Origin of the sequence: Kribbella sp. NPDC050124 (genome assembly GCF_044460355.1) — a bacterium.
In the GTDB taxonomy this organism is placed as follows: Bacteria; Actinomycetota; Actinomycetes; order Propionibacteriales; family Kribbellaceae; genus Kribbella.
In genome coordinates, this window is the sequence record NZ_JBITJU010000001.1 from 391,088 (window position 1) to 841,116 (window position 450,029).

435 protein-coding genes, 3 tRNA genes, 1 pseudogene and 1 riboswitch (2 of these 440 running past the window's edge) are annotated in these 450,029 nt (G+C 68.7%); of the genes and pseudogenes, 220 read left to right on the forward strand and 219 right to left on the reverse strand.

All coding sequences use genetic code 11. From position 1 onward, the window contains the following. From ACIBL3_RS01980 to ACIBL3_RS01990, 3 genes are all read right to left on the reverse strand, one after another. On the reverse strand, nt 1-890 hold the 5' portion of the coding sequence (locus ACIBL3_RS01980) for an MFS transporter (RefSeq protein ID WP_396351281.1). The gene continues 499 nt to the left of window position 1, outside the view; the window shows 890 of its 1,389 coding nt (coding positions 1-890); it begins with the start codon at nt 888-890; its stop codon lies off the left edge, out of view. A gap of 95 nt (nt 891-985) precedes the next feature. Beyond that, the gene (locus ACIBL3_RS01985; protein WP_396351282.1) at nt 986-1,354 is read right to left on the reverse strand and encodes a DUF1304 family protein; all 369 of its coding nucleotides are present in this window, start codon (nt 1,352-1,354) and stop codon (nt 986-988) included. A gap of 15 nt (nt 1,355-1,369) precedes the next feature. Then, a complete protein-coding gene (locus tag ACIBL3_RS01990) occupies nt 1,370-2,314 on the reverse strand; it encodes a phosphotriesterase (protein ID WP_396351283.1) in 945 nt (314 codons plus the stop codon). 37 nt (nt 2,315-2,351) lie between these two features. Between ACIBL3_RS01990 and ACIBL3_RS01995 the strand changes: the two genes are divergently transcribed. Beyond that, a complete protein-coding gene (locus ACIBL3_RS01995) occupies nt 2,352-2,909 on the forward strand; it encodes a CGNR zinc finger domain-containing protein (protein WP_396351284.1) in 558 nt (185 codons plus the stop codon). Nucleotides 2,910-2,978: 69 nt separating this feature from the next. Here the strand turns inward: ACIBL3_RS01995 and ACIBL3_RS02000 are convergent, their stop codons facing one another. Next, nucleotides 2,979-4,463 (reverse strand): DEAD/DEAH box helicase, encoded by a 1,485-nt coding sequence (locus ACIBL3_RS02000; RefSeq protein WP_396351285.1) that lies wholly within the window; start codon nt 4,461-4,463, stop codon nt 2,979-2,981. A 454-nt stretch (nt 4,464-4,917) separates the two neighbouring features. On the opposite strand from ACIBL3_RS02000, the gene ACIBL3_RS02005 reads away from it, so the two are divergent. Further along, nucleotides 4,918-5,430, forward strand: a complete 513-nt coding sequence (locus ACIBL3_RS02005; RefSeq protein WP_396351286.1) for a DinB family protein — start codon at nt 4,918-4,920, stop codon at nt 5,428-5,430. 45 nt (nt 5,431-5,475) lie between these two features. Here the strand turns inward: ACIBL3_RS02005 and ACIBL3_RS02010 are convergent, their stop codons facing one another. From ACIBL3_RS02010 to ACIBL3_RS02020, 3 genes are read right to left on the reverse strand one after another with little or no spacing between them, the layout of a single operon-like run. Further along, entirely contained in the window at nt 5,476-6,144 is a 669-nt protein-coding gene (locus tag ACIBL3_RS02010) for a TetR family transcriptional regulator (RefSeq protein ID WP_396351287.1), read from the reverse strand. Then, on the reverse strand, nt 6,116-6,538 hold the full coding sequence (locus ACIBL3_RS02015) for a thiol-disulfide oxidoreductase DCC family protein (protein WP_396351288.1): 423 nt from the start codon (nt 6,536-6,538) through the stop codon (nt 6,116-6,118). Before ACIBL3_RS02015 ends, ACIBL3_RS02010 begins: the two co-directional genes overlap by 29 nt. 2 nt (nt 6,539-6,540) lie before the next feature. Then, nucleotides 6,541-6,984, reverse strand: a complete 444-nt coding sequence (locus ACIBL3_RS02020; protein ID WP_396351289.1) for a hypothetical protein — start codon at nt 6,982-6,984, stop codon at nt 6,541-6,543. A gap of 115 nt (nt 6,985-7,099) precedes the next feature. Between ACIBL3_RS02020 and ACIBL3_RS02025 the strand changes: the two genes are divergently transcribed. The 3 genes from ACIBL3_RS02025 to ACIBL3_RS02035 all read left to right on the forward strand — a co-directional run bounded on the left by ACIBL3_RS02025 (nt 7,100) and on the right by ACIBL3_RS02035 (nt 10,074). Beyond that, entirely contained in the window at nt 7,100-8,134 is a 1,035-nt protein-coding gene (locus ACIBL3_RS02025; RefSeq protein ID WP_396351290.1) for an amidohydrolase family protein, read from the forward strand. Beyond that, complete coding sequence (locus ACIBL3_RS02030) at nt 8,131-8,490, forward strand: YybH family protein (RefSeq protein ID WP_396351291.1); 360 nt, start codon at nt 8,131-8,133, stop codon at nt 8,488-8,490. The genes ACIBL3_RS02025 and ACIBL3_RS02030 overlap by 4 nt, the downstream gene beginning before the upstream one ends. Nucleotides 8,491-8,631: 141 nt before the next feature. Then, nucleotides 8,632-10,074, forward strand: a complete 1,443-nt coding sequence (locus ACIBL3_RS02035; protein WP_396351292.1) for an ankyrin repeat domain-containing protein — start codon at nt 8,632-8,634, stop codon at nt 10,072-10,074. On the opposite strand, the gene ACIBL3_RS02040 is transcribed toward ACIBL3_RS02035, so the two are convergent. Further along, complete coding sequence (locus tag ACIBL3_RS02040; RefSeq protein WP_396351293.1) at nt 10,040-11,185, reverse strand: calcium:proton antiporter; 1,146 nt, start codon at nt 11,183-11,185, stop codon at nt 10,040-10,042. The two genes, ACIBL3_RS02035 and ACIBL3_RS02040, sit on opposite strands and share 35 nt — an antisense overlap. Nucleotides 11,186-11,249: 64 nt before the next feature. Here ACIBL3_RS02040 and ACIBL3_RS02045 point away from each other — a divergent pair, with 64 nt between their 5' ends. Continuing rightward, nucleotides 11,250-11,753 carry a GNAT family N-acetyltransferase gene (locus ACIBL3_RS02045; RefSeq protein ID WP_396351294.1) on the forward strand — a complete coding sequence of 168 codons (504 nt, stop codon included), beginning with the start codon at nt 11,250-11,252 and terminating at the stop codon, nt 11,751-11,753. On the opposite strand, the gene ACIBL3_RS02050 is transcribed toward ACIBL3_RS02045, so the two are convergent. Further along, nucleotides 11,734-12,627 (reverse strand): LysR family transcriptional regulator ArgP, encoded by an 894-nt coding sequence (locus tag ACIBL3_RS02050; RefSeq protein WP_396351295.1) that lies wholly within the window; start codon nt 12,625-12,627, stop codon nt 11,734-11,736. The genes ACIBL3_RS02045 and ACIBL3_RS02050 overlap by 20 nt on opposite strands. Before the next feature lie 73 nt (nt 12,628-12,700). Between ACIBL3_RS02050 and ACIBL3_RS02055 the strand changes: the two genes are divergently transcribed. Together ACIBL3_RS02055 and ACIBL3_RS02060 are read left to right on the forward strand one after the other, a co-directional pair. Further along, entirely contained in the window at nt 12,701-13,297 is a 597-nt protein-coding gene (locus tag ACIBL3_RS02055; protein ID WP_396351296.1) for a LysE/ArgO family amino acid transporter, read from the forward strand. A 14-nt stretch (nt 13,298-13,311) separates the two neighbouring features. Then, the gene (locus tag ACIBL3_RS02060; RefSeq protein WP_396351297.1) at nt 13,312-14,112 is read left to right on the forward strand and encodes an MBL fold metallo-hydrolase; all 801 of its coding nucleotides are present in this window, start codon (nt 13,312-13,314) and stop codon (nt 14,110-14,112) included. A 5-nt stretch (nt 14,113-14,117) separates the two neighbouring features. Here the strand turns inward: ACIBL3_RS02060 and ACIBL3_RS02065 are convergent, their stop codons facing one another. Then, nucleotides 14,118-15,029, reverse strand: a complete 912-nt coding sequence (locus ACIBL3_RS02065) for an SDR family oxidoreductase (RefSeq protein WP_396351298.1) — start codon at nt 15,027-15,029, stop codon at nt 14,118-14,120. Between the two features lie 50 nt (nt 15,030-15,079). Between ACIBL3_RS02065 and ACIBL3_RS02070 the strand changes: the two genes are divergently transcribed. Beyond that, entirely contained in the window at nt 15,080-15,775 is a 696-nt protein-coding gene (locus ACIBL3_RS02070) for a TetR/AcrR family transcriptional regulator (RefSeq protein ID WP_396351299.1), read from the forward strand. Here ACIBL3_RS02070 and ACIBL3_RS02075 read toward each other — a convergent pair. From ACIBL3_RS02075 to ACIBL3_RS02085, 3 genes are all read right to left on the reverse strand, one after another. Continuing rightward, nucleotides 15,694-16,626 (reverse strand): DMT family transporter, encoded by a 933-nt coding sequence (locus ACIBL3_RS02075; protein WP_396351300.1) that lies wholly within the window; start codon nt 16,624-16,626, stop codon nt 15,694-15,696. The genes ACIBL3_RS02070 and ACIBL3_RS02075 overlap by 82 nt on opposite strands. Before the next feature lie 10 nt (nt 16,627-16,636). Further along, nucleotides 16,637-17,851, reverse strand: a complete 1,215-nt coding sequence (locus tag ACIBL3_RS02080) for an MFS transporter (protein ID WP_396352295.1) — start codon at nt 17,849-17,851, stop codon at nt 16,637-16,639. Between the two features lie 72 nt (nt 17,852-17,923). Further along, nucleotides 17,924-18,493, reverse strand: a complete 570-nt coding sequence (locus tag ACIBL3_RS02085) for a DUF4865 family protein (protein ID WP_396352296.1) — start codon at nt 18,491-18,493, stop codon at nt 17,924-17,926. Nucleotides 18,494-18,593: 100 nt separating this feature from the next. On the opposite strand from ACIBL3_RS02085, the gene ACIBL3_RS02090 reads away from it, so the two are divergent. After that, nucleotides 18,594-19,469 carry a hypothetical protein gene (locus tag ACIBL3_RS02090; RefSeq protein WP_396351301.1) on the forward strand — a complete coding sequence of 292 codons (876 nt, stop codon included), beginning with the start codon at nt 18,594-18,596 and terminating at the stop codon, nt 19,467-19,469. On the opposite strand, the gene ACIBL3_RS02095 is transcribed toward ACIBL3_RS02090, so the two are convergent. From ACIBL3_RS02095 to ACIBL3_RS02105, 3 genes are read right to left on the reverse strand one after another with little or no spacing between them, the layout of a single operon-like run. After that, nucleotides 19,456-19,857 (reverse strand): GNAT family N-acetyltransferase, encoded by a 402-nt coding sequence (locus ACIBL3_RS02095; RefSeq protein WP_396351302.1) that lies wholly within the window; start codon nt 19,855-19,857, stop codon nt 19,456-19,458. The genes ACIBL3_RS02090 and ACIBL3_RS02095 overlap by 14 nt on opposite strands. A gap of 7 nt (nt 19,858-19,864) precedes the next feature. Continuing rightward, nucleotides 19,865-20,848 (reverse strand): pyridoxal-phosphate dependent enzyme, encoded by a 984-nt coding sequence (locus ACIBL3_RS02100; RefSeq protein WP_396351303.1) that lies wholly within the window; start codon nt 20,846-20,848, stop codon nt 19,865-19,867. Nucleotides 20,849-20,851: 3 nt separating this feature from the next. After that, nucleotides 20,852-21,208, reverse strand: a complete 357-nt coding sequence (locus ACIBL3_RS02105) for a helix-turn-helix domain-containing protein (RefSeq protein ID WP_396351304.1) — start codon at nt 21,206-21,208, stop codon at nt 20,852-20,854. Between the two features lie 127 nt (nt 21,209-21,335). Here ACIBL3_RS02105 and ACIBL3_RS02110 point away from each other — a divergent pair, with 127 nt between their 5' ends. Then, complete coding sequence (locus ACIBL3_RS02110; protein ID WP_396351305.1) at nt 21,336-21,929, forward strand: ClpP family protease; 594 nt, start codon at nt 21,336-21,338, stop codon at nt 21,927-21,929. On the opposite strand, the gene ACIBL3_RS02115 is transcribed toward ACIBL3_RS02110, so the two are convergent. Then, nucleotides 21,865-23,016, reverse strand: a complete 1,152-nt coding sequence (locus ACIBL3_RS02115; RefSeq protein ID WP_396351306.1) for a trans-sulfuration enzyme family protein — start codon at nt 23,014-23,016, stop codon at nt 21,865-21,867. The genes ACIBL3_RS02110 and ACIBL3_RS02115 overlap by 65 nt on opposite strands. Before the next feature lie 142 nt (nt 23,017-23,158). Here ACIBL3_RS02115 and ACIBL3_RS02120 point away from each other — a divergent pair, with 142 nt between their 5' ends. Beyond that, on the forward strand, nt 23,159-23,656 hold the full coding sequence (locus ACIBL3_RS02120; RefSeq protein ID WP_396351307.1) for an Lrp/AsnC family transcriptional regulator: 498 nt from the start codon (nt 23,159-23,161) through the stop codon (nt 23,654-23,656). On the opposite strand, the gene ACIBL3_RS02125 is transcribed toward ACIBL3_RS02120, so the two are convergent. Beyond that, nucleotides 23,653-24,663: an LLM class flavin-dependent oxidoreductase gene (locus tag ACIBL3_RS02125; protein WP_396351308.1), complete on the reverse strand. Its 1,011-nt coding sequence runs from the start codon at nt 24,661-24,663 to the stop codon at nt 23,653-23,655. The genes ACIBL3_RS02120 and ACIBL3_RS02125 overlap by 4 nt on opposite strands. 132 nt (nt 24,664-24,795) lie before the next feature. Next, entirely contained in the window at nt 24,796-25,323 is a 528-nt protein-coding gene (locus tag ACIBL3_RS02130) for an NADPH-dependent FMN reductase (RefSeq protein WP_396351309.1), read from the reverse strand. Between the two features lie 169 nt (nt 25,324-25,492). Here ACIBL3_RS02130 and ACIBL3_RS02135 point away from each other — a divergent pair, with 169 nt between their 5' ends. Then, on the forward strand, nt 25,493-27,739 hold the full coding sequence (locus ACIBL3_RS02135; protein WP_396351310.1) for an AAA family ATPase: 2,247 nt from the start codon (nt 25,493-25,495) through the stop codon (nt 27,737-27,739). Here the strand turns inward: ACIBL3_RS02135 and ACIBL3_RS02140 are convergent. Both ACIBL3_RS02140 and ACIBL3_RS02145 read right to left on the reverse strand, forming a co-directional pair. Then, nucleotides 27,736-28,308: a hypothetical protein gene (locus tag ACIBL3_RS02140; RefSeq protein ID WP_396351311.1), complete on the reverse strand. Its 573-nt coding sequence runs from the start codon at nt 28,306-28,308 to the stop codon at nt 27,736-27,738. The genes ACIBL3_RS02135 and ACIBL3_RS02140 overlap by 4 nt on opposite strands. A 5-nt stretch (nt 28,309-28,313) precedes the next feature. Then, the gene (locus ACIBL3_RS02145) at nt 28,314-30,050 is read right to left on the reverse strand and encodes a PHP domain-containing protein (protein WP_396351312.1); all 1,737 of its coding nucleotides are present in this window, start codon (nt 30,048-30,050) and stop codon (nt 28,314-28,316) included. 313 nt (nt 30,051-30,363) lie between these two features. Between ACIBL3_RS02145 and ACIBL3_RS02150 the strand changes: the two genes are divergently transcribed. Next, complete coding sequence (locus tag ACIBL3_RS02150) at nt 30,364-30,879, forward strand: M23 family metallopeptidase (protein ID WP_396351313.1); 516 nt, start codon at nt 30,364-30,366, stop codon at nt 30,877-30,879. Here ACIBL3_RS02150 and ACIBL3_RS02155 read toward each other — a convergent pair. The 7 genes from ACIBL3_RS02155 to ACIBL3_RS02185 all read right to left on the reverse strand — a co-directional run bounded on the left by ACIBL3_RS02155 (nt 30,827) and on the right by ACIBL3_RS02185 (nt 37,173). Then, on the reverse strand, nt 30,827-31,414 hold the full coding sequence (locus ACIBL3_RS02155) for a hypothetical protein (protein WP_396351314.1): 588 nt from the start codon (nt 31,412-31,414) through the stop codon (nt 30,827-30,829). The two genes, ACIBL3_RS02150 and ACIBL3_RS02155, sit on opposite strands and share 53 nt — an antisense overlap. Before the next feature lie 124 nt (nt 31,415-31,538). After that, entirely contained in the window at nt 31,539-32,231 is a 693-nt protein-coding gene (locus tag ACIBL3_RS02160) for a response regulator (protein WP_396351315.1), read from the reverse strand. Further along, nucleotides 32,228-33,331 (reverse strand): sensor histidine kinase, encoded by a 1,104-nt coding sequence (locus tag ACIBL3_RS02165; RefSeq protein WP_396351316.1) that lies wholly within the window; start codon nt 33,329-33,331, stop codon nt 32,228-32,230. The genes ACIBL3_RS02160 and ACIBL3_RS02165 overlap by 4 nt, the downstream gene beginning before the upstream one ends. A gap of 87 nt (nt 33,332-33,418) precedes the next feature. Continuing rightward, nucleotides 33,419-35,656 (reverse strand): sulfatase-like hydrolase/transferase, encoded by a 2,238-nt coding sequence (locus ACIBL3_RS02170; RefSeq protein ID WP_396351317.1) that lies wholly within the window; start codon nt 35,654-35,656, stop codon nt 33,419-33,421. 88 nt (nt 35,657-35,744) lie between these two features. Continuing rightward, the gene (locus tag ACIBL3_RS02175; protein ID WP_396351318.1) at nt 35,745-36,098 is read right to left on the reverse strand and encodes a YciI family protein; all 354 of its coding nucleotides are present in this window, start codon (nt 36,096-36,098) and stop codon (nt 35,745-35,747) included. Further along, nucleotides 36,095-36,544, reverse strand: a complete 450-nt coding sequence (locus ACIBL3_RS02180; RefSeq protein ID WP_396351319.1) for a YdeI/OmpD-associated family protein — start codon at nt 36,542-36,544, stop codon at nt 36,095-36,097. The genes ACIBL3_RS02175 and ACIBL3_RS02180 overlap by 4 nt, the downstream gene beginning before the upstream one ends. Beyond that, nucleotides 36,541-37,173 (reverse strand): DUF998 domain-containing protein, encoded by a 633-nt coding sequence (locus tag ACIBL3_RS02185; protein ID WP_396351320.1) that lies wholly within the window; start codon nt 37,171-37,173, stop codon nt 36,541-36,543. Before ACIBL3_RS02185 ends, ACIBL3_RS02180 begins: the two co-directional genes overlap by 4 nt. 58 nt (nt 37,174-37,231) lie before the next feature. On the opposite strand from ACIBL3_RS02185, the gene ACIBL3_RS02190 reads away from it, so the two are divergent. Both ACIBL3_RS02190 and ACIBL3_RS02195 read left to right on the forward strand, forming a co-directional pair. Further along, nucleotides 37,232-39,886 carry an alpha/beta fold hydrolase gene (locus ACIBL3_RS02190; RefSeq protein ID WP_396351321.1) on the forward strand — a complete coding sequence of 885 codons (2,655 nt, stop codon included), beginning with the start codon at nt 37,232-37,234 and terminating at the stop codon, nt 39,884-39,886. 57 nt (nt 39,887-39,943) lie between these two features. Beyond that, nucleotides 39,944-40,306: a VOC family protein gene (locus ACIBL3_RS02195; RefSeq protein WP_396351322.1), complete on the forward strand. Its 363-nt coding sequence runs from the start codon at nt 39,944-39,946 to the stop codon at nt 40,304-40,306. A gap of 130 nt (nt 40,307-40,436) precedes the next feature. On the opposite strand, the gene ACIBL3_RS02200 is transcribed toward ACIBL3_RS02195, so the two are convergent. Together ACIBL3_RS02200 and ACIBL3_RS02205 are read right to left on the reverse strand one after the other, a co-directional pair. Beyond that, nucleotides 40,437-40,667: a hypothetical protein gene (locus ACIBL3_RS02200; RefSeq protein ID WP_012924486.1), complete on the reverse strand. Its 231-nt coding sequence runs from the start codon at nt 40,665-40,667 to the stop codon at nt 40,437-40,439. A 196-nt stretch (nt 40,668-40,863) separates the two neighbouring features. Next, nucleotides 40,864-41,634 carry an SDR family NAD(P)-dependent oxidoreductase gene (locus tag ACIBL3_RS02205; RefSeq protein ID WP_396351323.1) on the reverse strand — a complete coding sequence of 257 codons (771 nt, stop codon included), beginning with the start codon at nt 41,632-41,634 and terminating at the stop codon, nt 40,864-40,866. A gap of 119 nt (nt 41,635-41,753) precedes the next feature. Here ACIBL3_RS02205 and ACIBL3_RS02210 point away from each other — a divergent pair, with 119 nt between their 5' ends. Both ACIBL3_RS02210 and ACIBL3_RS02215 read left to right on the forward strand, forming a co-directional pair. Further along, nucleotides 41,754-42,323 (forward strand): MarR family transcriptional regulator, encoded by a 570-nt coding sequence (locus ACIBL3_RS02210; protein ID WP_396351324.1) that lies wholly within the window; start codon nt 41,754-41,756, stop codon nt 42,321-42,323. Nucleotides 42,324-42,390: 67 nt separating this feature from the next. Beyond that, on the forward strand, nt 42,391-42,759 hold the full coding sequence (locus ACIBL3_RS02215; RefSeq protein ID WP_396351325.1) for a VOC family protein: 369 nt from the start codon (nt 42,391-42,393) through the stop codon (nt 42,757-42,759). 15 nt (nt 42,760-42,774) lie between these two features. Here the strand turns inward: ACIBL3_RS02215 and ACIBL3_RS02220 are convergent, their stop codons facing one another. After that, the gene (locus ACIBL3_RS02220; RefSeq protein ID WP_396351326.1) at nt 42,775-43,563 is read right to left on the reverse strand and encodes a DUF3152 domain-containing protein; all 789 of its coding nucleotides are present in this window, start codon (nt 43,561-43,563) and stop codon (nt 42,775-42,777) included. Between the two features lie 96 nt (nt 43,564-43,659). Continuing rightward, the gene (locus ACIBL3_RS02225) at nt 43,660-44,139 is read right to left on the reverse strand and encodes a GNAT family N-acetyltransferase (protein ID WP_396351327.1); all 480 of its coding nucleotides are present in this window, start codon (nt 44,137-44,139) and stop codon (nt 43,660-43,662) included. A 106-nt stretch (nt 44,140-44,245) separates the two neighbouring features. Here ACIBL3_RS02225 and ACIBL3_RS02230 point away from each other — a divergent pair, with 106 nt between their 5' ends. Beyond that, entirely contained in the window at nt 44,246-45,760 is a 1,515-nt protein-coding gene (locus tag ACIBL3_RS02230; protein ID WP_396351328.1) for an LCP family protein, read from the forward strand. Nucleotides 45,761-45,765: 5 nt separating this feature from the next. Here the strand turns inward: ACIBL3_RS02230 and ACIBL3_RS02235 are convergent, their stop codons facing one another. Beyond that, a complete protein-coding gene (locus ACIBL3_RS02235) occupies nt 45,766-46,533 on the reverse strand; it encodes an SDR family NAD(P)-dependent oxidoreductase (RefSeq protein WP_396351329.1) in 768 nt (255 codons plus the stop codon). 10 nt (nt 46,534-46,543) lie between these two features. Next, the gene (locus ACIBL3_RS02240; RefSeq protein WP_396351330.1) at nt 46,544-46,918 is read right to left on the reverse strand and encodes a TetR-like C-terminal domain-containing protein; all 375 of its coding nucleotides are present in this window, start codon (nt 46,916-46,918) and stop codon (nt 46,544-46,546) included. A gap of 61 nt (nt 46,919-46,979) precedes the next feature. Here ACIBL3_RS02240 and ACIBL3_RS02245 point away from each other — a divergent pair, with 61 nt between their 5' ends. From ACIBL3_RS02245 to ACIBL3_RS02265, 5 genes are all read left to right on the forward strand, one after another. Continuing rightward, complete coding sequence (locus ACIBL3_RS02245; protein ID WP_396352318.1) at nt 46,980-47,129, forward strand: hypothetical protein; 150 nt, start codon at nt 46,980-46,982, stop codon at nt 47,127-47,129. 34 nt (nt 47,130-47,163) lie between these two features. Beyond that, complete coding sequence (locus ACIBL3_RS02250) at nt 47,164-47,940, forward strand: virginiamycin B lyase (protein ID WP_396351331.1); 777 nt, start codon at nt 47,164-47,166, stop codon at nt 47,938-47,940. 57 nt (nt 47,941-47,997) lie between these two features. Next, a complete protein-coding gene (locus ACIBL3_RS02255; protein WP_396351332.1) occupies nt 47,998-48,906 on the forward strand; it encodes a UbiA prenyltransferase family protein in 909 nt (302 codons plus the stop codon). A gap of 7 nt (nt 48,907-48,913) precedes the next feature. Then, entirely contained in the window at nt 48,914-49,861 is a 948-nt protein-coding gene (pip, locus tag ACIBL3_RS02260) for a prolyl aminopeptidase (RefSeq protein WP_396351333.1), read from the forward strand. 81 nt (nt 49,862-49,942) lie between these two features. Next, nucleotides 49,943-50,752 carry a phytanoyl-CoA dioxygenase family protein gene (locus tag ACIBL3_RS02265; RefSeq protein WP_396351334.1) on the forward strand — a complete coding sequence of 270 codons (810 nt, stop codon included), beginning with the start codon at nt 49,943-49,945 and terminating at the stop codon, nt 50,750-50,752. Here ACIBL3_RS02265 and ACIBL3_RS02270 read toward each other — a convergent pair whose 3' ends face one another. Both ACIBL3_RS02270 and ACIBL3_RS02275 read right to left on the reverse strand, forming a co-directional pair. Further along, a complete protein-coding gene (locus tag ACIBL3_RS02270) occupies nt 50,753-51,337 on the reverse strand; it encodes a YdeI family protein (RefSeq protein WP_396351335.1) in 585 nt (194 codons plus the stop codon). Next, nucleotides 51,334-52,305 (reverse strand): helix-turn-helix transcriptional regulator, encoded by a 972-nt coding sequence (locus tag ACIBL3_RS02275; protein ID WP_396351336.1) that lies wholly within the window; start codon nt 52,303-52,305, stop codon nt 51,334-51,336. Before ACIBL3_RS02275 ends, ACIBL3_RS02270 begins: the two co-directional genes overlap by 4 nt. A gap of 87 nt (nt 52,306-52,392) precedes the next feature. On the opposite strand from ACIBL3_RS02275, the gene ACIBL3_RS02280 reads away from it, so the two are divergent. The 3 genes from ACIBL3_RS02280 to ACIBL3_RS02290 all read left to right on the forward strand — a co-directional run bounded on the left by ACIBL3_RS02280 (nt 52,393) and on the right by ACIBL3_RS02290 (nt 55,463). Then, on the forward strand, nt 52,393-53,364 hold the full coding sequence (locus ACIBL3_RS02280) for an ATP-binding cassette domain-containing protein (protein WP_396351337.1): 972 nt from the start codon (nt 52,393-52,395) through the stop codon (nt 53,362-53,364). A gap of 1 nt (nt 53,365) precedes the next feature. Next, nucleotides 53,366-54,178, forward strand: a complete 813-nt coding sequence (locus tag ACIBL3_RS02285; protein WP_396351338.1) for an ABC transporter permease — start codon at nt 53,366-53,368, stop codon at nt 54,176-54,178. 97 nt (nt 54,179-54,275) lie between these two features. Then, complete coding sequence (locus ACIBL3_RS02290; RefSeq protein WP_396351339.1) at nt 54,276-55,463, forward strand: hypothetical protein; 1,188 nt, start codon at nt 54,276-54,278, stop codon at nt 55,461-55,463. Between the two features lie 131 nt (nt 55,464-55,594). Here the strand turns inward: ACIBL3_RS02290 and ACIBL3_RS02295 are convergent, their stop codons facing one another. Together ACIBL3_RS02295 and ACIBL3_RS02300 are read right to left on the reverse strand one after the other, a co-directional pair. Further along, nucleotides 55,595-56,866 carry an erythromycin esterase family protein gene (locus tag ACIBL3_RS02295; protein ID WP_396351340.1) on the reverse strand — a complete coding sequence of 424 codons (1,272 nt, stop codon included), beginning with the start codon at nt 56,864-56,866 and terminating at the stop codon, nt 55,595-55,597. Nucleotides 56,867-56,957: 91 nt separating this feature from the next. Next, on the reverse strand, nt 56,958-57,803 hold the full coding sequence (locus ACIBL3_RS02300; RefSeq protein ID WP_396351341.1) for an NAD(P)H-binding protein: 846 nt from the start codon (nt 57,801-57,803) through the stop codon (nt 56,958-56,960). Between the two features lie 91 nt (nt 57,804-57,894). On the opposite strand from ACIBL3_RS02300, the gene ACIBL3_RS02305 reads away from it, so the two are divergent. Further along, complete coding sequence (locus ACIBL3_RS02305) at nt 57,895-58,836, forward strand: AraC family transcriptional regulator (RefSeq protein ID WP_396351342.1); 942 nt, start codon at nt 57,895-57,897, stop codon at nt 58,834-58,836. On the opposite strand, the gene ACIBL3_RS02310 is transcribed toward ACIBL3_RS02305, so the two are convergent. From ACIBL3_RS02310 to ACIBL3_RS02325, 4 genes are all read right to left on the reverse strand, one after another. Next, on the reverse strand, nt 58,833-60,095 hold the full coding sequence (locus tag ACIBL3_RS02310) for an MFS transporter (RefSeq protein WP_396351343.1): 1,263 nt from the start codon (nt 60,093-60,095) through the stop codon (nt 58,833-58,835). The two genes, ACIBL3_RS02305 and ACIBL3_RS02310, sit on opposite strands and share 4 nt — an antisense overlap. After that, nucleotides 60,092-60,667 carry an ArsR/SmtB family transcription factor gene (locus ACIBL3_RS02315; RefSeq protein WP_396351344.1) on the reverse strand — a complete coding sequence of 192 codons (576 nt, stop codon included), beginning with the start codon at nt 60,665-60,667 and terminating at the stop codon, nt 60,092-60,094. The genes ACIBL3_RS02310 and ACIBL3_RS02315 overlap by 4 nt, the downstream gene beginning before the upstream one ends. Before the next feature lie 72 nt (nt 60,668-60,739). Further along, nucleotides 60,740-61,429, reverse strand: coding sequence for a dienelactone hydrolase family protein (locus tag ACIBL3_RS02320; RefSeq protein WP_396351345.1), 690 nt, complete (start codon nt 61,427-61,429; stop codon nt 60,740-60,742). A gap of 53 nt (nt 61,430-61,482) precedes the next feature. Beyond that, entirely contained in the window at nt 61,483-62,709 is a 1,227-nt protein-coding gene (locus ACIBL3_RS02325) for an MFS transporter (RefSeq protein WP_396351346.1), read from the reverse strand. 83 nt (nt 62,710-62,792) lie between these two features. Between ACIBL3_RS02325 and ACIBL3_RS02330 the strand changes: the two genes are divergently transcribed. After that, entirely contained in the window at nt 62,793-63,689 is an 897-nt protein-coding gene (locus ACIBL3_RS02330) for a LysR family transcriptional regulator (protein ID WP_396351347.1), read from the forward strand. Here the strand turns inward: ACIBL3_RS02330 and ACIBL3_RS02335 are convergent. Together ACIBL3_RS02335 and ACIBL3_RS02340 are read right to left on the reverse strand one after the other, a co-directional pair. After that, nucleotides 63,686-64,522: an SRPBCC family protein gene (locus tag ACIBL3_RS02335; RefSeq protein WP_396351348.1), complete on the reverse strand. Its 837-nt coding sequence runs from the start codon at nt 64,520-64,522 to the stop codon at nt 63,686-63,688. The genes ACIBL3_RS02330 and ACIBL3_RS02335 overlap by 4 nt on opposite strands. Beyond that, a complete protein-coding gene (locus ACIBL3_RS02340; RefSeq protein ID WP_396352297.1) occupies nt 64,515-65,078 on the reverse strand; it encodes an ArsR/SmtB family transcription factor in 564 nt (187 codons plus the stop codon). The genes ACIBL3_RS02335 and ACIBL3_RS02340 overlap by 8 nt, the downstream gene beginning before the upstream one ends. Nucleotides 65,079-65,290: 212 nt before the next feature. On the opposite strand from ACIBL3_RS02340, the gene ACIBL3_RS02345 reads away from it, so the two are divergent. Genes ACIBL3_RS02345 through ACIBL3_RS02355 form a run of 3 tightly spaced genes read left to right on the forward strand, consistent with a single transcriptional unit; the run spans nt 65,291 to nt 67,248 of the window. After that, a complete protein-coding gene (locus ACIBL3_RS02345; protein WP_396351349.1) occupies nt 65,291-66,367 on the forward strand; it encodes an ABC transporter ATP-binding protein in 1,077 nt (358 codons plus the stop codon). 13 nt (nt 66,368-66,380) lie between these two features. Further along, nucleotides 66,381-66,809, forward strand: a complete 429-nt coding sequence (locus ACIBL3_RS02350) for a protein phosphatase (protein ID WP_396351350.1) — start codon at nt 66,381-66,383, stop codon at nt 66,807-66,809. A gap of 43 nt (nt 66,810-66,852) precedes the next feature. Then, entirely contained in the window at nt 66,853-67,248 is a 396-nt protein-coding gene (locus ACIBL3_RS02355) for a RidA family protein (RefSeq protein WP_396351351.1), read from the forward strand. Here ACIBL3_RS02355 and ACIBL3_RS02360 read toward each other — a convergent pair. Then, the gene (locus tag ACIBL3_RS02360; RefSeq protein WP_396351352.1) at nt 67,232-68,509 is read right to left on the reverse strand and encodes an FAD-binding oxidoreductase; all 1,278 of its coding nucleotides are present in this window, start codon (nt 68,507-68,509) and stop codon (nt 67,232-67,234) included. The two genes, ACIBL3_RS02355 and ACIBL3_RS02360, sit on opposite strands and share 17 nt — an antisense overlap. Before the next feature lie 60 nt (nt 68,510-68,569). Between ACIBL3_RS02360 and ACIBL3_RS02365 the strand changes: the two genes are divergently transcribed. After that, complete coding sequence (locus ACIBL3_RS02365) at nt 68,570-69,535, forward strand: helix-turn-helix transcriptional regulator (RefSeq protein WP_396351353.1); 966 nt, start codon at nt 68,570-68,572, stop codon at nt 69,533-69,535. Between the two features lie 25 nt (nt 69,536-69,560). Here the strand turns inward: ACIBL3_RS02365 and ACIBL3_RS02370 are convergent, their stop codons facing one another. Continuing rightward, complete coding sequence (locus ACIBL3_RS02370; RefSeq protein ID WP_396351354.1) at nt 69,561-69,962, reverse strand: hypothetical protein; 402 nt, start codon at nt 69,960-69,962, stop codon at nt 69,561-69,563. Between the two features lie 108 nt (nt 69,963-70,070). Here ACIBL3_RS02370 and ACIBL3_RS02375 point away from each other — a divergent pair, with 108 nt between their 5' ends. Both ACIBL3_RS02375 and ACIBL3_RS02380 read left to right on the forward strand, forming a co-directional pair. Further along, a complete protein-coding gene (locus tag ACIBL3_RS02375) occupies nt 70,071-70,133 on the forward strand; it encodes a hypothetical protein (protein ID WP_396352298.1) in 63 nt (20 codons plus the stop codon). A 430-nt stretch (nt 70,134-70,563) separates the two neighbouring features. Continuing rightward, nucleotides 70,564-71,196 carry a MerR family transcriptional regulator gene (locus tag ACIBL3_RS02380; protein WP_396351355.1) on the forward strand — a complete coding sequence of 211 codons (633 nt, stop codon included), beginning with the start codon at nt 70,564-70,566 and terminating at the stop codon, nt 71,194-71,196. Between the two features lie 69 nt (nt 71,197-71,265). Here ACIBL3_RS02380 and ACIBL3_RS02385 read toward each other — a convergent pair whose 3' ends face one another. After that, nucleotides 71,266-72,219, reverse strand: coding sequence for an AraC family transcriptional regulator (locus ACIBL3_RS02385; protein WP_396351356.1), 954 nt, complete (start codon nt 72,217-72,219; stop codon nt 71,266-71,268). 122 nt (nt 72,220-72,341) lie between these two features. Here ACIBL3_RS02385 and ACIBL3_RS02390 point away from each other — a divergent pair, with 122 nt between their 5' ends. Further along, on the forward strand, nt 72,342-73,094 hold the full coding sequence (locus ACIBL3_RS02390; protein ID WP_396351357.1) for an SDR family NAD(P)-dependent oxidoreductase: 753 nt from the start codon (nt 72,342-72,344) through the stop codon (nt 73,092-73,094). Between the two features lie 657 nt (nt 73,095-73,751). Here ACIBL3_RS02390 and ACIBL3_RS02395 read toward each other — a convergent pair. Continuing rightward, nucleotides 73,752-75,017 (reverse strand): DUF2786 domain-containing protein, encoded by a 1,266-nt coding sequence (locus ACIBL3_RS02395; RefSeq protein ID WP_396351358.1) that lies wholly within the window; start codon nt 75,015-75,017, stop codon nt 73,752-73,754. A gap of 51 nt (nt 75,018-75,068) precedes the next feature. Next, nucleotides 75,069-76,862: a replicative DNA helicase gene (dnaB, locus tag ACIBL3_RS02400; protein WP_396352299.1), complete on the reverse strand. Its 1,794-nt coding sequence runs from the start codon at nt 76,860-76,862 to the stop codon at nt 75,069-75,071. Nucleotides 76,863-77,334: 472 nt separating this feature from the next. Here dnaB and ACIBL3_RS02405 point away from each other — a divergent pair, with 472 nt between their 5' ends. Further along, nucleotides 77,335-78,663 carry an MATE family efflux transporter gene (locus ACIBL3_RS02405; RefSeq protein WP_396351359.1) on the forward strand — a complete coding sequence of 443 codons (1,329 nt, stop codon included), beginning with the start codon at nt 77,335-77,337 and terminating at the stop codon, nt 78,661-78,663. A 42-nt stretch (nt 78,664-78,705) separates the two neighbouring features. Then, a complete protein-coding gene (locus ACIBL3_RS02410; protein ID WP_396351360.1) occupies nt 78,706-79,305 on the forward strand; it encodes a hypothetical protein in 600 nt (199 codons plus the stop codon). On the opposite strand, the gene ACIBL3_RS02415 is transcribed toward ACIBL3_RS02410, so the two are convergent. The 10 genes from ACIBL3_RS02415 to ACIBL3_RS02460 are packed head-to-tail and all read right to left on the reverse strand — an operon-like array spanning nt 79,302 to nt 89,339. After that, nucleotides 79,302-79,640 (reverse strand): YrdB family protein, encoded by a 339-nt coding sequence (locus tag ACIBL3_RS02415; RefSeq protein ID WP_396351361.1) that lies wholly within the window; start codon nt 79,638-79,640, stop codon nt 79,302-79,304. The two genes, ACIBL3_RS02410 and ACIBL3_RS02415, sit on opposite strands and share 4 nt — an antisense overlap. A gap of 20 nt (nt 79,641-79,660) precedes the next feature. Continuing rightward, nucleotides 79,661-80,038 (reverse strand): DUF4913 domain-containing protein, encoded by a 378-nt coding sequence (locus ACIBL3_RS02420; protein ID WP_360513997.1) that lies wholly within the window; start codon nt 80,036-80,038, stop codon nt 79,661-79,663. Continuing rightward, nucleotides 80,028-81,878 carry a type IV secretory system conjugative DNA transfer family protein gene (locus ACIBL3_RS02425; RefSeq protein ID WP_396351362.1) on the reverse strand — a complete coding sequence of 617 codons (1,851 nt, stop codon included), beginning with the start codon at nt 81,876-81,878 and terminating at the stop codon, nt 80,028-80,030. The genes ACIBL3_RS02420 and ACIBL3_RS02425 overlap by 11 nt, the downstream gene beginning before the upstream one ends. Continuing rightward, on the reverse strand, nt 81,878-83,491 hold the full coding sequence (locus ACIBL3_RS02430) for an ATP/GTP-binding protein (RefSeq protein WP_396351363.1): 1,614 nt from the start codon (nt 83,489-83,491) through the stop codon (nt 81,878-81,880). Before ACIBL3_RS02430 ends, ACIBL3_RS02425 begins: the two co-directional genes overlap by 1 nt. A 16-nt stretch (nt 83,492-83,507) precedes the next feature. Beyond that, entirely contained in the window at nt 83,508-85,016 is a 1,509-nt protein-coding gene (locus ACIBL3_RS02435; RefSeq protein WP_396351364.1) for an SCO6880 family protein, read from the reverse strand. Continuing rightward, nucleotides 85,003-86,622 (reverse strand): type IV secretion system protein, encoded by a 1,620-nt coding sequence (locus ACIBL3_RS02440; protein WP_396351365.1) that lies wholly within the window; start codon nt 86,620-86,622, stop codon nt 85,003-85,005. Before ACIBL3_RS02440 ends, ACIBL3_RS02435 begins: the two co-directional genes overlap by 14 nt. Before the next feature lies 1 nt (nt 86,623). Then, nucleotides 86,624-87,526 carry a type IV secretion system protein gene (locus ACIBL3_RS02445; RefSeq protein ID WP_396351366.1) on the reverse strand — a complete coding sequence of 301 codons (903 nt, stop codon included), beginning with the start codon at nt 87,524-87,526 and terminating at the stop codon, nt 86,624-86,626. Continuing rightward, nucleotides 87,526-88,392 (reverse strand): hypothetical protein, encoded by an 867-nt coding sequence (locus ACIBL3_RS02450; RefSeq protein WP_396351367.1) that lies wholly within the window; start codon nt 88,390-88,392, stop codon nt 87,526-87,528. Before ACIBL3_RS02450 ends, ACIBL3_RS02445 begins: the two co-directional genes overlap by 1 nt. Before the next feature lie 32 nt (nt 88,393-88,424). Continuing rightward, entirely contained in the window at nt 88,425-88,652 is a 228-nt protein-coding gene (locus tag ACIBL3_RS02455) for a conjugal transfer protein TrbC (protein ID WP_396351368.1), read from the reverse strand. Between the two features lie 60 nt (nt 88,653-88,712). Continuing rightward, nucleotides 88,713-89,339 carry a DUF6668 family protein gene (locus ACIBL3_RS02460; RefSeq protein ID WP_396351369.1) on the reverse strand — a complete coding sequence of 209 codons (627 nt, stop codon included), beginning with the start codon at nt 89,337-89,339 and terminating at the stop codon, nt 88,713-88,715. A 304-nt stretch (nt 89,340-89,643) separates the two neighbouring features. Here ACIBL3_RS02460 and ACIBL3_RS02465 point away from each other — a divergent pair, with 304 nt between their 5' ends. Together ACIBL3_RS02465 and ACIBL3_RS02470 are read left to right on the forward strand one after the other, a co-directional pair. After that, nucleotides 89,644-91,059, forward strand: a complete 1,416-nt coding sequence (locus ACIBL3_RS02465) for a hypothetical protein (protein ID WP_396351370.1) — start codon at nt 89,644-89,646, stop codon at nt 91,057-91,059. Further along, nucleotides 91,056-91,349: a hypothetical protein gene (locus ACIBL3_RS02470; RefSeq protein ID WP_396351371.1), complete on the forward strand. Its 294-nt coding sequence runs from the start codon at nt 91,056-91,058 to the stop codon at nt 91,347-91,349. Before ACIBL3_RS02465 ends, ACIBL3_RS02470 begins: the two co-directional genes overlap by 4 nt. A 119-nt stretch (nt 91,350-91,468) precedes the next feature. On the opposite strand, the gene rplI is transcribed toward ACIBL3_RS02470, so the two are convergent. The 6 genes from rplI to ACIBL3_RS02500 form a co-directional block, all read right to left on the reverse strand. Continuing rightward, entirely contained in the window at nt 91,469-91,915 is a 447-nt protein-coding gene (gene rplI, locus ACIBL3_RS02475; RefSeq protein WP_396351372.1) for a 50S ribosomal protein L9, read from the reverse strand. 14 nt (nt 91,916-91,929) lie between these two features. Beyond that, nucleotides 91,930-92,163, reverse strand: coding sequence for a 30S ribosomal protein S18 (rpsR, locus tag ACIBL3_RS02480; protein WP_133798335.1), 234 nt, complete (start codon nt 92,161-92,163; stop codon nt 91,930-91,932). A gap of 79 nt (nt 92,164-92,242) precedes the next feature. Then, nucleotides 92,243-92,818, reverse strand: a complete 576-nt coding sequence (locus tag ACIBL3_RS02485) for a single-stranded DNA-binding protein (RefSeq protein ID WP_396351373.1) — start codon at nt 92,816-92,818, stop codon at nt 92,243-92,245. Nucleotides 92,819-92,910: 92 nt separating this feature from the next. Further along, a complete protein-coding gene (gene rpsF / locus ACIBL3_RS02490; RefSeq protein WP_132211461.1) occupies nt 92,911-93,201 on the reverse strand; it encodes a 30S ribosomal protein S6 in 291 nt (96 codons plus the stop codon). Between the two features lie 212 nt (nt 93,202-93,413). After that, entirely contained in the window at nt 93,414-94,073 is a 660-nt protein-coding gene (locus ACIBL3_RS02495) for a DUF4241 domain-containing protein (protein ID WP_396351374.1), read from the reverse strand. Further along, a complete protein-coding gene (locus ACIBL3_RS02500) occupies nt 94,070-95,209 on the reverse strand; it encodes an MFS transporter (RefSeq protein ID WP_396351375.1) in 1,140 nt (379 codons plus the stop codon). Before ACIBL3_RS02500 ends, ACIBL3_RS02495 begins: the two co-directional genes overlap by 4 nt. A 94-nt stretch (nt 95,210-95,303) precedes the next feature. On the opposite strand from ACIBL3_RS02500, the gene ACIBL3_RS02505 reads away from it, so the two are divergent. Then, nucleotides 95,304-95,804 carry an Lrp/AsnC family transcriptional regulator gene (locus ACIBL3_RS02505; RefSeq protein WP_396351376.1) on the forward strand — a complete coding sequence of 167 codons (501 nt, stop codon included), beginning with the start codon at nt 95,304-95,306 and terminating at the stop codon, nt 95,802-95,804. Between the two features lie 31 nt (nt 95,805-95,835). Next, nucleotides 95,836-96,639 carry a deoxyribonuclease IV gene (locus ACIBL3_RS02510; protein ID WP_396351377.1) on the forward strand — a complete coding sequence of 268 codons (804 nt, stop codon included), beginning with the start codon at nt 95,836-95,838 and terminating at the stop codon, nt 96,637-96,639. Here ACIBL3_RS02510 and ACIBL3_RS02515 read toward each other — a convergent pair. After that, nucleotides 96,620-97,111, reverse strand: a complete 492-nt coding sequence (locus ACIBL3_RS02515) for a hypothetical protein (protein ID WP_396351378.1) — start codon at nt 97,109-97,111, stop codon at nt 96,620-96,622. The genes ACIBL3_RS02510 and ACIBL3_RS02515 overlap by 20 nt on opposite strands. A 35-nt stretch (nt 97,112-97,146) precedes the next feature. On the opposite strand from ACIBL3_RS02515, the gene ACIBL3_RS02520 reads away from it, so the two are divergent. Next, entirely contained in the window at nt 97,147-97,683 is a 537-nt protein-coding gene (locus ACIBL3_RS02520) for an NUDIX hydrolase (protein ID WP_396351379.1), read from the forward strand. On the opposite strand, the gene ACIBL3_RS02525 is transcribed toward ACIBL3_RS02520, so the two are convergent. Genes ACIBL3_RS02525 through ACIBL3_RS02535 form a run of 3 tightly spaced genes read right to left on the reverse strand, consistent with a single transcriptional unit; the run spans nt 97,652 to nt 100,174 of the window. After that, nucleotides 97,652-98,860, reverse strand: a complete 1,209-nt coding sequence (locus ACIBL3_RS02525) for an MFS transporter (RefSeq protein ID WP_396351380.1) — start codon at nt 98,858-98,860, stop codon at nt 97,652-97,654. The two genes, ACIBL3_RS02520 and ACIBL3_RS02525, sit on opposite strands and share 32 nt — an antisense overlap. Nucleotides 98,861-98,891: 31 nt before the next feature. Next, nucleotides 98,892-99,590 (reverse strand): SDR family NAD(P)-dependent oxidoreductase, encoded by a 699-nt coding sequence (locus ACIBL3_RS02530; protein ID WP_396351381.1) that lies wholly within the window; start codon nt 99,588-99,590, stop codon nt 98,892-98,894. A 17-nt stretch (nt 99,591-99,607) separates the two neighbouring features. Beyond that, on the reverse strand, nt 99,608-100,174 hold the full coding sequence (locus ACIBL3_RS02535; protein WP_396351382.1) for a TetR/AcrR family transcriptional regulator: 567 nt from the start codon (nt 100,172-100,174) through the stop codon (nt 99,608-99,610). Nucleotides 100,175-100,294: 120 nt separating this feature from the next. Between ACIBL3_RS02535 and ACIBL3_RS02540 the strand changes: the two genes are divergently transcribed. From ACIBL3_RS02540 to ACIBL3_RS02555, 4 genes are all read left to right on the forward strand, one after another. Then, nucleotides 100,295-101,212 carry an SDR family NAD(P)-dependent oxidoreductase gene (locus tag ACIBL3_RS02540; RefSeq protein WP_396351383.1) on the forward strand — a complete coding sequence of 306 codons (918 nt, stop codon included), beginning with the start codon at nt 100,295-100,297 and terminating at the stop codon, nt 101,210-101,212. Between the two features lie 92 nt (nt 101,213-101,304). Continuing rightward, entirely contained in the window at nt 101,305-102,435 is a 1,131-nt protein-coding gene (locus tag ACIBL3_RS02545) for a lipid II:glycine glycyltransferase FemX (protein WP_396351384.1), read from the forward strand. Between the two features lie 4 nt (nt 102,436-102,439). After that, nucleotides 102,440-103,441 (forward strand): alanine racemase, encoded by a 1,002-nt coding sequence (locus ACIBL3_RS02550; protein ID WP_396351385.1) that lies wholly within the window; start codon nt 102,440-102,442, stop codon nt 103,439-103,441. 207 nt (nt 103,442-103,648) lie between these two features. After that, nucleotides 103,649-104,314 (forward strand): AIM24 family protein, encoded by a 666-nt coding sequence (locus tag ACIBL3_RS02555; protein WP_396351386.1) that lies wholly within the window; start codon nt 103,649-103,651, stop codon nt 104,312-104,314. A gap of 18 nt (nt 104,315-104,332) precedes the next feature. Here the strand turns inward: ACIBL3_RS02555 and ACIBL3_RS02560 are convergent, their stop codons facing one another. Next, entirely contained in the window at nt 104,333-104,698 is a 366-nt protein-coding gene (locus tag ACIBL3_RS02560) for a VOC family protein (RefSeq protein ID WP_396351387.1), read from the reverse strand. 116 nt (nt 104,699-104,814) lie between these two features. Here ACIBL3_RS02560 and ACIBL3_RS02565 point away from each other — a divergent pair, with 116 nt between their 5' ends. Then, nucleotides 104,815-105,537: a methyltransferase domain-containing protein gene (locus ACIBL3_RS02565; protein WP_396351388.1), complete on the forward strand. Its 723-nt coding sequence runs from the start codon at nt 104,815-104,817 to the stop codon at nt 105,535-105,537. Here ACIBL3_RS02565 and ACIBL3_RS02570 read toward each other — a convergent pair. Continuing rightward, nucleotides 105,534-106,688: an NAD-dependent epimerase/dehydratase family protein gene (locus ACIBL3_RS02570; protein ID WP_396351389.1), complete on the reverse strand. Its 1,155-nt coding sequence runs from the start codon at nt 106,686-106,688 to the stop codon at nt 105,534-105,536. The genes ACIBL3_RS02565 and ACIBL3_RS02570 overlap by 4 nt on opposite strands. Before the next feature lie 159 nt (nt 106,689-106,847). Here ACIBL3_RS02570 and ACIBL3_RS02575 point away from each other — a divergent pair, with 159 nt between their 5' ends. Beyond that, the gene (locus tag ACIBL3_RS02575; RefSeq protein ID WP_396351390.1) at nt 106,848-107,348 is read left to right on the forward strand and encodes a GtrA family protein; all 501 of its coding nucleotides are present in this window, start codon (nt 106,848-106,850) and stop codon (nt 107,346-107,348) included. Here ACIBL3_RS02575 and ACIBL3_RS02580 read toward each other — a convergent pair. After that, nucleotides 107,248-109,467, reverse strand: a complete 2,220-nt coding sequence (locus ACIBL3_RS02580; protein WP_396351391.1) for a glycosyltransferase family 2 protein — start codon at nt 109,465-109,467, stop codon at nt 107,248-107,250. The genes ACIBL3_RS02575 and ACIBL3_RS02580 overlap by 101 nt on opposite strands. Then, on the reverse strand, nt 109,464-110,363 hold the full coding sequence (locus ACIBL3_RS02585) for an NAD-dependent epimerase/dehydratase family protein (RefSeq protein WP_396351392.1): 900 nt from the start codon (nt 110,361-110,363) through the stop codon (nt 109,464-109,466). Before ACIBL3_RS02585 ends, ACIBL3_RS02580 begins: the two co-directional genes overlap by 4 nt. A gap of 171 nt (nt 110,364-110,534) precedes the next feature. Between ACIBL3_RS02585 and cutA the strand changes: the two genes are divergently transcribed. Further along, complete coding sequence (gene cutA, locus ACIBL3_RS02590) at nt 110,535-110,870, forward strand: divalent-cation tolerance protein CutA (RefSeq protein ID WP_396351393.1); 336 nt, start codon at nt 110,535-110,537, stop codon at nt 110,868-110,870. On the opposite strand, the gene ACIBL3_RS02595 is transcribed toward cutA, so the two are convergent. After that, complete coding sequence (locus ACIBL3_RS02595) at nt 110,839-112,314, reverse strand: hypothetical protein (RefSeq protein WP_396351394.1); 1,476 nt, start codon at nt 112,312-112,314, stop codon at nt 110,839-110,841. The two genes, cutA and ACIBL3_RS02595, sit on opposite strands and share 32 nt — an antisense overlap. 236 nt (nt 112,315-112,550) lie before the next feature. Here ACIBL3_RS02595 and ACIBL3_RS02600 point away from each other — a divergent pair, with 236 nt between their 5' ends. From ACIBL3_RS02600 to ACIBL3_RS02620, 5 genes are all read left to right on the forward strand, one after another. After that, entirely contained in the window at nt 112,551-112,751 is a 201-nt protein-coding gene (locus tag ACIBL3_RS02600) for a hypothetical protein (RefSeq protein ID WP_396351395.1), read from the forward strand. Beyond that, nucleotides 112,735-113,163 (forward strand): hypothetical protein, encoded by a 429-nt coding sequence (locus ACIBL3_RS02605; protein WP_396351396.1) that lies wholly within the window; start codon nt 112,735-112,737, stop codon nt 113,161-113,163. Before ACIBL3_RS02600 ends, ACIBL3_RS02605 begins: the two co-directional genes overlap by 17 nt. Nucleotides 113,164-113,481: 318 nt before the next feature. Further along, nucleotides 113,482-113,742: a hypothetical protein gene (locus ACIBL3_RS02610; protein WP_396351397.1), complete on the forward strand. Its 261-nt coding sequence runs from the start codon at nt 113,482-113,484 to the stop codon at nt 113,740-113,742. An 18-nt stretch (nt 113,743-113,760) separates the two neighbouring features. Beyond that, entirely contained in the window at nt 113,761-114,600 is an 840-nt protein-coding gene (locus ACIBL3_RS02615; RefSeq protein ID WP_396351398.1) for a DddA-like double-stranded DNA deaminase toxin, read from the forward strand. Between the two features lie 10 nt (nt 114,601-114,610). Further along, nucleotides 114,611-115,042 carry an Imm1 family immunity protein gene (locus ACIBL3_RS02620; protein WP_396351399.1) on the forward strand — a complete coding sequence of 144 codons (432 nt, stop codon included), beginning with the start codon at nt 114,611-114,613 and terminating at the stop codon, nt 115,040-115,042. 74 nt (nt 115,043-115,116) lie between these two features. On the opposite strand, the gene ACIBL3_RS02625 is transcribed toward ACIBL3_RS02620, so the two are convergent. Beyond that, nucleotides 115,117-115,533, reverse strand: coding sequence for a TnpV protein (locus ACIBL3_RS02625; RefSeq protein WP_396351400.1), 417 nt, complete (start codon nt 115,531-115,533; stop codon nt 115,117-115,119). A 147-nt stretch (nt 115,534-115,680) separates the two neighbouring features. Between ACIBL3_RS02625 and ACIBL3_RS02630 the strand changes: the two genes are divergently transcribed. The 4 genes from ACIBL3_RS02630 to ACIBL3_RS02645 all read left to right on the forward strand — a co-directional run bounded on the left by ACIBL3_RS02630 (nt 115,681) and on the right by ACIBL3_RS02645 (nt 125,946). Then, nucleotides 115,681-117,144 (forward strand): N-6 DNA methylase, encoded by a 1,464-nt coding sequence (locus ACIBL3_RS02630; protein WP_396351401.1) that lies wholly within the window; start codon nt 115,681-115,683, stop codon nt 117,142-117,144. A 77-nt stretch (nt 117,145-117,221) separates the two neighbouring features. Next, nucleotides 117,222-118,295, forward strand: coding sequence for a restriction endonuclease subunit S (locus tag ACIBL3_RS02635; RefSeq protein WP_396351402.1), 1,074 nt, complete (start codon nt 117,222-117,224; stop codon nt 118,293-118,295). A gap of 1 nt (nt 118,296) precedes the next feature. Further along, nucleotides 118,297-121,701, forward strand: a complete 3,405-nt coding sequence (locus ACIBL3_RS02640) for a DEAD/DEAH box helicase family protein (RefSeq protein WP_396351403.1) — start codon at nt 118,297-118,299, stop codon at nt 121,699-121,701. 345 nt (nt 121,702-122,046) lie between these two features. After that, nucleotides 122,047-125,946 carry a GH92 family glycosyl hydrolase gene (locus ACIBL3_RS02645; RefSeq protein WP_396351404.1) on the forward strand — a complete coding sequence of 1,300 codons (3,900 nt, stop codon included), beginning with the start codon at nt 122,047-122,049 and terminating at the stop codon, nt 125,944-125,946. Between the two features lie 197 nt (nt 125,947-126,143). Here the strand turns inward: ACIBL3_RS02645 and ACIBL3_RS02650 are convergent, their stop codons facing one another. From ACIBL3_RS02650 to ACIBL3_RS02660, 3 genes are all read right to left on the reverse strand, one after another. Continuing rightward, the gene (locus ACIBL3_RS02650; protein WP_396351405.1) at nt 126,144-126,437 is read right to left on the reverse strand and encodes a hypothetical protein; all 294 of its coding nucleotides are present in this window, start codon (nt 126,435-126,437) and stop codon (nt 126,144-126,146) included. Between the two features lie 48 nt (nt 126,438-126,485). Then, nucleotides 126,486-127,685 (reverse strand): mannosyltransferase family protein, encoded by a 1,200-nt coding sequence (locus tag ACIBL3_RS02655; protein WP_396351406.1) that lies wholly within the window; start codon nt 127,683-127,685, stop codon nt 126,486-126,488. A gap of 104 nt (nt 127,686-127,789) precedes the next feature. Beyond that, nucleotides 127,790-130,012, reverse strand: a complete 2,223-nt coding sequence (locus ACIBL3_RS02660; RefSeq protein WP_396351407.1) for a transglycosylase domain-containing protein — start codon at nt 130,010-130,012, stop codon at nt 127,790-127,792. A gap of 571 nt (nt 130,013-130,583) precedes the next feature. Here ACIBL3_RS02660 and ACIBL3_RS02665 point away from each other — a divergent pair. From ACIBL3_RS02665 to ACIBL3_RS02685, 5 genes are all read left to right on the forward strand, one after another. Continuing rightward, nucleotides 130,584-131,168, forward strand: coding sequence for a helix-turn-helix transcriptional regulator (locus ACIBL3_RS02665; RefSeq protein ID WP_396351408.1), 585 nt, complete (start codon nt 130,584-130,586; stop codon nt 131,166-131,168). Next, a complete protein-coding gene (locus tag ACIBL3_RS02670; RefSeq protein WP_396351409.1) occupies nt 131,165-132,244 on the forward strand; it encodes an inositol-3-phosphate synthase in 1,080 nt (359 codons plus the stop codon). The genes ACIBL3_RS02665 and ACIBL3_RS02670 overlap by 4 nt, the downstream gene beginning before the upstream one ends. 22 nt (nt 132,245-132,266) lie before the next feature. Further along, nucleotides 132,267-133,097 (forward strand): DUF72 domain-containing protein, encoded by an 831-nt coding sequence (locus tag ACIBL3_RS02675; RefSeq protein WP_396351410.1) that lies wholly within the window; start codon nt 132,267-132,269, stop codon nt 133,095-133,097. A gap of 312 nt (nt 133,098-133,409) precedes the next feature. Next, nucleotides 133,410-134,462 carry a hypothetical protein gene (locus ACIBL3_RS02680; protein WP_396351411.1) on the forward strand — a complete coding sequence of 351 codons (1,053 nt, stop codon included), beginning with the start codon at nt 133,410-133,412 and terminating at the stop codon, nt 134,460-134,462. 528 nt (nt 134,463-134,990) lie between these two features. Then, nucleotides 134,991-135,347: a hypothetical protein gene (locus ACIBL3_RS02685; RefSeq protein ID WP_396351412.1), complete on the forward strand. Its 357-nt coding sequence runs from the start codon at nt 134,991-134,993 to the stop codon at nt 135,345-135,347. Here the strand turns inward: ACIBL3_RS02685 and ACIBL3_RS02690 are convergent, their stop codons facing one another. Next, nucleotides 135,348-141,362: an AAA domain-containing protein gene (locus tag ACIBL3_RS02690; protein WP_396351413.1), complete on the reverse strand. Its 6,015-nt coding sequence runs from the start codon at nt 141,360-141,362 to the stop codon at nt 135,348-135,350. Continuing rightward, complete coding sequence (locus ACIBL3_RS02695; protein WP_396351414.1) at nt 141,359-142,531, reverse strand: M48 family metalloprotease; 1,173 nt, start codon at nt 142,529-142,531, stop codon at nt 141,359-141,361. Before ACIBL3_RS02695 ends, ACIBL3_RS02690 begins: the two co-directional genes overlap by 4 nt. An 89-nt stretch (nt 142,532-142,620) precedes the next feature. Here ACIBL3_RS02695 and ACIBL3_RS02700 point away from each other — a divergent pair, with 89 nt between their 5' ends. Continuing rightward, on the forward strand, nt 142,621-143,805 hold the full coding sequence (locus tag ACIBL3_RS02700; protein WP_396351415.1) for a M20 family metallopeptidase: 1,185 nt from the start codon (nt 142,621-142,623) through the stop codon (nt 143,803-143,805). Between the two features lie 171 nt (nt 143,806-143,976). Here the strand turns inward: ACIBL3_RS02700 and ACIBL3_RS02705 are convergent, their stop codons facing one another. Then, nucleotides 143,977-145,407, reverse strand: coding sequence for a M12 family metallo-peptidase (locus tag ACIBL3_RS02705; RefSeq protein WP_396351416.1), 1,431 nt, complete (start codon nt 145,405-145,407; stop codon nt 143,977-143,979). A gap of 198 nt (nt 145,408-145,605) precedes the next feature. Between ACIBL3_RS02705 and ACIBL3_RS02710 the strand changes: the two genes are divergently transcribed. Further along, nucleotides 145,606-146,049, forward strand: a complete 444-nt coding sequence (locus tag ACIBL3_RS02710) for a YciI family protein (RefSeq protein ID WP_396351417.1) — start codon at nt 145,606-145,608, stop codon at nt 146,047-146,049. On the opposite strand, the gene ACIBL3_RS02715 is transcribed toward ACIBL3_RS02710, so the two are convergent. Both ACIBL3_RS02715 and ACIBL3_RS02720 read right to left on the reverse strand, forming a co-directional pair. After that, the gene (locus tag ACIBL3_RS02715) at nt 146,028-147,137 is read right to left on the reverse strand and encodes a zinc-dependent alcohol dehydrogenase family protein (protein WP_396351418.1); all 1,110 of its coding nucleotides are present in this window, start codon (nt 147,135-147,137) and stop codon (nt 146,028-146,030) included. The two genes, ACIBL3_RS02710 and ACIBL3_RS02715, sit on opposite strands and share 22 nt — an antisense overlap. Further along, the gene (locus tag ACIBL3_RS02720; RefSeq protein ID WP_396351419.1) at nt 147,134-147,550 is read right to left on the reverse strand and encodes an acyl-CoA thioesterase; all 417 of its coding nucleotides are present in this window, start codon (nt 147,548-147,550) and stop codon (nt 147,134-147,136) included. The genes ACIBL3_RS02715 and ACIBL3_RS02720 overlap by 4 nt, the downstream gene beginning before the upstream one ends. A 23-nt stretch (nt 147,551-147,573) precedes the next feature. Here ACIBL3_RS02720 and ACIBL3_RS02725 point away from each other — a divergent pair, with 23 nt between their 5' ends. Together ACIBL3_RS02725 and ACIBL3_RS02730 are read left to right on the forward strand one after the other, a co-directional pair. Then, nucleotides 147,574-148,197, forward strand: coding sequence for an alpha/beta fold hydrolase (locus tag ACIBL3_RS02725; RefSeq protein WP_396351420.1), 624 nt, complete (start codon nt 147,574-147,576; stop codon nt 148,195-148,197). Nucleotides 148,198-148,287: 90 nt separating this feature from the next. Then, the gene (locus ACIBL3_RS02730; protein ID WP_396351421.1) at nt 148,288-149,646 is read left to right on the forward strand and encodes an MFS transporter; all 1,359 of its coding nucleotides are present in this window, start codon (nt 148,288-148,290) and stop codon (nt 149,644-149,646) included. Here ACIBL3_RS02730 and ACIBL3_RS02735 read toward each other — a convergent pair. The 4 genes from ACIBL3_RS02735 to ACIBL3_RS02750 form a co-directional block, all read right to left on the reverse strand. Next, nucleotides 149,548-150,738 carry an ABC transporter permease gene (locus ACIBL3_RS02735; protein ID WP_396351422.1) on the reverse strand — a complete coding sequence of 397 codons (1,191 nt, stop codon included), beginning with the start codon at nt 150,736-150,738 and terminating at the stop codon, nt 149,548-149,550. The genes ACIBL3_RS02730 and ACIBL3_RS02735 overlap by 99 nt on opposite strands. Before the next feature lie 179 nt (nt 150,739-150,917). Beyond that, the gene (locus ACIBL3_RS02740) at nt 150,918-151,610 is read right to left on the reverse strand and encodes an ABC transporter ATP-binding protein (protein ID WP_396351423.1); all 693 of its coding nucleotides are present in this window, start codon (nt 151,608-151,610) and stop codon (nt 150,918-150,920) included. 75 nt (nt 151,611-151,685) lie between these two features. After that, entirely contained in the window at nt 151,686-152,981 is a 1,296-nt protein-coding gene (locus tag ACIBL3_RS02745) for a peptidoglycan-binding protein (RefSeq protein WP_396351424.1), read from the reverse strand. Continuing rightward, nucleotides 152,978-154,042, reverse strand: coding sequence for a hypothetical protein (locus ACIBL3_RS02750; protein WP_396351425.1), 1,065 nt, complete (start codon nt 154,040-154,042; stop codon nt 152,978-152,980). The genes ACIBL3_RS02745 and ACIBL3_RS02750 overlap by 4 nt, the downstream gene beginning before the upstream one ends. 113 nt (nt 154,043-154,155) lie before the next feature. Here ACIBL3_RS02750 and ACIBL3_RS02755 point away from each other — a divergent pair, with 113 nt between their 5' ends. Genes ACIBL3_RS02755 through ACIBL3_RS02765 form a run of 3 tightly spaced genes read left to right on the forward strand, consistent with a single transcriptional unit; the run spans nt 154,156 to nt 157,138 of the window. Then, nucleotides 154,156-154,869, forward strand: coding sequence for a response regulator transcription factor (locus tag ACIBL3_RS02755; protein ID WP_396351426.1), 714 nt, complete (start codon nt 154,156-154,158; stop codon nt 154,867-154,869). After that, complete coding sequence (locus tag ACIBL3_RS02760) at nt 154,859-156,721, forward strand: sensor histidine kinase (RefSeq protein ID WP_396351427.1); 1,863 nt, start codon at nt 154,859-154,861, stop codon at nt 156,719-156,721. Before ACIBL3_RS02755 ends, ACIBL3_RS02760 begins: the two co-directional genes overlap by 11 nt. A 9-nt stretch (nt 156,722-156,730) precedes the next feature. Then, nucleotides 156,731-157,138 carry an MmcQ/YjbR family DNA-binding protein gene (locus tag ACIBL3_RS02765; protein ID WP_396351428.1) on the forward strand — a complete coding sequence of 136 codons (408 nt, stop codon included), beginning with the start codon at nt 156,731-156,733 and terminating at the stop codon, nt 157,136-157,138. Nucleotides 157,139-157,432: 294 nt separating this feature from the next. Here the strand turns inward: ACIBL3_RS02765 and ACIBL3_RS02770 are convergent, their stop codons facing one another. Genes ACIBL3_RS02770 through ACIBL3_RS02795 form a run of 6 tightly spaced genes read right to left on the reverse strand, consistent with a single transcriptional unit; the run spans nt 157,433 to nt 162,880 of the window. After that, nucleotides 157,433-158,380: an LLM class F420-dependent oxidoreductase gene (locus ACIBL3_RS02770; RefSeq protein ID WP_396351429.1), complete on the reverse strand. Its 948-nt coding sequence runs from the start codon at nt 158,378-158,380 to the stop codon at nt 157,433-157,435. Then, entirely contained in the window at nt 158,380-159,123 is a 744-nt protein-coding gene (locus tag ACIBL3_RS02775; protein WP_396351430.1) for an SDR family oxidoreductase, read from the reverse strand. The genes ACIBL3_RS02770 and ACIBL3_RS02775 overlap by 1 nt, the downstream gene beginning before the upstream one ends. Before the next feature lie 31 nt (nt 159,124-159,154). Continuing rightward, on the reverse strand, nt 159,155-159,817 hold the full coding sequence (locus tag ACIBL3_RS02780; RefSeq protein WP_396351431.1) for a histidine phosphatase family protein: 663 nt from the start codon (nt 159,815-159,817) through the stop codon (nt 159,155-159,157). After that, nucleotides 159,818-160,864: a phosphotransferase family protein gene (locus ACIBL3_RS02785; RefSeq protein ID WP_396351432.1), complete on the reverse strand. Its 1,047-nt coding sequence runs from the start codon at nt 160,862-160,864 to the stop codon at nt 159,818-159,820. Further along, nucleotides 160,857-161,642 (reverse strand): SDR family NAD(P)-dependent oxidoreductase, encoded by a 786-nt coding sequence (locus ACIBL3_RS02790; RefSeq protein WP_396351433.1) that lies wholly within the window; start codon nt 161,640-161,642, stop codon nt 160,857-160,859. Before ACIBL3_RS02790 ends, ACIBL3_RS02785 begins: the two co-directional genes overlap by 8 nt. Beyond that, entirely contained in the window at nt 161,639-162,880 is a 1,242-nt protein-coding gene (locus tag ACIBL3_RS02795; RefSeq protein ID WP_396351434.1) for an acyl-CoA dehydrogenase family protein, read from the reverse strand. The genes ACIBL3_RS02790 and ACIBL3_RS02795 overlap by 4 nt, the downstream gene beginning before the upstream one ends. 56 nt (nt 162,881-162,936) lie before the next feature. On the opposite strand from ACIBL3_RS02795, the gene ACIBL3_RS02800 reads away from it, so the two are divergent. Then, nucleotides 162,937-163,524 (forward strand): TetR/AcrR family transcriptional regulator, encoded by a 588-nt coding sequence (locus ACIBL3_RS02800; protein WP_396351435.1) that lies wholly within the window; start codon nt 162,937-162,939, stop codon nt 163,522-163,524. A gap of 263 nt (nt 163,525-163,787) precedes the next feature. Here ACIBL3_RS02800 and ACIBL3_RS02805 read toward each other — a convergent pair whose 3' ends face one another. After that, nucleotides 163,788-164,801 carry a LacI family DNA-binding transcriptional regulator gene (locus ACIBL3_RS02805; protein WP_396351436.1) on the reverse strand — a complete coding sequence of 338 codons (1,014 nt, stop codon included), beginning with the start codon at nt 164,799-164,801 and terminating at the stop codon, nt 163,788-163,790. A 123-nt stretch (nt 164,802-164,924) separates the two neighbouring features. On the opposite strand from ACIBL3_RS02805, the gene ACIBL3_RS02810 reads away from it, so the two are divergent. After that, the gene (locus ACIBL3_RS02810; RefSeq protein WP_396351437.1) at nt 164,925-166,832 is read left to right on the forward strand and encodes a discoidin domain-containing protein; all 1,908 of its coding nucleotides are present in this window, start codon (nt 164,925-164,927) and stop codon (nt 166,830-166,832) included. Between the two features lies 1 nt (nt 166,833). Here ACIBL3_RS02810 and ACIBL3_RS02815 read toward each other — a convergent pair whose 3' ends face one another. Beyond that, nucleotides 166,834-168,387 (reverse strand): alkaline phosphatase D family protein, encoded by a 1,554-nt coding sequence (locus ACIBL3_RS02815; protein WP_396351438.1) that lies wholly within the window; start codon nt 168,385-168,387, stop codon nt 166,834-166,836. A 144-nt stretch (nt 168,388-168,531) separates the two neighbouring features. On the opposite strand from ACIBL3_RS02815, the gene ACIBL3_RS02820 reads away from it, so the two are divergent. Next, a complete protein-coding gene (locus ACIBL3_RS02820; RefSeq protein ID WP_396351439.1) occupies nt 168,532-168,993 on the forward strand; it encodes a GNAT family N-acetyltransferase in 462 nt (153 codons plus the stop codon). Here ACIBL3_RS02820 and ACIBL3_RS02825 read toward each other — a convergent pair. Next, on the reverse strand, nt 168,990-170,426 hold the full coding sequence (locus ACIBL3_RS02825) for an ATP-binding protein (protein WP_396351440.1): 1,437 nt from the start codon (nt 170,424-170,426) through the stop codon (nt 168,990-168,992). The genes ACIBL3_RS02820 and ACIBL3_RS02825 overlap by 4 nt on opposite strands. A gap of 44 nt (nt 170,427-170,470) precedes the next feature. Continuing rightward, the gene (locus tag ACIBL3_RS02830) at nt 170,471-171,091 is read right to left on the reverse strand and encodes a hypothetical protein (protein ID WP_396351441.1); all 621 of its coding nucleotides are present in this window, start codon (nt 171,089-171,091) and stop codon (nt 170,471-170,473) included. Between the two features lie 27 nt (nt 171,092-171,118). Between ACIBL3_RS02830 and ACIBL3_RS02835 the strand changes: the two genes are divergently transcribed. Then, on the forward strand, nt 171,119-171,892 hold the full coding sequence (locus tag ACIBL3_RS02835; protein WP_396351442.1) for an aminotransferase class IV: 774 nt from the start codon (nt 171,119-171,121) through the stop codon (nt 171,890-171,892). Here ACIBL3_RS02835 and ACIBL3_RS02840 read toward each other — a convergent pair. Continuing rightward, nucleotides 171,889-173,349 carry a CCA tRNA nucleotidyltransferase gene (locus ACIBL3_RS02840; RefSeq protein ID WP_396351443.1) on the reverse strand — a complete coding sequence of 487 codons (1,461 nt, stop codon included), beginning with the start codon at nt 173,347-173,349 and terminating at the stop codon, nt 171,889-171,891. The two genes, ACIBL3_RS02835 and ACIBL3_RS02840, sit on opposite strands and share 4 nt — an antisense overlap. A 24-nt stretch (nt 173,350-173,373) precedes the next feature. Between ACIBL3_RS02840 and ACIBL3_RS02845 the strand changes: the two genes are divergently transcribed. From ACIBL3_RS02845 to ACIBL3_RS02880, 8 genes are all read left to right on the forward strand, one after another. After that, a complete protein-coding gene (locus ACIBL3_RS02845; protein WP_396351444.1) occupies nt 173,374-175,725 on the forward strand; it encodes a hypothetical protein in 2,352 nt (783 codons plus the stop codon). Next, nucleotides 175,718-177,364, forward strand: a complete 1,647-nt coding sequence (gene murJ / locus ACIBL3_RS02850) for a murein biosynthesis integral membrane protein MurJ (protein WP_396351445.1) — start codon at nt 175,718-175,720, stop codon at nt 177,362-177,364. The genes ACIBL3_RS02845 and murJ overlap by 8 nt, the downstream gene beginning before the upstream one ends. Before the next feature lie 103 nt (nt 177,365-177,467). Continuing rightward, a complete protein-coding gene (locus ACIBL3_RS02855) occupies nt 177,468-179,111 on the forward strand; it encodes a protein kinase family protein (RefSeq protein WP_396351446.1) in 1,644 nt (547 codons plus the stop codon). Next, a complete protein-coding gene (gene sigM / locus ACIBL3_RS02860; RefSeq protein ID WP_396351447.1) occupies nt 179,108-179,806 on the forward strand; it encodes an RNA polymerase sigma factor SigM in 699 nt (232 codons plus the stop codon). Before ACIBL3_RS02855 ends, sigM begins: the two co-directional genes overlap by 4 nt. A 123-nt stretch (nt 179,807-179,929) precedes the next feature. After that, nucleotides 179,930-180,685 carry an anti-sigma factor family protein gene (locus ACIBL3_RS02865; RefSeq protein ID WP_396351448.1) on the forward strand — a complete coding sequence of 252 codons (756 nt, stop codon included), beginning with the start codon at nt 179,930-179,932 and terminating at the stop codon, nt 180,683-180,685. Between the two features lie 107 nt (nt 180,686-180,792). After that, a complete protein-coding gene (gene trxB, locus ACIBL3_RS02870; protein ID WP_396351449.1) occupies nt 180,793-181,779 on the forward strand; it encodes a thioredoxin-disulfide reductase in 987 nt (328 codons plus the stop codon). A 29-nt stretch (nt 181,780-181,808) separates the two neighbouring features. Beyond that, a complete protein-coding gene (gene trxA, locus ACIBL3_RS02875) occupies nt 181,809-182,138 on the forward strand; it encodes a thioredoxin (protein ID WP_396351450.1) in 330 nt (109 codons plus the stop codon). 41 nt (nt 182,139-182,179) lie between these two features. Then, nucleotides 182,180-183,304: an N-acetylmuramoyl-L-alanine amidase gene (locus ACIBL3_RS02880; protein ID WP_396351451.1), complete on the forward strand. Its 1,125-nt coding sequence runs from the start codon at nt 182,180-182,182 to the stop codon at nt 183,302-183,304. Here ACIBL3_RS02880 and ACIBL3_RS02885 read toward each other — a convergent pair whose 3' ends face one another. Beyond that, a complete protein-coding gene (locus ACIBL3_RS02885; RefSeq protein ID WP_396351452.1) occupies nt 183,305-185,455 on the reverse strand; it encodes an MMPL family transporter in 2,151 nt (716 codons plus the stop codon). A gap of 78 nt (nt 185,456-185,533) precedes the next feature. Between ACIBL3_RS02885 and ACIBL3_RS02890 the strand changes: the two genes are divergently transcribed. Then, entirely contained in the window at nt 185,534-185,860 is a 327-nt protein-coding gene (locus tag ACIBL3_RS02890; protein ID WP_360478197.1) for a helix-turn-helix transcriptional regulator, read from the forward strand. On the opposite strand, the gene ACIBL3_RS02895 is transcribed toward ACIBL3_RS02890, so the two are convergent. From ACIBL3_RS02895 to ACIBL3_RS02910, 4 genes are all read right to left on the reverse strand, one after another. Continuing rightward, nucleotides 185,840-186,484, reverse strand: coding sequence for a permease prefix domain 1-containing protein (locus tag ACIBL3_RS02895; RefSeq protein ID WP_396351453.1), 645 nt, complete (start codon nt 186,482-186,484; stop codon nt 185,840-185,842). The two genes, ACIBL3_RS02890 and ACIBL3_RS02895, sit on opposite strands and share 21 nt — an antisense overlap. Before the next feature lie 30 nt (nt 186,485-186,514). After that, a complete protein-coding gene (locus tag ACIBL3_RS02900; RefSeq protein ID WP_396351454.1) occupies nt 186,515-186,922 on the reverse strand; it encodes a DUF2784 domain-containing protein in 408 nt (135 codons plus the stop codon). A 5-nt stretch (nt 186,923-186,927) separates the two neighbouring features. Next, a complete protein-coding gene (locus tag ACIBL3_RS02905) occupies nt 186,928-187,584 on the reverse strand; it encodes a GNAT family N-acetyltransferase (protein WP_396351455.1) in 657 nt (218 codons plus the stop codon). Between the two features lie 70 nt (nt 187,585-187,654). Beyond that, nucleotides 187,655-187,843 carry a hypothetical protein gene (locus ACIBL3_RS02910; protein ID WP_396351456.1) on the reverse strand — a complete coding sequence of 63 codons (189 nt, stop codon included), beginning with the start codon at nt 187,841-187,843 and terminating at the stop codon, nt 187,655-187,657. Between the two features lie 194 nt (nt 187,844-188,037). On the opposite strand from ACIBL3_RS02910, the gene ACIBL3_RS02915 reads away from it, so the two are divergent. The 4 genes from ACIBL3_RS02915 to ACIBL3_RS02930 all read left to right on the forward strand — a co-directional run bounded on the left by ACIBL3_RS02915 (nt 188,038) and on the right by ACIBL3_RS02930 (nt 192,295). Then, nucleotides 188,038-189,348 carry a PLP-dependent aminotransferase family protein gene (locus ACIBL3_RS02915; RefSeq protein ID WP_396351457.1) on the forward strand — a complete coding sequence of 437 codons (1,311 nt, stop codon included), beginning with the start codon at nt 188,038-188,040 and terminating at the stop codon, nt 189,346-189,348. Between the two features lie 298 nt (nt 189,349-189,646). Then, a complete protein-coding gene (locus ACIBL3_RS02920; RefSeq protein ID WP_396351458.1) occupies nt 189,647-190,594 on the forward strand; it encodes a D-alanine--D-alanine ligase in 948 nt (315 codons plus the stop codon). Nucleotides 190,595-190,601: 7 nt separating this feature from the next. Further along, a complete protein-coding gene (locus ACIBL3_RS02925) occupies nt 190,602-191,546 on the forward strand; it encodes an SURF1 family protein (protein WP_396351459.1) in 945 nt (314 codons plus the stop codon). Between the two features lie 395 nt (nt 191,547-191,941). Further along, nucleotides 191,942-192,295 carry a DUF3817 domain-containing protein gene (locus ACIBL3_RS02930; RefSeq protein ID WP_396351460.1) on the forward strand — a complete coding sequence of 118 codons (354 nt, stop codon included), beginning with the start codon at nt 191,942-191,944 and terminating at the stop codon, nt 192,293-192,295. A gap of 2,372 nt (nt 192,296-194,667) precedes the next feature. Here ACIBL3_RS02930 and ACIBL3_RS02935 read toward each other — a convergent pair. From ACIBL3_RS02935 to rpmH, 8 genes and pseudogenes are all read right to left on the reverse strand, one after another. Continuing rightward, nucleotides 194,668-195,624, reverse strand: a complete 957-nt coding sequence (locus ACIBL3_RS02935; protein WP_396351461.1) for a ParB/RepB/Spo0J family partition protein — start codon at nt 195,622-195,624, stop codon at nt 194,668-194,670. A gap of 325 nt (nt 195,625-195,949) precedes the next feature. Continuing rightward, the gene (locus ACIBL3_RS02940; protein ID WP_396351462.1) at nt 195,950-196,885 is read right to left on the reverse strand and encodes an AAA family ATPase; all 936 of its coding nucleotides are present in this window, start codon (nt 196,883-196,885) and stop codon (nt 195,950-195,952) included. A 557-nt stretch (nt 196,886-197,442) separates the two neighbouring features. Continuing rightward, on the reverse strand, nt 197,443-198,114 hold the full coding sequence (rsmG, locus tag ACIBL3_RS02945; RefSeq protein WP_396351463.1) for a 16S rRNA (guanine(527)-N(7))-methyltransferase RsmG: 672 nt from the start codon (nt 198,112-198,114) through the stop codon (nt 197,443-197,445). A gap of 24 nt (nt 198,115-198,138) precedes the next feature. Next, a complete protein-coding gene (locus ACIBL3_RS02950; RefSeq protein ID WP_396351464.1) occupies nt 198,139-198,666 on the reverse strand; it encodes a protein jag in 528 nt (175 codons plus the stop codon). A 307-nt stretch (nt 198,667-198,973) separates the two neighbouring features. Further along, a pseudogene (yidC, locus tag ACIBL3_RS02955) lies at nt 198,974-199,894 on the reverse strand (membrane protein insertase YidC); the annotation flags it as partial. Between the two features lie 66 nt (nt 199,895-199,960). After that, a complete protein-coding gene (gene yidD, locus ACIBL3_RS02960; RefSeq protein ID WP_396351465.1) occupies nt 199,961-200,272 on the reverse strand; it encodes a membrane protein insertion efficiency factor YidD in 312 nt (103 codons plus the stop codon). Continuing rightward, a complete protein-coding gene (gene rnpA / locus ACIBL3_RS02965; RefSeq protein ID WP_396351466.1) occupies nt 200,269-200,616 on the reverse strand; it encodes a ribonuclease P protein component in 348 nt (115 codons plus the stop codon). Before rnpA ends, yidD begins: the two co-directional genes overlap by 4 nt. A 26-nt stretch (nt 200,617-200,642) precedes the next feature. Continuing rightward, nucleotides 200,643-200,780, reverse strand: a complete 138-nt coding sequence (gene rpmH / locus ACIBL3_RS02970; protein ID WP_130386492.1) for a 50S ribosomal protein L34 — start codon at nt 200,778-200,780, stop codon at nt 200,643-200,645. Nucleotides 200,781-202,061: 1,281 nt separating this feature from the next. On the opposite strand from rpmH, the gene dnaA reads away from it, so the two are divergent. The 6 genes from dnaA (at nt 202,062) to ACIBL3_RS03000 (ending at nt 209,441) form a co-directional block, all read left to right on the forward strand. Further along, entirely contained in the window at nt 202,062-203,753 is a 1,692-nt protein-coding gene (gene dnaA, locus ACIBL3_RS02975; protein WP_396352300.1) for a chromosomal replication initiator protein DnaA, read from the forward strand. 520 nt (nt 203,754-204,273) lie between these two features. Beyond that, on the forward strand, nt 204,274-205,419 hold the full coding sequence (gene dnaN, locus ACIBL3_RS02980; RefSeq protein WP_396351467.1) for a DNA polymerase III subunit beta: 1,146 nt from the start codon (nt 204,274-204,276) through the stop codon (nt 205,417-205,419). A gap of 27 nt (nt 205,420-205,446) precedes the next feature. After that, nucleotides 205,447-206,364, forward strand: coding sequence for a phosphogluconate dehydrogenase (NAD(+)-dependent, decarboxylating) (gene gnd / locus ACIBL3_RS02985; RefSeq protein ID WP_396351468.1), 918 nt, complete (start codon nt 205,447-205,449; stop codon nt 206,362-206,364). Nucleotide 206,365: 1 nt separating this feature from the next. Further along, on the forward strand, nt 206,366-207,505 hold the full coding sequence (gene recF, locus ACIBL3_RS02990; protein ID WP_396351469.1) for a DNA replication/repair protein RecF: 1,140 nt from the start codon (nt 206,366-206,368) through the stop codon (nt 207,503-207,505). Further along, nucleotides 207,498-208,067 (forward strand): DUF721 domain-containing protein, encoded by a 570-nt coding sequence (locus ACIBL3_RS02995; protein ID WP_396351470.1) that lies wholly within the window; start codon nt 207,498-207,500, stop codon nt 208,065-208,067. The genes recF and ACIBL3_RS02995 overlap by 8 nt, the downstream gene beginning before the upstream one ends. 57 nt (nt 208,068-208,124) lie before the next feature. Then, complete coding sequence (locus tag ACIBL3_RS03000) at nt 208,125-209,441, forward strand: hypothetical protein (RefSeq protein ID WP_396351471.1); 1,317 nt, start codon at nt 208,125-208,127, stop codon at nt 209,439-209,441. A gap of 54 nt (nt 209,442-209,495) precedes the next feature. Here ACIBL3_RS03000 and ACIBL3_RS03005 read toward each other — a convergent pair whose 3' ends face one another. From ACIBL3_RS03005 to ACIBL3_RS03015, 3 genes are read right to left on the reverse strand one after another with little or no spacing between them, the layout of a single operon-like run. Beyond that, a complete protein-coding gene (locus ACIBL3_RS03005) occupies nt 209,496-210,080 on the reverse strand; it encodes a hypothetical protein (RefSeq protein WP_396351472.1) in 585 nt (194 codons plus the stop codon). Further along, entirely contained in the window at nt 210,077-210,685 is a 609-nt protein-coding gene (locus ACIBL3_RS03010; protein ID WP_396351473.1) for a hypothetical protein, read from the reverse strand. The genes ACIBL3_RS03005 and ACIBL3_RS03010 overlap by 4 nt, the downstream gene beginning before the upstream one ends. Further along, a complete protein-coding gene (locus tag ACIBL3_RS03015; protein ID WP_396351474.1) occupies nt 210,682-211,317 on the reverse strand; it encodes a hypothetical protein in 636 nt (211 codons plus the stop codon). The genes ACIBL3_RS03010 and ACIBL3_RS03015 overlap by 4 nt, the downstream gene beginning before the upstream one ends. A gap of 314 nt (nt 211,318-211,631) precedes the next feature. Between ACIBL3_RS03015 and gyrB the strand changes: the two genes are divergently transcribed. The 7 genes from gyrB to ACIBL3_RS03050 all read left to right on the forward strand — a co-directional run bounded on the left by gyrB (nt 211,632) and on the right by ACIBL3_RS03050 (nt 218,662). After that, nucleotides 211,632-213,710 (forward strand): DNA topoisomerase (ATP-hydrolyzing) subunit B, encoded by a 2,079-nt coding sequence (gyrB, locus tag ACIBL3_RS03020; protein WP_396351475.1) that lies wholly within the window; start codon nt 211,632-211,634, stop codon nt 213,708-213,710. Nucleotides 213,711-213,774: 64 nt separating this feature from the next. Continuing rightward, on the forward strand, nt 213,775-216,441 hold the full coding sequence (gyrA, locus tag ACIBL3_RS03025) for a DNA gyrase subunit A (protein WP_396351476.1): 2,667 nt from the start codon (nt 213,775-213,777) through the stop codon (nt 216,439-216,441). Continuing rightward, nucleotides 216,441-217,433, forward strand: a complete 993-nt coding sequence (locus tag ACIBL3_RS03030) for a DUF3566 domain-containing protein (protein ID WP_396351477.1) — start codon at nt 216,441-216,443, stop codon at nt 217,431-217,433. The genes gyrA and ACIBL3_RS03030 overlap by 1 nt, the downstream gene beginning before the upstream one ends. Nucleotides 217,434-217,539: 106 nt before the next feature. Then, a tRNA-Ile gene (locus ACIBL3_RS03035) sits at nt 217,540-217,616 on the forward strand. A gap of 33 nt (nt 217,617-217,649) precedes the next feature. Then, nucleotides 217,650-217,781, forward strand: coding sequence for a DLW-39 family protein (locus ACIBL3_RS03040; protein ID WP_233712472.1), 132 nt, complete (start codon nt 217,650-217,652; stop codon nt 217,779-217,781). Between the two features lie 12 nt (nt 217,782-217,793). Further along, nucleotides 217,794-217,866: transfer RNA gene (locus ACIBL3_RS03045), tRNA-Ala, on the forward strand. A 283-nt stretch (nt 217,867-218,149) separates the two neighbouring features. Further along, a complete protein-coding gene (locus ACIBL3_RS03050) occupies nt 218,150-218,662 on the forward strand; it encodes a DinB family protein (RefSeq protein WP_396351478.1) in 513 nt (170 codons plus the stop codon). Nucleotides 218,663-218,706: 44 nt separating this feature from the next. On the opposite strand, the gene merB is transcribed toward ACIBL3_RS03050, so the two are convergent. Continuing rightward, nucleotides 218,707-219,366 carry an organomercurial lyase gene (merB, locus tag ACIBL3_RS03055; protein ID WP_396351479.1) on the reverse strand — a complete coding sequence of 220 codons (660 nt, stop codon included), beginning with the start codon at nt 219,364-219,366 and terminating at the stop codon, nt 218,707-218,709. 100 nt (nt 219,367-219,466) lie between these two features. Between merB and ACIBL3_RS03060 the strand changes: the two genes are divergently transcribed. Together ACIBL3_RS03060 and ACIBL3_RS03065 are read left to right on the forward strand one after the other, a co-directional pair. After that, nucleotides 219,467-220,426 carry an Lrp/AsnC family transcriptional regulator gene (locus ACIBL3_RS03060; RefSeq protein WP_396351480.1) on the forward strand — a complete coding sequence of 320 codons (960 nt, stop codon included), beginning with the start codon at nt 219,467-219,469 and terminating at the stop codon, nt 220,424-220,426. A gap of 10 nt (nt 220,427-220,436) precedes the next feature. Continuing rightward, nucleotides 220,437-221,066, forward strand: coding sequence for a class I SAM-dependent methyltransferase (locus ACIBL3_RS03065; RefSeq protein ID WP_396351481.1), 630 nt, complete (start codon nt 220,437-220,439; stop codon nt 221,064-221,066). An 85-nt stretch (nt 221,067-221,151) separates the two neighbouring features. Here ACIBL3_RS03065 and ACIBL3_RS03070 read toward each other — a convergent pair whose 3' ends face one another. Continuing rightward, nucleotides 221,152-221,547: a VOC family protein gene (locus ACIBL3_RS03070; RefSeq protein WP_396351482.1), complete on the reverse strand. Its 396-nt coding sequence runs from the start codon at nt 221,545-221,547 to the stop codon at nt 221,152-221,154. After that, on the reverse strand, nt 221,544-221,915 hold the full coding sequence (locus ACIBL3_RS03075; protein ID WP_396351483.1) for a hypothetical protein: 372 nt from the start codon (nt 221,913-221,915) through the stop codon (nt 221,544-221,546). Before ACIBL3_RS03075 ends, ACIBL3_RS03070 begins: the two co-directional genes overlap by 4 nt. 371 nt (nt 221,916-222,286) lie before the next feature. On the opposite strand from ACIBL3_RS03075, the gene ACIBL3_RS03080 reads away from it, so the two are divergent. The 4 genes from ACIBL3_RS03080 to ACIBL3_RS03095 all read left to right on the forward strand — a co-directional run bounded on the left by ACIBL3_RS03080 (nt 222,287) and on the right by ACIBL3_RS03095 (nt 225,017). Next, nucleotides 222,287-223,060 carry an LLM class flavin-dependent oxidoreductase gene (locus ACIBL3_RS03080; RefSeq protein ID WP_396351484.1) on the forward strand — a complete coding sequence of 258 codons (774 nt, stop codon included), beginning with the start codon at nt 222,287-222,289 and terminating at the stop codon, nt 223,058-223,060. A 39-nt stretch (nt 223,061-223,099) separates the two neighbouring features. Then, nucleotides 223,100-223,735 (forward strand): SDR family NAD(P)-dependent oxidoreductase, encoded by a 636-nt coding sequence (locus tag ACIBL3_RS03085; protein WP_396351485.1) that lies wholly within the window; start codon nt 223,100-223,102, stop codon nt 223,733-223,735. Nucleotides 223,736-223,801: 66 nt separating this feature from the next. Next, a complete protein-coding gene (locus ACIBL3_RS03090) occupies nt 223,802-224,416 on the forward strand; it encodes an FMN-binding negative transcriptional regulator (RefSeq protein WP_396351486.1) in 615 nt (204 codons plus the stop codon). A 229-nt stretch (nt 224,417-224,645) separates the two neighbouring features. After that, nucleotides 224,646-225,017, forward strand: a complete 372-nt coding sequence (locus ACIBL3_RS03095) for a hypothetical protein (protein ID WP_396351487.1) — start codon at nt 224,646-224,648, stop codon at nt 225,015-225,017. Nucleotides 225,018-225,114: 97 nt separating this feature from the next. On the opposite strand, the gene ACIBL3_RS03100 is transcribed toward ACIBL3_RS03095, so the two are convergent. Continuing rightward, nucleotides 225,115-225,726: a pentapeptide repeat-containing protein gene (locus ACIBL3_RS03100; protein ID WP_396351488.1), complete on the reverse strand. Its 612-nt coding sequence runs from the start codon at nt 225,724-225,726 to the stop codon at nt 225,115-225,117. A gap of 142 nt (nt 225,727-225,868) precedes the next feature. On the opposite strand from ACIBL3_RS03100, the gene ACIBL3_RS03105 reads away from it, so the two are divergent. Then, nucleotides 225,869-226,759: an NAD-dependent epimerase/dehydratase family protein gene (locus tag ACIBL3_RS03105; RefSeq protein ID WP_396351489.1), complete on the forward strand. Its 891-nt coding sequence runs from the start codon at nt 225,869-225,871 to the stop codon at nt 226,757-226,759. Nucleotides 226,760-226,770: 11 nt separating this feature from the next. Further along, entirely contained in the window at nt 226,771-227,529 is a 759-nt protein-coding gene (locus ACIBL3_RS03110; RefSeq protein WP_396351490.1) for a protein phosphatase 2C domain-containing protein, read from the forward strand. On the opposite strand, the gene ACIBL3_RS03115 is transcribed toward ACIBL3_RS03110, so the two are convergent. The 3 genes from ACIBL3_RS03115 to ACIBL3_RS03125 all read right to left on the reverse strand — a co-directional run bounded on the left by ACIBL3_RS03115 (nt 227,520) and on the right by ACIBL3_RS03125 (nt 230,728). Then, complete coding sequence (locus tag ACIBL3_RS03115; RefSeq protein ID WP_396351491.1) at nt 227,520-228,491, reverse strand: DUF4328 domain-containing protein; 972 nt, start codon at nt 228,489-228,491, stop codon at nt 227,520-227,522. The genes ACIBL3_RS03110 and ACIBL3_RS03115 overlap by 10 nt on opposite strands. 66 nt (nt 228,492-228,557) lie before the next feature. Next, nucleotides 228,558-230,099 (reverse strand): glycerol-3-phosphate dehydrogenase/oxidase, encoded by a 1,542-nt coding sequence (locus ACIBL3_RS03120; protein ID WP_396351492.1) that lies wholly within the window; start codon nt 230,097-230,099, stop codon nt 228,558-228,560. Continuing rightward, nucleotides 230,096-230,728, reverse strand: coding sequence for a TetR/AcrR family transcriptional regulator (locus ACIBL3_RS03125; RefSeq protein WP_396351493.1), 633 nt, complete (start codon nt 230,726-230,728; stop codon nt 230,096-230,098). The genes ACIBL3_RS03120 and ACIBL3_RS03125 overlap by 4 nt, the downstream gene beginning before the upstream one ends. Before the next feature lie 118 nt (nt 230,729-230,846). On the opposite strand from ACIBL3_RS03125, the gene ACIBL3_RS03130 reads away from it, so the two are divergent. Genes ACIBL3_RS03130 through ACIBL3_RS03140 form a run of 3 tightly spaced genes read left to right on the forward strand, consistent with a single transcriptional unit; the run spans nt 230,847 to nt 234,183 of the window. After that, nucleotides 230,847-232,412, forward strand: coding sequence for an FAD-binding oxidoreductase (locus ACIBL3_RS03130; protein ID WP_396351494.1), 1,566 nt, complete (start codon nt 230,847-230,849; stop codon nt 232,410-232,412). Nucleotides 232,413-232,435: 23 nt separating this feature from the next. After that, nucleotides 232,436-233,155, forward strand: a complete 720-nt coding sequence (locus ACIBL3_RS03135; RefSeq protein ID WP_396351495.1) for an SDR family NAD(P)-dependent oxidoreductase — start codon at nt 232,436-232,438, stop codon at nt 233,153-233,155. Then, on the forward strand, nt 233,152-234,183 hold the full coding sequence (locus ACIBL3_RS03140; protein ID WP_396351496.1) for an S-adenosylmethionine:tRNA ribosyltransferase-isomerase: 1,032 nt from the start codon (nt 233,152-233,154) through the stop codon (nt 234,181-234,183). The genes ACIBL3_RS03135 and ACIBL3_RS03140 overlap by 4 nt, the downstream gene beginning before the upstream one ends. An 88-nt stretch (nt 234,184-234,271) precedes the next feature. Here ACIBL3_RS03140 and ACIBL3_RS03145 read toward each other — a convergent pair whose 3' ends face one another. Together ACIBL3_RS03145 and ACIBL3_RS03150 are read right to left on the reverse strand one after the other, a co-directional pair. Beyond that, nucleotides 234,272-235,207 (reverse strand): aldo/keto reductase, encoded by a 936-nt coding sequence (locus ACIBL3_RS03145; RefSeq protein WP_396351497.1) that lies wholly within the window; start codon nt 235,205-235,207, stop codon nt 234,272-234,274. Further along, nucleotides 235,207-235,809, reverse strand: a complete 603-nt coding sequence (locus ACIBL3_RS03150) for a TetR/AcrR family transcriptional regulator (RefSeq protein ID WP_396351498.1) — start codon at nt 235,807-235,809, stop codon at nt 235,207-235,209. Before ACIBL3_RS03150 ends, ACIBL3_RS03145 begins: the two co-directional genes overlap by 1 nt. Nucleotides 235,810-235,854: 45 nt before the next feature. Here ACIBL3_RS03150 and ACIBL3_RS03155 point away from each other — a divergent pair, with 45 nt between their 5' ends. Then, the gene (locus ACIBL3_RS03155; RefSeq protein ID WP_396351499.1) at nt 235,855-236,262 is read left to right on the forward strand and encodes a PPOX class F420-dependent oxidoreductase; all 408 of its coding nucleotides are present in this window, start codon (nt 235,855-235,857) and stop codon (nt 236,260-236,262) included. Here ACIBL3_RS03155 and ACIBL3_RS03160 read toward each other — a convergent pair. Further along, nucleotides 236,259-237,002, reverse strand: coding sequence for a rhomboid family intramembrane serine protease (locus ACIBL3_RS03160; protein ID WP_396351500.1), 744 nt, complete (start codon nt 237,000-237,002; stop codon nt 236,259-236,261). The genes ACIBL3_RS03155 and ACIBL3_RS03160 overlap by 4 nt on opposite strands. Before the next feature lie 75 nt (nt 237,003-237,077). Continuing rightward, a complete protein-coding gene (locus ACIBL3_RS03165) occupies nt 237,078-237,620 on the reverse strand; it encodes a peptidylprolyl isomerase (RefSeq protein ID WP_396351501.1) in 543 nt (180 codons plus the stop codon). Between the two features lie 293 nt (nt 237,621-237,913). Here ACIBL3_RS03165 and ACIBL3_RS03170 point away from each other — a divergent pair, with 293 nt between their 5' ends. Next, complete coding sequence (locus tag ACIBL3_RS03170; RefSeq protein WP_396351502.1) at nt 237,914-238,666, forward strand: hypothetical protein; 753 nt, start codon at nt 237,914-237,916, stop codon at nt 238,664-238,666. A 123-nt stretch (nt 238,667-238,789) separates the two neighbouring features. On the opposite strand, the gene ACIBL3_RS03175 is transcribed toward ACIBL3_RS03170, so the two are convergent. Further along, the gene (locus ACIBL3_RS03175; protein ID WP_396351503.1) at nt 238,790-239,119 is read right to left on the reverse strand and encodes a hypothetical protein; all 330 of its coding nucleotides are present in this window, start codon (nt 239,117-239,119) and stop codon (nt 238,790-238,792) included. Nucleotides 239,120-239,349: 230 nt separating this feature from the next. Next, on the reverse strand, nt 239,350-239,823 hold the full coding sequence (locus ACIBL3_RS03180; protein WP_396351504.1) for a methylated-DNA--[protein]-cysteine S-methyltransferase: 474 nt from the start codon (nt 239,821-239,823) through the stop codon (nt 239,350-239,352). 126 nt (nt 239,824-239,949) lie between these two features. Between ACIBL3_RS03180 and ACIBL3_RS03185 the strand changes: the two genes are divergently transcribed. From ACIBL3_RS03185 to ACIBL3_RS03195, 3 genes are all read left to right on the forward strand, one after another. Continuing rightward, complete coding sequence (locus tag ACIBL3_RS03185; protein WP_396351505.1) at nt 239,950-240,663, forward strand: DUF4328 domain-containing protein; 714 nt, start codon at nt 239,950-239,952, stop codon at nt 240,661-240,663. 202 nt (nt 240,664-240,865) lie between these two features. Beyond that, nucleotides 240,866-243,157: a DUF4328 domain-containing protein gene (locus ACIBL3_RS03190; protein WP_396351506.1), complete on the forward strand. Its 2,292-nt coding sequence runs from the start codon at nt 240,866-240,868 to the stop codon at nt 243,155-243,157. A 13-nt stretch (nt 243,158-243,170) separates the two neighbouring features. Then, entirely contained in the window at nt 243,171-243,947 is a 777-nt protein-coding gene (locus ACIBL3_RS03195) for a sugar phosphate isomerase/epimerase family protein (RefSeq protein WP_396351507.1), read from the forward strand. Here the strand turns inward: ACIBL3_RS03195 and ACIBL3_RS03200 are convergent. Further along, complete coding sequence (locus tag ACIBL3_RS03200; RefSeq protein ID WP_396351508.1) at nt 243,928-244,479, reverse strand: TetR family transcriptional regulator; 552 nt, start codon at nt 244,477-244,479, stop codon at nt 243,928-243,930. The two genes, ACIBL3_RS03195 and ACIBL3_RS03200, sit on opposite strands and share 20 nt — an antisense overlap. Nucleotides 244,480-244,572: 93 nt before the next feature. Here ACIBL3_RS03200 and ACIBL3_RS03205 point away from each other — a divergent pair, with 93 nt between their 5' ends. Together ACIBL3_RS03205 and ACIBL3_RS03210 are read left to right on the forward strand one after the other, a co-directional pair. Then, a complete protein-coding gene (locus ACIBL3_RS03205) occupies nt 244,573-245,715 on the forward strand; it encodes an FAD-dependent oxidoreductase (RefSeq protein ID WP_396351509.1) in 1,143 nt (380 codons plus the stop codon). Nucleotides 245,716-245,820: 105 nt separating this feature from the next. After that, nucleotides 245,821-247,485, forward strand: a complete 1,665-nt coding sequence (locus ACIBL3_RS03210) for a M14 family zinc carboxypeptidase (RefSeq protein ID WP_396351510.1) — start codon at nt 245,821-245,823, stop codon at nt 247,483-247,485. Here the strand turns inward: ACIBL3_RS03210 and ACIBL3_RS03215 are convergent. Together ACIBL3_RS03215 and ACIBL3_RS03220 are read right to left on the reverse strand one after the other, a co-directional pair. Further along, nucleotides 247,482-248,483: a LacI family DNA-binding transcriptional regulator gene (locus tag ACIBL3_RS03215; protein ID WP_396351511.1), complete on the reverse strand. Its 1,002-nt coding sequence runs from the start codon at nt 248,481-248,483 to the stop codon at nt 247,482-247,484. The two genes, ACIBL3_RS03210 and ACIBL3_RS03215, sit on opposite strands and share 4 nt — an antisense overlap. A 25-nt stretch (nt 248,484-248,508) precedes the next feature. Further along, nucleotides 248,509-248,883 (reverse strand): VOC family protein, encoded by a 375-nt coding sequence (locus tag ACIBL3_RS03220; RefSeq protein WP_396351512.1) that lies wholly within the window; start codon nt 248,881-248,883, stop codon nt 248,509-248,511. Nucleotides 248,884-248,976: 93 nt separating this feature from the next. Here ACIBL3_RS03220 and ACIBL3_RS03225 point away from each other — a divergent pair, with 93 nt between their 5' ends. The 10 genes from ACIBL3_RS03225 to ACIBL3_RS03270 all read left to right on the forward strand — a co-directional run bounded on the left by ACIBL3_RS03225 (nt 248,977) and on the right by ACIBL3_RS03270 (nt 259,664). Beyond that, nucleotides 248,977-250,470 (forward strand): alpha-N-arabinofuranosidase, encoded by a 1,494-nt coding sequence (locus ACIBL3_RS03225; protein WP_396351513.1) that lies wholly within the window; start codon nt 248,977-248,979, stop codon nt 250,468-250,470. Between the two features lie 26 nt (nt 250,471-250,496). Then, entirely contained in the window at nt 250,497-251,828 is a 1,332-nt protein-coding gene (locus tag ACIBL3_RS03230) for an extracellular solute-binding protein (RefSeq protein WP_396351514.1), read from the forward strand. Between the two features lie 3 nt (nt 251,829-251,831). Next, nucleotides 251,832-252,773 carry a carbohydrate ABC transporter permease gene (locus ACIBL3_RS03235; protein WP_396351515.1) on the forward strand — a complete coding sequence of 314 codons (942 nt, stop codon included), beginning with the start codon at nt 251,832-251,834 and terminating at the stop codon, nt 252,771-252,773. Next, entirely contained in the window at nt 252,770-253,597 is an 828-nt protein-coding gene (locus ACIBL3_RS03240; protein WP_396351516.1) for a carbohydrate ABC transporter permease, read from the forward strand. The genes ACIBL3_RS03235 and ACIBL3_RS03240 overlap by 4 nt, the downstream gene beginning before the upstream one ends. Before the next feature lie 26 nt (nt 253,598-253,623). After that, nucleotides 253,624-255,843, forward strand: a complete 2,220-nt coding sequence (locus tag ACIBL3_RS03245; RefSeq protein WP_396351517.1) for a family 43 glycosylhydrolase — start codon at nt 253,624-253,626, stop codon at nt 255,841-255,843. 1 nt (nt 255,844) lies between these two features. Further along, nucleotides 255,845-256,837 carry a glycoside hydrolase family 43 protein gene (locus tag ACIBL3_RS03250; RefSeq protein WP_396351518.1) on the forward strand — a complete coding sequence of 331 codons (993 nt, stop codon included), beginning with the start codon at nt 255,845-255,847 and terminating at the stop codon, nt 256,835-256,837. A 118-nt stretch (nt 256,838-256,955) separates the two neighbouring features. After that, nucleotides 256,956-257,360: a hypothetical protein gene (locus ACIBL3_RS03255; RefSeq protein ID WP_396351519.1), complete on the forward strand. Its 405-nt coding sequence runs from the start codon at nt 256,956-256,958 to the stop codon at nt 257,358-257,360. Next, nucleotides 257,357-257,731, forward strand: a complete 375-nt coding sequence (locus ACIBL3_RS03260; protein WP_396351520.1) for a helix-turn-helix domain-containing protein — start codon at nt 257,357-257,359, stop codon at nt 257,729-257,731. Before ACIBL3_RS03255 ends, ACIBL3_RS03260 begins: the two co-directional genes overlap by 4 nt. Before the next feature lie 181 nt (nt 257,732-257,912). Further along, complete coding sequence (locus tag ACIBL3_RS03265) at nt 257,913-258,686, forward strand: hypothetical protein (RefSeq protein ID WP_396351521.1); 774 nt, start codon at nt 257,913-257,915, stop codon at nt 258,684-258,686. A gap of 63 nt (nt 258,687-258,749) precedes the next feature. Further along, nucleotides 258,750-259,664 (forward strand): hypothetical protein, encoded by a 915-nt coding sequence (locus ACIBL3_RS03270; protein ID WP_396351522.1) that lies wholly within the window; start codon nt 258,750-258,752, stop codon nt 259,662-259,664. Here ACIBL3_RS03270 and ACIBL3_RS03275 read toward each other — a convergent pair. Next, on the reverse strand, nt 259,651-261,033 hold the full coding sequence (locus ACIBL3_RS03275) for a PLP-dependent aminotransferase family protein (RefSeq protein ID WP_396351523.1): 1,383 nt from the start codon (nt 261,031-261,033) through the stop codon (nt 259,651-259,653). The genes ACIBL3_RS03270 and ACIBL3_RS03275 overlap by 14 nt on opposite strands. A gap of 54 nt (nt 261,034-261,087) precedes the next feature. On the opposite strand from ACIBL3_RS03275, the gene ACIBL3_RS03280 reads away from it, so the two are divergent. Further along, a complete protein-coding gene (locus tag ACIBL3_RS03280; RefSeq protein ID WP_396351524.1) occupies nt 261,088-261,804 on the forward strand; it encodes a pyridoxamine 5'-phosphate oxidase family protein in 717 nt (238 codons plus the stop codon). Here the strand turns inward: ACIBL3_RS03280 and ACIBL3_RS03285 are convergent. The 5 genes from ACIBL3_RS03285 to ACIBL3_RS03305 form a co-directional block, all read right to left on the reverse strand. Further along, the gene (locus ACIBL3_RS03285) at nt 261,780-262,562 is read right to left on the reverse strand and encodes an ABC transporter permease (protein ID WP_396351525.1); all 783 of its coding nucleotides are present in this window, start codon (nt 262,560-262,562) and stop codon (nt 261,780-261,782) included. The genes ACIBL3_RS03280 and ACIBL3_RS03285 overlap by 25 nt on opposite strands. Beyond that, the gene (locus tag ACIBL3_RS03290) at nt 262,559-263,509 is read right to left on the reverse strand and encodes an ATP-binding cassette domain-containing protein (protein ID WP_396351526.1); all 951 of its coding nucleotides are present in this window, start codon (nt 263,507-263,509) and stop codon (nt 262,559-262,561) included. Before ACIBL3_RS03290 ends, ACIBL3_RS03285 begins: the two co-directional genes overlap by 4 nt. Nucleotides 263,510-263,647: 138 nt before the next feature. Then, the gene (locus ACIBL3_RS03295) at nt 263,648-264,172 is read right to left on the reverse strand and encodes an EXLDI protein (protein ID WP_396351527.1); all 525 of its coding nucleotides are present in this window, start codon (nt 264,170-264,172) and stop codon (nt 263,648-263,650) included. A 60-nt stretch (nt 264,173-264,232) separates the two neighbouring features. Beyond that, nucleotides 264,233-264,847 (reverse strand): hypothetical protein, encoded by a 615-nt coding sequence (locus ACIBL3_RS03300; protein WP_396351528.1) that lies wholly within the window; start codon nt 264,845-264,847, stop codon nt 264,233-264,235. Nucleotides 264,848-264,867: 20 nt separating this feature from the next. Further along, on the reverse strand, nt 264,868-265,461 hold the full coding sequence (locus ACIBL3_RS03305; RefSeq protein ID WP_396351529.1) for a hypothetical protein: 594 nt from the start codon (nt 265,459-265,461) through the stop codon (nt 264,868-264,870). A gap of 81 nt (nt 265,462-265,542) precedes the next feature. On the opposite strand from ACIBL3_RS03305, the gene ACIBL3_RS03310 reads away from it, so the two are divergent. After that, nucleotides 265,543-265,989 carry an Lrp/AsnC family transcriptional regulator gene (locus ACIBL3_RS03310; RefSeq protein WP_396351530.1) on the forward strand — a complete coding sequence of 149 codons (447 nt, stop codon included), beginning with the start codon at nt 265,543-265,545 and terminating at the stop codon, nt 265,987-265,989. 206 nt (nt 265,990-266,195) lie between these two features. Here the strand turns inward: ACIBL3_RS03310 and ACIBL3_RS03315 are convergent, their stop codons facing one another. Continuing rightward, entirely contained in the window at nt 266,196-266,456 is a 261-nt protein-coding gene (locus tag ACIBL3_RS03315) for a cell division protein CrgA (RefSeq protein ID WP_396351531.1), read from the reverse strand. A 112-nt stretch (nt 266,457-266,568) separates the two neighbouring features. Here ACIBL3_RS03315 and ACIBL3_RS03320 point away from each other — a divergent pair, with 112 nt between their 5' ends. Together ACIBL3_RS03320 and ACIBL3_RS03325 are read left to right on the forward strand one after the other, a co-directional pair. Further along, on the forward strand, nt 266,569-267,339 hold the full coding sequence (locus tag ACIBL3_RS03320; protein WP_396351532.1) for a DUF881 domain-containing protein: 771 nt from the start codon (nt 266,569-266,571) through the stop codon (nt 267,337-267,339). 17 nt (nt 267,340-267,356) lie between these two features. Next, nucleotides 267,357-267,974 carry an aminodeoxychorismate/anthranilate synthase component II gene (locus ACIBL3_RS03325; protein WP_396351533.1) on the forward strand — a complete coding sequence of 206 codons (618 nt, stop codon included), beginning with the start codon at nt 267,357-267,359 and terminating at the stop codon, nt 267,972-267,974. Nucleotides 267,975-268,025: 51 nt separating this feature from the next. On the opposite strand, the gene pknB is transcribed toward ACIBL3_RS03325, so the two are convergent. From pknB to ACIBL3_RS03355, 6 genes are all read right to left on the reverse strand, one after another. Then, nucleotides 268,026-269,855, reverse strand: a complete 1,830-nt coding sequence (pknB, locus tag ACIBL3_RS03330; protein WP_396351534.1) for a Stk1 family PASTA domain-containing Ser/Thr kinase — start codon at nt 269,853-269,855, stop codon at nt 268,026-268,028. 113 nt (nt 269,856-269,968) lie between these two features. Beyond that, a complete protein-coding gene (locus tag ACIBL3_RS03335; protein WP_396351535.1) occupies nt 269,969-271,420 on the reverse strand; it encodes a peptidoglycan D,D-transpeptidase FtsI family protein in 1,452 nt (483 codons plus the stop codon). Continuing rightward, nucleotides 271,417-272,817 carry an FtsW/RodA/SpoVE family cell cycle protein gene (locus ACIBL3_RS03340; RefSeq protein WP_396351536.1) on the reverse strand — a complete coding sequence of 467 codons (1,401 nt, stop codon included), beginning with the start codon at nt 272,815-272,817 and terminating at the stop codon, nt 271,417-271,419. The genes ACIBL3_RS03335 and ACIBL3_RS03340 overlap by 4 nt, the downstream gene beginning before the upstream one ends. Next, nucleotides 272,814-274,190, reverse strand: coding sequence for a PP2C family protein-serine/threonine phosphatase (locus tag ACIBL3_RS03345; RefSeq protein WP_396351537.1), 1,377 nt, complete (start codon nt 274,188-274,190; stop codon nt 272,814-272,816). Before ACIBL3_RS03345 ends, ACIBL3_RS03340 begins: the two co-directional genes overlap by 4 nt. A gap of 10 nt (nt 274,191-274,200) precedes the next feature. After that, nucleotides 274,201-274,683 (reverse strand): FHA domain-containing protein, encoded by a 483-nt coding sequence (locus ACIBL3_RS03350; protein WP_396351538.1) that lies wholly within the window; start codon nt 274,681-274,683, stop codon nt 274,201-274,203. Between the two features lie 10 nt (nt 274,684-274,693). Further along, nucleotides 274,694-275,515, reverse strand: a complete 822-nt coding sequence (locus tag ACIBL3_RS03355) for an FhaA domain-containing protein (RefSeq protein ID WP_396351539.1) — start codon at nt 275,513-275,515, stop codon at nt 274,694-274,696. 228 nt (nt 275,516-275,743) lie between these two features. Here ACIBL3_RS03355 and ACIBL3_RS03360 point away from each other — a divergent pair. The 5 genes from ACIBL3_RS03360 (at nt 275,744) to ACIBL3_RS03380 (ending at nt 280,299) form a co-directional block, all read left to right on the forward strand. Beyond that, nucleotides 275,744-275,827, forward strand: a tRNA-Leu gene (locus tag ACIBL3_RS03360). A 120-nt stretch (nt 275,828-275,947) separates the two neighbouring features. Next, nucleotides 275,948-276,778, forward strand: coding sequence for a carbon-nitrogen hydrolase family protein (locus ACIBL3_RS03365; RefSeq protein ID WP_396351540.1), 831 nt, complete (start codon nt 275,948-275,950; stop codon nt 276,776-276,778). A 67-nt stretch (nt 276,779-276,845) separates the two neighbouring features. Further along, complete coding sequence (locus tag ACIBL3_RS03370) at nt 276,846-277,601, forward strand: ABC transporter ATP-binding protein (protein ID WP_396351541.1); 756 nt, start codon at nt 276,846-276,848, stop codon at nt 277,599-277,601. Next, complete coding sequence (locus tag ACIBL3_RS03375; RefSeq protein WP_396351542.1) at nt 277,586-279,400, forward strand: hypothetical protein; 1,815 nt, start codon at nt 277,586-277,588, stop codon at nt 279,398-279,400. Before ACIBL3_RS03370 ends, ACIBL3_RS03375 begins: the two co-directional genes overlap by 16 nt. 11 nt (nt 279,401-279,411) lie before the next feature. Continuing rightward, nucleotides 279,412-280,299 (forward strand): phosphotransferase enzyme family protein, encoded by an 888-nt coding sequence (locus ACIBL3_RS03380; RefSeq protein ID WP_396351543.1) that lies wholly within the window; start codon nt 279,412-279,414, stop codon nt 280,297-280,299. Nucleotides 280,300-280,303: 4 nt separating this feature from the next. On the opposite strand, the gene ACIBL3_RS03385 is transcribed toward ACIBL3_RS03380, so the two are convergent. Then, nucleotides 280,304-281,494: a hypothetical protein gene (locus ACIBL3_RS03385; RefSeq protein ID WP_396351544.1), complete on the reverse strand. Its 1,191-nt coding sequence runs from the start codon at nt 281,492-281,494 to the stop codon at nt 280,304-280,306. Nucleotides 281,495-281,744: 250 nt separating this feature from the next. Between ACIBL3_RS03385 and ACIBL3_RS03390 the strand changes: the two genes are divergently transcribed. The 5 genes from ACIBL3_RS03390 to ACIBL3_RS03410 all read left to right on the forward strand — a co-directional run bounded on the left by ACIBL3_RS03390 (nt 281,745) and on the right by ACIBL3_RS03410 (nt 286,816). Continuing rightward, nucleotides 281,745-282,104 (forward strand): hypothetical protein, encoded by a 360-nt coding sequence (locus ACIBL3_RS03390; RefSeq protein WP_396351545.1) that lies wholly within the window; start codon nt 281,745-281,747, stop codon nt 282,102-282,104. 180 nt (nt 282,105-282,284) lie between these two features. After that, the gene (locus ACIBL3_RS03395) at nt 282,285-283,550 is read left to right on the forward strand and encodes an extracellular solute-binding protein (RefSeq protein WP_396351546.1); all 1,266 of its coding nucleotides are present in this window, start codon (nt 282,285-282,287) and stop codon (nt 283,548-283,550) included. 3 nt (nt 283,551-283,553) lie between these two features. Continuing rightward, nucleotides 283,554-284,516, forward strand: a complete 963-nt coding sequence (locus ACIBL3_RS03400; protein ID WP_396351547.1) for a carbohydrate ABC transporter permease — start codon at nt 283,554-283,556, stop codon at nt 284,514-284,516. Further along, the gene (locus tag ACIBL3_RS03405) at nt 284,513-285,337 is read left to right on the forward strand and encodes a carbohydrate ABC transporter permease (protein ID WP_396351548.1); all 825 of its coding nucleotides are present in this window, start codon (nt 284,513-284,515) and stop codon (nt 285,335-285,337) included. The genes ACIBL3_RS03400 and ACIBL3_RS03405 overlap by 4 nt, the downstream gene beginning before the upstream one ends. A 354-nt stretch (nt 285,338-285,691) precedes the next feature. Next, the gene (locus tag ACIBL3_RS03410; RefSeq protein WP_396351549.1) at nt 285,692-286,816 is read left to right on the forward strand and encodes an endonuclease; all 1,125 of its coding nucleotides are present in this window, start codon (nt 285,692-285,694) and stop codon (nt 286,814-286,816) included. A 9-nt stretch (nt 286,817-286,825) separates the two neighbouring features. Here the strand turns inward: ACIBL3_RS03410 and ACIBL3_RS03415 are convergent, their stop codons facing one another. The 4 genes from ACIBL3_RS03415 to ACIBL3_RS03430 form a co-directional block, all read right to left on the reverse strand. After that, complete coding sequence (locus tag ACIBL3_RS03415) at nt 286,826-287,722, reverse strand: ornithine cyclodeaminase family protein (RefSeq protein ID WP_396351550.1); 897 nt, start codon at nt 287,720-287,722, stop codon at nt 286,826-286,828. Beyond that, complete coding sequence (locus ACIBL3_RS03420; protein WP_396351551.1) at nt 287,719-288,849, reverse strand: aminotransferase class I/II-fold pyridoxal phosphate-dependent enzyme; 1,131 nt, start codon at nt 288,847-288,849, stop codon at nt 287,719-287,721. The genes ACIBL3_RS03415 and ACIBL3_RS03420 overlap by 4 nt, the downstream gene beginning before the upstream one ends. Continuing rightward, nucleotides 288,833-289,456 carry a transcriptional regulator gene (locus ACIBL3_RS03425; RefSeq protein WP_396351552.1) on the reverse strand — a complete coding sequence of 208 codons (624 nt, stop codon included), beginning with the start codon at nt 289,454-289,456 and terminating at the stop codon, nt 288,833-288,835. Before ACIBL3_RS03425 ends, ACIBL3_RS03420 begins: the two co-directional genes overlap by 17 nt. A 228-nt stretch (nt 289,457-289,684) precedes the next feature. Next, on the reverse strand, nt 289,685-290,485 hold the full coding sequence (locus tag ACIBL3_RS03430; protein ID WP_396351553.1) for a PrsW family intramembrane metalloprotease: 801 nt from the start codon (nt 290,483-290,485) through the stop codon (nt 289,685-289,687). A gap of 138 nt (nt 290,486-290,623) precedes the next feature. Between ACIBL3_RS03430 and ACIBL3_RS03435 the strand changes: the two genes are divergently transcribed. Then, nucleotides 290,624-294,283, forward strand: coding sequence for a S8 family serine peptidase (locus ACIBL3_RS03435; RefSeq protein WP_396351554.1), 3,660 nt, complete (start codon nt 290,624-290,626; stop codon nt 294,281-294,283). Nucleotides 294,284-294,319: 36 nt separating this feature from the next. On the opposite strand, the gene ACIBL3_RS03440 is transcribed toward ACIBL3_RS03435, so the two are convergent. Further along, entirely contained in the window at nt 294,320-295,297 is a 978-nt protein-coding gene (locus ACIBL3_RS03440; RefSeq protein ID WP_396351555.1) for a helix-turn-helix domain-containing protein, read from the reverse strand. A 258-nt stretch (nt 295,298-295,555) separates the two neighbouring features. Then, nucleotides 295,556-296,878: an ATP-binding protein gene (locus ACIBL3_RS03445; protein WP_396351556.1), complete on the reverse strand. Its 1,323-nt coding sequence runs from the start codon at nt 296,876-296,878 to the stop codon at nt 295,556-295,558. Between the two features lie 28 nt (nt 296,879-296,906). On the opposite strand from ACIBL3_RS03445, the gene ACIBL3_RS03450 reads away from it, so the two are divergent. The 4 genes from ACIBL3_RS03450 (at nt 296,907) to ACIBL3_RS03465 (ending at nt 300,266) form a co-directional block, all read left to right on the forward strand. Beyond that, a complete protein-coding gene (locus ACIBL3_RS03450) occupies nt 296,907-297,149 on the forward strand; it encodes a hypothetical protein (protein WP_396351557.1) in 243 nt (80 codons plus the stop codon). Nucleotides 297,150-297,230: 81 nt separating this feature from the next. Beyond that, on the forward strand, nt 297,231-298,280 hold the full coding sequence (locus ACIBL3_RS03455) for a hypothetical protein (RefSeq protein WP_396351558.1): 1,050 nt from the start codon (nt 297,231-297,233) through the stop codon (nt 298,278-298,280). A 7-nt stretch (nt 298,281-298,287) separates the two neighbouring features. Next, on the forward strand, nt 298,288-299,325 hold the full coding sequence (locus ACIBL3_RS03460; RefSeq protein ID WP_396351559.1) for a hypothetical protein: 1,038 nt from the start codon (nt 298,288-298,290) through the stop codon (nt 299,323-299,325). Nucleotides 299,326-299,432: 107 nt separating this feature from the next. Continuing rightward, nucleotides 299,433-300,266 (forward strand): siderophore-interacting protein, encoded by an 834-nt coding sequence (locus ACIBL3_RS03465; RefSeq protein WP_396351560.1) that lies wholly within the window; start codon nt 299,433-299,435, stop codon nt 300,264-300,266. A gap of 10 nt (nt 300,267-300,276) precedes the next feature. Here the strand turns inward: ACIBL3_RS03465 and ACIBL3_RS03470 are convergent, their stop codons facing one another. Then, entirely contained in the window at nt 300,277-301,005 is a 729-nt protein-coding gene (locus ACIBL3_RS03470; RefSeq protein ID WP_396351561.1) for a hypothetical protein, read from the reverse strand. Between the two features lie 38 nt (nt 301,006-301,043). Here ACIBL3_RS03470 and ACIBL3_RS03475 point away from each other — a divergent pair, with 38 nt between their 5' ends. From ACIBL3_RS03475 to ACIBL3_RS03495, 5 genes are all read left to right on the forward strand, one after another. Further along, entirely contained in the window at nt 301,044-301,943 is a 900-nt protein-coding gene (locus tag ACIBL3_RS03475) for an aminoglycoside phosphotransferase family protein (RefSeq protein WP_396351562.1), read from the forward strand. Nucleotides 301,944-301,955: 12 nt separating this feature from the next. After that, complete coding sequence (locus tag ACIBL3_RS03480; RefSeq protein WP_396351563.1) at nt 301,956-302,414, forward strand: group II truncated hemoglobin; 459 nt, start codon at nt 301,956-301,958, stop codon at nt 302,412-302,414. Between the two features lie 116 nt (nt 302,415-302,530). Continuing rightward, a complete protein-coding gene (locus tag ACIBL3_RS03485; protein ID WP_396351564.1) occupies nt 302,531-303,586 on the forward strand; it encodes a glycine betaine/L-proline ABC transporter ATP-binding protein in 1,056 nt (351 codons plus the stop codon). Next, nucleotides 303,586-305,538 carry an ABC transporter permease subunit gene (locus ACIBL3_RS03490; RefSeq protein WP_396351565.1) on the forward strand — a complete coding sequence of 651 codons (1,953 nt, stop codon included), beginning with the start codon at nt 303,586-303,588 and terminating at the stop codon, nt 305,536-305,538. The genes ACIBL3_RS03485 and ACIBL3_RS03490 overlap by 1 nt, the downstream gene beginning before the upstream one ends. Further along, nucleotides 305,535-306,491 (forward strand): glycine betaine ABC transporter substrate-binding protein, encoded by a 957-nt coding sequence (locus ACIBL3_RS03495; protein WP_396351566.1) that lies wholly within the window; start codon nt 305,535-305,537, stop codon nt 306,489-306,491. Before ACIBL3_RS03490 ends, ACIBL3_RS03495 begins: the two co-directional genes overlap by 4 nt. 30 nt (nt 306,492-306,521) lie before the next feature. On the opposite strand, the gene ACIBL3_RS03500 is transcribed toward ACIBL3_RS03495, so the two are convergent. Next, nucleotides 306,522-309,371 (reverse strand): BTAD domain-containing putative transcriptional regulator, encoded by a 2,850-nt coding sequence (locus ACIBL3_RS03500; RefSeq protein WP_396351567.1) that lies wholly within the window; start codon nt 309,369-309,371, stop codon nt 306,522-306,524. A 41-nt stretch (nt 309,372-309,412) separates the two neighbouring features. Between ACIBL3_RS03500 and ACIBL3_RS03505 the strand changes: the two genes are divergently transcribed. Continuing rightward, a complete protein-coding gene (locus tag ACIBL3_RS03505) occupies nt 309,413-310,285 on the forward strand; it encodes an NAD(P)-dependent oxidoreductase (RefSeq protein ID WP_396351568.1) in 873 nt (290 codons plus the stop codon). Here ACIBL3_RS03505 and ACIBL3_RS03510 read toward each other — a convergent pair. Both ACIBL3_RS03510 and ACIBL3_RS03515 read right to left on the reverse strand, forming a co-directional pair. Continuing rightward, a complete protein-coding gene (locus ACIBL3_RS03510; protein ID WP_396351569.1) occupies nt 310,277-310,531 on the reverse strand; it encodes a hypothetical protein in 255 nt (84 codons plus the stop codon). The two genes, ACIBL3_RS03505 and ACIBL3_RS03510, sit on opposite strands and share 9 nt — an antisense overlap. Continuing rightward, nucleotides 310,528-311,061, reverse strand: a complete 534-nt coding sequence (locus ACIBL3_RS03515; RefSeq protein WP_396351570.1) for an RNA polymerase sigma factor — start codon at nt 311,059-311,061, stop codon at nt 310,528-310,530. The genes ACIBL3_RS03510 and ACIBL3_RS03515 overlap by 4 nt, the downstream gene beginning before the upstream one ends. A gap of 264 nt (nt 311,062-311,325) precedes the next feature. Between ACIBL3_RS03515 and ACIBL3_RS03520 the strand changes: the two genes are divergently transcribed. Next, nucleotides 311,326-311,922, forward strand: a complete 597-nt coding sequence (locus ACIBL3_RS03520) for a ParA family protein (RefSeq protein ID WP_396351571.1) — start codon at nt 311,326-311,328, stop codon at nt 311,920-311,922. 62 nt (nt 311,923-311,984) lie between these two features. Here the strand turns inward: ACIBL3_RS03520 and ACIBL3_RS03525 are convergent, their stop codons facing one another. The 5 genes from ACIBL3_RS03525 to ACIBL3_RS03545 form a co-directional block, all read right to left on the reverse strand. Further along, complete coding sequence (locus ACIBL3_RS03525) at nt 311,985-313,184, reverse strand: ROK family protein (RefSeq protein ID WP_396351572.1); 1,200 nt, start codon at nt 313,182-313,184, stop codon at nt 311,985-311,987. Between the two features lie 27 nt (nt 313,185-313,211). Further along, the gene (locus ACIBL3_RS03530; protein ID WP_396351573.1) at nt 313,212-314,096 is read right to left on the reverse strand and encodes an oxygenase MpaB family protein; all 885 of its coding nucleotides are present in this window, start codon (nt 314,094-314,096) and stop codon (nt 313,212-313,214) included. Nucleotides 314,097-314,225: 129 nt separating this feature from the next. Next, nucleotides 314,226-315,872 (reverse strand): PHP domain-containing protein, encoded by a 1,647-nt coding sequence (locus ACIBL3_RS03535; protein ID WP_396351574.1) that lies wholly within the window; start codon nt 315,870-315,872, stop codon nt 314,226-314,228. Between the two features lie 33 nt (nt 315,873-315,905). Next, nucleotides 315,906-316,466 carry a GNAT family N-acetyltransferase gene (locus ACIBL3_RS03540; protein ID WP_396351575.1) on the reverse strand — a complete coding sequence of 187 codons (561 nt, stop codon included), beginning with the start codon at nt 316,464-316,466 and terminating at the stop codon, nt 315,906-315,908. Between the two features lie 10 nt (nt 316,467-316,476). After that, on the reverse strand, nt 316,477-317,772 hold the full coding sequence (locus ACIBL3_RS03545; RefSeq protein ID WP_396351576.1) for an XRE family transcriptional regulator: 1,296 nt from the start codon (nt 317,770-317,772) through the stop codon (nt 316,477-316,479). A 229-nt stretch (nt 317,773-318,001) separates the two neighbouring features. On the opposite strand from ACIBL3_RS03545, the gene ACIBL3_RS03550 reads away from it, so the two are divergent. Beyond that, entirely contained in the window at nt 318,002-318,175 is a 174-nt protein-coding gene (locus ACIBL3_RS03550; protein ID WP_165553433.1) for a hypothetical protein, read from the forward strand. Nucleotides 318,176-318,526: 351 nt separating this feature from the next. Here the strand turns inward: ACIBL3_RS03550 and ACIBL3_RS03555 are convergent, their stop codons facing one another. Next, nucleotides 318,527-318,928, reverse strand: a complete 402-nt coding sequence (locus ACIBL3_RS03555) for a MarR family winged helix-turn-helix transcriptional regulator (protein ID WP_396351577.1) — start codon at nt 318,926-318,928, stop codon at nt 318,527-318,529. A gap of 52 nt (nt 318,929-318,980) precedes the next feature. Here ACIBL3_RS03555 and ACIBL3_RS03560 point away from each other — a divergent pair, with 52 nt between their 5' ends. After that, the gene (locus ACIBL3_RS03560; protein WP_396351578.1) at nt 318,981-319,412 is read left to right on the forward strand and encodes a MarR family winged helix-turn-helix transcriptional regulator; all 432 of its coding nucleotides are present in this window, start codon (nt 318,981-318,983) and stop codon (nt 319,410-319,412) included. Here ACIBL3_RS03560 and ACIBL3_RS03565 read toward each other — a convergent pair. The 3 genes from ACIBL3_RS03565 to ACIBL3_RS03575 form a co-directional block, all read right to left on the reverse strand. Next, nucleotides 319,409-320,428 (reverse strand): GNAT family N-acetyltransferase, encoded by a 1,020-nt coding sequence (locus ACIBL3_RS03565; protein ID WP_396351579.1) that lies wholly within the window; start codon nt 320,426-320,428, stop codon nt 319,409-319,411. The genes ACIBL3_RS03560 and ACIBL3_RS03565 overlap by 4 nt on opposite strands. A 21-nt stretch (nt 320,429-320,449) precedes the next feature. Continuing rightward, a complete protein-coding gene (locus tag ACIBL3_RS03570; protein WP_396351580.1) occupies nt 320,450-321,916 on the reverse strand; it encodes an MDR family MFS transporter in 1,467 nt (488 codons plus the stop codon). Between the two features lie 72 nt (nt 321,917-321,988). Beyond that, nucleotides 321,989-323,122, reverse strand: a complete 1,134-nt coding sequence (locus ACIBL3_RS03575) for an MFS transporter (RefSeq protein WP_396351581.1) — start codon at nt 323,120-323,122, stop codon at nt 321,989-321,991. Nucleotides 323,123-323,177: 55 nt separating this feature from the next. Here ACIBL3_RS03575 and ACIBL3_RS03580 point away from each other — a divergent pair, with 55 nt between their 5' ends. After that, nucleotides 323,178-323,909 carry a helix-turn-helix domain-containing protein gene (locus ACIBL3_RS03580; protein WP_396351582.1) on the forward strand — a complete coding sequence of 244 codons (732 nt, stop codon included), beginning with the start codon at nt 323,178-323,180 and terminating at the stop codon, nt 323,907-323,909. Here the strand turns inward: ACIBL3_RS03580 and ACIBL3_RS03585 are convergent. The 9 genes from ACIBL3_RS03585 to ACIBL3_RS03625 all read right to left on the reverse strand — a co-directional run bounded on the left by ACIBL3_RS03585 (nt 323,882) and on the right by ACIBL3_RS03625 (nt 335,747). Beyond that, complete coding sequence (locus ACIBL3_RS03585; protein ID WP_396351583.1) at nt 323,882-324,493, reverse strand: TetR/AcrR family transcriptional regulator; 612 nt, start codon at nt 324,491-324,493, stop codon at nt 323,882-323,884. The two genes, ACIBL3_RS03580 and ACIBL3_RS03585, sit on opposite strands and share 28 nt — an antisense overlap. Further along, complete coding sequence (locus ACIBL3_RS03590) at nt 324,486-326,042, reverse strand: AMP-binding protein (RefSeq protein WP_396351584.1); 1,557 nt, start codon at nt 326,040-326,042, stop codon at nt 324,486-324,488. The genes ACIBL3_RS03585 and ACIBL3_RS03590 overlap by 8 nt, the downstream gene beginning before the upstream one ends. 11 nt (nt 326,043-326,053) lie before the next feature. Continuing rightward, nucleotides 326,054-327,211, reverse strand: a complete 1,158-nt coding sequence (locus tag ACIBL3_RS03595) for an acyl-CoA dehydrogenase family protein (RefSeq protein WP_396351585.1) — start codon at nt 327,209-327,211, stop codon at nt 326,054-326,056. 76 nt (nt 327,212-327,287) lie between these two features. Continuing rightward, on the reverse strand, nt 327,288-329,249 hold the full coding sequence (locus ACIBL3_RS03600; protein ID WP_396351586.1) for a biotin carboxylase N-terminal domain-containing protein: 1,962 nt from the start codon (nt 329,247-329,249) through the stop codon (nt 327,288-327,290). A gap of 5 nt (nt 329,250-329,254) precedes the next feature. Then, nucleotides 329,255-330,808, reverse strand: coding sequence for an acyl-CoA carboxylase subunit beta (locus tag ACIBL3_RS03605; RefSeq protein WP_396351587.1), 1,554 nt, complete (start codon nt 330,806-330,808; stop codon nt 329,255-329,257). 115 nt (nt 330,809-330,923) lie between these two features. Further along, nucleotides 330,924-332,042, reverse strand: a complete 1,119-nt coding sequence (locus tag ACIBL3_RS03610; RefSeq protein WP_396351588.1) for an acyl-CoA dehydrogenase family protein — start codon at nt 332,040-332,042, stop codon at nt 330,924-330,926. Then, nucleotides 332,039-333,751 carry an acyclic terpene utilization AtuA family protein gene (locus ACIBL3_RS03615; protein WP_396351589.1) on the reverse strand — a complete coding sequence of 571 codons (1,713 nt, stop codon included), beginning with the start codon at nt 333,749-333,751 and terminating at the stop codon, nt 332,039-332,041. Before ACIBL3_RS03615 ends, ACIBL3_RS03610 begins: the two co-directional genes overlap by 4 nt. Next, nucleotides 333,748-334,536 carry a TIGR03084 family metal-binding protein gene (locus ACIBL3_RS03620; RefSeq protein ID WP_396351590.1) on the reverse strand — a complete coding sequence of 263 codons (789 nt, stop codon included), beginning with the start codon at nt 334,534-334,536 and terminating at the stop codon, nt 333,748-333,750. Before ACIBL3_RS03620 ends, ACIBL3_RS03615 begins: the two co-directional genes overlap by 4 nt. 77 nt (nt 334,537-334,613) lie before the next feature. Further along, the gene (locus ACIBL3_RS03625) at nt 334,614-335,747 is read right to left on the reverse strand and encodes an FAD-dependent monooxygenase (RefSeq protein WP_396351591.1); all 1,134 of its coding nucleotides are present in this window, start codon (nt 335,745-335,747) and stop codon (nt 334,614-334,616) included. Between the two features lie 128 nt (nt 335,748-335,875). On the opposite strand from ACIBL3_RS03625, the gene ACIBL3_RS03630 reads away from it, so the two are divergent. Both ACIBL3_RS03630 and ACIBL3_RS03635 read left to right on the forward strand, forming a co-directional pair. Beyond that, nucleotides 335,876-336,616 (forward strand): GntR family transcriptional regulator, encoded by a 741-nt coding sequence (locus tag ACIBL3_RS03630; RefSeq protein ID WP_396351592.1) that lies wholly within the window; start codon nt 335,876-335,878, stop codon nt 336,614-336,616. Nucleotides 336,617-336,693: 77 nt separating this feature from the next. Continuing rightward, nucleotides 336,694-337,329 carry a hypothetical protein gene (locus ACIBL3_RS03635; RefSeq protein WP_396351593.1) on the forward strand — a complete coding sequence of 212 codons (636 nt, stop codon included), beginning with the start codon at nt 336,694-336,696 and terminating at the stop codon, nt 337,327-337,329. On the opposite strand, the gene ACIBL3_RS03640 is transcribed toward ACIBL3_RS03635, so the two are convergent. Both ACIBL3_RS03640 and ACIBL3_RS03645 read right to left on the reverse strand, forming a co-directional pair. After that, on the reverse strand, nt 337,326-338,609 hold the full coding sequence (locus ACIBL3_RS03640) for an NAD(P)/FAD-dependent oxidoreductase (RefSeq protein ID WP_396351594.1): 1,284 nt from the start codon (nt 338,607-338,609) through the stop codon (nt 337,326-337,328). The genes ACIBL3_RS03635 and ACIBL3_RS03640 overlap by 4 nt on opposite strands. Before the next feature lie 77 nt (nt 338,610-338,686). Next, a complete protein-coding gene (locus ACIBL3_RS03645) occupies nt 338,687-339,127 on the reverse strand; it encodes an Lrp/AsnC family transcriptional regulator (protein WP_396352301.1) in 441 nt (146 codons plus the stop codon). Between the two features lie 188 nt (nt 339,128-339,315). On the opposite strand from ACIBL3_RS03645, the gene ACIBL3_RS03650 reads away from it, so the two are divergent. The 5 genes from ACIBL3_RS03650 to ACIBL3_RS03670 are packed head-to-tail and all read left to right on the forward strand — an operon-like array spanning nt 339,316 to nt 344,701. Next, the gene (locus tag ACIBL3_RS03650; RefSeq protein WP_396351595.1) at nt 339,316-340,503 is read left to right on the forward strand and encodes a spermidine/putrescine ABC transporter substrate-binding protein; all 1,188 of its coding nucleotides are present in this window, start codon (nt 339,316-339,318) and stop codon (nt 340,501-340,503) included. A gap of 7 nt (nt 340,504-340,510) precedes the next feature. Next, nucleotides 340,511-341,644 carry an ABC transporter ATP-binding protein gene (locus tag ACIBL3_RS03655; RefSeq protein ID WP_396351596.1) on the forward strand — a complete coding sequence of 378 codons (1,134 nt, stop codon included), beginning with the start codon at nt 340,511-340,513 and terminating at the stop codon, nt 341,642-341,644. After that, nucleotides 341,641-342,543 carry an ABC transporter permease gene (locus ACIBL3_RS03660; RefSeq protein WP_396351598.1) on the forward strand — a complete coding sequence of 301 codons (903 nt, stop codon included), beginning with the start codon at nt 341,641-341,643 and terminating at the stop codon, nt 342,541-342,543. Before ACIBL3_RS03655 ends, ACIBL3_RS03660 begins: the two co-directional genes overlap by 4 nt. Then, on the forward strand, nt 342,540-343,340 hold the full coding sequence (locus ACIBL3_RS03665; RefSeq protein WP_396351599.1) for an ABC transporter permease: 801 nt from the start codon (nt 342,540-342,542) through the stop codon (nt 343,338-343,340). The genes ACIBL3_RS03660 and ACIBL3_RS03665 overlap by 4 nt, the downstream gene beginning before the upstream one ends. Continuing rightward, entirely contained in the window at nt 343,337-344,701 is a 1,365-nt protein-coding gene (locus tag ACIBL3_RS03670; protein WP_396351600.1) for an NAD(P)/FAD-dependent oxidoreductase, read from the forward strand. Before ACIBL3_RS03665 ends, ACIBL3_RS03670 begins: the two co-directional genes overlap by 4 nt. A gap of 134 nt (nt 344,702-344,835) precedes the next feature. On the opposite strand, the gene ACIBL3_RS03675 is transcribed toward ACIBL3_RS03670, so the two are convergent. After that, nucleotides 344,836-346,224 carry an aspartate aminotransferase family protein gene (locus tag ACIBL3_RS03675; RefSeq protein WP_396351601.1) on the reverse strand — a complete coding sequence of 463 codons (1,389 nt, stop codon included), beginning with the start codon at nt 346,222-346,224 and terminating at the stop codon, nt 344,836-344,838. A 157-nt stretch (nt 346,225-346,381) separates the two neighbouring features. On the opposite strand from ACIBL3_RS03675, the gene ACIBL3_RS03680 reads away from it, so the two are divergent. From ACIBL3_RS03680 to ACIBL3_RS03700, 5 genes are all read left to right on the forward strand, one after another. Further along, nucleotides 346,382-348,007 carry an amidohydrolase gene (locus ACIBL3_RS03680; RefSeq protein WP_396351602.1) on the forward strand — a complete coding sequence of 542 codons (1,626 nt, stop codon included), beginning with the start codon at nt 346,382-346,384 and terminating at the stop codon, nt 348,005-348,007. A gap of 1 nt (nt 348,008) precedes the next feature. Further along, nucleotides 348,009-349,436, forward strand: coding sequence for a gamma-aminobutyraldehyde dehydrogenase (locus ACIBL3_RS03685; RefSeq protein WP_396351603.1), 1,428 nt, complete (start codon nt 348,009-348,011; stop codon nt 349,434-349,436). 92 nt (nt 349,437-349,528) lie between these two features. Beyond that, nucleotides 349,529-350,416 (forward strand): N-acetylglucosamine kinase, encoded by an 888-nt coding sequence (locus ACIBL3_RS03690; protein WP_396351604.1) that lies wholly within the window; start codon nt 349,529-349,531, stop codon nt 350,414-350,416. After that, on the forward strand, nt 350,413-351,108 hold the full coding sequence (locus ACIBL3_RS03695) for an N-acetylmannosamine-6-phosphate 2-epimerase (protein ID WP_396351605.1): 696 nt from the start codon (nt 350,413-350,415) through the stop codon (nt 351,106-351,108). Before ACIBL3_RS03690 ends, ACIBL3_RS03695 begins: the two co-directional genes overlap by 4 nt. Before the next feature lie 103 nt (nt 351,109-351,211). Beyond that, nucleotides 351,212-352,456 (forward strand): hypothetical protein, encoded by a 1,245-nt coding sequence (locus ACIBL3_RS03700; RefSeq protein WP_396351606.1) that lies wholly within the window; start codon nt 351,212-351,214, stop codon nt 352,454-352,456. Here ACIBL3_RS03700 and ACIBL3_RS03705 read toward each other — a convergent pair. Then, nucleotides 352,453-354,516, reverse strand: a complete 2,064-nt coding sequence (locus tag ACIBL3_RS03705; protein WP_396351607.1) for a YhgE/Pip family protein — start codon at nt 354,514-354,516, stop codon at nt 352,453-352,455. The two genes, ACIBL3_RS03700 and ACIBL3_RS03705, sit on opposite strands and share 4 nt — an antisense overlap. Next, the gene (locus ACIBL3_RS03710; RefSeq protein ID WP_396351608.1) at nt 354,513-355,196 is read right to left on the reverse strand and encodes a hypothetical protein; all 684 of its coding nucleotides are present in this window, start codon (nt 355,194-355,196) and stop codon (nt 354,513-354,515) included. The genes ACIBL3_RS03705 and ACIBL3_RS03710 overlap by 4 nt, the downstream gene beginning before the upstream one ends. 56 nt (nt 355,197-355,252) lie before the next feature. Here ACIBL3_RS03710 and ACIBL3_RS03715 point away from each other — a divergent pair, with 56 nt between their 5' ends. Further along, nucleotides 355,253-355,855, forward strand: a complete 603-nt coding sequence (locus ACIBL3_RS03715; RefSeq protein ID WP_396351609.1) for a TetR/AcrR family transcriptional regulator — start codon at nt 355,253-355,255, stop codon at nt 355,853-355,855. Nucleotides 355,856-355,863: 8 nt separating this feature from the next. Here ACIBL3_RS03715 and ACIBL3_RS03720 read toward each other — a convergent pair whose 3' ends face one another. Both ACIBL3_RS03720 and ACIBL3_RS03725 read right to left on the reverse strand, forming a co-directional pair. Beyond that, nucleotides 355,864-357,483, reverse strand: coding sequence for a molybdopterin-dependent oxidoreductase (locus tag ACIBL3_RS03720; protein ID WP_396351610.1), 1,620 nt, complete (start codon nt 357,481-357,483; stop codon nt 355,864-355,866). 99 nt (nt 357,484-357,582) lie between these two features. After that, the gene (locus ACIBL3_RS03725; protein WP_396351611.1) at nt 357,583-358,134 is read right to left on the reverse strand and encodes a MarR family winged helix-turn-helix transcriptional regulator; all 552 of its coding nucleotides are present in this window, start codon (nt 358,132-358,134) and stop codon (nt 357,583-357,585) included. Between the two features lie 182 nt (nt 358,135-358,316). Here ACIBL3_RS03725 and ACIBL3_RS03730 point away from each other — a divergent pair, with 182 nt between their 5' ends. The 3 genes from ACIBL3_RS03730 to ACIBL3_RS03740 all read left to right on the forward strand — a co-directional run bounded on the left by ACIBL3_RS03730 (nt 358,317) and on the right by ACIBL3_RS03740 (nt 361,300). Continuing rightward, nucleotides 358,317-359,081, forward strand: a complete 765-nt coding sequence (locus ACIBL3_RS03730) for a hypothetical protein (protein WP_396351612.1) — start codon at nt 358,317-358,319, stop codon at nt 359,079-359,081. Then, nucleotides 359,081-360,373, forward strand: coding sequence for a hypothetical protein (locus ACIBL3_RS03735; RefSeq protein ID WP_396351613.1), 1,293 nt, complete (start codon nt 359,081-359,083; stop codon nt 360,371-360,373). Before ACIBL3_RS03730 ends, ACIBL3_RS03735 begins: the two co-directional genes overlap by 1 nt. A 132-nt stretch (nt 360,374-360,505) precedes the next feature. Further along, on the forward strand, nt 360,506-361,300 hold the full coding sequence (locus ACIBL3_RS03740) for a metallophosphoesterase family protein (protein WP_396351614.1): 795 nt from the start codon (nt 360,506-360,508) through the stop codon (nt 361,298-361,300). 95 nt (nt 361,301-361,395) lie between these two features. Here the strand turns inward: ACIBL3_RS03740 and ACIBL3_RS03745 are convergent, their stop codons facing one another. Further along, entirely contained in the window at nt 361,396-362,040 is a 645-nt protein-coding gene (locus ACIBL3_RS03745; RefSeq protein WP_396351615.1) for a GNAT family N-acetyltransferase, read from the reverse strand. Nucleotides 362,041-362,104: 64 nt separating this feature from the next. Between ACIBL3_RS03745 and ACIBL3_RS03750 the strand changes: the two genes are divergently transcribed. The 3 genes from ACIBL3_RS03750 to ACIBL3_RS03760 all read left to right on the forward strand — a co-directional run bounded on the left by ACIBL3_RS03750 (nt 362,105) and on the right by ACIBL3_RS03760 (nt 364,745). Then, entirely contained in the window at nt 362,105-363,031 is a 927-nt protein-coding gene (locus ACIBL3_RS03750) for a hydroxymethylglutaryl-CoA lyase (protein ID WP_396351616.1), read from the forward strand. A gap of 125 nt (nt 363,032-363,156) precedes the next feature. Beyond that, nucleotides 363,157-364,257, forward strand: coding sequence for a hypothetical protein (locus tag ACIBL3_RS03755; protein WP_396351617.1), 1,101 nt, complete (start codon nt 363,157-363,159; stop codon nt 364,255-364,257). Beyond that, on the forward strand, nt 364,254-364,745 hold the full coding sequence (locus ACIBL3_RS03760) for a DUF1269 domain-containing protein (RefSeq protein ID WP_396351618.1): 492 nt from the start codon (nt 364,254-364,256) through the stop codon (nt 364,743-364,745). The genes ACIBL3_RS03755 and ACIBL3_RS03760 overlap by 4 nt, the downstream gene beginning before the upstream one ends. On the opposite strand, the gene ACIBL3_RS03765 is transcribed toward ACIBL3_RS03760, so the two are convergent. Together ACIBL3_RS03765 and ACIBL3_RS03770 are read right to left on the reverse strand one after the other, a co-directional pair. Then, nucleotides 364,742-365,569, reverse strand: coding sequence for a helix-turn-helix transcriptional regulator (locus tag ACIBL3_RS03765; RefSeq protein WP_396351619.1), 828 nt, complete (start codon nt 365,567-365,569; stop codon nt 364,742-364,744). The genes ACIBL3_RS03760 and ACIBL3_RS03765 overlap by 4 nt on opposite strands. A gap of 49 nt (nt 365,570-365,618) precedes the next feature. Beyond that, entirely contained in the window at nt 365,619-366,314 is a 696-nt protein-coding gene (locus ACIBL3_RS03770; protein WP_396351620.1) for an EcsC family protein, read from the reverse strand. Nucleotides 366,315-366,455: 141 nt separating this feature from the next. Here ACIBL3_RS03770 and aat point away from each other — a divergent pair, with 141 nt between their 5' ends. Beyond that, nucleotides 366,456-367,121, forward strand: coding sequence for a leucyl/phenylalanyl-tRNA--protein transferase (aat, locus tag ACIBL3_RS03775; RefSeq protein ID WP_396351621.1), 666 nt, complete (start codon nt 366,456-366,458; stop codon nt 367,119-367,121). Here the strand turns inward: aat and ACIBL3_RS03780 are convergent. Further along, nucleotides 367,114-367,806: a TetR/AcrR family transcriptional regulator gene (locus ACIBL3_RS03780; RefSeq protein WP_396351622.1), complete on the reverse strand. Its 693-nt coding sequence runs from the start codon at nt 367,804-367,806 to the stop codon at nt 367,114-367,116. The genes aat and ACIBL3_RS03780 overlap by 8 nt on opposite strands. 122 nt (nt 367,807-367,928) lie before the next feature. Here ACIBL3_RS03780 and ACIBL3_RS03785 point away from each other — a divergent pair, with 122 nt between their 5' ends. Then, nucleotides 367,929-368,402, forward strand: coding sequence for a nitroreductase family deazaflavin-dependent oxidoreductase (locus ACIBL3_RS03785; RefSeq protein ID WP_396351623.1), 474 nt, complete (start codon nt 367,929-367,931; stop codon nt 368,400-368,402). On the opposite strand, the gene ACIBL3_RS03790 is transcribed toward ACIBL3_RS03785, so the two are convergent. Both ACIBL3_RS03790 and ACIBL3_RS03795 read right to left on the reverse strand, forming a co-directional pair. Next, nucleotides 368,396-370,189 (reverse strand): ABC transporter ATP-binding protein, encoded by a 1,794-nt coding sequence (locus ACIBL3_RS03790; RefSeq protein ID WP_396351624.1) that lies wholly within the window; start codon nt 370,187-370,189, stop codon nt 368,396-368,398. The genes ACIBL3_RS03785 and ACIBL3_RS03790 overlap by 7 nt on opposite strands. Then, nucleotides 370,176-371,975 carry an ABC transporter ATP-binding protein gene (locus ACIBL3_RS03795; protein WP_396351625.1) on the reverse strand — a complete coding sequence of 600 codons (1,800 nt, stop codon included), beginning with the start codon at nt 371,973-371,975 and terminating at the stop codon, nt 370,176-370,178. Before ACIBL3_RS03795 ends, ACIBL3_RS03790 begins: the two co-directional genes overlap by 14 nt. A gap of 76 nt (nt 371,976-372,051) precedes the next feature. Between ACIBL3_RS03795 and ACIBL3_RS03800 the strand changes: the two genes are divergently transcribed. Next, nucleotides 372,052-373,125 (forward strand): adenosine deaminase, encoded by a 1,074-nt coding sequence (locus tag ACIBL3_RS03800; RefSeq protein WP_396351626.1) that lies wholly within the window; start codon nt 372,052-372,054, stop codon nt 373,123-373,125. On the opposite strand, the gene ACIBL3_RS03805 is transcribed toward ACIBL3_RS03800, so the two are convergent. From ACIBL3_RS03805 to ACIBL3_RS03835, 7 genes are all read right to left on the reverse strand, one after another. Then, complete coding sequence (locus ACIBL3_RS03805; RefSeq protein ID WP_396351627.1) at nt 373,114-373,554, reverse strand: MarR family winged helix-turn-helix transcriptional regulator; 441 nt, start codon at nt 373,552-373,554, stop codon at nt 373,114-373,116. The genes ACIBL3_RS03800 and ACIBL3_RS03805 overlap by 12 nt on opposite strands. Further along, on the reverse strand, nt 373,551-373,787 hold the full coding sequence (locus ACIBL3_RS03810; protein WP_396351628.1) for a hypothetical protein: 237 nt from the start codon (nt 373,785-373,787) through the stop codon (nt 373,551-373,553). The genes ACIBL3_RS03805 and ACIBL3_RS03810 overlap by 4 nt, the downstream gene beginning before the upstream one ends. A 66-nt stretch (nt 373,788-373,853) precedes the next feature. Continuing rightward, nucleotides 373,854-374,636: an ABC transporter permease gene (locus tag ACIBL3_RS03815; RefSeq protein WP_396351629.1), complete on the reverse strand. Its 783-nt coding sequence runs from the start codon at nt 374,634-374,636 to the stop codon at nt 373,854-373,856. Then, nucleotides 374,636-375,613, reverse strand: a complete 978-nt coding sequence (locus tag ACIBL3_RS03820) for an ATP-binding cassette domain-containing protein (RefSeq protein WP_396351630.1) — start codon at nt 375,611-375,613, stop codon at nt 374,636-374,638. Before ACIBL3_RS03820 ends, ACIBL3_RS03815 begins: the two co-directional genes overlap by 1 nt. Nucleotides 375,614-375,759: 146 nt before the next feature. Continuing rightward, nucleotides 375,760-376,455, reverse strand: coding sequence for a helix-turn-helix transcriptional regulator (locus ACIBL3_RS03825; RefSeq protein WP_396351631.1), 696 nt, complete (start codon nt 376,453-376,455; stop codon nt 375,760-375,762). 58 nt (nt 376,456-376,513) lie between these two features. Continuing rightward, nucleotides 376,514-377,602, reverse strand: a complete 1,089-nt coding sequence (locus ACIBL3_RS03830) for an acyltransferase family protein (protein WP_396351632.1) — start codon at nt 377,600-377,602, stop codon at nt 376,514-376,516. 185 nt (nt 377,603-377,787) lie between these two features. Further along, nucleotides 377,788-378,741: a GlxA family transcriptional regulator gene (locus ACIBL3_RS03835; RefSeq protein ID WP_396351633.1), complete on the reverse strand. Its 954-nt coding sequence runs from the start codon at nt 378,739-378,741 to the stop codon at nt 377,788-377,790. Nucleotides 378,742-378,823: 82 nt separating this feature from the next. Between ACIBL3_RS03835 and ACIBL3_RS03840 the strand changes: the two genes are divergently transcribed. Then, the gene (locus ACIBL3_RS03840; protein WP_396351634.1) at nt 378,824-379,093 is read left to right on the forward strand and encodes a hypothetical protein; all 270 of its coding nucleotides are present in this window, start codon (nt 378,824-378,826) and stop codon (nt 379,091-379,093) included. A 23-nt stretch (nt 379,094-379,116) separates the two neighbouring features. Here ACIBL3_RS03840 and ACIBL3_RS03845 read toward each other — a convergent pair whose 3' ends face one another. Beyond that, on the reverse strand, nt 379,117-380,289 hold the full coding sequence (locus ACIBL3_RS03845; protein ID WP_396351635.1) for a DUF418 domain-containing protein: 1,173 nt from the start codon (nt 380,287-380,289) through the stop codon (nt 379,117-379,119). A gap of 118 nt (nt 380,290-380,407) precedes the next feature. Here ACIBL3_RS03845 and ACIBL3_RS03850 point away from each other — a divergent pair, with 118 nt between their 5' ends. After that, complete coding sequence (locus ACIBL3_RS03850) at nt 380,408-381,235, forward strand: class I SAM-dependent methyltransferase (protein ID WP_396351636.1); 828 nt, start codon at nt 380,408-380,410, stop codon at nt 381,233-381,235. A 56-nt stretch (nt 381,236-381,291) separates the two neighbouring features. Here ACIBL3_RS03850 and ACIBL3_RS03855 read toward each other — a convergent pair whose 3' ends face one another. Continuing rightward, nucleotides 381,292-381,438 (reverse strand): hypothetical protein, encoded by a 147-nt coding sequence (locus ACIBL3_RS03855; protein ID WP_396351637.1) that lies wholly within the window; start codon nt 381,436-381,438, stop codon nt 381,292-381,294. A gap of 133 nt (nt 381,439-381,571) precedes the next feature. Between ACIBL3_RS03855 and ACIBL3_RS03860 the strand changes: the two genes are divergently transcribed. The 4 genes from ACIBL3_RS03860 to ACIBL3_RS03875 all read left to right on the forward strand — a co-directional run bounded on the left by ACIBL3_RS03860 (nt 381,572) and on the right by ACIBL3_RS03875 (nt 387,409). Then, nucleotides 381,572-382,429, forward strand: coding sequence for a DNA-formamidopyrimidine glycosylase family protein (locus tag ACIBL3_RS03860; RefSeq protein ID WP_396351638.1), 858 nt, complete (start codon nt 381,572-381,574; stop codon nt 382,427-382,429). Nucleotides 382,430-382,492: 63 nt separating this feature from the next. Continuing rightward, the gene (locus ACIBL3_RS03865) at nt 382,493-382,816 is read left to right on the forward strand and encodes a rhodanese-like domain-containing protein (RefSeq protein ID WP_396351639.1); all 324 of its coding nucleotides are present in this window, start codon (nt 382,493-382,495) and stop codon (nt 382,814-382,816) included. 309 nt (nt 382,817-383,125) lie between these two features. Beyond that, nucleotides 383,126-386,494, forward strand: coding sequence for a phosphodiester glycosidase family protein (locus ACIBL3_RS03870; protein ID WP_396351640.1), 3,369 nt, complete (start codon nt 383,126-383,128; stop codon nt 386,492-386,494). Between the two features lie 9 nt (nt 386,495-386,503). Then, nucleotides 386,504-387,409 (forward strand): LD-carboxypeptidase, encoded by a 906-nt coding sequence (locus ACIBL3_RS03875; RefSeq protein WP_396351641.1) that lies wholly within the window; start codon nt 386,504-386,506, stop codon nt 387,407-387,409. Here ACIBL3_RS03875 and ACIBL3_RS03880 read toward each other — a convergent pair. From ACIBL3_RS03880 to ACIBL3_RS03890, 3 genes are read right to left on the reverse strand one after another with little or no spacing between them, the layout of a single operon-like run. Then, entirely contained in the window at nt 387,402-389,183 is a 1,782-nt protein-coding gene (locus ACIBL3_RS03880; protein ID WP_396351642.1) for an alpha/beta fold hydrolase, read from the reverse strand. The two genes, ACIBL3_RS03875 and ACIBL3_RS03880, sit on opposite strands and share 8 nt — an antisense overlap. Nucleotides 389,184-389,241: 58 nt before the next feature. Beyond that, complete coding sequence (locus ACIBL3_RS03885; RefSeq protein ID WP_396351643.1) at nt 389,242-391,020, reverse strand: ABC transporter ATP-binding protein; 1,779 nt, start codon at nt 391,018-391,020, stop codon at nt 389,242-389,244. Next, on the reverse strand, nt 391,017-392,780 hold the full coding sequence (locus tag ACIBL3_RS03890; RefSeq protein WP_396351644.1) for an ABC transporter ATP-binding protein: 1,764 nt from the start codon (nt 392,778-392,780) through the stop codon (nt 391,017-391,019). Before ACIBL3_RS03890 ends, ACIBL3_RS03885 begins: the two co-directional genes overlap by 4 nt. A 146-nt stretch (nt 392,781-392,926) precedes the next feature. Between ACIBL3_RS03890 and ACIBL3_RS03895 the strand changes: the two genes are divergently transcribed. Continuing rightward, nucleotides 392,927-394,348 (forward strand): MFS transporter, encoded by a 1,422-nt coding sequence (locus ACIBL3_RS03895; RefSeq protein ID WP_396351645.1) that lies wholly within the window; start codon nt 392,927-392,929, stop codon nt 394,346-394,348. Here the strand turns inward: ACIBL3_RS03895 and ACIBL3_RS03900 are convergent. After that, nucleotides 394,335-395,351 (reverse strand): GTP pyrophosphokinase family protein, encoded by a 1,017-nt coding sequence (locus tag ACIBL3_RS03900; RefSeq protein ID WP_396351646.1) that lies wholly within the window; start codon nt 395,349-395,351, stop codon nt 394,335-394,337. The two genes, ACIBL3_RS03895 and ACIBL3_RS03900, sit on opposite strands and share 14 nt — an antisense overlap. Nucleotides 395,352-395,504: 153 nt before the next feature. Between ACIBL3_RS03900 and ACIBL3_RS03905 the strand changes: the two genes are divergently transcribed. After that, entirely contained in the window at nt 395,505-396,698 is a 1,194-nt protein-coding gene (locus tag ACIBL3_RS03905; protein WP_396351647.1) for an ATP-binding protein, read from the forward strand. A gap of 87 nt (nt 396,699-396,785) precedes the next feature. On the opposite strand, the gene ACIBL3_RS03910 is transcribed toward ACIBL3_RS03905, so the two are convergent. After that, entirely contained in the window at nt 396,786-399,698 is a 2,913-nt protein-coding gene (locus tag ACIBL3_RS03910; RefSeq protein ID WP_396351648.1) for an AAA family ATPase, read from the reverse strand. Nucleotides 399,699-399,808: 110 nt separating this feature from the next. Between ACIBL3_RS03910 and ACIBL3_RS03915 the strand changes: the two genes are divergently transcribed. Then, a complete protein-coding gene (locus ACIBL3_RS03915; RefSeq protein ID WP_396351649.1) occupies nt 399,809-401,023 on the forward strand; it encodes an SGNH/GDSL hydrolase family protein in 1,215 nt (404 codons plus the stop codon). Between the two features lie 40 nt (nt 401,024-401,063). Then, nucleotides 401,064-401,909 carry an NmrA family NAD(P)-binding protein gene (locus tag ACIBL3_RS03920; RefSeq protein ID WP_396351650.1) on the forward strand — a complete coding sequence of 282 codons (846 nt, stop codon included), beginning with the start codon at nt 401,064-401,066 and terminating at the stop codon, nt 401,907-401,909. Nucleotides 401,910-402,178: 269 nt separating this feature from the next. On the opposite strand, the gene ACIBL3_RS03925 is transcribed toward ACIBL3_RS03920, so the two are convergent. Beyond that, complete coding sequence (locus tag ACIBL3_RS03925; RefSeq protein ID WP_396351651.1) at nt 402,179-402,892, reverse strand: SDR family NAD(P)-dependent oxidoreductase; 714 nt, start codon at nt 402,890-402,892, stop codon at nt 402,179-402,181. A 141-nt stretch (nt 402,893-403,033) separates the two neighbouring features. On the opposite strand from ACIBL3_RS03925, the gene ACIBL3_RS03930 reads away from it, so the two are divergent. The 3 genes from ACIBL3_RS03930 (at nt 403,034) to ACIBL3_RS03940 (ending at nt 406,056) form a co-directional block, all read left to right on the forward strand. Then, nucleotides 403,034-404,026 (forward strand): sigma-70 family RNA polymerase sigma factor, encoded by a 993-nt coding sequence (locus ACIBL3_RS03930; protein ID WP_396351652.1) that lies wholly within the window; start codon nt 403,034-403,036, stop codon nt 404,024-404,026. 220 nt (nt 404,027-404,246) lie between these two features. Continuing rightward, nucleotides 404,247-404,738, forward strand: coding sequence for a nitroreductase/quinone reductase family protein (locus tag ACIBL3_RS03935; RefSeq protein WP_396351653.1), 492 nt, complete (start codon nt 404,247-404,249; stop codon nt 404,736-404,738). 559 nt (nt 404,739-405,297) lie between these two features. Then, on the forward strand, nt 405,298-406,056 hold the full coding sequence (locus ACIBL3_RS03940) for an alpha/beta fold hydrolase (RefSeq protein ID WP_396351654.1): 759 nt from the start codon (nt 405,298-405,300) through the stop codon (nt 406,054-406,056). Between the two features lie 197 nt (nt 406,057-406,253). Here the strand turns inward: ACIBL3_RS03940 and ppgK are convergent, their stop codons facing one another. Continuing rightward, the gene (gene ppgK / locus ACIBL3_RS03945; RefSeq protein WP_396351655.1) at nt 406,254-407,006 is read right to left on the reverse strand and encodes a polyphosphate--glucose phosphotransferase; all 753 of its coding nucleotides are present in this window, start codon (nt 407,004-407,006) and stop codon (nt 406,254-406,256) included. Between the two features lie 174 nt (nt 407,007-407,180). On the opposite strand from ppgK, the gene ACIBL3_RS03950 reads away from it, so the two are divergent. The 6 genes from ACIBL3_RS03950 (at nt 407,181) to ACIBL3_RS03975 (ending at nt 412,617) form a co-directional block, all read left to right on the forward strand. Next, on the forward strand, nt 407,181-407,948 hold the full coding sequence (locus ACIBL3_RS03950) for a RibD family protein (RefSeq protein WP_396351656.1): 768 nt from the start codon (nt 407,181-407,183) through the stop codon (nt 407,946-407,948). 99 nt (nt 407,949-408,047) lie between these two features. Next, nucleotides 408,048-408,905 (forward strand): DUF3152 domain-containing protein, encoded by an 858-nt coding sequence (locus ACIBL3_RS03955; protein ID WP_396351657.1) that lies wholly within the window; start codon nt 408,048-408,050, stop codon nt 408,903-408,905. A gap of 61 nt (nt 408,906-408,966) precedes the next feature. After that, the gene (locus ACIBL3_RS03960; protein ID WP_396351658.1) at nt 408,967-409,794 is read left to right on the forward strand and encodes a hypothetical protein; all 828 of its coding nucleotides are present in this window, start codon (nt 408,967-408,969) and stop codon (nt 409,792-409,794) included. Then, on the forward strand, nt 409,791-410,453 hold the full coding sequence (locus ACIBL3_RS03965) for an alpha/beta fold hydrolase (RefSeq protein WP_396351659.1): 663 nt from the start codon (nt 409,791-409,793) through the stop codon (nt 410,451-410,453). Before ACIBL3_RS03960 ends, ACIBL3_RS03965 begins: the two co-directional genes overlap by 4 nt. A 22-nt stretch (nt 410,454-410,475) precedes the next feature. Next, nucleotides 410,476-410,588: riboswitch (TPP riboswitch) on the forward strand. Next, nucleotides 410,582-411,910, forward strand: a complete 1,329-nt coding sequence (locus ACIBL3_RS03970; RefSeq protein ID WP_396351660.1) for a purine-cytosine permease family protein — start codon at nt 410,582-410,584, stop codon at nt 411,908-411,910. It overlaps the preceding riboswitch by 7 nt. 26 nt (nt 411,911-411,936) lie before the next feature. Further along, the gene (locus ACIBL3_RS03975) at nt 411,937-412,617 is read left to right on the forward strand and encodes a class I SAM-dependent methyltransferase (RefSeq protein WP_396351661.1); all 681 of its coding nucleotides are present in this window, start codon (nt 411,937-411,939) and stop codon (nt 412,615-412,617) included. Between the two features lie 134 nt (nt 412,618-412,751). Here ACIBL3_RS03975 and ACIBL3_RS03980 read toward each other — a convergent pair whose 3' ends face one another. Together ACIBL3_RS03980 and ACIBL3_RS03985 are read right to left on the reverse strand one after the other, a co-directional pair. Beyond that, the gene (locus tag ACIBL3_RS03980; protein WP_396351662.1) at nt 412,752-413,318 is read right to left on the reverse strand and encodes a methylated-DNA--[protein]-cysteine S-methyltransferase; all 567 of its coding nucleotides are present in this window, start codon (nt 413,316-413,318) and stop codon (nt 412,752-412,754) included. Further along, nucleotides 413,311-413,805 carry an RNA polymerase sigma factor gene (locus ACIBL3_RS03985; protein ID WP_396351663.1) on the reverse strand — a complete coding sequence of 165 codons (495 nt, stop codon included), beginning with the start codon at nt 413,803-413,805 and terminating at the stop codon, nt 413,311-413,313. Before ACIBL3_RS03985 ends, ACIBL3_RS03980 begins: the two co-directional genes overlap by 8 nt. Before the next feature lie 277 nt (nt 413,806-414,082). Between ACIBL3_RS03985 and ACIBL3_RS03990 the strand changes: the two genes are divergently transcribed. The 5 genes from ACIBL3_RS03990 to ACIBL3_RS04010 are packed head-to-tail and all read left to right on the forward strand — an operon-like array spanning nt 414,083 to nt 418,568. Next, entirely contained in the window at nt 414,083-414,649 is a 567-nt protein-coding gene (locus tag ACIBL3_RS03990; RefSeq protein ID WP_396351664.1) for a flavin reductase family protein, read from the forward strand. Then, nucleotides 414,642-415,703 (forward strand): ABC transporter substrate-binding protein, encoded by a 1,062-nt coding sequence (locus ACIBL3_RS03995; RefSeq protein WP_396351665.1) that lies wholly within the window; start codon nt 414,642-414,644, stop codon nt 415,701-415,703. Before ACIBL3_RS03990 ends, ACIBL3_RS03995 begins: the two co-directional genes overlap by 8 nt. Further along, nucleotides 415,700-416,539: an ABC transporter permease gene (locus tag ACIBL3_RS04000; protein WP_396351666.1), complete on the forward strand. Its 840-nt coding sequence runs from the start codon at nt 415,700-415,702 to the stop codon at nt 416,537-416,539. Before ACIBL3_RS03995 ends, ACIBL3_RS04000 begins: the two co-directional genes overlap by 4 nt. Continuing rightward, complete coding sequence (locus ACIBL3_RS04005; protein ID WP_396351667.1) at nt 416,515-417,231, forward strand: ABC transporter ATP-binding protein; 717 nt, start codon at nt 416,515-416,517, stop codon at nt 417,229-417,231. The genes ACIBL3_RS04000 and ACIBL3_RS04005 overlap by 25 nt, the downstream gene beginning before the upstream one ends. Continuing rightward, nucleotides 417,228-418,568 carry an LLM class flavin-dependent oxidoreductase gene (locus ACIBL3_RS04010; RefSeq protein WP_396351668.1) on the forward strand — a complete coding sequence of 447 codons (1,341 nt, stop codon included), beginning with the start codon at nt 417,228-417,230 and terminating at the stop codon, nt 418,566-418,568. Before ACIBL3_RS04005 ends, ACIBL3_RS04010 begins: the two co-directional genes overlap by 4 nt. A 20-nt stretch (nt 418,569-418,588) precedes the next feature. Here ACIBL3_RS04010 and ACIBL3_RS04015 read toward each other — a convergent pair whose 3' ends face one another. Continuing rightward, on the reverse strand, nt 418,589-419,575 hold the full coding sequence (locus ACIBL3_RS04015) for a zinc-binding dehydrogenase (protein WP_396351669.1): 987 nt from the start codon (nt 419,573-419,575) through the stop codon (nt 418,589-418,591). Between the two features lie 121 nt (nt 419,576-419,696). Here ACIBL3_RS04015 and ACIBL3_RS04020 point away from each other — a divergent pair, with 121 nt between their 5' ends. From ACIBL3_RS04020 to ACIBL3_RS04030, 3 genes are all read left to right on the forward strand, one after another. Beyond that, a complete protein-coding gene (locus ACIBL3_RS04020) occupies nt 419,697-420,551 on the forward strand; it encodes a glycerophosphodiester phosphodiesterase (RefSeq protein ID WP_396351670.1) in 855 nt (284 codons plus the stop codon). Between the two features lie 376 nt (nt 420,552-420,927). Continuing rightward, complete coding sequence (locus ACIBL3_RS04025; protein WP_396351671.1) at nt 420,928-421,344, forward strand: ATP-binding protein; 417 nt, start codon at nt 420,928-420,930, stop codon at nt 421,342-421,344. A 139-nt stretch (nt 421,345-421,483) separates the two neighbouring features. Next, nucleotides 421,484-422,452, forward strand: a complete 969-nt coding sequence (locus ACIBL3_RS04030) for a DUF5926 family protein (protein ID WP_396351672.1) — start codon at nt 421,484-421,486, stop codon at nt 422,450-422,452. Nucleotides 422,453-422,882: 430 nt separating this feature from the next. Here the strand turns inward: ACIBL3_RS04030 and ACIBL3_RS04035 are convergent, their stop codons facing one another. Next, nucleotides 422,883-424,100 carry an arginine deiminase gene (locus tag ACIBL3_RS04035; RefSeq protein ID WP_396351673.1) on the reverse strand — a complete coding sequence of 406 codons (1,218 nt, stop codon included), beginning with the start codon at nt 424,098-424,100 and terminating at the stop codon, nt 422,883-422,885. Nucleotides 424,101-424,360: 260 nt separating this feature from the next. Between ACIBL3_RS04035 and ACIBL3_RS04040 the strand changes: the two genes are divergently transcribed. Genes ACIBL3_RS04040 through ACIBL3_RS04050 form a run of 3 tightly spaced genes read left to right on the forward strand, consistent with a single transcriptional unit; the run spans nt 424,361 to nt 427,041 of the window. After that, a complete protein-coding gene (locus ACIBL3_RS04040; RefSeq protein ID WP_396351674.1) occupies nt 424,361-425,149 on the forward strand; it encodes a glycosyltransferase in 789 nt (262 codons plus the stop codon). Continuing rightward, on the forward strand, nt 425,146-426,711 hold the full coding sequence (locus ACIBL3_RS04045) for a glycosyltransferase 87 family protein (RefSeq protein WP_396351675.1): 1,566 nt from the start codon (nt 425,146-425,148) through the stop codon (nt 426,709-426,711). Before ACIBL3_RS04040 ends, ACIBL3_RS04045 begins: the two co-directional genes overlap by 4 nt. Before the next feature lie 9 nt (nt 426,712-426,720). Next, nucleotides 426,721-427,041 (forward strand): cupin domain-containing protein, encoded by a 321-nt coding sequence (locus ACIBL3_RS04050; RefSeq protein WP_396351676.1) that lies wholly within the window; start codon nt 426,721-426,723, stop codon nt 427,039-427,041. Nucleotides 427,042-427,056: 15 nt separating this feature from the next. On the opposite strand, the gene larC is transcribed toward ACIBL3_RS04050, so the two are convergent. Together larC and larB are read right to left on the reverse strand one after the other, a co-directional pair. Beyond that, the gene (gene larC / locus ACIBL3_RS04055; RefSeq protein ID WP_396351677.1) at nt 427,057-428,364 is read right to left on the reverse strand and encodes a nickel pincer cofactor biosynthesis protein LarC; all 1,308 of its coding nucleotides are present in this window, start codon (nt 428,362-428,364) and stop codon (nt 427,057-427,059) included. Further along, nucleotides 428,361-429,080, reverse strand: a complete 720-nt coding sequence (gene larB, locus ACIBL3_RS04060; RefSeq protein ID WP_396351678.1) for a nickel pincer cofactor biosynthesis protein LarB — start codon at nt 429,078-429,080, stop codon at nt 428,361-428,363. The genes larC and larB overlap by 4 nt, the downstream gene beginning before the upstream one ends. 124 nt (nt 429,081-429,204) lie before the next feature. On the opposite strand from larB, the gene ACIBL3_RS04065 reads away from it, so the two are divergent. Then, nucleotides 429,205-429,696 carry a DUF4446 family protein gene (locus ACIBL3_RS04065; protein WP_396351679.1) on the forward strand — a complete coding sequence of 164 codons (492 nt, stop codon included), beginning with the start codon at nt 429,205-429,207 and terminating at the stop codon, nt 429,694-429,696. An 8-nt stretch (nt 429,697-429,704) separates the two neighbouring features. On the opposite strand, the gene ACIBL3_RS04070 is transcribed toward ACIBL3_RS04065, so the two are convergent. Continuing rightward, entirely contained in the window at nt 429,705-431,297 is a 1,593-nt protein-coding gene (locus ACIBL3_RS04070; protein WP_396351680.1) for a diacylglycerol kinase family protein, read from the reverse strand. Nucleotides 431,298-431,390: 93 nt separating this feature from the next. On the opposite strand from ACIBL3_RS04070, the gene serS reads away from it, so the two are divergent. Together serS and ACIBL3_RS04080 are read left to right on the forward strand one after the other, a co-directional pair. Next, on the forward strand, nt 431,391-432,665 hold the full coding sequence (gene serS, locus ACIBL3_RS04075) for a serine--tRNA ligase (protein WP_396351681.1): 1,275 nt from the start codon (nt 431,391-431,393) through the stop codon (nt 432,663-432,665). Continuing rightward, complete coding sequence (locus ACIBL3_RS04080) at nt 432,662-433,456, forward strand: HAD family hydrolase (protein WP_396351682.1); 795 nt, start codon at nt 432,662-432,664, stop codon at nt 433,454-433,456. The genes serS and ACIBL3_RS04080 overlap by 4 nt, the downstream gene beginning before the upstream one ends. A 166-nt stretch (nt 433,457-433,622) precedes the next feature. Here ACIBL3_RS04080 and ACIBL3_RS04085 read toward each other — a convergent pair whose 3' ends face one another. Then, entirely contained in the window at nt 433,623-434,177 is a 555-nt protein-coding gene (locus ACIBL3_RS04085; protein ID WP_396351683.1) for a WhiB family transcriptional regulator, read from the reverse strand. Nucleotides 434,178-434,750: 573 nt separating this feature from the next. Between ACIBL3_RS04085 and ACIBL3_RS04090 the strand changes: the two genes are divergently transcribed. Next, the gene (locus ACIBL3_RS04090) at nt 434,751-435,563 is read left to right on the forward strand and encodes an HAD family hydrolase (protein WP_396351684.1); all 813 of its coding nucleotides are present in this window, start codon (nt 434,751-434,753) and stop codon (nt 435,561-435,563) included. A gap of 173 nt (nt 435,564-435,736) precedes the next feature. Here ACIBL3_RS04090 and ACIBL3_RS04095 read toward each other — a convergent pair whose 3' ends face one another. The 6 genes from ACIBL3_RS04095 to ACIBL3_RS04120 form a co-directional block, all read right to left on the reverse strand. After that, on the reverse strand, nt 435,737-436,348 hold the full coding sequence (locus ACIBL3_RS04095) for a bacterial proteasome activator family protein (RefSeq protein WP_396351685.1): 612 nt from the start codon (nt 436,346-436,348) through the stop codon (nt 435,737-435,739). Nucleotides 436,349-436,410: 62 nt separating this feature from the next. Further along, complete coding sequence (locus ACIBL3_RS04100) at nt 436,411-436,941, reverse strand: CGNR zinc finger domain-containing protein (protein ID WP_396351686.1); 531 nt, start codon at nt 436,939-436,941, stop codon at nt 436,411-436,413. Between the two features lie 178 nt (nt 436,942-437,119). Further along, the gene (locus ACIBL3_RS04105) at nt 437,120-439,756 is read right to left on the reverse strand and encodes an FtsX-like permease family protein (RefSeq protein WP_396351687.1); all 2,637 of its coding nucleotides are present in this window, start codon (nt 439,754-439,756) and stop codon (nt 437,120-437,122) included. Beyond that, the gene (locus tag ACIBL3_RS04110) at nt 439,756-440,472 is read right to left on the reverse strand and encodes an ABC transporter ATP-binding protein (RefSeq protein WP_396351688.1); all 717 of its coding nucleotides are present in this window, start codon (nt 440,470-440,472) and stop codon (nt 439,756-439,758) included. Before ACIBL3_RS04110 ends, ACIBL3_RS04105 begins: the two co-directional genes overlap by 1 nt. Next, nucleotides 440,469-441,041: a PadR family transcriptional regulator gene (locus tag ACIBL3_RS04115; RefSeq protein ID WP_396351689.1), complete on the reverse strand. Its 573-nt coding sequence runs from the start codon at nt 441,039-441,041 to the stop codon at nt 440,469-440,471. Before ACIBL3_RS04115 ends, ACIBL3_RS04110 begins: the two co-directional genes overlap by 4 nt. Before the next feature lie 33 nt (nt 441,042-441,074). Beyond that, nucleotides 441,075-441,650: a TetR/AcrR family transcriptional regulator gene (locus ACIBL3_RS04120; RefSeq protein WP_396351690.1), complete on the reverse strand. Its 576-nt coding sequence runs from the start codon at nt 441,648-441,650 to the stop codon at nt 441,075-441,077. 73 nt (nt 441,651-441,723) lie between these two features. Between ACIBL3_RS04120 and ACIBL3_RS04125 the strand changes: the two genes are divergently transcribed. Beyond that, nucleotides 441,724-442,146 (forward strand): VOC family protein, encoded by a 423-nt coding sequence (locus ACIBL3_RS04125; protein WP_396351691.1) that lies wholly within the window; start codon nt 441,724-441,726, stop codon nt 442,144-442,146. Here ACIBL3_RS04125 and ACIBL3_RS04130 read toward each other — a convergent pair. Next, entirely contained in the window at nt 442,135-443,112 is a 978-nt protein-coding gene (locus ACIBL3_RS04130; protein WP_396351692.1) for an NAD(P)H-quinone oxidoreductase, read from the reverse strand. The two genes, ACIBL3_RS04125 and ACIBL3_RS04130, sit on opposite strands and share 12 nt — an antisense overlap. 130 nt (nt 443,113-443,242) lie before the next feature. Next, nucleotides 443,243-443,782, reverse strand: coding sequence for a molybdenum cofactor guanylyltransferase (locus tag ACIBL3_RS04135; RefSeq protein ID WP_396351693.1), 540 nt, complete (start codon nt 443,780-443,782; stop codon nt 443,243-443,245). Between the two features lie 44 nt (nt 443,783-443,826). Here ACIBL3_RS04135 and ACIBL3_RS04140 point away from each other — a divergent pair, with 44 nt between their 5' ends. The 5 genes from ACIBL3_RS04140 to ACIBL3_RS04160 all read left to right on the forward strand — a co-directional run bounded on the left by ACIBL3_RS04140 (nt 443,827) and on the right by ACIBL3_RS04160 (nt 448,759). Further along, nucleotides 443,827-444,618 carry a carbon-nitrogen hydrolase family protein gene (locus ACIBL3_RS04140; RefSeq protein ID WP_396351694.1) on the forward strand — a complete coding sequence of 264 codons (792 nt, stop codon included), beginning with the start codon at nt 443,827-443,829 and terminating at the stop codon, nt 444,616-444,618. A 46-nt stretch (nt 444,619-444,664) separates the two neighbouring features. Beyond that, the gene (cobC, locus tag ACIBL3_RS04145; RefSeq protein ID WP_396351695.1) at nt 444,665-445,714 is read left to right on the forward strand and encodes an Rv2231c family pyridoxal phosphate-dependent protein CobC; all 1,050 of its coding nucleotides are present in this window, start codon (nt 444,665-444,667) and stop codon (nt 445,712-445,714) included. A 101-nt stretch (nt 445,715-445,815) separates the two neighbouring features. After that, nucleotides 445,816-446,292: a BatC protein gene (locus ACIBL3_RS04150; protein ID WP_396351696.1), complete on the forward strand. Its 477-nt coding sequence runs from the start codon at nt 445,816-445,818 to the stop codon at nt 446,290-446,292. Further along, nucleotides 446,289-447,536 (forward strand): cupin domain-containing protein, encoded by a 1,248-nt coding sequence (locus ACIBL3_RS04155; protein ID WP_396351697.1) that lies wholly within the window; start codon nt 446,289-446,291, stop codon nt 447,534-447,536. Before ACIBL3_RS04150 ends, ACIBL3_RS04155 begins: the two co-directional genes overlap by 4 nt. A 539-nt stretch (nt 447,537-448,075) precedes the next feature. Further along, nucleotides 448,076-448,759 carry a sucrase ferredoxin gene (locus ACIBL3_RS04160; protein ID WP_396351698.1) on the forward strand — a complete coding sequence of 228 codons (684 nt, stop codon included), beginning with the start codon at nt 448,076-448,078 and terminating at the stop codon, nt 448,757-448,759. 149 nt (nt 448,760-448,908) lie between these two features. Here the strand turns inward: ACIBL3_RS04160 and ACIBL3_RS04165 are convergent, their stop codons facing one another. Further along, nucleotides 448,909-449,511 (reverse strand): gamma carbonic anhydrase family protein, encoded by a 603-nt coding sequence (locus tag ACIBL3_RS04165; RefSeq protein ID WP_396351699.1) that lies wholly within the window; start codon nt 449,509-449,511, stop codon nt 448,909-448,911. A 479-nt stretch (nt 449,512-449,990) separates the two neighbouring features. Continuing rightward, on the reverse strand, nt 449,991-450,029 hold the end of the coding sequence (locus ACIBL3_RS04170) for a phosphotransferase (RefSeq protein ID WP_396351700.1). Its footprint extends 876 nt past the window's final position; 39 of the gene's 915 nt are visible here — the last part of the coding sequence; its start codon lies beyond the right edge, outside the window; its stop codon occupies nt 449,991-449,993.

Below are 450,029 nucleotides of genomic sequence, written 5' to 3' on the forward strand. Positions count from 1 at the left end.
ATCAGCGGCAGGAAGACCTCCGCGCCGAAGCCCGCGGCTGCGACCAACCCTCTCAGCGCGACGACCGACGGAAGGCCGGCCTTGAAGGTGAAGGTACCGCTCGGCAGCAGCTTCGGGGCGAACGCGACGACACCGGCCAGACCAACCGCAAGCAGGACCAACTGCAGTCCGCCGTGCTGCTGACCGCCGTAATGCAGGAGCCCCACACCGACCGCCGCTGCGACTGCCCAGAGCGCGCGCTTATCCCACAGCCGTCCGGACCGCACTTCGTGCGCGTCCCCGCGTGCGAGACCGGGCCGCATCACGAGCGCGGCCGGGATCGCGATCGCCGGTACGGCGAGGAACACGATCCGCCAACTGGTGTGCTCGACGATCAGACCGGCGATCGCGGGACCGACCAGCGAAGGCACGACCCAGCCGGTGGCGAAGGCGGCGAAGATGCGAGGCCTGAGCTTGGCCGGGTACAGCTGCCCGACCACGACGTACAGGGCGACCGTCAGCAGGCCGGACCCGAAGCCTTGGATGATCCGCCCGGCTACGAGCACCTCCATCGTCGGCGCGAGGCCGGCAATGAGCAGACCGGTCAGGAACCAGGCTGTCCCGTGCCAGAGCGGCCGAGTCGGGCCCTTGAGGTCGCTCCAGGTGCCCGAGATGACCATCGCGACCACGCCGGAAGCGAGCGGTCCGCCGAACGCGAGGGCGTACAGGTACAGCCCGTCGAGCGCTTGGGCGACCGTCGGCATGGCGGTGGTGACGGCCAGCGACTCGAACGCGACCAGGGTGATGAGCGCGACCATCCCGATGGTCAATGCCCGGTACTGCGGCGAGAGCACGCCATCGTTCGTGGGAGGGGCTTCAATGCTGGTCGGGTCCGCGGCTGTCGTGGTCATGCCGAGAAGACTCGGACATCAAGTGCACTTTAAGTCAACCGCTAAATCACGGCGGCTCGAGTCACCGTCTTGAGTTAGGCGGCTCGAGGCACCGGCTAAAGCACGGCGGCGAGCAGCAGCGCCGCGATCGGCGGGACGGCCTGCGCGGCGGCCGCCCGGACCATCCGGCGGTCGGAGGCGATCAGGACGATGCCTGCGCCGGCCATGCACGCGCAGCTGAACAGCGCGATCGCGTGCCCCTTGTCGCCGCCGGCGATCAGCCCGCCGAGCGCACCGAGGGCCAGGAACAGGTTGTAGAAGCCTTGGTTGAACGCCCACGGCGCCGCGACCGCAGCCTCCGCGTCGTCCTTGACCAGGAACCGCCGATACGTACTCGGCTTGCGGAACAGCAGGCTCTCCATCGCGAACACCGCCAGATGGAACACACCCGCCAGTACGACGAACACCTGCGCAACGACGCTCACGAGCGAACCGTACTCTCAGCCGCGCCACTCGACCGCGAAGGCGCGCGCGGGGTTGGTCCGGAAGATCGCCTCGGCGACATCCTTACCCAACTGCCGTTCGATCCGCGGGCGGAGGTGAGTGAGCAGGTACGGCATGCCGGGCCCTTCTCCGGTCGCAGCCCGAGCCCGCGCGGTCGTGGTGTCCCCGCCGAGCAGCAGTCGGTCGCCGTACCCCTGGTCGACGAGCGTCTTGAGGCATTCCATGAGCCACGGGTCGGTCGCGTGGTTCGCCCGCGACGGCCCGTCGAACGCCAGCCAAGCGCCCCGCTCGGCCAGCTCCCGGTGCGCCCGATGATCGGGTGACCGGTTGAGATGCCCGAGGATCACACTCGACGGCGGTACGGCGAGCTCGTCGACCAGCAGATCCAGTACGGCGTCAGCCGCGGAACCGTGCTCGTGATGAACCGCGATCGGCGCCCTGGTCGCGTGATGCGCTTCCGCGGCAGCACGCATCACGAGCTGCGCATGCTGGTCGAGCACATGGAATCCGCCGGCCACTTTGATCAAACCAGCCTTGACCGAACTGTTGCCGATACCAACGGTCAGCTCCCTGACGAAGATCTCCGCCAGCCGGTCGCGCACTCCGTCGACGAACCCTTCCGGATAGTGCTCGGCCCGATGCAGCCCGGTCGCCGCGACGATAGAAACTCCCGTATTCCTGGAGATCTCCGGCAACTCTGCGGCGCGTCGCCCCAACCCGTGCGGCGTCCACTGCACGATCGCCTGCCCACCCGCCGCGGCGAAGTCCCGCGCCTCCGCCAGCGCAGCGTTGATGTCATCCAGCTCCTGCCCGGGCAACACGACCGACCGGAAGAACAGATGGTCGTGCGAGTCGCAGACGCCGAGCTCGTCGGGAGCGACGTCGCCCAGCACGGCCCGGACGCGGACGCCGGCCCGGCCTGGTTCAGTAACGGTTGACACGTTACCAACGTAACGGCCTGGGCGTTACGATGTCCAGGTGGCTGATCGCATGGAGTTTCGCTTCGACCTGGGCGCGACGTGGCTGAACCTGCTCGCGACCCGCGGCACGCACTTCGGAGAACACCCCGTAGAGCGGATGCCCACAATCGAGCGGTTCTCGGAGTGGCTCGACCGAGTTGAGCTGCGGCCCACACGAAAGGTCACCGCCGAGGACCTGGCGTCAGCGCACCAGCTACGCGAGACTCTGCGCCCCATCGCACTGGCGACGGTAGACGGCGCACGCCCGAACCCAGCGCACGTGAAAGCGCTCGCCCGTTTCCTCGACAACGACCCGCTGCAACTGAAGCTAACCAACCGCCTGACCCGCACCCGCCCCACAACCGCAACCGAAGCCCTCGCCCGAATCGCCCGCCAGGCAGTCGATCACCTGACCGGCCCCGAGCGCCAATTCCTCTCAGCGTGCCCAGAACACGACTGCCGAGGAGTCTTCACCGACCCCTCCAACCGCCGCCGCTGGTGCCCCAACCCAACCTGCGCCACCCGAGGCCGAGTCCGAGCCCACCGCGCCCGCAAGTCCCACCCAACCAACCCCTAACCAGCCCAACGACCCAACGACCGCTGGCCCAGATCGTCTGGTCAGCGGTCGTTGGCTTGGGCCAGCGAGTTAGCGGGCTCGGCGGGAGGAGCCGGTTCGCGTGTTGGTGGAGAAGGCGGCGGCGGTGGCGGTGCGGGGGGTGGAGCCTGGGGTGCTGGTGGTGTAGGTCTTCGGCGTGCTGGCGGACTTGGAGCGGCCGCGGCCGCGTGGCGAACCGGCCGGCTTCGGCCCACCGGCGTCGCCAGGGCGTTGAGCGGCGGAGCGCTGGCCCGTCGCCGATTGGGATCCGCGGCGGCGGCGGTTGGCTCGGCCTGACCCGCCGCCGGTGGACGCGACGCGCTCCGGTGCCTTGAGCGTCGGCTCGACGAAGGTGCGCTCGCCCGGCGCCAGCTCGGTCAGGAGCGGGTCGCCGGCGGTGAGCTTGGTGATCGTCGGGGCGATCCCAGCCTTGCGGGTGAGGTCGCGGACGTCGCGCACCTGGTCGTCGGTCATCAGCGTGACGACCGTGCCCTCGGCACCCGCGCGAGCCGTGCGACCCGAGCGGTGCAGGTACGCCTTGTGCTCGATCGGCGGGTCGGCGTGGATCACCAGCGCGACGTCGTCGACGTGGATACCGCGGGCCGCGATGTCGGTCGCGACGAGCGTCTTCGCCGTACCGTTGCCGAAGGCTTCGAGGTTCCGGGTCCGGGCGCCCTGCGACAGGTTGCCGTGCAGCTCGACGGCCGGGACGCCCTGGGCGATCAGCTTCTTCGTCAGCGCCTTGGCGCCGTACTTCGTCCGGGTGAAGACGAGCGACCGGCCCGGCGCCGCGGTCAGGTCGACCAGCACCGGCAGCCGCGAGTCGGACTGGACGTGCAGCACGTGGTGGGTCATCTTCGCGACCGGCGACTGCGCCGAGTCGACGCTGTGCGTGACCGGGTCGGTCATGAACCGCTGCACGAGTACGTCGACGCCGGCGTCCAGCGTGGCCGAGAACAGCAGCCGCTGGGCGTCGGCCGGGGTCGCCTCGAGGATCCGCCGTACGGCGGGGAGGAAGCCGAGATCGGCCATGTGGTCGGCCTCGTCGAGCACCGTGATCTCGACCGCGTCGAGCCTCACGTGACCGGCCTGCAGGTGGTCCTCGAGCCGGCCCGGGCATGCGACGACGATGTCGGCGCCCTTGCGCAGGCCAGTGATCTGCGGGCCGTGGCCGACGCCGCCGAAGATCGTCATCGTGCGCAGACCGAACGCGTCGGTCAGCGGCGTGATCGACGCCTGGATCTGGGTCGCCAGCTCACGGGTCGGAGCCAGGATCAGTGCCCGCGGCTGATGCGGCCGGCGTTTCGAACCACTCGCGGCGAGTCGGGCGATCACCGGCAGCACGAACGCGTACGTCTTGCCGGAGCCGGTCCGCCCGCGACCGAGCACGTCCTTGCCGGCCAGCGAGTCCGGCAGCGTCGCCGCCTGGATCGGGAACGGCTTGGTCACACCGGCCGCGGACAGTGCTGCCACGAGTGGGTTCGGTACGCCGAGATCCGCGAACGTGAGGTTGTCGGGGACAACCAACTCGGCCACGTCGTCGTAGTCGTTGAGCTCTGCAGTGTTGTTGCTGTTGACAACCTTCGACTGACGGTCGCCGCGCTGGCGCTGCCGTCCGCGGCTCGAGCGCTGTCGGCTACTGCCGTCTGCAGTGGAGGTCGGGGCGGAGGCGGTGGTGCTGGAAGGCGCACCCGCACCGTCGGGCCGGGCGCCGGAGCGGCGCCTGCGGCGGGGACGGGAGGTGGACGTGGATTGGGCTTGCGTGGATGTGGACGTGGGGCGGCTGGCCGCCATGTAGTGCTCCAAAAGTCGGGGGGTCGTCCTGCCCGGCGCGGCTCGGGCCGCGGCGCGTGGTAGTCGACTGCTGGCGCAGTGTGCTGCGCTCACCGGCCCGAGGCAGAACTGGGCGGGCCGTCTTCGCCAGTCTACGGCACCAGGGGGCACGCGCACGTGAGTTGTCCACAGGAGGTCCGTCACATAGGTTCAGCGCGTGACTACGGCTGACTCCCGGGTGATCCCGGCCAAGGTCGGGAGCGAACGCGAGCTCCTGCAGGGTTTCCTCGACTTCCACCGCGGCACGCTGCTCTGGAAGCTGTCCGGACTGACCGGCGAGCAACTCGTCCAGCGCACGGTCGAGCCGTCGAGCATGTCGCTGATCGGGCTGGTCCGCCACCTGACCGAGGTCGAGCGGTACTGGTACCAGCGCTGCCTCGCGGGGCAGGAAGTGCAGCACAAGTTCTGGAGCAACGAGTTCCCGGACGGCGACTTCGACCTGGTCGACCCCGCACAGGCCGAGGACGACCTCGCCGGCTACCTGGAGATCGTGAAGATCTCCGACGGGATCGCGGCCGGGTACGAGCTCGACTACACGTTCATCCGGCCGAAGCACGAGGGCGAACACTCGCTGCGCTACCTCCTCCTGCACATGATCGAGGAGTACGCGCGCCACAACGGCCACGCCGACCTTCTCCGCGAACGAATCGACGGGCTGACCGGGGAGTAGTTCTTGCCCACGAGTGCTGCGCGGCACGCGTGGGTAGGCCGTGGGTTAGGCCTTTACCGAGCGGATCAAGCCGACGAGGTCGTTGACTACGCCGCGGACGCCGGGCACGCGGGTCAGGCGGAGCAGGCGGTCGACCAGGGGGCCCGAGCGGTCGATGAGGGCCTTTGTGCGGCGGAGGTCGGTGCTGTCGTCGTGGACCCAGAACAGGACGATGCCCATCTGCATCAGCCACAGCAGCTCGGGCAGCTCCGCCTTCAGGTCGGTCGGCAGCTTGAGGTCCGAGCCATCGACCACCTGGCGGAAGATCTCGACGCTCGCCTCCCGGGCCGGGCGTGACTGGTCGCTGAACGGTGACAGGGGGCTCTTCGGCTCGGCCGCGGTCTTGAAGAACGTGCCGGCGAACTCGTGGTACGGCGCCGCGACCTCCAGCCAGGTCCGCAGTACGCCGGTCAACCGCGGCACGAACCCCTTCTCCGCGGCCAGGATCGGGGCGACCGCCTCCCGGTGCTGGTCCTGCAGGTGGTCGTAGTACGCCTGCATCAGGTGTTCTTTGGAGCTGTAGTAGTAGTACGCGTTGCCGACCGACACGCCCGCCTCGGTGGCGATCGCGCGCATCGTCGTCTTGCCGTACCCCTGCTCGCGGAACAGCCGCAGCGCGGTGGACAGGATCAGCTCCCGGGTCTGCTCACCCTTCGACGTCGCACTTTCCGTCACATCGGTCAGCGTAGTCACCCCCGGCCCGAACACTGCTCCAGCTCCGCAGCCCAGCGGCCGCCTGCACCATGGCCCGCGCGACCGGCCGCATCGCCGGACTCGCCAGCCGTACGGCGGTGTGCCTGTGCTCCCGCGTTGTCCACAGGCACACGATCCACGCCCGGTCGCCGACGTACACGGAACCGTCGTCGGCGACCACTGTCACCTCCCGCAGCGTGGCCGCGTGGTCCAGGTCGGGGTAGAGCGCCCGCGCGTCCGCCGACCCCGCCGCGACGAACCGCAAGTGCACCACCCCGCCATGCCCGTTCGGCGCCGGCCGCTGCGCCGCCAGCCACGCCCTGAACCGGCGACACAGCCCGCACTGCTCGTCGTACAGGACGGTCAACTCACGCATGGTCAGTAACCGAAGCGCGGCGGCGGCTCGGTCCCGGTCAGGGCGCCGGCCGGGGCTGCAGGCGGGAGCACGTCGTTCGGCGGCACCGGCGGGTTGGTCATCTCGTCGATCCGGCTGCGGCGGCGGATCGCGTTGAAGATCCAGACGTTCGTCAGGTGCAGCGCGCCGAGCACGAGCATCACGATGCCGAGCTTCACACTCAGCTCCTCGAACACGCCACGCGCGTCCACCACAGTGTTGTCGGAGCGCAGGAACAGCGTCACGAAGCCGAGGTTCACCAGGTAGAACCCGACCACGAGCAGCCGGTTCACCGCGTCGGCGAAGTCCTCGTTGCCGCGGAACACGTCGACCAGGAAGATCCGCCCGTTCCGGCTCAGCGTGCGCGCCACCCAGACGATCAGCGGCACTGAGATCACCAGGTACAGCAGGTACGTCGTCACGGTCATGCCAATCACTCTCCTCACTTTTGAACACGTTCAAGTAGACCGTAGCGCCAGCTTTTGAACATGTTCAAGTAACGCGGAATGTGAGCTGGGTCTCGCGGTAGGGGAAGATGGCGGGGTGACGACCTGGGTGTTCGAGGGGACGGTTCTGCCGGCCGGGGACACTGCCCGGCTCGCGTTTGGGGTCGGGGGTGACGCGGTGCTGCCCGGGCGGTTTGGCGTGCCGGGGCTGGTGGACTCGCACTGTCACCTGACGATGGGGCCCGGCGACAACGGGCCGGTGATGTTCGGTGCGGACTTCGCGAATGAGCGGCTCGGCGAGCTCGCCAACGCCGGGGTCAGCGCGCTGCGGGACGTCGGTGGCAACCGTGAGGTGACGCTCAAGTTGGCTACCACCGAGGACGACGGCCGGCCGTTCGTGCTCGCGGCGGGGCGGTTCCTCGCCCCGGACGGCCGCTACTTCCCGGGGATGCACGAACCGGTCGCCCCGGAAGACCTGCTGGCCGCGGTCGAGGCCGAGATCGCGGACGGCGCGACGTGGCTGAAGCTCGTCGCCGACTTTCCGGAGGTCGGACCGGACGGGCCGATCCGCGGCAGCGAGGTGGCGCAGACCTACCCGACCGACGTCATTCAGGCGATGGTCGACCTCGCGCACGCACGAGGTGCGCGGGTCGCGGCGCACACGAACACTCCGATCGTCAGCGACCTGATCCGGGTCGGCGTCGACTCGATCGAGCACGGTACGTCGCTCACCGAGCAGGACCTCGAGATCCTCGGCGCCCGCGGCGGCGCCTGGACGCCGACTCTCTGCGCCTCCGTCGGCAGCGTCCCGAACCCCAACCCGGAGCAGGAGTCGCGACGCCGGGCCCGGTCGGAGTACCTCGCCTCGGTGCTCCCGCTCGCCGACCGGTACGGCGTCCACGTGCTGACCGGATCAGATGTCGTGGGCTCTGTGGCCGGGGAAGTCGCCCTGCTCGTCGAACACGGGCTGACTGTGGACCAGGCGCTGGCCGCCGCGTCGACGAGTGCGCAGGAGTACCTGGGTCTCAGCGGCAACGGCAACCTCGTCACGTACGACGCCGATCCGCGCGAGCACCCCGCCGTACTCGCGAACCCGGCGGCGGTCGTCCTCAACCACCGCCGGATCGCGTGAAGGAGAAGGACCTCGACCGCTGGGTCGCGAAGTACCGGAAGGCCTGGGAGTCGAACGATCCGGCCGACATCGCGGCGCTGTGGACCGAGGACGCCGCCTGGTACCGCCGGCCGGACGAGGAGCCGGTGCTCGGCCGGGACGCGATCGTCACCGCCTGGCTGGAGGTCGCGGACGCGCCGGGTGAGACGACGTTCGAGTACGACGTGCTCGGGTTCGGCGACGGGGTCGGGTTCGTCCGGGGCTGGACGACGTACCTGACCGAACCGCCGGCCGAGTTCAGCAACCTGTGGGTGATCCGCCTCGACAAGGACCGCGCCCACGAGTTCACCGAATGGTGGATGGAAAAGCCTCTCTGAGCTAGCCTGCCGGTAGGCGCTCAGGGCGCCACCGGTCCGCGGGAAGGGCTCAGCCCACCTGGTCACGGAGTTGTGCGGTTGATGTTCACCTCCTTTCTCGCCTGACGACGCGGACAGCAGGCTCGCAGAGAGGAGGTCGCGATGCCGACCCGGAATCTCCCGAACGACCCGCACCTGGACCACCTGCGCAAGCAGGCCAAGCAGCTGCTCAAGCAGGTCCGTGCCGACGATCCCGACGCAGTCGCCCTGGCCGCCGAGTTCCACCCGGTGCAGACGCTGGCCGACGCCCAACTGGTGATCGCCCGGAGCTACGGATTCCCCAGTTGGCCGAAGATCGTGCGGCACCTCGAGCTGGTCGACCGGTACAGCCGGTCACCGCATCGGCAGCCGATCGGCGGCCCGCTCGACACGCCCGAGCAGCGAGCGGACGAGTTCCTCCGGCTGGCGACCCTGCACTACGGGCAGGACGATCCGGCCCGGCAGCACGCCGCGCGGCAACTGCTCGACCGCTTCCCGGACATTGCCTTGAGCAACATCTACACCAAGGTGGCGGCCGGCGAGCTGGACGCCGTCCGTGAAGACCTTCCCCAGCAGGCACGCACAGAAGGCGGACCGTACCGCTGGGAGCCGTTGCTGTACCTGACCTACAGCCGCCTGGACGCGCCCCACCAGGTCGAGATCGCCCGCCTCCTGCTCGAACACGGCGCAGATCCGAACGCCGGCTACCTCTGGCAAGGCCTGCCGTCGCCCTTCACCGCGGTGACCGGCGTCTTCGGCCGTGGTGAAGGCGATCAACCACCGCATCGGAACCGGGTCGAACTAGCGCGGCTGCTGCTCGACGCCGGCGCCGACCCGAACGACAGCCAGACCATGTACAACTGCGGTCCCGGCGCTCCCCCGCCGTACGACGACGTCCACCTGGAGCTCCTGCTCGAGTACGGACTCGGCCGGGGCGACGGCGGTCCCTGGCATGAACGGATGACGGCTGCGCACCCAACACCGCAGCAGCTCCTGGAGGACGAGCTGGTGTTCGCCTCGTCAGAGGGCCTGCGGCATCGGGTCGAGCTGGTGCTTGCCCAAGGCACCGATCCGGAGGGCCGTGGGACCGAGCACCCGGTCTTCTGCGGACACCGAGCCTACGAGCTGGCCGCCGTACAAGGGCACACCGAGATCGCCGAGCTCCTTCGCGCCGCCGGTGCAGCGCCGCTGGACGAAGTGCACGAGGTGTTCGCCGCGATCATGCGAGGCGACACCCCGGCCATCAGCCCCGAGCTCGCTGCCCGTGCCGTCGCCCGCAACCCCTACCTCCCCATCCGGGCCGGCGAGATCGGCCGAACGGAAGCCCTCACACCATTGAAGAACCTGGGCTTCGACCTCAACATCATGGGCGGGTGCGCCGCGATCCACCAGGCCGCGCTCTACGGCCACCTCGACACCGTGAAGAAGCTGATCGAACTAGGCGCCGACCCGGAGGTGCGTGATCCGTCGTACGGCGGGAACGCACTCGGCTGGGCCGATCACAATCACCAGCAGGCGGTGATCGACTACCTCAAGGGCTTACCGCAAGGAACAGGAACGCGCTGAAAACCATCAGGTGTACGGCGCCCTGCAGCAGAGTCGCCCGCCCAGTGGCCAGCGTCAGGATGCCGGTCACCACGGTCAGCGCGAACAGCACCATCTCCTTGCCACCCAGACCGAGCACCAGCGGTCCGTCGAGCAAGATGGACGCGATCGCGATGGCCGGAATGGTGAGGCCGATGCTGGCGAGCGCCGACCCGAGCGCGAGATTCACGCTGGTCTGGAGGCGGTTCCGCAGTGCTGCACGGACTGCGGCAACCGTCTCCGGCAGCAGCACCAACAGCGCGATGACGACACCGACGACCGCGAGCGGCGCGCCGGCCGACTCGACCGCGGACTCGAGCCTCGGCGAGACCGTCTTGGCCAGGCCGACGACCGAGATCAGGCAGACGAACAGCAAGCCCAGGCTGAGCAGGGCGGTCTTGCCGCTCGGTGCGACCGCGTGCTCGTCGTGGTCCTCCTCGTCGACCACAGCCGGTGCTTCGACATCACGGTGCCGCTGGACTTCCGGCGTACCGGCGAGGACCGGCAGGAAGTAGTCGCGGTGGCGGACGGTCTGGACAAAGACGAAGACGCCGTACATCACCAGGGAGACAACCCCCGCGAAGGCGAGCTGGGCGCCGCTGAACTGCGGGCCCGGCGCGCTGGTCGTGAACGTCGGCAGCACGAGGCTGAGTGTGACGAGCGCGGTCATCACCGCCAGGGCACCGCTGGACGCCCGGACCCGGAACTCCTGCACGTGATGGCGCAGCGAGCCGACGACCAGAGACAGCCCGAGGATGCCGTTGCAGGTGATCATCACCGCGGCGAACACCGTGTCCCGCGCGAGTGACGACGCCTTGTCGCCGCCGGAGGCCATCAGTGTCACGATCAGCGCGACCTCGATCACGGTCACCGCGAGCGCCAGGATCAACGTGCCGAACGGTTCGCCCACGCGGTGCGCGACGACCTCGGCATGGTGAACGGCAGCGATCACGGCAGCGCCGAGACCGGCACAGACCAGGATCAGCAGGACGACACCCAGATCGCGACCCCAGGAGACCAGCAGAACGAGGAATGCCAACGGGGGCACGGCCAGACTCCAGCGCGGGAGCCCTTGGAACACGGTATTTGTCATCCTCGAACAGTCTATCGGGAATGTGGTTGGCATCCTGGGCTTCTCGGGTGATGCTTCTCGCACTATGTCAGTACAGATCAGGAATGCGACCCCGGTCGACTGGGCGGCGATCTGGCCGTTCTTCCACGACATCGTCACCGCGCGGGAGACGTACGCCTACGACCCGGAGCTCACCGAGGAGCAGGCGGAGACGCTCTGGATGTCGCCGTCCAAGGACCCGCTGAGCCGGACCACGGTCGCGGTCGATGCCGACGGCACCGTTCTGGGCAGCGCCAACATGTACCCGAACCGGCCCGGTCCGGGTTCCCACGTGGCGAGCGCGAGCTTCATGGTCGGCGCAGCCGCTCGCGGCAAGGGCGTCGGGCGGCTGCTCTGCGAGGACATGATCGACTGGGCTCGGCGGTCAGGCTTCCGGTCGATCCAGTTCAACGCCGTCGTCGAGACCAACGCGGCGGCCGTGCACCTGTGGCAGGACCTGGGCTTCAGCATCATCGGCACCGTCCCCGAGGCCTTCCATCACCCCAAGCACGGGTACGTCGGACTGCACGTCATGCACCGCCCGCTCTGAGCCCCACGGAGGCGGCGCGGAGGACGGCGGCGGTCAGCGCGTCCAGGATGCTCGACTGGAGCTTCCAGTGCTGCCAGTACAGCGGGACCTCGACGTACTTGCCTGGGGCAACATCGACCAGGCGGCCGGCGGCCAGCTCGGGCTGGGCGACCTCGTCCTCGATCATGCCCCAGCCCAGGCCGATCCGGACGGCCTGGTGGAAGGCTCCGGGCGCCGGCACCGCGTGGGTCGGCGGGTCGAGTTTGCGCCGGGTGACCTTGCGGAGCAGCCGGTGCTGCAGCAGGTCCTTGGTGTTGAACACGATCATCGGCGCCTCAGCAAGCGCGTCCGGCAACGGCTTCCCGGCCAGCCAGCGCTCGGCGTACGTGGGCGTGGCGACCGGCAGGTACCGCATCTTCCCCAGTGGTACGACGCGACAGCCCTGCACCGGCCGTGGATCGGCGGTCACCGCGGCGAGCACGGTTCCGTTCCGAAGGAACTCCGCGGAGTGCTCCTCGTCTTCCTGATGGACGACGAACCGCGCCGCGTGCTGCTCCGACAGGTCGAGCATCGCGGGCAGGAACCAGTTGTTCAGCGAGTCCGCGTTCACGGCAATCGGCAGGCGGAGCGTGTCGACCTTGCCACGGACCGCCGCGATCGCCTCCAACTCCAGCAGCGACACCTGCCTGGCGAGCCGGAGCAGGGCCTCGCCCGCCTCGGTCGGCTGAGCCGGTTTGGCGCGCATCACGACGACCTGGCCGAGCCGGCTCTCCAGTGCCTTGATCCGCTGGCTGACCGCCGAGGGCGTGACGTTCAGCCGGCGCGCGGCGGCGTCGAAACTGCCTTCGTCGACCACGGCGGCGAAGGTGTCGAGCTGTGCGGAGTCGATCTGCATGATGAAGCCATGCTAATGCCACTTCAGAATCTTTAGCTGGTTTGATGGGACTCGGTTTCCTACTGTCGTAGACATGCCCCTCCTTGCCGGTTTTGCCACGACGTTGTCCCTGATCGTCGCGATCGGAGCGCAGAACGCCTTCGTGCTGCGCCAGGGCCTGCGCCGCGAGCACGTGCTGCCGGTGGTGCTGGTCTGCTCGCTCTCCGACGCACTCCTCATCTCCAGCGGTATCGCCGGCCTCGGCGCCCTCCTCACCCGCAGCGAGCTCGCTCTCGGCATCGCCAAGTACGGCGGCGCCGCCTTCCTCTTCGTGTACGCCGCCTTCGCCGCGAGACGAGCGCTCAACCCCGGCGCGATCAGCCCGGCCGATCACGCCCCCGCTGCCCTTCGGAGCGTGTTGCTGACCTGCCTCGGCTTCACCTATCTCAACCCGCACGTGTATCTCGACACCGTCGTACTGCTCGGATCGCTGGCCAACCAGCGCGGTGCCGACGGCCGCTGGATCTACGGCATCGGCGCTGTGACCGCGTCGTTCACCTGGTTCTTCGCGCTCGGGTTCTTCGCCCGCAAGCTCACGCCACTGTTCGCCCGCCCGCGGGCCTGGCAGGTTCTCGACTCCACCATCGCCTTGCTGATGGCCGGTCTGGCCACCTGGATGCTCCTCGACTGACGGAGACTGAGCCGGTGGACGTGACGGTGTTGTGTGATGCGGTGGCGGTATTCCCGGAGCCCATCGAGGACGCGCTGCCGGGGTGGAGTGCCGAGCATGCGGAGTGGACATCGGCGGTGATGCCCGGAAACGTGCGGGCCGCGGGCTGGTGGCTGCATTTCCACAGCTATCTGGTGACCGGGGACTCCGGTGTCGTGCTCGTCGATGCGGGCATAGGCCCGGCAGGCGGTGAGGCCGCCGAATGGCTGGGGGTGAGCGGGCGGCTGCCGGGGCTGCTGGAGAAGGTCGGCGTACGGGAGAGCGACATCGACACCGTGGTGCTGACGCATGTGCATCTGGACCACGTGGGGTGGAGCGCGGACGCCGACAAGCCGCGGTTCGTGAACGCGGAGTACGTCGTACAGCGGGCTGAGCTCGAGCATGTGCGGGGCGGGGCGACGTACGAGCGGATGCTCCGGCCGATCGTGGACGCCGATCAGCTCCGGGTGGTGGACGGCGAGACCGGGTTGCGCGGGCTGCGGTTGGTGCCGACGCCGGGGCATACGCCCGGGCATCAGTCGGTAGTGACTGAGCGGGCGGTGCTCGGCGGGGACGTGCTGGTGCATCCGGCGCAGGCTCGGTGGCCGGAGCTCATCTATGTGTACGAGCGGGATCCCGCGCGGGCTGTGACCTCACGGCGGGAGCTGCTGGAGTTGGCGGCCGCGTCGGGGATTCCGATCGCGGCCGCCCATCCACACGCTGCGCTGTCCGGTGACCTGCGCGCTTTGGCGACTCCGGCCGATGGCAGCGCGGTCTGCCCGCCGTACAACCTTTAGCGGCTTCAGCGGTAGCCAGTGGTGTCAGCCGGCTTGCCGGGGTCCTGCACCTCGACCATGTACCGCCACGCGTCCGGCTGGCTGCCGTCGAGGTCGGTGAAGCCGTAGACCTGCGCGAGCTCGCCGCTCGACGTGGACTTGCCGTTCCAGCGCCGTACGTCGGGATCCGCGGCCAGGGCTGCCACCGCGCGGCCGACGTACGACGGGCTCTCGGAGATCGCGAAGTGCGGGATCCGCTCGGTCGCGTCCCGCCACGTCTCCTCGGTCACGCCGAAGCCTTCGAGCATCGCCTCGGACCGCAGCCAGCCGGGAGTGAGCAGGACGGCGGTCGCGTCGTACTTGTCGAGCTCGTGGGCGAGGGCGAACGCCATCCGGCTGACGGCGCCCTTGGCGAGGTCGTAGAAGAACGAGACGCGGTAGTTGTCCGCGTTGTACTCGTTCGTGCCGTCGGTCATCTCGATGACCAGGCCACCCGGGGACTTGATCAGCAGCGGCAGCGCGTAGTGGCTGGTGATGACGTGAGTGTCGATGCCGAGCCGAAGCAGTCGCAGGCCGTCCTCGAGGTTGCTCTCCCAGACGGTCTTGTCCCACTCGGGTTCGCCGAACTGACCCCAGATGTCGTTCACCAGGATGTGCAGCGCGCCCTGCTCAGCCTCGATCCGCTCGACCAGCGCGCGGACCTGCTCGGGATCCAGGTGGTCCATCGGTACGGCGATGCCGCGACCGCCGGCCTGGTCGACCAACTCGGCGGTCTCGTCGATCGTCTCGGGCCGGTTCATCTCCGACCGCTGCCCCTTCGTGGTGCGACCGGTCACGTACACGGTCGCGCCCGCGGCGCCGAGCTGGACCGCGATCCCGCGGCCGGCCGCCCGGCTCGCCCCCGTCACCAACGCAACCTTCCCCGCCAACGGCTTCATGCTGAGAGCTCCTTTTTCCATACGTTGTATGGTTATGTACCATACGGCGTATGGTTAATGCTGGCAAGCGGTCCGGTCGACCCCGCGCCGGCGAGGAGCGGCTGAGCCGGGAGGCGATCCTGACGGCGGCGCTGCGGATCGTCGACGACGAGGGAATCGACGCGCTCACCATGCGCCGGCTCGCGTCGACCCTCGGGGTCAACCCGATGTCGCTCTACCACCACCTGCCGAACAAGGCCGCCGTTCTGGGCGGGCTCGCGGAGCTCGTGTTCGCCGGCGTCGAGCAGACCGATCCGGGCGACACGGTGCCGTGGCAGGAGCAACTGAAGGAGGCGGCGCGGGCGTATCGCAACGCGCTGCGAGCGCATCCCAACCTGGCGCTGCAGGTGCTGTCCGACACGTCGGCGGTGTCGGAGGTCGTGGTCGTGACGGTGGAGCCGTACTACCGCGCGCTCGACCGGGCCGGGCTGTCACCGCGGCGGATCGTCGAGTCGGTGAACACGCTGGTCGACTTCATCCACGGCTTCGCCCTCGGCGAGGCGTCGGTTCGCTCGGAGACGTTCGACCTGGCTCCCGACCTGCTCGCCCGGGTACAGGGACTGCCCGAGGGCAAGGCGCCGACGCTGGTGCGAGTGGTCAAGGAACTGGGCCCGGAGGGTCTCGCCTACGACTTCGACAGCGGCTTCGAGTCCGGGCTGGCCGTGCTGACCGCCGGCATCGCGACCTTGGCCGACCGCGACCGGTAGCGCGAGATCGCGACCCCGATCAGGCAGAGCAGGCCGCCGACATAGGCCAGTGGCTTCGGGCTCTCGTCGAGCAGCAGCCAGCCGAGGAAGATCGTCAACGGCGGGACCAGGTACGTCGTCGCGCCCATCCGGCCGGCCGTGGTCCGGGCCAACGCGTAGGCCCAGGCCGTGAAGGCGATCGCGGTCGGAAACGCGCCCAGGAACAGGACCCACCAGATGGTCGACGGCCGCGCGTCGGCCGTCTCCCGGACCAGGGTCGGCGCGAACGGCAGGCAACCGACCGTGCCGATCACGCAGGCCAGCCAGGTCACTTCGAGCGCCGGAAGCCTGGCGAGCAGGGGCTTCTGCGCGACGACCCCGATCGCGTACGCCGCCGCGGCAACGAGGCACAGGACGACGCCCCATGCTTCGGCCCGACCGCTCGACGAGGACAGCCCGATCAGCACCACTCCACCGAACGCGGCGACGCTCCCGATCACCAGCTGGCGCGGGAAGCCCTCGTGCAAGAGCACTCCGGCGAGCAAGGCGATCAACAGCGGGCCGATGTTCACCAGCATGGAGGTCGTGCCGGCGTCGAGGCGCTGCTCGGCCGCGTTCAGCGCGAGGTTGTAGACGCCGAACCACAACAGGCCGCACACCAGCAGGAACTTCCAGTCACCCCTCGCCGGCCAGCGGCGCGGCCGAGCGAACACGAACACACCGAGCAGCACGCTGCCCACCAGCAACCGCCCCAACGACAGCGCACCGGCCGAGAACTCGTGCCCGACATGGCGGATCGCCACGAACGCCGCAGCCCACAACACCACGGCCACCGCCGCCGCACTCACCGCCAGAACGCTGTCCTTCTTCATGCCTGCGAGGCTAGGCGTCGGATACTTCGGCCGACACCGAATTCTTCGCCGGCGGCAGCGCGAACGGTACGACGATCGCCGTCAGCAACACCGGAATCGTCAACGCGGCGACCAGGATCGCCATGCTGAACCACAGTGAGCCGACCGCGAACCCGACGAACACCGCGACCGCGACCACCTCGGCGAAGAACCCGGACACCGACGTCACGGTCGCCCGCGCCGGACCGGTGATCGAGTCCTGCAGCCGCGCCTCCGCGACCACGATCACCAGCTGCATCACGCCGTACCCGATCGCGATCGGGGCGAAGCCCCAGGCCGTGCGGCTCAGCGCACCCCAAGCGACGAGTCCGGCCGTCGCGCCGAGCCCGATCGCAAAGGTTGCTGCTGGCAACTTGTACGCCGGTCCGGCGAGCGCACTGCCGATCGCCTGTGCGGCGACGATCACCGCGATCAGCAACGGCACGACCGTGGTCGACGCTCCCGCATCTCTGGCGAGCAGCGGGAAGTACTCGTCGAACGCAAGGAAGCCACCCAGCACGGCCACCAACGCCACCGATCGCCGGACGGCCCGGCTGGTCAACGCCTCGGTCACACCGGCCCGCAGCATCGTCCAGTACTCGGCGAGCGCAGCCCGGGTGGAGGTCGAGTGCGGCTCGTCCTCCTCCGGCTGGGCCGGCTCAACGGCCGGGGCCTCCGGGAGAGTCAGCGCAACCGCAGCCTGAACCAGACAGCTGAGAACACTGACGATTCCCGCCAGCACGTAGCCACCGAGGTCGAACAATGGCGCGGCCAACGCGGTCGCGGCCAGGTTGGCGATCAGCGAGGCGGACCTGGCTCGGCCGAGCAGCCCGGCGTACTTGTCGGTGCAGTCGCGGGCGGCCAACTCGTCGTACACGAAGGCCTCGAACGTGCCGGAGATCAGCGCGGACGAGACACCCCAGAGCACGAAACCGAGCGCGAAGCCGGCGAACGACGGCACCGTGATCCAGGCCGCGTACCCCAGCGCGCTGATCAGTGCACCGAGGACCAGCAGCTTCCGCCGCGAGTACGTGTCGGCCCAGGCACCGGACGGCACCTCGAGCACGAAGGCGGTCGTCGACCAGATGACGAACAGGATCGAGATCTGGGCAGCCGACAAGCCGTGGTCGGCGAACAGCAGCTGGTACAGCGGATACAGCGGGATGAAGTCCTGCAGCGCCTCGTACGCGACGATGCGGCTGGACAGGCTCTTCGGTAGGCGGTCAGGGCGTCAAAGGTGCGGGCTCGGATATCTCATGTCTTGAAAGATACGGCGAAATCAGCGTCCCAGCAGATCTTTTCTTCCGGGTGTGGACAAGTGCAGCACCTGGTACCGCGTGCCGGGCACCGCACCCGGCTCCGGCGAGCTCCACAAGGTGAAGAAGACCAGCTCCCAGCGACTGGGATCGACGGCCAGCGCCGCAGCGTGGACGCCGGACCGCGCCGCGTTCTCGCGCAGCACCTCGAGCGCGGCACCGACCGGGTCGGCAGGGTCCACGTCGTTGGCCAGCGTCTGCGTGTGCCTGGTTGCGCTCCGCGCGGGCTGATCCGCCTCCGGACCGGCCAGTGCCTCCACACCGGTCCAGTGCCGCACCGATGGGCGGCCGAAGGACGTGCAGATGGCGCTGAAGAACCCACCGCCCCAGAGGAAGCGGCCCATGCCGGCCGAGTCGTTCCACAGGTAGAACGGCGCGTACTGGTTGATCATCGCGCCGTTCGCCCGGTCCTGGATCAGGTACGCCTTGATCCCCAGCCCGTCGAAGTCGTCCAGCCGGTGCCCGGTGGTCTCCACCCGGCGCCGGATGATCCCCATGTCGTAGTCGGTCGGCAACGTGATCTCGTACTGCATCGCGTACACGGTCCACACCCTTCCGCTCGGTCCCCGACATACTAGTAGGTACAGAAGAATTGGGGAGCGCTGTCGTCCACGCGTCGGTCAGAGTAGGGCGATGGGTGACGTGAGCGAACGGATCTGGGCGAAGTTGCCGGCGGGCAGCCGGGAGGCGCTGGTCGACGGGCTGAGTCCGTCGGACCTGCAGTCCGTGCTGCTGGACGTGAGCCATGGCCGAGCCGCGAAGGTGACGCCGGCGCGGCTGCTGCAGCGCTGGCAGCAGGACCGGTTCGTGCAGCCGTCCACGTCCGACCCGCGGCAGCTCGTGAAGACCCAGCAGCGGCTGTGGGAGCTGCTGCCGGACCAGTTCGCGGGCGTCGAGCTGTCGCCGGTGACGCCGCTCGGCACCTGCTCGGCGGTCTCCACCATCAACCAGCACCAGGTGCTCAGCACGATCCGCAGCACCGAGGTCGCCAGCGACCCGACCAACGAGCTGGCGATCGAGGCCGCCGTACGGCGTCGTGCCGGTGAGCCACGGGTTGATCTGGCCGCGTGCCAGCGGGTCGTGCGCGCGCAGGCGGTCGACGGGCCGGGGATGTTCGCGCACTTCCAGCTGTTCGTGCTGGTGTCGAGTGCGCGGGACACGGGCTCGGGCCGGACCGAGGCGGAGCTGCTGGTCGATCACCTGCGGTACTGGCACGACGTACTGGGTGACGCGGCTGAACTGACCTTCACGACGTTCACGCCGTCGGCTGTGCGGGAGCGGATCGACGACACTGTCCGCCCGGCGCTGAAGACCGAGCTGTTCGAGGACGCCGCGCGGGAGAAGGGCCGGAACTACTACACCGGTACGGCGCTGGGCATCGGCTGCGACGGCGCGGAGCTGGGCGATGGTGGCTTCACCACGTGGACTGCCGACCTGCTCGGCGACGCGAAGGAGCGCTGCCTGATCTCCTGCGTCTCCACCGAGCGCCTGACCGCTATCTCAGCTTGAGCAGGGCCGCGTCGGTCGGTCGGAACCCACAAGCGTCGACGTAGAAGGCGGTCAGGTGTGGCTCGTAGTCCACATGCAGCCATTCACACCCGGCCGCCTTCGCCTCCTCGGCCGCAGCAAGCACGAGCCGCTTCCCGATGCCCTGCCGTCCGTGGTCCGGATGTACGGCGGTGTCCAGCACGAACGCATGTGCACCGCCGTCCCAGCACACCTGTACGAACCCGACGAGCTGCTCGTTGCTGAAGGCCCCTACCCAGGTCAGCGCCCACCGCTCCAACCGCTCCCGCCAGGCCTGCACCGCGACCTCGCCACCGAACGCCAGCGCATGCAGCGTCGACAGCTCCACGTCGTCCACCGGAAACCGCACCACCAGCTCGACCGACTTCACTGCTTCCTCAGGCTCCCTCAGTGCTGATCAGGATGACGGTGCTGTCCGCGGTGAGCTGCAGGCGGTCGCGGGCGGCCCGGAGGCCGGCCAGGGTTGCGGCACCGCTCGGGCCTGAGGAGATGCCGGCCGACTGCAGGTCGTCCACAGCTTGCAGTGCCTCGTCGTCGTCGACTGTGACCGCGCAGTCGAGGCCTGAACGGAGTACGGGATAGGCGAGCGTGGACGCCGTACCGCAGTTGAGGCCGGCCATGACCGTCTTGCCGGTGGGCACGGAGACGAGCTCGCCGGCCAGCAGGCTCGTGGTGACGCACGACGCCGACCCGGGCTCGACCCCGAGCACCGCGGGTCTGGACGAACCACTGCGGTAGTACGTGACCGCTGCCTGCGCAATCGACCCCACACCCATCGGCACGACAACCAGGTCGGGCTGTACGTCGATCTCGCGGAACAGAGTCGAGTAGCCGTCCACGATGTGCTGCGGCACCACCTCGTACCCGGGCCAGGCCGAGTCCTGGATCAACAGCCGACCAGGGTCATCCGAGTACGTCGCCGCCTCGGCGACCGCGGCGTCGTACGTGTCAGGTACGACGGTCACCGTCGCGCCCTCGGATCGGATCGCGTCGATCGCGGCCTCGCTCACGACGTCCGGGACGAACACATGGGACGGCAGCCCGAGCATGGCGGCACGGCGAGCCACTGCGCGTCCGTGGTTGCCGTCAGTCGCGGTGACGAGTTCCACCGGCCCTGCGTGGTCCTGCATCGCCCGATGGATCGCCCACCACGCGCCGAGCGCCTTGAACGCGGGCAGGCCGAGCCGCTGCGACTCGTCCTTCACCAGCAGTTGGCCGACGCCCAGCTCAGCGGCCAAGGACGGGACAGGGGTCAGCGGTGTCGGGAGGTATCCGGGCAGGCTCTGGTGGAACGCCAGCACCTCGTCAGGCGGAGGCGCCGTACGCCAGGAGCGTGCGGTCGGGTTGTCGTACCAGCGCACGACCTAGGCGACCAGGCAGAAGGCCTCGGCCGAGCCGGAGTAGGCACGCGGGGACGAGGTGACCCGACGCGGAGCCGACTGCTCGACCCGGATCGCTGCGGTCTGGAGGTGGATCGGCAGCGTGGACCGGACCGCGGTCGCCAGGTCGAACTGCACCTCGGCCAGCAGGTCGGTCAGCTCGAGGTCCAGCGCGCGGCAGATCGCGGCCAGGATCTCGGACGACGGCTCCTTGCGGCCGCGCTCGATCTCGGACAGGTAGGGCACCGACACTTGGGCCAGCTCGGCGAGCTCGCGCAGGGTGATCCCCCGCTCGCGCCGCAACCGGCGGAAGACGTTCCCGATCACCTGGCGTAGCAACACGTCTGGCCCTCCTCGCCTCCGGATGTCCTGTACCGAGTGTGCCATCCCGGCCAGGTCTGCGGTGGGCAGATCTGCCACGGGCAGATTCCCGGCCGGTTCCGGACGCTCCGCCCGCAGGCTGGAGGGCATGAGTGAAATGCCGAACACCCTCGACGGTCACATCTACCAGCGGCTGCTGTGGCAGCGGATCCTCGTCCTCGGCGACGAGATCAAGGACGAGAACGCCAACGCCCTGTGCGCGCAGCTGATCCTGCTGAACGCCGAGGACCCGAAGGCGGACATCTCGCTCTACATCAACTCCCCCGGCGGCTCGGTGTCGGCCGGGCTGGCGATCTACGACACGATGAACTTCATCTCCAACGACGTCGCGACGTACGCGATGGGGATGGTCGCGTCGATGGGTCAGGTGCTGCTCACCTGCGGCGCGCCCGGGAAGCGGTACGCGCTGCCGCACGCGCGGATCATGATGCACCAGCCGACCGGCGGCATGGGCGGCACCGCGTCCGACATCAAGACCCAGGCCGAGCAGGCCATCAAGGCCCGCGAGGACCTGGCCCACCTCATCTCCGACCGCACCGGCCAACCGGTCGACCGGATCACCACCGACTTCGACCGCGACCGCTGGTTCACCGCGGAGGCGGCCCGCGACTACGGAATCATCGACCGAGTGCTGACTGAAGATCAGCAGTCAGGTCGTCAACGTCTTCCAGTCCGAGGCTGAGGCGTAGCAAACCCGCGTGGGGCTTGGCATCCTCGGCGACCAGGCGGTGCGTCAGGGCGGCGGGGTGCTGGATGAGGGTGTCCACGCCGCCCAGGGAGACTGCGTGGGTGATCAGCTTCAACGAGTCGGCTACACGCGCGGCCGCGTCGTAGCCGCCGGTCACTGTGAAGGCGAGCACGGCGCCGGGACCCGCCTGCTGGCGGCCGATGAGGGCCTGCGGGTCGGTGAGGCCTGGGTAGTAGACCTTTTCCACAGCGGGCTGGGCTGAGAGCCAGTCCGCCACCTTGGTAGCGGTCGCCTGCTGCGCCCGTACTCGCACTGGCAGCGTCTGCAGTCCCCGGTGCAGTTCGTACGCGGCCAACGGGTGCAGCAGGCCACCAGTCACGGCCCGGATCTGGCGGAGCCGGGCGGTCCATTCCGCGGCTGCCGCGACGACGCCGCCCATGACGTCGCCGTGGCCGCCGAGGTACTTGGTTGCCGAGTGCAGCACCAGGCTCGCCCCGTGACGAGCCGGCTGCTGCAGGACCGGCGTCGCGAACGTGTTGTCCACAAGCACTGGCACGTCGCCCGCCTGCCGGACCACCGCCGCGATATCCACAAGCTCCACGGTCGGGTTCGCCGGCGTCTCCAGGATCACCAGCCCGGTCTCCGGCCGGATCTCCGCCGCCACCGAATCGGCCGACGTGTAGCTGACCGTCGTACCCAGCAAGCCTGTGGATAACAGGTGGTCGGACCCGCCGTACAGCGGCCGTACGGCGACCACGTGCGGACGACCCGCGGCGACAGTGGCGAGCAAGCAGGCGGTCAGCGCAGCCATCCCGGACGCGAAGGCGACCGCCGACTCGGTGTGCTCGAGCTCCGCGAGCGCCTCCTCGAAGCGAGCCACCGTCGGATTCCACAGCCGCTGGTACACGAGGCTGCCGCCGTCCGGCGCCTTGCCCTGCGTGAGTACGTCGTACGACGTCCCGCCGGCCGTCACCCCGGGCAGCGGATAGGTCGTGGACAGGTCGATCGGCGGCACGTGGACGCCGAGCGCCGTGAGGTCGTCGCGGCCGGCGTGCACCGACCGGGTGTCGAGCTGGGTCATCCGTGCCTCCTCAGGTCACCTGGACTCACTCGGCGACGAGGATGGAATCTTCTGCAGATCTACCGCAAGAGTTCCGAAGAAAATTCATCCACAGGCTCATCCACACGCTGTGGATTCTGTGGATGAGTCCTACAGTGGTGGCATGCCGAAGGATCGTCGGACCCCGGGTCCCGCCCCGCGCGCGGCGCCCGACGGGCTCGACGAGGTCGACCGGGAGCTGGTCCGGTTACTGGCCGCCGACGGCCGGATGCCGAACAACGCGCTCGCCGAGGCAGCCGGCATCGCCCCGTCGACGTGTCTGATGCGGGTGCGGTCGCTGCGGGAGCGCGGCGTGATCAGGGGCTTCCACGCAGATGTGGACCTGGCGGCGCTCGGGCAGCCGCTGCAGGCGCTGGTCGCGGTGCGCATCGGGGCGCACTCGCGCGACGAGATCAACCGCTTCCGGACGAAGGTGCCCGGGCTACCCGGTGTGCTGTCGCTCTTCCACGTCAGCGGCGCGAACGACTACCTGCTGCACGTGTCGGCCGCGTCGCCGGACGCGCTCCGCGAATTCGTGCTGGACCACCTGACCGCTGACCCAGCCGTAGTGCACGCCGAGACGAGCCTCATCTTCGAGCACGTCCGCGGCGGAACGAGCTAGAGCCCCCAGGCGGCGGCGAGCTGCGTGAAGGAGTGCCGGCGCTCGGCGGGGCTGTGGATATTCGTGGTGATGATCAGCTCGTCGGCATCCGCGGCCTTCGCGCGGCTCTGCAGATCGGCAACGACCTGGTCGGGTGTGCCGACGGAGACCAGCCCGGCCCACTCCTCGACCGCCGCGCGTTCGGCGTCAGACCACGGGTAGGCGGCGGCCTCCTCGGGTGACGGTAGCGGGCCCGGCCGACCGGAGCGCAGCCGCAGCATCGACAGCGCGTTGGCCTGCGCCAGCTGCTGCGCGCGTTCTTCGGTGTCGGCGACGATCGCGGCCAGCGCGAGGATGACGTGCGGCGTCGACCGGTGGTCGGACGGCTGGAAGTTCTCCCGGTACGACGCGATCACGCCGGCCGGATCCAGGGTCCCGAAGTGACCGGCGTACGCGAACCCCGTCCCCAGCGCGGCCGCGGCCTGACCGCCGTACGTGCTGGAACCGAGGATCCACACCGGCGGCAACGGTACGTCGTCCGGTTGCGCGGAGATCGGCGCGAACGGGTGGCCGGTCGGGAAGCCCTCGGCGTACGCGCGCAGCTCGGCGTACTGCTCGGGGAAGTCGTCGGCGCCGAGCGCCTCCCGGCTGCGGCGCAGCGCGAGCGCGGTCCGCTGGTCGGTGCCGGGTGCGCGGCCGATGCCGAGGTCGATGCGATCGGGGTGCAGGCCGGCCAGCACGCGGAACGTCTCGGCGACCTTCAGCGGGGAGTGGTTCGGCAGCATGATGCCGCCGGAGCCGACCCGGATGTGCGAGGTGGCCGCGGCGACGGCCGCGATCATCACCTCGGGAGTCGAGCTGGCCACGCTCGGGATGTTGTGATGCTCCGCCAGCCAGTAGCGCTTGTACCCGGCGGCCTCGGCGGTGCGGGCCAGCTCGAGGGTCTCGTGCAGCGCCTGCGACGGCCGCGATCCGGTCGGCACCGGCGAGAGGTCGAGCACGGACAACGGCATCGGTTCGGAAGTCACGTTCAACCGACAACCGGCATCGGCCGCCGGGTATTCCTGCGCGGACCGCCAGCACTCATCAATGTCGCATCCGGCGCCGCCGTGAGCGTGCGCCCCGCGGTGAACCCGTGGTTGGTGAGTGCTGGACGTCCGCTAGTCCGGGTACGGCGTTCGTTCGCGGGCATCACGTAGTGGCCGGGCCCACCAGGCGAGCTGGTCGAGCAGCGCAGCGGCGGCACGCGGAGTCGTGTGGTCGGTGGGCTCGCCGTCCGCCGTGAAGTCGGTCTCGTGGAAGCCGAGGCTGTCGCGAATCGTGACCGCGTGGAGCTCACCGAACACCAGTCGCAGCTGCTCGGCGGCTCGGAGTCCGCCCGAGCGGCCGCCGTACACGACGAAGGCGATCGGCTTCCCGTACCAAGGCCGCCGTACGGCATCGATCGCCGTCTTGAGGTCACCTGGATACGCATGGTTGTACTCGGCGGTGACGATCACGGCGGCGTCCGCCTCGGCGATCCGGGCCGGCAACTCCTGCAGTGGCACGGCGCTCAGGTCGATCAGGTCGAGCTTGAAGTCGGCGGAGCGCTCGATCTGACGGGCGAACCAGCGGGTGACCAGGGTGCCGAAGCGACCGGCGTCGACGTTGCGGGTGAGCAGGGCCAGCCGCAGCGGATGAACGGTCACGGCGTGGACGCTAATACCTCAACACGACTTGAGGTCAAGCGGTCACCCGACAGCAGTACAGAAAAAGCGCGTTCCGGGATAAACTCATGGATTTGTGGCTGCCACCGGAGGAAATACGGAAATTTCCTCCAGGAACCAACGGGCTGCATTTTATCACAAGGGGTTTGAATTGCCGAATCCGGTTCAGGCCGAGCAGGTTCACCTGACGACGTTCTACGCTGCGCTCGACGCCGAGCGTGAGCGCGCCGAGGCCCGCAAGCAGGACGAGCAACTGGTCCATACCCGCAACGCGCAGGCCCTGCACCAGCGCGACGGCCGGATCCGTGAGCTGAACACCAGGCTGGCCCGGCTCAACTCCGCCGAGGAAGGCCTGTGCTTCGGTCGCCTCGACGCCGCCGACGGCGAGACCCTGCACATCGGCCGGCTCGGGTTGCACGACGCCGACTACGAACCGTTGCTGGTCGACTGGCGCGCGCCTGCCGCCCGCCCGTTCTACATCGCCACCGCGGTCGCCAACGAGGGCGTCGTACGGCGGCGTCATATCCGGACCCGGCTCCGCAAGGTGGTCGACGTCCAGGACGAGCAGCTCGACCTGGACCGGCAGGCGCCGGACGCGTCGAAACCCGGCACCGGCGTGATGGGCGAGGCCGTCCTGCTCGCCGCGCTCGAGGCCCGGCGGACCGGCCGGATGGAGTCGATCGTCCAGACGATCCAGGCCGACCAGGACCGGATCATCCGCTCGGAACTGCCCGGAATCCTGGTCGTCCAGGGCGGTCCGGGTACCGGCAAGACCGCGATCGCGCTGCACCGGGCGGCGTATTTGCTGTACACGCACCGTGAACAGCTGGAAAAGCGCGGAATTCTGGTGGTCGGGCCGAATCCGGCGTTCCTGCGGTTCATCGGCGAGGTGCTGCCGTCGCTTGGTGAGGACGGCGTCCGGCTCGTCACCGTCGCCGAGCTGTACCCGGGCCTGACCGCGACTCGGCCGGAGGTTGCGGAGAGCGCCGAGGTGAAGGGTCGCGGGGTGATGGCCGACGTGATCGCGAAGGCGGTCGCCGACCGGCAGTGGGTGCCCGACCGCCCGATCCACCTCACCGTCGACCGGACCGTGCTGCGACTCGACCCGGCGTTCTGCGCGGACGCCCGGGCGCGCGCCCGCGGCCGCAACCTCACCCACAACCAGGCCCGCCCGTTCTTCCTCACCGAGGTCGTCGACTTCCTCACCAACCAGTACGCCGACCTGATCGGCGCCGACCCCCTCGGTGGGGAGAACCTGCTCGACGAGTACGACCTGCAGGAGTTGCGCAAGGAAGTCCTCGCCGAGCCGGCTGTGCAAGCGGTGCTCGACCAGCTCTGGCCGCTGCTCAGTCCGCAGAAGCTCCTCGAGGACCTGTACGGCGACGAGGACCGGCTGGCCCTTGCCGCGCCGCAGTTGAGTGTCCTCGATCGCGAACATCTCCTGCGGTACGGCGATGACTGGAGCCCGTCCGACGTACCACTGCTGGACGAAGCGGCCGAGTTGCTCGGCGACGACGGCCGGGAAGCGGCGCTGGAGAAGGCGGCCCGGGCGCGGGCGATCGCTTATGCACAAGGCTCGCTGGACGTGCTGATCGGTTCGGCGTCGACGGACTTCGACGAGGACGACGACGCGGAGGTGCTGACCGCGAAGGACATCCTCGACGCCGAGATGCTCGCGGATCGGTACGAGGCGGACGACGACCGGACGCTGGCCGACCGCGCTTCGGCCGACCGGCGGTGGACGTACGGGCACGTGATCGTGGATGAGGCGCAGGAGCTGACTCCGATGGCGTGGCGGGCGATCGCGCGGCGGTGTCCGCTGCGCTCGATGACGGTGGTCGGTGATGTCGCGCAGACCGGTGCGATCGGCGGCGGGACGAGTTGGGAGGGTGCGCTCGCGTCGACGTTCGGCGATCGCTGGCGGTTGGCCGAGCTGACGCTCAACTACCGGACGCCTGCCGAGGTGATGGAGCTCGCGGGCGATGTCCTGCGCGAGGTCGATCCGCGGGCGAAGGCGCCGCGCTCGGTCCGGTCGACCGGGGTGCAGCCTTGGCACGCGGACATCGCGCCGGGCGACCAAGCGGCGTACGTGCAGAAGGTCGCGGCCGAGGAGACGCAGCACGGGCAGGTCGGTGTGATCACGTCCCGCAACCGCCTCGAATTCGTGCAGGAGGCGGTCGCCCACTTGAACGACGTGACCGTGCTGAGCGCAGCCGGTGCCAAGGGTCTCGAGTTCGACTCCGTCCTGGTCGTCGACCCCGACGGCATCCTGATCGAGTCACCCCGCGGCCTCCGCGACCTGTACGTCGCCCTCACCCGCTGCACCCAACGCCTCGGCGTAGTAGGCCCCCTACCCGACGTACTCCAGTCCTCAACCGCCTGGGACGACCGGCGTTAGTGGTCGGCGCAGCACTTTTGTTGGTGTTGGAGTTCGAAGGGGATGAGGAGGTTGCCGGCGGCGGGTTGGACCTGGAGGACCAGGCGGCCGGCGCGGCGGAGGGGGCGGAGGAAGTCTCGGGTGTCGACGAGTGCGTCGTCGGTGACGGACAGGCCGCCGACGGCCTCGAGTTGATCGATGCCGCAGCGGGTGCGGAGTTCTGCGGCCGGCAGGACCCCGTGGGCCTGTTCGTGTCCGGGCCAGCGGACCGCGCGTCCCGCCGTACCGAGGGCTGCTTCGACGGCGGCGAGGTACGCGCCGCGGACGAGGTGGCTCGGTCCGGCGAGTTCCGGCTCGGACGCGCCCGGCCGGGTGATCGCGAGGCCGGCGTCATGAGTGGCGAAGTGGCCGCGGACGGCGTCGGCCAGGTCCGCTGTGCTCATCAGCGAGACCGCGACGTGTGGGCGGTCGCCGCCTGGCACCATGTGGGTGCAGGCGACGACCGGCTGGTCCACGGCGTCGAGCAGGTCGTACAGCAGGTGGTCGGCCTCGGCCGTGTCCCGGCTGTCCGCGTCGATCGCGATGATCATCTCGACTACTTCGGCAGGACCCAGATCGGGTTCGTGTAGAACCACAGGTCGACCCACGGGTCCGCGTCCCCGACCACGTCGAGCTTCGGCCCGGCCGGGTCGACTGCCGCGCCGAGGTACCCGGGCTGGCTGCGGTTCCCGTCGGTGCCGCGGACCCGGACGTAGAACGGCGCCTCCGCCTTGCCCAGCGGGTAGACGAGCTCGAACGTGCCGCGACGGCCCGAGGTGTCCCACTGCCGGACGACCTTGGTGTTCGGCGCGGTGAAGGTGTCGCGGTCGGACACCGTTCCGGTCACCGCACCCTGGATGACATCGACCCGGTTCAGGGTCGGCACGAAGTTCGCCCAGTTCGGCATCGTCTGCGCGGTGATCCGTACGACGAGTTCGAGAGCCCGGCCCTTGCGCGTGATCAGGGCGCCGCCGAGCGGTTCGCCGTACCGCTTGCCGACCTCACGGACCTCGACCTCGACGCCCTTCACCAGCGCGCCGTGGTCGACCCAGACGCGGCCGTTGCGCAGGCCCTCCATCACCGCGAGGTAGTCGCGCCGGTCCGCGCCGACGTGTGTGCGGCTGTAGAAGCCCGGCCAGAAGTCACCCGCGGTCGAGTTGACCGTGTTGCCGTAGACCGGGTCCATGTAGCGGCCGTCGCGGTCGAACTGCGCCTGGCTCGAACCGTCGGGACGACGGGACGTCTCGTTCCAGTTCACGTGCGAGTCGGAGTTCGCGCTGATCCACCACGGCTTGCCCTCGGCGAGCAGGCTGTCCCACAGCCCACCGACGGTCGCCGTCATCCAGTCGAAGCCGCCCCAGGTCCGGTAGCTCTCGGCCGGGTAGCCGGGGAACGAGTTCGCGTTCGGCGAGTTGCCGTAGAAGCCGCGCGCGTTCGCGGCGCCGATTCCGGCCGGCAGACCGGCCGCCTGGTGGCCCGGCGCGCCCTCGAAGCCGACCGCGATCCGCGGGTCGGCGTCACGCCAGTTGCGGATCTCGTGCGGGCTGTCGATGCCGTTGCGGGCCGGGTGGTTGGCCAGGAACAGCGCGTCCGCGACCTTGCGGTGGTCCACCTGCTGACCGAGCCACTGGATGCCGGACACCGCGAGCGCCTCGTTGGCGGGCGTGTTCGCGCCGGCCCCCTTCACGCTGCCGTCGTAGCTGTTCTCGAACTGCTTCAGTACGTCGACCTCGCGGCTGCCCGGTGCGACGAAGACGGTGCCGTGCTCGGCCGCCGGGATGTTCCACTCCAGGCCCTGGAAGATCAGCGTGTTCCGCAGCTCCGACCGGGCCGCCTTGATCTGCGGGTTGACCAGGTCGACGCCGATCCGGGCGTGCGTCGCGCCGCCGTGGTCGGTGATGACCAGCCAGTCCAGCCCGTACGCCGCGGCGTGCCGGGCCTGGTCGATCACCCGGTACATGCCGTCGGAGCTCAGCTGCGTGTGGATGTGGTGGTCGCCGGCCAGCCAGACGGTGGGGCGACCGCCAGGCTTGAAGATCCAGCTGTCGTCGGGAGCAGCCGCCTCGGCCGCCTGCGCTCCGGTGACGGCGAGAGCCGCCGTACCTCCGAGAACTCCGGCCGACCGCAGCAGCGCCCGCCGGGACACCTCGGTGGGCGACAGGTCGCTGTCCGGCACCGACTCGTCGAGCGCCGCGAGCGTGGCCGCGTCCAGCTCGGTGTTCGGGTGGTGGTGATGATGACCGTGCTCGTGCTCGTGGTCATGGGGGTGCGGGTGGCTGTGATCGTGCCCCATCGTGCAGTCCTCTCGGATGGCGGAATCCCGCGCGATCATCGCCCTTTCCCGTGACCACCAGATGTTGTCCCGGTGAACGCCTCCGGATGGACAACCCGACGCGAGACCACTTCAATGGCCCAGGATGAGAACTCGCAGGGTGACGTTCCGACGGGCCGCGACCACCGCTGTCACGGTCGGTGGTCTGCTCGCGCTGACTGCGTGTAGCGACGTCCCAGGGGACGCCCAATCAGACGCGCCGGCTGTGCGAGCGAGCAGACCGTCGGCGCAGACGCCAAGCCGGTCGCCATCCCCCTCACCCACGGCTAGGTACGTGTTCCCGATCCGGGGCTGCGAGGCGTCGGCATCGCAGAGTCACCACGACTATCCGGCGTCCGACATCTTCGCGAAGACCGGCTGCAAGTTCGTCGCGCCAGTGGACGGGCAGGTCGACGAAGTGACCGCAGTCGACCGGTGGGACCCGGACACCAATGTTGGCCGGGACCGCGGTGGACTGTCAGTGTCCGTGGTGGGTATCGACGGCGTGCGCTACTACGGCTCGCACCTGTCAGCCATCGGCACCGGCATCAAGCCGGGGTTGCGCGTGAAAGCCGGCCAGTCGCTCGGCTCGATCGGCAACACCGGCAGCGCCCGGGTCACCCCGTCCCACCTGCACTTCGGAATCAGCTGGCCCACGCCGCCCGGCAAGTGGTGGATCCGTCGTGGGTCGGTGTCACCGCAGCCGTTCCTCGATGCGTGGCAGGAGGGCCGACAGCTGTCACCCGTCACCGCGGTTGCTAAAGCGCGGCGCTCGTACGGCGTCGATCGCGGCTGCCGGTCGTATTGCTGACGAACGCCAGCCCGAGCAACGCACCACCCAGCGGCATCAGGTCGAGGTTCACCGAGATCAGCACGAATCCCACCAGCAGCAACACCGGCGACCACACCGGCAGCTGTCGCTCCACCGTGAGCAGGACCGCCAGGGTCAGCAGTCCGGCCAGGAACAGCAGCGGCCCGACGTTGTACAGCGGCTCGTAGATCCCCAGGTCCCCCGGCCACCGCTCGTACTCGTCCCCGATCCGCGACATCGCCGCGTGATCCTCCGCCCGAAACCCCACGATCAGATCCACCACGAACACCCGCGCGAACGCCGCCACCCCCGCGAACCCCACCACCACAGCCGCCGTCCCCGCCGCATGCCGCGCCCTCAACAAACCCCGAGCCCGCACGAGTACGACGCCGTACAGCAAGATCCCCACCAGAAACAGCACATGCCCAACCGTCCAGGCTCTGCCCGGCCCATGCTCCCCATCCCGGCCGTCAACCAACCGAACGATGCCATAAGCAACAAACAGCCCCGCCGCAACCACTCCGAGCTTCTTCATACCCCCATCCTCGGGAGACCGGCGCCCAGCCACCTCGCCGGTGAGAGTGAACTTCGCCCGGCGAATGGGTCGTGGGACGGAAGGACAGGAGGTGTCCAGCCGCGACCGGATCATGGAGGGGCTGTCAGGCGGGGCCGGGTGCGGGCGAGCGGGACATCTCCTGTCCTTCGGTCCCCGGCGTGACGAGTCCGGCCTCGTAGGCGGCGATGACGGCTTGCACTCGGTCTCGGAGGTTCAGTTTGGTGAGGGTGTTGCTGACGTGGGTTTTGACGGTGTGTTCGCTGACGGTCAGGGCAGTGGCGATCTCGGCGTTGGTGAGGCCGCGGGCGAGCAGGACGAGGGTTTCGCGTTCCCGGGTGGTGAGGACGTCGAGGGTGGCCGCGGGTGTGCTGCGGGGGCGGCTCCGGGTCAGGTCGGCGATCAGGCGGCGGGTGACGCTGGGGGCGAGCAGGGACTCGCCGGCGACGACCACGCGGACGGCGTGTACCAGGTCGTCGCGGCGGACGTCCTTCAGCAGGAAGCCGCTGGCGCCGGCATAGAGGGCGTCGTACACGTAGTCGTCGGAGTCGAAGGTCGTCAGCATCACCACTCTCGTGCCGGTGCTCGCGCAGATCGTGCGGGCCGCCGCGAGGCCGTCCAGGCGTGGCATGCGGACATCGAGAAGCACCACGTCCGGTGTCAGCGATCGGACCAGCGAGACCGCCTCGGCGCCGTCGCCGGCCTCGCCGACAACCTCGATGTCGGGTTGCGCGTCGAGGATCATCGCGAATCCGCTGCGCACCAGTTCCTGGTCGTCGGCCAGCACCACCCGGATCATGAGACTCCTTCCGGCCAGGGAAGTCTGGCCCGCACCTCGAACCCACGGTCGGCCAGCGGGCCGGCTTCCGCCGTACCGCCACACGCCGCCGCCCGTTCCCGGATCCCGATCAGCCCGTGCCCACCGGCGGACACCTCCGAGCCGACTCCGTTGTCGGTGACCGTCAACTCCAGCGCCTCAGCGGACCAGTCCAGTCGTACGGCGACCCGCGTCGCGCCGGCGTGTTTGACGGTGTTGGTCAACGCCTCCTGGATGATCCGGTACACCGCGACCTCGGTGTCCGGCGGCACCGGTCGCCGTACCCCGGTCTCCTCGTAGGACGTGCCGCGGAGAAGTGCCGGCAGGTCGGCCAGGGTCGGCTGCGGAGCTCGGTCCTCGCCGGCCTTGAGTACGCCGAGCAGCCGCCGCAACTGCACCATCGCATCTCGTCCCGCGTCGGCGATCGCGTCGAAGGCTCGCTCGGCCCGATCCGGATCGGTGCGGACGACGACCGGCCCGGCCTCGGCCTGGACGACCATCAGGCTGACCGCGTGCGCCAGGATGTCGTGCATGTCGCGAGCGACCCGGGCGCGTTCCTCGGCGGCGGCGCGGGCGGCTTCGGCGACGCGTTCCCGCTCGAGCTGATCCGCTCGGTCACGCAGCACCGCGGCGTGCTCGCGGCGACTGCGTTCCAGCGAGCCGAGCAACCAGGCGGCGACCGGCAGCAGGAAGGTGAACATGAACTCGTCGAGGTCGTTGTCCTTCAGCAGCAACGACGCCGGCGGGAACGTGACCAGGATGACGACCAGTACGCCGATCCGCTGCCACCGCTTCCGGCCGAGGCTGGCAACCGTGTAGATCGCGACCAGCCCGGCGTACTGCAGGTTCTGACCGGGCCGGTGGTGGACGGACACGAGCGTCGCGGCCACCCCGACGACCACCATCACCCCGAACGGCCATCGCCTCCGCCACAACAGCGGCACGACCGTCGCCAGGTTGAACACCACTCCCAGCCAGGTCACCGCACCCGGCGCGGGATCGATGAACGGCACCGCCGTGGCCACGCCCACCGCGACCACCACCGCGACGTCAACCGTCCGCGGACCAGGAACCCCGAGCACACTCTCAGTCTGACGCAACCACCCTCGCCGGCCATCACCCCCACGACGGAGGTCACCCACCGACCTCCGCCGTACGAGCGAGCGCGTCTAGTCGACGGTCTCGTAGAGGGGGATGTCGTCGTCCGGAAGCGCGATCTCGACGCGGTCCAGGAAGCCTTGGTACGGGAAGGTGTCGGTGTACGCGGTCGACGCCGGGGACGCGCCGTCGTGGCCGATGTCGAGGCCTTCCCAACCGTGGAAGTTCGGCAGTACGGCGTCGAGTTTGCCGGAGGCCACCTCCTCCGCGTCGACCAGCAGCCGCACGGAGGCCGCGCAGTCGCCGACCTTCTCGACGTCCACCGCGAGCTCCTTCGCGCCTGAGGGAATGGCCAACTCGGAGCGGACGACAGTGTGCCGGCCGAGGTAGTTGTGGTCGAAGACCAGCCGGCCGTCCTTGACGAACAAGGAGAACCCAGTCGCCACGCCGCCGAGCGCTACGAGCACACCGTCCCCGTCCGACGCAGCGCGCTCGACGAAGGCGGTCATCCGGTGCGACCGGTTCATCGTCGGCGGGCACGCGGCCGCCGGCAGGTGCGGCATCCCGCGGTAGTAGACGAAGGTGCGGCGGGCACGGATCGATCCCGGTCTGGCCACCTTCGCTCGTACGGCGAAGCCGCGGTCGTCGAGCGGCAACACGTCGTACTTGCCGGCCTCCGCCCAGAACCGTTGCTGCAAGTCCGCCAGCTTCTCCGGATAGCGGGAAGCGACGTCGTCACACTCGGACCAGTCGGTCGAAGTGTCGTACAGCTCCCAGCGATCCGCGGCGTAGTCCGTCCCCCGCTGGTGAAAGGCGACCGCCTTCCAGCCGTCGTGCCAGATCGCCCGATGACCGAACATCTCGAAGTACTGCGTGCGATGCGTGGTCGGCGCCTCGGCGTCGTCGAACGTGTAGGTCAGCGGCGTGCCATGGAGCGGGAGCTGCGGCACCCCTCGGTACGACGCCGGTGCCTCGACGCCGACGAGGTCGAGCACGGTCGGGGTGATGTCGATGACATGGTGGAACTGGGACCGGATCGCGCCGGAGTCGGCGATCCTGCCCGGGCACCGCACGACCAGGGGCACGCGTACGCCGCCCTCGTGCGTGTTCTGCTTGTACCGCCGGAACGGCGTGTTTCCTGCCTGCGCCCAGCCCCACGGGTAGTTCGAGTGACCGCGAGGTCCGCCGATCTCGTCGAGGTGCTCGAGGTTCCAGGCGAAGTCCGGCTCGATGCCGTTCTGGAACGCGGCCGGGTTGAGCGATCCGCGCTTGCCGCCCTCCTGGCTCGCGCCGTTGTCGGACATCACCACGATCATGGTGTCGTCGAGCCGGCCCAGTGCCGCCAACGTGTCGACGAACCGGCGCAACTCGGCGTCGGTGTGCTCGAGCATGGCGGCGTACGCCTCCTGCAGGCGAGCGAACAGCAGGCGCTCGTCGTCGGTGAGGTTCGCCCACGGCTCGACCCCGTCGTTGCGCGGGGACAGTTGTGTGTCGGGCGGGATGACGCCGAGGTCCTTCTGCCGGGCGATCCGCCGGTCCCGGATGACGTCCCAGCCTTCGTCGTACCGGCCGCGGTACTTGTCGAGGTACTGCTGCGGAGCCTGGTGGGGTGCATGCGCGGCAGCGAACGCGAGGTGCAGGAAGAACGGCTTCTCCGGCGTGGTCGACGTCTGCGCCCGGACGAACGAGATCGCCTGGTCGACCAGGTCGGTGGTCAGGTGATAGCCGTCCTCCGGCCTGGCAGGCGCCTCGATCGCGTGGTTGTCCGCGTACAGCTCGGGGTAGAAGCAGTCGGTCTCGGCCTCCAGGAAGCCGTAGTACCGCTCGAAACCACGGCCTAGCGGCCACTGGTCGTACGGACCGGACGCAGTGGTGTGCTCGGTCGGGGCGAGGTGCCACTTCCCGACGCACATGGTGTTGTAGCCGGCGTCGACCAGCATCTCGGCCAGGGTCGCGGCCGCCTTCGTCACGTGACCGCGCCCGTTCGGGTAGCCGGTGTCGAGGTTGGACAACAGGCGCATGCCGACCGAGTGGTGGTTCCTCCCGGTCAGCAGCGACGCGCGGGTCGGCGAGCACAATGGCGTCGCGTGGAAGTTGACGTACCGCAGTCCGTCGGCGGCGAGACCGTCGATCGTCGGGGTGTCGATCTCCGACCCGAAGCAGCCGAGGTCGGCGAACCCGACGTCGTCGAGGACGACGTACACCACGTTCGGCGCTGACGCACCCGGTGTCGGGACGGGCGCCCAGTGCGGCACCGAGTCCAGGTGGGTCAGGCCGATCCGTCCTTCGAACTGCCGGCTCTCCTGCATGACCCTCCTGCTCAGCTCGGCCTACTGGTCCGACCAGTACACTTAGCCGCAGCCTCCGGTGTCAAGTGGTGCCGGGTGTCAGCGGGTGTCACGGCCCGACGATCTGGCGGATCTCCGACTCGCCTTCCCAGCCGGGCCAGGTCCGGCGATGGAGATCCATGAACCGCTTGGTCCAGTGGATGACCTCGGCGCGGGTGGCGACGTCGTACACGGCATAGGCGCCGAGCGGGGTCGGGTCCTCGAAGGGGCCGTCGGTGACGATCAGGCGGCCGGCGGACACCCCGACGCGGGTGGCGGTCGCGATCGGAAGCAGGCCTGCCGTGTCCACGAGGACCCCGCTGCGGGCAGCCTCAGCGCCGAGAGCCGCGATGCCTTCGTGCAGGGCGGGTGGCGGGAAGCCGTGCGACTCCGACGTACGGAGCAACGCGATGAACCTCATCACCGGGCCCGGCCTTCACGCAGCATGCCGATCGACTTCAGGATCCGCCGCGCCTTGGTCTCCTCGGTCTTGGCGCCCGTCACCTGCAACACGTGCCACTGCTGCTTGCTGTAGCTCAGCGTCTGCCAGAACTCCTGTGCCTTCGCGTCCCCGGCCAGCGCCGCGGCAAACTCCTCGGGTACGTCGACCTCCCGCGGAGCCGTGTCGAGCACGACGTCGACCTCGAGCACGTCTCCGGCGGCAACCCCGGCAGCGGTACGGCGTTCGCCGCTGACGCCGAGCAGGTACCGCCCACCCATCCGGGCGATCGAGGTGCGGAAGGTGAACCCGTTCACGGTCACGCTGACTTTCGGGTGCGCGCCGCCGCCGAGCGCCTCGACGATCTCGGCCGGAACCTCGAACCCGGCCGTGGTCTTCCCGGTGCCCTCGAGCTCGGCCGTGAACTTCATCGCAGACTCCCCTCTGCGCGGGCGCGCAGCATCAGCAAGGTGATCCAGGTCCAGCCCAGAATGACAGCGACGGTGAAACCGAGGTTGCCGGCCGTGGTGCCGGCAGCGGCGCCGAGCCCAACCAGGGCGAGGAGGTAGACGATCCCGGTGATCAGCGAGAACCGGGACCAGCCGGCCGCGCGGTGCCGCCCGAACCACCGGCTGAGCACGAAGCAGGCGACGATCAGGCCGATGAACCCGATCATCCCGGCGATGACGTGCCCGAACCCGTGCCAGCTCACCGTCTCCGGCATCGCGTCCGGCGTCCCCGGCGGGAACCCGAGTGCCGGATCGGCCCGCATGAACCCGGCTGCCGCAACGCCGGCGCCGTACACGATGAGGCCGCCAACGCCCCAGCGCGATCGTTCGCCCGGCGCGAAGCACTTGGCCAGCCCGATCGCGCCGATCACGGTCAGCAGTCCGGTGCCGACCATCATCACCGAGTGGACCCAGCCACCGGTGCCGTTGGCGAGCAGGCTCAGCGAGTGTTTGCGGATGTCGAACCCGTCGCGGACGATCGCCTCGACGGTCCCGATCCCGACGTACAGAGGGCCGGCGAGTGCCCCGGCCAGCAGAAGAGGTCTTGTCATGCGTTCAGCGTCAATCGAACCGCTTTAGAAAACCTTCGGGAGTTCTAGGCTGAGGCGCATGCGATTTGGGGTGCTCGGGCCGGTCACCGCGTGGACCGATGACGGCCGGGCGGTGCGGATCCCGGACCGGAAGGTGCGGGGGTTGCTGGCCGATCTGCTGCTGCACGCGGGGCGGCCGGTCGCGGCGACGGCGATCATTGACGATCTGTGGGGCGACGAGCTCCCTGCCAATCCGACCGCCACGCTGCAGACTCGGGTCTCGCAGCTACGCAAGGCGCTGGACGACGCCGAGCCCGGCGCACGCGACCTGGTGCAGACGACTCCCGCCGGGTACCTCCTCACGGTTGCCGCCGAGGCGGTGGACTCTGGCCGGTTCCGCGCGCTGGCGGCTCGGGCTCGGCAGACCGGCAACGCCCGGATGCGGGCCGCCACACTGGCCGATGCGCTGACGCTTTGGCGCGGTCCGGCGTACGCCGATGTCGCGCAGGACGCGTTTGCCCGGGCAACGATCGACCGGCTCGACGAGGAGCGGCTGGCCGTGCAGGAGGCGTACGCCGAAGCCCGTTTGGTGCTCGGTGAGTACGACGAACTCGTCGCCGAGTTGGCCGAGCTCGTCGCCCGGAACCCGTTGCGTCAGCGGCTGCGCGCCGTACAGATGAAGGCGTTGCACCAGTCCGGCCGGCAGGCAGAGGCGTTGGAGAGCTACGCCGAGCTGCGGCGTCGGTTGGCTGATGAGCTCGGGCTGGATCCCGGTCCGGAGCTGGTCGCGTTGCATCAGGAGATCCTCACCGAGGCGCCGACTGTTCGAGAGCCGCTGAAGACCAATCTGCCGGCCGAGGTCGAGCTGATCGGCCGCGATGCCGCGGTGGTTGAGGTGGTGGAGCGCCTTGCGTCGGCGCGGCTGGTGACGTTGACCGGTGCGGGTGGGGTCGGCAAGACGAGCCTCGCGCTCGCGGCCGGTCGCCGAAGTGGAGACGAAGCCTGGCTGGTCGAGCTCGCGGCCCTCGACGCCGCGGCGACGGCTGATGACGTGTCCTCGTTGATCGAGGCAACGACCGGGCTGCTCGTGCTCGACAACTGCGAGCACGTGATCGAGGCCGCCGCCGACGTGGTTGCCCGGCTGCTGCGCGAGTCGCCTGAGCTGCGGATCCTCGCCACGAGCCGCGAACCTCTTGCCGTCGCCGGTGAGCACCGTTGGCCGGTCCCGCCGCTGGACCTGCCGTCTGCTGATGCGGACGCAGCCGCGAGCCCGGCCGTTCAGCTCTTCGTTGCGCGTGCCGCAGCGGCCGATCCACGCTTCGCCCTCACCGCCGAGAACACCTCGGCAGTGGTCGCGCTGTGCCGCCGGCTCGACGGGCTTCCGCTCGCGCTCGAGCTGGCCGCGAGCCGGGTGGCGGCGATGGATGTGCGCGACCTGGTCGACCGGTTCGACGACCGCTACCGCCGGCGCGGTCTGCCCGATCGGCAGCAGACGCTCTCGGCGATGGTCGAGTGGAGCTGGGATCTGCTCGGCGAACCGGAGCGGGCGGTGCTTCGCCGACTCGCACCACATCCCGGCGGGTGCACGCTGGCTGCGGCCGAGGCGGTGTGCGCGGGTGACGACGTACCGGTCGCTGATGTCGCCGAGCTGCTGAGCCGATTGGTCGACCGGTCGCTCGTCGTACGCGTGGACGGGACGTCCGGGTCGCGCTATCGGCTGCTGGAGACGGTACGTGCGTTCTGTCTGCAGCGACTGGAGGAAGCCGGGGAGCTCGAGACCACGCGGCGCCGGTACGAACGGTACTTCGAGGGCCTCGCGCGACACACCGAGCCGCGGTTGTACGGGCACAGCGAGCTGTTCGCGTACCTGGGCGGCCTGTACGGCGACGCCCCGAAACCACCCGCCTCCCCCGCCGCGATGTTGCCTCGGACAACGACCGTGACGTCGGCCGACGGGACCCCGATCGTGCTCGAGACGTACGGCGCCGGCGACCCGGCGATCGTGCTCGTCGGCGGCGCGCTGAACGATCGGCGGACCTTCATCCCGCTCGCCAAGCGGCTGGCCGGCCAGTTCACCGTGGTGACCTACGACCGGCGTGGTCGGGGCGACAGCGGCGAGGTGCTGCCGTGGGCGGCCGAGCGGGAGTTCGAGGACCTGGCTGCCGTCGTCGAGGCGGCCGGTGGTTCGGCGTACGCGCTGGGCGTCTCGTCCGGCGCGGTGCTCGCTGCTGAGGCGGCGGTGTACGGCGTACCGATCCTCGGGCTGCTCCTGATCGAGCCGCCGTTCATCATCGACGACACCCGGCCACGGCTCGCCCCGGACCTCGCGGGGCGGCTGCAGGAACTGGTGAAGCAGGACCGGTACGGCGACGCGACGGAACTGTTCCTGGTCCAGGCAGTCGAGATGCCGGCCGAAGTGCTCGCGCCGATGCGGTCCGCCCCGCTGTGGAAGGACCTGGAGGCGCTGGCTCCGACGCTCGCGTACGACGTCCTGGTGATGGGCGACTTCACGATCCCGGAGCACTGGGCGACGTCGATCACCGTGCCTACGCTGGTGATCGACGGCGGCGAGAGCCGGGATTGGCGCCGGAACACCGCGCAGGTCGTGGCCGACCTGCTCCCGGACGGGCGCCGGCTGACCATGGACGGGCATCCGCACGACGTGGAGCCCGAGGTCCTCGGGCCGATCGTCGAGGACTTCGTCGCCCGAACCATGTCGAGCGGGCTCGCCTAGTTCCGACGTACCTGGCGTGTGAGCTGATCGGCAGCTCTCTCGCAGATAGGCACAGTGATGCAGCCCGTTCTGAACAGCATGTTGCTCGGCAGCGCCGACCCGGAGCGGTTGAAGGCGTGGTACCGCGACGGCTTCCACGCCGAGGTCGACGGCTACGGCAACCTGAACCTCGGCGGCTTCGGGTTGGTGATCGAGCACCGCGACGACGTCGCCGCGAAGACCGCCGAGCCCGGCCGGTGCATCGTGAACTTCGCCGTCGACGACATCGAGGCCGCGGCCGCGCACCTGCGCAGCCTCGACGTCGAGTGGCTGGTGCACCCGGAGGACCGCGGGGTCGGCTGGTTCGCCACTCTGGTCGACCCGGACGGCAACTACGTCCAGCTGATCCAGATGAAGCCCGAGTACTTCGCCGGGCTCTGAGTCCGGGCTCTGAGTCCGGGCTCTGAACAAGAAACGTCCGCACCGGCCTTGAGGAACCGGTGCGGACGGGGTTTCACTTTCAGGTCGTGCAATCAGGCGCATTCAGGGGAGAAAAGGTGCCAAGTGCTTCTCAGCGGGGTGCTACGTCCCACATGCGCTCGCCGGGCAGGGGGTCGGGGAGCCGGTCCACGGCCGGCATCGGGTCGTTGGTGACCCGGAGACCGGCGAAGCGGCGGCTCATGGCGTGTGCGTACCGCTCGGCCAACGCCGGCTCGGCGTTGTAGTCGGCGATGACGTGCTCACCGAACCAGACTCGGACGCGTCGGCGTTCAGACGTCTGGGTGGCGGTGGCGGTTGTCACTGGTCCTCCTGGCTGTGACTCGAAGGTGGTCGGCCTGGGACGCGGAGCGAGCGCGATGGCGGTGCGCCGTGTGTTCACCGTCACGTCAGATCCAACGGAGGACGCGGACCCGAAGTCACGCCCTGATCGCGATTCGGGGAACTTTTTCGAGACCGGCCAGGGCCGGATTCTTCGAGCTGTTGTTCGATTACCGCATTCAGCTGAACGGACCGCGGGTCGAGACGCCGCCGTCGACCACGAGCTGCTGGCCGGTGACGTAGGCCGACGCGTCCGAGGCGAGGTAGACGACGGCCTCGGCGATCTCCTCCGAGCGGCCGAGCCGGCCGACCGGGATCTCGTCGACCCACTCCCCGCCCGTGTCGGGTGCGGTGTTCGCCACTGCGGTCGCGATCGCGCCGCCGGCCGCGACGTTCATCCGGATGCCGTCGCGGGCGTACTCGGCCGACACCGTCCGGGCCAGGCTGAGCAGGCCCGCCTTCATCACGCCGTACGCCGCCTGCTCGGGAGCGGCCATGATCCCGGTGACCGATCCGACGCTGACGATCGAGCCGCCACCACCCTGGTCGAGGAAGACCCGCACGGCGGCGCGGACGGCGCGCATCACGTAGCGAAGATTGACCTCGTAGATGGTGTCCCAGTCGTCGTCGGTCATCTCGTGCAGCTTCACCGCGGGAACGAACGCCACCTGCCCGCCGACCACGGTGACCAGTACGTCGAGTCCGCCGAGGTGCTCGACCGCCGCGGCGATCATGGCCTCGACGTCGTGCAGCGAACGGACGTCGGCGGCGAACGGGAACGCCGTCGCGCCTCGCTGTCGCAGCTCGGCCGCCGCCTCCTCGGCGCGGCCGGGATCGATGTCCACGACAACTATTGCCGCGCCTTCGTCGCCGAAGGCGTTGCCGACGGCGCGGCCGATTCCCGCGCCACCTCCACCGATCACCAGCGCACGTTTCCCGGTCAGCCGCATGGCCGGAGCGTAGACGATGCGGGGCGCGCCAGGTCGAGGACCTGTTCGATTACGAATTCACAGGGTTTCCTCAGGAACGACACGCCGGGCTGTCAGAAGGAGTCCGTACGCTGGATTTCGTGACCATCGAAGACGCTGGAACGAAGTCCTTGGTTGTCCCGGATCGACGGGCCGACGGGGTCGTGCAAGCACCCGATCGGGTCCAACCCACCGGCCTCGCGGCCGTGCAGACCGAGCAGCTGATCGGCGACGTCGGCGACGCGCTTCGGCTGCTCGACGCGGTCGAGCGCGTCCGCGGCCACGCGCATCCACTCGTCCTCGGGCTGCAGGACGCGGTCGGGCTGAAGATGCCCGCGGCGCTGGTGCTGAGCGCCATCGCGAACGGCCGGCGCAACGCCGAGGAAGTCGCCGACCAGGTCGGTACTACGGCGGGCGAGGCGGAGCTCGCGATCGCCGAGTTGGAGGGGCTCGGCATGGTCCGGACGGACCCGCGGCTGGTCGTCACGTCACTCGGCCAGGCCCGCCTCTCCCAGCTGGACGCGCTGACCGTCCGCGTGCTGGACGTCGTGACCGGCATCCTCGGCCCGACCGACGCCGGCCACCTGATCCGGCTGCTGCACACCGTCGCCGACGGCCTCGAGTCCGCCGCCGTCACCGCAGCCGTGCCGCAGGTGGCCATCCACAACTGACCCATGTCGAGCCGGCCGTGTCCGCACCGACGTACCTGAGGTAAACCTGATCTCAGGGAGGTATGTCATGTTCAAGAACACGCAGGCATTCAGCAGTTTCTCGGTGAACGACATCCCGGCCGCCAAGGAGTTCTACGGCGGCACGCTCGGACTCGACGTGGCCGAGGAGAACGGGCTGCTCCGGCTGAACGTCGCCGGCGGCAACCCGGTCATGGTCTACCCGAAGGACAACCACGTGCCGGCCGAGCACACCGTCCTGAACTTCCCGGTCGACGACATCGAGAAGACCGTGCGGGAGCTGGCCGACTCGGGCGTGACCTTCGAGCGGTACAGCGACGACCACGACGAGCTCGGGATCCTGCGGGACCCGCGGGGCCCGGCCATCGCCTGGTTCAAGGACCCCGCAGGCAACACCCTGGCAGTCATCCAGGAATGACGCCCCGGCCGACGATCATCGGGGAATCGGGTCGTTGTACTGGCCCAGGCGGCCCTTGTAGCGGGCTCCGTTGAAGTAGGGCCAGGAGTACGGCGTGCAGCCGTGCATGCCCAGTGTTTGTTGCTGCATGACCGGCGCCGGCTGGCCGGGTCCCGGGCACAACTCGTGGCCGCGGCCGAGCCGGTGTCCGGTCTCGTGGTTGATCATGTACTGCCGGTACGCCGCCAGCGATGCACCGTAGTTCGGTATGCCGAGCACCCAGCGGGCGACGTTGAGCACGACCCGGTCCCCGATCCGGCAACTGGTGTACCGGTCGTGCCCGCCGCCGCAGATCGTGTCGCGGGTCGCGGGCGTCACCAGCATCAGCGTGAAGTCCGGGTTCGCGCCCGGGCCCACCTGCTGGAAGCGCCAGAGTCCGTGCGACGCCCAGCCCTGTGGGGCGCCGTACGTCGCCCGGACGAACTGCGCCAGCGCGGTCCGGTCGACGCCCTTGATGCCGCCTTCGATCGCGATCTGGAACGTGAGCAGCCGGCCACCGCGGCCGATGACTGCGGGATTCCCGGGCAGGACGGCGTACGACGCGGAGCCGCGGGCTGGGTAGGTGATTTGTGGTTGCGGACGCGCGGGGACCGTCGCGGAGCGCTCGCCCGGGTCGACAGGGCGCGCCGGCTGCTGCGCGCTCGGCGCCTGCTCCGAGGTCTGCGCGACCGGGCGGGTCGGGTAGCCGTGGCGGGCCAACGGGCTGGCGGGCACCTGGTACAGCGCCCCGACCGCGACCACAACCGCGACCGCCAATCCGGTCATCTTGGCAACACTCCATCGGCGCATCTGGTGAGCTCCTCACAGCGCCCCCTTGAGCGCATTCTCACTCGTTCTTGCCCGGGTGCCCAGAAACCCTTCTCATCCCACGGTGAACCGCATCGTCGGGTAGTTCGCGTCGATGAATCCCAGCGCCCGGTAGAGGTCGATTCCGTCGTCGGTCGCGTGCAGTTCGACCTGGCCGACGGCGGTCTCGTCGCGGAACCAGTCCATCAAGGCGACCACGCAAGCACGGGCGAGTCCGCGCCGGCGGAAGTCCGGCTCGGTGCTGACGTTGTACAGGTGACCGCGCAGCGTAGTGAGGTCCTTCGGGCCCGGCGGGTGGACGTAGACGTTGCCCGCCGCGCCCGCGACCACGCCGACGCCCGGGTCGTCGACGACGTACGCCGCGAAGGTCTCCGGGGACGCGAGTTGTCCGGCGAACCAGTCCCGCGCGATCGCACGCCACGGCGCGTCCGGGCCGCCGACGTCGTTGCCCATGGCCTCGAGCATGAGGCCGCGCAGCCGGACCAAGGCGTCCGCGTCGTCCGGCTTGGCCCGCCGTACCTGAATGTCAGTCACCGAACCATCCTGCCAGCCGAACTTTTTGTCCGGTCAGGGAATCGTAAGAAGTGGACGCGCACCGGGGACGCGTCCACTGTCTTGCCCGCCGATCGACAGGAGCGCCGTGTCCCCGAGCACCCGAGCCCGCCGCGCCGCTCGATCCCGGCGGTCCAACCCTCGGCAGCGGTCCTCCCTCGCCGCCTTGGCCCTCGCGGTCCTGGGCGCCCTTCTCCCCGGTACGGCGTACCTGGTCGCCCGCCAGTTCCGACTCGGCACCGTGGTGACGCTGATCAGCCTCACAATGTACGGCGCAGCCGCCTACGTCGGCCTCGAGCGCCGGGACGACGTGATCGCGTGGGCCCTGGATCCGGAGTTGCTGCTCTGGATGGTCGGCGGCCTGGCCGTGGCCGCCCTGTGCTGGGTCGTCGTACTGGTCACGTCGTACAAGATGCTGCGGCCGCTCACGGCGGCGCCGGTGTCGCGGCTGTTCGGCGCGGTCGTGGTCGGGCTGGTGTGCTTCGGCATGGCGTCCAGTACGGCGCTCGGCGCGCAGACGCTGATGGCGCAGCGCAGCCTGGTGCGGAAGGTGTTCGGCAACGAGAATACGAAGAGCCAGACGCGGCCGACGATCACCAACACCAAGGACGTGTGGGCGCAGTTCCCGCGGCTGAACATCCTGCTGCTCGGCGCGGACGACGGCGAGGGGCGGGACGGGACCCGGACCGACACCGTGATGGTCGCGAGTATCGACACCAAGACCGGGGACACCGCGCTGATCTCGCTGACCCGGAACTGGATGCGGATGCCGTTCCCGGAGGACTCGCCGCTGCACAGGATCTACCCGACCGGGTTCTGGGACCCGAACGGGCCCAAGGAGCAGTCGAACTTCTACCTGGACGCGATGTACCGGATGGTCCCGGAGCTGCACCCTGGCGTCCTCGGGCCCTCGGACAACGAGGGCGCCGACGTGCTGAAGCTGTCGGTCGGCGAGGCGCTCGGGCTGAAGCTGCACTACTACGTGCAGATCAACCTGGCCGGGTTCGAGCAGCTGGTCGAGGCGCTCGGCGGGATCACGGTGAACATCAACTACCGGGTCCCGGTCGGCGGGAACGACGACAAGAGGATCCCGCCGAACCGCTACCTCGAGCCCGGCCCGAACCGGCACCTGAACGGCGAGGACGCGCTGTGGTTCGCCCGCGGCCGCTACCAGGTGCCGGGCGCGGACGTGGCCCGGCAGGCACGGCAGCGGTGCACGATCAAGGCGATCGTCGAACGGGCCACCCCGCAGAACGTGCTCACCAACTACCAGGCGATCGCGAAGGCCGGCGAGGAGCTGATCCGCACCGACGTCCCGGACAAGCTGCTGGCGCACCTGATCGACCTGGGCCAGAAGGTGAAGTCGGCGAAGATCAGCAACATCGACCTCGACAAGAAGAAGAACTACCCGAACGGCCGCGACCCCAACTACGCCGGCATGCGGACCATCGTGCAGAACGCACTCGACCCGCAGCCGAAGCCGCGGCCAACGGCGACCGCGACCACCACGCGCCGGCCCACCAGCAAGCCGACCGCCAAGCCGACTACGACGCCGACCACCTCGGACAACCTGGCCGAGGCCTGCGCCTACAACCCGAGCTGAGCCGGTCAGGCATACCGGACGCCGAGGCCGCCGTCGACGGCCCAGTTGGCACCGGTGACGAAGGCTGCGGCCGGGGAGGCCAGGAAGCAGACCACCTCGGCGACGTTCTCGGGCGTCCCGATCCGGCCCAGCGGGTGCACGCTGAGCGCCTTCTCGCGCTCGCCGGGGATGGTGTCGAAGAACTCCTCGAGCAGGTCGGTGCCGATGTAGCCGGGGCTGACGGCGTTCACCCGGACCTGGTGCGGCGCGACGTCGAGGGCGAGGCTGCGGGTCATCCCAACCAGGCCGGACTTGGCCGCGGCGTACGGGAACATGCCGGCCGTGGTCAGGCTGGAGTGGATCGAGGCAATGTTGACGATCGAGCCGTGCCGGTTCTCGATCATCGAGGGCAGCACCTGCCGGGCCATCAGCCAGGCGCCCTTCAGGTCCACGTTGAAGACGCCGTCCCACTCCTCGACGGTCATCTTGGTGGCGTCGGCGTACGCGTTCTTGCCGGCGTTGTTGACCAGCACCGTGATCGACGAGCCGAGGTCGTCGGTGAGCTTCTCGACGGCCTGGCGGACGGACACCTCGTCGGTGATGTCGCCGACCGCGGCCGCGACCTTGGCGCCGGTCTCCTGGAGCTCCGCGGTCGTCGCTGTGAGCTGGTCGGCCAGAACGTCGACCAGCGCGACGGCGGCGCCTTCCTCCGCGGCCTTCGCTGCCACGGCGCGCCCGATCCCGCGCGCGGCCCCAGTCACCAGCACGACCTCGTTCGTCAAACGTCCAGTCAACGCAGTCTCCTCAACCTTCGGCGTGAGTAGACCCTAATCCGGACCGGGCTGATGCGGCGGCTGCTCTCGCGTACCGGTCAGCAGCCGCCCGGGACAACGGCTGCCGGAGCAGCACGAGTTGGTGGTAGAGCGGTGCGGTCGCGGCCATCACCACCTCGTGCGGATCGGTCGTCTCGTCGACCTCCCCGCGTATGACGGCTCGCCGTACGACGTCTGCGCTCCGGCGATACCTGTCCGCCCAGAACGCGGTCAGGGCCTCGGCGGCTTCAGGTGTCCGGAACGAGGCCGCAATCACCGCCTGGGTCACCGAAGGCCGAACGGTCAGCGCCTCGTGCACCTCACGATTGAGGCTCACCAGATCCCCCTCGAGCGACATCCGTAGCATTAGTGGAGGCAGCAATGATCTTCTGACCAGCGCACCCACCGGTCAACGGCGCAGACTCGCCGTGGAGCACTTGCTGAACACGCCGTACGACGTCCTGCTGCTCGACGAACCCACCAACCACCTGTCGACCGCGCTCGTGGAGGAGCTGGAGGACGCGCTCAACGCGTACGACGTGCTTGACCTGAAGGAGGCCGACCCTGTCTGTCACTGAACATGAAATCGCTGGTCCGTACGGCGTTGCCGTCGTGAACGGCGAGGTGTGGACGACGCTGGTTCACGCCGGTGTGGTCGCTCGACTCTCGGGCGAGCGGTACGACGCCGGAGAACGCCCGAGCGTGATCGTGCCGGGGCCGGATGGCGCGGTGTGGTTCACGCGGAGTGGGGACAACCGGATCGGGCGGATCGGGTTGTCGGCGTCGTCCTTCGAGGTGCCAGGGTCGCCGTACGGGATCTGCGCCGGGCCTGATGACGCGTTGTGGTTCACGTTGATGGACACGGATCAGGTCGGACGGATCACGGTCGACGGCGCGGTGACGACGTACCCGATCGGGACCTCCGGGGCGTTCCCGGCGATGATCGCCGCGACTGCGGACGACCTGTGGTTCACGCTGAACCAGGGCAACGCGATCGGGCGGATGACCACAGCCGGCGACGTGACGACGTACTCGCTGCCGACCGAGGCGGCGGGACCGGTCGGGATCAGCGCGGGCGCGGACGCGGTGTGGTTCGCGGAGATCCTCGCGGACCAAGCCGGCCGGATCACGCAGGGCGGGAAGATCGAGGAGTTCGCCCTGCCGACCGGTTCGAAGCCGCACGCGGTGGTCGCGACGGCGAACGGCGGCTGTTGGATCACCCTGTGGGGTGCAGGAGCGGTCTGCCGGTTGGATGCCGCAGGCAACGTGATCGAGCAGGTCGCCTTGGGTGAAGGTTCCGAGCCGCACGGGCTCGCCGTGGACGTGGACGGATCGGTCTGGGTGGCGCTCGAGAAGGGTTCCGTTGCTCACATTCAACCGGGAGAGTGAGGGGGTTCACTCTCCGGAAGGAGGACCGGGCCGGGTCTGCGGGACCAGAGTGGTCATGTGACCACGACGCTGGGGGTTCGGTCCGCGGCTCCGCGGGTCCGGGATGTGCTCGCCGTCGGCCGGCCGGCGTTCTGGGTCGTGTCGATCGTGCCGTACTACGTCGGCATCCTGCTCGCCACCCGGCGGCTCGTCCCGCCGCTCGAGGACTGGCCGCGGCTGATCGTCGGCGCGGTCGTGATGGGCCCGCTGGTGTGGCTCGCGGTGCTCGCGATCAACGACGCCTACGACCTCCCGAGCGACCGGCTGAACCCGCGGAAGTCGAAGTCCCCACTGCTCGACGGCCGGATCACGCTGCGCGCGGTGAAGCGGCTGGCATTCGCAGCAGCGGTCGCCGCGGTCGGGATCAGCCTGCACGTCGGGATCGTGTTCGCGCTCGGTGTCCTGCTCGCAGTCCTCCTCGGCTACGCCTACAGCGTGCCACCGGTCCGGCTGAAGACCCGGGCCGGCTTCGACGTCGCGGTCAACGCGCTGGCGCTCGGCGCCTTCGGGCCGCTGGCCGGTTGGGCGGCCATGAACCCCGACCTGAGCGGCTTCCCGTGGCTGATGGGACTGCAGGGCACGTTGGCCGCGGTCGGCCTGTACCTGCCGACGACGCTCGCCGACCTCGACGCCGACCGGGCCGCCGGGTACCAGACGATCGCGGTCCGCTTCGGCGCGCGGACGACGTACCGGATCGGGTACGGCGCCTGGATCGCTGCGGCGGCGCTGTCCGTCGTACTGGCCGCGACGGACACGATCATCCCGCGCAGCATGCTGGTGCTGGAGGTGGTGATGGTGCCGGTGCTGATCGTGGCGTACCGGCGGCTGATCGGGCCGGGGCAGTCGTTCAAGGGGATCATCGTGCTCGCCTCGCTGTTCCTCTTTCCCTGCGGGACGTTCGCGCTGACCTACACCGGCGTGCTCTGATCGGGGCATGTATCCCGAGATCGATCCGTACGACCACGGCCTGCTCGACGTCGGCGACGGCCACCGCGTCTACTGGGAGGTCTGCGGCAACCCGGACGGCAAGCCGGCGCTGGTGATCCATGGCGGACCAGGCTCCGGGGCCGGTTCCTCGTGGCGGCGGTACTTCGACCCGTCGGCGTACAAGGTGGTGCTGGTCGACCAGCGGAACTGCGGCCGCAGTACGCCGGACGCCGCCGAGCCGGACGTGGACCTGAGCACCAACACGACCGCCCACCTGATCGCGGACTTCGAGCAACTCCGGGTCCGACTCGGGATCGGGAAGTGGCTGCTGCTGGGCGCTTCCCACGGCGCGACCCTCGGGCTCGCGTACGCCGAGCAGCACCCTGACTCGGTCTCGGAGATCGTGCTGTTCAGCGTCACCAACACGACCCGGCGGGAGGTCGAGTGGGTCACCCGGGACATGGGCCGGATCTTTCCCGAGGAGTGGGCCCGGTTCCGGGACGGCGTACCGGAGGACCAGCGGGACGGGAACCTGGCGCTCGCTTACAGCCGCCTGCTGCACGACCCCGATCCCGCCGTCCGGGAGAAGGCGGCGCGGGACTGGTGCGACTGGGAGGACACGCACGTCCGGACCCACCCGGACTGGAAGCCGGACACCGCGTTCGAGGATCCGGTCTTCCGGATGCGGTTCGCCCGGCTGGTCACGCACTACTGGAGCAACGCCGCATGGCTGGAGGAAGGGGTGCTGGTGCGGGAGGCGGGCAAGCTGGCCGGCATCCCGGGCGTGCTGATCCACGGGAAGCTCGACATCAGCGGTCCGCCGGACATCGCCTGGCTGATGGCCCAAGCCTGGCCGGACGCCGAGTTGCACCTGGTCGACCAGGAAGGGCACGGGGCCGGCGGACGCCGGACGAACGAATTGGTCCTCGCTGCGCTGAACCGGTTCGCACGCTGAGCTGCACCGGTTCTCTGATTCGGGCAAAGATTTGATCACTGATCTTTACATCGATAAAGCGTACCGGAACCCTATGGTCCTATGACTCTGACCCGCCCAGAGCTTGTGACCGACTACACCCTCAGCCGGTCCGCCATCGCGCACTTCGCCGAGCACGGCTTCGTCAAGCTGAAGAACGTGCTCAGCGCCGAGACCATCGCGGCGTACGAGCCGGAGATCACCGGCAAGGTGATCGAGCTGAACACCCAGCACCTGCCGCTGGAGGAGCGCGACACCTACGGGAAGGCGTTCCTGCAGGTGATGAACCTGTGGCAGGACAGCGAGCAGGTGCTGGAGTTCGTTTCCTCACCGCGACTGGCGCGGATCGCGGCGCAACTGCTGGGCGTGCAGTCGGTCCGGCTGTACCACGACCAGGCGCTGTACAAGGAGTCCGGCGGCGGGGTCACCCCGTGGCACGCCGACCAGTACTACTGGCCGTTCACGTCCGACCGGTGCGTGACGGTGTGGGTGCCGCTGCAGGAGACGCCGATGGAGATGGGCCCGCTGTCGTTCGCGGCGGGCAGTCACGTCTTTGAGCACGGCCGGGACCTGCCGATCAGCGACGAGTCGGAGCGCGTCCTGCAAGAGGCGCTGGCCGAGCAGGACTTCACCGAGGTCTCCGAGCCGTACGAGCTCGGCGAGGTCAGCTACCACCTCGGCTGGACCTTCCACCACGCGCCGCCGAACACCACCGAGATTCCGCGCCGCGTGATGACGATCATCTACGTCGACGCCGCGATGGAGATCGCCCCGCCCGCCAACAAGTACCAGGAAGCCGACCTGGCCACCTGGATGCCCGGCAACCAACCCGGCGAGCAGGTCTCCTCCCCCCTCAACCCCTTGCTGTACTGATCACAGCGTCCGCTTCTGCGGATAGATCGTCTCGCCTCGCTGGAGCTGCTCGACGACCTGCGCGATCCGCCGCGCCCTGGTCTCCGCCCGCTTCGGCGAGGTGACCCGGTACACGACCGCGAACCGGTTGGAGCTGGTCAGGATGTCGAACATCGCCCGCGCACGTGGTGCGGCCGCAAGCGCCTCGGCCAGGTCTGCCGGAACCTGGAGCTCGCTGGAGCCGACGTACGCCCGCTCCCAGCGACCGTCGGCCTTCGCGCGCTCGACCTGGTCGCGGCCGGCGGCAACCATCCGGCCCGCTCGCTCCAACCGCTCGACGATCGTCACGTTCCGTTTCGACCACAGGCTGCGGGCCCGTCGGGGCGTGAACCGCTGCTTGAACGTGTGCTCGTCGCGTGCCTTCCGCTGGCCGTCGATCCAACCGTGGCAGAGCGCTTCGTCGAGGGCCTGGTCGTAGCTGAGGCTCGTCGGCGTAGTCACGTTCTTCTTGGCGAGGACCAGCCAGATCCCGTCGTTCACCTCGTGATGCTCGGTGAGCCATTCGTGCCAGGCGTTCGCGTCGGCGAGCACGAGTTCTGTGCTCATGAGGCGGCCGCCGTATAGCGCTGGGCGAGGTGGGCGGCGGCGTCCTTGAGCTCCTGCGGGCCGATGAACTCGAGGTCGCACTCGAACATGCCGTAGTTGGCGGCGAGGCCGGTCCAGGACCAGCCGTTGAGGATCAGGCGGCAACTGGTCGCGGTGATCTCCTCGACGACCGCGTCGCGGCCGGCCCACTGGGCGATGTCGGACGCCTTCGCCTGCAGGATCGCCTCACCGCGACACGGCCACTGGTCCCGCGTCTTGAACTGGTTCGAGATGTACGTCGCCACGTCGGGCGCCGGCAACTCACGCGGGGTGAACCGCGGACCGGTCGGCGTCTTCGGCGTCATCCGGTCCACCCGGAATGTCCGCCAGTCCTTGCGATCCAGGTCCCAGCCGACCAGGTACCACCGCCCGCCCCACGTCACCAGGTGATGCGGCTCCACCTTCCGCGGCGGCAGCCACTCGTCGTCGTTCGACGCCCGCGGTGACGCGTAGTCGAACCGCAGTACCTCCCGAGCCCGCAACGCCATCCCGATCGCGATCAGGTGATCCGAGTCCACCTTCGTACGGCGCGAACCGGCGTACCGGTCGACCGTCGTGACCTGGAGCGCGTCGACCCGCTGGCGCAGCCGGGCCGGCATCACCTGACGGACCGTGGCCAGCGCACGCAGCGCGCCCTCCTCGATCCCGGTGACCGTGGTCGTCGCAGTCTGCAGGGCGACCGCGACCGCGATCGCCTGGTCGTCGTCGAACAGCAGCGGCGGCAGATCCGCGCCCGCGTCGAGGCGGTAGCCGCCGTCCGGTCCCTTGGTCGCGCGCACCGGGTAGCCCAGGTCGCGCAGCCGGTCGACGTCGCGGCGGACGGTACGCGGGCTGACCTCGAGTCGTTCGGCCAGCAGCGCACCCGGCCAGTCGCGGCGCGCCTGCAGCAGGGACAGCAGCGAGAGGAGTCGAGCCGAGGTTTCGGACATGACTTCAGATTGCCACGAGTACAGGCCAGAACCTGTCCTCTACTGCTGGAAAAGTCGTGCTCACCAACCTCAGCAAAGGAGACATCCGTGATCAGCACCCGAGAGCTCACCCGGGACTTCGCGGTGAGCCGCACCGAGACCGTGCACGCCGTCCGCGGCATCAGCCTCGACGTCGAACCCGGCGAGCTGGTCGCCGTCCTCGGCCCGAACGGCGCCGGCAAGACGACCACCCTGCGGATGCTCACCACCCTGATCGCGCCGACGTCCGGTACGGCGACAGTCGCCGGGTACGACGTGACCGCGAACCCCAGCCAGGTCCGCCGCCGGATCGGGTACGTCGGCCAGGGCAACGGCGCCGGCCACAACCAGCGGGCGGGTGACGAACTGGTCGGCCAGGGCGTCATCTACGGACTCGACCGGCAGGCGGCCAAGCGCCGTACCGGCGAGCTGCTGGAGGCGCTCGAGTTGACCGACCTGGCCCGCCGCAAGGTGTCCGAGCTGTCCGGCGGCCAGCGGCGCCGGCTGGACGTCGCGATGGGTCTCGTGCACGCGCCGAAGCTGCTGTTCCTGGATGAGCCGTCGACCGGTCTCGACCCGCAGAACCGGGCCAACCTGTGGGACCACATCCTGCGGATGCGCGAGCAGTACGCGATGACGATCGTGCTCACCACGCACTACCTGGACGAGGCGGACTCGATGGCCGAGCGGGTCGTCGTGGTGGACCACGGCCAGGTGATCGCGGACGACACCGCCGAGGCGCTGAAGTCCAAGCTGGCCGGGGACCGACTGGCCGTCACGGCCGCGCCGGGCCACCTCGCGCGGCTCGCCGAGCTGGCGAAGAAGTTGCCGGGAGCCCAGGAAGTCGTTGCCGTCGGCGACGAGCTCAGCGTCCGGGTCGCGGACGGGCCGGCGGCGCTGCCGGAACTGATCACGGCGGCCCAGCAGAACGGCGTACCGGTCGCGGCGGCGCAGGTGCATCGCCCGACCCTCGACGACGTGTTCCTCAACCTCACCGGCCGCAGCCTCCGCGAGGCCGACACCAACGGAAAGGCAGCCTGACATGACCACCCTGACGCTTTCGACCCCGGCGATCCAGGTCGCGGAGCAGCCGCGGCGGAACCTGTTCCGCGACATCCGGATCGTGATGACGCGGGAGTTGAAGCCGGTGCTGCGGGATCCGTTCTCGCTGCTGTTCGGGATGATCCAGCCGCTGGTGTTCCTCGCCCTGTTCGGGCCGTTGCTGTCCGGCTCGATGGGCGGCGCCTTCGGCGACGGCGTCTGGCAGTGGTTCGTCCCCTCGATCCTGGTGATGACGACGCTGTTCGGTACGTCGACCACCGGCGCGAACCTGCTGTTCGAGTTCCAGACCGGTGCGCACGAGCGGATGCTGGTCACCCCGCTGTCGCGGTCGTCGCTGCTGGTCGGCCGGGCGCTGAAGGAGATGGTGCCGCTGTTCGGGCAGGCGGTCGTGGTGATCGCGGTGATGACGCCGTTCGCGTTCGACCTGCACCTGGGCGGCGCGGTCGTCGGCCTGGCGCTGCTCGCGGCGTTCGGGGTCGGGCTCGGCGCGTTCAGCTACGCGCTGGCGATCGCGGTCCGCAAGCAGGACTGGATGTTCTGGGTGGTGCAGCAGACCTTCCTGTTCCCGCTGATGATCCTGTCCGGGATGCTGCTCCCGCTGGAGACCGGGCCGGGCTGGATGAAGGTCGCGGCGAAGTTCAACCCGCTGTCGTACGTCGTCGACGCCGAGCGGACGCTGTTCTCCGGTGATGTGTTCTCCAGCGCGGTCCTGTGGGGCTGGGCCGCCGCGATCGTCACCGCCGTACTCGGCCTGACCGTCGGCATCCGGGCCATGCTCCGCTCGGCCAACTGACTGACCCATTTGGGCCAGTGACTCTGCTGAGCCGCGCAAAGCGAGGCGGATCACTTACGGTGGCGGACAGATCACCCACCGCCCACTAGGAGATCTGATGAGGCCCCGCCCCGCCCTGTTCAGCATGCTCGGATCCATGCTCGGATCCATGGCCGTCGCCGCGCTCACCACAACGAGCGCGGTGGCGGCCGTTCCGTCGTCCCCCGACGAAGCCCCAGCCACCGCCCTGGCTGCGGTAGTGCTGGCGACCGACACCGACGGCGACTCGTTGCCCGACACCTGGGAGACCAACGGGTACGACGCCAACGGTGACGGCACCATCGACGTCAACCTGCCCGCGATGGGTGCGTCGCCGACCAAGAAGGACCTGTTCGTCGAGATGGACTACATGTCCGGCCGGCTGACCAGCACCGCCGGCTTGGACCGGATCGTCCAGGTCTTCGCGTCCGCGCCGGTCAGCAACCCCGACGGCACCACCGGGATCAAGATCCATCTCGACGCGGGCGCCGCGGGCGGGGCGGCGTACAACCTCGGTGGCGGCAACCAGGTCCCGTACGACAACAACCTGCAGCCGTCCGGATCGCAGACCACCGCGATCAAGAACGCGAACCTCGCCAGCGCGCGCCGTGCGGTCTTCCACTACATGTTGTGGGCCGACAGCTACGACAACGGCTGCAGCAGCGGCCAGGCGTTCGCGATCCCGAACGACACGTTCATCGTCACCGTCGGGCCGAAGTGCGGCTGGGCCGGCACCGACGACCAGGAGGTCGGCACCTTCATCCACGAGCTCGGGCACAACCTGGGCCTGCGGCACGGCGGCACCGACCACGGGAACTACAAGCCCAACTACCTGAGCGTGATGAACTACTTCTTCCAGCTCGGCGGCGTGCTGCGGTCCAACGGCACGCTGTACTGGGGCTACTCGAACGTCGCCCCAGCGGCGCTGAACGAGAACAGCCTGCAGGAGTCCGTCGGCCTCGGCAGCTCGGCGTCGGCGTGGAAGACCAAGTGGAAGTGCCCGAACGGCAGCACCCGGACGACGTCCGGCGCGGCCAGCAGCCCGATCGACTGGAACTGCGACGGTGACGCCACCGACACCACCGCCGCGGACATCAACGACGACAACGCCAACACGACGCTGACCGCGCAGAACAACTGGGCGAACATCGTCTTCGGCGGCGGCGCCGTCGGCCAGGGTGCGAGCTTCCAGGCCAAGACCGCGGCCTCCGAGCTCCAGGAGATGACGCACTCCGAGTACGTCAAGCTGCAGCACAGCCACCGCTGACGGACGCGTCGCCCCGCATCCAGGTGGGCGCGGGGCGATGCGGACCGCCAGCACTCATCAATCGCCTCGGAGGCGGGCGGCTGAGCGTGCGGTCGCCCTTCTGACGCTCGTTGGTGAGTGCTGGCGGTCCGTTACCGGAGACGTGCCGCGGTGACGCGGTGCAGGTGGATGAGGACGTCGTACGTCGTGCCGAGCTTCACCGGAAGGTCGGGCCACGGGTAGGCGGTGCCGATGTCGCGGGTCGGGCGGGCGACGTTCAGCCAGTCCTCGGTCTGCTTCGGCAGGGTCCGCAGGTCGACCAGGTAATCACGGTACGGGACCTTGTCGAGGGTGTACTCGTTGTTGCCGGGCGGTGCGGACGGGATGGTGAAGGTGCGCAGCCGTCCCTGTGGATCCTCCGTGTCGTTGGCGTTGAACGAGCCGCTGTCGAAGCTGAGGCCGACGTTGACGTAGTCCTTGCCGAGTTGCTCACGCAGGAAGGCGCCCTGGATCTTCGGGTACTGCGACGGCATCGACGAGTCGTAGCCGACGTGCCCGTTGTGCGCGGACAGGACCGCCTTGTCACCGGTCGCCCTGGTCCACCAGGCGGTGTTGTCGGCCATCGCCTCGTCGCGGAACAACATTGCCTTGGGCAACTCCGTCGGGCTCTCGACGTCGAAGGAATACAGCTTGGTGGTCTGCCAGATCGCCCGCGCGTGCTGGATCGCCCACCGGTCCTTGGTCTGCTGGACGATGGCGAGGGCTTCGCGAGCCGATGCTTCGAGGGCCTGGCGCTCGGACAGGGGCTTGGCGAAGTACGTCGTACTCCAGTCGTTGTACTCGGCGGTCGAACGGATGCCGGCGTACAGGCGGGTGAGCTGTGGGTCCTTCGCGGCGACGCGGTCGATCAGGGCTGGGCTCGCGTAGCCGACGTCGTCGCCGACGAACCGGAGCTTGCGGGCGTGGGTGCGGTTGTAGGCGCGCATCCACTCGATCAGGTCGAGGTACTCCTGGACGTTCCAGAATCCGTACGCGCCCTGGAACTCGCGGCGCATGATCTCGCGGGGGTCGCCGACGCCGCTGACGACGTACCGGTCGAGCTCGAGGCCGGTGCTCCAGCTCGCCTCCAGGACGAACGCGGTGAAGCCCTTCTGCTCGACCAGGGTCCGGAAGATGCGGTGCTTGAGCGTGAAGAACTCGTGCGAGTTGTGCGTGGCCTCGCCGACGCCGACGACCTTCGCCGTACCGACCATCCGGGTCAGTGGGCGAAGGTCCCAGGCGTTGCTCGACGGTTCGGTGCTGATCAGGGGGTGGGCTGCTCGGGTCAAAGCAGGGATCGGGTTCGTCGGTGGCGCGGCGGTCGCTGTGGATGCGGGCAGCGCCACTGCGGCGAGCAGGGCGACAGCGGCCGTAACTCTCTTCATCGAAGCCTCCTTGGTGGGTGCTTCAACCCTGTCGCGGCCACTCGCCGCTCCCCATCCGGCGCACTCCCTACCTTGGGTGGTGCCTGCTCTACTACTGCTGCCAGATTCCGGTCTTCGCCGTCTCGCGAGCCCAGTCGGCGAAGTCGCGCGGGGCGCGGCCGAGGACCTGCTGGACGCCGTCCGAGACGTACTCGGACCGGTGGTTGCGGATCACGGCGAACAGGTCGCGCACGGCCTCGGCGTCCTCTTGGTCGAGACCCTGCTCAACCAGTTCGGTGACGTGGTCCTGCGGCTCGAGGTCGACGTACTGGATCTGGCGGCCGGTCGCGTTGGACAGCTCGGCGGCGACGTCGGCCATGTTCAGGTGGCGCGGTCCGGAGATGGCGAAGGTGGCGCCGGTGTAGGCATCGTCCAGCAGTACGGCGGTCATCACGTCGCCGACGTCGTTGGTGTCGATCCAGGCCTCGCCGCCGGTCCCCGCCGACACCCGGATCTCATCGGCGAGCACGTGGTAGCGGAGGAAGTCCTCGCTGAACCCCTGCGCGAACCAGGCCGGCTGAATGATCCTCCAGTCGGCGCCGCTGTCCTTGACCGCGTGTTCGAGTGCGACCGATCCGTCGTACACCGCGAAGTCGCGCCCCGGGCTGCCCACACCGCGCCCGGACAGCAGCACGACCCGGCGCAGGCCTTCGTTGGCGGCCTGCTTGATGAACCGGCCGGCCTGGGCGAGCCCGGTCGGCCCGACCGGAGGCGCCAGGTACGCCGTCTCGGCTCCGGCGATCGTCGCGGACCACGTGGTGTCGTCGTACCAGTCGAAGCGCTGCGCACTTGACCGCGAGGCCAGCCGGTAGGGGACGTTGTGCGCCTCGAGCTGCTCGACGACGCGGCGGCCGGTCTTGCCTTTACCACTCAGGATCAGAATCGGTGTCGTTGTCATGGCTCAAGTTCATCGTGATCCGGTGAGACAAACCATGGTTGTTCGGCGCAATTCGATGTTCGAGACGCTCAGATGGGCGTACTGTGGTCGCATGGACGTTCTCGACGATCTGCTGGCCGGGACCCGGGCGCGCGGTGGCGTGTTCAACCTGACGATCATGGATCCGCCCTGGGCGCTCGACATCCGCGACGAGGCCGCGCTGTCACTGGCCACGCTGGTCCGCGGTTCGGCCTGGGTACGGCGGGACGGCATCGAGCCGGTGCGGATGGAGCAGGGCGACATGGCCGTGTTCACCGGGACGGCGCCGTACATCGTGGGTGATGTGCTGGAGACCGCGCCGCAGTTGCGGATCCACCCGGGCGGCCGGTGCGAACCGTTGCCTGGGGCACCTGTCGACTACAGTGCCCGGCTCGGGGTGCGCACCTACGGCGGGCGAGTCGAGGGCGAGGCGATGGTTGTCAGTGGCTCCTATCAGCTGGCCGGAGACGTGAGTCGTCGGCTGCTGGGGGCGCTGCCGTCGGTGCTCGTCGTACCGGCTGCTGAGGTCGCGGGGTCGGTGATGGACATCGCGCTGGCGGAGATCCAGCGGGACGAGCCCGGTCAGCAGAGCGTGCTGGATCGGTGGCTCGACCTGGCGTTGATCACCACGCTACGGGCGTGGTTCGCTCGGCCGGAGTCGCATGCGCCGGGGTGGTACCAGGCGCAGAGCGACCCGGTGGCTGGGCTTGCGTTGCGCCTGATCCATGAGGATCCGGCGTATCCGTGGAGCGTGACCGAGCTCGCCGACCGCGTCGGCGTCTCCCGCGCCAGCCTGGCCCGCCGCTTCACCGCCCTCGTCGGCGAGGCGCCGATGACCTACCTCACCGGCTGGCGCATCACCCTCGCCGCCGACCTCCTCCGCGCCACCCGCGACACCGTCGAATCCATCGCCCGCCAAGTCGGCTACGCCAACGCCTTCGCCCTCAGCGTCGCCTTCAAACGAGTCCGAGGCACCACCCCCACAGCCCACCGCCGAACCGCCACTGCTGCCTAACCTGGTTCGTCGGCCGGCTGGTCGGACGGGAGGGGTGGGGCGTGGCGGACGGAGGGGCTGGCGGTGGCGGCTAGGGCGGTGACCAGCATCAGGGCTGCGAGGACCAGTATTGAGCTGACCGGGCCCACTGCGGTGAGGAGGAAGCCTGCGCCGAGGGAGGCCAGGGGCATGACTCCCCAGGACAGGGTCATGGCGGCGCTGGTGACGCGGCCCAGCAACTCGTTGGGGACCAGGACGGTTGCGTAGGTGATGATCACGACGTTCCACAACGGTCCGATGAACGCGCACGCGGCTCCGACGACTCCGATCAGCACCGGGCTCGGCGCGACAGCGAACAGCGGCAGCAGTGCGGCCCACACCCAATTGACCCCGATGATGACGGTCTTGGGCTGGAACCGGCGGTGCAGCTTGGTCGCCGCGAGCGCACCGACCAGACCGCCTGCGCTGTAGACACCGAGCATCACGCCGATCCCGGCGGAGGTGGCACCCTGTCGCTGGGCAAGGACGACGATCACCAGCATCAGCGCCTGGAACACCAAGTTGCTCATGGCAATCAACAGGATCGCCGCACGGATGAGTGGGTAACGCCAGACCCAGCGCAGACCCTCGACGGTGGATTTCCAGAGCGATTCCGGCGGCGGCTTGTCGTCGTTCTGCAGGTTCCTTCTGATGAACAGCAACCCGAAGGCGGCCACGACGTACGAGACCGAATCGGCGACGAACGGAACGGCCCGGTCCAGGCCGAAGAGCACGCCACCCAGCGGCGGACCGGCGAGCGCGGCACCGCGACTCCTGGCTTCGTTGTGCGCCACCGCGGTCGACAGCAGCGCGACCGGAACGATCTTCGGGAGCGCCGCCCGCTCGGCCAGGCCGAAGAAGACGAAGCACAGTCCCTGCACGAAAGCGACCACGGCCAGGTGCACAATCGTCAGTTCGCCTAACCACAATGCGATCGGGACGGTGGCGACCGCCAGCCCCGCGACGAGCTCGCTGACCAGCAAGATCCTGCGCCGGTTCCACCGATCCACCAGCGTCCCGGCGGGCAGGTTGGCGATCAGGAACGGCAGCGTGCCGGCGGCGCCGACGAGTCCGGCGTCGGAGGGCGAACCCGTCGTCGCGAGCACCAGCAACGGCATCGCCGTACCACTGATCGAGGCGCCCAGTGTCGAGACGACCTGGCCACTCCACAACGCCACGAACTCACGGTTGCGCCACAACGACGGCCGTACGACGGCCTCCTGCATCGGCGAGGTAGTCACTGCGCGTCCCCGCTGTCCGGGGTCGGAAAGGCGTGGAATACCACCGAGATGTGCCGGCTCCCGGGCGCCGCCTGACTGGGATCGCGGTGCCAGCGGTTCAGGAATGCGATGTACTCCTCGCCGAACTGCGTCAGCTCCTGCGCGGTGAGCGTCGTGACTCCGAAGGAGTGCATGGCAGCGGCGGCAAAGTCGCCGTACGCCGGTCTGTCGGCCAGGTAAGCGGTCAGCTCGCGATCGGCGCGCTCCATCCACTGCCTACCGATCTCATCGGCGGCGAGGGCGATCTCGGGATCCGGCGAGCGGCGTGGCAGGCGGACGTCCTGCGGGATGGCGCGCCAGTACCTGCGGCGCCCGGCGGAGCGCTCGGTGTCCTCCTCGATGAATCCGAAGCGGGCCAGTTGTCGCAGGTGGTAGCTGGTCGCGCCGCGGTCCTCGTCGAACTCGGCAGCCAGGTCGGCGGATGTCGCCGACCCGTGGCGCTGGAGCCAGGTCAGGAGCTGCTGACGGAGCGGATGCGCGAGCGCTTTGAGCGCGTCGATGTCGGACAGCACTCGCGGCTGGAAGTCGGCCATGATGAGAAGATACCTATGCAAAGATTTCTTCTCAATAGGTCGCGGCCAGAAGCCTGACGAACCGGAGCCTGCCTAGTGGGTTGTGGTTCTCATGAACGCCAAGGCCTGGGGCCAGGCCAGGTGGAAGGCGTCGGCGTTGACGGGTTTGTCGTGGCGGGACTTGTCGGAGAAGCCGTGGTCGGCGGATGGGAAGTACTGGGTGAAGGTTGCGCCGGTCGGGCGGGCCTGGAGGATGGTTTGGAGGGCTTCGAAGTCGGCGTTGGGTACGGCGGCGTCGGCGCTCGGGTAGCTGACCAGGACCGGGGCGGTGATCGCGCCGGCTTCGGCGATGGCGTCGTACGCGTGGTGTGGTGGGCGCTTCGACGGGACCGTCGGGTGGAAGGCGACGACGTTGGTCACCCGGTGGTCCCTGGCCGCGAGCAAGAACGCGAACCGCCCACCGAGGCACCAGCCGATCACGCCGACCTTGCTGCACCCGAGCTCACCGGTCAGGTAATCCAGCAGCTCGGTCTGCTCGGCGAGCGCCTTGTCGTCGTCCATCTCGCTCAGCAGGGCGCCGAGCTCCTCGCGCGTCGAGTTGTCCGTACTCCGCCCCTTGAACGGATCCCACACCAGCGCCGTGATCCCCTCACCGGCCAGCTCGTCCGCCCACTCCCGGACCTGCTCCCCGATCCCCGTGATCATCGGCAGCAACAACATCCCAGCCCGCCCCACCCGCGCCAGATAACCGTCCTGCTCCCCAACCCGCACCATCACACCCATGCCCGAATCCTAAACAGCCTTCACCACGCCCACCCAGAACCGCCGGTGACCGGCTACTTGGTGGTGGCGAGCATTCGGAGGACGGCGGTGTTGACGAGGATGAGGATGGCGGTGGAGAAGATCAGGAGGGCAACGTCGGCTGGGAGGAAGGCGATGCCGGCGCCGATGGCCAGGACGGGGATTGTCAGGCCGGTGTAGGCGATGAGGAAGAGGGCTGCGAGAACTTCGCCGCGGGAGGTGGGGTCGGCCAGGGAGGCTGCGGTGGCGACGGCGCCGCGGAAGACCAGGCCTACGCCGGCGCCGGCTACTACCCCACCGAGGATGAAGAGGGCGAGGCCGGGGAGCAGGCCGCCGACCGCCACGCCGATCAGGCCGGCCGACATCAGGGCCAGGCCGAGGCGGAGTTGGTTGCGGCGGGTCATGCGGACGAAGAGGACCTGGCTGGCGGCGCCGGCGATGAAGACGGCGAACGTCACCACCCCGGCGAGCAGCCGCGAGGTGTGGTGCAGCGTGCCGGCGAGGAAGGTCGGCGCCAGCGACGTGAACAGACCCAGAATCGCGAACGCCGCGAACGCGCCCACGGCCGACGCGAAGAACAGCGCCTTGGCCGCCGACGGAAGCGCGACCCGCTGCGGCCGGTAGGCCGGGCGCTCCTCCAGCCGCTCGACCGTCTCCGGCACCAGCGCGATCCCGATCGCGCTCAGCACAAGCAACACCAGGAAGACTTGGTACGGGCGTTCCAGCGGAGCGGACACGTACGTCGCCAACAGACCACCGACCAGCGGACCAAAGGCCAGCCCGCCCAGGTTCACCATGCTCGAGATCAACGCCGAACGACTCGGGTCCTCCTCGGGACGGGCGACCTGCCGCAACTCGGAGAGGTGTGCGGTCGCCGTCGCGGTCAGCACGCCGACGCCGACGCCGCAGATGAAGCGGGCCAGGAGCAATCCCGGCACGTCCTGCCAGACCAGGAAGATGATCGCCGACAGGACTTCCGCGAGTACGGCGAGCAGCGCGACCCGACGTCGGCCGAGCCAGTCGCTGACGTGGCCGGCGAGGTAGAGCGCCGCCATCACCCCGACCGCGTAGCTGGCGAAGATGACGGTGATCACGTACGTCGGGAAGCCGTCGCGGTGCTGGTAGATCGCGTAGAGCGGGGTCGGGACGGTGGAGAACGCCATCACGGTCAGGAACGCCGCGGCGATCACCCAGAACCCCGGGCCGTGCGCGAACCGCACACGCCTCGACTCCAGCGCGTGGGAACTGGTCAGAGCGGACATGTCACCAGGTTCGCTCGCTGGATCTATCGAGTCCAACGAAAGTTCTTGCAAGCTCTTATCGCCGAATCCGATAATTGGCCGCTGTGGACAGCAGACAGCTCGAGTACTTCGTCGCCGTCGCCGAGGAGCTGAGCTTCACCCGGGCGGCGCAGCGGCTGTTCACCGTCCAGTCCACGGTGTCGGCGGCCGTCCGCGCGCTGGAGGCGGACCTGAAGACGACCTTGTTCGACCGCTCGACCCGCCGGGTGACGCTGTCCGCGGCCGGCGCGGCTTTGTTGCCTGAGGCAAAGGCTGCGCTGGAGGCACTGGACCGGGCCAGGGCCGTGGTCGAGGAGGCTTCGACCGGGTTGCGCGGCAACATCCGGATCGGGACGCTGGCCAGGCTCGGCCTGGTGAACCTGGCCGAGTTGCTTGGCTCGTTCCACCGGAGATACCCGCTGGTCGACGTCCAGGTCGCCACGTCACCGGCCGGATCGAGTGGTCTGGCGGACGACGTCCGTCACGGCCGGCTGGATGTCGCCCTGGTCGGGTTGTCGCGGTCGGAGCTGCACGGGCTGGAGATCCGCGACCTGGCCACGGTGCCGTTCGTCGTCCTGCTGCCGGCCTCGCACCCGCTCGCCGGCAAGGCCGCGGTGCGACTTCAGGAGCTCGAAGGGGAACGGTTCGTCGACATGCCGAGGGGCTTCGGAAATCGAAGCATGGTCGATCGCGCCTTCGACAACGCCGGGATCCCGCGGCGGACCCAGGTCGAGGTGCCGGAGCTGACCACGATCCCCGACTACGTCCGTGCTGGTCTCGGCGTCGCCGTCGTACCGCAGCTCGAGCCGGCCGCCGCGCCCGGCGTGGCCCAGCTCCCGATCACGGGGATCGACCTGACGTGGACGTTGTCGGTGGTCACGGTCAGCGGCAGGAGACCGAGCAGGGCAGTGACCGCCCTGCTCGATCTGATGTCGGACTCCATCCGGCCGGGGTACTTCTAGGAAACCCAGATCGGCTGCCAGTTCGGCTGCTCGTTGTAGCGGCGGAGCTCGGCGACGCCGCTGAGCCAGCCGAGCCAGGCGGAGTGCGGCGGGTTGTCGGTGTCGAACCCGCTCATCACGAAGGTGAGCCGGGTCTTGCCCTCGGACTCGGCCAGCTCCCAGGTGCTGACGCCCGCCGGACCCCAGTCGACCGACATCTTGCTGCCCTCGACCAGGTCGACCACCTTCGCGGGCGGCATCCCGGAGTCGAAGCCGCCCATCGCGTACCGGCCGCCGACCTTCGGCTCGATGCCGATCGGGAAGCCGAACCACGCGGACACCTTCTCCGAGTCGACCAGCGAGTCGTACACCTGCGCGACCGGGGCGTCGATCAGCACCTCACCGCTGAAGTCGGTCGCGGTGAAGTCCTGCCGCGGGGTCAGGTCGCGGCCCTCGAGGTGGTCGACCAGGTTGGCGAGCGCGAGCGCCCAGAAGGTCTGCAGCACGCCCCGAATGTTGCCGCCGGCTACCAGGTCGGTGTAGTCGAACCCGGTCTGGGACAGCTTGATCAGGGTCGAGTCGGCGCCTTCGTCGACGAGCGTGATCTCGGTGGTGGTCTCCTCGCCGCCGAGCGTCCACGCCAGCTTCAGCGTCTGGCCGTCGTACTCGAGGACTCGCTGGTGCGGGGCGCCGCCCTCGGGGATGTGGCGGCCCCAGAACTCGAAGGTCCCGGGCAGGTCGACGTTCGCGTGCTCGCCGAGCCAGAGGTTGAGCGTCTTGGGGTCGGTCAGCGCCTGCCGTACGTCGTCGATGCCGGTCTTGGCGCGGGCGGTGAGGGTCAACGGTTCAGTCATGGTCTTGGTCTCCCTTGGGGTAGCAGGCCACGGCCAGCTTGAAGGCGTCGCCTTCGGAGCCGCCGTAGCGCGAGAACAGGTCTTGCAGCGTGCTTCGCAGGTCTTCGAAGAACTCCCGCCGCCGGTCCGGTGGGACCCGGATCTCACCGGAGACCCCGATGGACGGCAGCTCCGGAGCTGCCCGGTCCAGCGCGGCGATGTCGGTCTGGACCTCTTCCATCAGGTCCAGCAGGTAGCCGAGGCTCAGCTCGTCCTGGGCCCGGCGCAGCCCGCCGATCCGGCCGACGAGCCGCGGCGACAGCCAGTACGAGCGGGCTGTCGCCTGGTAGATGCCTTCGTGGATGCCGCGCACCTTGCGCTCCTCCACCAGCGTCACCAGGCCGGCCTCGACGAGGCGCTTGACGTGGTAGTAGACGCGCTGCGGAGTCTGCCCGAGCTGCTCGGCCACCTCGCCACAGGTGTGCGGCTCGGCCAGCCGCCGCAACACCTCGATGCGCTGTGGCTTGAACAGCGCCTCGGCCTGCTCGAGCTGCTCCAGGTGCATCACGTCTCTCATCACACAAAGAACTTTGTACGTAAAAATCTCTTTTGCCAATGGCTCCGGACCGCACCTACCGGGAGATCCATTGGCGGGGAATGGATCCGCCCGCTCAATCGTTGGACCAGATGCTTTGGTGATACGTCACCGAAGCAAGACACCCACACTCCTGGGCGCCTTTGCTACGGACCGTCCGGCACGTTCCTGCCGGCGAAGGAAGGAAGCGCGACATGGCAACTGTCTCGTTCAAGGGAGCCAGCCGGGTCTACCCGGGCACCGACCTCCCCGCGGTGGACAAGCTCGACCTGGACATCCAGGACGGCGAGTTCATGGTTCTCGTCGGACCGTCGGGATCGGGTAAGTCGACCGCACTGCGGATGCTGGCCGGCCTCGAGGAGGTCAACGAGGGCTCCATCTACATCGGCGACCGCGACGTGACCAACAGCCCGCCGAAGGACCGCGACATCGCGATGGTGTTTCAGAACTACGCGCTCTACCCGCACATGACAGTCGGCGACAACATGGGCTTCGCGCTCAAGATGCAGGGCATCCACAAGGAGGAGCGGGCGAAGCGGGTTCTCGAAGCCGCCAAGCTGCTCGGCCTCGAGGAGTACCTCGACCGCAAGCCCAAGGCCCTCTCCGGTGGTCAGCGCCAGCGCGTCGCGATGGGCCGTGCGATCGTCCGCAACCCGCAGGTCTTCCTGATGGACGAGCCGCTGTCGAACCTCGACGCCAAGCTCCGCGTCCAGACCCGCACCCAGATCGCCGAGCTCCAGCACCGGCTGGGCGTCACCACCGTCTACGTCACCCACGACCAGGTCGAGGCGATGACGATGGGCGACCGGGTCGCCGTACTGAAGGACGGCGTACTGCAGCAGGTCGACACCCCGCTGAATCTCTACGACCGGCCCAGGAACAAGTTCGTGGCCGGCTTCATCGGCTCGCCCGCGATGAACCTGATCGAGGCCGAGATCGTCGACGGCGGCGCCAAGATCGGCGACTTCGTGGTCCCGATCGAGCGCAAGCTGCTGGCCAAGGCGGGCGACGACAAGACGCTGACGCTGGGCATCCGGCCGGAGGCGTTCAGCCTCGCCGACGAAGGGCTGCCGGTGAAGGTCGCGGTGATCGAGGAGCTCGGCTCGGACGCGTTCCTCTACGGCACCGCGGAGCACACCACGAACCAGCAGATCATCGCCCGGATCGGCACCCGGCTGCACAACGACAAGGGCACGATCGTGCACCTCGCCCCGAACCCGGAGAAGCTGCACCTCTTCTCCACCTCCACCGATGAGCGCCTGACTGCTTGAATAGGCTGACCGGGTGACGACCTGGGACGCGAAGGCAACTGGTGTGATGGTCCTGCCGTCGGGTCTGACGGTGCGCGGACGTGGTCTGCGCAACGGCCTGCCGGCAGGACCATTGCCGTCGTACGGCGTCTATCTCCTCGGCAAACGGCCTCCGGAAGTCTCGTGGGACTCGCATTGGCTGCGGTGGCCCGACTTCCGGCTGCCCGCCGACCGCGACGAAGCCCGCCGGGTCTTCGCCGGCGCCTTGGAGCGAGCCGGCTCCGAACGGGTCGAGTTCGCCTGCGGAGGCGGACGTGGCCGCACCGGTACGGCGCTCGCCTGCCTCGCCGTCCTGGACGGGATCCCCGGCTCGGAGGCAGTCGAGTTCGTCCGGCAAAACTACGACCGGCACGCCGTCGAGACCCCCTGGCAGAAGCGCTTCATACGGCGCTTCGCGGACTAAATCCCGTTGACCGTTGGCCGGGGTGTCGCGTTTGCTCGGCTGGGTGACGATCGAGCGCTCCAACCCCGGCAACCTGCACCCGACCCCCGGCTACCACCACATTACGAAGGTCCAGGCCGACACCCTCATCTACCTCGCCGGCCAGTGCCCGCTGGCCCCCTCCGGCGACCTCGCCGAGGGCGGACTCGAGGGCCAGACCGAGCAGGTCATCCGCAACATCCTCGTCGCGCTCGAATCCGCCGGCGCCACCCCGGACGACGTCGTACGCACGGTCATCTACGTCGCCAGCCCGGTCCGCGAAGACCTCGCGGCGGTGTGGACGCAGCTCAACGCCTCACCGCTCGCGCCCGCCTTCGCCTCGGCCAGCACGCTGCTCGGCGTCGCCCAACTCGGCTTCCCGGGACAGCTGGTCGAGATCGACGTCACCGCAGCGCGGTGAGCTGATGATTCGGGGTCAGTCGCTGATCGGGGTCGTACCGGTCCTTGAGCTCGACGAGACGGTCGACGTCGTCCCGGTCGAACGCCTCGCGGACCTCGTCCGGAGTCAGCGGACCGAAGCTGAAGTTGAGGGATCGGCCGATCGTGGCGGCGGTCCAAGGCTCGAGGATCTCCCGGTGCAGGCCGGTCACGTCGCCCTGGCCTGGTGAGATCACGGTCAGCGAGTACGACGCGGCGCGGTGACCGACCGCGTTCGGTACGGCCGGTGGCCGGCTGAGCGCGCCGCCGAGTTGGCGGATGCCGACCACGCGCTGCGACGCGGTCTTGGGAAGGATCGCGAGTGCGTCCGCGTCGAGGTCGCGGAGCAGGACATTGTGCGAGCTGTAGCTGTCCGGGCGTTCCGGTTCGGCGAAGATCTTGCCGGACTCGGCGTAGGGCAGCTCGCCGACCGTGTCGAGGACGGTCGGCATACCTCGCAATGGTTCGATCAGTTCGGGGCCGTGATCGCCGAGGATCGCGAGCTGGAGCTGGGCGATGTGCTTGCCGCGCAGTGGCGCCGGCACCGGCGGGATGTCCGGGAACGGCACCAGCGCAACGCCTGACGTCACCTCGTCGGGCACCTCGCGCGTCCACTCGCGCCACGTCTCCAGCACGGTCGGGTTGTCGGCGAGGTCGACGTACAGGCTGCCGCCGTACAGGGTCGGCACGTCGAAGAGCTCGACCTCGAGGCCGGTGACCACGCCGAAGTTGCCGCCACCGCCGCGCAGGGCCCAGAACAGGTCCGGGTCGTCTTCCGCGTTCCGTCGTACGCCGTCCGCGGTGACGACCTCGATCCGCCGTACGTGATCAGCGGCGAAGCCGAAGCGGCGGGCCATCAGACCGAGACCGCCGCCCAGCGTGTAGGAGATCGCGCCGACGCCGGGGAAGCTGCCGGACAGTGGGGCCAGCCCGTACGGCGCGGTCGCTGCGATCACGTCGCGCCACGTCGCCCCGGCCTCGATCCAGGCGGTCTTGGCGGCTTGGTCGACGCGGACCTGGTTGAAGTTCCGGGTGGCGATCAGGACGCCGGTGCTGCCGCGCGTCAGTCCGTGGCCGGAAGCCTGGACGGCGATCCGGTGGCCGTGGTCAGCGGCGTACTTGACGGCTTCCTGGACCTCGGCCGCGCTGGTGACCGGGAAGATCACCTCCGGGCGGTGGGGGTCGTGCCGCTGGAACCCGAGTCGCGCCTCGTCGTATCCGTTCGATTCCTTGGTCAACATCATGTGGCCCACGCTAGGAGACCTTCCGGACAGATCTTGTCCGCAAGGGGCATGCTGGGTGATATGAACATGCCTGGCCGACTACTGCAGTTGCTGTCCTTGCTGCAGAGTCGCCGCGAGTGGTCCGGCCACGAGCTGGCCGAGCGCCTCGGCGTTACCGAGCGGACCGTACGCCGGGACGTCGAGCGGCTGCGGTCCCTCGACTACCCCGTGGCGGGGACGCCCGGGACGGCGGGCGGATACCGGCTGACCTCGGGGCGGAACATGCCACCCCTGATCCTCGACGCCGACGAAGTGATCGCGGTGGCGGCTGGGCTCGCGACCGTGACCGGGATCGACGGGGTCGAGGACAGCGCCATGAGTGCGCTGGCCAAACTCGAACAGGTGCTGCCGGCCAGGCTGCGTCCCCAGGTCGCGGCGCTCGGCGAATCGTCGGTGGCGCCGCATCTCGGCCTGCCCCGGATCGACGCACAGCTGCTGGCGTCGCTGGCCTCGTGCTGCCGGGACTCGGAGATCGTTGCCTTTGACTACGAATCCCGGTCGGGTGCGATCAGCTGGCGTCGAGTGGAGCCGCATCAGTTGGTGGCGGTGCACGGGCAGTGGTACTTGCTCGCCTACGACCCGGATCGGGCGGACTGGCGGACGTTCCGGGTCGATCGGATCAGCATGGTGCGGCCGGGTCGACACCATTTCACTCCGCGGGATCTGCCGGCGCCGGACGCCGCGTCGTACCTGGTGCAGTCGTTCGCGACGGCGTCGTACCGGCACTCGGTGACCTTGCGGGTGGGGTTGCCGGCCGATGAGTTCAGGCGGAACTTCCACGGCTGGTGGCTGCCGGGCACCGTCGAGGACGACGGGAGCGGGTCGTGCGTGGTGCGGCTGACGGCGGAGTCACCACAGCTCCTGATCCAGTACGTCGCGGCGGTGGTTGCCCTCGGCGCCGACTTCACCGTGGACGAGGCGACCCCGGAGACCGCGGAGGCGATCGCCCAGGTAGGCGAACGACTCCAGCGGTCTTTCCTGCGGTGACGGCTTTCCTTCCTGCAGCGAGCTTTCATGCGGTGATCAGGCCGATGCCGAGGGTCAGGACGCCGAGGGCGAGGGACGCGGCGCCGAGCCAGAGGATCCAGAGGAACTGGTTCGGCTGCATGCGGCCTTTGCCCGCCGACGAGGCGAAGAATCCGCCGGACATCAGGATCGCCGCGACCGGGATCGCCAGCCGCGCCACCCAGAGCATGACCCCGGTCAGCCCGGTCTGGTCGACGTACAGCAGCCCGACCAGGCTGAGGATCACCAGCACGCCGGCGTGCGCGTGACCGGCTCGCGCGAACGACTTCTGGAAATCCGTCATCGGCACCTGGCCGCGGACGATCTTCGTCATGAAGTAGCCGCCGAACTGGATCGTCACGATGGTCAGCAGGATCGCTCCGGCGATCACTCGCGAAGCTTCCGTCATGAGCGCACTTTCTCCTTCTTGGTCTGGGTGAGCAACTCGCGCGTCGGGGCGCTGCTCGACTTGGCGGCGATCCACAGCGCGACCGCGATGTAGAGGGCCTGCTCGGGGATCCGCTGCCACAGCGGCGTCGCCGCCTCGCCCGCGAACTCGACGTCCGCGGTCGCCGCGTAGATGTTTGCCGGGAGCAACGTCACGAACAGCGCCGCCAACCCGACCGCGGCCGGCCAGCGAGTCGCGGTCAGCACCAGCCCGGCCGCGCCGGCGAACTCCAGTACGCCGGTCAGGTAGATCAGCGCGTCCGCGAACGGCAGGAACGGCGGCACCATCCGGACCAGGTCGGCGTGGTTCGGCATCATCGTCACGCTCGCCGGCACGAAGTGCGCGCTCGCGGTGAACAGCAGCATCACTGCCATCCCGTGCGCCGCACTGACCGGCCAGCTCGCGAAGCGCCGTACCCCGAGCGCACCCAGCGCCCGGAACAGCAGCGTCGTCAGTACCAGGACGAGGGGGATCATCCGGTCACCTCCTGACTATGGATAGTTACACTATCCGCTTATGGATACTGCTACTATCCATTACAACCGCGAGGAAGGCAAGCGAGATGCGAATCGGGGAACTCAGCCGGGCCGCCGGCGTACCGGTGCCGACGATCAAGTACTACCTGCGTGAGGGCCTGCTGCCGCAGGGTGAGCTCAGCAGCCCGAACCAGGCGTCGTATGGCGAGGCACACCTCCGCCGACTGCGGTTGATCCGGGCCCTCGTCGAGCTGGCGCAGGTCCCGGTCGCACAGGTGAAGGAGATCCTGGAGTCGCTCGACGACGACGCCGTACCCCTGCATGAACAGATCGGCCGGGCCCACCGAGCCCTCACCCCCACGCGCAAACCCGCCGCCACCGAGGAGGCACGCATTGCCGCAGCCGCCCAGGTCACCGACCTGATCGCCCGCCGCGGCTGGTCCGTCGAGTCCACGGCCCCCGCCCTGGCCACCCTGATCGAAACCGTGGCCGCCCTGCGCACCCTCGGCCAGGACAACCTGGTCAGCTTCCTCGACGCCTACGCCGAAGCCGTCGAACGCTTCACCGAACTCGAGATCGCCGCCGTCTCCACCAACCCCACCCGAGACCAACTAGCCGAATCCGTAGTCATCGGCACCATCCTCGGCGAAACCCTCATCTCCTCCCTCCGCCTCCTAGCCCAAGAATCCACCTCCGCCAAGCGGTGGGCAGTGGAGTGACGATCTGCGGCTAACCCGCGTCCGGCGAATGGCTGCGCGACCGGGCCCGGGACTCGACATTCGGTGTGCTCAGCCCGGCAGGCTTGGTCGGCTGGAGGCCGACGCCCGTGCCTGGTGCCGGAACTGTGTGGGCGATGAGCCGACCACGCGGCGGAACGCGGTGCTGAACGCGCTCTCGGACAGGTAGCCGGTGGCACGTGCGAGCTCGGAGATCGACAGCGTGTCGCGGGCGAGGGCGTCCCGGGCGAGGCTCATGCGCCACTGGATCAGGTACTCCAGGGGCGGGACCCCGACGTGGCTCTTGAAAGCCTGGGCGAACGCGGAACGCGACATGTGGCTGATCTCGGCGAGCTCCTTGAGGCTCCAGGAGTGGGCCACGTCCGCATGTACGGCGCGCAGGGCGGCACCTATGCCGTTCTCGTTCAGGGCGCCCAGCCAGCCGGTGGGCCGGTCTGTCTGGGCGGCGTGAGCGCGCAGCATGTGCACGAGCAGGATCTGTGCGAGGTGGTTTTGCACCAGCGGGCCGCCGGCGGCGGCGACCCCGACCTCGGTGGCCAGGAGATCGATCAGTTGCGCGAGCCGACTGCCATGAGGATCGGCCTCACGGACGATCACGATTGGCGGCAGGAGATCGGTCAGGAGGGCCGCGTTCTGGTCGTCGAACGCGATGTGCCCGACGCAGAGGTAGAGGTCCTCCTCGGACTCCGGGCCGATCCGCACGAACCCGTCTTCGGCGCCCGCCCACACCGGCTCCGCAGGGCGCGGGCTTGCGTCGAGTGTGCTGGCGAGCACATACGGCGGGGGGTTGCCCAGCATGAAGGTGTCACCTTCCTGCAGGAGCACCGGCTCGTGCCCTTCGAGGATCAACCAGCACGTGCCGCGCACGAGGCCGCCGATCCGCACGTGCAGGAACGGGTCGAATCGCAACGCCCACTCTCCCGCGGCCCGGAGGTTGGGCCCGATCACCGTGCGGGGCCTGAGCAGGCCGATCGCGTCAGCCACCGGATCCCGAAATCCGAGCACTGAGCACTCCTCCTGGACGATACGTAAAGAACGCCGGACTATGAATTATGGATCGTACTCCACTGCTCCCGCAGGATCGATGTTGAACTGATCGGCATCGAGAGAGTGATGGAGACACCCATATGGGGCAGCTGGATGGCAAGACGTCGGTGGTCACCGGAGGAAGCAGCGGGATCGGTCTGGCCACCGCCGTCCGGCTGGCGGACGAGGGCGCATACGTGTTCGTCACCGGACGACGCGAGGCCGAACTCGAGGCCGCCGTCAACACCATCGGCGCAGACCAGGCCAGCGCGGTCGTCGGCGACATCTCGAAGCCGGAGGACCTGGACCGGCTCTACGCTGCGGTCCGAGCGCGAGGCAAGGGTTTGGACGTGCTTGTGGCGAACGCGGCGGTCGGTGCGTTCGTGACGCTGGAGCAGACCACCGAGGAGCACTTCAACCAGACCTTCGCGGTCAACGTCCGCGGCACGCTGTTCACCGTGCAGAAGGCGTTGCCGCTGCTCAACGACGGAGCCTCGATCGTCCTGGTCGGTTCGACTGCCGGCGACCGTGGAGTCGAGGCGTTCGGCGCGTACGCGGCGTCGAAGGCGGCCGTCCGGTCCTTCGCGCGGACGTGGTCCAACGAGCTCAAGGACCGTGGCATCCGGGTGAACGTGGTCTCGCCGGCATGGATCGAGACTCCCGGCGGCACCGCCGCTTTCGGCGACGAGGAGACCGCCCGGGTCGTCAAGGAGAATGTCGCCGCGACCGTGGCCAGGGGCCGCATGGGTCAGCCTGAGGAGGCCGCCGCAGTCGTGGCCTTCCTGGCCTCGGAACAGAGCAGCTACGTCGTCGGCGCGAACATCTACGTCGACGGCGGCGCGAACCAGATCTAGGAGCGCCGTCCGCAGCAGTGGGACGGATCGCCGACCGGCCCCGTGGTGAACCGATGAGGGCGCAGTACGGCAGGATTGCGAGAAGGCCCGGCAGGTAGGCCGAGGTCACGTCGGGCGCCGGCCGGTCCGCACGGCCTGGTCGGCGTCCAGTCCCGCGTCGGGCACGGTGCGAAGCGCAGGGACCACGCGCCCAGGGTCCGTCGGGGTCGTAGATCGCGATCCGGTACTCCGGGTGGCTGGCCTGCGCCAGTGGTTGGCCGTGATCCAGAACTCGCCCGCGACCCGGCCCCGGGCGGGGGAGATCATGCGCCGACGCTACTGCTGCATCCAGAAAGGTTGAGGTTGTATTCCGGGCCAGCGCCTCGGGGTCGAGTCGGACCAGGGGTTTGTGGAAGCTTGGCGCCGTCCAGTGACGGCAAAGTTCCGGAAAGCAGGCACCGGTCCGGCATTTGCCGACCATTGGACCGTCGGCGCACCGGATCGTTCCGGCGGTGTAGCCGTCGACGCGCACTGTCATCACTCGCCCGGACTACTCGGCAACAACCCGCAAGCCAGCGCTCGTGCCTTCGGCAACCGCGGCGGAGCCGCCCAGCCGAGGTACGGCGGGTACCAGCGACTCCCGCTGAGTCCCACGCCTGAGTCGCGCCATGACTCAGGTCAGGCGCGCACCTCGTCGAGCAGGTTGAGCTGGGCGAGCTCGGCGGCGGCACGACCGCCCGCCCAGCCCTCGTGGTTGGTGATCGAGGTGGTCTTCTCTACCAGGTTCGGAAACATCGCCGCGGTCAGCTCGTCGACCTCGGCCTCGCGGTCGCGAAGTACGGGCAGCAGTGACGGGGCGGCGGCCACCGACTCGTCGGCCACCCCGCGCAGCCGCTGACCGATGTGCATCGCAAAGGAGAGTAGGAACGACTGCCGGAACGAACGCGTCCGAGATCGGCCGACGAGGTCCGTACGCGACCCGTGAGCAAGCATGGCCCGCTGGGCCTGGGCCAGGAGCGAAGTGACCATGAGCTCGACGGCATCGAGGTCGAACGGCCGTCCCACAACGGTGCAAAACCCCAGCTGTGCAGCGTGGACCGATCGGCATCGGTTCGCCGCGGCGACCTCGTCGACCAGGCTCGCCTTCGCATCAATGTATGGCGCATCGAGCCAGATGCGACGGTACGTCGTTGCCCCGCCGACGGCGGATCCGTCCGGCTGGTCGAGCAGCTCCTCCAGCGAGTGCTTGCTGATCAGCTCCTGGGCCTTGGCCGACAGCGCCTCGGCCTCGTCGGGGTAGATCGTGGCCTCTGCCTTGGCGAGCAGCGCCCGGACCTGGGCCAGCTTCGCCGACGCACGCGACCCGGTCGGCGCTGAAGCCGTGGACGACGCCTGGCCTGACACGGGGACGTCCGCTCTCGGCAGCGCCGCGAAGAGTGAAGCCATGCGCAGCGCGAGAGCGAGGTCTGCCTGATCGCCCAGCGCCAGTTGTCTAGGCGGGCCGAGTCCGGCGATCTCGTCGTCGCGCACCGCGGAACCGCGAGCGTCCGCGCGCCGCGCGGCGAGGATCAGACCCGCGAGTACTGCTCGGCTGCCCTCGCCGATGACCCGATCCACTGCCTCCGCCAACTCGGCTGGGCGCCAGCCACCACTCAGCGCAGGCGCGAGAACGCGGTCCAACAGCTCGGTAACCGCCTGCCCCAGAGCCCAAACCGGCACCTCCCGACTCAGGGACGCCGCCCTCCGGCGAGCGTCCTCGTCAGACCCGCGAGTGCCCAGTGCGCGCACGTGGGCAACCACCCGCAGGTCCGCGAATGCGACCGGGTCCACAGTGAACGCCTCACCGGCCTCGGATGGCGACCCACCAGAACGGCGCGCACTGCCCTCCTGCCTCGCCTGCTTGCGTTTGCGCGCGTCTCGCCTCGCCTTGCTGTTGCGTCCCATCCGCGGAATCTCCTCCTTGAACCGCTGACCTCATTGCCGTTGCCTTGCCCGTCAGCCGTCGTGGGCCATGTCTACGAAGCGGGAGTAGTGGCCTTGGAAGGCGACTACTACGTCGGCGGTGGGGCCGTTGCGGTGTTTGGCGACGATGAAGTCGGCTTCGCCGGGGCGGGTGGACTCGCGTTCGTAGGCGTCCTCCCGGTGCAGGAGGATGACCACGTCGGCGTCCTGTTCCAGGCTGCCGGATTCGCGGAGGTCGGAGGCCATGGGGCGTTTGTCGGAGCGTTGTTCGGAGCCTCGGTTGAGCTGGCAGATGGCTACGACGGGGAGTTCGAGTTCTTTGGCGAGGAGTTTGATGGAGCGGGAGAACTCGGAGACTTCGAGCTGGCGGGACTCGACCTTCTTGCCGGAGGTCATCAGCTGGAGGTAGTCGATGACGATGAGGCGGAGGTCGTGGCGCTGTTTGAGGCGGCGGGCCTTGGCGCGGATCTCCATCATGGTGAGGTTCGGCGAGTCGTCGATGAACAGCGGGGCCTCGGAGACCTCGCCCATCTTGCGGGCCAGCCGGGCCCAGTCCTCGTCGGTCATCTTGCCGTTGCGCATGTGGTGCAGCGGCACCTTCGCCTCGGCCGAGAGCAGTCGCATGGTGATCTCGTTGCGGCTCATCTCCAGCGAGAAGATGCACGAGGTCAGGCCGTGCTTGATCGAGGCCGACCGGGCGAAGTCCAGCCCGAGGGTGGAGTTGTGGGTCGGGATCATCGTCTTGCCGGCCAGGTACAGGTGGTCGGCGTTGTCCACCTCGACACAGCGCACCGGGACGCTGTCGACCGGGTCGATCCACTCGATCCGGCGCTCGCCTTCGCCGGCCAGCGCGGCCGGAAAACCGTGCCCGGTGATCTGACGCGGCGCCGACCCGGGAATCGGCGGTGTCAGCCCGGGACTCGCGGACATCGCCGTGTGCAGGTCGGCGGTCGTGCAGACCACCGGGCGGCCGCCGTCCTCGACCCGCCACTGGTGCTCGGCGTCGGCGACGATCGTGGAGCCGTCGGAGAAGGACAGCCGGAAACACGGGCGGTCCACCATCACCTCGGTGGCCGCGACCACGGTGGTCGGCGACCCGTCGGCGTCGAGCAGCTGGTCGCCGACGGCGATCTCGGCCATCGTGGTCCAGCCGGTCGGCGTCGGCAGCGGGGTGTCGAGGGCGAGCGCCTTCCCCATCGCGGGACGGGCCGCGACGATGACCATCTGTCCGGGGTGCAGCCCGTTGGTCAACTCGTCCAGGTCGGTGAACCCGGTCGGCACCCCGACCATCGCGTCACCGCGGGAGTCGATCGCCTCGATCTCGTCGAGGGCGCCCTCCATGATGTCCTTCAGCGGCGCGTAGTCCTCGGCGGTCCGCTTCTCGGTGACCGAGTAGATCTCGGCCTGGGCCTCGTCGACGACGTCGTCGACCTCACCCTCACCGGCGTACCCGAGTTGGACGATCTTGGTGCCGGCCTCGACCAGCCGGCGCAGGATCGCCTTCTCCCGGACGATGTGCGCGTAGTAGCCGGCGTTCGCGGCCAGCGGGACGGAGGCGACCAGAGTGTGCACGTACGGCGCGCCGCCGATCCGGGCCATCTCGCCCCGGCGGTTCAGCTCGGCCGCGACCGTGATCGCGTCGGCCGGCTCGCCTCGCGCGTACAGGTCGGTGATGGCGTCGAAGACGACCTCGTGCGCCGGGCGGTAGAAGTCCGTGCTGCGCAGCGTCTCGATGACGTCGGCGATCGCGTCCTTGCTGAGCATCATCGCGCCGAGCACGCACTGCTCGGCCGCCAGGTCCTGCGGCGGCGTGCGGTCGAAGCCCATCTCCGGGTTGCGCTCTTCCTGACCGCCGCCCGGCCCCCCGCGGAACTCCGCCACGCTCACTTCGCCCGACCTCCTCGTCCGCCACCGACCGGCAGTCCCGCACCACGACCAACCGGCTCGAATCGAACACCTGATCGAATCATAAGCCGGTCCGCCGACAATTCCGTCACGGGGACGGCGCCAGTCCCGCGACCGTACGCCCGTCGAGTGACAGGGTGGTAGTTCGTCGTCCACACCCCCTGTGGACGAACTGTGGGAAACCCCGTGAGCAGGTGTGCACAGGCTGGGAACAACCCTGTGGATATCTGGGGACAACGCTCCGCAACCGGGCCCTGACCTGCGGTTTCACCAATGCACAACTGTGGAGAAGAAAAACTTCCGCAGCTTCTTGCGGACTCCCGGGTCCGGTGACCTGTGCACAGCCTGAGTCAGGCACAATGAGCGTCATGCTCATGACAGGCCACCCGGAACGGTGAGGTCCGGGCTGCGACGCCTGCTCGGTGAGCAGGACCGGGAGATCCTCCGGCTGGCCGTCCCCGCGTTCTTCGCGCTGGTCTCGGAGCCGCTGATGCTGCTGGCCGACTCGGCCATCGTCGGTCACCTCGGTACGCCGCAACTCGCAGCACTCGGTATCGCCGGGACGATCCTGCAGACCTTGGTCGGCGTCTGCGTGTTCCTCGCCTACGGCACGACGTCGGCTGTCGCCCGGCGGATCGGCGCGGGTGATCACCGGGGTGCGCTTGCCCAGGGCATCGACGGACTGTGGCTGGCGTTGCTGCTGGGCGTCGTACTGGCTGTGGCTGGCCTGATCCTCGCGCCGGCCGCGATCGCAGCGTTCGACCCGTCGCCTGACGTCGCCGACCATGCGGTCATCTACCTGCGCATCTCCTGCATCGGCATCCCGTCGATGCTGTTGCTGCTCGCGGCGACCGGCGTACTGCGGGGCCTGCAGGACACCAAGACCCCGATGATCGTCGCGATCACCGCGAACCTGCTCAACATCGGCCTGAACTTCCTGCTCGTCTACGGACTCGACCTGGACATCGCCGGCTCCGCACTCGGTACGGCGCTCGCCCAGACAGCCGCCGGGATCGCACTGGTCGTGGTCGTCGTCAAGGGCGCCAGACGAGACGGCGCCAAGCTGCGACCCGACCGCCCCGGCATCCTCGCGTCGGCCCAGATGGGTGTGCCGCTGATCGTCCGCACGCTGACCTTGCGGGTGGCGATCATCCTGCTCACCTTCGTCGCCACTGCGCTCGGTACGACGTCCGTCGCCGCACACCAGGTCGCCTTCACGCTGTGGTCGTTCCTGGCGCTCGCACTCGATGCGATTGCGATCGCCGCGCAGGCGCTGACCGGTCGCTCTCTGGGCGCCGGTGACGTCGCCGGGACGCGGGAGATCACCCGCCGGATGATGTGGTGGGGCCTGTTCTCCGGAGTGCTCGGCGGCCTCGCGTTGTGGGGTCTCCGAGACGTCTACGTGCCGTGGTTCACCGCCGATCCAGAGGTACGGCGTACGTTGGCCGCCGTACTGATCGTCGCAGCGCTCTGGCAGCCGGTGAACGGTGTGGTGTTCGTGCTGGACGGCGTACTGATCGGAGCGGGCGACGGGCCGTACCTGGCGGTGGCGGGCGTGATCGCGCTCGTCCTGTACGTGCCGCTGGCGCTGAGTGTGCTGTGGTTCGACGGCGGCGTCGTCGCCTTGTGGTGGGCGTTCGGCGGCTTCATGCTACTGCGGCTGCTCACTCTGATCACCCGCGAGCGTAGCGACGCCTGGCTGGTGACTGGGGCTTTCCGCTGACCCTGCCGGTGCGGCATGGTTTGGCGGGAGGAAAGGAGCGGCATGGCCGACGCTGACGACGCCCGCGAGAAGGAGCTCGAGGACCTCCGCGAGGAGGAGGAGCTCGAGGACCTCCGAGACGACGAGACGCTCGAGCTCGCCGCGAAGGACCAGCAGGAGCTGCACCGGGTCCACCGGGAGGCCGAGGAGGACGCCCGGACGGAGACCCATGAGGCGCTCCGGCTCGCCTACGCGGACGAGGTCACGGCCGACCGGCTCCGCAGCGACGCCTCCGGCAAGTACCAGCAGGGCCTCAGCGACCGGGCCCACGGCCGCCACCTGCTCGACGAAGCGGCAGCCCGGCCCGACGAGCCCGGAGCGGACGCCACCGCAGCCGCCGGACGCCGGTACGAGCGGGCCGCCGACCGCGAGGAGCGCGACGCGAGATACGACCGCCGCAGCGCCGACAGGTACGACGCGGACGCCCGCGAGCGGCGGAATGATGCCGCCCACCAGCCCGGGCAGCCACCGGCCGAGGAAGCCGCCCGCAGGCCTACGGACACGCCGGTCGCGAGCAAGTTCGAACGTCGCAAGCCGAAGCACGACAAGCGCAAGGACCGCCGTCCGGGAGAGCTCCGCAACGTTGGCCTGGGCGACGACTAATCAGGGCTGAGCCCCTGGACATGGATGACGAGCAGGTTCGCCGCGACCACCACAACGAACGCCACCGCCCACACCGGATGCCCGAGGCTCAAAAGCGCAGCCCCGGCCAGACCGAAGACGATCACCTTGACAACGGTCCGTACGACGGGGGTCGTGCGAGTCGCCGTGGGCGCGGCGAAGAGTCCCCACACCACCGCGGTCACCGCGGGTAGACCGATCGCGAGCAGCAGCTGGACGGCCGTCGTACCGGAGGCTGTCCAGCCCCACCAGGCGAAGATGCCCAGGGCAACCAACTCGGCCAGGAAGGCAAGCAGCAGGTTGCCCCAGCGCCACATCTAGTGCTCCACGCGGGGCACTAGATTCCGCGCAGGTTCGGCTGGCGCTGGTCGAAGAACAGGCCGGCCGGGGGCTCCTCCACCGGTAGCGGCGGGATCGGGTAGTCGGTGTGCGCGCCCCGGCAGGCCGCGAACGGCCCATCCGGGTCCAGCAACGCCATCATGTGCGGGTCCGCGTGGTCCCGCCACCAGACCGACATCCCGGTGGCCGGGTCGAGCCTCAGGTGTTCCCAGGCTCGCCAGATCGAGTCCAGCCGGCTCAGAGCCTCGGCGTGCCGGTACCACTCCGGGCACCAGACGTACTGCTGCCCGATCCGACGCGCGTAGAGGTAGATCAAGCGGTCCTCGACGAAGGCCGCGACGTGCGGGTAGAAGAGTTCCTGCGCTTCACCATCCACGACGCTGCTCCTCACTCTGCTGCTCCCAGACCGGGGTTCCCGTCGGCAGCGGCGGCGGCCCGGACTGCTGCGGGCCGGCCGTCACCCACGGGTTCGCCCCGCCCTGCGACGAGCCGCCGGTCGAGGCTCCCGGATCGTACTTCGCCAGCGACGCCTTCACCGCACCGGCGTCGGGACGGGTGAACCACGGCACTGTCTTCACCATGGTCGCCGGGATGCCCGAAGGGAAGACGATGGCCCGGCCGGGCGGCATCGAGGCCAGGTCGGACACCTCGAGGATGTTGTGCCGCTGGGTCTGCCGGCTGGTGCCGCGCTCGCCCTTGTTGTACGAGACCGAGCTGGAGATGATGTCGTAGTCGCCGATCAGCTTGCTGAGCTTCTCCAGGAAGTTCGCGTCCGAAGCGCCACCGCCGTACACCCGGACGTTCGCCGCGGACCAGAGCTTCTCCATCCCCTCCGGACCCCAGCACTCCACGCCCTGCGGCCAGGACTGCAGGATCGTCATCAGCACGATGCCGCGGGACCCGAAGTGGCTGTAGAGGTCGGGCAGGTTCTTCCAGCGGCACACGTTCGCCGCCTCGTCCAGGACGCCGACCAGCGGGTTCGGCATCCGGCCCATCGGGTTGCCCTTGGCGTACTCCTCGGCCGCCTCCACGACCGCCACGGTCAACGCGGTGACCAGCGGTCCCGCCGTACCGGCGCCTTCCTTGGACAGGCTGTACAGCGTGCCGCCCTGGCGGACGAACTCGTGCGGGTTGAACTGCGGGCGGGTGTCGTTCGGGCCCTGCGGGATCACCCAGCGGGTCACCTTGCGGTTGATCAGGAACTGCGCGCTCTGCTGCGCCGTGCCGTAGACACCGGCGCGCTGCTTGTCCGGCGCGTTGATGACACCGGCCAAGGCGTCGGCGGACAGGTGCAGACCCGGCGTGTTGCGCAGGATGCGCTCCGGCTCGTCGTTGCGCTGGTCGGCGAGCCAGCTGTAGACCTGCGTGATCGGGCGCTTCGCGACCGCCGCCGCGAGCAGCAGGCCGGCCAGCAGGTCGGTGCCGGCGGCGTCGAAGAACGCGTCGGTCTGCGCGTTGCGATCCTTGCGCTGGGACGCGACGAAGTGCTCGGCGAGCTCGCGGGCCTTGGTCTCGTCGGTGATGTAGGTGAGCGGGTTCCACCACCAGTTCGGCGGCTCCTCGCAGACCTCCTGGGGGTCGAACACCCAGACCGGGCCCTTCTCCAGCCGCGGTCCCCGGGTGGCGTCGACGATGTCGCGCTTGTTCGAGGTGGCGATCACCGCGCCGGGCGCGTCCAGGATCGCCGGTACGGCGCGGGACGTCGTCTTACCGGTTCGCGGGCCCCAGATGTCGACGTGCATGTCTTCCCAGGACCCGAACACCTCGAGGTTGTCCCGGACGGTGCGGCCGATCAGGACGCCCGGACCGGCGTGCCCGGCGCCGAGCCGGTTGGCGATTCCCTGCGCACCCTCGCGGGTGATCTTGAAGATCTCCGACCGCTTCGACATCAGGAAGGCCTGCTTGTCGACCCGGCCGACGCTGACCTGCCGCCGCCGGAGCAGGAACCAGACGGTGCCGGCGATCGCGCCCAGCGCGACGAGCTCGAGGATCAGCACTCCGGTGGCCGCCCCGGACCAGCGGATCCGGCCGTTGATCAGGTCGGCCAGCGCGGCGATCGGCCCCGGCACCGCGCGGGTGTCGTTGATCGCGGCCGCGGCCTTCAGCGCACCCCAGACCCCGCCGACGATCAGGACGAACAGTCCGATGCCGATGAAGACCAGGACCGACTCGACCGACAGCCCGCCGGGACCGGTGCTCTTCCTGCCTTGGGCCATTACTCGTCAACTCCCGTTCGGGCGACCAGCCGGGTGGTCGGGTCGGGTGGCGGCAACATCGTCGGGTCGTCGAGGCTGTACTGCTCGACGACCTCCTCCGAGCCGTCGGCGGCCACCTCGACCTTCATCGGGTTGCCGTCGGCACCTGTCTTCCACAGCTTGTTGGTGTCGTTGATCTCGCGCTCGACCGAGGTGAGGCCGACGTGCACCGGGATGCCCGGGCGGCCGCCGACCTTGACCAGGAAGTTGCCCCGGCCGGGCGGCGCCGCCTCCTGGCCGGTGGCCGGGTCCCACGCGGGCGGGTCCTGCCAGCCGATGAGCATGTTCTGCTCCTCCTCGGACATCGGCACGACCTCGGTCAGGTTCTCCATCTCGGCCCGCGGCAGACCACCGCAGATGACCATGCCGGACCGCTCGACGAAACCCTTCGCCTTCATCCGGTCCTCGGGGTGCTCGAGGGCGAGCAGGTCGGACATGGTGTGCGAGATCATCGCCATCCCGACACCGCGCTGCCGGTTCAGACGGGTCAGCGCGTCGACCCGGTCGACCAGACCGCGGCCGGCGCGCAGCACCCGCCACAGCTCGTCGAGGATGACGAAGTAGTGCCGCCGCGGCTCCAGGCCCGCGTCCGCGAGCGCCTGCGACACGGCCACCGCACCGAACCCGTAGGACCAGCAGGCCAGCAGTACGGCGGCCTGCAGGCTGGTCTCGGAGTCGTCGATGTTCGACACGTCGAAGACGACCGGACGATCCATCTGCATCGGGTTGTCGGTCTGCTCGGAGAAGATCTCGCCCAGCCGGCCACCGCCGACCAGACCGATCAGCGAGGCCTCGAGTCCTTCGGTGATCTGCCGGTACCGGTCCAGGCTGCCGCGGTCCAGGGCCACGTTGCGGACCTGGTCCGGAGCGTCCTGGATGACCTTCAGGAGGTCGCGCAGCAGCGGCGTACCTTGGTGTCGCTCGTCGAGGACCTTGAGGGCCTCGTCGATGATGGTCTCCTCGCGGTCCGTCGGCGGGGCCGAGCGCATGATCGAGATCAGCGCGGACACCATCGTCTGGCGGCGGCCGTGCGCGTCCGCCTGGATCGCCTCGCGGGCCTTGCCGGTGAGCCGGAGCGCGGCCTGCCGGGACTCGCCCGGGTCCAGCACGTTCAAGTGCCCGCGACCGCGGCCGAGCTGGATGACCTGGCCGCCGAGCGCCTCGATCAGGTCCTTGTAGTCGGGCTTCAGGTCACCAAGCACCAGCGGCTGGATGCCGTACCCGGCCAGGCCGAGCGCCATCCGCCGGGTGATCGTCGACTTGCCCAGACCGGGCTTGCCGAGCACGAACATCGACGGGTTCGAGATCAGCTTGGCCCGCATGAACCAGCTGATCGGGTCGCAGCACATGGTCGCGCCGGACAGGATGTTCCGGCCGATCGGCACGCCGACCATCGGGCTGCCGGTGCCGGCCGAGAACGGCCACAGTCCGCAGACCTGGACCGTCGTACCACGCCACTCCGCCGGAGCCTGGACGTACGTCGAGTAGCCGCCGCCCATCCCGGGCCAGCCACGCGGCATCGGCCGCTTGCCGCGACGCTTGGGGTCGGCCGGCTGCTTCGCGTTCTTGCTCACGATGACTCCCCAGCGGTCAGAGCGATTCCCGGATCCCGGCCGGGATGGACAGGTGGCTGTGCAGTACGACGCCCAGCGGCAGCGCGGCCACGAACGCGGAGTCCTGCGAGCCGTACGCCGGACGCAGCAGGATGCGCGCGGTCGCACCGAGGTTGTCGATGGCCGCGATCATGTCCGGGATCTGCTCGGCCGACATCACCGTGCCGGTCACGACCATGCCGAAGTTGACCAGACCCGCACCCCGGGCCTCCTCCTGCGCGGTGCGGTCCGCGGCCCGGGCCTCGGCCATCGTCCGGGCCGTCGGCCGGTTCGACGTGGTCGCGCGGAAGGACGCGTTGCGCTTGTCGGCCTCGACCATCCGGGCCGCGGTGGCCGCGTCCAGCGGACGGTAGAGGAGGGTGACGCGCTTGCGGTCGATGTCGTTGTGCGGCGCAACCAGCTGGGACAGCACCGAGGAGAACACCTCGCCACGCGGCGCCTGAGTCATCTGCCAGGTCACCGACCACGCGGAGTCGTGCCGGTACTTGTCCCAGAACGCCTGCGCGCCGGCCGGACCGACATCGGTCCACTGCAGCTCCGGCGCCATCCCCTGGCCGCGTGCCTCGTCGATCAGAACGGCGGCGGCCGGGTCGTAGGCGATCCGCACGGTCTCGCACAGCTCCTGCGCGGTGACCGGCCGGGCAGCGCCCGCGCCGGTCGCGTTCAGGCTCTGGGTGAGCGCGGGCAGCCGCGACGCGAGCTCGCGACCCATGTCGTCTTCCTTACGGCGCTTGCCGCTCCGGTCGGTGCCCTTGAAGGTCAGCGCGACGCGGGCGGAGATCAGCGCGGAGCCTTCCGGGTAGCTCTGCACGACCTCTGTCAGCATCGCCCGCGCGATGGCCGGCGTGCCGTCCAGCATGTTGTTGCTGACCTCGCGACGCAGCCGGATGCCGGTGTCGGGTGCACTCTCGACCGTCACCGAGGCGGCCACGATCCCCGGTTCGTGGCCGAGCGAGGCGAGCCACTGGCCCCAGTGCGCGACCCAGACGTCCACCTGCTCCTCGTCGACCAGCGAGGCGCCGTCGGGCTCGGCGTTGATGACCACGGTGAAGTGCCGGGTGCTCGGGTAGTACAGCAGGGCGAAGGGCCGGCCGTACGAGTCCTGGTACTCGCTCAGCTGGGACGCGGCGGCCAGTCCGGGGAGCTGGAACTTGCCCCACGCGGTCCGGCCGAGCGGACCCGAACGGTAGATGTTGTGCTTCGCCATGGTCGCTCGTTGCCATCCAATACGCGTCGAGAGCCGTTGCAGGGTGGACAGCCCGTGCTTGTCCTTGGTCATCAGCATCAGCAGGCAGATGCCGACGATCACCATCGTCACGATCGCGGCCTCGGGTCCGCCGGACATCATGGCGAACACCGTCATCAGCAGGCCGCCCATCATCAGGGCGGTGCCGAGGGTGCCCAGGCCGGCGATACCCGCCGAGACGGGCTGTCTCCAGTTGCCGTAGGTGCGCGGGGCGCTTCGTACGTTGTCAGCCGCTGCCACGTGGTCCGTCCGAGTCTCGTTGAGCGTCGCGGCGGGCCTGATCGTCCCGCCAACGGGTGTCCTGCTGCTGCTGTGTGCGGGCACGGTCGCGGTCGCGGCTCATGTCGCGCTGCGAGCCGCTGCTGCCCGACGGGCCACCGCCGCCACCGCCGCCACCTCCACCGCCACCGCTGGTGGAGTCGTCGTCCAAGACCTCGCCGGCGACGGTTTCAGACGCTTCCTTGGCCTTCTGGAACGCGACCACTGCAGCAGCAACCGGGGCAGCCGCGGCACCACCGGCCGCGGCAGCGCCACCACCAGCCGCCGCAGCGCCACCACCTGCAGCAGCGCCGCCACCACCCGCGGCAGCCGCGCCGCCACCACCGCCGGCCGCGGCCGCACCGCCACCGCCGCCGCCACCTGCGGCTGCACCGCCACCTCCACCGCCGCCGGCGCCACCAGTGGCTCCACCTCCTCCGCCACCGCCGCCGCCGGAACCGCTCTGGGCCTGGCTGGGACGGCCGACGTTGCGAGCGCCGCTCGGGCCTTGACCGTTGCCGCCACTGCCGTCGGCGCCGCCCTGGTCGGCGCCCTGCGAAGCCTTGTCGGCGAGCTTGTCCATGCCGAGCATCTTCGCGCCGATCATGCCGGCGCCGGCCGAGCCCGCGGTCGCCGCGACCATCGGCACCAGGAAGCGCATCAGCGCGGGCAGCGCGAACAGGGCCAGGATCAGCAGTGTGAGGCCGGTGACCATGTTCATCACCTGGGTGCCGCCGGGTTCGGCGGAGTCCTCGAAGTTCAGGCCCTGGCCGTTGTTCGAGGTGAGTCTGATCGCGGTCGCATAGATGATCGCGGCAACGAACTTGTAGAGGATGAACGCGAGGATCCAGCCCAGGATCTTCTTGAACCAGGTCCGGCCCATCTCGGTGTTGGTCGCCGCGGCCGCGATCGGCAGCACGCCGAGCAGCAGGATCAGCATCGCGCTACGGACGATCATCAGCACGATCTGGATCACCCCGGCGATGATCGCCAGGATGCCGATGGTGATCGCCAGCCCGATGCCGAGAGGTCCAGCGGCCGGCGACAGGCCGATCATGGCGCCCATCACCTCGCCGAAGCTCTCGCCGCCACCGGTGTTGCCCATGCCGCAGCGCCAGCCTTCGCCGGAGTCGCTGAGCGAGGTGGTGACGATGCAGTCGGCGAACTTGTCGACGACCTCGATCAGCGCCTGCGCGATACCGATCGTCAGCGCGGACGCGATGGCGAGGGTGATCAAGGACCGCAGGATCTCGCGGGCCGCCTCACCACGATGGCTCCACACCATCTGGATGGCGCCGACGATCAGGCCGATCGCGGCGACGAACAGCGCGATGTACTGGGTGTGCTCCCAGATCCAGCCGACCGTGTCGTTGGCCGGCGCGCCGTTGGCCCCGCCGACGGCAGGGGTGTCGACGTACACCCAGAAGGTGCCGATGGTGCCCATCAGCACTGTGACGGCTTCGGCGACGATGTCGAGAATGGGCTGGAACACGAAGTTGATCACCGCTTCCGCTACTGGTTTGAGCACAACCTCGACAGCAGCCTTCAGGCACTCGTACCAGCCGTCACCACACCCGAGCGGAATCATGTCAGGACGTCCTCGGTGAGACGAACCGCAGAATGGCGGGCAGCGCGACGCAGGCGAGGATCATCAGTGTCACGCCCATCACGAGCTTGAGTGTCTGCGAGGTGCCGTCGGGTGCGCCCGCGGGCGCCTCCGGACTCCCCATCAGCTTGATCGCGGTGGCATAGATCAACGCCGCCACCGGTTTGTAGATGATGAAGCCCGCGAGCCAGGCCAGCGCCCGCTTGAACCACATCATGCCCATCTCGGTGTTCGTGGCCGCGGCGGTCAACGGGAGCACTCCGACCAGCAGGACGAGCATTCCGTACCGGACCACCATCAAGGCGAGCTGGATGATCGCGGTGATCACCATCAGGATGCCGACGAAGATGATCAGCGCCATCGCGAACGACTCGCCGGGATCCTTGAGTGGATCCAGCATCACCGAGGCGACCTTGTTCGCGAAGCCGGAGTCGTCGGCCCCGACCGCCTCGTGGATGATCCACTCCGAGAACTGGTCGGCGGCCTGGATCAGGGTGGCCGCGAAGGCCGCTCCGGCGGCCGAGACGACCACCATCGTGATCAGCGACCGCAGGATGTCGCGCAACGGCTCACCGCGCTGCGAGATCGCCATCTGGATCGCCGCGACGATCACCGCGATGGTGGCCGCGACGGCCAGGATGTAGTTGGTGTGGACCTGGATGAAGCCGGCCGCGCCGGTGTTGCCGACGTTCGGAGTGTCGATCCAGACCCAGAGGAAGCCGACCGCCTCCAGCACCACCTCGACGGCCGCCACCACGACGTCCTTGATCACCTCGAGGATGATCCTGAAGAACGGTCCCATGACCGCTTCCATGACGTCGCCGAGCTTCTCCTCGACGCAGTCGTCCCAGTCCCAGGGCGCCCAGGAACAGCCGAGGACGATCATCACGCCCCCCGGAACCGGACGTAGCCGTCCAGGGACTGCAGCACGTCCGGCGCGGTCTCGCCGTTGAAGCTGCCGTCCTCCTGCAGCACCGCCCGCCAGTCGTCGCGGTACCACTGCATCGTCACCGGCAGCGAGGCGATCTTCGTCTCGTCGATCTGTACGGCGATCTGCAGCACGGCCCGGTTCGGCAGGTAGTCGAACACCTTGAACCCGATGAACTGCGCGACCTTGCCCTCGTTGCGCGGCGTCGTACTCACCCGGGCCTCGGTGACCGCCCGGTTCCGGCCCGGGCCGGGCACCACGCGGGTGGCCAGCACGTCGTCGGTCAGGTCCGGGTTCCGGATCTGGCCGAGCACGTTCATCGCCGCGAGCACGGCGCCGGTCGGCGAATGGGCGAAGCAGGAACGCACACCGGTCCGGTCCATGACGGCCGGACCTCCCTCTTGCTGGAGCGGAATCAGCATGTCGGCCTCGAACTGCCAGGTGACCGCCGACGGCGCCATCCGCGGGATCCTCTGGTCAGGGTTCTTGAGCTTGCAGCCACCGACACCGGGCGTGGGCGGCCCTGACGGTGTCACGGTGGAGGTGGGTCGGCCCGTGGGCGTGGCGGGCGGCACGGACGGTTCCTCGGTGGGCTGTTCGGTCGGCTCGACCACGCTCGGCGACGTCGACGGCTGCGAGGCCGGCGTCCCCGGGTCGCGGGCGAAGAGCCACACGATCAGGCAGACGATCACCGCACCGACGATGATCACCGACGCGATGAAGCCGTTGTCCTGCCAGAAGCTGCCGGACGTGCCGCCGTCGCCGTCGCCGCCCGCGGAGCCCGAACCGGAGCCGGAGCCGGAGTCGCTGCTGAACAGTCCCACAGCCGATCAGGCTCCGGCGACGGAGAGCGCGGTCACTTCAGCTGGTCGACGATGGCCGTCGCCGAGCCGATGATGATGCAGGCCGCCAGAACCCAGCCCAGCCGGGCCGCGTGCTCGCCACCCTCACCACGGCGCTGGCCGATGGCCATCATGGCGCCGGCGATGATGATGCCGAGACCGCAGATCAGGTACGCGATGATCTTGACCCAGTTGATGACGCCCCTGAGCTTGTCCATGCCGGGCGGGTTGTCGTCGATCATCGGGACCAGGTTGGCGGCCTCCGAGACCAGATGTACGAGCATCATTGCGGTGGTTGCCTTTCAGTACGGGGCGGGATAGTCCGCTGGGTTTGACGCGCGAAGAGCGTAGATGGATTCAAGGACTTCGAAAACCTCGTCAGGTGTGTTGTCAGGGGTGGGTGCCTCCCCTCGGCGCCACTCCTCGATCCACGGGATGTCCCACACTCTCGGCACCCCACCGCCGACGATGTCGGCGAAGTCGTCGAGGACGCGGGGCAGCCGGCCCGGAGCGTCCGCGATCAGCACCAGGCCGAGCACGGCGACACCCTGGACGACCCCCGAGGCCCACTCGATCGCGGCCCGCTGGGCGGCCCGCAGGCCCGAACCGTTGGTCCGGGCAACCAGGATCACCGGTGTCGGCACCGGCGGTGGCGGGATCGGCCAGCGGTGGTTGGCCGCCCGCGTGCCCGGAAGCAGCAGCGACATGGTCGTCTCGCCCGCGCCGCCGTGCACACCGACCCACCAGAGCGTGTCCGCGGCCGGAATGGCGAACTTCGGCAGCCGCTGGTCCTCGGCCGGGGCCGGGACGCCGTGCTGCGGGGCGGACGGCCCGCGCCGGGAGAGATCCGCAGGCTGCGAGGGGCCTGTGGCCGACTGTTCCGGACCCGGGGTCGGCGATTGCTGCCGAGTCCACGGGTTCTGCGTCATGCCCCCTCCTCTCGCGGTGCGTCACAGGCTGTCGCCCACAGTATTCTCTCGCTTTCCGGGTGTACTTTCGTGACCCATCCACAGGCGAGGATGTTTCTACCCCCTTGTCGGGGTCAGTCGAGCCGAGATCTCGCATCATCGGCGGACCCGGGCTCCCCGGCCTGCCTTTGATGCGGTGGACATGCTAATGGTCTACTTTGCCGGGGACTCGGGTGGTGGCTCACTGGTACAGCGGTCTGGACCACTGACGGCAGTGGCGGAGTCGGACGAGTGAGGAGTCAGGTGGCGGGAATGAGAGGTCGTCGTGGCTGAGAAGGTCCCGTCCTGGCCCAAGGTGACGATCCGGCTGTACGACGATCACAACGCCGAGGTGAAGATCGCCGGCCGCAGCCACCCGGTCAACCACCACGACCCGCGACAGGCCGCGATCGCGCTCGTCAGTGAACGGGCCGGCCAACTCGGTCGGCCGGTGAAGGCGACGGCGGTGGAGTCCGACGGCGCCTCCTGGCCGCTGATCATCCACCCGGACGGCCGCGTCGAGGCGGTCGAGGAGCAGAACCGCAAGGGCAAGGGCAGCAGCGCCGAGAAGCCGATCTGGCCGATCATCGTCGCTGCCGTGGTGGCCGGCTGTCTGGTCGTCGGCACGGTCCTCTACCTGACCGTGCTCCCCAAGGGCGGCGGTGTCGCCAAGCCGACCGAGTCGCCGAAACTCCCCGCGCTGCCCGAGCCGAGCGTCGGTCCGGACCAGCTCGCCTCCCGGCCGGCGCCACCCGGCTTCACGACCAACGCGTCCTGGACGGTCGACATCGCCCAGGACACGATCCCCGCGGTGTCGCCGGACGGCACCGAGGTCGCCGTACTGACGCCCGACGACAAGATCGCGGTGTTCGACAGCAACGGCAAGGTGCTGTGGCAGGACAAGGTGCCGAACGACGCGCAGAACCCCGTCTACACCACCGTCGACTCCAAGGTCGTGCTCGCCGTCGCGACGTCGGACACCTTGTACTACTGGGCCGGCGACGGCGCCGAGGCCACCGAGGTCGAGCTGCCGGACTCGGCGAAGGTGCAGTTCTTCGGGACGTCGCCGTTGATCGAGATGGGCAGTGCCGGGGCCAGCGTGGTCTCCGGCGGCGAGCTCAAGACCGTCGAGCACCAGCGCCGCGAGGCGACCATCCTGCTCGCCGAGGGCGACCGCGCGCTGATGGCCCGGTACGGCGGCCCGCTGTACTGGAGCCAGCCGGGCAAGGACCTGCAGGAGGTGGACCCCAAGCCGCCGGCTGGATCCAAGGGCATCAGCCGCGTGCTGGCCGCCAGCCCGGGCTACGTGCTGGTGCTCTGGAAGACCGCGAACGCCAACGTGGTGATCCCGGCCGTGCACTCGAGCGCCAACGGCGGGGTCGTCGCGATCTGCCAGGGCGACTCCGAGGGCACCGTGGAGAACTGGGACTGGGTCCCGGACACCAGCCGCAAGGTCGCCGCCTGGGGTGAGTGCCTGATCGACTTCACCCGGCGCAAGACCTTCCCGTTCCCCGACTTCCAGCCGTTGTCGATCACCGCCAACGTTGTCTACGGCAACCTCACCGGCAAGCTGGTCGCCACCGCGCCCGGCAGGCCGTCGCACCCGCTCACCGCGGGCACGGCTCGTCCCTGGGGCATCGCCGGCCCCCACGCCATCGTCGTCCACAACTCCGTCCTCTACGCCCTGGACAAGAAGAAGTGACGCCCACAGGTACGGCGGTTGAGCTGACTGCTGGGGTCGCCCGGCGGCTGGCGCGCGGGGTGGCGTGGTTCGTGGCGGTGGTGGTGCTGGTGGTGCCGTCGGGATCGGCGGTGGCGGACGACGATCCGGCGCCGGTTCCGTGGCCGTCGATCGGCAAGCCGGAGGCCGGTGGCGGCGGTCAGGGTGGTCCGGCCCCGATCAGCTGGCCAAGCGTCACCAAGCCGGAAGACACCGGCTCCTCCTCCAACCCCGCCCCGGTCCAATGGCCCGCTCCAGCGAAAACCGGCTGACGGGCTGATTCCGACGCAACTGCTGGTCGAAGAGCCGGCGCAACTGCTGGTCGAAGAGCTGCGGAGAACGAACAAGGCCCGCGCCTCCCGAGGGAGGTGCGGGCCTTGGACTAGGTAGATCAGCTAGCTGCTACCTCGAGGCGGACGGTGGCCGCCACCTCGGGGTGGAGCTGAACCGAGACCTGGTGCTTGCCGGTGGTCTTGATCGGCGCCGCGATCGCGATCGCGCGCTTCTCGACCAGCGGGCCGCCGGCGGACTTGATCGCGCCGGCGATGTCGGCCGGGGTGACCGAGCCGAACAGCCGGCCGGTGTCACCCGCCTTCACGTCCAGCGTGACGGTGAGCTGCTCGAGCTGGTTCTTGACCTCGCTCGCGTGCTCCTTGCCCTGGATCGCCCGGGCGTCGCGCGCCCGCTTGATCGACTGGATCTGCTTCTCGGCGCCGCGGGTCCAGCCGATGGCCAGGCCGCGCGGGACCAGGTAGTTGCGGCCGTAGCCGTCCTTCACCTCGACGATGTCGCCGGGGGCTCCGAGGCCCTCGACCTCCTGCGCCAGGATGAGCTTCATGTGCCGGACCTCCCTCAGCGAGCCGTGCTCGTGTACGGCAGCAGCGCCACCTCACGAGCGTTCTTGATAGCGGTGGCCACGTCGCGCTGGTGCTGTACGCAGTTCCCGGTCACCCGGCGGGCGCGGATCTTGCCGCGGTCCGAGATGAACTTGCGCAGCAGCGCGGTGTCCTTGTAGTCGACGTACGTCGCCTTGTCCTTGCAGAAGCCGCAGATCTTCTTCTTCGGCTTCCGAATGATCTTGGCCATTGTGGTGCTCTCTTCCTTCCAGAGCCCGGCACCTGTGCCGGAATGGTCTGTTTCTTATCTGGTCACGACCCGGACCGGATCAGAACGGAGGCTCCTCCATCGAGCCGCCGCCCTGGCTGGCCCAGGGGTCGTTCTGCGGGGCGGACTGGCCGCCGCCGCCCTGTCCCTGCGGGGTCGCCCACGGGTCGTTCTGGGGGGCGCCACCGCCCTGGCCGCCGCCGTAGCCGCCGCCGCCCTGGTTGCCACCACCGCCACCACCGAAGCCGCCGCCGTCACCGCCGGGACCGGAGCGCATCGCCCGGGTCACCTTCGCGGTGGCGCTGCGCAGGCTGGGCCCGACCTCGTCCACGTCGATCTCGAAGACCGTGCGCTTGTTGCCCTCACGGTCGTCGTACGAGCGGGACTTGAGCCGGCCCTGCACGATCACGCGCATGCCGCGCTGCAGCGACTCGGCCACGTTCTCCGCGGCCTGCCGCCAGACGGAACAACTCAGGAACAGCGACTCGCCGTCCTTCCATTCACCGGTCTGCCGGTCGTACGTCCGCGGCGTCGACGCGATCCTGAAGTTCGCGACGGCGGCGCCGGACGGGGTGAACCGGAGCTCCGGATCGTCGACAAGGTTGCCGACCAACGTGACGACGGTTTCGCCTGCCATTGCCGTTCCTCCTGCTGTCGGGTGTGGCTGTGTCCACAACTATCAGTAGCGGCTGGCGCCGACAGTACCGATGGTTGCTGACGACCCCAGGGTCAGTGCTGGTCCGGCCGGATGACCTTGGTGCGGAGGATCGACTCGTTCAGCGTGAGCTGACGGTCGAGCTCCTTCACCACCGCGGGCTCCGCGGTCAGGTCGATGACGGCGTAGATGCCTTCGGCCTTCTTCTTCACGTCATAGGCAAGCTTGCGACGACCCCAGATGTCGAGCTTCTCGACCGTGCCACCTTCCTTGCGGACGATGTTCAGGTACTGGTCGATGGACGGCTCCACGGTGCGCTCATCGAGCTCAGGGTCGAGGATCACCATGACTTCGTAACGACGCATGCGCGAACTCCACCTCCTTCGGACTTGGCGGCCACGGTCTCTCCGTGGCAGGAGGGCGATGCGATGATGCCCGGCGTCGGCACTTGCCACCGGCGCCAAGCAATGAGCCCGGTCGATGGACCGGGCCACACCCAAGAGAATACCAGCGTCCGGACGCCCTCTTGACCATATCCACAGGGCACTTCCAGTAACTCTCCGTCACGCCGCGACGATCAATCGTCACTCTCCGGCCCGACCACCAGCAGATCGATGTGTACGCCGAGGACCCGGCCGTCCGCGTCCACGGTCCGCACCACGGGGTACGCTCCGTCACCCCAGCCGGAGTGGGACAGCACCACGTTCTCACCGTCCGTGGCAAGCGGCAGCACGATGTTGGCGCAGCCCTCGCGGAGGTGGTCGGCCGAGTCCATCAGCGCGAACCAACTGTCGTCACGGCCGGTGTCGAACAGGTCGTCGTACCAGTCGCCCTCGGGCATCTTGGTCCGGACGGCTTCGGCGTCCACGAAGGCGACCGTGCCCGCGTCCACACCGACCATCCAGAACTCGTCCTCCCCCAACGCCTCACCGGAGCTGGTCGCGGGCTCCACCCGCGCGACCTCCCCGTCCGCGACGCGCAGCGACAGGAACGCCTCCCGCAGATGGCTGCCGTCCTGCTCCTCCGACACGTCGGCCACAGTGACCTGCACCGGGTAGTCACCAGGCGGTACGTCGACCACCGGCGCCTCCCCCAGCGTGACGAACGGGTCGCAGGCTTCGAGGCGGCCACTCGGCACCCGCAGTACGCCGAGATCGTGAACGGTCAGGGACCAGGTCCGCCCGTCAACCTCGACAGGACCAGGGCGGAGGGCACGGAAGTAGTCCGGGTTGATCACGAGCCAAGGCTAGTGGGGTGGCGACGGTCCGCCGGGGAGGTACGCCGCAAGGTCAGGAGAAGCAGCGGGATCGCCAGTACGCAGGAGAAGGTGGACAGCACGGTGAATCCGCCGAGGGTGAAGAGCCAGGGAGACGCCGCGGTGGCCAGGGCCGAGACGGTCCAGATGGACGACTCCACCTTGCTTTCCAGTTCCGCGGACACGAGGAGCGCGCTGCCGCCCAGGTAGCAGAGGTTCCAGGCATAGCCGAGGAGGAACAACGCCGGCGTGAAGGCCGGACCGGGCTGCGCGATCAGGACTCCAGCCACGAGGAGCAGGCTGAGGCCGGCCACCACCACGGGCCGAGTACCGAACCTGTCGATGCACCAACCAGTCAGCGGGGACAGCGCGAACATGCCGAGCGTGTGAGCGGACAGCATCATCCCCAACGTCCCAAGCCCTGCACCGTGGTGGTGCGTATGCACCGGCACCGCTGTCATGAGCGCCACCATCACCAGATGCCCCACGACCATCACAGCGGCCGCCAGCACAACCTGAGTACGACGCGGCGCCACGGAGTCATCCGGGACCACCACCACCGCCCGGACCCGTGGGATGTAGGTGGACGCGACCAGTGCACAGAACACGGCTGCCAACGCGAGCAGAAACGGACCCGCGACCGCCGGAAGCCCCAGACCACGAGCGAAGGCCTGCGACGGCGCCATCAAGAACGGTCCGCCCGCAGCACCCGCCGTACTCGCCCAAACGACTGTGCTCATCGCTGACGCGCGTCGGGCAGCAGGTACGGCGTCAGCCGCGGCGTACCGCGACAGCAGACTGGCTGCGTTGCCCGCCCCGAGCAAGAACATGCCGACGAACAGCAGCGCCACGTGAGCGCCCACTGCGGTCAGCACTGTCAGCGCTCCGCCGGCGACACCAACGCCGTACCCGGTGCGGAGTGCCTGGGCGCGCCCGCGGCGGACAGTCCACTTGCCGACGGCCAGTGCGCCGGCGGCTGTGCCCAATACGCCGGCTGTGTTGGGCAGACCGGCCAAGCCGGGGCTCAGCTGGTCGGAGATCAGGATGGTGCTCACCGCGCTCGCTGCGACCATGGCGGCGTTCATCAGGGCGGCGGCCAGAACGACGGGGATCAGCATGTCTGCAACGCTAGAAAGGCAGTCGCCGCCGCTGAATGCACGAAGTAAGGCGTTCGCCCTTGTGAAGCGGTGATGTCGAAGGTGTTCTGGGGGCATGACCTTTCAGGAGCGAAACCTGGACGCGACGGACTGGCAGATCCTCTCCGAACTGCAGGCTGACGGGCGGCTGTCGTTCAACCAACTGGGCAAGCGGGTCAACCTGTCGCCGCCTGCCGTGGCAGACCGCGTACGGCGGCTGGAGGAGTCCGGCGTGATCGTCGGCTACCGCGCGCAGGTCGACCCGGCACGCGCGGGCCAGCCGCTGTCCGCCTTCGTCCAGATGCGCTGCACCACCGGACGCTGCCTACTCAAGACCACGCGCGCCGAGGACTTCCCGGAAGTGCTCGAGATCCACAAGCTCAGCGGCAACTCCTGCTCGATGCTCCGAGTCCGCGTGACCTCCATGAAGCACCTCGAAGGCCTCTTCGAGCGCCTGGGCGAGCACGGCGAGATGAACACCCACGTCGTTCTCTCCACCGAGTTCGAAGGTCGCCCGGTTCAGCCGCCCGCTCAGGATTCGCGGCCGGTCACGCGTTCGGCGGGATGGGGCTCCTGAACTGTCGGTGGGCGGTTCTAGGGTGGAGTCCATGAGCTTGAAGCTGGGTGCGCACGTGGATCAGGAAGACCCGCTGGCCGAGGCGGCCGACCGGGGAGCCGACCTGGTGCAGTTCTTCCTGGGCAACCCGCAGGACTACAAGGCGCCGAAGCTCGCGTACGCCGACGGCGAAGCGGCGCTGAAGGAGCGAGCGGCCGCGGCGGGCGTCGATCTGTACGTGCACGCGCCGTACCGGCTGAACGTGGCGAACACGAACAACCGGATCCGGATCCCGAGCCGCAAGCTGCTCCAGCAGACCCTCGACAAGGCGGCCGAGATCGACGTCAAGGGCGTCATCGTGCACGGCGGGCACGTCGGCGACGAGGACGACCCGGAGGCCGGGTTCGACAACTGGCGCAAGTGCATCGAGCGGGCCGAGCTGCCGGTGCCGCTGCTGATCGAGAACACGGCCGGCGGTGAGAACGCGATGGCCCGTCAGCTGGACCGGATCGCCCGGCTGTGGGACGCGGTGCAGTCCTCGGGCAACGACCGGCTGGAGAACGTCGGCTTCTGCCTGGACACCTGCCACTTCCACGCCGCCGGCGAGGAGCTGCCGACGATCGTCGAGAAGGTGAAGGCGATCACCGGCCGGATCGACCTGGTGCACGCCAACGGGTCACGCGACGAGTTCGGCTCCGGCGCGGACCGGCACAGCAACTTCGAGGAGGGTCACATCGACCCGGCCGACATCGTCGCCGTGGTGCAGGCCGCCGGCGCCCCGGTGGTCGTCGAGACGCCGAACGCGAATCACGGTCAGAAGGCCGACATCGACTACCTCAGGGCTCATCTGAAGTAGCTTCGGGCAGGCCGTGGACCCAGTAGGCGATTCCCCACGGCAGCAGTAGCGCCAGCGCGGTCGTGTTGCGGGTCGGGATGAGGACGCCCGCAACGATCGCGATGAGCAGTACGACGGTCGACGTCTGAAAGAGGTCGAGTCGGCCGATCACGCGGGTGCGCAGGGTGGCGCGCTCCAGGGCGCAGGCGGCGTAGCAGGCGATGAGGGCGAGGACGGCCAAGAGCGCGACGACCACGCCGATCCAGGCGGCGGCGCCGTACTCCGCGGCGCTTCCGATGATGTCGCCGAGCTGGAAGACCCCGACCAGGGCAGCCAGTGCGGCCGAGGTCCCGAGCAGCCGCGCAGTCGTACGGCGGGCGCGCACAGGATCAGGCGAAGGCGCCGGGTCAGGCGAGGAATCCGGGTCAGGCGAAGGCGCCGGATCCGGCGAGGAATCCGGGTCGGGCGCTGGGTCCGGTGGTTGGGCCGCCATGGGGGGACGGTAGCGCAGCCGCGAGAATGGCCCCCATGCAGACCTGGGCCGAGCGGTTTCCCGAGCTCTTCGCACCGGACCACTGGGCCTGGGGTGAGCTCGACGTCCGCTTCTCCACCGAGGAGCCGCCGGACGAGCTGATCAGCAACGTGCACGTGATCGGCCGCACCTCCGGCGGAATCGTTGTCTGCGGCAACGATCTCGGCTGGCGCTTCCTGCCCGGCGGCACCCGCGAACCGGACGAGACGATCGAGCAGCTCGTGCAGCGCGAACTGCTCGAGGAGGCCGGCGCCCGGCTGACCGGACCGCTGACCTGGCTCGGTGCGCACCGCGCCGAGCACCGCCGCCCCGGGCCGTACCGTCCACACCTCCCGCACCCGATCTCGTACTGGGCGACTGTCGTCGCGGACGTCGTGGTCGAACAGGAGCCCACCAACCCCGACGACGGCGAACAAGTGGTCGAGGTCCTCGTGCTACCTGCCGAGCAGGCGGTCACCTACCTCGACGCCCAAGCCGACGGCGGGATGATGGGCAGCCAGGTCAGACTGGCTCAGGCAATGGAGCTGGTTTAGCTGACCGCCAGGGCAGTACGACGGCACTCAGCAAGCAGCACCCGCCCGCGATCCACAGCGCACCGCGGAGTCCAATCACCGCAGCAAGCACCCCGCCGAGTGCCATGAACGCCGGTTGCACGCACCGCGAGCTGATCGACCACGCACCCACGACCCGCGCCATGTAGTCGTCCTCGGTCACCTCCATCCGGTACGTCGCGAACGAGGGGTTGAACGCGCCGGCAGCCACCAACAGCCCGACCTCGGCCGCGGTGATCAGCGCGAACCCACCCCAGCCGTCCGGTGCCAGCGGCATCAGCAGGAGCCACGGCGCCCGGAGTACGCCGAACACGAGCAGCATCCACTGCAGTCCGTATCGTCGGGTCAGCCGGGGCGCGAGCCGCGCGCCCAGCACGCCGCCTAGGCAGGACAGGCCGAGCGAGACCCCGTAGTTCCACGGCGGCAGCCCGAGGTCGCGCAGCATGAAGACGGTGAGCAGCGGCGACGTCATCATCACCGGCCCGCCGAACAGCTGCGAGTTCCAGAACAACACGCGCAGTCCGCGGTGACGCAGGATGTACCGCCATCCGGCGGTGACGTCCGCCTTGCCGTCTCGCCGTACCGGCTCGGGCTCGGGTTGCTGGATCCGCCGGATGCCGAGCGCCGACCCGAGGAACGACACCGCGTCGATCGCCAGCGTCGCGGTCGCGCCGACCACACTGACCAGCACGCCGCCGACCGCCGGACCCACGCTCAGCGTGAGCCAGTTGGTCTGCTCGAACCGGCTGTTCGCCTCGGCTCGCCCCTCGGCCGGGACCAGCGCCTTGAGGTGCGCGCCACTCGCCGCCTGGAACGCGATCAGCGCCGCCGCTTGGACGACGCCGACCACACAGAGCTGGGTGTAGGTCAGTACGTCGAACACCGCCGCGACCGGCACCGACACCAGGACCACGAACCGGACCAGGTCGGCCGCGATCATCACCGGACGCTTCCGCCGTTGCTCGATGAAGTCGCCCATCGGCAACGCGATCGCGGCGCCGGCGATCGCGGACAGCGCGGCCAGCATCGACACCTGGAAGGTGCTGGCATCGAGGGCGAGTACGGCGATCAGCGGCAGCGCGCCGAGGCCGACCGCCGATCCGGCCGCGCTGATGGTGAACGCGACCCACAGCCGCCGGAAGTCTCGACCCAAAGACATCCGGCGATCGTAGGAGCCGGCACCGACAGAACTAGCGGAGGTTCAAGCCGCCGTCGAGGAGGACTACCTCGCCGGTCACGTAGGTGTTGTGGATGAGGGCCGAGATCAGGTCCGCGACGTCCGATGGTTGGGCCGCGCGACGCATCGGGCTCGTGGTTTTCCACAGCTCCTGGGCGTCGGTCCAGGAGGCAGTGAGCGGAGTGTCGACGAGTCCGGGCGCAACCGCGTTGACCCGCACCGTCGGTCCGAGGGCGGCGGCCAGCAGCTTGGTCATGTGGTTGAGCGCGGCCTTCGAGGCGGCGTACCCGATCGAGCTTCCCTTCGGCCGCACGCCGGCATGGCTGGTGACGTTGACGATGCAGCCGCCCGACTCCCGGAGCGCAGGCACGGCCGCCGTACACAGCAACCACGGCGCGATCAGGTTGACGTCGAGCAAGCGCCGCCAATCGTCCGCCGTCAACGCCTCGAGATCCGCGTGCGGCACCGGCCAACTGATGCCCGCGTTGTTCACCAGTACGTCGAGCCGCCCATGCTCGGCCAGGACCCGCGGCACCAACCCAGAGGCCTCGGCGTCATCCGCGAGATCGGCCTGGTGGTAGGACCCGTCCAGCTCGCGGGCCAGCGCCGTACCCGCGTCCCGGCTCGACCGTGAGTGCACCGCGACCGTCATCCCGTCCGCGGCCAGCCGCCGAGCCGTCGCTGCCCCGATCCCCGAAGCCGACCCCGTCACCAGTGCGACCTTCGGCATTAGGAGCCTCGGTAGCGAAGGCCGTCCATCAACAGGTTGAGGGCCCGGTCGGCCTGGTCGCGGTTCTTTCCGGTGGCCAGGGCGACCCCGCTGATGCTGATCAGCACGTCGTCCGCCGACACGTCGGAGCGGAGATCGCCGGACGCGGCGCCGGCGTCCAGGAACGGCTTGATCGCGCCGACCAGGAGCTCGAAGCTCTGCGCGTACGGGTTGGCGCCGGACGCGATCACCGCACGGAGCGCGTCGGCCATCCCGAGCTTGCGGGTCATGTAGTCGATGTAGCGGTCCATCCAGGCGCGCAGCGCCTCAGCCGGCGGCATCGTGTCGAGCAGCACCGGCGCGGCGTCGCAGATCGCAGCGAGCTCACTGCGGTACGCCGCCTCGATCAGGAGCTCACGGGTCGGGAAGTGCCGGTAGAGGGTCCCGATGCCGACACCGGCGTCCTTCGCGATCCCCTCCAGCGTCGCCTCCAGACCGCACGTCGAGAACGCGCGCGACGCGGCGGCCAGAATCTGGTCGCGGTTCCGCTGCGCATCCGCCCGCAGCGGACGTTCGCCAGTGCCCATTTCCCCTCCCTCCTGATCCCAGAACCTATCGGACTTGATAACCGGAGGCACCTCCAGTTAACTGGGATTACCGGAGGTTCCTCCGGTTAAAGCCTAGCTCGCAGAACAGGACCGAACCTGATGAGCCGAATCACCACCCCCTTCACCCATGACTCCACCGCCGCCGACGTGATCGCCGGCGTAGGCCTGTCCGGGCGTCGCGCGGTCGTCACCGGCGGCGCGTCCGGCATCGGTGTGGAGACCGCCCGTGCCCTCGCGTCCGCGGGCGCCGAGGTGACTCTCGCCGTACGCAACACCGCCGCCGGTGAGCGCACCGCGGCCGACGTCATCGAGACGACCGGCAACAGCCACGTCTTCGTGGCGCCGCTCGAGCTCGCCGACCGCGCCTCGGTACGGGCGTTCGCCGAGAACTGGGACGGGCCGCTCCACATCCTGGTCAACAACGCCGGCGTGATGGCCGAGCCGCTCAACCGCACGCCCGAGGGCTGGGAGCACCAGTTCGCGACCAACCACCTCGGCCACTTCGGCCTGGCGACCGGTCTGCACGCCGCTCTCGCCCAGGCGGGCAACGCCCGGATCGTGTCGGTCAGCTCCAGCGCGCACAACCGCTCGGACGTCGTGTTCGACGACATCCACTTCGAGCAACGGCCGTACGACGAGTGGGCGGCGTACGGGCAGTCGAAGACGGCCAACATCCTCTTCGCAGTCGAGGCGGCCAAGCGCTGGGCGAGCGACGGGATCGTCGCCAACGCGCTGATGCCGGGCGGTATCCGGACCGCGCTGCAGCGGTACGTCTCCGCGGAACAGCTGCAGGCCTGGGAGTCGTTCCAGTGGAAGACGACCGAGCAAGGTGCGTCGACCTCGGTCCTGCTGGCCGCGTCGCCACTTGTCGACGGCGTGACCGGCCGGTACTTCGAGGACAACAACGAGGCGCTGCCGCACGGGGACAGCGAGTACAGCGGCGTCTCGGCGTACGCACTCGATCCGGAGTCGGCCACTCGGTTGTGGGAGCTCTCGGAGAAACTGCTCGCCCAGTAAGCGAGCCAGTCGCCGCCCCAGTTATCCACAGGTTTGATCAGGTCACCGGCTCGGCTACGGTTCAAAGCTCCGGGCCGGTAACCTGACCGACCGTGAGTGACTTGAGCATCCGGACCATCTCGGCCGACGAGCACGCCGCCTACATCGCGGCGCAGCCGGCGGCGAGCTTCCTGCAGACCCCTGGGTGGGCGGCGGTGAAGAGTGAGTGGAAGGCGGAGTCACTCGGCTGGTACGACCCGGCGAACCCGGCAGAGCTGGTCGGCGCCGGCCTGGTGCTGTACCGGCAGATGCCGAAGGTGAAGCGCTACCTGGCCTACCTGCCCGAGGGCCCGGTGATCGACTGGGACGCGATCGACCTCGGCCAGTACCTGCGCCCGCTCGCCACACACCTGCAGGAGCGTGGCGCGTTCGGCATCCGGATGGGTCCGCCGGTGGCGACCCGGCGCTGGGGCGCCAAGACGATCAAGGACGCGATCGCCGGCGGGCAGCAGCCCAAGCTGGGCGACGTCCGGGCCGACGTGATCGAGCCGTCCGGCGAGCTGGTGGCCAAGCAACTGCGCGCGCTGGGCTGGAAGGCGCCTCGCACCGGAGAAGGGTTCGCGGCCGGACAACCGCAGTACGTCTTCCAGGTCCCGCTGGCCGGCCGCGGCCAGGACGACCTGCTGAAGGGTATGAACCAGCTGTGGCGGCGCAACATCAAGAAGGCCGACAAGGCCGGCGTCGAGGTGACGCAGGGCGGCCTCGAGGACCTGAAGGCGTTCCACCAGCTGTACGTCGAGACCGCGGAGCGGGACCACTTCACGCCGCGGCCGCTGCCGTACTTCGAGAAGATGTACGCCGCGATGGCCGGCCAGCCGGCCGATTGCTGTGACTTCCGGATTTACAACGCCTACCACGAAGGCGACCTGGTCGCGTCGACGATCTGGGTCCGGGTCGGCGGTCACTCCTGGTACTCCTACGGTGCCAGCTCGACCGCCAAGCGAGACGTGCGTGGATCGAACGCGATCCAGTGGCGCATGATGACGGATGCGCTCGCGGCGGGCGCGTCCGTGTACGACCTACGGGGCATCACCGACACCTTGGACCCGAACGACCCGCACGTCGGGCTGATCCAGTTCAAGGTCGGCACCGGCGGCGAGGCTGTCGAGTACGTCGGTGAGTGGGATCTGCCGTTGAACAAGGCGCTCTACACCGCATTCGACCTCTACATGAGACGGCGTTGACACCATGCCCCTAGTCCTGCACGTCGATTCCGATCGATGGCGCGAACATCTGCGTTCCACGTGGAACCCCGACATCGTCCCGGTCGCCAAGGGCAACGGGTACGGCTTCGGCAACCACCGGCTGGTGGCCGAGGCGCGTGCCCTCGGCGCCCGCACGGTCGCGGTCGGCACCTACTTCGAGGTCCCGCCGGACCCGCGTGAGGACATCGTCGTGCTGTCGCCGTGGCGGCCGTTCCACGAGATCCCGCAGAGCAAGAACGTGATCCACACGGTCAGCCGACTGGCCGACCTGGTCTCGATCCCGGCCGGCAGCCGGGTGCTGATCGAGGTGCAGACCTCGATGCGGCGGCACGGAATCGGCGCCCGCGAGCTGCGGCACACGATGCTGCTGAACGCCCTCGACCGGATCCGGTTCGAGGGCTGGTCGCTGCACTTCCCGATGGGCGCCGGTGGTACGTCGGCCAACCTGAGGGAAGCCGCGGAGCTGGGCAAGGCAGCCCTGGCCGTCCGGCGTGGACCGCTCTGGGTCTCGCACGTACCGGCACAGAAGCTCTCCGACATCGGCGAGGACGTGAAGCTGCGGATGGGCACCGGGCTCTGGCTCGGCGACCGCGGCGCGCTGTCCGTACGGGCGACCGTGCTCGACGTGCACTCGGTCCGTCGCGGCGAGCGGGTCGGCTACCGGCAGCGCCGGGTCAGCGGTGACGGCCACATCCTGGTGGTGTCAGGCGGGACGGCGCACGGCGTCGGCCTGGAGGCGCCGACCGCGGCGGCCACCGTTCGCCAGCGCGCGATCGCAATGGCGAAGGGCAGCCTGGACGCGGCCGGGATGGCGCTGTCGCCGTTCACCATCGAAGGCAAGCAGCGCTGGTTCGCCGAGCCCCCGCACATGCAGGCCAGCATGCTCTTCCTGCCGTCGACCGTGGCGCCGCCCGCCGTCGGCGACGAGGTAGGCGTCGACGTCCGCTACACCACGACGTCGTTCGACAAGGTGTCGATGGACTGAGGATTAGGGCGTGTCTCCCAACTCCGCGCCGTAGCGAGCAGGTGCTCGGTGCGGTGCATCGGCGTGCTGGAGCGGAGGTCTCGATGCGGAGCATCGTGGCCTTCGGGCCAGTGCGGCGAGGTGCCGTGCCGAGTGCCGCGCAGTAGGCGCGGAGTTGGGAGACACGCCCTAGGCTGGCGGCATCATTCCCGGTCGGAGGGGGACGACGTGCGAAGTTCGGTTTTCGGCAATCTCGACGGACAGCAGGTGCCCGGGGGCTTCGGGCTGGAGAACAGGAAGATGCTGCGCGTCCAGTTGCCTGACGAGGTGCTGGCCAAGCAAGGCTCGATGGTCGCCTTCCAAGGGCGGATGGACTTCGACTACCAGGGCGCCGGCGGGCTCGGCAAGATGTTCAAGAAGGTCGCGACAGGCGAGGGCATGTCCTTGATGCGGGTTCGTGGAGACGGGCTGCTCTACCTTGCCGACAACGCCGACGACATCCAGCTGTTCTACCTGGAGAACGAAGGGCTGACCGTCAACGGGCGGAACCTGCTGGCGTTCCAGCCACAGCTCACCTGGGACATCCAGCGGGTCCAGGGGGCCGGGATGGCAGCCGGTGGGTTGTTCAACACGACCGTGACGGGGACCGGGTGGGTGGCGGTGACCACGCACGGCACGCCGGTGCTGCTCGACGTCGCCCGCATGCCGACGGCGGCCGATGTCCAGTCGGCGGTTTGCTGGAGCACCGGGCTCAAGGTCGGGGTCAATCGGACCATGAAGGCGGGGGCATTGATCGGACGGGGCAGCGGGGAGGCCGTTCAGCTGGCCTTCACAGGACAGGGGTTCGTCCTGGTACAGGCCAGCGAAGGCGCGCCCATAGTCACCTCGTCATGACAACCTGCTGACCCGCACTCAGGCAGGCGAGGCGAGGTCGACGATGGTGCCGTCGGGGCAGCGGAGGTAGGACGTGACCTGCCCCCACGGCGACTTCTCCGGCTCCTGCAGCGACTCCGCACCGGCCTCGACCGCCCGCTGGAAGTCGCCCTCGACGTCCTCGCTGGTCAGCGAGAGCTCGAAGGCGACCGCACCGGGTTTGCCGATCTCGCGCAGGTGGCGCTGCCCGACGGCGTAGGTGGCGAAGTGCACCTGGGTGCCGCCGGCGTCCACCATGCCGGCGCCGTTGTCCCAGTACGTGCCCTTGAACCCGAACGCACGCTCGAAGAACTCGATCGAGGCCTTGGCATCCTCGACGTACACGATGGTCTTGGCGAACTTCATGACTCGACTCCCGGTTCGACTCAGCGGCGGGACCGTCCCGCCACCCAGCCTGACGCATGTGGGCGCGCAAGTGTGACAGTTGACTTCAGGTGGACCTGAAGTTTCAGCCTGGGACCATGAGCTTTCTGGAACGGATCGAGGAGCGTCCCGGAGCAGCCGAGCTCCGGGCGGAGTCGCACCGGTTGCTGGACCTGACCAGCGGCGCTACCTGCGTCGACGTCGGCTGCGGCGCCGGCCACGCGGTCGCCGACCTGACCGCCGCCGGGCTGAAGGTGACCGGGGTGGACGCGGACCCGGAGGCGATCGACGCCGCCCGGATCCGGGTCCCCGAGGCGATGTTTCACGTGGCACATTCCGACGACCTGCCGCTCGAGGACGCGTCGGTGGACGGCTACCGGGCGGTCCGGCTCTTGCACCTGCTCGAGGACCCGGTGCCGACAGTGACCGAGGCCTGGCGGGTGATCCGCCCGGGCGGGCACGTCGTGCTCGGTGGCCAGGACTACGGCTTCCTGCTGATCGACAGCTCTGATCAGGATCTGACTGACGTCGTACTGCTCGGTCTCGAGTCCCGGTCGGTGTCGCCGCGGGCGGCTCGCAGTCTGCGGGACCTCCTGCTCGATGCCGGGTTCGACGAGGTCGAGGTCGTCGTCCACACCGAGGTGGTCACCGACCATGGGTTGCTGGCCGGGCAGCTCGAGTCGGCTGCTGCTGCGGCGGTCGAGAAGGCGCTGATCACGCAGGAGGACGCGGACGGATGGCTGGCCGAGCAGGCGGACCGAGGCCGGCGTGACCGCTTCCTCGCCATACTCCCGACCCTCCTTGTCACCGGCCGCCGTTAAGTCTTCAGGTGCCCGCGCCAGCGGACCGTCGGGAGTAGGGCGGCGGGGTCGACGCGGTCCTTGTTGGCGGCGACGATGTCGAACATCGAGTCGATCAGCGTGTCGGACAGCAGGTGCGGTTGCAGTCCGAGGCCGACCAGGCCGGTGTGCTTCACGTTGTAGTAGTGCTCGGCCTGCTCGACCCGTGGGTTGTCGAGGTGCTCGACCTGGACCGGGCCCGGGAAGCACTCCGCGACCTTGTCGGCGAGCTGGGAGACCGAGTAGCTCTCGGTCATCTGGTTGAAGACCCGGAACTCGCCGGCGTCGGCAGGGTTCTCGACCGCGAGCTGGATGCACTCGACGGTGTCCCGGATGTCCAGGAAACCGCGGGTCTGGCCGCCACTGCCGTACACGGTCAGCGGCTCGCCGAGCACGGCCTGGATGACGAATCGGTTGAGCACGGTGCCGAACACCGCGTCGTAGTCGAACCGGGTCGCCAGCCGCGCATCCCGCACGGTCTGCTCGGTCTGCTGGCCGTAGACGACGCCCTGGTTCAGGTCGGTGACGCGCATCCCCCAGATCCGGCAGCCGAACTCCAGGTTGTGCGAGTCGTGCACCTTGCTCAGGTGGTAGAACGAGCCCGGCTTCTTCGGGTAGAGCATCCGGTCCTTGCGCCCGTTGTGCTCGACCTCCAGCCAGCCTTCCTCGATGTCGATGTTCGGGGTGCCGTACTCGCCCATCGTGCCGAGCTTGACCAGGTGGATGTCCGGGTTGGTCTCGGCCACGGCGTACATCAGGTTCAGCGTGCCGACCACGTTGTTGTGCTGGGTGTAGACGGCGTGCGCGCGGTCGATCATCGAGTACGGCGCCGCCCGCTGCTCGGCGAAGTGCACGATCGCCTCGGGCTCGAACTCGCGCACCACCTGGTAGACGAAGTCGGCGTCCAGCAGGTCACCGGCGTACGCCGCGATCCGCCGGCCGGACACCTCTTCCCATGCGGCCACCCGGGTGTCGAGGTCCTGGATCGGCACCAGGCTCTGCACCCCGAGCTCCTGGTCGAAACCCCGGCGAGCGAAGTTGTCGAGGACGGCCGTGTCGTGGCCGCGGTCTGACAGATGTAGTGCTGTCGGCCACCCTAGGTAGCCGTCACCGCCCAGGACGAGTACTCGCACGGCTCGGCCGCCTTCCTTGAAGGGATGTTGGCTTTCACTGTCTTTCCTATCCCGAGTACCCGCTCCCCTAACGTGATCGGGCCCACTAGGAAGCTGGGAATTGGCTATGAATTCGCAAGCAGGGGACGGCGTTGGGTGCGGGGGTGCACAATAGGGCCAATGCGTACGCTGACCAAGGTAATCAGCGGATTCGGCGTCGGCCGGACCCGTTTGTTGCTGTGGGCGAAGTATTCGGCGGCCTCCGTGGTCGCCACCGTGCTCAGCCAGGCGGCGTTCGCGCTCTGTTACTGGTTCGGTACGGCGCCGCTGGTCGCGACCCTGGTCGCCTGGGTGACCGGCACGATCCCGAGCTACCTGATCAACCGGCACTGGACCTGGGGGCACCGCAACCCGAGCGGTCGCGAGCTGTTGCCATACGCAATCATCTCGGTGGTGTCCGCCGTGCTCGCGGCCATCGTCACCACGGTCACCGACAACCTGGTCCAGGACCGGATCGCCTCGCACGCCTGGCAGACCGTCCTGGTCAGCGGCTCCTACCTCGCCACGTACGGCGTGCTGTTCATCCTGAAGTTCGTGCTGTTCGATCGCTACGTGTTCGCCAAGAAGCCCGCGCCGGCGTCCGCCGACTCGACCGAAGCACGTACTCCCGTAGCCACGTAGTCGTCATCACCCGCGCGTAGTTCGCGCCGTACACCAGACCCGGGCCCTTCTTGCTGGTCCCGTCGCCACGGCGCCGCATCGTCATCGGCAGCTCGACCACCCGCGCGCCGAGGGCGAGTGCCCCGAGCAACAACTCCGACGACTGGTACTGCGGCTCGCGCAACGTCACCGCGGTCGCCAGCTCGGCACGCATCGCGCGGAACCCGAACGACGTGTCGGTCAGCTTCCGCCGGGTCAGAATCGACGCCAGTACGGCGAAAACCCGCACCCCGACCCAGCGGAGTCGGCTGTCCGCGTCCTCGGCTCCGAGGCGACGCGACCCGGTGACGAAGTCGGCCCGGTCGTCGAGGATCGGTTGCAGCAGTACGTCGAGCTCGTCGTTGTCGTACTGCCCGTCGGCGTCGGTCGTCACGACGTACTGTGCTCCGCCCTCAGCGGCCAGGTGGTAGCCGAGCCGGAGCGCTGCGCCCTGACCGCGGTTGCTCGGGGCAACGCACACGTTGGCGCCGTGCCGGCGGGCGACGTCGGCGGTGTCGTCGGTCGCGCCGTCAACCACGACGAGGACGTCCACCGGAAGACCCGAGCAGGTGCGCGGCATGTTCGTCAGCACCGGGCCGATCCCGCCGGCCTCGTTGTACGCGGCAATGACCACGACGATCGGCGCGAAGGACTGCTGCCCGAAGTCCTTCACGGCAAGGGAATCCACGTCGTCCGGGTAGTCGGCCATCGCGGGACGCGCCTGGTCCTTGCCGAGCAGCGCTCGCAGTCCGATCGCTCCTGCCAGCGGGAAAAGCACCAGACCGGGCAGCTGGTAGCGCCAGGAGAACTCGAAGGCGGCCGAGCCCAGCAGCAGGATCACTCCAGCCGCTACGGGCAGCAGTGCGGCGGACCGGAGCCCGGATGTCTTGGCGCGGCCCAGACCAGCCACTGCGGCCAGTGCGATCAGCACACAGATCCCCAGCAGGGTTCCGGAGGTGTAGCCACCGTTCAGCTGGTATGCACGCAGGATGACGGCCGGCGCATGCGCTACCTGCGGTTCCGAGCCACCCCACTTGACCGCAGCCTTGGCGGTATTCGGGTCCTGCAGATTCGGATAGGTGGTCTGGAACTGCCAGCGCTCCAGCGGCACGTCGTCAGGCGACGTGGTCCGCGTCGGCGCGAAGCCCTTGGCGAAGTCCTTCAGCGCAGCCCAGGTGACGTCCAGCGGCTGGTGCCGGATGACCAGCCGGGCGAACTCCGTGGCCAGCTCCTGCTTGGTGGTGCCAGGTGGAAGCGGTCCAGGCCAGTTAGGGTCGCCGTAGTGGTTGTGCGCGTACTTGTCGACACCGAGACGCTCGCCGAGTGGCTCCTTCGGGCAGAACAGTCGGGTGCCTTCGTTGAGCGGCAACTTAGAGCAGTCGGCGACCACAGCGGTCCTGCCGTACAGCACCTGGTTCTCGGCACCGGTGAAACCCCACCGGTCCGTCTCCGCGTGGAAATAGACCGCATAGGCGGCGAACACCACTGCGAACCCGGCTATCGCTGCCGCGGTACGCCGTACCAGCTCGAGCCGGCGGCGGCGCCAGGCGTTGCCGACGACGACCAGGTAGAGGACGGCTGCGATGAGCAGGGTCAGACCGATGGTGCGGACCGCGAAGGCGGCGCCGAGGAGCAGACCGGCCGCAAGCGCACGCTTCCAGCCGGGGACTCCCCAACCGAGGAGCAGCCAGAGAACGGCGACGAGCAGTACGTCGAAGGTGGTCTCCGCCATGATGTTCTGCTCGATCTGCACCTGGTAGGCGTCGAGCAGGATGGGTGCGGCGGCCAGAGCGGCCAGCCAGCGGTAGACGTTGAGCCGACGGGCCAGCGCGTAGATGGCTATGCCCAGCAGCAGCCCGACCAGGTGTTGCACGATGACGACGAGGGTGAGTCCGCCCAGACTGACCAGCGGCCGCAGCGGGAACTCGTAGCCGATGGGGTTGAGCTCGTTGGGGCTCAGCGCCGCCATGTTGTTGAGGTACTGCACCGAGTCCGTGTAGATGATCGCCGGCCGGTAGGCGATGGTGGCGAGCACGCGCAGGACGGTGCCCGCCACCAGGAAGACAGCGAGCAGCCAGTGCGTCCTCAGGACGCGCTTCACCTGGACTGGAAGTACTGCCACGTGCGGGCGAGCCCGTCTTCCAGCGACACCGCCGGCTCGTAGCCGAGGTCGTTCGTGATGTCGACGACCACCGCCGGCATCTCCCCAGCCGGCGCGTCGATGTGCTCGGCCGGGACCGGGCGGCCGGTGACCGCGCGGACCGCCTCGACCATCTCCAGCACCGACACGGACCGACCGGATCCGATGATCGCGCGACCGTCGTACGCCTTGTCGAGGGCGAGCATGACGCCGGCGACGACGTCGTCGATGTAGACCAGGTCGCGGCGCTGCCTGCCGGCGCCGTAGATCCGGACGCCCTCGTCCGTGAGCGCCGCCCGCATCATCCGCGGCACGAAGCTGTCCTTGTGCGACATGCCCGGTCCGTACACGTTCGTGAACCGCAACGCGGCGGTCGCGAGGCCGTAACTGCCGGAGTACGCCGAGAGCAGCATCTCGCAGGCCGCCTTCGTCGCGCCGTACGGCGTGAGCGGCCGAAGCGGCAGGTTTGCGTTGATGGTCGCCGTACCGACGTCGCCGACGACGGCGTTGGTCGACGCGAGGATGAAGCGGTCCACCCCGCTGCCGCGGGACAGCTCCAGGAGGACCTGGGTGATCGTCACGTTCTGCGCGAAGGTCTGCATCGGGGCGTCGACCGAGCGCAGCACCGAGGTGAGCGCGGCCAGGTGGACCACGGCGCTCGGGCGGGTCTCGAAGGCGGCGATGCAGACCTCCTGGTCGGCCAGGTCGCCGGTCACCACGTGCACGCCCTCGTCCCAGGACGGGTCCGGTGGCTCACGATCCACTGCCGTCACCGGGACTCCCCGCTGCCGCAGGCCGGCCACCACGGCCCGCCCGATGAATCCGGCCGCCCCGGTCACCAGCACACGTTCGTCCATGCCTTCAACCTACCGGCGCCCTAAACCCCCGGCCACCGTCGTCTCTCACGAGGAACCACCCGGACACAACGCGTCACTCGCGGCCTTGCACAGCGCGGCTGCCTGGGAGTAATGCGAAGCCCCTGCCCGCCTCACTAGGCTGAGGACACCGCAATCAAGGGAGCTGCCACCATGCCCGACGCCGCCTATCTCGTAGGCATCACCACGACCGACAGCGAAGATGCCGCGGCGACGCTGGCTGAGGGTCTGGTGCGCAACGAACTGGCCGCCTGTGTGCAGATCTCCAGCCCGATCAAGAGCGTGTACCGCTGGAAGGGCGAGATCGAGACCGACACTGAATGGCAGCTTTGGATCAAGACACGGTCTGACCTCGCCGATACGGTGACAGCCTGGATCCGGGAGCATCACAGCTACGACGTGCCAGAATTGGTCTTCATGCCCGTCACCGCCGGCAACCCCGAGTACCTCAAGTGGATCATTGACGAGACGCGCTCAGTCCAGCCGTAATCTGACGCCGCAGCCGCAAGGCCGGCGTCGTAGCGGTCGGCAGGCTGACCGCTAGGTCCTCAAGCTTCTTGCGCGCGAAGTTGGCCTCGGTGCGCGTCACAATGCGGATCGCCCCTTGACTGAGGTCACCGGCTTTCTCGAAGTCTTGGGCATGCGCTGCCGCCGTTGCCAGCTCGGCCAGGATGAGACCGCGGACTTTGTTGTCACCGAGCGACAACGAGCCGAGCAACGAGCTCGCTGCCGCGTCTGCCTCACGGTGATTGAGACGCGTGTAGGTTGCGACGGTCGAGCTGCCAAGGCGGCTGGCCGTGAAGAAGCCGGTCCACGGGCGCTCAGTGCGCGGGCTGGCGAAGTCGAATGCCGTCATGGCCCGGTCCAGCGCGCGGAGCGAAAGTGTCGTTTGGCCGAGACGGGCCGTCTCCTCGGCCAGCCGAACAGCGATCCATGACCGCGTGGCCGGCGCATTCATACCGCTAACTGCCGACTCGGCCCGCTCGAGCATGCCGACCGCGGACCGGCCGTCCCCGCGACCGGCGGCGAGGTAGCTCCAGTAACCCAATGCGCAAGCAGCGAGAGCGCCATCTCCAGTCTGGCTCGCGAGCTGCAATGCTCGCCGCCAGGCGTTGATCGCCGGCTCCGCAGAGCCCAGGTCGAAGTGCATCCAACCGAGGAGTGCGTCGCTTTCGCCCATCGCCACAAGCAGGCGATCGCGCAAGGTTGCTTGCTGCGCGTTTGAGAGCAGCGAGTCGAGCATGTGACGGTGCTTCTGGAGGTCGGCCAAGATGTCACGAGCCGGCCGGGTTTCCTCAGCCGTGTAGAACTCGGCCGTCCGGTCCTCGACGAGCTGGACGGTCGTGCGGTCGACGGCGCGACCACGTAGCACGCTGTCGCTTAGTCGCTGCCAGGGGGTGTCGGCGAGCCAACTGGACCCAGCGGCCGCGACCGCGCTGGCTGCCTTGAACAAGTCTCGACGGCGCATGTCTGTTCCTTCGTCGTCGGGAGGTCTACTTCCTTCCAGGTTAGAGACTTCTTCAATGTCTTTACATGCATGCGGCGCTTGTTCGGACAGGTTGAACCAGAGCAGTCGTTGCGGGATGTGCAATGCCTTGGCCCAGCGGTCAAGCTTGTCCAGATCGTGCACGCCCGTGGCGCTGCGTTCGATGCGACTGACTTGTCCCTGCGTCAGACCCAGCCACGCGCCGACATTGGCCTGAGTCGGCTCAGGACGTTGTAGCTTGCGATAGGCGAGCAGCAGTTTGCCAAAATTGCGCTCGGCGGCGGCCTCTTTGAGCGCGGCACCGTCCCAGAAGCCGTCTGGCAGCTCGGGCGCATCGAGCGCCAGTTCCGGGGCACGCCGCTGGCACGGCCCACACTGGTCATCGCGGTTATCCGCTGCCAGGTATGCACCACAGGACCGACAAGCTCGCCGCTCGGGCCGCGTCACGTCTCCAACACTACCCGTGACGACTGCTCGATATGTATGCGACGCATATTCCGCCCGGCGCATATGCATCGCCGTCGTTTCCCATCACCGAGCGTCATTGGATGGTTGTCCTCCGATAACCGACCCAGTCGAACGGGGACGAGGGCTATGCATCACCTGGCGTGGGGCTTATGGATCGCTGTAGCAGCCTGCTACATCGGCATCATCCGGGACATCGCCCGGGAGGTGCGCGGCGGATGACGACACTTGCTGCGGCACCGCAACCAACCGCCCGTCGCGTCCGGGTCTGGTTCGGTGAGCACGTCATCGCTGACTACACCGCGGTGCCGGAGAAGGCGATCGAGTACCAGGCGGGCATGACGCGGCGCTTTGCCAGTCTGCGTATCACCATCGAGCCAGCGGATGCGGCGGTGGACCTCGATGCCGACCGCAGGTGATGGGCCAGCGCCTCCGGCGCTGGCTGGCACGCATCTGGCAGCGCCTAAACGACACCTTTCGCCGCTGGAGGGACGAAGGCTGAACGGCTTCGCCAAAGGCTTCACCCGGCCGTTGCTGCTCGGCTACCTACGTCGGGACTTGCTGGTCGTGGAGAGCCAGGTCGGCGAGCTCAAGCGGGACATGGCCGCCTATGCCGAAGCGGAAGGCTTCACGATGGGCCATATCTACGTAGAGCGCCCTGACAGCTGGCTCGCCGCCTTCGAGGCGCTGACAGAGTCGATCGGCCGCTACGACGTGACCGCGGTCGTGCTTCCGAGCCTGCTGCACTACGTCGGCATCGGCATGCCGACCGATCGACGCGGCTGGTTCGAGCACGCCACTGGCGCTCGCGTCTTGGTGCTCACCCCATGATCCGGCGGAATCGGTGGCGAGTCGTCCTCAGCCCCTCGTGTGCAGAAGATCGCTGCACAGCCATCTATTCCGCCTCAACTGTCCCTGTCCGAGTAGCTCCCCCGAGTCCCGTGCGACCCCTGACTCGGGCAGGGACCCCGAAAGCCGGCTGCCCCGGCGCTGAGCACGCGAGTCGCACCGGGGCAGCCGTTCCAAAGCACCGACGCCCGACGGGGTCCTCGGTATCGGCTGGCCGGATGGTTGGGCGCACGCCGCCTGGGCGAAAGGCCATCCGGTCAGCCTCCCTCCACCAATAACCGCCACGAGTGAGGCAGGCATATGTCCCAAGTCGAACAAATGAAAATGCAGCTCCACGGTCTGGCCGACCAGTCGCGCCAAGGCGCGGCCAGCCTGGCGGGCTTCAAACAGCGCTTCGAGCAGTCCAGCCAGCAGGTACAAGCTCTCATCCGCGGGACGGCGACGCGGGCCGACCATGACATCGCGACAATGCTGGACGCGGCCGCCAAGTCTGTTGACCAAGCAGTCCAGTCGTTGCAGATCGCCGAAGCCGGGTGCCGCAGCTACGCCGACCAGATTTAGCCGACCGAGGTCGTACGCATGCCTTCCGAACTGCAGCGGGTCGCTGAACAGCTGCTCGCCTGCCTGAACGAGGCGCCACGGGCGGTCGGCTACTTGCATGACCGGGCCAGGAAATGCCGCGAAGCCGCAGCATGGATCGGTAGCACGAGCAACAACCCGAGCGCCCACATGGCCGCCATGCAGCTCGACGACGCCGCACGACGCTGCGAGGAGGCCGCCCACTACATCACACTCGCTGAGGCTCGAGCCAAGCACTGGGTCGAGCAGATGGTGAGTGGCGTCCGAACCGCCGAGCCCAGCGACGGTTCGACGGGTGAACGGCCGCTTGGTCGAGGTGGCAACACGCGGCGCGCGGAACGCCGGCAGGACGACAAGCCAGAAGCAGGCAGGCCTGACAAGCCCGCGGTAGCCGGCGATGAGACAAGCCCGCCGGACGAACTGCCAGCGCCAAGACTGAGCGAGGATGAGGTCCGCCGGATTCTCGACCGGTTGCCGGTACGGAAGCCAGGCGACAAGACGAGAGGCGTGTGGCGCGATGATGACGGTATCGAGCACGACCTCGTCAGTGGTAGGCATGAGGACGACTTCGATGCAGCGCAACGCCACGCGGAGAGGCTGGGGATAGTTCGCAAGCCCCATGGGATAACGACGGCCGCCGACGTCGAACTGAAGTTCGCGATGCGTATGCGGAGAGAGGGAATCCGGCATGCCGAGATTATCCTGAATAACAAACCTTGCGAGGGTCAACTCAGCTGCGATGAGCTGCTGGACCGCTTCCTCCCAGACGGCGCTAGCCTGACGGTCTACGGTCCCAACAACTTCAAATGCATCTACCCAAAGCGCCGACAACAGGACTGATTGGATAGCAATGGCACATAGCGCAAAGGCGTACTTCAAGCACGGGCACGGAGACGATCCGGTCAGCTTGTCCAATGCCGAGGACGTCGACAGATTGATCGAAGACTTGCTGGCTGAATCTTGGGAAAACTCGGTCGCTGCCATCTACGTCAACGACCGTCTGAACCAGGCTGGTGTCCCCGACCATGAACTCCTTGTCGCTGTCGACTACGACACCAGGACAACCGGCTCCCTGCGCTACATGGGAGACGACGGGGTCTACTTCAGCCAGGGCAAGGACCACAACAGTGATCCGGCCTTGTACTACTACATGGGAAGCGATCGCGAATTCCCACGGGCAGCAACGCTGCCACTCGCAGATGTTCGCACTGCGGTCAAGGAGTTCCTAGCAGGTGGAGGTAAGCGGCCGAGTGCTATCGAGTGGCGTGAGGCTCACAGTTAAATCGATCTACATTCAATAACCTAACAGCCAGAAAGCCACCATTGCTCGCCCCATCAGAGAACTGCCCACTGACGTCAGCGGGTGGTCGGGTCCGGCTCGTCCAGGGTCTGTCTGGTCAGATCGTGGATGTCCTGGATCGTCTGGTTCAGATCCCGGTAGGACGCTGCCGTCTCCTCGTCCAGGTCCTGAGGTTCGTTCTCGGGCTTCTGGGAATAGAGCAGTTCCTTCAGGACAATCTCCTCGGCCTGGTTCCGGGCCGCGTTCAGCCGGCCGAGCTTTGCTAGGTATCCCTCATCCGGCTGGTCCGGTCCGGCCAACTGCGGCGTCAGGTCGGTCACCTGATCCTGGATCTGCTCACCGAGGTCGCGGAAGTGCTCGTCCGGGTCCTCCAGTTCGGCGTACCTGGTCGACAGGTGGCTGCGATAGTAGGTCATCGCAATGTCCCCATACTGGTTCACGGCGTGCTCCCTCGACTTCGGGCTGATCTTCATTGCGCGGATGCCAACCTGAGATGAGACGTTGACGAGACCACGCCCGCACAGTGTCCTCAGTCACTTCATACAGGATCCAGAAGTCACCGACGTGCTCCAGGTGCGCGACGCTGTACGGTGGCCGTGTCGCTGAGTAACCTGACGTCCGTGATTACGGGTGAGCTGAAGAGCAAGATCGATCGTGTTTGGGACTCATTCTGGTCCGGGGGGATCAGCAACCCGCTGGAGGTCATCGAGCAGATCACGTACCTGCTCTTCATCCGGCGACTGGACGACCTCCAGACCCTGGAGGAGAACAAGGCTCGCGTGGCGACAGGTGGCGTCGTCGAGAGCCCTGTCTTCCTGCCGGGTCAGGAGCATCTTCGATGGAAGCGGTTCAAGGACGACGAAGCTGCGGCTATGTACGAGCTCGTCGCCGGGGAGGTCTTCCCGTTCCTTCGGACGCTCGGAGGTGACGGCTCCACCTACAGCGAGCACATGAAGGACGCCCGCTTCACCGTCCCGACGCCGGCGTTGCTGTCGAAGGTCGTGGACATGCTCAACGACATCCCGATGGCTGACCGCGACACCAACGGCGACCTGTACGAGTACCTGCTCTCCAAGATCGCCAACGCCGGTGTCAACGGACAGTTCCGCACCCCGCGCCACATCATCAAACTGATGGTCGACATGACGGCGCCGAAGCCGACTGACGAGATTTGCGATCCCGCATGCGGGACGGCCGGCTTCCTCGTTGCCGCATCGGAGTACGTACGCGAAAAGCATCCCGCGACGCTCACAGACGCCGCTCAGCGGAAGCACTTCCATCAGTCGATGTTCCACGGCTACGACTTCGACTCGACGATGCTGCGAATCGGCAGCATGAACATGCTGATGCACGGGGTCGAGTCGCCTGACATCCGTTACCGCGACTCCCTCTCCGAGGGAGCGGCCGGCGACGCCGAGAAGTACACCCTGATCCTGGCAAACCCGCCGTTCGCCGGCTCGCTGGACTACGACTCGACGTCCAAGGATCTCCAGCGGGTGGTGAAGACCAAGAAGACCGAACTGCTCTTCCTCGCCCTCTTCCTCAAGCTGCTCAAGTCCGGCGGACGCGCGGCCGTCATCGTGCCCGACGGCGTGCTGTTCGGCTCATCCAAGGCCCACAAGGACCTCCGCAAGACCCTCGTCGAGGATCAGAAGCTCGATGCCGTGGTGAAGCTGCCGTCAGGCGTCTTCAAGCCGTACGCCGGTGTGTCCACCGCAATCTTGTTCTTCACCAAGACGAACTCGGGCGGCACGGACGACGTCTGGTTCTACGACGTCCAGGCCGACGGCTATTCCCTCGACGACAAGCGCAATCCGGTCGAGGCCGACGACCTCCCCGACGTCCTCACGCGTTGGGCAGCTCGCACAACGACAGAGCGCGACCGCGAACGCACGGAGCAGTCGTTCTGCGTCCCGAAGACCGATATCGTTGCTCAAGGCTACGATCTCTCGCTGAACCGCTACAAGGAGATCGTCCACGACGAGACCGAGCACCGCCCACCACTCGAGATCATCGCCGACATCGAGGCTCTCGAAGACGAAATCGCCAAGGGCGTCGCGGAGTTGAAGGCGATGCTCTCGTGAAGACGGTCGCACTCGGGGACCTAATCCGACCCGCGAAGGTGGCCCGAGCAGGTGGTCGTGAGTATCCCCTCCTATCGATGACGATGCACGTCGGCTTGGTTGACCAAAGCGTCAAATTCAAGAAACGCGTCGCTAGCGACGATGTCTCCGATTACAAGGTGATCAGCCGAGGCCAACTGGTCGTGGGCTTCCCCATCGACGAAGGCGTCCTTGACTTTCAGACTCTGTATGACGAGGGGATTGTCAGCCCAGCTTACGGAGTTTGGGATCTAGCGGATGAGGAACTCGTCCACCGTCCTTACCTGAAGAAGTTCCTGCGATCCAACCCGGCCCTGGCTTACTACAAGGGGAAGCTCAGAGGGAGTACGGCTCGACGGCGCTCACTGCCCGCCGAGGTCTTCTTGGCTCTGCCGGTACCACTCCCGACTCTCGCTTCTCAACGGCGTATCGCTGCGATACTCGACCAAGTCGATGCCATCCGCGCCAAGCGTCGCGATGTCCTCGCCAACCTCGACGCCCTCCCCCAGTCGATATTCCACGACATGTTCGGAGACCCAGTCGATAATCCGAAGGGCTGGTCGATGCGTCACCTTGGTGACGAGGCTCACTCGATGCAATATGGACCGCGTTTCCACAACGAGTCCTACTCAGAGCACGGCGTACGCATCGTACGGATCACCGACCTCAACCAATCCGGTCAGTTAAATTTCGACGGCATGCCAAGAATGTCCGTCACAGATGAGGAGAGGCGCAAGTTCGAACTGTCACCGGGCGACATCGTCTTTGCGCGTACCGGCGCAACTGTCGGGAAGCTCGCGATTATTCGTGACATCGATCCTCCCAGTATCGCAGGGGCATACTTCATTCGAATTCAAGTCAGTCGAAATGTGTTGCCAGAGTTCGTCGCGGCAGTGCTGCGGTCGAGGAGCGTGCAATCGATCATCTGGGTCAAGTCGCACCAATCAGCACAGCAGAACTTCAGCGGCCCGGGCCTCCGTGCGCTGCCCCTCCCGATTCCGCCGCTCGGTCTACAACGGGAGTTCGTCGACCGGACTGAGTCCGTGCGTGGAGCGCGGGCACGTTTTCGGGCGGACTCCTTCGGCGAACTCTTCGCCGCACTCCAGTCGCGCGCATTCCAGGGTGAGCTCTGAGATGGGGAACTTTGACTTCGTGCATGTGACGTTGCCGAAGGTGTATGGAGATTGCGCGAAGGCTGAGTCGTACTTGTCCTCGGATCCTCGGTCGGCTTGCTTCTATGGGCGTCGCGCCGTTGAGGTGCTCGTCGGGCATCTCTTCGACGTGCTCGCGCTGCGGGTGCCGTACAGGAACGACCTTAAGGCGCGGACCAACGATGCGGCGTTCAAGGCCATCACAGGGAACGGGATCAACCAGAAGCTGAACCTGATCCGCACACTCGGCAACACCGCTGTCCATGACACGCGACCCGTTCCGCCAAAGGTGGCGCTCGATGCGTTGCGTGAGCTTCACCATGTGATGGTGTGGGCGTCGTTCCACCACTCTGCGAGACCGGAGGCCGTGCCGACGCGGGCACAGTTCGATCCGGCTCTCGCGGCGAAAGCGGCGCCGTTGTCTCGCGAGGAGGTGGTCGCACTCGCTAGCAAGTTCAAGGCTCAGGACGAAGCGCATGCGAAGGCGCTCGCCGAGCGGGATGAACTTGCCGCGGTCAAGGACGCCGAGATCAGTGAGCTCAAAGCTCGGATCGCCGCAGCACAGGCCGCGAACACGAAGACCGACGACCGCGACTACTCCGAGGCGGAGACGCGAGACCTGTTCATCGATGTACTCCTGCGCGAGGCGGGCTGGCCGCTGGTTCAGGAACATGACCGGGAGTACGAGGTCGTCGGCATGCCGAATGCCAACGGCAAGGGATACGTCGACTATGTACTTTGGGGCGCCGACGGACTGCCATTGGCAGTGGTTGAGGCGAAGCGCACCAGGAAGAGTGCTCAGGTCGGGCAACAGCAGGCCAAGCTATACGCCGACTGCCTGGAGGCACAGTTCGGTCGGCGGCCGGTGATCTTTTACACCAACGGATACGAGCACTGGATCTGGGACGACGCAGCGGGGTACCCACCACGTGAGGTGCAGGGGTTCTACACCAGGGACGAACTGGAGCTGATGGTTCAGCGGCGACAGACTCGGCAACCCTTGTCGGGCGCTGCGGTCAACACCGAGACCGCCGGCCGTGCGTACCAGGTCCGTGCGATCAAGGCTGTGGGAGACGCCTTCGACAAGAAGCAGCGTGAGGCGTTGCTTGTGATGGCGACGGGCTCCGGTAAGACCCGCACTGTCATCGCGCTCGTGGAGCAACTGATGCAGGCGAACTGGGTCAAGCGGGTCCTGTTCCTCGCCGACAGAACGGCCCTGGTCAATCAAGCGGCGAATGCGTTCAAGACTCATCTGCCCGCCGCAACGACGATCAACTTGGTGACGCACAGGGTCACCGACGGACGGGTCTACATCTCGACGTACCCGACGATGATGAACCTCATCAACGAGATCGATGACGCCGGCCGCCGGTTCGGGCCGGGATACTTCGATCTGATCGTCATCGACGAGGCCCACCGGTCCGTGTACGCGAAGTACGGGGCAATCTTCGAATACTTCGACGCTATGCTCGTCGGCCTGACCGCCACCCCGAAGGATGAGGTCGACCACAACACGTACCGGCTGTTCCACCTGGAGGATGGCGTCCCGACGGATGCCTACAGCCTTGACGAGGCTGTTGAAGCCGGCTACCTGGTACCTCCGAATGGCGTATCGGTCGGGACGAAGTTCCTCCGCTCCGGGATCAAGTACGACGATCTGAGCGAGGAAGAGAAGGACCAGTGGGACGCCTTGGAGTGGGGCGAGGACGGGCCACCTGACGAGGTGGGAGCCGAGGAACTCAATCGGTTCTTGTTCAACGAGGACACAGTCGACAAGGTCCTTGCGACGCTGATGACCGAGGGTCGCAAGGTTGCCGGTGGGGACCGAATCGGCAAGACGATCATCTTCGCCAAGAGCCAGCAGCATGCGAACTTCATCAAGGAGCGCTTCGACCTCAACTGGCCGGAGTACGCCGGTCATTATGCGCAGGTCATCACCCACAGCACGACGTACGCTCAGTCTTTGATCGACAACTTTTCGATCAAAGACAACGCGCCGCACATCGCGATCAGCGTCGACATGCTCGACACTGGGATCGACGTACCCGAGGTTGTCAACCTCGTGTTCTTCAAGTTGGTGCGATCGAAGACGAAGTTCTGGCAGATGATCGGCCGCGGCACTCGGACCTGCGAGGATTTGTTCGGGCCGGGCGAGGACAAGCAGGACTTCCTGGTCTTCGACTTCTGCGGCAACCTCGAGTACTTCAGCGAGGATCTGCCCGGCACCGACGGCTCGACCCAAAAGTCGCTGACCCAGCGGATCTTCGAGACCCGGCTCGGCTTGGTGACTGCGCTCGACGGCGTCTCGATCGAGCCTGAGCTGCGGACCTCGGCGGCGAGGCTGTTGTACGAGTTCGTCGCCGGGATGAACCTCCACAACGTACTCGTCCGACCGCACCGGCGGGCTGTCGAACGCTTCTCGACGTGGGCCTCGTGGGGTGCACTCGCCCCCGAGGACGCCGAATCGGCGCTGGCCCTCGCCGGGTTGCCCTCAATGGTCAGGGAGGACGATGAGGACGCCAAGCGCTTCGATCTGCTGATCCTGCGAAGGCAGCTCGCCCAACTGGAGCACGATCTTGTGACGGCCGAACGCATCCGCGAGACCGCTCAGGCGATCGCGTCGGCGCTCCTGGCGAAGACGAGCATTCCTTCGGTCGCCGAGCAGGCCGTGTTGTTGGAGGCGGTGGCAGGTGACGAATGGTGGATCGATGTTCCACTTCCGATGCTCGAGGTCGCTCGACTCCGCATCCGCGGATTGGTCCAGTTCGTCGAGAAGACCAGTCGCAACCCCGTGTACACCGACTTTGAGGACACACTTGGGGATCCCACTGAGATCCGGCTGCCGGGGATCACTCCTGGCACCAACTTCGAGCGGTTCCGGGCCAAGGCTGCCGCTTATCTCAAGCAGCACGAGGACCACGTCGCTCTGCAGCGCCTCCGCCGCAACAAACAGTTGACGCCCGCGGACATCGCCTCGCTCGAAGACATGCTGCTCACAAGTGGCGCCGGTCAGGAAGCGGAGATCCAGCGGGCCGTCGAACAATCACGCGGCCTCGGGTTGTTCATACGCCAGCTCGTTGGACTCGACCGAGAAGCCGCGATGGAGGCGTTCGGTACCTATCTCGACACAGGCAGGTTCACTGTCGAGCAGATCCGGTTCGTCAACTTGATCATCGAGGAGCTGACCACGAACGGGGTCGTGGAGCCCCGACGCCTCTTCGAATCGCCGTACACGGATCACGCGCCGACTGGCCCCGACCTCCTCTTCCCCAAGGATCACGTCGCGGTCATCGTCAACATCCTCGATCAAGTGAAGTCACATGCACTTCCGACCGACCCAGCAGACCGGTCTCAGGCCATTTCACCAATTCCCCGAGATGCCTGCTGATATCTGACCTGTCCCCTGGTGGGGCAAGCTCACCCTCGGAGCGAACCGACGGCGACGAGATCTTGACCGGGAGTGATCGGCAGGAGAGGATTCCGGCCAGACGCGGGCTGACAACCTTGTCATCGGGGCCGCGTAGAAACCACTGGCGGGCGGCTGGTGTCGCGGGGTGGCTGTGTGGTTCCCGTGGCCGTGGCCGTCGTGCCGGTCCGGCCGTTGCAAGGAGCGTGAATGAATCTCCGCCGCCCATTGGGGCTCGTCGCGTCTCTCGGACTGGTTATGACAATGTCCTCTGGTATGACGCCAGCGAATGCCGTCCCACCAACGACCTCGGAAGCGCACCCTGTGGTGACCGGTTCTTCGTTCTTCACCTCGTTCGAGCCGGGGCAACCGCAGCCCGGCTACACCGACACGGTCGAGACCGGGCCGGACGGGAAGCCGCGCACCGACGGTGTCCGCGGCCCGACGCCGACCGGGATCGGCGGCAGCGAGATGGACAAGGTCACCAAGGTGACCGCGAACGGCGAGAACACCGGGGGCGGTGAGATCGCCACCAACGCCGCCGACGGGGACAAGTTCACCAAGTGGCTCGTGTTCGAGCCGACCGGCTGGCTGGTCTACCAGACCTCGGCCCCGGTGGTGATCCGCAAGTACGCGCTCACCTCGGCCAACGACGCCGACGACCGGGACCCGCAGAACTGGACCGTCTCCGGCTCCAACGACGGGACCACCTGGACCACGCTGGACACCCGGACCGGCGAGAGCTTCGAGAACCGGTTCCAGACCAAGGAGTACAGCTTCTCGAACGAGACGCCGTACACCTACTTCAAGCTGGACATCACGCTGAACCACGGCGAGAACATCGTCCAACTCGCCGACTGGTACCTGTCGAACGGCGCCCCGCTGCCGCCACCCGGACCGGTCGTCGAGTCCCGGCTGGACTCCGGCCCGACCAGCGCCTACAACGCCCGCGCCCGGGTCGGCTACACCGGCGTCAAGTCGTTCCGGTACGCCGGCCACCAGACCGCCGAGGGCCGTGGCTACAGCTGGAACCGGATCGCCGACGTCGACCTGAAGATCGGCAAGGACACCCGGCTGTCGTACCGGATCTTCCCCGAGCACACCGAGGGCGACCTCAGCTACCCGAGCACGTTCGCCGCGCTCGACCTCGCGTTCTCCGACGGCACGTACCTGAGCGACCTGAAGGCGCGCGACCACCACGGGTTCGAGCTCAGCCCGCGCGGTCAGGGCGACGCGAAGGGCCTGTCCACGAACCAGTGGAACAACATCGAGGCAGACCTCGGCCAGGTCGCCGCCGGCAAGACGGTGACCCGGATCCTGGTCGGCTACGACAAGCCGTCCGGCCCGGCCGAGTTCCGTGGCTGGGTCGACGACATCCGGATCGCCGCCGCGATCAACCCCGACCGGGCCGCCCAGAAGACCGCGGCCAAGCACCCGTCGGACCTGGCGATCACCACCCGCGGGACCAACTCGACCGGTGGCTTCTCGCGCGGCAACAACTTCCCGGCGACCGCCGTACCGCACGGCTTCAACTTCTGGACGCCGGTGACGAACGCGGGCTCGACGTCCTGGATGTACGACTACGCCAAGGGCAACAACGAGGCCAACAAGCCGACCGTCCAGGCGCTGTCGATCAGCCACGAGCCGAGCCCGTGGATGGGTGACCGGCAGACGTTCCAGGTGATGCCGTCGACGGCCGCGACCCCGACCGCGGACCGGAAGGCGCGGGCCTGGTCGTTCAGCCACGACAACGAGATCGCCCGGCCGTACTACTACGGCGTCACCTTCGACAACGGCAACGCCGCCGAGATCGCGCCGACCGATCACGCGGCGCTGCTGCGGTTCTCGTTCCCGGCCGGCAAGGCGTCGCTGGTGTTCGACAACGTGAACAACAACGGCGGCCTGACCCTGGACCCGGAGACCGGCGTCGTCACCGGCTTCAGCGACGTCAAGAGCGGCCTGTCCACCGGCGCCGGGCGGCTGTTCGTGTACGGCGTCGTCGACCAGAAGGTGACTGCCTCCGGCAAGCTGTCGAACGGCGGCGGCGCGAACGTCGGCGGGTACTTCGGCTTCGACCCGAAGGTCACCCAGGTCCAGCTCCGGATCGCGACCTCGCTGATCGGCACCGAGCAGGCTCGCAAGAACCTCGAGCTCGAGCTGCCGGCCGGGTCGAAGTTCGGCCAGGTCAAGGACGACGCCCAGGCCCAGTGGGACGCGAAGCTGCGCACCATCGAGGTCGAGGGCGCGACCGCCGACCAGCTGACCACGCTCTACTCGAACCTCTACCGGCTGTTCCTCTACCCGAACAACGGCTCGGAGAACACCGGCACCCGCAAGGACCCGGTGATCAAGTACGCGTCCCCGACCTCGCCGAAGGTGGGCACCGACACCCCGACCACGACCGGCTCGAAGATCGTGGCCGGCCAGACGTACGTCAACAACGGCTTCTGGGACACCTACCGGACTGTGTGGCCGGCGTACTCGCTGTTCGCCCAGGACTCCGCGGCCGACCTGGTCAACGGGTTCGTCCAGCAGTACAAGGACGGCGGCTGGATCTCCCGCTGGTCGTCCCCGGGGTACGCGAACCTGATGGTCGGCACCAGCTCCGACGTCGCCTTCGCCGACGCCTACCTGAAGGGCATCGAGGGCATCGACGTCCAGGCCGCGTACGACGCCGCGCTGAAGAACGCGGCCGCGGTCCCGCCGTCGCAGAACGTCGGCCGTAAGGGCCTGGACCTGTCCACGTTCAACGGCTACACGGCCAACACCACCGGTGAGGGCTTCAGCTGGTCGATGGACGGCTACATCAACGACTTCGGCATCGCGAACATGTCGAAGCGGCTGTACGACACCGCGAAGAAGAACGACCCGCGCAAGCAGGAGTACCTGGACAACTACAAGTACTTCCTGAACCGGGCCCGCAACTACGTGACCCTGTTCGACCCGGCGCTCGGCTTCTTCCAGGGCAAGGGGCCGGACGGCGTCTGGGGCAGCTCGCCGAGCACCTTCGACCCGCGCGACTGGGGTCACGACTACACCGAGACGAACGCCTGGAACATGGCGTTCTCGACCCCGCAGGACGGCGCCGGCCTGGCCGCGATCTACGGCGGCCGCGACGGGCTGGCGAAGAAGCTGGACGAGTTCTTCAGCACGCCGGAGGACGCGCTGCACACCGGCGGGTACGGCGGCACCATCCACGAGATGCTCGAGGCCCGCGACGTACGGATGGGTCAGTACGGGCACAGCAACCAGCCGTCCCACCACATCGCGTACATGTACGACTTCGCGGGTCAGCCGTGGAAGACGCAGGAGAAGGTGCGCGAGGTGCTGTCCCGGCTCTACCTGGGGTCCGAGATCGGGCAGGGGTACCCGGGTGACGAGGACAACGGCGAGATGTCCGCGTGGTACCTGTTCAGCATGCTCGGGTTCTACCCACTGCAGGTGGGCGCTCCGACGTACGCGATCGGGTCGCCGCTGTTCACCAAGGCGACGGTGCGGCTGGCGAGCGGCAAGAAGTTGGTCGTCAGTGCACCCGGCAACGACGCGCGGAGCGTCTACGTCAAGGGTGTCCGGGTGAACGGCAAGAAGTGGACCTCGACCGCGCTGCCGCACGAGCTGATCGCGAACGGCGGCAAGATCGAGTTCGAGATGACCGACCAGCCGTCGAGGTGGGGCACCGGCCGGAACGACGCTCCGCCGTCCATCACCACGCCAGGCGAGGACCCAAAGACCTGGCAGGACTCCACGTCGGACGAGGGCGCCGTGGTCGGCTCCGGCGGTCTGGACGTGACTGCGCTGACCGATGACGACGCCAAGACCCAGGTCACGCTGACCGGCGCGAACCCGACGATCACGGTGGCGCTGCCGCAGGGCCGCCCGGTCGGGATGTACACGCTCACCAGCGGGGCCACCGGCACGGCGCCGTCGAACTGGGTCCTGGAGGGGTCGAACGACGGTACGACGTGGTCGCCGGTGGATCGCCGTACCGGGGAGAAGTGGGCCTGGGCGTCGTACACCCGGTCCTTCGCGATCGCCTCACCGAAGGCCTACACGCAGTACCGGCTGGTGCTGACCAGCGCGGGCGCGGACGGCGTCACGCTGTCCGAGCTCGAGCTGCTCGGGACGCTGAAGGGTGTCGAACCCGGAACGCACCCGAGCGACAAGCGGGCCGCCCAGACCAAGCCCAGCCCGACCCCGTCCCAGTCGATCGACCGGAACTACGGGTAAACATCAGCGGGGCGGTGGCTGGTGGCCGCCGCCCCTGCTGGACGATTTCCGGCGGAGCCTGCCCCTGAAAGGTTCCGCCGGGTGAGTGAGGAGGGGTGGCGGTCCCCGCCCGGACTGCCACCCCTTCACCCCTAACGACGTACGAACCCTCCGTGGGGTTGCCTTGCGCCCAAAGTGTCCATATGCCGGACACGGAGTCAGGTGACGGCGGCGAACCAGGCGAGGTTGAGCGCGACCATCGCAGCGCCTGCCGCGACGGTGGCGGGCCAGCCGAGACCGGCTCGCCGGGCGAACACCGGCAGCGCGAGCGCCGCCGCCAGACCGCCGATCTGCACGGTGAACAGATCGCCCAGCAGGTCGACCACGCAGTGATCCGCCGACGGCGCACACAGTGGGGCGCCGGTCCGCACCATCACCTCGTACGCGAACGCGGCCAGCAGGCCGGTCAACACCGCCTGCAGCAAGCTCCTGCCGAGCAACCGGGTGTCCATGCAATCACGCTAGGCGAGCGACCGGCCGCCGTACCTGAGTGAAACTACTCAGCCGGTCCAGCGGCCGGTGAAGAAGCCGGCCGCCCAGACCGCGGCCAGGGGTATGGCGAGGGCCAGGTAGAGGCGGCCGAGCCAGCGTTTTCGCTGGACGAGCACGGCCAGGCCGATCCACAGCGGCCACCAGAGCAGGGTGGCTCGGGTGAGTGAGTAGATCCAGAACGACGTACAGAATGCGCCGACGGTGGCGGCGACCCAGGCGGCCTCACCCCAGGAGCGGCGCCAGACCAGCCACGCGAGCAGCAGCAGGCCGATGACCAGAGTGACCATCTCGGCCCGGAACATCCAGGTCCAGTCGCTGCGCTCGGCGGCGAAGTGGCCCTTGCTGGCGGCCTCGATGGTGTGCCAGATCGAGGTCCACGGCCAGGTGAACTCGCGCGCCCAGCCCTTCTCCTGCGCGTCCTGCCAGGCGAACCACGAGCCGTGGATCTGCTTCAGGTACGCCATGAAGCCGAGCACCGGGACGGCCGGCAGCGCCAGCCACGGCAGCGACAGCCAGTCCCGCTTCTTCGAGGTGACGAACTCGACGAGCAGCGCGAACGCCAGGAAGATCCCGGACACCCGGACCGTCGACGCCATCGCGACCAGAATCGCGGCTCGGGCCCACCGGCCCTGCCGCGCGGCCAGCCAGGCCGGGAACGCGAACGCGCAGAACAGCGCCTCGGTGTAGCCGGCGGCAAGGAACACACCGACCGGCGCGGCGAACCAGACCAGCGCCGCAACCGGACCGAGGTCCTTCAACTGGGGGAACTCGTACTGCGCCAGTCGAGCGAGATAGACCGCGGCGACGGCGCTGGCGACCGCCGACACGACGATGCCCGCGGCAACGTATCCGATCCCGGTGTAGCTGACGAGTCGCACCAGCGCCGGGAAGCCGGGGAAGAACGCGGCCAGGGGAGCCCCGGACGGCTCACCGTTCGCGTACCCGAACTCGGCGACCGCGTTCAGGTGCCAGACGTCCCACTGCAGCCAGGCGCGCCAGACGTTCGGGTAGTCCTTGCCCCGGTTGAACAGCAGCGGCGCCGAGATCGCCAGCAGCAACAGCGCCGCCCGGGTGACCAGCCACCACCCGAGCACCTCCCGCGTCATCGCGGTCGGCATCCACCGTTGCCAGCGCACCCCTTCAACCCGAGCCCGCCGCGCCTTACCCGGCTCCTCCGGTCGTTGCTCCTCGGCCGCCCGCTCAAACACCGACGACACACCCCCAGAAACCCACCCGAGCCCGACTCACGCCCCCATGGTGCCCCATCCCGAAAACAACCGGCGGCACCCGGGTGGGGTGCCGCCGGTCAAAGCTACTGCCCGCTGCCGGGTGTCTCCGGCGTCGCGGTCGGTTCGGTCGTCGTCGTTCCGGTGGGTAGCGGTGGCCAGGCCGGCGTCTTGGTCGGCTTCGTCCTCGTCGGAGTCTCGGTCGGAGTGTTCGTCGGCTTGCGAGGCGTCTTCGACGGCGGGGGCGTGTTCGTCGGAGTCGGCGTGCTCGCGGGCGGCTTCGACGGCGTGGGGGTCGGCGTCGGGCTGTCCTTGATGGCGTCCTCGTCCGGCTCGGCGAACTCCGAGTCCGGCACACCGTCGAGGGCCGGCTTCATGAACGCCAACCAGGTCTTCAGAGGCCAGCCGCCACCGAAGAACGCGGCCGCGTCCGAGTACGGGTCGAGGTCCGACTCACCGGTCTTACCGGCGCGGTACAGGACCGCGGTCGAGAGTTCCGGCGTGTAGCCGGTCCACCAGGAGGTCAGGGTGTCGGCGCCGTCCTTGCAGCCGCCGCACTCGGCGTTCTCCTTTCGGTGCTCGACACCGACGCCACCCGCCGTGCCGGTCTTGCCGGCCACCGCGCGGCCCAACTCACGGGCGTCACTGCCGGTGCCCTTCTCGACCACGTCCTGCAGCACGTAGTTGACCATCTTGGCGACCTCGGGGTCGATGGTCTGCTTGCTCTGCTTGTCCAGCAGGTCCTTCTTCTCGGACCACAGCACCTCGCCGTCCGGGCCGGTCACGCTCTTGATCGTGTGCACCGGGGCGAACTTGCCGTCGGCCGCGAAGGTCGCGTAGGCGTTCGCCATGTCGACCGGCGACGCGTACGGGTCCGGGCCGAGGACGGTGGACGGGTTGTCCCGGCCGACCTCCAGAGCCTTGGTCTTCGGGATGCCGGCCGCCTCGGCTGCGTCCACTACCTTGGCCGGCCCGTTCTCCATCTGCTTGTCGACCAGGTCGTAGAACGCCGTGTTGACCGACTCCTCCGTCGCATAGAGAAGGTCGACCTCGCCATAGTCCCGGTCGAACTCGTTGTTGAGCTCCTTGCCCTGGATCTCGATCGGGCTGTCACCCTGGAAGGTGTCGTAGATGGTCTTCCCGTCCTTCAGCGCCGCCGCGACCGCGAACGGTTTGAACGACGAACCCGGCCGGGCCTTGAGGGTCGCCCAGTTCAACTGACTCTTCAGGTAGTCCGGTCCGCCGTACATCGCCAGGAGCCCACCCGTGCCCGGCTGGACGGTGGCCATCCCGACATGGAGGTTGTCGCGCTTCTCCGGCAACTCCTTCGTCGCCGCGGCGATCATCTTCTTCTGCATGCCGTAGTTGAAGGTGGTGACCACCTTCAGGCCGCCGCCACTGATCTCGTCCTGGGTGAAGCCCAGCCGCAGCAACTCCTTGCGCGCCATGTCGAGCAGGTAGCCGTTCGGACCCTTGTAGCGGTTGTTCTTCTTCTGCTTCTTGCTGAGGTCAGGCAGTTTGTTGGCGTACTTCACCGCCTGAGCGTCGGTGATAGTGCCCATCTGCCGCATACCGTCGATCACGTACCGGTACCGCTCGACGATCCGCTTCTGGGTGCGCGGGTCCCTGTCGTCGATGTCGAAGAGCGTCGGGTTGTTCAGCACCGTCGCCAGGAAGGCGGCCTGCGGCACGGACAGCTTCCGCGGATCGGGCTGTTCGAAGTAGGCGGCGCCGGCCGCGGAGATGCCGTAGGCGCCCTCACCGAAGTAGATGGTGTTGAGGTAACCCTCGAGCGTCTTGCTCTTGTCCTGCTGCCGGCTCAGCTTGGTCGCGATGAACAATTCCTGGAACTTCCGGGAGACCGTCCGCTCCTGGGTCAGGTACATGATCTTCACGTACTGCTGCGTGATCGTCGAACCGCCCTGCAACTGCTCGCCCCGCGCGATGTTGAACGCGGCCCGGGCCATACCCGACGGCGAGATTCCGGGGTTGGTCCAGAAGGTGCGGTCCTCGGCCGCGATCACCGAGTCCTGGACGTGCTTCGGGATCTGCGACAGCGGCACGGTGGTCCGGTTCTGCTCGTAGAACGAACCCAGCGGGTTCTTCTGGTCCGCGAACGTCACCGTGGTGGTGTTGGTGGTGAACTCTTTGTTGATGTCCGGGATTTTCGTGGTCTGGTAGACGATGAAGAAAGCGGCGACCGACCCGATCACCCCAACGAAGAACAGAGCGAGGAGCCAGCCGCCGACCCGGAGCGCCCAGTGTTTCTTGCGCTTGACGGGTACGGCCTTTCTACGAGCTTCACTCACAGTGCAATCCTCGACGATCTCGCGGAAGTCATTGCCCCACAGACTACGGTGGGTGTGGTAACGGCCTCGAATCCGCTCCGGATGCTAACAACCCACCCGGTCACCCGCGAGTCAGGCGGGCAGAGCCTAACCAATTTCTGCCGGAGGCGTCTGGCAAGCGATTACCCGGTCGCGTGCGGTGCGAGCAAAGTCACGGCGTTCAGCGCGGCGGGGAAGCAGGCCAAGAACATCGTGAAGGTGTGGCGGGAACAGGAACTGGTTGCTTGCCTGCACCAACCAACCGGCCAGCCGGGCGGAGATGCCGGTGTACGCGATCATCCCGAAGATGCCGCCCTACAGAGCTCGTGCTTCGCATGACCCTCCGCTCTCAGACCACGACGCTGTGCGTCAGCTGATGAACGCGGATCGGCGCCTGACGTAACAGCTTTCTCGGCGTGTGGCCGTGAACTAGGTGACAAATGGCGACTTTGTCAGGTCTTGTCCACAGCTCTCGGATCTGTTTACAGTGGCGGTGCGATGTATCGAGTCGATACATCAGGTCATGACAAACTAGACCGAGGGAGGTGGGGTCATGGGAAACCGCAGTGGGGTCCTGGAGCTCGCCGTACTCGGTCTGCTGCACGAAGCGCCGATGCACGGTTACGAGCTCCGCAAGCGCGTCAACGCCCAGTTCGGCTGGGGACGCGTGCTGTCGTTCGGCTCGCTCTACCCGTGTCTGAAGGCGATGCTCCGCAACGGCCTGATCACGGCCGACTCCGGTACGCCGGAGTCCGGTCGCAGGCCCAAGATCGTCTACACGATCACTGCCGACGGCAAGGACTACTTCGCGCACGCGATGCACGATGCCGGTCCGTCGGCGTGGGAGGACGACACGTTCGGCGTCCGGTTCTCGTTCTTCGGCCGGACCGATCCGGCGACCCGGTTGCGCATCCTCGAGGGCCGCAGGGCCCGGATGGAGGAGCGGCTGGCCAACTTCCGGGCAGCGATGAGCCGGACCGCGGAACGGATGGATGCCTACACCCTCGAGCTGCAACGGCACGGCCTGGAGTCGGCCGAGCGCGAGGTCCGCTGGCTGAACGAACTGATCGACGGCGAGCGGCGGCAACAGCGGCCCCCTGACCAGCATCACCCGCCTACCCAAGGAGATCCCAGATGACCTCGATCCGCGTAGCGATCGTCGGCGTCGGCAACTGCGCCAGCTCGCTCGTCCAGGGCGTGCACTACTACCGGGACGCGAAGCCCGCGGAACGCGTACCCGGTCTGATGCACGTCGTGTTCGGCGACTACCACGTCAAGGACGTGCAGTTCGTCGCTGCTTTCGACGTCGACGGCAAGAAGGTCGGCCTGGACCTCGCCGACGCGATCGGCGCCAGTGAGAACAACACCATCAAGATCTGCGACGTACCGCCGACCGGTGTCACCGTCCAGCGCGGTCACACCCTCGACGGCCTCGGCAAGTACTACCGCGAGACCATCACCGAGTCCGACGCGTCGCCCGTCGACGTCGTCGCGGCGTTGCGTCATGCCGAGGTCGACGTCCTGGTCTGCTACCTGCCGGTCGGCTCGGAGCAGGCGGCGAAGTTCTACGCCCAGTGCGCGATCGACGCGGGTGTCGCGTTCGTGAACGCGCTGCCGGTGTTCATCGCCGGCACCAAGGAGTGGGCGGACAAGTTCACCGCGGCCGGCGTGCCGATCGTCGGCGACGACATCAAGTCGCAGATCGGCGCGACCATCACGCACCGGGTGCTGACCAAGCTGTTCGAGGACCGCGGCGTCACCGTCGACCGGACCTACCAGCTGAACGTCGGCGGCAACATGGACTTCAAGAACATGCTCGAGCGGGAGCGGCTGGAGTCCAAGAAGATCAGCAAGACCCAGTCCGTCACCTCGCAGCTTCGCGACGAGATCGACGACCGGAACGTGCACATCGGCCCGTCTGACTACGTGGCCTGGCTGGACGACCGCAAGTGGGCGTTCATCCGGCTCGAGGGCCGCAACTTCGGTGACGTCCCGCTGTCGCTGGAGTACAAGCTCGAGGTCTGGGACTCGCCGAACTCGGCCGGCATCATCATCGACGCCATCCGGGCCGCGAAGATCGCCAAGGACCGGGGCATCGGCGGTCCGATCCTGTCGGCGTCGTCGTACTTCATGAAGTCGCCGCCGGAGCAGTACGCCGACGACGTCTGCCGCGACCTGGTCGAGAAGTTCATCCGCGGCGAGGTCGAGCGCTGAGGTCGCTCGCTAAGTTGTAGGAATGCGGCTCCACGTGGGATGTGCCCAATGGACACATCCCGCGTGGCCGCAACCGTCCCGCGACAAGCTCCGCGCGTACGCGTCGTGGTGCAACGCGGTCGAGAGCAACACCACCTTCTATGCGACTCCGTCTCCTTCGTCTGTCGCATCGTGGGCTGCCCAGACCCCACCCGACTTCCGTTTCGTGGTGAAGCTCCCCCAACTCATCACCCACGAGCGCCGCCTCACCAACGTCGCCTCCGAGGCCCGTTCCTTCCTGGATGCGATCGAGCCACTCGGCCCCCGCAACCACTGCCTGTGGATCCAGCTCCCGGCCGCCTTCTCGCCCACCGACCTCGGCGCGCTCGCAGCCTTCCTGCACCAGGCACCCCGTCACCACCGGTACGCCGTCGAGGTCCGCCACCGCGCCTTTTTCGACGACTCCCGCGCCGCGGCCAACCTTGAACAGGTCTTAGGACGTGCTGGTGCCGAGTGGATCCCCTTCGACACCGGCACCCTGTTCGCCAAGCGCCCCACCAGCTACGCCGAACGCGACGCCTGGATGAAGAAGCCCCGAGTCGCCCGCCGCACCCGGGCCCTCACCGGCTTCCCGATGGTCCGCTACATCGGCCGCGACTCGGTCGAGGAAACCGTCGACGGCTGGCAGTACCTCGTCGACCTCGTCCTCACCTGGCTCACCGAAGGCCGATCCCCCACGATCTTCCTCCACACTCCCGACAACGCCGAGGCGCTCAACCTGGCCCGCCACTTCCACGACACCATCCGCACCCAACTACCCGAGCTCCCCGCCCTCCCCGACCCCGTAGAGCTCGAACCCCCCACCCTCTTCTAACACTTATCCACAGCCCAAAACTTCACCCCGGCCCCAAGGCCAAATCTCCATATGTTCTCCGCCGAGACCCACCCCTCGGGAGGACACCATGGAGCATTCAAACCCCACCGCCGCGTCGCTTGGCTCAACCTCAGCCCCGCCGCACTCGACACCGACCTCGCCTCGCTCGACGCCTGCGGAGCGGCGAGCCCGCGCTGACTGGCTCGTCACAGAGCTGCGGCGACTCGCAGCCGCCACCGACAACCCCCACGAGCGAGCCAACCTCCAGAGATCCGCGGACTCCCTCATCCGCCTCGCCACGGCTCACCAGCCGTGACGACCACCCTGGTCGGCTCCCACCCGACCACCTCACTGGACGACCTGCTCGCCCACAGCGCACCGGCAGCAGTCGCGCTCTCCGGCGCCGACCAATCCGCCTGGAACGGCCAGATCGTCGAGACCACCGACGGCGTAGTCGGCCTCGCCCACTGGGACGGCACCCTGTACCTCGGCGACAGCATCCTCCACCCACTACGCCAGATGTACGAGCGTGCCGGCCAAGAGCAACCGGTGACCGACCTCATCAGCTACCGCGAGGCCTTGGCCACCCTCCTCCACGAACACGCCCACTTCCTGGGCCCAGCCGGCGCGAGCCAGGAGGCGGCACGGGGCGCCTTCATCCAGCCCGGCAGCCGCCAACTGGAGGAAGGTGTCGCGGAAGCCTGGGCCCAAGACCATCTCGACGAGTTCATCATCCGCCTAGGAGTCGACGAAGTTGCCCCCGGCATCCACGACGTCCAGTCCACCGGCTACTACCCGGCCTTCGTCCCCGCCGTCCGCATCCTCACCACCGACCTGGAAGCCCGAGCCGACCTCCGCCAGGGCGAGGTCCTCAACACCCTCAACCGCCAAACCGCCGAAGGCCAATTCCCCCACCTGCTCACCCTCCTCTACAACTCAACCCACCTACCCGACCTGGAATCCCCCACCCAAGCCACCACCACCCGAACTCGCCTCGAGTCCCTCCTCCGCGAAGCCCTCTCCCACCTGGACACCTACGAACTCCACCCACCCGGCCACGCCGCCGCCCGCTCCCGCGCCACCACCGCCACCCTCCTAACCCACCTCCAAACCGAACTAACCACCGCCGAATCCGCCCAAACCCCCCACCCCACCGCCTGCACCCTCCCCGCCCCCACACCCCCGTCCACGGCGAGCCAGCCTCCGCGATCCCCTTCACGCCTGATCCCACACCAATCCACCCCACACGCCTTCTACACAGCGCTCGCAGGCCTAACTCCCCCAAAACCCACCCCAACCTCCACCCCCACATCCCCCTCCCCACCCCACCGCGCATCCCCAACCTCCCAATCCCTATCCCGCTGACCGCCCACCCACACCCGCATCCACCCCGACCCCGGTCCCAGTACTGCGATGACACCCAGAAGCTCCCGCACACCACAAACACTGCGCGGCAGGACGCCACACACCGGCGACGCAAATGCTCCGCACGACGCCAGTACTGCGGCGCTACGGAAAGCCCCCAAACGTTGCGCCCCGAAACCTGACCCCGCACGACGGCAGGGGTCGTCCCTGGCATCACACGCCGCGCAGGGATCGTCCCTGGCACCACACGCCCTACCGGTCGTCCTGACACCGCACGCCGTGCCGGTTGGGTGGGTGGAGGCGCGCATGGCAGCCCACGCCGAGACGCGGATTCTTCGCGTCGTGCCGTGGCGTAGGCCGTGCGCGCAGCGGATCCTGTTCAACCTCGCCTGTGCTGACCCCGCGCCACGCACTGGACCTTCAAGGTCACCGGCGTGATGCCGCGCAGCTCCGGCGAGCCCGGCGACGAGAACACCGTGCTGAACGTGTTCAGCCGGCTCGTGCCCTGCGTTGCCGCGAGGTGGTTCGGTGCCCGGCTCGACGTCCCACCAGGTGTTCGCCGCCGTGCACGAGGTCGACGACGAGGCGACCGCCTTCGTCCTCACCTTCACCCCGGGTCCGCGCTCGACAGCCCCGAGTCCCAGTGATTCGGCAGGGTCCTGCGAGATGCTGCTCGGGTTTGCTGTGTGCGGTGTTGCTAGGTGTCGGTTGGGCAGTGGAAGCGTGCGGCACCAAGAGCCTTCGCTCGCCGCCGTGGTCGAGGTCGACGCCGAGGCGACCGCCTTCGTCCTCACCTTCACCCCGGGTCCGCGCACGACAGCCTCGAGCTCCGGTGTGTCGGCAGGGTGCTGCGAGATATTGCTCGGTCTGCTGTGTGCGGAGTAGCTAAGCGTCGGTTGGGCGGTGGAGAGTCTCGACTAGTTGATCGACGACGGTGTTGGGATCACGGGTCCAGTCGGTAGTAAGTACGTGCTGAACTCGCCAACCAGTCGCGCTCAGAGCTCTCGGGTGCGTAGTCAGCCGCTCAAGCAACGAGTCGCCCGTCACCCGTTCCAGAGTGTCCACGAGAACCGCAACCCGATACCCAACATCCCCCGGCAACTTCAACGCCAAATCACACCGAAACACCGACTCCCCCACCCCCGTCTCCACCACAACCCCCCGCCCCTCCAACGCCCACCGCAACTGCTCAACAACACCCCCACCCACCCCAACACCGCCATTACCTCGGCCACCGACACCCCCAGCGCCACGACCAGCCTCGTGGCCACCGCCACCGTCACGGCCACCGCCGGCACCCGTGCCCGGAAGAGGCTCTTCGCCACCCAACGCCGCTGACCCACCGCCACGGGTGCCGTCTGCGGTCGCGACATCCCCCACACCAGGCTCGCCGGCCGTACGCCCTCCACCGCCACCACTGGCGGCACCCGTGCCCAGACCAGACCTCTCGCCACCTGACACTGCAGACCCACCGCCGTGGGTGTCCCCGGCGGTCGCGACATCCCCCGCACCAGGCTCGCCGGCCGTGCGCCCTCCACCGCCACCACTGGCGGCACCCGTGCCCAGACCAGACTCCTCGCCACCCAACACCGCAGACCCACCGCCACGGGTTTCTCCACCAGTCACAACGGCTCCCGCATCATGCTCGCCATTCGTATGCCGCCCACTACCAACGTCGGCGACCGCCCCGACGTCCCCAGCACTGATGCCCGCACCGAGGTCCTCAGCGCTGACGCCCCCGCCGAGTTCGCTGGCACCGCCCACGGCAGCCGCGGCAGCGCGCATGCCGGCCGTGACCGACCCGCGGCTGCCATCTTGTATTGCGGAAGGGGTGCTGGTTGTCCGCGAGGTGCTGGCGCGGGCTTGGGGGTAGGTGGCGAGGGTGGCTTTGGCGGCTGTTGGGTTGCCTTGGGAGATGGCGGTGGCGTAGGTGAGGAAGCGGCGGAGGGTGTTGGCGCCGTCGTTGTAGGTGTTGGTGATCGCGTCGGGCTCGATGCTGCTGACGACGACCATGTGCTCGCGGGCGCGGCTGAAGATGACGTTCAGGCGCTTCTCTCCGCCAGCGGTGTTGATCGGGCCGAAGTTCATCAGCATGCGCCCGTCCGGACCAGCGGCGTAGCACACGCTCATCAGCACGATGTCGCGCTCGTCGCCCTGCACGTTCTCCAGGTTCTTCACGAACAGGCCGATGTCCTGCTCGCCGTGCGTACGGACCTGCTCAGCCTCGTACAGCCCGGCGAACACCGGATCCGCCTCCGCCAACTCGTCCAGCGCTCGTTCGATCTCGCCCTGCTGTGCCTCGGAGAACGCGACGAGCCCGATGCTCTTCCCAGTACGGCGCCCGAGCAGCTCACGCACCAAGTCAGCAATCCACCGCGCCTCGGCCGGGTTGGTACGGCGTACGTAGACACCGTCGACGAGTCGGACCGCGGTGATGCTGCCGGCGAGCAAGCTGTCGCAGACCTCAGCCACCGCGGGGGCATCCGACCGAAGCGTCCACGGCGGCGCGCTGTGCGCGGGAAGCCGATCCGGAACGGTCGCCAGGCGCCCTTGGTAGAACGCCGCGTTGCTGAAGGAGATCAGCGCTTCCGAGCGACTCCGGTAGTGCCAGGTCAGCATCGTCGACGCCAGCCGCAACGCGCTGATCGACAGGAAGCTGTCCTCGGTCAACGCAATCCCCACCTGCTCAACAACCCCGTCATCCTCGTCGGCAATGCCGGAGGTGGAGGACACAGGATCGGCGGGGTTGGAGGTCGAGGGCGCAGGGTCGGTGCTGCCGGGGGCGTGGGGCGCAGGGTCGGGGGTTGCGGGGGTGTGGGGGGTGGGGGTTGGTTGGGTGAGGAGGGAGTCGGGGGTGGGGCGGGGTTGGAAGTATTGGGTTGGGGGAAGTTGCATTTGGTCGCCTACGACGATGAGTTGGGGGGCTCGGTGTAGGGCTGGGATGGCTTCTTCTACGGGGATCTGGCTGGCTTCGTCGTAGATGACTACGTCGAAGGATGTTGTCAGGGGCAAGGTGTCGGAGACTGACGACGGGCTCATCAGCCAGACCGGGCGGAGGAGGGAGACGACCGTGCCGGGGGCGCCGGAGGCCAGGTCGCGGATGGAGCGGTACCGCATGACCTTGCCGAACTCGTGCTCGAGTTCGCGGCGGCCGGTGGCGAAGGTCTTCTTGCGGGCGCGGTCCTCGGGCGACATGCCGCTGACGCTGAGTTCGGAGTGCGCCAGTTCGGAGAGGAAGCGACGCCGTACTCGGGAGACGACGATCTCGGCGTTGAGGTTGGTGAGCTCGTCGTACACCAGGCTCAGTTCGCCGACGATCGAGTTGACTCGTGTTGACGAGAGTTGAAGTGGAGCAGCGGATCGGATGCGCTCCCATTCGGCGACACACACGGCGTACTCGAGCTCGTCCGGGGTCGCGGCGAGTTGTCGGACCGCGTTCTGAACGGATTCCGGCGTGGTCGCGAGGTCCTGCAGCGCCTCGCCGACGAATCGCAGGATTGGTTCGGCGGAGGCCAGTCTGTCGATCAGTTCGCGTACGGCGGGGACGGTGAGGTCCTCGTACTGCGCTGCCAGCAAGCCTGACGTGGAAGCCTCGGCTCGGTCGAGCGTGTCGGCGATGCGGAGGAGGGCAGCGGGTACGCCGTCCTGGAGGACGGTCCGCCAGTCGAGGTCGGCGGCGTTGCGGGTGGCGGTGAGACGGGCGACCAGGTGGCGTGGATCGGCGGTGCCCCACTCGCGCTGGGTCTGCTCGGTGTGTTGCTGTACGGCGGCGGTTGCGTCGTGGGCGGCGATGAGGTCTGTGAGTAGTTCGACAATGGTTGGGCGGACGGCTCGGGTTGTGGTGTCGAAGCGGGTGTTGACCAGGGACTTCAGTCGCCGCCAGTCGCCGCTGAGGAACGCGAGGAGGGTTCCTTCCTTGCTTTGGGCAACCTTGAGGGCGGAGCGGGCGTCGGCGGGGGTCAGTGGATCTGTCCAGCCGGAGGCTTCGTGCCAGGCCGAGCGTTCGGTGGCGATGAGGCGTTCGCGGTCGGCGGCTGACGCGTTCAGGCGTTGCGCGGTGGGCGATCGGGGGTCGATGGCGTCGACGAGGTCGCGGTCGGCGAGGGGGCCGATCACCCGGCCCAGCTCACCAAGCGCCCTGACCTGCTTGACCGTCCACCCACCATGCTCCCCAACCGCCCGGCCGCTGTCCTGCTCGGTGGCACCGGCCGGGGTCGCGGCTGGGGCGGGGGCGGTGGTGCCGGAGGAGGTTGAGGCGACTTCGGTGGTGGCGGGTGAGGTGGGCGCTGGGGTGGTGGTCGTGGAGGAGGTGGCCGGGGGTTTGGGGAGGGTGGGGGAGGTCAGGGCGGTGGCTACTGCTGACCAGGTGGGTTGGAGGGCGCGGGCTTGGTCGGGTACGGCGGGGTCGGCCCAGCGGGATGGGGTGATGAAGGCGAGGGGGCTGTGTGCGAGCACTCCGCCTGAGGTGGGGTCGGCGGATGCCAGGTCGTGGGCGAGCTTGCGGACGATGTCCCGTGCAGCCCACCAGTCAGCCGGTGACGGGATCAGGCGGCGTTCACCGTCAAGGACCAAGTCGGCCGACGCGGCCGAGGCAGTCGGCGCGGTGGACGAGGTCGAGCCTACGGGCGGTGGCGGGGCTGTGGGGGTCGGGTGGGGGCGGTGGTGGAGGAGGGTGGTGAGGAGGGTTCGGAGGGTGGGGTGGCCGGTGGTTAGGGATTGTTCGTGGGTGGTGACTGTGGTTAGGAGATGGGTTACGCGGGAGGTGAGTTCGGTGCGCCGGGTGGTTAGGGCTTCTAGGTCGTCGGGGGTGATGAGCCAGGACTCGTAGGTGTCGCGGAGGTTGTGGATGAAGGCTTTCTTGTCGGTCTGGGAGTCGTGGATGAGGGTGCAGAGGTCGTCGAGGCGGCGGCTGGCCAGGCGGGCGTGGACTACGTCGAGGGCGGCTCGCTTCTGGCAGACGAAGAGGACGCGCTGACCGCGGGCGACGAAGTCGGCGATCATGTTGGTGATCGTCTGGGACTTGCCGGTCCCGGGCGGCCCCTGGATCACGAAGCTCTCGCCGCGCTGGGCGCGCGCGATCGCAGCAACCTGCGAGCCGTCGGCGGGGACGACCAGTTGACGCTCGGCGACCGGAAGCTCCGGGGGTGCGCTGCTGATCGGGCGTGGCCGGTCGGAGAACAGTTGGTCGAACGACGGGCATGTCGTCCCGGTGGCGAGCAATTCGTCGTAGTCCCGGACGAGCCCGAGGGTGCGGTAGTTGAAGTTCGCCAGCGCCACCGCGCACAGGTCGACGTCCCAGGAGTACGGGCCGCCCTCGGTGTCCAGGGTGTACGTGTCGGTCTCGATCGCGGCCGGGCGCCGTGGCTCGCCGCCGAGGGTGATGCCGAGCGGGAGCTCCGGTGCGGCGAGCTGGGCGCGGAAGATCTGCACCCCAAGCGGCTGGTAGTCGGTCCGCCGGTACGAGTAGGCGTACTGCCGACCGCCGAACTCGTGCGCCGCGTTGCCGTGTTGCCGGCGGCGGTAGCTCCGCAGCTTCAGCATCGCGCGCTGCCGGACCACATCGATCCGCGGCTTTTCCCGCAGGTGCAGCTGCAGCCCCGGCTCGGTCGACCGGATCTCCTGCGCGAGTTGCGCGTGCAAAGTCGCGAGAGCGCCGGGCTCGGCGAGGTCGACGTACTCCGGCAGGTTGATCCCGTAGAGCTGGTGCAGGTGGTGCCGCAGCGTCGGGTTGACCTCGGCGACCGGATCGGTGATGCGCAGCGTGTACGAGTCCCGGACGCCGCGCTTCTTCATCAGCTCGACCTTCGCCAGCACCAGCGGTGAGGCGAGTCGGGTCTGCGGGTCGTTCTTCAGGTCGTGCCAACGCAGAAAGGCCGGCACCAGCCGCAGTTGATCCTGGCCGTACTCCGCGCGATCCCGCCGGGCGGTCGCAATCAACTTGTCGAGGGACGACGCCGCGTACGGCGCTTCGTCGTACCGGATCCACCGCCCGAGCGGCTGTGGCTTGCCGAGCAGGGACGCGCCGAGCTCGTCGCGCCAGGTGAACAGCTGGTCCGGACGGATCGTGCGGACGTCGAGCATCAGCGGGACCGACACCTCGGTGAGGTTCAGCGTCTGCGCGGTCGGGCGGAAGTTGATCAGCCGGTTGCGCCGGGACAGGTCGAACAGCCGGTCCCGCAAAGCCCGGAGCACTGCCGTACGGCGATCCGCTACGCCTCGCGTGATCGCGGCAACGTCGAAGTCGAGCGGCTGGTCCCGGTAGTTCTCGAGTTGCTCGATCAGTGAGCGGAGGTCCTGCGCGCGCCGATGCCGGTCAGGCTCAGCCATCCGCGCCGCGACCGAGACGATCACCGGGTGCAGACCCGGATCGAGGGCGTGCAGGTTGCCTCGCGCATCGATCAGCCGGGCGACGTCAGCAGTCCGGGACAGGTCGAGGCCGCAGCCGAGCCCGATCAGCAGTTGGCCGAGGCTGAAGATGTCGGTGAGCTGATCGTGGTGGCCGACCACGTGCTCCCAGCTCTGCCAGCCAGCGACGTGCACCGGCGCGGTGATCGCCGCCGCAACAGGCTCGACCACCGTGGTCCGCGGCCGGCCACCGCTCTCACCAAGGTCGACCTCGGACTGGCGGTGCGCGACCACCTCGACCGCAGTCGCCCGAGGCCCCTCACGCGTCGCGAGGGCCAACTCGTCGAGCACTGGGCGACCGGCCGTGGACGGGTCGAAGCCGAGCCTCGTCTGTTCGTCGACGGTGATCCGGTCGAGTCCGCGCAGCGGGGCGACCAGCCCGCGCTCGTGGACCGCAGCCGTTGCGTGGAAGAGCGGCAGCACCGCAGCTAGCAGCGCGTCGTTGCCGAGCCCGCCCTGCGAGACCGCCAGGGCGACCAGGTCCTCGGCGCTCATGCGACCACCTCGTCCGCGGCCTTGGCCAGCTTCGCCCGGCGCTTGTCGCTCCAGCCGAGCTCGTCGTCGGCCAGATCGTCGTACGCCGTCAGTCCTGCCCGCCGGGCGATCACCATGGACGCGACCAGGCCGGCGTCGCCCGTGTCTGGGTCGGCGGTCGCCAGGTCCAGCAGCAGGTAGCAGAGGTACCGCTTGGTGGCGTCGACCAGCGGTCGTGGACGCGGCAGCGGTGCGCCGTCGATCGGCCGGACCGCCAGCGGCTCGTCGAACCGAGGCATAACGGACGCCGGTACGCCGAGCGGTGCCGGCGGATCCGAGAACCCTGCAGCGAACGTCGCGACCGCGTCCGTGCGTAGGCCCGAGGTGTGTGCGATCGACGCCGCGAACTCCCGGCTCAGGTCGCGGAGCAGGACCGCGTCGAGGAGATCCGGCGCGTCGATGTCGAGCGGACCGGTGATCAACGACTCCATGTCCTCGCCGGCGAGCCAGTTCTTCAACGCCCACGCCCGGGCGACGCCCTCGGGATGCGAGGTGCCACGGCTCCCGGTGCTGAGATCGACCTCGTCCGCCTGCCGCAGGTAGGCATCCGGGTCAGCACTACCAAGGCCGGTCTGGAGCTTGAGAAGCGCGCGGATCGTCACTCGCAGGTCGCCGCAGGCCGTCAACGCGCCGCGGTCGGCGAACAGCTCCGTCGCCAGGCTCCACCGCCGATAGGTCTCGAGGTACTGCTGTGGTGTGCGCGCGTCACCGGCGGCCGCGTCCAGCAGCCGGTCAACCGCGAGATAGTCGCCGTCATCGGCGTTCCACAGCACCCGGTGCGCCAGCTCATGGCCCATCACAGCAGTCAGGTCGTCCTGGTCCAGCTTCTCCAGCAACGACCCCTCGAAGACGACGACCGCCGCACCTGCTTGGTGGACATAGTGGGCGTTCGGCGCAGCCCCATCCACCTGGAAGAACAAGAGCTCCGCGTCCACTCCCAAGGCTTCCGCCGCCCTACGGCCTGCCTGGTGGACCTCAGGGTGCACTGACTCTTCCAGGCGGTAAGCATTTCGCAGCAGTACGTCGTCCAGACGGCCAACCGGCCCGCCGAGCAGGGCTGTCCAGGCACGCTCGTCCACGCGGCGTACGTACGCCAGCACGGCCCGGTGGTAGCCCAAAGGAGACAGCATTCCGCCACAGTAACCACGCCCACCGACGAAAGCCGCCCGATGGCGGCGGGTACGGTGACGGGACGTCGCCTGTTCGAAGGAGTTGCTGGATGAACCTGGTCGAGGAAGCCGCCGCCATCGGACCGGGGCTGGTCGAGCTGCGGCGGGAGTTGCACCGGATTCCAGAGGTGGGGCTCGATCTGCCGAAGACTCAGGCGATGGTGCTCGACGCGCTGGCCGGGCTGCCGCTGGAGATCAGCACGGGCAGCGAGCTGACGTCGGTGGTCGGCGTACTGCGCGGTGGTCGTCCAGGGCCCACGGTGTTGCTCCGCGGTGACATGGACGCGCTGCCGGTGGTCGAGGAGACCGACCTCGAGTACGCGTCCACCAACGGCAGCATGCACGCGTGCGGCCACGACCTGCACACTGCCGGCCTGGTAGGTGCGGCGCGACTGCTCAGTGCGCGGCGCGAGGAGCTGGAGGGCAATGTGCTCTTCATGTTCCAGCCGGGCGAGGAGGGTCTCGGCGGAGCGGGCTACATGCTCAGGGAGGGTCTACTGCAGGCGACGGGAGACAGGCCGATCGCGGCGTACGCCGTCCACGTCTGGTCGCAGGCTGCGAAGGGCCTGTTCCAGACCCGACCGGGGACGATGATGGCCGGCTCGAACCAATTGCACATCACTGTGCACGGCAAGGGCGGGCACGGGTCGTCGCCGTACACGACGGTGGACCCAGTGCCGGTGGTCGCGGAGCTCGTGCTGGCGTTGCAGACGTACGCGACGCGCAAGGTGAACGTGTTCGACCCGGTGGTGATCACGGTGACCCAGCTAGCTGCCGGGGTCGCGGTCAACGTCATCCCGAACACAGCCCGGCTCGGCGCCACCGTGCGTACGCTGTCGCACGAGACGTTCGACCAGTTGTCGCGCGACCTGCCGGCCTTGGCTCAAGGGATCGCCGCGGCGCACGGCTGCACAGTCGAGGCCGACTTCGCTCTGCAGTACCCGGTGACGATCAACGATGCCGAGCGTACGGCGCACACCACCGAGCAACTGACTCAGTTGTTCGGCGCGGACCGGGTGCCGACGTTCGACAACCCGCTGATGGGGTCGGAGGACTTCTCCATGGTCCTCAACGAGGTGCCCGGGACGTTCGTGATGCTGGGCGCTCGCCCCGACGACGTGGGCGAGGACGGTCCGTCCAACCACTCCAGCGTGGTCCGCTTCGACGACGCCGTACTGGCGGACCAAGCCGCCGCACTGGCCCACCTGGCCACCACGCACCTCATCCGAACGTGAGAGACCTGACGGCTGGCCGACCCGCCAGAGGCCGGCCAGCCGCAGGGATCAAGACGGCGCCACGGTGAGGCTGTAGGCCCCACGGCTGCCGTAGGTGGAGTAGCCCGTGCTCAGCAGGACCCGGGGCCGTCGATCTCGGTGGGAACGACGGCCCCGGGCAGTTCAGCTGTGTCAGCTGACGCGGACCGTGTAGGCGCCGCGGCTGCCGTACGTCGAGTAGCCGGTGTTCAGCGGGTTGCCGTAGCCGGTGTTCTCGATCCGGAGGTAGTACCGCCCGGCGGTGACCTGACGGCTGAGGCTCGCGCTCAGGCCGGTCGGGGTGGACGCGTTGGTCTGGCCCGCGGCCGGGTCGGCGGTGGCGAGGACGGTGCCGGCCGAGTTCAGCAGTTGCAGCTTGATGTCCAGGTCGGCGCCGGAGGCGGCTGCGTTCGCCGCGAAGGTGAAGGTGCCGGCGGACAGGTCGATCCGGAACGTGTCGACGTCCGAGTCGCTGGCGTAGACACCGCTCACGCTGGTGCCGAGGGTGAGCGCGGTGGCGTCACTCGTGCCGTTGCCGTGGTCGTCGGCCCGCAGTGCCAGACCGTTCTGGCCCGCCACCGCGAAGTCGTCTTGCGTGTTGTTGGCACCTGAGTACTCGCCCTTGCTCCACTGGCTGATCGCCTTGGAGTAGCCGACGCCCATGATCGGCGCCCAGGCGCCGTGACCTTGGTAGTAGCCGACGGACGCCGTGCCGTCGTGACTCAGGCCGATGTTGTGACCGGCTTCGTGCGATGCGGCCTCGGCGATGTTCTTGGCGCCGGTGCCGACACCCTTGGTGAAGACGAGCGCCGGCTGGTAGTACGAGTGGTTGCTGGTGTTGTCATAGACACCGACGTAAGCGACCCCGCCGCAGCCACAACCGGACTGGTACCAGGTGGTCGGGTCGATCAGGACCCGGGTGCCGTACTGCTGGTCGGACGCGCCGGACCGGGTGATCGCCGACGCGGCCGGCGCCTGGGTGGTGACGTCCACGTCGAACGGCGCGTAGTCCTCTGCCACGCGCGCCCAGACATCGCGTACGACGTCCTGCTCGGCGGTACTCCAGGTGCTGGTGTTCCCGTTCGTGTCGTACGGCGTGACGTTCACGGTGGCCGGCTTGCCGTTGGTGTTCCACGCCGTACCGGTGATGGTGTGGCCGTCGAAGTCCAGGTAGATCACCCGGTTCGAGCCCGGCTTGCTGTGCAGCTCGAACGCCGGGCCCGTCGCGGCCGCGACGGCCTTGGTGGCCCAGCGCGGGGACGCGGCCGACGCCGTCTTGGTGCCGGCGACGGGCTCGCGGTAGAACAGCGTGCCCTCCTTGTCCAGCCAGGCGGTCTTGTCGGTGGCCAGGATCTGCTGCAGCTGCGCGGCCGGGATGCCGTTGCGCTCGGACAGCTCGGCGAGCCGGGACTGGACCTTGCCGAGCGCGGCCGTGCCCTGCACCTCCTGACCGAGAAGCTGGTCGATCGGGGTGGGGACCGGCTGCTGGGCGTCGGCCTGGTTGCCGGCCACGACGGCCAGCGCGCCGAAGACGACGGCTCCGGCGCCGACAAGGGCTCCGGTGCGGCGGAATCGGGTGTGCATTAGGGGGTCCTCCTCAGGGACTCCTACGCCTCACTTGTGACATGCCTCACGTGCGGTGGGCGGTTCCGCACTGTGCGTAGCCTGCCCGATGGTTGTCCGGGTGGCTATACCTTTCGGCGGAATTAACCTTCGTCTGCCGCGCAGACCGCCGACCCGTCGCTGCGCCATGATGAGCCCGACGGAACGAGGGGAGATCCGATGCGGTTCATGATGATGTTCCGGGCCAGCGAGGGGTCCGAGGCGTGGGAGAACCCGAGCGAGAAGAGCCTGACCGAGATGGGTCTGGTGATGGCCGAGATGGCCGAGAAGGGGGTCCTGCTCGCCGGCGAGGGGCTGCTGCCCAGCGCGCGGGGCTTCCGGATGCAGCTCAGCAACGGCAAGCAGCGGGTCGTCGACGGGCCGTTCGCGGAGACCAAGGAACTCATCGCCGGGTTCTGCCTGATCGAGGTCGCTTCCCGGGAGGAAGCGCTCGAGTGGGGCTGGCGCTGCCTGGCCGCCGACGACGGCAACTCCGGCGGGCTGGAGATCCGGCAGGTCGCCACCGAGGACGACTTCGGCGACGAGTTCACCCCCGAGGCGCGCGCCCGCGAGGCGGCGACCGGGGTCAAGGTCGCGGAGAACTACCGGAGCAGCAGCACCTGACGGATGGACGTACCGGCGGCCAGCCGGTCGAACGCCTCGTTCAGACTGTCGAGCTCGACGGTCGAGGTGAGCAGCCGGTCGACCGGCAGCCGGCCGGCCTGGTAGAGCGCGATGTAGCGCGGGATGTCGCGGCTGGGGACGGACGAACCCAGGTACGAGCCCTTCACCGTGCGCTCCTCGGCGACCAGGCTGACCGCCGGAACGCTGAACGACTGCGACGGATGCGGCAGGCCGACCGTCACGGTCGTGCCGCCGCGACGGGTGGCGGCGTACGCCTGTTCGGGCACCTTCGCGCTCCCGACCGTCTCGAAGGCGTAGTCGGCTCCCCCGGCCGTTGCCTCCCGCACCTGATCCACCGCGTCGTTGTCGCGGGCATCGACCGTGTGCGTGGCTCCGAGCGACTCGGCCAACTCCAGCTTCGCGGGTACGACGTCAACCGCGACAACCGGATGCGCTCCGACCAGGACGGCCCCCAGCAGCGCCGACAACCCGACTCCACCGAGACCGAAGATGACCGCGCTTCGACCGGCCCGGACCTGGGCGGTGTTCACCACCGCGCCGACGCCGGTCATCACCGCACAGCCGAACAGCGCCGCGATCTCCGGCGGCAGCGACGGGTCGATCCGCACCGCCGATCGCGCTGACACCACCGCGTGGTCCGCGAATCCGGACACGCCAAGGTGGTGGTGCACGCCGTCCAGACGCCGTACGCCGTTCAGCAAAGTGCCGGCCGTGTTGGCGGCAGCACCCGGCTCGCACAGCGCGGCCCGGCCTTCAGCGCAGGGCGCGCACTCGCCGCACGCCGGCACGAAGGCGAACGCAACCGTGTCACCAGCCGCGAAGCCAGGCGCCTCCGAGACCACAACCTCGCCCGTGGCCTCGTGGCCGAGCAGCATCGGCATCACCCGCGGCCGCGAGCCGTCGATCACCGACAGGTCCGAGTGACACAGCCCGGCCGCGCGGATCCGGACCAGCAGCTCCCCCGGTCCCGGCGGCGCCAACTCGACCTCTTCCACCCGCAGCGGGCGTGACTCGGCGTACGGACCGGGCAGGCCCATCTCCCGCAGTACGGCGCCGCGCACGATCATCCCGTGATCCCTTCGAGTGCCTCGCGAATGGAGTCCGGGACCGGAACAGGCAGGCGGTCGTCCCGTCCGACGAACACGTGTACGAACCGGCCGGTCGCGGCGGGCTGCTCCGATCCCGCGCGGAACAGGCCGATCTCGTAGCGGACACTCGAGTTCCCCAGCTGCCCGACTCGCAGACCGGCGTCGACCGTGCCCGGGAACTCCAGGGACTCCTTGAATGTGCACTGCGAGTCCACGCACAGCCCGATCACCGCGCCGCGGTGGATGTCGAGCCCGCCGACCCGGATCAGGAAGTCGTTGATCACGGTGTCGAAGAAGCTGTAGTACTCCACGTTGTTCACGTGCCCGTAGACGTCGTTGTCCTTCCACCGCAACGTGATCCCCAGAAAGTGCGGGAAGGAACTCCGGTCCATCGCCCCACCATAAGGTGGTCGGCATGAGATTCGTCCTGATCCCGGGCGCGGGCTGCACGTCGTGGCACTGGCATCCGGTGACGGACGAGCTGCGCGACCGCGGGCACGAGGTGATCGCGGTCGACCTGCCGTGCGACGATCCGCAGGCGGGTCTGGCGGAGTACGTCGACGTCGTGCTGGCCGCCGTACCGGAGGGTGACGAGGTCGTGGTGGCGGCGCACTCGCTGGGTGGGTTCACCGGGGCGATGGTGTGCGAGCAACTGCCGGTGCGGGAGTTCGTGCTGGTGGCGGCGACGGTGCCGGCGCCGGGCGAGCGGATCCGGGACTGGTGGGCGAACACCGGGTACGACTGGGTCGGCGACGACTCGGACACGTTCTTCCACGACCTGCCGCCGGACTTCGCGGCCGAGGCGCGGCGGCAGCTCCGGGAGCAGAGCGGCGGTCCGATGGACGACCTGTGCGCAATAGAACAGTGGCCGCAGGTGTCGACGCGAGCGGTGATCGGGGTGGACGACCTCCTGTTCCCGGCAGACTTCTTGCGGCGGGTGACGCGGGAGCGGCTCGGGTTCGACCCGGACGAGGTGCCGGGGGCACACTTCCCGATGCTCGGTCATCCACAGCTGCTGGCGGACTATCTGACGACGTGAGGGGCGGGCCGGATGAGTGTGATCGAAGGGCGGCAGACGGTGGGCCGACCGCCTGCACCTACCCGCGGACGACTGACCTAGGCTGCGGGCGTGCGGTTCATCCGGGATCTGGCGACGCTGCTGAGGCGTGGGGATTTCCGGCGGCTGTTCGCGGTGCGGCTGACGTCGCAGTTCGGCGACGGCGTGTTCCAGGTCGCGCTGGCGTCGTACGTGCTGTTCTCGCCGGAGCGGGCGCCGGACGCGGCGGCGATCGCCGGGCTGTTCGCGGTGGCATTGCTGCCGTACTCGATCCTCGGCCCGTTCACCGGCGTCCTGCTGGACCGGTGGTCACGACGGCAGATCCTGTTCGGGGCGAACCTCACCCGGGCCGCGCTCGTGATCGGCATCGGCGCCCTCGTTGCGATCGGCAACGCGGGGGTGCCGTTCTACTTCGCCGTACTGCTGACGCTCGGGGTCAACCGGTTTCTGCTGTCCGGGTTGTCCGCCGGCCTGCCGCACGTGGTCGACCGGGACGAGCTGGTGATGGCGAACGCCGTCGCCCCGACCTCGGGTACGGCGTTCTTCCTCATCGGCGGCGGCGTCGGCGCCGGGGTGAAGCTGATCGTCGACTCCGACCTCGCCGTACTCGGGCTGACAGTACTGATCTACACAGCGGCCGCCCTGCTCGCTCTGCGGCTCCAGCGCAACCAACTCGGCCCGGACCTGAACGGTGACGAGCCCGGCGTGGCCGAGGCGATCCGGACCATCGCCTCGGGTCTGGTCGACGGCGCCCGGCATCTGAGGGAACGCAAACAGGCCGCACTCGGGCTGGCCGCGATCGGCTCCCTGCGGTTCTTCTTCGGCCTCGTCACGGTCGCGATGATCCTGCTGTACCGGAACCACTTCTACGGTCCCGACCGGCTCGATGAAGCGTTCGGGGCGCTCGCCGTCGCCACCGGCGCGGTCGGCGCCGGGCTGTTCCTCGCCGCGCTGGTCACACCGTGGGCGACGCGGGTGATGGCGCTGCGGCAGTGGATCACCCTGCTGTTCGTCGCCGCCGCGGTGGTGACCGCGATGCCGGGCGGCCTCTACACGCAGCCGGCGCTGATCGTGGCCGGCTTCCTGACCGGGTTCTGCGCGCAGGGCGTGAAGATCAGCGTCGACACCCTCGTCCAGACGGGTGTCGACGACGTCTACCGCGGCCGCGTGTTCTCGCTCTACGACATGATCTTCAACGTCGGGCAGGTCTCCGCGGCCGCGCTCGGCGCGGTGATCCTGCCCGACGACGGGAAATCGTACGCGGTGCTCGCCTTCGTCGTGCTCGGGTTCCTGGTCACGGCGTTCCTGTACGCGCGGCTCAGCCGGGACGACTCAGGTGCCGCGGAGCGCGGTGATGGGCTGGATGGCGGAGGCCTTCCACGCGGGGTAGGTGCCGGCGACCAGGCCGATGAACGCACCCAGCAGGGGTGACCCGAACGCGAGCCGGTTGTCCAGGATCGGGGTCCAGTCCCGCACCCACGACACTCCCACGGTGAGCAGTACGCCGACCGCCGTACCGAGCAATCCGCCGAGGAAGCCGACGATCACGCTCTCCACCAGGAACTGGATCGCGACATGTCTTCGGGCCGCGCCCAGCGCCCGGCGCAGGCCGATCTCGGAGATGCGTTCGAGGACGGACAGCAGCGTGACGTTCGCGATGCCGAGGCCGCCGACCAGGAGCGCGACGGCGCCGAGCAGCAGGAACAGCGCGTTCAGGTCGGACTCGACACCCTTGCGTACGGCGCCCTGCTTCGGCGGAGCGTCGACGTTGAGGGTGCTCGGGTCGTTCGGCTGGATCGCGACCGGAGCCTGACCGGCGATCAGCTGAGCGGCGCCGACCTGGGTCCGGATCTCGAGCGCGTCCGGCGACTCGAGGTCGTACGCCGTCCTGGCGGTGCCGTTCGGCATGATCACGGCGTCGTTGAGCTCGGCCCGGCCGCTGACCGAGTCGAGGATGCCGATCACCGTGTACGGCTCGTCGCCGATGAACACCGCGGGCTGGGCGTCGACCCGGTTGATACCGAGCCGCTCGGCCGCGTTCTTGCCGAGGACAATCACCTTGTCACCGCGCTGATCGTGGCCGGCGTCGAAGAACCGGCCGGTCCGCAGTACCGCGCGCACCGCGTCGAACAGCCCGGCCGAGCCCGCCATCACCTTCAGCGCGTGCCCGTCCTTCTGGCCGTCCAGACCCGCGACACTGCGGACCAGGTCGTCACCGACGTCCAGCGTGCTCACGGTGCCGGCGGCGTCGACGCCGTTCAGCCGCTGGACCCGGTCGGGGGCGTCCCACGGAAGCTGGGTCGCCGCCTCGCCCTCCTGCCCACCCTTCTCCTCAGGCTGTACGACGACCCGCGTAGCCGCCGCCAGATCAAACCGCTGAGTGATCTGCCCGGACGCCGTCTGCCCCAACCCAACCGTTCCCACCAAAGCAGCAATCCCGAGCACAGTCCCGAGCGTGGTGAGGATGAGCCGAGTGGGCCTGGCGGCGACTCCGGCCAACGCCTCGTCCAGGAGATCCCGCACAGCGGGGGCGGACCGGCGGAGGCCGGGCGTCCGGCCCGGTCCGGCGCGCCGCCCGCCGCGCGGGCTCGCGGCACGGCGAACGAGCGAGGCGAGCGCGAGCCGAGGCCGCAGCCGCCGTCGGCCTTCGGCACTTTCTGAAGTGGACGGCCCGCCGGCGGGATCCGGGGGGCCTGCTTGGGTTACCACTGGAGGGTTCCGTCGACGATGCGGACCTGGCGCTGGGCCCGGCTGCTGACGTGGGCGTCGTGGGTGATGACGGCCAGCGTCATCCCCTCGTGGTGCAACTCGTCGAACACTTCGAGGATCGCCTCCGCGTTGGCGCTGTCCAGGTTGCCGGTCGGCTCGTCCGCGAGCAGCAGGCTCGGCTCCGCGACCAGCGCCCGCGCGATCGCGACCCGCTGCCGCTCACCACCGGACAGCGTGGTCGGGGCGAAGTCCATCCGGTGCGCGAGCCCGACCCGCTCCAACGCCACCCGCGCCCGCGCCATCCGCTCGCGCCGAGGCACCCCGACGTACACCATCGACAGCGCGACGTTCTCCAGTACCGTCCGGTGATCGAGCAGGTGGAACGACTGGAACACGAACCCGATCCGCTCCCCCCGCAGTACGGCGCGGCGCCGCTCACGCAGGCTCATCGTGTCCACGCCGTCGAGCCGATAGACCCCACCGGTCGGGTTGTCGAGCAGGCCGAGCAGATGCAGCAACGTCGACTTCCCCGACCCGGACGGCCCGACGATCGACAGGTACTCCCCTTGCCCGATCGTCAGGTCGACCTCCCGGATCGCCCGCACCTCGGGCGGTCCGGGGAAGAACCGCCGTACGCCGATCATCTCGACGACCGGCGCCGGCAGAGCAACCGCCGTCTCACTCATCCACGTCCTCGCTTCGCTCCGGGCGCGGATGAGGCACGAGCGCGCAGTGCTTGATTGTGAACTCGCTTCGCTCGCTCATCGCCCGACCACCACTTGGTCACCCTCGGCCAGCTTGGAGTCTCCACTCGGCGTGACCTGTGCATAACCGTCGGCGGACAGCCCGACCGTCACCGGGATGAGCTCGACCTTGCCCTCGCGCAGCACCTCGACCCGCGACCCACCGTCCGGACCGGACGACAACGCAGCCACCGGTACGGCGAGCACCTTGCCGGCCGTGCTCTTCACCGGGATCGTGACCCGGACGTTGGCGTCGCGGAACAGCGCGAGTTGCTTCGCCGTCAGCGTGTTCGGTGCGACCACGACGTCGTACTGGTCGCCGTTCTTGGTGATCCGGCGGACCTTGCCGGCAACCGCCGTACCCTCGCCGAGGTCGAGGGTCGCGGCTATCCCGGCCTTCAGGCGCTCCGCGGTCTGCGCGTCGACCTTGACCGTGACCACGAGGGCTGCGCCGCTGGCGGACATGACCACGCCGTTCACCGTGCCGCCGCGCTCGACCTTCACGTCGTCGACCCGGCGCGGCAGCGTCTTCACGTAGACGATCTCCGAGACCGGCAGCGGCGTACCGGCCTTGAACTCGGCCTCGTTCAGTGCCTCCTGCGCGTCGGCCAAGTTCTCCTCGGCGTCGTCGACCGCGCCCTGCTGAACGCTCGTGTCTTTCGCCTTGGCCTGCTGCGCCTGCTTCAGCGCGGCCTTCGCCTGCCGGAGCGCGTTCTTCATCGCGTCGACGTTCTTCTCCGCCGCGTCGACGGCCTGGCTCAACTGCTGCTCCGGCTCGGGAGCGTCGTACCCGGCCTCCTCGTAGAGCCGCTCGACCGCCGCCGAGGTGTCGGTGTCGTACTCGTCGTCGACGTCGCCCGGGTCGAGGCCGAGGCGGTCCAGCGTCTGCTCGAGCTGGAGTACGTCGGGTCCCTTGCTGCCCGGCGAGAGCGTTCGGTACATCGGCAGCACGCCGGCCAGGCCGATCACCGGTCGGCCGGTGATCTCCAGCAGCGCCTTGCCCTCGGTGAGGGTCGAGCCGACCGCCGGGACCTTGCCGGTCACGATCGCGGGCGTGGTCAGGCCGCTGGTCTCGACCCGGATGTTCACCGCACCGTCGAACGAGGCGTCGCCCCGGCCGACGACCTTGCTGGACAGCGCCTTCTTCTCCACCGGCACGGTGATCTGGGACGCCTTCGGCGCGGCGGTCTTGGCGGCCGCGTCCTCCGGCGAGGTGATCCGGCTGCCGGCCGCCACGCCCACTCCGAGCGAGACCGCCGCCACCGCGGACACCCCGACCAGCACCCGGCGGCGGGATCTGGGCGAAGCGGTCACCGGTTCGCCATTCCGTCGCGGTACGCCTCGAGCTCGGCCTTGTGCTGCTCGACGAACTCCTTCTCCTTCTCGTACTGCACCGTCTTGTACGGCTCGTCGTACACCTTGGCGCGGCACTTCTGGTCGGCCACCGCGAGGTCGATCTCGAACTTGCGCAACTCGGCCAGCTTGGCCGCGTCCACCTTGTCCAGCGACGGCGCGCCGATCACGGTCTTGCCGGGGTTGTTACCGGCCGGGTTGTTACCGGACAGCTCGTCCAGCTTCTGGCTGACCTTCTGCCGCGGCTCGTCGATCTTCTTGTAGCCGGCCTGGCCGGAGTCGGCGAGGCAGTCGGCCCAGGCGGTGGTCGCGTCAACGACCCGCTGGTCGTCCTCGATCCGCTTCGCGAGGGCCTGGATGTCCTTGAACAGGTTCTCGTACTTCTTGAACTCGGCCTCGCGGTCCTGGCCCTTGCCGTAGACCTCCTCGGCGGCCTTGCCGCGGCAGCCCAGGTTCAGCGCGGAGCTGCTCTTCGGGCCCTCGCCTTCCTTGGGCGCGATCACGACGTTGCCGTTGCCGGTCGAGTTCGGGCCGTTCAGGGCGGTGTCGTACGCCTTCTTCGCCTTCGCCGAGAGCGCGTTGCGGATCTTGGTGTTCGGGTTGCTGTCGTCACCGGCCGCGCCCGCCTTGGACCAGTCGATGGTAGTGATGCCGTAGCCGTACTGCTCGGCGAACTCGTCCGGCGGCAGGTTGAACGCGTCGTCGAACTTGCCCTTCGGCTGCGACTCCGGCGGAACCGGCACGTACTCGAACCCGGCCGCCTTCATGCAGGCCGCGGTGGCGTCCTCGACCTTGCGCTGCTTGGCCAGCTCCTCCTCGCTCGACCCGGGACCGCCACCGGCCCGGACCGCCATCCGCATCCCGCCGCTGCCCGAGCTGACGAAACCCTCACCCATGTACTCCGCGAGCGGGCTCTTGTCAGTTTTCTGATCACCGGTCGCCGCGCCCGGGTCATTGGAGTTTCCACAGCCGGCCAGCGCCAGTACGGCGACGACCGCGAGTGCCGTTCGTGAGGTTCTCATGGCTCTGGAGCGTGCCTGCGGGGCGGTGAAGAACCTGTGAAGGAGCCGTTTGCACCCGATGCTCTCAGCCGATCTTCATAGGTTTCTTATGAAGATCGGTCACATTGAGGAACATGCCAGCCCGGATTCTCGTCGCCGAAGACGACCTGAAGCAGGCGGAGCTGATCCGGCGGTACCTCGAGCGGGAGGGGCATCTCACCGTCGTCGTGCACGACGGGCGGGCCGCGATCGACGAGGCCCGCCGGCGCAGTCCGGACCTGCTCGTGCTCGATGTGATGATGCCGAAGGTGGACGGCCTGGACGTCTGCCGGGTGCTGCGGGCCGACGGCTCGGGCGACTCCGGCGTGCCGATCATCATGCTGACCGCCCGCTCCACCGAGGACGACCTGCTACTCGGGCTGGACCTGGGCGCCGACGACTACCTGACCAAGCCGTACAACCCGCGCGAACTGGTCGCCCGGGTCCGGACCGTGCTGCGGCGGACCCGGAGCCGGTCCGAGGGCGAGGTGTACCGGGTCGGCGAGCTGGAGATCGACCCGATCCGGCACGAGGTGCGGCTGGCCGATCGCCTGGTCGAGGTGACACCGGCGGAGTTCAAGATCCTGGCCTGCCTCGCGGCCTCACCGGGGCGGGCCTTCTCCCGGCAGCAGCTGCTCGAGCACGCGTTCGGGTTCGACCACTACGTGTTCGACCGGACCATCGACGTGCACGTGATGAACCTCCGGAAGAAGATCGAGCCGTCTCCGGGCTCCCCGGCGTACCTGAAGACCGTGTACGGCGTGGGGTACAAGCTGGCCGACAAGGTGGGAGCTCCCGATGCGTCGTAGCGTGCTGGTCCGGTTCCTCGGGCTGTCCCTCGCGGTGGCGCTCGGTGCGGTGATCGCGACCGCCGTGATCGCGACGTACAGCACCTCGGAGCAGTTGCAGGGTGAGATCGACGCGAACACCGGCCAGCTGCAGGTCGACGGTCAGATCTACGAGCGGCTGTCGCGGTACGCGTCCGACCACCCGAGCTGGTCCGGCGTGGACAAGCTGGTGCACGAGCTGTCCGACGAGCTCGGCCGCCGGATCGCGCTGACGAAGCCGGACGGCACGGTGATCGCGGACTCGGCCCGGATGCTCGGTGCTGGTCCGGAGCTCCCTTCGGTGCCAGCGGCAACCGTCGACGTACGCACCCAGGGCAACGCCAAGCTCGCCGGAGCCGTGAGCGTCTACTCCGCCCGCAAGACCGCAGCGGGCAAGGCCGACACGGTGGTGAGCGCCGCCGCCCTGCCTGGGCTCTATCCGGCCTATCCCGGCTGGGGGCTGACCGACGAGGAACTTGCCGAGCGCAACCGGCTGGCTCAATTGGCCACCGAGTGCTACGCGGCGCAGGGCAAGCACGCCACGGTGTCCAGCGCCGGCGGCGCCAACATGCCGGTCGTGATGGTCGAATCCGGCCAGACGGTCAACGGAACGAGCCTGATGCAGGTCACCAAGCCGAACGGACTCAACGACAAGTGCCTCCCCCCGGGCATGAACGCTCCGAGCGCGAAGGCCAAACTGGTCAACGACGACGAGATCCGGCGCGCCACCGACTGCCTCGACGCAGCCGGGCTGGACTACTCGGTCACCGAGTTCGACGGTCTCCAGGCAGTCGAGCCGAAGGACAAGGCCGCCTACTCGGACCAGTTCGCCAACTGCACGACTGAGGCGCGCTCTCAGGCACTGGCGCCGTACGTCGCTCCGTCGGCCAAGCTCTACCTGGGTGCGAAGAGCACGTTCAACGTGTTCTCCGGGGAGGGCCTGCTGCGTACGGCAGCGACCGCGCTCGGGGTGCTGTTGATCGCGGCGGTGGCGATGCTCTTCGCCGGGCGCCGGCTGGTCCGGCCGATCGTGGCGCTGACCGGGGCGGCGCAGCGGATGCGGAACGGCGACCACGCGGCCCGCGTACCGGTGAGCGGGAAGGACGAGGTGGCCCGGCTCGGGCACGCGTTCAACGCGATGGCCGAGTCGATTCAGCGACACGACTTCCAGCGCAAGGCGATGGTGAGCGACGTCGCGCATGAATTGCGGACTCCACTGGCGAACATCAAGGGCTATCTGGTCGCGTCGGAGGACGGCGTCGTACCGCTGGATGGTGAGCTGGTCACGTCGCTCCTGGAGGAGACCGGGCTGCTCGAGCACTTGGTGGCCGACCTGCAGGACCTGGCGCTCGCGGACGCAGGCATGCTGCGGTTGCACAAGGCGCCGCGTGATCTGTCCGAGCTCGCGCAGCAGGTGGTGTCCGCGCATCGACCCGCTGCGGAGACGGCCGGCGTCTCGCTGACGGCCGACGTACCAGGGCCGGCGCCGGCGTCCGTCGACAGCGCGCGGATCCGCCAGGCGCTGGGCAACCTGGTCTCGAACGCGATCCGGTTCACGCCGTCCGGGGGCCACGTCGTGGTCGGCGTACGGCGGGTGGACGACGGCTACAACCTCACCGTCACGGACAACGGGACCGGCATCGCCGACGAGCACCTGCCACACCTCTTCGACCGCTTCTACCGCGCGGAACAGTCCCGCAGCCGTACGACGGGTGGCAGCGGACTCGGCCTGGCCATCACCAAGCACCTGGCCGAGGCGCACGACGGTCGCATCACCGTCACCAGCCGCGTCGGCTCCGGCTCGACCTTCACGATCCGGATCCCGGCTGGTTGACTCGGGACCATGGCAAAGGTCGCTGACGTGCACGAGGTGGCGTTGGGGATGCCACACGTCACGGTCTGGCAGAAGGAGAACACCGACCGCCCGGTCTACCAGGTCGGCGGCAAGTCCTTCGTCTTCTTCCGCACCCCTCGCCCCGACGCGTTCGACCCCGACACCGGTGAGCGGTACGACGACGTGATCGTCATCTGGGTCGAGTCCGAAGAGGAGAAACTAGCCCTCGTCTCCGACGACTCCAACCCCTTCTTCACCATCCCCCACTTCAACGGCCACCCGTCAGTCCTGGTCCGAGCCAGCCACCTCGACAAACTGACCAAGAAGGAACTAACCGAAGTAATCCAAGACGCCTGGCTCTGCCGCGCCTCCAACCGCCGCGCCACCGACTGGCTAACCGCCCACCGCCTTCACTGACCCATGACCAAGCGACGCAGGCTCGGACACCCAATGGCGACCTCGGACACCTGACCAGATGTCCGAGGTCCCCACTTCTTGTCCGTGGCGTGCTCACCCCTACGCGTCTGCGCCCGTCCGGCAAAACCAACAGCTCCTGACAAGGCCCAGACCGGCGCAGTCGACAGCGTAGAACCAAATCGTTCAAGGGGACGACGGAGCTTGCCTGGCATCCCAGCCCATCCGCACAACCACGATCTCCACCATCACATTCCGTGCGCCGCCGAAGGTCAGCCGCCGCGGAGCGGTGTCCTTTTAGTTGGGTGCCAGGGCTCGGGCGGTTTCCAGGAGGTCGGTGCCGGTGGGGAGGGTGGCGATGATGGGGGTGTCCAGGCCGTTGGTGAGGTAGCGGTTGATGTGGGTTCGGCACTGGTCGGGGGTGCCATGGACGATCAGGTCGTCGAGGACCTCGACGGGTACGGCGGCCATCGCGGCGTTGCGGTCGCCGGCGGCCCACGCCTCGCGCATCTCCTTCATCGCGGCGCCGCGGCCGAGCCAGTCGTGGAAGGCGGCGTACCCGGGGACGGTCAGGTAGGTCGCGATCAGGAAGCGCCCGATGTTGCGCGCCATCTCCGCGTCCTCGGTGACGCAGACGAAGATCCGCGCCGCCAGTTCCTTGTCCGGACCGAGCTCGGCCCGCACCCGTCGTACGTCGTCCGCGGAGAGCCAGTTCGTGATCGCGCCGTCGGCCTCGCGCGCCGCCAGCCGGAGCATCTGCGGGCGCAGCGCGGCGAGCATGATCGCCGGCGGAACGTCCGGCGCCTTCTCCAGTCGGAACCGGTTGATCGTGAAGCTGTCGAACTCCCCGTCCACCTTCTCCCCGGCGAACGCCTGCCGCAGGAAGCGCAGCACGTCCCGGGTCCGGGCCAGCGGGGGGTCGTACGCGATCCCGTTCCACCCGGTCACGATCGTCTCCGACGACGCCCCGATCCCGAGCACGAACCGTCCCGGCGCGAGATCAGCCAGCGCCGCCGCACTCATCGCCAGCGCAGCCGGACCACGGGTGTGCACCGGTACGACGGCCGTCCCCAGCCGGAGGCGGGCGTCCCACTCGGACGCGAGTACCAACGGAGTGAACGCGTCCGCGCCGGCCACCTCGGCCGACCACAGATCCGTGTAACCCAGCGCCGCCAACTCCTCGACCAGCGGTCGATGGTCCCGCAGCGGCACCCCGGTCAGCGGAACGGTCAGGCCCCAGCGCATCAGATCATCCTCTTCAGCAACGGCAGTGGCGCGTACTTCATCACCCGGGCGAGCGGCACCCACGGCCAGCGCGGCACGTACGCCGTCTCCTTCTCGGCCTCGATCGCGGCGACGATCGCCCGGACGCCGGGCACGGTGTCGACGATCAGCGGGGTGTTCGCGACCCGGTCGTTCATCTCCGAGCGGATGTAGCCGGGGAAGATCGTGCTGATCTTGATCGGCTTGTTCAGCAACTCCAGCCGCAGCCCCTCAGCCAGTGACGCCAGTCCGGCTTTGGTGGCGGCGTACGTCGTCACCGTCCTCGGCAGCCCGCGCAGCGCGGAGATGGACGAGATGAAGACGAGATGACCGGCGTTCCGGGCCCGGAACAGCTCCAGCGCGGCCTCCGCCTGGGCGAGCGCGCCGACGAAGTTCGTCATCGCGGTCTCCAGGTTCGCGTCGAACCGCCCGGTCCCGAGCGGCGCGCCCTTGCCAAGCCCGGCGTTCACCACGACGCGGTCCAGGGTCAGCTCGGCGTCGGCCTTGCGGAACACCTCGAACACCTGGTCGTGATCGTTCACGTCGAGCCCGTGGACAATCACCGTCAGCCCTGGATGCCGTTCGGTCAGCTCGGCACGCAACGCCTCCAACCGATCCGTCCGCCGCGCGGTCAGCACCAGGTTGTGCCCCTTCGCCGCGAACTGCCGGGCCATCTCCTCCCCGAGTCCGGAACTCGCACCGGTGATCAGGATGTTGCGTCGCATCACTGTCCTATCTGTAGGAGAGCAACTCGGTCTATCTGCAGGAGAGCAACTCGGTCCCGTCGAGGTGGCCGTGTTCGTTGTAGCTGACCACGGTGAGCCCGCTGCGGCCGGACACGACCTTGGTGATCGCGGTGTTGATCGTGACCGGGTTCAGCTTGGACCACACGCCGTCGCCGCCGGAGACCAGCCTGCTCACCACGGCGGCGATCGGCCCGCCGGACGTGAACACCACCGCCGTCTCACCCTTGCCGAGTCGCTCCGCGGTACGCCGTACCGCTGCCTCGGACCGGTCACAGAAAGCGGTGAACGTCTCGGTGTAGCCGTCACCGCCCAGCGTCCAGCGCTCGGTCGCCGCGGTGAACATCTGCTGGAAGGCACGACCGGGATGACCGGTCCGGGCGAGATCGGCCAGCATCACCGCACGCCGCCGGTAGGCAGGCTTGTGCGCCACGATGATCTCCTCGTGGTCGAACTCGTCGAAGCCCTTGTCGACCTCCGGGGTGAACCCGGCCAACGCCGCCGTCTGAGCGTGCCGGCGCATCGACCCGGACACCACGAGCTCCGGCGTCACCCCACGCGCGACCAGCGCCTTGCCCAGCACGGCCGCCTGCTGCTCGCCGGTTGGCGAGAGCCGGTCGTAGTCACTCTTGCCGAACGACGCCTGCGCGTGCCGGATCAGGTAGATGGTCGGCATTCAGCCCCTCATGATCCGGCGACAGCGCCGCTCGAGCAGGTTGACCGGGAGCCAGAGGCTCTTGAACCGCGGGTTCCGGGTCTGCTTGTGGTGGTAGCGGTAGTAGATCTGCTGCGCGATCACGGCCAGCCGGAACAGGCCGAACACCTCGTAGAAGGCCCAGTTCCCCGGCTTCAGCCCCGACTTCTCGGTGTAGCACTGCACGATCTCGTCCCGCGACGGCATCCCCGGTACGTCGGACGGCTGCAGCCGGAACCGCCGGAACGCCCAGTCGTCGTCGGCCTGCACCCAGTACGCGAGCGCGCTGCCGAGATCCATCAACGGATCCCCGAGCGTCGCCAACTCCCAGTCCAGTACGCCGACCACCTGCAACGGATCGTCCGGCGCGAGTACGACGTTGTCGAGCCGGAAGTCGTTGTGGATGACGCAGGTCCGGACGTCCTTCGGCTGGTTCGCCGCCAGCCACGCCATCACCCGCTCGTAACTCGGCACGTTCCAGGTCTTCGCCTTGCGGTAGCGCTCGGTCCAGCCGGTGACCTGGCGTTCGACGTACCCCTCGCCGCGACCCAGGTCGGTGAGACCGGCCTGGTCGGCGTCGACCTGGTGCAGATCGACGAGAGTGTCGAAGACCGTGAAGCAGAGCTGCCGGGTCTGCTCCGGAGTGAGGTCCACGCCGAGCTCCTGCCGGCGCGGGATCGTGCCGGCGACTCGCTCCATCACGTAGAACTCGGAGCCGATCAGCTCGGTGTCGGTGCAGTGGGCAACCATCTCGGGCACGTACGGGAACACCGGCTTCAGGCTCGCCTGGATCCGGTACTCGCGGCCCATGTCGTGGGCGCTCTTCGCCTTCGTCCCGGCCGGTGGCCGGCGCAGGATCAGGTCGTGGCCGTCGTACTGCAGGAGGTAGGTCAGGTTGGAGGCGCCGCCGGAGAACTGCTTGACCTCCGGCAGGCCGGGCGGCAAATCGGTCCGTTGCCGAAGCCAGCCGTCCACCACTGGTACGTCGAAGGCGTCCTCGGCGCGAACCGCACGGGCGCCATCACCCATTACCGGACTCGGCACGCTCGCGGGCCCGGGCGGCGATCTTGCGCATCTGCCGGTCGTACAGCGGCCGGGCGAACCGCTTGGTCCGCCACGCCATCAGCGCCGGCCGGTCCGGGATGATCAGGAACTGCTTCTTCTTGATCCCGGCGATCACCCCGGCCGCGATGTCGTCGGCCGAGCGCGGCGACTTCTCGATCAGCTGCCGCGCGGTCGCGCCCATCGCGGTGTCCTGGCCCTGGATCGAGTCGCCGAGGTTGGTCCGGAAGAACGACGGGCAGACCACCGAGACGGTCACGTCGTACGGGTGCAGCTCGTGCGACAGGGTCTCCGACAGCGCGACGACTCCGGCCTTGACCGTGTTGTACGAGCTCATCATCGGCGGATGCACGAGGCCGGCGGCGGACGCGGTGTTCACGATGTGGCCGGCCCGCTGCCGCTTGAACATCGGCGTGAACGCGCGACAGCCGCGGACCACGCCCATCAGGTTGATGTCGACGACCCGGTCCCACTCGTCCAGCGACTCGACGTCGATCCGGCCGCCGGTAGCGATCCCGGCGTTGTTGACCAGGATGTCGAGGCCGCCCCAGTTCTGCTCGCACCACTCGACCGCCTTGGCCCAGTCCTCCGGGCTGCGCACATCGAGCTTCAGGTACGACGCCCCGTCGTCCGGACTGTCCACCGACATGTCGGTGCTGAGCACCTGGTGGCCTTCGGCAACGAACCGGGCCACCAGAGCGGCGCCCAGTCCGCTGGCGCCGCCGGTGACGAGGACACGGCTCACTTGGCCTCCTGGTACTGCGTCAGATACGGAGCCAGCTCGAGCTTGGCCACCACATTGCGATGCACCTCGTCAGGCCCGTCCGCGAGCCGCAACGCCCGCGCACTCGTCCACGCGGCCGCGAGCGGGAAGTCGTCAGACAGCCCACCGCCGCCATGCAACTGGATCGCCATGTCGATCACGTCCTGCGCCATCCGCGGCACCGCGACCTTGATCTGGCTCACTTCGCTCAGCGCGCCGGCGAGTCCCTTGGTGTCCAGCAGGTACGCCGTCTGCAGCACGAGCAACCGGGCTTGGTTGATCGCGATCCGGGCGTCCGCGATCCGCTCCCGGTTGCCGCCGAGGTTCACCAGCGGCTTGCCGAACGCGGTCCGGCTGGTGCCACGCTGCAGCGCGAGCTCGAGCGACTTCTCGGCCAGCCCGATCAACCGCATGCAGTGGTGCACCCGTCCCGGACCGAGTCGACCCTGAGCGATCTCGAAGGCGCGACCTAGGCCGACCAGGATGTTGCTCGCCGGCACCCGGACGTCGGTGAACGACACCTCGCCGTGGCCGTGGGGTTCGTCGTACTGGTGCATCGTCGGGAGCAGGCGCTCGACCTTCACGCCGGGGGTGTCGCGCGGGACGAGCACCATGGTGTGGCGTGCGTACCGCTCTGCGTCGGGGTCGGTGCGGCCCATGAAGATGAGCAGCTCGCAGTCCGGGTGGCCGACGCCGGTGCTCCACCACTTGCGGCCGTTGATGACGACCTCGTCGCCGTCGAGGATCGCGGTCGCGGCCATATTGGTCGCGTCGGAGGAGGCGACTCCCGGCTCGGTCATGCAGAACGCGGACCGGATCGCGCCGTCGAGCAACGGTTCCAGCCACTGCTTCTTCTGCTCGGGGGTGCCGTAGCGGAGCAGGACTTCCATGTTGCCGGTGTCGGGCGCGTTGCAGTTGAAGACGTACGGCGCCAGGAACGAACGGCCGGTCAGCTCGGCGATCGGGGCGTAGTCCACGTTCGACAGGCCGTCGCCGTACTGCTCGTTGCCTGGTTCGGCCACCGGGAGGAAGAGGTTCCAGAGTCCTTGTTTGCGGGCTTTCGCCTGCAGTTCCTTCATCACGGGCTGCGGCTGCCACGGGTCACCGGCGGCGCGGGGAGCGGCGTGAACCTCGGCCTCGACCGGCTCGATCTCGGTCCTGATGAACTCGCCGACCCGGGCGATGAGGTCGTTCGCACGGGCGGAATGTTCGAACTCCATCAGACTCCCCTCAGTTGCCTTGACCGTAGCGCAGCGTCTAAGCAACGCTCAATAGCGTGAGTCAGCGCTGGACTGCGGAAGATCGCCGCAAGCAACTGGTCCGAATCGGCCTGATGATGTTGCGGACCCAGCCGATCCACGAACTGTCGATCGACGCGGTCGCGGGTCAGGCGGGGATCTCGCGCGGCCTGCTGTTCCACTACTTCCCGAGCAAGCGGGACTACTACGTCGCGGTCATCGAGGCCGCGGGTCGCCGGCTGCTGCGCGTCACCAAGCCGGACGAGTCGTTGCCGCCACCGGAGCAGCTCCGGCAGATGCTGCTGTCCTTCGTGGCGTTCATCGCCCGGCGGCGCGCGGCCTACATCTCCTTCGTCCGCGGCGCGGCCGGCGGCGACGACTACGTGGTCCAGGTGTACGCCGACACCCGCGCCGGCCTCGCCACCCGCGTCCTCAACCTGATCGGCTCTCCCGAGGTCGCCTCCCAACCGGCGTCCCCCGAACGTATGACCGTCCACGCGTGGTTCGCCTACGTCGAAGACCTGGCCATCGAGTGGTCCGGCCTCCCCGAACAAGACCGCCCCACCACCGACGAAGAACTGGTCGACCACGCCCTCGCCGCCCTCGAAGCCCTCCGCAAGCTGTAACCCCAGACCACATCCCACCCCTCCCCAAGCACCTCCCACCCGCGGTCAACGCGGGTGGGAGGTGTTAGTTGACCGGCCGTTGCAGCACCGGTGGCCGCGTCTGCTCCGCCGGTCTTCGAGGGGATATCCGCTGGAGTGTTGCCTTCTCCCCTGGTGTACGAGGGGAGAAGGCACCACGCGCGCGGTTATCCCCTCGTACGGCGGTTGGCTGCCGGAGCGGTGGGGCGGGGGTTGGGGGTGGGGTGCGGTGGGGTGGGGTTGGGTCAGCGGGGGTGGCTGGTGGTGCCTCGGATTACCAGTTCGGTGGCTAGTTCTATGTGGAGGGCTTCTAGTTGGTGGCGGTCCAGGAGGCGGGTCAGGAGGCTTACTGCCATGCGGCCCATTTCCTGGAGGGGTTGGCGGACTGTGGTGAGTTGGGGGGTGGTGGCTTGGCCCAGGTCTATGTCGTCGAAGCCGGTGATTGAAAGGTCGCGGGGGACGGCGAGGCCGCGGTCGGCGGCGGCGTGTAGGGCGCCTAGGGCGGTCTTGTCGTTGAAGGCGACCAAAGCGGTGGGGCGTGGGGTGAGGGACAGGAGTTCCGCGGCGGCTCGGCGGCCTTGTTCGACTGTTGGTTCTACGTGGCGGGTCAACGCGGGGTCGGGGAGGATGCCGGCGTCGGCGAGGGCTGCGGAGTGACCGCTCAGGCGGGCGTCGGCAGCGAGCCATTCGCGGGGTCCGCCGATCACGCCGATGCGGGTGTGACCGAGTGACGTGAGGTGCGCGGTGACCTGCCGCGCGCCGGAGTGATGCGCCGCCGACACCGACGGGACGTCCCGCGGCAGCGTCGTCCGCGGATCCACCACCACGAACGGGAACCGCCGCGCCCGCAACCGCACGACCTCCTCGGCCGGCTCCGGCGGCAGGATCAGGATCGCCCCACCGACCCCACGCTGAGCCGGCAACCGCGACAACACCGCGTCCTGCGCAGCCGCCTCGCCCGCGTTCAGGATGACCTGTCGCCCGTGCCGATCCAGCGTCTCCGCGATCGACGACACGATCAGCCCGAAGTAGTCGGTCAGCACGTACGGGCACCGCACGTAGACGGCTCCGTCGACGGGTTTTGCAGTACCTCCGCGCGGACTCGGCGCCCGCAGTCCCAGCTCCGAGACTGCGCGCTCGACCAGCTCCCGAGTCTCCGGCGCCACGCTGCCCTGCTGGTTGAGCACCCGGGAGACCGTCGCGATCGACACCCCGGTCGCCGCCGCGACCTCCCGGACGGTCACCCGATCCCTACGCATTTGTTACATCGCCTTGTTTCACGCTCAGCACTCTAAGCCCACGCTCCTGGCCATTGACAGACCTCAGCACCCAGCGTTTCCTGGCGCTGTTTGTTGCACTTTGTTTCAACTCCGAGGAGTGCGATGAGAACACCGGCAATCGCCGCCGCCCTGGCGCTCGCCACCGGTTCGCTGACCGGTCCCGCCGCCCAGGCGCAGCCGCACCAATCAACCGACCAGGCCCGCGTCTGGGTCACCACTCCGGACCGCGCCGAGCTACTGCACGAACGCGCCCCGGTCACCTTCCAGCGAGGAGCGAGCGACCGTACGACGATCACGGTCGACCCGCGGACGTCGTACCAGACCGTCGACGGCTTCGGCGCCTCGATCACCGACTCGTCGGCCAACGTGCTCTACCAGCTGAGCCCGGCCGACCGGGACGAGACGATGCGGTCGCTGTTCGACCCGAAGCAGGGCATCGGCGTCAGCTTTCTGCGCCAGCCGGTCGGCTCGTCCGACTTCACCGCCGAGGCCGAGCACTACACGTACGACGACGTGCCCGCCGGCCAGACCGACTTCGCGCTGAAGCACTTCAGCATCGCGCACGACCAGCAGCAGATCCTCCCGCTGCTGCGCCGAGCCAAGCAGCTCAACCCCGCCCTCAAAGTGATGGCCACGCCGTGGAGCCCACCCGCCTGGATGAAGGACGGCGACTCCCTGGTCGGCGGCCGGCTGAAGGACGACCCGGCCGTGTACGACGCCTATGCGCGCTACCTGGTGAAGTTCGTGCAGGCTTACGCCAAGGCCGGTGTGCCGATCGACTTCATCTCGGTCCAGAACGAGCCGCAGAACCGCAAGCCCAGCGCCTACCCGGGCACGGACATGCCAGTCCGCGCCGAGGCAGCGGTCATCTCTGCGCTAGGTCCCAAGCTGCGCGCGGCCAGCCCGCGGACCAAGATCCTCGGCTACGACCACAACTGGACCACGCACCCCGGCGACATCGCATCGACCCCGCCCGGCGAGGACCCGGAGACCGGCTACCCGTACAAGCTCCTGCGTAGTGAGGCCGCGAAGTGGATCGCGGGTACGGCGTACCACTGCTACTCCGGCGATCCGTCCAAGCAGACCGACCTGCACAACGCGTTCCCGTCGAAGGGCATCTGGTTCACCGAGTGCTCCGGCTCGCACGGACCGAACGACACCCCGCCGCAGATCTTCCGCGGCACCCTGACCTGGCACGCGCGCAACCTGATGATCGGCACCACCCGGAACTGGGCGAAGTCGGTGGTGAACTGGAACATCGCGCTCGACTCCACCGGCGGCCCGCACCTCGGCGGCTGCGACACCTGCACCGGTCTGGTCACGCTGCACCCGGACGGGACGGTCAGCACCGACGCCGAGTACTACACGATCGGCCACCTGTCGAAGTTCGTCCGGCCGGGTGCGGTCCGGATCGGGAGCACGTCGTACGGCACGACCGGGTGGAACGGGCAACTGATGTCCGTTGCCTTCCGCAACCGCGACGGCTCGACGGCGCTCGTCGTACACAACGAGAACGACGACCCGCGACAGTTCGCCGTCGCGCTCGGCGACAAACACTTCGACTACGAGCTGCCTGGCGGTGCGGTCGCGACCTTCACCTGGGACCTCAATGCGTCGACACCCCAGCCAGTTTCGCTGGACGGCGCAACCGCGACCGCGTCCGTGAACTCGGCCGAGGCCGGGTTGGCGATCGATGCGGACGGATCGACGGTCTGGCAGAGCAAGCAGGCGCAGGCCGCCGGCCAGTGGCTGCAGGTCGACCTCGGGTCGGCGCGTCACTTCCGTGAGGTCGCGCTGGACAGCGGCGGTCACCTCGGCGACTACGCCGCCACCTGGCAGGTTGCTACCAGCAACGACGGCGTGCACTGGTCCACGCCAGTGACCGGAAGCTCGACCGGGCAGCTCACCACAGTCGAGCTCCCGCCGACCAAGGCGAGGTACATGCGAGTGACCTCGACAGCCACCAGCGACCACTGGTGGAGCCTGGCCGACCTGCGCCTCTACCGGTGAGTCAGACCTCGATCCGCGAGCTGCCGCGCGCCGTCCGGGCCTGGTAGCTCGTCGCCACCGGAGCGTCGGGGCGGAGCTTGTCCACTGCGCGGTAGGACAGCTTCGCCTCGTCGCTCGTCACTTCGAGTACGCCGTACCCGTGCTGCCGCATGTCGATCAGCTTGAGATGCGGGTTGTACTGCAGCCGCTTCTGCTCCTCGGTCCGCGCGCCAGCCGCCCCCTTGAGGTCGCCGGTGTTCGTCGAGGACACCGACGGTACGACGAACTCCACACCGGACCGCTTCGTGCCGGCGGGGTTGCCCGGACTGCCAGGTGCGAAGCCGGTGCTCCACAGCTCGCCGGCGAAGGTGTCGTGGTCGTCGCCGGTGACGACCACGAGGTCGGAGACCCGGTCGGCGGCCAGGGACAGCAGTTCGGTCCGCTCGGCGCCGTACCCGTCCCAGGTGTCCATGAAGGCGCGCTCACCGGCGGGTCCGGTGACCATGCCCATCATCATGTTCGGGTTGGCGAGCACCTTCCAGCGGGCGCCGGAGCCGCGCAGTCCGTTCTCCAGCCACGTCTTCTGCGCCGCGCCGAGCATGCTCCGGCCGGACGCGTCGGCCGCCTCGCAGACGATGCTGCCGCCGTCGTCGCAGGGCTGGTCGTCCTTGTACTGCCGGTTGTCGATGGCAAACAACTCCACAGTCCGGCCGAGCCGTAGCGAGCGGTAGGTCCGCGTCAGGTCGCCGGCGTACCGCGGGACCGGCATCCGCTCGAACCAGGTGTGCCAGGCCGCGCTGCGCTTCTCCTCGAAGAACGGCTCGGGCAGCGACCAGTTGTCCTTGCTGTAGTTGTTGCGGAACTCGTGGTCGTCCCACAGCGGCAGGAACGCGTGCTGCGCATGCATCGCCCGGAGGTTCGCGTCACTGCGGTAGAACGTGTACTTCGCCCGCATCGTCGACAGCACCTGTGGATAGAGGTTCAGGTCGATGCCGCGGACCCCGGGAACGGTCGCCTCGTACACGTAGTCGCCGAGGCACACGACCAGGTCGAGATCCTCCTGAGCGAGGTGCCGGTGGGTGGCGTAGTACCCCTCGGTGAAGCCCTGGCAGGTGAAGAACCCGATCCGCACCGGCTCGTTCGAGTCCGCCGGACGCAGGGTCTGGAACCGGCCGACCGGGGAGACGGTGTCCTTGCCGCGGAACTGGTAGAAGTACTCCGCGCCGGCGGCGAGCCCGGTCGCCTGGAAGTGCACGCAGCCGTCCCACTGCTTCGCCGCGATCACGGTCTCGACGATTGCCGGACTGCTGAGGTCGCGGTTCTTGGACACGACCACGGCCAACTCGGCGTCCCCCTCGAACAGCCCGCGCGGGACTCGGGTCCACAAGGTGGCGCCGTCCGTCCGCGGGACGCCGGCCATGATCCCTTCCGGGAACGTCGCGCCGGCGACCAACGTGGCCGACGCATCGGCGGCCTTCCGCAGTACCGGCGTACCCGCGTGTGCCTGGACCGGTACGGCGGCTGCTGCGCCGACGGCTCCGAGAGTGCCTAGGACGGTTCTCCGGGTCAGGGTCATGGCGAAAATACTGAGCGGTAATGATGAATTGTGGAAGAGCTGAGCGCGACCAACTGGTTGCGGTGGGTTGCCTCACTGTTGTCCACAGCCCAGGAGAGAAAGACGAAACAGGAGCGTCATGCCCGATTGCTACCGTCTGGAAGCATGACGGTGGAGCTGATCGAGGGAATGGAACTGCGCACGGTTCCCAGTACCGACCCCGCCCTGGTGGCGCTGACGACCGCCCAGCAGGCCGAGCTGGCCGCGATGTACGGCGAGGACCAGCCGCTGGTCGCACTCCACCCGGACATCTCCTTCACCATGCTCCTGCTCGAAGGCACCCCGGTCGGCTGCGTCGGCCTCCAACCCGTCGCCCCGAGCCTCGGCGAGATCAAGCGCATGTACGTCGACCCGTCCGCCCGCGGCTGGGGCCTCTCCCGAGTCCTCTTGGACGCCGTCGAGTCCCAGGCACGCGCCACCGGCCTGACCCGTCTCCGCCTCGAAACCGGCACCCACCAAACCGCCGCCATAGCCCTCTACACCAACCACGGCTACACCTCGATCCCGCCGTACCCACCCTTCGAAAACGAAGCAGCCTCCCTCTGCTACGCCAAGGACCTGGCCTAGGGGGCGACCGCATACAAGTCGTCGAGACCGATCGTCAGGACGGCCGGGTCGAGGTCCGGTTCGAACCCGGCGCCGCTGTAACAGGCAAGGATCGTCTCCGAGGTGTCATAGTCACGGGACAGCAGTTGCCGCGCCCGCTCGAGCCGCTCGACATGACGGCGGCCCATGACCTCACCCCATTTCGCTTCACCGAGCGACAGAATCTTGCGCCGCTGCCCCGGCAGTCCCGCGGCCATCACCACCACGTCGACCTCGATCTGGCCCCGTCGGGCTCTGTCCGCGACCACGCCGGCGCCGATCTCGCCGGGTAGCTCACCGAAGAGCTCGGGTGGCGCCCACAAGGCGAAGTCCCGGCAGAGCTGCTCGTAGTGCGGACCGATGACCTGGGACCAGTACTTCGTCTTGGCGGCCGCCCAGACGGTCTGCGCCCGTCCGCTCTCCAGAGCGCCCCACTGCGAGCGCATCACGACCTGATAGAAGGTGACCAGCGGTTCCGCGACCTGGTAGATGGCACGGCCCGCGCGAAAGATGTCCGGCTGGATGCGCAGCAGACCACTGTCCTCGAGAACCACCAGGTGGTGCCCGATATCGGTCGACTTCCGACCGACGAAGTTCGCGATGCCGCCACGCGTCCTGTTGCCTGCGGCAACCGCAGCGAGGACCGAGTGGTACAGCGCGCTGTCCCGCACCTGCATCTCCTCCTCTAGCAGGTAGCGCGCCTCCCTGAGGAGGGGGCGGACCGGGTTCAGCGCGGTCCGCACAACCCAGTCGTCGAAGTCGTCGACGGACTGTGGGCTGTCGTCCGCGGCGAAGCGGCGGTACGCAGGAGTGCCGCCGACGACAGAGTGAACGAGCACGGCCAGCCGCGGGTCGTCTATCTCCCAGAACTGTTTGGCCAGCCAATAGTCGAACGGCCTGATGACCATCTCCAGATTGGCCCTGCCGCGCAGCGGCGCGGTCCCCGACAGCAGGCGACCCATCACCGACATCGCCGATCCGCACAACAGCAGGTTGGTCCGCCGGCCGGCCGACGCGGCGCGATCGATCTCGCGCTGGAAGATCGACGGCAGCGCCGGTGAGACCTTGCTCAGGTACGGGAACTCGTCGATGACGAACGGGCCTTTGGCCGGATCCACCGCGAAGAGGAAGCGGACCGCCTCGTCCCAGGTGTCGAAGCGCGGTGGGGACGGCTGACCGAGATGGTCGCCCAGGGCTGCCCCGAAGAGGCTGAGCGACTCGGTCTCGGTCGCCTCGGTCGCGCCGAAGTACAGGCCGCCGGTGAGGTCGGCGAGCGCCTCGATCAGGTAGGTCTTGCCCTGCCTCCGACGTCCGCTGACAACCCCCAGGCGGGGGTAGTCCGCGACTGTCGTCGCGAACTGCGCAAGGTTCGCCCACTCGAAATCGCGGGCGAAGATCGAAGCTGGCTTCTGCATGCTTGATAAGTGTACTTATTATAAATGTAGTTATCAAACATGCATCAGGCTCTCGGGAGGTTCAGGACGAGGTGGGGGCCGTCGGGGTGGAAGCCGAGTTTGGTGAGGTAGGGGGTGGAGTCGCGCATGTTGGGTGGGGCCAGGACCTGGTGGAAGCCGTGGTCGGTGAAGACGTCGCTGCGGCGGTAGACGAATTCCCCGGGGGTGAAGTCGCGGTACTTCGGGACGACGTAGTCGAGGTCGATCTGGGCGCGGCCGTCGCCGGCGTCGTGGGCGAGGACGACGCCGACGGTGCGGTCGCCGTGCTGCACCAGGAAGGCGTACGGGCTGTCGCTCTGGGTGAAGCCGGGGTTGAAACGGCTGATGTCCTTCTGGTGCTGGGCCAGGACGTGACCGAGGTAGGCGTCACCGGAGCCGACCTCGAGAACCTTGTACTCCGCCTCGTCGTGTCGGTGCCGGAGCAGCCGCCAGAGATGCACCATGTTGATCACGGCCAGGACCGCGTTCATGCCGACCATCGGCCAGACGCCGATCGCCGCGTTGAAGCCGACCAGGATCACGCAGCCGATCAGGTTCAGCAGCCGCAGCCGCAGGATCCGGCTCTGCAGCAGGGACCAGACGACCAGTGCGGATCCGCCCCACCCGATGATGCTCAAGACGTCCACAGCGCGAGCGTAGATCAGACTGGGGCGGTGAACGATGCGCTGCTGCTCAACGGAGAACCGCTGCTGACCATCGACCCCGAGTTGCTGCGAGCAACGAGCTACGGGCACTTCAGCTCGCTGCAGGTCCGCGACGGCCGGGTGGACGGTCTGGATCTGCACTTCGAACGCCTCGACCGCAGTTCTCGCGAGGTCTTCGGCCTACCGCTCGCCGCCGATCGGGTCCGCGCCGACCTGCGCGCCGCCCTCGACCACGCCGGCACCGGCGACCTCTCCCTCCGCGTCAACGTCTTCGCCACGACCGAGCTCCAACTGCTCGTCCGAGTGAGTCCACCTGTCGATCCCGGCACCCAACCCGTGCGACTCCGCGCGTTCCGGCACGAGCGCGCCGTCCCGCACCTCAAGCACACCGGCACCTTCGACCTCATCTACTACGGCCGCCAGGCAGAGCTCGCCGGGTACGACGACGCCGTGTTCCACACCGCGTCCGGCGAGATCTCCGAAGCCTCGATCTGGAACATCTGCTTCGCCCGCGGCACCAGCATCGTCTTCCCGTCCGCCCCGGTCCTCCCCGGCATCCGCCAGCAGGTCCTGCAACGCGGCCTCGATACCTATACAACTACCAGCGTCCCGCTCACCGATCTGCCGACGTACGACGCCGCCTACCTGACGAACTCGATCGACCCGGCCCTACCTGTCGCCGCGATCACGACCGACCAGGGCACGACGACGTACGGCGAGCACGCAGTCTCGGCAGCGGTGATCGCCAAGGCCTACGAGGCGGTCCCGGCGCAGGAGATCTAACTGCGCTCGTTCCACCACTTGACGAGTTCTTCGCGAGCGCGCTCTGCGCCGACGGGCCCCTGGTCGAGGCGGAGGTCCATCAGGAACTTGTACGCCTGGCCGACCTCGCGTCCCGGCGGGATGCCGAGGATCTCCATGATCTGGTTGCCGTCCAGATCGGGGCGCAGCGAGTCGAGCTCCTCCTGCTCCTTCAATCGCTCGATCCGGGCCTCGAGGTCGTCGTACGCGGCCCGGAGCGCCTCGGCCTTGCGCCGGTTGCGCGTGGTGCAGTCGGCGCGGGTCAGGATGTGCAGGCGGTCGAGCTCGTCGCCGGCGTCGCGGACATAGCGCCGTACGGCGGAGTCCGTCCACTCGCCGGTGCCGTAGCCGTGGAACCGCAGGTGCAGCTCGACGAGCTTGCCGACCTGGTCGATCTGGTCGTTGCTGAACCGGAGCGCCCTCATTCGCTTCCGGGCCAGCTTCGCGCCGACCACGTCGTGGTGGTGGAACGTCACCTTGCCGCCGTCCTCGAACCGGCGGGTCTTCGGTTTTCCGATGTCGTGGATCAGCGCGGCGAACCGAACGACGAAATCGGGCGTCGGACCATCGAGACGTGATTCGAGGTCGATGGCCTGATCGAGGACGGTGAGTGAGTGCTGGTACACGTCCTTGTGCCGGTGGTGCTCGTCCCGCTCCAGCTTGAGCGCGGGCAGCTCAGGCAGCACGTGGTCGGCCAAGCCGGTCGACACCAGCAGGTCCAGACCGATCCGCGGGTGGTCGGAGATGACCAGCTTGATCAGCTCGTCGCGGATCCGCTCCGCCGACACGATCGTGATCCGCTCGGCCATCGCGGTCATCGCGGCCACCACCGCGGGGTCCGGGGTGAACCCGAGCTGGGCGGCGAACCGGGCCGCCCGCATCATCCGCAGCGGGTCGTCGGAGAACGAGTCCTCGGGGGTGCCCGGGGTCCGGATCCGGCGGGCGGCGACGTCCTCGATCCCGCCGTACGGGTCGACGAAGGTGTGCTCCGGGAGCCGCACCGCCATCGCGTTCATCGCGAAGTCGCGCCGGGACAGGTCGCCCTCGAGGCTGTCGCCGTACGAGACCTCCGGCTTGCGCGAGGTGGGATCGTAGGACTCCGACCTGTATGTCGTGATCTCCAGCACCCAGTCGCCCTTGCGGCAACCGATCGTTCCGAAGGCCTTACCGATGTCCCAGATGTGGTCCGCCCAGCCGGACAGCAACCGTTCGATCACGTCGGGGTGCGCGGAGGTGGCGAAGTCCAGGTCCTTGCTCCCCCGGCCGAGGAGAATGTCCCGGACCGGGCCTCCGACCAGGGCGATCTCGTGCCCGGCGCCGACGAAGCGGGCACCGAGCTCGTCGACCACCGGTGCGATCTGCAGCAGGGTCCGGACCGCTCGTTGCTGGACGGCGGACAACGATCCGGCGGAGGCTGACTGGTCGGCGAATGGTGACACGGGAAACTAGGTTACGGTGACGGCGTGTTGAGACGGCGACTGAGGCTCTCCGCTGCGGCGGTTGCGGGCCTGCTGATCGCTGCGTCGGCAGCGGTTCTCGGTACGGCGCCCTCGTCGGCGGCGCCGGACGAGAACCCGGTGGTCGACGTCACCATCGACTCGTTCGGCCCGGTCGCACCGTCTCCCGGCCAGGAAGTGGTGATCAAGGGCCGGGTCACGAACACCAGCGACACGACGTTCCGGGACCCGCAGGCGCTGGCGTGCATCGACCGCAAACGGCTGGCCACCAACGCCGACATCGCCGCTGTCCCGACCGAGCAGGATGTGCCGACGAGCGAGCTGGACAGCTGTGAGCGGATGACTACGTTCGAGTCCGGCACCTTCCAGCAGTTCGGCGCACCGCTGGCCCCAAAGGCGTCGGTGGAATTCACCCTGACGGTGCCCTGGAGCGAGTGGCAGGTCAGCAAGCACACCGGTGTCTACGTGGTTGGAGTCGTGTTCCGCGGGCAGCCGGACGAGGACAACAAGGAGCGGATGACCGCCGGCCGGGCCCGGACGCTGATGCCGGTGATCGGCACCGAACCGGCGACCCGCAAGGTGAACACCGCCCTGGTCATTCCGTTGCGCCATCGCCCGACCCAACTGGGTGGCACCAGGTTCGCAAACGACTCGCTGGCCCAGTCGATGGCGCCGAACGGCCCGCTCGGCCGACTGCTCGCCCTCGGCAGAACGCACAAGGTCACCTGGCTGGTAGACCCCGCGATGCTCGACGAGGCCCGCCGGATCGAGGACGGGTACGTCGTCGTCGGCGACGACAACCAGACCACGCCGGGCACCGGCCAGTCGGTGGTCGCCTCCTGGCTGAAGGAGTTCGACGCCAGCCGGGTCCGGGGCAACCAAGTGGTCCTGCTCCCGTACGGCGACCCGGACGTGGCCAGCCTGATCGACGCCAGCGACCCGGCGGACCAGGACGCGGTGAGCAAGATCGTCGGCGAAGCCCGGGCCGAGAGCGAGGAGTACAACCTCGCGCCACCGGGTTCGACCGTGCCGGCGGCCTTCACCAACGGCTTGTGGTTGGAGAACGGCTCGGCGCGCAGCCGGTACCTGGCCGCGGCCTCGTCCGGCTTCCGCGGGTCCCGGGACACCGACCTGAACCTGGTCGGCAGCTCGGCCTGGGCGAGCGCCGAACGGCCGACCCTGAGCCCGTCGCCGGTCTACACCGTGCTCACGCCGGAGGGACCGAAGAAAGAGGCCCGCACCCTCATCGCGAACTCGGCCCTCACCTCCGGTGGCCCGGACCCGGGCACGGCCGAGAGCCCGCTGCAGGTCCGGCAACGGTTCGCCGCCGAGACCGCGCTGCTGGCCACCGGCGGCACGACGCCGGTGTCGGTGGTCGTGCTGCCGCCACGGGGCTGGGACGCCGACGGCAACGCGACGGCGGCGATCGCCGGCAACCTCTCGCTGCCGTGGATCACCACCACCGACGTCAACCAGATCGTCGCGGCCACGACGAAGCCGCTGATCACCAAGGCGCCGACCGCACCCCGGGCGAACCCGTCGCTCACCAATGGCCAGGTCGACGCCGTGAAGCGGCTCAACGACGCCACCCTGACCCTGCGGAACCTGCTGACCGACCAGGACAACCTGGACGAGAACATCCAGCGCGCACGGCTGCGCTCGGCGTCCAACGGCTGGCGCGGATCCGCCGACGAGGCGCGGCAGTTCACCGCGATCGAGACCGGCTCGGTCAACCAGCAGCTGGCCAAGGTGGAGCTGGTCAACTCCAGCGAGCAGGACCAGCACAAGGTGATCAAGGTCAACCTGGCCGGCAGCAAGGGCACCTTCCCGCTGACCATCTCGAACCAGCTGGACGAGTCGATCCGGGTCGGCATCCAGGTGACGCCGGCGAACCGGACCGACCTGCGGATCAAGCCGCTGCAGACGAAGGTGCTGCCGCCGCGTGGCAAGGCGACGTACCTGATCGAGGCGAGTGCGGAGCAGAACGGTGTCATCCGGGCGAACGCCCAGGTGGTCACCGCGTCCGGGCGCGCGGTCGGCCCGTCCCAGGAGCTGGTGATCGAGGCCGCGCAGTACGGCAGTGTCGGCTGGATCCTGGTCGGCGCCGCCTGCGCCCTGCTGTTCGGTACGTCGTTCGTCCGCATCTACCGGCGGATCCGGACCGAGCGCCGCAACCCGGCGCCGGCCGCCGGGGCGACTGCCGACCCGCTGCACCCCGCGCCGATCGACCCCGAGCCGGAGCCCGGCACCGGCCCGGTGAACTCGGCCGAGCCGCCTGCCGGCGGTGTGCCGGACACCGTCCCCGAGACCGCGGCGGACGCCTCCCTGAAAGAAGGAGTCGGTTCGAAGGATGGCTGACCGCACCCTGCGATCCGCGGCGGTGATGGCAGCCGGAACGGTGCTGTCCCGCCTGCTCGGATTCGTCCGGATCGCGCTGCTCGCGGCCGCCATCGGTTCCGCGCTGCGCAACGACATCTTCACCGCCGCGAACACCATTCCGAACAGCCTGTACATCCTGCTGGCCGGCGGTGTCTTCAACACCGTGCTGGTGCCGCAACTGGTCCGGGCGATCAAGAACCATGACGACGGCGGCCAGGACTTCACCAACCGGGTGCTCACCTTCGGTTTCGTCGTGCTCGCCGTGGTGACGGTCGGGTGCGTGCTGCTCGCGCCGGCCATCGCCAACCTGTACATGCCGGAGGAGCTGAAGGACCCGTCGAACGCGTCCGAGCGGGCGTCGATGGTGATGTTCGTCCGGCTCTGCCTGCCACAGATCTTCTTCTACGGCGCGTTCGTGCTGGTCGGCCAGGTGCTGAACGCGCGGCGCCGGTTCGGCCCGATGATGTGGGCGCCGATCGCGAACAACGTCGTCGCCTGCGCGTCGATCGTGGTGTTCCTGCTGATCTACCGCACCGGCGACAACCCGCCGACCTACAGCCAGGGCGAGGAGCTGCTGCTCGGGCTCGGCCACACGGTGGGCATCGCCGTACAGCTGCTGGTGCTGTTGCCTTATCTGGCGGCGAGCGGGCACCTGTACCGGCCGAAGTTCGGGCTGCGGGGCACCGGGTTGGGGCACACCGCGCGGCTCGGCATCTGGACCGTGCTGTTCGTCGCGGTCAACCAGGTGACGCTGGTGGTCGTCACACGGCTGGCCATCGCAGGTACTGCCTCGGACGACGTGGGGGCGAAGGCCGGTCTGTTCGCGTACAGCACGGCGATGCTGATCATCCTGGTGCCGCACGGCATCGTGACGGTGTCGCTGGCGACGGCAGCGCTGCCCCAGATGTCGGCGTACGCGGCCGACGGTGAGGTCACGGAAGTGAGCCGGCTCGCGGCGCGGTCGACCCGGCAGACGCTGGCGATCGTAGTGCCGGCGGCTGCCGCGATGATCGCGTTCGCCTACCCGATCGTCACGGTGATCGCCGGGTACGGCTCCGGTAAGAACAACCTGACGCTGATGTCGTACACACTGATGACGCTGGCGCTGGGCCTCGTGCCCTTCACCATTCAGTACTTCCAGCTGCGCACCTTCTACGCGTACGAGGACACCCGGACACCGTTCTTCCTGCAGTGCGTGATCGCAGCGACGAACATCACGGCCGCCGTGGTCGGGGTGCGGGTGGTGCTGAGCGCGGAGAATCTCCGGTTCAGCGGTGTCGTGCTCGGTGCGGCGTACGCGCTCGCTTACCTGGTCGCCGTACTGATCTCCCGCCCGGTCCTGCGCCGCAAGGTCCCGCGGGTGCACGGCGCGGGGATCGGGCTACCGTTGCTCGCCATGGTGATCGCCGCGGTACTCGCGGTAGGAGTCGGACGGGGTGCGCTCTGGCTGCTGAACTCGGTCGTCGACTGGTCCGGACCGGTGGGTGCGCTTCTTCAACTCGCGGTCGCGGCGATCGTGATGCTTCCGGTGTACGCCGGAATCTCCCGGGTACTGCGCATCCACGAGGTCAACGACGTGGTGTCGCTGGTCACATCGAAACTCCCCGGTCGCCGCTGAACCGATCCGCTTGTGCACTCGTGCACACCTCAGTAGCTGACGGGGGCACTAGCATGGGGGCTGCGATCAGGCTGCCGGGCACCAAGGAGAGGGCGAGAGACACGTGTCGAACCAGACTGTCAGTCCTGGTGCCCTGCTCGCCGGCCGGTACCGGATCGCCGAGTTGCTCGCGGAGATCGACGGGGCACGGGTCTGGCGCGCAGTGGACGAGGTGCTGAGCCGGGCCGTCGTGGTCGACGTCCTGCCGGTCGGTGACCCGCGGACCAACCTGCTCTTCGACGCCGCCCGGCGCGCTGCCGCGGCGGCCGACCCGCGGTTCCTGCGGGTGCTCGACTGCGACATGCACGACGGCGTCACGTACTGCGTCCGGGAGTGGGCCGGCGGCCGCCCGCTCGAGCGGATGCTCAGTAGCGGACCGCTGACCGGCCAGCAGGCCGGCTGGCTGGCCCGCGAGGTATCCGAAGCGCTGGAGAACCTGCACCGCACCGGCCACGCTCACGGCTCCATCAGCCCGGCGACCGTCGTGGTCACCGACGCCGGAGCGATCAAGGTCGTCGGCCTCGCCACCGAGGCGGCGTTGCGTTCGACCGGCCCGGGTTCGCCCGAGCAGGACGTCTACGCCCTCGGCGAGCTGCTCTATGCCTCGCTTACTGGTCGCTGGCCAGGTCCCGCGCCCGCCTGGGGTCTGCAGCCCGCTCCGGTGGAGCACGGCCGACTGCTGAGCCCGCGCCAGGTGCGAGCGGGTGTGCCGCGGTCGCTCGACGACATCAGCGATCGGCTGCTCAGCGACCCGCCGCGGCACCACGCGCCGCCGATCACCAGCGCGGCCGGCCTGTCCGCTGCATTGTCCGGCGTCGTCGGCAGCTCGCACGAGCCGCCGAGCCAGATGGACGAGACCGTCGCGATCGCCCGGCAGAACGGCAGCATCGACGACGCCACTCAGGTCGTGCCGCCGACGCCGCCCGCGTTGGCCCCGACGCCCCCGCCGTACCAGTCCAACGGTCAGCAGGCGCAGTCGGCGTACCAGGCTCCGACCGAGACCCGTCCGGTCCGCCGCCAGACGCCACCACCGCCGAACGGCAACGGTCACCGGCGCCGGGACGAGCCGAAGCCGAAGGGCTCCTGGGGTGGCCGGATCCTGATCCTGCTCGCCGTACTGGCGCTGCTGTCGGTGATCGCGATGGCCCAGTTCCTGCTCAAGGGCGGCCTGAACGACGGGTCCGGCGGCGACTCGGACGACGCCGGGAAGTCCACCGCGCCGCAGAGCAGTGCGCCGCCGCCGGCCACCGCCGGGCCGATCAAGATCGTCAGCGGCAAGGACTTCGACCCGGAGGGCGACAAGGCGGAGCACCCGGAGGACGTGCGCAACACGTTCGACGGCAAGCCGGACACGACTTGGGACACCATGACGTACCGGAACAAGCCGAACCTGGGCGGCCTCAAGGACGGCGTCGGGATCATCTACAACCTGGGCGCGCCGACGACCGTGTCCAAGGTGGCGGTCGCACTCAAGGGTGACGGGACCGACCTGGAGATCATGGTGCCGAAGGGTGACACGACCAAGTCGCCGAGTGGCTTGAGCGGCTGGACCTCCGTCGCGACGCAGGAGGACCAGCCCGCCGGGAACGCGATGCTGACGCTGTCGAAGCCGACCGAGACCCAGTACGTGCTGGTCTGGCTGACCAAGCTTCCGAAGGCCGGAAATGGCTACCGCGGTGAGATCTCGGAAGTCACAATCCAGAAATGACCTCGCCTGATGTCACCCGGATCGGCGCGGCAGACCCCGTGGCCCAGCAGGAAGGGCATGCTGGGCCGGTGAGCTACGACCAGATGGACGACCACGAGCTGCTCCGGCTGCACGTGGCCGGCAACCCCGACACGTTCGGGCACCTGGTCCGGCGGCACCGGGACCGGATGTGGGCGGTCGCCATCCGGACCCTGGGCGAGCCCGAGGAGGCCGCCGACGCGCTGCAGGAGGCGTTCATCTCGGCGTTCCGCCGGGCCGACTCGTTCCGCGGCGATGCCAAGGTGACCACCTGGCTGCACCGGATCGTCGTGAACGCCTGCCTGGACCGGATCCGCCGCCGCCAGGTCCGGGCCGCCGACCCGCTGCCGGAGGACGAGGACCGCGCCGCCGAGCTGGCCGGTCCGGCCGAGGAGGACCCGGCCGAAGTCCGCGAGCGGCGGCTGGACGTGCTCAACGCGCTCAAGCAGATCAACGAGGACCAGCGCAGCGCTCTCGTCCTCGTCGACATGGAGGGCTACTCGATCGAGGAAGCCGCCGCCATCCTGGGCTGCGCACCCGGTACGGTGAAGAGCCGTTGCGCCCGCGGCCGGGCCCGGCTGCTGCCGCTGCTCCGGCACTGGCAGACCACCCGGGCCGGCGCCGACGAGTCCGACGTACCGGAAAAGACCGCCGCGGAAACGGTGGGAACCGAATGACTGGGTACTCCGTCGAAGCGGAGTCGCCGAACTGCGACCTAGCTTCCATGCCTCGACCCGGAGTATTCCGATGATCACTCTGCGCCCGATCCTGGGCATCTCCCGTGAGGGGGCGAGTTCCCGATGACCGATTCCGGTCTGCCGACCAGCGAGCACCTCGAGCACCTGGACACGGACACCATCGCCGATCTGATCGAGAACCTGCTGCCCGCGCCCGAGGCACATCGAGCTCGTGAACACGTGAAGGCCTGTCCGGAGTGTCAGCAGACGTTCGACGCGCTGACGCAGCTGTCCGAGGACCTCGCCGAGGAGGGCCGCGCGGACATTCCGATGCCGGCCGACATCGCCGAGCACCTCGACCAGGTGATCGTCTCGGAGTCCGTGCTGCGGTCGTCCACCGTCGGCGTGCACTCCCTGGCCCAGATCCGCGAGGAGCCGCACCGGCACATCCCCAAGCTGCTGACGGCGGCTGCCGGGGTCGTGCTCGTGGCCGCGGTCGGCGTCGGTGTGGTGATCGCCACGAAGGACCAGGGCAGCGACGCCACGAACCCGACCGCCGCGCTGCCGACCGGCGTACCGACGATGACCGCCAAGGACGTCGGTCCGGAGGCCCAGCAGTGGCTGGAGAAGTCCAACGGGGCAGTGCTGCACGGTACGGCCGACGAGATCGCCTGCGCCCGGCGATTCGCCACCGGCCGGCCGAACCCGAACGTGCAGCTGGTCCAGCCGGTCAAGGTCGACGGCAGGCGAGCGATCCTGATCGGCCTGCCGGGCGGCTCACCGCGTGATATTCAGCTCTTCGTCGTCACCGGGTGTAGCGATCCGGGTGGGTCTGCCAGCCCGTTCTACGAGACCAATGTGACCCTGCGCAATCGTTGAGATGTCGCTGGTCTCACCCGGCCCTGCGATGGGTACCGTGGGAATGGTCGGCCTCTAGGATCCGTTGAGTACGACGTACCAGTCTCGACGACACGAGGAACGCCTGTATGAGCGAGTCCGCAGTCCGCAACGTCATCATCGTCGGCTCCGGTCCGGCCGGTTACACCGCCGCCGTGTACGCCGCGCGTGCCCGGCTGGAGCCGCTCGTCTTCGAGGGGTCGGTCACCGCCGGCGGTGCGCTGATGACCACCACCGAGGTGGAGAACTTCCCCGGGTTCAGCGAGGGCATCATGGGCCCGGCGCTGATGGACGAGATGCGGAGCCAGGCCGAGCGCTTCGGCGCGGAGCTGATCCCGGACGACATCGTGTCGATGGACCTGACCGGCGAGATCAAGTCGGTCACCGACTCTGCCGGAACCGAGCACTGGGCCAAGACCGTCATCCTGGCGATGGGGTCCGGCTACCGCAAGCTCGACCTGCCGGACGAGGAGCGGATGTCCGGCCACGGCGTGTCCTGGTGTGCGACCTGTGACGGCTTCTTCTTCCGCGAGCAGGAGATCGCGGTGGTCGGTGGCGGCGACTCCGCCGTCGAGGAGGCCACCTTCCTCACCCGGTTCGGGAAGAAGGTCACCCTGATCCACCGCCGCGACGAGCTGCGCGCCTCCAAGATCATGGCCGACCGGGCGTTCGCGAACGACAAGATCGAGTTCGCCTGGAACTCCGAGGTCGCCGCGATCAACGGCGACGACAAGCTGACCGGCGTCACGCTGCGGGACACCGTGACCGGTGAGACCCGGGAGCTGCCGGTGACCGGCCTGTTCATCGCGATCGGGCACGACCCGCGCTCGGAGCTGGTGAAGGGCCAGGTGCGCCTGGACGAAGAGGGCTACGTCCTGGTCCGCGAGGGCAGCACCGAGACCAACCTGCCCGGCGTCTTCGCCGCCGGCGACCTGGTGGACCACACCTACCGGCAGGCGATCACCGCCGCCGGCACCGGCTGTGCGGCCGCCCTGGACGCCGAGCGCTTCCTGGCCACCCTCGAGCACGAGGCCACCGCGGCTGCCGCCGCGGCCACCGAGCCTGTCACCGTCTGACCCTGACAATCACTGAAGGAGATACGCCCGTGGGCGAGAAGATGAAGGCCGTCACCGACGCCGAGTTCGACCAGACCGTGCTGAAGAGCGACAAGCCGGTGCTGGTGGACTTCTGGGCCGAGTGGTGCGGGCCGTGCCGCCAGGTCTCCCCGATCCTGGAGGAGCTGAACCAGGACCACAGCGACAAGATCACGTTCCTGAAGATGAACGTGGACGAGAACCCGGTCACCCCGAGCAACTACCGCGTCACCGGTATCCCTACCATCAACGTCTACGTGAACGGTGAGCTGGCCAAGTCCATCGTCGGCGCCAAGCCGAAGGCGGCGCTGCTCAAGGAGCTGGCCGACTTCACCTCCTGATTGACTGGACACCCCGTCCGCCACACGGCAAGGAGCAGTTGATGGAAGGCCCCCACGGCGTGTACCGGATCGGCGACAGCGGTGAGGCGGTCGCCGAGATCATCGGCAAGCTCCAGCGGCTCGGGCTGCTGGAAGGCGGTCACTCCGTCTACGACGAAGCGACTGCGCACGCGGTGCGGGGCTTCCAGCAGCAACGTGGGCTGATGATCGACGGGATCGTCGGCCCGCAGACCTACCGGGCGATCGACGACGCGCGTTGGCGGCTGGGCGACCGGCTGCTGACGTACGTCGTCTCGCACCCACTGACCGGTGACGACGTGCTGGCGCTGCAGGCGAAGCTGCAGGAGCTCGGCTTCGCGGTGGCCCGGATCGACGGCATCTTCGGTCCGGACACGCAGCGCGCGGTCACCGAGTTCCAGCGCAACATGGGCCTGCCGGCCGACGGCACCTGCGGCCCGTCGACGTTCAAGGCGCTGCAGCGGATCAAGCCGATGGCGACCGGCGGCCGCCCGGACGCATTACGCGCTTCCGAGGCGGTTCGGGCCGCGGGTCCGCGACTGTCCGGCAAGACCGTGGTGATCGACCCCGGCCACGGCGGCTTCGACTACGGCTGGGAGGGCTTCGGCCTGCGCGAGTCCGACGTCGCGTACGACCTGGCCTCCCGGATCGAGGGTCGGCTGGGCGCGACCGGCGTACGGGCATATCTGTCGCGTGGGCGGGATCAGGGGCCGGACGAGCTGGCCCGGGCCGCGTTCGCCAACGAGACGGACGCCAACCTCTGTGTGTCGCTGCACACCGATGGGTCGATGAACCCGGAGGCGCAGGGCGTCGCGACGTACTACTACGGCAACGACCTGCACGGTGCCTCCTCCAGCGTCGGTGAGCAGTTCGCCGGGCTGGTGCAGCGCGAGATCGTCGCGCGCACCGACCTGCTGAACTGCCGGACGCACGCCAAGACGTGGGACCTGCTGCGGCGGACCAAGATGCCCGCGGTCCGGCTGGAGATCGGGTACGTCACCAACCCGCACGACTCGGCCCGGCTGGCCGACCCCGCCTTCCGCGACGTGGTGGCCGAAGCGATCGTGGTCGCGATCCAGCGGGTCTACCTCCCGCCGGAGCAGGACGCGGCCACCGGCATGCTTCGCTTCGGCCAACTCACCGTCTGACTACTCCTTCTCGAGCGCGATCTTCGGCAGCGCCCGGTCGAGGCCGCGCGGGAGCCACCAGGCGCGGTTGCCGAACAGGCGCATCACGGCCGGCACGATCACGCAGCGGATGAGTACGGCGTCCAGCAGTACGGCGGTCGCCAGGCCGAGGCCGAACTGCTTCAGCATCCGATCCGGGCTGAGCAGGAACGCGCCGAACACCACGATCATGATCGCGGCCGCCGCCGTGATCACGCTGCCGGTGTTCGCCAGCCCTTCCCGGACCGCTTCCCGAGCGTCCTTGGTACGCCGCCACTCCTCATGGATCCGCGAGACCAGGAAGACCTCGTAGTCCATCGACAACCCGAAGACGATCGCGAAGATCATCACCGGGACGAACGCCTCGATCGGACCGGGCTGCGCACCGAACCAGCCCTGCTGGAAGACCAGCGTGATGACGCCGAGCGAGGCGCCGATGCTGAGCAGGTTGAGCACCGCCGCCTTCAGCGGGACCAGGATCGACCGGAATACCGCCATCAGCAGCAGAGCCGACAGCCCGACCACGACCAGCACGAAGATCGGCAGCCGGTTGCTCACCGCGGAGGCGAAGTCGTCGGCCGCCGCTGTCGCTCCACCGACCAGGTACGTCGCCTTCGTCTGCGACTCGAGTGCCGGCAGTGTGTCGTCGCGCAGCCGCTCCACGAGCTCGCTGGTCGCGGCGTCCTGAGGTGCCGACTTCGGGAACGCCAGTACCGTCGCGACCTTTCCGTCAGGTGTCAGCTGTGGCGGAGTCACGGCTGCGATGTTCGGGTCCTTCTGCAGCGTCTGGCCGAGTGCCCGAGCTGCCGCCTCGTCGCCTTCGGACACGACCACGAGCGGGCCGTTGAAGCCGGGCCCGAAGCCTTGGGCCAGGAGGTCGTACGCCTTCCGGCTGGTCTTGACCGGGTCGTCCGTCCCCGCGTCCGCGAACCCGAGCCGCATGTCCAACGCGGGCAACGACAGCGCGATCAGTGCGGCGGTCCCGAGCACCAGCGGCACCCACGGACCCCGCTGCACAACGGCCGCCAGCTTCCGCCAGCCATCACCAGGCGTACGGCGCTTCTTCGCATCGTGCTTGCGGACGCTCTTCTCGATCCGCTTCCCGAACAGCGTGAGCAGCGCGGGCAACAGGCTCACCGCGGCCAGCATCGTCATCAGCACTGTCAGCGTGACGCCGAGCGCGACGCCTTGCAGTGCACCGAGCCCGAGCGCCAGCAGACCGAGCAAGGCGATCACCACGGTGCAACCCGCGAACATCACCGAACGCCCGGCGGTGTCGAGGGCGACCATCGAGGCGGTCGCCCGGTCGGTGCCGTCCTTCAGCAGCTCGTGGCGGTAGCGCGAGAAGATCAGCAACGCGTAGTCGATACCGACCCCGAGACCGACCAGCATCATCACCGGCGCGGTGTAGTCGGGCACGGTGAACAGGTGCGAGGCGAGCACCAGCAGGCCGAGCGTGCCGCCGACGGCGAACACCGCGGTCAGCAGCGGAAGCGTTGCCGCGAGCAAGGACCCGAACAGGAACACCAGGATCACCAGCGCGGCCAGGATGCCGGCGCCCTCGGCCGCACCACCCTCGCTCTCGGCCGCCGACCGGGCCAGGTCGCCACCGACCTCGACCTGCAGACCGGGCTGGGCGAAGTCCTGCGCCCGATCGATGATCGCCCGTACGTCCTCGACCGGCATCTCCTCGACCGTCGTGTCCAGTCCGACCGTGGAGTACGCCGTACGGCCGTCCTGGGACAGTGATCCGGGGGCGGTGAACGGGTCGGCCACCGAGGCCACGTGCGGGAGGTCGCCGACGACCGCGAGCATCGACGCGATGCGCTGCTTCTCCGCCGCCAGGCCGTTGTCGGCGTGCAGGACGATCTGCACTGACGCGGTGTCGCCCTGCGGCTGGTGCTCACGGAAGATGTCGGTCACCCGCTGGGAGTCGGTCCCGGGCAGCGAGGTGTCGTTGCGGTAGTCGTCGCCGATCAGGCTCGAGGCCGCCGTCACGGCGACCAGGGCGACCACCCAGAGCAGTACGGCGATGCCGGCGTGCCGCATCGACCAGCCGGACACGCGGTGCAGCAGCCCAGGGCGTCCACCCTCCTTCCCGGGCTGTCGTCGTACTGGAGTGTCCACGGTCATGGCTTGCGCCTCCCCTAATAAGTAGATTCACTACATGTTGTCTCTCGACAGTAACAGACATATGAGTAGACTGGCTACATGAAGGCGGATGCGCTGCGTGGACACCTCGACCCGATGATCCTGGCCGTCGTCGAGCACGAGCCGCTGCACGGCTACGCGATCATGGAGGCGCTGCTGGAGCGCAGCGGCGGCGAGCTGGATCTGCCGACCGGCACGCTGTATCCGGCGCTGCGGCGGCTCGAGCGAGCCGGCTACCTGGCCAGCGAATGGAGCACGGTCGGCGGGCGGAAGCGCCGTACCTACCAGCTCACCTCGGCCGGGCAGAAGATGCTTGCCTCAGGCAAGCAGGAGTGGCTGACCTTCCGCGCTGTGGTGGAAGGAGTGCTACGCCCGGGCCAGGCGTAGGCACCGCCCGGCCTGCAGACCGACGACCAGCAAGGGCAGTACGACGAAACTCGACACGACCGCGTAGTCGAGCAGGGTGCCCGGACGCGTGCTCGTCGACGCCATCCCCACCCCGATCGCACTGATGACCGCCGAGCTGACAATGGCGAACTGCGCCGTCACCCGGCTGATGCGGTCCCGGATGATCGGGTAGCGCATGCCGACGCCGGCTCCGATCACCGCGAGGACGGCGCCGGCGATCGACACCATCCCGATGCTCCGGACCAGCGTCTGGAGGAAGTCGTTGAGCGCGCTCTCCTGGACCGGGTCCTGGTTCCAGCTCCAGGCGTTCTCCTGCCAGACGATCGGCTGCAGGATCAGCACGAGGAACAACAGCATCGCGGTCCGTCGGCTCTGGCTGACCGCGAGCTCGGCCCGGTAACCGGGCACCACGTCGTCGAGCGCGCCGAAGTCGGCGACCGCTTCACGCTCGGCCTGCCGATGATCGAGACCGTCGGCCTCCAAGGCTTCGGTCGCGTCGGTCAGGTGGTCCCGCGCCTCGGCCAGCAGGTCGGCCTTACGCCGGCGTGGGCCGGGCAGTGCGCGGCTCAGTCCGGTCAGGTACTCGTCGACAGCGCTGGACACGCCTTCCAGTATGGGGATCGACCGTGCGGATCACGTCCGGGGTCCCACTGAGTCTCCCCTGACATCGGTCTGCCCGGTCGCCTTGCGACGGCGCCGGCGGAGGACGAAGAAGCCGACGTACCCGATCACCACCAGCGCGAAGCCGACCTTCTCCGCGGTCGGGGTCGCGCCCTCCGGCCAGATCGTGCCGTCCAGGTAGTGGTTGATGTACCCGGCCTCGTACACGGTCTCGCCACCGCGGCGCAGGAAGTACTTCTCGACGCCGGTGAAGGGGCAGTCGTAGTCGATGACCACGATGGCCAGGCTCCAGATCACGATGGCGAGCTGCGCCCAGATCAGCTTGGGCCACTTCCAGGCCAGGAAGGCGCCGAACACGAAGAACAGCAGGAAGGCCGCGTGCAGGACGAACATCACGTCCGCGAGAAGGCGCCAGCCCATCGCCGTCAGCCTGTCGAGGTGCGGCTCAACGCGTCCCGGACCGTTACCGGTGCGGGTGGCGTGTGTTCGGGCCGGATCGCTCCCATCAGTCGCTCCACTGCCGCCTCCATCTCACTGCGCCACGTGATCGCGGATCGCAGGTCCAGCCGCAGCCGTGGGTTCCGCGGGTGTTCACGGACGACCCCGAAGCCGACGGCCCTCAGGAACTCGGTCGGCCAGACACATCCCGGACCGTCCCACCGCGAGTCCCCGAACGCCTCGACCGCCCGGAACCCCTGCTTCAGCACATCCTTGGCGACCGCCTGCACCAGGATCTTCCCCAACCCGAGCCCCAAGTACCGCGGCAGGATCCGCCCGGTCGCCAGTACGACGGCGTCCGGGCTGACCGGCGCGGTCGGAAACGCCTGGATCCGGGGCAGGTACGCCGCCGGGGCGTACACCGCGAACCCGGCCGGCTCGTCGTCGACGTACAGGACGACGCCGGCGTTGCCGCAGTCGAGCAGCAACTGGGACAGCCAGGCCTCCTTCTCGAGGCCGGTGTCGCCGGTCCGGTCGGCCTGCTTGGCGGCCACCGGGTCCAGCTCCCAGAACACGCATTCACGGCACGGCACCGGGAGCTCGTCCAGGTTGGCGAGCGTGAGCGGTTCGAGCCGTCGGGCCATCAGCGGGCTCTGGTCCTACAGATTGTCGACTTCGTCACGGTGAGTGTCGCCTCGAGTACCGTCGAGTCGCTCATCGTGCCGCCGGGGCGGGTGCCGGTGCCGGCTTCCGCGCGTCCGGGGTCACCGCCGCCTGCGGGGCGACGTACCGCTGCTGCACCTTCGCGGCCGGTTGCCGCCGGAACAGCTCGCCCGCAAACCCGGCCAGCACGCCCAGCAACAGTCCGCCGAGCGTCCATCCGGCTGCCTTGCCCACGCTCATCCGATCCGCCTTCCGCATCCACCTCTCAGGCCGCACCCTGCCGTCGGCCGTCTCAGCAGCCAGATCACGGCATGGTCGAACCTGCCCCTATAAGGCATGGTAGTGAGAGGTCGCGCGGATCCACAGCCCAGGCACGCTTGGGCCGGTCGGCGTAACCTGGTGACTTCCCCTCGATCGCCTGTTGGAGTGGCTCCGTGAGTGCTGACCTGCCCGATGTCCGGCAGACCCGTCTCGACAACTACGTCGATCGGTACGCAGCACGGACCAAGGGCATGACGGCATCGGAGATCCGTGCCCTGTTCGCCGTCGCCAGCCGCCCGGAGGTGGTCTCGCTCGCCGGCGGGATGCCGAACATCGGTGGCCTGCCGCTGGACGTGGTCGGTGGCGCGGTCCGTGACCTGGTGATCGACAACGGCGCGACCGCGATGCAGTACGGCTCCGGCCAGGGCGACCCCACGCTGCGGGACCAGATCTGCGACGTGATGCGGCTGGAGGGGATCGACGCCCATCCGGACGACGTCGTGGTCACGGTCGGCAGCCAACAGGCGGTCGACCTGGTGACCCGGGTGTTCTGCGATCCGGGCGACGTGGTGATCTGCGAGGCTCCGTCGTACGTCGGGGCCCTCGGCGTGTTCCGCGCGTACCAGTGTGAGGTAGTCCACGTCGCGATGGACGACGACGGCGTCGTGCCGGAGGCGCTGGAGCAGGCGATCGCGTCGGTGCGTGCCGCGGGCAAGCGGATCAAGTTCTTCTACACGATCCCGAACTTCCACAACCCGGCCGGCGTCTCGCTGTCGGTCGAGCGGCGAGCGCGGGTGCTGGAGATCTGCCAGCGGGCCAACCTACTGGTGCTCGAGGACAATCCGTACGGGTTGCTCGGGTTCGACGGCGACCCGTACCGCGCGTTGCGGGCCGACGATCGCGAGGGCGTGATCTACCTCGGCTCGTTCTCGAAGACGTTTGCCCCAGGATTCCGGGTCGGCTGGGCGGTCGCGCCGCACGCCGTCCGCGAGAAGCTCGTGCTGGCACAGGAGTCGGCGACCCTGTGTCCGCCGGTGTTCAGTCAGCTCGCGATCTCGTCGTACCTGGGCCGGCACGACTGGCTCGGGCAGGTGAAGCAGTTCCGGGAGATGTACCGGGAGCGCCGCGACGCGATGCTGGGCGCGCTGACCGAGAAGATGCCTGCGGCAACGACCTGGACCAGGCCGGGTGGCGGGTTCTACGTCTGGCTCACCCTGCCGGACGGGCTGGACGCGAAGGCGATGCTGCCGCGGGCGGTCACCGCCCGGGTGGCCTACGTACCCGGAACCGCCTTCTTCGCCGACGGTTTCGGGTCGCAGTGCATGCGGTTGTCGTACTGTCATCCGACCCCGGCCCGGATCGTCGAAGGCGTCAGCCGGCTGGCTGCCGTCGTCAACGAGGAGCTCGAGTTGCGGCAGACGTTCGGGCCGATGACGCCGGGGCCGAGGCGCGACTACGACGCACCCGGGCCGGAGCTGAGCTAGTGTCCCGCGTCGGATGTCGCTTGAGTGATTGCGGTGTTCAGGTGCGTGCATCGCGGTGCTTGAGCAGTGGCCTCGATGCGGAGCATCGTGGGCGCTGGGCAAGTGCCGTGAGGTGCGTGCCTGGGCGCCGCAAGCGCCAAGGGACATCCGACGCGGGACACTAAGGGCTATTGCGCAAAGGTTGCGCAATGGATCTGCGGGCGGCCGGGGGTCCCTGACACGGTAGGGGTACCGTTCCAGTGGGCCTCGGGACCGGCGACCGAGCCGGAGTCGCCTACGAGTGATCGGGATATTTGTGATGAGTGATCTGGGTCGAGTGCTGGTACTGGCCGGCGGACTGTCACACGAGCGGGACGTCTCGCTTCGGTCCGGCCGGCGGGTCGCCGACGCCCTGCGCAGTGTCGGCGTGGAAGTCGAGCAGCGCGACGTCGACGCCAACCTGGTCGAACGGCTCCGCGACGATCCGCCGGACGCGGTCTTCCCCGTCCTGCACGGCGTCACCGGCGAGGACGGCGCCCTCCGCCAGGTCCTCGACCTGTACGGCGTTCCGTACGTCGGCGCCGCCGCGGCTGCCTGCCGGACCGCCTTCGACAAGCCGGTCGCGTCGACCATGGTGTCCGCGGCCGGACTCTGCACGCCCGCGTCGGTGGTGCTTGGGCACGACACGTTTCGCGAGCTCGGCGCCGGTGTGTTGATGGAGGCCGTGATCAAGCAGATCGGCCTGCCGCTGGTGGTGAAGCCTGCGCGTGGTGGGTCGGCGCTCGGTGCGTCGGTCGTGCGGTCTGCGGAGGAGCTGCCGTCTGCGATGGTGAACTGCTACGCCTATGGGCCGGTCGCGTTGATCGAGCAGTACGTCGATGGGACCGAGGTTGCCGTGACCGTGGTGGACACGGGCGACGGACCGCGGGCGCTGCCGGCGGTGGAGATCCGGCCGGACTCCGGGTTCTACGACTACGAGGCGCGGTATACGGCCGGCGCCACGCAGTTCGTCGTACCGGCTCGGCTGGACGCCGGTGTAGCTGAGGCGTGCGCATCCGCGGCTGTGACGGCGCATGAGGCGCTGGGGCTGCGGGACCTGTCGCGGTCGGACCTGGTCGTCGACTCGTCCGGGGTGCCGTGGTTCCTCGAGGTGAACGTGGCGCCGGGGATGACGGAGACGTCGCTGGTCCCGCTTGCCGCGGAGGCCGCCGGGATCGAGCTCGGTGTGCTGTGCCGCGACCTGCTGGCTGCTGCCGCGGCTCGTTGAGGTTCTGATGCCTGAGCAGTCCTTTTGGCGGACCGTCTTCACACCGCGATGGTTCGGGCTGCTTCTGCTGGCGCTGACGCTCGCCGCGGTGATGTCGGTGATGGGCGTGTGGCAGCTGCAGGTGTACCAATCGAAGACCGCGGCTGCGACCGCCAAGCGGGCAGAGGGTGCGCCGGTGGCGCTCCATTCGCTGTTCTCCATCGACGAGGGCCTCCCGTCCAAGGCCGTCGGCCGCCGGGTCACGATCAGCGGCACCTGGGGACCTGCCGCCGACCAACTCTTCATCACCGACCGCCGCAACGGCGATCGGGACGGCCTGTGGGTCGTCACCCCGTTGATGCTGGACGGCACTGATTCCGGCGCGGTGATGGTTGTCCGCGGGTGGGTCGCCTCCACCTCGGATCCCGCCGTGATAGCGCCCGCTGGGCCGGTTTCACTGAGTGGCGCCGTGGCCGCCTCCGAAGCCCAGGACGCTTCCGGCGACGCCGCGAAGAGCCGGGTCCTCCCGTCCCTCCGGATCCCGACCATCGTGCACATGGTCGACTACCGGATCTACGACGCCTTCGTCGTACAGACCTCCATCGACTCCGGTACGACGCCCCAGCCGGCGCCGGCCGTCGTACCACCCCCCGCTCCCCCCACCGACCACGCCGGCCTCCGCAACGTCGCCTACGCCTTCCAGTGGTGGATCTTCGCCGCCTTCACCCTCTGGATGTGGACCCGCATGGTCCAAGACGCCCGCCGCCCCGACCCAAACCCCGAACCCGATCCCGACCAATCCCCCACCCCGGACCCCACTCCACCCAGCGAGCAGACCAACACCGGCACCGGGACGACTGCCGCGCGCGCCACCCGAACCGAGACCGCTCCAACCGAGACCACTCCAACCGAGACCACTCCAACCGAGACCACTCCAACCGAGACCACTTCGGCTGGGACCTCCGGCGCTTGAAGCCGCTACCTGGGACCACTGCGGCCAGCCCAACTGCGGCCGACCCAATCAGGTCTCGGACAGTCGGGTGCGGGCACATGAGGCTGACCGCGCGGGAGCGAATCCACGTGGGGCACTCGGGCTGGGCCCGCGAGCACTGGGCCCGCGAGCACTGGGCCCGCGAGCACTGAGGCCGCGAGCACTGAGGCCGGGACCGCTGAGGGCGTGAGCACTGGGGGCGCGAACACGGGGGGGCGCGAATGCTGGGGGCGCTAACACTGGGGGCGCTAACACTGGGGGCGCTAACACTGGGGCGCGAACACTCGGGGCGGATGGCTGGGAGTGCCGAGGGGCGGAAGGGCTGGGGCTGCCAACCGGGGCGAGGAGGCTGTGGAGTCAAGCGGTACCGTTTCAGCGTGACTTCACCAGCCGACCCCGCCACGTCCGCCACCCCGCAGCCGCTCACCCCGGCCATCCGCGGAGCCCTGACCCGCTACCGCGTGATCGCGTACATCGTCGGTGTGATGCTCCTGCTCCTCCTCTTCGTGGCGATGCCCCTGAAGTACCTGGCCGACGACCCCAGCGCCATGAACGTCATCGGCCCGATGCACGGCTTCCTCTACGTGGTCTACCTTCTCGCCACGTTCGACCTCTTCCGCCGCGTCCGCTGGTCCTTCACCCGCCTGGTCCTGATCGCCCTAGCCGGCACCATCCCCTTCCTCTCCTTCTACGCCGAACGCAAAACCACCCACGAACTAACCCGCCCCTGACCCTCAACCGCCGATGTTTCACATGAAACATCCACCGCAAATCCCCAAGTAGATTTGTCGACATATCCCGTCGACCGTCTGCCTACTCTCGCGAAGATCACCCGCGGATCGACGCAGCCACAGACGACTACCTCGCCCCCGAAATTCCTCTGTGAGCACGATCCTCAGCGAGCTCGACGCACACCCGGCGCCAACACCACCAACCGCCGCGCCCACAGCACGCCTCACCAGAATCCCCTCACCCAGACACCCCACGAATCCTCGACGCGGGCGAGACTCCAACTCGCTAAGAATCCCGCTGACAGAGGAATCCCGCGCTTCAGCTGATCCAACCGACCGCCGCAACGTCGCGTCGCCCAGAATCGAACCGGCCGGCAGGACCTCCGCCCGCCTCCCCGGCTCACGCGCTACGGCATCGCGCGACCCCAGGCACCCACCTGATCACGTAGACATGTCGGCCGCCCGTCGCGGTGATCAATGGCACCGCCATCCACCCCGCAGCCGCCGCGCCGGTTGACGCCACGTTCATCGGAGCTGTCGTCACCGCAACCAGTTCGCCGCTGCGCTTCGCACTGCCGTCGTTCACCCGCGGCACCGCTAGGCCAGCCGCAAGCGAGCGATCCATACTGCGACTACCGCGCGGCGATGGCCACCACGGGTGCGCTTCAGCGCCGCCGTTGTCCGCCCCCGGCATCGCCGGCACAGCCGCAGACTGCCGATCCACACCGCGGCCGCCCCTCCGCTTCGTGCCGCCGTCGTTCACCCGCGGCATCGCTAGGCCAGCCGCAGGCGAGCATCCACACTGCGATCATCGCGCCGACCTTCGCGGCTGCGCTTCAGTGCTGCCGTCGTTCACCCGCGGCATCGCTGGGACAGCAGGCTGGCGGTCCACACTGCGGTTGTCGCTGACCGCTCGCGGCCACAGTAGTCGCCTGCCCTCTGACGCCCATCCGCACGGTGCCTGCTGAACGGGATACCCCGGACCGCATCCGCAGATTGGCCCCGGACCGCATCGCCACACGCACCCCCTAGAACCGCCGCCCGTCGGGTCGACCGCAGCCAGCCCACCGCTGGCCCGGCGGCTTGCCACTTGCGGGTTTGTGATGGCTGGCGGGTTACAGCACGCCATCGTGACATAACCCGCCAGCCGCCGACTGCAGACCCAGCCCTACCAGTACTCGGCCCGGACTCGGGGCGGCTCGTCGCCTGTCCGGAGCGCGCCGCTCGCCAGGAGGTCCAGATTGTTGGTCGGCTCGTCGAGCTCGTGGCGGCAGCAGCGAACTGGCCTGGCGGCAGACCCGCCTCGTCACGGCACCGCGTGAGCACTCTGGAGTTCCTCTGTGAGCGAGATTCCGAGCGGGCTGGAACCCTGACGCTGCTTGCGTTCTCCGGGATCTTCTTGGGGAGCGGTTGGCCTGTGACGGACTTCGTGGAACGGCTCGTGCCCAAGGAGATGCTCATCTCGGATGACGTCGACTTCGTGATGCAGCGCGGGTGGGTTCTCGTCAAGGCTCAGCTCGAAGAGGCTCGCGCCTAGGTCGACGGCTGGCAGACGTTGGACCGCCGTACGGAGATCCATCAGGTCGATGACCGCCCGGTCGGAACGCGCTACCTCACCGTCCGCTGCCCCGCCAGCGCCGACGTAGCTCAGCAGCTCCGCCACGAGTGCGACCTCTGGTCGACGCAAGAGCCACTCGACCCCCTCGCTACGCCGCCCCCTTGCGATGCAATTCTTACCTCGGTCGACGCGGCGGCCCTCGCCGCTACGGGACCAGGACGCAGCTCTGGTCCACGCCCTCCAACCTCTCGCGACGCGGCTGTCACCTCGGCCAAAGGCGCGGCTCTGTCCGCCACGGACCGGGACGCGCCGCCTGTGGTCCACGCCCTCGAGGCGCTCGCGACGCACTCTGATCCCGGCATCCGCCAGGCGATCGCCATCGGTTCCGGCCAACTTCCCCACCCCTGGCTTGGTCACCCTCGTCGCGACTCTGAGGGACACCGACCCGGTCGAGCACGTCCGCACCGACGCGTCCCTCTTCCTCGCGGCACTGCGTACCCGCTCCTAACCGCCTCCCCCTCGACCGCGGCTCCCGGTCGCCGCACCGCGCTGCCCGCGGTAGTGGGGCCCGGACCGCGCTGCCCGGGGTAGTGACGGCCCGGAGCGCGCTGCCCGGGGTGGTGACGACCTGGAACTCGCTGCACGGGATGGCGATGACCCGGAGCTCGCTAGCCGGGGTGGTGGCGATGAGCGGAGGTCGCTGCCGACAGTTGGACCTGTCGGCGGGGTGTCGGCGGGGTGTCGGCGGGGTGCTGTTTGCGGGATGGCAGCGGCCTCGGAGCGGGGGCTTCGGGGCCGGGTGGTGGGGGTGGCGTCAGGGGGTGGGCTTGTTGGGGTCCATGAGGGTGACGATTCGTTCGAGGTCGTCGAGGGAGGCGAACTCTACGGTGATCTTGCCCTTGGTTTTGCCTAGGTCGACTTTGACTCGGGTTTCGAAGCGGTCGGAGAGGCGGTCGGCCAGGTCGACGAGGCGCGGGGCGACCGGCTTGGCGCGGCGGCGTTGCTGGGGGGCGTCATCGGCGTTCATGTCGCCGAGGGCGACGATCTCTTCGACGGTGCGGACCGACAGTCCTTCGGCGACGATGCGCTGGGCGAGGCGTTCGATCGCATCGCCGCTCGGCAGGCCGAGAAGTGCACGGGCGTGGCCGGCCGAGAGCACGCCGGCGGCGACTCGGCGCTGGACCGAGGCCGGCAGCTTCAGCAGCCGGAGCGTGTTGGAGATCTGCGGACGCGACCGGCCGATGCGGGTGGCGAGGACTTCCTGGGTGCAGCCGAAGTCGTCGAGCATCTGCTGGTAGGCGGCCGCCTCTTCGAGCGGGTTCAGCTGGCTGCGGTGCAGGTTCTCCAGCAGCGCGTCCCGGAGCATCACGTCGTCGGAGGTGTCGCGGACGATCGCCGGGATCGTGGCCAGGCCCGCCTGCTGGGTCGCGCGCCAACGACGCTCGCCCATGACGAGCTCGTACTTGTCCGCCTCCAGCCGCCGTACGACGATCGGCTGCAGCAGGCCGATCTCCTTCACCGAGTGGACCAGCTCCTCCATCGCCTCCTCGTCGAAGACGGTGCGCGGCTGCTTCGGGTTCGGAGTGATCTTGTCGACCTCGATCTCCGCGAACGACGCGCCCGGTACGGCGGCCAGTTCGGGCTCGGTCCTGATGGTCGCCGGCGGTGCACCGGGAATCGAACTGGACTTGCTGCCGAGCGTTGTGCTGCTACCGGGAGCGGGTGTGCTGGGAATCAGCGCACCAAGTCCGCGTCCGAGTCGGGTGTTCATCGCGCTCCCTCGAGTTCGACAACCTGCTGATGTTCTTGGAGTACCACTGCCCGCGGGCTCGTTTCACGTGAAACGCCGACCGGCACCAGTAGCTGCCTGAGCAACCGTAACTGGTCCCACCCAGCACTTCGAACGCGCATCCACAGGACCGCTTGTCCGGTGCCGCGATTCCACAGGCGGCGTTCCACGTGAAACCGAGCCGATCCCGTTCCACGTGAAACCGGGTCGAAGCGTTCCACGTGAAACGCCCAGTGCTCCCGACCCGGTGGCTGACATGCGACGCGCCGGCCGAGAAGGACTCGACCGGCGCGAGGGGTGGTTCGGGTCAGGCGTTGTTGCGCATGGCGATCTCGCGGGAGGCCTCCAGGTACGAGAGGGCTCCGGCGGACGCCGGGTCGTACGCGAGCACGGTCTGTCCGTGGCTCGGCGCTTCGGAGATCCGGACCGAGCGCGGTACGGCGGTCCGCAGCACGGCGTCACGGAAGTGGCCACGAACCTCGGCCGCGACCTCACCGGCCAGCTTGGTCCGGGCGTCGTACATCGTCAGCAGGATCGTTGAGACGTCGAGCCCGGGGTTCAGGTGCGACTTCACCATGTCGATGTGCCGGAGCAACTGGGACAGACCCTCGAGTGCGTAGTACTCGCTCTGGATCGGGACCAGCACCTCGCGAGCCGCGGTCAGCGCGTTGACGGTGAGAAGACCGAGCGACGGCGGGCAGTCGATGAAGACGTAGTCGTACTTCTCGCCGGCTGCCTCGGTCTCGGCCAGGTGCGCGTCGAGGGCGCGCTTCAGCCGGCTCTCACGGGCCACGATGCTGACCAGTTCGATCTCGGCACCGGCCAGGTCGATCGTCGCCGGCACGACCTGGATGCCCGGGTGCTCGGCGCACGGCTGCAACAGCTTGCCCAGCGACTCGCCTTCGATGATCGCTTCGTAGACGCCCGGGGTGCCTTCCGAGTGGTCGATGCCGAGAGCGGTCGACGCGTTGCCCTGGGGGTCCAAGTCGATGACGAGGATCCGGGCGCCGTACAGGGCGAGACCCGCGGCGACGTTCACCGTCGTGGTGGTCTTCCCGACACCACCCTTCTGGTTGGCGACGACGAAGACCCGGGTTTCGGCGGGCAGCGGGAACTCGCGACCCATCGTGCGTCCTTCGTTCACGAGCAGGGTCCGTTCGGTGGCGGCGGCGATCGGAGTCTCGAGGAGGCGTCGCTGAAGCTCGTCCGAGGTGGCCCGCGCGGCGATCTGTGCGGCAGTCATAGCGCCCATTCCGATAGGTGCGGGACTTGGCCCGAAGAGGATGTCAGTTGGGGTCGGGGCGGGTCTGCCCCCAGCTTCGTCCACAGGCCTCTGTGGACGAATTCCCGTGTGCAGGGGCAGTTTCATGGGGTCGTCATCCACAGGTCGTGGAGACTCGTCGAAGTCGTTCTCGGCGTCCACCAGTGACGCCGATTCGGCCCGGACACCATCATCTCGCGACTCCGCTGTTCCACGTGAAACGGACGCCGAGTCCGTCGACGGAACCAGGTCCAAGCCCGTCGCAGCCACCGCCCGAAGAGCAGCTCCATCCACAGCCGGAGCAGTAGGTGCGGCAGGTGCGGCAGGTGCGGCGGAAGCGGAAGTCGGGGTCGGCTCCGAGGAGGTGGCCGGCTGAGGGGGCGTGGGAGCAGAGGAGTCGGGTGCGGTGTCGGTGGTGGGGTCTGAGGTGATCAGGCGGATGGCACTCTGAGAATCTGTCGGCCAGCCGATGCCCTGCGCTGTCTTCGGCTCACCCGTGCTCTTGTCCGGCCATCCGAGGGCACGACTCACCAACCCGCTCACCTCCCGCGTCTTCCGTGCCGGGATCCCCCTGCAGCACGTCCGGCCACAATACTCACGACTGTCGTCGGCTGGGCCAGTTCATCCGCACCGAGTTGGTGAATGTGCCAAACCTCGGCCCCCAGCGACTCGAGCTCGCGCTCCGAGGCCTCCAGTTCCTCGTCGGCGGACGACCCCTTCATCGCCAGCATCAGTCCCCCTTCGGCGCACAGTGGCAGACACCACTTGGCCAGTTTGCCCAAGGGAGCCACAGCCCGAGAAGTCACCACGTCGTACGACGCCGATGGAAGATCCTCGGCCCGCGAACGCACCACCGTGGCGTTCTCAAGACCGAGTACGTCGACCGCCTCTTGCAGGAAGGTGGTGCGCCGGAGCAACGGCTCGACGAGCGACACCTGGAGGTCGGGACGGACCAGCGCCACCACGATCCCGGGCAGGCCGGCGCCGGTGCCGACGTCGGCCACCGTCGAGTCCGGCGGGATCAGGCGCTCGAGGACGGCGCAGTTCAGCAGATGCCGGTCCCACAGCCGCGGGACCTCGCGCGGGCCGATCAGGCCGCGCAGCGTGCCCTGGGTGGCGAGCAGGTCGGCGTACGCCGCAAGCCGCACCGCCGCCCGTGGATACAACTTCTCCACGAGCGGCGGCGTTTCACGTGAAACAGGTTCGGTCACAAGCGGGAATGTCCCGTCATCGGATCAGGCCGGCTGGACGACGACGCGGCGGCGTGGCTCCTCGCCCTCGGACTCGCTGGTCAGCCCGGCGGCCGCGACGACGTCGTGGACAACCTTCCGCTCGAACGGCGTCATCGGGTCCAGCCGCACCGGAGCGCCGGTCGCCTTCACCTCGTCGACCGCCTTGCGACCGACCTCCTCGAGCTCCGCCTTGCGGTTGGCCCGATAGTTCGACACGTCCAGCATCAGCCGGGAACGCTCGCCGGTCTCGCGGTAGACCGCCAGCCGGGTCAGCTCCTGCAGCGCCTCCAGCACCTTGCCGTTCTCGCCGACCAGGTTGTTCAGCTCGGCGCCGACGATCGACACCGCGGCGCGGTCGCCGTCGATGTCCATGTCGATGTCGCCGTCCAGGTCCGCGATGTCCAGCAGCTCCTCGAGGTAGTCGGCCGCGATGTCGCTCTCCGCCTCGAGCGCCTTGAGCCGCTCATCCGAGGTGGACGTCTTGGCGGTGGGCTGCTCCGCCGCCTCGGTGTTCTGCGTGCCGTCGGTCACGGCCAACTCCTTCACAATCTCGAGATCCGCCCCACGGGGACCCAGGTGTACACAAGCAGGCAGGGTTACCGGCGACCGGTCAGCGGGAGCCGCCGGACTTCTTCTGGGCCGCCTTCTTCTGCGCGGCAGACTTCGCCGCGGGCTGGCGCTTCGCCGTCGTACCCTTCTTGCCGGCCGGCTGCTTCTTGGCAGCACCGGCCTGAGTCTTCTTGGCCGCCGCGGGCTGGGCGTCCGACGACGCCTGCCCGTTGCTCGCGGACGTTTCGGCACTGGCCGTGTCACCGCCGGACGAGGGCTGCGTGCCTCCGCCCTTGCGGTCGCTGCGCGACTGCCGCTTCGGCTGCTGCCGCTGCGCCGGACGACGGTCCGTGACGGTCTCAGTCGTACCCTCGGCGCCCGCCAGACCCTCCTCGGCCGGGCGGCCGGCGCGCAGGTTGTGCTCGCGCTTCCGGGCCTCCATCGCGTCGTACGCCGGGGTGCCGGGAGCCGGGTTGCGCCGGATCACGTAGAACTGCTGGCCCATCGTCCACAGGTTCGAGACGAACCAGTAGATCAGCACACCGATCGGGAAGTTGAAGCCACCGACCAGGAAGAAGATCGGGAAGACGTACAGCATGATCTTCTGCATCTGCGCGGCCTGGCCCTCGAGGGCCTCCTTCGGCATGTTCTTGCGCATCAGCTGCAGCTGAGTGATGAACATCGTCGTCGTCATCAGGATGATGAGGACCATCGCGACGATCTTGACGTTCGTGGCGCCTGGGCCGCTGGCCCGCAGGAAGGTCTGCGAGATCTCGGCGCCGAAGATGGTGGCGTGTCGCAGCGACTCGATCTGCGGCTCGATGATGCTGCTGTGGGCCTCGCCCTTCGAGGCGCCGTCGAGCACCCGGAACAGCGCCAGGAAGACCGGCGACTGGAGCAGCAGCGGAAGGCACGAGGAGAACGGGTTGGTGCCCGTCTCCTTGTACAGCTTCATCATTTCCTGACCGAGCTTCTCCCGGTCATGGCCGTACTTCTTCTGCAGCTCCTTCATCTTGGGCTGCAGCAGCTGCATGTTCCGGCTGGAGCGGATCTGCCGCACGAACAGCGGGATCAGCAGGGTCCGGATGACGACGGTCAGACCGGCGATCGACAGCGCCCAGGCCCAGCCGCCGTCCGGGTCAAGCACCAGGCTGAGCAGCCAGTGCCATCCGACGAGCAGCGCCGAGACAGCCCAGTACAGCGGCGTCATGATGGCGTTGAACAGGTCTACGATCCCGTCCCACAACGCGAGCTGGGGGATGGCCAGAAGAGTCACTCAAGCACCTCGCTGCACGGGCCCGGCGTCGGCGGACGATCCGGGCTGATTGGCGGAGATCGAGTCTCCGCGCTGGTCGACATCTGTGGGTGGAACGGGGTCGTAGCCTCCGGGGTTCCACGGGTGGCAGCGAATGAGTCGCCTCATCGCCAGCCAGCAACCGCGCACCGCACCGTGGCGTTCGACCGCTTCCAGGGCGTACGCCGAACAACTTGGGTAGAACCTGCACACCTGCCCGTACATCGGGCTGACGAAGGTCCGGTAGAGCTTCAGGAAACCGATGATCCCGTACTTGACGGGGTTGATCTTCATCGTGACCCCAGCAACCGCGCCAAGGCGCCGTCCACGTCCGCGACCAGTTCGTCGTACGACGCCGAGGCGGACGACGGAAGGGCGCGAACGACGGTCAGGCTGCCGGCCGGCAGGTCGGGGAGCCGCGTGGCCAGGACGGCACGCAGGCGGCGGTGGACCCGGTTCCGCAGAACCGCGTTGCCCACCGCCTTGTTCACCACGAATCCGACACGAGCGGGTTCGGCCGCAGCCTCGTCCCGCCGGAACAGATGGACCACCACCGCGCGCCTGCCCGCACGCCGTCCGGACCGGACTGCGCGGCGGAAGTCGTCGGACCGGCGCAACCGGTTCGACGCAGGCAACACGGGGTGGTCACCGTCGAGAAGACCGCTCAGGCCGCGAGGCGCTGACGGCCCTTGCCACGGCGGGCAGCGATGATGGCGCGACCCGCACGGGTACGCATCCGAAGACGGAAGCCGTGCTTCTTGTGCCGGCGACGGTTGTTCGGCTGGAACGTCCGCTTGCTCACTGGAATGACTCCGGTTACTCGAGATCACAATTATCGACAAATCCACTGATAGATCTGCCGCTGGTGCAGTCCTGCACACCACTCAAGAACCTGAATGTGGTCCCGCAGGGAGCGCAGCACGAAACGGCCGGCTCAACACCGACCGATCCACGGTACGTGGCCGCCTGTGGACAGGTCAAACCAGTCATCCCCAGGGTTTTCCACAGGCTTGTGGACAGAATAGTCGGCACACGATCGGTCAGCTGGCCGTCACAGTGGGCTCCAGCACCATGATTACGCTCCGCTGTCCACTCGACACGCCGCAGGTTGCCCCCAATTTTGGGTTCATAGCCTGTGGATGACGGCTTGAAGCAGCGTGGCCCGACTTGTTAGCGTCAGCCCCTCACACCAGAGGTCCCACATCCCGCAACTGGTAACCAACCTGCTCCACCCGTCGTTCACATCTGTGGACAACCGTGTGGACAGTACGGCGGCCGGCCGCGGACAAGAGCGGTCACGCCGAGCCGGAAACGACGCAGCGGCCGCACGATGTCGGGTCTAACGGTCGCGCCGCCCGGGTCACCGGAATGCGCCGGCCACCGCAGCGATGGATTCGGGGAGCAACGCGTGGTCGAGGACCATTCCGCCAGTGCGGAATTCGCAGGGGACGCCGGAGCGGAGTTCAGGCCGGGGATCACCCCCGAGCCGGGTCTGGTGCCGCGGGCTGAACCCGTGGAGGGCCCCACCCCTCCCAGCACCCAGAGCGAGCTCGGCTACCCGTCGACCCCGGTCGGCGACGGCTACCGTCCCGACGGTTACCGCTCGGACCTGGAGCGCGCCGCCACTGATCTTCCTGGCACGACGCCCGCTCTTCCCGGCGCGACGCCCGCGCCCGGTACGCCGTACTTCGGCTCCGCGCCGGCGGTCGGCGACAACCTGAGGTACGCCGACGTACAGAACGACAAGTACTCGGTCGAAGCACCCCGTGCCGAGCGCTTCGGCCAGTACACCGCACCACAGCAGACGCCGGAGTACGGCGCTCAGCCGCAGACGGCTCAGTACGGCGGCGACCCGCAGCAGCACCCGCAGTACGCCGCCGAGCAGTCGGCAGTTCACCACAGCAGTGAGCAGCAGCCGCAGCGTTACGGCAGTGACCTGAATCAACGCGGTGGTCTCGCGCCTCATTACAACAGTGAGCGCGAACCGGCCGGCGTGATGCGGAACGAGGGTGATGGGCGTGCGGACAACAGCAGTGCGGAGACCCGACCGGCCGTACCTGATGTCCCGGGACCGGCTCCGGTGATGAACCTCAACGACGCCTGGACCCGGGTGCTCGCGGGCCTGCCGCCGAACCAGCGCGCGTGGCTGACCAACTCACGGCCGGTCACGCTGCACGAGAGCACCGCCATCGTCGCGGTGCCGGACGACTTCACCCGCGGTCAGCTCGAGACCCGGCTCCGCCCGGACCTCGAGCGCATACTGACCGAGAGCTTCGGCCGGGACATCCGGATCGCGGTCACGGTCGACCCGTCACTGGACCCCGAACTGCGCGAACCACAGTCGCCGCCACAGCCCGCCGTACGCGAGCCGCTGCGGACCGAAGGCTCCTTCCAGCCAAGCATCCAGTCGTCCCTGACCGACCCGGACACCAGCAGCCAGCACCCAGGGCAGCATTCAGGGCACGCCGGTCAGCATCCTGGTCAGCACTCTGGACAGCACTTCGGGCAGCCCGCGCCGCAGCAACGCCCAGAGCCGGCCCAGCGCTACGACCAGCCAACCGCACCGACACCGCAGCACGGTGCACCACATCAAAATGCGCCGCAGCACAGCGCGCCACAGCAAGCCGCGCCACACCTCGGCGCGCCGCAGTTGGGAGCTCCGCAGCAGCAGTTCGGCTCCGTCGCACCGCCGCCAAACGGCTCGGCCCCGACCCAGCCGGCGACCGAGGCGCAGGGCGAAGCCCGGCTGAACCCGAAGTACACGTTCGAGACGTTCGTCATCGGCAGCTCGAACCGGTTCGCGCACGCCGCCGCGGTCGCTGTGGCCGAGGCGCCCGGCAAGGCGTACAACCCTCAGCTGATCTACGGCGACTCCGGGCTGGGCAAGACCCACCTGCTGCACGCGATCGGTCACTACGTCCGCAGCCTCTACACCGGGGCCCGCGTCCGGTACGTGTCCAGCGAAGAGTTCACCAACGACTTCATCAACGCGATCCGCGACGACAAGGCGTCCCAGTTCCAGCGCCGGTACCGCGACGTCGACGTCCTGCTGATCGACGACATCCAGTTCCTCGAGGGCAAGATCCAGACCCAGGAAGAGTTCTTCCACACCTTCAACACGCTCCACAACGCGAACAAGCAGATCGTGATCAGCTCCGACCGCGCGCCGAAGCGCCTGGAAGCGCTGGAGGACCGGCTGCGGAACCGGTTCGAGTGGGGCCTCATCACCGACATCCAGCCGCCGGACCTCGAGACCCGGATCGCGATCCTGCGGAAGAAGGCGGCCACCGAGCGGCTGACCGCGCCGCCGGAGGTGCTGGAGTTCATCGCGTCGAAGGTGCAGACCAACATCCGTGAGCTCGAGGGCGCGCTGATCCGGGTCACCGCGTTCGCCAGCCTGAACCGGCAGCCGGTCGATCTGAGCCTGGCCGAGATCGTGCTGAAGGACCTGATCCCCGAGGGCAGCAAGCCCGAGGTGACGGCCAGCATGATCATGGGCCAGACGGCGTCGTACTTCGGCCTGTCGATCGACGACCTGTGCGGGTCGAGCCGCAGCCGGGTGCTGGTGACCGCACGGCAGATCGCGATGTACCTGTGCCGCGAGCTCACCGACCTGTCGCTGCCGAAGATCGGCCAGCAGTTCGGCGGCCGCGACCACACCACGGTGATGCACGCCGAGCGGAAGATCCGGCAGCTGATGTCGGAGCGGCGCAGCGTCTTCAACCAGGTGACCGAGCTGACCAACCGGATCAAGCACCAGGCCAAGCAGCAATGAGGTCCGTGACCGCGCCCGGGAGCCTGCACGCCGAGTGCTACAGCGCGGTCACACGAACCACACAGGTTGGGGATACACCTGTGGAAAACTGTGGGTATTGCGGTGGACACAGCCGGGTGTGCTGTGGATTCGCTGTGGGGACAGATTTCGTCATCCTCAGGCGTCCTCAGCCCAAGCGAGATTCGTCCACACGGCGTCCCCAGGCCGAAATGCGGTCTGACCTGCGAACTCGTCGCTTTTCCACAGTATCCACCGGTGCTAAGAACCCTATGGAATCTGTAGAGAGTTCCCAGTCCACAAAACGAACGAGCGGCTCGATCTGGGGAAAACCCCGGTCTCGCGCCGGTTGGGCGGACCTGTCAGGCTGTCTTCAGAAGCACCCGAACGCGGTCTTCAGAACGAGCAGGAACGACGCCGACGCGACCCGCCCGAAGCGCCACGTCACGCCCGGTTGGCGCACATCACACTTGTCCGTGGCAGGATCTGCCTGGCACACAGCCGAATCAGGAGGCACCCAGCGGTGAAGTTTCGCGTCGAGCGCGACGTACTGGCCGAGTCGGTGGCCTGGGCCGCGCGCAGTTTGCCCAGTCGTCCCAGCGTCCCGATCCTTGCCGGCCTTCTGGTCGAGGCCGAGGACGGGCAGATCACCCTGTCCGGCTTCGACTACGAGACCTCGGTCCGGGTCACCGTCCCCGCGCAGGTGGCCGACAGCGGCAAGTGCCTGATCTCCGGCCGGCTCGTCGCCGACATCTCGAAGAGTCTTCCGAACCAGCCTGTGGACATCGCCGTGGACGGCGCCAAGGCTCAAGTGACCTGCGGCAGTTCGCGGTTCACCCTCCAAACGCTTCCCACAGAGGAATATCCGGCCCTGCCGGAGCTTCCGGCCGCGAGCGGGACGGTGAAGAGCGACGTCTTCGCCCAGGCGGTCTCCCAGGTGGTGACCGCGGCCGGTCGCGAGGACACGCTTCCGGTGCTGACCGGTGTCCGAGTAGAGATCGAGGGATCCACGATCTCGCTGCTCGCCACCGACCGCTACCGGCTCGCCATCCGTGAGCTCGAGTGGAACCCGCAGTCCCCTGACGCCTCCGCGGCGGCGCTGGTGCCGGCCCGGGTGCTGTCCGAGACCGCGAAGGCGATGACCGGCTCGGACGTGATCGTCTCGCTGGCCGCGCCCGGTACCGGTGACGGCATCGTCGGCTTCGAGGGCGAGGTGTCCGGCGGCAACCGACGCGCCACCACGCGGCTGCTGGACGGTGAGTTCCCGAAGGTCCGCGGCATCATCCCGACCGACTCGGCGATCGCGACCCGGGTCCGGATCGACACCGCGACGCTGGTCGAGGCGGTCAAGCGCGTCGCCCTGGTCGCGGAGCGGAACGCTCCGGTGCGGCTGACCTTCAGCGAGGACAGCGTGACCCTCGACGCCGGCAGCGGCGACGAGGCGCAGGCGTCCGAGTCGATCGAGGCCCGGGTTTCCGGTGACCCGGTTACTGTGGGCTTCAACCCGACGTACCTGCTGGACGGCCTGAACGCGATCGGCACGCCGGTCGCCCACCTGGCGTTCACGCAGGCGACCAAGCCGGCCGAGCTGACCGGTGTGCGGGACTTCGACGGCGAACCGATCAGCGAGTTCCGGTACGTGCTGATGCCGGTCCGCCTCAACAGCTGAAAGCCAACAGAACAAGGGGATTGCACGATGGAGCTCGGCCTTGTCGGTCTCGGCAAGATGGGCGGCAACATGCGCCAGCGGATCCGCAACGCGGGGCACACCGTGGTCGGGTTCGATCACAACCCGGACATCTCCGACGCCAAGGACCTGGCCGAGATGGTCGGCAAGCTCACGGCCGACGGCCAGCCGAAGGTGGTCTGGGTGATGGTCCCGGTGCAGGCCATCGACCCGGTCATCACCGAGCTCGCCGACCTGCTCTCCCCCGGCGACATCGTGATCGACGGCGGCAACAGCCGCTGGACCGATGACACCCGTCGCGCGGCGCAGCTGGCCGAGAAGGACATCAGGTTCGTCGACTGCGGTGTCTCCGGCGGCGTCTGGGGTCTCGAGAACGGCTATGCACTGATGTGCGGCGGCGACAACGACACCGTCGCGACGCTGATGCCGATTTTCGAGGCGCTCAAGCCCGAGGGCGACTTCGGTTTCGTGCACGCCGGCAAGGTCGGCGCCGGCCACTTCAGCAAGATGGTCCACAACGGCATCGAGTACGCGATCATGCAGGCGTACGCCGAGGGCTTCGAGCTGCTCGAGGCCGCGGACATCGTGGACAACGTCCCGGAGACGTTCGAGTCCTGGCGCGAGGGCACCGTGATCCGGTCCTGGCTGCTGGACCTGATGGTGAACGCGCTCAAGGAAGACACCCACCTGGACAAGATCCGTGGGTACGCCGAGGACTCCGGTGAGGGCCGGTGGACGGTCGAGGCCGCGATCGACAACGCCGTACCGGTGCCGGCGATCGCCGCGTCGCTGTTCGCCCGGTTCGCGTCCCGGCAGGAGGACTCGCCGGCGATGAAGGCGATCGCGGCGATGCGCAACCAGTTCGGCGGTCACGCGGTCAAGGGCGCCGAGGACCCGTCGTACGCGACGCCGCCCACGAAGCACTGAGGTGTATGTCACCGCCCTGGGTCTGCTCGACTTCCGGTCCTACCAGCAGGCGGAGGTCCAGCTCGCCCCGGGCGTGACGGCCTTCGTCGGGCCGAACGGCCACGGCAAGACCAACCTGGTCGAGGCGATCCACTACACCGCGACCCTCGGCTCGCACCGCGTCGCGAACGACGCCCCGCTGGTGCGAGCCGGCGCCAGCAGAGCGATCGTGCGCACCGAGATCCGCAGCCAGTACGACCGGGACGTGATCGTCGAGCTGGAAATCAATCCTGGGAAGGCAAACCGGGCCCGGGTGAACCGGTCGCCGGTGCCGCGGCCGCGGGAAGTGCTCGGGCTGCTCCGTACGGTGCTGTTCGCGCCCGAGGACCTGGCGCTGGTGAAGGGCGACCCGTCCGAACGCCGCCGGTTCCTGGACGAGTTGCTGACCCTGCGGGCACCGCGGATGGCCGGCGTACGGCAGGACTACGACCGGGTGCTGAAGCAGCGGAACTCGTTGCTCCGCAGCGCGTCGATGGCGCGTCGGCAGAACCGGTCGAGTGCCGCGGAGGGGCAACTGCGCACGCTCGAGGTGTGGGACTCCCACCTCGCCCGCGCCGGCTCCGAGCTGCTCGCGACCAGGCTCGAGCTGCTGGAATCGCTGCGCCCGTTGGTGTCCAGCTCGTATGACGCTGTTGCCCGAGGCAAGGGTGATGCGCGGCTGGAGTACAAGTCGTCGGTCGTCCTCGAGCCCGGTGTCGTGTCCCGGGAGGAGCTGGCCCAGGTGCTGCTCGACGCGGTGCACGAGAAGCGGCAGGACGAGCTCGACCGTGGGGTGTCGCTGGTCGGTCCGCACCGCGACGACGTCGTACTCGGGCTTGGGGACTTGCCTGCGAAGGGGTACGCGAGTCACGGTGAGTCTTGGTCGTTCGCGCTCGCGCTGCGGCTGGCGTCGTACGAACTGCTCAGAGCGGATGGGGGTGAGCCGGTGCTGATCCTTGACGACGTGTTCGCGGAGCTGGACACGCAGCGCCGCGACCGGCTGGCCGAGCTGGTCGCGCCGGCCGAGCAGGTGCTGGTGACGGCGGCGGTGGGCGCTGACGTGCCCGCTCAGCTCAGCGGTGCGCGGTTCGACGTGGGCGACGGAGCTGTCAGCCGTGCCTGAACCCCGGAATTCCTCTGAGAGCGGCTTCGAGAGCGAAGCGGCTCCGGAGCCGCCGGGTGAAACCGAGCACGACAAGCAGGGGCTGGACCTGGCGAAGTCACTCGCCGGCCGGCTGAAGGGCATGAGCCCGGTCAAGCCGGTCAAGCGCACCCGCCGGCGGCCGCGGATCGACGGCGCCCAGGTCAGCAGTGCGCGGCCGGACGACCGGGATCCGCAGAAGCTGACGAACACCCTCGGCCGGCTGATGCGGGACCAGGGGTGGGAGGTGGATGTCGCCGTACACGGCGTGATGGCGCGCTGGCCGGCGATCGTCGGGCCGGAGATGGCCGAGCACTGCAAGCCGGAGAGCTACCAGGACACCGAGCTCACCGTCCGGACCGACTCCACCGCCTGGGCCACCCAGCTGAAGATGCTCGCACCGGACTTGGTGCGTCGCCTGAACGCCGAGCTCGGCGAAGGAACCGTCACTCGAGTCAACGTCCAGGGACCACACGCCCCGTCCTGGCGCAAGGGCCCGCGGACGATCCGCGGCGGCCGCGGTCCCCGCGACACCTACGGCTGACCGTCCCTCGAGCGCAGATTGCCGAAGCGACCCGACGCTCCCCTAGGATCAGGCGCGATGCGCACGATCGTCGACGGCTTCATCGAGATGGTCCGCCTGATCGGAGACACCTTCCGGTTGTGGTGGCGGAACCTGCTGCCCATGACGACCTGGTTCTTCGCCGGGTACGTCGGGTTCAAGGTCTGCATGGAGTGCGCGATCTGGCTCGCCGAGCACTCGCACTCGAGTATCGGCGTCGGAGTGTTCTCGGCCGGCGTACTGATCCAGATCGCGGCGTACGTCGGCATGATCCGGGCCTGCGCGAACTCGCTGTACCGCTGGCGGGACGCGGCCAGCAACAAGGCCGAGGAGACGTCGGACCCGACCCAGCAGGGCCTGATGGAGCTGCTGGCCGTGACGCTGCTGCCGCTGGTGGCGGTGTGGTCGGCCTGGGGCTTCCTGGAGAACCAGGTCTCCCAGCTCAACGTGAGCAACATGGTCGAGCGCGGCATGCAGCCCGGCTCCGGATTCTTCGACCTGGGCAACGGGGCCTGGCACAAGTACCTGCCGGCGATCGTCATCCTGCTGGTGCTGCGCCGGGTGATCCAGGCGGTCGACGACCGCTGGCCGAGCCGGCCGGCCAAGTTCGTCCAGGTCTGGGCCGAGGCGTTCTTCCTGCTGATCACCGTCGTCGTCACGCCGTTCGCGATCGCCGACGGCAAGAACTGGTTCGAGCGGCGCTCGTTCTGGTACTGGTCGGTCGACTGGTGGGACGGGCTGAAGGACTTCTTCGCCGACATCAACATCCCGGTCCCGGCCGGTCTCGAGTTCCTCTGGGGCTTCTTCTGGGAGAGCCTCTGGCCGCTGTTCAAGCTGGGCGTCGCCGAGCCGCTGACCTGGCTGGCGATCACCACGGTGGTGTTCGGCCACCGGGTGCTGTCCAGCGGTGGCGTCTTCCGCGGGACCCGCATCGAGCAGCGGTTCGGCAGCCAGCTCGAGCAGGAGGCCCCGAAACAGAACCGGGTGGTCGCGCTCACCAGCAAGGCGCCGAACCTGGTGCTCGGCGGTCTGCGGGAGAAGTTCTACCCGACGCTGAACGCGTTCCGGCTGCTGGTGCGGGTCGGGCCGGTGTTCCTGGGCGTGGTCTGCATGGTCTACACGTTCTGGGTGCTCGGTGACGAGTGGGCGTTCGTGGCGATCCAGCGGGCGCTTGGCGTGCACGGCGAACGCTGGGGCCTGATGAACGCCGAGCTCGCCTCGATGATCGACAACGCGATCTTCGAGACGCTGCGGATCGCGTTGCTCGCGGCCGCCTTCGACCTGTGCATCTCCGTCAGCAGCGAGCGCCGCGCCGAGGCCGCCGAGGCCGAGAAGTCGGCCCAGCCTTCCGCCTGACTTACCCGGGTACGGCGGGAGCCCTTCGCGGCCGGCCGCCGTACGACGGGAAGGTCAGGGGGCGATGAGGACCCGGCGGAAGCCGTCCCGGTCCTGCATGCTCACACCGATGACGTGTGACGCGGCATCGGCCGGGATGACGTAGATCATCGCCACCTGGCGGGGCTTGTCGATCTCGAACTTCTCGTCCTTGCCGTCGTCGTCACTGTCGTCGGCGTAGCAGTTGGTCGGCAGCTCCCAGTCGGAGGTGTTCGGCCCGGGCTGCCAGACGTTGCCGCGGTCGTCCCAGAGGTCCGCGCCGCAGGTGAAGCCGCCGTCCTTGAGGTAGACGCCCTGCCGCGGGGTCGCGGTCAGCTTGGCGATCATCAAGATGGTGCCGGCGGTGCCGCCCATCCCGATCTCCTCGCCCTTCTTGTCGACGATCCGGGTGTAGGGCTGCAGCGAGTCCAGCTTCCACTCGACGTGGCCGATCGTGACCGGCCCGCCGCTGGTGGCCATCTCGTTGATGTTGCCCTCGTTGTAGATCCGCTCGTCGTCGTCGAGGTAGACCCGGGTCAGCATGTACGCGCTGGTGGACATCAGCGCCAGCAGCAGCGAGATCTGGGCGGCCAGCCGGGCCGCGCGGTTCAGGCCCCTCATGACGACGCCACCCGGGTCACCGGGTCCTGCAGCACGTACTGCGCCTCGGCGCCGTCGACGAGTTGCTGGGCGACTTCTTCACTCGGGATGCCGAGGTCGACCTCGACGTACGAGTTCAGCACGGTGAAGAACATGCTCGGCCGGATCTGCAGCTTGAGCCCCTTGAGGTCGGTCGGGTTCACCTCGAAGACGATCGCGCCGGTCTTGGCGAAACCCGCTTCGGGGAAGTCGATCCCGGAGTCGGTCAGTCCGCCGATCGGCTCGTAGTTCGTGCCGCCGTCGGCGATCAGGCGGGCGCCGGTGTTGGCCGGCTTCTGCACGCCGCGCACGGTGTCCCACTCGAGGGCCACGTAGACGCCGTTGGTCTCGAACGGCTTGTCGTCGTCGCTGCCGTCCTCCTCGACCAGGGTCTTGGCGAACTTCATCCGGGTGACGGTCACGGTGGAGTCCGAACCGGCGTACTTCAGCGGCTCGCCGATCGTGCCGCGGACGGCGATCAGGTTCTGGTCCTCGAACACCTGCTCCGGGGCGGCCAGCCGGGTGACGCCACCGAGCAGGACGAACAGGATGCCGACGAGCACGGTGGCCGGCCGATAGAGCTTCACTTGTCGCCCTCCGTGACGTCGACGGTCTCGGGCTTCAGCTGGACGACAGCGTCCGGCCGCTCGTTCTGCCAGTACGGATCGTCGTTGGCGCCGAACAGGCTGTCGTCGGACTCGTACCGTTCACCCTGGACCCCGATCTCGACCAGGTCCGAGGTGAAGTCGGGCGCCACCTTGAAGGTGGTGTAGCAGCTCTCCGGCGGCAGTCCGTAGACGATCACCCAGTTCAGCTCGCCGCGGCAGTCCGCGCCGTTGGAGTCGACGTACTCCGCGCCGCCGCCCGGGACGAAGACCAGCAGCTTGCCCGGCAGGCTGTCGCTGGTCATCTCCTCCTCGTCGATGTTCTTCAGGTCGAAGTAGACCCGGAGCTCGGTCTCGGGGTCGCTGTACTCCCCCGCCTTCTTGACCCGGATCTCGGCCTTGGTGAAGTTGTACTCCCACTTGCCGGCCTCGACGGTCACCGGTGCGGACAGCGTCGGCACCGTGCGGCCCTTCCGCTCCTTCCAGCCGCCGGTGGCCAGGACCACCAGGGCGAGGACGACGACGAGGGCGATCGCGATCAGCCATTTGCGCCGGTGCCGGTGAATCACCCGGTCGGCGATCATGGCGTCGATGACGTCGTCGAGACTTTCCACGGCAGCGATCCTAAAGGTCCGTGGGTCCGCGACGGCCACTCGTCGGGCCGTAGGCTGAGCGGTCTGGACCGGTCCACTCCGGCTCGACCCGGAGACCGCCGGATCCGGACCGGTCCGAGGCCGCTGAGCGCCCGTGAGCGCTTTTGAGCCCCCTACCCGCGAGAGGGGACATGGCGAGGAGGGCGAAAAGACGCCCTGTCCACAGTTTCGGCCTCCTGATGGCAGGTTCTGCTTCCGTCGACAGGTAGAATGGACGGTGTAGGGCGAGCCGCACCTCTGACAACACTGTGGGGGGCGGCTTCCACTGTGCCGCGATGCCTCGCAGACGCGAGGTCCGAGGAGGACAACCACCGGTGACCGACGAGCCGACCGAGATCGACGCCAACCAGTCCGCCGACCCCATCGGCACCGTCGTACCCGACAGTGAGATCCCCTCCAACGTCGTGGAGCGGGAGTACGACGCCAGCGCGATCCAGGTCCTCGAGGGCCTCGACGCGGTCCGGAAGCGGCCGGGGATGTACATCGGTTCGACCGGTGAGCGCGGACTGCACCACCTGGTCACCGAGGTGGTCGACAACGCGGTGGACGAGGCGATGGCAGGCGTCTGCGACAGGATCGTCGTCACCCTGCTCGCCGACGGCGGCATCCGGGTCGTGGACAACGGCCGCGGCATCCCGGTCGGCATCGTCGAGTCCGAGGGCAAGCCGGCCGTCACCGTCGTGCTGACCGTGCTGCACGCCGGCGGCAAGTTCGGCGGCGGCGGTTACAAGGTCTCCGGCGGTCTGCACGGCGTCGGCGTGTCCGTGGTGAACGCGCTGTCCACCCGGCTCCGGGTCGACGTCGAGCAGAACGGCATGGAGTACACCCAGTCCTTCACCATGGGCGTGCCGGACGAGGAGCTGGCCGAAGTCGGCCCGTCCGACGCGCACGGTACGACGATCACCTTCTGGGCGAACCCGGACATCTTCGAGACCACGACGTACTCCTACGAGACGCTGTCCACCCGGTTCCGCGAGATGGCCTTCCTGAACAAGGGCCTGGAGATCGTGATCCGGGACGAGCGGCCGGACCACACCGAGGACGGTAACCCGGTCGAGCAGTCGTTCAAGTACGACAACGGCCTGGTCGACTACGTGAAGTACCTGACCGGCATCCGGGAGACCGTGCACCGCGACGTGATCTCGTTCGAGGCCGCGTCGAACGGCGAGAACAGCATGAGCCTCGAGGTCGCGCTGCAGTGGAGCGGCTCGTTCCAGGAGTCCGTGCACACCTTCGCGAACGCGATCAACACCCACGAGGGCGGCACCCACGAGGAAGGCTTCCGGGCCGCGCTCACCTCACTGGTCAACTCGTTCGGCGAGGACCAGGGCATGATCAAGAAGAAGGAGGACCGGCTCACCGGTGACGACATCCGGGAAGGCCTGACCGCGATCATCTCGGTCAAGCTGGGTGAGCCGCAGTTCGAGGGCCAGACCAAGACCAAGCTCGGCAACACCGAGGTCAAGGGTTTCGTCCAGCGGGTCGTGAACGACAAGCTCGGCGCCTGGTTCGAGCAGAACCCGGCCGAGGGCCGCGAGATCATCCGGAAGGCGACCGCCGCGGCGAGCGCCCGGATCGCGGCCCGGAAGGCGCGCGACCTGGCCCGCAACCGCAAGGGCCTGCTGGGTGGCGGCGGGCTGCCGGGCAAGCTGTCCGACTGCCAGTCGACCAACCCGGAGGAGTGCGAGGTTTACATCGTCGAGGGTGACTCGGCCGGTGGCTCCGCCAAGGGCGGCCGGGACCCGAAGTTCCAGGCCATCCTGCCGATCCGGGGCAAGATCCTGAACGTCGAGAAGGCCCGGATCGACAAGGTCCTGCAGAACAACGAGGTGCAGGCGATCATCTCCGCGCTCGGCACCGGGATCCACGAGGACTTCGACGAGGAGAAGCTCCGGTACCACAAGATCGTGCTGATGGCCGACGCCGACGTCGACGGCCAGCACATCCGGACCCTGCTGCTGACCCTGCTGTTCCGGTTCATGCGGCCGCTGATCGAGCGCGGTCACGTGTACGCGGCCCAGCCGCCGCTGTACAAGATCCGCTGGAGCAACTCGGCGCACGAGCTCGCCTACACCGACCGGGAGCGCGACGGGCTGCTCGAGGCCGGCGCCGAGGCGGGCAGGAAGCTGCCCAAGGAGAACCCGATCCAGCGATACAAGGGTCTGGGCGAGATGAACGCGAACGAGCTGTGGGAGACCACGATGGACCCGGCCAACCGGGTGCTGCTGCAGATCACGCTGGACGACGCGGTGCGTGCCGACGAGACGTTCCAGACGCTGATGGGCGACGACATCGAGGCGCGGCGCAGCTTCATCCAGCGCAACGCCAAGGACGTTCGCTTTCTCGATATCTAGCGCAGCCTCGACCTCTGATTCCGCTCGCCGCTGACCGACGTACCTGATCTGAACGGGATTTTCCATGACCGAGACCCCCACCTCGCCGGGCCACGACCGGGTCGAGCCCCTCGACCTGCAGACCGAGATGCAGCAGTCGTACCTCGACTACGCGATGGCGGTCATCGTCGGCCGCGCGCTGCCCGAGGTCCGCGACGGCCTCAAGCCGGTGCACCGCCGCATCCTCTACGCGATGTACGACGGCGGCTACCGGCCGGACCGTGGTTTCTCGAAGTGCTCCCGCGTCGTCGGTGACGTCATGGGTCAGTACCACCCGCACGGCGACTCGGCGATCTACGACACCCTGGTCCGGCTCGCCCAGCCGTGGGTGATGCGGGCGCCACTGATCCAGGGCCAGGGCAACTTCGGCTCACCGGGTAACGACCCGGCCGCCGCGATGCGGTACACCGAGTGCCGGATGGCGCCGCTGGCGATGGAGATGGTCCGCGACATCGACCAGGACACGGTCGACTTCCGGCCCAACTACGACGGCAAGTCGCAGGAGCCGGTGATCCTGCCGAGCCGCTTCCCGAACCTGCTGGTCAACGGCTCGTCCGGGATCGCGGTCGGGATGGCGACCCAGATCCCGCCGCACAACCTGAGGGAGGTCGCCGCCGCCGTCGAGTGGTCGCTGGCGCACCCGGACGCGACCCAGGAGGAGCTGCTCGAGGCCTGCCTGCAGAACATCAAGGGCCCGGACTTCCCGAACGGCGCCCTGATCGTCGGCTACAAGGGCATCGACGACGCGTACCGCACCGGCCGTGGCTCGGTGACCATGCGCGCGGTCGTCGACATCGAGGAGGACGCGAAGGGCCGCACCAGCCTGGTCGTCACCCAGCTGCCGTACATGGTCAACCCGGACAACCTGGCGCAGAAGATCGCCGAGCTGGTGAACACCGGCAAGATCAACGGCATCGCCGACATCCGCGACGACAGCTCGTCCCGGACCGGGCAGCGGCTCGTGATCGTGCTGAAGCGGGACGCTCAGCCCCGCGTCGTACTGAACAACCTCTACAAGCACACCCAGCTGCAGGACACCTTCGGGTGCAACATGCTCGCGCTGGTGGACGGCGTACCGCGCACGCTGAGCCTGGACCTGTTCATCAGCCACTGGATCGACCACCAGATCGAGGTCATCCAGCGGCGGACCCGGTTCCGGCTGCGCGAGGCGGAGAAGAACGCGCACATCTACCGCGGCTACGTGAAGGCGCTGGACGCCCTCGACGAGGTGATCGCGCTGATCCGGCGCAGCCCGGACGTGGACGAGGCGCGCAGCGGCCTGATCCAGCTGCTCGACATCGACGAAATCCAGGCGCAGGCGATCCTGGACATGCAGCTGCGCCGGCTGGCCGCCCTGGAACGGCAGAAGATCATCGAGCGGTTGCAGGAGCTCGAGGCGATCATCGCCGACCTCGAGGACATCCTGGCCAGCCCGGAGCGGCAGCGGACCATCGTCCGCGACGAGCTCGCCGAGATCGTGGACAAGTACGGCGACGAGCGCCGTACCGAGATCATCGCGGCCGACGGCGACCTCTCCGTGCAGGACCTGGTGCCGGACGAGGACGTGGTCGTCACGATCACCCGCGGCGGGTACGCGAAGCGGACCAAGACCGACCAGTACCGGGTGCAGCACCGCGGCGGCAAGGGGGTCCGCGGCGCCCAGTTGCGGGCCGAGGACGAGATCAGCCACTTCTTCGCCACCACGAACCACCACTGGATGCTGTTCTTCACGACCAAGGGCCGGGTCTACCGGGCCAAGGTGTGGCAGCTGCCCGAGTCCGCCCGGGACGCGAAGGGCTCGCACGTGGCCGGCCTGCTCTCCTTCCAGCCGGACGAAGAGATCGCGCAGGTGCTGACGCTGCGTGACTACGAGCAGTCCGACTACCTGGTGCTGGCGACCAAGCGGGGCCTGGTCAAGAAGACGGCGCTGACCGACTACGACTCGGCGCGGCAGAGCGGCATCATCGCGGTGAACTTCCGCGAGGAGGACGACGAGCTGATCGGCGCCGACCTGGCCACCGCCGAGGACGATCTGCTGCTGGTCTCCCGCAAGGGGCAGTCGATCCGGTTCACCGCGAACGACGAGCAGCTCCGCCCGATGGGCCGGGCCACCTCCGGCGTGACCGGCATGAAGTTCCGTCCCGGCGACGAACTGCTGTCGATGTCGGTGATCCGGGCCGGCTCCGAGGAGGACGCGCAGTACGTCTTCACCGTGACCGACGCCGGGTACGCCAAGCGCAGCCGCGTGTCGGAGTACCGGCAGCAGGGTCGCGGCGGTCTGGGCATCAAGGCGGTCAAGCTGAACGACGAGCGCGGGTCGCTGGTCGGCGCGATCATCGTGGTCGACGAGGACCAGGTGCTGGCGATCAAGGCCAGCGGTCAGGTCGTCCGCAGCCGGGTCGACAGTGTGCCGGTCAAGGGCCGCGACACCATGGGCGTCCGGTTCGCCGGGGTCGGCGAGTCCGACGCGGTCGTCGCGATCGCCCGGAACACCGATCTCAGCCTGAACGGCAACGGCGACGAATCCGAGGCCGCCGAAGCGGGTACATCCTCCGAAGAAGGTGCCCAGGATGTGGACGGATCGACAACCGAATCCACCCCTGAGAGCGTCCAGAATGATGACCAGCGTTCGACGGACGTCGACGGCGCGGCTACCGTCGAAGACGACGAAGCCGGCCAGGAGGGTAACTGATGACCAACCGCGCGAGGCCGACGTGGCCCGACGGCGCGGCGGACAGCTCCAAGACCCAGCGGCCATCGCAGGGCGGGAAGCAGTCCACCGCACCGGCCAACCCGGCCTCTAACGGTCGTTCCACTGCCGCGAGCGGCAACGGCCAGCCCAGATCAGCCGACTACCGGCCGTCCGGCGGTGCCCAGCCGCGACCGGGTCAGTCCGGTGCGTCACCGTCCGGCCCGACCGGCCAGCCTGGCGCTGGTCAGCCTGGCGCCGGTCAGTCACAGTCCGGTCGGCCCGGTACGACGCAGTCCGGACCGGTGCGGCCGCCACAGCAGCCGCCGGTTCGTCCTACGTCCCGTCCGGCCAACCCTGGCCCGAGTACGCCGGGGCGCCCTGAGCCCTGGTCCGCTCCGGGTGCGGGTGCTCCCGGCGCTGGTGCGCCGGCGGCTGGTGCTTCGTCGTACGGGGTGACCGCGAAGGACGGCGCAAAGCCAGGCGGTCTCGGCGACCGGGTCAGCGCGGCTCGGCAGGCAGTGCTGGACAAGGCCGCGGCGGTCAAGGACGCGAAGCCGGAGAAAGCGGAGCACAGGGCTGCCGTGAAGACCCAGAAAGTGCCGAAGACGTCGAGCCGGCCGCAGACCCGCAAGGCGCGGCTGCGGATGTCCCGCATCGATCCGTGGTCGGTGATGAAGACGTCGTTCCTGCTGGCGATCGCGTTCGGCATCGTCACCTGGGTCGCGGTCTTCATCGTCTGGTCCGCGATCGGCGCGGCCGGTGTGTTCGACAACATCAACAACACCGTCACCGAGGTGCTGGGGACGCCGGCGGCCGAGCCGTTCCGGATCGAGAACTACATCAACACCGGCAAGGTGATGGGATTCACCACGCTGCTCGCCTGCGCGGACGTGCTCATCATCACCGCCCTGGCGACGCTCGGATCCTTCCTCTACAACATCGCCGCCACGCTGCTGGGCGGCCTCGAAGTCACGCTGGCATCGGAGGACTGACAGGCATTCGTGGTCTCCGGCCGGGCCCGTCCGCGGCCTGGCCGGAACCGGTTTGGGAGTAGGGCACTTGGTGCGGTAATCTCTCCCGGGTTCGACCCCGCAACGCGGGCCTATAGCTCAGACGGTTAGAGCGCTGCCCTGATAAGGCAGAGGTCACTGGTTCAAGTCCAGTTAGGCCCACCATCACGATCGTGAACCCCGATCCGAGGAGTCCCGGTGCTGAAGAAGATCCTGCTGGTGCTGGTGGCCAGCATCGGTGGATACTTCGCCTACAAGAAGACCCAGCAGTCCCGCGCGGAAAAGGACCTCTGGGCCGAGGCCGTCGACCCGGTCACCCCGGGCCGCTGACCAAACCCCCACGGGGGCGTAGCTCAACTGGCAGAGCACTGCCTTTGCAAGGCAGGGGTTAGGGGTTCAAGTCCCCTCGTCTCCACAAGTTTCTTTCCCCCGCGGCACACGCCCGGCTCCTCCGTCGCCGCGCTCCGCGCCGCTCCCACCCACCCGCAGCTCGGCGCGCTGCTGCGCGCATCTGCGTGCTCCTGCGTCGCCCGCCATCGACTGCACCGTGGTCCCGCGAGCTCGCAGGGTGCGAGTCCCAGGTGGATCGGTGCAGCTATCTGCTGTGCAGCAACTGCCGTGGACTGTGGTCGAGCACCGTGGTTGCCGGGGAGTTCGTAGTCGTCTGGCCTGTCGTGTGGCGATCGTATTGTCGGCGCATGGTGTTCACTTCGCCCGTGGAGCGGGTCGTGCCGGATCGTTTGGGTGACGAGCGTGAGTCGCTGACACAGCAGCTCGACTTCCACCGCGCCACCCTGCTTCGCAAGCTGGAAGGGCTCGATGGAGAGCAGTTGCGCCGGCCGATGACGGCGTCCGGGCTCAGCCTGCTGGGGTTGGTGAAACACCTGGCCGAGACAGAGCATGGCTGGTTCCTCAGGATCTACGGAGGGTCGCTCGAGCCAGATCTGTTCTCGACGGGCAATGACCCAGATGCGGACTTTCGCGTCGGTCCAGATGAGACGGCCGACGCCCTCGTCGGGCAATACCTACTGACCTGCGAGCGGGCCCGGGCGGTCGTGGCCGCCGGGGGGCTCGACGACGTGGTCACGACGCCGTCGGGAGCGGAGGCCAACTTGCGGGCGATCCTGGTCCACATGATCCAGGAAACCGCGCGGCACAACGGTCACGCCGACATCATCCGAGAGGCGATCGACGGCGCGACAGGCCATTGAAGCTCGTCTCCAACGAGGTTCAACCGGTCGACCCCATGCTCAGCTCACAGCCCCCAGAAGGGGCCGGACAGACCGGTGGTGCGTAGGTAGTCGGCGGATTGGGTTGGGTCTCGGCGGGTGTAGCCGTGGTCTAGGCGGCCGGTGTACCAGTCGGAGGCGAGGCGCCACAGGGTGGGCAGGTCCATCGCGTAGCCGCGGTCGTTCGCGGTCTCCCGTAGCCAGTCGGCGAGGCAGTTCTCGTTGCAGAAGATGCGCTGGTGGGCGCAGGTCTTGACGACGTCGTTCCACATGTGGGCTGCGGGGATCAGGAAATGGGCGATCTGGTCGCCCGGGGGTGGTGCGTCACGGGTGACGTTCCACGCGTGCGGGGTGGAGCACGCTGGGCACCTGGTCGCGACGAGCACTTCTGACTCCCAGGTGAGCAAGTGGGGCATGGCGAAGGAGTCCCACGCGCACCCGCCCCACCACAGGGTGGAGCTTCCCATCACCGAGAACCCCAGCGGGACAGCGGAGAACGGGTGGGCCATGACGATGCTTCCGGCGTCGTCGAGGACGAGATGGCGGCCGGTTGCCAGCTCCCGCAACGCACGGCGGATCGCTTCGGCCGGTACCTCGAACCGGTCGGCGAGCTCGGCCGCGGTGGGCGGTCGGCCCTCCCGGGCGAAGGTCGCGTAGACGGCGACCCGGACGTCTTCGAGTTCCACAACGGGACCATAGCGCCGGGGCTCTCATCAGCGGCAAGAGATCTCGGTTGTACACACCTGTGGACAATTATGGGGATATCTAGCGCGATAGAGTCAGATCGTGGCCCAATCCGTCACCCTGGACGAGATCGATCGCGGGCTGGTGCACTCGCTGCGGATCGATGGGCGGGTGCCGTTCAGTGCTGTGGCCGAGGTGCTCGGGGTTTCGGAGCACACGGTCGCCCGTCGATACCGGCGGTTGCGGGCGGGCGGCGTACTGCGGGTTGTCGGAATCGCCGACGGAGTCCGGCTCGGGTATCGCTGGTGGACGGTCCGCATCCGCTGTACGCCGGACGTCGCCGAGTCGATCGCGGACGCCCTGGCCCGGCGGGCGGACACGTTGTGGGTACAGGTGCTGTCCGGCGGGACCGAGATCAGTTGCGACTGTCAGCCGGCGCGTGACGACCAGGTGCTGTTTGAGGAACTGCAGTGGAGTCGCGGCGTACTCGGGGTGAGTGCTCACGAACTGCTGCCCGAGGGCCGGCTGCCGCGATGGGGTGCGATCGACGTTCTGGACGCGCATCGGGAGGCGCGCCTCCGCCGGCGACCGGATCCGGAGTTGCTGGACGCCGAGGTGGTCCTCGCGGATCGGGATCAGCGGATGCTCGAGGTCCTCAGCGTCGACGGCCGGGCGCCGTACGCCGAACTCGTCCGAGCAACCGGTTGGTCTCAGTCGACCGTCGCCCGCCGGCTGGACCACCTCCGCCGTACTGGCGTGTTGAGGTTCGACGTAGAGGTCCCGCCGGCAGCGCTCGGGTACCGGGCTGAGGCACGGCTGTGGATAACTGCTCAGCCAGCCGCGTCGGTGGCCGATGAGCTGGCGGCACATCCGGAGATTTCGTTCGTCGCGGTCACCACCGGGCCGACCAACGTCGTCGCGCACGCGATCTGCCGTGACTCGACGCACCTCTACCGCTACCTCACCGAGCACGTGTCCGCGCTGCCCGGAGTCCACACCGTCGAGACGGCCCCGGTCCTTCGTGCCGTAAAGGGCTTTCACAGGACCGGCATCGAGAGGTAAGACTTTACGTATGTGGGATCCGGTGCCTGCCTTCGCTCGGGACGACGGGACGGCCGCCTACTACGAGCGCCGGGCCGGTGAGTACGACGAGTGGTACCTCGGGCTCGGTCAGTTCGCGGAGCGGAACCCGCCGGGCTGGGCCGACGACGTCGATCGGCTGGTCGAGGTGATCCGCGGGTTGCCGGCCGCCAGGACGCTGGATGTTGCCTGTGGCACCGGGTTCCTGACGCAGCACCTGCGCGGGATGACCGTCGCGCTCGACCGGAGTCGTTCGATGCTCGAGGTCGCGCGGCCGCGGGTGCCGCGGGGTGTCGTGGGTGATGCGTTGCGGTTGCCGGTGGCCGACCAGGCGTTCGACCGGGTGCTGACCGGGCACTTCTACGGGCATCTGCCGCCGGATGAGCGGACGGCGTTTCTGGCCGAGGTACGGCGGGTGGCCGCCGAGTTGGTCGTGGTCGACACGGCGATCCGCCCGGGGGTCGGGCCCGAGCAGTGGATGGACCGGACGCTGAACGACGGCTCCCGGCACCGCATCTACAAGCGATACCTGACCGGCGAGCAGCTGGCCGGGGAGATCGGTGGCGAGATCCTGTTCGAGGGCCGCAGCTTCGTCGCCGCCCGCGTCACCTGGTCAGCCTGACCAGCTCGCCCCGCTAGCGGGTTGTGCCACCGCTGGCCGGTTGCAACACGCCAGCGGCGCAACCAGCCGCCAGTGAGCGCCGCGGTCAGTTGAGGCAGAGGCAGAACGGGTGGCCGTCGGGGTCGAGCATGACGCGGTGTTCGTCGGGGCGTGGTTGGACGGGGGCGAGAGTGGCGCCGCAGTCGAGAGCCCAGGCGACCGCTGCTTCGAGGTCGTCGACGCCGAGGTCGAGGTGCATGGTCGACGTCTGCTCGCCTTCGACAGCCGGCCAGTGCGGTCGGCGGTAGTTGACCTCGTAGTCGAAGTTCAGCGCCGGCTCCGCGACTCCATCGGGCGGGCAGACCAGCGCATACCCGGCTTCCGGCGGCTCCCCCGTCCGCGGTCCTTCCTCCCGGATGTACGGCCACTTCAGCAGCCGCGAGTAGAAGCGGGCCAGCTCGCGTGGCCGACTCGACATGATCGTGAGCGCTCCGAGTTTCATAGGCAGAAGGGGTGGCCGGACGGGTCTGCGTAGCACTGGGACGTGGACTTGTTGGGTGGCATGTGGATCGCCCCGAGGTCCTCAGCACGCCTGATCGCGGGCTGGGCGCCGTCGGGGAAGCTGTAGCAGTCGAACACCACTCGCTCCACCAGAGGTGCCTCGACCGCGCCGGCGTACACACAGAACGGATGCCCGACGGGATCGGCGTGTGTCCGGAAGGAGCCTTGGTCCTTGAGCAGCGTCGCGCCCCGGCTCAGCACGAAGGCGCCGGTCGTCCGGCTCGCGATGTAGTCGGCGTCCGGCATCTGATCCTCAGGACATCCGACATAGACCGTCATCGCGTCGCTGTCACGAAGAAGATGGGTCATCACAGACCTCCCCAGTCGGCCCGCTCATCCTTTCCCGACGCAGCACCGCAGTCCACCCCAGTCAGCCCTCCCCGGCAAGAAACTCGATGCGACGGCTGTTCGAGGGGTGGGTGAAGGCCAAGAGGCGCAGGGCCTCGGTCTCGATGGCTGCGAGGTCGGTCAACTTGCGAAGGGTTTTGCGCGTTCAGCCCGAAGACCCGCTCGACTGCTGCGACCACTGGCAAGTCGACGCGCTCGAGCAACAGTTGCCGCTCGAGCAGTGCCCGTCCCAGCGCCCGCGTACTCAAGACCCGCACGCCGACGACCCTAAGGCCAGTAGCGGACAGCGGGAGTCCGGAACAACTCCGCACGCAACGGAGTTGAGGGTGGTCATGACAGTTGAGATCGGAGTGATCCTGCCGACGTCGACGCCGGACCCGTCGAAGCCGATTCTCGGCGACGTGCGGGAGAGTGCGCGGTTCGCCGAGGAGATCGGACTTGACTCGGTCTGGTCGACGGATCACCTGATCGCGAGTGCGCCGATGCTGGAGAGCTCGGTGGTGCTGGCGACCGCGGCGGCGGTGACGGAGCGGATCACGGTCGGGTTCAACGTGATGCTGCTGGCGTTGCGGCCGGTTGCGTGGGCGGCAAAGCAGGTGAGCACGCTGCAACTCGTGTCCGGCAACCGCCTCGTGCTCGGCGTCGGCACCGGCAATCCCGCGCACGGCGACATCGGCTGGCGGGCAGCGGGTGTGTCATTCGCCGACCGCGGCAGGCTGACGGACGAGGCGCTCGCCGTACTGCCCGATCTGGTCGCGGGAAAGCCGACGACCCTCGAGCCCGGGCTGGAGGCAACGATCGCGCCGGGGTCGGCGGTCCCTCCCATTGTGGTCGCAGGCAACGGCAAGGCGGCCTTCCGGCGAGCGGCCAGGTACGGCGACGGCTGGGCGACGATCGCGCTGTCGCCCGAAGACGTCAAGGCCGCGCTCGACCAGATCAACCAACTGCATGACCGGGCGCCACTCAAGGCGACCGTCGTCGCGCCGCAGCTGGATTCGCCGGAGCAGTTGGAAGCGTACGAGGCCGCCGGCACCGAGCGCGTCATCCTCCCGCCCACCGGCGATTGGCGCCGGGACTACGAGTCGGCCGCCGCGCTCAAAGACTGACTTGACTCTGACATTGATGTGAGGCTTTACGGTCCCGGTATGGCAGGAGCTGTGGTGGTAGGGGCCGGCCCGGGGATCGGCGCGGCCGTGGCGAGACGGTTTGCGGGCGCCGGGCTGAGTGTCGGGCTGATCGCCCGGTCGGAGACGACTGTGAAGGCAGTCGCGGACGGGATCACCGGCGACGTGCTCGCGCTGACGGCCGACAGCACGGACGAGGTGGGCCTGCGTGCGGCACTCGACCGGGTCGTCGAGCAGCACGGCGTACCGGAAGTGGTGGTCTACAACGCTGCGATCGTCCGGCCGGACGCCGTCGGTGACCTGACCGCTCGGCAGCAGTTGGACGCGTGGGCGGTCAACGTGGTCGGGGCGATCACCACGGCGGCGTACGTCGTACCGGCGATGGCTGAGCGTGGCGGCGGGTCGTTCATCATCACCGGCGGGATGCCCGAGCCGAAGCCGGACTACGCGAGTCTGTCGCTCGGCAAGGCCGGCGTACGGACGCTGGTCACGCTGCTCGACCAGCAGTACGGCGACGCCGGCATCCACGCGGCCAGCGTCACGGTCGGCGGAGCGGTGGCGCCGGGTACGGCGTACGACCCGGACGACATCGCGGACCACTACTGGCGTCTCCACACCCAACCGCGCGACCAGTGGGAGCACGAAGTCAGTCACTGAGTGGACTGACGAAGCCCGCGCGGATTGGATCTATCGGGCCCTGAGCGCGTCGGTGAGGCTGGAGTTGTGTACGTACCGAAGCACTTCGCTGCCGATGACGAGGCGGTCCACGAGCTGCTGACCCACCATGGGGCAGCCGACCTGGTGACGATGACTCCGGACGGTCTGGTGGCCACGATGCTGCCGTTCGTCTACGACCGCTCGAGGAACGTGCTGCTCGGGCACCTCGCCCGCAACAACGATCACTGGCGCCAGCCCGCGATCGGCGAGGCTCTGGTGATCACGCGTGGTCCGGCCGCGTACGTCTCGCCGGCGTGGTACGCGTCCAAGCGGGAGCACGGCCGGGTCGTCCCGACGTGGAACTACGTGACCGCACACGTCTACGGGACGCTGACCGTGCACGACGACCCGGCCTGGGTGGCGGACGTCGTACGGCGGCTGTCGGACCACCACGAAGCCGGTCGAGCCGAGCCGTGGTCGGTGGACGATGCCCCGGAGAAGTTCGTCGTCGGGCAGTTGCGCGCGATCGTCGGCGTGGAGCTCGCGATCAGCCGGATCGAGGCGAAGGTCAAGCTCAGCCAGAACCGGCCGGACGCCGATATCGACGGCGTGATCGACGGCCTCCGCGCGGACGGCGACGAGGAGTCCGCGAGCGCGGTCGCCCGGCACCGCTCCCGATGACCTAGCCCGTCCCAGGCGCGAGTTGCTGGCCTGCAGCAAGTGATCGTTGCCTTGGGCGCGGTCTTTGGTGACAGTTTGTGCTCAGAATGTCACGGACTGTTTGCGGGTGCGTGCAGATGTCCGGACAAGCCTGGCGACCGTGGGATCGGTCGGCTGATCGTCCTCTCAGGAAGCGAATTCGGCGAGGAAGACAGCTGTCGGCCGGTCGACCACGGGAGGCTTCGGACGCGTGCTCGAGACCTATCGCGGCATCCCCCATCTGCTGGACACCTGGCTCGTGCTGACCGGCATGGCCCTGCCGATCGCGCTGTCGTCGCTGCGGCGGCCGGGTGACGTGGTCCCGCAACTCGGCCGCTCCTGCCAGCTCCACGACCTGGTCGCGAACACGCTCGGCGCCTTCGCCGGCGTCGGCCTGGCCGCCGGACTGCAGACGCTGATCCGCGACCGGCGCCTGGTCGCCGTCCCGTACGTCGTCGAGCACTCGGCGATGCTCGTGGTCCGCGGGCGACCGCCGGCCCGGCATCGTCGTGAGCTGGTGCCACGGGCGGTTCCGGTCACCAAGCCGGCGAACGGGCTCCGGCAGATCGCCCGGGCGCGGTGAGACTCTCACAGAGTGGTACGAAGTTATCCGGATAGTTATCCACAGGCTGTGGATGAAACGGGGGATGCCAAGGCGATCACACGGAGATATCCACAGGTTAGGGCCGCACGTCGAGGCCGAGTGACGTGGCGATGACCATCGCCTGGGTGATGTCGACCCGGGCGTCCTTCAGCTCGACCGTGAGTGGGTCGAGGGTGGAGAGGTCGGAGCCGCGCAGATCGGCGCCGGTGAAGTCGGCGCGGTGCAGTGACGCACCGGACAGCTCGAGGTCCCGCAGCACTGCCTTGGCTGCCCGGACGCCGGTGAGGTCCGCCTCCCGGAACTTCACCCCGGTGAACTCCGTCCCGCGCAGGTCCGCGCCCGGGAGCCCGGTGAAGGACCAGTCGCCGCCGGACACCTTCAGCAGGTTGTAGGTGCAGTCGTCGAAGAAGCTGCCGACGAACTTGCACCGGGTGAACGTGGTGTCGAACAGCGAGCACCGGACGAAGGTGCAGTTCACGAACGCGGCGTCGGTGTGCGTCGACGCATTGAAGCGGACGCCGCGGAACGTGCACTCCTCGAAGACCCCGCCGCGGTTGTCCACCTCGGTCAGGTCGGAGTCGACGAACAGCACCCGGCGGTAGGTCTGGCCGGACGGGTCCGCGTCGTCCCAGTCGCGGATCGTCGACTCGGTCGGCGCCGGCGGTCGCCCGTCCACTCGATCTGGCATCGCTCTCCCCTGTCGCTGAGGCATCCCGGCCACCCTGTCACGCCGTACCGACACAGTGCCGCAAGTCGGCGCTGGTGCATTTGTGATGGGTACGACGGAGAACGGTAGGCGGACCGACAAATACGAACCGGACGATGGAAGGGTGACCGGAACTGAGCGGGTGATGGTGTTCGGCGCGGGAGGCTTCCTCGGCGCCAGGATCTGCGCGCTGCTCGCCGACCGCGGCATCGAGTACCGCGGCCTGAGCCGGAGCCGGGGCGAGCCGCACCGGCTGTGCGACCTGGCCGCGATGCACCCGTACGCGCTCGACACCCAGATCGGCATGTACAAACCGACCGTCGTCATCAACGCCGCCGGCGCCACGCTGGGCGACTCCGCGACCCTGGTCCGGGCCAACGTGATCGCGGTCGAGGCCCTGCTCGCCTCGGCCCGGGACCATGCGAGCCATGCCCGCTTCGTCCACCTCGGCTCGGCCGCCGAGTACGGCGGTGCGCCGCAAGGCACCAGCCAGGACGAACAGACCGAACCCTGCCCGGCCGGTCCGTACGGCCTCACCAAACTCGCCGGCTCGGAGCTTGTTCTCCGGGCCCAGCGCAACGGCGCCGACGCGGTCGTCCTCCGGGTGTTCGACGTGATCGGCCCCGACGCGCCGGAGAGCACGCTCACCGGCCGGGTGATCCGGGACCTGAGATCCAGGCACACGATCGAGGCCGGGTCGCTGGACATCTGGCGCGATTTCGTCGACGTCCGCGATGTCGCGGAGGCCGTGGTCGCGGTCGCCCTCGCCGACGCCAAGCCACCGCCGGTCCTGAACGTCGGCACCGGGCGGGCGAGTCTGGCCCGGGACGTCGCCGGTCAGCTGTTCGAGTTGAGTGGCCAGCCGGCCACGATCGTCGAGGAGGCCCGGCCGGACACCGTGCGCGGCGCGACCTGGCAGCAGGCCGACACCGGGCTGGTCGGCAAGCAGCTCGGCTGGTCCCCGAAGATCTCCCTCGAGCAGTCCCTCGCCGACAGCTGGGCCGCCCGACCGTAGAGACTGGGCAGGTGGAGATTCGCTCGTTCAGCCAGCCCGCCCCTGACCGTCGGCCACCGGCGGTGAACGAGGACCTCGTCCTGACCGGACCTGACTTCGTCATCGTCCTCGACGGCGCCACCGCACCGAGAGGCGTCGACTCCGGCTGCCGGCACACGGTGGCCTGGCTGGTCGGTCAGCTCGGCGCTCAGCTCGTCGTACCGCTCCTCGCTCGCACGACGGCACCGCTCCCGGAGCTACTCGCCGAGGCGATCGTCGCGGTCGGAGCCGACCACGCGGACACCTGCGACCTCACCAACCCGGACAGCCCGTCGTCCACGGTCGCGATGGTCCGGGTCGGCCCGGACATCGTCGAGCACCTCGTCCTCGCGGACTCGCCCGTCGTGATGCGATCACCGGCGGGGAAGGTGGCGGTGCACAGCGACGACCGCATCGACCTCCTCCCGGAGTACTCCCTCGAATCCGCTCGGCGGCACCGCAACCAGCCGGGCGGCTTCTGGGTGGCGAGCACTCAGCCCAAGGCGGCCTACGAAGCAATCACCGGTGCGACGGACCGCGCGGACGTAGAACTGATCGCAGTACTCTCCGATGGGGCGGCCCGGTATGTCGAGCGGTACGGCCACGCCTGGACTGACCTCGTCGAGGTGCTGACGCAGAAAGGTCCCCGCGAGCTTGTTGCCAGAGTCTGGGAGTACGACGCGGCCGCGCACCCGGACAGCTTCCGCGGGAAGCGGTACGACGACGCGACCGCCGTCCTCGCCTATCCCTGATACGGCCGGTACGACGGGAACGTCGGACCGGGCTGGTTGTAGCGCGGCGCGTACTGCGGCGGCTCGGGCGGCGCAACAGCCGGCGGCGGCATGGTCGCCTGGTCGTGGTGCCACTGGGTGACGCGAAGCAGCAGCAGCGACGCGGCGACGCCGGCCGCGATCAGCAGCACGGTCGCCACGGTGAAGGCGATGTTGACGCTCAGCGCGACCCGGACCATGAAGTCCTGCAGGTCGTAGATGTCGACGTAGTCGCCGGTCTGGTCCGCGGTGTCGGCGGCGTCCACCAGGCGGACGATCCAGACGACGAACGCGATGACGGCGAACGCTCCACCGCCGACCAGGATCACCCAGAACCCGGTCCACGTCGCCCACCAGCCGTAGAGCAAACCTCGAATGTGGCCACGCCGGGACACGCCCTGCTGCTCCGGCGGCTCGCTCGCAAAGGTCACGTCCTGGACGATCTGCAGCGGGTACCAGAACTGCACGACCGGGCAGAACCACGAACCGACGACCCAGCCGTTCGCATGCCGGTGCAGCTTCCCCTGCTGCAGGACCGGCCGCGGCGCGAGTGGTGAGTGCAGGAAGTCCGCGTTCTCCCGCGCTTGCCACAGCCAGATCAGGAACGCGATCGCCGTCCCCATCAGCAGGTAGCTGACCAGGTTGAGCAGCGGACCGGTGCCCGCGATCGAACCGAACGCCCGGTCGATCTCCTCCTCGGAGAGCAGCCCGTACACGAACCGCTTGACCTCGTCGTAAGAGCTCCACATCAGCGCGGTCTGGATCACCGCGCCCACCGCGGTCAGTCCCATCAGCACGATGCTGACCACGGCGATCTTCCGCAACGGCTTGTACCGCGGCGGCACCGGGTACGGAACAGGTTGGTACGGCCCTGGTCGATGCGGCACCGGATACGGCTGCCGGAACGGTTGCGGACCACCAGGCCCCGGGTACGGCTGCGTCACCTCTTCACCCCCTCGCAGCCAAGTTAACCCAGCCGTGGGAGCGTTCAACCCCGTTATCCACAGGTCTTACACGCCGGCGAACGCCTCCCGGACCGCTGGCAACGCCAGCTCACGGTCCGTCGCCGACAACCCGATCCGGGTCCGCCGATCCAGTACGTCGTCCGCGGTCAGCGCACCCTCATGCCGTACGGCGAACAGCAGCTCGGCAACCGTGGTCCGCAACCCCGGCGCGATCGGCTCCAGCAACCCCGGAGCACCCGCGATCACCTCCGGCGCCTCCACGCCGTACCGCTGCACGAAGCGCGCCGGCGCCCGCACCGCAGCCAACTGCACCCGGTCAGCCGCCCCCACGAGCGGAATCCGGTGCGTCAAGCACGGTCGCCGTACCGTCAGGGTGGACTGCTGCAGGGCCTTGTCGAGCGCGTCCTGCGCCATCCGCCGGTACGTCGTCAGCTTCCCGCCGACGATCGTCACCAACCCGTCCGCGCTCGTGATCACCGCGTGCCGCCGGGAGATGTCCGCGGTCTTGTCCTCACCCTTGTGGTGACCGGTGTCGAGCAGCGGACGCAGGCCGGCGTACGTCCCGATCAGGTCGGACCGGGTCAGTGGCACCTGCACGGCTGAGCTGATCGTGGACAGCAGGAAGTCGATCTCGGCCTCGGTCGCGTGCGGTACGTCACTCACCGGTCCAGGCGCCTCCTCGTCGGTCAGCCCGACGTACACCCGGTCGTCCGGCGCCGGGATCGCCATCACCACGCGCCGCAGCTCGCCAGGCACCGGCACGGTCAGCACGGCGGACAGCCCGCCGAAGGCCGACTGCGGCAGCACCAGATGGGTCCCCCGGCTCGGCCGCAGCTTGATCTCGGAGGCGACCTGGTCGGCCCAGATCCCGGCCGCGTTGATCACGACCGATGCGTCCACCTGCAGCCGCTGCCCGGTCAACTGATCGACGAGTACGGCGCCGCGCCCGGTCACCTCGGTGGCTGCGACCCGGGTCAGCATGCGAGCGCCGTACTGCGCCGCGGTCCGCGCGATCGCGACCACCAGCCGGGCGTCGTCGTACAACTGCCCGTCCCAGGTCAGGAAGCCGCCGCGCATGCCGTCCGGACGCAGCGTCGGTGCGTAGCGGAGGATCTCGGCCGAGCTGACCCGGCGGGAGTGCGGCAGGTAGTCGTCGCTGGTCCGCGCGAACGTGCGCAGGACATCGCCACCGAGGAACGCACCCCGGAGCAGCGCGGCCTGGGCGAACCGTGCCTGCGGCAACCACGGCGCGACCTGCGGCACCGGGTGGACCAGATGCGGTGCCGTCGTCTTCATCAGGATGCCGCGCTCGACCGCGCTCTCGTACGCGATGCCGACGTGGCCGGACGCGAGGTAGCGCAGCCCGCCGTGCACGAGCTTCGAGCTCCACCGGCTGGTGCCGAACGCGAGGTCGTGCTTCTCCACCAGGGCAACGGTCAGGCCGCGCGCGGCCGCGTCCAGGGCAACACCTGCGCCGGTGACCCCGCCGCCGATGACCAGCACGTCGACCTTGCCGACCGTGTCCAGCCACTCCAGCTCGCGGATCCGGCGCGCCGCGTTCAGGCTGGCGTTGCCCACGCTGATCATGGCGTCAGGTACCTGGTGAGCATCACCCGCAGCTCCTCGTCGAGATGCGGATATTCGTCCTTCGAGGCCATCACCGGTCCGGACACTGCCGACGCCAGCGAGACCAGGATGATCTGGCGGGCCAGCCAGACCGGGTCGCCGGACCGGATCGAGCCGTCGGTCTGGCCGGCCTTGATGCCTTCCTCAACCAGGGCCAGGTGCGCGACCGTGCTGCTCCCGCGGCGCTCGAGCAGGTACGGCGTGAGGAACTCCGGGTCGAGCTCGATGATCTTCCGCATCAGCGGGTGCACGCGGGTCTTCGCGACCACCTCGACCACACCCTCGACCAGCCGCGACCGCCCGTCGACCGCGTCGGGCTGGAACGCGGACACCAGTGCGGTGGTCCACTCCCGGGTCATCAGCGCGGCGACCACGGCCTGCACGTTCGGCCAGCGTCGGTAGAGGGTGGCGCGGGAAACCTCGGCATGCCGGGCGATGTCGGCCATCGTCATCCGGCGCATCCCGATCGCGAGCAGCAGCTCGTAGGACGCGTCCAGGATCCGCTCTTCGCCGATCGCATTCGCGGGTGTGGGACGCGTACTGGTCTCGGACGCTGTTTCCGGAGCCGACTCGCTGCTACGCTGAGACATCACACGTCAGAGTGTATCAGCGACTGTGGCGTCCGGGAACTGTCCGTGGCAGGTGGGAGCCAGGGGGTCTCACCTGCCACGGACGCTACCCCTCAACCGTGGCGATCGGGAGATCAGAATGACCGAGTCGGACCTGCCGGTGGTGCATCTCACGCCGGGCCGCTGGGGCGACCCCGACCACCCCGTCGAGCTTCCGGCCGCGGCCGTCGAGGCGCTCAAGCATCTCGGCGTACGGCGACCTGCCGGGTCTCCTGTGGATCCGGAGTACCGGCCCGGCCTGACGACCGCGCAGTTGGACTTCCTGGCCTCGATCGTCGGCCCAGATCACGTCACGACCGACCTGGACTCCCGCTGGGGGCACACCCGCGGCTACTCGACTCCAGACCTGCTCAGACATCGCGCGGGCGACACCACCGACATGCCCGACGCCGTCGTCTACCCCGGGTCGCACGACGAGGTGCAGGCTCTGCTCGCCGCATGCTGTGAGGAAAAGCTGGCGGTTGTCCCCTACTCGGGCGGTACGTCGGTCGTCGGTGGGCTGGCCGCCGACCGACGCTTCGTCACGGTCGACCTGCGCCGGCTCGACCAACTCGTGGCGATCGACGAGATCTCCCGGACGGCGACATTGCAGGCCGGGGTCCGTGGTCCGGCCGCGGAGGCGTTGCTCGCCGAACGCGGGTACACACTCGGGCACTTTCCACAGTCTTATGAGGGCGCGTCGATCGGTGGCTACGCGGCAGCGCGGTCGAGTGGGCAGTCGTCGGCGGGCTACGGGCGGTTCGACCAGATGGTGGTCGGGCTGACGCTGGCGACTCCGCGCGGGACCATCGAGCTCGGCCGGGCGCCGATGTCCGCGGCCGGGCCGGACCTGCGGCAGTTGGTGCTCGGGTCCGAAGGCGCGTTCGGGATCATCACGTCGGTCGTCGTACGGATCCGGCCGCGGCCGGCCGAGCGGCATTTCGAGGGCTGGCGGTTCGAGAACTTCGAGGCTGGGTTGGCCGCGATCCGGCGGTTGGCGCAGGACGGGCCGTTGCCGACTGTGCTGCGGTTGTCCGACGAGGCCGAGACAGCGGTGAACCTGGCTGATCCCGACGTGCTGGGTGGCGGGTCGGGTGGCGTACTGGCGATCGTCGGCTTCGACGGGCCGTACAACGCGGCGACAGCTCGAGCGCTCACCGAGGCTGGTGGGCAAAACCTGGGCGAGGGTCCGGGTGAGACCTGGCGCGTCGGGCGGTATCGGGCGCCGTACCTGCGCGATCCGTTGCTGGACGAGGGCGCGCTGGTGGAGACGCTCGAGACGGCGGCGTTCTGGTCGAAGCTGCCCGGGCTGAAGGCCGCGGTCACTGAGGCGTTGGTGAAGTCGCTGACCGAGCAGGGCACGCCGCCGCTGGTGCTCTGCCATGTGTCGCACGTCTACGAGACCGGCGCGTCGCTGTACTTCACGGTGATCTCGGCGCAGACGGACGACCCGGTCGCGCAATGGCGTACGGCGAAGATCGCGGCCAACCACGCGATTGCGACAGCCGGGGGCACCATCAGCCACCACCATGGTGTCGGCACCGATCACCGCGACGCGTACGCCGAGGAGATCGGACCGCTGGCGGTCGAGGCTTTGCAGGCGGTCAAGAAGGTGCTCGACCCGGACAACATCATGAATCCCGGGATCCTCTTGACCTCAAGTTGACTTGAAGTATGACGGTTGGGGACATGACTCCTGAAGCATCCAACCGTCCTGTCGCTCTCATCACCGGCGCCTCCGCCGGTCTAGGGTTGGCGCTCGCGCACGGGCTGGCCGACCGTGGATGGGCGCTGGTGATCGACGCCCGCGGCGCCGCCGCCCTCAAGGACGCCGCCGACGCGCTGGCCGACCGCACCGACGTCGTACCGCTGGCCGGCGACGTCACCGATCCCGAGCACCGGGCCGACCTGGTCGACGCCGTGATCGAGCTCGGCCGGCTCGACCTGCTGATCAACAACGCGAGCTACCTCGGCCCGAGTCCGCTGCAGCCGCTGGGTCAGGCCGACCTGAACGAGCTGCGCCGCGTGTACGAGGTCGACGTGGTCGCACCGATCGCACTCACCCAGGCACTGCTGCCAGAACTCAGCGGAGCGTCCGGTGTGGTGCTCAACATCAGCTCCGACGCGGCAGTCGAGGCATATGAAGGCTGGGGCGGCTACGGCTCCGCCAAGGCCGCGCTCGACCACGCCACCGCAGTACTCGCCGCCGAGCACCCGTCGCTGGCCGTCTACGCCGTCGACCCAGGTGACCTTCGTACGGCGATGCACCAGGCGGCGTTCCCCGGTGAGGACATCTCGGACCGGCCCGAGCCGGCGACCGTCGTACCGGCGTTCCTGCAGTTGCTCGACAGTCGTCCCAAGAGTGGGCGGTACCGAGCGGCCGAGTTCGCGCCGGCGGTGACCTCGTGAGGGTGCACCCCCACACGCGGTTCGTCCTGCCCGACTCCCTGAACGCCACCGAACCACCCGAGGCGAGAGGTCTGTCCCGGGACCAGGTGAAGCTGCTGGTCGCGGAGGGGTCGACCGTCACGCACACCAGGTTCGACCGGATCGGTGAGCACCTGCGACCCGGTGACCTCCTGCTGGTGAACACGTCCGGCACGCTGCCTGCCGCAGTCGACGGCTCGTGGATCACTGGCTCAGGCGTTGCGCCTGTCGTGGTGCACTTCTCCACCGCACTCGACGACGGCACCTGGGTCGTCGAACTGCGCAACGGCGGCTCACCGATGTTCGGCGGTACGTCCGGCGATCAGGTGGAGTTGCCGGAGGGCGTGCTGACGCTGCTGGCGCCGTACCAGCCGGAATCCACCCGGCTGTGGCGCGCCAAGCCGCCAGTGCCCGACGTGCTGGGCTACCTGCAACGGCACGGCCGAGCCATCACCTACAAATACGTCGGTCGGCGTTGGCCGATCGCGTCGTACCAGACCGTCTTCGCACGCGAGCCCGGGAGTGCGGAGATGCCCAGTGCGGCGCGGCCGTTCAGCTTCGAACTGGTCAGTCAGCTCGCGTCTCAGGGCGTCCTGATCGCGCCGATCCTGCTGCACTGCGGTGTGTCCTCGCTGGAGAGCCACGAACCACCGTTGCCCGAGCGGTACGACGTACCGGCGCACACGGCTCGGTTGGTGAACTGGGTGAAGGCCAATGGCGGCCGGGTGATCGCGGTAGGAACCACCGCAGTGCGAGCAGTCGAGTCAGCTGTCGCGGACGACGGCTCGGTCACTGCCTCCCACGGCTGGACCGACCTTGTGCTCGGCCCGGACCACCCGGTCCGCGTCATCGACGGCCTCATTACCGGCATGCACGCGCCCGAAGCCTCACACCTGCTCCTGCTGGAGTCGGTCGTAGGCGGCGACACCGTCCAACGCGCCTACGACGCCGCCCTGCACCACAGCTACCTCTGGCACGAATTCGGCGACAGCTCCCTGCTGCTGCGCTGACGTGAAGGGGTGGCCTTCGTTGCCTGGGCGCGGTGGTCATGGGCGTTCATCGAGACGATCGGAAATTGTGGCCTAGGCCATTCAAGATTCAACGGGGGTCGATGTGGTCCGGGTCGAGGAGGTCGGGGGTGATGAAGCTGTGCGGGAAGCCGAGCTCGAAGGCGGTTGCGGACTCCAGGCGTCGTACGGCGTCCGCCGGCAGGGCGAGGTCGATCGCGGCCAGCTGGTCGGCGAGTTGCTCCACGGAGCTCGCCCCGGCCAGCGGATGGACGGCGCGCGAATGGACCCGGGTCCAGGCGAGGGCCACCTGTGACGGCGTGACGTCCAGCTCCTTCGCGACCTCTTGTACGGCGGCCAGCACAGCGCGCTCGCGATCGTCGGCATCCGGGCCGGCCGGCTTGGCCAGCTTCCCGTGGGCAAGCGGTGCCCAGGCGACCACGGTCATGCCGAACGCTTCCGCCATCGGCAGCAGTTCGCGCTCGACGTCACGCTGCAGCAGGCTGTACGGCACCTGCAACCCGGCGAACCCGGACCAGTCCCGCCACTCGGCCAGCGTGTTGCCGCGAGCAACGAGCCAGGCGGGTGCGTCCGAGATCCCGGCGTACAGGATCTTGCCGGCCCGGACCGCGTCGTCGAGAGCGCGCAGCGTCTCCTCGATCGGAGTGTGCTGCTCCCAGTAGTGCACCCAGTAGACGTCGAGGTAGTCGGTCCGCAGCCGCCGCAGGCTGGACTCGAGCGCGAGCCGGAGGTTCTTCCGGTGGTTGCCGGTGGCATTGATGTCGGTCCGGTCCCGGGACAGCGTGTACTTCGACGCGAGCACGAACCGGTCCCGGCGGCCGGCCAGGATCTCGCCGACGATGTCCTCGCTCGCGCCGTACGCGTCGGCGGTGTCGATCATGTTCCCGCCCGCGTCGGCGTACCGGTCGACGATCGGCCGCGCCTGGTCGACGGTCCGGAAACGCATCGCGCCGAGGAACAGCTCGGACACGCGCAGCCCGGTGGGCCCGAACAGCCGGTAGCGCATCAGCCGGCGTACCCGTGCAGGAAGGCGTGGACGCCGGTGCTGACGGCGTCGGTGATCTCGTCGGGGGTCATGGTTCCTCCTCGATAGGACGGGTTGGCGCCCGAGATGAGCAGTGAGAAGTGCAGGGCGGCGCGCATCGGGTCGTCGATCCGCAGCAGGCCGTCGGCGGCGAAGGCGGCCAGCCGGTCGGCGAGTGCACGCCGTACGGCGATCGGCCCGGCTTCCTGCCAGGCGTCGATCGCGTCCTGCGGGATGTGCCCGGCCTCGGCGTTCACCTGGCGGATTAGCGCGGAGTGCTCGGCGTAGTCGGGCATCGGCGTGCGCCAGGCGATCCCGAAGGCGACCAGATCGGTCTCGAGATCGGTGACCTCGGTCAGGTGCTCCTCGATGATCGCGAGTTGAGCGGCGGCGACCTTCGTCGCACTCTCCTGGATCACCGCGCGGAACAGCCCGGCCTTGTCGCCGAAGTGGTTGTAGAGCGTCCGCGTCGAGACGCCGGCCTCGGCCGCGATCACGTCGATACTCGCCCGCGCGTAACCGTCCCGCGCGAACACGGTCAACGCGCCGGCCAGCACCTCCTGCCGTTTCCCCGCTCGTGGCACCGGACCTCCTGGTGAAACTACAACGATCGTTGTACCTTAGCGTACATGACATTCACCGACGAAGAGCTCAGCTATCTGAAGTCCCAGCCGTTGGCCCGGCTGGCCACGGTCGGCCCTGACGGGCAGCCGGACGTCGTACCGGTCGGCTTCGAGTACGACGGCACCTACTTCTACGTCGGCGGGATCGACCCGGCGAACACCCGCAAGGTCCGCAACGTCCGCGCCGGCCAGGACCAGGTCGCCCTCGTGATCGACGATCTCGTCACCACGAACCCGTGGTCACCGCGCTTCCTGCGCGTCTACGGCACCGCCGACGTGGTCGAGCGCGCAGGCCAGTTCGGCCCGAGCGTCTACCTGCGGATCAAGCCGACGGTCAGTTGGAGCTGGCACCTGGACGGTCGGCCCGCCCACGATGAAGAGTTCGCCCCTACTCGGACGGTGCACGCGGCTTAGGTACGGGCCTTGTGGTTGCGGCGCCGCTTGGTGTCCTGGAGGAAGACCCAGGCAACGGCGGCGCCGACGACGAAGCCGCCGAGGTGTCCCTGCCACGAGATGTTCGGGAGGAGGACCGAGATGACCGCGGTGACGGCCACGTAGCCGAGGATCCAGGTGACGTCCATGCCGCGGGCGCGGCTGATCACCAGCAGCGCGCCGACCAGACCTAGGACGGCGCCGGACGCGCCGAGGGTCGCCGACACGGGAGCGGCGAGGAACCAGACCGCGACGCTGCCGCCGAGCGCGGACAGCACGTACAAGATGATGAACCGGGTCCGGCCGAGCATCTGCTCCAGCGGCGGACCGACCTGGTAGAGCATGAACAGGTTCGCGAAGATGTGGAAGATCTGCACGTGGGTGAAGGCCGACGTCAGCAGCCGCCACGGCTCGGACTCCACCAGCACCGGCACCAGCACCAGGTCGTTCACGATCTGGCTGCTGCCGACGCGCACCGCGATGAACACCAGGATGTTGATCGCCAGCAGCGTCATCGTGACGATCTGCGGGTTGCCGCGCTGGATGCCGCCCAGCGACGTCCGCGTCCGCGGGACCGACTTCACGCCGTCGGAGAAGCAGTTCGGGCACTGGAAGCCGACCGCGGCGCTCTTCATGCACTCCGGGCAGATCGGCTTGTCACAGCGCTGGCAGCGAACCCCGGCGGGCCGATCCGGGTGCCGGTAGCAGACGGTGTCGGTCACGACGGGCGGTCCTTCCGCAAGGAGAGAGAGTGCGGGCCGGGCAGGTGATGACCTTGCCCGGCCCGCTGGGAAGAATCAGACGGTCTTGCGCTCGACCACGACGGTGTTGATCAGGATCGGCTCGATCGGCCGGTCGCCCGGCGCGGTCTTCGCGGTCGCGATCGCGTCGACGACCTTCTTCGACTCGTCGTCGACGACCTCGCCGAAGATCGTGTGCTTGCGGTTCAGGTGCGGGGTCGGCACGACGGTGACGAAGAACTGGGATCCGTTCGTGCCCTTGCCGAACTGGATGCCGGCGTTCGCCATCGCCAGCAGGTACGGGCGGTCGAACTTGAGCTCGGGGTGGATCTCGTCGTCGAAGGCGTAGCCCGGCGAGCCGGTGCCGGTGCCGAGCGGGCAACCGCCCTGGATCATGAAGCCGTCGATCACCCGGTGGAAGGTCAGGCCGTCGTAGAACCTGGCGTTGCTCGGCTGACCGGTCTGCGGGTCCGTCCACTCCTTGGTGCCCTCGGCCAGCCCGACGAAGTTGCTCACCGTCTTCGGCGCGTGATCGGGGAACAGCCTGATGACCACGTCACCCTTCGTCGTCTGCAGGGTCGCGTACAGCTCTTCGGCCACGGGAGTCACTCCTATTCGTCACGGCTTACGTCTTCGATCCTGTCATGCGGCCCCAACTCCGCCCGCACCGACCGGCCGGGATGGTTGCCCACGGGCGGCCCTGGGCACCGGGGCGGTAGTGGGATGGATCGTTACAAGCTGCCTGGCTGGGTGCTGGGGAGCGGGTTTGTCGGCTGGGTACGTCGTACGATGCAGACGAAGCCGGATTTGTCCAGAGTCGTATCAGCAGCGTCCATACCGCCGATGGGCCAGATGGCTGCCCCACCGAGGCGGGCGGCACCGAGGAGGGAACCGTGGGTTTGTCGAAGTCCAAGGGCCGGGTCGAGACCGCGAAGGATCGGGTCCGGCCGCTTGCCGAGTCCGCGTCGGAGAAGATCGGGCCGGCTGTGGGCACCGCACGGGAGAAGGTGTCGCCGTACGCCGAGAAGGCCGTCGAGCGGGGCGCGCACTACGCGAATGTGGCAGTGGAGAAGGCCAGCCCGGTGATCGACGAGGCGCTGGCCAAGGTCGGCCCGGCCACCGAGCACGCCGCCGAGAAGGCGCGCGAGCGGTTCAACGACGACGTGCTGCCGAAGGTGACCGCCGCGCTGGCGTCGCTGGCAGCCGCCGCCGAGCCGGTCGTCGAGGAGACCTCGCGCCGGGGCAAGGCCACCAAGGCCGCGCTGAAGGGTGAGCTCGAGGTACCGAAGAAGAGCCACCGGCTCCGCAAGGTCGTCCTGTTCCTGGGCTTCGGCGCCCTGGCCGCGGCCGCGGTGAAGAAGCTGCTGACCCCGCCGGAGCCGGCCTGGCAGTCGACCCCGACCAGCGGTCGCGACTACAGCTCCGCCCCGACCGGTACGACGTCGCGCCCGAGCGAGACCCGGACCGAGTCGAAGCCGGACGCGAAGGCCGAGTCGAACGGCAAGACCGACGCCCCGAAGGCGGAGTCGGCCAAGACCGAGGCCGCCAAGGAGGACGCGGACACCGAGGTGAACGCGGCAGCCAATGGCGCCGCGAAGAAGACCACGCCCCGGAAGGCGAGCAACCCGAAGCCGTCCGACTCCTGATCGGCGTACCACCGCAACGGCGAAGGCCGCGACCCCGAGTGGGGTTCGCGGCCTTCGTTGTGCCTGCGACGTCGCCTTGCGCGAACGACGCCAGACCGGGGCGGTGGGTGGGGCCGAATCGACTCAGTTGAGGGTCTGCTCGGTGTTCTCGTCGTCTTCGTTCTGCGGCTTGGCGATCGTGTAGCGACCGGCCGACAGCAGTTGGGTGGCGTACCGGTGCGTGATGCACGGGTAGGTGCCGCCACAGTGCTGGCAGACGGCGTCGTTGCGATGTAGCCAGGGCAGGATGCCGAACCGCTTGACCCAGGTCAGCGGCTCGCGGTCGGGGGCGTGCAGTTTCAGGGCCGAGCGAGCAGCACTCTGGATCTCGGGTGCGGACCAGTCCTCCGCGCTCTTGTCCATCAGGGCGCTCAGGTCGGGGTGAAGGTGTGCGGTCGAGCGAGTTTTGTTCATTTATGCGTCTTCCGGGGGGCAGGGAGGTACGCGGGCCAAAGCGCCATGGATGAAGCGTCCGCTTCAAACGTGACGATGTGATCGCTGTTAGCGACCTTAGCCCTCCAGTAGCCCACTGGGCGGCTTCGCACGCGTCGCCCGGTGTCAGATCTTCGTCAGGTTTCGCTGCGTGCAGTGTTCGATACAGCTCCCACCCCACCGCCCCGGTCTGGCGAGCACACCTTTTCGCTTCAGGTCCAGAGCGTCTCGAGGGTGATCCGCGCCTCGAGCTCGAGCAGGTGCCGCTTCAGCGGGATGCCGCCGCCGAAGCCGACCATCTTGCCGCCGGCGCCGACCACCCGGTGGCAGGGCACGACGACCGCGATCGGGTTCCGGTTGCAGGCGGTGCCGACCGCCCGGGCCGCGCCCGCGTCCCCGACGATCTTCGCGACCTCGCCGTACGTCTGCATCTCGCCGTACGGGATCCGGCTCAGCTGGGCCCAGACGGCGCGCTCGAACTCGGAGCCGCCGCGCACCGACAGCGGGACGGTGAACTCCTTGAGCTCGCCGGCGAAGTAGGCCTTCAGTTGCTCGGCGGTCTCGGTCAGCAGCGGGTCCGGCTCCAGGTGCCGGTCGACGCGGCCGAAGTTCAGCCGGCACAGTCCGGCCTCGTCCACGGCCAGGGACAGGTCGCCGATGGGTGAGTCGATGACGGACCAGCGCATAGGCCCATCCTCCCGCCCACCACCGACACTTTCTGGCCGTTTCGCGACATGGACCCGAGGCCGACACCAACCTCCCAGCACCTGTTGTTCTCGCCTGGTCACGCCGTGTTGTGCTATTTCTGACACATGACCCAGCCGCCGCTGGACCGCTGGTTCAGCTCCGAGCGGGCGATGGGCCTGGCCGCGTCGATCCTGATCGGGGTCGTCACCGTGTCCACCTGGGCAACCGCGTGGTCCGACTGGTACTCGTACCAGACGGTGAAGCAGTACGGCGACGACCCGGACCAGTCGGCCGAGGCGGACCTGATCTCCGGCTCGCTCGGGATCGTCGCCGCGTTGGCCCTGCTGGCAGCCGCGGCGGTCTTCATCGTGTGGCTGTGGCGGGTCCGCTGGAACGCGGAGATGTTCTGCCGCGGCGAGCACCGGTTCACCCGCGGCTGGGTGCTCGGCAGCTGGATCTGCCCGGTGGTGAACCTCTGGTACCCCAAGCAGGTGGTCGACGACATCGTCGCCGCCAGCGACCCGCGGACACCGCCGCACCTCGCGACCCTGCGCGGCGTCCCGGGCACCCGACTGGTCTGGGGCTGGTGGCTGACCTGGGTGGCCGGCCTGGTCAGCGGCAACATCGTCCAGCGCGGTGTGATCGGTGGCGCGACCGAGCTGCCGGACCTGCGGACGAACGTCGTACTGTCCACCGTCTCGGCGCTGTTCACCACCGGGGCCGCGGTGCTGGCGGTGATCTTGATCCAGCGGATCGACGAGCTGCAGACGAAGCGGGAGTGGGTGCCGTGGTGGGCACTCGACGAGTCGCAGCCCGGCTTCCAACCCCCTGCGCGGTAAACCAAACCGTCACGCACCGTCTGCTCCGTCGTTACAAGTGGTGATGGGCGGACGAAAAGAACGCGTTAAGTCGACACCCTCCGTGCTGGACCCGGCTCCACACGGGTACTTACTTCGTGGTATCAATGTGGCTCGGTCATGCGGGGGCAGGATTTGGCCGAAACGCCGAACAGACGGAGTTCCAGCAACGCGAGGGACGAACGTGAGCCACCCGCAGCCAGCAGTCCTGTCTGCTGTCCACAACCACGACGAAGAATGGCAGCCGCACGCAGCTGAGGAGTTCCAGCAGGTCGGGACGGTCGGAAAGATCGCCATCGGACTCCTGGGCGCGTCGACATTCACCCATCTGCTCTCGACCTGGTCGGACTGGAACACGTATTCCGTCGTCAACCGCTACCTCGGCGGGATGCCGAACGTCGACGACGCGGACCTGAACCGCGCCGACGCGATCGCCAAGGTCACCGCGGTTCCCAACGTGATCATCTCGGTCGCCGCCGCGGTCGTCTTCGTCATCTGGCTCTGGCGGGCCCGGGTCAACTCCGAGGTGTTCTGCCAGGCCGACCATCGCCGCAGCCATGGCTGGGTCCTGGCCAGCTGGTTCTGCCCCGGACCCAATCTCTGGTACCCCAAGCAGATCGTCGACGACGTCTGGTTGGCCAGCGATCCGAAGACCCCGGTTTACGCCGACGACTTGCGCCGGTTCAGGACTCCCGCCCTCACGTCCGTGTGGTGGGTGACCTGGATCGGCGCTCTCGCGTTCGACGTGGTGGTGCGCCGGTTCCTGATGTGGATGGAGGCGACCGTCGGGTCGCTGCGCGGAATCGCCCTGGCCGGTACGGCGTCCCTGGTGCTGACCGCTGTCTCCGCGATCGCCGCGACGATGGTGATCCGCAAGATCAACGCGATGCAGACCAGCCGCGAGTGGGTCCCGTGGTGGGACCAGCGCGAGCCGAAGCTGACCGCGGTACCGACGTACGCGAACGACGACACCGATGAGCAGCCCGCGATCAACGAGCCGATCGCCAACGGCCCGGCCCGCGCCGCGGCGCCCGCGCTGCGGCTCGAGCGGCAGCCGGAGCTGCAGATGGCCGGCGGCGGTCCCGCCCCGGCGCCCAGCCCGTTCGCCCCCGCCCCCGCTCCTGCCCCGGCCGCCGGTTTCCCGGGCGACGGTGCGGCAGCCGGCGGCTTCCCTGGCGGCGGCAACCCGTTCGGTGGCGCACCGGCGGCCCGCGCGGCGTTCGGTGGTGACGCGCCGGTCGAGGAGCCGCCGAAGTGGAGCCCGTTCGCGCCGGTCGTGCAGAGCTGGCAGGACGACGACAAGGACGACGCCGGTCCCGCGACCGAGCAGTTCGACGCGGTCTCCGCGTGGCAGGAAGAGAAGAAGCCTGAGGAGACCAGCTACGAGCGGACCAGCTGGAACGACTACCTCGGCGCCAACACCGGGGACCCGCTGTCGACGACGGCGTCGGGCAGCAGTTGGCTGAACGAGACGCCGCCGCTGACCGTGGTCGAGCCGGAGCCGGAGCCGTACGCCTACCAGCCACGGCCGCAGGCCGAGTACCAGCCGCAGTATCAGCCGCAACCGCAGCCCGAGTACCAGCCGCAACCGCAGCCCGAGTACCAGCCGCAGCCCGAGGCGCCGTCCTGGGCCAGCAGCTACTCCGAGACCTACTCGTACGAGTCGACCTCCGACTACCAGACGTCGACCTCCCCGATGCAGGCCGACCCCACCCCCGCACCCGAGCCTGAGCCCGCGCCTGTTGCGCGCGCCGGCCGCCGGGCCGCTCGGGTCGCGGTGGACAGCCCGTCGGCGATCCAGCCCGCCGGATCGCACCACGTGGCCCCCGCCCCCTCGCACGAGCACGAGGTCTACGGGCCGTCGTCGCACAGCTCGTCGCCGGTGTCGGCGTCCTCGGGCTACTACGAGCCGGCTCCGGTCGTCAGGCCCGAGCAGGACGACTTCCTGACGCCGTCCAAGCCGCTGCCGACCGTTCCGTCGTACGGTCCGGAGCCGTCGTACTCCCCGACCTCTGACGACAGCTACTACAGCTCGTACGACGACCAGTCCTCGAGCTACCAGTCGTCGTACGAGTCCGGCTCGGACTACACGTCGTACGGGCAGTCGGACTACTCGAGCAGCAGCAGCTACGAGTCCACCGACCACGGCTACTCGTCCCAGGCGGGCAGTGACTACTCGAGCAACAGCTACGAGTCGACGTCGTACGACTCCTACAGCCCGACGTCGTACAGCGGGTCGGAGTACAGCAACGTCCAGCCGTCGTACGACAACTACAACCAGAACTACGCGCCTGAGTCGTCGTACGGCTCGACGGACTACAACGGCAGCTACTACTCGCAGCCGGAGCAGCAGCAGCCGGAGTACCAGCAGCAGTCGCAGTACTCGTACGAGCAGCAGCAGGTCCCGGAGCACCAGGAGCAGGCCGACCAGACCAGCACCACTCCGCGCACTCACCCGCGCCGGCGCTGGGTCTGATCGAATAGGCGGTATGACTTTCGCCTTCTCCACGCTCGGCTGCCCCGGAGCGTCGCTCGACCATGTCCTGGAACTTGCCAAAAGCAACGAGATCTCCGGCCTGGAGCTGCGGGCCGCGGACGAGGAGTTCACCAACACCGGCCTGACCCCGGCGCAGCGGCGGGAGCTGCGGTCCCGGATCGAGGACGCCGGCCTGGAGATCCTCGCGGTCAGCAGCTACGTCAAGCTCTGCGCGGTCGAGGACCAGCCGCTGGAGGCGCACCTCGAGCTCGCCGCCGACCTCGGCGCCCGCGGCGTCCGCGTCTTCCCTGGCGATGACGGTGAAGGTACGGCGGACGCGCCGAGCGCCGGCGAGATCCGCGCCCTCGACCGGGTCACGTCCGCGCCGACAGACAGCCAGATCCTCCTGGAGACCCACGACTCGCACTCGGCCGGCCGCAAGATGGCCGCGTTGCTCACGCGGCTCGACACCGACGTCCCCGGTCACAACGCGAAGGTGATCTGGGACAGCGCCCACACCTGGAGCCACGGCGAGAGCCCTGCGGAGTCGTTCGCCCTTCTGAAGCCCTGGCTGGAGTTCGTCCAGATCAAGGAATCGGACTCGAAGCAGCAGTACCGCCCGGTCGCGATCGGCACCGGCGACTTCCCGATCCGGGACCTGCTCACCACCCTGGACGGCACCGACTACCCGCTCTCGCTCGAGTGGGAGCTCAAGTGGCACCCGCACCTCCCACCCCTGGAGGAGGCACTCCCCGCCACCCAGTCCTGGATCAGCCCAGTGGCGCAGTGAGGTAGCGGGTCAGCGTCGGGCCCAGTGAGGCGGCCAGTTGGTCGTGGGTGAGGGCGGTGACCGGGCCGAGTTCGAGGATGTAGCGGCAGAGGGCGAGGCCGAGGGTTTGGGTGGCGATCAGTCCGGCGCGGGTGGCCGGCTCGTCGACCTCCATGGCGCGCAGGGTGGGGGCGAGTTGCGCGACGAAGAGCTCCCGCATCCGCTCGGCCGCTGACTCGTTGGTGACAGCTGCCCGCAGCAACGCCCGGAGCGTGTCGTCGTCCTCCCAGCGGGTCAGGAAGTGCCTGATCAGCGCCTCGCCCAACTCTCCCCGCGATACGGCGCTGAGGTCCGGCAACCGCAGGTCGAACTCCGCCGCCGCCGCGAACAGCTTCTCCTTGTTGCCGTAGTACCGCATCACCATCGCCGGGTCGATCGCCGCGTCGGCCGCGATCGCCCGGATCGTGGCGCGCTCGTACCCGTCCGCGCCGAACCGCTCCCGCGCCGCCGTGAGGATCGCCGCCCGGGTCCGGTCGGACTTCCGCTCTGCCATACCCACAGCATATGCCAACACTTGTTGACTTTTGCCGCCGGCTCTCCTACAGTAAAAGTCAACAAGCGTTGATAAATACCGAGAGGGGCGACGATGACTCCGAAGAGTGCAGACGTTGTGGTGGTAGGCGCGGGCCCGGTCGGGCTCGCTGTGGCGGCCGGGCTGCGGCTGCACGGACAGTCCGTGGTGGTGGTCGACAAGCAGGCCGAGGGCTCGAACACCTCGCGTGCCTCGGTGATCCACGCCCGGACGCTGGAGATGCTCGAGCGGATCGGCGTCACCAAGCGGCTGGTCGAGCTCGGCCTGGAACTGCAGGACTTCGCGATCCGCGACGGCGACCGCCGACTTGTCCCGGTCAGCTTCCGCGACCTGCCCACGGACTACCCGTTCACGCTGATGATCCCGCAGTGGCAGACCGAGCAGGTCCTGCTCGAGCGCCTCGAGGAGCTCGGTGGGACGGTCCTGCGCCCGTACGCCGCCGTCGGCCTGACGCAGACCGCGGACGGCGCCGAGGTGACGCTGGACAACGGCGACGTGATCCAGGCGCAATACGTCGTCGCCGCCGACGGCATGAACAGCACGATCCGCGAGCTGGCCGGGCTGCGGATGCCGGGCAACACCCTGCAGTTGAACTTCAGCCTGGTCGACGTCCGCGTCGACGGCCTGCCGGTCGAGGAGGTCTCGCTGTCGTTCGCGACCGCGGGCCTGCTGGTGATCGCGCCGCTGCCGGACGGATCGTTCCGGCTGGTCGCGTCGGTGGATCAGGCGCCGGAGCACCCGGATCTCGCCTACGCCCAGCAGTTGCTGACCGCTCGCGGTCCGCGGAAGTCGGCGCCGAAGGTGACCGAGGTGGTGTGGGGCTCGCGGTTCCGGATCCACGAGCGGGTGGCGGAGAACTACCGCGCCGGACGGGTGCTGCTGGCCGGCGATGCCGCGCACACCCACAGCCCAGCCGGCGGCCAGGGCATGAACCTCGGCCTCCGCGATGCGATCACTCTGGCCGAGGCGTTGTCCACAGCCCTGGCCAAGGGCGACGAGTCGGAGCTCGACACGTACGCGGCGACGAGTCGCACCGAGGCGCTCCGCGTGGTCGGGCTGGCGCATCGGCTGACCCGGCTGGCCAATGTCCCGCGTCCGATCCGCCCGCTGCGCAACGCCGTACTTGGGCTGGTCGGGAGGCTGAACAAGGCGCAGACCGGGCTGGCCAAGCAGTTGGCCGGGATCCCTGACCGCTGATCCCCGAAGGTTGTCCCTCGCGGAACCGCCGAAAGCTTCCCCGGGCCGAGGCCGAGCCCTACCCTCCAGTTACCGCATGCGACAACTCAACTACTGGAGGTCATCGTGTTCCGCCCCAACCGATGGACTCGCATCATCCCGTTGGCACTGGCGGCCGTCCTCGCCGTCGGTGCCGTCAACCAAGTGCAGGCCTCGGCGCCACCGGACCGGAAGGCAGTCGCGGCCGAAGCCGGCGAGCTGGTCCAGCTGATCCGGGTCGGCACCGCGACCGATGCCGACCGCAAGCGACTGACGACCCTCGATCTCGACCTGGCCGAGTCGTCCGGTCCCGGCTACACCGATGTGGTTGCCTACGGCAACGGCGACTTGAGGTTTCTGAAGGTCGCCGGGTTTCGCTGGTCGGTGCTCGAGGACGACCTGGCCGGCGCGGATCGCGAACGGGAGAAGGCGGATGCCGCCTACGCCCGCGCCGTCGCGGCCAAGAAGGTCGCAGCCACGCTGCCCAGTGGACGGACGTCGTACCGGCAACTTGCCGACTACAACAATGACCTGTCGAGTCTCGCGCAGCAGTACCCGACCAAGGCGAAACTGTTCACGCTGAAGGAGAGCTCGCTGGAGAACCGGACGATCCGCGGCCTGGAGATCAGCCGGAACGTCAATGTCAGCGACGGAAAACCGGTCTTCCTGATGCTCGGCCTGCACCACGCTCGGGAGTGGCCGTCAGGTGAGCTGACCATCGAGTTCGCCTACGACCTGCTGAAGAACGACGGTGTCGACAGCCGGATCACCAACATCCTGGACAAGGCTCGCGTGGTCGTCGTACCGGTGGTGAACCCGGACGGGTTCAACCTGAGCCGGACGCTCGGGTACGAGATGAAGCGCAAGAACTGCCGGATCGTCAACGGTCAGTTGCCGACCAGCGGGCAGTGCGCGCAGTCGTCGAACCAGTCCCGCGGCGTCGACCTGAACCGCAACTACTCCGGCTTCTGGGGTGGTCCCGGCGCGTCGACCAGCCTGACCTCGGAGACCTACCGGGGTGCGAGCGCGTTCAGTGAACCCGAGTCGCGCAACATCCAGGCGCTCGTCTCGAAGCACCAGGTGACCACGCTGATCACGAACCACACGTACTCGAACCTGGTCCTCCGCGAGCCCGGGTACGCCGGTGCGCCGCAGACGCCGGACGAGTCGATCTACAAGGCCCTCGGCGACCAGATGGCCGCGCAGAACGGATACCGCAGCCAGTACAGCTACCAGCTCTACGACACCACCGGCGTGACCGAGGACTGGTCGTACTACGCGACCGGCGGTCTCGGATTCACCTTCGAGCACGGTGCGAACAGCTTCCACCCGGCGTTCTCGAACGTGGTGAACTACTACTTCGGCTCAGGAAGTACGGCGGGCAAGGGCAATCGAGCCGCCTTCCTGCTGGCAGCCGAGAGTACGATCGACCCGGCGCGGCACTCGGTGATCACGGGAACCGGCCCGGCGGGCGCCGTACTGCGGCTGAAGAAGCCGTTCACCACCAAGACCTGGAACGGGACGCAGGTGCCCGACGTCCTCGAGACCACGATGGTCGTGCCGACCGGTGGCACCTACACCTGGCACACCAACCCGTCGAGCCGGCCGATCGTCGTCCAGGAAGGCGGAACGGAGAACTGGATGCTCACCTGTGAGCGTCCGGACGGCCAAGTGCTGGAGTCGCGCTCGATCACGGTCGCCCGCGGCGCAAGTGTGACCGCCAACCTGGTCGCCTGCGCAGCCGTCTTCTAGCCGGCGGTCGACTCCCGGATCTCCAACGTGTAGGGCACGCTGAGGTCGCGACGTGCGGCCTCGGCGTTGCCGGAGATGCGCTCCAGCAGGAGAGCGACCGCGTTCTCCGCCAGCCACTCCTTGTCCGGCGAGATCGTGGTCAGCGACGGCGAGTGGTAGCGGCCGTCCTCGATGTCGTCGAACCCGACGACTGCAACGTCGTCCGGCACCTTCAGCCCGGCGTCGGCCAACGTACGCAGGGCTCCGAGCGCAAGCAGGTCGTTGAAGCAGAACACGGCATCCGGCGGCTCGGGCAACGCCAGCAGCTCCCGCATCGAGGCCGCGCCGTCCGGCCGGTGGTACCCGGTCCCGGCCAGCTCCAGCGCCGGATCATGTGGCAACCCGGCGGCCTTCAACGCCTTCCGGTAACCCTTCCGCCGTACGGCGCCAGTGCCTGCGCCGCCGCCGACGCCGATGGCCGCGATCCGGCGCCGGCCGATCGAGATCAGGTGCGTGGTCGCGTCGAAGGACGCCTTGACCGAGTCCACCGCGACGTGGTCGAAGGTGCCGCCGGCGGGCCGTTCGCCCAGCAGGACCAGTGGTTTCGCGGTCCCCGCCGTACCGATCTTGGCCGGTGCGGTGGTGATCGGGGAGAAGATGATGCCGTCGATCAGCTGCCCGCGCATCCCGTCCAGGACCAGCTTCTCGGCCCCGGACTCGCCCTCGGTCTGGTCGATCAGCACGGTGATCCCGCGCTTCTTCGCGGCCCGGCTGATCGCCGCGCCCAGCTCCGCGAAGTACGGCGAGGCCATCTCCGGGATCGCCAGCGCGATGAAGTCCGACCGGCCCTTGCGCAGCGAACGGGCGCTCACGTTCGGCTTGTAGTCCAGCGCCGCGATCGCGGCCTCGACCTTCGCCCGGGTCTGCGAGGTGATGTGTGGATAGTCGTTGATGACGTTCGACACCGTCTTCACCGACACACCGGCGCGTGCCGCGACATCACTCAGCCTGGTCGTCATCCGTACCTCCGTCTCACCTGGCGTGTCACCCGGCGCCTCCCGAGTGTGCCACGGCCGGGACGAAACAGAACTCGTTGCCTTCCGGATCGGACAGCACGGTCCAGTGCGGCAGCTCCCGGACGACCGCCGCGCCGGCCTTGAGCAGCGACTGCAGGTCCTCGTCCTCGCCGGAGACGTCGAGGTGGATCCGGCCCGGCGGCTTGAGCTCCTCGGCCGGTGTGATCCAGACGTGGAAGCCCTCGCGGGCGCCGAGCAGGACGGACTCGTCGTCGTCCAGCGAGTGCGAGGACAGCGACTTGACGTCGTCCGGGTGCACGGGCAGGCCGGTGGCCAGGCTCCAGAACGGCGCGAGCAGGTACGGATCGCGGCAGTGGATCACGACTGACTGGATTCTCGGCATGTGACTCAGTGTGCGCGCTCCGAACCCTTTACAGCAGATGTCAATCGTTGTAGAAATCCGGGTTAAACGATGTAAAGACTGCTGGGAGGCTCTGTGGCACGGCTTGTGGTGGATCCGGCGTTCGTCGTCGGGGCGCTCGACCGGCGGCTGTTCGGCTCGTTCGTCGAGCACATGGGACGTTGCGTCTACACCGGGATCTACGAGCCCGGGCACCCGTCCGCGGACACCGACGGTTTCCGTCAGGACGTGCTGGAGCTGGTCCGCGAGCTCGGCGTCAGCACCATCCGCTACCCCGGCGGCAACTTCGTCTCCAACTACGACTGGGAGGACGGCGTCGGCCCGAAGGACCAGCGGCCCCGCCGGCTCGACCTGGCCTGGCGGGCGATCGAGCCGAACCAGTTCGGCACCGACGAGTTCGTCGCCTGGTCCCGCAAGGCCGGCGTCGACCCGATCTGGGCGGTGAACCTCGGCACCCGCGGGATCAAGGAAGCCGTGGAGCTGCTCGAGTACTGCAACCTCCCGGCCGGCACCGAGCTGCCCGACCGCCGGGTGGCCAACGGCAACCCCGAGCCGCACGACATCCGGGTGTGGTGCCTCGGCAACGAGATGGACGGTCCGTGGCAGATCGGCCACAAGACCGCCGAGGAGTACGCCCGGCTCGCCGAGGAGACCGCGAACGCGATGCGCCGGGTCGACCCCGGGCTCGAGTTCGTCGCCTGCGGTTCCAGCAACGCCGGGATGCCGACCTTCGGCGAGTGGGAGCGCGTCGTCCTGGAGCGCACCTACGACCTGGTCGACCACATCAGCCTGCACGCGTACTACGAGCCGCGCGACGGTGACCAGGCCAGTTTCCTGGCCGCTGCCGAGGAAATGGACCGGATGATCACCTCGGTGATCGCGACCGCCGACCACGTCAAGGCGCTCAAGCGCAGCGACAAGGAGATCACCTTGTCGTTCGACGAGTGGAACGTCTGGTACCAGCAGCACTTCCCGGGCGAGCTCGGTCTCGGCATCCGCGAGGTGAGCCCGCTGATCGAGGACACCTACACCGTCGACGACGCGGTGGTGGTCGGCAGCCTGCTGATCACCCTGCTCCGGCACGCGGACCGGGTGAAGATCGCTTGCCTCGCGCAACTGGTCAACGTGATCGGCCCGATCCGCACCGAACCCGGCGGCCGGGCCTGGCGGCAGACCATCTTCCACCCGTTCGCGCTGACCGCGAGGTACGCCGGCCCGACCGTCCTGCAGACCGCGGTCACCGGCGGGCCGGACGTGGACACCGCCGCGTTCGGCCGGGTTCCGGCGCTGTGGAGCACAGCGACGTACGACGAGAACACCGGCGAACTCGCGGTGTTCGTGGTGAACCGGAGTGAGACCGACAAGGTCGATCTCGACATCCCGCTGCCGCCTGGGTATCGGGTCGTCGAGCATCTGGCTCTCCACGACGACGATCGCGCCGCGGTGAACACCGCGGACGATCCGGACCGGGTGGTGCCCCGGGCCGTCGACGGCACGGAAGTCGTCGACGGCAACTGCACGGCCACGTTGCCCCCTGCCTCGTGGCACCTACTGCGTCTGTCCCAGTGATGGCGCTCTCCCCTGGAAGGAACACCATGAACACGATCAGCCGGCGACTCGTCCTCAGTGGTCTCGGCGTGGCCGGAGCGGCCGGCATCCTGGCTGGCTGCGGCGAGGGCTCTGCCGGGAAGCCCGGTAGCGCGGGCCAGGCCACCGGCGACGGCGGCGCCAAGGGCTACGACGGCCCGACCGTCGAGCTCGATTTCTGGAACGGCTTCACCGGCGGTGACGGCCCGTTCATGCGCAAGCTGGTCGACCAGTTCAACAGCGAGCACAGCAACATCAAGGTCAAGATGACCGTGATGCAGTGGTCCGACTACTACACCAAGCTGCCCACCGCGGTGAGCAGCGGCCGTGGTCCCGCGGTCGCGATCATGCACGTGGACTCGCTGGCCACCAACGCGGCCCGGAACGTGATCGAGCCGCTCGACGACGTGGCCAAGTCGCTGAACCTGCAGCAGGCCGACTTCGCCGACGTGGTGTGGAAGGCCGGCGAGTTCAACGGGAAGCGGTACGGCATCCCGCTCGACGTCCACCCGCTCGGGTTCTTCTACAACAAGGCCTTGATGCAGACGGCCGGCCTCGACCCGGAGAAGCCGCCGACGACCGCGGACGAGTACGCCGCGGCGCTGGACGCGCTGAAGGGCAAGGGCATCCAGGGCCACTGGGCCACGCCGTTCCCGTTCACCGGCGTCCTCACCGTGCAGGCGCTGCTGTGGCAGTTCGGCGGCAACCTGTTCAACGACGACTCGTCGAAGGCGGTCTGGCACGAGGAGCCGGGCGTCAAGGGGCTCAGCTGGTTCGTCGACCTGGTGAAGAACGGGCACAGCCCGAAGAACGTCGCCCAGGACGCGGACAACATCGCGGTGATGAACGGCAAGAACGCGTTCGTCTGGAACGGCATCTGGAACATCAACACGTTCAAGGAGAAGAAGGGCCTGGAGTGGGGCGTGGCCGCGCTGCCCACGATCGGCGACAACAAGGCCGCCTGGGCCGGATCGCACCAGTTCGTGCTGCCCAAGCTGAAGACCCCGGACCAGAACAAGTCGACCGCGGCGCGGGTGTTCGTCAACTACGTCAGCCAGAAGTCGCTGGAGTGGGCCAAGGGCGGTCAGGTGCCGGCCCGCAAGCAGGTGCGGGAGTCGGCCGAGTTCAAGGCCCTGCCGGAGCAGGCGGCGCTGGCCACCCAGATCGACGACCTGCATTTCCCGCCGCCGGTGCCGGGGATCGGTGACGCGCTGAACGAGATGAACAAGGCGGTCAACGAGGCGGTGCTGCTGAAGGTCGAGCCGGCCAAGGCGCTGAGCGACGCGGCGGCCCGCGCGGACAAGATCCTCGAGGCGAACCGCAAGAAGTACGGCGCGTAGGCCATGGCAGTCCAGGCAGAAGCGGGTGCGATCAGCAGACGTCGCACCCGCGCTTCCTCCGCCGTGCGCGGGTACGGGCGGGCCACGCCGTACCTGTTCCTCGCGCCCTATCTGTTGCTGTTCCTGCTGTTCGTGGTCGGGCCTGCGCTGTTCGGGCTCTGGATGAGCCTGCACGACTGGGACTTCCAGTTGCCGGGCAAACCGTTCGTCGGGCTGCAGAACTACCAGGACCTGTTCGACCCGTTGTCGGCGACCGCCGAGCCGTTCTGGCACGGCATGCGGGCGACGGGCATCTTCACGGTCGCGTCGGTGCCGTTCCTGGTGGCGGTGCCGCTCGGCCTGGCCGTGCTGCTCAATCGCAAGTTCCCCGGGCGGACGTTCTTCCGGGCGGTGTACTTCGCGCCGTTCGTGCTCGGCGTCGCGGTCATCGGCCTGATGTTCCGGTACATCCTGGACACCAACTTCGGCATCCTGAACGCGTTCCTCGAGGTGTTCGGGCTGCCCGAGATCGGCTGGACGAACGACCAGCCGTGGGCGTGGATCTCGCTCGTCCTGGTGACCGTGTGGTGGACGGCCGGGTTCAACTCGATCATCTACCTGGCCGGGCTGCAGGACATCCCGGCCGAGCAGTACGAGGCGGCCGCGCTGGACGGGGCAAGCCGTTGGCAGCAGTTCGTCCACGTCACGCTGCCGGGACTGCGTCCGGTCACGGTGTTCATCGTCACGATCACCCTGCTGGCCAGCGCGAACATGCTCGGCCAGTCGATGCTGATCACCCAGGGCGGACCGGGCGACTCGACCACGACCGCGCTGATGGTGATCACGTCCACCGGCTTCAGCCAGTTCCGGATGGGCCAGGCTGCCGCGATGAGCTACCTGCTCGCGGCCGCGCTGGCGATCGTCTCGCTGATCGCCTTCGCGTTGATGAGGGAGCGTAAGTCATGAAGCGCCGACCGTCGGTCGCGTTCTGGGTGCTGGTGATCCTGCTGACCCTGCTGGTGATCGTCCCGCTGCTGTGGATGGTGATCACCTCGTTCAAGACCGTCGGCGAGTCGCAGGCCGACCCGCCGTCGCTGATCCCGCAGGACCCGACCGGCCGGGCGTACGGCGAGATCCTCACCACCGGCGGACAGAACCCGGTCCTGCGGTGGGCGCTGAACAGCTTCGCCGCCGCCACGCTGCACGCCGTACTCGTCGTGGTGGTCGCGTCGATGGCCGGGTACGCGCTGGCCCGGATGAGCTTCCGGTTCAAGAACGCGATCTTCAGCGTGATCCTGCTGACCCTGTTCGTCCCCGGCTTCGTGTTCCTGATGCCGAACTACCTGCTGATGGACCAGTTCCGCTGGCTGGACACGCTCTGGGCACTGGTGGTCCCGGGCGCGGCCGGCGCCTTCGGGGTGTTCTTCATGCGGCAGTTCTTCCTGGCCATCCCGAAGGAGCTCGAGGAGGTCGCGCTGATCGACGGCGCGAACGCCTGGACCATCTTCACCCGCATCATCCTGCCGAACGCGCGGCCCGCACTGGCCACCCTGACCGTGCTGTCGTTCCTGTCGAACTGGAACGACTTCGTCTGGCCGCTGTTCGTGCTGTTCAGCCCGGAGCGGCTCACCCTGCCGGCCGGTCTGTCCTTGCTCCAAGGGGCTTACACGACCGACTACCCGGTGATCATGGCCGGCGCGACGGTGGCCGCCGTACCCGTCCTGATCCTCTACGTGTTCGTCCAGCGGTACGTGATCGAAGGTGTCGCGCGTAGCGGCATCAAAGGTTGATATCCGTTCCAAGAAGGGACCCGCCTGTGCCCTCCAAGAAAAGACGCATGCTGGCCGCGGCGCTAGCCGTGGCTGCGGTAGCAGCCGGTACGTCGGCTGCCACCGCGGCGCCGGCTCCAACCACGACCAACGACATCTCGTCCACCTTCGCCGACACGTTCGCCGATCCGTCGATCATCCAGGGCCGCGACGGCTACTGGTACGCGTACGCCACCTCCGACCCGCTGGTGGCCAACGGGCCGTTCGGCTTGATGCACATCGCCCGGACCAAGGACTTCAGCTCCTGGGAGTACCTCGGCACCGTCTTCAACGACCAGACCAAGCCCGCCTGGGCAGCGCCCGGATCGTTCTTCTGGGCGCCAGACATCCGGTACTTCGGCGGCCGGTACGTCATGTACTTCACCGTCACCGACACCGCGGCCAACCCCGGCGGCGATCCCGCGATCGGCGTGGCCACCGCCCCGACCCCGGCGGGACCATGGACCGCCACCGACGGCCCGGTGGTCACGCCCAAGCCGGACGGCAACGGCGGCTACTTCGGCACCATCGACCCGGCGATGCTGACCGCCGCCGACGGCAAGCGGTACCTGTACTACGGCGGCTTCTACGGCGGCATCTCCGTCACCGAGCTGACGCCGGACGGCCTGCACGCGGTCGGCTCACCGACTCAGGTGACCGTTGGCGACCGCTATGAGGGTGCGTACGCCGTCTACCGCGACGGCTGGTACTACCTGATGGGCTCGTCGATGAACTGCTGCGCCGGACCGACCACCGGCTACTCGGTCTTCGCCGGTCGCTCCCGCTCGCCGCGCGGGCCGTTCGTGGACGCCGACGGCGCCGCTATGACGGACTCGCGGGTCGGCGGTACGACGGTCATCACGCAGAACGGCAACAAGTGGATCGGCCCGGGTCACCACGCGTTCATGACGGACGCCGCCGGGCAGGACCACATCGTCTACCACGCGATCGACCGCGCGAAGCCGTGGCTGACCAACCCGTTCGGAATCAACCGGCGGCCGATGCTGATCGACCGGATCGACTGGATCGACGGCTGGCCGCGGACCCGAGCCGGTCTGGGCCCGTCCGAGGGACCGGTGCCGGCGCCGACGACCGGATCCGGGCTTGGCATCGACGCTGCGGACCCGGCTGGTGGGTTGATCGGTGCGACTTCTTCGCCTGGTGACGCGCTCGGTGGGCCTACCGCGTCGATCTCCGGAGCGGCACGGACCAAGCAGTCGGCTCCTGGTGGGTCGGTGCGGGTCGAGGCCGACGTGCGATTGGGGAACTCGTTCTCGACGGTCCTTGGCGGTGGCCAGGTGATCGCGTCGGTGTCCGGGTCCAAGATCACCGTTGTGGCTGGCCGACGTACTGCGTCTGCTGCGTTGCCTGCGGACTTCGATCGGTCCGGCTGGAACAAGCTGAGCGTGCAGGTGTCGGGGACTTCGGTGACTGCGCGGCTCAACGACGTCGGGCTGGGTGACGTGTATGCCGAGGCGCAGCTCGCCGTACCTGGTCTGTCGCTGAAGTCGGCGCCGGTGGCGTGGCTTGGGTCTGCTGAGGTGGACAACCTGACGGTGCGGCCGGTGGCGGCTCCGGTACGGCGACTGGCCGACGTACCGCGGCCCGGGGACATGCTGTCCGGTGACGAGTTCGATGGGTCGCTGGGATCGGACTGGTCGTGGGTGCGGCAGGACGAGAAGGCGGTTGTTGCTGACGGCAAGTTGTCGTGGCCGTTGCAGAACGCCGACCTGGTCGGTGGCGGGAACACCGCCGGGCTGCTGTTCCACAGCACACCGGCAACCAAGAGCTGGATCGCGGAGACCAAGTTGCACCTCGACACCGGTGAGGGCGACATCCGCAACTACCAGCAGGCCGGGATGATCGCGTACCTGAACGACAGCGACTTCGCGCGGCTCGGCAACGTGTCGATCTGGCGGACCCGGCAGACCGAGTTCGGTCGCGAGCTGGTGGCACGGCCTTCCGACGGGGCGACGTCGTACGGCGCCGCCGCGATCGGGCGATCGGCTCCGACGCTGTGGATGCGGCTCGCGTACCACGAGAACGCCGCGGGTGAGCACGTCTACCGGGCGGCGACGTCGGTGGACGGGAACAAGTGGACCTGGGGCGCGTCGTGGGTGCTGCCGGCCAAGGCGCAGTTGGGTCTGTACGCGCATGGCGAGTTCACCGGTGCGGCTGTTCCGCCGGTGGCGACGTTCGAGTACCTGCGATTCTTCGAGAGCAAGTGAGATGAGGCGTCGGCTGGGGTTGCTGCTGCTGTTGCTGGTTGTGGCCGGCTGCAGCGACCCCAGCCCGACGCCGACGGGAGGAGCGACGACGGTGGGTTTCACGAACCCGGTGTACGACCAGAACTTCGCGGATCCGCAGGTGATTGCCGTGGACAACGGCTACTTCGCCTTCGCGACGAACGGCACGCTCGGCAACGTCCAGACGCTGAAGTCGGCGGACCTGGTGTCGTGGGAGCAGGTCGGGGACGCGCTGCCGTCGCTGCCGGGGTGGACGACGCCGGGCAAGGTGTGGGCTCCGGAGGTCGCCGTACATGCTGCCGACCGGTACGTCATGTACTACACGACGTCCGACGACGCGTCCGGGCGGCAGTGCATCGGGGTCGCGGTGGCTGCCGCGGCGACAGGTCCATATGTCGACAAATCGTCCAAGCCGTTGATCTGTCAGGTGGCCGAGGGCGGGTCGATCGACGCGTCGCCGTTCCAGGACTCCTCGGGGAAGCGTTGGCTGTACTGGAAGAACGACGGGAACGCGATCGGGGTCGACACCTGGATCTACGTGTCCGAGCTCTCCACCGACGGACTGACGCTGGTCGGTCCGACGCATCGGCTGATCAAGCAGGATCTCGAGTGGGAGGGCGATCTGGTCGAGGCTCCGTACATGGTGGAACGGGGTGGCAAGTTCCATCTCTTCTACTCCGCCAACGCCTACGACAAGTCGACGTACGCCGTCGGCCACGCCCTCTGCACCACCCCCACCGGCCCTTGCAAGAAGTCCGGCGACCCCATCCTGACGACCACCGACGACGCCGCCGGCCCCGGCCACAACATGGTCCTCACCAAAGACAACCGCGACTGGTTCATCTACCACGCCTGGGACCCCGCAGCCGTAGGCACAGACCCGCCCGGCCGAACCATGTGGCTCTCCGAACTCACCTGGACCAACGACACCCCAGCAGTCCAACCCCCGGTGACATCCAACCCCACCCACCCGTAAACCCCCACGCCAGCTCGCCAACGGGGCCGAAGGTAACGGTTCTCGCAAAGTGGTTGCCGCTACGGAGCCCTGTGGATATGGTTTTGAAGTCATATGACTTCAGTGTCATAGTCATGCGATGCAGATCGACTGGCCGGCGGAGTTCGACGCCTGGCTCGATGACCTCGAGGCGCGGGTCGAGAAGGGAGAGGACCATGCGAAGCAAGTCCTCATCCTGGTCACCGCCGCGCTCAAACATCTCCAGGAACTCAAGGAGCCACCCACACGGGACACGGAGACCGCGACGCTTCGGTGGGTTCGGCAGTCGAAGCGGTATCTGTTGTGGAGGGTCTCGCATCCGTACCGGCCAGGAGTCGCCGTACGCCTCATCTGCTGGTTCCCGCCGGACGCCGACACTGTCGTCGTCGCACTGTTCGCGGGTGACAAGGCGAGGATCGGTGACGTCTTCTACAACTCCGTCGGCGCACGTGCGGACGGTCTCATCGATCAGTGGAAACGAGAAGCGATGAGGGGGCGGGCATGAGTGGGAAGAAGTCCGAGCGCAGAAGCTTTGTTCGGGGTAATGCGCGGGTCGACCGGTTGCTGGCTCGGTCGGAGGTTGCGGCTGGGGTTGCGGAGGTTGAGGCCGAGGCTCGGGAGATGGATCGGGTCTATGCCGAGAACCTCGCGATGATTCGCAGGGCGGGCGACCTGACGCAGGTGGAGGTCGCGGAGAAGCTCGGTGTCGGGCAGGCGGTGGTGTCCCGACTCGAGCGCCGGAACGACATGCTGCTGTCGACCCTGGCGGACTACCTCCACGCAACTGGCGCAGAGAACCCTCGCATCGTCGCCGTCCTCAACGGCATGGAAGTCGAACTCGACCTCGACCAATTCCGCGAGCCCCGCCTGGCGTGAAGCCCCGCTCGCCGGCGAACAACTTCTGCGCTGGCCTCTGCATCAAGGTAGGTGGAGGTGGGCCATGGTGCGGCGGTGGGTTGCTTGGGGTCTGGCTGGGGTGGTGGCGGGGGTCGTTCTGTCGCCGGTTGGTGCGGGTGCGGAGGGGGCGGCTGGGGCTTGTAGTTTGCGGGTGGGGGTGGTGAATGCCAGAGGGGGGCACGTCAACACCGGGGTGCAGGCTGGTACGCCGCCCGGGGAGACGGACAGTCAGTACACGTGGGATGTGTTCGCACCCGGCTCGGTTCGGCTGAGTAGCACCACGATCCGCGAGCCGAACGTGGTCGGGCCGGATGTCGCGGGGTGGGTGGTGCAGGGGGACGTGCTGTCCCGGGTCGCCTACTCGACCGACGAGTACGGGCAAGTGGTCGGCGCGGTCAGGTTCAGCCGGGTCGGTGGTGGGTGGACGAGCTTCACTGCGCTGGAGGTGGCGCAGACGGCGCAGCGGGCGACGGCGTACGGGTTGCGCAGTGACGGGGTGCTGTTCCGGTGGAACGTCACCAGCAGCGGATGGCGTAGCGCCGGCTCCGCCCCAGGATTCGGGTCGGTCAAGGCGATGGCGCTGATCAGCAAGACCAGCACCTACGACACGTTCCTGGTGAACCTCCGTGGCGGCGCGCTCTACACCGTCCGGATCCCGACGGCGTCGCCGATGAAGCCCGTGGTCAAGCAGGTCCGCAGCAGGTCCTGGCAGGGCTTCGAGGCGCTGGTCGCCGGCAAGTGCGGTCAGTACGGCACTCTGCTCCTTGGCATCGACAAGGACACCAAGCAGGGGTACCTGTACGCCGTCGGTCACGCCAACGGGACCGCCACGGTGATCAACTCGATCGGCAAGGTCGGCTACGAGGCCTTCCCCGATCCGGTCTACTTCCGCTGGGGCGTCGTACCCGAGTTGGATCCCCTCAACGGGGCATAACTTCCCGGGCGCCGGCGGCATCAATGCGGGTAGCAATCTCTCTCGACGAACTGGGGAACGACCTTGAAGCGATTGAGTGTGGTCCGGAGCGGACTCTCGCTGGCTGCGTTGGCTGTGCTGTCGGCAACAGTGTTCACCTGGCCGGGGCAGGCGGCCCAGGCGGGTTCAGCCGCGGCCTGCAACCTCGGGATCCAGTCGGTGAACACCGCCGGCGACCAGCCGGGAAACACTGTCGAAGCCAGTACGCCGCCGAGCATGCGGTCGACGGGAATCACCGACGGCGTCTACCAACCCGGACAGGTGCGGCTCAGCACCACCGCCGTCTTCGAACCCAACATCGCCGGCACCGACGTCTCCAGTTGGGTGGTGCAGGGCGACAGCCTGTACTTCAGTTTCTACGCGACCAACGACCTCAGCAACAAGACGCTGCAGCGGATCGGGGGCGGCTGGACGAACTTCACCGCGCTCGAGATCGCGCAGTACGACGAGGGCCCGGACGGATCGGCGCACCACAGCCTCGCCTACGGGCTGCGGAACGACGGCACGTTGTTCCGCTGGAACGTGGCCGGTGGGACGTGGCGGGCCGCCGGGTCCGCGGCCGGCTTCGCCTCGGTCAAGTCGATGGCGTTGATCAGCAAGACCAGCACGTACGACACGTTCCTGGCGAACACCCGGGGCGGCGCGCTGTACACGATCCGGATCCCGGTGGCGTCACCGATGCAACCGGTGGTCAAGCCGGTGCGGTCCTCGACCTGGCAGGGCTTCGAGAAGCTGATCGCCGGCAAGTGCGGGCAGTACGGCACCCTGCTGCTCGGCATCGACAAAGACGGTCAGGTCGGTTACCTGTACGCCGTCGGTCACGCGAACGGCACGTCGACCGTGATCAATGCCCTCGGCAAGATCAGCGGCACCTTCCCCGACCCGGTGTACTTCCGCACCGGCGTCGTCCCGTACCTCGATCCGCTCAACGGCGACTGAGTACGTCGGTCAGGATGTCGAGCGCCTTGTGCAGGTTCTCGGTGGACGGAGTGGCGTAGCCGATGACGAGGCCGGGCGGGCCGGGGGTGGTACGGCGGTACTCGCTCAGCGGTGCGACCACCACACCGGCCTCGCGTCCGGCGACGGCCACTTGGCGGTCGTCGACGTGCTCCGGCAGCAGCAACGTGATGTGCAGGCCGGCGTCCTGGCCGATCACCTGACCGTACGGCGCCAGGACGGTGCAGGTGTGGGTACGGCGGTCGGAGTACAGCCGGCGGGATCGGCGAATGGCCTGGTCCAGGTAGCCGTCGCGGAGCATGGTCAGCAGCGCGGCCTGCATCGGCCAGCCAGGCCAGTCGCCGGACTCGGCGCGGAAGGTGGCGAGCCGGTCGACCATGGTGTCGGACGCGACCAGCCAGCCGAGGCGCAGCGACGGGCTCAGCGTCTTCGACAGCGTGCCGAGGTGGACGACGCGGTCCAGGTCCAGCTGAGCGAGGGCGGGTAGCGGCGCGACGTCGTACCGGAACTCGCTGTCGTAGTCGTCCTCGATCAGCATCGCCCCGGTCCGCCGCGCCCACCGGATCAGCTCGTTGCGCCGGGCAACGGGCAGTCGGCCGCCGAGAGGGTACTGGTGCGACGGCGTCACGTACGCCGCCGGTACGTCGTCGGTCAGCGCCGACACCTGCAGACCGTCCTCGTCCACCGGTACGTCGACGATCTCGAGCCGGTGGTCCCGGGCGGCGATCACGGCGTTCAGGTACCCGGGGTCCTCGATCGCGATCCGGTCGCCGGGCTGCCGGGTGACCGTGAGCAGCAGCCGGAGACCGTGGACGGTGCCGTTCGTGATCAGCAGGTTCTCCGGTCCGCACGCGATCCCGCGGACCCGGCGCACGTGCTCGGCGAGCGCCTCCCGGAGTGCGGGCGTCCCGGCGGCGTCGTCGTACCCGGGCGGCGGGGACTGCGTCGAGACCTCACGCCAGGCGCGGCGCCAACCGGGATCCGGCGTCGGGCCGATGTACGGGATGCCGGGTCGGAGCGTCAGCAGGGGCTCGGCGGGATCCGGCCGGGTTGCGGCACGTCGCCGTACGGCGGGCTGCAAAGGCGCGACGTCCGTCACGAAGGTGCCGGCGCCGGTGCGGCCCTCGATCCAGCCCTCGGCGTGCAGTTGGTCGTACGCCGCCTGAGCCACCGACCGGGACACGGACAGGTCCTTGGCGAGGTCCCGCGTGGACGGCAGCCGATGCCCGGCCGCGAGCCGGCCGTCCCGGATCGCGGCGCGGAACTGCTCGGCCAGCTGCAGGTGCAGCGGCAGCCGGTCAGCGCGATCGAGGATCAGCGGCAGCGAGCTCTGCACGAATGGACTACCCATTTCGATCGGGAATGGACCGTGCCAGCATGCCACTGAATCCAGCACTCTGGTGCCATGACCACTGGTGACCTGACCTGTACTCCGCTGCAGCCGACCGATCGGACCACCGTGCGTCGCTCCAAGGAACGGGCGGCCACCGAGCGTGAGGCCCTGTTCGACGTCCTGTTCGACGGGATGTTCTGCCACCTGGGCGTGGTGGTGGACGGCGACCCGCTCGTGCTGCCGACGGCGTACGGCGTGGACCTCGACCGCGGCCCGGACGGGACGCTGTACCTGCACGGTTCGGTCGCCGCCCGCAGTGTGGTGGCCGCGCCGCAGCAGACGATCTGCGTGACGATCACCCACACGGACGGGCTGGTGCTGGCCCGGTCGGGCTTCCACCACTCGGTCAACTACCGGTCCGCGGTGATCTTCGGCGTTCCCCGCCTGGTGACCGACCCCGACGAGAAGCTGGACGGCCTCAACTGCATCGTCGACCACCTGGTCCCGGGCCGCTCGAAGGCCGTCCGCCCACCCAACCGCAAGGAACTCGCCAAGACGTCCGTCCTGGCCCTCTCGCTCACCGAAGCCTCGGTGAAGGCCCGCTCCGGGCCGGCCAACGACGAGGAGGAGGATCTGGACCTGCCCTACTGGACTGGCGTGATCCCGCTCCAGGTCGTGGCCGGCGAACCGGTCACCAACCCTGACTGCGATCTGGCTGTCCCCCCGCACGTCCGCACCCGGGCGAACCTGCTCGGCGCGCTCTCTCAGGCCACTGTGCCCTTGTTGTAGCTCTTCTGGGCCCAGAAGTACCCGACGATGCCGATCGCCGCGCACCAGGCGAGGGCGAGCCAGCCGGTGCCGGTGTCGACCGGGGTGCCGATCAGCAAGTGCCGCAGGGTCTCGATGATCGGCGTGAACGGCTGGTACTCGGCGAACCAGCGGATACCGCTCGGCATCGCCTCCAGCGGGATGAAGGTGTTACTCAGGAAGGGCAGCAGCAGGCTGATCGGCAGCACGATGTTGCTCGCGCCCTCCGGGGTCTTGCTGGTCAGCCCGAGGGCGATCGCGAACCAGGTCAGGGAGATGGTCAGCGCGACCAGCAACCCGCCCGCGAGCAGCCACTCACCGAACGACGCGTTCGGGCGGAACCCGATCAGGACGGCGAAGCCGACCACGAGCGCCAGGCTGACGACCGTCAGGATCACGTTGCCCAGCACGTGCCCGGTCAGGAAGGCCGGCCGGAAGATCGCCATCGTGCGGAACCTGGCCACGATCCCCTCGGTCATGTCCATGCAGGCGGCGACCGCGGGTGACATCGTCCCGGACGCGATCGACATCAGCAGGATGCCCGGCGTGAGGAAGTCGATGTAGTCGAACCCGTTCGCGCCGCCGAGACCGGCCGAAAAGGTGTCGCCGAAGACCAGCCCGAACAGCAGGATCATCACGACCGGCATCCCGAGGGCGCCGAGCGACAGACCGGGGTAGCGCTGCGCGTGCCGCAGGTTCCGGCGCAGCATGGTGGCGGTGTCTTGGAGTGCGTAGCTCATTTCGGGGTCCCATCAGTCTGAAGAGCCGGCTGACCGGTGACGGCGAAGAACACGTCATCCAGGTCGGGGGTGTGGACAGTCAGTTCGTCGACCTCGAGCGAGGCATCGTCGATCCGGGCCAGCAGCGCCCGCAGCGAGTGCACGCTGCCGTCGTTCGGCACCTGCAGGACCAGCGACTCGTCATTCGGCATCGCGGTCGGCAGCACCTGGCCGGCCAGCGCGAACTCGTCCGGCGACGTGAACCGCAACCGGATGTGGCCGCCGGGCACGAGCCGCTTCAGCTCTTCCGCCGTACCCTCGGCAACCAGCCGGCCGTGATCCAGTACGGCGATCCGGTCGGCGAGCTGGTCCGCCTCCTCGAGGTACTGCGTGGTGAGGAAGACGGTCACGCCGCCGTCGGCGACCAACTGCCGGATCAGCTGCCACATGTTGTGCCGGCTGCGCGGGTCGAGACCGGTGGTGGGCTCGTCCAGGAAGATGATCCGCGGGTTGCCGACCAGCGTCATGGCCAGATCGATCCGGCGCTTCATGCCGCCCGAGTACGTCATCGCGAGCTTCTGGCCGGCCTCGACCAGGTCGAACTGCTCGAGCAGGTCGTCCGCCCGGCGCCGGGCCTCCCGGCGGCCGAGGTGGTACAGGTCGGCCATCATGATCAGGTTCTCGCGACCGGTGAGCAGGCCGTCGACAGCGGAGAACTGGCCGGTGACGCCGATCGCGGCGCGGACTGCCTCCGGGTCCTGGTGCAGGTCGTGGCCGGCCACCCGGATCGCGCCGGCGTCGGCGGCGATCAGGGTGGACAGGATCTGCACCGCGGTGGTCTTGCCGGCGCCGTTCGGGCCGAGCAGGGAGAAGATGGTGCCTTCGGCAACGTTCAGGTCGATGCCGTCGAGCACGAGCTTGTCGCCGTACGACTTGTGCAGCCCGCGCACGTCGATTGCTGATGACATAGGAGTTCCTTGGGTGATTTTGGGCAGGGCGAACCTGACCCAATGGCCTGAAGGGTCTGCGGAGGAGAGGATTTGGGCGTGCTGATCCAGCCGAGCCGCCAGGCGCGGTCGGTGGATCAGGAACGCTGGGTCAGGGGATCAGATGTCGAGGTCCTCCACCGCGGGTTGCTCGGCGGCTTCCTCGACGAGCTCGTAGAGGTCCTCGGGGATCAGTTCGCGTAGCTCCTCGACCGTGTCGACCACGTGCAGCGTGGCCTCGCCCTGCGCCATGCTCCAGGACTGGTCGGTGCTCCAGTTGCCGACCCAGGCGCGCCAGCCGGTCAGGTACTCCTCGTCGCTGGCGCCTTGGGTGATCTGGTTGCGGCGGTCCGCGTGCAGGACGAACTTGCCGGTCCGGCTGCGGTAGACCTTGAAGGCCTCGTAGCCGGACTTGCTGGAGCGGCCGCCTTCGGCGAGCAGCACGCCGGAGAACCGTTGCTTGCGACCGGTCCCCCGGCCGACTCGCACGGTGATCTCGTCGTACCCCTCGAGCCGGCCTTCCTCCATCTCGACATACTTGCGCAGCGCGACGGAGATCGCCGAGGACAGGTTCCCGGCGAGCTCCTGCGCCCGCTTGTACAGCGGCAGGTCGTCGTCCGACACGTAGATCGTCTTGTTGGGCATACTCTCTCTCCTCCTACGTAGAACTATACGTAGGAGGTGCGTAGATGTCTACATATATCTCTACGTAGACGCGGGCGAGTACAGCCAGGGCTGCTTGAGGTCGTAGAACGTGGGTGGCCCGGAGCTGAGCGACTGCATTTCGTCCATCTGCGCCTGCAGTTCCGGCGGTGGAGTCTTCTGCTCGCCCTCGCGGGCCTCGGCCTCGCTGGTGAAGTAGATGGCCATGGTGTAGGCGCCCGTTCCGTACATCGCGGTGAGACTGCCGATGACGTCGGGCCGGAAGTCGGCCCACTTGTCCGCGTCCTGGGCCATCAGCTCGCGGGCCCGCTCCGGGTTGCTCCCGCTCCCCTGCATGACCTGGACGAAGCCGGCGGCGTCGGGCTCACCGTGGAGGTCGAGGTCCACGTCCTCGCTGTCGTGGAACGTCGCGTCGCCGGTCAGCACCGACGCGAACTCGTGCCACCACTTGTCCTGCGCCGGTGACTCGCTGTTCTCCCGTGCTGCCGCGGCGGACTCGAACCGCGCCAGCGCGATGAACCGCCCGTCCTCGGTGACTCCGGCCGTCGTCCCCAGCCAGCCGGTCGCCTCGGGAGCCAGCTCCTCCATCCACCTGTCGAACGCGGCATGTGCCTGTTCGGCGTCCTGCACCTGTCCCTGAATGACCTGAACGAACATCGTGAGACCCTCCCCGTCTCTCAGGCCGCTGGTCGGCACTTCGACGTTACGCCCGCCTGCCACGCCCGGGCGAGCATCAGCAACCCCGCGACCACCCCGGTAGCCCCGAGCGTTACCAGCCGTACGTCGCCCTTCCACAGCCCGAACACGAACCAGCACGAGAGCTCGCCGACCACCAGCCCCCAGGTCCCCGTGGAGATCCCAGTCGGCCGTTCAGTCCGGTACGCCGTCCACAGTGAAGGCGTCACCTGGACGAAGGAGGCTGCGGCGAGCAGGGTGCCCAGCCCGACCCGCCCGCCGACGAGCGTCGCGACCATGAGCAGGCCAGCCCAGCCGCAGATCCATTCGATCGCACGCCGATTCACCGCGCCCCGCCGTACCAGCATCACCGAGACCGTCCCGGCCAGTACGGCGGCTGCCGTCGACGGCACGCTCGCGCTCCAGTAGCCCGACAGCATGAAGTACCCGAACCAGGCCGAGTTGTTGACGCTGGTCAGCGTCGCCCACGACCAGGACACCCCGGCCGTGTCGTTGGTCGCGCGCAGCTTGAGGATCTGCGGAAGGTACTGCGGGATGCCGAAGATCGCAGCGGCGATGGGCAGCAGGTCGAGCATGGCGCAAGATTACGTCCGATCCGGCGACGATATCGTGCGAATTCATGCTGGATCGAGCGCCTGCGCGATAGGATTCTTGCCATGGATGCGATTGACCGCAAGATCCTTGCGGTGCTGCAGGGTGAGGGGCGCCTGACCGTCACCGAGCTGGCCCAGCGCGTGGGGTTGAGCGCGGCGCCGTGCCATCGGCGGATGCGGGAGCTGGAGCGGGCCGGAGTGATCAGTGGATACCGGGCCGTCGTCGACCCGGCCACGGTCGGGCGCGGGTTCGAGGTGCTGGTCGCGGTGACGATGGACCGGGAGGAGTCGGTCGCGGGATTCGAGGCCGGGCTCGCGGAGATCGAGGACGTGGTGCACGCGGAGCGGCTGTTCGGGGAGCCCGACTACTTCATCCGCGTGGCGACGGCGGACATCGCGGCGTTCCAGAAGGTGCGGGACGAGAAGCTGGCCCGGTTGCCGGGCGTGCTGCGAATGACGTCGACGATCGTGATGATGAAGGTCGTGGACAACCGCCCGACACCTACGTGAACGGTGTGGAAACTGGCCCGCTCAAACCTCAGTTATCCACAGATTTTGAGGGATTCGGGCCGAAGATCGTGGAGAAACCGGGGGCGACCTGGGGACAAGTCGCCGAAAAGCTGTGCACAGCTGGGGATACGGGTGTGGATAACTTCACCCCTGTGATTCCGACACCCCGCTCACCGCCCTGAGCGGGGATCAACGTTCCGGAGGGTTCAGATCCACTGGGTGGAGACGACGAAGCCGACGGCGATCAGCCCCATGCCGATCAGCAGGTTCCAGTTGCCCAGGTCGTCCATCACCGGGATGTCCTGGCCGGCCACGTAGAAGACGACCAGCCAGGCGAGCCCGAGCAGCCAGCAGGCCAGCATCAGCGGCGCCACCCAGACGCGGCTGGTGGTGCGCGGCTTCTTCGGCGTCTTCTCCGCCTTGACCTTCTCGGTCTTCTTCTTGTTGCGACTGCTCGACTCGGGCACGACTGGACTCCTTGTAAGGACGCATAAGCTGAGCGCTGAAAGCTCAGGCCCGGACCGTAGTCGGGTCCGGTCCCGGGTTAGCGTAGTGCAGAGAGCAACATGGAGATCACGGGTGCGTAGGTTCAAGCGTATTTCGCTGTGGCGCGTCGGCGCGCCGCTGGCGCTGCTGTGCGCCGGCCTGCTGTTCGCGACCAGCGCCACCAACGCCCGAGGCACCGACCTGCGCCCTAGTCGCAACACTACGCTCGCCGGGCTGGTGGAGGAACAGAGCCGCCGCAGCGCGAGCCTGGTCCGCCAGCACGCGGCGCTCACCCAGGACATCGAGAAGCTGCAGGCGCAGCAGGGTTCGATCGACCCGAAGCTGTCCGCCCAGCTCAAGGAGCTGTCCGAACAGGTCGGTACGACGCCGGTCACCGGTCCCGGACTGACCGTCACGCTGAAGGACGCGCCACCGGAGGTGGTGAAGGAGAACCCGGACGTCGACGCCGACTGGCTGGTCATCCACCAGCAGGACATCCAGGCCGTCGTGAACGCGCTCTGGGCGGGCGGCGCGGACGCGCTCTCGATCCAGAACCACCGGGTCATCTCCACCACGGGGATCAAGTGCGTCGGCAACTCGGTCGTCCTGCACGGCGTTCCGTACCTGCCGCCGTACAAGATCACCGCGATCGGCGACCGGCAGAAGCTGCAGAAGGCGCTGGACGACTCGCAGTACATCGACAACCTGCAGGACTACGTGGTGAAGTTCCAGCTCGGCTACGAGGTGAAGAACGAGTCCGCGATCGCGATGCCGGCCTACGAGGGCACCCTCGACCTGCAGAGCGCCACCGTCCCCGGCTTCGACCGCACCCCGTCGGTCAGCCCGTCGGTGACGGGCCGCTAGCTGTCACAATGGTTCGCATGCCGCGGATCCTTGTCGTCGACAACTACGACTCCTTCGTCTACAACCTGGTGCAGTACCTCCAGCAACTGCAGGCCGAGACCACTGTGCTGCGCAACGACGAGGTCACTCCTGACGACGTCACGTCGTACGACGGTGTCCTGCTGTCCCCCGGTCCCGGTACGCCGGAAGAGGCCGGCGCGTGCGTGGACATCGTCCGGGAGAAGGGCGGCGAGGTCCCGATCTTCGGCGTCTGCCTGGGCCTGCAGGCGATCGGCGTCGCGTACGGCGGGGTGGTCGGCCGGGCCGACGAGTTGCTGCACGGCAAGACCAGCCAGGTGTTCCACGAGGGCGCCGGCGTGCTCGCCGGACTGCCGTCGCCGTTCACCGCGACCCGCTACCACTCGCTGGCGATCGCCCAGGACAGCGTCCCGGACGAGCTGCAGGTGACGGCCCGGACCGAGGCCGGCGTGATCATGGCGGCCCGGCACCGCGACCTCCCGGTCGAGGGCGTCCAGTTCCACCCGGAGTCCGTGCTCACCGAGGGCGGCCACCGGATGCTCGCCAACTGGCTGGCGATGTGCGGCGACCCCGACGCGGTCGCCCGCTCCGCCGGCCTGGCCCCCGTCGTCAGCTGAGCCAACGAGAAACCCCCCGCGTTCAAGGAGTGCGCGGGGGGTTTCTTCGGTTCAGCCGCCGATCGTGATCGGTGGCGTGTTCGGGTCGCCGGGTGTCTCCGACGGTGTGGTGCTCGGGGTCTCCGTCGGCGGCGGGGTGTTCTCCGGCAGGTTGTTGATCGTCAGGGTGACCAGGGTGCCCTTCGCGGCCTGGCTGTTCGCCTTCACGCTCTGCTGGAGGACAGTCTGGTCGGGCTTGCCCGGATCCTCGGCCTGCTCGTAGCCGACCTTGAAGCCGAGGTCCTTCAGCGTCTTGGTCGCGTCGTCCTGCGTCATCGTGACGACGTTCGGGACCTCGACCATCTCCTTGCCGCTGGACACCGTCAGGGTGAACTCGGTGCCGGACGGGTACTCGCCGCTCGGGTCCGGGCTCACCGCCAGCACGGTGCCTTCCTTCTCGCCGCTGTTCTCCGTCTTGGTCTCTTCCTTGACCTTGAAATTCGCCGAGGTGCCTTCCAGCGCCTTTCTGGCCTGCGACTCCGACTTGCCGATCACATCCGGCACCGGGAACGCGCTCCGCCCCGCCGAGAACACCACGGTGACGGTTGAACCCGTCTCGGCCTCGGTGCTGGGCTGCGGGGTCTGTGAGATCGCCAGGCCGCGCCCGACCGTGTCACTCGTCTGGGACGGGCCCTGGGCGAACTTCAGGCCCGCATCGGTCAGTGCGGCGGTCGCATCGGCGACCGACTTGCCGCTCACGTCCGGGACCTGGACCTTGGTCGGCGGGGTCGCCCCACCGCCGTTGTCCTTGTTCATGTTGGTGAACAGGGCGTAGGCGCCGACGGCAACCGCGACGATCGCGAGGCCGAGCAGGAAGTAGGCGAGGCCGCGGTTGCGCCGGGCCCGGGCCGCCTGGGCCTCGTCGAGGCCGTCGTCCGGCGGCAGCAGGTCGTCGTCGCCGGGCTGCTGGTACGCCTGGGTCGCCGCGGTCGGCGAGTAGTTCGCCATCGCGCGGGTCTCGGCGACCGCCGCCATCGGCGCGGTCACCTGCTGGCCGGAGAGGACGCGGTGGATGTCCTGCCGCATCTCGGAAGCGCTCTGGTACCGCTCCTCGCGGTTCTTCGCCAGCGCCTTCAGGACGACCGCGTCGACCTCCGGCGGGATGTCCGGGTCGAACGACGACGGCGGCAGCGCCTGCTCCCGGACGTGCTGGTAGGCCACCGAGACCGGCGACTCACCGACGAACGGCGGCCGGCCGGTCAGCAGCTCGTACAGCAGGCAGCCGGTCGAGTACAGGTCGGAGCGGGCGTCGACGGTCTCACCACGGGCCTGCTCCGGGGACAGGTACTGCGCGGTGCCGATCACGGCCGCGGTCTGGGTCATCGTGGACGAGGTGTCCGCGACCGCCCGGGCGATGCCGAAGTCCATCACCTTGACCTGACCCTGCGGGGTCAGCATCACGTTCCCGGGCTTGATGTCGCGGTGCACGATGCCGGCCCGGTGGCTGTAGTCGAGCGCCTCGAGTACGCCGGAGGTGATCTCCAGCGCCCGCTCGGGCATGATCTTGCGACCCTCGCGGATCAGGTCCCGCAGCGTCTTGCCGGTCACCAGCTCCATCACGATGTACGGAATGGTGACGCCGGATCCGTTCGGGTCCGGCTCCTCGCCGGTGTCGTAGACCGAGACGATGGTCGGGTGGTTCAGCGAGGCGGCCGACTGGGCCTCGCGCCGGAACCGGGCTTGGAAAGTCGCGTCACTGGCAAGGTCGACCCGCAGCCGCTTGATCGCGACCGCCCGGCCGAGCCGGTTGTCGACGCCCCTGCGCACATCAGCCATGCCGCCGCGGCCGAGCGGTTCGCCTTCTTCGTACCGGCCGCCGACGAGACGTGCCTGCGATGTCATGACTCAGCCTTCCAACCTGTCCGGAAACACACTCAACTTGCCCACGGTAGCGGCCGCCACTCGCGGATCCCCGTTGGAAAGACGCGCTGTCACGGCATCATTCCGTATCGTCGTCATTGGCCCAGCACCGCCTCCATCACCTGCTTGGCGATCGGCGCCGCGAGGGTGCCGCCGGCGATGTCGTTGCGCGCGATGTTCGCGTCCTCGATCATCACGGCCACCGCGATCTTCGGGTCGTTGGCCGGGGCGAACGCGGTGAACCAGGCGAACGGCGGGCGCTCCTTCGACGTCTGCGCCGTACCGGTCTTGCCGGCCACCTCGACGCCGTTGATCCGGCCCGGCCTGCCGGTGCCGTTCGCAACCACGTCGACCATCATCTGGGTCAGCTGCGACGCAACCTCCGGCGTGACCGCCTGGTGCAGCTCCTCCGGCTTGGTCTCGGAGACCGTCTTCAGGTCGGCCGTCTTCACGTTCTGCACCAGGTACGGCTTCATCACCGCGCCCTGGTTCGCGATCCCGGCCGACACCATCGCCATCTGCAGCGGGGTGGCGCGGACGTCGAACTGGCCGATCGCGGACTGCGCGGTCTGCGGCTCGTTCGGGTCGCCCGGGAACTGGCTGGCGGCCGCGCCCAGCTCGGGCAGCTGGCGCTCGCCGAAGCCGAACTTCGCCGCCTGCTCCGCCAGCGCGTCGGCCTTCAGTTCCAGGCCGATGGTGCCGAACGCGGTGTTGCAGGAGTAGCGCAGCGCGATCGTCAGCGTCGCGTTGTCGCTGCCGCCGCAGTTCTGGCCGTTCTCGTTCACCAGCGGCACGGTGGTCTGCGGCAGCGGCAGCTCGGCCGGCGAGTGCACCTTGGTCTCCGGCGTGTACTTGCCGCTGGACAGCGCCGCGGCCGCGGTCACCAGCTTGAACGTCGAGCCCGGCGGGTAGAGCTCCTTGACCGCCCGGTTCGACATCGGCTTGGACTCGGCCTCGTTCAGCTTCTTCCACGCCGCGCTGACCTTGTCCAGGTCGTGCGAGGCGAGATCGTTCGGGTTGTACGACGGCCGCGTCGCCAGCGCGAGCACCCGGCCGGTCTTGGGCTCGAGCGCCACGACCGCGCCGGTCTTGCCGGCCAGTCCGTCGTACGCCGCCTGCTGGGCCGCGGCGTTCAGCGTCAGCGTCACGCTGGCGCCCTGCTGGCGGCGGTTAGTGATCACGTCGATCACCCGGCGGAACGCCATCGACGGGTCGCTGCCGTTCAGCTCGGCGTTCTGGGTCAGCTCGATCCCGGACCGGCCGTACAGGTAGGAGTAGTACCCCGTCACCGGTGCGTAGACCGGGCCGGAGGCGTAGGAGCGCTGGAACTCGAACCGGTCGTTCGACTTCTTGCTCTGCGCGATCGGCGTACTGCCGATCAGGATCGGGCCGCGGTCGACCGAGAACTGCGAGTCGCGCACCCGGCGGTTGTCGTTGCGGCCGTTCAGCTCGCCGGCCCGGAAGGCCTGCAGGTACGTCGAGTTCGCCATCAGCGCGAGCATCAGGATGATCGCCGCCATGGCCAGTCGCCGGATCGCCGAGTTCACTGCTTCTGCACCGCCATCGCGATCGTTTCGTCGGACACTGGAGCGGCCGGCGTCTGCGGTCGCCGGGCCTGGTCGCTGATCCGCAGCAGCAGCGCGATGATCGCCCAGTTGGCGACCAGCGACGTACCGCCCAACGCCATGAACGGCGTGGCCAGACCGGTCAGCGGGATCAGGCCGGTGACGCCGCCCACGATGACGAACACCTGCAGGGCGAACGACATCGCCAGACCGGTCGCGACCAGCTTGCCGAAGATGTCCCGGCAACCGAGCGCAGTGCGCAGGCCGCGCTCCACGATCAGCGTGTAGATCAGGATGATCGCCATCAGCCCGGTCAGGCCGAGCTCCTCGCCGAACGAGGAGATGATGAAGTCGCTCTGGCCGTAGAAGCCGAGCAGCTCCGGGCGGCCCTGGCCCAGCCCGCGGCCGAGCACACCGCCCCAGGCCTGCCCCATCAGCGCGGTCGCGACCTGTCCGCCGACCTCGTTGAACGGGTGCAGCCAGTCGTCGACGCGCTTCTGCACGTGGCCGAACAGTTGGGACGCGACCACCGCGCCGCCGGCGAACAGCAGGCCACCGATGATCAGCCAGCCGGCCCGCTCGGTGGAGACGTACAGCAGGATCAGGAACAGGCCGAAGAACAGCAGCGACGAGCCGAGGTCCTTCTCGAACACCAGCACGCCCAGGCTGACCGCCCAGGCGATCAGGATCGGGCCGAGGTCGCGCGCCCGCGGCAGGTCGAGACCGAGGAACCGGTGCCCGGCGAGCGTCAGCACGTCCCGTTTGACCACCAGGTAGCCGGCGAAGAACACCACCAGGCAGAGCTTCGCGAACTCGCCGGGCTGGAACGACATCCCGAGGAACCGGACCCAGATCTGGGCGCCGTTGATGTCGACACCGAGCCCGGGGATCAGCGGCAGCACCAGCAGGATCAGACCGGCCAGGCCGGCGGTGTAGGTGAACGCCTGCAGCCGCCGGTGGTCCCGGACCAGCAGGATGACGGCCAGGAACAGCACGATGCCGACCGCGGTCCAGGTGATCTGCTGCGGTGCGGCCGCCGCCCGCGGCTCCCGCCCCGCCGCTTCGGCCGCCGCGGCCAGGCCGAGGTCGACCCGGTGGATCATCGCGACGCCGATCCCGTTCAGTACGACGGCGCACGGCAGCAGCACGGGGTCGGCGTACGGCGCCCGGAACCGCAGCGCGAGGTGGGCGATCAGGGCGAGCAGGCCGATGCCGGCGGCGTACAGGCCGGTGCTGGCCGGGATCGTGTCCTGGACGGTGAGGCCGATGTTCACGTACGCGCCGACCGAGACGATGACCGCGATGATGAGCAGGAACAACTCCACCCCGCGCCGGCTGCGCGGGATGATCTGGATGACGGACGTCGACGCGATACTCATCGGACGCCGTCACAGTCGTCGGGGTTGACCGCTCCGGGAGACGGTGAGGTCGTCGGAGTGGTGGTCGGCGGCTTGACCGTCGCCGGCGGCGCACTCGTCACCGGTTTGCTGGGCACCGGCGTGCTCGGCTTTGGGGTCGGTGTCGGCTTCGGTTTGGCGCACTCGTCGGCGGCGCGCTGCAGCTCGCTGACGATCGTCCGGGCGCCGGGCAGGTCGTCGGCCTGGATGTTGCTCTCCACCTGCTCGCGGCTGTACGTCGGCAGCTTGTCCACCTGCAAGGCCTGCTTCTCGTACACCTTCGACAGCGTCAGCCCCGGGATGTCCTCGTCCATACCCTTGAAGATCGCCACGTAGTCGCCGTCGGTGCCGACGTAGTACTGGTTCTGCGTCCAGCTGTATGCAAACCAGCCACCGCCGAGGATCAGGCCGAGGAGCACAACCACGACGGCGATCCGCCGCAGCCACGGGAACCGCTTCGGCGCCCGCGGCGCGTACCGCAGCTCCTCCGGGTCGAGGGCCCCGCCGTGACCGTGACCACCACCGTGCCCATGACCACCAGGTACGACGACCGTCGGCTCGCCACGACCGGTCCCACCCTGAGCCAGCTCCGCGGCCGCGCCGACCAGCTGTGCGTTGGTCCCGCTCGACGGCTGGGTCTCGACCACGTCCGCGACGACACACGTCACGTTGTCGTTGGACCCGGCCTCCAGGGCGTGCGTGATCAGCTCCACCACCACGGAGTCCGGCGTACCGCCGGCCATCGAGGCCGCGATCACCTCGTCGCTCACGTAGTCGGGCAGGCCGTCGCTGCACAGCATCAACCGGTCACCGGCGCGGACGTCGAGGATCTCCAGGTCCGGGTCGGAGTCCGGCCGGCCGTCGAGGACGCGCAGGATCAGGTTCCGGTGCGGGTGGGTGAAGGCCTCCTCCTTGGAGATCCGGCCTTCGTCCACCAGCGACTGCACGAACGTGTGGTCGTGGCTGAGCTGGTAGAGCAGCCCGTCGCGCATCCGGTACGCGCGGGAGTCGCCGAGGTGCGCCATCCCGAGCTGCTGCCCGTCGAACATCAGCGCGGTGACGGTCGAGCCCATGCCCTCGCGTTCGGGGTCCTCCTCGACCAGCTCGGACAGCCGCTCGTTCGCCCGGTGCACCGCACCGGCCAGCGCCTCGATCATGTCCTCGCCGCTGATCCCCGGCTTGTCCAGCTTCCGGATCACCTGGACCGCCGCCGCGCTGGCCACCTCACCGGCTGCGGCGCCGCCCATTCCGTCCGCGAGCAGCAGGAGGTTCGGACCGGCGTACGCCGAGTCCTCGTTGTTGCGGCGCACCCGTCCGACGTCGGACAGTGCGGCGTAGTCGAGCGACAGGGTCATCGAGGCAGGCCTACTTCGCGATGTTCAGCGTCGTCCGGCCGATCCGGATCGAGCCGCCGATCTCGGCCGGCACCGGGCGGGTCACCCGCTGGCCGTCCAGGTACGTGCCGTTGGTGGAGCCGAGGTCCTCGACCCACCACTGGCCCTCGGAGAGGAACAGCCGGGCGTGCCGGGTGGACGAGTAGTCGTCGTCCAGCCGGATCTGGCAGTCCGAGCCGCGGCCGATGATCACCGGCTCGTCGACCAGGGTCGCGCCGACCCCGGCCTGCGGCCCGTCCGCGATCGACACCGACCCGGGCAGGCCCTTGCGCTTCTTCACCGGCTTGACGGGTTTCGGCGTACGGCTGCTCGGCGGTACGACGGCCGCGGCGGCCCGGCTGTCCACCTTGGCTCCGAACAGGTCGGACCTGATCACGGACAGCACCGCGAGGACGAACATCCACAACAGGGCCAGGAACCCCAGTTTGATCAGGGTCAGGGTCAGTTCCGACATGGAAGGTCAGTCACCACCCGCTGCTCGGCGGCTGGGCGAAGGGCTCGTCCGCCAGACGCAGCGTCATCGTCGTGTTGCCGATTCGCACGGTCGAGCCGTCGACCAGCTCGGCCTCAGTGGACCGCCGGCCGTTCACCAGCGTGCCGTTGGTGGACCCCAGGTCGACCAGTACGACGCGGACGCCGCCCTGGCCCTCCGGCATCAGCCGGATCTCGGCGTGCCGCCGGGACACACCCGGGTCGTTGATCTGGATGTCCGCGTCGGTGCCACGGCCCAGCACGACACCCGGCGGGTTGACCGGCCGGCGGCGGCCGTTCACCTCGAGCATCACCTGCGGGTGGCCGCGACGGGCCGGTGGCTGTTGCTGGGGCGGTGGGGCGCTCTGCATCACCGTCTGGCCGTCGTTCGGCGGCACGTAGGGCTCCTGCTGGTAGGGCTGGGGCTGCGGACGGGGTCGTTGGGTCCCGACCGTCGCACTGACCACACGGAACTTACCCGTCGGCAGGTCGTCCTGTTGAGTCAGCAGGATCTCGATCGGGCCGGAGAACGTGTACCGCTGGATGTCCGCGTGGTCCCGGAGCTCGTTCGCCAGCTCGTGATTCAGCGTCTGACCGTAGGCGTTCAGCCTCTCGTAGTCACCGGGGCCGAGCTCGATCGTGAAGTGGTTCGGCACCAGCCGGCGGTCCCTGGACAGGATCCGCGCGGTGTTGTCGATCTCACGCTTGAGCGCCGCCGCCAGCTCGATCGGCTCGACGTCGCCCTTGAACGCACGCGCGAAGACACCGCTCACAATGCCCTCCAGACGTCGCTCGAAGCGCTGCAGCGGTCGCACGCCTCCTCCTCCACGGTTCGGTCGCCGGTTGTGACCAACGATCGTGCTTGCCGTCCGGCGCCCTCAGCAGGCACGCCGTACGCCGCGTCCACCGGTCGTGGCGGACACACCGGGTACGACGATCGATCGTATCGGGAGGTTCGACCCAACCCGCAATGCGAACGTTCCGCACAACCCGTGCTACTGTTCCTTCTCGGTTGCAGACGAGAATCTCAGACGCATCCAAGCGCGCGGGTGGCGGAATAGGCAGACGCGCACGGTTCAGGTCCGTGTGCCCGAAAGGGCGTGGGGGTTCAACTCCCCCCTCGCGCACAGCAAGTCCCGGTCAAAGACCGGGACTTCTTGCATTTACGGGGTGTGTTCACCATCACCCCCGCCGGGCCGGTCGTGGCGCTCCGGGGTTCTGTCGGTTGGGGCTGAGACCGTAGGGCGGTGACGGGGATTCGGGTTGGGATTGCGCAGCCGGTGATCGGTGCGGACGTACGCGTGAACGGGAAGACTGTGCGGTCGCTGATGCGGAAGGCGGCGGCTGCGCGGGTGCGGCTGGTGCAGTTCCCGGAAGGGATGCTGAGCGGGTACGCGAAGGAGCAGATCGCCGACTGGTCGCAGGTCGACTGGGACGCGGTCCGTGACGAGCTCGAGCAGATCATGGCGCTGGCCGCCGAGCTGAGGATCTGGGTCGTGCTCGGCTCCGCGCACCCGCTGACGCCGCCGCACCGGCCGCACAACAGCCTGTACGTGATCTCCGACACCGGCGAGCTGGTCGACCGGTACGACAAGCGGTTTTGCTCGAACACCGAGATCAACCACTTCTACGCACCCGGCTTCGACCCGGTCGTGTTCGACGTCGACGGCTACCGGTTCGGCTGCATGATCTGTGTCGAGGTCAACTTCCCGCATCTGTTCAGCCAGTACGAGCAGCTCGGCGTCGAGTGCCTGCTGCTGTCGGCGTACCCGGTCGACGAGGTCTTCGAGGTGAAGGCCCGCGCGTACGCCGCGATCAACTGCTACTGGGTCGCGATGTCGCTGCCCGCCCAGACCGTCGACCTGATGCCATCGGGCCTGATCGCCCCGGACGGCACGTACGCCGCCCAGCTCGCCGGCAAGTCCGAGCTCACCGTCGCCACCATCGACCGCGACGACCCGGCCCAGAAGGTCCCGCTCGCCCACGCCCGCCCCTGGCGCGCCACGGCCCGCAAGGGCGCCATCTACCGCACCCGAGCGGTCACCGACCCCCGCTCCCTCGACCGCACCACTACCTGAGGCGGACGCCGCGGGTCGGTCCGCGGGCGGACGCCGGCGTGGCTTGGTGGGTGCCACAGTTACCGGCATGGAGTACGCGTTCGAGTTGGTCGGGTTGACCAAGGTGTTCGGGGAGCAGCGGGCGGTCGGCGAGCTGAGCCTCGTGGTGCCGAAGGGGTCGTTCTTCGGGATGCTCGGGCCGAACGGCGCCGGCAAGACGACCTCACTGTCGATGGCAGTCGGGTTGCTGCGGCCGGATTCCGGTACGGCGAAGATCTTCGGCGTCGACGTCTGGGCGCAGCCGACCGAGGCGAAGGCGCTGGTCGGCGTCCTGCCGGACGGACTGGGGATGCCGGAGCGGCTGACCGGCCGTGAGGTGCTCACCTACCTCGGCCTGCTCCGCGGACTGCCGGCGGACGAGGTGGATCGCCGTACGACGGAACTCCTCGAGGTGCTCGAACTCGACCACGAGGACGACAAGCAGGTGATCGGCTACTCGACCGGGATGCGGAAGAAGCTCGGCCTGGCTGTCGCGTTGCTGCACGCGCCGCGGCTGCTGGTGCTGGACGAGCCGTTCGAGGCGGTCGACCCGGTGTCGGCGGCGACCATCCGGACCATCCTCAACCGCTTCATCGCCGGCGGCGGCTCGGTGGTGATGTCGAGTCACGTGATGGCGCTGGTCGAGCAGCTGTGCGACCGGGTCGCGGTCGTCGCCGACGGCAAGGTCGTTGCCGCGGGCACGGTTTCCGAAGTGCAGGCGGGCGGCAGCTTGGAGGACGCGTTCGTGTCACTGGTCGGCGCCTCGACCCGCGGTGCGGAGGGACTGTCGTGGCTCTCGGCCTGACCTACGCGACCTCGCAGACGCTGGTCCGGATGCGGCTGGCCGCGTTCCGGCACGCGCTGAAGGACCAGAACCGGGTGAGCTGGATCGGCACCGGCGCGTTCGTCGGCCTCGTGCTCGCGGGCGGAACCATCTGGGTGGCTGCCCGGGGTGATTCGGACCTGCTCGTCGTCGCGCTGGCAGTGTGGATGCTCGGCTGGGTCGTCGGCCCGCTGTTCGCCGGTGGCGGTGACGAAACGCTCAAGCCGGAGTACTTCAGCATGCTCCCGCTCAGCCCACGCACGCTGTCCGCCGGACTCCTCACCGCCGCACTCGCCGGTGTCGCTCCAGCGATCAGCCTGCTCGCACTGCTCAGCCTGGTGGTCGTCGGAGCTCAGCTGTCCGTCGCCGCAACCCTGATCGCGCTGCCTGCTGTCGCTCTGCAGCTCCTGTGCTTCGTCTTGGCGTCCAGGCTGGCCGTCGCGGTGTACGGCGTACTCCTGCAGGTGCGGTCCGGCGCCGTACTCGCTGCTGTGGTCAACGCGTTCATCCTGGCGTTCACGGCGCAGGGGTGGGCATTGATCGTCGCCTTCGTTTCCACTGACGTGCAGGGCACCATGGCCAGTGCGGCGCGCATTGCTCCGTCCGGCTGGGGCCTGGTCGCGGTGGAGGCCGCTGGGCGTGGTGACTGGCTGCGGGTGCTGCTGGCGTTCGCTGGTCTTGCGCTGCTCGCCGTGGTCATGTTTGTCGGCTGGTCCGCTCTCCTGGTACGGCGTACCACGGCCACCCGCTCTGGTCGCAAACCACGGCGGTTGCTGACGGCCACGGGTCCACGGGACGCCGCTGGGGCCAAGGAGCTCCGGTCGTGGACGCGTGACCTGCTCTACGGGCACCGGGCGGTGTTCGCGATCTGCTACGGACTCTTCTTCTGCCTGATGCCGCTCGCAGTCGGCTGGAAGGGCATGCTGCCTTGGGCCGGTCCGGCCGCTCTCGTGATGGCGGGCTCGATGTCGTCCAACCTGTACGGCTCGGACGGTACGGCGCTGTGGACAACGCTGATGACTCCCGGGTCGGCCGGCCCCGATGTCCGCGCCCGTCAGCGTGCATTCCTGCTGGTGTTCGGTCCGCCGACTCTGCTGATCACACTGCTTCTCACCTGGTGGTCCGGGTCCGTCAGCGCATGGCCGCTCGTACTGAGCGTGCTGCCGGCGCTCCTAGGTGGTGCGGCCGGTCTGGTCGTCGCCTGCTCGGTGTTCGCCGCCGTACCGACGACTGACGCGCACAAGCGGTCCGGCAATCCGCTCAACTCAGGCGAGAACGAGGGCGAGACGATGGGCGTCGTCTGGGTGATGCTCATCCTGGTGTCACTCACCGCCGGCCCAGCCCTCGTCGCAGCCTTCGCGTGGTCGTGGTGGGGCGTTGCAGTCGGCGTCGCCTCCGGCGTACTGGCCTGGTGGTACCTGGGCCGACTCGCAGCCACCCGCCTCGAGCAGCGCGGCCCCGAACTCCTCACCCTCCTCCGCCACGGCCGCTCACCAAGCGAGCAAGCCAAGAAGACCGCCCAGTACGACCACATCCCCCGCTGGCGCCGCACATTGGCCAACTACTGCCTCGGCTTCGGCGCCATCCCCCTCTTCCCCCAAGCCGTCGTACCCGCCATCTTCCTCCTCACCAACAACACCAACACCAAGTCCTGGTTCCTAGCCCTCCACCTCGAACCGCAATGGCACTGGCCCGTCATCATCGCCATGGCCGCCCTAGGCCTCACCATGTACACCTTCGGCGCCCACACCTACCTCAACGCCAAGAAGAAGTCCCGGTGAGAGACTGAGGCATGGCGGTTGATCGCGACGCGGCAATCGCGGTGGTTCGGGCAGTTGCCGCCAAGCTCGATCGCGACGGTACGCAAGCCGAACTGCTGGGACCGATCGCCGACAACGCGGTCTTCCGTCTGCCCGGCCGAACAGTCGCCCGGATCGCGACGGCAGCGGCAGGTGAAAGAGCACTCCGTGAGGTCCGCACCGGAAGGTGGCTCGCGGCTCAGGGGGTGCCGGCCGTACGGCCACTGGAGTCGATTGAGCAACCTGTCCTGGTCGACGGTTATGTCGTCACGTTCTGGCACGAGGTTCCAGGTGCCTCCATGGCCAGTACGGCGGAACTCGCAGAGCTGCTCCGGCAGTTGCACGGCCTGGAAGTGCCCAGAGACTTCGACATCCCGGCGCTGGATCCATTCGTTCGGCTGGACGAGCACCTTGCCTCCGCGGAACCGGCGTTGAGTGCGAGTGACCGGAGCTTTCTGGCCGAGCGGATCGGAGAGCTCCGGATCGACTGCGCGCGGGTGAGCGAAGGCCTGCCGACCTGTGTGATCCATGGAGACGCGAACCGGAAGAACGCGATCCGTGGCACGGACGGTCCCGCCGTACTCCTCGACCTCGAACGCTTCAGCATCGGCCCGCGCGAGTGGGACCTCGTCGTTCCGGGGGTCTACCAACGACTTGGCTGGTACTCCGACGCCGAGTACGACGCCTTCGTCGCGTCGTACGGCTGGGACATTCGCACCTGGAGCGGCTTCGAGACCCTCGCAGCCCTCCGCGAGTTCCGCATGACCGCATGGCTCCTCAGCCGCCTCATCCGCGAGCCCCGCCTGAAGCCAGAAGCCACCCGCCGAATCGCCTCCCTCCGGGACCCTGACGGCCCCAGACATTGGACTCCAGGGACTTGACCCCTCAGGAGGCGACCGTCAGGATCGTCCGCGCTTGCTCCCGAAAGTCGGTGATCGAACGCTGACGGCTCCGCGGGTGCAGGTCTGAGGACTCCCCGAGAGCGAGCTGCGCGTGCTGCTGTGCCTCACGCGGCGCACGAAGCGTAGTGAAGCAGTGGGCCAACTCGTCCTGGAGTTCCGCTTGGTCGAAGTACCCGATCCAGTCGGGCTCGCCATCTTCGGCTTCCTGCGAAAACGCGGCCTGAGCCTGCTGCATTGCTCGCAGGCACGACCGCTCGTCGCCGATGCTCGCGAGCGCGCGTGCTTCCATCGCGGCGTACATCGCCCGTACCCGCGGCGTGGCGCGGCCCGCTGCTCCGAGCGCGGCGGCTCTCGCCAGGTCCACAGCCTCCTGGTACTCGCCGAGGTAGTTCGCCTGGTGACTCATCAAGGCCAGAACCTTTCCGCCAAGCGGTCGATCGCCTGAGGCGTGTGCCAGGTTCAGCGCCTGGACGAAGTACCGGCGTGCGAGGCCGTGCCGGCCGACGTCGTACGCCATCGCACCGGTCTTGTAGGTGAACTGCGCAGCGACAGCGAACAGGTCTCGGCCAATCGCGTCGGTATAGCTCGCATCAAGCAGTGGAGTCACCGCGTCACTGAGGTACTGGACCGCTGCGGACCGGGCGTGTCCCCCACCGAACTTGTGGTCGAGAGCTTCGAACATCTGCAACGTCGCCCTGACGGCAGCAACATCATCCGCACCGACGCGTCGAGGACCGCGGGAACGGTACGGCGGTTCGGCCGGCGGCGACACCAGCCATCGCGCCATCGGGGTGGTCAGCGCGCCTGCGCTGACCGCCATGCGGAGGAAGTCAGAGCGCCTCAAGTCTTCTGTCCAGAGCGTGCGAGAGGTCCGGATCGTCGCGTCGCGAGATTCGGAGAACGACAGCGCCAAGGTGAGCGGCTGCCCGCCGGTGAAGCCCAGTTCGCTGAGAGCCACAACGCGACCGAGGCGCCGCCCGAGAGCCTCGGCAATCAGCGCCGGCTTGTCACCGCGCGGGACCATCCCGTTGAGCCAGCGACCGACATCGACGTGGTCGCACCGGACGTCCAGCCCCCTCGCCGCTGCAAGGTCGCGGATGTCGCGGGCGAGCGCACTTCGTGAACAGGACGCCTCGGCCATCAGTGCGGCGAACAATTCGTTGGGCGAACTCATGCAGCCTCTTCGCGAAACCGGTCCGGTCCACTCACAGTAGCTGGAGGATGCCGGAGCGAACAGGTACACATCCAAGCGATTTGCTCCTCAGTGCACGGGTTCTGCACAGGTCGTCGCCCATTGCACGGCGTTTGCGCCTGTCGGTCGGTCGGCCGAGACGCTGAGATTGAGATGCCCCTCCGATCGGCGGGGCCGGCGTTGTGAACCCTGCAACCGACGCCGGCCCCGTCCACCACGAAAGGAGCCCGGCATGACCGGCCCGAAGCCCCTCGCGGTCGGCTACCTGCGGCAGTACCGATCCATGACCTGCGATCAGTTGATCCGGGCGAAGGGCCGGCTCGCGGAAGTCGCCGAGCTGGAAGGGCTCTACCTCTGCAAGGTGTTCGTGGAGCGCTTCGGCACGGACCCGGCCGCCTTCGACGCGCTGATCAGATCGGTGCGACGTCGTGGGGTCGGCGTGGTCATAGTCCCGACCGAGGCACATCTCAGCGCTGTTGGTAGCGGAGTAACCAAACTCGAGCGCCTACACCGCGAGACCACGGTCCGGGTTGTGTCCGCCGACCTCATCCAAGGAGACGTCGTTGCGCGACTTGCAACGGGTGGTGCATGACATGACGAAATCGCGGCAGGGGCGTTCTGAGCTGCCGCGGGGATGCGCTCTCACGGGATAGTAACGGAGGCTTCTGAAGTATTGACCTGGTGGTGACGGTTCGGCATTCTCCTCGCACCGAACGAAACGGGTTCATACCAGTCAGCCGGCCTGCGTCCGGCTCTCCGCCAGAGGTGATCCATGAGGTTCCGTTCTCTTGCCGTGGCTGCCGTCGCGGCGCTCTCGCTCACCGCCGTCGCCGCCTGTGGGTCGTCCGGTGGCGACGACTCCGCGAGCAGCGGTCCGGCCACCATCGACGTGTGGCTGATGAAGGGGTCCGTCTCGGACGACTTCCTGAAGCGCTTCCAGGACGACTTCGCCGCCAAGCACACCGACATCAAGCTGAACGTCCAGATCCAGGAGTGGAACGGGATCGGGCCGAAGATCATCGCCGCGCTGGCCAGCAAGGACGCGCCGGACGTGATCGAGGTCGGCAACACTCAGGTCGCGCAGTACTCGGCGTCCGGTGGGGTGAAGGACCTGACCGACAAGAAGGCCGACCTGAAGGGTGACGACTGGATCGAGGGTCTGGCCGCGCCCGGCAACTACGAGGGCAAGCAGTACGGCGTCCCGTACTACGCAGCCAACCGGGTCGTCGTCTACCGCAAGGACCTGTTCCAGGCTGCCGGCATCGCGACTCCGCCGAAGACTCGGGAGGAGTGGCTGGCCGCCACCGCCAAACTGAACACCGGCGGCAACCAGGGCATCTACCTGCCCGGCCAGAACTTCTACGTGCTGTCCGGCTTCATCTGGGACGAGGGCGGCGACCTCGCGGTCAAGGAGGGCGACACCTGGAAGGGCGCGCTGGAGTCGCCCGAGGCGATCAAGGGGATGGAGTTCTACCAGCAGATCCAGGCGCTCGGCAAGGGCCCTAAGGACTCCGACGAGGCGAAGCCGACCCAGACCGACGTGTTCGCGCAGGGCAAGGTCGCGCAGATGATCGCGGTCCCCGGCGCCGCCGAGCTGATCGCGCAGGCGAACCCGGCGCTCAAGGACAAGCTCGGCTTCTTCCCGATCCCGGGCAAGACCGCCGACAAGCCGGGCGCGGTGTTCACCGGCGGCTCGGACCTGATCATCCCGGAGGCCTCCGACGCACCCGACGCTGCGTACACGTTCATCAAGGAACTCGCCGGCGAGCAGTGGCAGGTCGACCTGGCCAAGACGATGAAGTACGTGCCGAACCGGACCAGCCTCGCCGCCCAGGTCGGCTCGGACGAGGGGACCCAGGCGATGGCGGCCGGCGCCGCGAACGGCAAGGCGACGCCGAACTCGCCGAACTGGGCCGCGGTCGAGGCGAAGAACCCGATCAAGGAGTACCAGACCAAGGTGCTGACCGGCGGTGATCCGGTCGCGGCGGCCAAGGCGGCCGACGCGATCATCACCGAGGCGCTCAACAGCGGCAAGTAGACCGTGGCCGTCGCTCAAGTCGAGCGGACCGCCCCCGCCTCCCCGACCGGCCCCGCGCCGGCCGGGGTACGGCGGGGGCGCGCCCGCGTGGTGCTGCCGTACCTGCTGATCGCGCCGACCCTGCTCGGGATGGCGTACCTGCTGCTCTACCCGATGGTCCGCAACCTGGTCATCTCGGTGCAGAAGTTCGGCATCGGCCAGCTGATCCGGGGCAACGCCGAGTTCGTCGGCCTGGCCAACTACCGGGAGATCTTCGCCGACGACAAGTTCTGGTCGGTGGTCGGCCGGACGTTCGCGTTCACCGCGATCAACGTCGGCCTGATCATGGTGCTGTCCACCCTGGTCGCCCTGCTGATCGGGGCCCTGGGCAAGTGGATGCGACTGGCCGTGATGGGCGGGCTGGTGCTGGCCTGGGCGATTCCGGTGCTGGCGGCAACCACCGTGTTCCAGTGGCTGTTCCAGTCCCAGCTCGGGGTCGTCAACTGGGTCCTGGTCCGGCTCGGGTTCTCGCAGTACGACGGTTACGCGTGGTTCGCGGACGGGACGTCGACGTTCGCGATCATCGTCGTACTGATAGTCTGGCAGTCGGTGCCGTTCGCCGCGCTCACGCTGTACGCGGCGATGACCACGGTGCCGCGGGAGCTGTACGAGTCGGCGCAGATCGACGGCGCCGGCGCGGTGAAGATCTTCCGGCTGATCACGTTCCCGATCCTGCGGCCGATGTTCGGGCTGATCCTGTGCCTGGAGGTCATCTGGGTGTTCAAGTGCTTCGTCCACATCTGGGTGATCAGCCAGGGCGGGCCGGGTGACGCGACGCTGACGCTGCCGGTGTACGCGTACCAGATCGCGCAGTCGCTGAACCGCTACGACCTCGGAGCGGCGATCTCGATGGTCACGGTGCTGCTGCTGACCGTCGTACTGCTCGCCTACTTCCGGCAGCTGTTCAAGGAAGAGGGTGAGCTGTGAAGCCGCGTCGGGTGGTGCTCAACGTGGTGGCGCTGGGCGTGTTCGTCTGCAGCGTGTTCCCCGTCTACTGGATGGTGCTGACCGCGTTCAAGCCGGCCAAGGACATCCAGGCCGAGACACCGTCCTTCTTCCCGACCCACGTGACGCTGCGCCATTTCAGTACGGCGGTGCACGCGGACGGCTTCTGGTTGTTCTGGCGGAACTCGGTGCTCGTCGCGATCAGCGCCGTACTGCTCGCGCTCGTGGTCGCGTGCCTGGCCGCGTTCGCGGTCGCGCGGCTGCGGTGGAAGGGCCGGCAGGCGTTCATCCTGATGGTGTTCGTGGCCCAGATGACGCCGTGGGAGGCGTTGCTGATCCCGATGTACGTGATCGCCCGGGACACCGACATGCTGGACAAACTGCCGATGCTGACGCTGATCTACTTCATGATGACGCTGCCGTTCACGATCGTGACGCTGCGCGGGTTCCTGAACGCGATCCCGGCCGAACTCGAGGAGGCGGGGCAGGTGGACGGGTGCAACCAGTTCCAGGCGTTCCGGCGGATCGTGTTCCCGCTGCTCGCGCCGGGGCTGCTGTCCACGTCGCTGTTCGGGTTCATCACCGCGTGGAACGAGTTCGCGTTCGCGAACCTGCTGATCATCAAGGAGCAGGACCAGCGGACGCTGCCGGTCTGGCTGTCGTCGTTCAGCAACACCTTCGGAACCGACTGGGGCGCGACGATGGCGGCGGCCACGCTGTTCATGCTGCCGGTGCTGGTGATCTTCCTGGTGCTGCAGGGCCGGGTCACCTCCGGCGTCGCGGCGGGTGCTGTCAAGGGATGACCGCTGCTTGTTCAGTGACCCGTCAGTAGAGTGAGACGGCTGCTCTGACCTGTGGACATTGCGTGCTGGACTGAGTACGGTCCGTTAACGGCGTCCGCACCACGCCACTGTGTCGGTGAGGTGCTGCCCGCCAGTAGCGCCTCACTGGTGGATGGGCAGAGCAGCTCGCGGCGGTCCGTCGCGTCCTGATGGGGGCCCATACACCGAGGTGGGGCGGCGAGCGACACTCACTCGCCCACCGCCCCACCTACTCAACTCTTCATTCCTCGTTTCCCGGGCGGATGTTCGACGGCCGGTTCGGCTGGGCAGACTGACCTGCGACGCAGTGGTCCCCAACCGCCCCTGGGAGATGCCGTGCTTCGTTCTCGCGTACTACGCCCCACTCTGATCGTCAGCGTCGTACTAGCGCTGCTCGGCTTCGGCATCACGCCGACCTCGGCGGCGACACCGATCAGCGTGAGTACGGCGATCGGCCGGCAGGACGGGTCGACCGCGACGGTCACCGGGTACGTGGTCGGCCAGCCGACCGCGACCAGCACCGTTGTGCGGAGCAACTTCCCGAACGACTACGCGCTCGCGTTGGCGGACTCGGCGTCGCAGACGGGTACGTCGTCGATGCTGTACGTCCAGATCACGTCGGCGTTCCGGTCGTCGTACGGGCTGCAGAGCAACCCAGGGCTGCTCGGCCAGAAGATCACCGTGACCGGCACGCTGAGTGCGTATTTCTCGCACGCCGGGCTGAAGGACACGACGGCGTTCAGCGGTGGCGGCTCGTCCGATCCGGGGCCGGATCCGGGTGACTACTACGCGGGCGCGGAGGGGAAGACCGGGGCCGCGCTGAAGGCGGCGTTGCACACGATCATCTCGGACCAGACCAAGCTGAGCTACGACCAGGTCTGGAACGCGCTCAAGGACACCGACCAGGACCCGGCCAACAGCAACAACGTCATCCTGATCTACTCCGGCCGGTCGCAGAGCAAGAGCACCAACGGCGGCGACCCGAACGACTGGAACCGCGAACACGTCTGGGCCAAGTCGCACGGCGACTTCGGTACGGCGACCGGCCCGGGCACCGACATCCACCATCTCCGTCCTGAGGACGTGTCGGTGAACGCTGCCCGCGGCAACCTCGACTTCGACAACGGCGGCTCGGCGGTGTCGGAGTGCTCCGGCTGCACCGTGGACGGCGACTCGTTCGCACCGCGCGCCGCGGTCCGTGGTGACGTCGCCCGGATGATCTTCTACATGGCGGTCCGCTACGAGGGCGGCGACGGCTTCGCCAACCTCGAACTCAACAACTCGGTCGGCAACGGCACCGCGCCGTACATGGGCAAGCTCTCAGTCCTCAAAGCTTGGGCCGCCGCCGACCCGCCGGACGCCTTCGAGAAGCGTCGCAACGAGGTCATCTACGCCACCTACCAGCACAACCGGAACCCGTTCATCGACCACCCCGAGTGGATCTCGTCGATCTGGCCGTGAGCGCCGCGGCTATCTCACGGAGGTGACGACCGCAGCGGCGACGGCCGCGTCGGCGGCGCCGATGCCGGTGAGGTCGGCGATCGAGCGGTGCGTGCGGTCCAGGCCGTCGCGCAGTACGGCGCCGATCGCGATGTCGGCGTCGTCCGGCACGACTCCGGCGCGGACCGCGTTGCCGAAGTCGCCGTGGTCGAGGCACTGTTCGTGATCGTCGGTGGCGATCAGGGCACCCGCGAACAGCTCGGGTGGCAGTTCGCCCTTGCCGGGCATGTCGGTGCCGATCCCGGTGATGTGGACGGCATCGCGAAACGCCTCGGCCGGTAGCGGTGAGCGGGCAGATGTCGTCGCGATCACGCAGGCTGCGCCGTCGAGTGCATCGGGCCGGGCATCCAGGCCCTCTTGGGCGAAGGCTGCGCAGAGTTTGTCCACAGCCTCCGGGCGTCGGCCCCACACCTTCACGCGTCGCAACGGGCGGAGTTGCTGCAACCACAGCACCTGCAGGAGGGCTTGCTCGCCGGTCCCGAGTACGGCGACCTCGTCGACGTCGGCCGGGGTCAGGGCGTCGGTGATGAGGGCTCCCGCGGCCGCCGTACGCCAGGCTGTCAGCTTGCCTTCGTCGGCGAGTACCGCGGCCGGGGAGCCGGTGGTCGCGTCGACCACGAGCATCAGGCCGTTGTTTACTGAGGCAAACGTGCTGGCGATCTTCACCGTGAAGTACGGCGATCCCTCGACGTACCCGGCCTTGATGTGGCAGTCGCCGGAGTGCTCTGGGAAGTCGAGCACCATTGGCGACGGGACCGCCGTACGGCCCTCCGCGTGGGCGATCAGCGCGTCGCGGACCGCTGTGGAGACGAGCTCTGGTGTCGCGACCTTGCTGATCTCGGGGAGGCCGATGACGGGCAGGGTCATCTGCGCTTCTCCAGCCAGTCGGACCAGGCGGCCAAGGCCCCGGTCGGGTTGCTGCGGCCGAGCCCGACGCGGAAGCGGTCGGTCGGGGTCTCGGTGAGGGCGGAGCTGTAGATGCTGGCGGGCAGGAGGAGTACGCCGGCCTGCTCGACCAGGTCGGTGCACATGGCTTCGACGCCGTCGGCGCCGAGGTAGCGCGGGAAGCAGACACAGCCGCCGTCGGGTGGGGTGAATTCGAATAGGTCTGGGTAGCGCGCGAAGAAGTCGGTGAAGACCGGGAGGTTCTCCGCGACGATCCGGCGGTTGCGGTCGAGCAGATGGTCGCGGGCACGCAGGGCGATCAGCGCGAGCACCTCGCTCGGTGCGGAGTTGCAGATCGTCGTGTAGTGCTTCGCGCGTTCGAGCTTGTCCAGTACGGCGCGATCCCGGCAGGCGATCCACCCGATCCGGAGGCCGGGCAGGCCGTACGCCTTCGACATGACGTTGAGGGAGAGCGCCGTACCGGAGAGGTCTGTTGCTTGGGGCAAGGGTGGTCGGGTGAGCTCGAGGCCGCGATAGACCTCGTCGCTGAACAGGGTGATCCCGCGTTCGTCGCACAGTCGGACGAGGTCAAGCCAGGCTTCTTGGGCTGGGACCGCGCCGGTGGGGTTGTTGGGGAAGTTGACCGACACCATTCGGGTGTTCGGTCTGACGGCTTGTGCGACTGCGTCGACGTCCAGTGCCCAGTCGTCTTCGGGCCGCAGCGCGACGCCGGTCACCTCGCACACCGCCAGCGGGACTGTTTCGGCCGCCTGGTAGTTGGGTGTCAGTACGACGAGGTGGTCGGTGGGCTCGAGCAGTGCGCGCATGGCGAGGTAGATGGCTTCCTCCGCGCCGGCGAAGCACAGGATGTCGTCGGGCTCAGCCTCTGCGTAGGTGGCGGCGATCTCCTCGCGGAGAGCGGGCAGGCCGCGGGTCTCGGTGTAGCCGAGGGTGAGCGATTCCCAGCGCTCGCGGCCGTCGTCGTCGGCGAGGGCGAGCAGGTCGCTCAAGCTGTGGGTCTGCGCGTCGGAGGCGGTCAGGTGGTAGCGGGCGTTGAACTCCCACTTGGCGAAGTACGTCTCCAGCCGGAAGTCAGGCAGGGTCGGCATGGGGCTCCTTCCGGGTCTGGGCGAGCAGTTGGTAGAGCGCGGACCGCGACATCCGCAGCGCACGGGCGACCGCCGGCACCGACCGCCGCTGGCTCAGCACACCCGCCGCGTCGAGCCGGTTGAGCAGCTCAACTCGGTCGTCCCGGCTGAGTCGGTCGGCGGCGACACCGCGCTCGCGCACGTAGGAGGCGACGATCTCGTTGAGCGTCTCGGACCAGTCGTGCTCGAACAGCACGCGCGGCTGACCGTGCGCCGGCGCGGCGAAGGCGGCCAGTAGTCGGCTCGCCTCCTCGAAGGCGGTCCGGTCCACGTTCACGCAGAACACGTACGCCGGTTTGCCGTCTTCGTCCCGCATGATTGCGCTGACGCTGGAGAGCCGGCGTCCGTCCGGGAGCACCTTCGGGTACGGCCCGTACACGTCGGGGTCGGTCGGGGACAGCTCGTTCAACTCACCGAGCAGCGAGGGATCACCCGGCTCGCGGCCGGACAACGGGTTCCAGATCGCGACGATCTCGTCGGTCGCGGGATCGTGCAGCACGACTTCCGCGTGCGGCGACAACAACCGCGCCAACGCAGCCCCAACCGGCGCAACCTGCTCAGGAGTCATGCCTGGACAGTAAGTCCATCGTGGACAAGTTGTCTACCCATGCAGTCGCTACGCCCGCTCCTGCGTCGCGTGCTGGCTGGCGCTTCCGGTCGCCCGGTTGCACGTGCTTGTCAGCGCTTGGAGGAGGAGGTCGGCTTTTCGGAAGATCGGTGCCGCGCAGTGGCAATTGTCTTCCGAGAAGCGAGATGCCTGGGAAGCCCGAGCAGGAGATGAGACAGCTCAGCTCCACTACGACACCTCGACCCGGTTGTCGACTCGTTGGGCGCGCCTGAGGCCGTAGAGGAGGAGGCCGATTGAGATGGAGCCGACTACGACGTAGGTGATCCAGCCGCCGATGCCGTCCCAGGTGGTGTGTAGGGCGACGGCCAGCGCGAACATGCCGAGGAAGACGGCGAAGTGTTTGCCGGTTGGCTCGGTGACGAAGCGCCACAGGCCCCAGCAGGTCAGGCCGGTCCAGGCGGCGTGGCCGGCGGGTGAGAGCAGCCCGCGGATGAACAGGGTCTCCTCGGCGGCTCCGACGTTGCCGTTGGACTGGAGGAGCGCGACGAACGCGTAGCCCATCGTCTCCAGTACGGCGAAACCGGTGCCGACCGCGACGCCGATGATGATGCCGGTGCCCAGCGACGTGCGGTAGCGGTGGCCGAAGAAGATCACCAGTGCGGCCGGCACGAGCAGTTTGGCGGTCTCCTCGATCAGCCCGACGCCGACCATCGGGAGCGTGCCGAGCCGGCGCATCGCGTCGTACTCGAGGAGGCCGGCGACCACCACGCCGACGACGCCGCCGAACAGCAGGCAGCCGCCGAGGGTCGGGCCGTCGATCAGCCAGCGCTCGGAGCAGCCGGCCGCGAACGTCACGAAAGTGAGGGGTACCACGAGCGCCCCGAGCAGGATCATGGTCGGGACGAGATTCGGGTTCCCGGTGTCGGTCAGGACGGCCAGGACGAGGAGGTACAGCACTGCGCCGACGACGAACGTGCCGACCCAGGCCCATTTCAGGACCCTCCCGCGTGCCACCTGCTGTTGGGTCATGAGGGAGATGGTGCCGGGTTGTGGCGTGTGTGTGCCATGTCGCAGGGACGGCAGTGATGGACAGGGCGGATCTTCGTGACCAGATTGCAAACTCTCCGGAAAGAGAGGTGCGCCTGCCCCCAGCCTCTAAGGAGAATGATGTCCCCCCATCGGATCACTGCCGCCACCCTCGCGGCACTGCTGACCCTCGGCGCGGTCACGGCGACCCCGGCCGCCGCCGGATCGCCACCACCGACACCTGCCGGGAACGCCGGCCCGACCACCAAGGTCACGCTGATCACCGGCGACGTCGTCGAGGTGAGCGACGCCGGCGCCGGCAAGAAGGCGGCGACCGTCACCCCGGCGACCGGCCGCGAGCGGGTCACCTTCCACACCATCGAGGTCGACGGCGGCCTCCGGGTGCTGCCGAGTGACGCCGTCCCGTACATCTCCACCGGCGTCCTGGACGCCGACCTGTTCGACGTCGAGGAGCTGATCGCCGACGGGTACGGCGACTCCGCCGCCCAGCAGCTCCCGCTGATCGTCAAGTATGACCAGGGCCTGCGCAGCTCGCAGGAGCTGGCCGGTACGACGGCCAAGCGCGACCTCAGCTCGATCGGCGGCCGGGCCGTCGACGCGGCCAAGAACCAGCTGCCTGAGCTGTGGAAGTCGCTGAAGCCGGCGGTCGGCGCCCGCGCGCTGAACAGTGGCGTGAGCAAGATCTGGCTCGACGGCAAGGTGCGCGCGGTACTGGACAAGAGCGTGCCGCAGATCGGCGCGCCGGCCGCGTGGCAGGCCGGGTACGAGGGCTCCGGCGTCAAGGTCGCCGTACTCGACACCGGCATCGACGCCCAGCACCCGGACCTGGCCGGCAAGGTGCAGGAGGCGCAGGACTTCTCCGGCAGCCCGACCGGTCCGGCCGACCACTTCGGTCACGGCACGCACGTCGCCGCGACCATCGCCGGCACCGGAGCGGGCGCCGGCGGCACTCGGAAGGGCGTCGCGCCGAAGTCCGACCTGCTCGTCGGCAAGGTGCTCGGTGACGACGGTTGGGGCTACGACTCCTGGATCATCGCCGGGATGGAGTGGGCGGCCGCCGAGGGCGCCAAGGTGGTCAACATGAGCCTCGGCGGTGGCCCGACCGACGGCCTCGACCCGCTGAGCCAGGCCGTCAACGACATCACCGCGCAGACCGGCACCCTGTTCGTCGTGTCCGCCGGCAACGACGGCTCCGACGAGTCGGTCGGTACGCCGGGAGCCGCGGCGTCGGCGCTGACCGTGGCCGCCGTGGACCGGAACGACGCGCTGGCGGACTTCTCCAGCCGCGGACCGCGCCTCGGGGACGCCGGTCTCAAGCCGGAGATCTCCGCGCCGGGTGTCGGCATCGTCGCCGCCCGCGCCGCCGGCACCGCCATGGGCGAGCCCGTGGACAACCTCTACACGGCAGCCTCGGGTACGTCGATGGCCGCGCCGCACGTGGCCGGAGCGGCTGCCCTGCTCGCGCAGCAGCACCCGGACTGGACGGCGGTCCAGCTGAAGGACGCGCTGGTCAGCACCTCGAAGTCGCAGGCGGACCAGTCCGTCTACGCGAACGGCGCCGGCCGGGTCGACCTCGCCCGGGCGACGTCGCAGCAGGTCACCGCCAGCGCGGTCGCCGACTTCGGCCTGCAGACGCTGACCGACACGAGCAGCCGGACCATCACCTACCGGAACTCGGGCGACACACCGGTCACCCTCAGCCTGTCCGCCGCGGTGACCAATCTGGACGTCCGCAAGCCGGAGACCGACGCCTTCGGTGTCCCGGCCACTGTCACTGTCCCGGCCAACGGCAGTGTCGACGTCCCGGTGAACCTGGACGCGGTCAAGCTCGACCGCGGCCTGCACAGCGGCCGGATCGTTGCCACTGGCGCCAACGGTGTCGTCGTGCAGACCGCGGTCGGCGCACTCCGGCAGGGCAAGAAGTACAAGATCACCCTGCGCGGCGTCGGCCTGGACGGTCAGCCGTCCCCGGTGCCGGTGGTCTCGCTGTTCGGTGACAACTCCCGGTCCGACGTCCTCGCCTGGATCCCGGACAACGAGAGCATCACCGCCGAGGTCGAGGAGGGCACCTACCTGCTGCACGGGCTGGTCGAGAACTACGACCCGCAGAACGAGCAGGTCAGCCTCTTCACCAACCCGAACATCGTGGTCAGCAAGGACACCGAGGTCGTGATCGACGCCCGCACGGCGGCCCCGATCACGATCGAGACGCCGAAGCCGTCCGAGCAGCAGGCGATCCTGAGCTACTACGTGAACCGGGTCTACGGCAACGGCCGGTCGATCAGCCACGGTGTCATGCACTTCAGCACGGTCAAGCAGGTCAACGTGACCGCGACCAAGCCGGTCCAGGAGGGCACGTTCGAGTTCTCGTCCCGCTGGCAGCTGGTCGCGCCGCTGGTCCAGGCCACGGTCCAGGGTGTCACCGGTCCGCTCGACATCAACCTGCTGCACCGCTCGCCGTCGTACGACGGACAGACGAAGCGGTTGCCGATGGTCTACGCCGACTCCACGCTCCAGGGCGTGAAGGGCGCGCTGGCCGTGATCAACTCCAGTGAGGACGGCTGGGGCAACGGCAGCGAGCAGGACCAGATCGCCGCAGCCGCCAAGGCGGGTGCCGCGGCGGTGATCCTGGTCCGGCCGGCGGACTGGTCGGCGTGGACGGTGTGGCGCCCGATCGGCGACCGGGAGCCGATCCCGGCGATGGTCACCGGGTTCAACGACGGTCAGAAGCTGATCGAGCGGGCCAAGCGCGGCCGCGCCACGATCGACCTCACGCTGACCACCTCCAGCCCGTACCTGTACGACGTCAACCAGGTCTCGAACGGGTTCATCCCGGCGAAGATCACCTACCAGGTGACGCCGGCGAACAGCGCGCGGATCACCACCAAGTACGCCGACAACGGTGGCTTCAACTGGGCCAAGGAGCAGCGCTTCGGGTGGCGGCCGTGGCAGGAGTACGCCTGGAACGACTCGCAGCGGTTCGTCGAGACCCCGAAGGTGCGCGAGGAGTGGGTGACGTCCGGTGACTCGCTCTGGCAGCACCGGGTGCACCACCTCTACACCTGGGACGAGATGAACCCCCTCCGCGGCGGCATGGTCGAGGCCCCGCGCAGCTACCAGGGCGGTCAGTCGTCGGAGACCTGGTTCGGCCCGGTCGTCCGTCCGGCTGCGATTGCCGGGACGCCGTCGACCCGCACCGCTGACCGTTTGTCGCTGCGGATCCCGTCGTTCGTGGACGCCTCTGGGCACTACACGATCGGCGAGACCACGGCGTCGTCCGCGGTGCTGTCCCGCAACGGCGAGGTCATCGCGGAGCTGCCCAACGCCTGGGCGGACGTGATCACCACCAGCGGCGACGCGTCGTACAAGCTCGATCTCTCGACCGAGCGGAACGACACGGAGGGCGAGTGGACCTGGGGTACGCGGACGCAGACCTCGTGGGAGTTCCGGTCCAAGAAGACGGCCGAGGACAGGGCGACGCCGCTGTCGCTGCTGCAGGTCGGCTACACCGTTCCGGTGGACCTGACCGGCCGGGTCGCGACCCGCACCCACACGGTCGGCTTCAACGTCACCGGTGGTGCCCGGTCGACCGCGCTGCAGGCCTGGGCGTCGTACGACGAGGGCAAGAGCTGGAAGAAGCTCGTCGTCGTAGGTGCCCTCGGCCACTACCTGGCCGTGGTCCCGTCCGCGCAGGGCACCGTCTCGCTGAAGGTGCGCGCGACTGACGGCACCGGTGCGGCGGTGACGCAGACCGTCATCCGCGCGTACGGCGTGAAGTAAGCAGGACCGAGCCGGGGCAGCGGGGGCTGCCCCGGCTCAGATCCAGCCGCGTTTGGCCGCTTGGAAGGCCAGCCCGGTCCGGGTGTCCACACCGGCCAGGGCCATCATCCGGTCCAGCCGGCGCTGGACGGTACGGCGGCTGATCCCCAACTGGGATGCGATCGACTTGTCCGGTACGCCGGCCACCAGCAACGACAGCAGGAAGCGTTCGGAGTCGTCGAGGCCCTCGACCTCCCCGGTGGCGTCCGCCTGCATCTTCACGGGCGTCGCCTGCTCCCAATGACTCTCGAAGAGGGCCAGCAGGGCGTCCAGCAACTGACCGCGGCCGATCACCGCGGCCGTCGGTTCGCCGATGCCCACCTCGTCGTCCCGGACCAGCGGGCAGACCGCGGTCGCCCGGTCCACGATCGCCAGCCGGACCGGAAGGCTCGGAAGCGTGCGGGCCTCTTCGCCCCAGCTGATGCCCTCCGCGATGGTGTCGAGCTCACCGGGCGTCTCGAGCAGGGCGCGCTCGTAGATCGCGCGATACCGGACCCCTCGGCTCAGAGCGCCGTACTCCTCGGTGTTCTCGGCGCCCGGCATCGCGAGCGGGTTGGCGCGGCAGAACCAGAGGATCTCCTCGCGAGCCGACTCCTGCAGGTCACGCAGACGCTCGCGGAGCGCGTTGGCCCCGACGATCACCTCGACGAGGTGGTGTGCGTCCCGGCGGCTCGCGCTAGCCCGGAACTCCTCGCTCAACGCGGCCACGGTCTTGCGAGCCGCCTCCAGCGACTCCTGCCGACGGAGCAGCGTCGTACCGAGTGCGACGTCGGGTGGCAGCGGACGGAACACCGGGCCGTCGGCCTGCTGGACCGTGACCAGCCCCTTCGCCTGCAGTCGCTGAAGGACCTCGTCCGCCTCGTGCTGCGGCAGTTCGGCCACCTCGGCGAGCTCCGACGGCCTGGCCACGGACAGCCCGACCAGCAACCGGTACGCCTGCTCCTCGCGGGCGTCCAGCAACGCGCCGTTCTCCATCGTTTGACCCCCTCTCGTGCGCCCACCTAACCAGGCCCGCCGACGCGGGCGCGATCCAACCTCCTGGCACACCCAGGCCACGGCACACCGGTGCCATCACGGACTCGGTCAGCCGGCCTGATCGCCGCGGCCCTGTTAGCCCTCTGGATGCTCCGAGGCGCCGCCCGCGCATCGCAGTCACCCGCCGGCCGCCACCGTGGCAACCCGGCTCTCCGGATCCCGAAGCCCAGCAACCCGGAGCGCGCCCGGCGGTAGCCGCTAGTTCTTGATCTCGAACGACATGCCCTTGTAGGTGCGGGTCGTCGTACTGGGCCGCGCGGAGTCGACCGCGGCGGCCTGGCCGGGTGCGGTCAGCGGCGCGACGCCGAGGTGGGCCGCGGACTGGCCGACGCGGGTCTGGACCCAGTCCTGCATGCCCGGGTTGGCGACCGCGAGGCGGCCGCCGCCCTCCCGAAGGATGCCCGAGGCAACCAGGTGCTGGCGGTCCGCGTCCAGTTCCTGCCAGCGCCCGATCGAGGCGAGGCCACCCTCGCTCGGCAGCGCCATGCCGTGCGGACCGTGTACGGCGACCTTGGCGACCAGGTCCTTCTGCGAGTCGGTGCAGTTGTTCCAGGTGGCCTGGTAGACGTGCCGCGACTGGTCGTTCACCACCACCGTCGCAGTCTTCGCCACGTCGACGGTCACCCCGCCGGACTGTTGGGCGATCGGCAGCGCGGTCTCGGCCAGGCTGCGCAGCCGGGTCGGATCGCCGTTGGCCGACCGGACCAGCCGGTCGATCGCCTCGGCCTGGTACGGGATCCGCGCGTTGTCCAGCGGCTCGGTGAGCGCGGGGCGCAGCTCCGCATCGGTCAGTGGGCCGACCTCGCGAATGTCGAACCGGCTGGTGACACCGGTCGCGATCTTGCCCTCACCCGCGGAGGCGGCCATCAACCGCGTCGCGGACATCTCGCCACCCGCCGCGATCAGGAACACTGGCCGCTTCATCCGCTCCAGATGCTCCGACAGCTGCGTCACCACCGCGAGGTCACGCTCCGAGGCGACATCCAGATTGTCGACGAGCAGCATCACCGGCTCCGGCGGCTTGCGGTTCGCCGCGATCTCACCGAGCTGCTCGGCCAGTTGGGTCAGCGTCTTGCGCAGCTGCGGGTCGTCCCCGGCCTCCCACTGGGTCTTGATCACCGCCTGTGCGAACGGCGACGGCCCGAACCGCCCCTCGACACCGTGCTGGCGACCCTTGCGCTTGGGCGGCGCGAGCTCCTTGGCGATGTTCCCGAGCTCCTTCGCGGCGCCACGCCCGTACTGCTTCTTGATCGTGTCGAGGTTGTCGGTGAGGTAGCGGGACAACCGGTACTCGAGCGGCTCCTCGGGCGAGGCGTCCGCCCGGATCGCGAGCCAGCCCTGTCGCTTGGCCAGCGCCCCGGCGCGGTCGAGCTCCAGGCTCTTGCCCATCCCGGGCGGGCCGGTGAACAGCACCGAGTTGCTTTCCGGAGTGCGCAGGTCCACCGAGATCGGCCGGCCGAAGTGGTCCTGGCGATCCACGGTGTAGGCCGGGTATCGCGGCGTACCGAAGACCTGGCTCACCGGACCAGGGTGCGAACCGTAACCGTCCGTGACACGGGTGGCGTGTGTCCGGCGGGTGAACACTGGCCTGCCGCGGGTTGAACCGGTCTACTCGTGCGACCCGATCGCGCAGCGTTCGGCCAGGTCGCTTGGCTCCGCACTAGACCGCTGTCAGGCTTCCTGGCATGCCCAGCCGGCGTACAAGGGCAACATCCCCTACCGCGTCTACTTCCCCACCTGCAACCGCTTCCAGGCCGGCGTCAGCAAGGCCTTCATCATCCGCGGGACCTAAGTGGTCTACCGGATCAGCCCGATCGAGCAGTGATCCGGGAGAGTTCTTGGCAGCGTGACAGGCCACTGTCACGCTGCCTGCATGTGGGCGAAACGAGTAATGGTGGCGCTCCTCGCAGCGCCAGTGCTGTTGCTCGGACCGGTGCCCACCGCCCATGCCGCACCGGATCCGAGCCTCACGGTCACCGAGGTCACCGTCGACCGCACGTCGGTCGCGGTCTCGGGACTGAACACCGTGCCGATCCTGGTCAGGGTCAAGGGCGTGTACGACTCGACGGAGCCGGGGGATCAGGACCGGACGGTGTACGTCGTCCTGGAACGGACGTCCGGCACCGGACCGCTGCGGTGGATGGTCTCCACCAACCTCGCGCTGCAGCCGGGCACGACCATCCAGAACGCCGTGTGGTCCGGGACGTTGAACGTGCCGTCGACAGCGACCGGGACCTTCAAGGTCACCGGCGTGATGCCGCGCACCTTCGGCGTCTTCAGCGGCGACATGACCGAGCCGACGCCGTTCGACGGTCCGACCGTGACGGTGGCCGGGTACCACCTGCCGAAGGTGACCGCGTCCGTGTCGCCGAAGGTGGTTCCGTTCGGCTCGCCGTACTCGATCCGCTGGGCGGTGACCGACTCCGCGACGGGCAAGCCGTACGGGACGCGGCTCACGGTGCTGCTCGGTGTCGACGCCGAGTGCGCCGAGGTCGGCGGGCTGCTCTTGCGGACCGACGTGAACGGCATCGTGACCAGGTCGTACAAGGCGGCCGACGCCGAATGGGTCAACTGCCTCCGGATCCCGGGCAAGCCGTTCGACATCAGCGGGCTCGGACTCGTGGTCGCGCGACCCGGGATCGTGTCTGCGGTGCCGTCGAAGGCGAGTGCGCCGGTCGGCACGCTCGTACCGGTCAACGGCAGCGTGCTCGGTCCGCCGTACCGGTGTCCGGTGATTCTGCAGCGGCTGTACGGCGCAACGCAGTGGCGCGGAGTCAGTTCCGGAAACGTCCGGCAGAGCGGGCGGTTCACCGTGACCGCGCAGCCGGCGTATCGGGGCCTGATTCCTTACCGCGTGTACTTCCCGACCTGTAACCGCTACCAGGCAGGCCTGAGCAAGGTCTTCTACATCCGAGGGACGTGAGCCGACGGTGATCAGACGAGTGATGGCGGCGCTGTTCGCAGCGCCGCTGGTGGGGCTGTTCCTGACCGTGATGCCGACCGCGCAAGCGGCGCCGACCACGACGATCACAGCTGTCGAGCTCGGCAGACCGACGGTCGCGGTGTCCGGGCTCAATCTCGCGCCGGTGACGGTGACCGTCAGGGCGAAGTACTCCGGAGAACCGAGCGATGCGGGCACGCTCTTCGTCATCCTCGAGCGCCAAGGTGGTACGGCGTGGCCGCGGTATCTGTGGTCGAGCCTCCTACCGCTCAAGTCCGGCACCCCGGCGGACGGGGTTTGGGAGGGGCCGGTGTACGTGCCGTCGACTGCGAACGGGACGTTCAAGGTCACCGGGGTGCAGTTCGGGCAGTACCCGTTCCCCGGGGACTTCAGCGAGCCGACGCCGTACAGCGGTCCCACGCTCGCGGTCAGCGGATACCACCTGCCGAAGATCACAGCCGCGGTGTCGCCGCGGATCGTGCCGCTCGGGTCGCCGTACTCGATCACCTGGGCGGTCACGGACTCCGCGACCGGCAAGCCGTACGGGAGCCGGATCACGGTGCTGCTGGCGATCGACAACGGGTGCGTCGAGGACGCCGGCGGCGACATCGTCCGGACCGGCACGAATGGCCTGGTGACCAAGGCGTACACGGCGGCCGACGCGCAGTGGGTGAACTGCCTGCGGATCACCGGTAAGCCGACCGACATCAAGGGGCTGGGGCTCGGCGTGGCCCGGTCGACGTACGTGACGGCGGCGCCGTCGAAGACGAGTGCTCCGGTCGGGACCGTGGTACCGGTCAACGGTTCGGTCGGCGGGGCGCCGTCCAACTGCAAGGTCTGGCTGCAGCGGCTGTACGGCGCGACGCAGTGGCGATCGGTGAGCTCGAACGCGGTCCGGCTGAGCGGCCGGTTCACAGTCAACGCGCAGCCGGCGTACAAGGGGCTCATCCCGTATCGGGTGTACTTCCCGGCCTGCCAGAACTTCCAGTCCGTGGTGAGCAAGGTGTTCTACATCCGCGGTCTCTGAGACGAGCGTTGCGGCGGCCTGGAACAGGTGAGCTAGCCTGAGTTAGGTAGTCCTAACTTGCTGGCCTGACCGGGCCGCCCGACGTACTCCGAGAGGACCGTGGTCCCGTGACCAGCCCCGCACCTCGCCGCAACCGCGTCTGCAAGCGCGCGGTCGTCCGCCGTACCGAGCGGATCACCCCGCACATGATCCGGGTCGTGTTCGGCTCCGACGACTTCGTGGACAACGGCTTCACCGACCACTACGTGAAGCTGCTGTTCGGCAAGCCGGGCGTCGAGTACCCGGAGCCGCTGGACATGGGTGTGGTCCGGGAGACGTACCCGTCCGAGCATTGGCCGACCATGCGGACCTACACGGTGCGCAGCTGGGACGAGGACAGCCGTGAGCTGACCATCGACTTCGTCTACCACGGCGACGAGGGCGTGGCCGGTCCGTGGGCCGCGGCGGCCCAGCCGGGGGACGTGCTCTGGTTCAACGGCCCGGGTGGCGCTTATGCACCGGACGCTGCGGCTGACTGGCACCTGTTGGTGGGCGACGAGAGCGCGCTGCCGGCGATCGGCGCCGCGGTCGAGCAGCTGCCGCCGGGCGCCCGGGCAACCGTCCTGCTCGAGGTGGAGGACGAATCCGAGGAGCAGAAGTTCAACGGCTCCGGCGACCTGAGCGTCACCTGGTTCCACCGCTCCGGCAGCTCCTCCCCCCGCGGCGACGCCCTGGTCGCGGCCGTCGAGGCGCTCGACTTCGCACCCGGCGACCCCCAGATCTTCGTCCACGGCGAAGCCGGCTTCGTCTTCCGCATCCGCAAGAACCTCTTCACCGACCGCGCCCTCCCCCGCGACCGCGTCTCCCTCTCCGGCTACTGGCGCCTCGGTAAGAACGAAGACGGCTGGCAGGCGGAGAAGGCCGAAACCGCCCGCGAGGAACGAGAAGCGGCCGGCGCCTGACCCGTCCTGGTCAACGGGCTCGGCGGCGGTTGAGGAGGTCTATGAGGGTGGTGGCTTGGTTGGTGGGGAGGACCCAGTCGTCGCCCGAGGCTTGGAGGATGACGGCGGGGCCCTCGGTGACGATGGGTGGGTGGGGTAGCGGGATGGGGAACTTCAGGCGTTCCACGCCGCTGAGGGCGACCTCGAAGACGCCGGTGATGCTGCTCAGCGGATAGGTCTTGCCGAGGTCTTCCACCTTCTGTGAGCGCAGCACCGGACGGCTCTGGATCGTGAAGCTGTCCGCACCGAGCAGCACCGCGGTCAGCTGCAGCCCGCGCAGCCGGAAGATCAGCTCGTACGGCGTGTCCGCAAGCTCAGGTACGACGGGCACCAGCAAAACGCGATCGGCGTACCGGGCCAGCGCAGCACCTGCGACGATCCCCACCAGCAACGCGGGCAGCACCAGGAACACCGGCCACCAAACCCCGACCGCCAACGGGAACAGCGTCACGAACAGCCCGCCGACCCCGCCGAACAGCCCACCGATTCCCGCCCACCACCGCGGCTGGTACCGATGCCGCCGGCGCAGCACCCACCCGAGCACCAACATCCCGACCGGCACCAAACAACCGACCCACACGGCCGGCGACCCCGCCGTACTGATCCAGACCCCGATCCCCAGCAACACCACCGGGATCCCCAAATAGATGCCCGCGACAACCCGCTGCACCCGCCGATCCCGGCGCTCTATCTCGGTCACGAGGAAAACCTAAGCAGACTCGCTAAGAAGGTCCTACTGTGCAGGGCGTGATCGAGATTCCTGCGAAGCTGGTGAAGAACCATGGGGCGCGGTCGCCCGAGTGGCTGGCTGGGTTGCCGGGGGCTGCGGCGGAGTACCTCGATCGGTGGCAGTTGGCGGTCACTGGACCGGCTCTGAACGGTGAGGCCTCGCTGATTCTGCCCGTTGTACGGCGGGATGGCGCCGAGGCGATGCTCAAGCTTCAGCCGGTCAACGACGAGAGCGAGAGTGAGGCACTCGCGCTGCGGACCTGGAGCCGTGACGACGTCGTCGAGGTGCTCGAGGACGACCCCGCGACGTCGACCCTTCTGCTCGAGCGACTCGAGCCGCAGACGCTGGACGACGTACCCGATCACGTCGAGGCCACCCGGATCCTCGCCGAGTTGATGGCCCGCCTGATGACGGTGCAAGCGCCGGCAGGGGTACGGCGGCTCGCTGACGTCGCCGGTCAGATGGTCGAGGACGCGCCCGCCATGATCCCGCTGCTGAGCGACCCGGCCGACCGACAGTTGGTACGGCGCTTCGTCGCCCAGGTGACCGAGTTGCTGCCGGAGTCCGGCAACCGGCTGCTGCACTGGGACCTGCACTACTACAACGTGATGGCGGCGCAGCGGCAGCCGTGGCTCGTGATCGACCCGAAGCCGCTCGCCGGCGACCCGGGGTTCGACGTCTTCCCGGTGCTGTGGAACCGGTGGGAAGACCTGGTCGCGACCGGCGAGCTGGACCAGGCGATCCGGGACCGCTTCGACCTGATGCTCGCGGTGACCGGGATCGACCGCGACCGGGCGCTCGGCTGGACCGCGGGCCGGATCCTGCAGAACGTGCTCTGGGACACCGAGGACGGCGAGACCGCGATCAACCCGGTGCTGCGAACCATCGCCGGTGCCCTGAAGATTTGATTACATAATTACATGACGACTCCGACGCTGTACGAGTGGGCCGGCGGGCACGAGGCCCTGCGCCGCCTGACCGAGGTGTTCTACGACAAGGTGCTGGCCGATCCGCTGCTCGCGCCGGTGTTCGCGCACATGAGCGAGAACCATCGGGAGCACGTGGCGATCTGGCTCGGCGAGGTCTTCCGCGGGCACAGTCGCTACACCGACGAGCTCGGCGGCTACCCGTCGATGCTGAAGCACCATCTCAACCTCGGCCTCACCGAGGAGCAGCGCTCCCGCTGGGCTGCCCTGATCGCAGCCAGCGCCGACCCCGCCGGTCTCCCCGACGACCCCGAGTTCCGGTCCGCGTTCGTCGCGTACGTCGAGTGGGGCACGCGGATCGCCCTCGCCAACTCCCAGCCCGGCGCCACGCCCCCGCCCCAAGCACCCGTGCCGCACTGGGGCTGGGGCGAGGCCCCGCCGTACCAGCCCTAGACCCGGCCGACCCAGTTCCTGACGGGACAGACACCCGTGGGAGTACCGGGGGACTGGGGGTTGGATACAGTCGCGGTTCACGATGAATCCGCTTGCGGGGATGCGAGGGTGAACCTGTGACCGCTCAGCTCGAGTATCCCGAGGTGCAGGACAGCAACGCGCTGTTGTCGATCCAGGGGCTGTGGAAGGTGTTCGGCCCGAAGGCGCAACGGGTGCCGCACCGGCCCGACCTCGCCGCCCTCGACCGCGCCGCCCTCTACGCCAGGACCGGCTGTACGGCGGCCGTCCGCAACCTCAGCTTCGACGTGGCACCCGGTGAGGTGTTCGTCGTGATGGGGCTGTCCGGCTCCGGCAAGTCCACCCTGGTCCGCTGTCTCACGCGTTTGATCGAACCGACTGCCGGCAGCCTGATCTTCGAGGGCGAGGACCTGCGCGCGGCCGACGAGAAGCGGCTGCGGACGCTGCGCCGGAGCAAGTTCTCGATGGTGTTCCAGCACTTCGGCCTGCTCCCGCACCGCAAAGTCATCGACAACGTCTCGTACGGCCTGGAGATCCGCGGCGAGAGCAAACCCGATCGCCGCCGGCGCGCCCAGGAGGTGATCGACCTGGTCGGTCTGGCCGGCAACGAGCACCTCTACCCCGAGCAGCTGTCCGGCGGCATGCAGCAGCGCGTCGGTCTGGCTCGCGCGCTCGCCAACGACCCGGACGTGCTGCTGTTCGACGAGCCGTTCTCCGCGCTCGACCCGCTGATCCGGCGGGAGATGCAGAACGAGGTCGTCCGGCTGCACCGCGGAGTCGGCAAGACGATGGTCTTCATCACCCACGACCTGTCCGAGGCGCTCCGGCTGGGCGACCGGATCCTCCTGATGCGGGACGGCGCGGCGGTTCAGCTTGGCACCGGCGACGAGTTGGTCGGCGCGCCTGCTGACGACTACGTGCGCGACTTCGTCCGCGACGTACCGCGGGCCGACGTACTCACCCTGCGCTGGATCGCCCGCGCGCCTCGGCCCGAGGAGCCCCTGGACGGACCCGAGCTCGGCCCGGACGTGCTGGTCCGGGAGGCGACCCGGCTCGTGCTGGAGGCCGACCGCCCGGTCAAGGTGGTCTCGAACGGCACGCTGCTCGGTGTGATCGACGACGAGGAGATCCTCGCCGTCGTCGCGGACGCCTGATGGCCGCCATCACGAGCGACGTCGAGGTCGAGGTACGGCGACCGCGGCGCAGCGTGATCGTCGGCGTCCTGCTCGTCGTCTGGGTCGCGGCGTACTTCCTGCTCCGCGGGATCGACACGCTCGCGCTCGGTGGCCAGGAGACCACCGCGTTCCACCGCTGGCTGACCGATCACCGGGACGACGTCGGCCAGGGGAACGCGGTCTTCGACTCGATCCGGGTGGCCGTCGACCAGTTCGTCGTGCTGCTGCAGAACGTCCTCTCGCAGGCGTCGTACGGGCGGCCGGTGCCCGTCATCGGCTGGCTCGGCGTGGTCGCGGTGTCGGCGTACCTGGCGTGGGCGTTCGGCAACTGGAAGGTCGCGCTGCTGACCGCCGGCGGGCTCGTGTTCGTCGGGCTGCAGGGGCTGTGGCAGGAGAGCATGGACACGCTCGCGCTGACGATCGCGGCCGTGCTGCTGTCCCTGCTGGTCGCGATCCCGCTGGGGATCTGGGCCGGGTTGTCGAATCGCGCCTTCAAGGTCGCGACGCTCGTACTCGACCTGATGCAGACGTTGCCGACGTTCGTCTACCTCGCCCCGCTGACGCTGTTCTTCGCGATCGGTCCGGCCGCGGCCACGATCGCGACCCTGATCTACGCCGCGCCGCCGGCGGTTCGGCTGACCGCGCACGCGATCAGGTCCGTCCCGGCGGAGAGCGTCGAGGCATCCCGGTCGCTCGGGTCCACTCGGGGCCAGACGCTGACCAAGGTGCTGCTGCCGATGTCCCGCAGTACGGTCGTCGTCGGCATCAACCAGACCATCATGGCCGCGCTGTCGATGGTGACCGTGGCCGCGCTGATCGATGCGCCCGGCCTCGGCCAGACCGTCCTGAAGGCCCTGCAGACGCTGGACGTCGGAGTCGCGTTCAACGCCGGCCTGGCGATCGTTGTGCTCGCGATCGTGCTCGACCGGGTCACGACCGCGGCCGGCGACCGGCCGTGGCGTACGGCGAGCATCCGCCGGAAGATCCTGCTCGGCGCGGGAGCGGTCGGTGTGCTGATCGCGGTCTGGTTCTCCCGGACCTACGTGTGGGCCGCCGAGTTCCCGACCTCCGTCAACATCGGCTCGCGGATCGCGGTGGTCACCTCGGACGTGACCACCTGGGTGCAGGACACCTTCGGCGGCTTCACGTACGGCGTCCGGGACGCGGTGACCACCGGATTGCTGAACCCGCTGGAGGCGTTGCTGACCGGCTCACCCTGGTGGCTGGTCGCCGCGGTCGTGGTCGCGCTGGCCGCCGTACTCGGGCGCTGGCGTGGAGCCGTCCCGGCCGCGGTGTGCTCGTTGTTGCTGGTCGCGACCGGGGTCTGGCACGACAGCATGGTCACGCTCGCGTCGACGCTGCTCGCGACGGTCGTGGTGGTCGCGGTCGGGCTCGCGCTCGGTGTGTGGGCCGGACGCAACCACCGGGTCGACACCTGGATCCGGCCGGTGCTGGATGCCGGGCAGACGATGCCGCCGTTCGTGTACCTGGTGCCGTTCCTGGCGCTGTTCGGGACCAGCCGGTTCACCGCGATCGCGGCCGCCGTCGTGTTCGCCATACCGGTCACCACCAAGATCGTTGCTGACGGCATCAGGGCGGTGCCGGTGGCGACCGTGGAGGCGGCCAACTCGGTCGGGTCGAGCAGCTGGCAGGTGATCAGCAAGGTGCAGCTGCCGGTCGCGCGGCGCGCGATCACGCTGGCGGTCAACCAGGGCCTGATCTACGTGCTGTCGATGGTGGTCGTCGGTGGCCTGGTCGGTGCGGGCGCGCTCGGGTACGACGTGGCCGCGGGCTTCGCGCAGAGCGAGCTGTACGGCAAGGGGCTGGCCGCCGGACTGGCTATCGTCCTCCTCGGAGTACTGCTCGACCGCGTGACGCAGGCGGCGGCTCGCCGTACCCACAGTTTCCAAAGTAGAGGAGATAAGCGGTGAAGAAGCTCCGGTACGCCGGCGTTCTGACGGCCGTGGCACTCGCGCTGGCCGGGTGCGGTGGCGAAAAGGTCGGCTCGCAGCAGCCGGCCGCCGACGACGGGAAGGAGTGCGGCACCTTCAACCTGGCCGTCAGCCCGTGGGTCGGGTACGAGGCGAACGCGGCCGTGGTGGCCTACATCGCGACCAAGGACCTCGGCTGCAAGGTGGTGAAGAAGAACCTCAAGGAGGAGATCTCCTGGCAGGGCTTCGGCACCGGCGAGGTCGACGCCGTCCTGGAGAACTGGGGCCACGAGGACCTGAAGAAGAAGTACATCGAGGAGCAGAAGGTCGCGGTCGCGGCCGGCTCCACCGGGGTCAAGGGCGTGATCGGCTGGTACGTGCCGCCGTGGATGGCGCAGCAGCACCCGGACATCACCGACTGGCAGAACCTGAACAAGTACGCCGCCCTGTTCAAGACCTCGGAGTCCGGTGGCAAGGGCCAGTTGCTCGACGGCGACCCGTCATACGTGACCAACGACGAGGCGCTGGTGAAGAACCTGAACCTGAACTACAAGGTGGTGCAGAGCGGCAGCGAGACCGCGCTGATCCAGGCCTTCCGGGACGCGGAGAAGAACAAGAAGCCGCTGCTCGCCTACTTCTACGAGCCGCAGTGGTTCTTCAACGAGATGAAGCTGGTCAAGGTCAACCTGCCCGCGTACAAGGCCGGGTGCGACGCGGAGCCGGCCAAGATCGCCTGCGACTACCCGCCGTACGACCTGGACAAGGTCGTGTCGAAGAAGTTCGCCGACTCGGGCAGCCCGGCGTACGACCTGGTGAAGAACTTCCAGTGGACCAACGACGACCAGAACGCGGTGGCCCGGTCGATCGCGGTCGACAAGCTCACCCCGGACGCAGCCGCCGAGAAGTGGGTCAAGGAGAACCAGTCGAAGGTCGACACCTGGCTCGGGAAGTAACCCGGTGAGCGCACTCCCCAAGCCCCGGCCCTAAGCGGAGCTGGTGCTGCCGCGGAGCCGGGCCTGGATGCGTTCGACGTCGATGCGTTCGGCTGGGGGGAGTGGGGCTCCCACCTTGGCGCGTAGCGCTTCGGCCTCGGCCAGGAGTTGTACGGCGCGGTCGGCATCGTCGGCCGCGCCCGCCAGGCCCTCCAGGGCGAGCGCGATCGCTCGCTCGTCGCCGACCTGCACGGCTGCTTCGTACCCGCGTTGGTGGAGGGCTTGTGCTTTCGTGAATTCGCCGCGCTGTTCGGCGATGAAGCCGAGTTGGGCGAGGACGAAGGCGATCCCCGGGGTGCCGCCGACCTGAGTGAGCCAGTCGAGCCACTTGGTGAAGCGGGCCTCGGCCTCGTCGAGCCTGCCCTGGCGGCGGGCGGACAGTCCGAGGCCGACCTCGGCGTACTCCTCGGCCGACCTGTTGGACTGCGCGACCGCTAGCTGTCGCGCCCGCTCGTGCAGCGCGTCGGCGCGGTCGTAGTCGCCGGTCAGGTAGGCGATCCGGCCCAGCCCCGAGGTCCGGAACGAGACCTCGGTCCACAGTCCGAGCTCCTCCGCCTTCTGCACGCTGTCAGTCAGGTAGCCCTCGGCAGTCGGGTAGTCGCCGCTGACCTCCGCGGCCACGATCAGCGAGTACGTCGACTGCAGCCGGCCCCAGTCATCGCCGAGCTCGTTGAACAGCTCCAGGCTGCGTCGACCGTCCCGCACCATCGCGTCGAGATCGGCGTGCACGATGTTGAGCTGCGCCCGCGTGCTGAGAGCGGCGGCCAGTCCCCAGCGGTCGCCCTGCCTGGTGAACGCGTCGATCGCTTGGTCGATGCGCTGCATCAGTACGGCGGCATCGCCGTACGCCCACTGCGTCGTGGTCAGGAACCACAGTGCGTGCGGATCGTCGCCGGCCAGCGCCAGCGCGTCGTCGGCGGCTGCGGCCAGGTTGGTGCCCTTGGCATCGGTTGCGGTCATCCCGACCTGCCAGACGGTCGCGGTCGCCCGATCCGCCGGATCCTGACCGGGTACGGCGAGTGCCGCCGCGATGGACCGCCTTGCCTCACCCAGTCGGCCGCGCAGGTACCAGTACCAGGCGAGTGCGTTGACGAGCTTGAGCGATGGAGCGACTTCCAGGGCGGTCCGGAAGTTGGCCGCCTCCTGGTCGAGGCGATGAAGCCAGGCGCGTTGCTGTGGACCACGCAACTCGGCGCGTTGGGCCAGCGTGAGGTAGTACTCCGCATGACGCTGCCTGGTCGCCTCGACCTCACCGGCTTCCTCGAGTCGCTCCAAGCTGTAGGCCGCGACGGACTCCAGCAGCCGGTAACGGCCGCCGCTCGCGACCACTAGAGATTTGTCGACAAGGGGCAGCAGCACGTCCTGCTGGCTGACCTCAGCAGCCGCCTCCAGCGAGAAGGTGCCGGCGTGCACGGCCAGCCGGCGCAGCATGGCCCGCTCGTCGTCGTCCAGCAGGTCCCAGCTCCAGTCGATGGTTGCCCGCAGCGTCCGCTGCCGCTCCGGTACGCCGCGACCGCCGGACAGCAGCCGGAACCGGTCGTCCAACCGGTCCGCGAGGCCCTGCACTCCCAGCGCCCGTACGCGCGTCGCCGCAAGCTCCAACGCCAGCGGTATGCCATCCAGCCGCCTGCAGATCGCTCTGACCGCCTCCGAGTCGTCGACCCCAGCGCGCGCTGTGAACAGATCGGCCGCCGCCTGCAGCTCGAGCGGATCGACATCCAGGACACGCTCACCGGGAAGACCCAGCGGCTCCCGGCTGGTCGCGAGGACGCGCAACCTCGGTACACCGCTCAGCAGCCGCTGCACGAGGTCGGCAACGTCCAGGTGCTCGCAGTTGTCGAGAATGAGTAGGACCGGTCTCGCCCCAAGTGACTCGATCAGGCGGGCCAGCAGGTCGTCCGACTCGTCCCGGAGACCTACTGCTGTTGCCAGTGCTTCCAGTACATCGTCCTGCCGGAGCGGAGCGAGCTCCACCAGTCGCGTCTCGCCCAGGTGGGCGCGACCCACCTCCAGGGCAAGGCGGGTCTTGCCGACGCCGCCTGGTCCCACCAAGGTGAGCAGGCGGTGCTGCCGGAGCAGTGCAGTTACGTTCTCGACGGCTGCGGCGCGACCGATCAGGTTGTTGAGCGGAGCGGGAAGTCTGGACGGTTGCAGAGACGGGTCGTGACGCAGGATCGCTGCGTGCAACTCGACCAGCTCCGGTCCGGGGTCGGCGCCGAGCTCGTCCGCGAGTGCTCGGCGCAGGTCGTCGTACGACCGCAGAGCCTCGTCTTGGCGACCCGCCCGGTACAGCGCGCGCATCTGCAGGGCGCGAAGGCGCTCGCGCAACGGGTGGCGACGGATGAGGTGGGTCAGCTCGGGGAGTGGGTCGTCGGTCTGCTCCAGCAGGTCCTCGGTCGTGGACAGCCAGAGCTCTTCGAGACGGTCGCGAGCGGCGCGGGCGAACTCGTGGTCGGGTACGTCGGCGTAGGCGGGCCCGCGCCAGAGGTCGAGTGCCTCCCGGAGCCGGCCGGCGGCGACGAGTTCCTCGAAGATGTTGCTGTCGACAACCTCCGCGGTGAGCGTGTAGCCGGCCGGGCCGTGGGCGACGAGGGCGCGGCTGCCCGGTTCGGCTCGGTCGAGCGCCGTACGGAGCTGGGAGATCCGGGCCTGGAGCGTCCCGGTGGCGTTGCGCGGCGGACGGTCGCCCCAGAGGTCCTCGATCAGACGATCCGCCGTGACGGGCCGGCCGTTGTGGACGAGCAGGTCGAGCAGCAGCGTGCGCACCTTGGTGTCGGGTACGGCGACCGGCGCACCGGCATCCGTCCTGACCACGAGGGGGCCCAGCACGCCGAAGTACATAGCCGTAGTAAACCCGTAGCGGGGTTTCGCACGATCGGCGCATGAGTTCTCGAGAAGCAGTCACAGTGATCGGCCTCGGCGCGATGGGATCCACCATGGCCGAGGTCTTCCGCGCCGCCGGGCACCCGACCACCGTCTGGAACCGGACCGCGGGCAAGGCGGCCAAGCTGGTCGCGGCCGGTGCGGTGGAGGCGGCGACCGCGGCGGAGGCGGTGGCCGCGAGCAACCTGGTGGTGATCAGCCAGGTCGACTACACCGCCATGGACGACTCCCTGGCGGGTGTGGATCTCGCCGGGAAGGTGCTGGTCAACCTCAGTTCGGACAGCCCGGAGCGGCTGCGGTCGGCGAGCCGGTCCGTCGCCGAACGCGGCGGCACGCTGGTGACCGGCGGCATCATGGTCCCGCCGCCGGGCATCGGGCAGCCGGGCGCGTACGTGTTCTACAGCGGTCCCGTCGAGCCGGTCGAGGCGCACCGGGAGACGCTCGAGGTGCTGGGCCGGGCCGACCACATGGGCACCGACCCGGGTCTGGCGATGCTCTACTACCAGGCCATGCTGAACATCTTCTGGAGCACGCTGATCAGCTACTTCTACTCGACGGCGCTGGTCGGTGCAGCCGAGCGGGTCCGCCCGTACGCCGAGACGATGCTGCGCGACCTGGCCGAGGACGGGCCGATGGGCTTCCTGCGGATCCTCACCGCGGAACTCGAGAAGGGTGAGTACCCGGGCGGGGAGAACAACCTGCACATGCAGGCAGTCGGCGCCGAACACGTCGTGCAGGCGTTCGACGAAGTCGGTCTCGACTCGGGTGTGCCGCGCGCCGTCGCGGCCATCTTCGCCCGCGCCGACGCAGCCGGCCACGGCCCGGACGGCCTCAGCTCCCTGATCGAGGTGATCCGCAAACCGTCAGTCTGATGACACGGTCAGCCTGCACCGGCCGTCGTCGCAGGTGCGCTGGAGCCGACCGCGGGAGATCGTCTGGACCAGGCCGATCGCCCAGCACATCGGGCATCCGCGCAACGCGACGACACCGAGCGGCAGAAGCAGCAGGCTGACCATTCCGGTGACGGGCAGGAGCGCGAACGCAGCGATCAGCCCGCCGAAACCGACCGCACCACGGGCCAGATGCCGGACCAGCGACGTACTGGCGAAGTCGGTCATCGCTTGTCTCCCAAGGTCTCCCGGACCGCCGAGCGAGCACGGTGCAGACGTGACTTCATCGCGGCCGTGCTGAGGCCCAGTGCGTCGGCGACCATGGGTCCGCTGTAGCCCTGGACGTCCCGCATGATCAGCACGTGGCGCTGGTCCGGAGGCAAGGCGGCGATCGCCGCCGCCACCTCGGCCGCTTCCAGTTGCCGCAGCACCTCGTCCTCGGCCGACGAGGTGACGGTGTCCCGGGCGAGGGGCTGGTCCCGCACCATCCTGCGGGCGCGGCGCAGGCACTCGTTGCGGACGATCCGGAACATCCACGACGTCAGCGCGCCGGTGGCCCGGAGCATCCCGACCTTGCGGTACAGGATGATCAGGGCCTCCTGCGCTGCGTCCTCGGCGTCCTCCGGCGTGGCGCAGAGGGAGTGGGCGAAGCGCCGTACGGTCGGGTGCGAGCCGGCGACCAACGCCGTGAGCGCGTCGACGTCGCCGTCCTGGGCGGCGACGATCAGCAGGTCGTCGGGCCAGGCCGAGTCAGCCACGGGCCCGCCCGCGACGACGCAGTACGACGAAGCTGCAGGTGCAGAGCAGCACCACTCCGGCAGCGATGGCAACGGCGAGCGTGACGGTCATTCCTACCTCCAGGTCGTGGTCGATACGGGGGTAAGAGGCGGGCCGGCCCCGAAAGGATTCAGGCTGAAGGCCGCTTGAGCTTGTTCACACGGGCCGGGGGCAACTATCACGATCTGCGGGAGCAACGCCGACGACACGCCGGATTTCGGACAAAACCAGGTAGCGTCGGTCCCATGATCATCGTGACAGCTGCACTGAAGGGCGGGGTCGGTAAGACAACCACGTCGGTGTACTTGGCCGCGCTGGCATCTTCCAACCGTCGCACATCCACTCTGGTCGACGCCGATCCGCAGGGCAGCGCTGCCGACTGGGTCGCGGATTCCGAGGACAGTCACCTGACCCGGGTCGAGGTCGAGGAGGCGCCGACCGAGCGTCTGCTGAACAAGGCCCTGGACAAGGTGCCGCCGGAGGGCATCGGCATCGTGGACATGCCGCCGTCCCACGAGCGGTTGCTGAACAAGGCGCTCGAGCGGGCCCGGATCGTGGTGCTGCCGACCCGGATCGGCGGTGTCGAGACGCCTCGGGTGAAGGCGGTGCTGGACCTGGTTCCGGACCACATCCCGGTCGGCCTGGTGATCTGCTCGGCCCGGACGTACACCCGCAGCTACCAGGACGCGATGCAGCAGTACGCCCAGGAAGGCATCCCGGTCTGGGGCACGATCCCGGAGCGGGTGTCGATCACCGCGGGCCCGACCGGCCCGCTCGCGGCCGACGGCCTGGAGTCGTACAAGAAGGTCTGGCGCAAGATCCTGGCCGCCGCCCGCAGTTGACAGCCCGCTGTTGACCGCCCGCGAGGGGTTGGGTCCGTGCATTCGCTCGCGGGCCCGACCCCTCAGCGTTCCGAGCGCTGCAGGGGTGGCTCGCCGCGGACGTACGAGCGGATCACGGTGGCGGCTGCGCCGCGGGCCCAGTCGTCGAAGGTGTGTGAGCGCAGCATCAGCCGGCAGTCCCCGGCAGCGCCGAACGCGTGCTCGGCGAACGCCCGCCGCATCCGCTCCTCGTACAGGTCGTACTCGGCCACACCTTCGCCGGCGATCACCACGAGCTCCGGCCCGACCAGGTTGACCATCGCGGACACGGCCGAACCGATCACCTCACCGGCCCGGTCGAAGGCCTCCCGCGCATGCTCGTCGCCTTCGTGCGCGAGCTTGATCGCCCCGGCCAGGTCCAGGTCCCGCCGCCTAGTTGTCTTCCGGGTCCGGGCCAGGATGGCGTCCGACGAAGCGACCGTCTCCACACAGCCCCGCCGTCCGCAGGTGCAGACCAGGTCGCCGGGAGCCAGCGGAAGGTGGCCGAGCTCACCGGAAACGCCGTACGCCCCGGACACGACCTCGCCGTTGATGTAGAGGCCGCAGCCGATCCCGGACCCGATCGTGACGACCGCGAACGAGTCGGCGTCCACCCCGACCCCGAACCACTGCTCGGCCACGGTCAGCGCGCGGACGTCGTTCGTCACCAGGATCGGCACCTTCAGGCGGCTGCCCAGCAAGTCCGCGACCGAGACGTCCCGCCAGCCCATCAGCGGCGAGTGCCGCACGACGCCGTGCCGCGCATCGACGTCACCGGACACGGCGACACCGATCCCGATCAACGGGCCGGCCTCGACCTCGTCCGACATCAACTCCTTGGCCAGCTCCGCGAGCCGCTCGATCACGCTGTCCGGCTTGGGGTCCTTCAACGGCCGGTGCTTGACGGTCAGGATCCCGGCGGTGAAGTCAGTGGTGACGCCGATCAGGGCAGTGGGCGTGACCTTGATCCCGATCACCGAGACGCTGTTGCGAACCACGGTCAGCGGGCTGACCGGCCGGCCGATGCCGAGCTGGTTGTCCGCCTCGATCGGCGTTGCGGGCTGGTCGGTGACGAACCCGGCCTCGATCAGCGGCGCGACGGCCTTGGTGACCGCCGCCTGGGACAGCCCGGTCCGGCGGGCGATCTCCACGCGCGGGATCGGGCCCTGGGTCAGGATCCTGGTCAGCACCTCGACTCCCGCCGGTGTGGCCAACGGGAGTGATCGATGCGGACGCAGCGGCACGAGAACAACCTACCGGCGAGTCGGGCGCTAGACCTCGATATTTCCCAGGATGGGCGACGTCAGTGCCCACCGAATCGTCCACGTGAGCCCTTCGCCGGCCGCGCGGACGACGGTTGCCTCGGCCAAGGGCAGGTACGGCAGCCGCAGCGGCCACCGCGTCCACCACGGCAACAATCCGACCGCGGCTGCGGTGAGGACGCCGTACGCCGGGCGCGCGACCATCGGCACCGGCGGGTGCACGAGCATGAAGCGGGCAGCCTGACGGGCCTCGGTGGTGCCGCGCAGCTCGGGACGGTACTCGTCGAGTAGGTCGCGTAGCTCGGCCACTGTGGTCGGTGGGTCGACCACACCGAGCTTGCGGGCGACCAGTGCGGCGTCCTCGACGTACAGGTCCTGCTCGGCTGCGTCGAGCGGCTGCACGCCGTACCGCTGGTGGGCGGCGAGGAAGCTGTCCACCTCGGCGACATGCACCCACTTCAGGAGGTGCGGGTCGGACGCCCGGTACTTCACACCGTCCGGACTGGTCCCGCGCACCCGCTCATGCACGCCCTTGACCCGGGCGATCGCCTCCTCGGCGTCCGGGACAGCGCCGTACGTCGTGATGGCCAGGAAGTAGCTGGTACGGCGCAACCGTCCCCACGGATCGCCTCGGTAGCCGGAGTGTGCCGACACAGCCGCCATCGCCAGTGGGTGCAGCGACTGCAGCAGCAACGCCCGGAGCCCACCGGCGAACATCGCGGCATCCCCATGCACCCGGCGGATCGGCCGGTCCGGTTCGAACCAGCGCGGTCCCGGTGTGTTGTGCACCCGGTTCCGCTCAGCGGCCGGGTTCGGCCCGGCCACCTTCGTCATGATCATCCGCGCCAACCCGTCCCTCAACGGGTCAAGCGGTCCTGCGATGGTGCCGGTCATGGGGCCTCCCGGCCTGGACTGAGGAGCGGAGGGAGCGAAGCGACTGGAGTGACGAGGGAAGGCCGGGAGTTCCAGCCCCATGACCCGCCGCGCCGGAGGCGCGGCATCAATACAGCCATGCCCCCAGTGTCACACCACGTCGACAAAGACTGGGTTGGTGTAGAGCCAGGTGTCCAGCCATGGGTCGCCGTCGTTGGTCGGGTGCTGGATCGGGCCCGCCGGGTCGATGCGGCTGCCCAGGTACCCAGGTCCGTTCCGCCTGCCGTCGCTGCCCCGCACCCGTACGTAGTGCGAGTGCTCTGCCTTGCCCAGCGGGATGCGCAGCGTGTAGGTGCCGGACTTCCGTCGTACGTCGACCTGCTCGACCACTCGCGTGTCCGGAGCCTTCCAGCTGTCTCTGGATGCTGCCGGCCCGGTCACGACGCCACGGATCACGTCGACGTGTGCCAGCTTCGGCAGTACGCCGTGGAGGTTCGGCCGGGTCGCACTGGTCACCGTGACGCGTAGCTCCAACCGCTGACCCCGGTGGACCCGCAGGCGCCCGCCGAGCGTCACACCACGCTGCGCTGCGCCGACCGGAGCGAGCCGTACGTCGATGCCGTCCACCAGTTGACCGTGGTCGACCCAGACACGACCGGCCCGCAGTGCGGCCATCACCTCGAGGTAGCCGTACTGCATCACGCCGACGTGGGTGCGGCTGAACTGACCCGGCCAGAAGTCGCTGCCGGGCTGCGGCACACCGGAGTCCGTCGGCGACGGCTTCCAGCCAAGGCTGTCGAAGTTCTCGCCGGGCGGGAACTCCCCGTCCTTCCACGTGTCCCAGATCGTCCGGTGGTTGTCGCTGTTCGACGTGATCGAGAACAGCCGGCCCTCGGCGAGCAGGGAGTCCCACAGCCCACCGACCGTGGCCGTGGCCCAGTCGAAGCCGCCGTACGTGCGGTAGGCGTCGGCTGGGTAGCCCGGGAAGCTGTTGGCGCTCGGCGCGTTGACGTACTCACCCCGCTGGGCGTTGGTGGCGCCCCGGTGGGCCACCCACGCCGGCTCCGCGTCGCCTTGCGAGCCGGGAGCGCCCTCCATGCCGATGCAGACCCCGGTGTCCCGCCAGTCGCGCAGCTCGTACGGCGCGTCGATGCCCAGCCGCAGCGGGTGGTTGGCGAGCACCAGTACGTCGTCGACGTACCCGCTCTGCTTCTGTGCCGCCAGCCATTGCAGTGCTTTGACGGCGTGCTGCTCGTTCGCCGGGTTGCTGGCCGCGCGCCCAGTCAGCTTGCCGTCGTACTCGCGTTCGAACTGCTGGAGCAGGGGCACGTTGTTCGGGCCTGGAGCGACCAGGACGGTACCGTGCTCGGCAGCGGGGATGTACCACTCGAGGCCTTGGAAGATCAGCATCCGCGGATTCTCGGCCCGGGCCTTCAGCACCTCGGCGTTCTCGGCCGCGGCGCCCTTGTCGGCATGGCCGAAGTTGCTGTGCTCGGTGAACGCCATCCAGTCCAGCCCGAACTGCGCGCCCCGCTGCGCCAGTTGGCTGAAGTCGTACTTCGCGTCATGGCTGTAGCGGCTGTGCACATGGTGGTCCCCGACCAGGTAGACCAGGTCGGGGTCATTGCCGGAGTCGGTGCCGGCCGCTGCTTCCGTCGTACCGACGGCTGTCGCGGCGAAGCCTGCTCCCAGCAGCCCGGCGCCGCGGATCAGGTTCCGCCGGGACACCCCCTGCGCGTCCAGTGCCTCTTCAGGCACCTCCGGATCGGCCCACTCCGGCACCTGCTGCTTCGACATGACGCGCAACCTTGCTGGTCATGACAAATGAAGTCAAGGCTTCGGGCGTCCATCGGGTGAACGGTCGGCGTACTCGTGCTCCAGCAGCGAGTAGAGCAACGAGTCACGCCACTCCCCGTTGGTGAAGACGTGGTGCCGGATCCGGCCCTCGTAGCTGAACCCGAGCCGCTTGACGACCGCGATCGAGGCCTCGTTGTCGGGGCCGATCGCCGCGCTGACCCGGTGCTTGCCGAGTGGGCCGAACGCGAACCGCAGCAGCACCCGGGACGCGTCGGTGGCGTAGCCGCGGCCCCAGTGGTCCGCGTGGATCGCGTAGCCGAGGTGCACGGCTTTTACCCCGGTCGGCCCGAGCCGGGCGAAGCCGACCACCTTGTCGTCGTCCCAGCGGGTGACGGCGAGCAGGTAGTCCGGCCGGTTGTCTTGCGCTGCCCGCTCGACGATCGCGGTCAGCGCCTTCTCGGCCTCGGCCCGGTCCCGGCTGTCGAACGACATCCATGACGTGACGCGGTCGTCGCTGACGATGGCCAGGTAGTCCTCGAGATCTGATGTCCGGAACTCGCGCAGGGTGGTGAGGTCTCCGGTCAATGAGTCCATCTGGCAGAAACTACCGGGGGAACGCCTGCATCGGCGTCCGGGTGAACGTCTCGATCTCTTCCTGCAACTCCCGGGCGTCGTCCGCGCGACCGGACTGCCGCAGCGCCTGGTGGACCCGGCGGGCCGAGTGCACCACGCCGTTGATACGGCGCTCGGCCGGCAGACCCAGCACCGGCGCGATCGCGTCCGCGGCGCCGTCGAGTTCACCGCTCACGATCCGGGTGATTGCCATCGCGGCCTGGCTGCCGGCGGCGTCGCCGAACGCCCACTCCGGGTGGTTCTGGTCGTTGTAGGCGTCGACCGCCTGGCGGGAGTACCGCTCGGCCTGGTCGACCTCTCCGGGCAGCCACGCGAGCGCGTCGGCCGCGTAGTACAGCTGGCGGTTGCGGCCGAACGTGCACAGGCCGCCCATGTCGTCCAGGTCGTCGTTGTGCACCGTGTTCCAGGCGTTCTCGGCGCGCTCGAGGGCCGCACGGGTCGCCTCCGGGTTGCCCAGCGCCGCCCAGGCGCGGGCCTCGCTCACTGGCAGCCAGACGCTGGTGGTGCTGTTGGCCTGCTCTGCGTACCCGGCGCCGAGCTGCGCGTACCGGACCGAGTCGTGCGGGTTGCCGGCCCAATAGGAGACCAGCGACTGCAGGCCGCGCACCCAGGCGCGCAGCCCGTGGTGGTCGGCGTTGTCGGCGCAGAGGAACGCGGTCCGCGCTTGGGTCATGGCGGCGTGCGGGTTGCCGAGGTCGTGGGATGCCTTGGACAGCAGACCACCGGTCACACCGCCGAGGAAGTACAGCTGCCGCAGGTGCTCCGGACGTTGCCGGCTCTCCAGCAGGGCGAAGATCAGATCCTGGGTTTCGACCAGTTGGCCGAGGATCTCCGGCAGCGGCCGCTGCGGGTATGCCTTCGCGACGTGGCGCACATCGTCGTACACCTGTTCCATGGCCTCGCTTCCGAGACCGGACTGGGCCGCGAGGGCAAATGCCCTCGCTCGGCTGGCAGCCATGTCGAGAACCTCCATCTCATTACCTGTCGTGATCCGTCCACTCGCGGCAGGTGCCGGCACCACCTGGGCGGCCTGTTCCGGCACGTACGGCGCGAGGAGCTCCTCGACCGGCTTGCCGAACATGCGTTGCAGGGTGCGCCGGGTCTGAGGAGTGGTCCCCGCGCGCTCGCCCGATGCGAGGCGACGCAGGTGCCGCTCGGTGATGGTTCCACCCAGCTCGACGAACTCGGCGACGATCTCGGAGTAGGTCTGGTTCCGGCGCTGGATCAGGTGCGCCAGGACCGTCTTTGGCGCGTACCTACCCGCCATCGTTCCTCCTGTTCACGTCGGTTCAGACGTTGTCTCGACTGATGCTTCACGACAAGGTGCTGTCCCCCAGATGTCCGCGAGAGGTCCGGAAGAGGTCCGGCAAAGGTCCGGTCCAGGTCCTAGAGCGGTCACGTTGGGCTCGTGCACCATTACTGCCATGACAACCAGTAAGTCCAACTGGTTGCAAGGTCTCAGAGTTACGGGGTGAGAGGTAGTGACCATCGCGGAAATGACGTCGAGACAGCACCGCCGAAGGGTGCGGGTCTGGTTCGGCGAGCATGTGATCGCGCAGTACGTCGCGGAGGCGCCGCTGGCGGCTCGCTACGAGCAGGCGATGCGGAGGCGTTTCGCCGGCCTCCGGGTCACCAACGACGTACTCGGTCCACTCGACAGCACCGACTGAAAACCTGAATTTCCGGGTCCTCCTCAGACCCGGTCCGCTGCGTCCTGGAGTCTCCTCACGTCCAGGAGCAGCACCTGGAAGGTCCGGGGCACTCCTCAGTCCCGGGCGAAACCCAAGGTGCGGTCCGGAGCACTCCTCAGCTCCGGACCGCACCGCCCACCGACCCGGCTGGGCCTGGCGGCTGAGTCCCTGTATCGCCGCCGCCCAGCCGTTCCAACCACCTCCTGGCCGACACCTCGGGCCAGGCGGGGAGTGTCCTGGGCGGTAGGACACCGTGTGGCTCGTGACACCTCACCACGAGCCGCCCCCCGAGGTGGCCGGCTCCGCAGTGTGACCGCCGCGCCTGGGCGGTCACACCGCGGAGCCCCTCAGATTGCCGGCCAGTTTCTGCAGTACGCCGATCGTCGCCGCGTACTCCGCGCCGGTGATTCCCGCCGTCACCCGCTCGCGCTGCGCCTGGACCTTGACTCCGAGCCCCTCCAGCGCAGCCCGACCCGCGGCCGTCAGGCTCCCGTCCAGCAGCCAGCCGCGTGCGGTCAGCGGGTCGACGGCGGCGCTCAGCTCGTCCGGGTCGGTCAGGAACGGCGCGAGGGCGACCGCGATCGGCTCCGGTCCGGTGGCCGCGTTCAGCGCCTGCCACTGCCGTCGGGTCAGTCCGTCCGCGGCGAGGAGTTGCTCGAACGACGCCTCCAGCAGGCGGTCCACCTCTTTGAGCCACCACCCGATAGGCTTGTTGTCATCTGACATATACATGTCAATGAACATATATCTCGATCGGGCTGTGGACAAGCTTCGGGGAGTTGCTGTGGACAACCTGGATCCGGTGGCCGTGGTGGAGTCGGCGATGATCGCGGTCCGCCGGCGGCAGACCCGCCGTACCATCGCCGTGCAGTCCGGTGGACCGGACCCGGTCCAGGAGGTCCTCGACGCGCTCGAGGCGGCCGGAGCGGACCCGATCGGCGTCAACGGGGTCGCGACCGCGCTCGGTGTGGACCAGCCGCGGGCCAGCAAGCTGGTCGCCGCCGCGGTCTCGGCAGGCCTGGTACGACGGGAGGCCGACCAAGCGGACGGCCGTCGTACGAACCTGGTGCTGACTGAGGACGGTCGACGGCAGCTGGAGTGGGTGCACGAGTACCGGCGGGAGCGGTTCGGTCAGGCGATGGCGGACTGGACGGACGGTGAGCGGCAGACATTCGCGGACCTACTGAGCCGGTTCGTGACCGCGTTGGACGGCTAGATTTCCGCTTCGGGTCCGGTGACGTAGACAGCGAAGGGCACGTCCGGGCGGACGTCGCTCGTGCCCTCGACCAAGCCTTCCGCGGTGATCTCACCGGCGTAGGTCATGCCGAGGCGCTCCATGACCGCGCGCGACGCCAGGTTGTGCTGCTCGGTGAACGCGATCACCTTCGTCGCCTGCAGCGTGCGGAACGCGAACTCCAGCCCCGCACGCCCGATCTCGGTCGCCAGACCGCGGCCGCGTGCCGGCGCTGCGAGTGCCCACCCGAGCTCCAGGCGGTCGGTGGCCCAGTCCGGTCCGACCAGGTTGCTGATGGCTGCTGCGACCGGGCTGTCCGCCGGTATCCGGGATAGGCCACCCCGTCCGGCGAGCGCTCCGCTGTCACGCTCGTACGCCATCCACTTCTGCACACCGTCGGCCTCCCAACGGGCCTGCGCCTTGGTGGCCCGCCGTACGGCGTCCTGCTCGTCAAGCGTCTCGGCGTACCAGTGGGCGACCCACGGGTCGGCGTGCAGCGTGACCAGGTCCGCGGCATGTCCGGGCAGGACCTCGCCTGGGCCGGTCAGCGGTTCGAGGCGGAGGCGGTCGGTGAAGCGGGTGCGGACCACGTGCGCCACGATGTCGCGCAGCCGGCGGTCGCCGTCGGTGCGGTTCACCATCATCAGTTCGAGGTCGTCCGGCCCGACCCAGGCGCCCGCGTCATGCTTGCCCGCTTCGAGCTGCGGCCGGGTCAGGTCGCCGTCGACGGTGACGAGGTAGTCGAGCTCACGCCGTACGCGGCCGTCGTACTCCCACTCCCAGTCGGCCACGGTCCAGACGATGTCCCGGACCTTCCAGCCCGTCTCCTCCTCGACTTCACGCCGCAGCGCCTCCTCCGGCGTCTCCCCGTCCTCCAGATGCCCGCCCACCACATCCCAAATCCCCGGCAACAACCGCCGCCCCACCGCCCGCCGCTGCACATAAACCCGACACTGCTCGTCCCGAATCAACCCACCCACACAGTCCACAGCCCGCATGCCCCCAACCTAGACCGGCCCTCAGTCGGTGGTGGGGTTGGCGAGGGGTTGTTCGGTGATGTGGTTGGGCATGAAGGCGACGGCGACGACGAGCAAGACGGCGGCCGCGGCGGCGCCGTAGTAGACGTCGTGGATGGCGGGGGCGAGGACTTCGCCGGGGAGCGTCTCCAGGTCGGCGTGGCTGTCACCGAGGCGGGCGGCGACTACGCCGTTGGCTACCGCGCCGAAGGCCGCGACACCGACCGCGCTGCCGACCGAGCGGGCGAACATGTTGGCGCCGGTCACCACACCGCGGGTCTGCCAGGCGACCGACGACTGCGCGGCCACCACGGACGGCGACGCGGAGAAGCCGAGACCGAGCCCGATCACGAAGCAGGCCGCCGCAAGGTGCAGTACGGCGCTGCCCGAGTCGACCGTGAGCAGCAACGCGGCTCCCACGACGACGATCAGCGAGCCCATGAGCATCGTCGTACGGAAGCCCACGCGCAGGTAGATCCGCCCGGCGAGTGAGGCCGCGATCGGCCAGCCCAGCGTCATCGCGGCCAACGCGAAGCCGGCGACGAGAGCCGACGTACCCAGCACGCTCTGCGCAAACAGCGGGACATAGGTGGACAAGCCGATCATCAGCACACCGATCAGCAGTGCGGCCGAGTTCGCGGAGTTGAGCACGCGCTGGCCGAGCACCCACAGCGGCAGGACCGGCTCGGCGGCGCGGCGCTCGACCAAGACGAACACGACCAGCAGTACGGCGGCCACCGCCAGGATCGCGATGCTCGCACCCGAGTCCCAATCCCACATCACGCCACCCTCGAGCAGCCCGAGCAGCAGCAGCGAACCGCCGACCGCGAGCAGGATCGCGCCGGGGTAGTCGATCTTGTGGCTGGCCTGCCGGGCGACCTTCTCCTCGAACCGGCGGATCAGCACCCAGGCGGCCGCGAGGCCGAGCGGGATGTTCACGAAGAAGATCCAGCGCCAGGACACGAAGTCGGAGAACACCCCGCCCAGCGTCGGGCCGACGAACGACGAGATCCCCCAGACGCTGGCGATGTAGCCCTGCACCTTGGCCCGCTCGGCGACCGTGTAGATGTCGCCGACGATCGTCATCCCGATCGGCTGGATCGCGCCGGCGCCGAGGCCCTGGATCAGCCGGAACGCGATCAGCGCGGGCATGCTCCAGGCGAACCCGCACAGCACCGAGCCGAGCACGAACAGCCCGACCCCGAGCAGCATGATCGGCTTCCGCCCGCGCAGATCGGCGAGCTTCCCGTAGATCGGCACCGAGACGGCTTGCGCGAGCAGGTAGATCGAGAACAGCCACGGGAACTGGGTGAACCCGCCGAGGTCGTCGACGACGGAGGGTACGGCGGTCGCGAGGATGGTCGCGTCGATCGCCACCAGGCCGATGCTCAGCATCACCGCGAGCAGAATCGGCCCGCGCTCCGACCGAAGCCCGACCCCCGCCGCCCGGTCGATCCCCTCAGTAGTCATGACAAACGCCAACTTACGTCATGAGCAAACCTTTACAGAGCCCCTGACCACCACCTGGACCATCGTTGGAAATCACTGTGGGGCAGGTTCGTCGAGGAAGTAGCCGAGTAGGCAGCTGGTCAGGGTCAGGGCGATCAGGGTGGACAGGGCCAGACGGAGGGAGGAGTGCTCGGCGATGGTGCCCAGGAGTGGGGTTGCTACGCCGCCGATGCTTACTGCCAGGCCGAGGGTCATTCCACCGGCGGTGCCGACTCGGCCGGGTAGGAAGTCCCGGCCGAGGGTGACGTGCAGGGAGAACGGGATCGACAGTGCGATCGCGGTCAGGGTGAGGAAGACGAAGAACAAGGGGCCGGGGACGAAGACCAGGCCTGCGATCGCCGGGACCGCGACGCCGTACGACGTGCGCATCGTGCGGATTCGGCCGTACCGGGTCGCCAATCGGCCGCCGAGCAGTGTGCCGAATGCGCCGGCCGCGAACAGGACGAACAACGCCGCCCCGCCGGTCGTCGTACCGCCGCCGACTCGTTCACCGGCGTACAGCGCGATGAAGGTGCCGAGCCCGACGAACACGATCGACCGGCACACCATGATCACCGACAACCGCAGGAACGACGACCAGTCATCGGTTCCCGGACGGCCCATCCGGCTCGCGGCGACTCGCGACACACCGGACCGAACGGCCAGCGTGGTGATCAGTGCACCAACCAGAGCCGGTACGACGAGCACCGGTGTCAGCGCGAGTCCGCCGACCGCCATGATCGGCGTGACCAGCACCGGGGCGAGCGCGAACCCGACGTTCCCGCCGACCGAGAACCAGCTCATCCCGACATGGCTACCACCACTCACCGCCCGCGCCATCCGAGCCGCCTCCGGGTGATAGGCCGCGACCCCGAGTCCGGACAGCGCGGCCGCCAACCAGCTCAGCAGGTACGAGTCACCGATCCCGAGCAGCGCGATCCCGAGCCCAGCGGTCGTCATGCTGACCGGGATCAGCCAGGTCAGCGGCCGCCGATCGGTCAGCACACCGAACACCGGCTGCACCACCGACGACAGGAGCGTCGCAGCCAGCGTGATCCCCGACACAGCGACGTACCCAAGGCCGCGTTCTGCGACCAGGAACGGAACCAGCGCAGGTACGGCGCCCTGGTAGACGTCCACGCAGGCGTGCCCGATCGCCATCAGCCCGATCGGTCGAAGTCTCCGCACACCATCGATCCTCGGCCGCGGAGCGCCTGTCCGGCTTCCGATAAAATGCCAACCTATGCCGGAAATCCGCCAACGCCGTCCAGCCAACACCGGGTCGCAGGAGATCCCGGCCGGTGGCGGCATCGACCCGCACTGGCACGAGCAGCACCAGATCGTGTACGCCGGGCGCGGCGTCCTCTCGGTGACCACCGACGCCGGCAATTGGATCGCCCCCGCCAACCGAGCCATCTGGGTCCCGGCAGGCACCCTTCACCAACACCGCGCGTACGGCGAGACCGCACTCCACACCGTCGGACTCACGGACAACCCGCTGAACCTGGATGTCCCATCAGCACTGGTCGTCAGTTCGCTGCTCAGAGAGCTGATCCTCGCGCACACAACCCTCGAAACGGATCCCACTGAACAACACCGGTTGTACCTGGTGCTCTTGGATCAGCTGCGGCGTTCACCACAGCGGCCGACCTACCTACCCACTCCACGCGATCCTCGGCTCGCTGCGGTCTGCAAGCTGCTTGAAGTGGACCCGGCCGACAACAGAACGCTCACCGAACTCGGCCGCGAGATCGGCGCCAGTGAACGCACCCTGAGCCGCCTCTGCAAGGCGGACCTAGGCATGACCTTCCCGCAGTGGCGCACTGAGCTCAGACTGCACCTGGCGCTCAGACTGCTCGCAGAGGGCGGCTCGGTGACCCGGGTGGCTCATCAGTGTGGTTGGGCGTCGACCAGTGCGTTCATCGACGCCTTCCGCCGCGCCTTCGGTCACACCCCCGGCACCCGCAGCGCCTGATCCAGGATGCGGCTCCACTGCCGCACGATCCCGCGCCGCCGAGCGCTGTCATCCGTCAGCAGGTCAGCCAGCCCCAGCCCGCGTGCCATGTCCAGCACGCCTTGCACGGTCTCCCGCACCCCAGGAGTCCGCTCACTCACCTCAAGCACTTCCAGCAGCGCCCGGTGCGCCTGCCGTCCGACATGCGCCTCCAGTCCGACGATCTGCTTCCGCAGCGCCTCCTCGGTTGACGCCGCCACCCAGAGGTGCAGTGCAGCCCGGAACAGCGGACCGGTGTAGACGTCAGCGAGCATCGCCACGATCGCCTCGGTCCGCCCCGGCCCACTGGGCAGCGCCGCGGCTTGCGCGCGGATCTCCGCCAGCCGCACCTCGGTCATGTACTCGACCGCCGCCGCGAACAGGTCCGCCCGCGTCGGGAAGTGGTGCTGCGCCGCACCCCGCGAAACCCCGGCCCGCGCCGCGACGACCGACACCGTCGTCGCGGCGTACCCGACCTCGGCCAGTGACTCCACGGCCGCCTCGAGCAGCCGCTGCCGGGTGGCCCGGCTGCGGTCCTGCTGGGGTTCCTTGAGGGCTTCACTCACGGGCGGCCTCGCGGGCCCTGAGCTCACGCCGCAGGATCTTGCCCGAGGCCGCCTTCGGCACCGCCTCGATGAACTCCACCTGCCGGACCTTCTTGTACGGCGCCACCCGCGCGGACACGTACTCGATCACGTCCGCCTCGGTCAGCTGCACTCCCGGCATCGGGACCACGAACGCCTTCGGCACCTCGTTGCCCTCGGCCTGCACCCCGATCACCGCCGCGTCCGCGATCCGGTCGTCGGTCAGCAGCACCGCCTCCAACTCGGCCGGCGGCACCTGGTAGCCGTGGTACTTGATCAGCTCCTTGACCCGGTCGATGACGTACAGGTACCCGCGCCCGTCCATCCGCCCGATGTCACCGGTGTGCAGCCAGCCGTCCGGGTCAATGGTCGCGTCGGTCTCGGCCGGGCGGCCGAGGTACCCCTTCATCACCTGCGGACCGCGGATCCAGATCTCGCCCTCGTCCGCATCGTTGCCGTCAGCACCGACCAGCCGCAGCTCCGTGGACGGGAACAGCTTGCCCACGGCGCCAGGCGGCGGCTCAGGATCGTCCTGCGGCACCGAGTGCGTGCCAGGCGACAACTCGGTCATCCCGTACGCCTGCAGTACGGCGTGCAAGCCGAGCCGCTTCGCGCACGCCTCAGCCAGCTCACCGTCCAGCGGCGCCGCGGCCGACATCAGGTACTTCAGCGCCGACAGGTCGACCCCGTCCACAGCCGGGTGCTTCGCCAGCGCGAGCACCACCGGCGGCGCGACGAACGCCCGCGTGATCTTCTGCTGGTCGAGCGTGGTCAGGAACTGGTCCAGGTCGAACTTCGGCAGTACGACGACCGTCGCGCCGAGCCGGAGCGGGAGGTTCATCAGCACGGTCAGCCCGTAGATGTGGAAGAACGGCAGGATCGCGATGATCCGCTCGTCCTCGTCGAGTTTGATCATCACCTCGGCCTGGGCGATGTTGGTCGCGATGTTCCGGTGCGTCAGCATCACGCCCTTCGCGGCGCCCGTCGTACCACTGGAGTACGGCAGTACGGCGACGTCCTCGGCCGGGTCGATCGTCACCTCCGGCTCGGGGCCGGTCGAAGCGACCAGCTCCATCACCGAGCGGTACCCCGCGGCGCTGTCGCAGACGAAGATCTCGGTCACGTCGGTGCCTTCGACCGCCGCGGTCGCGGCCGGCAGGAACAGCGAAATCGTCACCAGCAACTTCGCCTTGGAGTCGACCAGTTGCTTGTGCAACTCGTCCGCGGTGTAGAGCGCGTTCACCGTCGTCACGGTCGCGCCCGCGCGGGTGGCGCCGTAGAAGACGACCGGGTAGAGGATCGTGTTCGGGCTGTAGAGCGCGATGGTGTCGCCGTGCCTGATGCCCAGCTCGGCGAAACCGGCGGCCACCCGGCGGCTCATCCCGTCCAGCTGCGCGTAGCTGATCTCCTTGCCGGTCACGCCGTCCACGAGGGCCGGCCGGTCGCCGTACTCCCGGGCTGTGCCCAGGACGGCGTCGTGGATCGGGACGTCGAGGATCTCGACGGGTGGGAACTCACTGGTGATGATCATCGGGAATCCTCTCAGTACGACTTGGGTAGACCGAGTGAGTGCTGCGCGACGAAGTTCAGGATCATCTCCCGGCTGACCGGCGCGATCCGGGTCGCGCGGGCGGCCGCGACCAGCGAGGCGACGCCGTACTCCTTGGTCATGCCGTTGCCGCCGAGTGACTGGACCGCCTGGTCGGTGGCCCGGACCGCGACCTCGCCGGCCGCGTACTTCGCCATGTTCGCCGCCTCGCCCGCGCCGAGGTCGTCGCCGGCGTCGTACAAGGCGGCGGCCTTCTGCAGCATCAGCCGCGCCAGCTCGAGCTCGATCTTGATCTGCGCGAGCGGGTGCGCGAGACCCTGGTGTGCGCCGATCGGGGTCTTCCAGACCTGGCGGTCCTTCACGTACGCCGTCGCCTTGCCGAGCGCGTGCCGGGCGATGCCGATGGCGAACGCGGACGCCATGATTCGCTCAGGGTTCAGCCCGGCGAACAGCTGCAGCAGCGCCGCGTCCTCGGCGCCGACCAGCGCCTCCCGCGGCAGCCGTACGTCGTCCAGGAACAGCGCGAACTGCTTGTCCGGGCTGATCAGGTCCATCTCGATCTGGGTGAACTCCACGCCGGGCGCGTCCACCGGGACGATGAACAGGGCCGGCTTGAGCTTCCCGGTCCGGGCGTCCTCGGTCCGGCCGACGACCAGGACCGCCTGCGCGACGTCGAGGCCGGAGATGAACACTTTGCGCCCGCTCAGCGACCAGCCGTCCTCGGTACGGCGTGCCGTCGTGGTGATCTGGTGCGAGTTCGAGCCGGCGTCGGGCTCGGTGATCGCGAACGCCATGATCGTCGTACCGTCGGCCAGGCCCGGCAGCCAGTGTTGCTTCTGTTCGTCGGTGCCGAACCGGGCGATCACCGTGCCGCAGATCGACGGCGAGACGACCATCATCAGCAGCGGGCAGCCCGCGGCGCCGAGCTCCTCCAGCACGATCGACAAGTCGCCCATGCCGCCGCCCCCGCCGCCGTACTCCTCGGGCAGGTTGACGCCGAGATACCCGAGCTTGCCCGCCTCCAGCCACAGCTCGGTGGTGTGCCCGCCGCTGCGCGCCTGCCGGTTGAACCACTCGTAGCCGTACTTCTTGCCCAGCTCACCGACTGCCTTGCGCAGCGCCTGGCGCTCTTCGGACTCGACGTAGCTCATCGGCGTCCTCGCTTCGCTCCGGGCGCCGATGAGGCACGAATCGCACTGTGCTTGTTGATGAACTCGCTTCGCTCGTTCATGCGTCCTCCCCAACCACGGCCAGTACGGCGCCGACCTCGACCTGTTGACCTGCCTCGACCTTGAGCTCACTCACCACGCCGCCCGCCGGACTGGCGATCGTGTGCTCCATCTTCATCGCCTCCAGCCACAGCAGCGGCTGCCCTTGCTCGACCTTGTCGCCCACCTGCACGCCGACCCGGATCACCGTCCCCGGCATCGGCGCCACCAACGACCCCGCCGCCACCTGCCGCGACGGATCTGTGAACCGCTCCACCGGTTCCAGCGCCACACTTCCGAGTGGCGAGTCCACACACACCAACCCGTCGTACGCCGCCACGTCGAAAGCCCGCCGTACGCCGTCAACCTCGAGCACCACGCGCTCCGCGCCGTTCGACACGAGCTGCACGTCGCCCTCCACAACCAACCCGTTCCGAGTCAGCCGATAGGCAACCTCGTGCACCTCTTCCCCAACCCGGTAGCTCTTCCGCTGCGGCTGCGACGCCAAGTTCCGCCACCCACTAGGCACCCGCACCGGCGCACTCCGCTCCGCCGCATCAGCCAAAGCCGCCGCCAACGCCGACACCCGGACGACCTGTGGATCGACCGGCACCCCGATCCCGTGCCGCTCGAAGAACCCCGTGTCGGTGTCTCCCGCCAAGAACGCAGGATGCCGCAGGATCCAGGAGAGCAGGCCGCGGTTCGTCCGCACGCCGTGGATCGTGGCCCGGTCCACCTCGGCTGCGAGCCGCCTCGCCGCCGCCGTCCGGTCGGTCGCCCAGACGACCGCCTTGGCCAGCATCGCGTCGTAGTACGGCGACACCTCCGACCCGCTCACCACCCCCGAGTCCACCCGCACCCGCGGCGCGCTTTTCGGAAGATCGTGGTCGCCAGGTGCAACTTTTGTTCCGGAAAGGCGCTCGGCGCCGACCGCGAACCGGTACAGGCGTCCGGTCTGGGGTTGCCAGTCGCGGGCTGGGTCCTCGGCGTACAACCGGACCTCGATCGCATGACCGACTGTGGGTGGTGGGTCGGCCGGGAGCCGTTCACCGGACGCGACCCCGATCTGCCACCCGACCAGGTCGAGGCCGGTGGTTTCTTCGGTGACGGGGTGTTCTACCTGGAGGCGGGTGTTCATTTCGAGGAAGTAGAAGTTGCCGGTGTTGTCGGCCAGGAACTCGACTGTGCCGGCGCCGACGTAGTTGATCGCGGCGGCTGCCTTGCGGGCGGCGTCGAAGAGGTGCGGGCGCATGGAAGGGATCCGTTCGACCAACGGCGACGGGGCCTCTTCGACGACCTTCTGGTGGCGACGCTGGATCGAGCACTCGCGTTCGCCGACCGCCCAGATTGTGCCGTGCTGGTCGGCCATGATCTGCACCTCGATGTGCCGGCCCGCCGCCAGGTAGCGCTCGCAGAACACCGTCCCGTCCCCGAACGCCGACAACGCCTCCGCCGACGCAGCCTCGATCTCAGCAGGCAGGTCCTCCAGCCGCGACACCACCCGCATTCCGCGCCCACCACCACCCGCCGACGCCTTCACCAGCACCGGCAGGTCGGCAGCCGACACCTCAGCAGGCGTGAGCTCCGCCAGCACCGGCACCCCAGCCGCCGCCATCAGCTTCTTCGCCTCGATCTTCGACCCCATCGACGAGATCGCGTCCACCGGCGGCCCGATCCAGGTCAGCCCCGCGTCGATCACCGCCTGCGCGAACCCGGCGTTCTCGGACAGGAACCCGTAGCCCGGATGCACCGCGTCCGCTCCGGCCCGCAACGCCGCCTCGATGATCAGGTCGCCGCGGAGATACGTGTCACCAGGCGCGTTGCCGGGCAGGTGGACCGCCGCGTCGGCCTCGGCCACATGCGGCGATCCAGCGTCCGCGGTGGAGTGGACCGCGACCATCGACAGGCCGAGTGATCGGGCCGTGCGGAAGATCCGCCGGGCGATCTCGCCCCGGTTGGCAACCAGTACTGACGTGATCATGCGCGTCACATCCTGAAGACGCCGAAGGACGACGTACCTTCGACCGGGGCGGAGTGGATGGCGGACAGGCAGATCCCAAGCACGGTCCGGGTGTCCCGCGGGTCGATCACGCCGTCGTCGTACAACCGCCCGGACAGGAACATCGGCAGCGACTCCGCTTCGATCTGGCCTTCGACGTACGCGCGCATCGCCGCATCGCCGTCCTCGTCGTACGGCTGCCCCTTCGCCGCCGCGGCTGCCCGCGCCACGATCGACAGCACCCCGGCCAACTGCTGCGGTCCCATCACCGCCGACTTCGCCGACGGCCACGCGAACAGGAACCGCGGGTCGAACGCCCGACCGCACATCCCGTAGTGCCCGGCTCCGTACGAGGCACCCATCAGGATCGAGATGTGCGGCACCTTGGAGTTCGACACCGCGTTGATCATCTGGGCGCCGTGCTTGATGATCCCGCGCTGCTCGTACTCCTGGCCGACCATGTAACCGGTCGTGTTGTGGAGGAAGATGAGTGGCGTATCAGAACGGTTCGCCAGCTGGATGAACTGCGCCGCCTTCTGCGACTCCTCGCTGAACAGCACCCCCCGCGCGTTCGCCAGGATCCCGACCGGGTACCCGTGCACCGACGCCCACCCGGTCGCCAGCGACGACCCGTAGAGCGGCTTGAACTCGTCGAACACCGACCCGTCCACCACCCGCGCGATCACGTCCCGCGGATCGAACGGGATCTTCAGGTCATCGGGCACGATCCCGAGCAACTCGTCGGCGTCGAGGAGCGGTTCGTCGTACGACGAAGCCGGCGGCGGACCGAGTTTGCGCCAGTTCAGCCGGGACACGATCTGGCGGCCGAGCCGGATCGCGTCCTGCTCGTCGACCGCGAAGTAGTCGGCCAGTCCGGAGGTGCGCGCGTGCATCGACGCGCCGCCGAGCGACTCGTCGTCCGCGTCCTCGCCGGTCGCCATCTTCACCAGCGGCGGTCCGGCCAGGAAGACCTTCGCGCCACCGTCGACCATCACCACGTAGTCGCTCATGCCGGGGATGTACGCGCCGCCCGCGGTCGAGTTGCCGAACACCAGCGCAATGGTCGGGATCCCCTCGGCCGACAACCGGGTCAGATTGCGGAACATGGCGCCGCCGGGGATGAAGATCTCCTTCTGCGTCGGCAGGTCCGCGCCGCCGGACTCGACCAGGCTGATCACCGGCAACCGGTTCGCGCGGGCGATCTCGTCGGCCCGCAGCGCCTTCTTCAGCGTCCACGGGTTGCTCGCGCCGCCCTTGACGGTCGGGTCGTTCGCGGTGATCAGGCACTCGACGCCTTCGACCACGCCGATCCCGGTGACCAGGCTCGCGCCGACGGTGAAGTCCGAACCCCAGCCGGCCAGCGGCGACAGTTCGAGGAACGCCGTGTCCGGGTCGAGCAGCAACTCGATCCGCTCCCGGGCCAGCAGTTTGCCGCGCTTGTGATGCCGGTCGACGTACTTCTCGCCGCCGCCGGCCAGCGCCTTGGCATGCTCGGCATCCAGCGCCGCGAGCTTCTCCAGCATGGCCTCGCGATGGGTCATGGGGCCTCCCGCCCTGGACTGAGGAGTGGAGGGAGCGAAGCGACCGGAGGGACGAGGGAAGGGCGGGAGTCAAAGCCCCATGACCCGCCGCGCGGCAGCGTGGCAATGTGCACAGTCATGTGTACCCCAGTCGTTTCGCGGCCAGGCCGGTCAGGATCTCGGTGGTGCCGCCGCCGATCGCGAGGATCTTCTGGTCGCGGTACTGGCGCTCGACCTCGGCCTCCCGCAGGTAGCCGAGACCTCCGTGCAGTTGCAGGGCCTGGTCGCAGACCCACTGCCCAGCCTCGACCGCGGTGTTCTTGGCGAAGCACGTCTCGGCGATCACCTCCTCGCCGCGCCCGGCTCGCTCGGCGACCGAGCGCACGTAGACCCGGGCGACATCGATCCGACGGGCCATCTCGGTCAGCGTGTGCTGCACGGTCTGCCGCGAGATCAACGGCCGCCCGAACGTCTCCCGGTTGCGGCACCACTCGACGGTGAGGTCGAGCGCCCGCTGCGCTCCGGCGTACGCCTGCACGGCCAGCGTCAGCCGCTCGGCCACGAAGCCCACCGCAAGCTGCACGAAGCCGGTGCCCTGGGCGCCCACCAGATTCCCGACCGGAACCCGTACGTCGGTGAACGACAGCTCAGCCGTGTCCGAGCACAGCCAGCCCATCTTGTCGAGCTTCCGCGACACCACGAACCCAGGCGTGTTCTTCTCGATCACCAGCAGGCTGATCCCGCGCGCCCCAGGCCCGTCGGTCCGCACCGCAGTCGTGACGAAATCCGCCCGGCACCCCGAGGTGATGTACGTCTTCGCCCCGTTCACAACGAAGTGCTCGCCCTCGCGCCGCGCCGTGGTTCGCAGCGACGCCACGTCCGATCCACCATCGGGCTCGGTGATCGCCAGCGCCCCTATCAACGACCCCTCGAGCGTCGGCCGCACCCACTTGTCGATCTGCTCCTGGTTGCCTGCAGCAACGATGTGCGGTAACGCGATCCCACAGGTCAGCAGCGACGCCACCAGTCCACCGGATCCGCCGGCGTAATGCATCTCCTCGACCACTGCGATCGCATCCAGCAATGAGCCGCCGCCACCGCCGACCGCCTCCGGAAAACCGACCCCGAGCAGCCCGAGCTTCCCCGCCTTCTCGTGCAACTCCCGCGGCAGCTCGCCTGCCCGCTCCCACTCATCAAGGTCAGGCAGGACCTCGGCAGCCATGAACCGGCGTACGGACTCTCGGAAGTCGTTCACAGCAACACCTCCGGTACGTCGACGTACCGGGACCGGAGCCACTCACCGACCGCCTTCGCCTGCGGATCGAAGCGAGCCTGGGACGCGACGCCTTCACCCAGCAGTCCCTCGACGACGAAGTTGACCGCCCACAAGTTGGGCAACACGTACCGCGTGACGGCGAGGCCCCTCGTCTCCGGCAACAGCTCCTGGAACAACTCGACGGTCAACGTGTGTGCGAGCCACCGCCAAGCCTTCTCCTGCCGCACCCAGACGCCGACGTTCGCATCGCCGCCCTTGTCGCCCGACCGCGCACCGGCGATCCGGCCGAGCGGGACCTCCCGGCTTCGCGGCCGACCGCTTGAGGCGAGCTGCGGCAACGGCATCGGCAGCTCGGCGTCCTCGACCGGCGCCAGCGGCTGCGTCTCCGCTGCGGGCTCGACCACCTTCCGCGTCCCATCCGGCAGTACGACGATCTGCTCGACCTCCCGGATGGCGACGTACCCGGCCCGGAAGACGCCGTAGGGCGATCCGTCGCCAGGCGGCGCGGTGACGTGGAAGCCGGGGTAGCTCGCGAGCGCCAACTCGATGGCGGCGCTCGAGAACGCCCGGCCGACGACCTTCGGATCCGGGTCCTTCGCCGCGCAACGGAGGAAGACGCTGGCCTCCTCCTCGGTCTCCGCGTTCGGCTTCTCGGTCCAGGTGAGCGACCAGCGCAGCTCCGCGGGTCGCTTCGGCAGCGCGCGCTCGAGCTGCGCCTTCACCAGCTCGGCCTTCTCCTCCAGTTGCAGCCCGGTCAGCACGAAGTCGACCTCGTTGCGGAACCCGCCGACGCTGTTCAGCGACACCTTGTACGTCGGTGGCGGCGGCTCACCGCGGACACCGCTGAGCCGGACCCGGTCGGGCCCGTCGTCGCTCAGCTCGATCGAGTCGAGGCGAGTGGTGACATCCGGACCGGCGTACCGGGCGCCGGCGATCTCGTACAGCAGTTGGGCCTTGACCGTGTCGATCGTGACCGCGCCGCCGGTGTCATCGTGCTTGGTGATCACGCTGCTGCCGTCGGCGTGGATCTCCGCGATCGGAAACCCGGGGCGGCCGAGATCCCGGATCTCGCCGAAGAACGCGTAGTTCCCGCCGGTCGCCTGGCAGCCGCACTCGATCACGTGCCCGGCCGCGACCGCGCCGGCGAGCTCGTCGTACTGCGTCCGTTTCCAGCCGTGGTGCGCGGCGGCAGGGCCGACGATCACCGAGGCATCGGTGACCCGGCCGGTGACGACGACGTCCGCGCCGGCTTGGAGGGCTTCGGCGATGCCCCAGGCGCCGAGGTAGGCGTTGGCGGTCAGCGGGGTGCCGAGGCCGAGTTCGTCGGCGCGCCCGAGCAGGTCGTCGCCTTCGACGTACGCGATCTTCGGCTGCAGTCCGAGCTTGTCGGCGAGCTCGGCAATGGCCTGTGCGAGTCCCGCGGGGTTGAGGCCGCCGGCGTTGCTGACGATCTTGACGCCGCGATCGAGCGCCTCGCCGAGACCGGTCTCGAGCTGCTTGAGGAAGGTCCGCGCGTACCCGAGCGACGGATCCTTCAACCGGTCCCGGCCGAGAATCAGCATGGTCAGCTCGGCCAGATAGTCCCCGGTCAGCACGTCGAGCGGTCCGCCGGTCAGCATCTCCTGGACCGCGCTGAACCGGTCGCCGTAGAACCCGGACGCGTTCCCGATCCTGATCGGCGCGGTCATCCGAACTGCCCCGCCGTCCGACCCTTGCCCGGCAGTCCGGCGAACGCCTGGATGATGCCGAGCCACTCCTCCGCGTCCGAACCTTCGCTGTGTACGGCGAGATCGTCGCGATGCCGGCGTTGAGTCGCCAGCAGGCAGAAGTCGAGCGCCGGACCGGTGACCCGCTGCTCCGCGTCGTCGGGACCCCAGGTCCAGAGGTCGCCGTCCGGGCCGGTGAGTTCCACGTGGAACGGTTCGGCCGGCGGGGTGCGGTTGTTCAGGAGGTAGGCGAAGTCGCGGGTCCGGATCGCCAGGTGGGCGACGTGCCGTAACCGGTTCGACGGCGGGCGGGTGACGTGCAGCGCGTCGACCACGTCCTGGCCGTGCGCCCACGTCTCCATCAACCGGGCGGTCGCCATCGAGGTCGGACTCATCGGCGGCCCGTACCACGACACCTTCTGGCCGGCCGGGACCTGCTTGAGCGCCTCGGCCAGCTCGGCGCGCGTCTCCCGCCAGTAGGTCAGCAGCTGATCCGGCGGCAGCGCGACCGTCTCGTTCGCCCCCTCGTCGACGTAAGTCGCCGGGCTCGCGGCCGCCTTCTCGAGGGAGACCAGGAAGCCGTCGGGATCGGTAACGGCGAGGTGCGCGGCCTCGTCGGTCCAGGCCAAGTGGGCGATCTGGTGCGCGATCGTCCAGCCCTCGGCCGGTGTCGGCGTCGCCCAGTCCTCGGCCGGCAGGCCACCGACCAGCCGGTCCAGCTCAGCGCTCTCGGCCCACAGGTCGGCCAGCACTTCGTCCAGTTGCACGCTGCACTCCCCGCGGTAGGGATCGTGTGCAGCCGAGCGTTGCACGCCCGGCAAAAAGAATCAAGCGTGCTTGTTTTTCATCTCGGCAGCTCGGGCGGCGTCCACTCGGACCACTGCGCGGTCGCCTTCCGCCAGGCCGCGGGTGGGGCCAGCCGCGCCGCGATCGAGACCGCGAGGTGCGGGAGCAGGCCAGTGTTCGAGGTTCGCTTGAGGGACGCGCGGGCCGCCTCCTTCATCGGCTTCAGGCGCGCGCGGCGCTGCTCGTCGTACCGCTGCAGCGCCTCGGGCAGCTTGTCGGCGGCCAGGGCTGCGGTTAGGACAACGGCATCCTCGATCGCCTGGCAGGCGCCTTGGCCGAGGTCCGGCGACATCGCGTGCGCCGCGTCGCCGAGCAGGACGACGCGGTCCTTCACGTACGTCGGCAGTGGGTCGAGGTCGACGATGTCGTTGTGCAGCACCTGGTCCTCGGGAGTCGCCGCGACCAGCTCCGGGATCGGGCGGTGCCAGTGCCGGACGCGACGCAGGACTTCGGCGCGATCGTCGCCGTACAGCTGGTTCGGCTGGGCGGCGTTGACCATGAGGAACCAGTAGACGCGCTCGTCCGGGAGCGGGAGTACGCCGGTCTGCACCCCACGACCGAGCGTCATCGACTCCTGCACCGGCCACACCGAGCCGGAAGGGGTGACCCCGCGCCAGACCGTCCGATGCTGGAAGACGGGATCGCCGGACCACAGGCTGCGCCGGGTCACGCTGTTCACTCCGTCGGCGGCGATCACCAGGTCCGCGGTGAACTTCTGGCCGTCCGCACAGACCACAGTGCCCTCGGGTGACACCGACACCACCTCGGCGTCGGTGTGTAGCGCCTCGTCGGGCAGTTCTTTGCGCAGTACGTCGTGCAGATCAGCCCGATGAATCGCGAGTACGCCGACATCCTCCGGGTGACTGTGCCGCAGCCAGCGGCCGGACGGCGTCCGGAGGTTGCCGCGCGAGATCGTCGGGATCGACCGGGACTGGATCTCGACGCCCAACGCGTCCAGCGCCCGCTCAGCGTTCGGCCAGACCGTCAGCCCGGCGCCGACCTCGGCGATGATCGGCGCGCGCTCGAGCACGGTCATCGACCAGCCGATCCGCTGCAGTCCCATCGCTGCCGTCAGGCCACCGATCCCGGCTCCGATGACGACCGCGGTTGAAGCTTCTTCACGCGTCCCCATGCTTCGGAGGTTACTTCTTCGCAGGATCGCCGGTGGAAGTGGTCTACCAGGTTCGATGCCAGAAGCAAGGGTTTCGATCGGTGTGGAAGAGCTTTCTGACGACCCGGTGCCGGTGCTACGCAAGACCAATGCATGGTTCGCTGCCCGGGAAGGCCGCCGAGATCCGGGCGTTGCTGCTCAGCTTGATCGACTCACTGCCCGAGGGCGCCGCGCTGCCGGCGGAGCGGGAGCTCGCCGTGCGCTGGAACGTGGCCCGGATGACGCTGCGCCGTGCCGTCGACGAACTGGTGATCGAGGAACTGCTCGTCCGCCGGCACGGCAGCGGGACGTACACGACCCGGCCGAAGGTGGCGAAGTGGCTGGGCATGATCGGCTTCTCCGAGGATGTCCGGCGGCGCGGGATGCGACCGGGCAGCACGATGATCGAGTTCCGCAAGCAGAAGGCCGAGCGGGCCGCCGCGCGCCGGCTGCGGATCCCGGTCGGCGACCCGATCATCACGTTCACGCGGCTCCGGCTCGCCGACGACGTACCGATGGTGGTCGAGCGCACCACGCTGCCGGCTGGGTACGTCCCCGGTCTGCAAGCCGGTGACCTGAACGGCTCGCTCTACGAGCTGCTCGACTCCCGGTACGGCATCGACCACGTCAGCGGCACCTCCCGGATCGAACCCGTCATGCCCGACGCCAAGTCCGCCGGCTGGCTGGGCATCCCGTCGACCCAGCCGTGCCTGGCCGTGCACGGCATCAGCTTCGACCGCCGCGACCGTGTCTTCGAATACACCTCGGCCCTCTACCGCGGCGATCGCTACGCCTTCACCACCGAGCTCCGTACCACCCCTACCCCGCGCTCCACCGCCCAAGGCCTGTAGTTGCCCTCAGCAAGAGTTGTTGTCCCGTCACGATGATTACTCTCGGTGGGCAATGCCTCACTATCGTGGGTGCCGCCATGGATCTCAGCAGCCCGATCAGCACCGTCATCCCGTCGTTGGACGGCCCCGTCTTGCAGGTACTCGCGCGCAGCGAGGGCGGCCTGTCCGGGCGGCAGATCCACAAGCTCGCCGGGACCGGCAGTGTCGCCGGAGTCCGGCTCGTGCTGCAACGACTGGCCGCCACCGGTCTGGTGCACGTCGACGACGTCGGCAACTCGTTGCTCTATCACCTCAATCGCAAGCACCTCGTCGCCCCGGCCGTGGAGTTCCTCGCCGACCTCCGCAGCACTCTCACCAGCCGGCTGGCCGACGAGATCAGCGCCTGGCGGATCCCACCGGTGCACGCCAGCCTGTACGGCGCGATCGCGCGCGGCGACGGTGATCTCGAGAGCGACGTCGACGTACTGCTGATCCGCCCGGACCAGATCGACCAAGGCGACATCCTGTGGGAGGACCAGGCCGCCCGGCTGATGCGGACCGTGGTCGACCTGACCGGGAACCCGGCGCACGTGTTCGAGCTCAGCCGCGCCGAGCTCATCGGTCAGGTGAGCGAGGAGCCGATCCTCAACGACTGGATGCGGCCGAGCATCCCGCTGTCCGGCCTGCCGCTCGAGTCGCTGATCGCCGACTCCGGGCACCTCGCCGTCCGTTAGTCCCCGAGCAGTGGGGCGAGCAGGCGGGCGACCTTGCTGTTGCGACCAGTCAGCTGTTCCTCGGCGTCCGCGACCGTGACCGCCTGCCGGGCCGCGTTGATCCCGAGCCACCGCAGCGGTTCCGGCTCCCACCGGCGGGATCGATGCCCGACCCACGGCAACCGCGTCAGCCCGGTGTCCCGGCGCAGGATCAGATCCGTCAACGTCCGCCCGGCGAGGTTCGTCGTACTCACGCCGTCCCCGACGTACCCACCGGCCCAGGCCAGCCCGCTTCCACGGTCGAGCCCGACCGACGCGCACCAGTCCCGCGCGACACCGACCGGCCCGCCCCACGCATGCGTGAACCGGACGTCATCGAGCCCCTCGAACAGCTCCCGCACAGTCGCCCGCAACGAGGCGAAGACCCGTGGCACTTCGTCGTACGACGGCTTGACCCGGGAGCCAAGGTGGTACGGCGCACCCCGGCCACCGAACGCGATCCGCCCATCGGCCGTCCGCTGCCCATAGATGATCAGGTGCCGCAGATCGCTGAACGTCGGCCGATCGGCCAGCCCGATCCGGGCCCAGGTCGCGTCGTCGAGCGGCTCGGTCGCGACCATCAGCGAGTAGACCGGCAGCAACGTCCGCGCGTGCCCTTCCAACGTCGGCGTGAATCCCTCGGTCGCCCGGACCACGACATCGGCCCGCAGAACGCCGTACGGCGTGACCGCACCGCCCGGCCCGATCCTGGTCACCGGGGTCTGCTCGTGGATCGTCACGCCGAGCCGCTCGACCACGGCGGCGAGCCCGCGCACCAGCTTGCCGGGATGGATGGCGGCGCAGTGCGGGGTGAAGACCGCCCCGAGGACGTTCGTCGCGTGCACCTTCCGGGTCGCCTCCGCGGCGTCGAGGAAGTGCAGGTCACCGGGGCCCCACTCGTGGGCGTCGGCAACCATCGCCTGGGCGCGGGCGAGCTGGGCCGGACTGCGCGCCAGCGCGACCATGCCGCCCTTGTGGTAATCGCAGTCGATGCCCTCGGCACTGCTGACCAGACCGACCTCGTTGACCGTGGCCTGCATCGCCCGGTGCATCTCGATCGCGGCTTCGCGACTCGATCCGGGCAGCGCCGCCAGCTTGCGCGACGAGGCCGGGAAGAACGCGGAACACCAACCACCGTTGCGACCTGACGCCCCGAACCCGGCCGTCTCGGCCTCGAGTACGACGATGCGCAACGTCGGGTCGGCCTTCGCCAGGTAGTACGCGGTCCACAAGCCGGTGTAGCCGGCGCCGACGATCGCCACGTCGGCGTCCCGGTCACCTGCGAGCGTGGATCGCCCGGCGGCGTGCTCCGCGGGCTCCCCGGTGTCCCCCCAAAGGATCAGCGCACACCCCAGGAATAGGTCTGTTTCACCAACTTGAGGTAGACGAACGTCTCGGTCGCCTTGACGCCCTCGATCTGCCGGATCCGCTCGGACAGCACCTGCAGCAGGTGCTGGTCACTCTCGCACAGTACCTCGGCCAGCAGGTCGAACGAGCCGGCCGTGATCACGACGTACTCGACCTCGTCCATCTTCGCGAGCTCGTCCGCGATCGGCTCCAGCGCGCCCTCCGCCTTGATCCCGATCATCGCCTGCCGGTCGAAGCCGAGTTGGAGCGGATCGGTGACCGCGACCACCTGCATCACGCCGGCGTCGGTCAGCCGTTGCACCCGCTGCCGGACCGCCGCCTCGGACAGCCCGACGGCCTTGCCGATGGCAGCGTACGAGCGGCGTCCGTCCCGCTGGAGCTGCTCGATGATCGCCTTCGAGGTGTCGTCCAGCAAGGCCTGGTTCTTGTCCGGGTTCCCCGTTCGCACTGCCACCCGGAGATCCTCTCAGTGTCACGGGGCGTAAGCAAGTCGGCGCAGCGGAATTCGTTGCAAAATGACCGAATCGCTACGGAATCCCTTGTCTAGATCAGTTCGGTTTGACAGTATCGCCCGCGAAGGGTGCCTTCTTGGGGGGTCCGATGAGTCCTCGTCATCAGCGTCTTGTCGGCCGCCGGACCGTGCTGCGGGGGATGTCGTTGTCCGCCCTCGGACTGGCCGGCGGTGGTCTGGCCGGGTGCGGTATCCCGCCCGCCGCGCAGGCCGAAGGGGAGTGCGTCAGTACCGACCTGTCCGCGGAGCAGAAGACGCTGATCTTCTCGAACTGGCCCGGGTACATCGACGAGGACGAGGAGAACAGCAAGGCCACACCGCCGACGCTGGCCGCGTTCCAGAGCGAGACCGGGATCAAGGTCACCTACACCGCCGACGTGAACGACAACGCCGAGTTCTACGGCAAGGTCCGCGACCAGCTCGGCTCCTGCGAGCCGTGCGGCCGCGACCTGTTCGCGCTGACCGACTGGATGGCGGCCCGGATGATCGGGCTGGGCTGGATCCAGAAACTCGACCACGCCAAGATCCCCAACGTCGACGCCAACCTGCTGCAGAAACTCAGGGCGCCGAGCTGGGACCCGAACCGCGACCACAGCGCGCCGTGGCAGAGCGGTCTGACCGGCATCGCCTACAACGCGTCGGTCACCAGCGAAGTGGGCAGCATGGCCGACCTGATCGACCGCGAGGACCTCAAGGGCCGGATCACGATGCTGTCCGAGATGCCCGACACGATGGGCTTCATGCTCCGCCTCACCGGCGCGGACCCGGGCGACTTCAACGACGCGGAGTGGAGCAAGGCGCTCGAGCTGCTCCAGGACACGGTCGCCTCCGGGCAGATCCGCCGCTTCACCGGCAACGACTACGTGCAGGACCTGAACGCCGGCAACATCGCGGCCTGCGAGGCCTGGTCGGGCGACGTGATCGCGATGCAGGCCGACAACCCCGACATCAAGTTCGTGGTGCCGGAAGAAGGCCTCAACCTCTGGTCGGACAACCTGATGGTGCCGAACAAGGCCGACCACAAGGCCAACGCCGAAGCGTTGATGAACTTCTACTACGACCCGGAGATCGCGGCCACGCTGGCGGCCTGGGTGAACTACATCTGCCCGGTCGAGGGCGCGCGGCAGGCGATGGAGGCGATCGACCCCGAGCTGGTCGAGGACCCGCTGATCTTCCCCGACCAGGCCATGCTGGCCAAGACGTTCACCTTCATGCCGCTGGACACGGCCCAGGCGAAGCTCTACGAAACCGACTTCAACCTCGCGATCGGGGGCTGAACTCATCATGACCAGTGATCTCGTTCTCACCGCAATCAGCAAGCAGTACGGCGCTCAGCGAGCCGTCGACCATGTCGAGCTGACCGTCCCGTCCGGCGCGTTCTTCGCGCTGCTCGGACCGTCCGGCTGCGGCAAGACCACAACCCTGCGGATGATCGCCGGCCTGGAGGAACCGACCACCGGCACCATCCAGCTGGGACAGCAGGACATCACCGGGCTGCGCGCGTACAAACGGCCGGTAAACACGGTGTTCCAGAACTATGCGCTGTTCCCGCACCTGAGCATCTTCGAGAACGTCGCCTTCGGGCTGCGCCGCCGCGGCGTCAAGGACGTCAAACCGCAGGTCGAGCAGATGCTCGAGCTGGTCGAGCTCGGTGACTACGGCAAGCGCAAACCGGCGCAGCTGTCCGGTGGCCAGCAGCAACGAGTCGCGCTGGCCCGGGCCCTCATCAACCGGCCGCAGGTGCTGCTGCTGGACGAACCGCTCGGTGCGCTCGACCTCAAACTTCGCCGGCAGATGCAGCTCGAGCTGAAGCGGATCCAGACCGAGGTCGGCATCACCTTCGTGCACGTCACGCACGACCAGGAAGAGGCCATGACGATGGCCGACACGATCGCGGTGATGAACGGCGGCCTGATCGAGCAGCTCGGCACGCCGGCCGAGCTGTACGACCTGCCCGCGACCACGTTCGTGGCGAACTTCCTCGGTCAGTCGAACCTGATCCGGGCCACGATCATCGGTCAGTCCAACGGCAATCTGGTGCTCGACGTGCACGGTCGCAAGGTGACCGTGCCGCTGCCGCGGTGCCGGGTGACCGAGGGTGAGGTCTGGATGGGGATCCGGCCGGAGAAAGTGTTCCTGGCCCCGGCAGGTACGGAGCAGAGCAACGGCGAGAACCAGTTGCGCGGAGGGATCGTAACTGATGTCAGCTACGTCGGCGTGAGCACGCAGTACCTGACCCGCCTGCCCTGGGACCAGGAGCTGACGGTCTTCGAGCAGAACACCGGGGCGCGGGAGGCGCTCGCGGTCGGAGACCAGGTGGACTTGCACTGGCAGCCTTCGCACACCTTCGTGCTGGACGCCAGGCAGGATGCACTCGCGGGAGTCGAGGACCTCGACGACTCGGGCGGTGCGGGGTGAGCGCGGTCGGTCAGTTGGGGGCGACCGCGCCGACTCCGGCGACCAAGCCGCAGCGGTCCGGCCGGCGGCTGACGGCGTACCTGCTGCTGCTTCCGGGCGGACTCTGGTTGCTGCTGTTCTTCGCCGTACCGCTGGTGTCGCTCTCGGCCGCGAGCCTGTACGACCCGAACGGCTCGATCGAGACCGGGTTCGCGATGACCTGGCACTGGCAGAACTTCGTCGACGCGATGGCCGACTACGCCCGCCCGTTCGCCCGGTCGCTCTGGTACGCGCTGCTCACCACGGCGTTCTGCCTGCTGATCGGCTACCCGCTGGCGTACGCGATCGCGCTCAAGTCCGGCCGGTGGAAGAACCTGATGCTGGCGCTGGTGATCGCGCCGTTCTTCACCAGCTTCCTGATCCGGACGCTGTCCTGGAAGCTGCTGCTCAGCGACAACGGGTTCGTGGTCGACTTCCTGCAGATGATCCACATCCTTGGCCCGGACGGGCGGTTGCTGGCGACAACCACGGCTGTGATCACCGGGCTGACGTACAACTTCCTGCCGTTCATGGTGCTGCCGCTGTACGCCAGCCTGGAACGGATCGACCGCCGCTTGATCGAGGCCGGCGGCGACCTGTTCGCGGGGCCGTTCACGACCTTCCGCACGGTCACGCTGCCGCTGTCGATGCCTGGGGTGGTCGCCGGGACCCTGCTGACCTTCATCCCGGCGGCGGGTGACTACATCAACGCTCAGCTGCTCGGTACACCGAAGCAGCGGATGATCGGCAACGACATCCAGCGCCTGTTCGCCGCCGGTGCCTACCCGACCGCCGCCGCGTTGTCGGTGACGCTGATGGCCGCGATCGTCGTACTCGTGCTCTTCTACATCCGGCGCGCCGGAACGGAGGAGCTGGTATGACCAGAGCCGGCCGGTTCGTCGGACGCCACCTGATCATGGTGATCGCGGTGCTCGTCCTGCTGTACCTGTTCGCGCCGATCGCCGTCGTGATCCTGATGTCGTTCAACGCGCCGGAGAACAAGCTGTCGTACACGTTCGACGGCTTCACCTGGGACAACTGGCTGAACCCGTGCGAGCCGCTCGGGCTGTGCGAAGCGGTCAGCGCCAGCCTGCGGATCGGCCTGCTGGCCACCGTCATCGCCACCGCGCTGGGCACGCTGATGGCGTTCGCGATGGTGCGGCACCGGTTCCGCGGCCGGTCCGCGACGAACCTGTTCATCTTCCTGCCGATGGCCTCGCCGGAGATCGTGCTCGGCGCGTCGCTGCTCGCGCTGTTCGTGTCCGGCGGGTTCGGCGGGCAGCTCGGGTTCTGGACGATCCTGATCGCGCACGTGATGTTCTGCCTGTCCTTCGTGGTGGTGACCGTGAAGGCGCGGCTGACCGGGATGGACGCCCGGCTGGAACAGGCCGCGATGGACCTCTACGCGAACGAGTGGCAGACGTTCTGGCGGATCACGTTCCCGGGGGTCTTCCCCGGCATCCTGGCCGCCGCGCTGCTCAGCTTCTCGCTGTCCTTCGACGACTTCATCATCACCAACCTGAACGCCGGCACCACGGTGACGTTCCCGATGTACGTCTGGGGGTCGGCGCAGCGCGACCTCCCACCGCAGATCAACGTCGTCGGTACGGCGATGTTCGTGCTGGCCCTCGTCCTCGTCCTCGGTGGCGAACTGGCCCGCCGGCGAAGGACCGGATGACGTCGGCCCTCAGCGAGGCAGAACCACTGGTCTTCTGGCTCGACGACAAGGCCGCCCCATCGCCGCTGCCTCCGCTTGCCGGTGCCGAGACCGCAGACCTGGCTGTGGTGGGGGGCGGTTACACCGGTCTGTGGACGGCGCTCCGGGCCAAGGAACGCTATCCGGATCTCGACATCGTGCTGCTCGAGGCGTACACCTGCGGGTCCGCGGCCAGTGGACGCAACGGCGGGTTCTGCGATGCCAGTCTGACCCACGGGTTCGCGAACGGGTTGGCCCGTTGGCCGGAGGAGTTGCCCGTCCTCGAACGAGTCGGCCGGGAGAACCTGGAGGCGATCGGCGAGACCATCGCGCGACTCGGGATCGACTGCGACTGGCGCCGTACCGGGGAACTCACAGTCGCCACCGCGCCGCACCACCTGGAGGAACTTGCTTCGGAAGCGGCTGTGCGTGGCGGCGTGACGTTGCTGGACCAGGACGCCGTACGGGCCGAGGTGAACTCACCTACCTACTTGGGTGGTCTTTGGGATGCGTCGGGCACGGCGCTGGTCGAGCCGGCGCGGCTGGCCTGGGGGTTGCGTGAGGCCTGCCTGGAGCTCGGCGTACGCATCTACGAGAACACGCGTGTGCGTCAGTTGCGGTCCGGATTGTTGTCGACGGCAATGGGTTCGGTCCGGGCGGACCGGATCGCGGTGGCCACCAACGCGTTTCCTTCGCTGCTTCGACGACTGCGGCTCTACACGGTGCCCGTCTACGACCTCGTGCTCGTGACCGAACCGCTCTCGCCTGCTCAGCTCGCTACCATCGGCTGGCAACGGCGTCAGGGGGTCGGCGACGCGTCCAACCTCTTCCACTACTACCGCCTCACCCGCGACGACCGCATCCTGTGGGGTGGCTACATTCCCCTGTACTACTACGGCAGCCGCATCAACCCCGCCCTCGAACAACGCGACGACATCCACCTCCTGCTCGCCCAGCACTTCTTCGAGACCTTCCCCCAGTTGGAGGGCCTCCGCTTCACCCACCGTTGGGGCGGCGTCATCGACACCAGCACCCGCTTCTGCGCCTTCTTCGGCACCGCGCTTGGCGGCCGCGTCAGCTACGCCCTCGGCTACACCGGCCTCGGCGTAGCCGCCACCCGCTTCGGCGCCGACGTCATGCTCGACCTCCTATACGCGGAAACCACCGAACGCACCCACCTCCGCATGGTCCGCGAACGCCCCCTCCCCTTCCCACCCGAACCCCTCCGAGCAGCCGCCATCCACCTGACCCGCCACTCCATGTCCCGCGCCGACACCAACGCCGGCCACCGAAACCTCTGGCTCCGCACCCTAGACCGCCTAGGCCTCGGCCTCGACTTCTAACCGCGGCCCGGTCGGCGAGCCGGCTAAAGCGGACCGCCACGCCATCACAATCACCCACCGGCGCCGATCCCGAGCGCGACACCGGCCGCCGACAGCGGAATGTGATGGCCTGGACGTCGCAATCCACGCGGCATCTACAGCTGGGATTCGGCTTTGGTGAGGACGGTGCGGAGGATTTGTTCCATTTCGGTGAAGTGGGGGGTGTCGCAGATCAGGGGTGGGGAGAGTTGGATGACGGGGTCGCCGCGGTCGTCGGCTCGGCAGTAGAGACCGGCGTCGAAGAGGGCCTTGGAGAGGAAGCCGCGGAGCAGGCGTTCGGACTCCTCGTCGTCGAAGGTCTCCTTGGTCGCCCTGTCCTTGACCAGTTCGATGCCGTAGAAGAACCCGTCGCCGCGGACGTCGCCGACCAAGGGCAAATCGAGCAGCTTCTCGAGCGTCGCCCGGAACTCCCCCTCCCGGACCCGGACGTGCTCGTTGATGCCTTCGCGCTCGAAGATGTCCAAATTGGTCAGCGCGACCGCGGCGGATACGGGGTGGCCACCGAAGGTGTAGCCATGGGCGAACGTGGTGTCGCCGTGCAGGAACGGCTCGGCCAGCCGGTCGGTCGCGATCATCGCGCCGAGCGGTGCGTAGCCGGAGGTCAGGCCCTTCGCGCAGGTGATGATGTCGGGCTGGTAGCCGTAGCGTTCGGCGCCGAACATGTGGCCGAGCCGGCCGAAGGCGCAGATCACCTCGTCGCTGACGAGCAGTACGTCGTACTCGTCGCAGATCTCGCGGACCCGGTCGAAGTAGCCGGGCGGCGGCGGGAAGCAGCCGCCGGCGTTCTGGACCGGCTCGAGGAAGACGGCGGCGACGGTGCCGGGGCCCTCGTTCTCGATGGCGACCGCGATCTGGTCGGCGGCCCAGCGGCCGAACGCGGCCGGGTCGTCGCCGTGGATCGGGGCGCGGTAGATGTTGGTGTTCGGGACCCGGAACGTGCTCGGCACCAGCGGCTCGAACGGCGCCTTCAGCTCCGGTAGTCCGGTGATCGACAGCGCGCCGTGTGGGGTGCCGTGGTAGGCGATCGCGCGGCTGATGACCTTGTGCTTACCGGGTTTGCCGGTGAGCTTGAAGTACTGCTTGGCCAGCTTCCAGGCGGACTCGACCGCCTCGCCGCCGCCACTGGTGAAGAAGACCCGGTTCAGGTCGCCGGGCGCGTAGCCGGCGATGCGCTCGGCCAGCTCGATCGACTTCGGGTGGGCGTAGGACCAGAGCGGGAAGAACGCCAGCTCCGCGGCCTGCTTGGCTGCTGCCTCGGCGAGCTCGGTGCGGCCGTGACCCAGCTGGCTGACGAAGAGCCCGGCCAGACCGTCCAGGTACCGCTTGCCGCGGGCGTCGTACACATGCACTCCGTCGCCCCGGACGATCACCGGTACGTCGGCCTGCTGGTAGCTCGACAACCTGGTGAAGTGCATCCACAGGTGGTCGCGCGCCGACTGCTGCAGGTGGGCGAAGCCGGCGTCGTCGAGCATGTCGGACGGCATGTGGGTCCCTTCGTCTCGAGATTTTGCCGTTCCCATATCGTGCCTCCCGCAACGCGCACTGGCAAGTGATTTCGTGCCGAACAACCCGATATGGTGTCGATGTCAGTGGTCGCCTGGGTGATCTGATGCGGAATCCGCAGTCCAGGGAGGTGGTCGGGTGGACACGGTATTCGTCAACGGCGCAGTCTTCGACGGTCATCGGCACCGGCCCGGGCTGTCGGTCGGCGTTCGTTCCGGCCGGATCGTCGCGGTCGGACCGGACCTCAGGAGGCTGATCGGCCCGGAGACCGACGTGGTCGACCTCGAAGGCGGTCTGCTGCTGCCCGGCTTCGTCGACGCGCACGTCCACCCGGTCCAGGGCGGCCTCGAACGCGCCCGCTGCGACCTCTCGCCGGCGTCGGGGCTCCCGTCGTACCTCTCGACGCTCTCGACGTACGCCGGAAGTCACCCGGACGTCCCGTGGATCCTCGGCGGCGGCTGGCACCAGCCGGACTTCACCAACGGAGCGCCCGCCGCGGCCGATCTCGACACCGTGGTCCCGGACCGCCCGGCCTTCCTGGTGAACGCGGACCACCACGGCGCCTGGGTCAACACACATGCAATCAAACTCGCCGGCATCGACGCCCGCACCCCCGACCCGCCCGACGGACGGATCGAACGCGGACCCGACGGCGCGCCGACCGGCACCCTGCACGAGGGCGCGATGGACCTCGTCGGCCGCCTCGTCCCACCCACGACTCACCAAGAGCTCGTCGACGCGCTGACCGACGCGCAGGCGTACCTGCACTCGCTCGGCATCACCGGCTGGCAGGACGCGATCGTCGGCGACTACGCCAACATGAGCGACCCAGGACCGGCGTACGCCGAGCTAGCGGTGACCGGTCAACTGACCGCACGTGTCGTCGGCGCCCTGTGGTGGCAGCGGGACCGTGGTCCCGAGCAGATCCCGGACCTGGTGGTACGGCGACATGCCCTGCACAGCCAACGATTCCGCGCCGGCAGCGTCAAGATCATGCAGGACGGTGTCGCCGAGAACTTCACCGCCCCCATGCTCGAGCCGTACCACGACGGCTGTGGTTGCCGGACCGCCAACGCCGGCCTGTCGTTCGTGGATCCGATCGAGCTGCGGGACAACATCACCAAGCTCGACGCCGAAGGCTTCCAGGTCCACGTGCACGCGATCGGGGACCGCGCGGTCCGGGAGGCTCTGGACGCGTTCGAGGCGGCACTGACCCAGAACGGCGACCGCGACCTGCGGCACCACATCGCCCACCTCCAGGTGGTGCATCCCGACGACATCGCCCGGTTCGCCGAGCTCGGGATCACTGCGAACCTGCAGGCGTTGTGGGCGGTCCGGGATCCGCAGATGGTCGATCTCACGATTCCGTTCCTCGGCCCGGAGCGGTCCGGCTGGCAGTACCCGTTCGGCGACCTGGCCCGGTCGGGAGCCCGGCTCGCGGCCGGTTCGGACTGGCCGGTGTCGAGTCCGGATCCGCTGGCCGCCGTACATGTCGCGGTGAACCGGAGCTCGCCTGGTGACGCGGACCCGTTCCTGCCCGAGCAGGCGCTGGAACTGGCGACCGCGTTGGCGGCGTACACCTCGGGGAGCGCGTGGCTGAACCACGAGGACGACACCGGACGGATCCAGGCCGGCGCGCTGGCGGACCTGGCCGTTCTCGACCGGGATCCGTTCGCCGGGCCGGTCGCGGAGATTGCCGAGGCCCGGGTACGGGCGACCTACGTCGAAGGCGTCTGCGTCTTCGATCGACGAGATGGGGACTGACATGGCTGAGCTCAGGAACTTCGTGGACGGCAAGTCGGTGGGTGCGCTCAGCGGGGCGACGTACGACGTCATCGAGCCGGCGACCGGTGCGGTCTACACGCAGGCGCCACTGTCCGGGCCCGAGGACGTCGATCAGGCGATGACCGCGGCGGCCCGCGCCTTCGAGAGCTGGCGGGACACCACGCCGGCCGAGCGGCAGTTGGCGCTGCTGAAGATCGCCGACGCGATGGAGCAGCGCGCCGACGAGTTCGTGCAGGTGGAGAGCCGGAACACGGGCAAGCCGCTGTCGCTGACCGCGAGCGACGAGGTGCCGCCGTGCGTCGACCAGTTGCGCTTCTTCGCCGGCGCAGCCCGGGTGCTGGAGGGCCGGTCGGCCGGTGAGTACCTGGCCGGGCACACCTCGTGGATCCGGCGGGAGCCGATCGGCGTCGTCGGGCAGGTCACGCCGTGGAACTACCCGCTGATGATGGCGATCTGGAAAATCGCGCCGGCGCTCGCCGCCGGCAACACCGTCGTCCTGAAGCCGAGTGACACCACTCCGGCGTCCACCGCGCTGCTGGCCGAGGTGTGCGGCGAATTCCTGCCGCCGGGTGTGTTCAACGTCGTCTGCGGCGACCGGGACACCGGTAGAGCCCTGGTGGATCACAAGATCCCGCAGTTGGTCGCGATCACCGGATCGGTCCGCGCCGGGATGGAGGTCGCGTCCGCCGCGTCCCGGCAGCTGAAGCGCACGCATCTGGAGTTGGGCGGCAAGGCTCCGGTCGTGGTCTTCGACGACGCCGACCTGGAGAAGGCCGCTCAGGCGATCGCGGACGCGGGCTACTTCAACGCCGGCCAGGACTGCACCGCGGCGACCCGCGTGCTGGCCGGACCGCGCATCCACGACGACTTCGTCGACGCCATCTCCGACCTGGCACGCGACATCAAGACCGGGCAACCCGACGATCCGGACGTCACGTACGGCGCCCTGAACAACGCCAACCAGCTCAGCCGGGTGAGCGGCTTCATCGACCGGCTGCCCGACCACGCGAGCCTCCGCACCGGCGGGCAGGCGCTCGGCGACCGCGGCTACTTCTACGCGCCGACTGTGGTCTCCGGACTGCGCCAGGACGACGAGGCGATCCAGCAGGAGATCTTCGGGCCGGTCGTCACCGTCCAGCAGTTCACCGACGAGGACGAGGCGCTGCGCTGGGCCAACGGCGTCGAGTACGGCCTGGCCTCGTCGGTATTCACCCGCGACCACGGTCGCGCGCTGCGCATGGCCCGCCGCCTCGACTTCGGCTGCGTCTGGATCAACACCCATATCCCGATCGTCGCCGAGATGCCGCACGGCGGCTTCAAACACTCCGGCTACGGCAAAGACCTCTCCATGTACGGCCTCGAGGACTACACGAGGATCAAGCACGTCATGTCCAACATCGAGCCTTAGGCCGTGGCCTAGTGGTCTAAACGAGGTTCTTTACCTGGGTGGCGGGTTCGGGTCAGAGTAGGGCGCGACAACAGGCCAAGAGGAAGACCGGTATGACGAGCGTTGCCATCGACGGTGGGCAGTCCGCCCTCAGACTGCGGGTGCTCCCCACCGGGCAGGTCGGCACCGGGCCGGGCTACGTGCACGGGCCGGACAGCATCCCGCGGTTGCTGGAGGCAATCCGGACCGCCGCAGCCGCTGCAGACCTTGCTGGACCGGTGGACGTCGTCGCGCTGGGGCTGACCGGGTTCCCGCCCGTACGTGAGGTCGCGGAGGGGCTTGCCGCGCAGGTAGCTGAGCTGCTGGACGCTGATGAGGTGCGGCTGACACAGGACATGGTGACGGCGCACGCAGGTGCACTGGTCGATGGGTATGGCGTAGTGGTTGCCGCCGGCACCGGACTGGTCTGCCTGGCCGTCGACCGGGACGGCTCCTGGCACAAGGTCGACGGCCACGGGTACCTGTTCGGCGACGCCGGGAGTGCCTTCGCAATCGGTCGCGCCGGGCTGGTCGCCGTACAGCGGGCCCGGGACGGTCGTGGGCCGACCACCAAGCTTGCGGACACCACGCTGGAGCCGGCGACGCTCTACAGGTCCGCCACGTTGGTGGACGACGTCGCCCGGTTCGCTCCAGAGGTACTGCGTTGTGCTGCCGAAGGCGACCCGGTCGCGACGGACCTCGTCGTACGGGCCGCACGGGACATCGCTGAGACGATCGATGCTGCCGTCGCAACGCTTGCAGGACTCGGTGAGGTCCCAGTGGCTTGTGTCGGCGGGCTGTTCGCCGGTGCGGGCGAGCAACTGCTCGGTCCGGTGCGTGCAGCCGTGCCTAGCCGTGCGCAGCTCGTGCCTGCCGCCGGCACCTCGCTCGACGGCGCCGAGCGCTTGGCGACCAGTCCGCCTGGCCCGTACGCCGACCTCATCGTCGCCCACCGCTCGTGACGGCGCCAAGGCTGCCGCCCGGCAGTCTGGTCGTGTCGTGCCAGTCCATCCCGGGAGACCCGTTCGACTCCGCGGAACTGATGGCCTTGATGGCGCGCGCGGCCGAGTTGGGCGGAGCGGGTGCGATCCGTGCGAACGGTCCCGAGCACGTCGCCGCGATCCGGGCCGTGACGGCGTTGCCGATCATCGGCATCCACAAGGTCGGCGACCCGTCGGGCGTGTTCATCACCCCGACGTTCGAGGCCGCGGCCGGTGTCGTGGCGGCCGGCGCCGACCTGGTCGCGCTGGATGCGACGCTCCGACCACGCCCGGACGGGCAGACGCTGCGCAGTCAGCTCGATCGCATTCACGCCGAGCTGGGTGTACCAATCCTGGCCGACGTGGACACCTTCGAGGCCGGCCTCGCGGCATATCGAGCCGGCGCCGACCTGATCGCGACCACGCTGTCCGGGTACACCGCCGGCAGTACGCCGACCGGACCTGACGTCGACTTGGTCCGACGACTTGCCGCCGCGGTGGATTGCCCCGTCGTCGCCGAGGGCAGGATCAGGACACCCGAAGACGTGCGCGCCGTCTTCGACGCCGGTGCGCATGCCGTCGTAGTCGGCTCCGCGATCACCAACCCCACCCACATCACCGCCCACCTCGCGAGCGCCGTACCGCCGAAGTGGTCTACTCGAACTGACCCCTGACCGTTCGATCCTGGAGACACCCCTCGATTCCTTCTGCCCTTGCGGGCTATCTTGACTGGACCGGAAAGATTTCACCGGCACGACCGCTGGAGCGTGTAGGTAAGTGAGCAAACTCCTCCTGGCCGCGACCTCTCTGGACGTCACGCCACCGCCTGGCCACCGGCTGGACGGCTATGCCGCCCGTACCGCCACGGCGACAGGAGCCGCGGACCCACTGCGCGCCACCCTGATCTGGCTCAGTACGGCGGACGACCCCGGCGTGCTCTGGCTGAGTCTGGACGCCATCGCGGTCGGCAGGGGCCTCGTCGCCGAGCTGTCCGCAGCAGCTGCGTCCGCCGCCGGCATCCCGGCACGGCGCGTCGTGGTGTCTGCCTCCCACACGCACTCCGGTCCGTCGGGGTGGACCGGTGAGATCCACCCGGTCATCCCGGCGGAGCGCGAGCCCGCCCTGTACGAGCCCCTGGTCGCAGCAGTCGCCAACGCATCACTGCCACGCCGACCGGTCACGGCGTCGTGGCGTTCGGTCGAGGTGATCGGCGTCGGCGCGAACCGGCACCGCAAGAACGGTCCGCACGACAACACCGCCGGGGTGCTGGCCCTGCACTCGCTGGAGGGATCGCTGGAGGCGTTGCTGCTCGACTTCGCCTGCCACCCGACGACTTACGGCCCGGAGAACCTGCGGTGGTCGGCAGACTGGCCGGGAGCTGCCCGCGCCGCCCTTGCTCCTGCAGTGGTCGGCTATCTGCAGGGCGCCGCGGGCGATGTCAGTCCACGGTTCACGCGGCGGGGTCGCGGTGCCGAGGAGGTCGCCCGTCTGGGCGGTCTGCTCGCTGCACGTGTCCGTGAGGCGCTCGCTGGTCCTGGACTGGAGCTACCGCAGTCGGCGCCGGCCATCCGCCGTACGACGATCGACCTTCCGGTCCGGCGGGTGCCGCCGGCAGAGGAAGCGGCAGTCACCGTCGCGGCGGCGGAGAGTGCCGTCCGCGGTGGCGCCGACCATCCGTCGATGCGGATCGCGCAGACGCGGCTGGACGGGGCACGCGGCCAGGTGCTGATGGCTACGGCATCGTTGCCAGAGTCGCTGGAGTTGCCGATCAGTGTGGTGACGCTGGGCGAGGTTTGCTGGGTCAACCTGCCGGTCGAGCTGTTCGCCCTGCACGGCGCCTGCCTGCAGGCCGACAGCACGCACCCGATCACCCGAGTCGTCGGCTACACGGACGGGTACTACGGCTACATCGTCGACCCCTCCGCCGCCGAGTCCGGCGCCTACGAAGCCCTCATCACCTTCTTCGACCAACCCACCACCAACTACCTCCTTACCGAAACCGCCGCTTTCATCAACGCCTAGAGCGCCAGTTCCGGTTGGAGTTTCTTGGCGGGCCAGATGCGTTGGTTGCGGGCTGCCAGGGTGGAGGCGGCGAGGGCGGCGAGGAGCCAGCTGGCGAGGACCAGGAGGTCGCGGCCGAGCGATGCGCCGGGACCGCCGTACATCAGGTGCCGTACGCCGTCGATCGCGTAGCTCATCGGGAGCGCGTGGTGGAAGAAGTACAGCGGCTCGGGGATCGTCTGCCACGGGAACGTGCCGCCCGCGCTGACCAGCTGGATCACCATCAGCACCAGGCCAAGGAACTTGCCGACGGCGCCGAACCACGCCGACAGCGCGTGCAGGATCGCGACGAACGTGAACGACGTCAGGATCAGGAAACCGACCGTCAGCCACGGGTGTGCCGCGTCGATCCCGAGTCCGAGTGTCACTGCGGCGAACACCAGCGTCGCCTGGACCGCCCCGAACAGCGCCGGCGGCAGCCACCCGCCAAGGGCGACCCGGAACGGCGACTGGAGTGCAGCCAGCGCACGTGGTGACAACGGCCGGACCAGCAGGAACAGCACGTACGCCCCGATCCAGCAGGCCAGGCAGAGGAAGAACGGGGCCAGTCCGGCGCCGTAGCTGTCGGCCGTGGCCTGCGAGACGTTCTGCAGGGTCACTGGCGCACCAAGCGTTTCCGCGACCGCCTTGCGCTGGTCGGCGGACGGGTTGGGGATCTGCTTGACGCCGTTGGCCAGTCCGGTGTTCAGCTGGGTCGCACCGGTCTTCAGCTGAGTGACTCCGGTCGCCATGCCGTTCACGCCGGTCAGCAACTGCCCCTGCCCGACCACTGCCTGCTTCTCACCGGCCGCGAGCTGCTGCGCACCAGTCTGCAGGCTGGCGAGACCGGTCTTGAGTTGCCCCGCTCCCGTGTCCAGTTGGTGCGCTCCACTTGCCGCCGTACTGATGCCACTGGTCAGTGCCGGGGTCGCCTTGGCCAGAGCAGCAGCGCCGTTGGAGACCTTGCGGGCACCGGTCGCGAGCGTGTTGAGCTGCTTCGACGTCGTCTGAATCTTCGTGTTCGCACGTACGACGGGAGCGCGCAGGTTGGCCGTCTCCGTGAGCACCTGGTTGATCTGGGTCTGGGTGAATCCCTTGGCCTTGAGGCGAGCGGCCAGACTGCCGTCCAGAGTGCCCAGGTCCTTCACGAGCGTGCTGGACGCAGTCGCTACCTGGCGGCCGGCGGTGGCGACCTGCTCGTTGCCGTCGGCGACCTGGTCGGCACCAGTGGCGAGCGCCTTGGTCTGCTTGGGCAGCGTCGCCGTCTTCCGCTTGAGCGTGCCCAGGCCATTGTCGAGCTTGTTGGCGCCGGCGGCCAGCTCGATGGCGCCTTGAGACGCCTGCGCGGTGCCGGTCGCCAGCTTGGTCGCACCGGCGGAGAGCTGCTTCTGTGCGGTGTTGAGCTGGGTCGAACCGGTCTGCAGCTTGCCGGCGCCAGTGGCAGCAGTAGTCAGCGCGCTCTGCAGTTGCGCCGCGCCAGCCGCTGCCTGGCTGACCTGCGTGTGGATCGTGCCGTAGCCGGCCAGCAGTTTGCTTGCCGCGGTCTCGCTCGCCTGCGACGCGACGGTCTTGGTGACCTGCGCGACGACCTGGTTGGCGATGGTGTGCGCGATGTAGTTGTTGGCGTCGTTGGTGAGCAGCTCGAGATTGGCTTGCCGCGGCGTGAACTCGGCGCTGGAAGCGAGGTCCGCGGAGAACGACTTCGGCAGCACCAGGGCGAACTCGTACGTGCCGTCGGACACCCCAGCGGTCGCGTCGGCACGGTCGACCTGATGCCAGTCGAAGCTCTTGGACTTCACCAGCTCGTCGGCCACCTGCGGCCCGACGTCCAGCTTCTCTCCGGTGGCGAGCGTCGTACCCGCGTCCTCCACCACGACCGCAGTCGGGACCTTGTCGAGTCGGCCGTAGGGATCGTGGTTGGCGTAGAGGTAGAGGCCGCCGTACAGCAATGGCACGAGCAGCAAGGCGACCACCGCCAGCTTCGGCAACCGGCCTGCGGTCAGCCGCCGCAGCTCACTCAGTGCCATCCGAACCGCGGTCACGCGTGGGTCTCCTCTACAAGTGGTGCGATGGGGTCGAGCGCCTCGATCTGGACCGGCTCCGGCTGGTCCGTCGAGCCGAGCTGAGCAGCCGGTACGGCGAGCAGCCGGGCCGACGCGTCCGCACAGGTGATGATCACGCCGTACCCGCGGGACGCCAGGTCGCGGCCGACGGCGTACCAGTCGTGTGGATCGCCGCCGTGCCGGTCCGGCATGGTCAGGATGACGACCTGCACGTCAGGCCGCGCCACCGTGAGCTCGGCGAGCAGTCTGGTCCGGGCACCGACCGGGAGGTGCTCGAACCGCTTGCCGGCGTGCTCAGCCGCGTCATGCTCGTCCAGCCAGTCCAGCACTGCCCTGCGACCAGCCTTGCGCCCGGCGATCGCCAATTCCTCACCGACGACCGTCTGCACGGGCAGTGCGTCGTCGGGCTCGGTGATGCCGGGTGCGTCGACCACAGCGATCTGCCGACGAAGCAGTCCGGCGTCCGCCTTGCCGTCCAGCCGCACCTGCCCTGTGTCGGGCTTCAGCCGACCGGAGAGCCCCAGCGAGGCGGCAACGTGACCAGGGCCCGGGTAGCCCGACAGCAGCACCAACTGGTGGTCAGCGACCTTCACCGACGTGGCGTCGAGCATCTGCGCGTGCGGGCCGCGCACGCTGATCCCGGTGGCCTCGAGCTCCATCCATGCTCCCCGTTCAATACGGTTGTGTATTCAATACAGAACTGTATCCTATGGTCATGGAACCGCCCAAGCGCCGCCGTACCAACACCCGGGCCCGCCTGCTCGAAGGCGCCCTCGAGGTCTTCGCCGAGCGTGGATTCCACGGCGCGTCGGTGGAGGACATCTGCGACCGCGCCGGGTTCACCCGCGGCGCGTTCTACTCCAACTTCGGCTCCAAGGACGAGTTGGTCATCGCGCTGTTCCAGGCCACCACGGACCGCCTGATCGAGCAGATCAGCGCGCTCCTCCCCGAGCTCGCGAACGAGCCGGTGACGCTGCTCGACGCCGTACTCGGACTGCTCGACGAAGCCGCGCCGGACCAGCGGCGGTGGCATCTCATCTCCACCGAGTTCACGCTGCACGCGCTGCGCAGCCCGGATGCCGCGCGGGCGCTGAACGAGCAGCGGGAGGCGTTCCGGTCCCGGCTGACCCACCTGGTCGAGGAGATCGCGGAGACCAATGGGCTGGAGTTCAGCGTGCCGCCGGAGCAGTTCGTCCGGCTGGTGATCGCGCTGCACGAGGGAGCCCGGTCACAGAGCCTGCTGGAGCCTCGCAAGGTCCCGGCCGGCTCGCTCGAGCAGACGTTCCTGCCGGTGGTCCTCGAGGCCGTGACGCGTTAGCCGAGGGGTTAGCCGATCTTCACGTCGACCGTGTGGAGGCCCGTCGAGCCGTTCGGCGCCGGTGGTGCGGACGCCTCGACCTGCGGGTTGCCCTTGGCGTCGAACGCCCGTACCTGCAGGACATGGTTGCCGCGCGGCGCGTCCCAGCTCCAGTGCCACTGCCGCCAGGTGTCGATCGACGCGTCCGCCGCCAGCGTCGCTTGTTGCCATGGGCCCCCATCGACGCGGACCTCGACCTTCGACACCCCGACGTGCTGGTCCCAGGCCACTCCGGCGACGGTGACCTGACCCGGTTCCGCCTTCGACCGCGGTACGTCGATCCGCGACGACAACTTGATCGGCCCGAGCTCCGACCACCCGCGTGGCGTCCAGTACGCCTCGAACCGGTCGAACCGGGTCACCTCGATATCCGTCAGCCACTTGGTCGCCGACACGTACCCGTACAGCCCGGGTACGACGATCCGCACCGGGAAGCCGTGCTCGACCGGCAACGGCTCACCGTTCATCGCGAACGCGAGCATCGACTGCCGGTCGTCGAGCAGCGTGCTGAGCGGTGTGCCGGCGGTGAACCCGTCTTTCGACATCGACTGGATTGCGTCGGCGTCCTTGGCCGGCCCGGCCTCCTGCAGCAGGTCCTTGAGGAGTACGCCGGACCACAGCGCGTTGCCGATCAGGTCGCCGCCGACCTCGTTGCTCACACACGTGAGGGTGACCCACTTGTGCACGACCTGGCGCCTGAGTAGGTCGTCGAAGGTCAGTTCCAATTCGCGGTCGACCATGCCGTGGATCCGCAGCTTCCAGTCCGACGGCAGGATCTGCGGCACCGAGAGGGCGGTGTCGATGCGGTAGAAGTCCGCGTTCGAGGTGACCCACGACGTCGCGCCGTCGGCCTGGACGCCAGCCGGCGCATCCAGGGTGGGTGGCTTCGGAAGGTTGAGGCCCTCGCGGGCTTCGGCGACGGCGGCGCGGTTGCCGCCCAGGACCCGCCCGAGGGCGCCGATCGCGGCGGAGCCGATCGCTACGCCGGCCGACAACTGCAGGAAGCCGCGGCGACTGACGCTGTCGTCGGGTGCGTCGAGCAGTGGTTCGAGTCGTCGGGAGAACAGTCTGAGGACGAACAGGGCGGTGATGCCGGCGACCATCGACGGCACGAATCCGGTCTGCCCGCTGTCCGGTCGGGTCGCGGCCGCGACGACTGCCAGGCCGACGAGTACGACGGTGACGAGTGCGCCGGCCCAGTAGCGCCGTACCGCCAGAACGCCGGCGAACGCGGCAAGGACCAGCAGGACGCCCAGGATGCCGACGCGGAGCGCGGTCTTGTCGTTGGTCCCGAACCACGCGATCGCGAGGTCCTTCAACCACGGCGGCACCCGGTCGATGAACGCGGACCCGATCGCCACGACTGGCGTCAGCCGCGTCCCGAGCAACCCTGCAACCACACTCCCCACTGCCAGGCCGGCGAGGGCGGCCAGCACGCCACCGACAGCGCCCCGCCACCAACCAGCGCTCGGGCCGGCGCCATCCCCGCGCGCGCCGTCATCGGGGTCGAGACCGTGCGGCTGGCCGACCGCGTCGTACCCGCGATCTGTGGTTCGGCTGCGCGTGGTCCCCTGGTCGCCTTGGTTCACCTCTCAACGATTACGCGACGGGGCGCCCGACACCAGTCGAGCGCCCCATCCGTTAGTCGCGGGTAATGCAATTCAGTTGGTGTTCAGTTGTCGGGTGGTTCAGATCCGGTCGGGAGTGATCGGCCCCAGGTTCGGCCGGCCGTTCGGCCAGCGGCGAGCGTTGTCGCGGACCCGGCGAAGCTTGCCGAGCACGACGTCCCGCTCGTCGGACAGCTGCGACATCCACAGGCTGTCGATCTCCAGGAGGTGGTCCGGCAGTGCTTCGCGCAGCCGCCGCTTCCCCTCCTCGGTGAGGACGGCGAACGAACCGCGGGCATCGTCGGGACAGGGCTCCCGGCGTACCAGACCGAGGTTCTCGGCGCGGTCGACCAGCCGGGTGATGCCGCCGGTGGTGACGGTCAGCTCCCGGGCGAGGGACGTGAGACGCTGCTTCTCTCCGTGGCTGCGGGCCAGCCGCAGCAACAGTTCGAACATTGCCATTTGCAGACCACTGCGCTTGAGGGAATGGCGCATCAGGTGATCGAGCTCGGCCGCTGCTTCACGCAGCAGGCCGTACGCGGTGATCACGTCGCTTTCCCAGGGTTCGGCGGCGCGAGTGGGTTCTGCATCGGCGAGCGCTAGGGGCGAGCAAAGCGAAGGCGCGATGGTCATGCGCGGACTCTATTAGCTGACTAGGTCACTTCGCTACACGGGGTGACCCTTCGGCTACAGATCGACCCACAACCGCAATGACGCCGAGCGTAACCCCGCTGCCTGTGGATAACTTCCGCGGCGATCGGCCGATTTTTGCCAGCCTTGTTCCGCGAGGTTTCACCACCGGATCGGGGAGCGCGATGAACGAGAAATCACCGTACGGCCGCGGCTTCATCGCCGCCTGCATAGTCGTCGCCGCAGTCCTCCTCTGCGGCGCCCTCCTGCTGATCTCCAGCACCCGCAGTACGACGAACCCCGCAGCCACACCCAACCCGGTCCAGTCCACCTCAGCCGCTCAGACGGATCCTGGTTCGGTTGCTCAGCCTGTTGCGCCTAGCCGGCCCGCAGCACCCGCCAACCAACTCGGCTCCGGCTGCGTGCTTCCGGCCGGTGATCAGGCGATCCCGCTCAAGCCGCCGGCCGTCGACGGCTGGGACGTCAGCCGCCGCGTCGTCGTACCCCGCTCAACCACAGCCGGCCCGGCAAAGACCGACTCCGACGGCTTCCGCCGCTGCTTCGCGCATTCCCCGACCGGCGCCGTCTTCGCCGCCTACAACGTCGTCGCCGCCCTCGCCGACCAACGCCAGTCCATCCCGACCGTCCGCAAACTCATGCTCCCCGGCCCCGACACCCAAGCGTTGATCCACGAGCTCAGCACCGAGAAGCCATCCACGAACTCCACCGCCAGCCAACTCGCCGGCTACCGCGTCCTCGACGCCAACCAGCACCGAGCCACGATCATGCTCGCGATCCCCGTCGAGTCGGCGTACATGAGCCTCACCCTCACCCTCGTCTGGCACGACAACGACTGGCGCCTCCAACCACCCCCACCCGGCGAACCCGTAGGCACCCCCTTCGCCCAACACCAAGACCTCTCCGACTTCGTCCGCTGGACCGGTGTCTGATGTGTGGACCCACTGACGTCACGTGCCACATCACCGACGGCTTCCAGGCCGCAACCAACAACGCCCTCCAGCAGATCAGCGCGAGTATCGGCAAGTCCGCGATGGAGGGCATCGACGCCATCGCGACGTTCTGGATCAAGGAGCCCAGTCCGACTCTGGTGGTGGGCGCGGGAGACGGGTCCCCGCACAACAGCGTGATGGTGGACTTCCTGCAGGGCAACGTCCTGTGGATCTCCGCTGCCGTTTTCACCCTCGCCGTACTGATCGCGGGCATGCGGCTCGCCTGGGAGCAGCGAGCCCAACCGCTCCAGGACCTGCTGAAGGCAGTGTTGACCTTCGTCGCCGTGAGCGCCGCGGGTACGGCGACGATGCAGCTACTGGTCGAGTGGTCGGACGAGGTGTCCTTGAGCATCATCCGCTCGGCACATCCGGATCAGACCACGTTGTCGAGCGCACTCGGCGCGCTGGTGATGCAAGGAAGCCTCGGCATGCTGAGCGGCGACCACGCGGCGAGTCTGATCATGATGTTCGCGGGAGTGGCGGTGATCATGGCGGCGCTGATCCAGGTCGTGCTGATGGTCATCCGTTCGGCCATGCTGATTCTGCTGGCCGGGACGTTCCCGCTCGCCGCCGCAGCAACCAACACCGAGGTGGGCCGGACCTGGTTCAAGAAGTACTGCGCTTGGGCCTTGGCGTTCATCGCGTACAAGCCGGCCGCCGCACTGATCTACGCGGCCGCGATCAAGATGAACGAGGTCGGGGTGGGCCAGTCCTCCAACAGTTTCGTGCAGACCACGACCGGGCTGATGATGCTGTTCCTCGCGATCTTCGCGTTGCCTGCCCTCCTCCGCTTCATGGTCCCGGTGACTGCTGCGGTCGCCGGTGGCAGTGCCGGGATGGGCAGTTCGGTCGCGGACCCGGGCGGCGTGGCTACCGGCGCCCTGAACGTCGGCCGGTCGTTCATGGGCCGTGGATCCAGCAGCTCAGGCGGCGGCGGGTCGGGCGGTGGGTCCGGCGGCGGTGGCGGTGGTGGTGGCGCGTCGGGAGCCGTCGGCGTCGGGGCTGCCGCGAGCGCAGGATTGGTCGCCGCCGGAGCGGTGGTCAACGGTGCACGCAAGGTCGCCGGTGGAGTCGCCGGCGCCGCAGCGCATTCAGCCGGCGAGTCAGGAGGCGGCTCCGTGACACCAACCGCATCCTTCGGGCCGATCGCACGCCGTACCCCTCGCTCCAAACCCACAGCCGCTGCCCACGGACGCACCCCAGAACCAGCCGGCCCTTCGGGCAGCCGCTAGCACAGCGACCCGGCCGCGCGCGGCCGATGACGGTCTGCTGCGCCACTGGCGGGTTGCAACACAGCAGCGGTCAAACAACCCGCCAGTGGCAGCCGCGCTCAGGGTGTCGGAGGCGTGGGAGAGGATGGCGGCATGGCGGATGTGGGGCTGCAGAGGATCGCGTTGATCTCGGATGTGCATGGGAATTTGACCGCGTTGGAGGCGGTGCTGGCGGATATCAAGGGGCGGGGGATCGAGCGCATCTTCAACCTGGGTGACTACGTCGGGAAGGGGCCACGCGGTCAGGAGGTGGTCGATCGGTGCCGGCAGGTGTGTGAGGTGAACATCCTCGGCAACTGGGACGACTTCCTGCCGAACCCCGACCGCGAGCACGACAGCGAAGCGTTGCGCTGGTGGAAGAAGGAGCTGCGCGAGGATCAGTGGACGTGGCTGCGCGGCCTGCCGTTCTGCCACGACTTCCTGTTCAGCGGGCGGCAGATCCGGCTGTTCCATGCGTCGTCGACGAGTGTGCACCGGCGGGTGCGGTTCGACCACGACGAAGCGGAGTACCTCGGCATGTTCGAGAACACCGAGGCCACCGGCGACGGCCCGATCCCGACGGTCGTTGGGTACGCCGACACCCACGACCCGTTCTACGAGGTCGACCTCCACCGCACTTTGTTCAACATCGGCTCGGTCGGCAACAGTCTCGACGACCCAACCCCGGTCTACGTCATCCTCGAAGGCGTCCCGGACACCCGTGATCCGGCCCCGTTCTCGATCCAGTTCGTCCGCGTCCCGTACGACGCCCGCGGCGAGCTCGAGATCGCTCGCGAGCTCGGCATGCCTGAGCTCGACGGCTACGAGGCCGAGATCATCCACGGCCTCTACCGCGGCAACCACTACGCCGGCGAACCCCACACCTACCACCGTCGAGTTCGGAGCTAGAGGCAACTATCCTCAGGGTTGTCCACAGCTGTGGATGGTGTCTCCGCAACTAGATGCCGGAAGCAACTTTGTTGGATCCGCGGGGCTTCGGGCCGTCAGTCGACCAGCAGGGCTTCGGAGCCGACGAGTTGGTAGCCGGCAGCGAGGAAGGTGCGGAACGACGCGGCGTTGCCGGGCGTCACCTGGGCCCAGATGTGCGCGTCTGCTGGGACCAGCGCGCGGGCGGCCCGGGCCAGCCGCCGGCCGTGCCCCTTGCCCCGAGCGCCTTCGGGGACCTCGATCGCGCACTCGAACCGGCCCGCCAACCCGCGGCCCGTGAGCACGAGTCCGCCGTACGCGTCGACGTACACCCGAACGTCGTCCCGGTACCGCCGCGCCCGCTCGACGCGTGGGTGCTCGTGGTCGGTGAGCTCGGTCAGCCCGGCGATCGCGGCGTCACGTCCGGCGCGGTCGGTCAGCGCCGGCACCAGCAACATCCCGTCGATTCCGTTCACCCGGCGGCCGGTCGCTTCCTCAAGCGCCGAGAGGAACGGCGGGTTGGTCGGCGCCGACAGGTCGCCCGGCGGGACCCGCTCGGCGACCCACGCCGGGTCGACGTCCGCGGCGATCACGATGTGCCCGGTGAGCGCGACCACGGCGGCTTCGCGCGGCGAGGGCGCCGGTACGACGGTGACGCCGAGGTCCGGGGCGGGGAAGACGCCGCGTTCGATGCCGCGCAGAATGTCAGCCAGAGTTGTCATCACGAGCCATTGTGGAGGAGACCCCTCCCCGGCTCGACCCATCGACGCGACGGAGGCGACACACATGCGGAAGCCGCAACTGGTGCGAACGGACGGACTGCCCGACCGGGTCACGATCTACGAGGTCGGCCCGCGGGACGGCCTGCAGAACGAGTCGGCGATCGTCGACGTCGCGGTCAAGGCCGAGTTCATCCGCCGGCTGGTCGACGCCGGCCTGACCACGGTCGAGACGACCAGTTTCGTGCACCCGAAGTGGGTTCCCCAGCTCGCCGACGCCGCTGAGCTCCTGGAGGCGCTGCATCTGCCGGACGCCGTCCGGGCGCCGGTCCTGGTGCCGAACGAACGCGGGCTGGACCGCGCGCTGGCCGCGAACGTCCGGGAGATCGCGATCTTCGCGAGTGCCACCGAGACGTTCGCCGCGAAGAACCTGAACTCGACGCTGGACGAGCAGTTCGCGATGTTCACACCGACGATCCAGCGGGCGCTGGCCGAAGGGCTGGCGGTGCGCGGGTACGTGTCGATGTGTTACGGCGACCCGTGGGAGGGCGACGTACCGATCGACCAGGTGGTGAAGGTCGGCGCGCGTCTGGTCGACCTCGGCTGCCACGAGCTCTCCCTGGGCGACACGATCGGCGTCGCGACCCCAGGTCAGGTGACCGCGCTGCTCGCCGCGTTCGCTGCTGCCGGGGTCGGTGTGGACAAGCTGGCCGTCCACTTCCACGACACCTACGGCCAGGCGCTCGCCAACACCCTCACCGCCCTGCGCGAAGGCGTCACCACCGTCGACAGCTCAGCCGGCGGCCTCGGCGGCTGCCCGTACGCCGAAAGCGCCACCGGCAACCTCGCCACCGAAGACCTCCTCTGGCAACTGGACGGCCTCGGCATCCAAACCGGCGTAGACCTGGAGCAACTGGTCCAAACCAGCACCTGGATGGCGACCCAACTAGGCAAACCCTCCCCAAGCCGAGCAGTCCAAGCCCTAGCTCGCTGAGCCCGACCCCTCGCCTGCTGTCCTTCCGCTTCGAGTCTATCGGCGCAGGCGGCGCGCCAGCTGTAGTTATCCACAGACCTGGGATGTGGGTGTGGGCTACGGTCGGGGGGACGGTCGGGGGTTTTATGGGCGTTGACGTGGTGTTCTGGGCGGTGGTGCTGGCGCGGTTCGGGTTGCCGTTGTTGATTCCGCGGTATCCGTTGCCGGCGATCGTGGGATGCCTCGTGCTCGACGGCGTGGATCAAACGATCTTTCAGTCGTTCGGGTTCGATCCGCCGTTCTACCAGAGCTACGACAAGGCGATGGACGTGTTCTACCTGTCGGTGGCGTACCTCGCGAGCCTGCGGAACTGGACCAGTCAGGCGGCGGTCGGGATCAGCCGGTTCCTGTTCTTCTTCCGGCAGGTCGGCGTGGTCGCGTTCGAGTTGTCGGGGCTGCGGTTCCTGCTGCTGTTGTTCCCGAACACGTTCGAGTACTTCTTCATCGCGTACGAGGCGATCCGGACCCGCTGGGACCCGGCGAAGTTCGGGTTCCGGTTCTGGGCGCTGGTCGCGGGCGGCATCTGGGTCTTCGTGAAACTGCCGCAGGAGTACTGGATCCACATCGCGCAACTGGACGTCACCGACCTGATCGCGGACACCAGCTGGTTCGGTCCGTTGCTGCTGGTCGCCGTACTCGTCCTGATTGCGGTGCTGCTCCTGATCGTCCGTCCGCGGCTGCCGCAACCGGACTGGTCGTGGAAGGTCGAGGCCGACCCGCTGCCCGAGGAAATCGACGAGGCGCGTGAGCGGGCGGCGTTCCAGGCCGCGCATCGCAGGGTCTTCGACGGTGCTGCGGTGGAGAAGATCTTCCTGATCGGCCTGATCAGCGTGATCTTCGGCAACGTGCTGCCGGCCGTCCAGGCCAGCAGCCTGGAGATCTTCGTCAGCATCGCGATCTTCGCCGTGATCAACTCGGCGCTCGGCCTGTGGTCGGCCCGGCGGGGCCGGTCGTGGGAGTCCGCGACGATGTCGTTCGCGGTGGTGTTCGCGACGAACGTCGTCCTGGTCACCGTCGGCGACCTGGTGCTGGGCCGGGACGACGAGGGCCTGCCGCTGGTCGACACGCTGTTCTTCATCTTCCTGTTCAGCATCCTGACGATGCTCTACGACCGCTACCGCCCGATCCACGACTACCGCGTGCACGCCGCGGTGACCGCTCGACAGCCGAAGGGAGAGGAATCATGACCGACCTGATCGTCCTCGGATTCCCGAGCCGTGACCTCGCCGAGGAGGCCCGCCGGCGGATCACCGAACTGGAAGCGATCGAGGCCCTCCAGCTCAGCGGCGTCGCGGTTGCCTGCCGCCACGAGAACGGCGAGGTCGAGCTCATCAACCCGCTTCGGCTGACCGCCAACGGAGCCGTCGCGGGCGCAGCCGGCGGCGGGCTGGTCGGTCTGATGCTGCTCATTCCACTGCTGTCGGCAGCGGTCGGCGCCGCGGCGGGCGCGGTCGGCGGCACGGTGTCGGCCGGTATCCTCAACGCCCAGTTCGTCCGTGGCCTCAGGCAGACCCTCGAGCCTGGCCGCGCGGCGCTGCTCCTGGTCGTCCGGAACGTCGTGGACGGCGACAAGGCGATCGAGCAGATCAAACCGCTGTCACCGCAGGTCCTGCGCACCACCTGGTCCGACGAGCAAGAGCGCCGCCTGATCGCCGCTCTAGCCGACCACTCTTAGACCAACGCGCGGCGCGTCAGCGGCAGGCGATCGCGAGTCTGCGTATCCGCCGGCGTCTCGACGAAGAGGACGAGGTCGGGGTGGGCGGCGACCGCCAACTCGGTCACGGTGAAGCGCAACTCCCCCGCGATCGGGTGCCGGAGGTGGCGAGGACGCGGGCTGCACGCGGCAACCTCGTGCCGCAACCAGAGCGCCTCGAACTCGGGACTGAGTTTGCGCAGCCGCTCGAGGTCCGTCTCCCACTCCGGGTCGCCGACATGTTCGCCGTACGACGAGCGCAGCCGGGCCACCAGATACGGCACTTCCTCGTCGTAGTTCAGCAACTGCTCCCGCGCCCGCGGCTCGGTGACTAGGCACCAGAGCAGGTTCCGGTGGATGCAGGGCAGCGTGTGCCAGTCGTGGAAGAGGTCACGGAAGGCCTGGTTCGGCTGGATGATGTCGAACCGGGTGTTCGTGATCACCGCGGGCAACGGATCGAGAGCGCTGAGGATCTCGCCGAACACCGCCTCGTTCGCGCAGACGCTCGCGCGGGGCGGCCGCACCGGAGTCGCCTCGGCCAGCCGGTACAGGTGCTCGCGCTCGATCGAACTGAGCCGCAGAGTCGCCGCCACCGCGTCGAGCACCTGGCCGCTCACGTTGATCGGGCGGCCCTGCTCGAGCCAGGTGTACCAAGTAACCCCGACGCCCGCGAGCTGCGCGAGCTCCTCGCGACGCAGTCCCGGCGTACGGCGTCGCCCGCCGGCGGGCAGCCCGACATCCTCGGGGGCCACCCGGGCGCGACGCGCCTTCAGGAACTCCCCGAGCTCGGCTCGGCGATCACTCACCGACCCATCGTCGCCGCAGCCGCCGACAGTTTCCGAGAAGGGACCCGGGTCAGGGCTCGATCGGACGACGGATGCGGCGCACCAGGCTCTTGTCGGCGTACTCGGCGATCCGCCACGTCGCGAACCCGTCGACCCCGGCGCCGACCGCGCCACCGAGCAGCGGGATCCGGCGGGTGACGGTCAGTGCCATCCGCTTCCCGCTGATCCGGGCGATCAGTTCGGCGACCACCTCGCCGGCGACCTGACGGTCCAGCTCCGGGTCGAACACCGGCGCGGTCGCGATCGCCAGCGGCGACGTCGGCAGGCTCGACTTCTTCAGCCGGTCCAGTACGCCTTCCTCGCCGAGCATGCACGTGATCACCGCGGTGCGAACCCGCGGATCGTCCAGGTCGTATCCGCGCAGGTGCGCGATCGAGGCCACCATCCGTGCCTGCACGATCGCCAGACCGGTCAGGTTTGCCGGCAGCGCGACCGGGAGGGTCACGAGTCCGCCGATGCTGGTCACGAACCCCTGCAGACCGGCCAGCCGGATGTGCTGGTCGATCACCGCGTCGATCGCCAACTGCGCGTCACCACCGGACCTGGCCAGCTTCGCCTCGGCGATCTGCTCGGCCCCCGGGAACCGTTGGTACCCGTCGATCGCGACCTCGAGAATCTGGCGCAGCACACCCGCCGCTGCCTGCGGGGCGAACCGCTGCGCGGCGGGCGCGAGACTGCTGGCGACGAACCTGACCACTCCGGCCACGGGTACTCCTTCCCGCCCTCCCCGCGTCCGAGTCCTGGGCGTGCTTCAACTCTACGTGCCCCCGGGATTGCCGCCACTCGGGAGAAACCCCCGGTGTCCCCCGACCCCGCGGCGGGCGTGCGGGTGGTCCAGGATTGGGGTGTGCCTGTCGAGCCTGCTGCGTCTGTGTGGGACTTTCCGCCGGTGGCGGTTGCCGGGGCGAGTGACATCGTCGCCGGCGGGGCGGATCTGCAGCCCGGGACCGTGCTGGCGGCGTACCGGCGGGGGCTGTTCCCGATGCCCGACCATCGCGGCTCGCTGCTGTGGTGGTCGCCGGTCGACCGCGGGGTCATCGAGGTCGCCGGGTACCAGCCGTCGCGGTCGGTACGGCGGGCCCGGAGCAAGTTCGAGATCCGGGTGAACACCGCGTTCGACCGGGTGATCCGCGCCTGCGCCGACCCGCGTCGCCCCGGGTCCTGGATCGACCGCGGCATCATCGCGTCGTACACCGAGCTGCACCGCCTCGGCTGGGTGCACTCCGTCGAGGCCTGGGACGGCGACGAGTTGGCCGGCGGCCTGTACGGCGTCGCGATCGGCGGACTGTTCGCCGGCGAGTCGATGTTCCACCACAAGACCGACGGCTCCAAGGCCGCCGTGGCCGGGCTGATCGAGCTGCTCGACGACGAGTACGCCGACCAGCGCGTGCTCGACATCCAGTGGGTCACCGACCACCTGGCGACTCTCGGCGCGGTCTCGATTCCGCGCGAGACCTACGTCCGCCGGGTGGCGAACGCCGTGAACCTGCCGCTGCCGAAGGCGTTCAGTTGAGACCGACGAAGGCAGCCATCTGCCGGGTCGTCGAGGCGAAGAACGCGTCCGCCGGATCCATCGTCCCGACCAGCTGACCGAACAGCTCGAAGCTGATCATCCCGAACAGCTGCGTCCACACGATCCCCATCCGCAGCAGCACCGGCGGTGGGACCCCCGGCGCCAACGGCGCGAGCACCTGCACCTGCTCGGCCAGTACGCCGTCCGGCACCGGAGCATCCTCTGGTACCACAAGCAGCCCTTCGCCCTGAGCGCGTTCCAGCAGGCCGAGCAGGACGATCGGGACCCGGCTGGCCGGCTGCACGGTCGTCTGCGGCGCCTTGTAACCGCTGATCGGCGAACCGTAGATCAGCGCGTACTCGTGCGGACTGGCGCGTGCCCAGTCCCGCACCGCCGCGCAGATCGCCAGCCATGCGTCGAGTGGTCGCTCGTAGCCACGGGAGGCCGCGACCTCAGCTGCTTCACCGAGGGCGTCGTACGCGTCGATGATCAGCGCGGTCAGCAGGTCGTCCCGGCTGGGGAAGTAGCGGTAGATCGCCGACGACACCATGCCCAACTCGCGGGAGATGGCGCGCAGCGACAAGTCCGCGGCGCCATCGGTCGCGAGCTGCCGGCGGGCGATCGTCTTGATCTCCTCGGTCAGCTCGGCCCTGGCCCTCTCCCGTGCGGTGCGTCCGGCGTTCATGACAGCAGTCTGCCACAAAACCGAGAGCAGTGCTCTTGACAGTGAGCAGCGCTTCCGTGTTCACTGATCACAACAGAGAGCACCGCTCTCGCAAACCGGAGCACACCAGGAGAGGTACGACGATGCCGCAGTACAACCAGACCTACGACAGCAAGCGCGTGATCACCGCCGCCGAGGGCAGCATGCGGGTCTTCAACCGGATCGTCGCCCGCCTGACCAAGCTCGGCCTGAGCCTGATGGGCAGCCGGGTGCTCTCGGTCCGCGGCCGCAAGACCGGCGACTGGCGGAGCACACCGGTCAACCTGCTGGTCGTCGACGGCCAGCGCTACCTGGTCGCGCCGCGCGGTCACACCCAGTGGGTGCGGAACCTGCGGGCGCACCCCGAGGGCCGGCTCCAGCTCGGCCGCAAGATCGAGACGTTCCGGGCCGAGGAGGTCGCCGACGCCGACAAGACGCCGATGCTGCGCCTGTACCTGAAGAAGTGGGCCTGGGAGGTCGGCACCTTCTTCAGCGGTGACGTCGACAAGAACTCGCCCGACGAGGTCCTGCGCCACATCGCCCCCGGCGTCCCCGTCTTCAAGATCCACGCTCAGTGATAGGCGGCGGCCTGGATCCGGTAGAGCTCGGCGTAGTGCCCGTCCCGCGCCATCAGCTGGTCGTGCGTTCCGGTCTCCACCACCCGGGCGCCGTCCAGAACCACGATCAGATCGGCCATCCGGACGGTCGAGAACCGGTGTGAGACCAGGATCGTGATCCGCCCGTCGGTGCTGTCCTTGGCCGCCGCCGCGTAACGCTCGAACAGGGCATGCTCGGTCTCGGCGTCCAGTGCGGCGGTCGGCTCGTCGAGGACCAGCAGCAACGGCCGGTTGCGCATGAAGCCACGGGCCAGCGCGAGCTTCTGCCACTGACCGAAGCTGATCTCCGCCCCGCTCGGCCAGGTGGCGCCGAGCTGGGTGTCGAGCCCGGCCTCGAGCCGCTCGACGACATCCTCCGCACCGGCCCGGCCGACCGCCGTCGTGACGGCCGGCTCGTCGTCGAGTCGCGGGAGGTCCCCGAGCCCGACGCTGTGGCCGGCCCGGAATTCAAACCGGAAGAAGTCCTGGAACGCACCGGCGACCGCGAGCCGCCACGCTTCCGCCGGAATCCGGTCCAGTGGCTGCCCGTCGACCAGGACCCGCCCGCCGGTCGGCTCGTAGAGCTTGCAGATCAGCTTCACCAGAGTCGACTTGCCGGCGCCGTTCTCGCCGACGACCGCGACCACTCGGCCGGCCGGCAGCAGCAGGTCGACATCCTCCAACGCGGGCCGGGACGCTCCGGCGTATGTGAAGGAGACGTGGTCCAGCCGGATGCCGTCGGTGAGTCGCTCCGGCGCCGGCAGATCCGCGGAGTCGTCGAACGAGGCCGCGTAGTTCTCCAGCCAGACCAACCGCCGGGACCCGTCCAGCCAGATCCCCCGCAGGAACCCGATCTCGCCGACCGTCGCTCCGATGTACGCCGACAACCGCGCACCGGCTGCCAAGATCAGCAGGACGTTGCCGACCGAGCCGTTCGGTCCGGACACGACGAACAGTACGGCGCCGACGTACGCCGCCCCGAAGATGGCCCAAGCGGCCGCATGCCAGGCCGAACTGGTCCACCGGGCGCTTGCGATGGCGCCGTACCACTTCTCCCACTCGCGGCGGCGGTTCACCACGAGGTCCTGGCCGATGCCCACGACCCGGACCTCCTTGCCGGGGGCAGCGGTGGTGGCGGTCTTGAACAGGTGGTCGGCCAGCCGGCTGTGGGCGGCGTACTTCTCCTCGACAGCACGCTCGACGCCCGGTCGCCAACTGGAGCTGACGACCGTCGGCAGGGCGAACACCAGCAGGAGGATCAGCGCCGGATCGATCGACATCAGCAGGGCGACGGTCACCCCAAGTCGCACCAACCAGCCGCAGGTCGAGAACAGTGACATGTACATGTGGTCGAGCACGAACACCTGCTTGCGCAGCACAGACAGCCGGTCCAGAAAGTCGCGTCGTTCCTGGTGCTCGACGGTGGCGACTGACGCCTGCAGCCGGGCGACATGCGCCTCGAGCATGATCGTCACGCGGTCCCGGAACCGCCGGGTGATCCGGGTCGAGACTGTCCGCAGGAACCAGGTCGCCGTGACGGACACCGCCAAACCGCTCGCAGCGAGCAGTACGGCGCGCCGGTCGTTGTCCAGCACGCCGTCCGCAAGGATCTTTAGCCACAACGCGAGCAGTGCGTCCGGCAGCGCGGCAAGCAGCGTCATCGCGAAGGAGAAGACCAGGAGACGGGGCTCGTGCTGGTAGCCGAGCTTGCACAGCCGCCACATCGCCGGCAGCCCCTTGGGCAGGTCGTCGACGTCAGAGCGTGTCATAGCTGACTCCTTCCTCGTCGACCTCCGCGGTGAACCGCTGGGCCTGCAGGTCGAACATCGTCCGGTACCGTCCGCCGAGCTCCATCAGCTCGTCGTGGCTCCCGAGCTCGACGACTCGGCCGTGCTCGAGCACGCAGATCCGGTCGGCGTGCCGGACGGTGGAGAAGCGGTGCGAGATCAGGATCGTGGTGACGTCCCGGGTCGCGGTCAGGATCCGGTCGAAGATCGCCGCCTCACCCCGGACGTCCAGTTGCGCCGTCGGTTCGTCGAGCAGCACCAGCCCGGCACCCTGCCGTACGGCGCACAACGCCCGCGCCAGCGCGACCCGTTGCCACTGACCACCGGACAGGTCGGTGCCGTCGCCGTACCCGGTCGCCAAGCGGGTCTCGAGGTCGGCCAGGTCACCGGCGCCGGCGTCGGCGAGCGCGGCCAGGATGTCCGCGTCCGACGCGCCGCCCGGGGCCACGTTGTCCCGCAACGGAAGCTCGAGCCGGAGGAAGTCCTGGAAGACCGCCGCGACGCGGGTCCGCCACGCATCCACGTCGAGGTCCTGCAGGTCGTTTCCTTCGACTTGGATCGCTCCGGCGTCAGGGTCGTACAACCGGCAGAGCAGCTTGGCCAGGGTGGTCTTGCCGGCGCCGTTCTGGCCGACGACGGCCAGCGACGAGCCTGCTGGCACGGTCAGGTCGAGTCCGTCGAAGACCGGTTCCGCGGAGTGTGGATACCGGAACCTCAGATCCCGGATCTCGATCGCGACCGCGCCTCGCGGATGCGGCATCCGGCGGCCGGACGTCAGTGCGCCGGCCGGCTCCATCGCGGGCCGCAGCCGGCGTACGGCGGCCACCGGCGCCGACGCACCGTCGAGCGCCCAGTTCAGACCGCCGAACGCGATCATGCTGACCCCGACCGCGACCTGAGCGAACGTCACCAGCCGATCGAGCTCCAGCCGGCCGTCGATCGCCGCCGCTCCGAGCGCCCAGAAGACCAGGCCGTTGGCCACGGCCACGATCAGCAGGCTCCAGACCAACGGACGCTCACGCAGTCGCGTGGCGGCGTACTGGAGCTCGAACAGCCGCCGACGCCGATCGGTGAACCGCTCCACGGTCCAGCCGGCCAGACCGAACAGCCGCAGCTCCTTCGCGGCTTCCGGCTCGACGGCCAGTTGGTATGCGTAGTCCGCGTGCCGCTGCGCCGAGCGGACCTCGGCCGTGTTCCGGTCCTTCCAGACACCGCTCTCCCGCAGCAGCCAGTGCGTCGCCGCCCAGGCGACGACGAGCACCAGCGGCGCCCACCAGCTGAATCCGAACAGCACCACCGCGGACGCAAGACCGCCGACGAGCTCGACCAGACTGCCCGCGACGAAGTCGACGTTCAGGTACATCGGCGGACCGGTCTGCCCGCGGTCGAACTCGCGGGCCACGGTCAGGTCCTCGCTGAGGTCCGGATCCTCGAGGTGACCGATCCCAGGCGGTTCCACACAGGCCTTGGCGAGTACGTCGTTCAGCCAAGCGGCCACGCGGCTGCCCAAGTTGGCGCTGACCGCCTGGTGCACCGGAGTGAGCACCTGCAGCAGGACGAACGTGATCCCCATCAGGCTCAACGGCCCGGCCAGGGCGGACCCGTGCTGGACCGCCCCGATCACCCGGCCCATCGAGATCGCGAACACCGCGGGCAGCGCGCCGCGGGCCAGCAGCAGGACCCACCAGAGGGTGGCCAGCACAGGATCGGCCCGGGGCAGAACGGCGAAGAACTGCCATTCGGGGCGACCACGCAGCCGGCTCACCATTTGCTCACCATGACACGCGGCACCGACGGATTTCTTGAACGTTTGCCGGATCCGGGGCGGCTGGCAGGATGGCGGCATGATCACCCCCGAGGAGTTGAACGCGGCCCCGAAGGTTCTGTTGCACGACCATCTGGACGGCGGTCTGCGGCCGGAGACCGTGCTGGAGCTGGCTCGGGAGATCGGGCACCAGGTGCCGCGGAACGACGCCGCGGAGCTGGGGGCGTGGTTCGTCGAGTCGGCGGACTCCGGGTCGCTCGAGCGGTACCTGGAGACGTTCGACCACACCGTCGCGGTGATGCAGAACGCCGCGGCGATCCAGCGGGTGGCCAGTGAGTGTGTGCAGGATCTGGCGGCGGACGGTGTGGTCTACGCGGAGATCCGGTACGCGCCTGAGCAGCACTTGACCGGCGGATTGACGCTGGAGCAGGTGGTGGATGCCGTACGCGAGGGGTTCGAGCACGGCATGGCGACCGCGGAGCGGCCGATCGTCGCGCGGCAGTTGCTCACCGCGATGCGGCACAAGGCCCGGTCGCGGGAGATCGCCGAGCTCGCGGTCGCCTACCGCGACGCCGGAGTGGTCGGGTTCGACATCGCCGGCGCGGAGGCGGGATACCCGCCCACCCGGCACCTGGACGCGTTCGAGTACCTGCAGCGCGAGAACGCGCACTTCACCATCCACGCCGGCGAGGCGTTCGGGCTGCCGTCGATCTGGCAGGCGATCCAGTGGTGCGGCGCGGACCGGCTCGGTCACGGCGTCCGGATCATCGACGACATCAACTACGACCCCGTCGGTGACAAGGCCGAGCTCGGGCGGCTCGCGGCGTACGTCCGGGACCGGCGGATCCCGCTCGAGATGTGCCCGAGCTCGAACCTGCAGACCGGCGCCGCCGAGTCGATCGCCGACCACCCGATCGGCCTGCTCGCCAAGCTCCGCTTCCGGGTCACCGTCAACACCGACAACCGGCTGATGAGCGGTACGTCGATGAGCCGCGAGCTCACCCTGCTCGCCGAAGCCTTCGACTACGACCTCGCCGACTTCCGCTGGTTCGCCATCAACGCGATGAAGTCCGCCTTCATCCCGTTCGACGAACGCCTCACGATCATCGACGACATCATCAAGCCCTGGTACGCCGCAGCCCTAAAGAGCTGACTCGAGATTGCCGATCGCCCGGGCAGTGAGCTCCAGATAACCGGCCGCTTCCGCCTCCGTCAGTCCCTGGACGGCCAGGGCGTTCACCGACCGCGCGGCGGCGACCAGTTCAGGCTGGAGCGCGCGGGCGTGGTCGGTCAGGTAGACGCGAATCCGGCGCCGGTCGTCCGGGTCGGGATCGCATCGGACCAGACCGTCGCGCTGCATGCGCTGCAACGTCTTCGCCATCGTCGCCTGCTCGATCCGCACCCGGTCACACAGCTCCCGTTGCGTCAGCCCGTCTTCCTCGAACAGCACAAGCAACTGCGCGAACTGCCCAGGCACCACGCCGTACGGCGCTATCCGAGCCGCCAGCGTGTGCGCGAGCAGCCGAGCGAGATGGTTGACCTGATAGCCGAGCGACTCCCCGCGAAACAAGCCGTCCGTCACGCCTGGCTCCTCAGCCTGCGAGCCAACCGCCGAACCTTCGGCCACTGCCACATCAGCACCCCGGACGCCGCCAGCAGCGGCAGAATCACCCAACGAACTGCCGCTTCGAGCGCGGCAGCGCCTGGCGCATACACGTACGCGACCACCGCGATCCCGGCGACCAGATGAGCCAGCCGCTGCCGATCGCGAACCTTCTTGCCCCCGCCGGTCCGGCGGGTGGTGATTGCAGTCATGACGACCTCACCTCAATTCCATAGCTTGCTATGAGTTTTGCATAGCAAGCTATCGAATTCAAGGTGTCAGACCGAGCGCTGGTAGGTACGGAAGGCTCGGGTGGAGAGCCAGGCGACGACCAAGGTGAAGACCAGCAGGTAGGCGCTGTGGCGGGCTACCGATGACCAGTCGGGGTTGGCGGAGAGGGCCTCGCGGGCTGCGGTGGCGGCCCAGTCGACGGGGTTGTAGCGGGCGGCGACGTTGAGCCAGTGCGGGGCGACCTCGGGGTCGATCATGATCGAGGACATGAAGGTCAGGGGGAGCGAGACGAACTGGGAGATGCCGATCAGCGCCTCCTGCTGACGGGTCAGCAAGGCCACAGCGTTGGACAGCGAGCCGAAGGCGGTGCCGACGAGGATCGCCGCGCCGACCGTGACCGCGTAGCCGGCAGCGCTCCCGTCGTACCGGGCGCCGGCCGCGATGCCGATCGCGAACACCAGCACGGTCTGGATGAACATCGTGGTCGCGTTGCTGACGAGCTGCCCGGCCATCAGGCCGCCGCGGCTGACCGGCGAGGCGAGCAGCCGGTCCATCACCCCGCGTTCCATGTCCGCGATGAACGTGGTGCCGTTCCAGCCGCTGTTCATCAGCGCGGTCATCATCACGATCCCAGGCGTGAGGAAGGCGATGTACGACGAGTCGCCGAAGCCGGGGATCTCCACCACGCCTTTGAACAACTGCCCGAACAGCAGCAACCAGATCGCCGGCTGGATCAAGGTGAACGCGATCAGCGCCGGCTGCCGGTACTGCGCCCGCAGCCAGCGTCCGGTGATGAACCGGGTGTGCCCGAGAAACGCGACCGTGCTCATCACGCCGCCTCGCCCTCAAGAGAACGGAACGACCGTCCGGTGTACCGCAGGTAGACGTCGTCCAGCGACGGCCGCGACACCGTCACCGCGGTGACCGGAATCGCCTTGTCCTCAAGGGTTCCCAGTACGGCGGGAACGGCCGTCGCCCCGTGGTCGACCCGAAGCCGCAACGTGTTGCCCTCGACAACAATCTCCCCGACTCCCGGCAACTCCCCGAGCAGCGCGCGAACGCTCAGCGAGCTGTCCGGAGCCAGCAGTTCGACGTTCACGGAGTCGCCCCGCAGCTCGGCCTTCAACGCCTCCGGGGTGCCCGAGGCAACGATCTTGCCGTGGTCGACGATCGCCAACCGGTCGGCCAGCCGGTCCGCCTCCTCGAGGTAGTGCGTGGTGAGCAGCACGGTCAGCCCTTCCTGGCCCGACAGCCGCCCGACCTCGTCCCACAGGTCGGCCCGCGCTTCCGGATCGAGTCCGGTCGTCGGCTCATCCAGGAACAACACCCGCGGCCGGTGGACCAGGCCGAGTGCGACATCGAGCTTGCGCTGCATACCGCCGGAGTACGTCTTCACCTGGCGATCGCCCGCGTCGGTCAGGCCGAACCGCGCCATCAGTTCCGCTGCTCGCCGTACCGCTTCCGTACGGGTCAGGCCGTAGATCCGGCCGCCCAGCACGAGGTTCTCGACTCCGGTGGCCTGGGGGTCGGAGCTGGACTTCTGCGGGACGTAGCCGATGGCCCGCCGTACTGCGTCCTGCTCGGTGTTGACGTCGTACCCGGCCACCCGGGCCGTGCCGGAGTCGGCGCGGGAGAGGGTGGTGAGGATCTTGACGGTGGTGGACTTGCCGGCGCCGTTCGGGCCGAGCAAGCCGAGTACGACGCCTTCCGGGACGCTGAAGGTGAGACCGTCGAGCGCGCGCAGCGGTGGGTTCTTGCGGCCGGCTGGGTACGTCTTGACCAGATCGATCGCTTCCAGGGCATGCATGTGACTCCCTTGTGGTGACGGGAGCCGATCCGCAGCTGGCTATCCTGATGGGTGCGCCTTGGGACCAGGTCTTCGGACCGGCTCGAGGAAACTGCGGCCCTCGACCTGTGGTGTTGCCGCACCTCGGTCGGGGGCCGTCCTGCTGACTACTTGGCTTCCGGCGGCATCGCCTGCATCCAGGTGAACTCGGCGCCGAAGTACTTGACGGGGTCTTTCAGTTGGTCGACCGGGCTGATGCCCTCCTCTTCGAAGTTCTTCCAGGCCTGGCGCCAGAACGCCGACCCGTCGAGGGTGTTGCTCCGGATCGCCTCGGTGAGCTCGTGGACGTATGCCGACTCGGCCTCGAGCAGCGCCAGCCGGAACTCCGACTCGACCCAGAAGATGCGCGGCAACTCCATCGACGCCATCTGGTCGTGCGCGGCGGCGACCTGCTCGATCTCCGTGTCGATCGCCTTCACCCGCTGCTCCAGGAGCTCCACCACCCGGTCGGGCGGCAGGCCGGGCAGGTAGGCGAGGCCCGCCTCGAGTGGGTGGAACTCGCGGCTCGGCGTACCGAGCAACTCGGTCAGCCAGTCGCGGAACTCCTCCTGGCCGGCGTCGGTGATCTGGTAGACGGTGCGCTCCGGCCGGTTGCCCTCGCGGATCGTCTCCCGCGCCTCGATGAAACCGTTCTTCTCCAGCGCCGTGACGACGGAGTAGAGCGAGCCGTAGTTGAGCTTGATGCTCTGGTCCTTGCCGCGGGCCCGCAGGATCGTCGAGATCTCGTAGGGGTGCATCGGCCGCTCGGCCAGGCTGCCCAGGATCGCGAACGCGAGCGGGTTGCCGACCTTCCGTCGCGCCATGACTGCCCCCTCGACCTCGATTACTCGAAATCGAGTATCAGGCTCCGGGTATCCGGCGTCAAGTAGTCAGCCAGACCAGGGCGCGGAAGCCGAGGCGGCGGAGCGGTGGGCGGATCGGGGTGTTGGCCAGGGCGCGGTACACCGGTTGTTCGACGTACGTCGTGAGCAGCCAAGCCAGCGCGATCACGCCGGCCACCGCGCCGGCGATTTGCGTCAGACGGCCCGCGCCGATCGCCATCAGGTGGTACGCGATCAGGTAGCCGAGCTCCTGGTTGAGCAGGTAGATCGCGAACGAGATCCGCGCCAGGAACTGGATCGGACGCCGGATCGGCGCGAACACACGCCAGTCCGGTCCCCGAGCGGCCAGCGCCACGAACACGAGCAGGACGCCGATGCCCAACGACGACGGCAGGTCAGCTGTGTGCGCATGTTGAGCGAAGACGGTCGCCACGAGGAGCGCGCCCAGGTGCACCACGTTGATCCGGCGCTGGGCCCAGAGCCAGATCGCAATGCCGATCGCGAACAACTGCAGTCGGTGCAGTCCGAGGCCGTTCCACGCCTGCTGGACCCAGAACGGGCTGTGCACGATCCGGTCGTTCCAATCGAGGATCACCGGCGCCAGGATCATCACCCAGAGCAGTCCGGTGATGCGCCCGGCCGTACCCATGCCGCGCGGCCAGAGCAGTGCAGCGGCGGCGAAGGCGATCAGCTGTAGCGGCAGCGTCCAGTAGGAGCCGTCGATGAGCTGTACCGACGGGTCGAACGAGGCGGCCAGCGTCAGGTTGCCCCACAGGTCATGCGGCGTCGGCAGGAGCCAGTTGTCCGGCCCGATCAGGATCAACGCCGTGTAGGTGACCAGTACGGCGGCCAGGTACGGCGGCAGCACCCGGCAGACCCGGCGCCACAGCCAGCGCGCGGTGGGACCCTTCCGGATCGTCACGCAGACGAAGTACGCGCTGATCACCAGCAGGACGCTGGCGCCGACCTGGAACGGGTACTTGCCCAGCGGCGTACCGAGCTCGGGGTGCAACTCCGGCCCTTGGTACGTCGTGTGGGTGAAGACCACTGCGAGGACGGCGAGAACACGGACGACGTCCCAGCTCAGACGTCGGGAGGTGCTGGCCCGGGACGGGTCCGGCGTTGCCACAGTCGCTCCAACTTCTCTCGGCTCGCCGATCTGTTCGGCCGTTACCCCCCTGTGACACTCGAAGGATCCTAGAAGGCCCGGGTGGGGGCACCGCAAATTCTGTGGGCGGTCTCACGCTCCCCGGAGCATGTCAGAGCGACTTCACGCAGTGCAATCAGAGGGTCAGCACAGCGTAACGATGGTTGTCAGCTGGCGGTGCGGAAGGTACGGCGGTAGTCCTGTGGTGGCACGCCCACCACCCTGCGGAAGTGGTGCCTTAGCAAAGCGGCCGTCCCGAATCCGGACTCGGCGGCGATCTGCTCGATGCCCATTCGGGTCTGCTCGAGCAACGTGCGCGCTCGCAGCACGCGCTGCGTGGTGACCCACTTCAGCGGCGTCGTCCCGGTCTCCGCGACGAACCGCCGAGCGAACGTCCGCTCCGACATCTGCGCCCGCCGGGCCAGCGCCGGCACGGTGTGCTCGATGGTCAGATTGTCGACCATCCAGTCGAGCACCGGCTGCAGGCTCTCGCCCGACGACTCCGGCACCGGTACGTCGACATACTGCCGCTGACCGCCGTCGCGCTGCGGCGGGACGACCATCCGGCGCGCGATCCGGGTGGCGATCGCGCTGCCGAGCTCACGCCGGACCAGGTGCAGGCAGGCGTCGATCCCGGCCGCGGTGCCGGCGCTGGTGATGATGTTGCCGTCGTCGACGAACAAGACGTCGGCGTCCAGCTTGGCCAGCGGGAACGTCTCCTGGAAGAGCTTCTCGTAGCGCCAGTGCGTGGTGCAGGGCCGGCCGTCCAGCAGCCCTGCCTTGCCGAGCACGAAGGCGCCCGAGCAGACCGTCAGCAGGATCGCGCCGCGCGCCTCGGCCCGTCGCAGGGCGTCCAGGATCCGCTCGTCGTACTCCTCCCGCCAGGTCGTCGCCGGGAGCGCGACCAGGTCGGCGTCCTCGAGCTCCTCCAGCCCGTACGGCGCGATCACCGCGGAGTGGCTGCTGCTGCGCAGCGGCTCGCCCGGCCGGGTCGAGCACACCTTGAAGTCGAATGCGGGCACCCCGTCGTCGGTCCGGTCGATCCCGAACACCTCCGACACCACGCCGAACTCGAACATGGCGACGTCCTCCATGAGGACGACAGCGATCTTTTGGAGCATGCCGCCAGTATGGCAGGAATTTGTGGAACTATGTCAATAGTGCCAGTGGTGGCAGGATCTAGTAGGTAGCAAAATCTATGCCATGACCGGAATCCTTCTTCTCGCAGTACTCGCGCTGGCCGTGATCGCGGCTCTGGAGCTCAGCAACAGGCGTCACTCGACCGGTCTCACCACCGGTCCGAACGGCTCCTGGGTGACTGGCGACCGTGACCAGGCCCGGACCAAGCTCGACCTGCTCGCCCTCGGTGGCGCGGCCGAGCCCCTCAACCGCAAGCCCGCTACGACCGCAGGCACCGTGCACAGCATCCGCCGGGCCCGCACCCTTGCCCACCACGGCCGCAACGCGGCCTGACACGACCGCAGACCGCCGGGACCTCACCCGGCGGTCTTGCGCTGCCAGGTGGGAGCGTTCGCGTTGGTAATGGCCCGCAGCACACCTTCCACCGGCCCGTAGCCGTAGCGGTTCATCCAGACGTGGCTCAGCACGACCTGTACGGCGAAGATCGCGACGGCGAACCCCATCGTTTCCAGCGGAGACACCTGCCCGACCAGGCCGAACCCGATGCCGGTGAAGATCAGCATGGTGGCCACTGACTGACCCAGGTAGTTCGACAAGGCCATCTGCCCGGCCGGTGCGAGCACCCGCCGCACGTCCTGCCCCTTGTCTGAGTGCATGATCCGCAGCAGCGTTGCGACGTACGCCGCACAGAGGAACGGTGCGGTGAGCACGCTGGCCAGGACGGAGCCGGTGTCGCCGTTGCCGGCCGCCGCGTACATCATCCCGCCAGTGATGCCGACGACGAATCCGACCAGTTGGATCAGCCGCAGCACAGCCTCTTGGCCGTTGATGTTCGCGAGCAGCCGACGTCGGCCGGCAACCAGGCCGAGCAGGAAGGCGGCGAGCGTCGTCGGGCCCTGCACCGTGAGCAGAGAGAGGCCGTACGTCGGTAGTGCCGCGACGTGCTCGCCGACGATGTCGCCGAACGACCCGCCGAGGTTCGCAGTCGTCTCCTGCGCCGCGGCGACCGCGCCGGCAGGGTCCAGGAACGCCGAGCTGTCCATGAAGAGCACGGCGGCGCCCAGCGTGATGAAGAGGTAGGCGTAGATCGCGCCGACCACGATCAGCGCCGTACGGTCTCGCACCCGCCGCATCGCCAGCAGGATCAGGCCGATCAGCGCGTAGACGCTGAGGATGTCGCCGGTGATCAGGAAGATCCCGTGCAGGGCGCCGATCACGAAGAGACCGCCCAGCCGGCGCATCATCCGCGGCTTGAACGCGGCGCCGGCGCGCTGAGCCGCCTCGACCTGCAACTGGAAGCTGTAGCCGAACAGGAACGAGAACAGCAGGTAGAACTTCATGTCCACGAACGTCGAGGACACCCAGTGCACTGCCTGGTCGAGCCACGACTGGTGTGCCGGATCGTCGGCTACGTGGATCGGGAACCCCGAGGCGGCGAAGGTGATGTTCACGACCAAGATGCCCAGCAGGGCGAATCCACGCAACGCATCGACGTCCTGGATGCGGGTCCGGCTCAGTACCTGGCTCATGACCTCCAGCACACCAGTGCGCTGTACCTCACACAGTCGGCCTGGACCTCCCACCGAGGTGGACTTACCTCCACTAATTGCTGTGACGCGGCCGTGGGCGTGTGGCATGGTCGCGGCTGTGAGCGACTACCGGGACGTGAATCGCGCCAACTGGGACGAGCGGGTGCCGGCGCACGCCGCGTCTCCCGGCTACAACGTGCAGAAGTTCGAGGAGGACCCGCAGTACCTCAGTGAGGTGGTCCGGTTCGACCTGCCCCGGCTCGGCGACATATCCGGGCTGCGTGCGGTGCACCTGCAATGCCACATCGGCACCGACACGGTGTCACTCGCGCGGCTCGGCGCCCGGATGAGCGGGCTGGACTTCTCCGCGCCCGCGATCGCGCATGCGCAGACGCTGGCGGATCGGCTAGGGCTCGAGGCGGACTTCCACGTCGCCGACGTGTACGACGCGGTCGACGTGCTCGGCGCCTCGTCGTACGACCTGGTCTTCACCGGGATCGGCGCGCTGGGCTGGCTGCCGAGCATCACCCGGTGGGCGGAGACGGTCGCCGGACTGCTGAAGCCGGGTGGGCGACTGTTCCTCCGCGAGGGTCACCCGATGCTGTGGGCGCTCGACGCCGAGCCCGGGGACACGAGCCCGGTCCTGAGGTACCCGTACTTCGAGACCGCCGAGCCGATCGTGTGGGACGAGGGCGGGACGTACGTCGAGACCGATGTGGAGTTCTCGCACAACGTCACGCACGAGTGGAACCACGGGCTGTCCGAGATCATCACCGCGATCCAGCGGACCGGTCTGGTCTTCGACTCGCTCGCCGAGCACGACAGCGCGCCCTGGGAAGCCCTGCCCGGGCTGATGACCGCGGACGAGTCCGGCGAGTGGCGGCTGACCGACAACCCGCACCGGCTGCCGGCGACGTACACGCTGCAGGCACACAAACCTGCCTGAGCGCACACTTCTGGCCCGGCTGTGCACGAGCAGCCGGGCCGAAGTCCAGGGTGCTGCTAGTGGGCGCCGCCGCGGCGCTGCTGCACCTTGTGGAACGCTTCCTTGAGCTTGCGCTGGTTCTCAGGCTTGCTGAGCTCGCGCTGCGCGACCTGCGCCAGCTTGGCGACGACCGCACCCTTGACCAACGTCTTCACAAACCCCATCAGGGCCTCCCTACTCTCTTGCTCCACGACGCTACCGTCCCGGGCCAACAAACGCTTGCGGGTTCACCCCACCGATTCCCTGTTCCCACCCTGAACCGGGCAAACTGTCCCCGCGGTAAGGCACACTGGGACGGTGCCAGAGTTGCCGGAGGTCGAGTCGCTGGCGGCGTTCCTGCGCGAGCGCGCCGTCGGCCGGGCGTTCGTGCGCGCCGACATCACCGCGATCAGCGCGCTGAAGACCTACGACCCGCCGATCTCGAGCCTGGTCGGGCTGCTGATCGACGACGTCAAGCGGCACGGGAAGTTCCTCGACATCGAGGCCCAGGGCGTGCACCTGGTCATCCACCTGGCCCGTGCGGGCTGGCTGCGATGGAAGGAGGAGCAGTCGACCACGCTGGTGCGGCCGGGCAAGGGCCCGATCGCGCTGCGGACGGTGTTCGACGACGGCTCCGGCTTCGACCTGACCGAGGCCGGCACCCAGAAGAAGCTCGCGGTGTACGTGGTGCGTGAGCCGGCCGAGGTGCCGGGGATCTCGCGGCTCGGTCCGGATCCGTTCACGCTGTCACTCGACGACTTCGGCGCGATCCTGAAACGCGAGGGCCGGGTGCAGCTGAAGGGTGTGCTGCGGAACCAGTCGGTGATCGCCGGGATCGGCAACGCCTACTCCGACGAGATCCTGCACGTGGCGAAGATGAGCCCGTTCAAACCCGCGTCGAACCTCACCGAGGACGAGCTCGAGCTGCTGTACGACGCGATGCTCGAGACCCTCCAGGACGCGGTCGACCGCTCCGCCGGCCTCGCCGTACAGGACCTGAAGTCGGAGAAGAAGTCCGGCCTGCGTGTGCACGGCCGCAAGGGCCAGAAGTGCCCGGTCTGCGGCGACATCGTCCGCGAGGTCAGCTTCCACGACTCCTCCCTCCAGTACTGCGCCACCTGCCAAACCGGCGGCAAACCCCTGGCCGACCGCCGCCTCTCCAAGCTCCTCAAGTAATCCCATCGCGTTCCCGAGGTCCTGCGTCCCGGCGTCGACCGGCGGCCTGACATGATCGACAGCATGTTCCAGAACCAGGAGATTCCCTCGGTCGTGGTGGCCGAGTTGGACGACGCCCTGCTGGCCGAGGCGTTCGTTTTGGATGTGCGCGAGCCGGACGAGTGGGACCGCGGGCACATCGAGGGGGCGAACCACATCCCGCTCGGTGAGCTGCAGGAGCGCGTGGGCGAGGTGCCGCTGGACCAGAAGGTGCTGTGCGTGTGCGCGGTCGGCGGGCGGTCCGGGATGGCGACCCAGTTCCTGAACCAGCTCGGTCGCGAGGCGATCAACCTGGACGGCGGCATGCACGCCTGGCAGACCTCCGGCCGCCCGGTCAGCACCAACTGACCGAAGCCTCGATCCGTGGGCCCGGCCGCGCTGCGCGGCGCTCGGCGGGCACATCGCGGCGTTGGAGGACGAGGCACGGAGAACCCCACTCCGAGCCTCGTCCTCCGCCTTGCGCTGCACTCCGCCGAGCACCTGCTCGCTGCTGCCCGGGCCCACGGATCGAGGCTTCGCCGAGGAGAAAACCTTCCGGTCGGGCTCTGGAGGCGTTACTTTGTCACCGGTCGGTTGACCGGCGTACACCTGTGCCTCATGTGGCGGTAGAGCGCACCACGTCGGATGGCCGCGTCCGTCCACGTTGGGGAGGCTCCTGTGTCGCTCTTCCGTCCCATCACCGCAGCGATCGGCGTGGGCGGTCTGCTCGCCGGTGTCGTCGTCGCGCCGGCCGCCGCGCAGTCCGCTCCCGGTGGCATCCCCGACGCCGCGATCGCCGGCGACGGGGTGCTCACAACGCGCGCGGACAGCCCGGTCGCGCCGGGCGTGAACTATACGTCGTTCGAGCGGCTCGACCCGAAGGGCTGGCTCCGCGGCGACATCCTCGCGGCCGACCTGGACAAGCACGGGGTGACGGTCGACTACGTCAACACCGGCAAGGTCTCCGGCGGTACGCCGCTCAGTCAGCAGCTGGCCCGGAAGGGTGCGATCGCCGGGGTCAACGGCGACTTCTTCGACATCAACGACACCACCGCGCCGCTGGGTGTCGGCGTCGAGAGCGGCCGGCTCGTCAACGCGCCGGCAGCCGGCCACAACGACACCGCGGTGATCGGCAAGGACGGCCTCGGCCGGATCGCGGAGCTGTTCCTGCAGGGCAGCGCGACCGACGACGACGCCACCAAGCTCGACCTGACCAACCTGAATTCGCCGACCGTCAACTCCGGCGGGATCGGCCTCTACACACCGGAGTGGGGCGACGCGGCCCGCACCAGGACCGTCGACGGTCTGCCGACCGTTCGTGAGGTAATCCTTCGCGACGGCGTGGTCGTCTCGTCCGCCGCCACTCCGGGCACCACTCCGCTGGCCGCGAGCGAGCAGGCGCTGGTCGGCCGCGAAGCCGGCGCGACCGCGCTCGCCGCCTTCGAGGTCGGCGACAAGGTCGAGGTCCAGTACGGCCTGCGCCCGGACGCGGCCGACGTCGCCGTCGGCATCAGCGGCAACTACCAGCTCGCCAAGGACGGCCAGGTCCCGGACAGCGTCCCGGACGCCGACCTGGCGCCGCGGACAGCGATCGGGTTCGACGTGGACGGCAGCCGGATGCTGCTGCTCACCGTCGACGGTCGCGCGACCGGTTCCCGCGGGCTGTCGCTGAAGGAGATGGGCCAGCTGATGATCGGCCTCGGCGCCGACGACGCGCTGAACCTGGACGGCGGCGGCTCGTCGACGATGCTGGCCCGCTCGCCCGGTGAGGCAGCGCCGCAGGTGGTGAACGACCCGTCCGACGGTGGCGAGCGCGTGATCCCGAACGGCCTCGGCCTGCTGCCGGTCAAGGGCTCCGGCAAGCTCACCGGCTACCGCGTCGAAGCCCAGGGCACCTCGGCCGAGGACCCGGACACGGATGTCTCCCGCGGCTCCCGGGTCCTGACCGGTCTCAGCCGCGTCCTCACGGCGACCGGTCACGACGAGACCTACGCGCCAGCCACGGGTACGCCGTACTGGTTCGCCGGGGGCAATGTCCGCGTCGACCAGCAGGGTGTGGCGACCGGGCGGAAGGCCGGCGACGCGATCGTCACCGCGGCCCGCGGCGCGGCGCACGGCCGCATCCAGTTGACCGTCCTCGGCGCACCGACCCGCCTGGCGCCGTCGACGCGGCAAGTGTCGCTGTCCGACTCGACCTCCAAGGGCTTCTTCGAGATCAACGGGTACGACGCCGACGGCTTCGCCACCTGGATCGAGCCACGCGACCTCGAGCTCTCGTACGACGCCACGCTCGTCAACGTGGTTGCCAAGGGCAATGGGTTCGCGGTGCACGCGCTCAGCGACGACGCGGTGTCGACCGTGATCACCGCGAAGGCCGGCACCCTGACCACGCAGCTCAGTGTCACGTCCGGCCTGAGCGGCACGGTGATCGACGAGGTCGACGACCTGTCCCGGTGGGCGGCGAACGCCGTACCGGCTGGTGCGGCGACGGCGTCGCGGTCGGCGGCCGAGGGGCACGACGGCGGGCAGGCGATCGCGCTCGACTACTCGCTCACGGGCACCACGGCGACGCGGGCGGCGTACCTCTCGGTGACGCCGCAGCTGCAACTGCCGGGGCAGCCGCAGAAGCTCGGGGCGTGGGTGTACGGCGACGGCAAGGGCGCGTGGTTGCGGGCGAACGCCTACACCGCGGCGGGTGGATCACCGCAGACGCTGAACATCGCGGCCGCGGTGAACTGGGTCGGCTGGAAGTACGTCGAGGCGGACATCCCGCCGGGCCTGGCGATGCCGTTGCGGTTCTGGCGGATTTACGTCGTCGAGACCGTGCCGACCCGGCAGTACTCGGGCCGGATCATCGTCGACGATCTGACCCTGCGCGGTGCGCCGCCGGTGGACATGCAGCCGCCGGCGAAGGTGGCCGACCCGCTGGTGGTCACCGACGGGACGGTCGCGACCGACGGTCGCTGGCGGTTCGCGGTGATGTCGGACGCGCAGTTCACCGCCGACGACCCGAACTCCGACTTCGTCAAGCAGGCCCGGCGGACGATCCGCGAGGTACTCGCGCAGCACCCGGACTTCCTGGTGATCAACGGCGACTTCGTCGACCGGGGCTTCGCGAACGACATCGCGTTGGCCAAGCAGATCATCGACGAGGAGGTCGCCGGGAAGGTGCCGGTGCACTACGTGCCGGGCAACCACGAGAGCTACGGACCGGGTGATCTGTCCGAGTGGTCCAAGGTGTTCGGGCCGCCGACCAGCACGTTCGATCACAAGGGCACGCGATTCATTCTGCGGGACTCGTCGCTCGGGTCGCTGCGGGCCGGTGGGTTCGCGCAGATCCTCGATCTCCGCGCGCAGCTGGACGACGCGGCCACGAACAAGTCGATCCGCAACGTGGTGGTGATGGCGCACCACCCGATCGACGACCCGTCGCCGACCGCCAACTCGCAGCTGGGCGACCGGAAGGAGGCTCGGATGGTCGTCGACTGGCTGGCCGGCTTCCGGGCGTCGACCGGCAAGGGCGCCGCGTACATGGCCGCCCACGCTGGAACGTTCGCGGCCTCCCGCACCGACGGCGTCCTGCTGCCGCTGACCGGCAACTCCGGCAAGGGCCCGTCGTCCGCACCGGACGACGGCGGCTTCACCGGCTGGGCGATGGTCGGCGTGGACCCCAACGCGCGTACGGCGGCCGCCGGCGAGCGCAACTGGTCAGCGCCGGAGCGGTCCTGGCTGAAGGTCGAGTTCCGGCCGCACGTCGACGCGTTCGAGCTGACCGCGCCGACCTCGTTGCGTCGTGGTGAAACGGCTCCGGCGGGCGCGACCGTCGTACAGGAGAGCCGCCGGGTCCCGGTGGCCTTCCCGGTCTCGGCCGACTGGTGGGGATCGCGGTCCCTGCACATCGGTCCGGCCCGGACCGCGCCGTTCTGGGCGGTGGCGTCGTACGACCCGGCGACCGGCCAGCTGACCGGACTGCGCCCGGGCACGGCTGAGCTGGGCGTCACAGTCAACGGCACCTCCAAGAGCACCACGATCAGCGTGGATTGGTAGCGTCACGGAGTGACTGATGTGACGGTGCCGGAGCGGTTGTCGGCTGGGGATCGGGTGGCGGTGGTCGCTCCGTCCGGACCGGTGCGGGCGGAGCGGCTGGACGTGGGGATCGAGCACCTGAAGGCGTGGGGGCTCGAGGTCGAGGTGTTGCCGTCGGTGCTGGCTGGGCACGAGCGGCTGAACTACCTGGCTGCCGACGACAAGGCACGGGCCGAGGACCTGCGGAACGCGTGGCTGGACCCCAGCTTCGCGGCGGTGTTCTGTGCGCGCGGTGGGTACGGCGTGCAGCGCATGCTCGAGTACGTCGACTTCGACGAGCTGGCCGCCGTACCGAAGTGGTTCATCGGCTTCAGTGACATCACTGCACTGCACGAGCCGCTCAATGCGCGCGGGCTGGTCACCATCCACGGACCGATGGCTGCTGCCGTCGAGCAGCTCGGGTCGGAGTTGGGTCGGCAGCGGTTGCACGACCTGCTGTTCGAGCTGGAGAGCGTCAAGGACCTCTTGGCTCCCGCAGGCGCGCGGACTGTGGTCGGTGGCGTCGCGGAGGGTCCGCTGCGTGGCGGCAACCTGGCGTTGCTCGCGGCAAGCGTCGGTACGCCGACCTACGCGCCACCGACCGGGATTGTCGTCATGGAGGACGTCAGCGAGGACGCGTACCGGGTCGACCGGCTGCTGACCCAGCTGCTGCGGGCCGACTGGTTCGCTGGAGTCACTGGTGTGGTCGTCGGCGACTTCAGCGGTGCCGACGACTCCGGACTGGTCAGCGCAGTGGTCCACGATCGGCTAGAGCCGCTGGGGCTGCCCATGGTGGAGGGTGCTGCGATCGGGCATGAGGACTTGAACCTCGCCGTACCGCTGGGGCTGCCGGTGCGGCTGGACGCGACCGCGGGGACACTGACGCGACTCAGCTGAGGTGTTCGCGGAGGAACGCCAGGGCTTGTGTGTAGCCGTCGATCTTGTTGATCAGCTTGGCCAGGCCGTGGCCCTCGTCGGGGTAGACCAGGAGCTGGCAGGGTACGCCGCGAGCCGTCAGTGCAGCGGTGATCTGCTCGGCCTCTGACAGCGGCACGCGCGGGTCGTTGGCGCCGTGGATGACCAGCAGCGGCGCCCGCAGGTCGTCGACCCGGCTCAACGGACTCGCCGACTCCAGGAACTCCCGGTCGGTCGCGAGGTAGCCGTACTCCCGCTCCCGCGTCGCCCGCCGGTAGTCCGAGGTGTTCTCCAGGAACGTCACCAGCGACGCGATCCCCACGATGTCCACGCCGGCTGCCCACAACGACGGCTGGAAGGCCAACCCGGCCAGCACCATGTAGCCGCCGTACGAGCCACCCCACAGAGCTGCCCGGGACGGGTCGCAGCCGATCGACGGCAGCCAGGCATGGATCGCGGCGAGGTCCTTGACCGAGTCCAACCGCAGCTCGCGATCGTCCAGGGAGTACCAGCGCTTCCCGTACGCCGCCGAGCCCCGGACATTCGGTACGACGACGGTGTGGCCGGCCGCAGCGAGTCCGGAGACCACCGGGACCCAGCCGCGCATGGCCGCGCCCTCGGGACCGCCGTGGACGTGGATGACCGTCGAGCCGAGGTCGGGCCCGGTCGGCCGGTAGACGAAGACCGGGACCTGCTCGCCGTCGAACGACGGCACGCGGTGACTCTCGGGGTGCGTCAGCTCGGCGGGGACCTCAGGTGTCGCCGGTGGCTGCATCGCGATGATCTCGCCGGTCGCCAGGGTGTAGCGGTAGACCGTGGGTGGTTCGATCGGCGACTGATAGGTGATCAAGGCGTACGTGCCGTCGGGAGACCAGACCGGGTCCGGCACCATGACCGCCCGCGCCCCGCAGCCGAGTGGCGGCAGGTCGAGTGGTGCGACCAGCGCGCCGTCCTCCAGCTTGTGCAGCGCCAGCGGCACCAGGCCGTCGTCGATCGTCGCGACGAGCAGATGTTCTCCGTCGGGACAGACCCAGCCGGCCAAGTCGTGCTCGTCGTCGACCAGTAGATCCGACCAGGTCCCGTCGGCGACGTCGTACTGGCGGAGCGCCATCCGGTCCCGGTCGGCATCGCTCGCCACGACGAACCCGGACGAGCCCGGCAGCCAGGACACCACCTTCTGGTCGTTGTGAGCGTCGTACTGCGTCAGCTCGGTGACGGCACGGGTCGTGGTGTCGACGAGCAGCAGCTGCATCGAGTTGGCCGGAGCGCTCGCCAGCGACAGCACGACCCACTTGCCGTCCGGGGACGGGTCGACAGCCATTGCCCAGCCGCCGCCGTCGTATAGCACGGTCTCCTCGCCGGTCGCGAGGTCGTGTGAGACCAGGTCGAAGTCGACGTCGTTGCGGCGGTTGGTGGTGAACAGCACGCGGCCGGCGGTCGCCTGAACCAGGTTGTGCTTGAACGCCGGGTCGTGGACGAGCGGCGTGAGGGTCCGGTCGTCCAGGTCGACGAGGGACAGCTGACCGCGTTCGTCGCCGCCGGTGTCGTGCTGGACAACCACTTGGCGGCTGCCGGGGACGAAGCGCGCGTTCCGGCAGGTCTCGCCCAGGTCGGTGAGCGCCTGCCAAAGGCCGTCGGGCGTCACCTCGTTCACCTCGCGGGTGCCGGTCCCGTCGTACAGGACCAGCAGGCGGCCCTCGTCGTCCACATCGAGGGCCAGAGTGGTGGGCAGCGCGAGCAGCGTCGTCAGCAGCACACCTGCATCCTCACACGACATTCGGTGGGGCAAACCCGGGGTTTGCCCCACCGAATGCTCAGCGGTCGCCGTGCCAGGAGTGCCAGAGCGCTGCGTACGGGCCCTGGGCGCCGACCAACTCGTCGTGACCGCCCAGCTCGACGATCTTGCCGTCCTCGACCACCGCGATCACGTCCGCGTCGTGCGCGGTGTGCAGGCGGTGGGCGATCGCCACCACGGTCCGGCCCTCCAGCACGCCGGCGAGCGACCGCTCGAGGTGACGGGCGGCGCGCGGGTCCATCAGCGAGGTCGCCTCGTCCAGGACCAGCGTGTGCGGGTCGGCCAGCACCAATCGGGCCAGCGCGACCTGCTGGGCCTGTGCAGGCGTCAGTGAGATCCCGCCGGAGCCCACCTCGGTGTCGAGCCCGTTGTCGAAGCCGGCGACCCAGCCGTCGGCGTCGACCGAGCGCAGCGCCGCCCACAGGTCGGCGTCCGACGCGTCCGGTCGTGCCAGTCGCAGGTTGTCGCGGACGCTGCCCACGAACACGTGGTGCTCCTGGTTGACCAGGGCAACGTGGCTCCGGACCTGCTCGGCCGACATCTTGTCGAGGGCCGCACCACCCAAGGTGATGTCACCGACCCGCGGCGAGTAGATGCCGGCCAGCAACCGGCCCAGGGTCGATTTCCCTGCTCCAGAAGGGCCTACGAGCGCAACCCGGGCACCCGGCTGCACGGTCAGCGTGACACCGTGCAGCACGTCCCGGCCTTCCAGATAGCCGAACCGTACGTCGTCTGCAAGCACGGTCCGGCCGTCCGGCTCGCTCTGCGCGCCGGACTTGGCCGCCTCGACCTCACGCACCCCGACCAGCCGTGCCAGTGACACCTGCGCCACCTGGAGCTCGTCGTACCAGCGGATCATCATGTTGACCGGTTCGACCAGCATCTGGATGTACAGCGCGCCCGTGGTGAGCGCGCCGACGGTCAGCCAGCCCTGGATGGCGAAGCCACCACCGATCACCAGCACTGCCGCGAGCGCGACCGTGTGGGTCATGTTGATCACCGGGAACAGGACCATCCGCAGGTAGAGCGTGTACCGCTCCCACGCCACCCACTGGCCGATCCGGGTGTCGCCCAGCTTGATCCGGCGATGGCCCAGCCGGTGCGACTCCACGGTCCGGCCGGCGTCGACGGTCTCGGCCAGCGCCGAGGCCACGGCGGCGTACCCAGCGGCCTCCGACCGGTACGCGGCCGGCGCCCGGCGGAAGTACCAGCGACCGCCGATGATCAGGATCGGCGTCGCGATCACCACGGCCACCGCCAGCTCCGGTGCGGTGACGATCAGCGCGCCGATCAGCAGCGACGCCCAGACGATCGCGATGGTGAGCTGCGGCACGGCGTCGCGCATGGCGTGCGAGAGCCGGTCGATGTCGGTGGTGATCCGGGACAGCAGGTCACCCGTCCCGGCCCGCTCCAGCACACCCGGCGGCAGCCCGACCGCCCGGACCAGGAAGTCCTCGCGCAGGTCGGCGAGCATCTCCTCTCCGAGGACGGCGCCGCGCAGCCGGGTGATCCGCACGAACACCGTCTGTACCGCGAGCGCGATGACGAAGCCGATCACGACGTACGGCAGGTCGACGTCGCGTTCGCCCTGCGAGAGCTTCTCCACCACGTTGCCGAGCAGCCAGGGCCCGACCATGCCGCTCAGCGCCGCCGCCGCGTTCACCAGAGTCAGCCAGGCGAACGCACGGCGGTGCCGGCGGAACAGTGTCTTCAGGTAGGCGCGCACGGTGGCGCTACCTGCTACCGGCAGTCGCGCCGCCTCCTGCGGCGCTGCCGGGTCGTACTCGGGGCGCTTCACGCCATCTCCTCGAGAGTGGTCTCGTCTTCACGGGTGACAACCGCGCGGTAGCGCGGGTTGGTATGCACCAGCTCTTGGTGGGTGCCGATGGCATCGACCCGGCCGTCCGGCACGAACACCACCCGCTCCGCCCGGTCCAGCATCAGCGGGCTGGAGCTGAACACCACGGTGGTCCGGCCGGCTCGCAGCAGCCGCAGGCCGTCGGCGATCCGAGCCTCGGTGTGCGCGTCGACCGCACTGGTCGGCTCGTCCAGCACCAGCACCTGCGGATCGACGTACAGCGAACGGGCCAAGGCCACACGCTGTCGCTGCCCGCCGGACAGGGACCGCCCGCGCTCAGTCAGCACGGCCTGCATCGCGTCCGACTCACCGGCCGGCAGCGTCTGCCGCAGTACGTCGAGAATGTCCGCGCACTGCGCCGCGTCGAGCGCTGTCTCGGGAGACACCGCACCGCTCGCCGGCACGTCGAACAGCTCGCGCACGGTGCCGGACAGCAGCACCGGGTCCTTGTCCTGCACCAGTACGACGGTGCGCGCAGACTCCAGCGGGATGTCGTCCAGTGCGACCCCGTCGAGGAGCACAGACGCCTCGTCGTCCTCGGCGGCTGGGCTGTGTCCACCCAGGCGGTCGGCCAGCCGACCACCTGCGTCCGGGTCACCGCACACGACCGCAGTGAAGCTCCCGGCCGGCACGTGCAGCCCGGAGACCGGGTCGAGCACGTCACCTTCCGGCGACTGGGCCTCGGCGGTGCCCTTGGTCTCGTCGGTCCGCTTCAGCGACAGCACTCGCGCGGCCCGGCGCGCCGACACCTTGGAGAAGATGAACGCGCTCGCCGTCTCCTCGAACGTGTGCAGCGGCACCAGCATGAAGGTGATGAACCCGTACGTCGTGACGAGCTCGCCGACCGTGATGCTGTTCGACAGCACCAGCCGGACACCGAGCCACACGATGATGACCAGGAACAGCCCGAACATCAGCACCTGGAGAGCCGCGATCAGCGACCACATCCGGGCACTGCGGACCGCACTGGCCCGGTACTCCTGCGAGGCCGAGCGGTAGCGGTCCAGGAACAGCTGCTCTCCACCGATGCCACGCAGCACCCGCAGCCCGGCGACCGTGTCGGCGGCCAGCTCGGTGGCGCGACCACCCTTGGCCCGCTGCGCGTCCGCGCGACGCTCGGCGGGACCCATCAGCGGCACGATCGAGAACGCCAGCACCGGTACGGCGATGGCCACGACCAGACCGAGCTGCGGTTCGTAGAGGAGCAGCCCGATCACGACGGCGAAACAGGTCAGCAGCGCGGCCGCGAACCGGCCGAGCACCTCGACGAACCAGCCGATCTTCTCCACGTCGCCGCTGCTCACGGCGACCACCTCACCGGCGGCGATCCGCCGGGTCAGCAGCGAGCCCAGCTCCGCGGCCTTGCGGAACAGCAGTTGCTGCAGGCGCGACGCCGTACTGATCCAGTTGGTCACCACGGCGCGGTGGAAGAAAGAGTCGGCAAAGGCTTTGGCGGTGCCGAAGGCGAGCAGCAGGCCGCCCGCCAGGAGCAGCTTGGGCCAGGACAGGTCGATCACGGCCTGGACGGCCAGGCCGACGGCGACCGGAGCGGCGGCGATACCGCCGAAGTAGAGCAGCCCCCAGAACAGCGCGATGACTTGACCGCGCAGCTGCTGGTGCTCCAGCCAGAGGATGAGTCGGAGGCCGGACCGGGTGTCCGGCACACCCGGGTCGGCGAACGGAATGAGGCGCAGCGACATGACGTCTCACAAGAAGGCATAGGAGGGTTGAAGAAGGCACCTGACCAGGCGAATGGATCAAGCCTAGGCGGGCCCGCCGACAGTCCGTCAAAGGGTTTTCGAGCCGGTAGTACAGTCTTCAAGTACGACGATGGAGAGGGAGCCGGGTGGAGGAACTGACGCGCGGGCGACGGCTGCTGATCCTCGGGATCTGCTGCTTCAGCCTCTTCATCGTCGGGCTGGACTCCACCATCGTGAACCTCGCGCTGCCGACCATCCGGGCCGATCTGGACGCGGACGTCTCGAAGCTGCAGTGGACCGTCGACGCGTACACGCTGGTGCTGGCGAGCCTGCTGATGGTGTCGGGTTCGACCGCGGACCGCATCGGCCGGCGGCGGACGTTCCAGACCGGGCTGGTGGTGTTCGGGATCGGGTCGCTGCTGTGCGGGTTCGCGCCGACCGTCGACCTGCTGATCGTGTTCCGGATGCTGCAGGCGGTCGGCGGGTCGATGCTGAACCCGGTCGCGATGTCGATCATCACCAACACGTTCACCGATCCACGTGAGCGTGCGCAGGCGATCGGGGTCTGGGGCGGGGTGGTCGGGCTTTCGCTGGCCGTCGGACCGGTGGTAGGTGGCGCGCTGGTCGACGCGGCGGGCTGGCCGTCGATCTTCTGGATCAACGTGCCGGTGGCGTTGGTCGCCGTAGTGCTGACTGTTCTGTTCGTGCCGGAGTCGCGAGCCGCGGTGCCGCGGCGGATCGATCCGGTCGGGCAGGTCCTGGTCGTGCTGCTGCTCGGCGGGGTGACGTACGGGATCATCGAGGGGCAGCGGGCCGGGTGGACGTCGCCGCTGATCATCGGGTGCTTCGTGCTGGCGATCGTGTCGCTGGTGTCCCTGGTGGCCTACGAGCGGCGGCGGGAGGAGCCGTTGCTGGAGCCGCGATTCTTCCGGAGCGCCCCGTTCTCGGGTGCGACCTTGATCGCGGTCGCGGGGTTCTCGGCGCTGTCCGGGTTCCTGTTCCTGAACTCCTTGTACTTGCAGTCGGTGCGTGGGTTCTCGGCGCTGCACGCCGGGTTGCTGACGCTGCCGATGGCGGCGATGACCGTCGTGTTCGCTCCGCTGTCGGGCTGGCTGGTCGGGCATCGCGGTCCGCGGCTGCCTCTGGTGGTTGCCGGAAGCATGCTCGGCGCGTCCGGGCTGCTGTTGTCGCGGCTCACCGTGGACACGCCGACGCTGATGTTGCTGGCCGCCTACCTCGTCTTCGGGCTCGGGTTCGGGATGCTGAACGCGCCGATCACGAACGCGGCGGTGTCCGGGATGCCGCGATCCCAGGCCGGTGTCGCGGCCGCGATCGCGTCGACCAGTCGCCAGGTCGGCGTCTCGCTCGGCGTCGCGATCGCCGGGACGGTGTTGACCGCGCGACTGGTGGGTCCGCTCGAGAGCGGGTTCGTCGAGGCGGCTCAGTTGTGCTGGTACATCATCGCCGGCTGCGGGCTGCTCGTGCTGGTGCTCGGCCTGATCACGACCGGCGCGTGGGCCCGCCGTACCGCTGCTTCCGTTGCGGAGGACCTGGTCAGGTCCCGTTGAGGCCGGCCCTGGCGAGGGCCTTCAGGCGTCCTCTCAGGATCTTCTGGCGGCGCTCTTCGTCGGGGAACAGGTCGACGTACGCCGTTCCTTTCGCAGCCAGGAGGTCGTCGTCGAGGCGCCGTACCGTTCCGGCCGGGAAGCGATGGGTCATCGCGGCCTGGACGGCGGAGCTGTCGATGCCGCTGAGCAAGTCGGTCAGTTGCTCCTCGGTGGACACGCCGAGCCGCCCGAGGACGCTGAGGATCCAGGCGTAGTGGTTGGTCTTCGCGTGCGGCGCGTCCGGGTAGCGCCGGGTCAGGTACGTCGTCAGCGTCGCGGTGGTGAGATCGCGCGGCGTCTTGTCCGGCTGGGTCGCGGCCAGCTCGCGGTACAGGCGGTCGATCTCGGTGAACTCGTTGTCCGCGAGCTCCATCAACGCCGCCGCCAGCAGGAACCGCCGGTCGAACTCCGGCTTACGGTCCGGCGGGATGTCCAGCTTGTACCGGATGTCGTGCTCGAACTCGGCCCACGCGTGCTGAACCGCCGTACGGACCTGGATCTCCATCGTCAGGTTCTTCAGTACGGCGTACTCCGGCAGCTCCCGGCGATGCGGGTTCAGCCGGACCAGGTAGTGCTTGCTCGCGTACCCGAACACGCCCTGCGCCCGCGTGTGCGCGCCCATGTCGGTGTGCTCGACGATCTCGAACTCGGCCTCGATCACCTCGCAGACCCGGTCCACCGCCTCGACCAGGAAGGTGATCACCCGGGCCGCGACCAGGTCGGTGATCTGGTTCAGCGGGTCGTCGTACTTGGGCCGGGCCGGGTCGTCCGGGTGCGGTTTCGACGCCTTCGCCAGGAACGACTCCGGGTCCTTCGCCCGCGCCGTCGCGGTCAGGTAGTTGATGCCCTCCTCCTCGCCGATCAACTCGTTGATCAGCGCCTCCAGCTTCCGGGCACCCCCGACGTACTGCTGATGCACCCGCTCGTACAAGCCCGCCGCCTGCCGAGCCCACTCCCCAACCATGGCCCGCACCCTAGTGGTCTTGCCGGGCCTAGGCGCGTCTAGCGCAATCTAGCGTCGGCACTAGAAAGCTGTAGAGATCGCTGATCCGACACGCTCTCCCGGTCGCTAGCGAAATCTAAGGAAAACGCTAGATGCGCCCATACAGTGAAATGCATGGATCCGATCCGGAATCCCTATGCGCCCGGCGCCGGTCAGCGGCCGCCTGAGCTGGCCGGACGCGACACCGAGGTGCGGCAGTTCGAGGTGGTCCTCGAGCGGGTCGCGGCAGGCAGACCGGAGCGGAGCCTGGTGCTCAGCGGGCTCCGGGGTGTGGGTAAGACGGTGTTGCTGAACACCTTGCGGAGCCAGGCCATCAAGCGAGCCTGGGGTACCGGCAAGATCGAGGCCCGGCCGGACCAGAGCATCCGGCTGCCGATCGCGCAGGCGATCCACACCGCGATGCGCGAGCTCGGTCACCGGCACCGCGACGACGAGCGGGTCGACGAGTTCAGCGCCGTACTGAAGGCCTTCGCGTTGCGGACCGGGGCGCAGGACCGGAAAGGGATCCGATGGCACCCTCCGGTCGACGTGGCGGCGGCCAAGGGCCGGGCGGACTCCGGTGACCTGGAGATGGATCTGATCGAGCTGTTCTCCGACGCGGCCGACCTGGCCGGCGACCTGTCGGTCGGCGTCGGGCTGTTCATCGACGAGATGCAGGACATCTCCGCCGACGACCTGTCCGCGCTGTGCGCCGCATGTCACGAGATCTCACAGCAGAGCGCGCCCCTGGTCGTGGTCGGCGCCGGCCTGCCGCATCTGCCCGCCGTACTGTCGGCCAGCAAGTCGTACTCGGAGCGGCTCTTCCGCTACATCCGCGTCGACCGCCTGGCCCGCGAGGCGTGCGACCGCGCGCTGATGATCCCCGCCGAGAGCGAGGGCGTCCAGTACGACGAGGAGGCGCTCGACGAGCTGTACGCCCAGACCGACGGCTACCCGTACTTCGTCCAGGCCTTCGCCCACGCCACCTGGGACCACGCCCCCACCTCCCCGATCACCATCAAGGACGTCGCGGTCGCCGCCCCCGAAGCCTCCGCCGAACTCACCGTCGGCTTCTTCGGCTCCCGCTACGAACGCGCGACCCCAGCCGAACGCGAGTACATGCGCGCCATGGCCGAACTAGGCATCGGCGTCGGCGACGGCTCCGTCCCCACCGCCGAAGTAGCCAGCACCCTCAACCGCAAACCCCAGTCCCTCTCCCCCGCCCGAGACGGCCTCATCAAAAAAGGCCTCGTCTTCTCCGCCGAACGAGGCACCGTAGCCTTCACCGTCCCCCACTTCGGCAAATTCCTCCGAACCCGCACAGCCTGAAAACCACCCCTCGCGTGCTACGCAGCCGCTCCTGCGTCGCGGCCACTACGCCCGCTCCTGATGAGTGTTGGGTCTGTGGCGGTGACGCTAGCCGAGCCTTTCGCCATCGAAGAGGGCCGCGCGGTGGGCGACCGCGGCCGCTTCAGTGCGACGGCTGACACCCAGCTTGGCGAGGATATTCGAGACGTGAACGCCCGCTGTGCTCGGTGAGATGAACAGGGAGGCTGCTATCTGGCTGTTGGTCCGGCCTTCGGTGAGGAGGCGCAGTACGTCGAGCTCGCGAGCGGTGAGGCCGAAGGAGCCGGCCGGCTCGGGCTGAGTCGGTTCCGCCGGGGCCAGGTCGATGCGTCCTCGGCCTGCCAGCAGTTCGATCTCACGGGCAAGATGCGCAGCCCCGAGCTCCGCGGTGAGCGATCCCGCTTCACGAAGCCGTTCGGTGGCGGCCGGCCGGTCGCCGGTCGCCAGCCACGATTCAGCCGCACCGAACAGCGCTTGTGCCAGTTCGTACGGATGCGATCGATCGCGCCATGCCGTCACCGCGAGGTCCCAGGCGAGTGGGTCGGTGCCGTCGATCTCCGCCCCCAAACTGGCCTGATGGGCCGCCTGCAAAGGCCGGTCGGCCGGCAATTTGCCTGCCAGCTCCCGCAGCTGTCCCTTGCGCGTCTCGGCCACCTTCGTCCGCGCCGGATCTCGTCGGCCGAGTAGGGCCTGCTGCACGTGCACGCCGGCGCGCAGTACGGCCCAAGGGTCACCGAACGGATCGAGCAGGTTGGGAAGGGCGTCGGCGAGGATCCGGTCCGCCGCGTCCGGGTCTCCTTGCGCCAGCGCCAGGCGGCAGCGGAATGGGACGGTGAACAGCGGCAGCGTGCCGAGACCATCCTGCCTTGTCAGCAACGACGTCAAGCTGTTGGCGGCTGCTGCCACGTCGCCCTCCGCAAGAGCGATCTCGCCCAGCAGGTTGAGGAGAACTGCGGCCGTCATCGCGGCAGGCTCGTCGGCGAGTGCTTCGTCGATGACCTCTCGTGCCTCGGACCATCGTCCGAGCTCCCAAAGCACTTGAGCGAGGACGCAGGACAGGTCAGCACCTCGGGACCTGGCCTGGCCGACCCGGTACGCCAGTGAGCGGCCCTTCGCGGCGACGACGGCGGTTTGCGCCAGATCGCCCGCACCCAACCGCGTGTACGCCTCACCCAGCAGTGCAGTCAGCAGGTCGTAATGGTCGGAACCGGCTTCGGCGACCCGAGCCGCCTCGCGGAACAGCTCTAGCGCCTGGTCACCGTCACCGGCCGCCCCAGCGATTCTGGCGGCGGCAATGAGGGCGGTGGCCTGGACTGTGCAGAGTCCGTGCTCACGACCCAGCTGAAGTGCTTCGTCGGCGTACCGCTGGGCGCGGTGCGGATCACCGTCCCAGCGGCTGATGCTGACCGCCAGCATGGCCATGGTCTGACCACGAAGCTCAGGCGGGGCGTCGCCCGGCATCACCCGCAGAGCCGCTTCCAGGTCGGCGTCGCCACCGTGTCCGGCGCGACGGTTCAGCAGGCCGCGGGTAGCCAGAACCTGGGCGGCAGGAGCGGCATCGGTCACCAGGTCCAGCTGGTCGAGCGCCGCCGTCGCGTGGGCGATGCCGCGATCGAACGCACCCGTGGCGACGCAGGTCTCGGCCGCGCTGTGCAGTACGGTCGCGTGCGAAACGCCCAGCCGGGTCGCGGGGTCAGGCACCTGATCCCACCAGGCCAGCACGCGTTCCAGCAATTGCAGCTGCTGCTCGTAGGCGAAGGAACGGCCTGCGACGGCGGCGGCCTCCCAGGCGGCGTCCAGGGCCCGTTCGTGATCGGCTGCAGCGCTCCAGTGCATAGCGAGCTCAGCAGCCGCGTGGCCTTCGGGCGCCAGCGACCGATCGTGCTGGATGGCGTCGGCGCAGCGGGCATGCAGTCGGCGACGCTCGCCGGGCAACACCTCCGAGTACACGGCGTCGCGGAACACCAGGTGCCGGAAGGCATATCCGTTCTCCCGTACGACGAGCAGCTGTTGGTCGAGGAGCTCCCTCAGCGCCCTGTCGAGCTCGTCGTCACCCAGCCCGGAGACCGGTGACAGCAGTGCGTGCTGGAACGAGGGACCCGCGACAGCCGCCGCCCGGAGCACACTGCGGCTGGCTTCTGGGAGCCGCGTCATCCCGAGCACCAGCCAATCCCGCAGCGGCGACGGCGTGGCCTCGGTCGGGGCGGCGGCGAGGGCTTCGACGAAGAGCGGGTTGCCGTCGCTGCGGTCGTGGATCCGATCGACCAGGGCGCGGTCGGGCTCGCGCTCGAGGAGACCGGCCAGCTGTCTGCCGACGTCTGCCCGGCTCAACGCCCGCGGTTCGATCAGCCGGCCCCCCGCGCGCCGGGTGATGTCGGCGATCACCGGCCGCAGCGGGTGTGCTGGGCCGAGATCGGTGGATCGATACGTGCAGACGACCAGCAAGCCAGGCTGTTCCACGTTCCGCACCAGGTAGGCGAGCAACTCGACAGTGCCCGGGTCCGCCCAGTGCAGGTCTTCGAGAACGACTACGAGCGGCTTCTGCGCGGCGGCACGCTCGAACAGGGTCAGCACCTCGTCGAACAGCCGGAACCGGCCGAGCAGAGCGTCCTGATCGACCGGCGGCTTGCCGATCTCGGGCAGCCAGCGCGCCAGGCTCAGCTCTCCGGTCGGCAGGAATGCCCGCAGTGCTTCCACACCGAGCTCACGACCGAGACGTCGCAACACCGCGAGGAACGGGGCGAAGGGCAGGCTGTCTCCGCCGAGCTCGAGGCAGTCGCCACTGACGGACCTGGCCTCTGGGGACAGTCCTGCGGTGAACTCGGCGGCCAGCCGGGACTTTCCGATCCCTGCCTCGCCTGCGATGACGACGAAGGTGGCCCCGTCGGCGACAGCGTGCTGGTAGGAGGCCGCCAGGGCGGCTGACTCCGCAACGCGGCCGACGAAGACAGGGCTGACTCCACCGGTGATCACGGCAGTCATGATGCCAGCCGCCCGTAAACACCGGCCGCGGAGAATCTAAAGACCCCGGCCCACCGATCCTGACAGTTCTCCCGATGTCCGGCCTGGCTATCTCGACGAGATTTGTCGTCATGAGAATCAAGACTTTGGCCAACTGCCTCGCACTGGTCGGCGTGCTCGCCGCCTCGACGATCACACCGACCGCCTCCGCGACCACCGGCCGCTGGACCGGGACCTGGTCGACGGCCGCACAGAGCCCGCTGGCCGAGACCTGGCAAGGCAAGAACTGGTCCCTCGACGGCTTCGCTGACGAATCCGTGCGCCAGGTCGTCCGCATCAGCGCCGGCGGATCGAAGGTTCGCATCAGACTGTCGAACCGGTACGGGTCCACTGCGTTGCGATTGGCCGGCGCCACCATCGCCCGGGCCGGCGCAGGTGCCGCGATCGTGCCTGGCACTGTGCGGCCGCTGACCTTCGGGGGCACTCGATCCACAACCGTCCCCGCAGGACAGGACACCGTCAGCGACCCAACCCACCTGCGCGCCAACGCCCTGGATCGCTTGACGATCACCCTGTACTTCGCCACGCCGACCGGGCCGTCGACCTTCCACGAGGCGGCGGCAGCGACGACGTACCGCGCAGCCGGTGATCATCGCTTCGACTCCGAGGGCGGAGCCTTCACCGACAACAGCCACTCTTGGTACTACCTGACCGGCGTGGACGTCTCCGGCGGACGGGCACGATCGGCCGTGATCGCCTTCGGTGACTCGATTACAGATGGGGTCAGTGCGACCAAGGATGCCGACAACCGCTATCCCGATCAGCTTGCCGAGCGGTTGGCGGCGGCCGGACAGCCCATCGGCGTACTGAACTCGGGCATCGCCGGCAACCGCGTCCTCGAAGACACCGACTGCTGCGGCGAAAGCGCGCTGAGCCGGTTCGCCCGGGATCTGGGCGACCACCCCGAAGCCCGCACGGTCATCGTGATGCAGGGCCTCAACGATCTCGGTTTCGACCCGGACGTCACCAGCGCGCAACTGATCGAGGCGCACCGCGAGCTGATCCGGGCCGCCCACCAGCACGGTCGCCGGATCATCGGCGGCACGCTCACGCCGATGAAGGGATCGATGCTCGACAGCCCGCGCGGCGAGACTGTCCGCGACGAGGTCAACCGCTGGATCCGTGACAGCGCGGAGTACGACGCGGTCGTCGACTTCGACGCCGTCCTGACCGACCCGGCCGATCCCGACACCCTTCGCGCCGAGTACGACGCCGGCGACGCCCTGCACCCCAACGACGCCGGCTTCCAGGCGATGGCCGCGGCCATCGACCTCGCCGACCTCTGACCACCGACCACACGCACATCCGCAGAGACAGGAGAACATCATGATTCTGGTCACCGCCGCCACCGCCCCGGTCGGCCGCTCCATCGTCGAACAGCTCACCGCCGCCGGCCGTCCGGTACGAGCGCTGACCCGGGAACCCGCGAAGGCCGGGCTGCCGGAGGCCGCCGAACTCGTCGCAGGCGACCTCAACGACCCGGTGTCCGTGCGGCAGGCGCTGACCGGCGTTTCGACGGTGTTCCTGCTGGCGGTCGTGCCCGGCTTCACGCCGAACTTCCTGGCCGCAGCCAAGGAGGCGGGCGTGCGCCGCATTGTCTTCCAGTCCTCCGCCTCGGTGGATGACCTCGCCGGCACGCAGCCTCACCAGGTCGCCGCCTTCCACCACGACGTCGAGCAGGCGATCCGGAACTCGGGGCTGGAGTTCACCTTCCTGCGGCTGGAACTGTCGGCCGCCAACGCGCTGCAGTGGGCGTTCGACGTACCGGCACAGGTCAAGGCCGGTGACGTGGTCCGCGGTCCGTACGCGGCTGCCGCCGGCGCGCCGATCCATCCGGCCGACTTCGCAGCCATCGCGATCGAGGCCTTGACCGACGATGCGCATGCGGGTCGCACATACACAGTCACAGGCCCCGAATCCCTGACGCATGAGGAGCAGATCACGCTGCTTGGCGAGGCGATCGGACGGCCCCTGCGCTACGAGGAGATGTCGCCGGAAGCGGCCCGCGAGGCCATGGGTCCGTTCGCGCCGGCGGACGTGCTGCTGGACGACTGGGCGCGGCACCTCGACCGACCCGCACCGGTGACCGACACAATCCTGGAGCTCACAGGCCACCCGGGCCGCAGCTTCGCACAGTGGGCGTCGGACCACCGCGCGGACTTCACCGCCTGACTAGCGATGCAGTCGCGTTTCCGCAGGTCACACCGAAGACGGGTTTCGGGCTTCGGTGTGACCGCGCCTGGATCGTCTGGGGCATCCGGGGATGCGCTGCGCGCTCTCCGGCTCTGCTGTTCCTCGTGCCAGCGGATCTCCACATTGGTTTCCTCGGCCCGATCGGCGTGCCTTCGTCTACCCGACCTGCGTCAACGGCCACCCGGCACACGTCGCCGACCCCCTGGCCAACGACCAGGACTGGGCCCTCGCCCACGCCCTGCGATGCCTCAGCTGAGCAGCGCCGCGTTCTGACGCTCGAGTTCCTTGACCGCGCCGCCTGTCCAGCTCGGCGCCAACGACGCGGACATGGAGTCGGGGAAGATCTCCTCCGCACCAGCCTCCACTCCATCGAAGATCGCCTGCGCGACCGACTCCGGTGAAGCCTTCGGTACGTCGAGATCCCGCGACATCTCGGTATCGACCGGACCGGTGAGCACCGCGTGCACCCGCACACCCCGCGAGGCGAAGAGCGCGCGCTGCGCCTGGGTGAGCGAGAACGCGGCCGCCTTCGAGATCGAGTACGCCGGGATGATCGGCAGCGATGCGAGCGCCGCCACGGACAGCACGTTCACGACCGCTCCGCGCGCATCGGTCAACTGCGGCAGGAACGCTCTCGTCACGGCGTGAGTCCCGAACAGATTGACGGCCAGATGCCGCTCGAGCGCCGCACGCTCATCGAGGTCGTCGTACGCCGCCAGGCCCGCGTTGTTGACCAGGACATCGAGGGAGTCGACGCTCTTCGCGGCCGCCTCGATCTCCGCGTCGTCGGTGACGTCCAGACTCAGATAGGTCACGCGAGCGTCCTTGTGGGTGAGTGGTACCCGCGTCCCGGCGTACACGCGTTTTGCGCCACGGCGCAGCGCTTCCTCGACCAGTGCGCGTCCGATGCCTCGGTTGGTGCCTGTGACCAGGACGGTCCGGTTCGCGATGGGTGTCGACATGTCTGTTCTCCGTTCAGCTCTGATGGCTTGCACAGGGGACAGACAGCGTCGACGCCGGAAACTCGTCGCTTGCCGACCGATCAGTTCTGCCACTCGCCGGTGTCAGTAGCGAATGGGTGAGAATCAGGACGGAGGTGGCCCATGCCGGACGAGTTGCTCCAGCGTGCGCGGGAAGGCGACCGGGAGGCGTTCGCGGCGCTGGTCGAGCCGCACCGCGCCGAGTTGCAGTTGCACTGCTACCGGATGCTCGGATCGTTGCAGGACGCGGAGGACGCGGTCCAGGAAACGTTGCTGTCGGCATGGATCGGGCTGGCCGGGTTCGAGGGCCGGTCGTCGGTCCGCACCTGGCTGTACCGCATCGCGACCAACCGCTGCCTCAACGTATTGCGGTCATCCACAAGGCGACCGGTGGCCCCGGTGCCACTCCCGGTTCCGCCTCCGGAGCCGTACCGGTCCGGTGAGGTGCTGTGGCTGCAGCCCTACCCCGACCTTCTGCTCGACGGTCTGCCCGATCAGCTGCCAGGGCCGGAAGCCCGGTACGAGTCCCGTGAAGCGATCTCGCTGGCCTTCGTCACCGCCGTACAACTGCTGCCACCGAACCAGCGCGCCGTGCTGTTGCTGCGTGACGTGCTCGGATACCGCGCGAATGAGACCGCGGACCTTCTCGGCGTCACCGAGGCCGCAGTCAACAGTGCGCTCAGCCGCGCCCGCACCGCGATGGATGCGGCTCCACCCGACCGGACGCGCGGCCCGGAGGACAGTGAGCTGGTCGAGCGCTTCGTCGAAGCGTTCACAAAACAGGATGTCGATGCGCTCGTCGCGTTGATGACCAGCGACGTCTGGGTGCGGATGCCGCCGCTGCCCTTCGAGTACAACGGAACCGAGGACGTGCACCGGTTCTTCAGCGCGCTCGCGGCGCATCGGCGCGAGATCGACACTATGGTGCCGGTGCGCGCGAACGGGCAGCCCGCGTGGGGCGAGTACATTCGCGATCCGGTCACCGGTGGCCGGCACCTGATCGGGGTCCTCGTGATCGGCATCGCCGGCGACCGGATCCACGAGCTCACGCATTTCGAGACAACAGTCGCGTCGTACTTCGGCCTGCCCCGCACGCTCGTGCGGGGCGACCGCTAACCAGCGAGCGGCGGGAGCAAACCGCGCAGGTTGTCCATCAGGTGTTTGTGAATGCTGGTTCCGTAGGAACCGATACTCCCCGAGCGCAGCCTCAACCGCACAAGATGCTTTCATCCGTGCGGGACCTTCGGCCCCGGCGCGGCGGGACCCGGGACTCTGCAGGGCGACGGTCGCGGAGGCCACGATGGCTTCGCCTGCTCGACCTGCAGAGGAGTCCGTCATGCGCCTGCTCAGAACACCCGGCGAGACAGTGGCCGGCCTGCGCCGGTGGCTGTACCGCCACGGACGACCGAACCTGGCCGGTCGGCTGATCAACCGGGCCGATGCCGCGATCTACGGGTCCGGGCTGGTACTGCCGAACCGGCTGGCGGTCCTCGCCGTACCCGGCCGGCGAACTGGCCGGGTGATCACGATGCCGGTGGCGATCGCCGACCACGAGGGCGAGCGCTATCTGGTCTCGATGCTCGGCGAGGACGCCAACTGGGTCCGCAACGTCCGGGCCGCGAGGGGTCACGCGGAGCTGCGGCATGGCCGCTGTGAGCTCGTCCGACTGGAGGAGGTCGAGCCGGGCGCCCGGGCGCCGATCCTGCGCCGCTACATGGCGGTCGCGCCGGGAGCGCGAGCGCATTTCCCACTGGACCGACATGCTCCGCTGGGCGAGTTCAAGCGGATCGCCGCCAACTTCCCGGTCTTCCGCATCGTCACCGAGTAGGCCTCGACAAGGTCCAGCGTCGTTCACCGTGAAGGGTCCAGCGACTCGACCGTTAGGTACAAGCCCCATTTAGTGCGCAGATCCGGACGCCCCGAACGGCGAACCCGCAGGTCAGCACGCTGCCGCACCGCTCTGGCCGGGATCGTGGCCCAAGTCAGGCCAGCCACTGGTGGCCCGGCTTCGCTGGGTCAACACCGCGCCGAGCTCGGCCGACTGAGCCGGGCTGGGTGGAACGGTGCGACCGACGATGACCAGCTCGTCGCCGCGGCACAGGCGGCGATGACCTCGTGGGGTCGCGTGGTCGGCCCCATCACTCCACCGATCAAAACTCACGGGTGGCCTGTGCTTCACCTTTCATCGGGGTGCTGAAGAAGACCTCGTGCACTGTCGCACTCGGGGTCTGATTGTGGGGTGTGCGCGACATGCTGATCGCTAGTGGCCAGGTCTGTTGTGGGATGTCGTCCTCGGTAGGTTCGACCCCCGCCTGCGGGCAGCGTGCAGATGACGTGCCTGCTCGCTATATGGTGCTGCGGCCCCTGAGTCGACCGGAAGGACTGCGATGGCCTGGCACGGCCCGGATGGACGGCAGATCTACTACGAGGACACCGGCCGCGGCGACACCGTGGTGCTCCTGCCGGGCTGGGGCGGCAGCATCACAGATCTCGATCGCTTGCGCCGTGATTTCGCCTCCGGATTTCGTGTGATTGCCGTCGATCTGCCGGGATCCGGGCGGTCCCAGCCCCAGCCTCGGCACTACACCGCGAGCTATTACCTGGACGACGCCCGAGCACTCCTCGGCCTGCTCGACGCACTCGAGGTCGAGGTGGCCCATTTCGTCGGCTTCAGCGACGGCGGCGAGAACGCGCTGCTGATGGCGGCACTCGAACCGGGTCGCGCTTTGTCGGCAGTCACCTGGGGCGCGGCCGGTCAAGTCGTGGCCTCCCCGGACATGCTCGACCGACTAGCGCACCTGGTGGATGAACCGATCGATGCCCTGAAGGCGCTGGCCGCGTACCTGGTCGAGGCGCACGGCGTGCACAACGCCCGGCTCATGGCGGCAAGCTGGGCTCGGGCACTGGGCGCGATCATCGACGCAGGCGGCGATGTCAGTCGATCGCGGGCCAAGCTCATCACCTGCCCAACGCTGCTGATCACAGGGACCTACGATCCGTTCTGCCCTCCTGGCCTGCTCCGAGACATGGCCGACGCCATCCCTCGCGGCGAGTACCGCGAGGCGCCGGGAGCCGGCCACGATGTCCATCTGTCACACCACGGCTGGTTGCTGGCGACCGTTGTCGACTGGCTCGGCGATCACTAGCCCCACAACAGCGGCGACCGGCATGGGCGTCGTGGCCGTCTTGACACCCATAGGGATCGCCGAGACCCACAAGCACGTCCCCGTGCTGAGCTCACCGGCGCTGACTGCCGCCGCAGCTCCTCACCAGCTACCGGCAGAGGCGGACGCTAGCGGTACGGGCGAGCAGCCGTCGATGCCGGGGCCGGGTTGTAGTCGTTCTACTGGGTGAACTTTTCGTGGGCGGCCATTGCTGCGCCGACTATGCCGGCGTTGTTGAGGAGCTGGGCCGGCTTCACCGGGGTGGAGATCTCGAGCAGGGGTACCCATTTGTCGGCGTGCTTGCTGACGCCGCCGCCGACCACGAACAGGTCGGGGGTGAACAGGTTCTCCACGTGCCGAAGGTATCGCTGGACTCGCTTGGCCCACTGTTTGTACGACAGGCCCTCGTTGTCCTTCGCCGCTGAGGAGGCTCTCGTCTCCGCGTCGTACCCGTCCAGCTCGAGGTGACCGAGCTCGGTGTTCGGCACGAGCTGGCCGTCGAGCAGCAGCGCGCTGCCGATACCGGTGCCGAAGGTGAGCAGGATGACCACGCCGTCGACGCCTTTGGCCGCGCCGAACCGGGCCTCGGCGATGCCGGCCGCGTCAGCGTCGTTGAGTACGGTCACGTCGCAGTGGGTGCTGTCGGTGAGGACCTTGTCGACGTCGGTCCCGATCCAGCTCTTGTCGACGTTCGCGGCGCTCTTGGCCACCCCGTTCTTGATGACGGCCGGGAACGTCGCACCCAGGTCGCCGGTCCACCCGGCATCCTTGACCAGCCGGGCCACGACCGCGGCGACGGGCTCCGGGCTGGACGGGTTGGGCGTCAGGTACTTCACCCGCTCCGTGGCCAGGTCGCCCTTCTCCAGGTCGACGATGGCCCCCTTGATCCCGCTGCCGCCGATGTCGACCCCGAAGGCCGTCGACGTCCTCATCCTGGACACCTGATCTCTCCCTTCGCCCGCAGTTGTCGCACCGGGCCCGCCACACATCCTCTCGCCAGCCTGCCACGCCCCTCGGACGCCGTCAGCCTCAGGCTGTGGCCGGGGCGTTGTCGGTGGGTGCTGGTAGATCTGGTGGTCGTTGTCCAGCGAGGCGGAGGGGCTGTGATGCGGGAGCGACCGCGCGTGGTGGTCAGTGTGGGAGCCAGTGTCGACGGGAAGGTCGCGCTCACCCGGGACGCGCTGCTGATGCACCAGCCGAGCTCAGATCTGTGGAGCGCGATGACGCCGCACGCTGCCGATCCGGTGCCGCTCGACATGCTCGATGTGCTCCGGCAGCAGTACGGCTGCAACGCAATCCTGGAGGGCAGCGGCAGCCTGGTCGCCGAGGACGAGATTCCCGAGGAACTGCCCACGTACGACGGTGACACCGCCGACCTCTACCAGCACTACCTCCCACCGGACATCACCGGACAACCGTCCCCGCCGCACAACTGGTTCACCGTCGTCGACAGCCGCGGGAGGGTGCGCTGGACCGAGAGACATGAGAACTGGGACGCGCTGGTCCTGGTGGCGCGGTCGACCCCGGCCGACTATCTCGGCTATCTCCGACGGCAACGGATCTGCTACCTCGTTGTCGGCCAGGAGCGTGTCGACCTGGCCCAAGGGATCGCCTCGATGGGCACCGAGCTCGGCGTCACCTGTGTGCTGTCGGCCGCGGGCGGTGGACTGAATGGGGCTCTGTTGCGGGCAGGCTTGATCGACGAACTCCACCTGACGCTGCTGCCTGCTCTCATCGGCGGGCTCGGCACGCCGTCAGTGATGGACGGGCCGCCGCTTGAAGTAGGTGAGGCTCCGACCCGACTGGAGTTGCTGTCCGTACACACCGATACCGGCGGCTCCGTTCGCCTGCACTACGCCGTGGCCGAGAGCTGACCGCAACCTCCAACCGGCCTGCGCCTTTGGTTCGTTTGTGGTGGACGGGATGGAACTGGGGTTTCGGCAGGTGGTGGGGGGTGGGTAGGGTGAATCGTCATGACCATCCGGCGGAGCGGCCAGCGGGCGGATGCGCCTGCTCGGAAGCGGCGGGGTGGGCGGCACACTCGGAAGAAGTCGTACAAGGCGCAGTGGTTTTCGGTGACTGCTTTGGCGGTGCTGGGGACTGTGGTGGTGATGCACCCGGAATCGGCGAACCGGCGGAGTTTGGCGGCCGAGGTGGTCGCTGGGGTGGCGGCTTCGGCTACTGAGATGCCGGTGAGTGTGGTGACGCCGACTCCGGTGGCGACGCCGACGCAGAAGTTCACCACCCCGCAGCGTCCGGCTCCGACGTTGACGCGGCCGCCGAAGGCGTCGAAGCCGAACTACTCGGTGTCCACCGGGAAGCTCGCCGTCGTGCCGGGGTTCGACAAGGCGACTGGGATTCGCGACAAACTGACCTACCGGGTCGAGATCGAGCAGGGGCTGTCGGTCAACGGCGCCGCGGTCGCGCAGATCATCCACAAGACGCTGACCGACGGGCGTGGGTGGCAGGCGATTCACCCGGTCAGCTTCGAGCGGACCGACAAGGTGGACGCCGATCTGCGGATCATCCTGGCGACGCCGACGCTCACCGACAAGCTGTGTCTGCCGCTCGACACCGGTGGTGAGGTGTCCTGCCGGGTCGAGGACCGGGTCGTGCTGAACGCGAAGCGCTGGATGTACGCGATCCCGGCGTACTCCGGGAACGTCGCGCTCTACCGCAACTACCTGGTCAACCACGAGGTCGGGCACGCGCTCGGCCACGGCCACTCCACCTGCACCAAGGCGAAGACGCCGGCGCCGGTGATGATGCAGCAGACCAAGGGCCTGGCCGGCTGCCTGCCCAACGCCTGGCCGACCATCAAGGCGACCTGACGCTGCAGGACCTGAGCGAAACCCTCGTTCGTGAGAGGCTGGGTGCCGAGGGGAGGCAGCGATGTCGTCACAGGATTTCCCGACGTACGGCCGCGGTGAGCAACCGGAGCAGCCGGCCGAGGAGCACCACTACGCCCCGCCGACGCCGTACGGCGGCAGCAGCTACGGCGCACCGCCTCCCGGCCAGCAGCAGCCAGACGCCTACGCCCAGCCACAGCCCTACGGCTCCCCACCCGGCCAGTACGGCGCCCCGCCGCCACAGGCACCGCCCGGCGCGTACACGCAGCCGCCCAACTACCGCCCCGGCAGCCCCTACGGCACACCGGCGCATCCCCAGCAGCACGAGCTGCCGAAGTACGGCCGGGAGCTGCCGGTCGCACCACGTGATCCGCGCGCGGCTCGCGTCGTACTGCTCGCCACGATCGTCGCTGCCGTCTATGGCCTGCTCGTTCTCTCGGTCCAGCGGGTCGCCCTGCGCGAGATCTCGCAGGCTCCCGGCTCACCGCTGAACCACCCGCTCCGCACGGACGTGATCGACACCATCGGCCAGTTGCTTTTGCTCCTGGTCGGCGTTGCCGCGATCGTGATGTGGATTCGCGACGTACTCGCCCGCCGCAAGGTCGGCCGCGAGATCGAACCGATCGAGCTGGGCGGTCTGCTCCTGGTCGGGGTGTCGCTGGTGCCGATCCTGATCTGGGCGGGGATGGTGTTGTCGACCGGCATGGGCGCCATCGACGACTCGCTGGACCGGCTGCCGACGGCGTACGGCTGGGGCGGGATCGGCCTGCTGATCCTTGCCCTCGGCTTCCTTCTCGGCTACCGCGAGCTGAAGCCGGACGTGTCCAACCCGGTCGTCCAAGGCGCGCCGGCCCGCCCGCCCTGGGAGTGAGCATCCCGATCGTCCTGGTCCCGGGCCTCGGCCTCGGGCCCAAGTCGTACGCGCCCACGGTCGAGTACCTGACCACGCCGTACCGGATCGTCACCCTGCCCGGGTACGGCGAACCCGCCGGACGCGGCGACGACCTTCGACCACAAGCCCTGGGCACGGCGGTCGCCGACAAGATCCGGGAGCGGTCGGTGCTCGTCGGGCACTCAGCCGGCTGCCAGGTCGTCGTCGAGACCGCGGTCGCCTACCCCGAGCTCGTCCACGCCCTGGTCCTGATCGCGCCGACCGGGGACATCCGCGCGGCGAGCTGGCCGGACCTGGTCGCCCGCTGGCTCGGATCGGCCGTCCCGGAGTCACCCCGCCTGATCCCGGCGCTCGCTCCGCAATACGCGCGTACGACGTTGTCCACAATCGCCCGCGCGGTCGAAGCGGCCCGGCACCACGACCTGGCCGGGATCATCACCCGGGTGCAGGCCCCGATCGTGATCGTGCGGTGCCGGCACGACCACCTCTCGCCGGCCGAGTGGACGGACCGACTGGCCGAGCTCACGCACTGTGAGTCCCGCACGCTGCCGACCGGCTCCCACATGCCGGTGCTGACCAACGGTCCCGAGCTGGCCGCTCTCATCCAGCGGGCAGCGGCTGCGCCGACCCAGGCCTGAAGCGCTATCGTTGACGCGGTAGCAAAACCGATGCGGGAGCTCGCACGACGCGCGGGCTGAGAGGGCGACGCGGGGTCGCCGACCGCCTGAACCTGACCGGGTAATGCCGGCGTAGGGAGCGGGTCACCATGACCAGTACTGCTGTTCGTCCTGCCAAGCGGACCGAGGCGCCGCTCGTCCTCACCACGGACGCGCCGCGCACCCTCGGCTTCTTCGACCAGTTCACCCTTTGGGGGAACCTGGGCATCTCGCTGTTCGGCCCGGTGACCGGTGCGCTGGTCGCGGCGTACACGGGCTCGCTGGCCCAAGGTCTGCTCGCGGTCGTGGTCGGCTGCGGGATGGGCGCGCTGGTGCTCGGTGGTGCGGCCGTGTTCGGTTCGCAGACCGGGGCGCCGGCGATGGCCTGCCTGCGCGGTCTGTTCGGGCGGCGCGGTTCGATGGCGCCGACCGTGCTGAACATCGCGCAGAACGTCGGCTGGGCGACGATGGAGATCATCGTCATCTCGCAGGCCGCGGTGGCGGTGACGAGTGAACGCTGGCGGTGGCTGTTCGTCGTACTGGCCGGAGTGATCGCCACGGCGATGGCGGTCCGGCCGCTCGGCAGCGTGAAGCTGCTGCGCAAGTTCATGGTCTGGCTGGTGCTGATCGCGTCGGTCTACCTGTTCGTGCAGGTGCTCAGCAAGCCGGTGCAGGACCTCCCGCAGGACGGCGTCTTCGGCTTCTGGCCGGCTGTCGACCTCGCCGCCGCCGGTGTGGTGTCGTTCGCGCCGCTGGCCGCCGACTACACCCGGCACTCGCGCACCAACAAGGCGGCCTTCGCCGGATCGTCGCTCGGCTACGGGATCGCGGCGATCGCGTACTACGCCCTCGGTGTGTTCGCGGTGGCGACGCTCGGGACCAACAGCACCGACGTGATCACCGCGCTCGTCACGCTGCCGGCTGGTGCGATCGCGCTGCTCGTGCTGCTGGTGGACGAGGTCGACGAGGCCTACGCGAACGTCTACTCGACCACGATGGCAACGCACAACCTGGTCGGCCACATCGACCGGCGCTGGATCTCGATCGCCATCGGCGTGATCGCCACCGGCCTCGCCCTGTTGGTTGACCTGGGCAACTACACGCAGTTCCTCTACCTGATCGGCTCGGTCTTCGTCCCGCTGTTCGCGGTCGCGATCGCCGACTTCTTCGTGGTCAGCAAGATGAACTGGGACGTCTCCGGTACGGCGCGCTTCCGCTGGCAGCCCGCGGTCGCCTGGCTGATCGGCTTCGTCGCCTACCAGCTGGTGAACCCGGGCACGGTGAAGGGCTGGTCGCCGTTCTGGACCGACGTCCAGCAGTGGCTGTTCAACCACCAGCCGGTGCCCACCTGGCTGGGGGCGACGTACACCTCGATCATCGTGTCGATGCTGGCCGCGGTGCTGCTCGGACGGATCGGTCGCCGACCGCTGGACAACTGACCCGGAGTAACCGGGATACTTGCGCAATGCTGAACTCCGCACTGCGCAGCCGGGCCGAGTACGCGGAACTGGGGGCCGACGGACTGGCCGCGCGTACCACGCCCGAGCGGGACGCGGCGACCGTGAAGGCCGTCGAGGAACTGCTCCAGGGCAGGGAGTCGGTGCTCGACCTGTGCTGCGGGTACGGCCGGATCGCGCTGCCGCTGCGCCGGGCCGGGAAGGTGGTGCGAGCGCTGGACATCTCGCCGAACCTGATCGAGGCCGGCCGGGCGAGGGCGGCCGAGGAAGAGCTGCAGGTCGACTGGGCGATCGGCTCGATGACCGACCTGCCGTACAAGTGGGACGCGTTCGACGCGGTGATCTGCCTGTGGACCGCGTTCCACGAGCTGTTCGCCGAGGACGAGCAGGTGTCCACGATCTGCGAGATCTCCCGGGTGCTGAAGCCGGGCGGGCTGGCCATCATCGAGGGCCCGGTCTGGGGTCCGGCGACCGCGGCCGAGATCGCCAACGGGATGCGTCAGGGGCCGGAGCACCGGATCGTCACCACCGAGCACTTCGGCACCAGCAGCGTGCACTTCATCCACGACGAGGCCAGCTACGGGCGCCTGTGCGCGAAAGCCGGAATCGAGGATTACAAGGTCTACAAGCGGGACTGGGGCGGCCGCCGCCGGCTCATCCTGGAGATTCACCAACCCGGTAATGCCTGACGCGTCAGGGATTTACCGCGCCGAGCCCGGAGCCCTTCCAGACAAGGGAAACAAGAAGCAGATCCCCACTCCACACTGGGGATCTGCTCCTTTGTCGGTCGAGTGTAAATGCTTTCTCGCCGACGCGTGAAACGTCAGTTTTTTGCTTCGAGATTCAGCAAGAATCGCTTCGCGTCCAGCCCGCCGGCGTACCCGGTGAGCGCGCCGTTCGCGCCGATCACCCGGTGGCACGGCAGCACGACGCAGACCGGGTTCGCGCCCAGTGCCGTGCCGACCGCGCGGGCCGCCTTCGGCCGATCGATGTCGCCGGCGACCGCGCCGTACGTCGTCGTGCGCCCGTAGCTCGTGTACGACGGTAGGTCGGTCAGCACGAGTCGCTGGAACGGAGTCGCCAGCGCGAGATCCACCTCCAACTCGAACTCGTGCCGTCGTCCGGACAGGTACTCGTCCAGTTGGCGCCGTACGTCGTCCAGTGCCCGGGGCAGCCGCAGTACGCGCGGGGACACGGCCTTCGCGAGGCGGTTGGTCATGGTCTCCTCGTCGCCGAAGGAGCTCGCCACGACGCGGCCGTCGGCGACCGCGAGCAGCATGGTGCCGATCGGGGTGTCGTGCAGGGTGTAGGCGACGTCGGCGGCCGGGAAGACCGGGGGCTTGAGGTCAGGTGCGGTGAGCCGGGCCAGCCGGCTCTCGAGGTCAGTCATCGTTCACTCCGAGTTTGGTGCGCAAGGTCGCGAGCGCGTCGCTGACGAGTCGCCGCGACGCGGCAGGCGTCGTGTCCAGGGCGGCGGCCACGCCGTGGTGGTCCAGATCGCCGACGTACTTGAGCGTGACGGCGAACCGCTGCCGTTCGGGTAGCTGGTTGACGGCGTGCCAGAGGTCGGGGTCCGGCCAGTCCGCGGCCTCCGGGCCGGCGACCGCGATCGGCGGGGCTTCGTCGAGAGGGCTCTGTGGTTTTCGGGCCCGGTGGACGTCGGTGGCGCAGCGGGCCGTGATGGTCAGCAGCCAGCTGCGGAGGTTCTTCGCCGAGGTGAGCCCGGGGTAGGCGGCGAAGGCCTTCTCCCAGGCGCGCTGGGCCACGTCGTCGCCGTCGACCGGCCCGGCCAGCGCGCGCGCCAGCCGTGCCACGTCCTGCCAGTGCGCGTCGACGAGCGCCTGGAACGGCGGCAGCGAGACCTTCTCCGGAGCCATCACGCCAGTAGAACGCATCAGCCCCTGGGGATGTGAGTCCGGATCCCGAGATTGTGCAGTTACTCAGTAGACTTTAGTGCGAAGATTGCTGACATGACGACGACCTTGCTCACCCGCCGTCGCGTCATCGATCTTCTGCGGACGGCGAGCGCCACCTGTCGGTGACCCTGTCACCCGTTGTCCCGGCGGACCCCCGCCGTACGAGGCCTGTCTGAAGCCGCCTCCACACCCCGTCCGGCCGTTGCCGGTCGTCCCTGCCCCGTTCCGAGGGAGAGACATGTCTGTACCTGCCTTGAACCGTCCTGCCCTGGCCGTAGTTCCCGACCGCCTGGAGGAACGGACCGTCGACGCCGACGTCTACCGGTCCGTCTTCCGTCGCCACGCCGCCGGCGTCGTGGTGATCACGGCGGACGCCGGCCACGGGCCGGCCGGATTCACCGCCACCTCACTGGTCTCGGTCAGCCTGCTGCCACCGCTCGTCTCGTTCGCCATCGCCACCAGCGCGTCCAGCTGGCCGACCGTCAGCAAGGCCGACAGCCTGGTGATCAACTTCCTGTCCGCCGACCAGCATTCCATCGCCGGCCGGTTCGCCACCAGTGGCATCGACCGGTTCGCCGAGCCGACCCGCTGGTCCCGGCTGCGCACCGGCGAGCCGGTGCTGGACGAGGCGCCCAGCTTCCTGCGCGCCCAGGTCGAGCACCGGTTCGCCGTCGGCGACCACTACCTGGTCGTCGCCCGCCTGACCACCCACTCCGAACGGCGTGAGCACGATCCGTTGCTGTACCACGACGGCCGCTACGCCACCGCCACCCCTCACTCGAAAGCCGCTGCCCATCATGCCTAGGTTCCGCACGTTCGCCGTACTCACCGCAGCAGCCGCCACCCTCGCACTGGTCGCCGGTTGCGGCGGTGACGCCGAGGCCGGAGGTGGCGGCTCCGCAAAGCTCGCCCTCGACGCCGCGCTGCCGACCACCGTCCCGGACGGCGCCAAGATCGTCGTCGGCGATCCAACCACCCAGAAGGCGCTCGAGCTGTCCGGCCAGATCGACAAGGTGTCGACGTTCGTCCAGTTCGCCAACCTCAGCGGTGGTCCGCAGACCACCGAGGCGTTCCGGGCCAAGGCGCTCGACGTCGGCTCGGTCGCGGAGATCCCGCCGATCCATGCGACCTGGACCGGTCTGCACGTCAAGATCGTCGCCTCCAAGTTCCGCCAGGACGCGCTCGCGCACCCGATCTACCAGCTCGGCATCGCTCCGGGCACGACGGTCAAGACTCTCGAGGACCTGCGCGGCAAGAAGATCGCCTACAGCCCCGGACAGGCGCAGGGCGCGCTCGTCCTCAAGGTGCTGAAGAAGGCCGGGCTGACCAAGGAGGACGTCAAGCTGGTCGAGCTGCCCAGCACCGGTGACGTGTACTCGCAGGCGCTGGCCGGCAAGCAGGTCGAGGTCGCGCCGATCGGCGGTGTCCAGATCAAGCGCTACCTGACCAAGTACGGCAAGGACGGTGCGACCACGATCCAGCACGGGCTGCGCGACGACGCCGGTCACCTGTACGTGGCGACCGAGTCGCTCGAGGACCCGGCCAAGGCGGCCGCGATCCGCGCGTACGTCGCTGCCTGGGGTGTCGCCCAGGAGTGGATCGACAAGCACCCCAAGGAGTGGATCGCGGGGTACTACGTGAAGGACCAGGGCCTGACCGAGGCCGACGGCCAGTGGCTGGTCGAGAACGCCGGTCACCCGGACATCAGCGCCGACTGGAGTGACGCGATCCAGCGTCAGCAGGAGACGATCGAGTTGCTCGCCAAGGAGACCGGCAACCCGGTGATCCAGGCGAAGGACCTGTACGACCTGCGCTTCCAGACCGTCGCCGCCGACGCGATCAAGGGAGCCGCCAAATGAGTGCCACCACGCTGCCCGGCCTGCGCACGAAGGAGGTGACCGGGGCTCCCGTCGTACGACGTCGCCGGCTCGGACCGGGGAAGCAGATCAAGGGCGGTGCCGTCCTCGGACCCATCCTGCTGCTGGTGATCTGGAGCATCGGCTCGGCCACCGGCGCACTGGACCCACGGGTGCTGTCGGCGCCCTGGACCGTGGTCACCACCGCCGGCGACCTGATCGCGGACGGGCGGCTGCAGACGAACCTGTGGACCTCCACCCAGCGGGCGTTCGTCGGTCTCGGCCTCGGCATCGTGCTAGGCGTCGTACTCGCGCTGATCTCCGGTCTTTCCCGGCTCGGCGAGGCGGTCCTGGACGGGCCGATCCAGGTCAAGCGGGCGATCCCGTCGCTGGCCCTGCTGCCGCTGCTGATCCTCTGGCTCGGCATCGGCGAGTCGATGAAGATCGTCACCATCCTGCTCGGCGTCTTCGTGCCGATCTACATCCACACCCACAACGGCCTGCGCACGATCGACGCCCGGTACGTCGAGCTCGCCCAGACGGTCGGGTTGTCGCAGTGGGACTTCATCCGCCGGGTGGTGCTGCCGGGCGCGCTGCCCGGGTTCCTGCTCGGACTGCGGTTCGCCGTCACCGGTGCGTGGCTGTCGCTGGTCGTCGTCGAGCAGATCAACTCCACCAGCGGTATCGGTTACATGATGGAACTGGCCCGCACGTACGGGCAGACCGACATCATCATCGTCGGCCTGGTCCTCTACGGCATCCTCGGCCTGCTGTCCGACGGCACCGTCCGCCTCATCCAAAGAAAGGCCCTCTCATGGCGCCGAACCCTGGACTCCTGACCGCTGCCGTCCAGGTCCGGGACCTGGTACGGCGGTACGACGATCGCGCTGTCCTGGACGGTGTCGACTTGGACATCGCGCCTGGCGAGTTCGTGGCGCTGCTCGGGAAGAGCGGATCCGGCAAGAGCACGCTGCTGCGGGCCCTGGCCGGGCTGGACTCGGGCGTCGACGGGTCCGGTGAGCTCGTCGTACCCACGAACGTGTCCGTGGTCTTCCAGGACTCGCGGTTGTTGCCGTGGGCACGGGTGCTGGACAACGTCGTACTCGGGCTGGGCGCCGCCGACGACCGCGGTCGGGAGAGCCTCGCGGAGGTCGGGCTGTCCGGACGTGAGAAGGCGTGGCCGAACGAGTTGTCCGGCGGTGAGCAGCAGCGGGTCGCGTTGGCGCGGTCGCTGGTGCGCGAGCCGGAGTTGCTGCTCGCGGACGAGCCGTTCGGCGCGCTGGACGCGCTGACCCGGTTGAAGATGCACGTGCTGCTACGGAAGCTGTGCGCTGCGCACCAGCCCGCCGTACTGCTGGTCACGCACGACGTCGACGAAGCGATCGTGCTGGCCGACCGGGTGATCGTGCTCGACGAAGGAAAGATCGTCGCTTCCGAGCAGATCTCGTTGAGCACCCCGCGCAGCCCGTCCGACCCGGGGTTCGCCGCCGTTCGGACCCGACTTCTGGATGCACTGGGGGTTTCGTTGTGAGCAAGCACCTGCACCTGAACGCGTTCCTGATGAGCACCGGGCACCACGAGGCGTCCTGGCGGCTGCCGGAGAGCAACCCGTTCGCGAACACCTCGGTGGCGCACTACCAGCAGCTGGCACAGATCGCCGAGCGCGGGAAGCTCGACTCGATCTTCTTCGCCGACTCACCCGTCCTGTTCGGGGACGTCGGACGCCGTCCGGCGGGCTCGCTGGAGCCGACGGTGCTGCTCACCGCGATCGCCGCCGTGACCTCGCGGATCGGGCTGATCGCCACCGCGTCGACGACGTACAACGAGCCGTTCAACCTGGCCCGGCGGTTCGCCAGCGTGGACCACGTGAGCGGCGGGCGCGCGGGCTGGAACGTGGTCACCACGGCGGGCCCGGAGGCGGCGAAGAACTTCAACCTGGCCGACCAGCCGGCGCACGCCGAGCGGTACGACCGGGCCGCGGAGTTCCTCGAGGTCGCCTACAAGCTGTGGGACTCCTGGCAGGACGACGCCCCGATCGCCGACAAGGAGGCCGGCGTCTGGGCGCTGAACGACCGCGTGGTGCCGATCGACCACGTCGGCCGGCACTTCCAGGTCCGCGGTCCGCTCAACCTGCCGCGGTCGCCGCAAGGGCACCCGCTGATCGTCCAGGCCGGTTCGTCCGAGGACGGGAAGGGGCTGGCCGCCCGGTACGCCGAGGCGGTCTTCACCGCGCAGCAGACGCTGGCGGACGCGCAGGACTTCTACCGCGACCTGAAGGCGCGGACGGCCGCTCTCGGACGGGACCCGGACACGATCAAGATCCTGCCGGGGATCGTGCCGGTGATCGGCGGGACGGTCGAGGAGGCGTCGCGGCTCGAGCGTGAGCTGGACGAGCTGATCCGGCCCGAGTACGCGCGCCTGCAGCTGGCCCGGACGCTGCGGGTCAAGCCGGAAGACCTCCCGTTCGACCAGCAGTTGCCGGCCGACCTGCCGGACGAGGACGAGATCGAGGGCGCGAAGAGCCGCTACACGCTGATCGTCACGCTGGCGCGGCGGGAGAAGCTGACCGTGCGCGAGCTGATCGGCCGGCTGGGCGGAGGCCGCGGCCACCGAACCTTCAGCGGTACGCCGGAACAGGTCGCGGACGCGATCCAGGAGTGGTACGACGCGGACGCGGCCGACGGGTTCAACATCATGCCCGCCGTGCTGCCGTCCGGCCTGACCGCCTTCGTGGACGAGGTCGTCCCGATCCTGCAGCGTCGTGGCCTCTTCCGCACCGAGTACGAAGGCACCACGCTGCGCGAGCACTACGGTCTCGCCCGGCCTGCCGGGCGCAGCACCGCCTCGTTGCAGGAGGCAACCGCCTGAGCCGGCCCGGGTCGGTCCTGTCAGGTGGCAGGGCCGACCCGGACCACCAGCTTTCCGACCGCGGCGCCGTCCTGCATGATGCGGTGCGCCGTGCCGATCTCGTCCATCGCGAACACCCGGTCGATCCGGATCGGAAGCTTGCCGTTGGCCACCAGATCGACGTACCGCTGGAACGCGTCCGCGGGCAGGTCACTGCTCTCCCCGCCGTACGCCGTCAACCGGACGCCGTTGGGCAGGTAGCCGATCGGGTAGAAGTCCGGGATCGTCCAGTGGTCGCTGAGCATGCCAGTGAAGCACACCGTGCCGTGGATCGCGGTCGCCTTCAGCGTGTCTGGCAGGACGTTGGTGCCGATCAGCTCGAGGGCCGCGTTCACCCCGTCCGGCACGATCTCCCGGACCTTCGCGGCAACGTTGCCGTCGTCAACGATCGGGTGGTCGACGCCGAGCTCGCGGAGTACGCCGGTCCGCTGCGGATTGCGGGTCGTCGAGAAGACCGTCAGGCCGTGGTCCTTCGCGATGGCCGCGGCTGCCACTCCGACGGACGACGTACCGCCGCGGATGAGCAGCGTCTGACCGGGCTCGATCGCGAGGCCGGTGTGCAGCGAGCCGTGGGCCGTCTGCAGCATCTCGGGCAACGCGCCGAGCGCGGCCCAGTCCAGGTCGGTGTCGACCGGGATGACTGATGGGGCCGGTACGACGGTGTACTCGGCGTACCCGCCGTCGTGCTCGCGGCCCATCCCGCCCATCATCGCGACCACCTGCTGGCCGGGCTCGAACTCGCCACCGGGAGCCACGTCGACGGTTCCGGTCGCCTCGATGCCGGGGATGATCGGGAACCGGGCGTTGGTCGCAAGGCCGGCGCGAAGGTGGTACTCCGAGCGGTTCAGGCCGAACGCCTCCACCTTGATCCGCACCCAGCCGGGACCGGGGTCCGGCACGGGCACCCGCCGTACCTGCATGTCCTCCGGCTCGCCGGGACCGTCCAGCACCACCGCCCGCATCTCCATGCGCCCATCCTCGCCATTGCGTCAAGCGCCGAGGTTGCCTGGATCCCGGGTGAGCAATCGTTTTCCACCATCGGCGTGCCCGCGTGACTTGGCGACTTGGGCGCGTGACAGAGTTGGATCTATGGGGAGACGCCCAAGCGTGGTGGCCCATCGCGGCGCGAGTGACATCAGTCCCGAGCACACGCTGGCGGCGTACCGCCGGGCGGTCGAGGCCGGGGCGGACGGGCTCGAGTGCGACGTCCGGCTCACCTCCGACGGACACCTGGTCTGCGTGCACGACCGCCGGATCGAGCGCACGTCCAACGGCCGTGGCGTGCTGTCCACGATGAGCCTGGAGGAGCTGGAGGCGTTCGACTGGGGTTCCTGGAAGAACCCGTGGGCCGACCTCGACGAGGACGCCGAGCTGCCGAGTCCCGACGTACGGAAGGTGCTGACGCTGGACACGCTGCTGTCCACCGTCCGCGACGCCGGCCGCCCGGTCGAGCTGGCGATCGAGACCAAGCACCCGACCCGGTACGCCGGTCTGGTCGAGCGCCGCCTGATCGAGGCCCTCGACCGCTACGGCTGGGCGCATCCCAAGGTCGGCACCGAGTCGCCGGTCCGGGTGATGAGCTTCTCGTGGCTGTCCCTGCGCCGGCTGCGCACGATGGCGCCGAGCCTGCGGACCGTCCTGCTGATGGACCGCGTCCCACTCCGCTTCCGCGACGGCTCGCTACCCATCGGAGTCTCCTACGCGGGCCCGAGCCTGGAGATCGTGACCGCGCACCCGGAGTACGTCGACCGCGCCCACAAGCACGGCCACCAGGTCCACGTCTGGACCGTCAACGCGGACGCCGACGTCCGGCACTGCCGTGACATCGGCGTCGACGCGATCATCACCGACCGACCCGAGGCCGCACTGCGGACCCTCGCCGTTCCCCCGACGCCGCCGCTCCCCTCGTACACCTTCCCCCCAAAACGCCGCCCGCGCCCCTGATCGCCGGCACAACTCCCGGGGGCTTGAACACCCTGCCGGGGGCGAGGACGGGTCATTTCCTGTCTCCGGGCCCAATGCACTGTTCAAGGCATCGACGCGGCGACGGAGTGTGACACTCGCCGTGTGATGTGTCGGGTTTGTGTCATGGATTCGCTGGGAAGTAGGTCACTAGGGGTGAGGATCGCGTGGTGCGGCTGGGTAGCGGGGTGAATGCGAAGTGTTATTGCAACGTTCAATTCCGTCGATTTCGTCTCGGTTTCTTGGCTAAAACTGTGATCTTCGCCGGTGGTATGTAACGGAATACACGCTGGTGTTTTCCCAGGCTGGAACGTGGGCAGAAGTGCTAATGGCTGTTCCGATGATGAGGAGACCCTGCTTGTCCTCTGCGACCTTGCCTGCCGACGTGAGCGTGATGGACGTCGTACTGCCGCATGAAGTGTCCGCGGTAGCGGATGCCCGTCGCCGTCTGGCCGCCTACCTCAAGCGCCTCCGGGTCGCCGAAACCGCCCGTGACGACGCCCAGCTCGTCCTCTCCGAACTGCTCTCGAACGCGATCCGCTACGCACCGCCACTGCCCGCCGGTGAGGTCCGCGCGGCCTGGTGGATCGACAAGGCCGGTATCCACGTCGAGGTGACCGACGGTTGCGGTGACACCGAGCCACAGCGGATCAGCGACGCCCACCCCGAGTCGATCGGCGGCCGCGGGCTGGCCATCGTCGACATCCTCACCTCCAGCTGGGACGTCCGCACCACCTCGAGCCACCGCACCGTGCACGCCGTCATCCCCAGCTGACCCTCGTCGGGTCCGGCTCGCCGGGTTCCAGCACGCACCGATCACCTGCGACGGGGCCTGGTGCCCGCACCGCTGGTCGGCCGTGGGTGCAGGTCGGCGGGTTGGCTGTCGGGGGTGCGGGGCTGCAAGACTGCGGGGTATGGGAAAGAAGTCGCGGCAGCGCGCCAAGAACACGACGACCGTCACGCTGGATCCGGCCGACCTGGTCGATGTCGGGCCGCGGGAGCCCTGCCCGTGCGGGTCGGGCAAGCGCTTCAAGCAGTGCCACGGCCGGGAGCGGGCGCAGGCGGCGGACACGTTCGTGGTGCGGCCGTTCGAGGGCCTGCCGGCCGAGTGTGACCTGATCGCGTTCCGGGAGATCGTCCCCTCCGGTACGGCGGAGGTCGTGCTGACCGGCGAGAACGCCGGCAAGGTGGTCAACCTGGTCACCCTGCTGCCGATGGCGATGCCGGGCCTGGTGCGCGACGACGAGTCGATCTGGATCGGCCTGCAGACGCACGCGTCGTCCGGCGACCCGAGCCGCGACCTCGGGCACGCGATCACCGCGGCGCTGACGACCGAGCCGGGCAACCCGATCCAGCTGGGCGACCTGCTGAAGGACGGCCCGCGGCTGCAGGACCTGATCGACACCTCGAAGCCGATCGAGGTGAAGGTGCACGAGGGCTTCGACTTCTGGATCGGCGAGAACGTCGAGGACCCTACCGGTGAGGTCGCCGCCGGCCTGGAGCGGGCGAACGCCGCCGCGGCCCCGACCGTCCGTCTCGAGTCGGTGGACGCGGCGTACTGGACGCAGATCGGCGACCGACGCTACCTCCGCTGGGTGATGCCGCACACCGAGGACACCCTGCTGGACGCCCTCGCCCGTTTGCACGCCGCCGGCGCGTCCGCCCTGACCGAGGGCAGCCGCCTCATCGGCTCCTTCCGCGCCCTCGGCGTACTCGCCCCCGTCTGGGAACTCCCCGCCGACACCGAAGCCGCCGACGTCGAAAAGCCCGCCGCCGACTTCGCCGTAGCCCTCGAGAAGGCCCTAGCCACCGAGGCCCCCCTCACCACCGAACAACGCGCCGCCCGAGCCGGCCTCTCCAGCCGCCAACTAACCATCCGCTAACCACCCCCACCGCCCGGGGCCCCCGGCCCACCGCTGGCGGGTTGTGTCACCGATAGCCGGTTGCAACCCGCGAGCGACCACAAACCCCGCCAGCGGCGCAGGAACCCGCCGGCGGCCGGGATGCCGGCCGCCTCAAACCCGCCAGCGGTCGTAAGCCCGCCAGCTGCCAAAGAACCTGCCGACGGTCGTCGGACCTGCCGGGGGTTGCAGCTCGTCGGCGGTGACGAAGCTGCTGGTGGTGCCCACGGGGGAGGCTGGTGCCTGCTACCGAGTGGGGAACGTGGACGGCCCAAGTCCTGCTGACGGGGGAGCAACAGGGCCTGGGCCTAGGCATGAAGAGTACTCAGATTGGACTTCCGCCACAAGCCCCGATTTCACTCCGCGTGTCGTAGGGCTTACCGGGTCAGTCCAGTACCCCCTCCGGCCACGCTCAGCCTGCCGTGAGTGGGGCGCGCAGAACCGGGCAGGACATGCACCGGGGACCACCGCGACCGGAGCCCAGCTCCGACCCCGAGATGCGGATGACCTCGATCCCGGACTCCTCCAGTCGCGCGTTCGTCTCCACCGTCCGCTCGTACGCGATACACACCCGTGGAGCGAGCGCGAGGGTGTTGTTGCCGTCGTCCCACTGCTCACGTTCGGCGGTGACGGGGTCTAGACCAGTGTCGATCCGCCGGAGCGTGTCGATGCCGAGCGCCTTCGCCGCCGCGACCAGGAACGGCTCGGGCTCCGCGACGTGCAACTGGTCCCCGTCCGTGGTGACCGCGTGCGCCCGCATCTCCTCCGCCATGTTGGGATACATGAGTACGGCGTCGACGTCGACCATCGTGCAGACGGTGTCGAGATGCATGGTCGCGCGCTGCTGCGCAATCGGTACGGCGAGCACCGTGTGCACCAGCCCCTTCGCGAAAACGCGCCGCGCCAATCGCTCCACTCCTGCAGGAGTGGTCCGCTCGCCGACCCCGACGGCCAGCACGCCCGGACCGAGCGCGAGAACGTCGCCGCCTTCGACGTGTTCGAGCTGGTGGTCGTACACCTTGCCCGCGCCGGTGAACCGTGGATGGAACCGGTAGATCAGCTCGGTCAACTGGGTCTCGCGAACCCGCGCCGGCATCGCCAGCGAGGTGACCGCGACCGAGTCCCGGATCCAGACACTCGAGTCCCGGGTGAACAGCAGGTTGGGCAGCGGATCGATGAGGAAATCCTCGTGCTCCAGCAAGGACGTGACTAGACCACCTGCGCGAACCTCGTCGTTCCGGACGCCGGCCATCAGCGCCTCGGCCAGGCGCCCCGGATCGAGGTCGCTGAGGGCCGAGCGGAGGTAATCCCGCAGGGTGTCACCGAGCCGGAGGTCCTCGGTGGTGCCGGTGACCGCGACCGAGCGAGCCTCGGGGTCGCTCAGCGCCTCGGTGAGCAGCTCGCCGAGGTAAAGCACCTCGACGTCGCGATCGCGCAACGCCTGGGCGAACGCGTCGTGCTCCTCCTGGGCGCGGCCGACCCAGGGGATGCCGTCGAAGAGCAGCTTGTCGTTGTTCCGCGGAGTGAGCCGGCGCAACTCGTTGCCCGGCCGGTGCAGCATCACTGTCCGAAGCGGCCCGACCTCGCTGTCGACGCCGTACGCCTTGCCGACTCCCTGCGTCTCGGTCATCTGCCTGTCCCTTCTCCGGTCGTCCCAAATCCACGCTACGGCAGCCGCGCCCGGATGCCGCTCAATCTGTCTGATTGTCCGACAATGTGCCTCAACCGCCAAACCTCGGCGGCCCGGCTGCGGACTCTCACCAGAGAAGATGCCGTGATCGGCGCCCCGGCCTCCCGGGTTTTCCACAGGTCGTACGAAAGAACGAGATATCCACAGTCGCCCGGAACTGACGAGGTCGATCGGCTGCGGAGGAACTAGGCTGCGGTGCTGTGTCCGGTCATGACCTGCCTTCCGAGCCCTTCGAGCGCGCCGTCGCCTGTGTGATCCCGGCGAAGGACGAAGCGGAGCGGATCGCGGCCACGGTGGACGCGGTGCACAAGATCATCGGGGTGGACCTGGTCGTGGTCGTCGACGACGGCTCCGCGGACGGTACGGCGGAGGCCGCCGAGCGCGCCGGCGCGGTCGTGGTCCGGCACGAGCGGAACCGGGGGAAGGCGGCGGCAATGGAGACCGGAGCGGCGGCGGTCGCGGAGCGGGACGGCGCGCGAGCGCGGCACCTGCTGTTCCTCGACGCCGACCTGACCGACTCCGCGACCGCGGCGGCGCCGCTGATCGAGCCGGTGCAGACCGGCAAGGCGGACATGACGATCGGCACGCTGCCGGCGCAACTGCGGGCGGACGGTTCCAAAGCGGGCGGGCACGGGTTCGTGGTCCGGCTCGCGCGCGCCGGGATCGAGGAGGCGACCGGCTGGGCGCCGGAGCAACCGCTCTCCGGCCAGCGCTGCCTGACCCGGGTCGCCTTCGACGCCGCCGTACCGCTCGCCGCCGGCTTCGGCGTCGAGACCGCGCTGAGCATCGACCTCGGCCGCAAGGGCTTCCGCATCCTCGAGGTGCCGATCGACGTCAAGCACCGGGCAACCGGCACGGACCTGCGCGGCCAGCTGCACCGCGGCCGGCAGTTCCTGCACGTCCGTCGTGCCCTCGCCGCTCGCAGCGCCCTCCCGGAGACCGGAGGTCCGTCGCTGCGCAGTCTGATCCCGCGGAAGCCCGCGCGATGAGCACCGACACAACTGACCTCAGCGCCGACCCCCGACTCGCCCAGCGGTACGGTCGCGGCGCGGTCGCGCTCTACCTGGCCTGTACGGCGCTCATCGTGGCTGTCGGCCTGCTCGGCCCGTCCGTGGTCGTGCTGACCCTGACCAACCCCCACTCGTGGCTGCCGTCGTACTGGTTCGACAGCAAGCCGAACGACTGGCTCGTCACGATGATGATCTACGTCGCCATCCTGCTCGGCGGGTACGGCGTCTACCTCGCGACCAAGGCTCTCAAGCACGGCTGGGCCCCACGGGTCGACCGCTTGGTTGCCCTAGGCATCGGTACGACGCTGGCCATCACGCTGGTCCCGCCGATGGCCTCCGGCGACGTGCTGATCTACGCGGCGTACGGCCGGATCATGTCGCTCGGCGGCGACCCGTACACGATCTCCCCGGCGGACACGATCCGGCTCGGGTACGACCCGGTGATCGCGGCGACCGAGCGGCCGTGGCAGGGCGCGAAGAGCGTCTACGGCCCGATCGCGACCTGGGTGCAGTGGCTCTCGTCGCTGATCGGCGGCGACTCGGCGCAGCTGACGGTCTGGATGCTGCAGCTGTCCGTCGCGATCAGCCTCATCGTCACCGGTCTGGTGCTGCTCAAGCTGGTCGGTCCCAACCTGCCGAACCGTCGGCGCGTGGTGATGCTCGGGCTGGCCAACCCGTTGATCCTGTGGACGGTTCTCGCCGGTGCGCACAACGACGCGATCGCGGTGATGTTCGCGGTGATCGCGCTGTGGCTGTTCCGGCGGCACGTGTTCTGGGCGGGCATCCTGATCGGCGTCGCGGGCTGCACCAAGCTGTCGATCGGGCTGGTCGGTGTGGCCATGCTGTGGGCGCTGCACAAGGACCGGCGGAAGGCCGCGATCTTCTGCGGCGGCGGTGCGCTGGCGATGGGCGGTCTGTACGCCTTCGTCGGCTTGCAGGCGTTCCAGCAGGCCCGGTCGCAGACGTCGTTCATCTCGACCGGCACGCCGCACAAGGTGCTGCTGAGCTTCTTCACGTTGTTCCTGCCGAACGGGCTGGTCCGGACCGTGCTGGCGATCCTCGCGTGGGTCGGCCTGATCGTGGTCGCGATCCTGCTGTCCCAGGTGTTCCCGAAGTCGCTGGTGCCGCAGTCGCATCCGGACGACCCGACGCCGGCGGCGATCCGGTACACCGCGATCTACGCGATCGCCTGGATCCTGACCGCGATGTACTCGCTGCCCTGGTACGACCTGATCGCCTGGGTCGCGCTGGCAGCGGTCGCGGCGTCGAAGGTGGACGGGCTGATGGTCATCCGGACCACCATGCTCGCGATCGCCTACGTCCCCGGGCGAGATCCGAACGCGCGCCAGGTGGCGGCCAGCCTGTCCGACTCGCTGGAGTGGTTCAGCGCGCGCCTGCGCGACACGATCTGCCCGGCCATCGAGCTCGCGGTCCTGATCGGCCTGATCGTCTGGGCCCGTCGCGGCGGCGCCCAGTGGTGGCCGTACGACTGGCCCCGCCGCAGACAGAAAGCCGTGCCGGAGAAGGCTGAGGCGCACTAGTCTCACCGGATGCAGAAACTGGTGGGGGCAGGCGACTTCGTGCGCCGCGAGCCGAACGACTTCGTGGTGCACCTGAACAACGAGTCGATGACCGTGGGGACCTACTCGATTCCGGCCGGCGGTGTGGACGATCAGTTGCCGCATCGCGAGGACGAGATCTACGTCGTGACGGCCGGCCGGGCGACGTTGGTGACGCCGGGGCTGACCACCCCGGTCGGGCCGGGTGACGTGCTGTTCGTCCCGGCCGACGAGGAGCATGAGTTCACCGACATCACCGAGGGTCTGGCGCTGCTGGTGTTCTTCGCTCCTCCCTACACCGGTCGGCCGTAGCTCGGGCGTTGGGGCTCAGCGCCAGAGCGGTTCGGCGGCGGCGACGGCTCGGGCGAGGACGGCCTTGACCGGCTGCTTCAGCTCGGCCGCGGCTGCCACGACGTCGTCGTACTCGGGCTGCACGTTGACGACCTTGCCGTCGTACCGGGCGATCTTCACGCTGATCCGCTGGCCGTCGACCTCGACCGTGGTGAACTCGCGGTCCGCCGCGTGCTTGCTGATCGGGAACTCGCGGAGTCCGATCGCGGTCGTCTCGGTGAGGATCATGCGGCGGACCGCGTCGGCGTTCACGCCGCTGACCAGGACCGAGAGGGTGTGGGCGGGCCGGCCCTTCTTCATCAGGATCGGGGTCAGCCAGGCGTCGGCCGCCCCGGCCTCGAGCAGGCGGGCGAGCGTCTGCGGCCACAGGCGCGGGTCGAGGTCGTCGACATTGGTCTCGTAGACGAGCTCGGTGGCCGGGCGGTCGGTGGTCTCGCCTACGACGACGCGGACGACGTTCGGCACCTCGACCGGATCGCGGCCGCCGGCGCCGACGCCCGTCCGGGTGATCCGCATCGGCGGGATCATCCCGAACTCGTCGGCCAGCGTCGCGAGCAGCGCGGCTCCGGTCGGCGTGGTCATCTCGTACGGCGCGGTGCCGCCGACGACCGGCGCACCGGCCTCGGAGAGCAGATGCAGTACGGCGGGACCGGGCACCGGAATGCCACCGTGTTGACCGCGCACCTGCCGCCCTCCACCGAGCGCGATCGTCGACACCACCACCCGCTCCAACCCAAGCGACACTGAGGCCGCCGCGACCCCCACGATGTCCGCAATCGCATCCAGCGCACCCACTTCATGAAAGTGCACCGCATCCGGCTCCACCCCATGAGCCGAAGCCTCAGCCCGAGCCAACCGCGCAAACGTATCCAACGCACGCGTCCGGACCGCCTCCACCAGGTCGGCCCGCTCGAGCAACTCCCGCACATCAGCCCACGCCCGAGTCGGCGGATGAGCATGCCCGACCGACTGCTGTCCCCCGGAGGGGTCGAGGTCGGAGGAGTGGGAGGGAACCGAGTCCGCCTCAGCGTGTCCGTGCCCGTGCCCGTGCCCATGGCCGGCTTCGGGGATGGTTTCGGGGTGGGGGGTGCCTTCTACCCGGACGGTGGCTTTGGTGGCGGCTATTTGGTGGCGGGATGTCCGTTCGGTGGTGACCGACAAGGACGGGTCTACGGCCGCGACGGCTGAGTTCACGAACGATGCGTCGGCGCCGGCGTCGAGGAATGCGCCTAGGAGCATGTCGCCGGAGGCGCCGGCGGAGCAGTCGATCCAGGCGATCCTCACGGGTTCTCCTTGGTTTCGCGTGGGGCCGAGCGACGCGCCACGCGGGCCGCGAAGACGCCGGCCCCGAAGCCGTTGTCGATGTTCACCACGGTCACCCCGGGCGCGCACGAGTTGAGCATCCCGAGCAACGCCGCGACACCACCGAACGAAGCGCCGTACCCGACCGACGTCGGTACGGCGACCAGCGGTACGCCGACCAGCCCGCCGATGACACTCGGCAGCGCCCCCTCCATGCCCGCGACCACGATCAAGCAGTCCGCAGCGTCCAACCGCTCCCGGACGCCCATCACCCGGTGCAGCCCGGCCACGCCGACGTCGTTGATCACATCCACTTCGGCCCCGAAGACCCGAGCAGTGGTCACCGCCTCGGCCGCCACCGGCGCGTCCGACGTACCCGCCGCCACGACGGCCACCGTCCCACGCCGTACGGGCGGCTCACCGAGCACCGCCGTACGGCCGACCGGATCGATCACCGCGGTCGGCAGAGCGGCCGCAACGGCCTCCTGCGCCTCCACGGTCAGACGGGTCGCCAGTACGGCGTGAGTCGGGTGAGTGGCATGCAGCGTGCGCAGTAGTTCCACCACCTGGACGGGTGTCTTGCCGGCGCCGTAGACCACCTCGGCATCGCCGGTGCGCTCCAGCCGGTCGGTGTCGAGCCGTGCGTATCCGAGGTCGTGGACGCCCGGCTGTGGACCGGGATCAGGCAAATGTGTCACGTCGTGAATCTACGTTGCTGCTGACACCACCCGGACGTGTGGTCCACCAAGCATCACCAAGCGACCACTCTCCGCAATCACCTGAATACTCAAGTATGACGAGGAATGCTTTAGGCTTCCGTGCGTGTCTTCGTCGTTGGCCGTTGCATTCGCGATCGCCGCATTGTTCGTGGCGGTCCTCGCCCTGGTGTTCGCCATTCAGGCGTTGCGGGCTCAGTCCGGCGCAGTCAGATCGGCCAGGCTGCCCGAAGCCCCCAGCCCTGAACCCGAGCAGCCCCAGCAGCCGGGAGCCAAGCCGGGCACGGTCCGGTCCGAGCTGAAGAAGCTGGGCAAGGACATCGAGGTGACTCGCGGTGAGCTCCGCGAGACGCTGCAGCACCTGGCGGTGGTCCGGTACGACGCTTTCGGTGACACCGGCGGCAAGCTGTCGTGGTCGATGGCCCTGCTGGACGACAACGGCGACGGTGTCGTGCTGACGTCGATCAACAGCCGGACGGACGCCCGTACGTACGCCAAGGAGGTCAGGGCGTTCACCAGCGAGGCGAAGCTCTCCCCTGAAGAGGACGAAGCGATCGAGACCCTCCGCAAGGAAGCCGGCCCGACCGTCGGGAGCTGAGAGGGCGTCTAACGGCGCCTGGGCACCCGGGCGATCAGCGCGCCGGCCTCGATCTCCGCGGTCAGTGAGCGCCCAGGACCGATCGGGTCGCCGTCGAGCTGCCGCTGGACGTCGACCGCCGCGGTGATCTCCACCTTCCGCCCGGTGAACCGCTCCAGGTACATGTCGGTCCGGTTCGTCCGGGTCATCAGCCGCCAGACGACGATCGGCCACTGGGTCACCCGTCGCGGCGCGATCACCACCACGTCGAGCAGCCCGTCGTCCGGACGGGCCTCCGGGAGCAGCGGGATGTTGGCCTGCAGCATGCCGACGTTGCCGACCACGACCGTCCGCACCCGGCGCTCCATCACCAGGTCCTCGTCGAGCTGGATCCGGACCCGGACCGACGGGTGGTTGATGTTCTTCGCCGCCGACACCAGGTACGCCGTCCAGCCGATCTGCCGCTTCAGGTGCGGCGGCGCGTCGGAGATGATCGCCGCGTCCAGCCCGAGCCCGGCCATCACCGCGAACCGGTCGGTGTCCAGTTCGTCACCGTGCACCTTGACCAGGTCGATCCGCCGGTCCCGGCCCTCCAGGATCCGCTCCAGCGCGTCGTCCAGGTCGAGCGGGATGTGCAGGTTCCGGGCCAGCAGGTTGCCGGTGCCCGCCGGGATCACGCCGACCGGGATCCCGGTGTGCGCCAGCGCCGCGCAGACGACCCGCACCGTCCCGTCGCCGCCCGCCACCAGCACCAGGTCCGACTCGTTCTCGATCGCTCGCTTGGCCATCGCGTTCCCGGCATCGTCCTCGCGCGTCTCCAGCCACAGCGGGTCGTCGAACCCGCGGACCGCCAGCGCCCGGGTCACCTTCCGCCGGAACGCCACCCCGTCGCCCACCTTGATCGGGTTCACGATCACCGCGGCCTTCGGCGGGATCGTCGTACCGTCGTCCTCGGACGGGGTACGGCGCCGCCGCCGGCGCAACCCGGGTCGCAGCCCGAACCCGATCGACGTCGCTGTCAGGATCGCCAGCCCGAGCGCCCAGCCGCCGAGCACGTCGGACACGTAGTGCACGTTGAGCGCGACCCGGTCGGCCGAGGCGATCCACACCACCGCGATCGTCGGCAGCATCACCAGCAGGCGAAACCGGCGCCGCCACCCCCGGACCGACGGCAGGACGACGCCCAGCGCGCCGGCCATCACGAACGCGGCGGCGGCGTGGCCGGAGACGAACGACCAGCCCTCGGTATCGACCAGCATCGGGGTCGGCCGGGGACGGTCGAAGATGTGCTTGACCGTGTGCACCAGAGCGAGCTCGGCTCCGGCCGAAACCAGCAGCCAGATCGTGAGCAGCCGGGCCCGGCGGTGCCAGAGGTACGCCGCGACGATCACGATGACCGCCCGCATGCCCCAGGGAAGGAACACGGAGCCGATCACGTGCCAGAAGTCCACCGTGTTCGGGTGGGTGACGCCGTACGCCGCGGCGCGGGCGGACACGGACTGGTCCCAGCGCTCCAGCGGCGCCCAGTGGTTGGCGACCAGGAGGGTGAGCACGACGAACGGCAGCGCACCCAGCACGACCGTGAACGCACGGCCGAGGTGGCTGGGTGGATGGTGGTTCATGGCCCGCTCGGTGCCCCCTCGAGTAACAGTGCGTCAACCACATCATCCCGAATAGACTTCGCCCGCACTGACACGCCCCGATACCCTCGTCGTGTGATTGACGCGAAACTGCTCCGTGAGAACCCCGATGTCGTGCGTGCGGCCCTGACCAAGCGCGGCGAGAGTACGGACCTGGTCGACCAGATCCTGGTCGCCGACAGTGAGCGTCGATCGTCCATCTCCGCGTTCGAGGCTCTGCGGGCCGAGCAGAAGGGGCTCGGCAAGCAGGTCGCCCAGGCCAAGGGCGACGAGCGGGCCGCCCTCCTGGAGCGGACCAAGACCCTGGCCGCCGAGGTGAAGGCCACCGAGGCCACCGCGAGCGACGCCGAGCGCCGCTTCGACGAGCTGGCCCGCGCGCTGCCGAACCTGGTGTCCGACGAGGCGCCGGTCGGCGGCGAGGACGACTACACGGTGGTCGAGGAGATCGGCAAGCCGCGTGACTTCGCGGCCGAGGGCTTCGAGCCGCGCGACCACCTCGAGCTGGGCGAGTTGCTCGGCGCGATCGACATGGAACGCGGCGCGAAGATCTCCGGCTCGCGGTTCTACTTCCTCAAGGGCGCCGGCATGCTGCTGCAGCTCGGCATGCTCCAGCTGGCGATCCAGCAGGCGGTCGAGGCCGGCTTCACCCCGATGATCACGCCGACGCTGGTCAAGCCCGAGGTGATGGGCGGCACCGGCTACCTGTCGGCGCACGACGACGTCTACCGGCTCGCCGACCCGGACCTCTACCTGGTCGGGACGTCGGAGGTCTCGCTGGCCGGCTACCACATGGACGAGATCCTCGACCTGTCGAACGGCCCGATCCGGTACGCCGGCTGGTCGTCCTGCTACCGCAAGGAGGCCGGGTCGCACGGGAAGGACACCCGCGGGATCATCCGCGTCCACCAGTTCGACAAGGTCGAGATGTTCTCCTACTGCAGCCTGGAGGATGCCGCCGCCGAGCATCTGCGGCTGCTCAACTGGGAGAAGGAGATGCTCGACAAGATGGAGCTGTCCTACCGGGTGATCGACACCGCGACCGGTGACCTCGGCATCTCGGCGTACCGGAAGTTCGACTGCGAGGCGTGGGTGCCGACGCAGGGCCGGTACCGGGAGCTGACCTCGACGTCGAACTGCACCGACTTCCAGGCTCGCCGGCTGAACATCCGGCACCGCGACGCCGACGGCAAGACCCGGCCGGTCGCGACGCTGAACGGGACGCTGGCCACCACCCGCTGGATCGTCGCCATCCTGGAGACGCACCAGCTGGCCGACGGCTCGGTCCGGGTGCCGACCGCCCTGCGTCCGTACGTCGGTGGTCGTGAGGTCCTCGAACCGGTCGGCAGATGACGGACACCCCGCGGCCGACGGCCGTTGCCCTGGACATCGACGGCACCCTGCTGGACCACGACGAACTGCTCTCCGAGGCGGTCGTCGATGCAGTACGCCGTACCGCGGCCGAGGTGCCCGTGATCCTGGCCACCGGCCGGGGCTGGCAAACGACCAGGCCGGTCGCCGAGCGGCTCGGCCTGGCCGCCGGGGCGTTGGTTGTCTGTAGCAACGGTGCGCGGACGATGCGGTTCCCGGCCGGCCAGGTGGTGGACGAGCGCACCTTCGACCCGACCACGGTAATCGCGTCCGTGCGCCAGCACGCGCCGAACGCCCGGATGGCGGTCGAGGAGTACGACGGCAGCTACCTGGTCACCGCGCCGTTCCCGGACGGCGACCTCGGGTACGACGCCCAGATCCGGGTGGTCAACGACGACGAGCTCGCGCCGGAACCCGTGACCCGGTTGATCATCCGGGACCCGGAGCAGTCGGAGGCGGACTTCGTCCACCTGGCGGAACGCCTCGGCCTGCACGGGGTCAGCTACTTCGTCGGCTGGACCGCCTGGCTGGACATCGCACCGGAAGGCGTGGACAAGTCGACCGGCCTGAAGGTCGCGCTCGCACAGTACGACCTGGACCGGTCCGGACTGGTCGCGATCGGTGACGGACGCAACGACATCGAGATGCTGACGTACGCCGGTCTCGGCATCGCGATGGGGTCCGCGCCGGACGAGGTGAAGGCCGCCGCCGACGAGGTGACCAAGTCGGTCCAGGACGACGGCGTCGCCGCTGTTCTCAATCGCTGGTTCTGACCCACACCCTCCAGTCCAGTCCACCTCGTCGCGGACGCCAAGCCTTTCGTCCGCAGTCGAATTGCTTGACAGTTGTCAAGGGCAACCGAAAGGCCCGGAATCCCTGCTCTCACAGGGCTTCCGGGCCTTCGCTGTCCGATAGTCCGCTGGCGGGCCGAGTATCGGGTCAGGCGACGCGGCTGCTGCCGGTCCGGCGCTGCTGGCGCTGCTGGTCGACGACCGCGTCGAACGCGTCCAGGACGGCGCCGACCGCGGGCCGCGGACGCGGCGTCTTGACGGCCGGGCTCTGGCCGCGGCGGGCGCGGCGCAGGTGACGCTTCACCGTCGAGAGCGAGCAGCCGAGCCGCATGGCCAGCGACTCCAGGCTGTCGTTCGGGTACTGCGTCCGCAGCCGCAGCACCTCTTCGTGGCTGACCGGCCGGCGGGTCCCGCGGGCCCCGGCGAGCTGGTCGAAGTCATCGGCCTGCACCTCGACGTCGAGCAGGTTGCGCATCGAACGCCGTTGTACAGCAGTGGTTCCGGCGACGAAACCGCTGACGTCGTGCTCGGCGACCGCGCTGTAGAGGCAGTCGGTGAACAGCGGGCACGAAGCGCACAAGGCCTTCGCCTCCCGCACGAGCTGTTCGTACCGCTCGCGCGTGCGCCGGGTGGCGGACGCGGGCGGCGGCTCTTCCATCAGCCGGTGCTGGAAAATATCCGACCGCGCGATGCAGCCGGTCATTGCCCCTTCCGTGGTGGAAGATGTGTCGACAGCGGCTCGGGAACTGCTGCCCCCTGATCCCGCTAGATTGGCGCTGTTGACGGTCATGTGGCTCCCCAAGTATTAGGACCCGTATGAACGAACGGTGAACGACGTTCGGCCACGCGGATCCACTAGCTGATGAACCGGCGAACTGTTGCCGACCCACCGTGTCGTCCCGCACGGGACGCACCGATCCATAACTGTTGACGCCGCTGATGCGGTTTTGGTTGCAGCCAATTCCGCAACAGTTCTTCGACGTTTGTGTGTGCTTCCAGGGTGGGGCTGCATCAGTCGCGCTGATCCAGAACAGGCTCTACGACGCGGTCGAAGCGCCCCCGGTTCCCCGCCAGACCTCCGCATGAAATCATGCGTAAACCGTGCTGCGCAGGGGAACTTGCTGCCTTTGCAGCATCCTGCCGTAACGGTCTGGTGACGTTGTTCAAGGCTCAATCAGATTGGTCAGAAACGTCTGAAACCGCTGGCTGATCGCTTGCGCCGGACCTGCTCGGAGGGGTAATGAACAATCCTCACCAGGCCGGATACGGTGGTCTCGTGACGGCCCCTGACGACCTCCGCCCACCCCGCCTGATCGCGACCGATCTTGACGGAACCTTAGTACGCAGCGACGGAACGATCTCCGATCGCACGCGTTCGGCTGTGCTTGCGGCGCAACGCGCGGGCAGTGTTTTCGTGATGGTCACCGCCCGGCCACCTCGCTGGCTGCACGACCTGGCCGACCTGGTCGGCGAGCACGGTGTCGCGATTGTTGCCAACGGCGCTATTTTGTACGACGTCGTCCGCCGGCAGCCGATCCGGACCCGGCTGATCGACCCGGCGGTCGCGCTCGAGGTCGCGGAGGCGATCCGGGCCGAGATTCCCGAGGTGGAGTTCGCGATCGAGCGCTCCAACCGATACGGGCAGGAGCCGAACTACCTCAACCGCTGGCCGAAACCCGACGACACGTTGGTGGCCGGAATCGACGTCCTGCTGTCCGAACCGGCCGCGAAACTGCTGGTCCGGCACCCGAGTTGGCACTCCGACGAGTTGCTCGCGCGCATCGATCCGTTGGTGGCCGGCCGTGTCACCGCCAGTCACAGCGGCGGGACGAGCCTGGTCGAGATCTCCGCGAGCGGCGTGTCGAAGGCGGCGATGCTGGCCGATTTCGCTGCTACGCAAGGGATCCCGGCTAACGATTCGGTCGCTTTCGGTGACTCGATCAACGACCTGCCGATGCTCGCCTGGGCCGGTACGTCGTACGGCGTGGCCAACGCGCACGCCGAAGTCCTCGCCGTGGTTGACGAAGTGTGCCCCACAAACGACGAGGACGGCGTCGCCGCCGTCCTCGAAGAGTTGTTTCAGCCTTAGCGCCTCGCGCCAGGTGTCCTTCGGCGCTTGCGACGCCCAGGCACGCACCTCGCGGCACTTGCCCAGCGCCCACGATGCTCCGCATCGAGGCCACTGCTCAAGCACCGCGATGCACGCACCTGAACGCCGCAATCGCTCGAACGACACCTGGCGCGAGGCGCTGAATTAAGGCGTTACAGATACATCCCGCCGCTGCCGGGGCCGTCGGTGTTGGCGGCCTGCGGAGAGCCCGGGAAGCCCGCGGGTTCCTCGCCGTGCACCTGCTGGCCGCCGGGGAGCGCGCGGCGCATGCCCTCCAACTGCTGGCGGGCCGCCATCTGCTGGGCGAACAGCGCCGTCTGGATGCCGTGGAACAGGCCTTCCAGCCAGCCGACCAGCTGGGCCTGCGCGATCCGCAGCTCGGCCTCGGTCGGCACGGTGTCGTCGGTGAAGTCGAGGCTGAGGCGTTCCAGCTCCTCGACCAGCTCCGGCGCCAGGCCGCTCTCGAGCTCCTTGATGGAGACCTCGTGGATCGACTTCAGCCGCTGCCGGGAGGCTTCGTCGAGCGGCGCCGACTTCACCTCCTCGAGGAGCTGCCGGATCATGTTCGCGACCCGCATCACCTTGGCCGGCTGCTCGACGAGCTCGGTCACCGACCGGGGCTCGTCCTGCTCGTCGCGGTCGCTGTCGGAGCGCGGCGGCCCCTCGACGGCCATGCCGTCCGGCCCGACGATCAGCACCTTGCCGTCCTCGGTCCGCGCCCCGGCCATCGGAACTTCCTGGCCCTCGCTGCTGCTCTCGGTCATCTGCCCATCCTAGGCTCCCCTACGCGCGGTACGCGGGCGGGCTGTGGACAACCTCGACGCGACTACGAGGAGCGAGCGCGGTGCCGCCGTACTGCGTCCCGGTTGGCGCAGGCGGGGCTGCAGTAGCGCTGCCTGCCGGTGCGGGACAGGTCGGCGTAGACGTTGTCGCAACCCACAGTCGCGCACCGGCCGAGCCGGGTGATCCCGCGGCCTGCAAGGTGCAACGCCGTACCGGTGCTGATCAGGGTCGCGACCAGTCGGCCGACCGGGACCTTGTCCGGCCGGTAGTGCACGTGCCAGCCATCGCCGGCGTGGTTGGTGAGCCGCGGATGCTCGGTGTACTTGGCCAGCATCGCGTTGACCAGGTCGACGCGGGACTGCTCATCCTTGGCGTCCACCACGTCCAGCCACTCATCCAGCGCGACCCGTACGGCGGCCAGGTCGTCGGCGGTCACGTGTCGCTCCCGCACCAGCCGGCTCTCGACCCCGCTCTCCTCGCAGCGCTCGGCCAACTCCTCGGGTGTGGTCGCCGGCCGGGTGACGAGGTTGACGGCCAGCAGGACCGCGTCGGCACCGTAAGGGTTGAGATGCATAATGCCATTACATCACGATGGATTCATGACAACCAGACTCGAAGCCCACCGCCACCGCTGGCAGGTGGCGTCCTCCCATCAGGTCAGTGCAGGCCTGGTCGTCTACCAGCGGTGTGCCTGCGGCCAATGGAGAGTCACAAGCACACCGCCGTACCCGGTTGCCTACCCCGAGCTAGCGCTAGTCGATTCGGCTGACCATCGGTAGTCGTGACCGCGTCATCAGCCAGGCGAGCAACCCGGCGAACAGCGGTACGGCGACCACGATGCCGCCGATCTCCAGCCACGGCACCATGAAGTGCGGTGATCCGAAGGCGGCGTGCGCTGTGTAGCCGTAGAGCGCGCCGACACCCACGCCCAGCACACAACCGAGTTGTCCCAGCACCCACGCTTGCGCGGCTGCCAGGTTCCGCCGCCTTCGCGGTTGGGCACCAATCGCTGCGAGCGTCGCCAGGTCGGCTCGGCCCTCGGCGGCAGACAGCGACACCGAGATTGCGACGCCGAGCAACGTGACCACGGTCGCCGCCGTCAGGATCCCGATCAGGAACGCACGTGCGGGGCTTTGGTACCCGTTCTCGATGGTCAGCAGGTCGTCGCGCCCGAGCAACCGATGCGCTGCGGCGAGTTCGTCGTCGGTCGGCGGACGGCTCAGCTCGTACTCGACGCTGATCGTGTTGATGGTGCCGAGCTTGGCGGCCGCTTCCGGGCTGATGAGCGCGTTGGTCTTCAGCAGCCGGGTCGCCGGCACGCCGCCTGCGTAGACGGCCGGGTGGCGGGCGACCCGCTTGCTGCTGGTGGGGGTGTCGCTAATCAGTTCGACGGTGTCCTTGGTGGTCAGGTCGGCCCTCGGCAGCAGAATCCGCCCGGCGCGCAGCTCCTCGGCCGCGCGCTCGAGACCCGCGAACTTCTCCACGTACGCCGGATCGACCACGAGCACGCTGAATCCTGCCTGGCCGACGGTCGTCTCCGGCGCGCGGGCGATGATCGTCGGCACGTACTCACCGATCGGCTTGACCCCGGGTGCGGTCACGGTGCCGACGCGGAACGTGTGCTGAGTCGGCAGCACTGACGCGATCCGCTGCTCGGTCGAGGCGGAGTACGGCACCGAGCCGGATCCACCGGTGTCGAACGGGACCGTCGCGTTGCCCGGCCGTCCTTCCGGCAGGTAGTCCTTCGCCTCCGCGGCAATCCCGTTCGACGCTGCGAAGGCGAGCGCCGCCGTACCGGCGACAGCCATCATGATCGCCGCCGTGGCCGGACCGGTGCGGTGACGGTGCCGGGCTGCGTCGCGCAGTGCCAGCCGTCCGCTCAGCGGCAGGTGTCCGGCGAGGCTCGAGAGCTTGCCGACCAGGTTGGGCAGCATCCAGACCAGCCCGGCGATCACCGCAGTGATTCCCAGCAAAACAAGGGCAATCGGGCCGGTCGGCGTCACAGTCGCCTGGTAGTCGGCGTCCGACGGCAACATCCGCCTGGCTTCGGCGAGCGCCGATGCAAGCATCGTGCTGCCGATCAGAACCGACGCGACGCCGGCGATCACCATCAGCACGGCAGCCTTGCGGATCTTGGCCCTGCCGATGGTCGCGGCGAACCGTCCGGACAAGGCGGCCAGCGGCGCCTGCCGGCCGGCGCTCACTGCGGGAACGACGGCGGCGGCGAGTCCGGCGAGCACACCGAGCAGGGCGATCACGATCACGCTGACCCACGGGATCTGCCAGGACAGGAACAGCGTCGAGTTCATCCGTTCCCACCAAGGCTTTCCGGCGACCAGTACGACGGCCGCCAGCAGCAGACCCGCGGTCACTCCGACCACACCGGCGAACAGGCCTTGCAGCAGGACGATCCGCCGTACGTCGCGCGCCGTACCGCCGGTTGCCATCACCAGGCCGAGCTCGCGGGTCTGCCGTCGGGCGCCGACCGCGAACGCGGTACCTGCGAGCAGAACGATCTCCAGCACACCCAGGCCGATCGCCAGCGCCATCGCGGCGTACGGGCCGATGTCGCCTGATCCGCCGCCGTACATCTCCGGTGGCGGGTTCACGATATTTGCCCGCGGCAACAAGAACAGGCCGTGGCTGCGCAGCGGCGCGGCAAGAGTGGTCGCATCGACCGCGTCGGGCAGGTCGACCAGGTACTGCACCGAGGTGGTCGGGTCGACGGTGATCAGTGAAGTGTCCGGTGTCGCGAGGACGCTCCGCACGTGCGGCCGGTTCGTCGGCCGAACGATCCCGACAACCTGGTACGACGCTCCGTCCGCGCTACGAACCGTCGCACCGCCGAGGTCGCGGATGCCGAGGTACTTCGCCAACGCCGGCGAGATCGCGACCTCCGACCGCGACGCCGGGAACCGCCCTTCGTCGAGCCTGGTCAGGTCCTTCGCGAGCGGGCTGCTCGCATCACCGGTCAGCACGCTGACCGCGCTGGTCGTCGACGGTCCCTGGATGTCGACGGTGCCGACCTCGACAATTGCCCTCGCCAGCACGCTGCCGATCGGCAGCAACGGCCGCGGGTCGAAGGTCGCCGGCACCCGGACCGGCTTCTCCGCGCCCTGAGCCGGCGCCGGTTCCGACGAGCCCAGCACGTGCGGCATGTCCATCGGCGCGAATCTCCCGTACTGCGAGACGCCCACCTGCGCGTCCGCCTGGCCGATACTCAGCCTGGCCAGCGTCTCCCCCGACGGAGAACTGGTCTTCAGCACCACGCCCATCCAGGTCACGGCGAGCACCGGGAGGCCGATCAGCGCTGCGACCAGGAGCGTCCGGCCGAGCGACCTTCTCGTGGTGCGCCGGGCGATCCGAAGCGGCGGCCCCCAGTCACCCATCAGCGACTCTCCTGCAGCAGGGCGTCGGCCTCGGGCAGCGGACCGGACTGGCCTACCAGCACACCATCGCGCAGGTAGACGACGCGATCCGCCCAGGCGGCGTGCCTGGCGTCATGGGTGACGAGCACACCGGCGATGCCGTGCTGGTCGCAGCGGTCCCGCAAGAGTTGGAGGACTGCCTCGCCGGTGTCGGAGTCCAAGGCGCCGGTGGGCTCGTCGGCGAGCAGGAGCCGGCGTTCGCCGACGATCGCGCGGGCGATAGCAACTCGTTGCCGTTGGCCACCGGACATGTCCTCGGGGAATCGATCGGCGAGCTCACCGATGGCCACCTCCGTCAGCGCTTCCTCGGCGTACTTGCGGGCGACCCGGGTCCGGGTGCCGTCGAGCTCGAGCGGCAGGGCGACGTTCTCGGCCGCGGTCAGCGCGGGGATCAGATTGAAGTCCTGGAAGACGTAGCCGATCCTGCGCCGGCGCAGCGCGGCCACGGCGTTGGGGCTCAGCGTGGTCAGACTGTTGCCGTCGACAAGTACTTCGCCGGCGGTCGGCCGGTCGAGTCCGCCGGCGCACGTGAGCAGAGTGGACTTGCCCGAGCCCGACGGACCCATCACGGCGACGAGCTCACCGGCTTCGACGGACAGGTCGACGCCTCGCAATGCATGCACCGCCTGCTCGCCTTGCCCGTGGGTCCTGGTCAGCTTGCGGATGTCGAGGATCATCGCGTGGCCTCCTCTTCCGGCGCCGGTACGGCGGCCTTCGGAGCCGTGGATGCCTTGCCGCGGTGACGTAGCAGCATGGCTTCGCAGTGGTCGAGCCAGCGGATCTCGGCCTCGGCGGCGAAGATCATCGACTCCAGGACGAGCTGCCAGGAGATCTCGCTGTCCCGGCTGCCGCGCTTCAGCTTGGTCAGCTCCTGCAGCGACTGCATGGTCGCCATCCGCTGCCGCTGGACGACGGCGCTCACATCGATCCCCGGTACGGCGAGGGCCAGCGCGAGCTTGATCGCCAGTTCGTCACGCGGCCGGGACTCGCGGGTGACCGGGGTGTCGAACCAGCCGGCCAGCTCCGCCCGTCCGGCGTCGGTGATCTCGTACATCGACCGGCCGTCGCCCTCCGACGACGCGGCCCGGACGAGTCCGTCCCGCTCGAGGCGGGTGAGTGTCGTGTAGACCTGCCCGATGTTCAACGGCCAGGTGGCTCCGGTCGCGGCCTCGAACTCACCGCGCAGCTGGTAGCCGTACTTCGGGTCCTGGCGGAGCAGGGCCAGCAGTCCATGCTTGATCGACATGGATACTGAGTATGCATACCGAGTATGCCCCGGTCAACGCTTCCCTTCGACGAGCCTTCGGACGAGGCGGTCCGTGGTCGTGTCGACGTCGTACGGGCGACCGGTGCCAGGGGTGAGCTGGTCCAGGACGAGGCCGTCGATGGCGAAGTGCAGCAGGCGGATCTCCTCGGCGCCGCCGGGGAGGCCGGCGTTGGAGTTGAAGGCGACGTCGGCGTCGAAGCCCTGCCGGATGGTGCGGGACAGGATCTCGTGCAGACCCGGTCGGCGGGCGGCCTCGAGCCGAAGTTCCAGCAGGGCAAGGGAAAGCTCGGGCCGGCCGAGCAGCCGCTCGACGATGTAGTGGACGTAGTCGACCATCAGGTCGATTCCCGGCTCGCGCTTGGCCAACGGTTCGAGCACAGCCTCGTCGAGGGCGAGTCGCTCGAAGATTCGCTCGCCGAGTGCGCCGAGTAATGCGTCGCGGGTCCGGAAGTAGTTGGACGCCGTACCCGCTGGAAGTCCCGCCGCGGCGTCGACGGCGCGATGCGTCAGGCCACGCGCGCCGGCTTCCGCGAGGACGGCGAGACCGGCGTCGGCGAGTTGGGTACGGCGTTCGGGGTTCCTCGGCATGTTGACAAGGCTAGCAGAGTTCCACTACAACTGTCGTACACAACAACGACAGCTGTAGTAGTCAGGAGAACGTATGCAACCCGCGTCATTCGGCGCCACCGTGGTCACCGACCGACCGGCGGAGGTCGCCGCCTTCTACCAGCAACACTTCGACCTGCAGATCGCGATCGACCTCGGCTGGTTCGTGACAGTCCGCCGCGGCGAGGCGGACTGGGAGCTCGCGATCTGTCAGCGCGGGCACGCGACCGTGCCGGATGCGGTCAACAAGCTGACCGAGAGCACGAACCTCTTCGGTTTCGTTGTCGAGGACGCCGACGCGGTCGCCCGGGCACTGACCGAGGCGGGCGTGAACCTCGAGACCGAGGTGGTCACCGAGGTCTTCGGGCAGCGGCACTTCTTCGTCCGCGACCCCGAGGGCACCTGGATCGACGTCATCCAACTGGTCGCGCCCGACCCGGACTGGCTGGCCGCCAACTTCCCGGCGTCAGAGGGTTAGCAGCACCTTGCCGGTCTGGGTGGACTGCTCGAGGGTCTCGTGGGCGCGCCGGACCTGGTCGAGGGGGAAGGTGGTGTGGACGATCGGCCGCACCTTCTTCGCCGCGATCAGGGGCCAGACGTGGCCGACCACCTCGGCGAGGATCCGGCCCTTGTCCTCGACCGAGCGGGCGCGCAGCCCGGTGCCGGTGATCGAGCCGCGGCGCGACATCAGCCTGCCGAGGTCCAGCTCGCCCTTCGCCCCGCCCTGCAACCCGATGACGACCAGGCGGCCGTCGTACGCGAGCGTCTTCACGTTGTCGGCCAGGTACTTCGCGCCGATGATGTCGAGGATCACGTCGGCGCCGGCCTTGCCGGTCGCCTCCTTCACCACCGAGGCCCACTCGGCGTCCTTGTAGTTGATCGCCACATCGGCGCCGAGCCGGGTGCAGAACTCCATCTTGTCCGTGCTGCCGACCGTGCACAGCACCCGCGCGCCGTGTGCGACCGCGAGCTGGATCGCCATCGTCCCGATCCCGGATGCGCCGCCGTGTACGAGCAGCGTCTCGCCCTCCTTCAGGTGCGCGGTCATGAACACGTTCGACCAGACCGTCGCGACCACCTCGGGCAGCGCAGCCGCGCTGACCAGGTCGAGCCCGTCCGGCACCGGCATCACCTGCGGCGCCGGTACGACGACCTGCTCGGCGTACCCGCCACCGGCGAGCAGCGCGCAGCACTCGTCACCGACCGACCAGCCCGCGACCTCCGCGCCGACCGCGGAGATGGTGCCGGACACCTCGAGCCCGATCGTCCCGGGAGCACCCGGTGGCGGTGGATAGTGGCCCTGTCGCTGGAGCAGGTCGGCCCGGTTCACGCCCGCGGCGACCACGTCGATGACGACCTCGTCGACAGCCGGCTTCGGGTCGTCGATCTCACCGATCGTCAGAACGTCGATCCCGCCGGCACCCTCACACACGACAGCTCGCATGCAGCACACGGTACCCGCCGGCCCACGACGATCACGGGTCGGCGAGGGGCGGCGTACCTCGACGACCGTGTTCTGCTGACCGCCGGTGCGCGGGATGATCTCGCTGTTCGGGAAGGCTTTTGCGATGGCGTCAACCATCGAGGTCGGACCAGGTGTCGACGTCGCGGCCGGCTCGGGTCGGGGCCGACCAGGTGAGGTCGAGGGTGGCGAGCGTACGGCGTACTGACCTGTTCCGGGGATCGCCGGCTTGCTCGATGGCTTCGGCGAGTTTGGTACGGCGGTACGCGGTGGCGAGGTGTTGTTCGTGGCCTTCCGGGTCCTGCAGTCCGTGGCCGTCGTGGTCGCCGAGGCCGTTGAGCAGGGTGGCGATGTCGGCGTTCGTCACCCACGGCAGGTCGCAGCTGAGGACGACGACCACGGGTGCGGTGCCGTGGGCCAAGCCTGCCGCGATGCCTGCCAGCGGTCCGCCGGAGGGCGGGTCCTCAACGGTCCACGCGACCGGGCGGCACGTCGTACGCTCCGGACCGACCACGACGGTCGCCGTCGCGTCTACCGTTGCCGTCAGCACGCGGTCGAGCAGCGTGACGCCGTCGAGCACCAGCATGGCCTTGTCCACCCCACCGAACCGGGTCGACCCACCTCCGGCCAGAATCAGCGCGTCGTACTCCACGCCACGCAGTCTTCCCCACCGACGCTTTCGGGCACCATGGACCTATGAAGATCGCCGTCGTGCAGACCGCCAGCAGCTACGACAAGGCCGCCAACCGTGAACTGGTGACCAGAGTCGTCGCCGACGCCGCGCGTGAGCGACCGGACCTCGTCGTACTGCCGGAAGCGATCATGTCCGACTTCGCCGTCGAGGGCGGGTCGGTGGCGGAGGCTGCCGAGGCGCTGGACGGGGAGTTCGTCGCGACGCTGCGCAAGAGCGCGGTCGAGCACGGGGTGGCGATCGTGGCCGGGATGTTCGAGCGCAGTTGCGACCAGGATCGTCCGTACAACACGTTGCTGGCCGTCGGCGCGGACGGCTCGCTGCTGGGCGCGTACCGGAAGATCCATCTGTACGACGCCTTCGGCTACAAGGAGTCGGATCAGTTGACGGCGGGTGATGTCGCGCCGGTCGTCGTCTCGATCGGCGGGCTGTCGTTCGGGCTGATGACTTGTTATGACCTGCGCTTCCCGGAGTTGTCCCGTGCGCTCGTGGACGCCGGCGCTCAGGTGCTCGTCGTACCGGCGGCCTGGGTTCGCGGGCCGCTCAAGGAGCACCACTGGACCACGCTGCTGACCGCGCGGGCGTTGGAGAACACCTGCTACGTGGCGGCCGCCGCGCAGAACGGGAAGAAGTACTGCGGCCTCAGCCAGGTCATTGATCCTCAGGGAGTGGTTGTTGCGTCAGCGGGCGAGGCGGATGGCGATGCGTTTGCCGACTTGTCTTTGGAGCGCCTGTCCGAGGTACGGCACCGGAACCCGTCGCTCGAGAACCGGCGCTACACCGTGCAGCCTCGGTGAGTGGACTCACAGTCCGGGCCCGCGCCTGAGCGGTTAGCCTCCAGGGGTGGCCGATGGGTTTGATCTGGATCATCACGGCGATCTCGAGGTCGGCGGCGGGCTGGTCGACCTGGCAGTCAACGTCCGGGTCGGGACGCCGCCGGGCTGGTTGGTCGAGGAGATCGCGGGCAGTCTGAGCGACTTGGCGTCGTACCCGCGGCAAGAGGCTGCGCTGGCAGCGGTCGCCGCTCGGCATGGCGTGACGCCGGATCGGGTGTTGCTGACGGCTGGGGCGGCGGAGGCGTTTGTGCTGGTCGCGCGGGCGTTTCGGCCGCGGCATGCGGTGGTCGTTCATCCGCAGTTCACTGAGCCGGAGGCGGCGTTGCGGTCGGCCGGGCATGTGGTGGACCGGGTGATTTTGCGGGCGGAGGACGGGTTCGTCCTCGATCCACGCGCCGTACCGGCCGATGCGGATCTCGTTGTCATCGGCAATCCGACCAACCCGACCTCTGTGCTGCATCGCGCCGACGACCTGCGCGAGCTGGCTCGACCTGGTCGAGTCCTGGTGGTCGACGAGGCGTTCATGGACGCCGTACCTGGCGAGCCGGAGTCGCTTGCGGGCGCTTCGATTCCGGGGCTGGTGGTGATCCGTAGCCTGACCAAGACGTGGGGGCTCGCGGGGCTGCGGGTCGGGTACGTGCTCGCTGCGCCGGGGCTCGTCGAGCAGTTGGCAGCTGTGCAGCCGCATTGGCCGGTGTCCACTCCTGCGCTGGCCGCAGCGATTGCCTGCAGCAACGAGCACGCTCTCGTCGAGGCTGCTCAGGCTGCAGCTGTCTTGGACCGGGATCGTGCCTATCTGCTGGACGCATTGGGGGACTCTGTCTCGACGTACGGCGTCCCGCGGGGACCTTTCGTACTCGTGCAGGTCCAAGGGGCCGACGTACTGCGGAATGCCTTGCGGGAGCGTGGATACGCGGTCCGGCGGGGGGACACGTTCCCGGGACTCGGGGCCGATTGGCTGCGGATCGCCGTACGGCCGGAGGACGTCACGGACGCGTTCGTGAAGGTGTGGCGCGACCTGCGCGGTCATCGCCGTTCAACCGAGTGGCCGCTGTAACCCGCGAGGGGTTTAGTCCGACTCCCATTTGCGCACAGGATGGTCCCAGGGTGCCTGCTCACGTCCCGGCACTCGCGGCCACTTGCGAAGGGAGCAGCACGATGAGCCTGAACAACGACGACATGACGACCTCGTCCGACGGCGAAGAAGGCCTGGCGGACGGCGGTGCGACCGCGGGTGCGACGGATGGCGGTGCCGACGGCGGCGCCGGCTCGAGCGAGGGGCCGGCAGACGGCGGTGCCAGCCAGGGTGCCACTGATGGTGGTGCGGACGGCGGGGCCGGTGGCTACGGGTCTGGCGGCTCGGGTAGTGAGGGACCCGCGGATGGTGGGGCGACGCCGGGCGGCACTGATGGCGGTGCCGACGGTGGAGCCGGCGGTGAAGGGCCCGCGGACGGTGGCGCCTCGCCTGGTGTCAGCGACGGCGGCGCCGACGGAGGTGCCGACGGAGGTGCCGATGGCGGTGCCGGGGGCGGCTCGGAAGGACCTGCGGACGGTGGCGCCTCGCCTGGTGCCAGCGATGGCGGGGCGGACGGTGGCGCCGACGGTGGGGCCAGCGGGAGCTCCGGAAGTTGGTGAGGACGGTGCCGGGGGCCGGGCTGCTGCCGGACGAGCGCCCGGCTCTCCGGCGCTGCGTAGCAGGTGAGCTGGACGAGTTCGCGCGCTCCTACTGGGGGAAGCGCGCGCTGCTGTCGCACGGTCCGGCCCTGCCCGCGCCGTACGACGACCTGTTCAGTCTGACGGCCGCGGACGAGCTGCTGTCCCGCCGCGGCCTGCGGACGCCGTTCCTGCGGATCGCGAAGAACGGTGCGGTCGTCGGGGACAAGGAGTTCACCGGGTCGGGTGGCGTCGGCGCCGAGATCGCCGACCAGGTGCGCGACGACAAGGTGGCTGCGCTGTTCGCGGACGGGCATACCGTCGTACTGCAGGCGCTGCACCGCACCTGGCCGGCGTTGGTCGACTTCGCCACGCAGCTGACGGTCGACGCGGGTCATCCGGTGCAGATCAACGCGTACATCACTCCTGCCGAGTCGCAGGGGTTCTCGGCGCACTACGACGTACACGATGTCTTCGTGCTGCAGGTGGCGGGCGAGAAGCACTGGGCTGTGCACGAGCCGGTGCACGTGGATCCACTGCGCAACCAACCGTGGACGGACCACTCTGCGGCGGTGGCGGCTGCTGCGCGGGACAAGGCGCCGGTGGTTGACGACGTACTGCGGCCTGGGGATGCGCTGTATGTGCCGCGGGGCTTTCTGCACTCGGCGAAGGCGCTAGGTGGCGTCAGCGTGCACCTGACAGTCGGCCTGCACACCATGACGCGCTACTTGCTCGTGCAGGAGCTGGCCGCACTCGCCGCAGACCAGGCCGCGCTGCGTGCTGCCCTACCGCTCGGCTTCGACCCTGCCGACCCTGAGCAGATCAGCGAGATCCTGCCGGAGGTGGCCGAACTCTTCATCAAGCAGATCCAGTCCGCCCGCCCCGACGACCTGGCAGCCCGACTACGCCGCCGCACCTGGGCCACCACCCGCCCCGCCCCACTACCTCCCCTGGCCCACGCCGCCTCAATCACCTCACTAGCCGTAGGCACCACGGTCCGCCTGAGGCCCGGCCTACGCTGCCGCGTCGTACCAGGCGATCCAGTCATCCTCTACCTACCCGACCGCACCATTACCTTCCCTCCAGCCACCCTCAGCGCCCTCCAAGCCCTATGCAACGGCACCGACCACAAACTAGGCGACCTACCCGCCCTCAACGAACAAGACCAACTAGTCCTAGTACGCCGCCTCCTCACCGAAGCAGTCCTAATCACCACCACCCCCTAGCCACCCCCACTCCCCAAACCACGCACGGCGCGACCCCGCGCATCGCGCGACCCCGCACACGGCGCGACCCCGCGCATCGCGCGACCCCGCGCATCGCGCCGCCCCGCGCATGGCGCCTCCCCGCGCGTGGCGGCGGCCCGGATGCGGCGTCGGCACGGATGCGGCGTCGGCACGGATGTGGCGCCGGCCTGGGTGTGGCGGTGGCTCGGATGCGGCCTTGGATGTGCCTCGTGCCCGACTGTCAGACTCGACGTGGACCGTAGATTGGTTGCAACTGGCAACACCAGCCGGAAGTTGTACAGCTCCGAGGTTGTGACGTGAGGCGGACAGGCATGGTGGCTGAAAGGTACCGACCAGAAACAGGCTGTGCCGCCCTGGCCGACCGCCGCCGCGACCCCCTCCACGCCACCGCCCCACCCGCCACCCAGTGGCTCCTCCTCGAATCCTTTTCCCCCTGGCCCCGCACCGCCCTCACCGCATTGCCGTCCAACCTGGGAACTGAAATCGCACGGCGGTGTGGGGAGTTGGGGATTCGGCCGGTGCTGATTCGGCGGTTCGGGCGGGTTGATCGGGGGGTGCCGCGGAAGTGGGGATTGGTGGACTGCCGGCCTGGGCGGGAGTCGATGCGGTGGGGCGAGTTGCCGTCGGATGAGCACCTGCTGGATGTGCTTGCAGGAACGGATCCGGGTGAGCCCAGCGACGAGCCGATCTACCTGGTGTGTACGCACGGACGGCACGACGCGTGTTGCGCCGTACGCGGGCGACCGGTGGCGGCCGCGTTAACGGCTGCTTACCCCGAACGCACCTGGGAGTGCAGCCACATCGGCGGCGACCGGTTCGCCGCGAACGTCGTCGTCCTACCGCACAGCCTGTTCTACGGCCACGTCTCAGTAGCCCGCGCCGTCGAACTCGCCAAACACCACGACGAAGGCCTGGTCGTGCCTGACCTCCTCCGCGGATCAGGCGCGTTCATTCCTCCCGTCCAAGCAGCCCAGCACTACGCCCGCACTGCCGGCCACTCGCTCGCCGTCAACGAACTCCTCCCAAAAGCCGTCCGCCAACTCCACACCGACCATTGGCAAGTCGACCTCACCACCGGCACCACGCAGCTCAGGATCGAGCTCTCAGTCCACCTCGACACCATCGACGTCCGCCTCACCTGCGCAGGCCGCGCCCCCGCCCAACTCCGCCGCTTCCAACTACACACCCTCACCACCACCTGACCCACCCCACCAACTGACGCGGCCTGGCAATGAGCTGACCTGTGGCCCGCCGGGGGCCGACTGGCGCAGGCCGCCGACTGACGCAGCTGGCAACTGGCGCAGCCTTGCAACCGGGCTGGCCTGCGGTCCGCCCGTGGTCGAAGATGTGGCTACTCGGGGTCGGGGAGGGGGCGGTCGGTTTGGTGGGTGCCGTAGTAGGTGGATTGGCGGGCCATGATTTCGCGCATGGGTGTGCCCCGGGGGACGCCGTACACCGTGCCGGGGAAGTCCAGGTCGCGTTGGATCTGCCAGAGCTCCTCGTGCCGGTCGGGCGAGAAGAGCGTGGCCGGGTTGCCGGCCGCGATCCATCCGATCGGGAGGACCGCGCCGGGTTCCAGGCGCGAGTTCACATGCAGCACGCTGTTGATCCGGAGTTCCGCGCCTGCGCCGGCGACCGAACCAGGGAACAACGCGGCGCCCGTGGCGATGAAGACCTCGTCCTCGACCGTGGCGCCGTTGACATGTGCATGGGGACCTACCAGGACCGCGTCGCCGAGCAGAGCGGGATGGTCGGCCCGGCCGCGCACCAGGGCGTTCTCCATCACCACACTGTTCGCACCGAGACGGACCTCGCCGTTCTCCGCCGTCAGCACTGCACCGTGCAGGACGCGGCTGCCTTCGGCCAGTACGACGGCGCCGCAAAGCACTGCGGATGGTGCGACGTAAGCGGATTCGGGTACGACCGGTCGTCGGCCGCGGTGTTCGAGCAGCATTCCGTGCTGTCCCTTCGCTGAGCATCACCTCGTCCTCGTCAGCTGTACCCGTTTTCGGCGTGCGGATCTCCACTGCCCGGGCCCTCACGAACCCGGGCGGCGGCGTCGCGGGCGGCCGGTCCACATCGGAGGTGGGAGGTTCGGACGCCGGGACGATCCGGGTTGGAGAACCGCGAACGGGGAAACATTAGAACAGATGTTCGATCCGACGCAACGAATCCTGACCCGTCAATTGTCCTGTCGCAGAACATCGGTGACAGTTCCGGTGGTCTTGGTGGCGACACTTCGGTCATCCGCTCAGCCCGTCGACCGTTGCCTATGATCGTCCGGGGCTCTTGCTAGCAACCGCGTTAGGAAGCGCGCTCAGCCGCGATGGTCAGCTTGGATGTCAGGGGAGCGTATGCCGACCCGCTGGTCGCGCCGCACCCGCCGCGTGCCTGTGAGTGACCTTGTTGACCGGCGTGTGATAGCTACCATAGTCAGCGGATCTCGCTCCAGCGGGCGCCGGTCCAAGGTGG

Excerpts from the sequence above, each read along its gene's own strand:
- ACIBL3_RS02205 (WP_396351323.1), bottom strand. The coding sequence starts at position 41,634 with ATGCGGCTGACCGGGAAACGTGCGCTGGTGATCGGTGGAGGTGGCGCG.
- ACIBL3_RS03290 (WP_396351526.1), bottom strand. The coding sequence starts at position 263,509 with ATGTCATCAGCAATCGACGTGCGCGGGCTGCACAAGTCGTACGGCGAC.
- ACIBL3_RS03385 (WP_396351544.1), bottom strand. The coding sequence starts at position 281,494 with ATGAGTTCGCCCAACGAATTGTTCGCCGCACTGATGGCCGAGGCGTCC.
- ACIBL3_RS03250 (WP_396351518.1), top strand. The coding sequence starts at position 255,845 with ATGAGGCGTCGGCTGGGGTTGCTGCTGCTGTTGCTGGTTGTGGCCGGC.
- ACIBL3_RS02270 (WP_396351335.1), bottom strand. The coding sequence starts at position 51,337 with ATGAGCACAGAACTCGTGCTCGCCGACGCGAACGCCTGGCACGAATGG.
- ACIBL3_RS04115 (WP_396351689.1), bottom strand. The coding sequence starts at position 441,041 with ATGTCGATCAAGCATGGACTGCTGGCCCTGCTCCGCCAGGACCCGAAG.
- ACIBL3_RS03740 (WP_396351614.1), top strand. The coding sequence starts at position 360,506 with ATGGCGGATGTGGGGCTGCAGAGGATCGCGTTGATCTCGGATGTGCAT.
- ACIBL3_RS03685 (WP_396351603.1), top strand. The coding sequence starts at position 348,009 with ATGGCTGAGCTCAGGAACTTCGTGGACGGCAAGTCGGTGGGTGCGCTC.
- ACIBL3_RS03940 (WP_396351654.1), top strand. The coding sequence starts at position 405,298 with ATGGCCTGGCACGGCCCGGATGGACGGCAGATCTACTACGAGGACACC.
- ACIBL3_RS03205 (WP_396351509.1), top strand. The coding sequence starts at position 244,573 with ATGACTCCGAAGAGTGCAGACGTTGTGGTGGTAGGCGCGGGCCCGGTC.
- ACIBL3_RS03500 (WP_396351567.1), bottom strand. The coding sequence starts at position 309,371 with ATGTACTTCGGCGTGCTGGGCCCCCTCGTGGTCAGGACGGATGCCGGT.
- ACIBL3_RS03595 (WP_396351585.1), bottom strand. The coding sequence starts at position 327,211 with ATGAGCTACGTCGAGTCCGAAGAGCGCCAGGCGCTGCGCAAGGCAGTC.
- ACIBL3_RS04110 (WP_396351688.1), bottom strand. The coding sequence starts at position 440,472 with ATGATCCTCGACATCCGCAAGCTGACCAGGACCCACGGGCAAGGCGAG.
- ACIBL3_RS02825 (WP_396351440.1), bottom strand. The coding sequence starts at position 170,426 with ATGCAGAAGCCAGCTTCGATCTTCGCCCGCGATTTCGAGTGGGCGAAC.
- ACIBL3_RS03810 (WP_396351628.1), bottom strand. The coding sequence starts at position 373,787 with ATGACTGCAATCACCACCCGCCGGACCGGCGGGGGCAAGAAGGTTCGC.
- ACIBL3_RS03155 (WP_396351499.1), top strand. The coding sequence starts at position 235,855 with ATGACATTCACCGACGAAGAGCTCAGCTATCTGAAGTCCCAGCCGTTG.
- ACIBL3_RS02935 (WP_396351461.1), bottom strand. The coding sequence starts at position 195,624 with ATGAACACCCGACTCGGACGCGGACTTGGTGCGCTGATTCCCAGCACA.
- ACIBL3_RS03455 (WP_396351558.1), top strand. The coding sequence starts at position 297,231 with ATGTGGGCGAAACGAGTAATGGTGGCGCTCCTCGCAGCGCCAGTGCTG.
- murJ (WP_396351445.1), top strand. The coding sequence starts at position 175,718 with ATGGCTGACCGCACCCTGCGATCCGCGGCGGTGATGGCAGCCGGAACG.
- ACIBL3_RS02020 (WP_396351289.1), bottom strand. The coding sequence starts at position 6,984 with ATGACCGTGACGACGTACCTGCTGTACCTGGTGATCTCAGTGCCGCTG.
- ACIBL3_RS02170 (WP_396351317.1), bottom strand. The coding sequence starts at position 35,656 with ATGCAGGAGAGCCGGCAGTTCGAAGGACGGATCGGCCTGACCCACCTG.
- ACIBL3_RS03615 (WP_396351589.1), bottom strand. The coding sequence starts at position 333,751 with ATGACCGCGCCGATCAGGATCGGGAACGCGTCCGGGTTCTACGGCGAC.
- ACIBL3_RS03345 (WP_396351537.1), bottom strand. The coding sequence starts at position 274,190 with ATGACCCTGTCGCTCGACTACGCCGCACTGTCCGACGTCGGACGGGTG.
- ACIBL3_RS04005 (WP_396351667.1), top strand. The coding sequence starts at position 416,515 with ATGGCGCCGAACCCTGGACTCCTGACCGCTGCCGTCCAGGTCCGGGAC.
- ACIBL3_RS04120 (WP_396351690.1), bottom strand. The coding sequence starts at position 441,650 with ATGCCGAGGAACCCCGAACGCCGTACCCAACTCGCCGACGCCGGTCTC.
- ACIBL3_RS02070 (WP_396351299.1), top strand. The coding sequence starts at position 15,080 with ATGGTTAATGCTGGCAAGCGGTCCGGTCGACCCCGCGCCGGCGAGGAG.
- ACIBL3_RS03555 (WP_396351577.1), bottom strand. The coding sequence starts at position 318,928 with ATGTATATGTCAGATGACAACAAGCCTATCGGGTGGTGGCTCAAAGAG.
- ACIBL3_RS03655 (WP_396351596.1), top strand. The coding sequence starts at position 340,511 with ATGACCAGTGATCTCGTTCTCACCGCAATCAGCAAGCAGTACGGCGCT.
- ACIBL3_RS04030 (WP_396351672.1), top strand. The coding sequence starts at position 421,484 with ATGGGAAAGAAGTCGCGGCAGCGCGCCAAGAACACGACGACCGTCACG.
- ACIBL3_RS03310 (WP_396351530.1), top strand. The coding sequence starts at position 265,543 with ATGGATGCGATTGACCGCAAGATCCTTGCGGTGCTGCAGGGTGAGGGG.
- ACIBL3_RS04045 (WP_396351675.1), top strand. The coding sequence starts at position 425,146 with ATGAGCACCGACACAACTGACCTCAGCGCCGACCCCCGACTCGCCCAG.
- ACIBL3_RS03390 (WP_396351545.1), top strand. The coding sequence starts at position 281,745 with ATGACCGGCCCGAAGCCCCTCGCGGTCGGCTACCTGCGGCAGTACCGA.
- ACIBL3_RS02560 (WP_396351387.1), bottom strand. The coding sequence starts at position 104,698 with ATGAAGTTCGCCAAGACCATCGTGTACGTCGAGGATGCCAAGGCCTCG.
- ACIBL3_RS02550 (WP_396351385.1), top strand. The coding sequence starts at position 102,440 with ATGCCCCTAGTCCTGCACGTCGATTCCGATCGATGGCGCGAACATCTG.
- ACIBL3_RS03675 (WP_396351601.1), bottom strand. The coding sequence starts at position 346,224 with ATGCCGTCCGACATGCTCGACGACGCCGGCTTCGCCCACCTGCAGCAG.
- ACIBL3_RS03185 (WP_396351505.1), top strand. The coding sequence starts at position 239,950 with ATGACCCAGCCGCCGCTGGACCGCTGGTTCAGCTCCGAGCGGGCGATG.
- ACIBL3_RS03580 (WP_396351582.1), top strand. The coding sequence starts at position 323,178 with ATGCCGGAAATCCGCCAACGCCGTCCAGCCAACACCGGGTCGCAGGAG.
- ACIBL3_RS02820 (WP_396351439.1), top strand. The coding sequence starts at position 168,532 with ATGACGGTGGAGCTGATCGAGGGAATGGAACTGCGCACGGTTCCCAGT.
- ACIBL3_RS02610 (WP_396351397.1), top strand. The coding sequence starts at position 113,482 with ATGTCCCAAGTCGAACAAATGAAAATGCAGCTCCACGGTCTGGCCGAC.
- ACIBL3_RS03325 (WP_396351533.1), top strand. The coding sequence starts at position 267,357 with ATGCCGCGGATCCTTGTCGTCGACAACTACGACTCCTTCGTCTACAAC.
- ACIBL3_RS03825 (WP_396351631.1), bottom strand. The coding sequence starts at position 376,455 with ATGGCGCGACGGAAGGTCGGCAACCCGCTCGCGTTCGCGATCCTGGGC.
- ACIBL3_RS02410 (WP_396351360.1), top strand. The coding sequence starts at position 78,706 with ATGGCCGACGCTGACGACGCCCGCGAGAAGGAGCTCGAGGACCTCCGC.
- ACIBL3_RS02050 (WP_396351295.1), bottom strand. The coding sequence starts at position 12,627 with ATGCAGATCGACTCCGCACAGCTCGACACCTTCGCCGCCGTGGTCGAC.
- ACIBL3_RS03835 (WP_396351633.1), bottom strand. The coding sequence starts at position 378,741 with ATGCTCCAAAAGATCGCTGTCGTCCTCATGGAGGACGTCGCCATGTTC.
- ACIBL3_RS03505 (WP_396351568.1), top strand. The coding sequence starts at position 309,413 with ATGAGTTCTCGAGAAGCAGTCACAGTGATCGGCCTCGGCGCGATGGGA.
- ACIBL3_RS03125 (WP_396351493.1), bottom strand. The coding sequence starts at position 230,728 with ATGTCTCAGCGTAGCAGCGAGTCGGCTCCGGAAACAGCGTCCGAGACC.
- ACIBL3_RS02035 (WP_396351292.1), top strand. The coding sequence starts at position 8,632 with ATGCCGACCCGGAATCTCCCGAACGACCCGCACCTGGACCACCTGCGC.
- ACIBL3_RS02535 (WP_396351382.1), bottom strand. The coding sequence starts at position 100,174 with ATGGGCACTGGCGAACGTCCGCTGCGGGCGGATGCGCAGCGGAACCGC.
- ACIBL3_RS03100 (WP_396351488.1), bottom strand. The coding sequence starts at position 225,726 with ATGCCAGATCGAGTGGACGGGCGACCGCCGGCGCCGACCGAGTCGACG.
- ACIBL3_RS02285 (WP_396351338.1), top strand. The coding sequence starts at position 53,366 with ATGACCACCCTGACGCTTTCGACCCCGGCGATCCAGGTCGCGGAGCAG.
- ACIBL3_RS03710 (WP_396351608.1), bottom strand. The coding sequence starts at position 355,196 with ATGGAGCTCGAGGCCACCGGGATCAGCGTGCGCGGCCCGCACGCGCAG.
- ACIBL3_RS03135 (WP_396351495.1), top strand. The coding sequence starts at position 232,436 with ATGACTCCTGAAGCATCCAACCGTCCTGTCGCTCTCATCACCGGCGCC.
- ACIBL3_RS02520 (WP_396351379.1), top strand. The coding sequence starts at position 97,147 with ATGCAGACCTGGGCCGAGCGGTTTCCCGAGCTCTTCGCACCGGACCAC.
- ACIBL3_RS02240 (WP_396351330.1), bottom strand. The coding sequence starts at position 46,918 with ATGCTACGGATGTCGCTCGAGGGGGATCTGGTGAGCCTCAATCGTGAG.
- ACIBL3_RS04085 (WP_396351683.1), bottom strand. The coding sequence starts at position 434,177 with ATGACCGGCTGCATCGCGCGGTCGGATATTTTCCAGCACCGGCTGATG.
- ACIBL3_RS03180 (WP_396351504.1), bottom strand. The coding sequence starts at position 239,823 with ATGCGCTGGTCCGTCATCGACTCACCCATCGGCGACCTGTCCCTGGCC.
- ACIBL3_RS03340 (WP_396351536.1), bottom strand. The coding sequence starts at position 272,817 with ATGAGTATCGCGTCGACGTCCGTCATCCAGATCATCCCGCGCAGCCGG.
- ACIBL3_RS03690 (WP_396351604.1), top strand. The coding sequence starts at position 349,529 with ATGACGAGCGTTGCCATCGACGGTGGGCAGTCCGCCCTCAGACTGCGG.
- ACIBL3_RS02220 (WP_396351326.1), bottom strand. The coding sequence starts at position 43,563 with ATGACCGGATTGGCGGTCGCGGTTGTGGTCGCGGTCGGGGCGCTGTAC.
- ACIBL3_RS03370 (WP_396351541.1), top strand. The coding sequence starts at position 276,846 with ATGGAGTACGCGTTCGAGTTGGTCGGGTTGACCAAGGTGTTCGGGGAG.
- ACIBL3_RS02740 (WP_396351423.1), bottom strand. The coding sequence starts at position 151,610 with ATGAGTGAGACGGCGGTTGCTCTGCCGGCGCCGGTCGTCGAGATGATC.
- ACIBL3_RS03730 (WP_396351612.1), top strand. The coding sequence starts at position 358,317 with ATGAACGAGAAATCACCGTACGGCCGCGGCTTCATCGCCGCCTGCATA.
- ACIBL3_RS03425 (WP_396351552.1), bottom strand. The coding sequence starts at position 289,456 with ATGACTCCTGAGCAGGTTGCGCCGGTTGGGGCTGCGTTGGCGCGGTTG.
- ACIBL3_RS03790 (WP_396351624.1), bottom strand. The coding sequence starts at position 370,189 with ATGACACGCTCTGACGTCGACGACCTGCCCAAGGGGCTGCCGGCGATG.
- ACIBL3_RS02015 (WP_396351288.1), bottom strand. The coding sequence starts at position 6,538 with ATGCGTGAGTTGACCGTCCTGTACGACGAGCAGTGCGGGCTGTGTCGC.
- ACIBL3_RS03305 (WP_396351529.1), bottom strand. The coding sequence starts at position 265,461 with ATGCTCGACCTGCTGCCCATCGCCGCTGCGATCTTCGGCATCCCGCAG.
- ACIBL3_RS02380 (WP_396351355.1), top strand. The coding sequence starts at position 70,564 with ATGCGAATCGGGGAACTCAGCCGGGCCGCCGGCGTACCGGTGCCGACG.
- ACIBL3_RS03065 (WP_396351481.1), top strand. The coding sequence starts at position 220,437 with ATGTGGGATCCGGTGCCTGCCTTCGCTCGGGACGACGGGACGGCCGCC.
- ACIBL3_RS03820 (WP_396351630.1), bottom strand. The coding sequence starts at position 375,613 with ATGCATGCCCTGGAAGCGATCGATCTGGTCAAGACGTACCCAGCCGGC.
- ACIBL3_RS03510 (WP_396351569.1), bottom strand. The coding sequence starts at position 310,531 with ATGACCGACTTCGCCAGTACGTCGCTGGTCCGGCATCTGGCCCGTGGT.
- ACIBL3_RS02345 (WP_396351349.1), top strand. The coding sequence starts at position 65,291 with ATGGCAACTGTCTCGTTCAAGGGAGCCAGCCGGGTCTACCCGGGCACC.
- ACIBL3_RS03005 (WP_396351472.1), bottom strand. The coding sequence starts at position 210,080 with ATGAGGGGCCTGAACCGCGCGGCCCGGCTGGCCGCCCAGATCTCGCTG.
- ACIBL3_RS02885 (WP_396351452.1), bottom strand. The coding sequence starts at position 185,455 with ATGACCGTGGACACTCCAGTACGACGACAGCCCGGGAAGGAGGGTGGA.
- ACIBL3_RS03985 (WP_396351663.1), bottom strand. The coding sequence starts at position 413,805 with ATGGCTCCGGAGAAGGTCTCGCTGCCGCCGTTCCAGGCGCTCGTCGAC.
- trxB (WP_396351449.1), top strand. The coding sequence starts at position 180,793 with ATGAGCGAGTCCGCAGTCCGCAACGTCATCATCGTCGGCTCCGGTCCG.
- ACIBL3_RS03625 (WP_396351591.1), bottom strand. The coding sequence starts at position 335,747 with ATGGGGACGCGTGAAGAAGCTTCAACCGCGGTCGTCATCGGAGCCGGG.
- ppgK (WP_396351655.1), bottom strand. The coding sequence starts at position 407,006 with ATGAGGACGTCGACGGCCTTCGGGGTCGACATCGGCGGCAGCGGGATC.
- ACIBL3_RS02340 (WP_396352297.1), bottom strand. The coding sequence starts at position 65,078 with ATGAGAGACGTGATGCACCTGGAGCAGCTCGAGCAGGCCGAGGCGCTG.
- ACIBL3_RS02905 (WP_396351455.1), bottom strand. The coding sequence starts at position 187,584 with ATGGCCCGACGGCTCGAACCGCTCACGCTCGCCAACCTGGACGAGCTC.
- ACIBL3_RS02910 (WP_396351456.1), bottom strand. The coding sequence starts at position 187,843 with ATGAGCGTGGGCAAGGCAGCCGGATGGACGCTCGGCGGACTGTTGCTG.
- ACIBL3_RS03430 (WP_396351553.1), bottom strand. The coding sequence starts at position 290,485 with ATGACCCAACAGCAGGTGGCACGCGGGAGGGTCCTGAAATGGGCCTGG.
- ACIBL3_RS02045 (WP_396351294.1), top strand. The coding sequence starts at position 11,250 with ATGTCAGTACAGATCAGGAATGCGACCCCGGTCGACTGGGCGGCGATC.
- ACIBL3_RS02725 (WP_396351420.1), top strand. The coding sequence starts at position 147,574 with ATGAGATTCGTCCTGATCCCGGGCGCGGGCTGCACGTCGTGGCACTGG.
- ACIBL3_RS03380 (WP_396351543.1), top strand. The coding sequence starts at position 279,412 with ATGGCGGTTGATCGCGACGCGGCAATCGCGGTGGTTCGGGCAGTTGCC.
- ACIBL3_RS03175 (WP_396351503.1), bottom strand. The coding sequence starts at position 239,119 with ATGAACAAAACTCGCTCGACCGCACACCTTCACCCCGACCTGAGCGCC.
- ACIBL3_RS03070 (WP_396351482.1), bottom strand. The coding sequence starts at position 221,547 with ATGAAACTCGGAGCGCTCACGATCATGTCGAGTCGGCCACGCGAGCTG.
- ACIBL3_RS02440 (WP_396351365.1), bottom strand. The coding sequence starts at position 86,622 with ATGATTCCGCTCGGGTGTGGTGACGGCTGGTACGAGTGCCTGAAGGCT.
- ACIBL3_RS02190 (WP_396351321.1), top strand. The coding sequence starts at position 37,232 with ATGCGATTTGGGGTGCTCGGGCCGGTCACCGCGTGGACCGATGACGGC.
- ACIBL3_RS02510 (WP_396351377.1), top strand. The coding sequence starts at position 95,836 with ATGAGCTTGAAGCTGGGTGCGCACGTGGATCAGGAAGACCCGCTGGCC.
- ACIBL3_RS02110 (WP_396351305.1), top strand. The coding sequence starts at position 21,336 with ATGAGTGAAATGCCGAACACCCTCGACGGTCACATCTACCAGCGGCTG.
- ACIBL3_RS04020 (WP_396351670.1), top strand. The coding sequence starts at position 419,697 with ATGGGGAGACGCCCAAGCGTGGTGGCCCATCGCGGCGCGAGTGACATC.
- ACIBL3_RS03220 (WP_396351512.1), bottom strand. The coding sequence starts at position 248,883 with ATGCCGAGAATCCAGTCAGTCGTGATCCACTGCCGCGATCCGTACCTG.
- ACIBL3_RS03520 (WP_396351571.1), top strand. The coding sequence starts at position 311,326 with ATGATCATCGTGACAGCTGCACTGAAGGGCGGGGTCGGTAAGACAACC.
- ACIBL3_RS02265 (WP_396351334.1), top strand. The coding sequence starts at position 49,943 with ATGACTCTGACCCGCCCAGAGCTTGTGACCGACTACACCCTCAGCCGG.
- ACIBL3_RS03280 (WP_396351524.1), top strand. The coding sequence starts at position 261,088 with ATGACCACTGGTGACCTGACCTGTACTCCGCTGCAGCCGACCGATCGG.
- ACIBL3_RS03285 (WP_396351525.1), bottom strand. The coding sequence starts at position 262,562 with ATGAGCTACGCACTCCAAGACACCGCCACCATGCTGCGCCGGAACCTG.
- ACIBL3_RS03905 (WP_396351647.1), top strand. The coding sequence starts at position 395,505 with ATGGATCCGATCCGGAATCCCTATGCGCCCGGCGCCGGTCAGCGGCCG.
- ACIBL3_RS03590 (WP_396351584.1), bottom strand. The coding sequence starts at position 326,042 with ATGATCATCACCAGTGAGTTCCCACCCGTCGAGATCCTCGACGTCCCG.
- ACIBL3_RS03920 (WP_396351650.1), top strand. The coding sequence starts at position 401,064 with ATGATTCTGGTCACCGCCGCCACCGCCCCGGTCGGCCGCTCCATCGTC.
- ACIBL3_RS02900 (WP_396351454.1), bottom strand. The coding sequence starts at position 186,922 with ATGGGCTGGCGCCTTCTCGCGGACGTGATGTTCGTCCTGCACGCGGCC.
- ACIBL3_RS03845 (WP_396351635.1), bottom strand. The coding sequence starts at position 380,289 with ATGAGCCAGGTACTGAGCCGGACCCGCATCCAGGACGTCGATGCGTTG.
- ACIBL3_RS02625 (WP_396351400.1), bottom strand. The coding sequence starts at position 115,533 with ATGAAGATCAGCCCGAAGTCGAGGGAGCACGCCGTGAACCAGTATGGG.
- ACIBL3_RS04140 (WP_396351694.1), top strand. The coding sequence starts at position 443,827 with ATGAAGATCGCCGTCGTGCAGACCGCCAGCAGCTACGACAAGGCCGCC.
- ACIBL3_RS02180 (WP_396351319.1), bottom strand. The coding sequence starts at position 36,544 with ATGAAGTTCACGGCCGAGCTCGAGGGCACCGGGAAGACCACGGCCGGG.
- ACIBL3_RS04105 (WP_396351687.1), bottom strand. The coding sequence starts at position 439,756 with ATGGGTGACTGGGGGCCGCCGCTTCGGATCGCCCGGCGCACCACGAGA.
- ACIBL3_RS02500 (WP_396351375.1), bottom strand. The coding sequence starts at position 95,209 with ATGCTGATCCCCGTCGTTCTGGCCGCCGCCCTGATGAACGCCGCCATG.
- ACIBL3_RS02425 (WP_396351362.1), bottom strand. The coding sequence starts at position 81,878 with ATGGCCCAAGGCAGGAAGAGCACCGGTCCCGGCGGGCTGTCGGTCGAG.
- ACIBL3_RS02750 (WP_396351425.1), bottom strand. The coding sequence starts at position 154,042 with ATGAGAACCTCACGAACGGCACTCGCGGTCGTCGCCGTACTGGCGCTG.
- ACIBL3_RS03795 (WP_396351625.1), bottom strand. The coding sequence starts at position 371,975 with ATGGTGAGCCGGCTGCGTGGTCGCCCCGAATGGCAGTTCTTCGCCGTT.
- ACIBL3_RS02140 (WP_396351311.1), bottom strand. The coding sequence starts at position 28,308 with ATGATCATCGCGATCGACGCGGACAGCCGGGACACGGCCGAGGCCGAC.
- ACIBL3_RS03930 (WP_396351652.1), top strand. The coding sequence starts at position 403,034 with ATGCCGGACGAGTTGCTCCAGCGTGCGCGGGAAGGCGACCGGGAGGCG.
- ACIBL3_RS02160 (WP_396351315.1), bottom strand. The coding sequence starts at position 32,231 with ATGATCCGGGTGGTGCTGGCCGACGACCAGGAACTGGTGCGCAGCGGA.
- ACIBL3_RS03670 (WP_396351600.1), top strand. The coding sequence starts at position 343,337 with ATGACGTCGGCCCTCAGCGAGGCAGAACCACTGGTCTTCTGGCTCGAC.
- gnd (WP_396351468.1), top strand. The coding sequence starts at position 205,447 with ATGGAGCTCGGCCTTGTCGGTCTCGGCAAGATGGGCGGCAACATGCGC.
- ACIBL3_RS02185 (WP_396351320.1), bottom strand. The coding sequence starts at position 37,173 with ATGACAAGACCTCTTCTGCTGGCCGGGGCACTCGCCGGCCCTCTGTAC.
- ACIBL3_RS03950 (WP_396351656.1), top strand. The coding sequence starts at position 407,181 with ATGCGGGAGCGACCGCGCGTGGTGGTCAGTGTGGGAGCCAGTGTCGAC.
- ACIBL3_RS03665 (WP_396351599.1), top strand. The coding sequence starts at position 342,540 with ATGACCAGAGCCGGCCGGTTCGTCGGACGCCACCTGATCATGGTGATC.
- ACIBL3_RS03080 (WP_396351484.1), top strand. The coding sequence starts at position 222,287 with ATGACAGTTGAGATCGGAGTGATCCTGCCGACGTCGACGCCGGACCCG.
- dnaA (WP_396352300.1), top strand. The coding sequence starts at position 202,062 with ATGAACCTCAACGACGCCTGGACCCGGGTGCTCGCGGGCCTGCCGCCG.
- ACIBL3_RS04130 (WP_396351692.1), bottom strand. The coding sequence starts at position 443,112 with ATGCGAGCTGTCGTGTGTGAGGGTGCCGGCGGGATCGACGTTCTGACG.
- ACIBL3_RS02785 (WP_396351432.1), bottom strand. The coding sequence starts at position 160,864 with ATGGGTGATGGCGCCCGTGCGGTTCGCGCCGAGGACGCCTTCGACGTA.
- ACIBL3_RS02585 (WP_396351392.1), bottom strand. The coding sequence starts at position 110,363 with ATGGACGAACGTGTGCTGGTGACCGGGGCGGCCGGATTCATCGGGCGG.
- ACIBL3_RS03255 (WP_396351519.1), top strand. The coding sequence starts at position 256,956 with ATGCAGATCGACTGGCCGGCGGAGTTCGACGCCTGGCTCGATGACCTC.
- ACIBL3_RS03075 (WP_396351483.1), bottom strand. The coding sequence starts at position 221,915 with ATGACCCATCTTCTTCGTGACAGCGACGCGATGACGGTCTATGTCGGA.
- ACIBL3_RS03955 (WP_396351657.1), top strand. The coding sequence starts at position 408,048 with ATGACCATCCGGCGGAGCGGCCAGCGGGCGGATGCGCCTGCTCGGAAG.
- ACIBL3_RS03030 (WP_396351477.1), top strand. The coding sequence starts at position 216,441 with ATGACCAACCGCGCGAGGCCGACGTGGCCCGACGGCGCGGCGGACAGC.
- ACIBL3_RS04000 (WP_396351666.1), top strand. The coding sequence starts at position 415,700 with ATGAGTGCCACCACGCTGCCCGGCCTGCGCACGAAGGAGGTGACCGGG.
- ACIBL3_RS03745 (WP_396351615.1), bottom strand. The coding sequence starts at position 362,040 with ATGACAACTCTGGCTGACATTCTGCGCGGCATCGAACGCGGCGTCTTC.
- ACIBL3_RS02565 (WP_396351388.1), top strand. The coding sequence starts at position 104,815 with ATGAGCTTTCTGGAACGGATCGAGGAGCGTCCCGGAGCAGCCGAGCTC.
- rplI (WP_396351372.1), bottom strand. The coding sequence starts at position 91,915 with ATGAAGCTCATCCTGGCGCAGGAGGTCGAGGGCCTCGGAGCCCCCGGC.
- ACIBL3_RS02705 (WP_396351416.1), bottom strand. The coding sequence starts at position 145,407 with ATGCACACCCGATTCCGCCGCACCGGAGCCCTTGTCGGCGCCGGAGCC.
- ACIBL3_RS03630 (WP_396351592.1), top strand. The coding sequence starts at position 335,876 with ATGCATGGTTCGCTGCCCGGGAAGGCCGCCGAGATCCGGGCGTTGCTG.
- ACIBL3_RS03650 (WP_396351595.1), top strand. The coding sequence starts at position 339,316 with ATGAGTCCTCGTCATCAGCGTCTTGTCGGCCGCCGGACCGTGCTGCGG.
- gyrB (WP_396351475.1), top strand. The coding sequence starts at position 211,632 with ATGCCTCGCAGACGCGAGGTCCGAGGAGGACAACCACCGGTGACCGAC.
- ACIBL3_RS02415 (WP_396351361.1), bottom strand. The coding sequence starts at position 79,640 with ATGTGGCGCTGGGGCAACCTGCTGCTTGCCTTCCTGGCCGAGTTGGTT.
- ACIBL3_RS02515 (WP_396351378.1), bottom strand. The coding sequence starts at position 97,111 with ATGGCGGCCCAACCACCGGACCCAGCGCCCGACCCGGATTCCTCGCCG.
- ACIBL3_RS03975 (WP_396351661.1), top strand. The coding sequence starts at position 411,937 with ATGCTGAACTCCGCACTGCGCAGCCGGGCCGAGTACGCGGAACTGGGG.
- ACIBL3_RS02710 (WP_396351417.1), top strand. The coding sequence starts at position 145,606 with ATGCGGTTCATGATGATGTTCCGGGCCAGCGAGGGGTCCGAGGCGTGG.
- ACIBL3_RS02920 (WP_396351458.1), top strand. The coding sequence starts at position 189,647 with ATGAGTGATCTGGGTCGAGTGCTGGTACTGGCCGGCGGACTGTCACAC.
- ACIBL3_RS02650 (WP_396351405.1), bottom strand. The coding sequence starts at position 126,437 with ATGGACACCCGGTTGCTCGGCAGGAGCTTGCTGCAGGCGGTGTTGACC.
- ACIBL3_RS02665 (WP_396351408.1), top strand. The coding sequence starts at position 130,584 with ATGGGAAACCGCAGTGGGGTCCTGGAGCTCGCCGTACTCGGTCTGCTG.
- ACIBL3_RS03085 (WP_396351485.1), top strand. The coding sequence starts at position 223,100 with ATGGCAGGAGCTGTGGTGGTAGGGGCCGGCCCGGGGATCGGCGCGGCC.
- ACIBL3_RS03780 (WP_396351622.1), bottom strand. The coding sequence starts at position 367,806 with ATGAACGCCGGACGCACCGCACGGGAGAGGGCCAGGGCCGAGCTGACC.
- ACIBL3_RS03240 (WP_396351516.1), top strand. The coding sequence starts at position 252,770 with ATGAAGCGCCGACCGTCGGTCGCGTTCTGGGTGCTGGTGATCCTGCTG.
- ACIBL3_RS02940 (WP_396351462.1), bottom strand. The coding sequence starts at position 196,885 with ATGACTGCCGCACAGATCGCCGCGCGGGCCACCTCGGACGAGCTTCAG.
- ACIBL3_RS03435 (WP_396351554.1), top strand. The coding sequence starts at position 290,624 with ATGTCCCCCCATCGGATCACTGCCGCCACCCTCGCGGCACTGCTGACC.
- ACIBL3_RS03490 (WP_396351565.1), top strand. The coding sequence starts at position 303,586 with ATGGCCGCCATCACGAGCGACGTCGAGGTCGAGGTACGGCGACCGCGG.
- ACIBL3_RS03750 (WP_396351616.1), top strand. The coding sequence starts at position 362,105 with ATGCGGAAGCCGCAACTGGTGCGAACGGACGGACTGCCCGACCGGGTC.
- ACIBL3_RS03970 (WP_396351660.1), top strand. The coding sequence starts at position 410,582 with ATGACCAGTACTGCTGTTCGTCCTGCCAAGCGGACCGAGGCGCCGCTC.
- ACIBL3_RS03735 (WP_396351613.1), top strand. The coding sequence starts at position 359,081 with ATGTGTGGACCCACTGACGTCACGTGCCACATCACCGACGGCTTCCAG.
- ACIBL3_RS02525 (WP_396351380.1), bottom strand. The coding sequence starts at position 98,860 with ATGTCTTTGGGTCGAGACTTCCGGCGGCTGTGGGTCGCGTTCACCATC.
- ACIBL3_RS02720 (WP_396351419.1), bottom strand. The coding sequence starts at position 147,550 with ATGGACCGGAGTTCCTTCCCGCACTTTCTGGGGATCACGTTGCGGTGG.
- ACIBL3_RS02600 (WP_396351395.1), top strand. The coding sequence starts at position 112,551 with ATGACGACACTTGCTGCGGCACCGCAACCAACCGCCCGTCGCGTCCGG.
- ACIBL3_RS02485 (WP_396351373.1), bottom strand. The coding sequence starts at position 92,818 with ATGGCAGGCGAAACCGTCGTCACGTTGGTCGGCAACCTTGTCGACGAT.
- ACIBL3_RS03935 (WP_396351653.1), top strand. The coding sequence starts at position 404,247 with ATGCGCCTGCTCAGAACACCCGGCGAGACAGTGGCCGGCCTGCGCCGG.
- ACIBL3_RS02360 (WP_396351352.1), bottom strand. The coding sequence starts at position 68,509 with ATGATGTTGACCAAGGAATCGAACGGATACGACGAGGCGCGACTCGGG.
- ACIBL3_RS02155 (WP_396351314.1), bottom strand. The coding sequence starts at position 31,414 with ATGAAGAAGCTCGGAGTGGTTGCGGCGGGGCTGTTTGTTGCTTATGGC.
- ACIBL3_RS03760 (WP_396351618.1), top strand. The coding sequence starts at position 364,254 with ATGACCGACCTGATCGTCCTCGGATTCCCGAGCCGTGACCTCGCCGAG.
- ACIBL3_RS03865 (WP_396351639.1), top strand. The coding sequence starts at position 382,493 with ATGTTCCAGAACCAGGAGATTCCCTCGGTCGTGGTGGCCGAGTTGGAC.
- ACIBL3_RS03300 (WP_396351528.1), bottom strand. The coding sequence starts at position 264,847 with ATGTTCGTTCAGGTCATTCAGGGACAGGTGCAGGACGCCGAACAGGCA.
- ACIBL3_RS02795 (WP_396351434.1), bottom strand. The coding sequence starts at position 162,880 with ATGGAGTTCGAACATTCCGCCCGTGCGAACGACCTCATCGCCCGGGTC.
- ACIBL3_RS02675 (WP_396351410.1), top strand. The coding sequence starts at position 132,267 with ATGCGGCTCCACGTGGGATGTGCCCAATGGACACATCCCGCGTGGCCG.
- pknB (WP_396351534.1), bottom strand. The coding sequence starts at position 269,855 with ATGACATCGCAGGCACGTCTCGTCGGCGGCCGGTACGAAGAAGGCGAA.
- ACIBL3_RS02040 (WP_396351293.1), bottom strand. The coding sequence starts at position 11,185 with ATGACAAATACCGTGTTCCAAGGGCTCCCGCGCTGGAGTCTGGCCGTG.
- ACIBL3_RS03635 (WP_396351593.1), top strand. The coding sequence starts at position 336,694 with ATGGATCTCAGCAGCCCGATCAGCACCGTCATCCCGTCGTTGGACGGC.
- ACIBL3_RS03900 (WP_396351646.1), bottom strand. The coding sequence starts at position 395,351 with ATGGTTGGGGAGTGGGCTCGGCAGGCGGCGGGCTTGTACGAGCGGGTG.
- ACIBL3_RS02810 (WP_396351437.1), top strand. The coding sequence starts at position 164,925 with ATGAGAACACCGGCAATCGCCGCCGCCCTGGCGCTCGCCACCGGTTCG.
- ACIBL3_RS02765 (WP_396351428.1), top strand. The coding sequence starts at position 156,731 with ATGGCAAAGGTCGCTGACGTGCACGAGGTGGCGTTGGGGATGCCACAC.
- ACIBL3_RS02770 (WP_396351429.1), bottom strand. The coding sequence starts at position 158,380 with ATGCGCTGGGGCCTGACCGTTCCGCTGACCGGGGTGCCGCTGCGGGAC.
- ACIBL3_RS04125 (WP_396351691.1), top strand. The coding sequence starts at position 441,724 with ATGCAACCCGCGTCATTCGGCGCCACCGTGGTCACCGACCGACCGGCG.
- ACIBL3_RS02695 (WP_396351414.1), bottom strand. The coding sequence starts at position 142,531 with ATGCTGTCTCCTTTGGGCTACCACCGGGCCGTGCTGGCGTACGTACGC.
- ACIBL3_RS04100 (WP_396351686.1), bottom strand. The coding sequence starts at position 436,941 with ATGCATCTCAACCCTTACGGTGCCGACGCGGTCCTGCTGGCCGTCAAC.
- ACIBL3_RS03260 (WP_396351520.1), top strand. The coding sequence starts at position 257,357 with ATGAGTGGGAAGAAGTCCGAGCGCAGAAGCTTTGTTCGGGGTAATGCG.
- ACIBL3_RS03995 (WP_396351665.1), top strand. The coding sequence starts at position 414,642 with ATGCCTAGGTTCCGCACGTTCGCCGTACTCACCGCAGCAGCCGCCACC.
- dnaB (WP_396352299.1), bottom strand. The coding sequence starts at position 76,862 with ATGGGCTTCGACCGCACGCCGCCGCAGGACCTGGCGGCCGAGCAGTGC.
- ACIBL3_RS03000 (WP_396351471.1), top strand. The coding sequence starts at position 208,125 with ATGCGCACGATCGTCGACGGCTTCATCGAGATGGTCCGCCTGATCGGA.
- ACIBL3_RS03915 (WP_396351649.1), top strand. The coding sequence starts at position 399,809 with ATGAGAATCAAGACTTTGGCCAACTGCCTCGCACTGGTCGGCGTGCTC.
- ACIBL3_RS03890 (WP_396351644.1), bottom strand. The coding sequence starts at position 392,780 with ATGTCGCTGCGCCTCATTCCGTTCGCCGACCCGGGTGTGCCGGACACC.
- ACIBL3_RS03910 (WP_396351648.1), bottom strand. The coding sequence starts at position 399,698 with ATGACTGCCGTGATCACCGGTGGAGTCAGCCCTGTCTTCGTCGGCCGC.
- ACIBL3_RS02090 (WP_396351301.1), top strand. The coding sequence starts at position 18,594 with ATGGGTGACGTGAGCGAACGGATCTGGGCGAAGTTGCCGGCGGGCAGC.
- ACIBL3_RS03815 (WP_396351629.1), bottom strand. The coding sequence starts at position 374,636 with ATGAGCACGGTCGCGTTTCTCGGGCACACCCGGTTCATCACCGGACGC.
- ACIBL3_RS02815 (WP_396351438.1), bottom strand. The coding sequence starts at position 168,387 with ATGACCCTGACCCGGAGAACCGTCCTAGGCACTCTCGGAGCCGTCGGC.
- ACIBL3_RS02460 (WP_396351369.1), bottom strand. The coding sequence starts at position 89,339 with ATGACGCAGAACCCGTGGACTCGGCAGCAATCGCCGACCCCGGGTCCG.
- ACIBL3_RS03800 (WP_396351626.1), top strand. The coding sequence starts at position 372,052 with ATGATCACCCCCGAGGAGTTGAACGCGGCCCCGAAGGTTCTGTTGCAC.
- ACIBL3_RS03480 (WP_396351563.1), top strand. The coding sequence starts at position 301,956 with ATGACGACTCCGACGCTGTACGAGTGGGCCGGCGGGCACGAGGCCCTG.
- ACIBL3_RS03925 (WP_396351651.1), bottom strand. The coding sequence starts at position 402,892 with ATGTCGACACCCATCGCGAACCGGACCGTCCTGGTCACAGGCACCAAC.
- ACIBL3_RS03120 (WP_396351492.1), bottom strand. The coding sequence starts at position 230,099 with ATGATCAGCGTGGGCAACGCCAGCCTGAACGCGGCGCGCCGGATCCGC.
- ACIBL3_RS03990 (WP_396351664.1), top strand. The coding sequence starts at position 414,083 with ATGTCTGTACCTGCCTTGAACCGTCCTGCCCTGGCCGTAGTTCCCGAC.
- ACIBL3_RS03570 (WP_396351580.1), bottom strand. The coding sequence starts at position 321,916 with ATGACTACTGAGGGGATCGACCGGGCGGCGGGGGTCGGGCTTCGGTCG.
- ACIBL3_RS03235 (WP_396351515.1), top strand. The coding sequence starts at position 251,832 with ATGGCAGTCCAGGCAGAAGCGGGTGCGATCAGCAGACGTCGCACCCGC.
- ACIBL3_RS02925 (WP_396351459.1), top strand. The coding sequence starts at position 190,602 with ATGCCTGAGCAGTCCTTTTGGCGGACCGTCTTCACACCGCGATGGTTC.
- ACIBL3_RS02455 (WP_396351368.1), bottom strand. The coding sequence starts at position 88,652 with ATGATCGACGACAACCCGCCCGGCATGGACAAGCTCAGGGGCGTCATC.
- ACIBL3_RS04070 (WP_396351680.1), bottom strand. The coding sequence starts at position 431,297 with ATGAACCACCATCCACCCAGCCACCTCGGCCGTGCGTTCACGGTCGTG.
- ACIBL3_RS03960 (WP_396351658.1), top strand. The coding sequence starts at position 408,967 with ATGTCGTCACAGGATTTCCCGACGTACGGCCGCGGTGAGCAACCGGAG.
- ACIBL3_RS02115 (WP_396351306.1), bottom strand. The coding sequence starts at position 23,016 with ATGACCCAGCTCGACACCCGGTCGGTGCACGCCGGCCGCGACGACCTC.
- ACIBL3_RS02055 (WP_396351296.1), top strand. The coding sequence starts at position 12,701 with ATGCCCCTCCTTGCCGGTTTTGCCACGACGTTGTCCCTGATCGTCGCG.
- ACIBL3_RS03565 (WP_396351579.1), bottom strand. The coding sequence starts at position 320,428 with ATGCGGGCTGTGGACTGTGTGGGTGGGTTGATTCGGGACGAGCAGTGT.
- ACIBL3_RS02670 (WP_396351409.1), top strand. The coding sequence starts at position 131,165 with ATGACCTCGATCCGCGTAGCGATCGTCGGCGTCGGCAACTGCGCCAGC.
- ACIBL3_RS04035 (WP_396351673.1), bottom strand. The coding sequence starts at position 424,100 with ATGACCGAGACGCAGGGAGTCGGCAAGGCGTACGGCGTCGACAGCGAG.
- ACIBL3_RS02390 (WP_396351357.1), top strand. The coding sequence starts at position 72,342 with ATGGGGCAGCTGGATGGCAAGACGTCGGTGGTCACCGGAGGAAGCAGC.
- ACIBL3_RS02325 (WP_396351346.1), bottom strand. The coding sequence starts at position 62,709 with ATGTCCGCTCTGACCAGTTCCCACGCGCTGGAGTCGAGGCGTGTGCGG.
- ACIBL3_RS02195 (WP_396351322.1), top strand. The coding sequence starts at position 39,944 with ATGCAGCCCGTTCTGAACAGCATGTTGCTCGGCAGCGCCGACCCGGAG.
- ACIBL3_RS02505 (WP_396351376.1), top strand. The coding sequence starts at position 95,304 with ATGACCTTTCAGGAGCGAAACCTGGACGCGACGGACTGGCAGATCCTC.
- ACIBL3_RS02615 (WP_396351398.1), top strand. The coding sequence starts at position 113,761 with ATGCCTTCCGAACTGCAGCGGGTCGCTGAACAGCTGCTCGCCTGCCTG.
- ACIBL3_RS02290 (WP_396351339.1), top strand. The coding sequence starts at position 54,276 with ATGAGGCCCCGCCCCGCCCTGTTCAGCATGCTCGGATCCATGCTCGGA.
- ACIBL3_RS03755 (WP_396351617.1), top strand. The coding sequence starts at position 363,157 with ATGGGCGTTGACGTGGTGTTCTGGGCGGTGGTGCTGGCGCGGTTCGGG.
- ACIBL3_RS02120 (WP_396351307.1), top strand. The coding sequence starts at position 23,159 with ATGCCGAAGGATCGTCGGACCCCGGGTCCCGCCCCGCGCGCGGCGCCC.
- cutA (WP_396351393.1), top strand. The coding sequence starts at position 110,535 with ATGCCCGACGCCGCCTATCTCGTAGGCATCACCACGACCGACAGCGAA.
- ACIBL3_RS04050 (WP_396351676.1), top strand. The coding sequence starts at position 426,721 with ATGCAGAAACTGGTGGGGGCAGGCGACTTCGTGCGCCGCGAGCCGAAC.
- ACIBL3_RS02540 (WP_396351383.1), top strand. The coding sequence starts at position 100,295 with ATGAGCCGAATCACCACCCCCTTCACCCATGACTCCACCGCCGCCGAC.
- ACIBL3_RS03215 (WP_396351511.1), bottom strand. The coding sequence starts at position 248,483 with ATGACGACCAGGCTGAGTGATGTCGCGGCACGCGCCGGTGTGTCGGTG.
- ACIBL3_RS03855 (WP_396351637.1), bottom strand. The coding sequence starts at position 381,438 with ATGGGGTTTGTGAAGACGTTGGTCAAGGGTGCGGTCGTCGCCAAGCTG.
- ACIBL3_RS03440 (WP_396351555.1), bottom strand. The coding sequence starts at position 295,297 with ATGGAGAACGGCGCGTTGCTGGACGCCCGCGAGGAGCAGGCGTACCGG.
- ACIBL3_RS03840 (WP_396351634.1), top strand. The coding sequence starts at position 378,824 with ATGACCGGAATCCTTCTTCTCGCAGTACTCGCGCTGGCCGTGATCGCG.
- ACIBL3_RS02690 (WP_396351413.1), bottom strand. The coding sequence starts at position 141,362 with ATGAGCGCCGAGGACCTGGTCGCCCTGGCGGTCTCGCAGGGCGGGCTC.
- ACIBL3_RS03980 (WP_396351662.1), bottom strand. The coding sequence starts at position 413,318 with ATGACTGACCTCGAGAGCCGGCTGGCCCGGCTCACCGCACCTGACCTC.
- ACIBL3_RS03785 (WP_396351623.1), top strand. The coding sequence starts at position 367,929 with ATGCCGCAGTACAACCAGACCTACGACAGCAAGCGCGTGATCACCGCC.
- ACIBL3_RS02775 (WP_396351430.1), bottom strand. The coding sequence starts at position 159,123 with ATGCGACGCAACATCCTGATCACCGGTGCGAGTTCCGGACTCGGGGAG.
- ACIBL3_RS03420 (WP_396351551.1), bottom strand. The coding sequence starts at position 288,849 with ATGCCGACCCTGCCTGACTTCCGGCTGGAGACGTACTTCGCCAAGTGG.
- rpsR (WP_133798335.1), bottom strand. The coding sequence starts at position 92,163 with ATGGCCAAGATCATTCGGAAGCCGAAGAAGAAGATCTGCGGCTTCTGC.
- ACIBL3_RS02075 (WP_396351300.1), bottom strand. The coding sequence starts at position 16,626 with ATGAAGAAGGACAGCGTTCTGGCGGTGAGTGCGGCGGCGGTGGCCGTG.
- ACIBL3_RS03195 (WP_396351507.1), top strand. The coding sequence starts at position 243,171 with ATGACTTTCGCCTTCTCCACGCTCGGCTGCCCCGGAGCGTCGCTCGAC.
- ACIBL3_RS02575 (WP_396351390.1), top strand. The coding sequence starts at position 106,848 with ATGCGTACGCTGACCAAGGTAATCAGCGGATTCGGCGTCGGCCGGACC.
- gyrA (WP_396351476.1), top strand. The coding sequence starts at position 213,775 with ATGACCGAGACCCCCACCTCGCCGGGCCACGACCGGGTCGAGCCCCTC.
- ACIBL3_RS02620 (WP_396351399.1), top strand. The coding sequence starts at position 114,611 with ATGGCACATAGCGCAAAGGCGTACTTCAAGCACGGGCACGGAGACGAT.
- ACIBL3_RS02755 (WP_396351426.1), top strand. The coding sequence starts at position 154,156 with ATGCCAGCCCGGATTCTCGTCGCCGAAGACGACCTGAAGCAGGCGGAG.
- ACIBL3_RS03605 (WP_396351587.1), bottom strand. The coding sequence starts at position 330,808 with ATGACCCATCGCGAGGCCATGCTGGAGAAGCTCGCGGCGCTGGATGCC.
- ACIBL3_RS02215 (WP_396351325.1), top strand. The coding sequence starts at position 42,391 with ATGTTCAAGAACACGCAGGCATTCAGCAGTTTCTCGGTGAACGACATC.
- ACIBL3_RS02320 (WP_396351345.1), bottom strand. The coding sequence starts at position 61,429 with ATGGGTGTGATGGTGCGGGTTGGGGAGCAGGACGGTTATCTGGCGCGG.
- ACIBL3_RS04080 (WP_396351682.1), top strand. The coding sequence starts at position 432,662 with ATGACGGACACCCCGCGGCCGACGGCCGTTGCCCTGGACATCGACGGC.
- ACIBL3_RS02300 (WP_396351341.1), bottom strand. The coding sequence starts at position 57,803 with ATGACAACGACACCGATTCTGATCCTGAGTGGTAAAGGCAAGACCGGC.
- ACIBL3_RS03145 (WP_396351497.1), bottom strand. The coding sequence starts at position 235,207 with ATGCGCTACCGGCTGTTCGGGCCCACCGGGCTGCGCGTGTCCGAGCTG.
- ACIBL3_RS03535 (WP_396351574.1), bottom strand. The coding sequence starts at position 315,872 with ATGTCGAAGCAGCAGGTGCCGGAGTGGGCCGATCCGGAGGTGCCTGAA.
- ACIBL3_RS02635 (WP_396351402.1), top strand. The coding sequence starts at position 117,222 with ATGACGATGCACGTCGGCTTGGTTGACCAAAGCGTCAAATTCAAGAAA.
- ACIBL3_RS02890 (WP_360478197.1), top strand. The coding sequence starts at position 185,534 with ATGAAGGCGGATGCGCTGCGTGGACACCTCGACCCGATGATCCTGGCC.
- ACIBL3_RS04150 (WP_396351696.1), top strand. The coding sequence starts at position 445,816 with ATGAGCCTGAACAACGACGACATGACGACCTCGTCCGACGGCGAAGAA.
- ACIBL3_RS02700 (WP_396351415.1), top strand. The coding sequence starts at position 142,621 with ATGAACCTGGTCGAGGAAGCCGCCGCCATCGGACCGGGGCTGGTCGAG.
- ACIBL3_RS03275 (WP_396351523.1), bottom strand. The coding sequence starts at position 261,033 with ATGGGTAGTCCATTCGTGCAGAGCTCGCTGCCGCTGATCCTCGATCGC.
- ACIBL3_RS04095 (WP_396351685.1), bottom strand. The coding sequence starts at position 436,348 with ATGACCGAGAGCAGCAGCGAGGGCCAGGAAGTTCCGATGGCCGGGGCG.
- ACIBL3_RS03200 (WP_396351508.1), bottom strand. The coding sequence starts at position 244,479 with ATGGCAGAGCGGAAGTCCGACCGGACCCGGGCGGCGATCCTCACGGCG.
- ACIBL3_RS02395 (WP_396351358.1), bottom strand. The coding sequence starts at position 75,017 with ATGGGACGCAACAGCAAGGCGAGGCGAGACGCGCGCAAACGCAAGCAG.
- ACIBL3_RS02715 (WP_396351418.1), bottom strand. The coding sequence starts at position 147,137 with ATGATCGTGCGCGGCGCCGTACTGCGGGAGATGGGCCTGCCCGGTCCG.
- ACIBL3_RS04015 (WP_396351669.1), bottom strand. The coding sequence starts at position 419,575 with ATGGAGATGCGGGCGGTGGTGCTGGACGGTCCCGGCGAGCCGGAGGAC.
- ACIBL3_RS02295 (WP_396351340.1), bottom strand. The coding sequence starts at position 56,866 with ATGAAGAGAGTTACGGCCGCTGTCGCCCTGCTCGCCGCAGTGGCGCTG.
- ACIBL3_RS03530 (WP_396351573.1), bottom strand. The coding sequence starts at position 314,096 with ATGACCGGCACCATCGCAGGACCGCTTGACCCGTTGAGGGACGGGTTG.
- ACIBL3_RS02065 (WP_396351298.1), bottom strand. The coding sequence starts at position 15,029 with ATGAAGCCGTTGGCGGGGAAGGTTGCGTTGGTGACGGGGGCGAGCCGG.
- sigM (WP_396351447.1), top strand. The coding sequence starts at position 179,108 with ATGACCTCGCCTGATGTCACCCGGATCGGCGCGGCAGACCCCGTGGCC.
- ACIBL3_RS02365 (WP_396351353.1), top strand. The coding sequence starts at position 68,570 with ATGAACATGCCTGGCCGACTACTGCAGTTGCTGTCCTTGCTGCAGAGT.
- ACIBL3_RS03230 (WP_396351514.1), top strand. The coding sequence starts at position 250,497 with ATGAACACGATCAGCCGGCGACTCGTCCTCAGTGGTCTCGGCGTGGCC.
- ACIBL3_RS02370 (WP_396351354.1), bottom strand. The coding sequence starts at position 69,962 with ATGACGGAAGCTTCGCGAGTGATCGCCGGAGCGATCCTGCTGACCATC.
- ACIBL3_RS02085 (WP_396352296.1), bottom strand. The coding sequence starts at position 18,493 with ATGCAGTACGAGATCACGTTGCCGACCGACTACGACATGGGGATCATC.
- ACIBL3_RS02335 (WP_396351348.1), bottom strand. The coding sequence starts at position 64,522 with ATGACTGAACCGTTGACCCTCACCGCCCGCGCCAAGACCGGCATCGAC.
- ACIBL3_RS02805 (WP_396351436.1), bottom strand. The coding sequence starts at position 164,801 with ATGCGTAGGGATCGGGTGACCGTCCGGGAGGTCGCGGCGGCGACCGGG.
- ACIBL3_RS03725 (WP_396351611.1), bottom strand. The coding sequence starts at position 358,134 with ATGACCATCGCGCCTTCGCTTTGCTCGCCCCTAGCGCTCGCCGATGCA.
- ACIBL3_RS03295 (WP_396351527.1), bottom strand. The coding sequence starts at position 264,172 with ATGCCCAACAAGACGATCTACGTGTCGGACGACGACCTGCCGCTGTAC.
- ACIBL3_RS02640 (WP_396351403.1), top strand. The coding sequence starts at position 118,297 with ATGGGGAACTTTGACTTCGTGCATGTGACGTTGCCGAAGGTGTATGGA.
- ACIBL3_RS02605 (WP_396351396.1), top strand. The coding sequence starts at position 112,735 with ATGCCGACCGCAGGTGATGGGCCAGCGCCTCCGGCGCTGGCTGGCACG.
- ACIBL3_RS03545 (WP_396351576.1), bottom strand. The coding sequence starts at position 317,772 with ATGGCGGGTAGGTACGCGCCAAAGACGGTCCTGGCGCACCTGATCCAG.
- ACIBL3_RS02145 (WP_396351312.1), bottom strand. The coding sequence starts at position 30,050 with ATGGGGCACGATCACAGCCACCCGCACCCCCATGACCACGAGCACGAG.
- ACIBL3_RS02275 (WP_396351336.1), bottom strand. The coding sequence starts at position 52,305 with ATGTCCGAAACCTCGGCTCGACTCCTCTCGCTGCTGTCCCTGCTGCAG.
- ACIBL3_RS03130 (WP_396351494.1), top strand. The coding sequence starts at position 230,847 with ATGACCGAGTCGGACCTGCCGGTGGTGCATCTCACGCCGGGCCGCTGG.
- ACIBL3_RS02880 (WP_396351451.1), top strand. The coding sequence starts at position 182,180 with ATGGAAGGCCCCCACGGCGTGTACCGGATCGGCGACAGCGGTGAGGCG.
- ACIBL3_RS03050 (WP_396351478.1), top strand. The coding sequence starts at position 218,150 with ATGGTGTTCACTTCGCCCGTGGAGCGGGTCGTGCCGGATCGTTTGGGT.
- ACIBL3_RS03600 (WP_396351586.1), bottom strand. The coding sequence starts at position 329,249 with ATGATCACGTCAGTACTGGTTGCCAACCGGGGCGAGATCGCCCGGCGG.
- ACIBL3_RS03715 (WP_396351609.1), top strand. The coding sequence starts at position 355,253 with ATGGAACCGCCCAAGCGCCGCCGTACCAACACCCGGGCCCGCCTGCTC.
- ACIBL3_RS03415 (WP_396351550.1), bottom strand. The coding sequence starts at position 287,722 with ATGACCCTGCCCGTCATCGGCCTCCCCGAGATCAGCAAGGTCGCGACA.
- ACIBL3_RS03395 (WP_396351546.1), top strand. The coding sequence starts at position 282,285 with ATGAGGTTCCGTTCTCTTGCCGTGGCTGCCGTCGCGGCGCTCTCGCTC.
- ACIBL3_RS03550 (WP_165553433.1), top strand. The coding sequence starts at position 318,002 with ATGACGTCGAGACAGCACCGCCGAAGGGTGCGGGTCTGGTTCGGCGAG.
- ACIBL3_RS02305 (WP_396351342.1), top strand. The coding sequence starts at position 57,895 with ATGGACGTTCTCGACGATCTGCTGGCCGGGACCCGGGCGCGCGGTGGC.
- ACIBL3_RS03350 (WP_396351538.1), bottom strand. The coding sequence starts at position 274,683 with ATGTCGGAACTGACCCTGACCCTGATCAAACTGGGGTTCCTGGCCCTG.
- ACIBL3_RS02865 (WP_396351448.1), top strand. The coding sequence starts at position 179,930 with ATGACCGATTCCGGTCTGCCGACCAGCGAGCACCTCGAGCACCTGGAC.
- ACIBL3_RS03540 (WP_396351575.1), bottom strand. The coding sequence starts at position 316,466 with ATGGACTCATTGACCGGAGACCTCACCACCCTGCGCGAGTTCCGGACA.
- ACIBL3_RS02315 (WP_396351344.1), bottom strand. The coding sequence starts at position 60,667 with ATGGCCGACTTCCAGCCGCGAGTGCTGTCCGACATCGACGCGCTCAAA.
- rpsF (WP_132211461.1), bottom strand. The coding sequence starts at position 93,201 with ATGCGTCGTTACGAAGTCATGGTGATCCTCGACCCTGAGCTCGATGAG.
- ACIBL3_RS02445 (WP_396351366.1), bottom strand. The coding sequence starts at position 87,526 with ATGATCGTCCTCGGCTGTTCCTGGGCGCCCTGGGACTGGGACGACTGC.
- ACIBL3_RS04165 (WP_396351699.1), bottom strand. The coding sequence starts at position 449,511 with ATGCTGCTCGAACACCGCGGCCGACGACCGGTCGTACCCGAATCCGCT.
- yidD (WP_396351465.1), bottom strand. The coding sequence starts at position 200,272 with ATGAAGATCAACCCCGTCAAGTACGGGATCATCGGTTTCCTGAAGCTC.
- ACIBL3_RS02760 (WP_396351427.1), top strand. The coding sequence starts at position 154,859 with ATGCGTCGTAGCGTGCTGGTCCGGTTCCTCGGGCTGTCCCTCGCGGTG.
- ACIBL3_RS02780 (WP_396351431.1), bottom strand. The coding sequence starts at position 159,817 with ATGCCGACCATCTACCTGATCCGGCACGCGCAGGCGTCGTTCGGCAAG.
- pip (WP_396351333.1), top strand. The coding sequence starts at position 48,914 with ATGTATCCCGAGATCGATCCGTACGACCACGGCCTGCTCGACGTCGGC.